General features: G+C 51.0%; 322 protein-coding genes, 15 tRNA genes, 2 rRNA genes and 2 other RNA genes (1 of these 341 only partly in view). 48 read left to right on the top strand and 293 right to left on the bottom strand.

Going from position 1 to position 461,373, the window contains the following annotated elements:
- The 14 genes from HDT28_06745 to HDT28_06680 form a co-directional block, all read right to left on the bottom strand.
- Positions 1-623 carry the 5' portion of an ABC transporter ATP-binding protein gene (locus HDT28_06745; GenBank protein ID MBD5132262.1) on the bottom strand. 271 nt of this gene lie to the left of the window's left edge, so only the first 623 of its 894 coding nucleotides appear in the window; the start codon lies at positions 621-623; the stop codon falls past the left edge of the window.
- Positions 616-933 carry a GntR family transcriptional regulator gene (locus HDT28_06740; GenBank protein MBD5132261.1) on the bottom strand — a complete coding sequence of 106 codons (318 nt, stop codon included), beginning with the start codon at positions 931-933 and terminating at the stop codon, positions 616-618. The genes HDT28_06745 and HDT28_06740 overlap by 8 nt, the downstream gene beginning before the upstream one ends.
- Positions 934-1,316: 383 nt before the next feature.
- Positions 1,317-2,435: a cysteine desulfurase gene (locus HDT28_06735; protein MBD5132260.1), complete on the bottom strand. Its 1,119-nt coding sequence runs from the start codon at positions 2,433-2,435 to the stop codon at positions 1,317-1,319.
- Positions 2,432-2,866, bottom strand: a complete 435-nt coding sequence (locus tag HDT28_06730; protein MBD5132259.1) for an Rrf2 family transcriptional regulator — start codon at positions 2,864-2,866, stop codon at positions 2,432-2,434. Before HDT28_06730 ends, HDT28_06735 begins: the two co-directional genes overlap by 4 nt.
- Before the next feature lie 11 nt (positions 2,867-2,877).
- Positions 2,878-4,107: a serine hydroxymethyltransferase gene (locus HDT28_06725; GenBank protein ID MBD5132258.1), complete on the bottom strand. Its 1,230-nt coding sequence runs from the start codon at positions 4,105-4,107 to the stop codon at positions 2,878-2,880.
- A gap of 2 nt (positions 4,108-4,109) precedes the next feature.
- Positions 4,110-4,538: a SoxR reducing system RseC family protein gene (locus HDT28_06720; protein MBD5132257.1), complete on the bottom strand. Its 429-nt coding sequence runs from the start codon at positions 4,536-4,538 to the stop codon at positions 4,110-4,112.
- Between the two features lies 1 nt (position 4,539).
- Positions 4,540-5,784: a histidine--tRNA ligase gene (locus HDT28_06715; protein ID MBD5132256.1), complete on the bottom strand. Its 1,245-nt coding sequence runs from the start codon at positions 5,782-5,784 to the stop codon at positions 4,540-4,542.
- Between the two features lie 42 nt (positions 5,785-5,826).
- Positions 5,827-7,149, bottom strand: a complete 1,323-nt coding sequence (hslU, locus tag HDT28_06710) for an ATP-dependent protease ATPase subunit HslU (protein ID MBD5132255.1) — start codon at positions 7,147-7,149, stop codon at positions 5,827-5,829.
- Positions 7,149-7,682 carry an ATP-dependent protease subunit HslV gene (hslV, locus tag HDT28_06705; protein MBD5132254.1) on the bottom strand — a complete coding sequence of 178 codons (534 nt, stop codon included), beginning with the start codon at positions 7,680-7,682 and terminating at the stop codon, positions 7,149-7,151. Before hslV ends, hslU begins: the two co-directional genes overlap by 1 nt.
- Before the next feature lie 78 nt (positions 7,683-7,760).
- Positions 7,761-9,038: a methylenetetrahydrofolate--tRNA-(uracil(54)-C(5))-methyltransferase (FADH(2)-oxidizing) TrmFO gene (locus tag HDT28_06700; protein ID MBD5132253.1), complete on the bottom strand. Its 1,278-nt coding sequence runs from the start codon at positions 9,036-9,038 to the stop codon at positions 7,761-7,763.
- Positions 9,038-11,299, bottom strand: a complete 2,262-nt coding sequence (gene topA / locus HDT28_06695; protein MBD5132252.1) for a type I DNA topoisomerase — start codon at positions 11,297-11,299, stop codon at positions 9,038-9,040. Before topA ends, HDT28_06700 begins: the two co-directional genes overlap by 1 nt.
- 10 nt (positions 11,300-11,309) lie before the next feature.
- Positions 11,310-12,380: a DNA-protecting protein DprA gene (gene dprA / locus HDT28_06690; protein MBD5132251.1), complete on the bottom strand. Its 1,071-nt coding sequence runs from the start codon at positions 12,378-12,380 to the stop codon at positions 11,310-11,312.
- Positions 12,380-13,924, bottom strand: a complete 1,545-nt coding sequence (locus HDT28_06685; protein ID MBD5132250.1) for a YifB family Mg chelatase-like AAA ATPase — start codon at positions 13,922-13,924, stop codon at positions 12,380-12,382. The genes dprA and HDT28_06685 overlap by 1 nt, the downstream gene beginning before the upstream one ends.
- Complete coding sequence (locus HDT28_06680; protein MBD5132249.1) at positions 13,925-15,430, bottom strand: hypothetical protein; 1,506 nt, start codon at positions 15,428-15,430, stop codon at positions 13,925-13,927.
- 303 nt (positions 15,431-15,733) lie between these two features.
- Here HDT28_06680 and sigK point away from each other — a divergent pair, with 303 nt between their 5' ends.
- Positions 15,734-16,414, top strand: coding sequence for an RNA polymerase sporulation sigma factor SigK (gene sigK / locus HDT28_06675; protein ID MBD5132248.1), 681 nt, complete (start codon positions 15,734-15,736; stop codon positions 16,412-16,414).
- A 24-nt stretch (positions 16,415-16,438) separates the two neighbouring features.
- Here sigK and rnpB read toward each other — a convergent pair.
- The 5 genes from rnpB to HDT28_06650 all read right to left on the bottom strand — a co-directional run bounded on the left by rnpB (position 16,439) and on the right by HDT28_06650 (position 32,969).
- Positions 16,439-16,766, bottom strand: an RNA gene (gene rnpB, locus HDT28_06670) — RNase P RNA component class A.
- 67 nt (positions 16,767-16,833) lie between these two features.
- A complete protein-coding gene (locus HDT28_06665; protein ID MBD5132247.1) occupies positions 16,834-18,021 on the bottom strand; it encodes a U32 family peptidase in 1,188 nt (395 codons plus the stop codon).
- Positions 18,021-19,697: a ribonuclease J gene (locus HDT28_06660; GenBank protein ID MBD5132246.1), complete on the bottom strand. Its 1,677-nt coding sequence runs from the start codon at positions 19,695-19,697 to the stop codon at positions 18,021-18,023. The genes HDT28_06665 and HDT28_06660 overlap by 1 nt, the downstream gene beginning before the upstream one ends.
- Positions 19,698-20,145: 448 nt before the next feature.
- Complete coding sequence (locus tag HDT28_06655; protein MBD5132245.1) at positions 20,146-20,787, bottom strand: DUF3885 domain-containing protein; 642 nt, start codon at positions 20,785-20,787, stop codon at positions 20,146-20,148.
- A gap of 71 nt (positions 20,788-20,858) precedes the next feature.
- On the bottom strand, positions 20,859-32,969 hold the full coding sequence (locus HDT28_06650) for a hypothetical protein (protein ID MBD5132244.1): 12,111 nt from the start codon (positions 32,967-32,969) through the stop codon (positions 20,859-20,861).
- A 245-nt stretch (positions 32,970-33,214) separates the two neighbouring features.
- Between HDT28_06650 and HDT28_06645 the strand changes: the two genes are divergently transcribed.
- Complete coding sequence (locus tag HDT28_06645; protein MBD5132243.1) at positions 33,215-33,502, top strand: co-chaperone GroES; 288 nt, start codon at positions 33,215-33,217, stop codon at positions 33,500-33,502.
- A 39-nt stretch (positions 33,503-33,541) separates the two neighbouring features.
- Positions 33,542-35,170: a chaperonin GroEL gene (gene groL / locus HDT28_06640; GenBank protein ID MBD5132242.1), complete on the top strand. Its 1,629-nt coding sequence runs from the start codon at positions 33,542-33,544 to the stop codon at positions 35,168-35,170.
- A gap of 184 nt (positions 35,171-35,354) precedes the next feature.
- Here the strand turns inward: groL and HDT28_06635 are convergent, their stop codons facing one another.
- The 10 genes from HDT28_06635 to HDT28_06590 form a co-directional block, all read right to left on the bottom strand.
- Complete coding sequence (locus HDT28_06635; protein MBD5132241.1) at positions 35,355-37,565, bottom strand: hypothetical protein; 2,211 nt, start codon at positions 37,563-37,565, stop codon at positions 35,355-35,357.
- A 26-nt stretch (positions 37,566-37,591) separates the two neighbouring features.
- Positions 37,592-39,082 (bottom strand): Rne/Rng family ribonuclease, encoded by a 1,491-nt coding sequence (locus tag HDT28_06630; protein MBD5132240.1) that lies wholly within the window; start codon positions 39,080-39,082, stop codon positions 37,592-37,594.
- Positions 39,083-39,174: 92 nt separating this feature from the next.
- Positions 39,175-40,599 (bottom strand): DUF4132 domain-containing protein, encoded by a 1,425-nt coding sequence (locus HDT28_06625; protein MBD5132239.1) that lies wholly within the window; start codon positions 40,597-40,599, stop codon positions 39,175-39,177.
- 80 nt (positions 40,600-40,679) lie between these two features.
- Positions 40,680-41,579: a hypothetical protein gene (locus HDT28_06620; protein ID MBD5132238.1), complete on the bottom strand. Its 900-nt coding sequence runs from the start codon at positions 41,577-41,579 to the stop codon at positions 40,680-40,682.
- Positions 41,580-41,843: a hypothetical protein gene (locus tag HDT28_06615; protein MBD5132237.1), complete on the bottom strand. Its 264-nt coding sequence runs from the start codon at positions 41,841-41,843 to the stop codon at positions 41,580-41,582.
- Positions 41,844-41,968: 125 nt separating this feature from the next.
- On the bottom strand, positions 41,969-42,199 hold the full coding sequence (locus tag HDT28_06610) for a hypothetical protein (GenBank protein ID MBD5132236.1): 231 nt from the start codon (positions 42,197-42,199) through the stop codon (positions 41,969-41,971).
- Between the two features lie 8 nt (positions 42,200-42,207).
- On the bottom strand, positions 42,208-42,972 hold the full coding sequence (gene minD / locus HDT28_06605) for a septum site-determining protein MinD (protein ID MBD5132235.1): 765 nt from the start codon (positions 42,970-42,972) through the stop codon (positions 42,208-42,210).
- A gap of 150 nt (positions 42,973-43,122) precedes the next feature.
- On the bottom strand, positions 43,123-44,136 hold the full coding sequence (locus tag HDT28_06600; GenBank protein MBD5132234.1) for an Hsp70 family protein: 1,014 nt from the start codon (positions 44,134-44,136) through the stop codon (positions 43,123-43,125).
- Positions 44,111-44,689, bottom strand: coding sequence for a septum formation protein Maf (gene maf / locus HDT28_06595; GenBank protein MBD5132233.1), 579 nt, complete (start codon positions 44,687-44,689; stop codon positions 44,111-44,113). The genes HDT28_06600 and maf overlap by 26 nt, the downstream gene beginning before the upstream one ends.
- Before the next feature lie 126 nt (positions 44,690-44,815).
- The gene (locus HDT28_06590; protein ID MBD5132232.1) at positions 44,816-46,351 is read right to left on the bottom strand and encodes a Ppx/GppA family phosphatase; all 1,536 of its coding nucleotides are present in this window, start codon (positions 46,349-46,351) and stop codon (positions 44,816-44,818) included.
- A 264-nt stretch (positions 46,352-46,615) separates the two neighbouring features.
- Here HDT28_06590 and HDT28_06585 point away from each other — a divergent pair, with 264 nt between their 5' ends.
- Positions 46,616-49,111: a hypothetical protein gene (locus tag HDT28_06585; protein ID MBD5132231.1), complete on the top strand. Its 2,496-nt coding sequence runs from the start codon at positions 46,616-46,618 to the stop codon at positions 49,109-49,111.
- Positions 49,112-49,257: 146 nt separating this feature from the next.
- Here the strand turns inward: HDT28_06585 and HDT28_06580 are convergent, their stop codons facing one another.
- From HDT28_06580 to HDT28_06570, 3 genes are all read right to left on the bottom strand, one after another.
- Entirely contained in the window at positions 49,258-49,902 is a 645-nt protein-coding gene (locus HDT28_06580) for a single-stranded DNA-binding protein (protein MBD5132230.1), read from the bottom strand.
- A gap of 8 nt (positions 49,903-49,910) precedes the next feature.
- On the bottom strand, positions 49,911-50,678 hold the full coding sequence (locus HDT28_06575) for a polysaccharide deacetylase family protein (GenBank protein MBD5132229.1): 768 nt from the start codon (positions 50,676-50,678) through the stop codon (positions 49,911-49,913).
- A 206-nt stretch (positions 50,679-50,884) separates the two neighbouring features.
- Positions 50,885-51,721: a DegV family protein gene (locus tag HDT28_06570; GenBank protein MBD5132228.1), complete on the bottom strand. Its 837-nt coding sequence runs from the start codon at positions 51,719-51,721 to the stop codon at positions 50,885-50,887.
- A gap of 338 nt (positions 51,722-52,059) precedes the next feature.
- Between HDT28_06570 and gdhA the strand changes: the two genes are divergently transcribed.
- Positions 52,060-53,409, top strand: a complete 1,350-nt coding sequence (gene gdhA, locus HDT28_06565; GenBank protein ID MBD5132227.1) for an NADP-specific glutamate dehydrogenase — start codon at positions 52,060-52,062, stop codon at positions 53,407-53,409.
- 71 nt (positions 53,410-53,480) lie between these two features.
- Here the strand turns inward: gdhA and HDT28_06560 are convergent, their stop codons facing one another.
- The 8 genes from HDT28_06560 to HDT28_06525 form a co-directional block, all read right to left on the bottom strand.
- A complete protein-coding gene (locus tag HDT28_06560) occupies positions 53,481-54,293 on the bottom strand; it encodes an RnfABCDGE type electron transport complex subunit B (protein ID MBD5132226.1) in 813 nt (270 codons plus the stop codon).
- A 63-nt stretch (positions 54,294-54,356) separates the two neighbouring features.
- Positions 54,357-54,935, bottom strand: a complete 579-nt coding sequence (locus tag HDT28_06555; GenBank protein MBD5132225.1) for an RnfABCDGE type electron transport complex subunit A — start codon at positions 54,933-54,935, stop codon at positions 54,357-54,359.
- Positions 54,936-54,945: 10 nt separating this feature from the next.
- A complete protein-coding gene (gene rsxE, locus HDT28_06550; protein MBD5132224.1) occupies positions 54,946-55,551 on the bottom strand; it encodes an electron transport complex subunit RsxE in 606 nt (201 codons plus the stop codon).
- Positions 55,544-56,182, bottom strand: a complete 639-nt coding sequence (locus tag HDT28_06545; protein MBD5132223.1) for a hypothetical protein — start codon at positions 56,180-56,182, stop codon at positions 55,544-55,546. The genes rsxE and HDT28_06545 overlap by 8 nt, the downstream gene beginning before the upstream one ends.
- A complete protein-coding gene (locus tag HDT28_06540; GenBank protein ID MBD5132222.1) occupies positions 56,175-57,269 on the bottom strand; it encodes an RnfABCDGE type electron transport complex subunit D in 1,095 nt (364 codons plus the stop codon). The genes HDT28_06545 and HDT28_06540 overlap by 8 nt, the downstream gene beginning before the upstream one ends.
- Complete coding sequence (gene rsxC / locus HDT28_06535; protein MBD5132221.1) at positions 57,266-58,564, bottom strand: electron transport complex subunit RsxC; 1,299 nt, start codon at positions 58,562-58,564, stop codon at positions 57,266-57,268. The genes HDT28_06540 and rsxC overlap by 4 nt, the downstream gene beginning before the upstream one ends.
- A gap of 366 nt (positions 58,565-58,930) precedes the next feature.
- On the bottom strand, positions 58,931-59,341 hold the full coding sequence (locus HDT28_06530) for a sulfite exporter TauE/SafE family protein (GenBank protein ID MBD5132220.1): 411 nt from the start codon (positions 59,339-59,341) through the stop codon (positions 58,931-58,933).
- Positions 59,338-59,700, bottom strand: coding sequence for a TSUP family transporter (locus tag HDT28_06525; GenBank protein MBD5132219.1), 363 nt, complete (start codon positions 59,698-59,700; stop codon positions 59,338-59,340). Before HDT28_06525 ends, HDT28_06530 begins: the two co-directional genes overlap by 4 nt.
- Before the next feature lie 207 nt (positions 59,701-59,907).
- Between HDT28_06525 and HDT28_06520 the strand changes: the two genes are divergently transcribed.
- Complete coding sequence (locus HDT28_06520; protein MBD5132218.1) at positions 59,908-63,438, top strand: hypothetical protein; 3,531 nt, start codon at positions 59,908-59,910, stop codon at positions 63,436-63,438.
- A gap of 79 nt (positions 63,439-63,517) precedes the next feature.
- Here the strand turns inward: HDT28_06520 and HDT28_06515 are convergent, their stop codons facing one another.
- From HDT28_06515 to HDT28_06455, 13 genes are all read right to left on the bottom strand, one after another.
- Positions 63,518-63,931 carry a pyridoxamine 5'-phosphate oxidase family protein gene (locus HDT28_06515; GenBank protein MBD5132217.1) on the bottom strand — a complete coding sequence of 138 codons (414 nt, stop codon included), beginning with the start codon at positions 63,929-63,931 and terminating at the stop codon, positions 63,518-63,520.
- Between the two features lie 27 nt (positions 63,932-63,958).
- The gene (locus HDT28_06510; protein MBD5132216.1) at positions 63,959-64,303 is read right to left on the bottom strand and encodes a hypothetical protein; all 345 of its coding nucleotides are present in this window, start codon (positions 64,301-64,303) and stop codon (positions 63,959-63,961) included.
- 19 nt (positions 64,304-64,322) lie between these two features.
- Entirely contained in the window at positions 64,323-65,042 is a 720-nt protein-coding gene (locus HDT28_06505) for a 3-oxoacyl-ACP reductase FabG (GenBank protein MBD5132215.1), read from the bottom strand.
- 17 nt (positions 65,043-65,059) lie between these two features.
- Positions 65,060-66,634: a UDP-N-acetylmuramoyl-tripeptide--D-alanyl-D-alanine ligase gene (locus HDT28_06500; GenBank protein MBD5132214.1), complete on the bottom strand. Its 1,575-nt coding sequence runs from the start codon at positions 66,632-66,634 to the stop codon at positions 65,060-65,062.
- 2 nt (positions 66,635-66,636) lie between these two features.
- Positions 66,637-67,344: an alpha/beta hydrolase gene (locus HDT28_06495; GenBank protein MBD5132213.1), complete on the bottom strand. Its 708-nt coding sequence runs from the start codon at positions 67,342-67,344 to the stop codon at positions 66,637-66,639.
- A 9-nt stretch (positions 67,345-67,353) separates the two neighbouring features.
- Positions 67,354-67,788, bottom strand: a complete 435-nt coding sequence (gene rimI, locus HDT28_06490; protein ID MBD5132212.1) for a ribosomal protein S18-alanine N-acetyltransferase — start codon at positions 67,786-67,788, stop codon at positions 67,354-67,356.
- Entirely contained in the window at positions 67,785-68,411 is a 627-nt protein-coding gene (gene tsaB / locus HDT28_06485) for a tRNA (adenosine(37)-N6)-threonylcarbamoyltransferase complex dimerization subunit type 1 TsaB (protein ID MBD5132211.1), read from the bottom strand. Before tsaB ends, rimI begins: the two co-directional genes overlap by 4 nt.
- Before the next feature lies 1 nt (position 68,412).
- Positions 68,413-68,811, bottom strand: a complete 399-nt coding sequence (tsaE, locus tag HDT28_06480; protein ID MBD5132210.1) for a tRNA (adenosine(37)-N6)-threonylcarbamoyltransferase complex ATPase subunit type 1 TsaE — start codon at positions 68,809-68,811, stop codon at positions 68,413-68,415.
- Between the two features lie 54 nt (positions 68,812-68,865).
- On the bottom strand, positions 68,866-69,756 hold the full coding sequence (locus HDT28_06475) for a phosphatase PAP2 family protein (GenBank protein ID MBD5132209.1): 891 nt from the start codon (positions 69,754-69,756) through the stop codon (positions 68,866-68,868).
- Positions 69,757-69,773: 17 nt separating this feature from the next.
- Positions 69,774-71,348, bottom strand: a complete 1,575-nt coding sequence (nadD, locus tag HDT28_06470) for a nicotinate (nicotinamide) nucleotide adenylyltransferase (protein MBD5132208.1) — start codon at positions 71,346-71,348, stop codon at positions 69,774-69,776.
- Positions 71,338-72,588: a GTPase ObgE gene (gene obgE / locus HDT28_06465; GenBank protein MBD5132207.1), complete on the bottom strand. Its 1,251-nt coding sequence runs from the start codon at positions 72,586-72,588 to the stop codon at positions 71,338-71,340. Before obgE ends, nadD begins: the two co-directional genes overlap by 11 nt.
- A gap of 7 nt (positions 72,589-72,595) precedes the next feature.
- Complete coding sequence (nth, locus tag HDT28_06460; GenBank protein MBD5132206.1) at positions 72,596-73,216, bottom strand: endonuclease III; 621 nt, start codon at positions 73,214-73,216, stop codon at positions 72,596-72,598.
- Positions 73,217-73,364: 148 nt separating this feature from the next.
- Positions 73,365-73,616, bottom strand: coding sequence for a DUF3343 domain-containing protein (locus HDT28_06455; protein ID MBD5132205.1), 252 nt, complete (start codon positions 73,614-73,616; stop codon positions 73,365-73,367).
- 106 nt (positions 73,617-73,722) lie between these two features.
- Between HDT28_06455 and HDT28_06450 the strand changes: the two genes are divergently transcribed.
- Entirely contained in the window at positions 73,723-74,844 is a 1,122-nt protein-coding gene (locus HDT28_06450) for an aminotransferase class V-fold PLP-dependent enzyme (protein ID MBD5132204.1), read from the top strand.
- 16 nt (positions 74,845-74,860) lie between these two features.
- Here HDT28_06450 and HDT28_06445 read toward each other — a convergent pair whose 3' ends face one another.
- The gene (locus tag HDT28_06445; protein ID MBD5132203.1) at positions 74,861-75,115 is read right to left on the bottom strand and encodes a hypothetical protein; all 255 of its coding nucleotides are present in this window, start codon (positions 75,113-75,115) and stop codon (positions 74,861-74,863) included.
- A 62-nt stretch (positions 75,116-75,177) separates the two neighbouring features.
- On the opposite strand from HDT28_06445, the gene HDT28_06440 reads away from it, so the two are divergent.
- The gene (locus HDT28_06440) at positions 75,178-75,429 is read left to right on the top strand and encodes a hypothetical protein (GenBank protein ID MBD5132202.1); all 252 of its coding nucleotides are present in this window, start codon (positions 75,178-75,180) and stop codon (positions 75,427-75,429) included.
- An 80-nt stretch (positions 75,430-75,509) separates the two neighbouring features.
- Here the strand turns inward: HDT28_06440 and HDT28_06435 are convergent, their stop codons facing one another.
- From HDT28_06435 to HDT28_06410, 6 genes are read right to left on the bottom strand one after another with little or no spacing between them, the layout of a single operon-like run.
- Positions 75,510-76,469, bottom strand: a complete 960-nt coding sequence (locus HDT28_06435; GenBank protein MBD5132201.1) for a hypothetical protein — start codon at positions 76,467-76,469, stop codon at positions 75,510-75,512.
- Positions 76,466-77,065, bottom strand: coding sequence for a YigZ family protein (locus tag HDT28_06430; protein MBD5132200.1), 600 nt, complete (start codon positions 77,063-77,065; stop codon positions 76,466-76,468). Before HDT28_06430 ends, HDT28_06435 begins: the two co-directional genes overlap by 4 nt.
- Positions 77,062-78,276, bottom strand: coding sequence for a tyrosine--tRNA ligase (locus tag HDT28_06425; protein MBD5132199.1), 1,215 nt, complete (start codon positions 78,274-78,276; stop codon positions 77,062-77,064). Before HDT28_06425 ends, HDT28_06430 begins: the two co-directional genes overlap by 4 nt.
- Complete coding sequence (locus HDT28_06420) at positions 78,273-78,842, bottom strand: Gx transporter family protein (GenBank protein MBD5132198.1); 570 nt, start codon at positions 78,840-78,842, stop codon at positions 78,273-78,275. The genes HDT28_06425 and HDT28_06420 overlap by 4 nt, the downstream gene beginning before the upstream one ends.
- Positions 78,842-79,228: a NusG domain II-containing protein gene (locus tag HDT28_06415; protein MBD5132197.1), complete on the bottom strand. Its 387-nt coding sequence runs from the start codon at positions 79,226-79,228 to the stop codon at positions 78,842-78,844. Before HDT28_06415 ends, HDT28_06420 begins: the two co-directional genes overlap by 1 nt.
- Positions 79,218-80,366, bottom strand: coding sequence for an FAD:protein FMN transferase (locus HDT28_06410; GenBank protein MBD5132196.1), 1,149 nt, complete (start codon positions 80,364-80,366; stop codon positions 79,218-79,220). The genes HDT28_06415 and HDT28_06410 overlap by 11 nt, the downstream gene beginning before the upstream one ends.
- Positions 80,367-80,448: 82 nt before the next feature.
- Between HDT28_06410 and HDT28_06405 the strand changes: the two genes are divergently transcribed.
- A complete protein-coding gene (locus HDT28_06405) occupies positions 80,449-81,165 on the top strand; it encodes a hypothetical protein (protein ID MBD5132195.1) in 717 nt (238 codons plus the stop codon).
- 69 nt (positions 81,166-81,234) lie between these two features.
- On the opposite strand, the gene HDT28_06400 is transcribed toward HDT28_06405, so the two are convergent.
- The 6 genes from HDT28_06400 to HDT28_06375 all read right to left on the bottom strand — a co-directional run bounded on the left by HDT28_06400 (position 81,235) and on the right by HDT28_06375 (position 85,434).
- Positions 81,235-82,143, bottom strand: a complete 909-nt coding sequence (locus HDT28_06400) for a hypothetical protein (protein MBD5132194.1) — start codon at positions 82,141-82,143, stop codon at positions 81,235-81,237.
- A gap of 28 nt (positions 82,144-82,171) precedes the next feature.
- Entirely contained in the window at positions 82,172-82,438 is a 267-nt protein-coding gene (locus tag HDT28_06395; GenBank protein ID MBD5132193.1) for a hypothetical protein, read from the bottom strand.
- Positions 82,439-83,583: 1,145 nt separating this feature from the next.
- Positions 83,584-83,668 (bottom strand) — tRNA-Tyr (locus tag HDT28_06390).
- A 6-nt stretch (positions 83,669-83,674) separates the two neighbouring features.
- Positions 83,675-83,750 (bottom strand) — tRNA-Lys (locus HDT28_06385).
- A gap of 99 nt (positions 83,751-83,849) precedes the next feature.
- On the bottom strand, positions 83,850-84,170 hold the full coding sequence (locus HDT28_06380) for a YolD-like family protein (protein ID MBD5132192.1): 321 nt from the start codon (positions 84,168-84,170) through the stop codon (positions 83,850-83,852).
- Entirely contained in the window at positions 84,148-85,434 is a 1,287-nt protein-coding gene (locus HDT28_06375; GenBank protein MBD5132191.1) for a DNA repair protein, read from the bottom strand. Before HDT28_06375 ends, HDT28_06380 begins: the two co-directional genes overlap by 23 nt.
- 152 nt (positions 85,435-85,586) lie before the next feature.
- On the opposite strand from HDT28_06375, the gene HDT28_06370 reads away from it, so the two are divergent.
- A complete protein-coding gene (locus HDT28_06370; protein MBD5132190.1) occupies positions 85,587-86,897 on the top strand; it encodes a cation:proton antiporter in 1,311 nt (436 codons plus the stop codon).
- Between the two features lie 143 nt (positions 86,898-87,040).
- Here the strand turns inward: HDT28_06370 and HDT28_06365 are convergent.
- From HDT28_06365 to HDT28_06325, 9 genes are all read right to left on the bottom strand, one after another.
- Positions 87,041-87,116: transfer RNA gene (locus HDT28_06365), tRNA-Gln, on the bottom strand.
- A gap of 29 nt (positions 87,117-87,145) precedes the next feature.
- Positions 87,146-87,220 (bottom strand) — tRNA-Gln (locus HDT28_06360).
- 33 nt (positions 87,221-87,253) lie between these two features.
- Positions 87,254-87,330: transfer RNA gene (locus HDT28_06355), tRNA-His, on the bottom strand.
- Positions 87,331-87,334: 4 nt separating this feature from the next.
- Positions 87,335-87,411, bottom strand: a tRNA-Arg gene (locus HDT28_06350).
- 6 nt (positions 87,412-87,417) lie between these two features.
- Positions 87,418-87,491 (bottom strand) — tRNA-Gly (locus HDT28_06345).
- Positions 87,492-87,606: 115 nt separating this feature from the next.
- Complete coding sequence (locus HDT28_06340) at positions 87,607-88,095, bottom strand: YfcE family phosphodiesterase (protein ID MBD5132189.1); 489 nt, start codon at positions 88,093-88,095, stop codon at positions 87,607-87,609.
- A 3-nt stretch (positions 88,096-88,098) separates the two neighbouring features.
- Positions 88,099-88,674: an RdgB/HAM1 family non-canonical purine NTP pyrophosphatase gene (gene rdgB / locus HDT28_06335; protein MBD5132188.1), complete on the bottom strand. Its 576-nt coding sequence runs from the start codon at positions 88,672-88,674 to the stop codon at positions 88,099-88,101.
- A gap of 54 nt (positions 88,675-88,728) precedes the next feature.
- A complete protein-coding gene (locus HDT28_06330) occupies positions 88,729-89,250 on the bottom strand; it encodes a hypothetical protein (protein ID MBD5132187.1) in 522 nt (173 codons plus the stop codon).
- A gap of 14 nt (positions 89,251-89,264) precedes the next feature.
- Entirely contained in the window at positions 89,265-90,350 is a 1,086-nt protein-coding gene (locus tag HDT28_06325; protein ID MBD5132186.1) for a YitT family protein, read from the bottom strand.
- A 136-nt stretch (positions 90,351-90,486) separates the two neighbouring features.
- On the opposite strand from HDT28_06325, the gene HDT28_06320 reads away from it, so the two are divergent.
- Positions 90,487-90,569, top strand: a tRNA-Leu gene (locus tag HDT28_06320).
- Positions 90,570-90,755: 186 nt separating this feature from the next.
- Complete coding sequence (locus HDT28_06315; protein MBD5132185.1) at positions 90,756-91,352, top strand: hypothetical protein; 597 nt, start codon at positions 90,756-90,758, stop codon at positions 91,350-91,352.
- Positions 91,353-91,402: 50 nt separating this feature from the next.
- On the opposite strand, the gene HDT28_06310 is transcribed toward HDT28_06315, so the two are convergent.
- The 3 genes from HDT28_06310 to HDT28_06300 are packed head-to-tail and all read right to left on the bottom strand — an operon-like array spanning position 91,403 to position 93,112.
- On the bottom strand, positions 91,403-91,897 hold the full coding sequence (locus HDT28_06310; GenBank protein MBD5132184.1) for a hypothetical protein: 495 nt from the start codon (positions 91,895-91,897) through the stop codon (positions 91,403-91,405).
- 42 nt (positions 91,898-91,939) lie between these two features.
- Positions 91,940-92,518 carry a hypothetical protein gene (locus tag HDT28_06305; GenBank protein MBD5132183.1) on the bottom strand — a complete coding sequence of 193 codons (579 nt, stop codon included), beginning with the start codon at positions 92,516-92,518 and terminating at the stop codon, positions 91,940-91,942.
- Positions 92,519-92,524: 6 nt separating this feature from the next.
- Complete coding sequence (locus tag HDT28_06300; GenBank protein ID MBD5132182.1) at positions 92,525-93,112, bottom strand: manganese efflux pump; 588 nt, start codon at positions 93,110-93,112, stop codon at positions 92,525-92,527.
- Positions 93,113-93,228: 116 nt separating this feature from the next.
- Between HDT28_06300 and HDT28_06295 the strand changes: the two genes are divergently transcribed.
- Entirely contained in the window at positions 93,229-93,939 is a 711-nt protein-coding gene (locus HDT28_06295; GenBank protein ID MBD5132181.1) for an HAD family hydrolase, read from the top strand.
- Positions 93,940-94,096: 157 nt separating this feature from the next.
- Here HDT28_06295 and HDT28_06290 read toward each other — a convergent pair whose 3' ends face one another.
- The 39 genes from HDT28_06290 to HDT28_06100 form a co-directional block, all read right to left on the bottom strand.
- Complete coding sequence (locus HDT28_06290) at positions 94,097-95,485, bottom strand: MATE family efflux transporter (GenBank protein MBD5132180.1); 1,389 nt, start codon at positions 95,483-95,485, stop codon at positions 94,097-94,099.
- Positions 95,486-95,643: 158 nt separating this feature from the next.
- Positions 95,644-97,569, bottom strand: a complete 1,926-nt coding sequence (locus HDT28_06285) for an ABC transporter ATP-binding protein (protein ID MBD5132179.1) — start codon at positions 97,567-97,569, stop codon at positions 95,644-95,646.
- Positions 97,570-97,579: 10 nt separating this feature from the next.
- Positions 97,580-99,334 carry an ABC transporter ATP-binding protein gene (locus HDT28_06280; GenBank protein ID MBD5132178.1) on the bottom strand — a complete coding sequence of 585 codons (1,755 nt, stop codon included), beginning with the start codon at positions 99,332-99,334 and terminating at the stop codon, positions 97,580-97,582.
- Between the two features lie 226 nt (positions 99,335-99,560).
- Entirely contained in the window at positions 99,561-101,036 is a 1,476-nt protein-coding gene (gene spoIVA / locus HDT28_06275) for a stage IV sporulation protein A (GenBank protein MBD5132177.1), read from the bottom strand.
- A 306-nt stretch (positions 101,037-101,342) separates the two neighbouring features.
- Positions 101,343-103,607, bottom strand: coding sequence for a transglutaminase domain-containing protein (locus HDT28_06270; GenBank protein ID MBD5132176.1), 2,265 nt, complete (start codon positions 103,605-103,607; stop codon positions 101,343-101,345).
- A gap of 12 nt (positions 103,608-103,619) precedes the next feature.
- Positions 103,620-104,774, bottom strand: coding sequence for a DUF58 domain-containing protein (locus HDT28_06265; GenBank protein MBD5132175.1), 1,155 nt, complete (start codon positions 104,772-104,774; stop codon positions 103,620-103,622).
- A gap of 25 nt (positions 104,775-104,799) precedes the next feature.
- The gene (locus HDT28_06260; GenBank protein ID MBD5132174.1) at positions 104,800-105,738 is read right to left on the bottom strand and encodes a MoxR family ATPase; all 939 of its coding nucleotides are present in this window, start codon (positions 105,736-105,738) and stop codon (positions 104,800-104,802) included.
- Between the two features lie 55 nt (positions 105,739-105,793).
- Positions 105,794-109,324, bottom strand: a complete 3,531-nt coding sequence (locus HDT28_06255) for a leucine-rich repeat protein (GenBank protein ID MBD5132173.1) — start codon at positions 109,322-109,324, stop codon at positions 105,794-105,796.
- Positions 109,325-109,341: 17 nt separating this feature from the next.
- On the bottom strand, positions 109,342-111,066 hold the full coding sequence (locus HDT28_06250; protein MBD5132172.1) for a response regulator: 1,725 nt from the start codon (positions 111,064-111,066) through the stop codon (positions 109,342-109,344).
- A 146-nt stretch (positions 111,067-111,212) separates the two neighbouring features.
- On the bottom strand, positions 111,213-112,280 hold the full coding sequence (locus HDT28_06245) for an ATP-binding protein (protein ID MBD5132171.1): 1,068 nt from the start codon (positions 112,278-112,280) through the stop codon (positions 111,213-111,215).
- The gene (locus tag HDT28_06240; GenBank protein MBD5132170.1) at positions 112,280-112,858 is read right to left on the bottom strand and encodes a hypothetical protein; all 579 of its coding nucleotides are present in this window, start codon (positions 112,856-112,858) and stop codon (positions 112,280-112,282) included. Before HDT28_06240 ends, HDT28_06245 begins: the two co-directional genes overlap by 1 nt.
- The gene (locus HDT28_06235) at positions 112,855-114,186 is read right to left on the bottom strand and encodes a hypothetical protein (GenBank protein ID MBD5132169.1); all 1,332 of its coding nucleotides are present in this window, start codon (positions 114,184-114,186) and stop codon (positions 112,855-112,857) included. Before HDT28_06235 ends, HDT28_06240 begins: the two co-directional genes overlap by 4 nt.
- 46 nt (positions 114,187-114,232) lie before the next feature.
- Positions 114,233-114,949, bottom strand: coding sequence for a glycerol-3-phosphate acyltransferase (locus tag HDT28_06230; protein ID MBD5132168.1), 717 nt, complete (start codon positions 114,947-114,949; stop codon positions 114,233-114,235).
- The gene (locus HDT28_06225; GenBank protein ID MBD5132167.1) at positions 114,946-116,256 is read right to left on the bottom strand and encodes a ribosome biogenesis GTPase Der; all 1,311 of its coding nucleotides are present in this window, start codon (positions 116,254-116,256) and stop codon (positions 114,946-114,948) included. Before HDT28_06225 ends, HDT28_06230 begins: the two co-directional genes overlap by 4 nt.
- A 238-nt stretch (positions 116,257-116,494) precedes the next feature.
- Positions 116,495-117,172: a hypothetical protein gene (locus HDT28_06220; GenBank protein MBD5132166.1), complete on the bottom strand. Its 678-nt coding sequence runs from the start codon at positions 117,170-117,172 to the stop codon at positions 116,495-116,497.
- Positions 117,173-117,247: 75 nt separating this feature from the next.
- Positions 117,248-118,264 carry a hypothetical protein gene (locus HDT28_06215; GenBank protein ID MBD5132165.1) on the bottom strand — a complete coding sequence of 339 codons (1,017 nt, stop codon included), beginning with the start codon at positions 118,262-118,264 and terminating at the stop codon, positions 117,248-117,250.
- 6 nt (positions 118,265-118,270) lie between these two features.
- Positions 118,271-119,896, bottom strand: a complete 1,626-nt coding sequence (locus tag HDT28_06210) for a DUF975 family protein (protein MBD5132164.1) — start codon at positions 119,894-119,896, stop codon at positions 118,271-118,273.
- Between the two features lie 309 nt (positions 119,897-120,205).
- Entirely contained in the window at positions 120,206-121,063 is an 858-nt protein-coding gene (locus HDT28_06205) for an RluA family pseudouridine synthase (protein ID MBD5132163.1), read from the bottom strand.
- A gap of 25 nt (positions 121,064-121,088) precedes the next feature.
- Positions 121,089-123,056 carry a ferrous iron transport protein B gene (feoB, locus tag HDT28_06200; GenBank protein ID MBD5132162.1) on the bottom strand — a complete coding sequence of 656 codons (1,968 nt, stop codon included), beginning with the start codon at positions 123,054-123,056 and terminating at the stop codon, positions 121,089-121,091.
- Positions 123,053-123,274, bottom strand: coding sequence for a ferrous iron transport protein A (locus HDT28_06195; protein ID MBD5132161.1), 222 nt, complete (start codon positions 123,272-123,274; stop codon positions 123,053-123,055). The genes feoB and HDT28_06195 overlap by 4 nt, the downstream gene beginning before the upstream one ends.
- Positions 123,275-123,301: 27 nt before the next feature.
- Positions 123,302-123,748 (bottom strand): transcriptional repressor NrdR, encoded by a 447-nt coding sequence (gene nrdR / locus HDT28_06190; GenBank protein ID MBD5132160.1) that lies wholly within the window; start codon positions 123,746-123,748, stop codon positions 123,302-123,304.
- Between the two features lie 158 nt (positions 123,749-123,906).
- The gene (locus tag HDT28_06185; GenBank protein MBD5132159.1) at positions 123,907-124,314 is read right to left on the bottom strand and encodes a YlmC/YmxH family sporulation protein; all 408 of its coding nucleotides are present in this window, start codon (positions 124,312-124,314) and stop codon (positions 123,907-123,909) included.
- A 302-nt stretch (positions 124,315-124,616) separates the two neighbouring features.
- Positions 124,617-126,095: a leucine-rich repeat protein gene (locus HDT28_06180; protein ID MBD5132158.1), complete on the bottom strand. Its 1,479-nt coding sequence runs from the start codon at positions 126,093-126,095 to the stop codon at positions 124,617-124,619.
- An 11-nt stretch (positions 126,096-126,106) separates the two neighbouring features.
- A complete protein-coding gene (locus HDT28_06175; GenBank protein ID MBD5132157.1) occupies positions 126,107-127,579 on the bottom strand; it encodes an MBOAT family protein in 1,473 nt (490 codons plus the stop codon).
- Positions 127,576-127,950 (bottom strand): hypothetical protein, encoded by a 375-nt coding sequence (locus HDT28_06170; GenBank protein ID MBD5132156.1) that lies wholly within the window; start codon positions 127,948-127,950, stop codon positions 127,576-127,578. The genes HDT28_06175 and HDT28_06170 overlap by 4 nt, the downstream gene beginning before the upstream one ends.
- Positions 127,951-130,068, bottom strand: a complete 2,118-nt coding sequence (locus tag HDT28_06165) for a leucine-rich repeat domain-containing protein (protein ID MBD5132155.1) — start codon at positions 130,066-130,068, stop codon at positions 127,951-127,953. It lies immediately after the preceding gene.
- Between the two features lie 28 nt (positions 130,069-130,096).
- Positions 130,097-130,696: a dTDP-4-dehydrorhamnose 3,5-epimerase gene (rfbC, locus tag HDT28_06160; protein ID MBD5132154.1), complete on the bottom strand. Its 600-nt coding sequence runs from the start codon at positions 130,694-130,696 to the stop codon at positions 130,097-130,099.
- Positions 130,696-131,556, bottom strand: coding sequence for a dTDP-4-dehydrorhamnose reductase (gene rfbD, locus HDT28_06155; GenBank protein MBD5132153.1), 861 nt, complete (start codon positions 131,554-131,556; stop codon positions 130,696-130,698). Before rfbD ends, rfbC begins: the two co-directional genes overlap by 1 nt.
- Positions 131,556-132,581, bottom strand: coding sequence for a dTDP-glucose 4,6-dehydratase (rfbB, locus tag HDT28_06150; GenBank protein MBD5132152.1), 1,026 nt, complete (start codon positions 132,579-132,581; stop codon positions 131,556-131,558). Before rfbB ends, rfbD begins: the two co-directional genes overlap by 1 nt.
- The gene (gene rfbA / locus HDT28_06145) at positions 132,581-133,459 is read right to left on the bottom strand and encodes a glucose-1-phosphate thymidylyltransferase RfbA (GenBank protein MBD5132151.1); all 879 of its coding nucleotides are present in this window, start codon (positions 133,457-133,459) and stop codon (positions 132,581-132,583) included. The genes rfbB and rfbA overlap by 1 nt, the downstream gene beginning before the upstream one ends.
- Positions 133,456-134,976, bottom strand: a complete 1,521-nt coding sequence (locus HDT28_06140; GenBank protein ID MBD5132150.1) for a hypothetical protein — start codon at positions 134,974-134,976, stop codon at positions 133,456-133,458. Before HDT28_06140 ends, rfbA begins: the two co-directional genes overlap by 4 nt.
- 26 nt (positions 134,977-135,002) lie before the next feature.
- On the bottom strand, positions 135,003-135,983 hold the full coding sequence (locus HDT28_06135) for an NAD(P)-dependent oxidoreductase (GenBank protein ID MBD5132149.1): 981 nt from the start codon (positions 135,981-135,983) through the stop codon (positions 135,003-135,005).
- Positions 135,983-136,723, bottom strand: coding sequence for a 2-C-methyl-D-erythritol 4-phosphate cytidylyltransferase (locus HDT28_06130; protein MBD5132148.1), 741 nt, complete (start codon positions 136,721-136,723; stop codon positions 135,983-135,985). The genes HDT28_06135 and HDT28_06130 overlap by 1 nt, the downstream gene beginning before the upstream one ends.
- Positions 136,711-138,087, bottom strand: coding sequence for an oligosaccharide repeat unit polymerase (locus tag HDT28_06125; protein MBD5132147.1), 1,377 nt, complete (start codon positions 138,085-138,087; stop codon positions 136,711-136,713). Before HDT28_06125 ends, HDT28_06130 begins: the two co-directional genes overlap by 13 nt.
- Positions 138,087-139,007, bottom strand: a complete 921-nt coding sequence (locus tag HDT28_06120; protein ID MBD5132146.1) for a glycosyltransferase — start codon at positions 139,005-139,007, stop codon at positions 138,087-138,089. Before HDT28_06120 ends, HDT28_06125 begins: the two co-directional genes overlap by 1 nt.
- Positions 139,000-139,842: a LicD family protein gene (locus HDT28_06115; GenBank protein MBD5132145.1), complete on the bottom strand. Its 843-nt coding sequence runs from the start codon at positions 139,840-139,842 to the stop codon at positions 139,000-139,002. The genes HDT28_06120 and HDT28_06115 overlap by 8 nt, the downstream gene beginning before the upstream one ends.
- Positions 139,843-139,853: 11 nt before the next feature.
- The gene (locus tag HDT28_06110) at positions 139,854-140,702 is read right to left on the bottom strand and encodes a glycosyltransferase (protein ID MBD5132144.1); all 849 of its coding nucleotides are present in this window, start codon (positions 140,700-140,702) and stop codon (positions 139,854-139,856) included.
- Positions 140,703-140,704: 2 nt separating this feature from the next.
- Positions 140,705-141,394 carry a sugar transferase gene (locus HDT28_06105; protein ID MBD5132143.1) on the bottom strand — a complete coding sequence of 230 codons (690 nt, stop codon included), beginning with the start codon at positions 141,392-141,394 and terminating at the stop codon, positions 140,705-140,707.
- A complete protein-coding gene (locus HDT28_06100) occupies positions 141,388-142,593 on the bottom strand; it encodes a DegT/DnrJ/EryC1/StrS family aminotransferase (GenBank protein ID MBD5132142.1) in 1,206 nt (401 codons plus the stop codon). Before HDT28_06100 ends, HDT28_06105 begins: the two co-directional genes overlap by 7 nt.
- 477 nt (positions 142,594-143,070) lie before the next feature.
- Here HDT28_06100 and HDT28_06095 point away from each other — a divergent pair, with 477 nt between their 5' ends.
- The 4 genes from HDT28_06095 (at position 143,071) to HDT28_06080 (ending at position 146,319) form a co-directional block, all read left to right on the top strand.
- Positions 143,071-143,841: a sigma-70 family RNA polymerase sigma factor gene (locus HDT28_06095; GenBank protein ID MBD5132141.1), complete on the top strand. Its 771-nt coding sequence runs from the start codon at positions 143,071-143,073 to the stop codon at positions 143,839-143,841.
- 162 nt (positions 143,842-144,003) lie between these two features.
- Positions 144,004-144,804: a MerR family transcriptional regulator gene (locus HDT28_06090; GenBank protein MBD5132140.1), complete on the top strand. Its 801-nt coding sequence runs from the start codon at positions 144,004-144,006 to the stop codon at positions 144,802-144,804.
- Positions 144,797-145,609 carry an ABC transporter ATP-binding protein gene (locus HDT28_06085; protein ID MBD5132139.1) on the top strand — a complete coding sequence of 271 codons (813 nt, stop codon included), beginning with the start codon at positions 144,797-144,799 and terminating at the stop codon, positions 145,607-145,609. The genes HDT28_06090 and HDT28_06085 overlap by 8 nt, the downstream gene beginning before the upstream one ends.
- Positions 145,609-146,319: an ABC transporter permease gene (locus HDT28_06080; protein MBD5132138.1), complete on the top strand. Its 711-nt coding sequence runs from the start codon at positions 145,609-145,611 to the stop codon at positions 146,317-146,319. Before HDT28_06085 ends, HDT28_06080 begins: the two co-directional genes overlap by 1 nt.
- 9 nt (positions 146,320-146,328) lie before the next feature.
- Here HDT28_06080 and sigE read toward each other — a convergent pair whose 3' ends face one another.
- The gene (sigE, locus tag HDT28_06075) at positions 146,329-147,042 is read right to left on the bottom strand and encodes an RNA polymerase sporulation sigma factor SigE (protein ID MBD5132137.1); all 714 of its coding nucleotides are present in this window, start codon (positions 147,040-147,042) and stop codon (positions 146,329-146,331) included.
- Positions 147,036-147,863 (bottom strand): hypothetical protein, encoded by an 828-nt coding sequence (locus tag HDT28_06070; GenBank protein MBD5132136.1) that lies wholly within the window; start codon positions 147,861-147,863, stop codon positions 147,036-147,038. The genes sigE and HDT28_06070 overlap by 7 nt, the downstream gene beginning before the upstream one ends.
- A 178-nt stretch (positions 147,864-148,041) precedes the next feature.
- On the opposite strand from HDT28_06070, the gene HDT28_06065 reads away from it, so the two are divergent.
- Positions 148,042-149,079 carry a DUF2207 domain-containing protein gene (locus tag HDT28_06065; GenBank protein MBD5132135.1) on the top strand — a complete coding sequence of 346 codons (1,038 nt, stop codon included), beginning with the start codon at positions 148,042-148,044 and terminating at the stop codon, positions 149,077-149,079.
- A 1-nt stretch (position 149,080) separates the two neighbouring features.
- Positions 149,081-150,127, top strand: a complete 1,047-nt coding sequence (locus HDT28_06060; protein MBD5132134.1) for a DUF2207 domain-containing protein — start codon at positions 149,081-149,083, stop codon at positions 150,125-150,127.
- Positions 150,128-150,369: 242 nt separating this feature from the next.
- Here the strand turns inward: HDT28_06060 and ftsZ are convergent, their stop codons facing one another.
- The 39 genes from ftsZ to HDT28_05865 all read right to left on the bottom strand — a co-directional run bounded on the left by ftsZ (position 150,370) and on the right by HDT28_05865 (position 229,919).
- Positions 150,370-151,716 carry a cell division protein FtsZ gene (ftsZ, locus tag HDT28_06055; GenBank protein ID MBD5132133.1) on the bottom strand — a complete coding sequence of 449 codons (1,347 nt, stop codon included), beginning with the start codon at positions 151,714-151,716 and terminating at the stop codon, positions 150,370-150,372.
- 25 nt (positions 151,717-151,741) lie between these two features.
- Positions 151,742-152,938, bottom strand: a complete 1,197-nt coding sequence (locus tag HDT28_06050; protein ID MBD5132132.1) for a hypothetical protein — start codon at positions 152,936-152,938, stop codon at positions 151,742-151,744.
- 87 nt (positions 152,939-153,025) lie between these two features.
- Entirely contained in the window at positions 153,026-153,886 is an 861-nt protein-coding gene (locus tag HDT28_06045; protein MBD5132131.1) for an FtsQ-type POTRA domain-containing protein, read from the bottom strand.
- 291 nt (positions 153,887-154,177) lie between these two features.
- Positions 154,178-155,434: a UDP-N-acetylglucosamine 1-carboxyvinyltransferase gene (gene murA / locus HDT28_06040; protein ID MBD5132130.1), complete on the bottom strand. Its 1,257-nt coding sequence runs from the start codon at positions 155,432-155,434 to the stop codon at positions 154,178-154,180.
- 315 nt (positions 155,435-155,749) lie between these two features.
- Positions 155,750-162,682, bottom strand: a complete 6,933-nt coding sequence (locus HDT28_06035; protein ID MBD5132129.1) for a hypothetical protein — start codon at positions 162,680-162,682, stop codon at positions 155,750-155,752.
- A 105-nt stretch (positions 162,683-162,787) separates the two neighbouring features.
- Positions 162,788-167,971: a hypothetical protein gene (locus tag HDT28_06030; GenBank protein MBD5132128.1), complete on the bottom strand. Its 5,184-nt coding sequence runs from the start codon at positions 167,969-167,971 to the stop codon at positions 162,788-162,790.
- Positions 167,972-167,985: 14 nt separating this feature from the next.
- Positions 167,986-173,616 carry a hypothetical protein gene (locus HDT28_06025; protein ID MBD5132127.1) on the bottom strand — a complete coding sequence of 1,877 codons (5,631 nt, stop codon included), beginning with the start codon at positions 173,614-173,616 and terminating at the stop codon, positions 167,986-167,988.
- Between the two features lie 275 nt (positions 173,617-173,891).
- Positions 173,892-174,812, bottom strand: coding sequence for a hypothetical protein (locus tag HDT28_06020; GenBank protein MBD5132126.1), 921 nt, complete (start codon positions 174,810-174,812; stop codon positions 173,892-173,894).
- The gene (locus HDT28_06015) at positions 174,802-175,878 is read right to left on the bottom strand and encodes a hypothetical protein (GenBank protein ID MBD5132125.1); all 1,077 of its coding nucleotides are present in this window, start codon (positions 175,876-175,878) and stop codon (positions 174,802-174,804) included. Before HDT28_06015 ends, HDT28_06020 begins: the two co-directional genes overlap by 11 nt.
- Before the next feature lie 96 nt (positions 175,879-175,974).
- Positions 175,975-177,177: a putative lipid II flippase FtsW gene (gene ftsW, locus HDT28_06010; protein MBD5132124.1), complete on the bottom strand. Its 1,203-nt coding sequence runs from the start codon at positions 177,175-177,177 to the stop codon at positions 175,975-175,977.
- Positions 177,174-178,457: a UDP-N-acetylmuramoyl-L-alanine--D-glutamate ligase gene (gene murD / locus HDT28_06005; protein MBD5132123.1), complete on the bottom strand. Its 1,284-nt coding sequence runs from the start codon at positions 178,455-178,457 to the stop codon at positions 177,174-177,176. The genes ftsW and murD overlap by 4 nt, the downstream gene beginning before the upstream one ends.
- Positions 178,458-178,525: 68 nt before the next feature.
- Positions 178,526-179,515, bottom strand: coding sequence for a phospho-N-acetylmuramoyl-pentapeptide-transferase (locus HDT28_06000; protein MBD5132122.1), 990 nt, complete (start codon positions 179,513-179,515; stop codon positions 178,526-178,528).
- Complete coding sequence (locus tag HDT28_05995) at positions 179,512-180,939, bottom strand: UDP-N-acetylmuramoyl-L-alanyl-D-glutamate--2,6-diaminopimelate ligase (protein MBD5132121.1); 1,428 nt, start codon at positions 180,937-180,939, stop codon at positions 179,512-179,514. The genes HDT28_06000 and HDT28_05995 overlap by 4 nt, the downstream gene beginning before the upstream one ends.
- A gap of 155 nt (positions 180,940-181,094) precedes the next feature.
- Positions 181,095-182,981: a PASTA domain-containing protein gene (locus tag HDT28_05990; GenBank protein ID MBD5132120.1), complete on the bottom strand. Its 1,887-nt coding sequence runs from the start codon at positions 182,979-182,981 to the stop codon at positions 181,095-181,097.
- A gap of 91 nt (positions 182,982-183,072) precedes the next feature.
- Positions 183,073-183,843: a hypothetical protein gene (locus tag HDT28_05985; protein MBD5132119.1), complete on the bottom strand. Its 771-nt coding sequence runs from the start codon at positions 183,841-183,843 to the stop codon at positions 183,073-183,075.
- Positions 183,840-184,739, bottom strand: a complete 900-nt coding sequence (gene rsmH, locus HDT28_05980) for a 16S rRNA (cytosine(1402)-N(4))-methyltransferase RsmH (GenBank protein ID MBD5132118.1) — start codon at positions 184,737-184,739, stop codon at positions 183,840-183,842. The genes HDT28_05985 and rsmH overlap by 4 nt, the downstream gene beginning before the upstream one ends.
- Positions 184,736-185,140, bottom strand: coding sequence for a hypothetical protein (locus HDT28_05975; GenBank protein MBD5132117.1), 405 nt, complete (start codon positions 185,138-185,140; stop codon positions 184,736-184,738). Before HDT28_05975 ends, rsmH begins: the two co-directional genes overlap by 4 nt.
- A gap of 140 nt (positions 185,141-185,280) precedes the next feature.
- Complete coding sequence (locus HDT28_05970) at positions 185,281-185,967, bottom strand: hypothetical protein (GenBank protein ID MBD5132116.1); 687 nt, start codon at positions 185,965-185,967, stop codon at positions 185,281-185,283.
- Between the two features lie 54 nt (positions 185,968-186,021).
- Positions 186,022-186,603 carry a hypothetical protein gene (locus HDT28_05965; protein ID MBD5132115.1) on the bottom strand — a complete coding sequence of 194 codons (582 nt, stop codon included), beginning with the start codon at positions 186,601-186,603 and terminating at the stop codon, positions 186,022-186,024.
- 110 nt (positions 186,604-186,713) lie between these two features.
- Positions 186,714-187,946, bottom strand: coding sequence for a hypothetical protein (locus HDT28_05960; protein MBD5132114.1), 1,233 nt, complete (start codon positions 187,944-187,946; stop codon positions 186,714-186,716).
- Positions 187,947-188,155: 209 nt separating this feature from the next.
- A complete protein-coding gene (locus tag HDT28_05955) occupies positions 188,156-188,758 on the bottom strand; it encodes a YihA family ribosome biogenesis GTP-binding protein (GenBank protein ID MBD5132113.1) in 603 nt (200 codons plus the stop codon).
- A gap of 26 nt (positions 188,759-188,784) precedes the next feature.
- Positions 188,785-191,145 carry an endopeptidase La gene (gene lon / locus HDT28_05950; GenBank protein ID MBD5132112.1) on the bottom strand — a complete coding sequence of 787 codons (2,361 nt, stop codon included), beginning with the start codon at positions 191,143-191,145 and terminating at the stop codon, positions 188,785-188,787.
- Positions 191,146-191,212: 67 nt separating this feature from the next.
- Complete coding sequence (locus tag HDT28_05945) at positions 191,213-191,716, bottom strand: NUDIX domain-containing protein (GenBank protein MBD5132111.1); 504 nt, start codon at positions 191,714-191,716, stop codon at positions 191,213-191,215.
- A gap of 16 nt (positions 191,717-191,732) precedes the next feature.
- On the bottom strand, positions 191,733-196,295 hold the full coding sequence (locus HDT28_05940) for a DUF4011 domain-containing protein (GenBank protein MBD5132110.1): 4,563 nt from the start codon (positions 196,293-196,295) through the stop codon (positions 191,733-191,735).
- Between the two features lie 140 nt (positions 196,296-196,435).
- Complete coding sequence (locus tag HDT28_05935) at positions 196,436-197,374, bottom strand: DUF1848 domain-containing protein (GenBank protein MBD5132109.1); 939 nt, start codon at positions 197,372-197,374, stop codon at positions 196,436-196,438.
- Between the two features lie 323 nt (positions 197,375-197,697).
- Positions 197,698-198,549: an InlB B-repeat-containing protein gene (locus HDT28_05930; protein ID MBD5132108.1), complete on the bottom strand. Its 852-nt coding sequence runs from the start codon at positions 198,547-198,549 to the stop codon at positions 197,698-197,700.
- A 38-nt stretch (positions 198,550-198,587) separates the two neighbouring features.
- The gene (locus HDT28_05925; protein MBD5132107.1) at positions 198,588-198,983 is read right to left on the bottom strand and encodes a recombinase family protein; all 396 of its coding nucleotides are present in this window, start codon (positions 198,981-198,983) and stop codon (positions 198,588-198,590) included.
- A 156-nt stretch (positions 198,984-199,139) separates the two neighbouring features.
- The gene (locus HDT28_05920; protein ID MBD5132106.1) at positions 199,140-203,738 is read right to left on the bottom strand and encodes an InlB B-repeat-containing protein; all 4,599 of its coding nucleotides are present in this window, start codon (positions 203,736-203,738) and stop codon (positions 199,140-199,142) included.
- A gap of 40 nt (positions 203,739-203,778) precedes the next feature.
- Positions 203,779-211,623 (bottom strand): InlB B-repeat-containing protein, encoded by a 7,845-nt coding sequence (locus HDT28_05915; GenBank protein ID MBD5132105.1) that lies wholly within the window; start codon positions 211,621-211,623, stop codon positions 203,779-203,781.
- A 222-nt stretch (positions 211,624-211,845) separates the two neighbouring features.
- Positions 211,846-213,318 (bottom strand): helix-turn-helix domain-containing protein, encoded by a 1,473-nt coding sequence (locus HDT28_05910; protein ID MBD5132104.1) that lies wholly within the window; start codon positions 213,316-213,318, stop codon positions 211,846-211,848.
- A gap of 22 nt (positions 213,319-213,340) precedes the next feature.
- A complete protein-coding gene (locus HDT28_05905; GenBank protein MBD5132103.1) occupies positions 213,341-216,817 on the bottom strand; it encodes an InlB B-repeat-containing protein in 3,477 nt (1,158 codons plus the stop codon).
- A 175-nt stretch (positions 216,818-216,992) separates the two neighbouring features.
- Positions 216,993-217,619: a leucine-rich repeat protein gene (locus HDT28_05900; protein ID MBD5132102.1), complete on the bottom strand. Its 627-nt coding sequence runs from the start codon at positions 217,617-217,619 to the stop codon at positions 216,993-216,995.
- A 793-nt stretch (positions 217,620-218,412) separates the two neighbouring features.
- The gene (locus HDT28_05895) at positions 218,413-221,022 is read right to left on the bottom strand and encodes a macrolide ABC transporter ATP-binding protein/permease (GenBank protein MBD5132101.1); all 2,610 of its coding nucleotides are present in this window, start codon (positions 221,020-221,022) and stop codon (positions 218,413-218,415) included.
- Between the two features lie 12 nt (positions 221,023-221,034).
- Positions 221,035-223,797, bottom strand: coding sequence for an ATP-binding cassette domain-containing protein (locus HDT28_05890; GenBank protein ID MBD5132100.1), 2,763 nt, complete (start codon positions 223,795-223,797; stop codon positions 221,035-221,037).
- A 1-nt stretch (position 223,798) separates the two neighbouring features.
- On the bottom strand, positions 223,799-225,292 hold the full coding sequence (locus HDT28_05885; protein MBD5132099.1) for an InlB B-repeat-containing protein: 1,494 nt from the start codon (positions 225,290-225,292) through the stop codon (positions 223,799-223,801).
- 178 nt (positions 225,293-225,470) lie between these two features.
- Entirely contained in the window at positions 225,471-226,796 is a 1,326-nt protein-coding gene (gene rlmD, locus HDT28_05880) for a 23S rRNA (uracil(1939)-C(5))-methyltransferase RlmD (protein MBD5132098.1), read from the bottom strand.
- Positions 226,797-227,564: a YwaF family protein gene (locus HDT28_05875; protein ID MBD5132097.1), complete on the bottom strand. Its 768-nt coding sequence runs from the start codon at positions 227,562-227,564 to the stop codon at positions 226,797-226,799.
- 268 nt (positions 227,565-227,832) lie between these two features.
- Positions 227,833-228,966 (bottom strand): GNAT family N-acetyltransferase, encoded by a 1,134-nt coding sequence (locus HDT28_05870; GenBank protein MBD5132096.1) that lies wholly within the window; start codon positions 228,964-228,966, stop codon positions 227,833-227,835.
- Positions 228,967-229,091: 125 nt separating this feature from the next.
- Positions 229,092-229,919, bottom strand: a complete 828-nt coding sequence (locus HDT28_05865; protein MBD5132095.1) for a hypothetical protein — start codon at positions 229,917-229,919, stop codon at positions 229,092-229,094.
- Positions 229,920-230,157: 238 nt separating this feature from the next.
- Here HDT28_05865 and HDT28_05860 point away from each other — a divergent pair, with 238 nt between their 5' ends.
- A complete protein-coding gene (locus HDT28_05860) occupies positions 230,158-230,715 on the top strand; it encodes a hypothetical protein (protein MBD5132094.1) in 558 nt (185 codons plus the stop codon).
- 265 nt (positions 230,716-230,980) lie between these two features.
- Here HDT28_05860 and HDT28_05855 read toward each other — a convergent pair.
- Positions 230,981-231,056: transfer RNA gene (locus HDT28_05855), tRNA-Ala, on the bottom strand.
- A 330-nt stretch (positions 231,057-231,386) separates the two neighbouring features.
- On the opposite strand from HDT28_05855, the gene HDT28_05850 reads away from it, so the two are divergent.
- A complete protein-coding gene (locus tag HDT28_05850) occupies positions 231,387-232,082 on the top strand; it encodes a nicotinamide mononucleotide transporter (protein ID MBD5132093.1) in 696 nt (231 codons plus the stop codon).
- A gap of 240 nt (positions 232,083-232,322) precedes the next feature.
- Here the strand turns inward: HDT28_05850 and HDT28_05845 are convergent.
- The 6 genes from HDT28_05845 to HDT28_05820 all read right to left on the bottom strand — a co-directional run bounded on the left by HDT28_05845 (position 232,323) and on the right by HDT28_05820 (position 240,807).
- A tRNA-Glu gene (locus tag HDT28_05845) sits at positions 232,323-232,397 on the bottom strand.
- Positions 232,398-232,477: 80 nt separating this feature from the next.
- Entirely contained in the window at positions 232,478-236,971 is a 4,494-nt protein-coding gene (locus tag HDT28_05840) for a DUF4132 domain-containing protein (GenBank protein ID MBD5132092.1), read from the bottom strand.
- A complete protein-coding gene (locus tag HDT28_05835; protein MBD5132091.1) occupies positions 236,965-237,282 on the bottom strand; it encodes a hypothetical protein in 318 nt (105 codons plus the stop codon). Before HDT28_05835 ends, HDT28_05840 begins: the two co-directional genes overlap by 7 nt.
- Before the next feature lie 93 nt (positions 237,283-237,375).
- Entirely contained in the window at positions 237,376-238,677 is a 1,302-nt protein-coding gene (gene clpX / locus HDT28_05830; protein ID MBD5132090.1) for an ATP-dependent Clp protease ATP-binding subunit ClpX, read from the bottom strand.
- Positions 238,678-238,734: 57 nt separating this feature from the next.
- A complete protein-coding gene (gene clpP, locus HDT28_05825; protein MBD5132089.1) occupies positions 238,735-239,340 on the bottom strand; it encodes an ATP-dependent Clp endopeptidase proteolytic subunit ClpP in 606 nt (201 codons plus the stop codon).
- A 30-nt stretch (positions 239,341-239,370) separates the two neighbouring features.
- Positions 239,371-240,807, bottom strand: coding sequence for a trigger factor (locus HDT28_05820; GenBank protein ID MBD5132088.1), 1,437 nt, complete (start codon positions 240,805-240,807; stop codon positions 239,371-239,373).
- Positions 240,808-240,938: 131 nt separating this feature from the next.
- Between HDT28_05820 and HDT28_05815 the strand changes: the two genes are divergently transcribed.
- Entirely contained in the window at positions 240,939-242,618 is a 1,680-nt protein-coding gene (locus tag HDT28_05815) for a fibronectin-binding domain-containing protein (protein MBD5132087.1), read from the top strand.
- Positions 242,619-242,663: 45 nt separating this feature from the next.
- Here the strand turns inward: HDT28_05815 and HDT28_05810 are convergent, their stop codons facing one another.
- The 21 genes from HDT28_05810 to HDT28_05710 all read right to left on the bottom strand — a co-directional run bounded on the left by HDT28_05810 (position 242,664) and on the right by HDT28_05710 (position 262,739).
- A complete protein-coding gene (locus tag HDT28_05810) occupies positions 242,664-243,470 on the bottom strand; it encodes an HAD family hydrolase (GenBank protein ID MBD5132086.1) in 807 nt (268 codons plus the stop codon).
- A gap of 2 nt (positions 243,471-243,472) precedes the next feature.
- Positions 243,473-244,180, bottom strand: coding sequence for a TrmH family RNA methyltransferase (locus HDT28_05805; protein MBD5132085.1), 708 nt, complete (start codon positions 244,178-244,180; stop codon positions 243,473-243,475).
- Positions 244,181-244,241: 61 nt separating this feature from the next.
- On the bottom strand, positions 244,242-244,562 hold the full coding sequence (locus HDT28_05800) for a hypothetical protein (protein MBD5132084.1): 321 nt from the start codon (positions 244,560-244,562) through the stop codon (positions 244,242-244,244).
- Positions 244,563-244,598: 36 nt separating this feature from the next.
- The gene (locus tag HDT28_05795) at positions 244,599-244,949 is read right to left on the bottom strand and encodes a hypothetical protein (GenBank protein ID MBD5132083.1); all 351 of its coding nucleotides are present in this window, start codon (positions 244,947-244,949) and stop codon (positions 244,599-244,601) included.
- 54 nt (positions 244,950-245,003) lie between these two features.
- Positions 245,004-245,564, bottom strand: coding sequence for an orotate phosphoribosyltransferase (locus HDT28_05790; GenBank protein ID MBD5132082.1), 561 nt, complete (start codon positions 245,562-245,564; stop codon positions 245,004-245,006).
- A 7-nt stretch (positions 245,565-245,571) separates the two neighbouring features.
- Entirely contained in the window at positions 245,572-246,480 is a 909-nt protein-coding gene (locus tag HDT28_05785; GenBank protein ID MBD5132081.1) for a dihydroorotate dehydrogenase, read from the bottom strand.
- A 67-nt stretch (positions 246,481-246,547) separates the two neighbouring features.
- On the bottom strand, positions 246,548-247,306 hold the full coding sequence (locus tag HDT28_05780; GenBank protein MBD5132080.1) for a dihydroorotate dehydrogenase electron transfer subunit: 759 nt from the start codon (positions 247,304-247,306) through the stop codon (positions 246,548-246,550).
- A gap of 25 nt (positions 247,307-247,331) precedes the next feature.
- Positions 247,332-248,204, bottom strand: a complete 873-nt coding sequence (gene pyrF, locus HDT28_05775) for an orotidine-5'-phosphate decarboxylase (protein ID MBD5132079.1) — start codon at positions 248,202-248,204, stop codon at positions 247,332-247,334.
- 5 nt (positions 248,205-248,209) lie between these two features.
- The gene (locus HDT28_05770) at positions 248,210-249,475 is read right to left on the bottom strand and encodes a dihydroorotase (protein MBD5132078.1); all 1,266 of its coding nucleotides are present in this window, start codon (positions 249,473-249,475) and stop codon (positions 248,210-248,212) included.
- A gap of 136 nt (positions 249,476-249,611) precedes the next feature.
- The gene (locus tag HDT28_05765) at positions 249,612-250,526 is read right to left on the bottom strand and encodes an aspartate carbamoyltransferase catalytic subunit (protein MBD5132077.1); all 915 of its coding nucleotides are present in this window, start codon (positions 250,524-250,526) and stop codon (positions 249,612-249,614) included.
- A 52-nt stretch (positions 250,527-250,578) separates the two neighbouring features.
- Positions 250,579-251,475, bottom strand: a complete 897-nt coding sequence (locus HDT28_05760) for an RluA family pseudouridine synthase (protein ID MBD5132076.1) — start codon at positions 251,473-251,475, stop codon at positions 250,579-250,581.
- A complete protein-coding gene (gene lspA, locus HDT28_05755; protein MBD5132075.1) occupies positions 251,472-252,302 on the bottom strand; it encodes a signal peptidase II in 831 nt (276 codons plus the stop codon). Before lspA ends, HDT28_05760 begins: the two co-directional genes overlap by 4 nt.
- A 3-nt stretch (positions 252,303-252,305) precedes the next feature.
- Complete coding sequence (gene sepF, locus HDT28_05750; protein ID MBD5132074.1) at positions 252,306-252,938, bottom strand: cell division protein SepF; 633 nt, start codon at positions 252,936-252,938, stop codon at positions 252,306-252,308.
- A gap of 29 nt (positions 252,939-252,967) precedes the next feature.
- The gene (locus tag HDT28_05745; protein ID MBD5132073.1) at positions 252,968-253,624 is read right to left on the bottom strand and encodes a YggS family pyridoxal phosphate-dependent enzyme; all 657 of its coding nucleotides are present in this window, start codon (positions 253,622-253,624) and stop codon (positions 252,968-252,970) included.
- A gap of 79 nt (positions 253,625-253,703) precedes the next feature.
- Entirely contained in the window at positions 253,704-254,831 is a 1,128-nt protein-coding gene (locus HDT28_05740; protein MBD5132072.1) for a hypothetical protein, read from the bottom strand.
- A 162-nt stretch (positions 254,832-254,993) separates the two neighbouring features.
- Positions 254,994-256,739 carry a 2Fe-2S iron-sulfur cluster binding domain-containing protein gene (locus tag HDT28_05735; GenBank protein MBD5132071.1) on the bottom strand — a complete coding sequence of 582 codons (1,746 nt, stop codon included), beginning with the start codon at positions 256,737-256,739 and terminating at the stop codon, positions 254,994-254,996.
- 184 nt (positions 256,740-256,923) lie between these two features.
- On the bottom strand, positions 256,924-258,795 hold the full coding sequence (locus HDT28_05730) for a 4Fe-4S binding protein (GenBank protein MBD5132070.1): 1,872 nt from the start codon (positions 258,793-258,795) through the stop codon (positions 256,924-256,926).
- 30 nt (positions 258,796-258,825) lie between these two features.
- Positions 258,826-259,290, bottom strand: coding sequence for an NAD(P)H-dependent oxidoreductase subunit E (locus tag HDT28_05725; GenBank protein ID MBD5132069.1), 465 nt, complete (start codon positions 259,288-259,290; stop codon positions 258,826-258,828).
- Between the two features lie 204 nt (positions 259,291-259,494).
- Entirely contained in the window at positions 259,495-260,892 is a 1,398-nt protein-coding gene (gene gltA, locus HDT28_05720; GenBank protein ID MBD5132068.1) for an NADPH-dependent glutamate synthase, read from the bottom strand.
- 169 nt (positions 260,893-261,061) lie between these two features.
- Positions 261,062-261,898, bottom strand: a complete 837-nt coding sequence (locus tag HDT28_05715) for a sulfide/dihydroorotate dehydrogenase-like FAD/NAD-binding protein (GenBank protein MBD5132067.1) — start codon at positions 261,896-261,898, stop codon at positions 261,062-261,064.
- A gap of 121 nt (positions 261,899-262,019) precedes the next feature.
- Complete coding sequence (locus HDT28_05710) at positions 262,020-262,739, bottom strand: hypothetical protein (protein MBD5132066.1); 720 nt, start codon at positions 262,737-262,739, stop codon at positions 262,020-262,022.
- An 80-nt stretch (positions 262,740-262,819) separates the two neighbouring features.
- Between HDT28_05710 and HDT28_05705 the strand changes: the two genes are divergently transcribed.
- Positions 262,820-263,485 (top strand): hypothetical protein, encoded by a 666-nt coding sequence (locus tag HDT28_05705; GenBank protein MBD5132065.1) that lies wholly within the window; start codon positions 262,820-262,822, stop codon positions 263,483-263,485.
- A 177-nt stretch (positions 263,486-263,662) separates the two neighbouring features.
- On the opposite strand, the gene ssrS is transcribed toward HDT28_05705, so the two are convergent.
- The 13 genes from ssrS to hypB all read right to left on the bottom strand — a co-directional run bounded on the left by ssrS (position 263,663) and on the right by hypB (position 283,308).
- A non-coding RNA gene (gene ssrS, locus HDT28_05700) (6S RNA) lies at positions 263,663-263,864 on the bottom strand.
- A gap of 106 nt (positions 263,865-263,970) precedes the next feature.
- On the bottom strand, positions 263,971-266,007 hold the full coding sequence (locus HDT28_05695; protein ID MBD5132064.1) for a DUF4241 domain-containing protein: 2,037 nt from the start codon (positions 266,005-266,007) through the stop codon (positions 263,971-263,973).
- A gap of 99 nt (positions 266,008-266,106) precedes the next feature.
- The gene (locus HDT28_05690) at positions 266,107-267,309 is read right to left on the bottom strand and encodes an LL-diaminopimelate aminotransferase (protein MBD5132063.1); all 1,203 of its coding nucleotides are present in this window, start codon (positions 267,307-267,309) and stop codon (positions 266,107-266,109) included.
- Positions 267,310-267,331: 22 nt separating this feature from the next.
- On the bottom strand, positions 267,332-268,945 hold the full coding sequence (locus HDT28_05685; GenBank protein MBD5132062.1) for a CTP synthase: 1,614 nt from the start codon (positions 268,943-268,945) through the stop codon (positions 267,332-267,334).
- A gap of 119 nt (positions 268,946-269,064) precedes the next feature.
- Positions 269,065-273,111, bottom strand: coding sequence for a carbamoyl-phosphate synthase large subunit (gene carB / locus HDT28_05680; protein MBD5132061.1), 4,047 nt, complete (start codon positions 273,109-273,111; stop codon positions 269,065-269,067).
- On the bottom strand, positions 273,104-274,189 hold the full coding sequence (gene carA, locus HDT28_05675) for a glutamine-hydrolyzing carbamoyl-phosphate synthase small subunit (GenBank protein ID MBD5132060.1): 1,086 nt from the start codon (positions 274,187-274,189) through the stop codon (positions 273,104-273,106). The genes carB and carA overlap by 8 nt, the downstream gene beginning before the upstream one ends.
- 7 nt (positions 274,190-274,196) lie before the next feature.
- Entirely contained in the window at positions 274,197-275,633 is a 1,437-nt protein-coding gene (locus HDT28_05670; protein MBD5132059.1) for an amidophosphoribosyltransferase, read from the bottom strand.
- Entirely contained in the window at positions 275,608-276,171 is a 564-nt protein-coding gene (locus tag HDT28_05665) for an ANTAR domain-containing protein (protein MBD5132058.1), read from the bottom strand. The genes HDT28_05670 and HDT28_05665 overlap by 26 nt, the downstream gene beginning before the upstream one ends.
- Positions 276,172-276,291: 120 nt before the next feature.
- The gene (locus HDT28_05660) at positions 276,292-277,500 is read right to left on the bottom strand and encodes a glutamine synthetase (GenBank protein MBD5132057.1); all 1,209 of its coding nucleotides are present in this window, start codon (positions 277,498-277,500) and stop codon (positions 276,292-276,294) included.
- A gap of 23 nt (positions 277,501-277,523) precedes the next feature.
- Positions 277,524-279,155: a phospho-sugar mutase gene (locus HDT28_05655; protein MBD5132056.1), complete on the bottom strand. Its 1,632-nt coding sequence runs from the start codon at positions 279,153-279,155 to the stop codon at positions 277,524-277,526.
- Between the two features lie 234 nt (positions 279,156-279,389).
- Positions 279,390-279,737, bottom strand: coding sequence for a hydrogenase maturation nickel metallochaperone HypA (locus tag HDT28_05650; GenBank protein MBD5132055.1), 348 nt, complete (start codon positions 279,735-279,737; stop codon positions 279,390-279,392).
- Positions 279,737-282,592 (bottom strand): FAD-dependent oxidoreductase, encoded by a 2,856-nt coding sequence (locus tag HDT28_05645; GenBank protein ID MBD5132054.1) that lies wholly within the window; start codon positions 282,590-282,592, stop codon positions 279,737-279,739. The genes HDT28_05650 and HDT28_05645 overlap by 1 nt, the downstream gene beginning before the upstream one ends.
- A 38-nt stretch (positions 282,593-282,630) precedes the next feature.
- On the bottom strand, positions 282,631-283,308 hold the full coding sequence (gene hypB, locus HDT28_05640) for a hydrogenase nickel incorporation protein HypB (GenBank protein MBD5132053.1): 678 nt from the start codon (positions 283,306-283,308) through the stop codon (positions 282,631-282,633).
- Between the two features lie 123 nt (positions 283,309-283,431).
- On the opposite strand from hypB, the gene HDT28_05635 reads away from it, so the two are divergent.
- The gene (locus HDT28_05635) at positions 283,432-284,859 is read left to right on the top strand and encodes a YwaF family protein (GenBank protein ID MBD5132052.1); all 1,428 of its coding nucleotides are present in this window, start codon (positions 283,432-283,434) and stop codon (positions 284,857-284,859) included.
- 86 nt (positions 284,860-284,945) lie between these two features.
- On the opposite strand, the gene HDT28_05630 is transcribed toward HDT28_05635, so the two are convergent.
- The 3 genes from HDT28_05630 to HDT28_05620 are packed head-to-tail and all read right to left on the bottom strand — an operon-like array spanning position 284,946 to position 294,282.
- On the bottom strand, positions 284,946-285,179 hold the full coding sequence (locus HDT28_05630; GenBank protein ID MBD5132051.1) for a hypothetical protein: 234 nt from the start codon (positions 285,177-285,179) through the stop codon (positions 284,946-284,948).
- A 3-nt stretch (positions 285,180-285,182) separates the two neighbouring features.
- Positions 285,183-286,241 (bottom strand): hypothetical protein, encoded by a 1,059-nt coding sequence (locus HDT28_05625; GenBank protein MBD5132050.1) that lies wholly within the window; start codon positions 286,239-286,241, stop codon positions 285,183-285,185.
- A gap of 43 nt (positions 286,242-286,284) precedes the next feature.
- Positions 286,285-294,282, bottom strand: a complete 7,998-nt coding sequence (locus tag HDT28_05620) for a leucine-rich repeat domain-containing protein (protein MBD5132049.1) — start codon at positions 294,280-294,282, stop codon at positions 286,285-286,287.
- 237 nt (positions 294,283-294,519) lie between these two features.
- Between HDT28_05620 and HDT28_05615 the strand changes: the two genes are divergently transcribed.
- From HDT28_05615 to HDT28_05590, 6 genes are all read left to right on the top strand, one after another.
- Positions 294,520-294,595: transfer RNA gene (locus HDT28_05615), tRNA-Ala, on the top strand.
- A 119-nt stretch (positions 294,596-294,714) separates the two neighbouring features.
- Positions 294,715-294,791 (top strand) — tRNA-Ile (locus HDT28_05610).
- Between the two features lie 95 nt (positions 294,792-294,886).
- Complete coding sequence (locus HDT28_05605) at positions 294,887-296,206, top strand: hypothetical protein (GenBank protein MBD5132048.1); 1,320 nt, start codon at positions 294,887-294,889, stop codon at positions 296,204-296,206.
- A 7-nt stretch (positions 296,207-296,213) separates the two neighbouring features.
- Positions 296,214-297,083 carry a radical SAM protein gene (locus HDT28_05600; protein MBD5132047.1) on the top strand — a complete coding sequence of 290 codons (870 nt, stop codon included), beginning with the start codon at positions 296,214-296,216 and terminating at the stop codon, positions 297,081-297,083.
- Positions 297,084-297,140: 57 nt separating this feature from the next.
- A complete protein-coding gene (locus HDT28_05595; protein ID MBD5132046.1) occupies positions 297,141-299,636 on the top strand; it encodes a DNA polymerase I in 2,496 nt (831 codons plus the stop codon).
- Positions 299,637-299,663: 27 nt separating this feature from the next.
- Positions 299,664-300,257 carry a dephospho-CoA kinase gene (locus tag HDT28_05590; protein ID MBD5132045.1) on the top strand — a complete coding sequence of 198 codons (594 nt, stop codon included), beginning with the start codon at positions 299,664-299,666 and terminating at the stop codon, positions 300,255-300,257.
- A 143-nt stretch (positions 300,258-300,400) separates the two neighbouring features.
- Here HDT28_05590 and HDT28_05585 read toward each other — a convergent pair whose 3' ends face one another.
- Entirely contained in the window at positions 300,401-301,381 is a 981-nt protein-coding gene (locus HDT28_05585) for a hypothetical protein (GenBank protein MBD5132044.1), read from the bottom strand.
- A 358-nt stretch (positions 301,382-301,739) separates the two neighbouring features.
- Positions 301,740-313,106 carry a hypothetical protein gene (locus HDT28_05580; protein ID MBD5132043.1) on the bottom strand — a complete coding sequence of 3,789 codons (11,367 nt, stop codon included), beginning with the start codon at positions 313,104-313,106 and terminating at the stop codon, positions 301,740-301,742.
- A 205-nt stretch (positions 313,107-313,311) separates the two neighbouring features.
- Here HDT28_05580 and HDT28_05575 point away from each other — a divergent pair.
- Positions 313,312-313,396: transfer RNA gene (locus HDT28_05575), tRNA-Leu, on the top strand.
- Positions 313,397-313,645: 249 nt separating this feature from the next.
- Here the strand turns inward: HDT28_05575 and HDT28_05570 are convergent.
- Entirely contained in the window at positions 313,646-314,293 is a 648-nt protein-coding gene (locus HDT28_05570; protein MBD5132042.1) for a flavin reductase, read from the bottom strand.
- A gap of 228 nt (positions 314,294-314,521) precedes the next feature.
- Between HDT28_05570 and HDT28_05565 the strand changes: the two genes are divergently transcribed.
- From HDT28_05565 to HDT28_05555, 3 genes are all read left to right on the top strand, one after another.
- The gene (locus tag HDT28_05565; GenBank protein ID MBD5132041.1) at positions 314,522-318,715 is read left to right on the top strand and encodes a 2-hydroxyacyl-CoA dehydratase; all 4,194 of its coding nucleotides are present in this window, start codon (positions 314,522-314,524) and stop codon (positions 318,713-318,715) included.
- Positions 318,716-318,751: 36 nt separating this feature from the next.
- Positions 318,752-320,026 carry an adenylosuccinate synthase gene (locus HDT28_05560; GenBank protein MBD5132040.1) on the top strand — a complete coding sequence of 425 codons (1,275 nt, stop codon included), beginning with the start codon at positions 318,752-318,754 and terminating at the stop codon, positions 320,024-320,026.
- 230 nt (positions 320,027-320,256) lie between these two features.
- Positions 320,257-322,014 (top strand): ABC transporter ATP-binding protein, encoded by a 1,758-nt coding sequence (locus HDT28_05555; protein ID MBD5132039.1) that lies wholly within the window; start codon positions 320,257-320,259, stop codon positions 322,012-322,014.
- Between the two features lie 183 nt (positions 322,015-322,197).
- On the opposite strand, the gene HDT28_05550 is transcribed toward HDT28_05555, so the two are convergent.
- The 6 genes from HDT28_05550 to HDT28_05525 all read right to left on the bottom strand — a co-directional run bounded on the left by HDT28_05550 (position 322,198) and on the right by HDT28_05525 (position 332,857).
- Positions 322,198-323,466 (bottom strand): hypothetical protein, encoded by a 1,269-nt coding sequence (locus tag HDT28_05550; GenBank protein MBD5132038.1) that lies wholly within the window; start codon positions 323,464-323,466, stop codon positions 322,198-322,200.
- 53 nt (positions 323,467-323,519) lie between these two features.
- Positions 323,520-325,085, bottom strand: coding sequence for a CTP synthase (locus tag HDT28_05545; protein ID MBD5132037.1), 1,566 nt, complete (start codon positions 325,083-325,085; stop codon positions 323,520-323,522).
- A gap of 464 nt (positions 325,086-325,549) precedes the next feature.
- Positions 325,550-327,541: a hypothetical protein gene (locus HDT28_05540; protein ID MBD5132036.1), complete on the bottom strand. Its 1,992-nt coding sequence runs from the start codon at positions 327,539-327,541 to the stop codon at positions 325,550-325,552.
- Positions 327,542-327,827: 286 nt separating this feature from the next.
- The gene (locus HDT28_05535) at positions 327,828-331,268 is read right to left on the bottom strand and encodes a hypothetical protein (protein ID MBD5132035.1); all 3,441 of its coding nucleotides are present in this window, start codon (positions 331,266-331,268) and stop codon (positions 327,828-327,830) included.
- Between the two features lie 187 nt (positions 331,269-331,455).
- Positions 331,456-332,220 (bottom strand): type III pantothenate kinase, encoded by a 765-nt coding sequence (locus HDT28_05530; GenBank protein ID MBD5132034.1) that lies wholly within the window; start codon positions 332,218-332,220, stop codon positions 331,456-331,458.
- 1 nt (position 332,221) lies between these two features.
- The gene (locus HDT28_05525; GenBank protein MBD5132033.1) at positions 332,222-332,857 is read right to left on the bottom strand and encodes a hypothetical protein; all 636 of its coding nucleotides are present in this window, start codon (positions 332,855-332,857) and stop codon (positions 332,222-332,224) included.
- A 273-nt stretch (positions 332,858-333,130) separates the two neighbouring features.
- On the opposite strand from HDT28_05525, the gene HDT28_05520 reads away from it, so the two are divergent.
- Complete coding sequence (locus HDT28_05520; protein ID MBD5132032.1) at positions 333,131-333,310, top strand: chorion class high-cysteine HCB protein 13; 180 nt, start codon at positions 333,131-333,133, stop codon at positions 333,308-333,310.
- A 239-nt stretch (positions 333,311-333,549) separates the two neighbouring features.
- Positions 333,550-334,932, top strand: a complete 1,383-nt coding sequence (locus tag HDT28_05515; protein MBD5132031.1) for a glycine--tRNA ligase — start codon at positions 333,550-333,552, stop codon at positions 334,930-334,932.
- A 172-nt stretch (positions 334,933-335,104) separates the two neighbouring features.
- Here HDT28_05515 and HDT28_05510 read toward each other — a convergent pair whose 3' ends face one another.
- From HDT28_05510 to HDT28_05430, 17 genes are all read right to left on the bottom strand, one after another.
- The gene (locus HDT28_05510) at positions 335,105-336,430 is read right to left on the bottom strand and encodes an InlB B-repeat-containing protein (GenBank protein ID MBD5132030.1); all 1,326 of its coding nucleotides are present in this window, start codon (positions 336,428-336,430) and stop codon (positions 335,105-335,107) included.
- Positions 336,431-336,867: 437 nt separating this feature from the next.
- On the bottom strand, positions 336,868-337,833 hold the full coding sequence (locus HDT28_05505; protein ID MBD5132029.1) for an NAD(P)-binding domain-containing protein: 966 nt from the start codon (positions 337,831-337,833) through the stop codon (positions 336,868-336,870).
- A 303-nt stretch (positions 337,834-338,136) separates the two neighbouring features.
- The gene (guaB, locus tag HDT28_05500; protein MBD5132028.1) at positions 338,137-339,591 is read right to left on the bottom strand and encodes an IMP dehydrogenase; all 1,455 of its coding nucleotides are present in this window, start codon (positions 339,589-339,591) and stop codon (positions 338,137-338,139) included.
- A gap of 16 nt (positions 339,592-339,607) precedes the next feature.
- Positions 339,608-340,990, bottom strand: a complete 1,383-nt coding sequence (locus tag HDT28_05495; GenBank protein ID MBD5132027.1) for a hypothetical protein — start codon at positions 340,988-340,990, stop codon at positions 339,608-339,610.
- Between the two features lie 401 nt (positions 340,991-341,391).
- A complete protein-coding gene (locus HDT28_05490) occupies positions 341,392-343,512 on the bottom strand; it encodes an InlB B-repeat-containing protein (GenBank protein ID MBD5132026.1) in 2,121 nt (706 codons plus the stop codon).
- A 134-nt stretch (positions 343,513-343,646) separates the two neighbouring features.
- Entirely contained in the window at positions 343,647-346,337 is a 2,691-nt protein-coding gene (locus HDT28_05485) for an InlB B-repeat-containing protein (GenBank protein ID MBD5132025.1), read from the bottom strand.
- Between the two features lie 337 nt (positions 346,338-346,674).
- Positions 346,675-347,013, bottom strand: coding sequence for a hypothetical protein (locus tag HDT28_05480; GenBank protein MBD5132024.1), 339 nt, complete (start codon positions 347,011-347,013; stop codon positions 346,675-346,677).
- 182 nt (positions 347,014-347,195) lie between these two features.
- Positions 347,196-348,500: a phosphoglycerate kinase gene (locus tag HDT28_05475; GenBank protein MBD5132023.1), complete on the bottom strand. Its 1,305-nt coding sequence runs from the start codon at positions 348,498-348,500 to the stop codon at positions 347,196-347,198.
- Between the two features lie 240 nt (positions 348,501-348,740).
- Positions 348,741-349,535 carry a sugar phosphate isomerase/epimerase gene (locus tag HDT28_05470; GenBank protein ID MBD5132022.1) on the bottom strand — a complete coding sequence of 265 codons (795 nt, stop codon included), beginning with the start codon at positions 349,533-349,535 and terminating at the stop codon, positions 348,741-348,743.
- Between the two features lie 645 nt (positions 349,536-350,180).
- Complete coding sequence (locus HDT28_05465) at positions 350,181-350,762, bottom strand: hypothetical protein (GenBank protein MBD5132021.1); 582 nt, start codon at positions 350,760-350,762, stop codon at positions 350,181-350,183.
- Between the two features lie 177 nt (positions 350,763-350,939).
- Positions 350,940-351,503 (bottom strand): hypothetical protein, encoded by a 564-nt coding sequence (locus HDT28_05460; protein MBD5132020.1) that lies wholly within the window; start codon positions 351,501-351,503, stop codon positions 350,940-350,942.
- A 78-nt stretch (positions 351,504-351,581) separates the two neighbouring features.
- Positions 351,582-356,315, bottom strand: a complete 4,734-nt coding sequence (locus tag HDT28_05455; protein MBD5132019.1) for an InlB B-repeat-containing protein — start codon at positions 356,313-356,315, stop codon at positions 351,582-351,584.
- A 377-nt stretch (positions 356,316-356,692) separates the two neighbouring features.
- Positions 356,693-358,528, bottom strand: a complete 1,836-nt coding sequence (locus tag HDT28_05450; GenBank protein ID MBD5132018.1) for a signal peptidase I — start codon at positions 358,526-358,528, stop codon at positions 356,693-356,695.
- Between the two features lie 334 nt (positions 358,529-358,862).
- Positions 358,863-359,756 (bottom strand): ABC transporter permease subunit, encoded by an 894-nt coding sequence (locus HDT28_05445; protein MBD5132017.1) that lies wholly within the window; start codon positions 359,754-359,756, stop codon positions 358,863-358,865.
- Positions 359,753-361,009 (bottom strand): sugar ABC transporter permease, encoded by a 1,257-nt coding sequence (locus tag HDT28_05440; protein MBD5132016.1) that lies wholly within the window; start codon positions 361,007-361,009, stop codon positions 359,753-359,755. Before HDT28_05440 ends, HDT28_05445 begins: the two co-directional genes overlap by 4 nt.
- A gap of 207 nt (positions 361,010-361,216) precedes the next feature.
- Positions 361,217-362,728, bottom strand: coding sequence for an extracellular solute-binding protein (locus tag HDT28_05435; GenBank protein MBD5132015.1), 1,512 nt, complete (start codon positions 362,726-362,728; stop codon positions 361,217-361,219).
- An 8-nt stretch (positions 362,729-362,736) separates the two neighbouring features.
- Positions 362,737-364,407 (bottom strand): alpha-glycosidase, encoded by a 1,671-nt coding sequence (locus HDT28_05430; GenBank protein ID MBD5132014.1) that lies wholly within the window; start codon positions 364,405-364,407, stop codon positions 362,737-362,739.
- A gap of 44 nt (positions 364,408-364,451) precedes the next feature.
- Between HDT28_05430 and HDT28_05425 the strand changes: the two genes are divergently transcribed.
- The gene (locus HDT28_05425; GenBank protein MBD5132013.1) at positions 364,452-365,282 is read left to right on the top strand and encodes a LacI family transcriptional regulator; all 831 of its coding nucleotides are present in this window, start codon (positions 364,452-364,454) and stop codon (positions 365,280-365,282) included.
- 84 nt (positions 365,283-365,366) lie between these two features.
- Here the strand turns inward: HDT28_05425 and HDT28_05420 are convergent, their stop codons facing one another.
- Positions 365,367-367,187 carry an InlB B-repeat-containing protein gene (locus tag HDT28_05420; GenBank protein ID MBD5132012.1) on the bottom strand — a complete coding sequence of 607 codons (1,821 nt, stop codon included), beginning with the start codon at positions 367,185-367,187 and terminating at the stop codon, positions 365,367-365,369.
- Positions 367,188-367,370: 183 nt separating this feature from the next.
- On the opposite strand from HDT28_05420, the gene HDT28_05415 reads away from it, so the two are divergent.
- On the top strand, positions 367,371-367,529 hold the full coding sequence (locus HDT28_05415) for a hypothetical protein (protein MBD5132011.1): 159 nt from the start codon (positions 367,371-367,373) through the stop codon (positions 367,527-367,529).
- 273 nt (positions 367,530-367,802) lie between these two features.
- Here the strand turns inward: HDT28_05415 and HDT28_05410 are convergent, their stop codons facing one another.
- The 8 genes from HDT28_05410 to HDT28_05375 all read right to left on the bottom strand — a co-directional run bounded on the left by HDT28_05410 (position 367,803) and on the right by HDT28_05375 (position 376,181).
- The gene (locus tag HDT28_05410) at positions 367,803-368,348 is read right to left on the bottom strand and encodes a hypothetical protein (GenBank protein ID MBD5132010.1); all 546 of its coding nucleotides are present in this window, start codon (positions 368,346-368,348) and stop codon (positions 367,803-367,805) included.
- A 28-nt stretch (positions 368,349-368,376) separates the two neighbouring features.
- The gene (locus tag HDT28_05405) at positions 368,377-368,874 is read right to left on the bottom strand and encodes a hypothetical protein (GenBank protein ID MBD5132009.1); all 498 of its coding nucleotides are present in this window, start codon (positions 368,872-368,874) and stop codon (positions 368,377-368,379) included.
- Positions 368,875-369,016: 142 nt separating this feature from the next.
- Positions 369,017-369,496 carry a hypothetical protein gene (locus HDT28_05400; GenBank protein ID MBD5132008.1) on the bottom strand — a complete coding sequence of 160 codons (480 nt, stop codon included), beginning with the start codon at positions 369,494-369,496 and terminating at the stop codon, positions 369,017-369,019.
- Positions 369,497-369,549: 53 nt separating this feature from the next.
- Complete coding sequence (locus HDT28_05395; GenBank protein MBD5132007.1) at positions 369,550-369,990, bottom strand: GNAT family N-acetyltransferase; 441 nt, start codon at positions 369,988-369,990, stop codon at positions 369,550-369,552.
- 175 nt (positions 369,991-370,165) lie between these two features.
- Positions 370,166-370,282 (bottom strand): 5S ribosomal RNA (gene rrf, locus HDT28_05390).
- Position 370,283: 1 nt separating this feature from the next.
- A tRNA-Asn gene (locus tag HDT28_05385) sits at positions 370,284-370,359 on the bottom strand.
- Positions 370,360-370,530: 171 nt separating this feature from the next.
- Positions 370,531-373,464: ribosomal RNA gene (locus HDT28_05380) — 23S ribosomal RNA — on the bottom strand.
- A gap of 410 nt (positions 373,465-373,874) precedes the next feature.
- Positions 373,875-376,181 carry an MMPL family transporter gene (locus tag HDT28_05375; protein MBD5132006.1) on the bottom strand — a complete coding sequence of 769 codons (2,307 nt, stop codon included), beginning with the start codon at positions 376,179-376,181 and terminating at the stop codon, positions 373,875-373,877.
- A gap of 111 nt (positions 376,182-376,292) precedes the next feature.
- On the opposite strand from HDT28_05375, the gene HDT28_05370 reads away from it, so the two are divergent.
- The gene (locus HDT28_05370) at positions 376,293-377,234 is read left to right on the top strand and encodes an L-lactate dehydrogenase (GenBank protein ID MBD5132005.1); all 942 of its coding nucleotides are present in this window, start codon (positions 376,293-376,295) and stop codon (positions 377,232-377,234) included.
- 36 nt (positions 377,235-377,270) lie between these two features.
- Here the strand turns inward: HDT28_05370 and HDT28_05365 are convergent, their stop codons facing one another.
- From HDT28_05365 to HDT28_05350, 4 genes are all read right to left on the bottom strand, one after another.
- Positions 377,271-377,750, bottom strand: coding sequence for a flavodoxin (locus tag HDT28_05365; GenBank protein MBD5132004.1), 480 nt, complete (start codon positions 377,748-377,750; stop codon positions 377,271-377,273).
- Positions 377,751-377,784: 34 nt separating this feature from the next.
- A complete protein-coding gene (locus tag HDT28_05360) occupies positions 377,785-382,152 on the bottom strand; it encodes a hypothetical protein (protein MBD5132003.1) in 4,368 nt (1,455 codons plus the stop codon).
- Between the two features lie 97 nt (positions 382,153-382,249).
- A complete protein-coding gene (locus tag HDT28_05355) occupies positions 382,250-384,298 on the bottom strand; it encodes a hypothetical protein (protein ID MBD5132002.1) in 2,049 nt (682 codons plus the stop codon).
- Between the two features lie 151 nt (positions 384,299-384,449).
- A complete protein-coding gene (locus HDT28_05350) occupies positions 384,450-387,914 on the bottom strand; it encodes an ABC transporter ATP-binding protein/permease (GenBank protein MBD5132001.1) in 3,465 nt (1,154 codons plus the stop codon).
- Positions 387,915-388,072: 158 nt separating this feature from the next.
- Between HDT28_05350 and HDT28_05345 the strand changes: the two genes are divergently transcribed.
- Positions 388,073-388,579, top strand: a complete 507-nt coding sequence (locus HDT28_05345; GenBank protein ID MBD5132000.1) for a lytic transglycosylase domain-containing protein — start codon at positions 388,073-388,075, stop codon at positions 388,577-388,579.
- A 4-nt stretch (positions 388,580-388,583) separates the two neighbouring features.
- Here HDT28_05345 and HDT28_05340 read toward each other — a convergent pair whose 3' ends face one another.
- The 5 genes from HDT28_05340 to acgM are packed head-to-tail and all read right to left on the bottom strand — an operon-like array spanning position 388,584 to position 392,695.
- Entirely contained in the window at positions 388,584-389,501 is a 918-nt protein-coding gene (locus tag HDT28_05340; protein MBD5131999.1) for a DUF5131 family protein, read from the bottom strand.
- Positions 389,502-389,505: 4 nt separating this feature from the next.
- Entirely contained in the window at positions 389,506-390,357 is an 852-nt protein-coding gene (locus HDT28_05335; protein ID MBD5131998.1) for a Sir2 silent information regulator family NAD-dependent deacetylase, read from the bottom strand.
- Complete coding sequence (locus tag HDT28_05330) at positions 390,320-391,084, bottom strand: protein-ADP-ribose hydrolase (GenBank protein ID MBD5131997.1); 765 nt, start codon at positions 391,082-391,084, stop codon at positions 390,320-390,322. Before HDT28_05330 ends, HDT28_05335 begins: the two co-directional genes overlap by 38 nt.
- A 4-nt stretch (positions 391,085-391,088) precedes the next feature.
- Positions 391,089-391,667, bottom strand: a complete 579-nt coding sequence (locus HDT28_05325; GenBank protein MBD5131996.1) for a nitroreductase family protein — start codon at positions 391,665-391,667, stop codon at positions 391,089-391,091.
- A gap of 2 nt (positions 391,668-391,669) precedes the next feature.
- Complete coding sequence (acgM, locus tag HDT28_05320; GenBank protein MBD5131995.1) at positions 391,670-392,695, bottom strand: radical SAM/SPASM domain protein, ACGX system; 1,026 nt, start codon at positions 392,693-392,695, stop codon at positions 391,670-391,672.
- Positions 392,696-393,082: 387 nt separating this feature from the next.
- Here acgM and HDT28_05315 point away from each other — a divergent pair, with 387 nt between their 5' ends.
- A complete protein-coding gene (locus tag HDT28_05315; GenBank protein MBD5131994.1) occupies positions 393,083-393,409 on the top strand; it encodes a helix-turn-helix transcriptional regulator in 327 nt (108 codons plus the stop codon).
- A 73-nt stretch (positions 393,410-393,482) separates the two neighbouring features.
- Here HDT28_05315 and HDT28_05310 read toward each other — a convergent pair whose 3' ends face one another.
- The 5 genes from HDT28_05310 to HDT28_05290 form a co-directional block, all read right to left on the bottom strand.
- Complete coding sequence (locus HDT28_05310) at positions 393,483-393,899, bottom strand: hypothetical protein (GenBank protein MBD5131993.1); 417 nt, start codon at positions 393,897-393,899, stop codon at positions 393,483-393,485.
- Positions 393,900-393,919: 20 nt separating this feature from the next.
- Entirely contained in the window at positions 393,920-396,373 is a 2,454-nt protein-coding gene (locus tag HDT28_05305; protein ID MBD5131992.1) for a DNA topoisomerase 4 subunit A, read from the bottom strand.
- Between the two features lie 38 nt (positions 396,374-396,411).
- A complete protein-coding gene (locus HDT28_05300; GenBank protein ID MBD5131991.1) occupies positions 396,412-398,367 on the bottom strand; it encodes a DNA gyrase subunit B in 1,956 nt (651 codons plus the stop codon).
- A gap of 346 nt (positions 398,368-398,713) precedes the next feature.
- Entirely contained in the window at positions 398,714-399,175 is a 462-nt protein-coding gene (gene trmL / locus HDT28_05295) for a tRNA (uridine(34)/cytosine(34)/5-carboxymethylaminomethyluridine(34)-2'-O)-methyltransferase TrmL (protein ID MBD5131990.1), read from the bottom strand.
- A gap of 35 nt (positions 399,176-399,210) precedes the next feature.
- Positions 399,211-400,119, bottom strand: coding sequence for an alpha/beta hydrolase (locus HDT28_05290; GenBank protein MBD5131989.1), 909 nt, complete (start codon positions 400,117-400,119; stop codon positions 399,211-399,213).
- A gap of 78 nt (positions 400,120-400,197) precedes the next feature.
- Here HDT28_05290 and HDT28_05285 point away from each other — a divergent pair, with 78 nt between their 5' ends.
- Positions 400,198-401,229, top strand: coding sequence for a UDP-N-acetylglucosamine--N-acetylmuramyl-(pentapeptide) pyrophosphoryl-undecaprenol N-acetylglucosamine transferase (locus tag HDT28_05285; GenBank protein MBD5131988.1), 1,032 nt, complete (start codon positions 400,198-400,200; stop codon positions 401,227-401,229).
- 69 nt (positions 401,230-401,298) lie between these two features.
- On the opposite strand, the gene HDT28_05280 is transcribed toward HDT28_05285, so the two are convergent.
- The 12 genes from HDT28_05280 to purE all read right to left on the bottom strand — a co-directional run bounded on the left by HDT28_05280 (position 401,299) and on the right by purE (position 416,153).
- Positions 401,299-402,645 (bottom strand): hypothetical protein, encoded by a 1,347-nt coding sequence (locus HDT28_05280; GenBank protein ID MBD5131987.1) that lies wholly within the window; start codon positions 402,643-402,645, stop codon positions 401,299-401,301.
- Positions 402,646-402,767: 122 nt separating this feature from the next.
- Positions 402,768-404,399: a leucine-rich repeat protein gene (locus HDT28_05275; protein MBD5131986.1), complete on the bottom strand. Its 1,632-nt coding sequence runs from the start codon at positions 404,397-404,399 to the stop codon at positions 402,768-402,770.
- An 89-nt stretch (positions 404,400-404,488) separates the two neighbouring features.
- On the bottom strand, positions 404,489-404,983 hold the full coding sequence (locus HDT28_05270; protein MBD5131985.1) for a hypothetical protein: 495 nt from the start codon (positions 404,981-404,983) through the stop codon (positions 404,489-404,491).
- 56 nt (positions 404,984-405,039) lie between these two features.
- Positions 405,040-405,624, bottom strand: coding sequence for a hypothetical protein (locus HDT28_05265; GenBank protein MBD5131984.1), 585 nt, complete (start codon positions 405,622-405,624; stop codon positions 405,040-405,042).
- An 85-nt stretch (positions 405,625-405,709) separates the two neighbouring features.
- Positions 405,710-409,474, bottom strand: a complete 3,765-nt coding sequence (locus tag HDT28_05260; protein MBD5131983.1) for a phosphoribosylformylglycinamidine synthase — start codon at positions 409,472-409,474, stop codon at positions 405,710-405,712.
- 31 nt (positions 409,475-409,505) lie between these two features.
- On the bottom strand, positions 409,506-410,828 hold the full coding sequence (gene purD / locus HDT28_05255; GenBank protein ID MBD5131982.1) for a phosphoribosylamine--glycine ligase: 1,323 nt from the start codon (positions 410,826-410,828) through the stop codon (positions 409,506-409,508).
- 234 nt (positions 410,829-411,062) lie between these two features.
- Complete coding sequence (gene purH, locus HDT28_05250; protein ID MBD5131981.1) at positions 411,063-412,691, bottom strand: bifunctional phosphoribosylaminoimidazolecarboxamide formyltransferase/IMP cyclohydrolase; 1,629 nt, start codon at positions 412,689-412,691, stop codon at positions 411,063-411,065.
- A gap of 25 nt (positions 412,692-412,716) precedes the next feature.
- On the bottom strand, positions 412,717-413,022 hold the full coding sequence (locus HDT28_05245) for a hypothetical protein (protein ID MBD5131980.1): 306 nt from the start codon (positions 413,020-413,022) through the stop codon (positions 412,717-412,719).
- Between the two features lie 2 nt (positions 413,023-413,024).
- Positions 413,025-413,609 (bottom strand): phosphoribosylglycinamide formyltransferase, encoded by a 585-nt coding sequence (locus HDT28_05240; GenBank protein ID MBD5131979.1) that lies wholly within the window; start codon positions 413,607-413,609, stop codon positions 413,025-413,027.
- Between the two features lie 198 nt (positions 413,610-413,807).
- A complete protein-coding gene (locus HDT28_05235) occupies positions 413,808-414,830 on the bottom strand; it encodes a phosphoribosylformylglycinamidine cyclo-ligase (GenBank protein ID MBD5131978.1) in 1,023 nt (340 codons plus the stop codon).
- 69 nt (positions 414,831-414,899) lie between these two features.
- Positions 414,900-415,616 (bottom strand): phosphoribosylaminoimidazolesuccinocarboxamide synthase, encoded by a 717-nt coding sequence (locus HDT28_05230; GenBank protein MBD5131977.1) that lies wholly within the window; start codon positions 415,614-415,616, stop codon positions 414,900-414,902.
- 39 nt (positions 415,617-415,655) lie between these two features.
- On the bottom strand, positions 415,656-416,153 hold the full coding sequence (gene purE / locus HDT28_05225; protein MBD5131976.1) for a 5-(carboxyamino)imidazole ribonucleotide mutase: 498 nt from the start codon (positions 416,151-416,153) through the stop codon (positions 415,656-415,658).
- A gap of 277 nt (positions 416,154-416,430) precedes the next feature.
- Here purE and HDT28_05220 point away from each other — a divergent pair, with 277 nt between their 5' ends.
- From HDT28_05220 to HDT28_05205, 4 genes are all read left to right on the top strand, one after another.
- Positions 416,431-417,183 (top strand): serine/threonine-protein phosphatase, encoded by a 753-nt coding sequence (locus tag HDT28_05220; GenBank protein ID MBD5131975.1) that lies wholly within the window; start codon positions 416,431-416,433, stop codon positions 417,181-417,183.
- 6 nt (positions 417,184-417,189) lie between these two features.
- The gene (locus HDT28_05215; protein ID MBD5131974.1) at positions 417,190-419,217 is read left to right on the top strand and encodes a serine/threonine protein kinase; all 2,028 of its coding nucleotides are present in this window, start codon (positions 417,190-417,192) and stop codon (positions 419,215-419,217) included.
- Between the two features lie 281 nt (positions 419,218-419,498).
- The gene (locus HDT28_05210; GenBank protein ID MBD5131973.1) at positions 419,499-419,879 is read left to right on the top strand and encodes a hypothetical protein; all 381 of its coding nucleotides are present in this window, start codon (positions 419,499-419,501) and stop codon (positions 419,877-419,879) included.
- 21 nt (positions 419,880-419,900) lie between these two features.
- Positions 419,901-420,251, top strand: coding sequence for a GNAT family N-acetyltransferase (locus tag HDT28_05205; GenBank protein MBD5131972.1), 351 nt, complete (start codon positions 419,901-419,903; stop codon positions 420,249-420,251).
- Positions 420,252-420,541: 290 nt separating this feature from the next.
- Here HDT28_05205 and mscL read toward each other — a convergent pair whose 3' ends face one another.
- The 26 genes from mscL to HDT28_05075 all read right to left on the bottom strand — a co-directional run bounded on the left by mscL (position 420,542) and on the right by HDT28_05075 (position 444,935).
- Complete coding sequence (gene mscL / locus HDT28_05200) at positions 420,542-421,111, bottom strand: large conductance mechanosensitive channel protein MscL (GenBank protein MBD5131971.1); 570 nt, start codon at positions 421,109-421,111, stop codon at positions 420,542-420,544.
- Between the two features lie 33 nt (positions 421,112-421,144).
- The gene (locus tag HDT28_05195) at positions 421,145-421,372 is read right to left on the bottom strand and encodes a hypothetical protein (protein MBD5131970.1); all 228 of its coding nucleotides are present in this window, start codon (positions 421,370-421,372) and stop codon (positions 421,145-421,147) included.
- A 265-nt stretch (positions 421,373-421,637) separates the two neighbouring features.
- A complete protein-coding gene (locus tag HDT28_05190) occupies positions 421,638-421,991 on the bottom strand; it encodes an Hpt domain-containing protein (GenBank protein ID MBD5131969.1) in 354 nt (117 codons plus the stop codon).
- A 41-nt stretch (positions 421,992-422,032) separates the two neighbouring features.
- Positions 422,033-424,114, bottom strand: a complete 2,082-nt coding sequence (locus tag HDT28_05185; protein MBD5131968.1) for a diguanylate cyclase — start codon at positions 424,112-424,114, stop codon at positions 422,033-422,035.
- A gap of 34 nt (positions 424,115-424,148) precedes the next feature.
- A complete protein-coding gene (locus HDT28_05180; GenBank protein ID MBD5131967.1) occupies positions 424,149-427,214 on the bottom strand; it encodes a response regulator in 3,066 nt (1,021 codons plus the stop codon).
- Positions 427,215-427,338: 124 nt separating this feature from the next.
- A complete protein-coding gene (gene aroQ, locus HDT28_05175) occupies positions 427,339-427,782 on the bottom strand; it encodes a type II 3-dehydroquinate dehydratase (GenBank protein MBD5131966.1) in 444 nt (147 codons plus the stop codon).
- Complete coding sequence (locus tag HDT28_05170) at positions 427,779-429,005, bottom strand: shikimate kinase (protein ID MBD5131965.1); 1,227 nt, start codon at positions 429,003-429,005, stop codon at positions 427,779-427,781. The genes aroQ and HDT28_05170 overlap by 4 nt, the downstream gene beginning before the upstream one ends.
- A complete protein-coding gene (locus tag HDT28_05165; GenBank protein MBD5131964.1) occupies positions 429,006-430,145 on the bottom strand; it encodes a bifunctional chorismate mutase/prephenate dehydratase in 1,140 nt (379 codons plus the stop codon).
- 40 nt (positions 430,146-430,185) lie between these two features.
- Positions 430,186-431,271, bottom strand: coding sequence for a chorismate synthase (gene aroC, locus HDT28_05160; protein ID MBD5131963.1), 1,086 nt, complete (start codon positions 431,269-431,271; stop codon positions 430,186-430,188).
- The gene (aroA, locus tag HDT28_05155) at positions 431,253-432,512 is read right to left on the bottom strand and encodes a 3-phosphoshikimate 1-carboxyvinyltransferase (GenBank protein ID MBD5131962.1); all 1,260 of its coding nucleotides are present in this window, start codon (positions 432,510-432,512) and stop codon (positions 431,253-431,255) included. The genes aroC and aroA overlap by 19 nt, the downstream gene beginning before the upstream one ends.
- A 90-nt stretch (positions 432,513-432,602) precedes the next feature.
- Positions 432,603-433,793: a pyridoxal phosphate-dependent aminotransferase gene (locus tag HDT28_05150; protein ID MBD5131961.1), complete on the bottom strand. Its 1,191-nt coding sequence runs from the start codon at positions 433,791-433,793 to the stop codon at positions 432,603-432,605.
- A gap of 22 nt (positions 433,794-433,815) precedes the next feature.
- Positions 433,816-434,832 (bottom strand): 3-deoxy-7-phosphoheptulonate synthase, encoded by a 1,017-nt coding sequence (gene aroF, locus HDT28_05145; protein ID MBD5131960.1) that lies wholly within the window; start codon positions 434,830-434,832, stop codon positions 433,816-433,818.
- A gap of 352 nt (positions 434,833-435,184) precedes the next feature.
- On the bottom strand, positions 435,185-435,409 hold the full coding sequence (locus HDT28_05140; protein MBD5131959.1) for a hypothetical protein: 225 nt from the start codon (positions 435,407-435,409) through the stop codon (positions 435,185-435,187).
- 8 nt (positions 435,410-435,417) lie between these two features.
- Entirely contained in the window at positions 435,418-436,341 is a 924-nt protein-coding gene (locus tag HDT28_05135; protein MBD5131958.1) for a hypothetical protein, read from the bottom strand.
- A complete protein-coding gene (locus tag HDT28_05130; GenBank protein MBD5131957.1) occupies positions 436,286-436,468 on the bottom strand; it encodes a hypothetical protein in 183 nt (60 codons plus the stop codon). The genes HDT28_05135 and HDT28_05130 overlap by 56 nt, the downstream gene beginning before the upstream one ends.
- Positions 436,447-436,713 carry a hypothetical protein gene (locus HDT28_05125; protein MBD5131956.1) on the bottom strand — a complete coding sequence of 89 codons (267 nt, stop codon included), beginning with the start codon at positions 436,711-436,713 and terminating at the stop codon, positions 436,447-436,449. The genes HDT28_05130 and HDT28_05125 overlap by 22 nt, the downstream gene beginning before the upstream one ends.
- A 20-nt stretch (positions 436,714-436,733) precedes the next feature.
- The gene (locus HDT28_05120; GenBank protein ID MBD5131955.1) at positions 436,734-437,072 is read right to left on the bottom strand and encodes a hypothetical protein; all 339 of its coding nucleotides are present in this window, start codon (positions 437,070-437,072) and stop codon (positions 436,734-436,736) included.
- An 84-nt stretch (positions 437,073-437,156) separates the two neighbouring features.
- Positions 437,157-438,551, bottom strand: a complete 1,395-nt coding sequence (locus tag HDT28_05115; protein MBD5131954.1) for a hypothetical protein — start codon at positions 438,549-438,551, stop codon at positions 437,157-437,159.
- A 19-nt stretch (positions 438,552-438,570) separates the two neighbouring features.
- A complete protein-coding gene (locus HDT28_05110; GenBank protein MBD5131953.1) occupies positions 438,571-439,116 on the bottom strand; it encodes a hypothetical protein in 546 nt (181 codons plus the stop codon).
- 1 nt (position 439,117) lies between these two features.
- On the bottom strand, positions 439,118-439,429 hold the full coding sequence (locus HDT28_05105; protein ID MBD5131952.1) for a hypothetical protein: 312 nt from the start codon (positions 439,427-439,429) through the stop codon (positions 439,118-439,120).
- Positions 439,426-440,571 carry a phage major capsid protein gene (locus HDT28_05100; protein MBD5131951.1) on the bottom strand — a complete coding sequence of 382 codons (1,146 nt, stop codon included), beginning with the start codon at positions 440,569-440,571 and terminating at the stop codon, positions 439,426-439,428. The genes HDT28_05105 and HDT28_05100 overlap by 4 nt, the downstream gene beginning before the upstream one ends.
- Positions 440,572-440,618: 47 nt before the next feature.
- A complete protein-coding gene (locus tag HDT28_05095) occupies positions 440,619-441,176 on the bottom strand; it encodes a hypothetical protein (protein ID MBD5131950.1) in 558 nt (185 codons plus the stop codon).
- 12 nt (positions 441,177-441,188) lie between these two features.
- On the bottom strand, positions 441,189-443,039 hold the full coding sequence (locus HDT28_05090; GenBank protein ID MBD5131949.1) for a hypothetical protein: 1,851 nt from the start codon (positions 443,037-443,039) through the stop codon (positions 441,189-441,191).
- The gene (locus tag HDT28_05085; protein ID MBD5131948.1) at positions 443,036-443,251 is read right to left on the bottom strand and encodes a hypothetical protein; all 216 of its coding nucleotides are present in this window, start codon (positions 443,249-443,251) and stop codon (positions 443,036-443,038) included. Before HDT28_05085 ends, HDT28_05090 begins: the two co-directional genes overlap by 4 nt.
- 8 nt (positions 443,252-443,259) lie before the next feature.
- Entirely contained in the window at positions 443,260-443,517 is a 258-nt protein-coding gene (locus HDT28_05080) for a hypothetical protein (protein MBD5131947.1), read from the bottom strand.
- On the bottom strand, positions 443,514-444,935 hold the full coding sequence (locus tag HDT28_05075; GenBank protein ID MBD5131946.1) for a hypothetical protein: 1,422 nt from the start codon (positions 444,933-444,935) through the stop codon (positions 443,514-443,516). Before HDT28_05075 ends, HDT28_05080 begins: the two co-directional genes overlap by 4 nt.
- A 76-nt stretch (positions 444,936-445,011) precedes the next feature.
- Here HDT28_05075 and HDT28_05070 point away from each other — a divergent pair, with 76 nt between their 5' ends.
- A complete protein-coding gene (locus HDT28_05070; protein ID MBD5131945.1) occupies positions 445,012-445,665 on the top strand; it encodes an SH3 domain-containing protein in 654 nt (217 codons plus the stop codon).
- Between the two features lie 148 nt (positions 445,666-445,813).
- On the opposite strand, the gene HDT28_05065 is transcribed toward HDT28_05070, so the two are convergent.
- Together HDT28_05065 and HDT28_05060 are read right to left on the bottom strand one after the other, a co-directional pair.
- The gene (locus HDT28_05065; GenBank protein MBD5131944.1) at positions 445,814-446,248 is read right to left on the bottom strand and encodes a hypothetical protein; all 435 of its coding nucleotides are present in this window, start codon (positions 446,246-446,248) and stop codon (positions 445,814-445,816) included.
- Positions 446,249-446,488: 240 nt separating this feature from the next.
- Complete coding sequence (locus HDT28_05060) at positions 446,489-447,703, bottom strand: alpha/beta hydrolase (protein ID MBD5131943.1); 1,215 nt, start codon at positions 447,701-447,703, stop codon at positions 446,489-446,491.
- A gap of 139 nt (positions 447,704-447,842) precedes the next feature.
- Between HDT28_05060 and HDT28_05055 the strand changes: the two genes are divergently transcribed.
- Positions 447,843-447,919, top strand: a tRNA-Arg gene (locus HDT28_05055).
- A gap of 168 nt (positions 447,920-448,087) precedes the next feature.
- On the opposite strand, the gene HDT28_05050 is transcribed toward HDT28_05055, so the two are convergent.
- Together HDT28_05050 and HDT28_05045 are read right to left on the bottom strand one after the other, a co-directional pair.
- On the bottom strand, positions 448,088-457,834 hold the full coding sequence (locus HDT28_05050) for a transglutaminase domain-containing protein (GenBank protein MBD5131942.1): 9,747 nt from the start codon (positions 457,832-457,834) through the stop codon (positions 448,088-448,090).
- 47 nt (positions 457,835-457,881) lie between these two features.
- Positions 457,882-461,226: a transglutaminase domain-containing protein gene (locus tag HDT28_05045; GenBank protein ID MBD5131941.1), complete on the bottom strand. Its 3,345-nt coding sequence runs from the start codon at positions 461,224-461,226 to the stop codon at positions 457,882-457,884.
- Positions 461,227-461,373 lie beyond the last annotated feature (147 nt).

Below are 461,373 nucleotides of genomic sequence, written 5' to 3'. Positions count from 1 at the left end.
GCGCCGCACTGCTTGACGGTTGCACTGTCTATCAAAATAAAGCTATCGCAAATATCTTCGAGCTCGCGCAACGAGTGCGACGAAATTATAACCGTAGTGCCGCGTTCCTTGCACTCGATCAGCCCGCGCTTGAATTCCATGCGGCACAGCGGGTCGAGCCCGTCGAACGCCTCGTCCAAAAACAAATACTTCGTTTTGCACGAGAACGCAACGGCGATAAACGCTTGACGGCGCATACCCTTTGAAAAATTTCGAATGGGCTTATCGGCGGGCAAGCCGAAGGTTTTTATGTACTCGTCGAACTTTTCCTTGTCGAAATCGTAGAACGCGGCGTACAGATCGCGAAGCCGTTTAACGTTAAAATTGCTGTCGTAATACGGGTCGTCGGGCAAAAAGAATATATCTTTCTTCACCTTTTGGTTATCGTAAACAGGCATACCGTCAATGCTTACTTTTCCTTCGTCGTGCCGTATAACGCCCGACAGTATGCGCAGCAGCGTGCTTTTGCCCGCGCCGTTTATGCCGATCAGCCCGCACACGCTCCCGTCCTCGACGGCTATATCCGCACCGTCGAAAACGATATGTTTTTCGAAGCTCTTTTTTAACCCTTCCGTTTTAATCATTTTCTTCTCCATATATTTCTTTTACTATATCGATAAGCTCGGCGCGCGTAAAGCCCGCCGCTTTTAGCTCTTTTATCTTGTCGATAGCGACGCTCTCCCGCCGAGAATTAACAGCCTTAACGAAATATCCTTTCTTGGGCGAAGCCGTAACGAAACCTTCTTCTTCCAGCTGAGTATAGGCGCGCTGCACGGTATTGGGGTTTACGCCCAAACTCATAGCAAAATCGCGGCAGGACGGAAGCTTGCCGTCCTCATCGTATAAACCGAGCTCGCACATACGCTTAATACGCTCGACTATTTGAATATACACGCATTGCTTCAAATTATACACCAATACAAAACTGTATTATCTGTATTAAGTTTAGCATGATATTATATATATGTCAATACCTTTTTAAATAAATTTAGTATAATCAAAACAGAGATTATACTAAATTTGTTCTCGTCGCAAATTTACTCTCGCAAGCGGGTAAATTTACTCCTCGGATAAAAATTCCACGTATAAGACATAATATACGTGGAGGATAACAATATGAAACAATTGATCTTGGGAATGGCTATCGGTGCGGTGGCAGGAGCGATGGCGCTCAAAAAGATGGAAAAAGAGAAAGTCCCGCAAAAAGCCATTAAGATGGCGAAAGAAAAACTCGAAAACGATTGAAGATATCGTGCAGCGAAATTGCCTACTATAATTTAGTTTTTGCCATTAAGCCGCGCGACCGTTTCGTTTACAATGCGGGCGGCGGCTTTTGCGCTGTCCGTGCTTATTCCCTTGCCGAACGAGAATCTTACGGCGCAATCGGCGTTTTTTACGCCCATGGCGACGAGAGTGGGCGGCGGAGTTGCCGAGCCCGCCGAACACGCCGAACCGACCGAACAATACACTCCCGCGCAGGATAATGCCACAGCAAGCCGACCGCCGTTTACGCCGTCGAAAACTATCGATATTATATCGTTGGTTTTTGTTTGACAATTTATCGGCTCGCCGTATTTAAGCTCGCCTAAAAACGCCTGCACGACAGCGTGCGTTTGCGCGGCGTATTCTTTTACGCCGCTTTGCGCGCGCTCTATCGCTTCGCCCATTGCGACAATTGCGGGAGTATTGTGAGTGCCTGCGCGTACGCCCCTCTCCTGCTCGCCGCCACTTATGAGCGGACGCGGTTTATCGGGCGATTTAACGTACAAAAAGCCCGCGCCCTTTAAGCCGTAAAATTTATGCGCGGAAACGCACAGCATATCCGCATTACTGTCTTTTACGTCGATTTTAACCGAGTTTACCGCCTGCACCGCGTCTGTGAAAAACAGCGCGCCGTTATCGTGCGCAACGCTTGCAAGCTCCTTTATCGGTTGTATCACGCCCGTTATATTATTGACCGTCATTACGCATACGAGCACAGTATCGTCCCGAATAACTTTCTTTAATGCTTCGGGCGTAATCGTTCCGTCCGCCGTCGGCTTGACGGTATCTACGGTAAAACCGTTGTTTTCCAAAACCTTTGCGCTAGCCATGACCGCGTCGTGCTCGATCGCCGAGATCACGACGTGTTTTTTATTCGAGCCGATAACGGAGAGCATTGCTTGATTGACGGCTTCCGTTCCGCCCGAAGTAAAGTATATCTCGTTCGGCGCGGCGTTTATTGCATTGGCGCATTTTTCGCGTGCGCGTTCGACCGCCTGCGAGGCTTTTTGCCCCGCGGCGTGCGCAGACGACGGATTATAAAAGATATCGGTAAAGTACGGCATAGCGGATGACAGAACAGATTCGTCCGTCGGCGTGGTTGCCGCATAGTCGAGATAAATATTCTTGTTCATACTGTTTCCGGCGTGGTCGGGGCGCCGTTGCCGCAATTACTGCGATGATCGTTTATTATATCCAAAAGGGTTACGCTTTTAAGAACGTTATTTATTCCCTCGTTTATCTTGTTAAGCACGTTGCGGTTAGGACAATAAATATCGGTACAATTGCCGAGCACGCACTCGGGCGCGACGAACCCGTCGTCGAGCGCTTCGAGCATATCGCCTACCGTTATATCCTGCGGTTCGCGCGCGAGAATATAGCCGCCCGATTTTCCGCGGTACGCGCGGACTATCTCACCGCGTTTGAGCATAGCCAAAAGCTGTTCGAGATATTTCATGCTCAAATCGGTTTGCTTGACGAGCTGTGACGCGCTCAGCGGCGTTTTTGACAAAGCAAGCATAAAGCACAGTCTCATGCCGTATGTTGCGCGTGTCGATAATCTCATGCCTTATACTCCTAATACAGCGGAAAATCTTTGGTAAGCTTTTGTACGCGATCGAGTATAGATTGCTTAGCGCTTTCGCCTTTCTCGATCACGTCGGCAATGCAGTCGGCAATGACCGTCATTTCCTTTTCCTTCATGCCGCGAGAAGTGACCGCCGCCGAGCCTATGCGTATGCCCGAAGTCTTGGACGGCGGAAGCGGATCGAACGGTATTGCGTTTTTATTAACCGTGATATTGCACTCGTCGAGTAGTGTTTCGATCTCCTTGCCCGTTTTGCCGCCGCCGATTTTAATAAGCAGCAAGTGATTATCGGTGCCGCCAGATACAAGGTTTATCTTGCGTTCGGTCAACCGTTTTTCAAGCGCTTTTGCGTTTTTGATTATTTGCGTTTGGTACGCCTTAAATTCGGGCGACATCGCTTCTTTGAGCGCGACCGCCTTTGCCGCGATAATATGTTCAAGCGGACCGCCCTGCGTGCCGGGGAATATCGCTTTATCGATTGCCTTTGCGTACTGCTCTTTGCAGAGTATCATTCCGCCGCGCGGACCGCGAAGGGTTTTGTGCGTGGTGGTCGTGACTATATCGGCGTACGGCACGGGGTTTTCGTGAAGTTCCGCCGCGACAAGCCCCGCGATATGCGCCATGTCGACCATGAACACCGCGCCCACCTTATCGGCAATCGCGCGGAAGCGTTTAAAATCGATGGCGCGCGGGTACGCGGACGCGCCTGCTAATATAAGCTTGGGTTTATGCTCTACGGCGAGCTTCTCAACCTCGTCGTAGTCGATGGTTTCCGTTTGCTCGCTCACGCCGTACGGCACTACGTTATAAAACCTACCCGAATAGTTTACGGGCGAGCCGTGCGTAAGGTGTCCGCCGTGCGCAAGGTTCATGCCGAGATAGGTGTCGCCCGGTTGAAGGACGGCGTAGAAAACGGCGTGATTGGCGTTAGCGCCGCAGTGCGGCTGAACATTGGCATGATCCGCACCGAACAGCTTTTTTGCCCTGTCGATTGCGAGCTGCTCGATCTCGTCCACGTACTCGCACCCGCCGTAATAGCGTTTAGCGGGATAGCCCTCGGCGTACTTATTGGTAAGGTGCGAACCCGCCGCCGCAAGCACTGCCGGCGATACGAAGTTCTCGCTCGCGATAAGCTCGATTTTATTGCGCTGGCGCGCAAGCTCTTTTTTCATGCTTGCCGCTACTTCGGGATCGATTTTTTCGATTACGTCGAGTTCCATATTTATACTCCGTCATTTATATTTTGTTGCTGTTGCTCGTTAGATTTAGGTAACACCACAGGCATTACGCCCGATTTTTTTCGGTACAGCCGCTCTAACGGTACTATTGCGGCAAGCCCTACGACAAGCCCCGCCGCCGCAAGTCCTAACTGCAACTGCCACGAACCGACGAGCCCGATCAGCGCGCCTATTACTATTCCCAAGAGCGGTAACGCGTATATGAGTAATGCGACCGCGCCGACAGGTTTAGTCGGCATTTGCACGGTAACTACGTCGCCCGCCGCCACCTGCTCGCTACACAATGCGGGAACGACCATAACGTTCTGCTTGTTAAACGCACACAGCTTGCAGCCTTCGCATTTGTCCGAGCGTTTTACTTCGACGAACGCCAAGCCGCGCTTGACTTTTTTAACGACGCACTGCTCGATCACTTTACTTTGCGACAGCCTTTTTTATATCGGCAACTACGGTTGCTCTGCTTACTTGAACGGCAGTGCCGTCGTCCATGCGTTTAAGATTATATACGCCCGACTGCAATTCGCTTTCGCCTATCGTAAGAACGTACGAAAAGCCCTGACGATCGGCGGTCTTGAACTGCGCTTTAAGGCTCTTGCCCATTAGGTCGTACTCCGCCGAAATGCCGCCCGCTCTCATCGCATTCGCGATACTTACGCACTCAGCGCGCGCCGCATCGCACTGGGAAGCGACAAACACGCACGGCTTGGTTTGGTTAAAGTCAATACCGCGCGTCTCGGCGGCGGCGATCAAACGCTCGATACCGCAACCGAAGCCCACGCAAGGAATATGCTTACCGCCCAGCTCCTCGCAAAGATTATCGTAACGCCCGCCCGCAAGCACGGCGAGGTCGCCGTCGCAAAACTCGAAAACGGTACGTGTGTAGTAATCAAGCCCGCGCACGAGATTTTGATTTTCTACGTACTTTACGCCGATAGCGTCCAAACCCCTTAAAACTTCGGCGTGGTGCGCCTTGCACTCATCGCACAAAAAGTCGCTTATCTTGGGCGCTTTCTTGTACACCTCGCGACAGGACGGAACCTTGCAGTCGAGCGTGCGCAACGGATTGACCTCGGCGCGACGGCGGCAGTCCGAACAAATCTTGTCGTTTACCGAAGCCAAGAACTCGCGTAAAGCCTTATTAAACTCGGCGCGGCACTTTTCGCAGCCGATAGAGTTTATTTGCAAGCGCAAGTCATTGAAGCCTATTTCTTGCAGGAAGTCGCGCGCCATACCGAGAAGTTCTACCTCGAAGCACGGCAAATCGCTCCCGAAGAACTCCGCGCCGAACTGGTGATGCTCGCGGTATCTGCCCGCCTGCGGCTGTTCGTAGCGGTAAACGCCTTCGATATAGAACAGCTTTTGCGGCAAAGTCTCGCAAATATTATTTTCGAGCACAGACCGCACTACGCCTGCCGTTCCCTCGGGACGAAGCGCCATCTTGCGTCCGCCCTTGTCCTCGAAAATATACATTTCTTTATTGACGATATCTGTACTGTCGCCTATCGAGCGCAGAAAAAGCTCGGCGTGTTCGAACACGGGCGTGCGAATTTGCTTAACGTTATACAGCGCGGTTATCTTTTTCGCCGCATTCTCTACGAACTGCCATTTATACGCTTCGGCTGGAAGCATATCCTTAGTGCCCTTGGGTACGTTTATCAAAATGATACCTCTATTAATTCTTTATGCGTAATCGGTGATAAATTACAATATATATTTTTTGAGGTTGTGCGCCGAGATCTCTTTTGCGAGATGTTCTTCGACGTACGCTTTGTCTACGTTCACGTCGATCAGCGGATTGTTGCCGTCGGCATTAAAGCTTATGTCCTCTAACAAGCTTTCCATAACGGTATGAAGCCGCCTTGCGCCTATATCCTCGCCAGTCTCGTTTTCGAGAACGGCTATACGGCTCATTTCCTCTATCGCTTCGGGTGTGAATTTCAGATTGATATTCTCCACCGACAGCATAGCCGCGTACTGGCGCGTGACAGCGTTTTCGGGTTCGGTGAAGATGCGAACAAAGTCCTCAAAGGTAAGCGATTGAAGGTCGACGCGTATGGGGAAACGGCCTTGAAGCTCGGGGATGAGATCTGTAACGCTCGAAATCTGGAACGCGCCCGAGGCTATGAACAGTATATAGTCGGTCTTAATCGCGCCGTACTTGGTCATGACCGTGCAGCCTTCTACGATAGGCAGAATGTCGCGCTGAACGCCCTCGCGCGAAACGTCCATGCCACCGCCCGAGCCTTGACGATTGGCTATCTTGTCAATCTCGTCGATAAAGATAATACCGTCCTCTTGCGCGCGACGCACGCCCTCGGCTTTTATAGCGTCCATATCGAGAAGCCGCTCGCTTTCTTCTTCCTTGAACAGCTCGATAGCTTCCTCGATACGCACCTTGCGGCGTTTCTTCTTTTGCGGGATAAGACTGCCGAGCGAGCCGAGCATATCGTTAAGGTTGATGTCAATCGACATACCGGGCATCGCCTGCATTTGCGGCATACTCTCGTTGATCTCGATTTCGACTATCGTATTGTTGAGCCTGCCGTCTTTGAGCTCGTCTATTATCTGCGCTTTAAGCACGCTCTCGGCAATATCGGTATGCGTTTTCTTGCGCGCCTTTAATACGATATCGACGACCTTTTGCTCTGCGAATTCGCGCGCCTTGCTCTCGACGACCGCCATTTGCTCCTGCTTAACAAGGTGTACTGCGGTTTCGGCGAGATCGCGAATCATGGACTCGACGTCGCGACCTACGTAGCCGACCTCGGTGTACTTGGTCGCTTCCACCTTAATGAACGGGGCGCGCATGATCTTAGCGAGCCTGCGTGCGATCTCGGTTTTACCTACGCCCGTAGGACCTTTCATGATAATGTTTTTTGGCGTGATCTCGTCGCGAACGCTTTCGGGAAGCTTGCTTCTGCGGTAGCGGTTTCTGAGCGCAATCGCCACGGCGCGCTTCGCCTTAGTCTGACCGATAATGTATCTGTCGAGTTCGCTCACTATCTGCTTGGGTGTAAGCTCCATTACGCCACCTCCACAGTGATATGAGAATTAGTGAATATACAAATATCGCTCGCTATGCGCATTGCTTCGCGCGCGATCTGTTCGGCAGACAGCTCGGTGTTTTCGAGAAGCGCCCTACCCGCGGCGAGCGCGTAGTTGCCGCCCGAACCGATAGCGCAAACGCCGTGCTCAGGTTCGATAACGTCGCCGCTGCCCGATAAAATAAACATATCGTTCTTGTCGGCTACTATCATGAGAGCTTCGAGCTGACGAAGCGCACGGTCGCCGCGCCACAGCATGGCAAGCTCGACCGCAGCGCGCATGAGATTGCCCGAAAACTTATTGAGCATTTCTTCGAACCGCTCGCTGAGCGTGAACGCGTCGGCTACCGAGCCCGCGAACCCGAAAATAACCGTATCGTTATAAAGCCTGCGCACCTTGCACGCATTGCCTTTCATGACTACCTGTTGATTCTGCGTAACCTGTCCGTCGCCCGCAATAACGGTCTGACCGTTGCGTTTAACGCCTATAATGGTTGTTCCTTCGAGTTTCATATACACTCTCCTTTTCGGATATTTAACAAATTAATTATAAAGATTATACCACAATCTAAAACAATTGACAATTATTTTTTACAGAGTTTGCGCCCATGCGCCGAACGACTTGATACTGCGCTCGTAGTACGCCTGCTTCCTGTCGGCTTTCTTAACGCCGTCGAGCGGCGGCAATATACCGAAATTTGCGTTCATCGGTTGAAAGTCTTTGTTTTCAGTAGTGATATACGCGCACAGTCCGCCGAGCACTGTATCGCGCGGAGGCGTTACCGTATCCAAACCGCGCAGTACGCGCTCGGCGTTTACCGCCGCGAGAAGTCCCGTCGCTATGCTCTCCACGTACCCTTCTACACCGCTGAGCTGTCCCGCAATAAACGTTTTTGGACTGTTTTTGAGCGTAAGATCGCTATTAAGCGCTCGCGGCGCATTGATAAACGTATTGCGGTGCATTACGCCGTAGCGCACGATTTCGATATTGCGTAGCGCAGGAATGAGCGAGAACACGCGTTTTTGCTCGCCGAATTTGAGATTGGTTTGAAAACCTACCATATTGAATAGCGACGACTCGGTGTTCTCGCGCCGTAGCTGCAATACCGCATACGGCTTGCCCGCGTCGCGAAACCCGACGGGTCTTAGCGGACCGAACCGCAACGCGTCCACGCCGCGCGCCGCCATTACCTCCACGGGCATACATCCCTCAAACACGCCGCCCACCTCGTCGATCACCCGTTCCGCAAAAATGAGCGCATTGTAAAATTCGAGATACTGCTCCTTGTTCATCGGGCAGTTAAGATAGTCCGCATCACCCTTGCCGTAGCGCGCGCCGAAAAACGCACTGTTCATGTCGACACATTCTGCGGTTATAATAGGCGCGGCGGCGTCGAAGAAATGCAACGACTGCTCGCCGGTCAAACGCATCAACGAGCTTGCTATTCCGTCGTGACAAACGGGACCTGCGCAAACGATCGTAAGCCTATCGGCATCTATATCGGTTACAATCTCGTTTATAAGCTCTATATTATCATTAGAATTTACAGCCGCCGTCACGCGCGCCGAAAACATATCGCGGTCGACCGCAAGTGCGCTACCCGCTGGAACGGATGTCTCGCGCGCAAGCGAAATTAGCTTGCAATTAAGAATATCGAGCTCTGCTTTGAGCGTGCCGCTTGCTGTTGTCAGCAATGCGCTTTTAAGCGAATTGGAGCAAACGATCTCGGCTAATCCGTTCGATTTATGCGCTTTCGACCGCCACAGCGGCTTTGCCTCGAACAGCCTAACCTTTACGCCGTGCTCGGCAAGATACAGCGCCGCTTCGCAGCCCGCAAGCCCCGCGCCGATTATATCGACGCCTGCCATTATTTGTTTCCGTCCACGTCGCGCTTATACTTACAGGTCTTGCTCGAACATTTAAGATAATCGCCGTTCTTGCCCGTCTTTTGCACAAGGAATGCGCCGCACTCGGGGCATTTATGCTCGGTGGGTTTATCCGACGAAGTGAAGTCGCACTCGGGATAGCCCGTGCAACCGTAAAAAGTCGAATTGCGCATTGTTATCTTTTTGAGCGGTTTGCCGCACTTGGGACAAGGCGGCAGCGGCGTTTCGTCCTTTTTGCCGTCGTCGAGATTGACGATATTCTTGCACTTGGGATAATTGGGACAAGCGAGGAATTTGCCGTACCTGCCCGTTTTAACGACCATTTTCGCGCCGCACTTGTCGCAGACCACGTCGGACACCTCGGGCGCTTTCGGCTCTATAATCTCGCCGTTCTCGTCGAGGTTTTTGGTATTTTTGCAACGCGGATAATTGGGGCAAGCGAGGAATTTACCGAACCGCCCCGTTTTAATAACCATTTTGGCACCGCACTTTTCGCATACGAAATCTGTCTGCTCGTCGGGAACTTTAAGCGTGTAATCGTCGCCGAGCGCCGCGTGAATTTTGTCCTCGAACCCATCGTAGAAGCCAGCGACTACGTTCTGCCATTTCACGCCACCGTCCTCTATTCCGTCGAGAGAGCTTTCCATATTGGCGGTAAAGCCCACGTCCATTATTTCGGTAAAGTATTTAACGAGCATATCGGTCACTTTGCAGCCGAGCTCTGTGGGCGCAATCGCCTTGCCTGTCTTTTCGATATACTTGCGCGAGAAAAGAAGGGTTACCGTCGGCGTATACGTTGCGGGCCTGCCGATACCCTTTTCTTCCATTGCTTTTACAAGGCTCGCTTCGGTGTAGCGTGCAGGCGGTTTGGTGAACTTTTGTTCGTACTCGTACTTGACGAAGTTAAGCTTGTCGCCGACGTTGAGCTCGGGAACGCGTACAGTTTTTTCGTCCTTGCCCTTGCCTTCCTCGTCGTTCTTTTCGGCGACTGCGTACACCTTGGTAAAGCCGTCGAACACGGGCGTTCTGCCGCTTATGCGGAAATCGTAATCGCCCGCAGAAATATCCACCGACACGGAGTTATAAGTAGCGTCGCTCATTTGGCTCGCCAAGAACCGCTTATATATGAGGTTATACAGCATATATATGTTCTTGTTCAAATAGGGCTTTACGCTCTCGGGCGTGCGTTCAAGCGATATGGGACGTATCGCCTCGTGCGCGTCCTGCGCGCTTTTTTTGGAAGCGTAGTAATTGGGTTTTTCGGGCAGATATTGTTCGCCGTACTTTTGCCCGATATAATCGCGCGCCGCGTTGATAGCCGCAGTCGACACGCGTGTACTGTCGGTACGGATATACGTGATAAGCGCGACCTTGCCCTCGCCCGGCAATTCCACACCCTCGTACAGCGTTTGCGCTGCCGACGAAGTTTGACGCAAACTCATACCGAGCTTATTAAGAGCGTCCTGTTGCATGGTAGAGGTAATAAACGGCGCGTACGGATGCGCTTTCGTAATGCTCTTTTTTACATTTGATACTACGTAGTCTTTACCGTCTAGATCGGATATTAAAGACTTGACTTCGGCTTCATTGGTAAGCTTTACCTTGTCGCCGTTCTTGCCGACGAATGCCGCCTTAATCGACTCGCCGCCGTCCGTTTTAAGATGCGAGAAGAAGTTCCAATACTCCTCGGGCACGAACGCCTGAATTTCGCGCTCGCGGTCTACGACGAGCCTAAGCGTTACCGACTGAACACGCCCCGCGCTTAGGTTGCCCTGTATCTTTTTGCAAAGTACGGGCGACAGCTTGTAGCCGACAAGCCTATCGAGAACGCGGCGCGCCTGCTGCGCGTCCACGAGATTGCGGTCGATAGTGCGCGGAGTTTTAAGCGCCGCCTGAATGGCGTTCTTACTGATTTCGTTGAACTCGATACGCGCGGGCACTTCGGGCGGGATATGCAAGAGCGTTGCGATATGCCATGAGATTGCCTCGCCCTCTCGGTCCGGGTCGGTTGCGAGAAGAACGGTCTCAGCCGAGCTTGCAACTTTTTTAAGGCTGTCGACCACGCTTTTTTTATCATCCATAACGACGTAAGTCGGTTCGAAATCGTGTTCGACGTCGACCGCCAATCTCTTTTTGGGAAGATCACGCACGTGTCCGCCGGTAGCGAAAACCTTATAATCGCTACCGAGATACTTTTGTACGGTTTCAAGCTTGCCGTAGCCTTCGATAATAACGAGTTTCATATAGCATTACCTACTTTGAAATACAATACAAATTTTTGGATTTTTCGTGAACGAGCCCGAAGATCATGAGCGACGACAACGCCGCGTTGAGTTCGGGGATCGTCATGCCGCAGCTTTCAACGAGCATATCAAACGATTTCTCGCCCATTTCAAGTATATCCAATACCTGTTGCTGCGAAAAGTCTATCGGAAAATATTGCTCGGCGTTTTTCTTTTGCTCGGCGACGATGGAATACTGATCGAGAATGTCCTGCGCGCATGTAACTGCAATCGCGCCGTTCTTTATGAGCCTATTAGTGCCCGCAGAACGCGGCTTATCTATATCGCCCGGAACGGCAAACACGTCGCGACCTTGATCGAGCGCACAGCTCGCCGTGATGAGCGAGCCGCTTTTCTCGGCGGCTTCTACCACAAGCACGCCCTTGCTGAGTCCGCTTATTATACGGTTGCGCGCAGGGAAGGTATAATTCGTAGCATGGGTATCCGGCGTATACTCGCTAAGCACTACGCCCTTATTGCATATTTCGTCGAAAAGTCTCAGGTTTGACACCGGCGACGGATTGAACAGTCCGCTGCCGAGCACTGCCGCAGTATACCCGCCCGCTCTGAGCGCCGCATCATGCGAATAACCGTCTATGCCTGTCGCAAGTCCGCTTACGATTGTAAACGAGCTCGCAAGCTCATCGACTATCTTTTCCACGGCATATCTCCCGTACTGCGAAGCACGGCGTGTGCCGACGACAGCAAGGCACGGCTTTCTTAAAACATTGATATCGCCCTTATAAAATATAACGGGCGGAGGATCGACTTCTTTTTGGTCGAGCGCTTCGGGATAAATAGGGTCGGCGCGAGTAACGTATTTTATATTATTAATTTCTAGATACTGCTTGGCTTGCTCTATATAATCGAGCGAACGCGTGCGCTTGAGTGCGTTGAAGGTCTTTTCGTCAAGCTTGTACTTCCCCTCGTCGTCAAAGCTTTCCCACAGCCTTGCAAGCGGAATTTTATCGAGAATACGGTTTATCTTTTGCGTGGGCAAGTGCGAATATGCAAGCCACAAATACAAATCTGATAAAATCATCAGCGCACCGCCTTATCGAGCGAGCGGTACATTACCGCTTCCGCTACGTGTTTCGCCGAAATATTTTGCGCACCGTCAAGATCTGCTATCGTGCGCGCGACTTTAAGAATACGCGTGTATGCGCGCGCAGTAAGCCCGAGCTTATCGAATGCGTTTTGCAAAATTCGCTCGCCTGCCGTGTCAAGTGCACAATGCGCCTTTATCATTTCGCTTGTCATTTTTGCATTACAATGAACATCCGTACCGGCATACCGTGTTATCTGAATTGCGCGAGCGGCGTTGACGCGCTTGCGAACGTCCGCCGAGCTTTCCGCCTGACCGTCGCTTGTAAGCTCGTCGTAACCCACCTCGTCGACTTGGATATGAAGATCTATTCTGTCGAGAAGCGGACCCGATATGCGCGACATATATTTTTGAATTTGCGCGGGACTGCATTGGCACTGATGCGTATGCGAGCCGCTGTAACCGCACGGACAAGGGTTCATGCTCGCGACGAGCATAAAGCTTGCGGGGTACTCTACCGTGCGCGAAGCACGCGATACGGTGACAACTCCGTCTTCGAGCGGCTGGCGCAAAATTTCAAGCACGGTTCGCGGGTACTCGGGAAGCTCGTCCAAGAACAAAACTCCGTTATGGGCGTAACTGATTTCGCCGGGACGCGCCGACGGACCGCCGCCCGTCAATGCGATACGGCTTGCGGTATGGTGCGGAGTGCGGAACGGTCTGGTAGTGACTATCCCGCTGTCCGCGTCGAGAATACCCGCTATCGAATGAATTTTGGTCGTTTCGAGAATTTCCTGCTCGGTCATTGCGGGCAATATCCCGGGAAGACATTTGGCAAGCATGGTTTTACCGCCGCCGGGCGAACCTATCATGGTAATGTTATGCCCGCCCGCCGCGGCAATTTCCATAGCGCGTTTTGCCGCGTACTGACCTTTTACAAACTTAAAATCCTCACGCGCCTCGCATGCGTCTCCCGCAACGATATCGCTGTTCGGAATAGGCGCCATGGAAGTTCCGTTGATGAGCGAAATCGCCTCTTTAAGATTATTTACAGCATAGACTTCTATTCCGCGTATGTACTTAGCCTCGTTGGCGTTTGCGTGAGGTATGACTATCTTTTTAACGCCATGTTCGCGCGCCGAAATGAGCATGGGCATAACGCCGTTAATGCGCCGAACCTCGCCCGACAACGACAGCTCGCCCAAAAAAACATATTCGTTTACGGCTTGCAACGGCATTTTTCTCTCATCGACTCCCGCCTGCTCCGTCGAGCATAACAGTCCGAGCGCAATCGCAAGGTCGAAAATCGGACCTTCCTTTTTGGTATGTGCCGGTGCGAGATTGACGGTAACTACGCGCGGAGTATCGAAATATCCGCTGTTCTTTATAGCCGAACGCACACGCTCTTTGGACTCCTTGACCGCAGTATCGGGCAGTCCTACTACATCGAACCGCGGCTGACCGGGACGGACGTCCACCTCAACCGCAACGCGGTAGCCGTTAAGCCCGTCGAGCGCATAACTGTTTATCCTCGCTAACATTTACACCTTCTTTATCTTGAAAAACTCTTTTAAGCTTGCGCCCACGCCGTCGGCAAATCCGAGCGTTTTCTTTTGTCCCGTCATGCCTACGCTCACGGCGACAACGGTGAAATACAAATGCGATATAAAAGTAAGAACAGAGCAAGTTATTGTAACGGCGCTCATGCCGCCCGTAAGAAGCAGCTCCTGCGTACCGAAATTAAAGTCGGCAAGATTATTGAGATATCCGGCGCACGCCATAACTGTAATGCCGTTAACAACATAACATAGCCCCGAAAGCGCAAGCACGTACAACAGCCGTTTGTCGCGAACGAGCGCGTAAGACACGATAAGCACGCCGAATACGCAAGTAAAGCCTATCGCGTGCGAACCGGGATAATAGATTTGCAAAGTGAACAGCGAGTATGCGGCTAGCATTACCATTGTCGCGCGATTGCGTTTTGTAAAGTACACGACGCATACAACAGCAAAGATAATAGCGCCGAATACGCACGTAAACACCCACGCAGGGAAACGCGCTCCCGGAACAGAACCGTTCTGGTTAAATATTGCGTAAACGCTCAATCCGTTATACGTGAAGTATTCCCAATTGACGAGCGGCGCGAGCAAGAACTCGTAAATATATACGAACGGGTTATAGCTGTGCGCCGAGATCATGAACAAGCCGATTAGATAGATTCCGATCAACGATATTATAAACCCAACGGGTACGAATATCGCCGCTCGGTAGTCCGCGCCGAAAATATCTTTGCCGCCTACCTTATCGCGCTTGATATTCCCTATCGCCTTAACAAAATGGAATATCGAGAACACACAAGCCACAGGGAACAGGAAAATTCCTTCCTTACTCGAAAACGCCGCCAGCATCATAAACGCTATCGTCAGCATATATTTTTTGCGTGCCAGAAAGTAACAACCGAACGCCGCGAACATGACTGTAAAGACGAGCGGAGTCGACCAGATAACGCCCATAAAGAATATGGGGCAAACGCAAACGAACGAACAAAGCACGACCGCCACGCGCGCATTAAAGTACCGCTTGCCTACCAGGTATACGGCAAACGCGGTCAATAGCTCGGCGATTATCATAGGCAGCTTGATCATGAACTGCATACCGAGCGCATAATCCGATAAGCCGATTGCGTTAGAAAGCCCGCCGAAAATCAAATAGATAAAGTAGACTACGGGATACAATACTTGTCCCGCGTCGCCGCCGTAATACTCGCCTAAGCCGTGAACTCTAAGGTTATCGAACATAGTCGAGAAAATCGCGTAATCGTCGCGATAACCGCGCACGCACATGGCAAACACCATTCTGAACGCAAATCCTATGCCGAATATTACGGGAAATATGATGGCTTTACGTTTGAGTTCGCCTTCGTCCTGCGCGAACTTACATAGAAATGTTATGAGCGCGCCTATTGACAGCAGAGTCAAAAGCGAAAGAAATACCGCTATAATAATGTCCGAAGCAACGGACGCACTTACCTGAGAAATAAATTCCAAAATTGCACCCTCTTTTGAATATTGTAGCAAATAATCTTTATAATTGCAAGACTTTTCCCCCTACTTCTTTGAAAAGAAGCACCTACTTCTTTTTAAAGAAGTAGGCAAGAAACTTTTAGTGTCGGGTGTTTGCGTTAGTGATCTATTATTTGTTACACCCGAATAATATCATAGCATTATAAATATCTTAACGCCACTGGCATTCACCTTTTCAATCATTTTTAAAGAATATTGCGGACAGGCAAATTTCGACATTTTTCGGCATAGAATATTACCCCGACAATAAAGCAAAGCGAGGGTTGTATGATAATCGAAACTTTTATGACTTTTCTATCACGAATTTTCCTGTTCACGTCGTTTGTAAACAACAACGGCTCTTTTCCCAAGCCCCTACCCCCCGAGGAGGAACGGGCGCTATTTGAAAAGTACAAGAACGGCGACCGCGAAGCGTACGACTCGCTCGTAAAGCACAATCTAAGGCTCGTGGCGCATATCGTAAAAAAGTATAACAACGCGGGCGAAGCCGACGATCTTATTAGCGTGGGCAGCATCGGGCTAATTAAGGGCATAGAAACCTTCTCGCCCGATAAAGGCTGTCAATTGACCACCTACGCCGCCAAGTGTATCGAGAACGAAATATTAATGTACATACGCGCCAATAAAAAACACAAGCAAACAATGAGCCTGTACGAAGCGGTCGGCACCGATAAGGAGGGCAACGACATTGCGCTTATGGACGTTCTCCCCGGCGAAACGGATACATATATCGATATAGAGAATAATATTGTGCTCGAAAAGGTCAAAGAAGTCATGGACGACGTACTGACCGACATAGAACGCAAGGTTATATGTATGCGATACGGGCTTTTGGATAAGCGCGCATATACGCAGTCGCAGGTCGCCAAAAAACTCAAAATTTCGCGCTCGTACGTTTCGCGCATAGAAAAAAGAGCAATCTCCAAAATCGCAAAAGCGCTTAATTAAAAATGTCCACAAACAAAGTTTGTGGACGCGAGCATGACCCGTAAGCCGAATTCTGTTATGACGGTTATCTATCTAGCCTATGCGTTGCCGCATAGGTCAAGCGATTGTAAAGGACGGCGGACAACCTTGACCCTTTGTCTTGCACCGAACGGGGTTTACACGGCTCAAAACGTTACCGTTTCGACGGTGAGCTCTTACCTCGCCTTTTCACCCTTACCCGAAAAAATCGGGCGGTAATTTTCTGTTGCACTTTCCTTGAAGTCGCCTTCACCGGTAGTTAGCCGGCGTTCTGTCCTACGGTGTTCGGACTTTCCTCGTGAGCTTTCACTCCCGCAACCATCCGGTCATCTCGTTGATATTATAGCATTAAACAAAAAGAATGTCAAACGAACGCTATAAAAATAAGAGTAAAGTCATTATTACTTAGCAATTCTCCTAAGCATTGACAGCTCGGGCAATCTTACGCCGCACAGCTTGACGCGCATGGTCGGCACTTTGGCGTCGGTGATTTGCTCGCCGTTCTCCGTTTCCATAATAGGCACGGTCACAGTTTTATTCAAATATTCATCGTCGTAGGACAGCACTTCGAGCGTGTCGCCCGTTTTAAAGCGGTTGCGCATTTCGACTATCGCGCCGTCCACAGCGTCGTCCATGACGATACCGCAAAAGTCGTAATATTTATCGGGGTTTTCGTCGTGAACGGGCTGACCGTAATAGAAGCCTGTATTGAACCCGCGATTGGGCGCTTTGTGCGTTTCTTTAACGTACACGTCCGATACGGGCTTGCCATCAAGCGCCTGATTAAGCGCTTTGCGGTATGCGTTGACTATACACGCCACGTAATACTCGGACTTGACCCTGCCCTCGATCTTGAACGAAGTCACGCCCGCGTCGGCAAGCTCACCCAAGTGCTCGATCATGTTAAGGTCGTTGCCGCCGAAGATATACGTTCCGTCATCCTCTATAAATTCAAGCCCCTCGCTTGTCTTTTCCGGCGTGAACACCATACGGCAGGCTTGATTGCATTCGCCGCGGTTCGCCGACCGGCCCGTTAAATAGTTGGACAGCATACACCTGCCCGAGTACGATACGCACATTGCGCCGTGAACGAACGCTTCCAATTCGACTGTATCGGGAAGATTGTCGCGGAGCTTTCTTATACGCGTTAAGTCCAGCTCACGCGCCAGCACTATGCGCTTAACGCCCATATCGGCATAAACCTTTGCCGTCGCGCTGTTCATAACGTTAGCCTGCGTGGAAACGTGTATCGGCACGTTGGGGTGCTTGTTTGCAAGGTGTTCGATCAAGCCTAAATCGGATACGATAAGCCCGTCTACGTGCAAGCTTTTTAGATAATCGATATATTCGTCTATCCCGATCAGATCTTCGTCGTAAGGGAAAATATTGAGCGTAACGTAAAACTTCTTTTTTCGGCTGTGCGTGGCGAGCGAAGCGGCTTTCAGCTCGTCGTAATCGAAATTCTTGCACGCTGCGCGCATACCGAGCTGTTTGCCCGCTAAATACACTGCGTCGGCTCCGTATTGGAGCGCCACGTCCAGCCTTTTTACGTCGCCCGCGGGCGCGAGCAATTCAACTCTGCGTTTCATTAGCAATCGATCACCATGGGCAGTATCATGGGACTGCGCCGCGTCATTTTAAAGATATAGTTCTTGATTTCTTTGCGAATGGTGTTATTGAGCATATTCCTGTCGCTTTCGCGCAGGTCGTATGTCGACAACAGCCGCGCGACCGCGTCCCTGCATCCGTCGAAGAAGTCGTCACCGCCTTCCTTGTCGTACGCGAACCCGCGCGAGGTAATGTCGATCGCCGACACCGTGCCCGACAGCTCGTCGATACAGATAACGGCGATAAGCAAACCGTCCTCGGCGAGATGCTTACGATCTCTAAGTACGGAGCTGTCCGTATCGCCTACGCCCAAGCCGTCGACGAGCAGACTGCCCGAAGCGACCTGTTCGCCTATTTTAAACGTCTTATGCGAAACGTAAACGCAGTCGCCGATATCGGTTATAATGATATGCGACGGCATTTCGCCCATTGCCACTGCGAGCTCGGCGTGCTTTTGCAGGTGTCTGTGCTCGCCGTGTACGGGTATGAAATACTGGGGTTTGAGCAGCGCGTGGATAAGCGACAGCTCGTCGCGGCAGGCATGACCCGAAACGTGGAGCTCGGCAAGGCTCTCGTATATAACGCGTGCGCCGTGGCGGTAGATATTGTTTATTACCGAGTACACCATGCGCTCGTTGCCGGGTATGGGGTGCGCCGACAGAATTACGGTATCGTTATAGCCGAGCTTGACCTTGCTGAAATCGTCAGCCGCCATACGCGTGAGCGCGCTCATCGGCTCGCCCTGACTGCCCGTAGTGAGAATGACAAGGTCTTTATCGTCTACGTTCTTTACTTTTTCGATATCGATGATCTGACTGCGGTCGATTTTGAGCTCGCCTATCCTTGCCGCGCACTCGGCTACGTTTATCATCGATCTGCCCGAGAACGCGACCTTGCGCCCGAACTCGGCGGCGAGGTCGATTATTTGCTGCAACCTGTGAATATTGGACGCGAACGTTGCGATTATCAATCGCCTGTCCTTGTTCTCGTTAAAGATATTGCGCATACTGCGCCCGACGGTCGCCTCGCTCATGGAAGAACCCGGGCGCTCCACGTTGGTGCTTTCGCAGAGCAACAGTAGTACGCCCTGCTTGCCTATCTCGGCAATGCGTTGAAGGTCGATCATGTTACCGTCGATCGGCGTATAGTCGACCTTGAAGTCGCCCGTATGGAACACCGTGCCGACTGGCGTCGATATGGAGAGCGCGCACGAGCCCGCTATCGAGTGCGAGACCTTGACGAATTCGACCTTGAACGCTCTGCCGAGCGAAATGGTATTGCCGGGCTGAACTACGTTGAGCTTGGCGTTATCGATACGCATTTCGCGAAGCTTGTTCTCTATAAGCGCGAGCGTGAGCCTTGTACCGAACACGGGCACGTTGCACTGTTTAAGGAAGTACGGGATCGAGCCGATATGGTCCTCGTGACCGTGGGTAATGACTATACCGCGGATCTTGTCCTTATTGAGCATGAGATACGCGGGATCGGGTATGATAAGGTCTACGCCCGGCGTATCCGACGTGGGGAACGTAGAACCGCAGTCGATGATAATAATGTCCTCGCCGAATTCGAGCGCGGTCATGTTTTTACCGATTTCGCCTACGCCGCCCAGGAAAATAACTTTAAGAACAGGCTCGACAAATTTTTTTTGCTGCAAAATATGCCTCCGATATTTTCTTTCTTATTTTCAATTACGCCACAACATTAAAATAATCCAAACAGCATACTTGCGCCTAATAACAGGCAAAACAAAACACGCTGTTTATCGATTAATATTACGGCATAAAAATATTACACAAAAACGTTTGATATACGTTGATATCCGTTAATGCTTTCTATTGATTGTATCGAATAATTTAATTATACTCTTTTTTTCTTAAAAAAACAAGCGTTTTTCCTACTTCTTTTCAAAGAAGTAGGAAAGAAACTCTTAGTGTCGTGTATGGAATTGAGTGGTTAATCGAATTTTACACCCGAGTAATACCCATATATTATAAATTTCTTTACGCCACCTTGAAAAACAGACAAGAAAAATTTACGTTTGTTTTTATGAGCTTATTATATCTTTCACTCACCTGTCATTCTGAGCGCAAGCGAAGAATATCTTAATCATCTAACTTATCCAATCTTTCTTTCATTAAAGCCAAATCGTATTCCAAAAAATACTTTTGTAATAGCGGATAAAACTGTTTAAATTTGTTTTTATCATAAAATACTATATCGCAGCCCCTGTCGTCGTACACCGTAAATATACATTCGTTTCGGAACGAAACCAAATGAATAATCGGATTTAATTGACGGTCAATTTGTTCGTTGAGCGCTTTTATTGCATTGAATTTTTCGTCGGGATAACAGCAAATTCGATTTCTACGACAAATATCTTCACGGTCACACTCATTAAACGGAATATCACGTATTACTTTATGTTTGAACTTTTCTTGATAACCTAAACTGAATTTTAGCAAACGCTTTACCATTGCGGCAACGCTGTTTATATACACAGTAGTGCCCTCATCAAAATCAAAGTCGTAGATGTAATTATCGAAAAAGAACATATCGACGCCGTTTTCAAAAAGAATATTGAATATTTCCGCGGCGCGTTGCTTTGCGGCATTCAAATGCTTTTTATTAGTATCTCCAATACCCAACTCACACCGCAGAGCAAGCTCGTTATTATAAAAGTACGGCGGATCGTAACAAAATTCTTTGCTTAATATCATTTCTTCTATGCATGATTTATTATTCATAATAGTTTCCTTACAGAAGCTCAACAAAAACAGCCCCGCTTTTTCAAGAGAGGCTGTTTTGATTGTTGTTACTACATATCGCTGTCGTTAGACACGCCGTTGTCGCCGGGGTTAAGCCCGATTACGTTGTTATTGGGCGCTGCGCTACCGCCGCCGATCATTAAGCCGGGATCAGCTTGCTGAGGCATGGTCGGAGGCAGATATCCGAACGACTGATACATTGCATTGGAAGTATTGGCGATACGGAGCATTTGCTCTTCGAGTTCGAGCTCGGAGATAAGCACAGCTTCGAGTTCCTCGCGTTTGCGCTTGCGGCGTTTCAGCAATACTATGAGCAAGATGATGAGAAGGATAAGCAGGAGTATGCCTATGCCGACACCCAACCAGATATACGGATAAGTTTCGACGCTTATCTTGACCAAGCTCATGAACGGCGCCGACGGACGGTCGACATTCTTGACGTGGATAGTCGCTTTGGTCGTTTCACCCGTGCGGTCGACTACGCCGATTGTAAGATCGGTCTCGCCTTTGTAGTTATAAGTAAGGTACAGTATCGTCCTATCGTCGCTTACGCGGAGCGAAACCATTGTGGGCGACGTGACGCTCATGGCGTTGGGATCGAACAACAATCTGTCGCCGAGTTCGAGGTCAAGGTCAGTAAACAGCATGCCCGTAGTAAGAGCAATCGTGCCGTTGCCGTCCAGACCGTAATCGGACTCGCGGGTGTAGAACGTGTAGCCTGTCGCGCGCGTGAAGTTATCAAGAAGCGTAGGCGCGTGGTTCTTGCCGACCGTCACAGGGAACTGACGAGTATATGTGGTCGGGTTCTCCACACCGTTCTCGATATCGGTGCGCTTAACGAATGTTACGTCAAACGAAACGCTCTCAATCTCGCGCGTGCATACGAACGACCAGTCACCATCGTTGTCGAGCCCTATGGTCACGTCGGGCGAAATCGTGGACAAACCGGTTATTACGTAGTCGCGACCGGGGTTGAACGTCTTTTCTTCGTCATCGGAAGCGAGCGCTACAGCGGAAGGTGAACCGTCGCCGGTGCCGATGCTCAACGTATTGTCGTAAGTATCGGTTACTTCGTTGAACAGCATTTCCGAAGTTACCTTGGTCGGGATACTGCGTATCGCATTTACGCGATTAAGGTCTATAACGTTATTTATATCGTAGATGGACGTTACACGTACGCTGAACGATACCGTACGCGCGTCCGGATCGTTCATAAGATCGCCGTCAGACACTACAATCGAAACGTCTTGCGTGCCGTAGAAGCCCTTGCGCGGGATAATGCGAAGCTGGTCTATCGATCCGTCCACAAGCTCGACGTTGACGATATTACCGCCGTTATCGGTGCCGATCGTGCAGTGAATATCCATGTCATCTGTTTTGATGGGAAGCATACCGACGATATACAGCTTATCGGAGCCGTTGACGTCCTCTACGTAGTCAGAAACCTTAATAATGATAGGATCGCCGTCTTTGGTATCCGAACCTATTACCGAGAACTTCTGAATATCCTTGCTCTTAACGGTAGGCGCGGCGTTAAGCACCTGAACGTTGATGCGAATGGTTATGCCTGCATCTTCGGTGTTCTCGCCTGTTCCGCTTCGGTCGATTACGCGAATGTACGCGGCGCCTTCAATGTTACGGGTATGCGAGTTAGCGACAACGCTGAATCCCATGAAGTGATAAGGGTCGACGTTTACTCCGTTGTTGCCGTAAATAGGCGTGATCGTAGCAATCGATTCTTCACCGGAAGCGTTCTTGACTTGAAGCGCTCCGTTTACAACGTAAAAGTTTTCGTTAGTTGCGCTTGCCGGCTTAATCAACCTGAACGAGTCGGTATCCGCCGCGCTCGACGTAAAGTCGGGGTCGGCAAACCAGTGATCGGCAACGAGATTAACGTTGAGCGCGCCCTCGTTGGGTGCGACCTTAACGTCTATCGCGTAAGAATACTTCTCGGCCTTCTCGTCAACGGTTTCGGGAACGTAAATCTCGTAACCTACGCCGTTCGCGTCGAAGAAGCGCGCAGATTTTTCAAGCTGCTCGGTATTGAACGCAATATCGGAGTTCTGAATCGTAATGTAAAGGGTTGCACGGATCTTCTCGTTAGACTTATCCAAGCCCCAAATATTTACAGGGAACTTAACCTCGTTTGCGTACGAACCGTCGGAATTGCGCTTATCGATACGACGAAGCACCTTAATGCGGAGCGAGTGCGCAGGTATGCCGCTTGCCGAAGGCACATCATCGTTGTTGATGGTTATTTCGATAGCGCGGTCTTTACCGGGTGCTGCCTGCCAATCGCAGTCTGCGTCGGCGAGCGCTTCGGCGTAATCATTGTTTGTATTACCCGACGAGATAAAGCCGTTTACACGCACGGTGTCTTCTACGTCCGAATCGTTGAACATGGAAGCAAACGGGTTGGTCTTGTCGAATATCGGGAAGTCATGGTACTCGCCAACCTTGCCGCTGAATTCGAGCACGCTCGAATTGGTATTGACGGTGGGCGCACTATCCTTAACCTTGACGTAGAATATCGAACCGGATTTGATAGCAGCGTCGCGAGTCTTGTAGCTACGGTCGCTAACCTGCTTCTCAATCTCGACGTACATCAAGATATCGGTGTTAATGTTGGAAGTTACAGGTCGAAGCGTGAGCGAAACGCCATCCTCGCCAATATCGAACACGAAGTATTTATTGATGAACATCAACAGCGACTTATTGACCGTATACGTACTGCCGACCGCGCTGATACCGCCTACAAGGTAGTTTTGACGTGCGGAGTTGAGCACGCTCTCTTTGAGCCAAATATAGTGGTTGTTGTACTGCGTATTCGAAATGTCAAGAAGCTGCGCAGCTTCCGTAAGCGAGAGCGGATCGTAAACGGTGTTATCCGCCTCGTTCATCTTCATGAACGCATAAACGCGAACATCGTAGTTCAGGTTGTACGGGAGCTCCGTTACCGTAGCGTTAGCTTTACGGTTGATGACGTCGGAGTCGTTGATACCCCAGCTCTTATCGGTAGCCTCGTCCTGATCGACGGAAGCTTTCATGCCGCCGTAGTTGAGGAATTGATAGGTGCTGTCTACGCCCGCAATGCGCGTCCTATCCTCTTCCTTGAGCTCCTCTTTTACTATGAGCTCATTTTCCTTTTCCGTGAGTTCTTTGACGTACGCGCTTACGCCCGTATAGTCGTCGTAGCCCTTAACGTAAACGGTGTCGATTACGTTACGAAGATTGGAATTGAACTGACCCTGCGGGGTGATCTTGCTGCTCGCATACTGCCAATCGTTAGTCATGGACGAGTAGAACGTATGCAGTTTGATGGTGATCGGAATAGCGTTCTGGAACACGTTGTTTCCGCAGTCGCGAACGTAGAACGTAAGCTCGTCGCTATCCCTATCGGGGTTGTACGTTAAGCAACGTACTCTGAAACTCTGATAAGTGTTGTCGGTTATTTGTATATCGTAAATATCGTTGTAGTAATGCAATCCGATCTTGGTCAGCGGCATGCCGTTAAGCATGAACGCGTCGTATTCGTTGGAGGGACAATACATTGCTATATTGTTGTTATCCTCAACATCGGGATCGTATGCAATCTCATTGATATTGACGGTAAACTCGCCGTACAGCGTTTTGGAGACGTAATTGTCGCCGCCGTCCAAGCTGACGCTGACTCTTTCGTGTACGTTGTTGCCGGTGGCGTTGTAAGCGCTCATATACGTTTCGTATACGCCTGCGGTGCTACCAACGGTATTAAGCGCCGAGCAAAGGTTGTGATCTTTGTCGCCTTCGGCAATCGCTACGGGCGACGAGCTCTCTACCGTTACGTACATGGTGAACGTTGCACGAGCGCCGTCACCGTCGATAACGGTGATAGTGATGGGCATCTTCGTGCATACCCTTGCCGCAACCACGACAACGTCGAGCGGACGAAGCGTGCCGCCGCTTGCCCTGCCCTCGTCGGGCATCAAGTCACACTGACGGGCAACGTTAAAGCAGCTGCTATCGTAATACTGAACACGCTCTATTCTGAGTCCCCAAGGCGTATCGTCGTCCGCAACGGCAAGATAGCCGAGGTTTTGGAGCGCGCCGTTATCGGGAACATAATCGTGCAGCTTGTAACCTCTGTTACTGGCATTTTCGGAATATTCCTTATTGAGGTTAGCTTCCGTAAGATTCTTATACTGCACTGTCGACGAAGTGAAGCCCGCGTCGCCGGCAGCCATGCAAAGGTTACGCTGAGAAATGTTGCGCGGCGTTTGAAGCATGCCGTAGGAAGTAGAGTTCTTAGCCGAGTCGGACAACGTAATACCGGTTTCAGCGCCAAGGAACCTATCGTAAGGCGTAGTAACGATCGTGAAATAGTCGCCTACGCGCATTTTAAGCTCTTGCGCCTTATCGTGCGAAGCGGAAGTACGAATCGTCGGGGCCTGGTTGACGACCTCTACGTAAATCGTAAGGGTCTTGGTCGTGTGGTTCTCGTTATCGGTAAACGTAAGCGAGAACTTGAAGTTTTTATACGACTGTCCAAGATAGGTGGTTCTGCGGTTTACCCTTATCTGAATGGTGTTCGACATGGGCTTGCTGTTCGCGGAAAGAGCAGGCGTCGCCGTGTCGTCGTATTCCATATACATGATAACGTCAGGAAGGCTGCCGAGCGCGGTCTTGATCTTGTTACCGTCGGAGAACTTGGCCGTACCGTTAACGAGTTGCGAGTTGGTTGTAGCGCTCCATCCCTCGAACGGCGATTTAAGGTAAGTACCGGTATCCGCTCTGAACCTATCGGAATACATACCGCCTTGCACAGCCGAAACCTTATTTACAAGCGTGGTGTAATCGCTCTTCCAGTACCAATCGAAAGAACCGGAGCCTTGGTCGTCGCTCTTGGACAAAAGCGAATTGGAGCTGATAACGTCGGTAAGGCTGAACTGATAAGTGGAGCCTACGGGAAGCTGTACGGTTATCTTCTTGTTACCCGTGCTTCCGCTTATGCTGGTATCGTTTTCGAGGTTGCTCGAAAGCGTGGGCTCCGAACCGCTGATATACACACGAACTTCGAGCGATACGAACGAGCCCTGTTCGGGGCCGTCGCCGTGGCTGTCGTAAATAAGTATTTTAAGCGGGTAATAGCCTACGCCGCCCGTAGTGGCCGCAACGTATTCGAGTCCGCGCTCGTTGTAATATTGTTTAAGCGCGTCGCCGCTAAGACCCTTATCGGTCGTCATTTCGGCGTTGAGCGTGGTTTTGGCAAGCGGCGTAATGGTAAGGCGCGTACCGTCGGGGCTGACGCTCGTTCTGAAGAACTTGCTGTAACCCTCCAAAGAGTGCCCGCCCATATTGGTACCGTAAATACCACCATTGGGCTGGAACGCGTATTTTGTTTCTCCCGAATCTTCGTCCTCAGTAGTCTCGAAGTTGACGAAATCGAGATTTGTTGCGCTCGCCTTAGAGAACGCATACGTAGTAGCGTTACGCGAACCGAAGTAATTTCTGAGCGAGTTCTGCGCCGCAGGCGAACTCGTAGCGTCGATAGCGTTGGTAAATACAACCGTATCGCCTACGACCGTATGCTCTCTTGCGCGCGCGCCGCCGAGCGTAGACATGGGAGTGAGCGATTCGGTATAGAAGTATGCGTTATCGGACAACGAGGTATTGATGCTGTTATCCGCATTACGCACAACGTCATCGTCTTTAAACTTAACGTTAATAACGTCGTCGGCATTGGTGATCGAAGTGCCGTCGCGAACGAGCTGTATCGACTTGGCTGCGCCGCCGGTGGTGAGATCCAACCTAGTGTGGTAGCCGTTATCGGAGGAAACGACGCCGTCCCTCTCGTTACCGGCGGTAACGAGATCAACTGCGGCATTGCCTATTTCGATCTTGAACGACAGCGTAGCGGTGTTGCTTACCGTTTTGCCGCCCTCGCCCGTAGAAGTCGAGTTACTCGCCCTTTGAACGTTAGAAGTCGCACCTACGTACTGACATTCCGCGACCTTAACGGTCAAGGTAAGCGAAGATTCGCTCGAACGGGTGGATTTTTTGGCAAGACCGATACCGAACGTATTTTCGATAAGGTTTTGCTGATGACCTTGAAGGTAAAGCAATCTGCCTTCGGGTCCGATCAAATTGTTTTTATAAGTGCCGGTACTGAAAATACTCAACGCGCCGTTCTCGTTAACGGAAGGAATAGCCAAACCGTTATTGAAGTACGGGCTGTTTAACGTAGTCATGAACTCGGCGGAGTCTTTCGTATATCTCGTAAACGTTACGTAAGGGTTTTGATTAAGCGTTTCGCCCGTCCACTTGCCGCCTTTGTTATCGGTAAGAGTTAACGCCTTATAAATGTTGTCGGAGTTAAGCTGATATTGATAAGCGGTCGTGCTGTTTTCGAGGAATCCCAAATCGTACGCAACGAAGGACGATTGAGTAAACTTAAGCTCGTTATCTTCTACTTCCGTATACGAAGGACGCATTGCGAAGTAGCTCATAGGTACATACGTGTAAGACTTATTAGCGGCAACGTTGATCGTATCGCTGTACTTAAACGCAACCTCCGCATTGTTATTTGCGGCAATAGTATCAGCCGTCTGATAAGCGTATTCCTTGCCGGGAACGTATACTTCGCCCGAATGAATACCCGCGTTAGTTTGGTCGGCTTCGCCCTGAGCACGAGTTTTAAGCTCGGTACCGCTAGACGTAACAATTTGGTTACTGCCGTTCAAGTACAGGTTTGCCTGATCTGCGTCGTAAACCGACGTTTGTGTGCCGTCGTAGGTGGAAATATAGTTTTTCGTTCCATCATAATCGGCAACTACGTAATAACCGCCGAACTGGTTGTAGTAGGTATACGGGATAATACCCATACTCTGAACGTACAAGTGGAAATGATTTTCGTTGGAAATAGATACAACAGCCTGCTTATCGTTACCGTCTTTATAAGCGGTATTGCTGCCTGCGGTATCGCCGCCGAAGACCGTTTCGTCGCGCAAAGCGGGAACGACCGTAATATACGAATCGTCGGTAGAATATGTTCTGGGCGTAATGCTGATTGCCCAATCGCCGACTATCCACCTGCCTTGACTGTCGAAGAACGACTCCCACATGTCGTTTGTCTGCCACCACGCGGCGTCTTTTGCCGCAAGCTCGCTCGCCTTATAAGCCGTACCGTTGACGAAATAGATTACGTCGTAATTGCTTACGTACGTTCCGACTGCGCCAACGTTTGTCGACTTGTCGCCTATCATAAGTCGAACTGCGGAATGTGCGTCGAAGCCAACGGTAGGAACAAAGTTCTTCATCGTCGCGAAATCGGTGACGGTAGCACGTTGATAAGACAAAGCGCTATCGCGAACTTGAAGAATGGGGCGTTGAAGTATATCGGTATCGGTCGATAAGATTTTGATTTGACCTGCGGTCGCAACGCTTAACGAAGCCGTTTGCATGGTTTCGCCGTTAGTAAGCGCGGCAACTGCGTCGTCGCTCGAAGCGAAATAGCGAGTACGGGTTATATCGGAATTATTGACCGTTTCCACCGTCCATTGGTAGCTCCTATCGCCCACTTCATCAAAACCGTTATCGCCGGTGTTGACAGTTATAGGCGCGTTGATTACCTGAACTCTTATGTAGCACGTGCTGCTGTCGAGAGTTCTGCCGTCCGAGGACCTGCCGTCGGTTACGTCAAAGAACACATACAGAGTGTTTATATTCTGCGAGGAGTTAAGCGCTGTAATGGTGAGCGTTTCGCTCGTAAGCGTTACGTCGATATAGCTACCGAGGTATTTATTGCCGGCACCGTCCGCGTCGCTTCCGTTAGTCAATGCGTCCAATACACGAACAGGGTTGGTCGTGTAGAACATGATGCCGTCGCCTTCGTTATCAGTAAGGAAATCTTTATAACGGTCTTCCTTATTCACGGACGCGCCGGAACGGAAAATGATAGTGGACGGTTGAGCAATCGTGGTTTTGCCGTCCGAACCGTAAGGCAGTTCTTGGGCGTTATTGAGCGTGCCGGTTTGTATAGGCGAAGTAGAAAGCGTATAAATACGCTCGTATTGTACCTTCGGCGCACTGTTAATAATGTTGATTACAATCTTGATCTTGGATATGCCCTGCGCGCTACCCGAAGCGCCCGCGCCTATTCTGTCGCGAACATTAAGCTCGATTTCAACCGGCGCAACCTGAGTACGGCTGAGCGCAGTAATTACGATATAATCGAGGTTATAGGTGTTGGCAGTTGTGTAGTTGCCGTTGCTGTCGGCAAAGCGGATCTTGCTGCCCCACGAGTACGATATGTACGAACCGCCTACAATCGAAGGAGTTTCATACTTAGACGCGTCGGCCTTATACGGATCGAAAAGATAACCGTCAAGATTGGAGCTATCGGTCGTACGCGCGAAGAACAAGCCGTCAACGTAAGTGGGTTTAACGGTTTCGAGCGCACCGCCGAACATATTGGTCGACGAGAGCGTGCCGAAATTACGCGTTTCGTTGAGTAACGCTATCGTGTTTTTAAGGTTGGCTTTGTACGTTTCCGAAGAATAGTCGCCGTTGGCATTGGTCGCCTTTACGGGTGCCGCCAAACCGTCTATCTTTCTGCCCGAACCAGTAGACTTATCGTCTACGCTGAACTGACCGTTAATGAACGTGCCACTCAAACCGTTGAGTGTAAACGCATGGTTGGTTGTATCGGCGGATAAGTTGTTGCTGTCCGTAGGATAGTTTATGCCGTCAGCGGTGAGATTGCCGTCCCACAATAAATCATAGGGAGATATGAGCGCCGACGAGTTTACGGGCATATTGTAAGTAATCTCGGCAAAGCCGTCCCTAACGGTGTAGGAGCTGGTTACCGTTTTGCCGTCATCTTTATAGTTAATGGTGGCGACGTTTTCCGAATTGTTGTTTGTAGGCGCGGTATTTGTTACGTTGATTGCGATATTGGCGCCGTTTGCAACCACAGCGTTAGAGCTGTCGCGGAGCGCAACGTTTGCGAACAAGTACCTATTGTGCGTATAGTTTTTGAGCGTAATCTTAATACCCTTGAGCTTTACGCACAAAACGTCGCTTCCGCCGATATCGACGGTTACCGTTTGATTAGACTTGCCCGTGCTGTCTACAACGTTTGCAGTCTGTACCCTGCCGCCGAAATAGGTTGTGGGTACATATATATCGATAAATTCGGCTTTAAAGTATTTTTGAGCCGTTGTAACGTCGTTCTTGATAACGCTGTCGTAGATTGCTTCTATCGTAGAAGTAATCTGAACGAGCTCGTTGAGCTTGCTATCGTAAGTAAGACTTGTCGTATAGTAGTTATCGGAGTCCGAAGCGAGCGGTTGAAGATTTGTCGAAGAGGTTTTAATCTTGTTGTTCGCGTCGGTGCCAGTAGCATACACGCCGAGCGGGTATGTTTTACGATCTACGGTAATACCCATGGGGGTGAAGTAGAATATGCTGCTATCGCTCGCTACGCCGCTTGCAGTGGGCATTTCGCTCGCGCCCGAGCCGTTACGCTCGATATTGGTCGTAGTGGGAGCTTTGTTGCTGACGATAATACCGAGCGGCAACCATATACCGGCATCGTTGGTATCGTTTCTGTCGACTATATTCAAAAGAACATAGAAATGACCGGGGTTGTTTATCGTAACGTCCGTGGTCGTAGGAGCGCCCGTCGAACCGCCGGTAATTGATTTACCCTTTCCGCCAGCGCCGCCCGCCGTACGTTCGGGTCTGTACATATTATACGTGGCGCGCAAGCCGGTAAGCGAGAGCGTCATGTTAGAGAACGAGTACTGAACGAACGCGCTGTTGGACGCGCCGTTGCTTATGTACCAATCCTGGAAGCCTGTAGAGAAACCGCCGCCGACCAGCGTACCAGAAGTAAGCGAGTTATTGGCGGGAGTGTTGCTGTCGGTGAACGACGAGCTCGAAGCGGTTGCGCCGCTCGGCACGACGTTGAAGTACGACGCGCCGCCGCTGACGGTCGATACTACGTTGCCGTACTTGTCGAGCTGAATAAACTCGGTTTCGGGAACTTTTACGGCACGAATATAGTGGGTAGACGCGGTAAGCGTACCCGTATCGGCGTCGTTATAGAAGCTCGAAATATTAACGTTTGTCGCCGTCATGGGAGTAAGCGTAACCGTGGGGTTGACGGTGTTTACTACCGTAGGACGGTTATTATCCATCTTGAATACAATATCGAGGGTTATCGGATTGACGTCCGCCGAAACGTTCTTCTCGGTGGTATACGCCGTATTCTTTTCTACCGCATACAGCGTGACCGACAATACCTGATATTCGGGATCGGGAGTTTTACAAATTAAAGTAATCTGCGTAAATGCGTTGGCGACCTGAACCTTGCTCTTGTTGTAAATAATAGGTTTTATCGTATCGGTAAGGCTCGCAGTTCGATCGTATTCCTGAATAATAAACTTAGGATTATTACCCGTGATCTGAGTAGTCGAGTTGAGCGCAATTACCGCCATATCAAGGCTGTTTACATTGGTCATTAAGTCGCTCGCCTTGATCACGAAAGGCACGTCCTTTTGAAGGGGCGCTTTAATGTTTACCGTGTAACGGGTAGTACCGTTAGGGTTATAAAGGTTATCTTTGCTTAAACTCGTTTCGGTCGAGCTTATCGCATTACGCTTCGACATGCCGATATAGTAGCTGTTATCGGCACTTCCGCCCGTTACTTCCACACCCGTAGTAGTCGTCGATCTTTGTCCCAAAGCTTGAGGCGTTACGGTAAAGGTGAAGGATACGGTATTCCACTCGTACTGCGCGGGAGTGTTTGCGTACGAGTCGCGTACCTTTGCGTATAACGTGAGTCTGCCGTTTAATGTGCAGCCGTCTATACCGTTACGCGGGTACAATTTTACCGACTTAACGGTAATCTGATAATCGCTCGTCCATTCCCAAGTCAGATATTTACTGGCGGAAGTGGTGCAAGCCGAGTTAAGGTAAAGTCCGGTCGAAGCATTTTTGGTAAGCGTAGTAAGGCTACCCGCAACGCCGTCTGTAAAGAAAAGATTGGTTTTGGTTGCGTCGGGATCGGTTGCGATTTCTCTTGCGTTGACTACGGTCGAGCCGCCCGAACGGTTGATGCTGTAAGATTTGCCTGCCGAAACAGGTTTTTGGTTTACGTTTATGACATTTATGGTAGCACTACCATTGCCCGTGTTCGTGCTGACACCGCGCTCGTATACGGCGCTCGTCATGGTGCTTTTTACATAGCTCGCGCCGCCGCCGCCACCGTAACAGTTACAAGTGCTGGGACCTGCGCCGCCAGCGCCGCCGTAATAACCGCCGCCGCCTCCGGCACCGCCGCTGTAGTTGCTCTTACCGGTACTCGTACCGCCGACGCCGAACGAGCCTGCCCCGCCTGGATTAGTACCGGAGCAAGTACCGCCCGTGGTCGTTTGTCCGCCGTTGGCATAAAGACCGGCGTTGCCACCGGCGACTACGCCCGAGCCGCCTGTTTTTGCGCCGCCGCCACCGCCGCCGTAATAGGAAGTCGAGTTGGCATTACCTGCACCGCCGCCACCGCCGGCAACGATAAGAATCGCGCCCGTATTACCGGAAAGCGAAGAAAGCGTACCGGTAGCCGTAGCGATATGGGTTGCGCCGCCGCCACCGCCGCCGCCGTGACCGCACGTACGGTTGGACTTAGCATTACCGCCGCCGTTGTATCCGCCCGAAGCAGTACCTTTAGACGATCCGGGGAAATTAGCGCCCTTGCCGCCTACAACTATATATATAGTAGTGACCGCTGTAAGCTTGATAGTAGCGGTCGTTCTGCCGCCCTTACCTGCCGCCGCAGCATACGCCGAATAGCCGTTGCCGCCCGCCGCGCCGTTGACGATGAATTGGAATTCACCGATGGGAAGCGTAATCGACTGTACGCCGCCCGTATAAGCGTATGTAATAACGTCGCCGTTATTAAGCTTACCCGGTGCGCTCTGGTCGCCCGTAAGCGTACCGCGGTTAGCGGAAGTCGTGACTTCCTGCTCCACGTTATCTACCGACGACGCGGGGCTGAAAGTGTTAAAGCACACCGCGCAAGTAACCGATATCGCGATAGCCGTAATTAAAGCGACTATCAGTATCAGCGCACGCTGCATTCCGCTCAGATGAAGTCTATTTGTGTTGTTTGGACGGTTTTTCATACCCTACCTCACTACGAAAACAAACCGTTTGTTTACAATTTGTTCATAATTTCGTATGTATACAGGTAAATGTTAACATATTGTTCACAATTTGTCAACACTTTCTGCCAAATTTTGTCGTACAAATAGCGATTATTTTTTGCGTGCGGTAAATTCGGAGCTAATTATCTTTTTTATTTGCTTGACTTTTCTTATTATATGGGCTATGATATCGGTGTTCATAAAATATTTTCGGAGGATTTGTAATGAACATTAAACCGTTGTTTGACCGTATAGTCATCGAACCTTTGGAAACAGAGGAGAAAACCAAAAGCGGCATCGTCCTGCTCGCCAAAGATCAGGAAAAACCGCAGATCGCACGCGTTACCGCAGTCGGCCCCGGCGGGGTTGTCGACGGCAAGGACGTAACCATGGTCGTCAAAGTCGGCGACAAGGTACTTTATTCCAAGTACGCCGGCAGCGAGTTTAAGGTTGACGGCAAAACGTTTACCGTTATGCGCCAAAGCGACGTTCTCGCCGTAGTCGAGGACTGATTTAATCACTATATATAATAAAGAAAAGGAGTTTTTATCATGGCTAAACAGATTAAGACGGGCGACGAGGCCCGTAAAGCTCTCGAAAAAGGCGTTAATACCCTTGCGGACACCGTCAAGATAACGCTCGGACCGAAAGGTCGTAACGTCGTTCTCGACAAAAAGTACGGCGCACCGCTCATCACCAACGACGGCGTTACCATCGCCAAAGAGGTTGAGCTCGAAGATCCGTTCGAGAACATGGGCGCGCAGATCGTTAAAGAAGTTTCGGTTAAGACCAACGACGTAGCCGGTGACGGCACGACTACCGCTTGCCTACTCGCCCAAGCCATTATCCGCGAAGGGCTTAAAAACGTTGCGGCGGGCGCAAACCCCATGATCGTACGCAAAGGCATTGAGAAAGCGACTGCGGAAGCCGTTGCTCAGCTCAAAGCCATAAGCAAGACGGTCGACGGCAAGACCGCTATCAAGCAGGTCGCTGCTATCTCCGCTTCCGACGAAAAGACCGGCGAGCTTATTTCCGAAGCTATGCAAAAGGTCGGCAACAACGGCGTTATCACCGTTGAGGAAAGCAAGACCATGACGACCGACCTCACGTTCACCGAGGGCATGCAGTTCGATCGCGGCTACGCTTCCCCTTATATGTGCACCGACACCGAAAAAATGGAAGCTGTGCTCGACAATCCCGTTATTCTCATCACCGAGAACAAGATCTCCAATATCCAAGAGATCCTTCCCATACTCGAAAAGATCGTTTCGCAGGGGCTTAAACTGCTCATTATCGCCGACGATATAGAGTCCGAACCGCTTGCTACCCTCGTGGTCAACAAGCTCCGCGGCACGTTCAACTGCGTAGCCGTCAAGGCTCCCGGCTTCGGCGACCGCCGCAAGGAAATGCTCCGCGATATCGCCGTACTTACGGGCGGCACCGTTATTTCCAACGACACCGGTATCGAGCTTAAAGACGCCGATCTTTCCATGCTCGGCAGAGCCAAGACCGTTAAGGTCGACAAGGATAACACCACGATCGTCGAGGGCAAAGGCAATAAAGCCGATATCGACGCGCGCGTTAAGTCGATAAAAGCGCAGATGGAGAACACCACCAGCGATTACGACCGCGAAAAGCTTCAAGAACGGCTTGCCAAGCTCGCGGGCGGCGTTGCGGTCATCAACGTCGGCGCGGCTACCGAAGTAGAAATGAAGGAGAAAAAGCTGCGCATAGAGGACGCGCTCGCCGCTACCCGCGCGGCTGTCGAGGAAGGTATCGTTCCCGGCGGCGGCGTTGCGTTGCTTTCGGCTATCCCCGCTCTCGATAAACTCATCGCCACGCTCGAAGGCGACGAAAAGACGGGTGCAGTCATCATCCGCAAGGCGCTCGAAGAACCGCTTAAACAGATCGCGGTCAACGCGGGCGTAGACGGCGCAGTCGTCGTTAATACCGTCGTTAAGTCCGGCAAGGGCGTAAACTACGGCTACGACGCGCTTAACGACGAGTACTGCGACGTCGTTAAGAAAGGCATTATCGACCCGACCAAGGTCACGCGCTCGGCGCTCCAAAACGCCGCTTCGATCGCGTCTACCCTGCTCACCACCGAGTCGGCGGTCTGCGACATCCCCACTCCGCCCGCTCCTCCCGCTCCCGCAGGCGACATGGGCGGAATGTACTAATCAATTAGAAATTAGTAATTAAATATTAAAACTGGTTGTACAAAACTTTTTGTTACAACCACTTTTTTTGTGTATTAATTGCTTTATACCGCACATAATACTAATACAGACCGATTCGATCGGTTTGACATATATATTGAAAGAACGTTGTTCCGCCGTATACACGAAACAACGTTCTTTTTTGCTATTCTATTTTGGTTATGTTCACCATGCCGCCGACCGCTTTAATGACGGACTTACCGAGCGGAACAATAAAGAAGTATTTTACGGTTTTCTTGTTGTTGGCGGGAAGGTTGAGGTTAATGCTTATATTCTGCTTGGCGTCGATCATAAATTCGCCGCCGCCCTCGCCGTCGAGCATGAAATTGCGCACTACGAACTTGCCGCCGTCGCCCTTGAACACATTGATTTCGTCCATGATAAGCATGGTGCTTTCGTCGGTTATCTCTATGCTGTACGTTCTGTCCAGCAGCTTCAAGTTGGTTACGGCGTTCGTGCCCATGACGAAAGTGCCGAACGCTATCGCCGTTTTAAGGTCGGGACGGAAATACTCTATATCGATAAGCTCCTGAACGCCGATAAGCGCGAGCATATTACCGTTTGCGGAAAGGTAATCGTCCGAGTGCGCCTGCCTGCCGCGCGGCAGGTACACCGAGAAGTTTTCGACGCTGTCCGTAACGTTTGCCGCCCACAGCGCGGCGCTCTTTTGCGCGACGGTTCCCGCTATCTCGTCCAGCCCGTAGCGTTTGAGTCCGTGGTAAACTATAAAATTGATATAAGGCACTATACTGCCGCGATACGCCAAAAACGGCGGAGTGCGCTTGCCGTTGTTGTCGGGTTTGGAGCGTTTTCCGTATTCCTTATTATCTATGGACAGCGTGGGTATAACAAAATCGCCCCAGAACCGTTTGGGATCGGTAAGATTGTTTATTATCAAAGACAGCTTGTCGCGAGTGTCGACGGCGCCCGCAAGAAGCGGATAGAACGAAGTAGCGCCCACAGTCGTAGCCCACTGCCCCGTGGTGTATCTATTCAAATACATTCCCTCGCCGTCGCACCAGAACGTATCGTTTATGATCTTTATCATATCGAGCTTTGCTTTTTGGTACTTGGCGCGGGCCGGCAAATCGAACAGAGAGGCTATGCGCTCCAATACGTCGAACGCCATGAGTTTGAGCGACGACATATCCAAACTGAACATTGCCGTGGGATTGAACTTTTCTTTGAGCGGAGAATCGGTCTGCTTGTACGCGACCTCGTTTTTGTTCTTTTCGGCGACGACTGGCGTTGCGATCGGCGGATACAGCCGCGCAAGCTTGCGGTATTCGGCGAGCATTCCGCTCTTATCCGTAAGGTGCATATAGTTATGCCACACGGCGAACACCGACATTATCCTGTCCTCGAGCGTATAGCGCAGTTGGCGCACCGCAAGCGCGGTATCGGTATAGCAACCGAGTACCGCCGAGCAGTTCTCGGCAGTGCCGTCCATATCGAAATGGTTATCGAGCGAAGCGCGCTGCGGAGAGAAAATCTCGGTCAACAGATAGGGATAGTACACGCGCGACCACAATACCGAGTTGTAAAGCCGCTCTGTCACGCCGCCGAGCTCGCCCGTTCCCATCGTTTTATTAACGCCGTAACGCAGCTCGCTCGTTTCGATCATGCTCTTTACCCTGTCGTAGCGCGGGATCTCGGTTTCGAAAATGTCGTCGTCGCCTACGCACGCATACACGGCAACGCTCGGCTGACGGCGGTTGATAACGAATTCCATGATCGCTTCGTTGAACGCGCCGTTCGCGGTATCCGAGGGCGACATATACGAGGTCGCATAGAAATATTCGCGGTAAACGTCGTCCTCTACCAAATATCTGCCACGGTAGACCGCCGAACTGTCGGTAAGCTCGACCGTGCCGGGAACGATCGCAAGGTGCGGACTGCGCCCGCGTACCGTTTCGCCCTCTATCGACATTTCGCCCGGGCAGTCGTAGCACGGATAGAATATAATTCTTACCCTAAGCTTGCGGCGCGAGCTCACCTGCAAAATGAGCGAACGGTCGTTCTGCCTTACCCATTTTACGCTGAGCGGGCCGCTCGTAAAATGCGCAAAGCTACCATCGGCAGTGTTTGCCGACGCGCTACCGATATTGCGCACGAAATCGTCGTTATCGAGCCATTTCTTATTGGAATAGTAAAGCACGCGCACGCCCCACATGGACCCGTTTCTGCCCACGAGCATTGCGCCGTTTATTGCATTGTAATCGTACCCAACGCCCGTAATGTAGCGGTTGGGAAAGTTCTCGTCGCTTATCGGCGGACCGACCTCGCTTTCTTCGCGGAATTTATCGAAGAACGGCGGGCGGAACGCGAAACCGTATTCTTTATTGATGTATTTCATGCAGCCTCCACGGTTTCGACAATCGGTTAGTTGAGCAAGTACGCCTTGGACGGAAGCGACAGCACTACGTCGCTCTTGGCGCTTATCTTAAACACGTTGGGCGCGACGTCCACGCTCGCCGTGACATATACGGGTTTTCGACCGAACTTATCGTAAGAAAACTGCCAACCGCCTTTTTCGAGCATATCGTACATTTCGGGATTGACGGTCACTATCGCCGCCTTGCAGTTCTCGTCCTTGAATATCTCGAAAAGATGGGCTTTTATCTTGCGCAGCATGAAGTTGGGCGTTTGCGTGTGCGCCGTGCCGTGGCAAGCGCTGCACTTATTCAATAGCACCGATTGGATTTCGGTACCCACCTTTTTACGTGTCATTTGCACAAGCCCAAGCTCGGTCATTGGCAAAACGCGCGTGCGCGTGCGATCCACCGATGTATGGTCACGCAATACCTCAACGACTTCCTCGTTATGCAACGGGTCTTGCATATCGATAAAATCGATCACTATCATGCCGCCGATATTTCGTAACCGCAGCTGGCGCGCTATCTCTTTTGCCGCTTCGCAGTTGGTGTCGAACACAGTGTTTTCCCTGTCGTTATCACCTAAATGCTTGGCGGAGTTGACGTCTATTACGGTGAGCGCTTCGGTGTAGTCAATAACTATATTACCGCCGCTCGGCAGCTCGACCTTGGTCTTTAACAGCTTTTCGACCTCGCCGAGTATGCCGAACTTTTTAAGCACGTCCTCGTTATCGCAAACGGTAACCTTTACCGCGCTTGCCAGATTGCGGTTAAGGTCCTGCGACAGCCTGTGCGCGATCTCCGCGCTGTTGCAAACGATCTCGTCAACCGACGAATTGAAAATGTCGCGCACCGTTCTGAATACCAAATCGCCGTCGGTAGACAGCCGCGCGACGCCGTCCGTCTCGTTGAATTTATCCAATAGCCGCGCGTACATATTTACGAAATACTTGATTTCTTCGATTATTTCGAACTTTTTGGCGTCCTTTGCCGCCGTGCGCGCGATAAACCCGCACTCGGGCGACGGACGGTTGCTTTCCAGAATATCATAGAGCTTTTTGCGCGTGGCTTCGTCCGTTATCTTGTTCGATACGCCGATAAAGTCTACGGTCGGCATATACACTACGTACCGCCCGGGAATGGAAAGGTTGGCGGACAGCCGCGCGCCCTTTGTTTCCGTCGGTTCTTTTACCGCTTGTACGAGTATGAACTCGCCTTCCGTTACGTTAAGCCGCGTGGGGAGCTTACCCGAGCGTTCGAGCGCCGTGCGGTTTTCGAGCATATCAGACGCCGCTAGGAAGCCGTTTTTCTTTTTGCCTATATCGACGAAAGCGGAATCGAGCCCGGGACATACGTTGACGACCTTACCTTTATAAATATCGCCGGTAATTCGCTCGGTATCCCGATCTTCCACGTAAAATTCTTTAAGCACACCGTCTTCCAGCAAGGCGACGCTGCACATATATGATTCGTAATCAACAAGAATTTTGCTTTTCAAAACGACCTCGTAGGCGTAATACGATTATAAGCAAGCAAAACGTGCGGGCACTTCTTTTATTTTACCACTTTTTTTCACGTTTGTCTATCGATTTACACGTTTGCGAACAGTTTGCTCGCGCCGTAAATAAGTTCGCTGAACGTTCTGCGCGGAATGAGTGCAATATCGACGGGGCGCGCCGCGCCTAAGTAGGTTTTGCGCCTGATCTTGACTAAATCGGCTGTGCGGAAAAACGATATTTTGCCGCAGCTCACAGTGTCCGAGCTAGTCGGCAGATCGCATTCTATCGCCACGGCGTAATCGTTAAGAACGCTTATCGCGGTATCGGGATCGGCGTCTGAACGCTTATCGGCAAATACGAAGCCGTACTTTTTCATATTCGCGTAAAACTCGTCGCGAAGTATCATAGTACCGGCGAGCCGCATCGTGTAGTATCCCTCCCCGTCCGCTTTTGAGTATATGGGACGGTTCACCTGCAAGAACGGCTGGATTATATCGAACCGCCCGAGCGACGGCACGTCAAGCGGGTGCATAACGTAGATAAACGTGGTTACTTTCGGCTCGAACGGACGGTCGTTCTTGTCTATAAAATGCCCTTTGTCGTAGAGCAATATCTTTACGTCCGCACTATCCGTCATGCAATAGAAGAAAATATTTTCGGCTATCGCGCGGTATTCCTTATCGAGCAAAAGCTCTTTCCATTCGGTAAGTTCGAGGGGCGTGCCTTCCGCCATGAGTCGCTCGAAGTACGCCGAAGCGTTTTCTTTATTTTTCGTTTTGCGCTTTTCCGCCGCGGCTTCGCGCACAGACTTAGAGGTGTCGTTCGCGACGATCTCGTCCAAAAACCGCTTCACCCGAACGTCGGACTTGAACGCCAGCAATAATCTTACTATCGATACCCGCTCGTGCGCCGACGATTTGCCGTAAAGCGTCATAAGCGCGTCTGTCACCATATCGTAGTCCATGAGCACGTCTCGAACGGCGGACTTATCTATCTTCTTTCCGTAGAGCGCCATTTCCAAAAGACGGTTTATGGCGCGCACGCGGTCGACCTCAACGAGTATCGAGTATTTGCGGTATTTTTTGTCGTACTTATCAATGAAATATGCGGCGCGATCGAAATCTTCGCGCGCCATGTCGTCGATATACCTATCGACGCTTTCGTCCCAGCCGAAAAGCGGGCTCGACTTATCGGCATACTGCGCCGATAACAAAAGCCGCATATAATCATCCGCGTGGCAGCCGCACTCGGCGCACGCGTTTAAATATTCGTTAAAATACGCGTCGTATACGGACACGCCTTTGGTCGCACCCGCAAACGAGTTATTCTTGCCCCTCGCTTTTAGAGGAACGTTATTCATCATTACGGCTACCGTTTGATAGCTCTGCATAGTGTGCGAACGCGTAAGTTCTACAAGAAGCTGTTTAAAGCCCGCCGTATCGCGCTCGTATAAAGACCGTGAAAATTCGTCGAGCGCCGCGCCGGACAGATTTCGCACTTTTTCCGAAAGTTCCATGTAAAAAGCATAGCACAATCGGCTGAAAAAATCAACAGTAAACCCCTAATTTATCCATTTTTATCATTAATTCATATTTTTTAATGTTTAATTGTATCCAGCCCCCCCGCCGTCATACCGTAGCCGTGCGCCTTGACTGCGTCTATAAGTGTGGTTTCATCAACGGTGAACATACAGCGAAGCGTATCGGCGTTCACCACCTCGAAATTCGTAAAACGGTCGGCGTCGAGCATGGTCACGAGCGAAGCTAGCGGCGCGGCGCTCGACACCACGAAAGTGCGCACTTCGAGCGGCGAAGCCATGCGCGATTTGCGGTTTGCGAGCGCGAACGCCGTCGTATACTTAGCTTTTTTATCGGGCACGAACGCCGACACGAGCATGAACAGTCCTACGCTCAATAAACACAGATTGAGCGAATACACCGCCGACAGCGCGAATAAGCCTATCGTTATCACACCGAACACCGCCGATATTATGCGCATGATCTTATACGCTTTATCCCTGTTAAGCCGTTTTGTCAGCAGCGCGAAAGTTACCCGCCCACCGTCGAGCGGATACACGGGTAACAAATTGAATAGACCTATATACAAATTACACGCGCAAAACGCCTGCGTGAACGCGTAAGTAGTCGGCACCAACCACCATAACGCCGCGCACAGCGCCGCCGTTATAAGATTGAAGATCGGACCCGCGGCGGCGACCGCTATCTCGTGCTTAGCGCGCATCTGCACGTCGCCGCACAACGCCGCGCCATAAGGCATAAGCTTAACAACGTTTAGCTCGTACCCGAGCTTTTTAGCGACCTTGGCGTGCGCGCACTCGTGCAAAAGCACCGCCGCAAGAGAGCAAACGTACTGATACGCCATACCCATTGCGACGAAATAAACCGCCATTACGAACATTACGGGCGATATGTAAATACGCACCTCGCCCGCTTTTTCGCCCGCCTTGCGGAGTCGTTTTGTTTTAGATCTAGCCATTTATCCGAAATATGCCGACGAGCCGAACCCCGACCGCCCGAAAACGTCGTAGCAAAACACCTTTTCGAGCGCCGTTCTTACCGCCCCTAGGAACGGAAGATCGACATAATGCAACGCGACTATTCCCCCGACAATCGCGCCCGCCACCAAAAGCCGGATCAAAAAGCCGATCAACGGTCTGTCTTTTTTCGTTTTTTTGCGCTCGACGGTCGGCTTGGTCGTCACCTTGCTTTCTACTACATTACAACCCGAATACTTGTCCATGCCATAATATATGACAGAAAGAAGGTTTTAATTCAGAATTCAGAATGTAGAATTCAGAATTATTGACCCCCATTCGGGGGATTGATTTAATTTGACATCAATTCTTAATTCCGAATTCTTAATTCTTAATTTACTTCGCTTGTTTTGCCTACGTCATAGATGCGCGACACTTCGGCGGTGATTTTGAGCAAATAGCCGTTTTCGTTCTTGTCGACGGACAAGTCGAGCTTTTCGACCTGCATAAACTGGTTAAGTAACGCCATTACATCGCTCTGCGCGACGCGCAACGTGCGTTTAACGTTGCCGAACTCGTCGTTTTCTATCATGCGCGAAATGCGCTCCGCAACTTCTCCCATTCTATACCCTACCTATTACTTTCCTTTTTCAGCTTGCGTTTGAGCCTTCCCCAAAACCCGCGATACTCGGCGGCGGGGTCTACTATCTCGCTCGACCCACCGGATATATGCGAAGCGAGTCTATCGAACGGCTTGCGCGGAACCGCGGTTATATTGTAAACGCCGTCAGTTTCGGGTATTATGCCGCCGACCGTGCATTTGAGAAGCCCACCTATCTCGCCGGGGCTGGGTATTTTTCCGCTCGCGAGCAAATCGCCGCGCACGCGGTTTACAACCACTTCACACGGTATTCTATACGACGACAATAGCGTAATTACCTTATTCGCGTCCCTAAGTGCGCTTACATGCGGCGTTGTGACAACGAGCGCACTGTCGCACGCGCCGACCGCGCGAGTAAACCCCGCTTCTATCCCTGCGGGACAATCGACGAGCGCGTAGTCAAACGTAACGGCAAGGCTGTTAAGTACGAGCCTGAGATTTTGCGCCGTAACCCTTTCGCCGAGGTAGCCGTGCGCCGACGGAAGCAAGAACAGATTGCGGGTATCCGCTTCGACTAACGCTTGCCGTACCCTACACCTATTTTCTATAACGTCCACGATATCGTACACCACGCGCGCTTCCAGCCCGAGCACCACGTCGAGATTGTTCAAGCCGAAATCGGCGTCCATGAGCGCGACGCGAAAGCCCTGCCGTGCGAGCGCCATTCCCAAACATGCAGTGACCGTGGTTTTACCCACGCCGCCCTTGCCCGAAGTGATAACCATACTCTTCATGTTAAAATTATAATCCTCTCGCAACCTTGATTGCAAGAGGATTTTTGAAGGGTTATGTCGAATTGAAAAAATTAGGAATGATTGACCACTGCGTGGCGATTTAATATATCCTCTTTAATTCCTAATTACTAATTTCTAATTCCTAATTGATTACGCGTGCGCGAGAATATCGTCGAGAAGCGGTCTGTCCGACAAAAGCTTACCGCCGCCAAACACGGTCGCGTACCGCGCGTCGGGCGATACCGTTACGCGCAAGCCCAAACGCTTGGTCATGACCTCTGCAAGCCCGGGCATTTCCGAGCCGCCGCCCACTACCGATATTCCGTAACGCTGGATCTCTGCGGCGATAGTCGGAGTACAGGTATTGAGCACGTTCTCCACCGCTTCGATTATGTTCTTATAGTATTCGTACACGACGTCAAACAGCTCCGCGCTCGACACAGTCGCCGTGCGGATATTGCGCGTTTCCATGTCCATGCCGCTGACCGTAGTTTGCGCACAGTCGTTGCGAATAAGACTGCAAACTTCTTCCTTTATGCGCCGCGCGGTCGAACGCCCGATACCGAGCTGGTACGCACCACTTATTCTATCCATTAGCGCATGATCGATCATGTCGCCGCCTATCGTTACGCCGCAGCCCGATTTGATACCGCAAAGGCTGATTATGGCCACCTCGGTCGCGCCGCCGCCTATCGACACCACCACGCCGCCGAACGCCGACGATACGGGCAGTTCTACGCCTATTCCCGCGAGCATAACGTTATTTATCATCGTTATTTCGTCGATGCCGGCGCGCATGAGCACTTCTTCGTACGCTCTACGCTCGTCGACCGATATACCGATCGGAACGCCGAGAATGCAATTAACACGCGGCTTAAAGACGTACGACTCCGGCAAAATCTTTTTCATGAATTCGCCGAGCATATCCGCACACGCGTCGGCGTCCTTGATCGCGCCGTCCACGATCGGACATACGATCTTGGTCTTTTCGGGCGCGCGCCCCATCATTTCATAAGCTTCCGCTCCGACCGCACGCGTGCGGCGCCTGCTTCCGTCGTCGAAGTACGCAATGACCGACGGCTCGCGCAAAACAATGCCGTTACCCGATACAAATATCGATGTGAACGACGTGCCGAGATCAAGCGCTATATCCATCTTCGCCATTTAGTAAATTCTCCTCGATAAGTTTTTCCGTAAGCGCGACGGGCAAGCCGACTACGTTGTCGTACTCTCCGTCGAACTTTTCGATAAGCGGTTTAAGCATTATATCATCTATATTGTATCCGCCCGCTTTATCGAACGGCGCACCGCTATCTATGTAATTATACACCAATTGGGGCGTAAATGCACCAAAAGTGACCAATGTTTTTTCGCTTTTTACGATTTTTTTGCCTTTGTAGCCCAAAAACACGCCCGTAACCACCTCGTGAGTCGCGCCGCACAGCGTTTTGAACATATTTACGGCTTCACCCTTGGTCCGAGGCTTGCCGAAAACTTCGCCGCCTATACCTACCACCGTATCGAACGCGAGCACCGGTAAATCGGTGTTTTTCATGGCGCACTCGCCTTTTATGCGCGCGTTGGCTTCCGCAGTCGCGGTCGCGCCGTCAAGCGTTACCTCGTCGGCGTCTGTCGGCATGAATACGGGTTCTACTGATTTTATCTTTTTTATAAGCTCTCTCCGCCGCGGCGAAGCGCTCGCTATAACGATTTTCATTGTGATTTTAATTAAGAATTCAGAATGTAGAATTAAGAATTAATGACCCCTACGGGGTAATTTAATTATATAATCACGAGCGTAGCGAGTCCGCAATTCTTAATTTTTAATTCTTAATTCTGAATTTTACAAAATTTCCAAGTTCTTTTTATACGCCTTGGCGAAATCCGCACCCGCGGAGAGCGCGTCCTTAATTTCGAGTGAGCAATCGCCTTCCACCTCGGTCTTCATAATGACAGAGTCGCCGAGAACGTCGCAGGTAAGCGACTTGACCGAGCCCGACATAGAGCGGTCGAGCGAGTCAGCTATTCTCAGTATTACCGCAAGCCGCATGACAGCTACGAAATCTTCTTCCTGAACGATACCGCTGTACTTGTTCCACTCGGCGTACGACATATCGTCGAGGTCATGCGCGCGTACTACGAACGCCGCCAGCACTAGATCGCGGTGCGACACGCCGTAAAGATTGGAGTTCATGATCGAGTAGTTCGAGTGTTTATAGTGGTTATAAAAGCTTATGCGCCCTCCCGTTTCGTGCATGAGCGCGGCTATCCTCAAAACGCGCACGTACTGGCGCGGAAGCTTGTGCAGTACGCGGAGCTGTTTATAAAGCTGTATCGCAAGATTGCAAACGTGCTCGGCGTGCGACACGTTGAGATCGAAATAGTGAAGTCTTGTATATATCGAATAACCGAGTATGTCGGTGATCGGCTTTTCTATCGTGGTAGGCACGGTATGGTTGAACAAAAAGCCCTCGCGTATGCCCGAACCCGACACGATTATCTCGTCGAACTCGGTGCTGTCCAAAAAGCTCTTTATGCTCGAAAGCGCCGCGCAGAAAATATCGGCGCGCTGAGCGGACAAGCCTTTTATCTTGGTGCGCTTTTCGCCGTCCAACACCTTTATCATGTCGTAAACTTTATTAAACGTTTCTACCCCGATATGGTAGTTATGTACCATGGGGAGCGGGTACTTTTCTATGCGCTGAACAATGCTTGCAAGGTTGCGGAACGAGCCGCCCACGCCCACGAACTTATATTCGGGATCGAGCGTTTTGAGCCACTCGATGCCGGCGAACTGGTCGCGCATATACGTTTCTATCATTTGGGCTTGTTGGAGCGGGGTCGTGTTCTCGTTGAATAACGACGATAACGTCATCGTGCCTATGGGAAGGGTCACGCGGTTTACTATCATTCGCCTGTTATACTGTATGAGCTGGAAGGACGAGCCGGACAAATCCATGATCACGCCCTTAGGAACTTCTACCGAGTTGATTACGCCGTAATAGATTTGCGTTGCTTCCTGTTCCTCGCTCAGTACATCCATTTTAAATCCGCAAACCGTATTTATCTCTTCCAAAAAACTGCGTTGATTCTTCGCCTTACGCACGGCGTTGGTCGCAAACGCGTAAATCTTTTCTACGTTGTTCGCGTCGCACAGCTTGCGGAACATTTTAAGCGTTTTGACCGCCTGAGCAATACGCGCTTGCTTTAAATACCCGTCGCGCTCCATGTCCTGCGCGAGCCGAACGCTTTCCTTTAACTCGTCGTACACGACGAAATACCCGTCGTTGATAACGTGAGCCAGCACCAACCGTGCCGAGTTGGATCCCAAATCTATAATAGCAATATTATTCAAAGCAAGCACCTTCGAGGCAAACATACTGCCCCATTTTGTTTAATAATTAAAGTATAACACACTTTTTTGACCTTGTAAAGGGGGTTTTTCAAATAAATTTCAATTATTTTCCGTCGAAAACGACTATAAAACACAATATATGCCGTTTTTACGCCCGAGCGCCGCCTATTGCAAATGACAAAATTCGTCAAAACTCTTTACAAATTTTTGCGTGTGTGATACAATAAATAAAGTATGTCTATCACGAGAAAAACAAGAAAAATAAGTTTTGTTATTATAATAACCTTATTGTGCGCGGTTATCGCGGCACTGTGCGCTTTCGGCGGCAGACAAGCGTATGCCGAGGAAGATTACGGCGCCGAGCTTTCGCCCGTCGAGGTTTCGGCAAGCGAGATCGCATACCACTCTTTCGATATGCCGACTGCGGTATACGCCGACAGCAAGGGCGTGCTCGTAGGCGGAACCAACATCGAGGAGGTTTCGAGCGAGACCGAGATCACGAGCAAAAAAGCCGTGGCATGCGACAAGCTCTACCGCCATCTCGAACACGGCGACCACCTCGAATATCTCATTGTTTTGTATAACGGCGTACTAAGCGCGCATTACGGCGAGAACGACCCGACGGCCCTTTCGCTCGATAGCTATGTAGTAGACTTCGACGTTTACAACGACACGCTCTATGCAGTGACAAACAACGCGCTTATTACCGTTCCGCTCAGCGATACCGGGTTTGCAATCGATATGATCAAAACGGCGGCTCTCACTTCGGACAGGCACAGCAATATTTCCTTACAAGCCGTTGCGGTCGTAAGCGGCGATATTTTCGTTGCGGTACGCTCTGCGTTCTGGGCTAAGAGCGATATTTGCTATGTGGACGACGACGCGGCGCTCACTACATTTCTTATGCAGACGGACAGCGTTATTCGCCTCTCGGCTTACGGCGAATATTTATACGCACTTTCGCGCGGAAGCATTGTCAAATATAAATCTATCGGCGGCGGTATACTCACCCGCCAAGCTTCTACCGACGGCAGTCAAATTGTGGCGATACACGCATACGGTGACTATGTTTACGCGGTAGACGCGCTTAACGCGTTGATCAAGTATACGACAGATTTCCAATCGACTACGGTTCTTCTCGCTTCGAGCTCGTCCGCAGTCGGGTTCTTTAACTTGCCCACGGGCGTTGCCGTTAAAAGCTCCAAATTATTCGTTGCGGACGCCATGAACAACCGCGTGGCCGTTTACGGACAAACGGTCGAGTACCAAGCGCTTTACAATCCCGTTTCGGTCGCGAGCGACAGCGCGGGCACGGTCTACGTCGCATACGATTACAACAAGGTGGGGGTGTTCACTGACGGCGAGCTTTCCAATGCGGAACGCACTATAACCGACGACAAGCTGGGCGTTATCAAGCAGATAGCCGTGGACACCGACAAAACGCTTTACATTATTGCGGACGGCGGGCTGTTCGAGGTCAAGAACGGCGAAATAGGCGCAACCCAAATTTCCGACGATAAGTTCAAAGCGATCACGCTCGGCGTAGGGCGCGACGAGCTTTACGCGCTCACCGACAGCGACGTTATGAAGCTTAATAGACAGACCGGCGAGCTCAGCTCGGTCATGGGCGTGGGCAGCGGCGCGATTTCGGTAGCCGTCGACCTTAAAGGTACGATATTCGTGCTTTATTCAGACCGCATTACTTGCGAGCTATCGGGGAATATTTATCAGTACCCGCTTCTTAATGGCGGTGAGACGTATTCGCTCGGCGGACAGTTCGCTGCAATGGCCATTTGCACCGTTGATAACAAATTCGTAAGCTACGGCGATATAATCATTGTTGACACTTACAAGCACCGTGTGTTCAGAACGGACGGCAGTACGCTCGGCGTTAAGCTCGTCGACGAAAGCTACGAAGTGCCAGACGTCGCCGCCGATAACAAGCTTAACCGGTACGACGGGCTTATCCGTGTGGCGTTGCGCGATGCGGACGTGTTCTCCTTGCCCGTTGAGACTGCGCCCGTTTACACGATTACAGCAGGGCGCAAGGTCATAGTTCCGGAGTACGACACCTTGGACACCAAGGAGTTCGCGCTTATACTGATCGACGACATCGAGCACGGCAAGCTCGTACAGGGCTATGTGTACCGCGATATTTTGAGCGAAGCCCTACCCTATACCGATCCGCCGAGCGCAGTCGGGACTATCTATAACGCGGCCACGCCCATATACAAGTGGCCGAGCCGTAATTCGGTCGCAGCGGCTGGGTTCACTGCGGTCAATCGTAACACGCAGTTCAAGATGCTCGATTTCGTCGAAGCGTACCGCGACGATTACGGATACGTTTGGTACCGCGTTTGTCTTGACGGAGCGTTCGAGGGATACGTGCTTGGCGTGAACCTCAGTCTTATGAGCTACGAGCCGGTGTTCATTCGCCCTGCGTACAACGCCGAGATCATTTCGTACAAAGGTAGTACATACGCGCCAGCGTACATTCTGGACGAGGACGGGAACTATCTCGAAATAAGCAAGCTCGATACGGGCACACGGGTCGAGGTCGTAGGCGCGTTCGACAGCTCCGAACAGTACACGCAGGTCAAGTATCTAGACGCTGAGCTCGGCACGCTCACCTGCTACGTCGAAACGGTGTATATCAAGTATAACGGCGTTAATATCGTGCTTATAGTCGCCGTGGTAGTTATCGTCGTCACCGTCATTCTCGCGTCCATTATCATAGTGCGCACCGTGCGCCGTAAAAAGAACAAGATCGACGATGAGGAATAGTGTTTTTCTTCCTTCTTGTGAACAAGAAGGAAGCGAAGAAAACTTTAATTCAAACATCGAAACCCCGTCAAAATATTTGACGGGGTTTCGATGTTTAATGTAAAAGTTTCTTGGTTACTTCTTTTCAAAGAAGTAACGAAAAAAAATCACTCTTCGTCGGCGGTCGAAGCGACCTCGGCGTCTTTCTGCATAAATTCGAGCCCGCCGATAGAAAACTCATAAGCGGTGCGCTGTTCAGTCTCGCCGTTTTCGAGCCGCTTGGTATACTGCCGCGACTGAATGCGCCCGGTAACGTCGAGCTTCTGCCCGACCGGCGCATTCTTGATAAGCCTGGCATTCTTGCCCCACGCAATGCACGGGATATAATCGGACTTGGAATACGCGCGATTGACGGCGAGCAAAACGTCGCAAATCTCTCGATTGAACGGCGTAGTGCGGTATATGGGCGGCTTGCATATGTACCCGATAAGCTCGGCGGTATTGGGATTGATATCGTCCTTCGGTTGTACGATTTCGCGCGCGAACACGCTCAAAATCAGTCTCGACCGCTCGCCGTCCGGACGGTTAAAGCTGCGGAACTGCCCCACCACCGCCACGGCGTCGCCAACGCTAAGTCCACCGACAAGCTGCTCACCCGCCGTGATAGGTATCACGTCGAGATGCTCGCTCAACCGCGGAACGTTGAGCTTGAACTCATAGAACCGTTCGCCGTAGAGATCGTGTGAGTATTCTATTTCCGAGCCGATCCGCCCCTGCAAGAACACCGTATTGGTCGATTTTTCGTTTTTCATTTAAGTATTCAGCTCCTTATTTGTCTACCCGTATGATCGATCGTATAGTTGTCTTTGTAGATCAATTCTCCTACCGTCTTGAACGTAAACCCTTTGGCACGCAGCCCGTCAATGATTGCAGGTAAGGCTTCCAGCGTATGCTTTCCATCGTTGTGCATGAGCACGATCGAGCCGTTGCGGCACGCCCCTACTATCCGCGACGCGATCTGGTCCTTGGAAATACCTTTCCAGTCCAGCGAATCCACATCCCACTGTATGGTGTACAGCCCCTGCGCCTTAGCCTCGTCGATGAGCGTATCCGAATAATCGCCGTATGGCGGGCGGAATAGCTCAATCTTTCGCCCCGAAATGCTCTCAATCAACGACTTGCTCGTCGACAGTTCGAGCGATATCTGACTCTTACTCAGCTTAGACATGTACGGGTGCGTAGCGGAATGCGTACCGATCTCTATTCGGTCGGAAGCCGCGAGCGTTTTAAGCTCGGTTTCGTACTTCTCCGCCCAAAAGCTCACCAGAAAGAACGTTGCGCACGCGTCTTTTTCTTCGAGCGTTTGGAGTATCCCGAGCGTTTTATCCGCGCCCCAAGCGGCGTCGAACGTGAGCGCTACCGCTTTTTCGTCCGTTTCCACCGAGTATATCGGCACTTTCTTGGGACTTACGTTGTTGTAGATAGCGGCGGCGCCCGTGTAATACACGCCCGTCAAAGCAAACGCTATTACCGCAGCCGCAAGCACCGCTATGATTATCGTCCTGCGTTTGACAACCAAAAACCTCATTCGGACCTCTCAATAATACCATATAGGTTTTGTCGAGGATCGGCGATTAAACGCGAATAAACGCTATATTTGCCTAATCCCGTGCCAGTACCTCGACCACATACCTAATTGTATTCAAAAGGTCGTCCGCATAGAACGATAGATAAAAATTATTCAAAAAAACGACCGACGGATATTAACACCAATCGGTCACAGTCAAACACAATTTAATTCTTACTCGCAAGAGTGACGATACCGACCGTACCGACTCCGATATGAATACCGCCCACCGGGCACATAGGCACTACGCGAATATCGCTCATGCCGAACTTACGAAACAGTCTGTCCTTTAACGCCGCAACGTTCTTATCGTTCCCTATATAATAAACGAGCAGCTCGTCGAACTTTTCAGGCAGATGCGCTATCGCCGCTTCGATCGCACGGTTAAGCCCCAAAGTCTTGGCGTACACCGACAGATCATTTTTGGCAAACTCGAAAACAGGCTTTATTTTAAGTATGTTCCCGACCGCGGAGAGCAGCTTATTCACCCTGCCACCGCGCGCAAGCTCGGTAAGGCTCTCGGGAATAAACTGCATTGCGATACGCTCTTTAAGATCGTCGCAGACCGCCAAAAGCTCGTCGTAGCCCGCGCCGTTATCGCGCGCCTTGACCATTTCCTCAATAAACATGAGCGCCGACGGTCCCGCCTCGCCCGAATTGATCGCCGTGATCTTTTTGCCCTCGTACTGCGAAACGGCTATCTGCGCCGAGCCGATAGTTCCGCTCAGTCGATCGGCAATGGTGAATATCATGACCTCGCCGTCGGGATCCTCCGCGTAAACCTCGTCGATAGCGTCCTGGAACTTACGCGGCGACGGCTGCGATGTTTTGCACGCCGCCTTGCACCGCACGAACTCGTCGTAGAACTCCGTCCACTCGTCAGGCGCGCCCTCCTCGTACTCCTTGTTCCCGAGAAGCAGCGTTAAGCTCACTATTCTTATACCGTTCGCCTGCGCCCAATCGCGCGTCAAGCCGAACGTGCTGTCTACTATGAAATGAACCATGATCGTTTCCTCTTACGCAACATAAGTTGCCGTACCTAATTTATTAACATTGTACCATTTTTTTAACCTTTTTGCAACAAGTGTTTAATTCGATATTCATACACTTTCGTTTATTTCGTCTTAAAACGGGCTATTTTTATATTTTTATACCCTACTTATTCGCGATAATTATATAATTATAATTGCGTAATTATTAAAATATACCGCATAAAAATTTCAAAAAATTTCAAAATGGATATTTCAAATGCTTGACATTATTAGCTTATAAGCATATAATAAAAACGCAAATTCGGCAAGGGCGCTGTAATATTACAGTGCCCTTGTATTTTGGAGGAATTATGTCATACATCGAAGAAGTGCGCGCGGAGGTTGCCGCGAGAAACGCAGGACAGCCTGAGTTCATGCAGGCGGTCGACGAAGTGCTTACCACCATTAAGCCCGTAGTCGAGAGCGACAGCGTTTACAAGAACAACGCTATACTCGAACGCATTACCGAGCCGGACAGACAGATAATGTTCAGAGTACCGTGGACGGACGATAAAGGCAATATGCGAGTAAACCGCGGCTACCGCATTCAGTTCAATAACGCTATCGGTCCGTACAAAGGCGGGCTTAGGCTTCACCCGTCGGTCAATCTTTCCATAATCAAATTCTTGGGGTTTGAGCAAATATTCAAAAACTCGCTTACAGGTTTACCTATAGGTGGCGGCAAGGGCGGCTCTGACTTTGATCCCAAGGGTAAGTCTGAGCGCGAGATCCGCGAATTTTGCCAAAGCTTTATGACCGAACTATCCCGCCATATCGGCGCGGACACCGACGTACCCGCGGGCGATATAGGTGTAGGCGGACGCGAAATCGGTTATATGTACGGACAGTATAAGCGCATTAAAAACCTTTACGAGGGCGTGCTCACGGGCAAAGGTCTCACCTACGGCGGCTCGCTCGCCCGCACCGAAGCGACGGGCTACGGACTTGTATACATAGTCGAGAATATGCTTAATGCGAACGGCAAAAGCCTTAAAGGCAAGACTGTTGCTATTTCGGGCTCGGGTAATGTAGCTATCTACGCGGCGCAAAAAGCGACAGAGCTCGGCGCAAAAGTCGTCACCATGTCCGATTCGACGGGCTGGGTATACGACAAGAACGGCATCGATCTCGAAGTCGTTAAGGATATTAAAGAAGTTAAGCGCGGGCGAATTAAAGAATACGCCGACCGCGTAAAAAGCGCCGAATATCACGTGACCGACCCTAACGATCCGAACTGCAAAAAGGTTTGGTCGGTGAAGTGCGACGTCGCCCTACCCTGCGCGACTCAAAACGAGCTCAACGAAAACGATGCAAAAACGCTTGTCAAGAACGGCGTTACCGCTGTCGGCGAGGGAGCGAATATGCCGTCGACTACCGAAGCCATAAACGTGTTCCAACACGCAAAAGTGCTGTTTATGCCCGCAAAAGCGGCGAACGCAGGCGGCGTAGCGGTTTCCGCGCTCGAAATGAGCCAGAATTCGCAACGGCTGGCATGGACTTTCGAAGAAGTCGATAACAAGCTCAAAGGCATCATGGCCGGTATATTCGAAAAGACCTCGGAAGCGGCTAAGCAGTTCGCCTCGCCTACCGATTACGTTTCGGGCGCGAACATTGCTGGCTTCTTAAAAGTCGCGCAAGCGATGATAGCGCAGGGCGTGTAAGCAATTAGGAATTATTTGTAATAATAGAGAGCGGCTGTACAGAAAAGCTTGTACAACCGCTCTTTTAATTTCTAATTACTAATTCCTAATTTAACAATACATTTTCTCGGGCAAGCGTCGGCGCATTTATAACAGCCGATACACTTATCGTAATCTATTGCGGCGAGATTGTTATTAAGCTTTATCGCGCCGCTCTCGCACGTACGCTCGCACTTACCGCAGCCGATACAGCCTACCTTGCAAACGTTCATGACCTCCTTGCCTTTTGTCGTATTCGAGCAAGCTATATACACCTTAGCCGTTTTGGGTATGCGCCCTATCAGCTTTTTGGGACACACCGACACGCACCTGCCGCACGACGTACATTTTTCGGGATATACCTTGCTTGCACCCGTATCCTTGCAAATTTCCACAGCGTTAAACGCGCACGCCGACACGCACGAGCACAAGCCCATGCAACCGTATTCGCACGCCTTGCTTCCGCCCGCGAGCACCTGCGCGCTCTTGCAATCGCCGAAGCCCTGATACTCGTACTTATCCTCTGCGCGGTTGCCGCCCGCACAATGCACGACCGCCATCGTTTGCTTGCTGTCGTCGGCGCTCATGCCAAGTATGCGCGCAATGTTCTTCTTGTTCTCGGGCGGTGTGGGGTTACAACGCGATAGCTCGGCTTCGCCCTTGAAAAGCGCTTCCGCAAACTGCGAACAGCCCGCATACCCGCACCCGCCGCAGTTCGCGCCCGAAAGATTGCGCTCTATATCGTCTATGCGCGGATCGCGGTCTACGCTCATTTTATCGCCCAGGTACGACAGGCAGAACGCGAATACCGCCGCGAACGCGCCTATTATCAATATAGGGACTATGATTTGTAAAAAGATCTCCATAAATGCCCGACACCGCTACGCGGTCCCCTTTTCTATTTTGAAAAGCTGATTACTCGATTATAATTAAAACGTAAGTCCCGCGAAGCCGTAGAACGCCATAGCCATTATGCCCGCCGTAACGAGCGCTATCGGGAAGCCGCGGAAGGGTTTGGGTATATCGTAAAGCTCTTGCTTTTCGCGTATGCCCGCCATGAGTATGAGCGCGACGGTGAACCCTATCCCAACAGAGATACCTGTTATAAGCGTTTGGAAAAAGTCCAAGCCCTGCGCAACGACCGAGTTGGCGGTACCGAGCACGGCGCAGTTTGTCGTAATAAGCGCCAGGTACACGCCCAGCGAGCCGTACAGCGTGGGCGAAAGCTTTTTGAGCACTATATCCAGTAGCTGAACGAGCGAAGCGATAACGAGTATGAACGCGACGGTGCTCAGATACCCCACGCCAAGCGGGTCAAGAACGAAGGTGTAGATTATCCAGCAAACGACCGAAGCGACCGTTATTACGAAGGTGACGGCAAGCCCCATACCCACCGCCGACTGCGTTTTTTTGCTGACGCCGAGGAAGGGGCACATTCCTATGCTTTGGTTGAGCACTACGTTATTTGTGAGTATGCCGGAAATCACTATCGAAACTATTACGAGCATATATTCCATATCACGCACCACCCTTTTCGATAAGCGGCTTATTGTTTATCCTATTCTTAACTATCGAATACACGGCGTTGAACACAGCCATCACAAGCCCGAGCACAATAAACCCGCCCATGGTTTTATCGAAAAACCCGCTGCCGAAAACGACCGTCAACAGCTGCCGCACCGCACCGAGCAACGTTATTGCGGCGATAAAGCCCACGCCCATGCTCAGTCCGTCGATGAGCGACGGCAGTACCTTATTCTTGCCGGCAAATGCTTCGGCACGCCCTAAAATTATGCAGTTGACCGTAATGAGCGATATAAACGCGCCGATACTGTCGTTTAGCGACGGCAGGAACGACGACACTACCATTTGCACGAAAGTGACGAGCGAAGCGATTATAACTATGTATGCGGGAAGATGCACCTTGTCGGGTATCACCTTGCGTAGCGCCGATATTATCAGGTTGGAGAATATCAAAACGAACGCCGTGCACAGCCCGAGCGACAAGGCGTTTATTACGTTATCGGACTTGGCTATCGTCGGGCACATACCGAGCACTAGCACGAACACGGGGTTGTTCGTAAGTCCGCCGAGCGCCGTCTTTTTCAGTTCTTGCTTACTCATTAGCGCCCCCTACGTCGACTATATAACCGTGCACGTTCGCGGCGATTGCCTTTGCAAACGTATTCGATAGGTTTACGGCGCGCTCGATCGCCGACAGCGACAGCGTTGCGCCCGTCTTGCCCACCAACCCGTTCAGGTCGATCGGCTCGAACGGCTTGCCTTTAAGCTCGGCGAAAAGATCGTCGGGCAGTTTCTCCCAATAGCTCTCGCCTTGCTTCTTTACGGTTGCGCCGAGTATTATGTCGTTTAGGTACGCAGTAAGGATAACTACGTCGCCGTCGCGCCCAGTCGACTTGCTCTCTACGATGAACGCGTTTTGGTGCACGCCCTTTTGCTCGCGGTATACGGCGAGGATCTCAGCCTTTGTCAATTTGTTCGTTTTGTTGAAGTCGTCAAGCTTAACGCCGTAATCGCCTTCTTCGAGTATGACTATATAGTCCTCGTCGAACGCTTTTTCGTCCGTAGTGCCCGTAGGGCAAATCGAATTGATAAGCTTAGCGGTGGCGGCGTCGAGCGTCGGCACGTACTTAGGAAAGAACATATTACACAGCGTAAGCACGCCCACGCACACTACGGTTATACACACAAGGACGGCGGTCGCTTTCAGTGCGTTCATGACCGATTTACTCACGGCTCGCCTCCTTTTTCCCGTCGTTTTTAGCCTTTTTGGGCGGTTTCACATAGCCGAACGGCTTGGGAACAATATATTTATCGATAAGCGGCGTTACAATATTCATGATCAAGAGCGCGAACGAGAAGCCCTCGGGAAAGCCGCCGAACGCGCGGATCAATGCCGTGAGCAGTCCTATACCCACGCAAAACACCGCTTTGCCCGCAAAGGTATTGGGGCTCGTCGCGTAATCGGTCGCCATGAACACCGAGCCGAACAGCAGTCCGCCCGACAGTACGTGCGCCGCAGTTTCGGTCGCAAGATCAACGCCCTTTGCTCCGCTCGGTACTACGTCAAACAAGAATATGAACAGCGCGAATGAGCATACCGTCATGAGCGGCACGCGGAAATCGATAACCTTTCTTACGGAGAGATAAACGCAGCCGACGAGTATTGCGATAACGCACGTTTCGCCCACCGCCGCCGTCGCGGTATTGCCGAGGAACATATCGAGGAGCATACTACCCGTAACGCTCTCGCGCGTACCCAGCCATGTCGCGCCCGTCGCCGCCATGCCGCTACCGAAGATCGAGCTCGTCAGGTTGAACGCACCAGCGCCGCCGAACGCTATAAACAGGAATATCCTGCCCGTGCAAGCGGGGTTTGCGAAGTTTCGCCCCAGCCCGCCGAACAGCATTTTTACGAGTGCGATAGCGAAAATCGAGCCGAGCGCGCACAAAACGACGGTGTCGAAGCTGAACACAATCTCGCCCGTAGCGTTCGTAGCGTTCACGCCCCAAATATTAACGGGCATTACCGCGGGCAGGTTGAGCGTCAGTATGACCGCCGTAACGGCAAACGACAGATCGGTCACACTCGACTGTTTTACCCCGTCCCTATTCCACTTTTTGCTCAAAATCAGGTTGTAAAGCAATTCCGTACCGAAGCAAAACAGCAAGCACGTTACGAGATTGATAATCACGTGGTAGCCGAAAAACACCGCCACCGCGATAAGGCACGGCAAAAGCGCGATCAACACGTCGATCATGATTCGGCGCGTCGAATTGCCTTTATTGGTTATGTGCGGCGATGCCGAAACCGTTCTCATAAATTTAATTCCTTGATTTTTGCCTTTGCGAGCTTGACGGACTGCACAATCGGGCGTTTTGCGGGGCACGTGTACGCGCAGCAACCGCACTCCATACAACTCTCCGCGCCGTATTTTTTTGCCGACTTGTAATCGCCGCGCAGCGTGTACGCGTCGATATACATAGGCATTAAGCGCATGGGGCAAACGGAAGCGCACTTAGCGCAGTTTATGCACGGCTGCGGGTTTTGAGTATTGGCGCGACCGCCGCTAAGCGCGAGTATTGATCCCGTCGTTTTGGTAACCGAATAATCAAGGCTGTCGAGCGCAAACCCCATCATGGGTCCGCCCGAAATCAGCTTTGCGCAATCGTCCTTTACCCCGCCGCAGAACGCCACGCAGTCCGCATACAGCGTGCCGATACGCACCCAAAGATTAGCGGTCACGGTCACACCGTCGCCGCAAACGGTAAGAGCCCTGCGGTATAGCGGTTTATTGAGCTCGACCGCCTCGTACATGGCGAACGCCGTGTGCGCGTTGCCTACCACCACGCCGACGTCCGCTGGAAGCTTACCGATCGGTACTTTCCTGCCCGTCACGGCATAGATCAACTGCTTTTCTGCGCCCTGCGGGTACTTGCTCGCAAGCGGCACGACCTCGATATTCTTTTCAAGCTCGCGCGCCGTAGCGTTTAGAATTTCGATCGCTTTGGGCTTGTTGTCCTCGACGCCGAAAAAGACCTTGTCGAGCCCCAGCGTTTTTGCAAGATAGCCCGCGCCGATTATCACGCTTTTTGCGTGCTCGACAAGCAAGCGGTAATCGCAGGTTATGTACGGCTCGCACTCGGCGGCGTTAATGATGAACGTATCGATTTGGGCTTTCGGCGAAAACTTGACGTGCGACGGGAAGCCCGCGCCGCCCATGCCGACGAGCCCCGCGTCCTTTATGCGCTGCAATAGGCTTTCGGGCGATCTGTCGGCTATATCGGGAAGATACTGCGTTTGATAGAGCCCGTCGTTTTGTATAACTACGTGCGCACACCGCTTGCCGCTAACCGTGCGCCTGTTTTCTATGCTCTTTACCACGCCCGAAACGGACGAAAAAACGTTAGCCGAAACGAAACCGTCGCCCTCGCCCACGAGCGTGCCGGCTTTGACCTCGTCGCCCACGCTTACGCACGGGGCGGCGGGTTTACCGATATGCTGCGACAGCGGTATGTACACAAGCGCGGGCGTAGCGCACTCCGCAAGAGACTGCTCCGACGTTTGCTTGCTGTGCGGTACCTTGATACCGCGTTTGAAGGTTTTCGATCTCACGCCAAAAAAACTACCTGATAGATATATATTCTTCCGTACCCGATGCCAACCCCGTGTGAACACTTTTTGCGGCGCGAGGTTTAGGCTCTTTTTCGCCTTCTTTCGCTCGACGTAGCGCCGAGGCTACGACTTCGCTCAATAAGTCAACAAATAGCTCTAAACACGCTGCCGCAAAAAGCAAGCATTTTAATAGAGCAAAATGCGTCATAGACAAGGCAAAGCACGAAGCATTAGCCTTAATTCGGCTATGCAAGGGCTTTAACGTAGTATATGGCGCATTTTGCCCATAAAAATGTGTTCAACACGGGTTGGCATCGGGTATAGTATAACATTGCTAAGTTATTTTGTAAAGTCGTTTTAAGAAAGTTACGCAGTTTGAGCCGTTGCTTTTTTGATTTTACGATTTTTAATAGTCGTAAACACCGCCTTAAAAAGCTGAACTGCGCCGAGCGCGATCAGGAACGCACCGTAGCACGCACGAAGAACGTATCCGCCCGCGTGCGCGCTTAGCAGACTTCCGCCCACCGCGCCGACGAGCGCGACGATCGCAATCACCCATGAATTCTTTACGTCCACGTAGCCGTTTTTGCGGTGGATAAAGAGCGCTGTGATTGACATAGGCACGAACGCTATTAGGTTTATCGCCTGCGCCAAATGCTGTTCCACGCCCGCGCCGAGCGTCAAGAGCGGGATAAGAAGCGTTCCCCCGCCCATTCCCATGCCGCCTATCACGCCGCCGAGCGCCGAAATTATTATTATCAAATGGTCCGCCGTCATACTATCACCAGTTTTATCCCGATACCTATCATGAGCAGTGCGAATACTATCGCGACCGCGACTTCAGGGAGCTTGTTCAAAAGCACCGCACCGAGCGCGCCGCCCGCCGTCACACCTATGCACGCGCAAAAAACCTTAACCGCGTCGAAATACCCGTTAAAAATATAAATCGCCGCGCTTATCACGCATATAGGCAGTATTACGAACAGCGCGGTTGCGTGCGCCGTTTTTGTTGCAAGCCCGCGCCGTTCCAAGAGCGGCACGCACAGCATTCCGCCACCTCCGCCGAAAAAGCCGCTTACAAACCCCACTGCGACGCTTCCCGCATATATCAATCCGTTTTTAAGCTTATCGTTCACATAAATAGTTTTGCTTCAATTAGATAAAAATAACCGAGTAGCCGAATTTTTCCTTGGGCGGCTTAAAATTATCTTCTCTTTTATTGCGAATATACTCAAAATCATTTGCAATTTACTCGCAACTATTATATAATATATCTTGTACGACTTCTATTCGATAGAAAGCACGACTTTTATTCAATAGAAAAATCATTAAAAGGTGTTTATATGCACGCTATCAAATCCTTGAAGAACAAAACGATAACCCTTCTCTTGGTCGTCGCCCTCACGCTCTCTATGCTGTTCGGCGCGGTTATGTGGTCGCTTGCAGGCGCGGCAAAAGCCGATACGACCGAAGATACTCAGGAGTTCGCTCCCACCTCGCTCGGACTCAGCAATACGCAGTTCGACTCGTCGTCGGGCAGCTACCCCGCCTCGCCCTCGTCCTGGACAGGCTCATCGCTCGACAACGGCAAGGGCAAAGTGATTTCGGGCGTTATCGATCTCACCGCCAAAACCTATTTCGGCGAAGAAACCGGCAACAAGGCGTACAAGCTCGACCAGTACGACGAGTACGGCGACGACACTATGCCCGTCACCATTTTCGGCGAGAACAGCGAGCACAAGGATACCGACGCCAAAACGCTCATGATCAACACGGCGGAAGAAGTAGAGGCGGCTTACGGCTATACCTCGGGCGAAATGAGCTTTGTGCCCAATTCGTTCTACCGCGTTTCCGTTTGGGTCAAAACGGGCAACTTCGCGCCCGACACCGGCGCGACCGTCAAGCTTACCGGCTTGGGTCAAAATTGCTCGTTCATGAATATCAATACCGTCAAGAATCTTTCTACGCTCAACAAAAACAATAACTACGGCTGGAAGGAATATAAGTTCTACGTTCGTTCGTCCGCTTCGCTTACCAAAACGGTTTCGCTCGTTCTCGCTGTCGGCGACGGCGGAAATGCCGATGACGAACTGCCCGATATCTCTTCCCGCCCCGCGCATGGATACGCATTCTTCGACACGGTCAAAGCCGAGCGCATCACTGCACACGACTTCGCCAAAGAAACGAGCATGCTTACCATTGTAGACGGTAAGGACAACGTTTATAACGATACCACCGGCACTGTGCTTGCGCTCGATATGTACGAGCTCGATTCGTTTACCATCACCGACGAAAACGGCGACGACCTTGAAATCGGCACGTTCTCGCAGAACGTCGACATGTGGAAAACCAATGTAAAGTACAACGAAAACAGCACCGACCTTTCCTACACCGGCACTGCACACAGCAAAGTTTACAACTCGGAGAGCAGAATACCCGACCTTGACGACTCCAAAGTCAACGTTAACGGCTTTACCAAAAATCCGTGGGCGCCGCTCGGCAGAGCCGAATATAACGACGTAGCCAACAAAACGGGCATTTTCGACGGCAAGAATAACGCCAATATCATGCTCATCAACACATACAACAAAACTAAATTCAACACGACGGCGTACGGCATCGCATCTCCTACTGTCACAATCAACCGCTACAAGTACTACCGCTTCGGCGTTTGGGTAAAGGGCGACAATATCACCACCGGCGACGGCATTTCCATACTCGTAAAAGGCAAGGCTAAATCGGCAAATTCGGTCAAGCTTCTCACCTCGTACACTGGGCTCGACGGCGACGAAACGGACGCCGAACATTACGGCTGGAAAGAGCAAGTCGTTTATATCAAGGGTTCGGCGCTCGAAGATTACGAAGTACGTTTTGAGCTGTGGCTCGGCACGCCCGACGCCATGTCTGACGGCATTGCAATGTTCGACAACGTTACGTTTACTAAGCTCGACTACTCGGAATACAGCAATATGTCGACGGCCGACGGCGGCAACATTTATACCATTGATACCGCAGAGGACGAAACGGGCGTTACCAACGGTAACTTCTCGGCTATCGGTGATTTCGACGAACTCGAATATCCCCTCCCCGTTGCCGATTGGACTTTTATCACGCCCGACAGCGTAACAGCCAACGGCTTCTCGACCGCCGAGGTCAATACAGATACTGCCAAATACGGGATTATCACCGCCACGGACGACAGGGCGTTTAACGGGCTCGGCATAAGGAACCCCGCCAAGTTTGTGACCGTAGACAACCAAAAGCTTTATAACGTTTTGGTCATGACTTCCAAAACGCCTACCGCTATCGGTTATCAGTCGGCATCGGTTACCCTTGCGATCGACCAAGCCAATCAGCTCTCCGTCGATATGGCGGTCGACTGCAAGGACTGCGGTTACGGCGCATCGCTCGTGCTTAAAACGACCGAAGGCGACGTAATCTCCACGATCGAGAACATAACCGACACCTACGGCAAGTTCGTAACCTACACTTTCTATCTTGATGCGCCGCTGTCCGAACAGACCGTTTACGTAGAGATCTGGCTCGGGCTTAACGACCGCCAAGACAATACGAAAAAGCTCTCGTCGGGTACCGTGTACGTAAGCAAGGTTGCGCTCAACAGCTGGACTGCCGCCGATGACTCGACGATAGAACAGGAATTCGAACAAAAGCTCGACGAATACAAGGCAGCGGTGCTCAACGAAGCTACGCTTAAAGCGCTTAAATTCGGCGTATATTCGTTCACTCGCCCGTCGCTTGAATTCTTCGACGCGTACTCCTACGCCGCGGACGACGGACTCGGTTATCTCTATAACTGGTCGGTATCGTCGGCAAACGGCAGCGTTAAGAGCGGTATGTTCAATTCCGACAACATGAAGGACCTTACGATATACAAGGGCTTCGATAAGAAAGATTTGAGCGGCAATATGCTCTATATCTTCAATACCGAAAAGAACTACACCACCTACACATACGGCAACACCATTTCGCTCGTAGCAAGCACTTATTACCGCATAGACGTAGACGTTAAGGTCAAGCTCTCCGCGGAAATGCGCGACGACGAGAACGCTATCGGCGCGAACATTAAGCTTACGGGCCCGAATGTGGAGTTCACCAATATTAAAGATACTTCCACCTACGGCGCTGTCGGGCAAGAAGAAAGCCGCGACTACGAAACCTTCAAGCGCTACACCTTCTATATCTCGACCGGCGACGACGGCGGCAATATAGGACTTCAAGTATCGCTCGGCGGCAGCGAACGTGCAGGCTTCATACAGGGCGGGCTCGTTATAGGCGGCATTAAGATGACCAAAATCGATAATATCGATTTCGAGAACGCCGAAGCGGAAGAAGAAGATAACGATTATATCATGACGGTCAAGCTTTCCGAAGTCGACGACGGCTCCGACGACGAAGTAACCGAAGCCACTTCCCCCGAAGTGCAATGGTGGATAATTCCCACTATCATATTCAGCGCCGCGCTCTTGGCTGCCGTTATCATTATAATAGCCATACGCATTCGCGATTGGCTCAAAGCGAAGCGCAAAAAGAAAGGCGTCACCTATGAGTCCGAATACGGCCGCGAGGACGCATACAAAGACATCGAAAGACTCCGCGCAAGGAAGGATCAAGCGGAAGCCGAGGGCAAGCCTATGGATATAGAACCCGACGAAATCGAGGAAGTCGAGGACGAGCCTACCGCCGAGGAAGAAACGGAAGAAAAAGCCGAAGAAACAGAGGCTAAGGAAGCTGACGAAGCAGAAAGCACGGAAAGCAAAGAAGAATCCGAAAAAACCGAAGAAACTAAAGAACCCGAAACGAAAGAGGAAGCTCCCAATAAGAAAGAGAGGACCGATACGGATTTGGACGATTAGTTCCTATACACTAAATAACAATAAAAATAAGCTCTTGGACTACCCCGTCCAAGAGCTTATTTTTTAGCATGAATTATTTTTAGAATTCAATCGTTTCTATCTTAAAATCGAAATAGTATTCGGCCGTTTTGCATTTAAATTTCAAAACGCAATAGTCGGGATCGGTTACGCCTTTCTTATAAAATATCTTATCGCCGAAATGCCAAATCATATCCTTTGTCGCTTGATCTGTACAAATTTCCATCTCGCCTATTATCGTAACGCCTTGATACTTAAACTTACCGCGCTTGTAGAAATATATACACGCCTTTTCGTTTTCAGTATACTGTTTAACTTTATTGGACGAGGTATTGGTTGAAAAATATATGTAATTACCGTCGATTTTACGAGGCGCCAACATTGCCCTGATCACGGGATAGCCTTGCTCGTTCACCGAGCCTATAAACGCCGTTTTTTGTTCGGAAATAAACTGTAATATCTGCTCTTTATCCATATTTAATTAATCCTTGTTAAGCTTAATTTAATATTGTGGAAGCCCCATTTTTTGTTTATATATTTCCGGCAGTTTGAAGATTTCTTTATATGAAATCTTTATTAAATATAAGCTTGTATTACTAACACGGTTAAGAAGTGAATTACAATAGTTGCCGAACATACGTATTTCCATTCTTCCGGGATATGTCCCGCCAAAAAGAGGACTAGCCATTATATAACTCAGCAGGCTCGGTTTTACGTACTCTATCCTATCGATCTCGCTTGCCCTAATCGTTACTTCGTGCCCGTCTTTATACGTAAGAACTATACCTTCTTCATAAAATACGGTCTTGGGATAACCGAGTTTCTTTTTTATTTCATAGCCGTCCATTAATTATATCTCGCTAATACTAATATCCGCCGTCGACGTGGAGAAGCGCGCCGTTAATGAACGACGATTTTTCTTCGGCGAGGAACAGCGCGGCGTGTGAAATATCCTCGGGGCGCCCTATTCTGCGCACGGGCGTGTTATCGACTATACGGAACAGCGCGTCGGGCGGTACTGGATCATTCATATCGGTAGCGATAAGCCCCGCTACGATAGCGTTTACCGTCACATATTCGCCCACCTCGCGCGAGAGCGCCTTGGTAAGCCCGTTTACGCCCGCCTTAGCCGCCGAGTACGCCGTCTCGGTACTCGACCCGCGCTCCGCCCAGAACGAGCTGATATTGATTATACGCCCGAATCCGTTAGCTATCATATCGGGCAGGAACGCGCGCGTAACGAGCCATACGCCTTTAAGATCGACGCCTATGACCCTATCGAAGTCCTCCTCGGTATCGGTCTGCAAAAGGCTCATGTGCGCAATGCCTGCGTTATTGATAAGCGTATCGACCTTGCCGAACATTATCTCGTCCGCCATGCGCTTTACTTCGTCGGCTTTCGACACGTCGGCACGGATAGCCTGACAAGCTATTTCTTTGGCGTTAAGCTCGTTTACAAGCTCAATAGCCTGCTTTTCGGACTTATTATAATTGATAATAACGTTATAGCCCGCATTGCCGAAATCGATAGCCATTTGCCTGCCTATTCCGCGCGAGCCGCCCGTTATCAGTACCGTTCTTTTCATAAGTTATTGACCTAAGTTTATTTGATATTATCGGGCAAGTCATTCTCGAACAGTACGACCTTTTCGCCCGTTATGTCTTTTAAAGCGGCAACAGCACTGTCGCGGCTGTCGAACACTTTTATATTATCCTCGTTCATGCCCGCATTGAGCGCGCCCTTTTTGATTTCCTTAGACCGCGAACCGACGAGGAACGCATAATCGCAAACACCCGCAATATCCGCGCCGAGCTCGGTATTGCATTGTTTTTCGATCGGTCCAAGCTCTACAAAGCCTGGCGTTATGATTATCTTATTGCCCGCCATTCTCTTGATAACGTTAAGTGCGTTCCTTGCGCCGACGGGGTTGGAATTGTACCCGTCGTCGATTACCGTAACCGCGGGGTCTACCGACGGAACAAGTTCGAGCCGATGCTTTACCTGCGGCATACCGTTTACCGCCTTAGCTATGTTCTCGCCGCTAACGCCGCATTCCACGGCAACCGCCGCACACGCGCAAACGAGTTCGGGGATATGCGCGCCGAGAAGCTTGCAGTTTACATTGAATCTTTCATTGCCGATGATAAGCTCGAAGCTCGTGCCGTTCCCGTCGATAACAAGCTTATCGAACGAGATTTCACTTTCGCCCGTCTTTATCTTTCGGCACGATACTTCACGATCGTACAGCACGGCACAGTCATTGTTATATCCGTTTAAAACGAGCAAGCCGTCCTCGGGCAACGCTTTACCGAGCTCAAACTTAACATTAGCCACGTTCTCGCGCGAGCCTAACGTTTGCAAGTGCATATCGCCGATCGCGGTTATTATACCGTACTTGGGGCTTACTATATCACAAAGCTCTTTAATATCGCCCTTATACCGCGCGCCGAGCTCGGCAATGAAATAGTTTTCGTCGCCAAGGTCATTATTGATCGTTTTACACACGCCCATAGGTGTATTGTAGCTTGCGGGGGTTGCTAGCACGGTATGCGTCGTCAAAAGCATAGCGTTAAGCATATTCTTAGCCGTTGTTTTGCCGAAGCTACCCGTAATGCCGATAACGACAGGCTTCTTATCCGCAAGCTTGGCTTTCGCCCGCTTTACATATTTTCTGTTATTGAGCTTTTCAAACGGCAGCATTATATAGTTGGAAATGATAGCCACGAACGGCGAAAATACGGCGAGCGCGGCGGCAAGCGTTTGGCAATACGGCGAAAAGTACGTCGCCCACGCCACGAGCGCGCCGAGCCCGAGCATTATCACGCAGTCGACCGCGAGCATACGCGCGATCCTTCCCGTGAACTTAACGTTGTTGCTTCCGCTCTTTGCTTCCGCTACTATAAACGTTACGGCAAGCAGTATATAGAACGCTACGGCGCAGTATCTCACGTACTCGAAGGTATGGAAGCACGCGACGAAAATTATCATTGCGATAAAGCCGAACAGCATAAGCGACGCATAGCGAATAAGCACGTCGAACGAAGTATCCTTCCACCATGCGACTACGCCCTTCGCCTTGTAGCCCGAAAGCTGCAAGATTTTCAGCATAGGCAGAGCGGTGAACCCCGTCAACGCCGCCGCTACGGCTATTAAACTGTAAGCAATGTAAAGTTCCATAATCATTCCGTCACAAAAGATTTGAGATACGCGTTAAACTTGATCTGCGCGTCTACGTACGAATAATGTCCGCCGTCCGCGAAGTAAAGCTCGCTGTTCTTTATTTTTTTATGCAGTCTTTTCGCCATGTACGGCGGAGTGTCGCGGTCGTCTTTGCCCCAAAAAATAAACGTGCGACAAGTAATGTTTTTAAGAAGCCTATCGAGATGCGTGTTCACTATACGCACGAACACGCGCCGCATACTTTCGTCAAGATTATTATAATCGATTGAGCCGTATCCGTCAAGGGTTTTCCCGCGTTTTTTGGCGCGCTTGTACCGCGCAATGCGTATTCGCTTTTTTAAACTGAACCTCGGCTTTACTCCCGCGCTGTCGACAAGCATCACCCGCTTGCACCGGCCCTGCGCCGCGAGTATTATCGCAAGCCGCCCGCCGAAGCTGTGCCCTACGATTATCGGGTTACGTATACCAAGCTTTTCAAGTAAACTCGTAATCAGCGCGGCGTAGTCGTACACGCCGAAGCTTTCGGGAACGACAGGCGGAATAGCAACGTTCAAACAGTTTACACCCCACTCGCAAGCTGCGTTATAGCTCCCGCGAAACGAATTTATATCACCGCCCCAGCCGTGCAGGAACACGACCGTGTCGCGCGCATCGCCTGCATTGAACGCTTCGTATTCGCAATCTACGCCGTTTACGGTTATACGCATATACCACCGTTAAAAATTAAGTCGCATTATCAGCGCGTCTTTATCTTTAACGTAGTATTTCCTTCGCCTGCCCACTTCCTCGAACCCCATAGCTTTATAGAGTCCGATTGCGGGCGTATTGTCGTCGCGAACAAGCAAGAAGACCGTGGTTACTTTCCGCTCGCGAACACACTCTATAAATTTTTCGAAAAGCCTAGTGCCTACGCCCCGCCGCCTGAACCACTCGGCGACGGCGATATTGGATATTTCGCACTCGTCTACCGTTATCTCACCAGACAGATACCCTATTACCTCGCCGCCGTCGTCAGCCACGAGAAAGCACGCGTTTTCGCTTTCTATCTCACTTACGATTTGATCTTTCGACCACGGGCAGTCGATATATGCGTTTTCGAGCTCGGCTATGCGCTCACCGTCGGCTTTTTCGGCTTTGCGAACGGTTATCACAGATCGCCCGCCCCGCGCTCAGGCTGAGCCTTTCTTATATAGAGCGGCGTGAGCTCGCGTTCGGGCTTAGCTAGGTCGATATGCGTTTCCATCGCTTTTCTCATTTCGCGCGCGGATATTCCCACCGACGGATTGGGGAATACACAACCGAGCCTGACGTCGGTCGACAGGGCGTAATCGCGGCGCTTTTTTATTATGGACGACGCCTCGTCGATCGTAACGCACCGCGCGGGTTCCACTTCCACGCCGTTCTCGTACAGCGCGATATAGCAAACGTTATTGCCCGCGTCGGCAACAGAAATTACTTTCCCGTTTATATTGTTATATGAATTAAGAAGTAGATTGTTTACACCGAAGCAGGGCTTACCCAGGCTATAACAGAACGCTTTTATAGTGGTAAGACCTATGCGCAAGCCTGTAAACGAGCCGGGACCTATGCACGCGCCGAAAACGTCTATATTCCTTATGGAAATATTCGCTTTCTTTAATAGCTCGTCGATCATAGGCATGAGCGTTTCAGACCCCGAGTTTCTAAGGTTGACGTCGAAATAGTACTCGTCGTTCGCTCTGAGCAGAACGCGCGTTCCCTCAGCGGTATTTATAAATAAGCAGTTTTTCTCCATATCAATTGCTTCCGTTGTATTCTATTGTGACTTCGCGCTTATCGCCCGCAGTCTTTTCGATAGTAATATGTACTACGTTCAGCCCGTCGAAAAGGCTTTCGATATTCTCCCACCACTCGACGGCGCACAGACATTCGTCGTTGCCTATAAAGTCGGTAAGCCCCGCGCCGACGGCTTCCTCGGCGTCCTCCAAGCGGTAGGCGTCGAAGTGGCAAAACTTGACCCTGCCGAAATACTCGTTCATTATTGTGAACGTGGGACTGACCACGGGCGCTTTTACGCCCAAGCCCTTCGCTATACCCTTACACAGCACGGTCTTGCCAGCGCCGAGCTCGCCAGTAAGCAATATCACGTCGCCGCCACTAAGCCTTTTCCCGAGCTTTTTCCCGAGCGCAAGCATACGCCGCGGCGAAGCTATTTTCTTTTTGTACGTTTGTGACATACGATCTACCGATTAAATTTTTATCGCCTTGAACAATGCGGGTGCGACAACCGACGCCCACGCCGCCATTATAAAATATCTGAAAAAGCAATACAGCATGGGGATGCTCTTAGGCAAGAACAGCTTAAAGCCGTACTGTATTCCAACCGCTACGCCCAAGCCGATAACAAGCCTTAACGCGACCTTCCACCAAACCTTGCGGTACTCGGCTATATCGTACTTAACGTAGCGCTTTTCTACGAAATACCCTATGCCGAACGCGAGGAACGCGCCAAGGCCCTTTAATATATCGCCGCCGCTCGCGGTCGACAGCATATTAAGTCCGCCGAGCACGCTCAAAATGATCACGGAAATAACTACGTTAGGTATTACGAACCATTCTTCTTTATCGCCGAACAGCGATAATAGCGCGTTGAATGCTATCGCGCAAAACACACCTACTGTAAGACCCGCGAAAACGTCTGACAAATAATGCTGACCTAAGTACATACGCGAGATCATGACAAGAAGCGTCGCCGCCGCGCATACTATCGGCACTGCGATCTGCTTTTTCCCGTACTTGATCGTGAGCAAGGTCGATATGGACGAAATGCTTTCTGTATGTCCCGACGGGAACGAGTACGTAGTTTCGGGATCGCCTATACTGTGTACTTTATCGGGGTACGCGTTAAACGGTCTTGTCCGCTTAAAACCAAGTTTAAGGAAGTTAGTCACAGCAACGCCTAGAATGTACACGTTGAAAAACCTGTACGCATAGCGCTTGTCCAATACCCAATACAGCACGACGGCAACGGCAAGGAATATCAGCTCCGTGCCAAGCTGCGTTATCGCCTGCCACATGAAGTCTGAAAAGCCGTTTTGCATATGCTGTAAGGCTTTTATAATATCGGCTTCGAAATCCAAATTGACCGCCCCCTAAATTAATCGTTGCCGTAAAGGACGATATTATGCCCGTCCGCCCACAGCCGCTCGATATTGTAGAACTCGCGCATTTTCTCTGTGAATATATGAATTATTACGCTGCCGTAGTCGAGCGCTATCCACTCGCTGTTTATGTCGCGCTTATTGGGATCTATGCCGAACTGTTTGGTCAGCCTGTCCTCTACGTAGTTCATGAGCGCCTTGACGGCGGTGGTCGAGGTTACCGAAGCAATAACGAAATAATCGGCGACTATCGTTTTTCCGTTAAGATCGATTATCTTGATATTCTTACCCTTGTGCAGATCGAGCTCTTGCGCCGAAGCGTATGCAATGTCCTTTATCTCGTCGCCCGTGCTTACGAACTTCTTTACGGGTTTTTCGGCGGGCTTTTCTTCTGCTACCGCATCGTCGTCGAATACGCGCCTGGGCATTTCGGGCGGTTCTACGCCATCACTCAACTGCTTGTATTTTTCTATCGCGGCGACGGTGAGCTCGCTGTCGCGCGCCGACGCGTCTTTATTTTTGAAGTACGCCGTTACCTCGGTAAGAATACGGCACATGGCGTAGTCTTTATTGAACTTGCAAAGATAGCGGAAGTAATACACCTCTTTGTAGTTGCGCCCCGCCTCGGTCTTGTCGGCAAGATAAACGATTTCGTCCAGAAGCGACATATCGGCGCTGCCCGTTGTGTGCGCGTATATTGCGTGCGCTATCTCGTCGGTAACACCCAGCGCGCGCTTGGCTATAAACGCGCCGACCGGCGAATGACGGGTGGGCTCGGGGAAAAGCTTGAAGTCGACCTTATCGGCATACGAGCTGCAATCGAGGGACTTGGCTATATCGTGCAGGATACACGCAACGACCGTATCGTGAACATTCGCGCCGTACAGCTTGGCAAGCTCCGCGCCGCAAACGGCAACTCCGTAGGTGTGCTCTATCCTACTATCCTTTAAGCCGTACTCGTAAAGCTTTTTAACGTACTTTACGTACGGATCGAACAGCTTGTGTTTTTTGGCGAACGCCGAAACAACGCTCGGCACGAAGCTGTTCGTTTTGCCGAACGCCGTATCGATTTTAATACGCGTCGAGCTTATATCGAGTCCTTCGAACTTGGCAATTTTAAGCTTGATCTTGCGCTTTTTGAGCGCCTTTACGATATCGGGAACTATATCGAAGCCAGGGCGCGGAACGACGAAAAACGTGACGAGCGTTTTTAGCCTGTCTATATCGCGCCACTCCGTGAGCCGCGTAAGCTCCTCGCTGCCGATGACCCAATACAGGTCGGCGGCTGTCTTCTTTTTAAAATACGCCGCGGTATCGACGCTGTAACTGACGCCTTTTTTGGCTATCTCGTAGCGGCTGACCTCGGTCTTATCAGAAGAGAACACCGTTTTGCACAGCTTATATCTAAGTGCCGCGTCGTCGCTTTCCGCCTTAAACGGCGAGGTATACGCGGGCATGACGATAACGCCGTCGAAAAGCTTTTCGAGGTTTTTGACTATATCGATATGCCCGAAGTGCGGCGGATCGAAGCTGCCGCCGAATATTGCAAGTTTTTGTACGTTATTCTTCATAGGTGAACTCCGTGTCGAGAATTCTTACTAGATCGCCGTCTTTAATACCGGCTTTTTTGAGCGCTTTCGTAACGCCGCTCATATCGAGCCTACGCTGGAAATACCTGAAACTGTCGCGGTCGTCCAAAACGACGGTACGCGCGAGCTTTTCGATAAGCGCGCCCGACAGAACATATGCACCGTCGTCCGCTCGCGTGAGCTCGAACGCCTCGGGGTCTTCCTCGTCGTATACGAACGGTTCGAACTCGATGGGCGTGGGCGGCGGAAGCGTCATGAGCTTATTGCCTATCGCGCGTTTGAGCGGTTCTAGCCCGCTGTGCGTAACGCCGCTTATGGCGAATATCTCGCCTTTTATTTGTTGCTTGAACTCGTCTATCTTTTTGGGATCGGCGCAATCGGTTTTGTTAAGGGCGATTATTTGCGGAACGTCGATCAGCTCGGGATTGTATTTATAAAGTTCGTTGTTGACCGTGTTGTAATCGTTTATCGCGTCGCCGTCCGTCGCTATATCAACAACGTGAACGATAAGCCGCGTGCGGTCTATGTGCCGCAAAAACCTGTGACCGAGCCCCGCGCCCTCCGCCGCGCCCTCGATAAGCCCGGGAATGTCCGCGACGGTGAACGAGTTATCGTCCGAGTAGCACACGCCGAGATTGGGAGAAAGGGTCGTGAACGGATAGTTCGCTATCTTGGGATTGGCGCGTGTAAGCACCGACAGCAGCGTGGACTTTCCGGCATTGGGTAGCCCAACCAAGCCGACGTCGGCTATCGTTTTGAGTTCGAGAATTACGGCGCGCTCTTTTGTAGGCTCGCCCTTCTGCGAGAAGCCCGGGGCTTGGCGGCGCGACGATTTGAACCGTGCGTTGCCCTTGCCGCCTATCCCGCCTTTCAGAACGGTCACGCAGTCGTCGGCGTAATACATATCTGCGATTATATTATTCGTTTCGGCGTCGCGGACGACCGTACCGCGCGGCACAGACAACACAAGATCCGCGCCCGTTTTGCCGTGGCGGTTCTTGCCCGAACCGTTAGAGCCGTTTTCGGCGCGGTAGTGCTTGCCGAACCTGAACTCCGATAAGGAAGTCGCGTTGGGATTGACGCGGACGATCACATTACCGCCGTCGCCGCCGTCGCCGCCGTCGGGTCCGCCGTTGGGAACGTACTTCTCTGTATAGAAGGACGTGCAACCGTCGCCGCCGTCGCCCGCTTTTATATAAATTTTTGCTTTATCTATAAACATATGTAACCTACTCTTTTCTTCCCGCGTACTCGGCGCACAGCCCGCTTACCGCGCAGTTTTCGCAATCGGGCATACGCGCGTGACAGCAGTCTCTGCCGTGGCGTATAAGCAAGAAATGGACCGAACGATAGTCTTTCGGCTCGAACACCGCGCATAGGTCTTTTTCCACGTCGTCGGGCGTTTTACCGTTCGAAAGCCCCAATCGGTGCGCCACTCTGAATACGTGCGTATCGACCGCGATAGCGGGCTTATTGAACGCGACGGACAGCATTACGTTAGCGGTCTTTCGCCCCACGCCCGCGAGCGATAACAGCTCGTCCATTGTGTCGGGCACGCGCGAATCGAATTTATCGACGAGCATACGGCAACACGCCTTGATATTCGCCGCCTTGTTTTTGTACAGCCCGCAGCTTTTGATATAGCTTTCGAGAAGGGCTATATCCATATCGGCTATGGATTCGGGCGTATTGTAGTCGCGGAACAGCTCTTTCGTAACGATATTGACGCGCTTGTCCGTGCACTGCGCGCTGAGTATTACCGCAATGAGCAGTTCGAACTCATTGCCATAGTCGAGCGCACAGGTCGCGTCGGGATATTCATTTTCGAGTTTTTCGAGCAGTTCCACGATACAGTATTTCCTTAGCGGATAGTTATACTCAATAATTATATCACATTGCAACAAAAAAGTAAACAACTTACTTTCTTTTTCGAAAGAAAGTAAGCAAAGAAAACTTACTTTTATTCTTTTAAATAAAGACAACTCAAAATTCTATTCTTCAATTCCCTGCGTTATACATGGATTTATATTCCCTGCCGTCGAATGAATAGACGGCGCGAAGTCCCATATAGTGACCGTAATTAAGTATGTTACTGCAAAGGTTGTAGTCGTTGCATTTTACCGCAAGTCCGCAGCCCGAGCCGTTCTGTATCGGCGAGTTGACGAGCTTGTATTTGCCGCCCGAGGCGGACAGCGCGTCGGCGAAGCGCATCGCGCTATTTCTCGAAGAAAATGAAAAAATGTAATCCATACGCGTTAATTTCCTCTTAAACGTTCTAAACCGCCAAAATTCGCATTTAATATAAAATGAATATCACGGTCCTATTCCGTTATATGTATCGGGAGTGTTTTCTGCCATGATTTATTTCGACAATGCCGCAACAACCATGTTCAAGCCCGAGAGCGTGATCAAAGCCAACGACTACGCGCTAAGACGACTCTGCGCGAATGCGGGGCGCGGCAGTCACGCGAGCGCGGTAAAAGCCGCTTCGATAGTTTACGAGGCGCGGAAAAAGGTGCGTAATCTCGTCGCCTGCGACGACGTGATTTTTACGTTTAACTGCACCGACGCGCTCAATACCGTTCTTTTCGGCACGGCGCGGCGCGGCGGACACGTGGTCACTACCGTTTACGAGCATAACAGCACGCTTCGTCCGTTGACCGAGCTCGGCAAGCGGATGGGCGTTGAGTTCACCGCCGTAACGCCTAATACTCACGGCATAATCGATCCCGCCGATATAGAGCGCGCCATTCGCAGAAACACGTACATGATAGCCGTTAATCAAGCCTCGAACGTGACGGGTGCGGTCGCGCCCGCCGCTTCGATCGGCGCGATTGCCAGGCGGCACGGGCTACTGTACCTTATCGACGGCGCGCAGTCGGTCGGATACCTCGACGTGGACATGAAGGAAATGGGTGCGAACTTTCTTTGCTTTTCGCCACATAAGGGCTTGCACGGACCGCAGGGCGTGGGGTGTTTATGCGTGCGCGGCAATCCCCCGCTGCACCCGTTTAGGTTCGGCGGTACGGGCACTGCGTCGCACACGCTCGAACAGCCCGCAGACCTACCCGAAGGGTTCGAGTGCGGGACTATGCCCGTTCACTCTATTTTCTCGCTCATAGCGGCGATCACGCATTTCGAGCGGACCTCGCTCGGCACAAAACGAAATCTCGCGCAATGCGGCGATACGCTGCGCGAGGAGCTGGGCAAAATAAATAAAATCAAGATATACGGCAAATACAATAATCTTCCAAACATTGTAAGCTTTAATATCGATGGGTTTAACTCGGCGGCTGTCGGCGATATTTTGAGCGAGCAATACGACGTGGCGGTGCGCTGCGGACTGCACTGCGCGCCGCTCTGTCACAAGTACCTCGGCACGCTGAATACGGGCGTTGTGCGCGCGTCGCTGTCGTATAACAACACAATGAGCGAAGTCGAGTTCTTCGTTAAAGCTATTCGAGAAATAGCCAAATAGATCCGTAAGCTTATCGTTACGAATTATTTATCATATTCACGAGCTCGTTCAGTCTGTTCCGCGATTGTTCGTCCAAACTGGGCGAAACGAAGCGCACGAAATCTTCGAGCTGTTCGGGCGAAAAGGTTCCCGCGCGCTTGGAAGCCGATACCTTTTGCATAAGCGCTTGCATTAACTCGCTTTCGCTCTTGCCCGCGTACTGCGCGGCGAACTCGTCGGCTTCGGTGCGGTAGGTGTTCTCAACGTTCTTTCTGTCTCTTATACTACGCATAATCTATTGTATGAACGAATAAACCTAATCGTGCCGATTAATAAAATTAAGGAGCTGTCGTAATGGATTTAAAACAATTGCTGCCGCTGTTTCTGAAAGGCAATCTCGGCGAAAGAGAACAAGCGTTGTTAAAGCTGACCGAAAACCCCGATCCCGCCGCGCTCACGGGGCTTATCAAGCAAATGTACGACGAACAGCAAAAAGCGCCGCGTATCGATCTGTACGCGACGCTTAAACGCATTATACCGCCCAAAACGCTCGGGCTGATAATAAAGTATTTCGACAGCCAGTCGCCGCGAAAAACATACTATTAAATCACAATCACAGATTGTTTTTTCTACTTTTTGTAATAGGACGATACATATCGTTCTTTTCGAATTTGTGATTTGATATATTAAATCATCTTATACGCAAGGCACGCGACGCGGAAAGTCATTGCGTCGTTAAAATTGCGAATGTTTAGACCTGTGAGCTTTTCTATCTTGTCTAGCCTGTAAATAAGCGTGTTGCGGTGAACGAACATACTTCGGCTGGCTTCCGAAATATTAAGCGAGTGCTTGATAAACGCGTCCGCCGCCGTCATCAGCTCTTCGTCTGCGAGCAAAACACGGTAGTTTTTATCGAGCACCGTTTTTACGTATTTTTCGAGCGACGGCGCGGACAAGCCGGACAAAGTCTTAATGAGCGCGTATTCCTTGTATGAATATATGCTGTTTTGCGGATCGAACTCCGTGCCGTTTACAAGCGCCGCTTCGGCATAGGCATAGTATTGCGGAAGCTCGAAAGTGCCGTGCGCCACGCCGCCCACACCGAGCTTGATATCGGACTTGATTTCTTCGGTAAGGTTTTCGAACAGCACAGACGCGAACTCGCCCGCCGATTGATAATCGTCGTCGCGCATGACACATTTACAAAATGCGGTCACGCCGTCTGACATTTCGGCAACGAAATCGTCCACACCCGACATGGCAGAAAGGTAATCCACGAGCGCTTTCTGCGCCGACTTGCAAAACACCGCAAAAACGTAATAATCGGACTTGCCTATCCGTATGCCCTGCGGGACCTCGCCGTCGCCGATCAAGAAAGTCTTTACAGGGTCTTCGGCGTTACGACTCGAAAAAGACTGCACGAACTCGCGCGCAAGCGCCGCGGTTATCTTTTCGCTCTCGCTGCAACCGTCTATCTCGAACGCCAGCGGTTTACCCTTGGCATTCGCCGCAAAAACGGTTACGCCGCGCTCCTCGTCGGTCACTATCTCGCCCGCGGGTGGCTCCGCATCACCTTGATAAAGCCGCGCAGTCAGTCCGCAAACCTGCTTGAGTCTATCGATTATAACGTGTTCGATACTGTTCATACTTCCTTGTACCTTTGCCCCGTTTTAACGGAAGTGGCGGTCGTTCCGCCGAGCGCACCAGACATATCGAAGCCTGCGGGAGCGAGCACCGTACAGCTCACTCCGTTATTGTACGAGATCTTTTCCACAACGCACTTCTCGCCGCGAAAAACGGCACTTAAACGCTTGTAATCGTCGTTAGTACAAGTTATCTCGTAAACGTCGGTTTGCTCGATTTTGGCAAGCCCTACGCTTTCTATGAGCTCGGCGGCGCTCTGTCTGTACGCACGCGTCAGTCCGCCTGCACCAAGCTTGATACCGCCGAAGTAGCGCACCACAGCCACGAGCGATTTTTTAGCCCCGCTCGACGCGACCGCCGAATAGATAGGCTTGCCCGCAGTGCCGCTCGGCTCGCCGTTATCGTCGTAGCCGAAGTCGTCGCCCTTTTCGTCGGCGATAAAGCCGTAGCAAACGTGCCGCGCTTCGGGGTGCTGTTTTTTGAGCGCGTCGATTATAGGCTTTACCTCGTCGCGGCTCTCGATACGGTACGAATACGCGATAAACCGCGACCGCTTGATAACAAGCTCGTACTCGCCCGTCCTTACGCACTCTGTCATTTAAGCACGACTTTGAGCTTGGTCTTTTTGCCCTTGCTCAAAACAAACTCTTTGTTGCTCGTATAGTCGGACACCTTGCCCGTTACGTTGTCGACCTTTTTATCGTCGATCTTTACGCCGCCGCCCTCAATGAGCCGACGCGCCTCGCCCTTGGACGCACAAACCTTGCACGCGACCATCATATCGAGCAAGCCCGTATCGCCGTTCGCCGAGATCTCGACGGTAGGCATTTCGGTATTCGCGCCCTCGAACGCAGCCTGCGCCTGCGACTGCGCCTCGATAGCGTCCTTTTCGCCATGAATGAGTTTAACTACCTCGTATGCAAGCCGCTTTTTGGCGTTGTTGATACGCTCGTCGCGGTGCGCGCAAAGCTCTTTGATCTCGCCGAGCTCGACGTACGTCAAAAGCCGCAAACAGTTCTCCACTTCCTCGTCACCTACGTTGCGGAAGTATTGATACATTTCGTACGGCGTGGTCTTGTTGCGGTCGAGCCACAGCGCGCCCTTTTGGGTCTTGCCCATCTTTTTGCCGTCCTTGGTTTCGAGGAGCGAGCAAGTGAGCGCGTATGCGTCTTTTCGAAGCGTGCGGCGGATAAAGTCCGCACCCGCCAAAATATTGCTCCACTGATCGTTGCCGCCCACTTCGAGCACGCAACCGTAGTCCTCGTACAACCGCAAAAAGTCATACGCCTGCATGGGCATATAGTTGAATTCCAAAAAGCTCAAACCCTTTTCGAGCCGCGTTTTGAAGCAGTCGGCGGTAAGCATTTTATTGACCGAAAGGAATGCGCCGTAATCGCGCAAAAAGTCGATATAGTTAAGCTTGCACAGCCAGTCGGCGTTATTGACGATAACCGCCGCGTTCTTGCCCTCGAAGCTTACGAACCGTTCGAGCTGCGGACGAATTTTGGCTACATTATCGGCGATCGTTTCCTTTGTCATCATTTGGCGCATATCGTTGCGGTTGGACGGATCGCCCACCATTGCGGTACCGCCGCCGACGAGGATGATCGGCTTATGCCCCGCCTTTTGCATGATAGACGCCATCATGAGCGGAATAAAATGTCCTATATGCAGGCTGTCCGCCGTGGGGTCGAACCCGCAATAAAACGTTACCGACTGCGAGCCCAAAAGCTTATACAGCTCGTCCTTGTAAACCGTTTGCTTGATAAATCCGCGGCGGTCGAGTATGTCGAAAACGTTTTCTTTCATTTTGTTATCTCCTTAGACGAATATTGCACTCCGTAAACCGAGTACGGAAGTTTCTTGACTATATAGTAAGTGAGTAAGCCCGTAAACGCTCCTGCGAGCACACCCGCCGCCATAAGAAGCGGCAAAAGCGATATCAGGTTTACGCCCGTTACGAGCGAAGCGACGACAAGCTGAACGCAGTTGAACGCCACCGCGCCGATCAGGCTTATCATAGCTATCGAGGTTTTATCGAACAACAGCTTGTACAACATGACCTCGATGGCGAGCGAAACAAGCCCTGCGGGTACGGAGTACATAAGCCCCGATACGCCGCCCGTTATGAACGCGCCGAGGAGCGTTTTTAACGCCATAACTATAAACGCGTCGGGTACGCCCATTACGATGAGAGCAAACAGCGGCGCAACGTTGCTGAGCCCGAGCTTTGCGCCGGGCGCGATCGGCATAAGCGGCGGCAAAGCGCTCTCTATATATGCTACGACGAGCGCCACGGCGACCGAGAACGCCAATAGCGTTATGCGGTGGGAGTCAAGCGCGCCTTTTCGGGTTTTCGGGAGAAGCGTTTTCATCAACCCACCTCCCAATCGAGATCGTCGCCTTTGTTCCCGCCGACTATCGTCACGACCACACCGTTCGGCAAACACACTATCGACTGCCCCGCACGCGAGATGCGCCCCGTATGCTCGCAAACCTTATCGGCGCAGTCCGCGTCGGTCACCCACACGTACCCGCCGTCGATATGCACCGTAAGGCAGTCGAGCTCGATATCCGCTTTATCGGTTATCGAAAGCGTTTTCTCGTACCCGTCCGCCGTTATCCTGACGGTGGCGACGGGCGCGCGGTAACTAAGCCACGCCGAAAGCCCGATAATGACCGCTATTATCACGACGAGCACGACGTCGAGCAAGGTAAACGGCTTAGAACGTTTGATCTTCTTTACGGCTTCAACGTTCATAGTACGCGTACTCCGTAAAGCCGTCGTAAACCTCGGGCTTGTATAGCGGTATCTCACCGATAATTGTATACCTTTTTTCGGTAAATATCAACCCTTTATGCCCTGTTTTTTGCAAAAGCTCGCTGCCCGCTTCAAGCCCGAGCGCGGCGACCGCCGTACTGAGCGCGTCGCAAAGTGCACTACTAGATCCTACTACCGTCGCGGAAATCACCCATTCGTCGGTTTGAACCAAAACTCCGTCCCTTTGCTCCACGCCGATAGGCATACCATTCGGCGAAATTATATGCGGGATATACACAGTACCGCCGTCGATATCCGCAGTGCGGTAGCGCATATAGTCGCCGCTTGTCACCGCCGAAACATCACCGGGTAGCGACACCGCCGCCACGTAACCGCGCGAAAGTCCGCCGCGCGGGCGCGGATTTGTTACGCCTACCGACCAGTCGCCTTCCTTACCCGCCGAAACGTTTTTACCGTAAAAATACGCGTTGCCCGAAATATCGATAAGCGCCGAACGGACGTCGTATTTATCGAGTATTTCCACGCATTTATCCACGGCGTAACCTTTGGCGATACCGCCGAAATCGAGCTTGACTTCTCCGTCGGTCTTAGTCAAATAGTACCGCCCGTCCTCCTCGCTCGCCGTCACCGTGCGCGGATCGCAATGCGCTTGCGCCTGCTCTATTTCGTGCTGTGTAGGAATAGCCGAAAAACCGGTAGCGCCGCTATTTTGCCTGTTAAAACCGCTGTTTACGCCCCACAACGCGGTGAGCGGCGTTATTGCACAGTTAAACGCACCGTTCGTCAGCGCGTAATATTCGAGCGAAAGATAAAACAAATCATAAGTGTATTCGCCCACTTGAACGCGTTCGTCAGCGCCTGCGGCGTTGAATCTAGAAAGGTCGCTGTCGGCGTTCGAAAGCGAAACCTGTTTATCGATGTCGTTCAAGAGCTCCGTCATGCGCGAGTGCGCGTAGCTCGCGCGTCCGCCCATGATCTGCGCCGAAAAAATAATATCATCCGAAAACACGCGAGCGTTCTCGAACACGGTATATCCCGCCGCCGTACAACCGACGAGCGTAAAACACAGCATGACCGCCGCAACTAAAATATAAAGAATTTTGCGCAAAATCTTCACTCAAAGATTATATCACAAGACAATAATTTTTGCAATTGTATATCTTGATTTATAAAGTTAAATAGTGTATAATAGCTTTGGCATGATTATTCTAAACGAAAAGTTCATACGCCAACATACGGGGCTGAACGTTAGAGTGGTAAACGAATGCGAGTCCACCTTTGACGAGATCGGGCGGAACGACGCGATCATTGCGCTTAAACAAACACACGGCGTGGGGCGCGGCGACCATACCTTCTTTTGTCCGGACGGCGGCATTTATATGGTTATGCGCGTGCAAGGCTTACATATCGACGCGCACTCTTTAACGACCACCGTCGGGCTTGCCGTACACGACGCCATTCGCGTTATACTAGGCTTGAATACCAAGCTCAAATGGGTAAACGACGTGCTGTATTTCGGGAAAAAGGTCGTAGGCATACTGTGCAAAAGCCCGCGAAAAGCCGAGTATCTCATAGGCATAGGCATTAACTATTCGACCGATTTAGCGGAGTTCGAAAAAGCCGATCTTGCGAATATAGCCACTTCCCTGCAAGCCCCCGAAAACCGCGCCAGCGCTTTCGTAACGGGACTTATAAACTGCATTAAGCGCGCAATAGTAGTCGGATTTGACAGCACGCGATATAACAATCTTTGTATTAATATCGGCAAAACGGTGGAATTCAACCACGACGGCATTCGCGTTCGCGGTTATGCCGAACAAGTCGGGTTGGACGGCTCGCTCATAGTACGTATAGGCTCTGCAACCGTCGCGGTGGACGCGGGCGAGGTTTCCATAATACGCGAAGTGGAAGATTAAATAGCGAAACAATTTACGCAAATAAAAACGACGGAGCTTATACGGCTTCGTCGTTTTCGTTTATTAACTTTATTTCTTTTCTTTACGGCGTTTATCGTTAATTATATCGAGCGCGGCGGGATCGATCACCGTTATCCCCTCCTCTTTGGCGATAGACACCATTTGAGTGAGCGCGGCTTTAAGGAATATGCGCGGAATTTTAGTGAGCCGCGCGCACGCTTCGTCGGTAAACGTTACTTCGGGATCGATGCGTTTTGCCGCGTACATTACCGAGTTCACGTCGCCGTCCTTTGCAGGGATCTTTTCGGGGAACGGCTTTTTGAACGCCGAGCACCAGAAGTTAGTGCTGTCGCGGTAGCCGTAGTCGACGGGAACGGGCGGGAAATTTTTCGCGGTAACGCCGTCGACGATCGAATTGTAATACTTCTCTTTCATGAGAATTTTATCTATCTTCAAAATGAAATGCGCGCCGAACTTGCTCGTTATGCCGTTAAAGTTGCGGTACGGCGGCTCGTAGCCTTCGAGATTGCCCGCTTTATCGAGGTGAGCGTCTTCAAGCGTGTCGTCCCAAGTACACTCGAACACCTGAAACGCTTCCTTAACGACCAACGGTCGTTCGCCGTCCGCTATACCCTTTTCGAGCGTGAACGAGCAGTCTTTCATTTTCTCGTCGGTAGTGTCGCCGGGAAAGCCGAGCCGCACCGCCTCGCGGAAATACTTGCGGTCGTCGGGAATGAAATTGATCGACACCTTGCTCCCGCGCAGAATGTTTTGCGCAGTGTTCGAGCTGTTGCGGCACTCCAAAAGCATTGCGTAATATTCCTTGCCCGCAATGTAGTACGGAAAGCACAGCGAGTACGCGCCGAGATTGGTCTTGCCGTTCTCGCTCACCGTGCCGATAAGCGTTGTCGGCATGGGAAAGAACGACGAAGTTTGGTAGAAATTGTCTACTATCCTAAGATCCTTGAATGAACTCATAAATCACCCCTCTATATTATGTTTATTTTTAATCGCCATCGGCTATGCGCCGCAAAGCTTCTTCCTCGGTCAATTCTTCGTAGTCCCAAATCGGATAATCGCCGAAATCCATCGTTGCATCCGAAAGACTTAAACTCAAATCCCAATCGTTTATCCACTTGCCGTCCAAGAAAAATTCAAAGCGTTCAGACGCGCATTCGCGATTGCCGACTACTTCTCTTGCAATATATTCTTCGTGAAACTCGTAATAATAATATTTGGGTTTCTTGTCTTTTTCTTCGGAAAGTGAACTCATTTTATTCCTTTTAAATATTTTTTACGTTAAATTTGCTTTACCAATCACACTTATTTACTATCCAAACCTTTTCGCCTTCCAATATATACTCCACGGTGGTGTTTGTCAGTTTATTAACCACATAGAAAGGATATATGCTGCGTGAATAATGCCCGTCTACTACGACACGAGCCCCGTCCGCCATTAAAAAGAAGTCCGCAAAAAAATCAGGATACGTCACTTCGTCCAAGGTGCCGTAAAAACTGACGGCAGATTTAAATATCTTTTGATAGTGTTTGTATAATACCAACGTGTGTATTACGAACCGTAGATAAAGAACGATTGCAAAACAATAGCCCAAAACAAAATATATAATATAATCGACCGCCGCGTCGGAGAATACCAAATAAATACCCACGCCCGTGTATACCAAAACACAAAAAGTTATCATACATAACGCTGTCATTAATCTATCGAATAAAATTTTAGCTGTAAAATCTCGCTCCACCTTGACTACCTCTCGTGATTTAACCAAATTATAGCACATAAAGAATACTTTTTCAAGTAATTATGTATACAAAAAAAGACCCTCACAAGAGTGTCCGTTTTTGCGATGGAGCAGTCGTAACCTAAAACGAATTTTTATGTAAAACAACTTCATAACTTGTGTCGTAAAAAAAACACCGTCGGCATCTTTTTAGCTATTTACACAACTCATCGAGTATGTTATATTTATAGTTTAGCTGTGTATGGGGACGAAATGATATGTATTTAAACTTTTAATATCGACTATCAAGAATATTACGGTAATAAGTATCGTTATAACGCTGAGTACGATTCCTACACATTTTAAGTTTACTATGTCGTTTCTTTTGATTCTTCTATAACGCAAAACGCAGATTATCCATCCGATAGTAGCGGCAACAATTATTACCGAACAATATATTATGACTAAGACGGTTTCTGTGACGCTATTATATATTACAATATTAAGGATCAATCCCACAACTGCTACAATCAGCGAATATACAAATCCAAACATTGTATACCTCCATAAACACATTATATAGTAATACCGTTATCGCAAAGTTAAAAGAATTGTAATGCTTTGCCGCAAAAACGTAAACAAAAAACCTAAAACAAAGTGATTCGTTTTAGGTTTTGCTTGGTGGACGGGGGTGGATTCGAACCACCGAAAGCGAAGCTGACAGATTTACAGTCTGTTCCCTTTGGCCACTCGGGAACCCGTCCATATCTTGGTGATCCATCCGCGACTCGAACGCGGGACAACTTGATTAAAAGTCAAGTGCTCTACCAACTGAGCTAATGGACCAATCGCAACCATATTATTCTATCATTTATATCAATGAATGTCAAGCGAATTATCGGCATTTTCCAACAATTTGAAAAATGCGTTTTTTACGTTTTGCAACTACTCAACTAAAATCTTTATTTCGTATATATCCTCGAAAAAGATTTTATCGTCGCCGAGCGAAATAAATTTAAGCGCGTAGTCGATTTTAGTCACTTCGCCAATAACGGTTACTTCGTGATAAGCGCGGTAACACGTTATTTCTACCCTGTCGTGCTTTTGCACGCGGGCGAGCATTTTGCTTATTTCCTTGACGGTTTCCTCGGTCAATTCGCGCTTTTCCACTCGCAGGTGTTTTTCTTCTTTTTCTTTCAACGCTTCGCGCAAGCCCTTCATTGCGTCGAACGCCAAAAATTGTTTAGCTCTTTCCGCTCTCGTCATCGCCCGCTCTGTGACCTCCTATAAAAGTATTGCGTTCGCGCTGGGTGGCGCAGTCCAAAAAGTTAGTGCCCATGAGTATTGCGTTCTTGCCGTATTTGCTCTTAACGCCCAGAACGGCGCGCTCGCGGCTTTTCTCTTTCTCGACCGCCGTCATATCCGTAAACAAATCGTAGCTTTCGTAGCTCTCGTCCACAACGTTCTCGAAGTCGATAGACAGCCGCCTTATCGGCACCGTGCGGCTAGTCGTTTTATCGTATATTTCCATTACCGCGGGAGTGAGCACCGAGCCGAGCGCGGTCCTTACGCCCAGTCTTTTCGCGCCGCCCGTGCCCTCTATCTCGCTGCGTGAATAGTTTACGCCTATCCCCACCTTATCGGTCACTACGTGCCGACGCATAAGCTCGTGCATACCGTGCATCGCCATTTCTTCCATGACTATGCGCGCTTCGGCGAACGAATAGTCGCGCGGAAGAATTTGCGAGAACGACACCGAGTGCGCCTTGCTCTTGTAAGATTTTATGTCCGCTATCGTGCAGCTTTCCCTGCCGAACGCGTGGTCGATCAGTAATTCCGCATTCACGCCGAATTCCTTGTACAGCAAGTCGACGGGCGCGGATGCCACGCCGTGCATATCGTAAATAGCGTAGCGCGCGAGCCGTTTAGCCGTGCCGTCGGCTATCTGCCAAAAGTCGGTTATCGGTTTATGGTTCCACAGCGTTTGCTTGAAGATTTCTTCGTCGAGATAGCCTATATGCGATTTATTCTTTTTAGCCGTAATATCGAGCGCTATTTTGGCGAGGAACAAGTTAGTGCCTATCCCCGCCGTTGCGGGTATATGCTTGCGCGCGGCGATCTCTTTTACCAGCTTTTGCGCAAACTCGATTTTGTCGAGCTTGTAAATTTTAAGGTAGTCGGTGGCGTCGATAAACGCTTCGTCGATCGAATATACGTGAATATCGTCGGGCGAAATGTAATCAAGGTATATATCGTAAATGTCGGCGGCGTAGTCCACGTAAAGCTTCATGCGCGGCGGCGCGACAATGTATTCTATATTATTGGGAATTTCTGACAGCCTGCACCTGTTGCGCACGCCCTGGGCTTTTAGCTTTGGCGAAACGGCTAGACACAATGCGTTTTTTCCACGCGAAAGATCGGCGACGACGAGATCTATGTCGAACGGGTTAAGTCCGCGCTCGGCGCACTCGACCGACGCGTAAAACGTTTTCATGTCTATACAGTAATAAGTGCGCTGTTTGCCCGCCATCTTCTAGTTCCTTTAAGATATTATATCATTAAACCGTATTAAAAACAAGTTTTTACTATTAGTATAATCGCTGCCTCCCTGAATTATTTACTTTGGTTATTACCGCGTATCGCTTGACATCGATTGAAAACAAGCATATAATTTCTTACGGTATGGATTATCGGTTTTTACTTGATCTTGCTATAATTTTGTTCTTTACGAAGGTACTGGGGCTGCTCATGAAAAGGCTGGGCTTGCCCCAAGTCGTAGGAATGCTTCTCGCAGGTATTCTCATAGGCCCTGCTATTTGGTCGCCGATGACGAACGACGCGTTCGTACCCGTGCGCAGTTCCGAGTTTTTGAAATTCCTCGCCGAGCTCGGCGTGATAATGATCATGTTCGGCGCGGGGCTCGAAACGGATATAAAGGAGCTTAAACGCTCGGGGCTTAAAGCGTCGATAATCGCGCTTGCGGGCGTGCTCGTTCCGCTCGGGCTCGGGTTTTCGATCGCTATCCCCTTCTTCGGGCTTACCGATACAACTTCGGTTTTGAGCTGTGTATTCGTCGGCGTTATCATCACCGCGACGAGCGTTTCCATTACGGTAGAAACGCTACGCGAGCTCGGCAAGCTCAAAGGCAGGGTCGGCACGGTCATTCTCTCCGCCGCGATAATTGACGACGTTATCGGCATTATAGTTTTGACCTTCGTGATCGGGCTGCAAAACCCCGAGGAAGCCAACCCATACATGGTTTTGCTCAAAACCGTTCTTTTCTTCGTAATAGGTATCGGCGTTGGTATCGGCTTGAATTTTCTGTTCCGTTGGCTCGCAAAGAAGTATCCGCATAAACGGCGTGTGCCTATTTTCAGTCTTGTCGTTTGCTTCGTTTACGCGTTTTCTGCGGCGCATTTCTTCGGCATAGCCGACATTACGGGCGCGTACCTTGCGGGCATTATGCTATCAAACATCAAAGAAACGGGCTACATAGAACGAAAGGTCGACGTGAGCTCGTACATGATTTTTACGCCCATATTCTTCGCAAACATAGGCATAGAAACATCGTTCGCAGGCTTCGAGCCGCAAATACTGTTGTTCTGCTTCCTGTTCATTTTGGCTGGGCTCGGCGGCAAGATCATCGGGTGCGGGCTCGCCGCAAAAGTTTGTCGCTTCTCTTGGAAGGACTCGACCAAGGTCGGCGTGGGCATGATGGCGCGCGGTGAGGTTGCGCTTATCGTCGCGCAGAAAGGCATTAACGCAGGGCTTCTGCCGTCCGTCTATCTCTCGGCGGTAATACTGCTCGTTATAGTATCGTCGCTTATAACGCCCATAGTGCTTAAACTTATGTTCAGAAAAGAAAAAGATCCACCGCCCGACTGTACGTCCGACGACACGGGATCGTCGCTATCGCCCATTGACGATACGGCAGAAATTTCGGAAGAACCTGCCGAAGTAGATATTACGCCGCAACCGTCTGATATTTATTAAATAGCATTAAAAATAACAGCATCTTTTGGGTGCTGTTTTAATTTTCAGTAATCAACGAGGATTGCCCGCGTATTCGCCGCGCTACTTATCTCACCTACCCCTGCCAAATACAAAAAACACCCATAAAGGGTGCTTTTTGTATTTGGCAGGGGTAGAAAGATTCGAACTTTCGTAATGACGGAGTCAGAGTCCGTTGCCTTACCGCTTGGCGATACCCCTATGCTATACGGCAGACAGATTATTTTAAGTGGCAGGGGTAGCAGGATTCGAACCTGCGAGTGCGAAAGTCAAAGTCTCGTGCCTTACCGCTTGGCGATACCCCTACGTTGCCACCACTCACGTAGTGGCTATTTTAATGGGGTGAGTAAAGGGATTCGAACCCTTGGCCTCCAGGGCCACAACCTGGCGCTCTAACCAACTGAGCTATACCCACCATATGGCACGCCCGGGGGGATTCGAACCCTCGACAAACGCCTTAGAAGGGCGCTACTCTATCCAGCTGAGCTACGGGCGCACTTCATGGAGCAGGTGATGGGAATCGAACCCACGTGGTCGGCTTGGAAGGCCGAAACTCTACCATTGAGCTACACCTGCGCGCGCAAATCCGCTCCATATGTGCTTATCAAGAATATCATATTTGAGAGCATTTGTCAACAATTTTACGCCCATTGATAACGCTAATTATAACTTTATTTTATCACGCGTTGCCCTACGGCAGTTCGGTCACGAAATGCTGTTTGCTTATAAACTCCGCGCCGTTGCTCGCTACCAGTGCGTACGAACCGTTGTACAGCGACCCGGGGTTGATAAAATGTATTCCCTGCACTTTCCTGTCTATGTATTGGTGGGTATGCCCGAAGAACACCAGCTTGCAATGCGCGAGCGATGCCGCGACGAACAGCTTTTTAAGGTCTTTTTTGACCTCGTATCTGTCGCCGTGCGAGATGAGCGCTTTCGTTCCGCCGAGCGTTACCGTTGCAGTGTCTGACAAATGACTTTCCACGTCGGTATTCCCTTTCACCATGACTATGGGAACGAGAATACTGCCGCGCAGCATCATTATGTCTGCAACGCCGTCGCCGCAATACACAAAGTAGTCTGCGGAATTGATTACGGGTATGATCTTGGTGATATTGTCTATGTTATGGTGCGTATCGGATACTACGACCATTTTATAAAGCAAACCGCTTTCGTCCATACTTTACCTCTTACTCGCCCTAAGCTTATTTACAAGATCGGCAAGCGCCCTGCCGCGGTGGCTTACGCCGTTCTTTTCCGCCTCGCTCGCCACGCCGAACGTTTTGCTGAGATCGTCGCTGAAAAACACGGGATCGTAACCGAACCCGCCGCTCCCCTCGCGCGCCGCCGTGATATACCCTTCCGTCGTGCCGAAGCCGTTGACAACGTTTTTGCCGTCGTAATATACTATGCTCGACGCGAAGTGCGCGCGCCTATCGGTTTTGCCGTCGAGCGCGGACAGGAGCTTATTTATGTTTTCCTCGTCCCCGCCGCCGCTGTACCGCGCCGAGAAAACCCCGGGCGCGCCGCCGAGCGCGTCCACGCACAAACCACTGTCGTCCGCAACGGTCGGCAGCCCGCAGATTTCATATAATGCTTTTGCCTTAATATAAGCGTTCTCGTAAAAGGTGCTACCCGTTTCTTCAACGTCAAAGTCTATCCCCAAATCTTTGGGCGAAAGCACCTCGTATTCCGTAAGTATCGCGCGAAATTCCGCGAGCTTACCTTTATTTCCGCTTGCCAAAACTATTTTATTCATGACTATAATTTTACGCCTATTTTTCCTAAATATCAATTAAAAACCGAGTGTTTTTTATTTTCGTTTGAACTTATCGCCCAAATGCATTATGAGCAAATTTTCCATGTCACTTATACTGCCCTGCGTTATGGAAGCCTTGTCGATAATATGGCACTGCATCCTCGATATGTACAGGAAGTAATACGCCTTGTTTTCGACGACCTTATACAAGTACGAGTATTTCGCCTTGGTAGTCGAATAAAACTCGTCGTCCTTCTTCTGCACCATGGTGATACCGTCGTCGTCGAAGGTATAAATTTCTTCTGTTTTATCGCTTATGTACGAAGCCGATTTATCGATACGCTTCTGCAACCATAGCGTGAGCAAATAGCTGAGCGGTGCAAACAGCACGCCGAAAACTAAACAAAAAATAGCGTAGTATAAATCGCCGTCGTCCTCGCGAACCAAAAAGCCCATGATGCCGAGCCCGATAAATATCAGGCTTATCAGCGCGAATAACCACCAAAACCTCTTAAAAGTATTGTTGTTTACCGCTTTGGTCTTGCTCGAATCGAGTACCGTTCTGAATTCAACCATAATATTGCCCTGCCTTACTCGTCGGCACTCGAAACTTCGGTTGCCGACTGCGCGGCTTCCTCCGCCGCGTTATCCTGCGATACGATTTCTTCCGTTACGCTTTCCGCCGCCGTATTTTCGGGCGTATCGGCGGGAGTCTCTACGATTTGCTCAACGGGCGCGTTTTCTTCAACCTTCTCGGGCTGTTCCGCGTCTTTTTTCTTTTTCCGCCTGAAACCTATGGGGCGCGGCGGCAGGTCGTCTTCAAGCGAACTGAAACCCTTTCCGCGCACCTCTACGCTATCCTGAACCATTATGAACGCTTTATTGTCTACCGATTTGACGATCGATTTAAGCTGTTCGAGTTGACGGTTCTTAACGCACGTTAGCAAAACGTTATGCTCGGTCGAGGTGTACATTCCCTTGCCGTTCCACATGGTAACGCCGCGCGGGCTTTTCTCTAACAGCGCTTTGGAAATTGCCTCGCCATTGTCAGAAACGATTATACAGAGCTTGGACTTATCAAAGCCCGTAACGATCAAATCTATCAATTTGTTAGCCGTGAAAATGACAATAAGCGCATAGAGCAAATTAATCGGGCTTTTCGTAGCTATCGCGCCGGCGATAACTATTATGCCGTCGAGAACGGGCAAGCACGTGGTTATTTTAATGACTTTTACATACCGCACTATTATCCGCGCAACGGTCTCCGTGCCGCCGCTCGAATAGTTGGAACGAACGAACAACCCGACGCCTATACCCTGACACACGCCGCCGTACAACGCCGCCAAAAGAGTATTGTCGGTAATCGACGGAAGAAACAATGCGAATACGTCTGTGACCACGCCGAGAACAACTATCGTTATAAGGCTTTTGACCACAAACTTCCAGCCGAACGGTCTTATAGATAAAAGCAAGATAGGCACGTTTACAATGATAATCAGTATACCTACGTTGAACTGCTCGTACAACGCGTGAACGATAACGCCGATACCGCTTACCCCGCCCGCTACGATTACGTGCGGCGACAAAAACAAGTTTAGCGCCAACGCGTAAAAACAGCAGCCGACAAGCATCATGACGAAGTCTAATATGTCTTTCTTATGTATAAGTTTAGCCATTGACCGAAACCTCGAAAACTGAACTGAAAACGATACGCTTTGATTATATTAAATATCGTTAAATTTGTCAACCGAATAGATAAACGCTTGCAAAAAACTCGTGCCTGTGATAAAATAATTTTTGTAAATATTTTATGCGAGCGTGGCGAAATTGGCAGACGCGCCGGACTTAGGATCCGGTGGGCAACCGTGCAGGTTCAAGTCCTGTCGCTCGCACCATAAGGCACCCCTTGCGGGTGCCTTAATCGTGCGACAGGCTTGAACCCTGGGGCGTGAGCGTATAGAAAATATGCCTGTGGCATATTTTTAGCGAACGCGCGAGCCGCTATGCGGCGAAGCGGGCGGTTTGCGAAGCAAAACGCGCCAGTCCTGTCGCTCGCACCAATTTTTTACAAGAGTATGAATATGAACAACAAAGAAACAAATTGCATATGTCCCGTTTGCGGGCAAAGCAAATTTGATGATGAATTTGATATTTGCAACGTGTGTTTTTGGGAAAATGATACTTATCAATCGGACAATCCCGATGAAGACGGCGGAGCAAATCGCCTTTCGCTCAGTGATTACAAAAAGTGGTGGGATGCGCTTGAAGCAATCTTACCTATTCTCATAAAACAGTATGATATAAAATCGGGCAAACGCGCACACTGGAAATACGACGATATGATAGTTTCGAGAGAAAATGTGTCCGCTTTTATTAACGAAATGACGAAACATAATATAGAGCTGTGCGCAAGCTTTTACTTTATGTGCGAGAAATATCATTTTAATGAATATACTTTCGTAGGGTATCCGTCAATAAATTCTCAAACCGTAAAAGAAACCAACGACGAAATACTCGATATGATATTTACCGACGACCCAATAAGCGTATGCAAAAAATATAAAATGAAACAGGTATTGAAGATCTTACAAAAGAGCAAAGATATTATAAATACTTGGAAGCAGCTCACCCCGCATATTTGCGTTATGCCCAACCCGACTTTTTTACCCACTTTTTAGAATGGAGCAAAAAAACAACAAACAGACTATTACATAGTCCGTTTGTTGTTTTACACTTCTTCCAAAATAACGGCGCGCTTGCCTTTATACTTTACGGGGAAAGTATCCAGTCTTTTCAGGTGATCGACGTAGTCCGTAGTATAAACCGCGCAGGTTTTGTACTTGCGGACTTGGTTCCCCACCCTGTACGCAAAAACTACTCGCGTATAGCTCCGCTCCGACGCCGAAAGCACGGAGTTACGCCCGCCGCCGTACTCATAGTATCCTTGCGTGCCTTCGAACATACCGACCGTTTCCGTTCCGTGCTTGAACACGTCCATTAAAATCAAATGCTTACATAAAAGCACGAGCATACCAACGACGCCGGCTAAGAACACCGCGCCGAACAGCGCTATCATGAAATATACTCCGCCGATACCATCGATTTCACCGCCACTGACAACGAAACAACAAACGCATATAATAACTTCGGCGACCGCACCGAATGCAGCCCATACCGCAAGCATGAACACAGAAGATGAATTTACGGTTCTTACCTTATACATATCAAGGATATGATATCAATTACACACCTGTTTGTCAACCGATTACGGCAAATCGAATATCAGCCCGACCGCCACTTCAACGGCTAAACCTATAAATACCAATCCACCCAATATCGCGGCGTAACGCGAAAGCTTGTTGCCGAACTTTTTGCCGACGACAAAGCCGACCAAAAAGAACGCTAATATTACCGTCGCTATCACCGCCGCGCAAAACGCCGTATCGCCTATTCCGTAATCGGGCACGGTAAACCCCGCCGCAACTGCGTCCATGGCGGCTACCGCGCTCTGCACGGAAAACTCGGCAAGCCCCGTCGCGCTTTTCTCTTCGCCGCGCTTAACGCCCTCTACGATCATCTTTACGCCGAGAAACAGAAGCACGACGATAGCCGCGACGGACAGTATTTTTTCCACACGGTCGATATTTTCGGCGACCGTTTTAACTACCGCGTAGCCTATAAATAAGGCTACGGCATGGAACGCCGCGAAGATAAACGCATACAAGCACGCCGTTTTAAGGCGCATATTTGCGTTTTTAAGCCCGTTAGCGAGCGCGACGATAAAAGACTCGAACGCAAGCCCGACTGCCAGCATAACGCTATTTAAGACCACGCTGCCGCTCATATCGCGCTACGAAATGTATGTAGTAACGATTATTTCGACGGCGATTGCGATGAACGCCAAACCGCCTATAATCGACGCGGCTTTTTCGAATTTTATTCCGAACCGCTTACCTACCGCAAACCCAACCGTATAGGCAATAAAGGTCACCGCGCCTATTATGCCCGAGCAAAGCAGTGCGTGGCATACCGAATATTCTTCGATCGTAAAACCCACCGTGAGCGCGTCGACCGAGGTTGCGGCGCACTGTGCGACTATCGCGCCGAACCCGAGCGCGACCTCTTTCGGCTCGCCGCCGCCCGCGCGCCTTACTTCCATTATCATCTTGACGCCGAGGAACACGAGCACGGCAACCGCGCCCCAGGCGAAAAATATTTCTATCCAAGGCGCGTACCCGAACGCGAGCGAAGCGACGCCCCACCCTATCATTACGGCGATTATTTGGAATAGCATGAACGTGACGGCGACGCACACCGTTCTACGCTTTTTCATCAGCGGTAAGTTCATACCGTTGGCGAGGGCGACTATAAACGCGTCGATTGCAAGCCCAACCCCGAACAGTATGCTATTAACGTAAAAAAGCGCTTTTGTATCCATGTTTTTCCGTCACTCGTACTATCGGTATATGCCGCCCTACCGCTAAATGCGCTTTACAAACCTTAAAATAAATGCTACAATTACGTTATAAACAAAAGAAAAGGAAGTACATACAAATGCTTAAAGCCGCACTGTTCGACCTTGACGGAACGCTACTGCCCATGGACCAGGATGCGTTCGTAAAAGCCTACTTCGGGTACATGACCAAGAAAATGTATTCTCACGGCTACACCGATCCCCAAAAGCTTATTAAGTCGATTTGGGCGTGCACAATGAAAGTAGTCATGAACGACGGGAGCAAAACGAACCGCGAAGTGTTTTGGGACGAGTTCGCCAAAATTTACGGCGAAAAGGCTCGTGACGACGAAAAGAAGTTCGACGAATACTACCGTAACGAGTTCCAAGCGGTAAAAGAAGTATGCGGGCACGAAAAGCGCGCCAAAAAAGTAACCGATTATCTTAAAAGCAGCGGCATTCGCGTAATAATCGCCACCAACCCCATATTCCCCGCCGTGGGAACGCACTCGCGTATGCGCTGGGCGGGGCTCGATCCCGACGAGTTCGAGCTTGTTACGACCTACGAAAACACGGGCTACTGCAAGCCTAACCCCGCATATTATACCGATATACTCAATAGAATCGGGCTCGAACCCAAAGACTGCATTATGGTCGGCAACGACGTCGACGAGGATATTATTCCGTCCACATCGCTCGGCATGGACGCATTCTTGCTCACCGACTGCCTTATAAATAAAAACAATATCGATATTAACAAATACGCACACGGAAATTTCGACGATTTGCTCGAATATCTATCGTCGCTGTAATAAAACTCAAACAAAATAAAAGGTGGCTGTACTTACCGTAGTTCCCATAAAGAATTGTAGGTAAGCCGTAAATAAAAAAGACGCGACTTCAATTCGCGTCTTTTTTGTTGGATAACTAAGCTACTTGTAGACTAGTGAGATTCGAGTTAGACTCTATTTACGGAAGTATTTTTATGCATTTATCATAAGCGTATTTTAATATAAGGGCAGAAATAACAGCAGTTGCAAATTCTACAATCGGGAATGTCCACCATACAATATTTTCAGCATTTCCCGAAAGCGTAAAAAGATATGCAACGGGAAGAACGAGCAAGCACAACCTTAGAAATGAAATAAGCAGAGGAAACAGTGCGTATCTGAAAGCTTGTAATACGCCTTGCACCGCTACGCTGAACGCCATAAAGATATATCCCATACTTGCGATGCGGATCGCGGTAGTAACGGTGGTCTGAATTGCGTCACTGCCCTCGCCGCTTGCCATACCGAATAGTTTTGCGAGCGGAACAGCAAGGCTCTCAAATAAAATTGTTATAACGATAGCGACGATAAGCGAATCGATAATACCGAACTTAATACAGGCTTTTACACGCTGTTTGTTCTGCAAGCCGTAGTTAAAAGATAAAACAGAAATAATCGTATTGGATAATCCGAAAGCGGCAAACAACGCAAACTGCATAACCTTGTAATAAATACCAAAACTGCCCTGCAACAATTCGGCAGTTTCTTTTACTTTTACCGTACCAAGAATACTCGTCATGCCGAGCATCATTACGGAAAGTAAGCCTTGCATAATTGCGGCGGAAATTCCTATTTTATATATGCCCTTAATAACAGTCCAGCTCGGCTTTAAAGCTTTGATACTGTTTTTCAGTTCTTTGTTCGTAATGTAGTGAAAGAGCATAGCCACAACGAGCGAAACAATCTGTCCTATTACCGTCGCCCACGCCGCTCCGTCTATTCCCATTTTACAAGGGTAGATAAAAACATAGTCTAAGACAATATTTGTAACCGCACCCGATATTTGCGAGATCGTGGAATATAACGTCTTGCCCGTCGCCTGCAAAAAGCGTTCGTAAACCGTAAAGCCAATTGCACCGAATGAAAAACAGCAGCAAATCTTTAAGTAACTTGCGCCCATTTCGGCGGCTTGCACATTCTCCCCCGCCTGCATAGATATAAACCAATTACAGCCGAATAGCCCAAAGATGAGAAACACTGCGTAAATGCAGACACCGAGGAAGATACCGTTACCCACTGTTTTTGATGACCCGTCGACGTCTTTTTCGCCTAACTTTTTAGAGAGCAATGCGTTTATTCCCACACCCGTACCTACGCCGATCGCAATGATCAATAATTGAACCGGGAAAGCATAAGTAAGCGCAAGGTTGCCGGCAATGCCGTCGTCGCCCATATTGATAACGAACGCCGTATCTACAATGTTATATACCGATTGCAATATCATAGATATGATCATCGGCAAGCCCATTTGCCAAATGAGCCTGTGCATTGAAGTAGTTTCCATTTTGTTTTGCTTGATTTCTTCCATTTTTTACTCCTAACAAAAAAGTGCGTAAGTCCGTTTAGCCGGACTTACGCACAAAAAGTGCTACTCACTTGAAAATATTATAGCATACCGATTACAAAATTGCAAGCATATTTATAGAATTTTGATTTACTCTAGAAGTTAAGCTTTACAACCACATTTTATTCCATTTCGAACGCGCCGGTATACAGCTGATAATACTGACCTTTTTGTTCGAGAAGCTTTTCGTGACTGCCACGCTCGATTATTCTGCCGTGGTCGAGCACGATTATCACGTCCGAATTCTTGATAGTAGACAGCCTGTGTGCGATAACGAATACCGTTCTGCCGTGCATGAGCGCGTCCATGCCGCGAGATACGATAGCTTCGGTGCGCGTATCGATACTACTCGTAGCTTCGTCGAGTATCATGACGGGCGGGTCTGCAACCGCGGCACGCGCTATCGAAACGAGCTGACGCTGACCCTGCGAGAGATTTGCGCCGTTGCCGCTGAGCATAGTGTTATACCCTTCGGGAAGCCTTGTAATAAAGTCGTCCGCGCCCGCAAGCTTAGCCGCAGCGATGCACTCCTCGTCGGTTGCGTCGAGCTTGCCGTAACGGATATTGTCCATGACCGTGCCGGTAAACAGGTTTGTGTCTTGAAGCACCACGCCGAGCGAGCGCCTGAGATCGGCTTTCTTTATCTTGTTGATGTTTATGCCGTCGTAGCGCACCTTGCCGTCGGCTATGTCGTAGAACCTGTTTATAAGGTTTGTTATCGTGGTTTTGCCCGCGCCCGTCGCGCCGACGAACGCCACCTTTTGCCCGGGCTTGGCAAAGATCGACACGTCATGAAGAACGGGTTTACCCTTTTCGTACTCGAAATCGACTTCTTCGAGCACCACGTCGCCCATCAGCTTGGTATAAGTGACAGAGCCGTCCGCCGAGTGCGGATGCTTCCACGCCCACATACCAGTGTGCTCCTCGCATTCCACTATCTCGCCGTCGACCTCTTTGGCGTTTACGAGCGTTACGTAGCCGTTGTCGACCTCTGGTTGTTCGTCCATAAGCGCGAACAAACGATACGCACCCGCGATACCCATAATGACCGAGTTGACCTGGTTGGATACTTGATTGATATTGTTGCAGAACTGCCGCGTCATCTGTAAAAACGCAACGACGATCGCAATGCTGAAAACACCGATCGAGCCGTCGACCAAAACGCCGATACCGATATTGGCTTTTTCTTTGAGTATGAGCACGCCGCCCACCAACGCTACTACAACGTACAGAACGTGACCGATATTGCCGAGTATGGGCATTAGCATATTGGCAAAACGGTTGGCACGGTAAGATTGATCGAACAGCTCCTCGTTGACCTTATCGAAATCGCGTTTCGCCTGTTCCTCGTGGCAAAATACTTTAACGACCTTTTGACCGTTCATCATTTCTTCAATAAAGCCTTCGGTCTTGCCTATCGAATGTTGCATCGCTCTGAAATATTTGCCCGCACCGCCGCCGACCGTTTTGGTGACGAACACGATAACAAATATACCGACTACGACGATAAGCGTGAGCCAAACGCTGTACCACAGCATGATGATAAAGAGCGTCAGCACCATAATCGACGAAGTAAGTAGCTGCGGAAGCGACTGCGAGATCATTTGGCGCAGTGCGTCGATATCGTTGGTGTAATAGCTCATGATATCGCCGTTACTGTTGGTGTCGAAGTATTTGATGGGCAGGTTTTGCATACGGTTGAACATTTCACAACGCGTCTTTTTAAGGAAGCCCTGCGTAATAACCGCCATCATTTGCTTGTCGACTGCGCCCATTATCAGCGATACTACGTACAGCCCGATAAGTATGAGCATATACTCGGTTATCTTGCCGCCGTAAACCGCCCAACTGCCGTCTCCACCCGCTTTACTCACTTCAAGCGCCTCGTAAACGACCGAGAATACGCGTTCCATGAATATGGACGGAAGCGAGCTGATAACCGCATTGATAACGATGAACAATAGCACAACCGTCATCATTACGGGATAGCATTTGAATAGCGCTTTGATCGTGCGCCCCAACACGCCTTTATGTTTTTGTCGGGGCATATTCTGTTGCTTATTCATTGTCCGCCCCCTTTTTGTTCTGCGTGTTGAACACTTCGGTATAGATAGCGTTCTTGCCGAGAAGCTCTTTATGCGTGCCGACGGCGTTTATCCTGCCACCATCCAGTATAACTATCCTGTCCGCGTCCTCGACCGACGAAGTGCGCTGCGCTATGATTATCTTGGTCGTTTCGGGAATGTACTCGCGGAACGCCTTACGGATAAGCGCGTCGGTGCGCGTATCGACGGCGCTCGTCGAGTCGTCGAGAATCAAAATCTTGGGCTTTTTGAGAAGCGCGCGAGCGATACACAATCTTTGCTTTTGACCGCCCGATACGTTTGCGCCGCCCTGCTCTATGTAAGTGTCGTAGCCGTTCGGGAACGACCGAATGAACTCGTCGGCTTGCGCGAGCTTGCACGCTTCGATAAGCTCCTCGTCGGTGGCGTTCTCGTTGCCCCAGCGCAGGTTTTCTTTGATAGTGCCCGAGAACAACTCGTTCTTTTGAAGCACGACCGCGACCTGGTTTCTGAGCGCGTTGAGTTCGTATTCTTTTACGTCCCTGCCGCCGACCTTTACAACGCCTTCCGTCGCATCGTAAAGCCTCGATATCAGGTTGACGAGCGAGGTTTTGCTCGAACCCGTACCGCCGATTATGCCTATCGTTTCGCCCGATTTTATATGAAGATCGACGCCTTCGAGAACGTTACGTTCTGCGGACAGCGCGTACTTAAAGCTCACGCCGTCGAAGTCGACCGAACCGTCGGTAACATCTTCTACCGCGTTCTCGGGGCTGTGCAGAGTGCTTTCCTCGTCGAGCACCTCGCATACGCGGCGCGCGCTCTCGACCGACATGGTTATCATGGCAAAGACCATGGAGAACATCATGAGCGATACGAGTATCTGCATACCGTACACGATAAGCTGAGAAACGCTGCCCACGTCTACGCTTGCGCCGCTCGATTTGATTATAACGTACGAGCCGAGGAAAAGCACCGTCGACAGCACGCCGTAAAAGAAGAACTGCATGACGGGGTTGTTCCAGGCGAGAATGCGCTCCGCCACGGTGAAGTCTTTTTGAACGTCGGTCGCGGCGTAATCGAACTTCTGCTTTTCGTAATCTTCGCGCACGAAGGTCTTGACAACGCGCATACCGCGCACGTTCTCTTGGATCGACTCGTTAAGGTTGTCGTACTTTTTAAACACGCGGTGGAAGCGCGGCATCGCCTTGCGCATGATAAAGAACAGTATAAGCGCGAGCGGCGGAATAACCGCGGCGAATATCCAGCCGAGATTGCCGCCCATAACAAAAGTCATGACGAGCGAGAAAATCATCATAAGCGGGCAGCGCACCGCGATACGAATTATCATCATGAACGACATCTGCACGTTGTTGGTGTCTGTCGTCATACGCGTTACGAGCGAGGGCGTGGAGAACTTGTCTATGTTCTCGAACGAAAAGCCCTGTATCTTATAAAAAACGTCGCGACGCAGGTTTTTGGCAAACCCCGACGAAGCCTTTGCGCAGTACGCGCCCGACAGCGCGCCAAACAACAGCGATAGCAGCGACATACCGATAAGTATACCGCCGTACATTAATATCTCGTTAATGTTGATTTCCTGCCCTGCTTCTACCTCGATCGCGCTTACGAGCATTGCTATAATGAAGGGAATCAAGCACTCTAACACAACTTCAATCGACACGAAAATAGGCGTCACTATCGCAGCTGCCTTGTATTCTCCTACACTTTTTGCCAATTTCTTGATCATTGCTTATCTACTCTTATCCTAATTAAACGGTGTTTCTATAATTTTAACACCCTTAATTTTTTTTGTCAAACAAAAACCTACTTCTTTGAAAAGAAGTAGGCAAGAAACTTTTAGTGTCGGGTGTTTGCACAGGTGAGTTATTGTTTGCTTCACCCGAATAGCTTCGTGTCGTTATTAATTACTTTATACCACTCGTTTTGAAAAGAAATCGTTGTACGGCTGAATTTTACAGAAGTATGCAGATGATGCCGCCCCTGCCCTCGTTAATTATGCGCGAGAGAGTTTTGCGCATCTTCTTTTGCGTTTCGGCGGGCATTGCCATGACCTTGTTGTTAAGCCCCTCGTTGACAAGGCTTTCGAGCGATTTGCCGAACATATTGGTTTGCCAAATACCCTTCGGGTTTTGCTCGAACTCGGACAGAAGATAGTTGACAAGCTCCTCGCTCTGCTGTTCGGTGCCGACGACGGGCGAAATCTCTGTTTCGATATCGACGCGCATTATGTGCAGGCTGGGCGCGGACGCTTTGAGCTTTACGCCGAACCGCGAGCCCTGCTTGAATATTTGCGGCTCTTGCAGCGTCATTTCGTCCATAGTGGGCGTAACTACGCCATAGCCGTTCTCGGCGACCTCGGCGAGCGCGGACGACAGCTTGTCGAACGAACGCTTGGCTTTGACCAAATCGCCTATCTGCGCCATAAGATCGAACTCGTCGGCGATATCCACGCCGCACTCCTCTTTGAGCGCGCGGTAGAACAACCCGTCTTTTTCCTTGACGGCGTACACCGCTCTGCCCTTGTCGAGCTCGACCGTTTTGAGCTCGATACCGTCGAAGAACTCGCTTTCGCCGAGCTCGACCTCGGTATTGCAGTCGCGCATTTTATTCTTGGCGACGGCAATGCCCATCGACTTCTCGACAAGCTCGGTCACTATGGGATTGGCGGCGTCGAGCGCGCGGATCCAGTTAGCGGTCTGGATATACACGTCGCGGAGCGGGAACTCGTACAGAACAGTCTCGAACAGTTTAACTACGTCGCCCTTATCGAGCTTTTGCACATTGAGCGCGATAACGGCGTTACCGTACTTATCGGACAATGCCTTGGCGAGCTTTTTGGTCTCGGGCGACGACGGCACCGACGAATTGAGTACGATTATAAACGGCTTACCAAGCTCTTTGAGCTCGTTCACCGTGCGCTCCTCGGCGGCTACGTACGCTTCGCGCGGCAGCTCGGTCTTGATCGAGCCGTCGGTCGTCATTACGACGCCTATCGTGGAATGATCGGCAATCACCTTGCGCGTGCCTATCTCCGCCGCACGCTCGAACGGTATGGGCGCGTCCTGCCACGGGGTTTTGACCATGCGCGCGCCGTCGCCGTCCTTATGCCCCGTCGCGCCGTCTACGAGATAGCCGACGCAATCGACAAGCCGCACGTTGATCTTGGCGGTGTCGTTGAGCGTGACGGAAACAGCTTCGCTCGGCACGAACTTGGGCTGTGTGGTCATAACAGCCTTGCCTTCTGCGGACTGCGGCAGCTCGTCGCGCATTCGTTCTAGCTCGTATCCGCTCGCGGACGGAATGACAAACGCGTTCATAAAATTGGTTATGAACGTCGATTTGCCCGAGCGGACGGGACCTACGACGCCGATATAAATATCGCCGCCCGTCCGCTCCGAAATATCTTTGTAAACGTCGTATTCTTCCATGTTACCTCCATCGGGCTAAACTTGATTATTTTACTTATATGTTGCCGAGTGACCGATTATGCCACGGCTTTGATTACGATTTATCGTATGTCGTAACAATACAGAATAGAAGTAAAATAAAAGATGTTTTTAAATGGCAAAAAATCACAGTGATGGAGAATAATAAATAACGCCAAGAAAATACTCGGGTGAAATAAAGAACAAATCACCCGAGTAAATACACGAAATTAAAAGTTTTTTGGTTACTTTTTTGCCTAAAAAAGTAACTTTTCTTGGTTACTTCTTGTTCACAAGAAGTAACTAAAATCAGATACCAACGCAACGGATATACTTGCAGTACAAGCCTTTGAGCGCGTTGCCGTTCGAGCACACGCGGTCGGCGACGTCCGTTATAAAGTTTATAACGAAGTTGTGCTCATTGACCGACAGCTCGCGATTACCGTAAACGCTCTTTTCCAAGATCTCGATAAACCGTTCGGTCCTGCGCTTAGGCACGCCCAGCTTTTCGAGCTCAGCCGCGTCGCACGAGCCCGCATCGTGCTTGACGATTTTATACGCCGCCCTGCCGAACGGCGTTCCCACCGCAGCCAGCGCCTTATTCCTTTTATGCAAAACGAACCTGCGCCGCGCAACAAATACGAAAACGACAAGCGCGATTACCAAAAGCACGACAGCTATCGGCAATAAAGCTTTAAGCGCTGTATACAGCCTGTCTACAACGACCTCGGGCGCGGGCGGGTTCTCGATCACGGGCGGGTTTTCTATTTCCGTGCCGGGCTTTTCCTCGTCCTCGTCGGGATCCTTGGGCGCATTGCTATTCGCGGGTGTATCCGGATGCTCGGGCTCGACGGTAGAGTCGTGCATCTGCTCGGTGAAGTATCCGGGCGTGACCTCTATCGGCAGCCACCCGATCCCGTCGAAATACACCTCTACCCACGCGTGCGCGTCGGCGTCCGTCAGGGTCAGCGTGTACTCGTCCGAAACCTCGCCGTCCTCGGTCTCTACGATAACATTGACGTAATATCCCTCGGCATAGCGCGCGGCAAACCCGAGCGCGCGGTACATATACACCGCAGCCGAAGCGAAGTACGGCGCATTGGCATTTACAATAGTATTATCGAGAAACTCCGTAACAAAATCCTGCGTAATGCCGTCTACCTCGTCGGTAACGTTATAGTTCGCCAAGAAATACGCGCGTATGAGTTGCGTGGCGGTATTAATAGATTTAGTCGTTTCGCCGAGCCGCTCGCGCGCAAGAAGAGCCGTCGCTTCGTCCACGCCGCAATAGGTATCGTACACAAACGCTCTGTACGCGCTCTCGTGCCGCAAGTAGTCTATCATAGCCTGCGTGCGCACCGCCTCGCTGTTCGTCACCCAATCGGCTTGGGTAACGCGCTCGCTGAACCGATCGTCGTCGAAAATAACAAACTCGTAATTTCCCGCAGGGCTCGTTCCGTCGCGAAGGTTAAGGTCGTAGTACGCATTGCCGTTGCTGCTTTCCGTTGCAGTGTACGGCATATAGATATATTTTTTATCGGCGCCCAAATTATCGACGCTTACCTTGTACCTATCCGTACTGCCGGACAGCGACGAGTACCGCGCATACTGCATGAGCGGGATATTATCGTCCTCGCTCACGTAATCGAGCAAACCCTGGTAACCGTTCTGCACGTAGACGTTCTTGTCCGTTTCTTCCCACTTGCCGTTCACGAGATCGCTGCCGACGAAGCCTTTGAGATAGAGCTCGGGCGTTTGATCGGAAACGGTCACCAACAGCCTTTCGGTCTCGCCTGCGTGGAGCTCGCCGCTCTTAAAAAGCTCGCCCTCGGTCAGGCTGTCGTCGCCGAAAATCATAGTCTCGACCGCGGTAGAAATACCGTTATTAATGCCCGATATGAACGAACTGCCGTTATAGAACACGCACGGCAACAGGATAGCCAAAACTACTATACAGCTGCCCAAGCAAATAAACGACGCCTCGAAATTAAGCCCGCGGTCTACGGCAAGCAGCCCCAGCCACGCCACGATTAACAGCGCGACTGCGTACACCGACGGGTACACGCCGCCCATAATAAACGCTATGAGCATGATAAACGCGATCAAGACGTGCACGAAAATCTTTTTGAGCGACAGCCATACTACTACGGCGATCCATACCGACAATACCGACGGGAACAGAAATTGCACCGCAACGCCGCTATTCGACACGGCGAATAATTCACGACCGGAATGCAGATTTTCGTTGACGCGCAAATTGATAGTGTTGGCAAACAGCCTGACGCTATCTGAAAAGGTCTGAAAATCGACTGCTATGCACAGCAACGTATACAGCAAGACAACGCCCAAAGCTATCCACTTAACGTACTTTTTCCGCTCGAAAACCAAGATGACAACTATAAAAGCAACGCCTAAAAGCCCCGCGGCATAATAAATGCCGTTGAACGCAAACGACGAAACGATAATAAGGTACAACGCAGCGAACGCAAACGCGCCGACCGTTATACCGAAAATCCGCGTGCCGTTATCGGCTTCGGATTTCATTATTACGTTTTTGAGCTCTTTTTTTGCCATAAATAAACCGAATCAAAGCACGCAGGTAGCGAGCGCCGTCGCTATCCTATCGTAAGGCACGTTGATTATCTTGTATGCGCCGTTATCCACTTCGCCGAACCCATTGCCTACTACGATGGACGTAATGTCGCAGTTGACGCTCTGTTTAAGCTCGTCGGTATTGACGGCGGTCGTGACGTAAATTATCTTAGTAAACACCGAACACGACGGCACGCGCGTAAGGTAGAACAAGCTTTCGGCATTGCCCTCGTCTACCTTGATACTCATAAGCTTATCCACCATTTGCACGAACGAATCGGCGTCGTTTACGTCGCTACTGCCAAACAAGCCCTTGTCGAACCAGCCGACGGTGTGCGCGTAGCCGTGCATGATCATCGCGTTGGATACGGAAACTGCCGCGTCGAGCACCGAGTTGAGCATATCGTCGGTGGCTTCGTCGTCGAACTTTTTGCGGCTCATATCGACGAGCACCAAAAGATTACGGTCGTCGGTACTGCCGAAGTCCTTGGTTTTGAGCGCATCGAACTTGCCTGACAGCTTCCAGTGCACGGATGACAGACTGTCGCCCGCTTGATAGTCGCGGATATTATAAATTTCGGTAATGTCGTGTCCCTTTTGCGGCAAAACGTTTTCGCCGTAGACCGACTCGTTCTTGTTTACGCCGAGTTCCATTTGCAGGTTGTCGAACAATATGGGCGATACCATGCTCTCGGCGATCTCGTAGCACTTGACCGTGCGCTTGACCACGCCGAAAATATCGATAAGCTTAATGCTGACGAACCTGACGACTATCTTGCCGGAATTGGCGCTTACGTAATCGTAGTCGTGCGGCGCGAACGACAAATCCTTGAACACGAAGTTTTTATACTCTTTCTTATTGAACGTGGCGTTCTCTATCTCGGCGACGACTTCCGCCGTACCCACGAAAAAGCGCGGAGTAACGCCCACCTTTACCGTAAGACGAAGCGTGTTGCCGCGTATGCACGACTGATTTACCTTACAAGAGAATTTGACCTTTCTTTTGGCAAGGCTAAGCGTGAGAAGCGATACGAACGGCAAACAAACAAGGAACACGCAAATAAACAGCGCGATACCGCTGTCTGTTATAATGAGCGTCACGACCGACGCTAGCACCATTAATGCGTATGCGATCCTCTTTGCCAACATAGACCTGTTCTTCCGCTTCCCTCAGTTATTTGCCGAGCGTGGGCTCTACCGTGTTTGCAATTACGTCCTCGCAAACGGCACGCTGGGTATAGCCTTCGAGCTTGGCGCGCGGGCGAAGAATAATACGGTGCGAGCAAACGTCTGCGAAAACGTCCTTTACGTCGCGGGGAACGACGAAATCGCGCCCGTTCAGTATTGCCGAAGCGCGGACCATGCGCGACAACGCCAAAAGACCACGCGGCGATACGCCGAGGTCGATAAGCGGATGGTTGCGCGTGCTTTCGCAAAGGCTTACCATATAATTGAGAATTTCATCCGACACGGTGATCGAGCCGAGGAAGTTCTGTATCTCCTTAATACTGTCGCGATCGGTGACGGGTTTAAGATCGTCGATAGGCTCGCTCGTATTGTGACGGCGCAGAATTTCCACCTGCTCATCCACGCCGGGATACCCTATCGAGAGCTTGACCATAAAGCGGTCGAGCTGCGAATCGGGCAGCGGCTGAGTACCCGCCGAGCCCGTCGGGTTTTGCGTTGCGATACAAATAAACGGGTCGGGCAGAACGTGAGTAACGCCGTCGACCGTGACCGAGTTTTCTTCCATCGCTTCCAAAAGCGCGGACTGCGTTTTAGCCGAAGCGCGGTTGATTTCGTCGCCCATAAACAGGTTGCAGACGATCGCGCCCTTCTTGTAATCGAACGCGCCCGTTTCCTTGTTGTAAACGGTAAAGCCGGTTATATCGCTCGGCATGGTGTCGGGCGTGAACTGCATACGCTTAAAGTCCAGACCGAGCGCCTTGGCAAACGCCAACGCAAGCGTGGTCTTGCCAACACCGGGCGCGTCTTCGAGCAAGATATTACCCTTGGCGTAGACAGCCATAAGAACCTTTCTTATAACGTCGTCCTTACCGATAATTACCTTACCGATCTTTTCTATAATCTCAGCGGATTTTTCGATGATCATAACGATCTCCTCCTGTAGTACAAACTTGGTTTTTATAGCGGGCGCACCGCTTTATTTATAACTCCCACATCTTCGGCTCGTCGCCGTCGAGGTAGAACATTTCATAGCCGTCGTAAGTAATCGTAGGCTTGGTTTCGCTGTACAGCGCACGAATAACACCCTTGCCGTCGTTGACGGTATACTCGTTGGTAGACCCTATCGTACAACCGCGCGTAAGGAAGCCTATATTGGTACCACAGCCCGCCAGCATATCGTTATACTGCGCAAGCGTCATTTTTAGATAAAGATTTTCCAAACCGAACTGTCCGTAAAATGCGCTGGCGCCGATATTTTCTACACTACCGTAAAGCATAACCGTTTTAAGAGTATTGCAAAGTTGCTTTTTTGCGTCGTTTGACGCATCCGTTGGCGCGGGCTCGAACGAGAACGCTCTTTCGCCTATCGACAGTAAAGCCTCCGACCCGTAGAATTCGGTAAGAGCTCGGCATTCGTAAAATGCGTAATTGCCTATACTTCTTATCCCGACGGGGAGGCGCACGCTTGTAAGAGTGGTATTATAAGCAAACGCCCAATCGCCTATCTCGGTAACGCCGCTTTCGAGTTTAAGCTCGGTCATTACGTTTTTGGCGGCGGACAGAATAAGCTTTCTTCCGTCCTTACTGTAAAGGATATTATCCTGCGTTTTGAAATTTTCGTTATCGTCGCTGACAGTGATCGTTTCGAGCGACTTCAACGCGCCGAACGACCAATCGTCTATATTTTCCAAGCCCTTGCCTATTTTTATGCTCGTAAGAGCCGAGCAGCCGTCGAAGGTTTTGTACCCTATCGATATTACACTGTCGGGTATGACGATGCTCTCTATTACGGTATTACCCATAAATACCGCGTCTGCGATAGCAGTTATACCGTCGCGAATAACAACGTTCGGCGAAAAAGCGAGATACATTACTAGCGTATCGCCGGCGTAAACGAGGTTACCGTCCGTCGAGTATTTCTCATTACCCTCTGCAACGGTAAACGTATTTACCTTACGACAACTGTAAAATATATTTGCACCGATATTATTTACCGATTTTGAAAGATTAAGCGTCGTCAACGACGTAGACGCATAAAACGCAGCCTTACCTATATTAAGCAAGCCGTCGTTCGTATTCACTTCGCTTATAGATTTTTGGTACATAAACGCATACGGAATGATGATCTTTACGCTATCGGGCAAAATAATTTCCGCTTCACCGTAATAAGGCGGCACGTAGTAAAGCACGCCGTTTTCGCCGTAATCGATACCGCAAATGCTTCTGCCGTAGAGCACGCCGTCCACTACTTTAAAGTACGGATTATCCTCTGATACCGATATCGTTCTTAAATTCTGCAATCCAAAAAAAGCAGGATTGCCTTTATCGAAGGTCACACCGTCGTCGAGATAGGTATAATTACCGAGCGTCCTTACACTCTTTCCCAGTGTAATACTCCTAATTTTAGAACATGAACCAAACGCACGGTAAGCGATAGAAGTCACGGTATCGGGAATAACGATACTCGTGAGCGTAGTCGTACCGCCGAACGAAAGCTCGCCGATCGACTGAATGCTGTCGCCCCAACCTATATCGGCAAGCGAGGACTGATAGAATGCGCCGTAATCGAGGCTTACCACACTACCCAAATCCAATTCTTTAAGCGTAGAAATATAAGCAAAACACTGTCTCGGGATATCCGTTATCCAAGCGGGGATCGTTAATTCTTCGAGTTTTGTATAAGCGAAACAATAATTAGATAAGGCCGTGAGCGAAGTACAAACGGACAAATCTATCGATTCAAGTTTGCTTCCGTAAAAACAGCTTTGACCGACGTAACGTAGCCCTGCAGGCAGGTCTATGCTAGTAATTCCCGTGTTGTAGAACACCCCGTGCCCGAAGTAATAAACGGTTTCGGGAATTTCTATCTCGGTTATATTGGAACAGCCGCGCAAGGCGTACGACATCATCATCCGCAAGCCGTCAGGAAGCTTGATTTCCGTTAGGCTTGAACAGCCGTAGAAAATATACGCAGGCAGAGCGTGAGAGTATACGTCGCCGTCGTCGTCGGTAAAAGTCAAATCGGGTATATCCGAAACGGTCTTTAACGACCTGCAACCGTAAAAAACGTGACTACCCATGTGTTTGAGGGACGACGGGAACTGCACGCTCTCCAACGCCGTACATTCGGAGAACGCCGAGCTGCCTATGCTTTCCAAACCATCGGGGAACGTTATCGATTTAAGCTGACTGTGTTTATTGAACGCGTCGCCCACGATCGCGACAGTGCCGCTAGCTACCGTATACTCGGTCGGCTTGCCGTATACGTAACTCAATATCATTTGCCCGTTATCGAGCACTGTGTATTGCGCCGTACCGTCATCTATCGAGGATATCTTCGTTTTATAAAAAACTCCCGACATGATCGTAGAAACATTGATCATGCCGTTTATTTTAGACAGCTGAGAATATGCAAAGCAGTAATGGTCGAGATGGGTTAAGCCCTTGGGGATCGTCACCTCGCTCACCTGCCAGTATGCGCACGAATAACTGCCCAATTCCGTTATTGCGTCATGGAACTGCGTGTTCTCGCAACTTGCGGGCATAAGATAAAGGATTTCGTAATCGTCGGAATACAGCGCGCCGTTATACGACGAGAAGTAATAACTGCCTTTATCTACCGTTATATCTTTAAGCCCCAGTGTGTAGATAGCATTCGAAACGGGCACGTCGATCTGTGCGGAAGCCGGAATATGCAGGTTCTCGAAGTTGAAACCATCACCGAAAAGCGTGTTAAGGTCGATATATGTAACGCCCTCCGGTATGACGACCGTGTCGGTCTTTTCGCCGATGTATTTATTGAAAACACGCCGACCGCTGCCGTCGTAGGTTATATCGTAATTTTTAAACTCGTCCTCGTCCATATAGTGGGCGTAGAGGTTGAGCACGCGCTCGGTGCCGGTTGCGGGCGGTTGAAGCACGTAATACCCCGTCGCCGCATTGTCGCCGTAGTCGAACCAACCCTTAAAAAGCTTCGCCCCGTCAGGATCGGCTTCGCGCGCGAGCTCGTCTGTCGAATAGTTGTATTCGTTGATATCCACCCACACGGAAAGCCACAGCTCGTCGTTAAGCTGCGCGGATGCGCGAACGGTCTTCCACGGCTCGTCGCTGTTTTCGTCGGTAAAGAAATTAACGGTGTAATCGTAAACGTCGTAAAAGATATAGTTCGACGTATCGCCGTAAGTGATTTTTATGTATTTGTTTAAGCCGACCGTGTCAAGCTCGAAATGATCGTAAGTAAAAGTGCCGTCGGTGAGCGTTTGTGCGTTTGCGATTATCTCCTTGCCGTTCGAATCGATAATGCGGCAGCCCGATTTTTCGATAACGTCAAACTCATCGATCTCCATGCCTAAGGCAAGGCTCAAACGGTTACGCTCTATGGGCATTACCTCGTTTCGGTTTACGGGCGGCGCAGAATGTCCGCCGGCATACTCCGCCGTCGAACACCCGACTGCGAACAGCGCCGCAACCGTTATGAACAAGAATATAAAAATCAAACGCAGTTTTTTCATTTTTCTACCCAACCGAATTACTTAGGAAGGTGTACCGTTGAAAAGAATCCTTTATTCTTGCCGCCGCCCGATTTTTTGTGAGCAATAACATCTCCAGACTGTTTGCGGAGCGCGTCAAAGTCTATAGGTTTGCTTACGTGAGCGTCCATGCCCGCTTCCTCGGACTTCTTTACGTCCTCTACGAACGCGTCGGCGGACAGCGCTATAATAGGTACCGTTAAAGCGTCTTCCTTGCCGCCGCTACGAATTTCGCGGGTTGCGTCTCTGCCGTTAAGCCGCGGCATTTGGATATCCATGAGAATAAGATCGAACGAGTGCGCGGGGTTGTTCGTAAACACTTCCACAGCCTCCCGCCCGTCGACCACGTGCGTGACCTTCGCGCCCTCGCTCTCCAAAATCTCTATCGTGATCTCGGCGTTGACCTCGTTGTCCTCGGCAAGCAAAATACGGCATCCGTCGAATGTGAAGTCCTGTGGCTGCTTCTTTTTCGCGTACTCGACGGGCTTAGAAAGGTCTTGCTCCACTTCGGCGACAGGCAACGACAAGAACACGGAAAAGTCCGATCCCTTGCCGAGCGTACTGTCTACAACTATATTACCGCCCATCATGCGTACGATATTATCGCATATGGCAAGTCCTAATCCCGTGCCCCCGTAATTGTGCGCAGTGGACGCTTCCTCCTGCTCAAAGGGGCGCATGATCTTTTGGATATTTTCGGGCGCAATCCCCTTGCCCGTATCACGAACGCGCATTAAGAGCTGAATATTGCCGCCGATTAGATCGAGCTGTTTAAACGTTACGTCTATCCTGCCGCCTGCGGGAGTGAACTTACTGGCGTTGGATACGAAGTTGGTGACAACCTGAGTGAGTCGCAGTTCGTCGCCCATAAGATATCGTACGGAAAAATCGACCGTTTCTACATTGAAGGTAATTCCCTTACCCGTAACGGTGCTATTGAACATATTGTATATCTTATCCGCAAATTCCATAACGTCGAACTGCGAATTAAACAACTGCATTTTACCGCTTTCGATCTTGGATATATCGAGTATATCGTTGATCATGCTCAACAAAAAGACGGAAAGATCGCCGGCGCGCTCCAAGTAGTTTTCTACCTTCTTTTTGTCTTTTATATTCATTCGCGCAAGTTTGAGCATACCCATAACGCCGTTCATCGGCGTGCGGATCTCATGGCTCATATTGGAAAGGAATGACGATTTGGCGGCAGCCTGCAAAAGCGCGGAATTTAATTCCTTCTGCATAATGTCAAGCGTAGTCTTTTGATCGGTATCGTCAACCAGCGTGAACGCCAAATATTTCTTACCCTCGTACTCGGCGGCGTAGCACTGGACGGCAACGTGCTTTCCTTCCACTCCGTTAAAATCAAACGAATAAATTCCCTCGCCGTCGTAGTTTTCCAGCCCGTACTCGAAATCGCGCGCGACGGTTTTATCGATATTCGTCTTATACAACGCTATATCGCCCGCCATCTCCTCGTGCGTAACACCCAAAAACTTGTCTATATTCGGCGTAATGAAAACCGGCGCCTTGGTTTCGAAATCGAGCATGACCAGCGCCACTTTTTTATTACGGTCGAAAACCTCCGGCATAAGCCCTTTTAGTTCTTGGACGGTGGTAGTCGGCTTGCTTTTTTTACTACGAAGCAACAATACGCACGTAACAATCGTTACTGCCGTTATGAGAAACAAAATTATGCTGTATGAGATTATATATGCCGTCACAATATTACCTCTAAGCACGATTATAGTATGCTACTTATATATTGTAACATAATAAAATCCGTTTGACAATTACTTTAAGATAATATTTTCGACCTTATTGCGGTTTTTTTCTTGTTTTTCGAGTGTTTTTGCGCGCTATCAAGCTATTAAAGCTTACTCGCCCGCTTTATAATAAGCGAGTTCAACAGTTCGCCCAGCGGCTTATCAACGGGCTTTATCTGCGCGTCACGCGCCGCGAGTATCGATAAGAAATCGAGCGACACCTGCGTTATATCGCGTCCCGAAAATCCGTCGCTTAATTTTGCCGCCCCCATAAGGTCGAGCTCGGCGAGATCCTTTTCGCTCACCCGTTTGAGTTTAAGCGCGAACATTTTCTGTCTGTCCGCTTCCATCGGCAAAGGAATATTGATAACGTTCCTAAACCGACTAAGCACCGCGGTATCGAGACTTTCTTTTATATTGGTCGCGGCGATGAGCACGAGATCGTCCGCGTTAGTGCCGAACCCGTCCATTTGTTTAATGAGCGTGGGTACAGCTTCGGCTGCGGTCTTGTTTTCGCCGCCGCGCTTTTGCGCCAAAAAGTCGAGCTCATCCACGAACAAGACCACCGGGCATTTCTTTTTCTCTGCAAGATTGCGGGCCTCTCGAAAAAGCTTATCTATATTCTTGCCCGTTTTGCCTATATACGAGTCGACGAGAGCGTTTGCGTTGACTTCCGCAAACGGCACGCCGAGCTCGTGCGCCGCCGCCTTGGCGAACGTGGTTTTACCCGTTCCCGGCGGTCCTTCGAGCAATATAAACCCGCCCGCTTTAAGCCCGTATTTTTTGTATGCTTCGGGATTGTTGAGCGGATCGATAAGCAAGCGGCGTATGGCTTCCTTTGCTTCGTCGAGCCCTATTATGTCGTCGAACGTTATTTTATCGGTAGGTTTGACGACATTAAGAAGATCGTAACCGTCGTCCTCACCACCGTCCGCCCCACCGTTTACCGTAGATTGCTTTTCGATATTGCAGGCTATGTCGAGTAGCTTTTTCGCCTGCGCCTTACGCTTATCTTTAAGCGCGGGATCGCCGCTGTCGGCGAGTTTTTCCATTGCCGACGCCGCCTTGGCAAAGTACAAGCGCGCACTGTGCAAATCGCCCGCTTTATGCGCATCAACCGCCTTACGGTAAACATCGTCGAAGGCTTCGACGTCCAAGTAGTTGTCCTTCATTATACGTTACCGCCGACGCCGCCTTCCTTGATCTTGCGTTCGAGCTCGGCAAGCTCGGCGTCAAGCCCCGCGGAATTGCCCGTCAGCTCGTTTTCAAGCATTCTGTCTATCTCGTCCTCGACCGTGCCGTGACCGCTCGCAAACGCCGAAAAACCTGCCTCCGTCGCGTCTAAGAACGCTTCTGTTTCCGCCTGCTTCATTTGCGTAGATACCATAGCCTTATTCATTTGCTTGGTAACCTTTTCGAAATTAAGTCCGCCCGTAGTTTCGACTATCGAGCCGGACAGTATCTTCATGCCGTCGGCAAACGACTTAGTCATCTCTGACACGTCCTTGATCTGCGAGCTAAGCTGAAGATTTAACAGCATTTGCTCGACGACAAGCCGCTGTTGCGTGACGATACGAATAGCGTTTTTTGCAAGGTTGTACTGCGAAGCGATACCGCATTCGCGCGCCTTGACCGCCGCGGCTATGTATTTTTTACGGCTGTTTTCGAGCTCGTTAAGCTGTCTTTTTATAGAGGCTATCGCCTGGTTGACGAGCATCTGCTCTTTTATGCGTTTCTTTTCTGCGCTCATACGACACCCCCTCTGACAACATTGACTACGCGAGAGATCGCGCCGTCGTCTATCTGTCCGCTCGGCGCTACTTCGGTAGTATTAGCCTTGACTGCAGGCGTAGGCGCGCCCGTCATGCCGACAACGGTGAATATTCCGCAGTCGCGCGATTGGCGCGCAAGTGAAGCGTATACCCTATCGAACTGCGGAGTGCGCACCTTTTGACACCCGTCGAACACCGCGATCACAAACGGCAACTTTTGCGTAGCCGCATAGTTGTACTCTGCTATATTGCTTACACCGTTCTGCGCGAACAGTCCGTAGCGTTTATCGGCCTCGGCAATAAGCGCGTCTAAGACAGCGGTCACGCTTACGGCTTCCGTCGTTACATTCGCCGCACAGTGCGCCGCACCGTCAAAGATATTATAACCCAAGCTGTCGAGATCTACGACTGATATTTTCAGTTCGTTCGCCGTAAAGGACGAAATAAGCTCCGTTACCGTGCGCTTGATAAACGCCGCGCGTTCGGAACCTTCGCCGCAAACAAGAATATGCGGCGTAGTGACGAACGGCATTTGCCCGTTTGCGCTTGCATACGACGGTTCTTCGAGCGAGGTAAGACCGAGAGTAGAAATCAGCTCTTTGGGTACCGCTGTCGATTTTACAGGTGAAAAATCGTATACGCCGCTCGGTCCTGGGAACGGCTTGGCGACAAGATTATCATTCGGCGCGGACTGCGTATGCCCGTCTACGGGCACTTCGATCTTTTGCGCGGGCGTTTCCGATTTACCGGCTCCGCCGGTCGCAGCCAGAAGTCGTTCGATCTCGTCGTCCATTAAGAGCTGTTTTTCGGATAAACGCCCGTCGATAAACCTGTCCATTTCTTCGTCTGTAAGACTTTCGGATGAGGACGAAATCGCGGCGAACGCCGCTTCCGAATTAGACAGGAAGCCGTCGAGTCCCGCTTGCGCTTCTTCCATGCCCGACAGCGCTCTGTCTATCTCTTTTTGCAGTTTAACGAAGTCGGACTGTTTGTTTATCTTGCTTATGCGCTTAGCTATCGTCGACATACCCGACAAGAAGTCTGCGTTGGTCTCGCCCATGCGCTGTAATTCCGCCGTTATTTCAATGTTCAAAAGCATTTCCTGCGCGCGTTTTAGCTGCGAGAGCGTGGCGTTGAGCCCGTGCTTGGCAAGCTGATAGGACGCGCTGTCGCCGCGTTGTTTGGCTTGTATCGCTTTCTGTTTATATTCTTCCTTCATGCGCTCTAACTTGGCAACTGTCTTGTTGATCTCGGTAATCGTACCGCGAACCTTACTGTTGCGCTGAGCGCGTTTTTTAATATCCATACCTACCTCTCGTTTAGGTTATTCGTAAATGCCGTTGCTTTCTTGTTTATTCCGCAATCGCCGTTTCGTCGAAAACGATTGCTCTGTCCTTGCGCGGCTTTTGTTTTTTGGACTTGAACAGGACTACTTGTCCTTCCCTGCCCGAAAAGAGCTTTACGAGGTTTTTTCTGTGAGCGAACAGACTCAAACAGAACATTGCCATGAGTATTATCGAGCAGTACAGCCCGAGCGGGTTGTTCGCGGCGTTGATGCTTTCCACGACGAGCGGCGGGCATATCATCAAGAACGAGGTGATCGAGCCGACGTGCGTTACTATTAGAAACACCACGCCAATAGCGAAAGCCGCGAGCGTGTACAGCGGTTGCATAGTCAGGCACACGCCGATTATCGTAGCCGCGCCCTTGCCGCCGTGAAACTTCATCGTTACGGGATATATATGCCCGAGCACGGCGCAAAAGCCCGCTACGTACATTCCCATCCTGTCCGTGCCGAGCATGAGAAACTGATCGCCACCCATGAACAGCCAGCCGAACAAGCACGGAATAACGCCTTTAAGAACGTCGAGGACGAGCGTCAGCACGCCCAAGACCTTACCATAGGTACGGAGCATATTCATAGTGCCGGGGTTGCCGCTTCCGCACTGACGAATATCCTTGCCTTTAAGCTTGCTTATAAGTATAGCGCTGTTGATATTGCCTATAAAGTACGAGCCGACGGCGACGAGCACGCCCGCAAGTATTTGCATGGAAACGGGTATCGTCATTTGTCTTCCCTGCCTATGAACTTCAATTTTATGGGCGTACCAGAAAAGTCGAGCGCACGGCGCAGTGAGTTTTCGAGATAACGTTCGTACGAGAAGTGAACAAGCTTGGCATCATTTACTTTGAACACGAACAACGGCGGACACACGTCGGGTTGCGTGGCGTACAGAATTTTGGCTTTACGCCCTTTACGTGCGGTGGGCTCGGTGGCGGCTACCGCTTGTCCCACGAGCTCGTTAAGTACGCCCGTCGATACGCGGCGTGTGGCGTTGGCGTATACGCGCTCGGCTTCTTCGAGTATGCGCTCGACGCGCTGACCTGTTACCGCCGACACCGATACGCTCGTGAAATAGCTCATGAACGCGAGGTGCTCTTTCAGCTCGTCCGTTTTTTCGTTGAGCGTGAAAGTCGATTTCTCCACCGCGTCCCACTTGTTGAGAACGACGACCGACGGCTTGCCCGCTTCGTGAACGAGCCCCGCTATCTTTTCGTCCTGCTCGGTAACTGGCTGCGACGCGTCGATAACGATGAGCACGACGTCGGCGCGCTTGATCGCCGCTATTGCACGAAGGACGGAGTATCGCTCTATCGATTTATCGGGGATGTCGCGCTTACGGCGCATACCCGCAGTGTCGATCAGCGTGTAGTCGGTGCCGTTTACCGTTATGCGCGTATCGATAGCGTCGCGCGTAGTGCCGGCGACATCGGACACGATAGAACGTTCGTAGCCCGACAAGCGGTTTACAAGCGAAGATTTGCCTACGTTTGGCTTGCCGACGACGGCGATAGACAACGGTTTTTCGCCCTCGTCGTCAACGGCGAGAGGAAAGCTCTCACATACAGCGTCAAGAAGATCGCCGACACCCGTACCGTGCTCGGCGGAAATAAGGAACGGCTCGCCTAACCCCAGCTGGTAGAAATCGTAAACGTTATCGCGGTTGGACGAGTCCGCCTTGTTGACGGCAAGCACGACGGGCTTATTGCTTTTGCGCAGTACCTCCGCAATTTCGGCGTCGCCCGAAAGCACGCCCTGTTTGATATCGGTAACAAAGATAACGACCGAGCTAAGCTCGACCGCGTCGAGGGCTTGGCGTTTGACCGAACGTGAAATACCGTCGTCGCTGTCGTCGATGCCGCCCGTGTCGATCAACGTGAATTCCTTGCCGCACCACTCGCAGTCGGCGTAAAGCCTGTCGCGTGTAACGCCCGGCATATCGTCGACGATCGCAACTCGCCTGCCGCTTATTTTATTTATCAGTGTAGACTTGCCTACGTTGGGCCGTCCTACAATAGCAACGGTGTGTTTCATAGCTATTGTATTGTATCATATTTGATTTATCTTGTAAACAAAATGTCGTGTTTTTAATCAATATTTAACCTACTTCTTTTAGAAAAGAAGTAGGCAAGAAAATTTTAATGTGGTGTATGGAATTGAGTAATTCGTTTTGTTTACACCCAATTAATTTCGTGTCGTTATTAATTTCTTTACGCCACATTTTAACGAGTCCTCAATTCCTAAATACTAATTTCTAATTCCTAATTGATTTCTATTCATCAAAATACTTCTTATACTCGTCCTTATCAAACTCCTCTGCGGCTTCGGTGTTAAGCAGCATATCTGCTTGCTTGCGGTGCGCTTTATTGTTCACGGCGCGCTTGATAGCAGAAATCGCTTCGCTGAGTACGACCGAGAACACGGCGGCAAGAATTACCGCGTCGAACGTTGCTGCGGTGCCGAACTGCATGGGCGTGCCATACACATACATACCGACCGCCGACGATATTACCTCGCCTATCGGCATTCCCAAAAACAGTGCGGCAAGCGACGAGAGTTTGGTTTTGCCGACGAGATAGCTCACCGCGCCGCACAAGAACCCGACAATAATAACCGTCACCGTGTCATTTGTAATCGGCTGTATCAGTAGCCATACGGCTATAAACAGCGCGACGATAACGCTTGTTGTGACGAGCGCATGTAGCGCTTCGTGCGTCCGCACGGCAAGAAAGAAAAACACCGCGGCGAACAGCAACGGTGCGAAAAAGCCCGCAACATTGAACCGCACCGCTCCGATCGAAAAAGACGGGATGAACGCGCTGCCTACGAGCACGCCTATAAACACGAACCCGAGCCAGCCCGCCACACCGAAGCTCTTAAACACTCGCTCGGCTATCCCGAAAAATAATAATACCGCGACCAAGCCGCACAAAACCAGACCGATAATCATGATATTGATTATCGCCCGACAGAAAAAATTTATACAAAAACGACGGTCCTTACGAGCCGTCGTTTTGTGTTTATTTTATATCGTGCCTATCCACTGATAAATTCTGTTGTTGTTATCCTTATCCTTACCGTTCATGTAATCGATAAAGTCGAAGTTACGCCATTTGGACTGATCGAGGTTATACACCTTAACGCTATTTATCATGATATTGGATGTCAACGAATAATAAACGTATTCGGACTTGGTATTCTTCTGCGTGGGAAGCTCTGCAATCGCCTTGGTATTTTCGATAGTTTTTTGGTTGAGCGCGTGTCCGACCATCGTCGAGTTAACGTCGTAAGTCTTGGAATTATCGCCATTTTCCTGAACAAGTTGATTTGTCGCCTGTTCTCTGTACGTCATTTGGAACTCGGTAGCCGAGTCGCTGTAACGGAAAGTAAGAATACCCTCTTTATTGAGCTGTTTCTCATCCCTACCGTTCTTATCGGCGTTGAGCCTGTATCCGAACTTACGCGCCGCTTTATCGAACCTGTTGTTGGGAAGTGCCGAGAAGTTATTAATGTAACTCTCACTATCACCCTTGTGATGCGACGTATTATAGCTCGTAGTGCCTTCGGGCGGGGCCTCGTATCCTCCGAACCTAAGCCAGCCGTTTTGCACGTCGTAGAAAACGGTATTGTCGAAAAACTTGTTCTTGGCAAGGAATATGAAGTTCGTTGCCGCGGTGTCGTAATCATCCTCGTCTATCACGTATTCAAGAGTCATGCCGTTGCTGAGGTTGAACCTGGCGACAACCTCGCCTTGACCACGGTACGGATTGACGAAGAGCAAAATAACCGGCACAAGAAGCGCCGTAATTAGCAATATTATCGCAACGCCGACGACCGCGCCGACTACAAGCGCAGACGTTTTACTGCGTTTTTGCGCAACTGCCATCGCGCGTTCTTCGCTTTCGCGCGTTTCTACGGGCGCTTCTTTAACGGGAGCCGTGGCCTTTTGTTGTCCGCTCGCGCCTTTTGCCTTATTTTCCGCCGCAATGCGCTTTTGTTTGCGTTCCTTTGCGGTCAGTGAGTACGTTCGTTTTTCTTTCACGATGACCTACTGTTTTTTGTTAAGATTATTTAGCCGCTCTTCGCGCTCGCGCCGCATACGCTCTGCGCGGTCGGACGGTTGATTGCTGTTGTTTGCACTGCCGCGCACCGAAGCACGGTCGGCATTTCTACGCGGTTCCGCTACGGGACGAGCCGCTCGTCTGTCGTTTGCCGCAGTGGGCGCAACGGGTTCGGGCTCGGTTGCCGCGGCTTCCGCTTGCTCGGCTTCGGTTTGGCTGTCGAATTCACGCAGGAATGCATCGAAATCGACGTCGCTTATTACCGGCTCTTCGATAGCCGTAGGTTCTTCTACGATTACAGGCTGCGACTGAACTATCGGTTGAGGTTCTATTATCGTTTGCTGCTGTTGCTGCGGCTCGCTCGGTTCTACGCCGAAATCGTCGACGAACGTATCGGACTGCGCCGTTCCGTTCGCGGCGGAATCGACGTGATCACCGCCGAAGTAGTTGACCTCGGGCTTTCTCTTTGCGCCGGGAGCGTACATATCGGCTATTATTCTGTTGCGCGCCGCATCGTTAGCTTCTATCTCCTGCGTGGTGAGTACGCGCTCGGTTTCGACTATGCCGCTGTCGTCGATAGGCTTGCCAACAGCTATCGGCTCGACAACGGGTGTTTCCACCTGAGCTTCAACCACGACGGGCTCCGCCTGAACTTCGGGAGCAGGCTCGGTCTTATTCGCCTTAGTCTTTTTGACGGGCGCCGTGAGCGGAACTTCGGGAACGTTATCCTCTACCTCGTTGCCGAACACGCGCATAGCATCGTTCATATCGCGAATGTCTTCCTCTTCGAGAGCGTCCATTGGCGCGGGATTGGCATATAAGACCTCTTGTTGCGCCTGCGCCTGAACGACTTGAACTTGATCCTGTTGCGCTTGCTGTGCCTGCGCCGCAGAGGTTTGCGCAACGCCGTAAGCGGGCGGGTTGGCATACACCGACGGCGAGTCCTCGCCCGTATACGTGTAAATCGCTTTGTCGCCTTGGAGATTACGTTTATAGTATACGACTTTAACAAGGTTTGTATAAGGAAGTATAAAGATGAAGCCGAGTCCGAGCGTGACTACGCCGAGAAGATACCAACCGATAAGCGACATACACAGCGCGAAGTACGGACCGGTTTTGCCGCTCATGACCTTGTTTGACGCGGACAGTGCAGCGGACGGTTTCATCTTGGGATTTGCAATAAGCAAATAGTTTGCCATGGACGTGCGGATAAGGTATATCACGCCGGGCACGATAAGACAAAGAAGTAAAAGGAATGCTAAAAGCGTACGTTTAAGGCTGAGAATGAAAATCTTGGTTATGTTACTGCGCGCGAGCGTTTCACCCAATCGCCGAATGTTATAGGGCTTGCAACGGTACGACCAAAGATAAAAATCGACGAGACCGAAATTGACCATGCCCATTCCCACGAACGCCATAATGCCGAGCAAGCAGCCGTAGCAAATCATGACTATCGCCGCGGGTTTGTTTACGCCCAAGCACACGCACGACATAACCACGAGCGCAATCAACGTTATTAAAATCGTCAGCTCGATCGTGTAAAGCGCTATCGCTTGGTGCATATTAAGGGCAAGTTTTTTCCTCGCCTCTTCTTTTATGTCTTTCGTCGTCATTATGCCATATATTTTACTATATTTGCCGAAGTTTGTCAATAGAAACCTACTTCTTTTTGGAAAGAAGTAGGCAAGAAAACCTTAGTGTTGTGTATTGACTTAACTCGTTCATTTTTGTTTACACCCGAATAATTTCGTTGCGTTATTAATATCTAAACGCCGCCTTGAAAAGACATAAGCTAGAAAACCTTAGTGTTGTGCGTGTACTAAGTGAGTAATATTTCGTTACACCCAATTAGTTTCTTGCCGTTATTAATTTCTCTACGCCACTTTAAAAAAGATATAGAAACGAACAAAACATTATTTCTACTACTTGCTTCCGTCGCGTAAAAACGATAAGTCGAATCCACTCTTCGCCTCGAAAGTCTTGCCGTTAAGGTATTGAAGCCCCTTACCGAGCCCGTAGAACTTTAACGACACTGCGGCGAGCATTTGCGTATCGGGCGCACCCGAAAGCTTTTGCGCGGTCTTAGATCCGTACTTGTGTTCGCCAACTATCGGGCAACCTATATGCGCAAGGTGCGCGCGGATCTGATGCGTTCTGCCCGTGTGCAGTTTGACTTCGAGAACGGCCGCGTCGCCGATACGTTCCACGACCTCGTACTCGGTTATCATAGTTTTGTAGTCGGGCTTGGGGCTGTCAGACACTAGCGCAGTGTTTTGCGACGGCATGAGCTTGGTATACGCGGTGAGCGTCGCCCTATCCTCTTTGGGCGCAGGACACACCACCGCTTGATATGTCTTATCCACTCGCCTGTCCTTGAACGCCGCCGAAAGCTCTTCCTGCGCTCGTTCGGTCTTGGCGAACACGATAAGCCCCGTAGTGTTAGTGTCGAGGCGGTGCACCGCAAACAGCGGCGCGCCGTACAATTCGGGCAAGCTGTCGTACGCCGTACGCTTGGGCTTGTCGAACACTACGATATTTTCGTCCTCGTAAACAACATACGGGCGTATACCGTTATTTTGTACAAAATCGGGCACAAATACACGCATGGTATCGCCCGCTTCGAGCATAGCGTTGGTTTTCACGCGCAAGCCGTTCACGCGCACCTCGCCGCTCTTTATCAAAAGATCGGCTTTCGCTCTCGTCATGCCAGCGACCGAGCTTGCCAAGAACGATGTCAGGCGTTCTTGCTTTTCTATTGTGAATTCAAGCTTTTTTCCCATGGTTGCTTTCTCTATTAATTAGTGCCTATGCGGAACGCGCTTTTCGCTTACCCCGCACAAGTTTGAGCGTTACGAATATTATCAACATTGCCGCCACTGCCGCCGAACACTCAACGGCGAACGCTACGGCGTTTATTTGAAACAGTCGCGCCGATTGATAGAATACAAGTGACGCCAGGTATGCCGCGGCGGTATGGACGGACACCGACAGCGCCGCCTGCTTTATCCCCGACTCCTTGGCGAGCGCGGACACCGTGGCAATGCACGGCACGTACAATGCGGTGAATATGGTGAACGACACAGCCGCAAGCTTCGATCCGCCGAACACCTCGGCAATTCCGCCGAGCGAAGCTATCACAGATATGACAGTCTCTTTGGCGGCTATGCCCGAAACGAGCGCGGCTACCGCCTTCCAATTACCGAAGCCGAGTGGCGTGAACAGCGGCGCAATAAGCTTCGCGGTCGTGCACATTATACTGGTCGCTCCGCCGCAAAAGCCGTCGCGTACGGAGAAGTTGCACAGCGCCCAGAATATAACGCTTACCGCAAGCACGACCGAACCGACCCGCCCGACGAACGATAATACGTTGTGCCACACCACACTTAATACGCGCTTGAAGTTGGGAAGTCTATACGGCGGCATTTCCATAATGAGCGGCGCACCCTGCTCGCGTTTTCGGTCGAACAGCTTCATTGCGTACAACACGCCGAGCATGACTATAAAACTTAAAACGTACATTGCGGCGACTACGAACCCGCTCAGCCCCATATACGACGCGATCGCAGTGAACACTGCAAGCCGCGCGCTGCACGGGCAGAACGGCACTGCGAACGCCGCGCGCTTTCGCGTTCTTTCTCCTGCTATACCGCGCGTAGACAGTACGGCGGTTGCCGAGCATCCAAGCCCCAATACGAGCGAGAACGCCGCTCTGCCGCTCAACCCGAACTTATTGAAAAACCCGTCGGCGGCGAACGCAACACGGCTCATGTATCCGCTGTCTTGAAGCAATGCCGTCAAGAGGAACAATAACACCACTTGCGGCAAGAACGACAATACCGAGCCCACGCCCGATATAAACCCGTCGCATAACAGCGAAATCACCCAATCGGGCAAGGATGAATTAAAAACAAAATCGGAAAAAGGCTCGCCCGCCCGCGCGATAAGGTTGGACAGCGGCCTAGCGACTTCGAACGTGATAACGAAAGTCGCCGCCATTACGAGCAGAAATATGGGTAACGCCGCTTTTCCCAGCAAAATCTTATCGAGCTTAACGGTGCGCTTCGGCACTGTCGGCTTGTATACTATGCCGCTAAGCAAGCCGTCGATATATTTATATCTGAGCCGTGCGGGATAGTCTACGTTATCGCGAGTAATAGGGACACCCAGCCGCTCTAATACTTCTCCGTCGCCTTCCAGTGCTTTTAACGCCGCAAACGCGGGAGTATACCCCGCCTTATTCGCCACATTAGCTATCTTATTCGATAAACTCTTAACGCGGTCGTCGTTTGTATAATCGGGTAAGCGCGGCGAAATTTTCACCGCTCGTTCCGCCGCCGATATAATCTTTTCTTTGGTCCGCTCGCGTGCGGATGTGCCGATGACGGGCATATTCAGCCGCTTTTCGAGCTCTGCGAAGTTTACCTCGCCCCGCGCCTCGTCCATCATGTTCACGACGAGCATACACCGCTTGCCCGCCTCCACGAGCTGTGCGAGCATATATAGGTTGCGCCGTAAATTATTGACCTCGGCTACGTAGATATACAGGTCATAATCGCCGAACAGAATTTCGCGAACGGTAATTCGTTCTTCCTCGGTGCGCGGTGTGAGCGAGTACGCACCGGGCAGATCGGTCAGCGTGTGCGCGCCCATGCGCTTTGTTATCGCGTCGACGGTCACGCCGTGCCAATTGCCGACGGGCGCGTCGGAGCGCGTCAAACAGTTATACAAGGTCGTTTTGCCGACGTTGGGATTTCCGCACAGCGCAAGCTTCATTTGCGCACCGCTACTTCTATTTCGGTCGCCAGATTCGATTGAACGACCGCAGTAAACCCGCAATCAAAATCGGCAAGCACCGCGCGGCGCGACTTAACGCGCACAAAACACCCCATATCCATTAAACCCATATCCACAAGCCGCCTATGCGTATCCGCGTCGCCGCCGATAGCGCTGACTTTGCCGACAGTATTGGGTTTGCAATCGAATAGGGTCAAATGCGCACCTGCCTTGTTTGCTATACTTTACTTAAAAGCATTGATAAATTCTATGAACGAAGTAACGTCGCGGAAATCGCGGTAGACCGAAGCGAACCGCACGTACGCGATTTGGTCGAGCTCTTTGAGCTGTTCCATTACCATCTCGCCTATGCGCTTGGTTGAGATCTCCTGTTCGAGCGAGTTATACACCTGCTTCTCGACGGACGCCACGAGCGCGTCTATATCGCGAATGGCGACGGGGCGCTTTTCACAAGCTTTGATCAAGCCACCCTTGATTTTGAGCGGGTCGAACTGCTGACGCGTTCCGTCCTGCTTGACTACGAGCACGGGCGTGGACTCGATTACCTCGTACGTGGTAAAACGCTTACCGCACTGCAAGCATTCGCGCCTACGGCGTATGCTGTTACCCTCGTCCGTCGAGCGCGAGTCTACTACCTTGCTTTCCGCATTACCGCAATAGATACATTTCATAATACGTTTTTCCTTTGAGCATTATAACCGAACAATAAAAAGCCGCAATACTTTTTATTTGTATCACGGCAATTATATCATAATAAATAATTATTGTCAAACTCGTAATAAACAATATATTAACTAAACATTCCCTGCACCCTTTGACCCATTCCCTGTCAGCATGCCGCGCCTTCCCATCTGTCGGCACAATCGAAAAGCATACACTTTTCACACTTGCCGTCGCACGCGCGGTCGGGCTTTTTGTGCGGGTTGGGCGGCGAAGGCGGTGGCGGCGCAGAACGGTCGATACGCTCTATGCGCTCGCGCCGAGGCGTACACGTAGGCGTACCGCACGGCAGGTCGTGAATTTCGACTAGTATTACGTCCTCGCCTATCTTTTGAATGCACTGCCACGGCACGAACAGATCCTGCGACTTGCCAAATACGCCGCGCTTGCCGTACGGAAGTATGATACCCTTCACCTTACCGTCGTTTGGCGAGAACACGAGATCGACGATATGTCCCATGCGCCGACCGTCGCTGCCGTTGATAACCTCACGGCGTTTGAGCTCACAATAAGTCATTTCGCTTTCCATAGCAATTGTATATGCGGCGTAACGCAATGTTGACAATAATATTTCGGTATTATTGGGCTTTTCGTACAAAAATGTTTACGGCAATATGCCGCACTTATAAAAATACAATCGAGAATCATGTTGCTTTTCGATTGTATTCATTGACATATACAGAACAGTAAAAACTACCGCTATAATAACTATTGGTTGACTTTATAAATTAACGCTTAAATTCTCACTCTTTGTCCTTTTATCTATCTCTTTTGATAATCCACCGCCAAGTCGTCACATCTACGACACTCGGCAAAATTTTAATACCACTTTAAGTGATTTTGTCCTAACGCCCCCCAGAAATAATTGACGGCATATTCCGTGGCATATACCTCTTGCGGGACATAGAACGCACAATTATCAAGTCCATCAAATATATCCGACGCAGGATGATAGCTATCGGGATCAAGCGAAGTTATATATATCCCGCTAAGGTTAACGCAATTTTCGAAAGCGTTTCTTCCTACCGTTGCGATATTCTCTCCGAATGTTATTTTCACGATATTAACGTTATCTTTGAAGCAACCATCCGCAATATTTTTAACAGGTAATCCCGCAAGAGTGCTTGGGATTATAATTTCGGTTAACGATTTGCCGTAATCGGTCAGTCCGTCAATAGTCCAAGCTCCCGTTAATACAACCTCGCCGTCTTGCGAAGTTACGGTCACTCCGCTCAAATTAAATATCTTCGACGCGTCCGTTAAGTCTTGCGACAACTGACCTTGCGAGCTATTTCCGTCTTCCCCTGGTTTTTGCGGCTTATCCGGTAAATCGGCTATAATCGGAGTAAAATCATTTATTTCCGCCTTTATCTCTTGCGCAAGCAATGTTGAGTAATATACCGCGCCCGCGTCGTTCAAATGAAAATTACTATCGTAAAACCAACCGCTGTCAAGTAGATGCGTATTTGGATTACCTATAATCGGGAAATTTAATTTTTCGGTGAGGTAATTATAATATGCTACTTTATCGTCGTCGGAAGTGTTTTCTTCAAGCGCGGACGAGTTCATCGGACAAAATGAGTAGTACACCGCCGCGCCTCTGTTTACAAGCTTGTTTCTATACTCATTAAGATAGTCGATAAACTCTGTTGCGATAACTTCTGTCTTAAACGAGATACTCATTCCCGAATCGTAGTCGTTTTGCATTGTATTGTACGGGCGCGAATATTCGATATCCCCGTAAGCATTGAACGAGCGTACGTTGTATACCCCGTCGGGATCTGGTTTATTATTGTTATTCCAATAATTAAACTTGCCGCTCGTAAACTTCATGAAATTTTTAGCTAAATCCCCGTAATTACCCGAAGGAATTTTATTGAGTATTTCATAGCACCCGTCCACGGAATACCATACCGCTTCCGCATTAAAATAAAGCGACAACGCCTGCGAGTTCTGTTCGGGTGTGATTATAACGATATCCCCTTCGGCAATAAAATCCTCGGCAACGTCCAGCATGTATTTGGTGCCCAAATTAGCATACAATCCGAAATTGACAATCGGCATATTCAATTGTTCTTCCATTATATCCGAACGAATACCGAACGCCACGCTCGACCCGCCGATAATAACAACCTTCTTCCCCTCTACGCTCTTCAATCTGTTATATTTAACTGCCATGCCGCCGTAAAAAGATTTATCGTATTGCGGAGCAAGCCCGAAAGCAAAGCAGACGAGAATAATCGGAATAAGAATAACGGCAAATATTAATGAGCTTACTATTATAATTTTCTTTTTCAATTAAGTCACCGTTAAAACTGGAAATAAATAAATGCGCTTTCTCCGCCGCCCGATACGAGCGCGATCCACGCCAAAGCTATTGCGATAATCATACAAACGTATAATATGCTTCGCGCAAAAACGGCATTTGTCCCATTTGAGTTTATATATTGCTTAGTTTCGAATTTTGTTATACGCTGCGATAACGCCAAAATCGCGCACATTAGCATGATCTCTATAGCCGTCGACGCGGTAAAGCCTATGGACGAGAGCGCGCTCATACTTCCCGACCAATCGGTGAATATTTTCGAAATAAGTATTCCGCAATCCGAAAGAGAATTCCCCCTGAAAAATATCCAAGCAAAACAAACGAGCGCAAAAGTTATCGTGCGCCGCAAAAATACAGTCGCGGCATTGTCGGCAATTTTGAACCCGTGTTTCTGTTCCAACTTTTTTAATCCGGCATTTTTTGCCTTACCGACAATTTGGTAAACGCCGTGTATACCGCCCCACACAATAAATGTCAGCGCCGCGCCGTGCCACAAGCCGCTCAATAGAAAAACTATCATAACGTTGATAGCCCAGCGATAGGGCTTGCAACGGTTGCCGCCTAGAGGAATATAAACGTAATCGGTGAACCAAGTTGTTAACGAGATATGCCACCTACGCCAGAAATCTTTTATGCTCGTCGCTAAATAGGGTTGATTGAAATTATCGCTTAACCGCACACCCATCATTCGGGCAACCCCGATCGCAATTTCCGTATAACCCGAAAAATCGCAATATATTTGTATAGCAAACAAAACCGTAGCGATAATAACCGTTAATCCGTTTGATTGTGCGGGATTATTATATACCGCGTTTACGAATATTGCCACCCCGTCTGCAATGACCACCTTTTTAAAAAAACCTACTATCGCAATTCTGAACCCGTCGGCAAGATCTTCGGATTTAAACTTGTTCTTCGCTTTTAGCTGAGGAATAAGATTTTCGGGCCGTTCTATCGGACCTGCAACGAGTTGCGGGAAATAAGTTACAAACAGGGCATAGTAGCCTAAATGCCGTTCCGCTTTAATACGACCGCGGTAAACATCTATAACGTACGAGAGCGTTTGAAAAGTGTAAAACGATATGCCGACGGGAAGTATCAAACTGAACGTAAATTCCGCCCAGTTTCCGCCGAATACGTTGACAACGCTGATAAACAGATTTGTTGCAAAAGTGAAATACTTAAAGAAGAATAACGTTCCCAAACAACAAATAAGCGTTATTACAAGACAAGCCTTTTTTGCCTTTTTGTTATCATATTTTTCTATCAACAAACCGGCCACGTAAGAAACAGCCGTTGTAAATACGATAAGGAATATGAGCCACGGATTCCAACTCATGTAGAATAGATAACTTGCTACGAGCAGCATTATCCAACGAAATCTATGCGGCAATACCCAGTATAAAATAACTACAACGGGCAGAAAAATAAGAAAAGAAACCGAATTAAAACTCACAGCATCTCTCCTTTTGCCTCGTCGTTTTCTTCCGGGGGGTTATAAACTTCATCACTATTGTCCGGGCCGTCTTTTATATGAACGATAGACTCGCCTTCCGCCTGCTCATTATTTTTATCCGACGTCGTATTATGCGAAACGAAAGTCAATGCATATAAAAGCGTAAACACCAATACATATATCAACACTTCGGTAAATTCCGCTCCGAGAAGCAAAGAATACACTACGCAAACAAGCATTAATGTAAAACTACAAGCGGCAACGATTGTAGAGACGATCTTGTTTTTTATCAATCGATAAATCACGGCGGCAAAAAGAGCTATCACCGTTAAAGTAAGAATATATGGATTTGTTAAAAACACTGTATTCATTTACAACAACGACGAGTCCCTAAGCGCCTGGATCAGCTTGCTTATTATATTTTCCGTATGAGTATCTCTGAACGGAGCACCCAAATGGAAATCGTGTCCGACAAAATGCTCTCCCGCATAGATCGAGTCTTTCTGCTCGCCTATCAGCGTCACGTTTGAATCGGCAAGGACCGTCTTAACTAATTGAGTATAGTTATCCGCTGCCGCGATCATACTATCGGTCGTATCGTATGTCAGTTCCAAATTACAAACATTTATAGGCGAGAACGCAACAAACACGTTTACACCGTCTGCAATACGGCTGTAAATGTACGCATTCAACCGATTCCAGCAATCTTTATAATAATCTAAATTTTCAAAACTGCTTTTACCGCTGTACGCCTTATTTTCACCGCCTTCCGCTTCAACCATCTCGGTAGTAGAACGAATCCCAAAACTATCGTCGTCAACAAAGCCCTTAAAATACTCGGTGTATTCACGCGGCGGGTAAGGCGGTATCAATCTGTTTTTATTAAACGTAGCGAGCATAGAAAAAACATTAGCATAATTACTGACAGTCAAATACGACAAGAAATCGTAGTTCGTTTCGACAATTCTGTAAATCAAAGAATAATCACCGGTAAGAACCGCTGCTTGCTCCCCCGTCAAAGGTGAAACTGCAACATCGCCCAACAGCTGTCCGCCATACAACTCAGGCGCATGAATAAAAACGTCGCCCTCTCGCAAGGATTTGTTTATCACCTCAAACTGCGCCAAAGAGCAAAACCCGGCGTTCCAGCCCATATTGTATACATCAAATTCACCGTCGTAAACTTCCGAAAACATTTCTCGAATTTTATAAGTGCTGTACCCATATCTGACGCTCGAACCACCAAGCACTACGATTTTTCTTTTACCGTTATCCGCATTTTTTTCCAACAGATCGTACAAATCGGTTTTCTGTCCTATCTCTTGATAATTAAACCGCGGTTTATGAAATGCGTTTAAGTGCAGCGTAGTTAAATTTTTGCAACCTTTAAATGCGGCGTCGGTAATATTGACTATATTATCCGACATATAAATTTCGGTCAAATAAATGCAATCGAGAAATGCGTTGTCTTCGATTGTTTCGATTGAGTCGGGCAAATACAACGCTGAAAGCCCGCATCCCTTAAAAGCCTCCGAGGCAATCGACGATATTGTTTTTCCGTTGATTTCACGCGGAACAACGACCTCTCCGTTTTTATCGGGGACGCCTTTAAATTCGGTTATCCGATTTCCACTCTCATCAACTGCGAAATCGTTTACCGAAGCATAATTTTTCCAGATAGCGTCGAGCTTGATATAACGCTCGTCGTTCACTGCGACCCGACTGCCAAGCCCAACATAATCACCGTCCTCGCTAAGCCATCCCGCAAGCAATTTACTATCGCAATCTACTCCTTGCTCGCGAAGCTCGACTGCCGTCATGGTATTTGCACGGGGATGATGCGCTATAAGCGTTGCACAATCTTGTACGAGTTCGCTACCGTTAACAAAATCGTATATTATCGTATTGCGCATATCGCGTACGCTTTTGAAATTTGCATAAACGGTCGAATACGTTTTGAAATCAAAATTATCAAAGCCGGCGAAATAACTGTAAAGCTCCCCTCCGTTAGCAATATAATCTCCGATACTCCAACAAATAAATCTATAACCGTCTTTTGCGATAGCCGTTAAATCGACAATATCCGTAGAGTAGTACTCTCCCTTGTGAGCTTCTCCTAATGCGGATGTAAGCTTAATGCTTCCGAAGTTTTCATCGTATACTATATTAAACTCGTTAGTCGATAATTGCTTTGTCAGTAACCTTACCGTTACGTTGTAATTAACGTTTGATACCGTTAACGTTTGATTAAAACTAATGTCATCGGTATATTCACAGTTTTTATCGTCGCCGAAAACACCGGCTATTGCATAGCCGCGCTCCAATTCTATATCGAACGTAACTTCGCCGCCTCGGTCGATTTCATGTTTATTCCCGCCTTTGACAGAATAATGCTCGCCGTTCAAAACGGTTACGCTGACCTTCCCGTTATGCTCGTAATCGGGCGCGGCCTGCGAACACGCACAGAAAAACGCGGCACAGAAGGTCACAAAACAAAGTATTAATATTATTTTAACTTTATTTAATAACACTTAGATTATCCCACGCTTTATCCTTATCGCTCATAACGATCGGCGAACCGTCTTTTAGCGTATATCCGCTCGGATCGGCAGTGCCATTATATTCGCCGATTACGCCCCAGTCGATACCGATAGACGGATCGTTCCAAGCAATACCTCCCTCGTCGTTGGGATGATAGAAGTCTGTCACCTTATAGCAGAACTCCGCTGTATCGCTGAGCACCAAAAAGCCGTGCGCAAACCCCTCGCTTACATAGAACTGCTTTTTATTCTCCTCGGTGAGCTCCACACCGAACCATTTGCCGTATGTCTTACTTCCCTTACGAATATCTACGGCAACGTCGAATACGCTGCCTTTTATTACTCTGACAAGCTTGCCCTGAGGATATTGTTTCTGAAAATGCAAACCTCTAAGCACGCCTTTCACGCTCATAGACTGATTGTCCTGAACGAAGTTCATATTCAGTCCCGCTTCTTCCATATCCCGCTTGTTGTACGTTTCCATGAAATATCCGCGACTGTCGCCGTGAACGGCAGGCTCTATAATATAAAGCCCCTCTATTCCGCCGACATTCTTTTGTACTTTAATTTGTCCCATTATCCTTTGATCTCCTGTAAATATCTCTTAACGGCATTCTGCCAAGTCGGTAACGGTTTAAACCCGTTTTCTGCAAGCTTGCTTTTATCAAGCCGTGAATTGAGCGGCCGCTTGGCTTGCTGCGGAACCATTTTCAAATATTCTTCCGTCGTGACGGGATTGACTTTTACGGTCTTTCCCGCTTGCTTGAATATCTCGCACGCGAATTCGTAGCAACTGCAAAATCCGTCGTTCGTCGCGTGATAAACTCCGTATTTTTCGGTTTCGACCATATCTACGAGCAGTCGTGCCAAATCCTTGGTATAAGTCGGCGACCCGATCTGATCGTTTACAACGTTAAGCTCGGTCTTACCGCTATCCGCCAACCTAAGCATAGTCTTTACAAAATTGCCGCCGTTTACTCCGAACGCCCAAGTTATGCGGACGATAAAATGCTCGTCGAGTATTTCGGTAACGAAATCTTCACCCTGAATTTTCGTCTTTCCGTATACCGATAAACCTTTTCGCTCGTCGTCTACCTTGTACGGATCGTTACCCACGCCCTCGAAAACGTAATCGGTGGATATGAACGCCATTTTCGCATTGATATGCTTACACTGCTCTGCAATATATTTTGCGCCGAGCGCGTTGACATCGTACACCTTTTCGGGAAACTGTTCCGCCTTGTCCACAGCCGTCCATGCGGCACAGTGAATAACCGCATGAGGCTTTACCTCTCCGATAACGCTTTCGACCTGTTTCGGATCGGTAATATCCATCTCGTCGACGTCCACGCCTACCGCGGTATGCCCGCGGTTTTCAAGCTCTTTAACGACGTCGTAGCCGAGCTGTCCTTTTACACCCGTTACCAAAACTTTCATTATCTGTTTCCGTACATTTTTTCGTAGTAATTTTTATACTCGCCGCTTATTATCGTTTCCCACCATTCACGGTTATCTAGATACCACTTTATCGTCTTTTTAATGCCGTCCGCGAACTTGGTTTCAGGCAACCAGCCGAGCTCGTCGTGTATCTTTGTCGGATCGATCGCGTAACGCAAATCGTGCCCCTTGCGGTCGGTTACGTAGGTTATAAGGCTTTCGGGCTTGCCGAGCTCTTTACATATAAGCTTAACGATATCAATATTTCGCATTTCGTTATGCCCGCCTACGTTGTATACTTCCCCCACTCTGCCTTTATGGATAATCAAATCAATCGCCTTACAGTGGTCTTCCACATATAACCAATCGCGAACGTTCTCGCCCTTGCCGTACACGGGCAACGGCTTATCGTTAAGCGCGTTGGCTATCATAAGCGGAATAAGCTTTTCGGGGAAGTGGTACGGTCCGTAATTGTTGGAGCATCTGCTTATGCTTACGGGCAAGCCGTACGTTCTGTTATACGCAAGCACGAGTAGATCCGCGCTCGCCTTGCTCGACGAATACGGACTGCTCGTGTGAATAGGCGTGTTTTCGGTAAAGAACAAATCGGGACGGTCGAGAGGTAAATCGCCGTAAACCTCGTCCGTCGATACCTGGTGGTAACGCTCTATACCGTACTTACGGCACGCGTCCATGAGCGTTGCCGTACCCATTATATTCGTTTGCAGGAACACGTCGGGATTTTCTATGCTTCTGTCCACGTGGCTTTCGGCGGCGAAATTAACAACGATATTCGGCTTTTCCTCTTCGAAAAGCTTGTATACCGCCGCGCGGTCGCAAATATCTTCTTTAACGAAACGGAAGTTTTTATTATCCAAAACGCTTTTAAGCGTGGAAAGATTACCTGCATAGGTCAGCTTGTCCAAACACACTATGCGGTAGTTTGGATATTTATTGAGCATATGGAATACGAAGTTACTGCCGATAAAGCCGGCGCCGCCCGTAACGATTATAGTTTTCTTCATTATATATTCCCCTCCGCAACTTTTTTCAAATGCTCGCCGTACGGGGATTTGCCGTATTGCTCTGCCGCGGTCAGCAACTGCGCTTTCGTTATCCAGCCGTTATTAAACGCCACTTCCTCAGGCGCGGATATTGTTATCGCCTGCCTAGTGCTCATCATTTGCACAAACTCGGAAGCTTCCAATAGGCTGTCCATTGTTCCCGTATCCAGCCACGCAAAGCCGCTGCCGAGAAGCTCCACATTTAAATCGCCCGCTTCAAGATACAAGCGATTGAGATCGGTTATTTCCAGCTCGTTGCGTTTGGACGGCTTGACCTTTTTCGCGTATTCGACGACGCGCTTGTCGTAGAAATAAAGTCCCGTTATGCAATAGTTAGATTTCGGCTTTAGCGGCTTTTCCTCGACCGACAAAACTTTGCCGTTCTTATCGAACTCAACTATGCCGAAGCGTTGCGGATCATTTACGTGGTAGCCGAAAATCGTCGCCTTTCCTTTCTCCGCATTCGACGTAGCGCGTTTGAGATATTCGTCAAAGTGATTGCCGTAGAAGATATTATCGCCGAGCACCATGGCACACGCGTCGTTACCTATAAACTTTTCGCCGAGCAAAAACGCTTGCGCAAGCCCGTCAGGCGAAGGCTGAACACAGTAGCTTAGCTTAATACCGAGCTGGCTGCCGTCGCCGAGCAATTTTTCGAAATTGGGCAAATCGGTCGGCGTGGATATTATAAGGATATCACGTATGCCCGCTTGCATAAGCGTAGACAGCGGATAGAAAACCATCGGTTTGTCGTATACGGGCAGCAGTTGTTTGCTCGTTACCTTGGTCAGCGGATACAAGCGCGTTCCGCTTCCGCCCGCAAGTATTATACCTTTCATTCTTCCACCTCCGCAACAGGCGCCTGATCGCCGTCGTTATTTATCGCTTCGCTTTCCTCGGTATCGGCAACAGTCTCCTGCGCAACTTCTACCGTTTCGGTTGATTTGCGTTTGAATATTCTCTTAAACAACGCGACCAGCGATTTATAATTTATTGCGCCGTACACAACGAAAACTCCGAAATACGCCAGGCACCCCCACCAAAGCGAGAGCATACTCGCGCATAATATGAAAGCCGCCGTCATCACCGCCTCTATGATAAACTCTTTTACAAGATTAGCGTGAATTATCCTCGAAACGAATATTTCGGCAAGCACGGAATTGAGCATGATAACGAACACAACGCTCACAAGCAACGCGGTAAGATTTCCAAAAGCATAGGCGCATAATGCAAAAAGCGCAAACCCTACCGCTATCGAAATAACGTTGACAAGCAGCATGCTTTTTTCTTTGCGGTAAACTTTAAGATAATTGTTAGTAAGCAGGCTCACCTTAGACGAGTAAATTATTATGGGCAACAGCACGCCCAAATATATAAGGCTCTGCGAATATGCCGGAAGCCACTTATCCAAAATCCAACAGCCGGGAAAATAGAATATCATAATAAAGAACAACAACGGCGAAAGAACGCCGCGTATGCTCTTGTACATTTGCGGAAGCTTGTCGCGGTCGATGCGCTGTAACGACGGAAAAAGAACGACGCTTATTGCGGTAACAAATATCAGAAAAACATTCGAAACGCTGAATGCAAACGATACCTTTCCGAACACAAGCTCGTCCCACCGCCACTGTATGATCATTTTTGCGCCGCCAATCATAAGCATTGCGGACCAATTCGCCATTAGAAGAATGACGCCTGAAAAAACGTTTAATTTCAGCTCGGCAAACGTTTCGCGAAGCTTCAACGTTTTTCCCAAATATAAGCCGCGGTTAAAGAACAGTCCGATTACTATCGCAACAATATCTCCGCACAAATCGGCAATGCAATACCAATAGAAGTCGTTTACCCTAAGCGCAAGCAGAATAACTACGATAATTCCGTACGCAAGCCGTTGCGCAATGATCATTATTACGTACTTGTTTATACGGTTCGTAATTTGAAGCATATACGATCCGTACGTTACAAAATTCTTAGTAACGATGCCGACGGCAACAAGCGTAAATATTATTTTATTGGTTCCGCCTAGGGCGAGCAACGATGTCGCCCCCATAACTATCATAACTACGCTCGTAAAAATCAATAAAACGGTAAACTGCGAACGCAACCTCGGTTTATCGAGTTCTTCATAATCGTATTTGGAATAACGCAATACAAGCCCGTCAAGCAAACCGAAATGCAGAACGCCTACGTAACCGACGTATAACACGTACGTTTGCCAATAGGCGTACTGATACTCGTCGATAAACCTCGGAACGATGAGAGTAAGAACAAAGCTCACAACCATCGATATAATTTGCGCTATTATAGAAAAAACAACGTTAGACGCGAATTTTTTTGCCGTTATCGTTTTCGTCATAGGTACAAAATCAATTCTACCGAATATTAAAGCCCCTTGCTTTTTCGCATATATGCTATGGTATTATCGAACATCTCTTTCAGCCCGACCTTAGCCGTCCAACCGAGCGCATTCAGCTTTTTGCACGATAAATTCATGTGCAACGTGGGAGCATAACCGAACTTCGTTACGTCTTCTTCTTTTATTTCGACTTTTATTCCGTTCGAGCATTTTTCGGCGACGAGCCGAGCCATTTCATAAATGCTGCAATACGTATCTTCATTCGCGGCATTATACGCCTCGCCGCTTTCTCCGTACAGTAGCACGGCAAGAATAGCGCTAACCGCATCGTCGATATAAAGATAATTGCGTTTAGTTTCGCCTTTGGTTTTGAGTATAATGTTCCTATTCTCTATTGCGCATCTTGCAAATTCGGCGAACACCCTGCCGTCGTCATACCTAACCCCTTCACCGAAAGTCTGAGTAAGTCTTATCACTTTTGCGGGTAGATCGTATTGTTTAGAATACGCCGCGCACAAGCATTCGCATAGTCTTTTGCTCTCGGGATAGCAAGACCGAACGCTCATCGCATTCAAGTTTGTAGGGCTGTCTTCAGAGATTTTGTCATCTGTAGTTGGGCAGCCGTACACTTCCATTGTGGATAAATACACGAAGCTTTTTACGTTGTTGTTTACCGCAAAGTCAAGGGCACGCTCTGTTCCTCGAATGTTTTTCGATATTACGTCGGCGGGGCGTTCCGCAAAATCTTTGCTTGAAGTAAAGGACGCGCAGTGTATAACGTAATCCGCGCCAATATTCTCCGCTTGCAGGTGGCACATGTCACAAACAAAATAGCGAATTTTCGTTTGCGGCAAATCCGAAAATATTTCTTTCGCTCTTGCTTCGTCGCGCACGAGAGCTATAACGTTTGCGTTTTGCAAAACAAGCTTTCTTACCAGCGCTTGTCCTATAAGCCCCGTCGCGCCCGTGATAAAAACATTTTTTCCGTTGAGTTGAGAGTAATCCATCATTCCTCGTCGCCGTAGATCTGATTGTTTTCGCGCACGTCGAGTATAGCGCGCATGGTATAATAATCGTCGGGCGTGGTGATTTTTATGTTCTCGTACGGTCCGTCTATCATGTGAAGCGTATGACCGTAATGCTTCATCATCGTACAGGAATCGATAAAATCGAACTTGTTTTCCGATATCGCTTTTTCGTGCGCCGATAATATATCGTTTAGATAGAAGGATTGCGGTGCTTTTGCCACGCGCGAATTTTTACGCTCGGGAACGTTGAGTATATTGCCGCCGTCGTCTATCTCGACGATCGTTTCTTTAACGATGCCCGCCGTAATGCACGAACCGTAATTTTTCACGCTCTCGATATTTTCCGATATGACCTTTTCGTTTATAAGCGGACGAACACCGTCATGGATAAGAACTATCGCTTTATCTACGGTTGCCGTTTTTTTAGCGGCAACAAGCCCGTTGTATATAGATTGCTGTCCCGTCGCGCCGCCGGGAACTATGTCTTTGACCTTGGTAATGCCGTATCGCTCGACAAGAAAGCGCATCTTATCTATATACTCTTTAACGCAAGCAATAACTATTGCGTCGATATTTTCGCAGCGCTCAAAATGTTCGAGCGTGTGAATTATGATCGGCTTGCCGTGAATGACGAGAAACTGTTTGGGAATATCCCTACTCCTCATTCTGCTACCGACGCCACCGGCAAATATAACGGCTATATTAGCTATTCCTTGCATTTACAGCACTCTCCTTTCGGCAATGAGACAATCCTTTTTTTACTTATACGCCCGCGACCGCAAGCAAAATAATATATGATTGCGCACCAAACGATTTCGTATACAAAGCCAAGATGAAATCTGCGAATTAGCTGCTCCGCAATCGCGAAGAAAACGATGGGATAAATAAGAAGACAATAAATGAGCCAAGAGAACGCATTGTTACGTTTTTTTGCGCGCTCAAAAAGAAAACCGTAAAAAGCCCCGATCGCAAACGGAAAAATTATCACGCCGAAATATCCAAAGTCCTGTACGTACGGATACATTGCCGAATATATGTTTGATACGTAGACATAGCCGTTTGGCGACGTAAATATTATCATCTCGTCAAATCTTGCTATATCCGCCACCCCTTGAATTTGAGCCCCAAACGGACTTAGAAGCGTATTTAAAAGATTGATAAACGTGCTGAACGTCGATGCACCGTAATACAGCTCCCCGTCGAATTTTTGCAACCATAGATTAAAATTATACAGACCCGAACCGCCGTATATACTGATTGCGCGCGTAAAGTCGGACGAGTACTGCTTAGCCTTCCCCATAAGGAAGAATATTACCACAACTATCATGAGCAAGATGATGACGCGAAATACAATTTGTTTATTTGCATACCGCATATTCTTACTTTTGTGTTGAAAAAATACTACGTACATGCAAATTGCGTAAATGGCAAATCTCAAAAATATATTTCTGTCGGACGACATGATCGCAAGAACAATAAAGAGTAAAATAGGCACTGCTAATCTAATAAATGTTTTGTACGGCTTGTTTGAGAACAGCTCTTGCAAAAAGCGAAATAAACTGATATATGCGATTGCCGTAATGATTTCCCGCATTTGATTGAAAACAAATCCGGGTGAATAATTGTTGTTTACAACATTATTGTAGATATTGCGAAGCATAGTGCTTAACGACGACGACAAGCCTACGTCCATCACTAATTTTAAAACGTACAAAACCGTACATACCAGCGAAATCAACAACAAGGAGTTAGTGGGATATCTCTTTCTGCTCGGATTTGTTCCGTATAGCTCGCTTTTTTTAACCGTAACGACCGAATTCTCCGGGTATTTTGCGGTAGTCTTGCGAAAGAGCTTAGTAATAATAAGCATACCGCAACCGAAAGCCAACAGCGCGGTAGTTACGTATAACACAAAAATTCCGCTGATTTGCACGTTCCAGTTTTCCCAGTTGCACAGAATAATAATATACGGTAAAAATACGGCAAGACATAATAAAAACCACGGAGACAATAAGTTCCGTTTGCCTGCAAAGTACGATACGCACAGAAGTATTATCAAAATAGCAAGCATCAAAAAAGCCATCAATATAATCCCAGTAACACCTTTATAATAAAACCTGTCTTACTCTCGCCCGTATAGGAGCGTAGCAACTTATTATTCTTTATAAGTAATCGCTTATTTTTTAATTTATGAGCGTTCGCGCAAACTTCGAGCAAATAATCTTTTTTTGCTTCGTCCGGAAATTTTTCGCAAATCTCTTTTGCCGTCAAGCTTCTGCTGTTTCTGTTTTCTTTGTTGAACAACTTTCTCTTTATTGCCTTTCTACGTTTTTTTGCGCTGATTTGCGCGCCGACCACATTGTTTTCATGTTGGCGGTACTTTATAAACGAGCGCGTATCATAAATCAACCCACCGTGCACCGCCGCCACCAACGGAGCCCATACGTCGTGCATTCTGCTTCTTAATAACCGCTGAGAAGGCCGCTTGATTTCTTCGGTCAAAAGCTTGTACAGCTTACTCGTAAAAACCATGGTACAGCCGGCTATCATATTATTTTGCACGATAGCTATCGGAGTCATATTGATCTTCGCGTCTGTGGCATAACGCATTCCTATATGTTGCCCCGCTTGATCGACGCATTCTTGATTTGACCCGTATAGCAACGCGTCTTTTTCTTCTAGCATTTTTACCGCTTCGCTGAGCTTATTCGGCTCCCAGATATCATCTTGATCCGAAAACGCATAAAAGTCGAAATCATTCGAAACCGAGTATAATAAATTCATAAAGCTGTTCGCAACGCCGACGTTCTGCGCATATTCGACCTTAACGTTGGCGTGTTCGGTTTCATATGCGGAAAGTATATCCTTCGTGCCGTCGGACGATCCATCGTCACGCACGAACAAAATCACTTCTACGCCTTGCTGGTCGAGTATGCTGTCGATCTGTTCGCGAATATATTTTTCGCCGTTATAGCTACTCATTAAAACGGCAACTTTATTCATCGGCTTCACCTATATCGTCTTTGTAGAACGCCTCAAACGTATGATGCGAAACGCGCTTTTCTTCTGGCGGCAAAGTCATATAATCGCCGTATAGGCTTTTAAGATATTCGTCATAACCCGCTATTGCCTTAAACTTCTGTCCCTCAAAATCCAAATCGACGTAATCGGTATAGAGCGTTACGGGCAGAATCTCTTTAAGCCTGTACGACCCGCCGACCGCTCCTACAAATTTCGCGCTGTCAAAATCAATATCGGTATATTTTTTTAGAACTTTTGCAAAAGTTTTTTTCTTATTGATGCAGCGGCTGGCAACGTATGCGCCAAAACGCGCAGGCTCGTAATACCATGCGTGGGTTTTTGAACGGAAAAACTTTTTCCATTGCGCCGCCACCAACAACGACCGCTTGATGGACGTGGATTGAAATCTTTTTTTTGCTTCGTCGTAAGTGTCGCCCAATCCGTCGATGGGGAAAACGTCGATAAACACCCCTACGTTTAAATCGGTTTTGACTATATTCTCGTCTTTCAAAACCGTATTGGGATCGTAAACTTTGGCAGACATATCAACGTACGATTTATCGTTTTCCCATGAGCAAACGGCAAATGGGACTTCGTGCGAGGCACAATACGAAATAAATGCGTCGTAATCGGGTCGCGGCATCATTATGTCGATATCATCGTCCCACGGGATAAAGCCTTTATGTCGCACTGCCCCGAGCAATGTTCCGCCGCCCAACGAATACCGAAACCCACACTCAACGCAAATCTCGTGAACTTGCGAAAGTAATTTCAATTCGATTTTTTTAAGTTGTTCCAAATCTATTGTCTTTGTCATAATCGTTAATTCTATTTTCGAGCGAATTTTTTATATGCCCATTGCCGCATTCTATTAGGCATAAGCACGTATAAAATAAATCGAATCGTCTTAGCTTTTACATAAGACCCAAACCCGATTATTTTGTTTTTGTACATATACTTAAACAAATCCCGCTCGCTCTTATAATACTTGTATCCGCCTCGGCGTGCGAACGTCGACTCATCTATCCTCGCGCATACGAGATTTTCTTGAATATTATAAAATTTTGCGCCCGCTAAATACATACGAACCCAAAGATAACTGTCCTCGTTATAATGCCAATGCAAATACCCGCCCGCTTTTTCTACGTCGGTTTTTTTGAACATAACGGTCATATGATTGAACGGACATCTCTTTTTAAGATATTCGCAAATGTCATCATGATCACGCGGAACGTTTCGATAGCTTACCACGTTACTTACGCTATCGATAAATTCCGCAATATTTGATCCAACTATCGACAGTTCTTCGTCATTTTCAAAACAATCAAGCTGTTCCTCGAATCTGTTTTTAACACAAATATCGTCAGTGTCCATTCTTGCGATTATCTCGTTTGAACAATGAGCCATGCCTTCCTTCAACGCATTTCCCAAACCTACGTTTTGTTCCAAGCGGATAATTTTGCATCCCGATAAATCATTTTCCAGCGAATCAAGATAATCGTTTAGCTCGCTCGACACTTGCCCGTCTCGAACAATAACGTACTCGGTTGCCTTTACCGTTTGATTTTCCAAACTGTCAAGGCATTCTTTCAGTTCGCTTAGCTTTGTGTTTTTATAAACAGACATCAAAACGGAAAATTCCCGCTGTTTCGATTGTTCTTCCAAAATTTCTTCCAATTTTATCTCCCGAACACCGCACCTACGGTTTGGAACATGATACCTATATCACGCCAAAACCCGCACTTGCGTAAAGCTTGAAAGTTATACTCCATCTTGCCGGGCAGCACGTCGTTTACGTAAGTCTCGTCTGCGTCCTCGGCATTTTCGAGCAATTTGTCCTCGTCCTTATACTTAATGCTCGCCAGGCTGGTAACGCCCGCGGGCAATAACAACGTCGCCATCATTTCGTCGGTATACCGATCCACATACTTCGGAACCTCGGGGCGCGTCCCAACGAAGGTCATCGTTCCGACGAGTACGTCTATCAGCTGGCTTATTTCGTCCAAGCGTAACCGCCGTATCCGCCGCCCAACCTTGGTTATTCTGCTGTCACCCGCAACGGTTACCTGACTGCCTATCTTATCGGCGTCCGTAACCATCGTCCTGAATTTATGTATACGAAAATGCTTGCCGTACTGCGTGACGCGCTCCTGCCTGTAAAACACAGGACCTTTGCTGTCGAACTTTATCGCAATCGCCAAAATAAGAAAAGCGAGCGATAACAGTATCAACATTAAAAGCGAAACCACTATATCGAACACTCGCTTCCAAAACAGCGAGAAGTTCTTTTTCCGCAGCTTCCGCCAATACGGATACACCGCGTCGTTTTTCATTTTTTCGGGAAGCTTATCCCACTTACAAACTAACATTTATACTTTTTAACAATCCCGCAAAAGCTTTCGATAATGTACTCCACCTCGTCGTCAGTGAGACAGGTATGTAACGGCAAGGTTATCTCGTTCGCAAACTGCGCGTAGGCGTTGGGATAATTTTTGATATCGAACCCAAGCTGTTTATACGCCGTATGCATGGGGAGCGGCTTATAATGAACGTTGCATGCAACGCCCTTTTCCGCCATTTGCGTAATTATATCGTTACGCTGTTCTATCGATATGTTCGGCACGCGCGTAATATACAAATGTCCCGAAGACGTATGCTCGTTCGTATAGTGCGACAGCACCCCTATTCCGAGCGGCTTAAACGCTTTGTCGTACTTTTCGATTATTTCGCGCCGACGCTTTAAAATCTGCGGATAACGCTCGAACTGCGCAAGCCCCATAGCCGCCGCCACGTCGGTCATGTTACACTTGTACCAAGTGCCGATAATATCGTACTCCCACGCGCCGAGCTGAGTTTTTGCAAGCGCGTCCTTGTTTTGTCCGTGTAACGACAAAAGCTGTAATTGACGGTAAAGCTCCTCGTCGTCTATTCCGTCTATATGATTCCAGGTAAGCGCACCGCCCTCGCCCGTCGTAAAGTTCTTGACCGCATGAAAGCTGAACGACGAGAAGTCCGCTATGCTTCCCGCCATTTTGCCGTGCCACGCCGCACCGAACGCATGCGCAGTATCCGCTAAAACGACAATTCTTCCGATAGCTTTTTGAATATCGTTGTTCGGCTTGAACAGCTTTTTCTTTTTTTCGACGATCTCGAAGATTTTATCGTAATCGCACGGGATACCCGCCAAATCGACGGGGATGATCGCCTTGGTGCGCTCGGTGATTGCTTTTTCCAATGCGGCATAGTCCATCTCTAAACTATCCGATTGCGTATCGACGAGCACGACTTTTGCGCCGACATGACAAATGACCGACGCCGACGCGGTGTAGGTATACGCCGAAGTGATTACCTCGTCGCCCTCTCCTATACCGAGAACGCGCAACGCCATTTCTGAGCAAGCGGTCTGAGAATTAAGACAAACGCACTTAGGTGTGCCGACGTATTCGGCAATCAGCTTTTCGAGCTTCTTTACTCTCGGACCGGTAGTGATCCAACCGGACTTTAACGCTTCCGCAACCTCGTTTATTTCAAGCTCGGAAATGTCCGGCGGCGAGAATTTTATATTCATCTGTTTCATTTTATGCTTTTACCCATTAAGTAAAATTTAGTGTGCTTCGCCAATTCAAGTCGGTATAAACTTGAATTTTTCTCTTTGGTATGACGGCGAAAGGGGCGTGCCGAGACAAATCCTACGAGCATTTACCTAGCGCTGTTGAAGCACGTTTGTACCCGCTAACCCACCTTAAATTCGGGCATACGTTTACAAATCTCATTATACTATATTGTTTACAAAATAGCAAGAGATTAACATAAATTAACCCAAATACTTATTTTTATTCTCTTTACACTATAGCGTATTCCGATTTTAATCGTGTATGAGCATTTCGCGGTTAATCGACGACATTTTCACAATCTACTCCGATATACCGGAATATTACCCCTTTTACATAGCCAAACTTTTTGTATATCCCATACCCGATGCCAACCCGTGTTGAACATAGGGTTGGCATCGGGCAAATCGGCAACTAACCAAAGAGGTATACGCATGAAAACACGAGTAGACATTTGCGGACTGGATACGTCCACCCTGCCCAAGCTCAAACACGAAGAAATGATGGAGCTTATAGTCAAGGCGCAGAACGGCGACGAGGCGGCGCGAGAGCTCTTTATTATGGCAAACCTGCGCCTTGTTCTTTCGGTGACGCAACGCTTCGCCGCGAAAAAGCAGAGCGTGGACGATATTTTCCAGGTCGGCTGTATCGGGCTTATTAAGGCAATGGAAAACTTCAACGTTTCGTACAACCTGCGCTTTTCCACCTACGCAGTACCCATGATAATCGGCGAGATACGCAGATTTTTACGCGATTGCTCGCCGCTCAGAGTTTCTCGGTCGGTGCGCGACACGGCGTACCACGCGCTTCAAGCCCGACAAAAAATCGAGTACGAAACGGGCGACGCGGCTACTCTCGAAGATATCGCCGCCGCCCTAGATATGCCCGTCAGAGACGTAGTGTACGCCCTCGACGGCATTTCCGATCCCGTGTCACTGTTCGACCCCGTCTACCACGACGGCGACGACACCGTGCTCGTCATGGACCAGATTGCGGGCGCGGACGACGAAAACCGATTGAGCAAGATCGACGTGGACGAAGCGGTCGAGCACCTCAGCGATCGCGAGCGCAAAATTCTTATGATGCGCTTCTACGACGGCAAGACACAAATGGAAGTATCGAAAGAGATCGGCATTTCGCAAGCGCAGGTGTCGCGGCTCGAAAAAACGGCTATCGCCGCGATACACAAAAAAGTAGTCGATTAGAAAAGACCGAAATTCCGTTTAATACACCTAACATTAAGGCGCGGCAAAAAGTCGCGCCTTTTTCGCTTCCCTATTTGCTACGCTATAAATATTTTTAAAATGCGTTAAAATGCTTGCTTGTTACGCCGCGTAATGATTTATAATACATGAAAGGAGTGAATTATGACAAAGTATAAAGCAATACCGCAAGGCTATATGACCGTCGGCGAAGTCGCAAAGAAAATGGGCATAACCGTTCGCGCATTACAATATTACGACCGCGAAGGGCTGTTCCGTCCATCCTGCATAAGCGAGGGCGGGCGGCGGTTGTACAACGACGAGGATATAATCAAGCTCCACCAATTTCTAACTCTTAAATCGCTCGGCTTTTCGTTCGACGAAATCAAAAACCGCTTGATTTCGATCGACACGCCCCAAAAAGCGATAGACGCACTTACCGAACAAGGCAATGCCGTTCAAGCGCAGATCGATACACTCGCCCGCTCTTTACAGTCGATCGAGCTATTGAAAAACGAAATTGAGCAAATGCAAGCCGTAGATTTTTCTAAGTATGCCGATATAATCGTCAACCTGCAAATGGGAAACAAGTATTACGGTCTTATAAAATATTTTGACGATAATATGCTCGATCACTGTCACAAAAAATTTGATAGAGCTACCGGCGCAGATTTTATTAATAGATTCAACGCAATTATAAGCGTAGCCGAAAAACATATCGAAAACGGCGTTTCACCGAACAGCGAACAGGGGCAAACCATTGCAAAGGAGTTTTGGCAGCTGATAACCGAATTTACCGACGGCGATATGAGTATGCTGCCGCAGTTGATGAATTTAGGAAAAACGCAAGCAAGCGACGGCGGCTTTAACAATATACAAAGCACGCTAAAAGGCTTTATCGAGCCTGCGCTTGGTGCGTACTTTAATAATTCGGGCATCGACCCTTTCGAGGGAAATAATGGATAACGTAATCGAAATTAAGCAATTATATAAATGCTACGGCGCAAACCAGGTGTTAAATGGCATTGACCTTACCGTACATAAAGGCGAAATTTTGGGTTTGCTCGGTGTAAACGGCGCGGGCAAAACCACTACTCTTGAATGTATAGAGGGCTTGCGCTCATACGATAGCGGCACAATTACGATCAACGGTAAAATAGGTATTCAATTGCAGTCCTCTACCCTGCAAGCGCACGTTAGACCCATGGAAGCGGTAAAACTGTTTGCAAAATGGACCAAGACCGCGCCCGATAACGAAATGCTGAATTCGCTCGGTATCCCCGAACTATCGAAAAAGAAGTACGCCGATTTATCGACGGGACAAAAACGCCGATTGCACCTAGCATTAGCTCTTATCGGCGATCCCGATATTATCTTTCTCGACGAGCCGACTGCGGGGCTCGACGTCGAAGGGCGCGTGTCGTTGCACGAACAGATCCGCGCGTTAAGATCTCACGGCAAAACGATAATTCTCGCAAGCCACGATATGGCGGAAGTGGAATATCTATGCGACCGAATAGCCGTTTTAAAGGACGGCTGTATCGCTTTCATCGGCACGGTTGACGAGTTTACGGCAAACGGCGGTAATAGGCATATTATCCGCATAAAAACCGCCGACGGTCAGGAAGAATACGAAACCGAAAATATAGCCGAAACGCTATTGAAAATACTGACCGACTATACGAAAAAGGGTATCGTCATAAACTCCGTTCAAACCGACATAATTTCGCTTGAACGGCATTTTATTAACGTAGTTAGGAGTGCGGAATAATGAAAGCGTTATTTTACGGAATAGGTTTACAATTCAAATTGGATATACGCAGTAAAGGTATGCTTATCACCTGTTACCTTATTCCGCTGGTGTTTTTTCTGTTTATGGGCGGGATCTTTACTTCAATCGACGCCGACGCCGCAAAAACGCTGATTTCGTCCATGACGGTATTTACGATAACAATGAGCGCACTAATGGGGCTTCCGCCCGCTCTTGCCGAGGTTTACGGCACCGACGTTAAAAAGGTTTACAAAGCGAACGGCGCGCCTATTTGGTTTGGCGTTATAACGCAGTTTATTTCGTCATTTATACATACGCTTGCGGTATGTCTTATTATTTTCGCCGTATCGCCTTTTATATTTAAAGCCGAGTTGCCCGCAGATATACTTATGTATTTTTTATCGCTCATAGCGTTGCTTGCGGTAACGCTTGCCGTAGGCTGTATTTTCGGACTTTTAATAAAGCAACAGTCGAAGCTGACTATGGCGGCAATGATAATTTTCCTGCCGTCCATTATGCTCTCGGGCATTATGTTTCCCGCAGAGCTGCTGCCCACGTTTATGCAATATATCTCTTATGCTTTTCCCGCAACGATAGCTTTTAAGGCTATGACGAGTATTCAAATATGGCACTTGCCCGTATTGGTTGCCGTCTTTGCCGTTCTTTGCGGAGTTATCGCATTGCTGTTAAAATTCAGGATAAAACGCTAATCGTTAGGGCTACACCTGTAACGCTTTCGAAATATCTTTTTTAAGGCGGTAGATTATCTTCTTTTCAAGCCGCGATATGTACGACTGGGATATGCCCAATATGTCCGCGACTTCCTTTTGCGTTTTCTCGTTCGCGCCGCCCAGCCCGAACCGCATTTGCATTATTACCCGCTCGCGCTTATTGAGCCGTTCGAGTGCGTCGTTTAACAGCTTACACTCCGCTTCGTTTTCGACTTCCTTGCCTATCGCGTCGGGATCGGTGCCGAGTATGTCCGCCATAACAAGTTCGTTGCCGTCCACGTCCACGTTGAGCGGCTCGTCGAGCGACACTTCGGCTCTAAGCCGCACCACGCGCCTTAGGTGCATCAAAATTTCGTTCTCGATACAGCGCGAGGCGTAGGTCGCCAGCTTGATATTCTTGTCCGCGTCGAACGAATTGACCGCCTTGATAAGCCCCACCGTGCCTATCGAAATAAGGTCCTCTACGTCCACGCCCGTGTTATCGAACTTGCGCGCGATATACACCACGAGCCGCAAATTATGCTCGATGAGCAGGGTTTTGACCTCGGGATCGGATTTGAGCCGAGCGAGCGCCGCCGCTTCCTCCTGCGGCTCCAACGGGTGCGGTAAGCCTTCGCTTCCCGTTACGTAGTCGAGCTCTCCGCCCGAGTTCTTAACGGCAAGCACCCGCTTGATCGCGTTCATAATCTTGTTAATCAGCATACGACCTCCGATATCGCTACGGGATTAAGCAGCAGCTCGTGTTCCTTGGTGAAAGACCTGCCGCCGACCAAACCTATCATTGCATTTATTTTATGCGCCTGCCTGTCCGTATAGACCGTTATTGCGGTCGGTTTGATTATAAAAATATCCGTACTTCCCGCCGCCGTGCCGATAGAGGTTTTTCGTAGCCTAGGAAGGGTTTTGACGAACTCGACCGCCGCCGCGCCGTCGAGCTTTTGGGTGAACCTATCGACGTCGGTTATTATTATCGGCAAGCCCGTAGTCGGGTCGAAAACACTGTTGCCCGTATCGAGGAACGCCGAGAACTTCATTGTAGAGCCGTAAGCCGTAACCTCTATCCCGTACTCGTACGGCTCTCTCGCCCGCTTCAACCGCATTTTGGAAATGCAGTACCGCACAGCCGTATACACGACCGCCGCCGTGCCGAGCGTTAGGAACAGCGGGTATTTTAGCGAGAACGCCTGCGCCGCAACAGTGTTTCCATACAGTGCGAGCCCCACGGCATAGCTCGCCCCGCCGAACGCAAACGTAGCGCCTAAAAACATAAGGCCGGACAGCACCGCCCGCGGCGTTTTGACGAACAGCATCACGGACAGCACGCCCCACAACGCGAGCTTGACTAAAATCTGCGTCGTCGCGTTAAGTCGCATAAACGGATAGAACACGGCGACGACGGTACCCACAAGGCTTGCCAAAAGGTTGCGCCACACGCACGGGGCTTTATGCGCAAGCCGCGCCGCCGCAGACGCAGCGAGGTAGGTCAGCAAAAAATTATCGGCAATAACGAACTCTATGTACATGGCGTTATTTTAGCAAACCACAAACGAATTGTCATAACAATTATGTCGAAACGCCGAACGCATTTTATCTGTTTTGCACCTATTTTGTCAAAGAAGAAATCGCGTATTATCGCACGCAGTTGACAACACGGCGCGAATTTGCTAATATATTTACGGATAACGCTATTCGAGGGCTAAATTGTTTATTTCTTCTGTCACATCGATATATTATGCGTTGGCGGGCGGAGTGTACGGCTGTATTCTCGCGATACTTATGCTTGTACTTATTTTCGGCTTGCGCGCGCGGCGGAACGTAAAGAAAGAAAAAATTACGAGCCTGCCCGACGGTTTCTCCCCCCTCGACGTCAAGCGTATTTTTATAGGCAGAACGTACGCGCGGCGGCTCACCCGCGCGCTTATCGTGCATTGGGCTAACCGTGGCTTAATAACCGTTAAATACGTAAGCAAGTACAAGGTCAGAATACACAAAGTAAAAAGTATGCCCAAGCACGACAACGAGAAAGCTGTGTTTTTCGACCGCGGAACGTACGTGCGCGAGTACGACTTTTTCCACGCCGCTTGCAAAAAGTTCAACAGCGGCCCGATCGATTTGAGACAACCCCTTTTCAGCAAGGAAAAGGAAACGAACATACGCAAGAAGTACGCTACCCGCGAGGACGAGGGCGTGTATTCGGCAAAGCACTTTACCTTGAAGCTTATTACTATACTGCTCTCGTTGATCCCGAGCGTGCTGTGCGTTGTGTGGAGCGCCGTATACGAGGGACAATTCATGTCCATAGCGGGCGTCGGCACGTCGCTTATTGGCTTATTCGTATTGATGTTCATAAACGATATGCCGAAGCTTTTCAAAGCGGTATGGTGCGGCGGCTGGCTAGCCGGCTCGGTTGCTTTTATTATGGCGGGATTTTCTTGGAGCTTCGACCCGCTTGGCATAATCTACGTAGCAACGATAGTTCTCTTTGCCGGTCCGCTGTTCCTAGTGCGGTTCGTCGACTACCGCGAAAAGAACAATCTTGCCGACTACTCCGACCTTATTAACTACCGCAAGTTCTTTCTGTGGTCGTCCGCGTCCGATTTGAGCACGGTCGACTACTACGAAGTTTTGCCTATGCTGTACGCATTCAATATTAAACGGTTCGTAAAGCACAAGTTTATTAAAACTGCTCCGCCCAAGTGGTACAAGGACGACGAGGCATTACAGGGGGCGTTGATTTAACATGAGCTTGGTCAACTTGATTTTATGCGTTCTGCTTATAAGCGTGACGTTGGTTGTTCCTCTAACCGCCATAATCGTCGGCAAGGTCAAGCTGAAACGCGCGCTCCGTCCCGTCGAGTTCTATCCGCCGCGCGGCTACTCGCCCGTTGACGTGCTTTTCGGCTACTACGGACACAATAAAACGGCACACGACATAATCAACCCGCTCATGCTTTATTGGGCGGATCGCGGGTTTATAACGATCGAGGAAGACTGCAAGCGCGGGCTCAAACTGACTAAGCTTAAAGATCTTACCCCGCCCGACTTCGATCTTTTACACGGCACGCCGCGGCGTGTGCTTGCAAACTACGAGTACGAGAAAGAGCTTTTCGATCAGATCTTTTTAGGTAGCGACGTGTTCTACACGCTTGCCGCGCCATCGTCTTTCCTCGACAGTAACAAGGAATTCATTAAGAAATGCAACGACAAAGCCAAGGAGTGCCGCACGCCGCTTAGCAAAAAGCTATACATTATGTCTACGGCATTGGCGATCGGGATGCTGATAATCGTAACGATTATTTGCGCGCTTACGCAGGGGGATTTTCTTTACGTGGCAATGGTATTCCCTATCGTTGCGGTAATATTCAGTAGGTTCGCACCGTTTGACGGGCAATGGCGGTATTTCCAGTTCATATTCTTCGGCGCCTGGGGCGGGATACCGTTTGCGGCAGTGCTCGGGTTTGCACAGGGGTTCGATACAAAATTTCTTCTCGCCGCGGCGTTCGTTGTTTGCGTGGTCGTGAATATTATAGCGCGGAAAATCGATATACGTACCAAAAAAGAAATAGCGGTGTACGGCAGGATAGCTTCGTTCAAGACCTTCCTGCTCGAAGCCGAGATAGCGCGGCTCGAACTGCTCGTCGAAGAAAACCCGCATTATTATTACGATATACTGCCGTTCTGCTACGCGCTGAATATCACCGAAAAGCTCAAACCCAAGTTTGACCGTATTATCATGGAAGGACCGAGCTGGTACCTCGGCGAGCTCCGCGACAAGCTTATGTTTTAACTTCTTTCTTGTGAACAAGAAAGAAGCAAAGAAAACTTTTACGTTAAATACAAAAAGAGTGGTTGAACTTAACCATTCTTTTTATTAATATCCGTATTCTTGCCTTCCCCTCAGGGGGAAGGCTATCGTTCGTTTAAATTTTCCACATACCACAAAAAGAGTGGCTAAGATTAACCACTCTTTCGTTATTTTTGCTTAAAGTTTTTTTCGCTTCCTTTTTGTTCACAAAAAAGGAAGAAAAATTACTTACGTTTATTAAGCTTGCTCAGCCACGAAGTATCGCTGTCGTCGTCAAGCCCGACGTAGCCGTTCCCGTCGTTACGGCGCGGCGGATGTTGCGGCTGCGGCGTGCCCTGCGGCGGATAGTTAAAGAATGTCTGTTGCTGCGGTACGCCCTGCGGCTGCTGCGGTTGCTGTTGCTGTTGAGGATAGCCGTTATTACCAATGGGATAACCGCCGTTATTTTGGTATCCACCGTTCTGGTAACCGCCGTTGTTCGGGTATCCGCCCTGATTGCCGTACGGATTCTGTTGTACGGGATATCCGCCACGGTTTTGCGGCTGGATAAGCGGCTGCTGCTGAGTGCGCTGCGCAGGCGCGGAAGGTCCGCCCTTCTTGAACCCGGTAGCAACGATAGTGACCTGTATCTCGTCTTTGAGCGCGGGAACAATCGCGTGCCCGAATATGATATTCGCGTCGGGCGCGCAGATATCGCGAACGAGCTCGACCGCCTGCGACACCTCGTCCATCTTGATCTCCCTGCCCTCAACGTTGACGATAGCGCGGGTCGCGCCCTCGATAGAGGTATCGAGCACGGCGTTATTGACGGCTTTCTTGACGGCGTCGACGGCACGGTTCTGACCGCTCGCACGCCCAATGCCCATAATGGAATCGCCGCCCTGTTCAAGCACGGTGCGGATATCGGCAAAGTCGACGTTGATACGTCCGGGGTTGGCTATAAGATCGGTAAGCGCCTGCACGCCCTGACGAAGAATATCGTCGGCGTACTTGAACGCTTCCTGCGTGGTCATGTCCTTGGCAAAGGTCGCAAGCTTCTCGTTAGGCACAATGATGATCGAATCAACGTGCTCGCGGAGCTTGGCAATACCCATTTGCGCATTGCGCATACGAATCTCGCCCTCGAACTTGAACGGCGTAGTAACGAACGCAATCGTGAGCTTGCCAAGGCTGTGCGCGATCTCGGCAACGATAGGCGCGGCGCCCGTGCCCGTACCGCCGCCCATGCCTGCGGTAATGAACACGAGATCCATGTCGTTGATAAGCCCTTTGAGCGTTTCGCGGCATTCCTCGGCGGCAAGCCTGCCCTTTTCGGGGTTAGCGCCCGCGCCGTAGCCCTTGGTTATGTTCGAGCCGATCTGAACGCGCTTTTTCGCTTTACTGATACGCAACGCCTGACGGTCGGTATTGATTGCCATGAACTGATCGACATTGACGTGCGCTTCGATCATATTATCGACGGCGTTACTGCCGCCGCCGCCCACGCCGACTATAACGATCTTAACGGGCGAAGTCGACTGCTCTTCCGCGTTCATGCCGTTGCTGTTTCGTATGCTTTCAAAAGTAGCCATATCTACCTATCTCCTTTCCTGGAACCTATCTCTTAAACCAACGCTTGATCTTGCCGATCATGCTAATGCTCGTATCTGTATTGGACAAAACCATATCCATAAGCCCGAGCGGCGCAGACAGCTGCGGGCGCGTAAGCGTGGGTAATTGCGGCTTGACCGCCACGACTTCGCGGTGCAGGCATTCCGACAAATACTCGCTTGCCCCGCGTATATAATTGAGCCCGCCGCCCGTTATCGAGAGCGGAACGAACTCCGGATATTCGTAATCACAGCCTTTGAGCGCTTTTTCGATATACCTTGCGAGCCGCTCTATTTCAAGCCTCACCGCGTTATTAACGTCGGTCACGCCGTAAGAATGCACCTCGTTATCGATCTCAACGTTATATGTCGTTTGCATGATCACCGACGGATCGTTCTCGGGCGGAACGTAGTCGGGTTCGAGCGAGAGCACCACTTTGTGTTTGAGCCGCTCCGCCTCGCGCATGGAAATGTCGAACAATTCGGCAAGCGCCGCCGTTATGCGCGCGCCGCCCCACGAAAAGTAATACTGCCGGCACAGTCCGTCGCCGCGCCCGATCGTGAGCGCAGTGCCCAAAGCGCCGATATCGGCGAGCATAACGCACTTATCGCGCGTGTAATCGTCGAACAGGAACAATATCTCGGCGAGCGACGCCGATACGTATTCTACCTCGGGCACGTCCGCGCTGTTCACCGCCGTCGTCACGATATCGATAAACTCGCGCTTGGCGAGCATATATGAAATACTGCCCGAAAGCCGCGTCGACATGAGCCCTACGGGCGCAACGAGCTTGTGCTCGTCGTCAAGCGAGAAATGCACCGCTTGAATATTAATGACCGACCAATCGAGATCGGCTTTGTACTTGTTACCGCTGTCGAGAAGAACCTCTACGTCCTGCTCGGTCACGCGCCTGCGGCGGTTGAGCGAAATGGATACGTCGTTCACTACGCAGGTCGAGAAATCGTTGGGCACGCCCACGTACAGCTTGTCCACCGTAACGCGCGCGCTGTTTTCCGCGCTCGAAATCGCCGACACGATCGCGCTCTGCAACCGCTCGGGATCGAGCCACACCCCGCCCGAAAAACCGGCATACTCACACACCCCGATTCCGTCGATGCAGATCGAGTTGTTTATCCCGCGACTACCGATCAAGACAGTTATCTTGCTCGTGCCGAAATCCAATATCGCAACGCTCTGTTTCAATTCAAACCTCTATTGACCTACCAATGTCTATTGTACACCACGTGCAAACGTTTGTCAAGTTCTCGGTAAAACATACCGAAAACAGTTTTAGGCATTCTCGCCGTAGTTCTCTAAGTAGTAAAGCTCGTCGGAATAGTATTTGATACTCCCGTCCTCGCGCTTGCCTATCTCCGCGCCGACCGCCGTGTACGAGCTCCGCATATCGCCGTCGCCGCCCTTGTATTCCCAAACGCGTATAAGCCCCGAAATCTTGTTTATCTCGGCCTTCGTGTCGGCGAAAATATCGAACCCGCGTTCGAGGAACTTCGCAAAATCATCCACACTACCGTGTATCTCGATCGAACAGCCTGAGCTCATACGGATATAAACGTACCCCTCGCGCGTAAGATCGATAAACCGAACGTGACTCGAAATCTGCCTGTCGATAAGCCCCTTGTTGCGCATGACCGATATGTACGTCTCGATTATCTTGCGGTCGTAGCTGCCCGCGGACTGGAAATACGCGCCGACCGCCGTCGCCGTCGGGTTGTTCGTCTTAACATTGAAAACGTCGCCCGCGGCTTCCGCGCTGCTCTCGCCTATGCGGCAGGACGAATAGCAACGGTAATACCGCCCGTCGTTCTCGTACTGGAACATTCGTTCGTACACCACGTAGTTTACGGACACTCGGTCGGGGAACTTGCGCTCCACGTTGATCACCCCGACGTTAGGGAACGCGCGCTCTACCTTGTTTTTGACTTCTTCCTCGTCTACGAAGAAAATAGAACTGTTACGCTTGATATCCGCGGCTTCGATCACGTAGCTGTCGTAATCCAGCCCGCCGTCGGTATACCCGTAATAATTATAAGCTTCCACGTTGCGCACAAGAAAAGTAGCTCCCGTCGCCACGATAATGACGATAAGCGCCAGCACCACCGATAATAATACGATAAGCCTCTTATTACGCATACACATAAATTATATCAAACGCAAATATAAAAATCAAGTGTTTCCCTTACTTCTTTGAAAAGAAGTAAGCAAGAAACTTTTAGTGTCGGGTGTGGAATTGAGTGGTATGTTTTACTTTACACCCGAGTAATTTCATTACATTATAAATAACTTAACGCCATTCTACCCGTTTTTCTGAGCGTAAGCGAAGAATCTCATTAAAAAGAACATACAATAAATGAAATGCACCTCAAAGTTTGCACAAAACTTTATGATGCATTTCAAAATATATTAATAATTATTATCTAACTACTATTCTATTCTTCGCTTAATATCCGCGCCGAGTGCGGAGAAGGTCGTTTCAATACTTTCGTATCCCCTGTCTATATGCTCTACTCCGTGGACGACAGATCTGCCGTCCGCCATGAGCGCGGCAATGACGAGCGCTGCGCCGCCGCGAAGATCGCACGCTTTAAGCACTGCGCCGTGCAATTCTTTTACGCCGTTTATCACGGCTATTCTGTCCTTTACGGTTATGCTCGCGCCCATTTTAAGCAGCTCGTTGGTATAGCCGAACCGATTTTCGAATAGATTTTCGACTATTACCGAGCTGCCGCTCGACTTTAACAGCATGGCGCAAAACTGCGGCTGCATATCGGTCGGGAACGCGGGATATACGTTGGTTTCGAGTTTATGTATGGGCTTGGGTCTGCCGTCTGAGGTAATGCGCACCGAGCCGCCGCGGAAATTGAGCCTTGCGCCCGTTTTCTTTAACCGCTCGGTTATTCCCAAAATATGTTCGGGCACTATATTATTCACTATCACGTTCCCACCCGTCGCGCCGACGGCGGCAAGCACCGTGCCGGCGCAAATACGATCGGGCATGGGGCGGTAGGTACAGCCGTGAAGCTTTTTTACGCCTTCTATCTTAATGACCGAGCCGCCCGCGCCGCTCACCTGTCCGCCCATAGCGTTTATAAAGTTGGCAAGGTCGACGATCTCCGGCTCGCGCGCGGCATTGACGATAACCGTTTCGCCGTCCAAAAGTGCGCCCGCCATCATTAGGTTTTCGGTCGCGCCCACCGACGCGAAGTCGAGATTGATGACCGCGCTCGACATTTGCGAGCCGTCACAGCATATAACTCCGCAATCGTCGATAATATCGACCGACAAACCTTTCAGTCCCGCAATATGTAAATCTATAGGTCTAAGTCCTATCTCGCACCCGCCCGGATGGCTTATATACGCGCGTCTGCACCGCGAAAGAATCGAGCCCAGTATGAATATCGACGAGCGCAATTTGCCCGTTAGATCCGAATTTATGACGTTTAGCGCGATATCTTTACAACACACGGTCAAATCGTCGCCGTAGAACTCGGCAAAACAGCCCAAATGCCGCATAATGTCGAGCATGGCGTCGATGTCGCGCAAATGCGGACAGTTCTTTATAGTAACGGTGTCCTCAGTGAGAATACACGCCGCGATTATGGGCAGCGCCGCGTTCTTTGCGGTCTGCACGGTCACCTCGCCGCTTAATTGCTTTCCGCCGTCGATAACAAGTTTTTGCATACGCTTTTCCATCCTATACAATCTTTTTTAGTATATGACAGCGTATCGACAAGCGTGTTAATTATAAGGTTACAATTGTTCACCGACGTCACTTCGTGACACCTTCCCCCTGAGGGGAAGGCTGATAACGACAAAATTTAGCAGAGCCCTCATCCGTCGGCTCGTTCCTCGCCGCCACCTTCCCCATTTGGGGAAGGCTGTTGTTTGTTTTACTTTTCCACACAAAAAGAAATGCGCGGTATTTCTACCACGCATTCTAAAACTTAAAGTTTTCTTGCTTACTTCTTTTTCAAAAGAAGTAAGGAAACACAACTACTAGTCATCGTCGCGACCGGGCTTCTTGCCGTTCAAGCGGCTTCTGAGCTTATCGAGAACGAGCTGGTTAGCGAGTCTACGCACCTTATCGGACGCTTCGGTTTCAGCGATCGTAGTGAACTCTTGCGGCAAGATATCGCGCAAAATCTCGTCAACGCGGTCCTCGCTTACGCCGCCGTCGCCGAGCTGTTCGACAAGCTGTTCCATTATAAGCTTGTTAGCGACCTGCTTAGCGAGCTTATCCGCCATATCCATGGCGTCGGTAGTCGTCATTGTGGGATCGAGCCCGTACTCGCCGTCGCCGCCAAGCTTGCTCGCCTGTTCGTCGATTATCGCGTCGAAGTCAGTCTCGTAGCGCGACGCGGGCGTCAGGATCTGCTCGGTGATAACGTCGCTGTGCGCGACCGCCGTATCGTTCACGTCATCGAACTCGTCTACTACGGGCGGTTGCTCGACTACCGTCGGCTTTTTGGCGCGGGGCTTGCTCGAAGTCGATTTCTTAGCGCCGCTTGCGGACGACTTTTTCGCACCCGACTTAGCGCCACTGCCCGAGCCGGGCTTTCTTCCGCGCTTAGCGGCGGATTTTGCCGCTGCGGGCTTAGGTGCCGCAGGTTTTGCTGCCGCAGGCTCGACTATGCCCGCTATCTCGTTAAGTTGCTCTTTTAGATCGGAAAGGCTATCCGATAAGCCCGCATCCGAACTGATGTCGCGCGCTTCCTCGCGTTCCGCAAGCACGGTTATCTCGTCGCGGAGCCTGGATATAGCGTCGAGTATCAACGCGTTCTCCTTGCTCGGTTTTTCGCGGCTGAGTTCTTCGCGAAGGTCGGCAAGTTCGGCAAGGATACTGTCGTTATCCGCTGCACTGCCCGACTGGACCATAACTTCGCGCAACTTGGCTACCTCTTCGGCAACCGCGTCAGACGAAGCGATTTCGGCTTTAAGGCTTTCGAGCTCGTCGCTGATATTGGTATTGACGTTCTCGCTCAGATACTGGTTCTGGCGTTCGAGAAGCTTCGCCATCTCCGACATGAAGTTGAGCGAAGTCATATCCGCGTCGCGCTGATTAGCCATGTCGGTGCGAATACTGTCGAGTTCTTCGAGTATCCTGGACGATGCACCCGCGCTGTCAAGCTCGGTCACGCGGTCGCCCAACGCATCGATACGATCGTTAATGGTGTCGACCGCTTCGGCGTTCGCTTCGATCGTAGCTTTCAAGTCGTTGAACTGCTCGGTGATAGCATCGAGGTCGCTCGACGAACCGACTGCCGTTACATGGTCGCGCAGCGAGCCGAGCTCGTCAAGTATGATATTGTTGTAGCTCTCGTAGTTAGACTCGCCCGAATTAGGATCGTTGATGTTAGCCATGCTGATAGCGAACAACTGATCGCGGAGCGATTGGACCTCGACCAAAAGCTGTTCATCACTCGACTTGTCGGTCTTTTCTGCTACGTGCTTGACTTCTTCTATTTGCTCGCGCAGTGCCTGGAACTCGTCGCGAAGTGCGAGTATCTCGCTCATTACGCCGAGATCGGGTTCTTCTTTGAGCGCTTGCACGTCTGTCTTGATCGTCGCAAGGTCCTCGCTCACGCCGGCAAGGTTGTCGGTCGAAGCAAGCATTTCGCGAAGCTCTGCGATCTCGTCACGGATAGCCGCAACTTCCGCTACGCCACCGTTCTCCGCCGATACGGTGGTAAGCGAACGGAGCTGTGCAATCTCGTCGCGGATCTCGCCGAGTTCTTCGGCAAGCCCGCTCTGCGGAACAGCTTCCGCCTGTTCGCTCGCGAGCGCCTCGCGGATCGCCTGCACAGTTTCTTCAAGCGTGGGAGCCTGACCGTAGGTCTTGGTCATAGCGACTTCATCGCGAAGCGCGCGGATCTCATCGATAAGCGCGGCGTAAGAAGTATCGCCGTTTTCGTCGGTCGTAGGCGCAGAAGAAAGCGCCATATCGCGCACTGCGTCTTTGAGCTCGGTAAGCTCGGCACGGAGCCCTTCGTAGCTCTCGGAACGGAGTTGTTCGTTCTCTGCGCGCAATGCTTCTATCTCGGCGCGGAGCGCGTCCATATCCGCATCGCCCGTAAACGTAGGCTCTTGCGCTTGAGCTTCCTCGCGGGAAGCGATCGCGCTGTCCGCGATGTCGTCGATAGCGAGCTTGATATCGTATATTTCGTTATGCAGTTCGTCGAACCGTTCGGTGAGCGTCATTGCGCCTACCGTCGCGTCCTCGTCACCGATCGGTGTTTCGCGGTTAAGGCGCAACTCGTCGAGCGCGGCGTTGATGTTATCGAACTGCTCCATTATAGGCGTGAGGTCGATAGCTCCGCCGTCCTGCTCGGCATAAGCATAAGCTTCACCGTCCTCGGTCGCTTCGGTCGCTGCGCCGCCGCGTTCTTCGAGCAGCGCGCGGATCTCCTCTACCTGCTCGGCGACTGCGGACAGTCTGTCCTCACCGACGAGTTCTTCTATGCGAGAAATATCGTTTTTGAGATTGATTATCTCGTCGAGCACTACGTCGAGCTCCGCCGAAGCACCGCCCTCGCCTTCCTCGCCCTCGGCTGCGCCGATGGTCGTTCTGCGGCTGATAAGGTCTTTAAGCTCGTCGACGTTGCCGCTGAGCGCCGTTTGATCGGCACGGAGTGCGGTGAGCTCGTCGAGTATTACATTGAAATCGTCGTTGCCGTCAACAGCGATCTCGCCCTCAGCTTCTTCGCCGTCCTGCGGGATCTCTTCGCCGTTCGACGCCGCACCGAGTACCTCGTCCTTGAACGCGAATACTTCATCTCTAAGCGAAACTATCTCGTTGAGCACAAGGTTGATTTCGCCGTCGGTAGGCGCGGAACCGGCTTCACCCATAGGAAGATTGATTATATCCTCGCGAAGCGCGCGAATCTCGTCGAGTATGTTGCCGGAAGATATAGCGGCAAGTTCATTCTTGATCGCTTCGAGCTCGCTCGAAACCTCGTCCTGATCGACTATGCGCGCGGCTTTAACGTCGTCGCGAAGCGAAAGGATCTCCTCTACGGTATCGTACTCGGCTTGAGCTTCGAGCCTGTCGCGAATAAGCGCGAGCTCGTCCAAAACAGCCTGTAAGTCAGACGATTGCGAAGCGGCTTGCTCGCCCTCGGCTTCTTCCATACCCTCCTCGTCGGCGGGAGCGGTCATGGCGAGCATATCGTCGATCGAGGCTTGGAGCGCAGCGAGTTGGTCGGCAAGCCCGTCAAGCGCGGCTACGTTTACGTCGTTGGTAGACTGAGCGTTGCTCTCGATTGCGCCGAGCCGCTCGCGTATCTCGGATATTTCGCTGAGAAGCGCGTCACGGGTTTCGCTGTCCACACCTGCCGCCGACATGTTCTCGTCGAGCGTGGAGATATGGATCTCCTCGCGGATACCCGAAACGGTATCTATAATTTCCTGCTTATTGAGCGCCGCAAGATTTTCGTAGTCCTCGATCTTGGCGAGCACTTGCTCGACGTCGCTGACAAGCGCGGCAAGCGTATCGGCATCCGATTCCTTTTCCGCCTGTTCGTCGAGAATTTGCTTAATGTACGCAACGTCCGCGGCAGTCGCTTCGGTGAGCGCGGTGACATCCTCGTCCGCAGCCGCGCTTTCTGCGCCCTGACCGTTCTTGACCGCTTCGAGGTTCTCGGCAAGCGCATTTACCGCGTCGAGAATAGCGGCAACAGTGTCACGCGTATACGTAACATCCTCGGCTTGCGGCAAGAGCGCAATCTGGTCGAGTATCGAATACGTATTGTCGCGCGCGGTGATCAAGTCGTCGGCTTGGGGAATAAGCGGAAGCGTATCGAGAATAGTGTTGATACCCTCTTTGATCTCGGTAAGTTCCGCGCCGCTCTCGGCGGGTTCCGCAGTTTCTTCTGTGTAGCTTACGCTATCCTCGGTTGCCGCGCCCTCACCCGCGCCGTCGAGCCTGTCGAGTATGGCGTTGAGCTGTTCGGTGATGGGAGTGAGTGCGTCGAGCGTAGCGGTAGCGGCGTCGCGTGCCGAAGCCACATTATCGTTGATCGCAGCCACGTTATCGTTGATCGCAGCAATATTGTCGCCGAGCGCAGTGACCGTATCGGTGTTGTTTGCAAGGCTGTCGTTTACGAGCGCCATGCTCTCAGTGACCTGAGCCATGCTGTCGGTGAGGCCGTTTACGCCCTCGCTGACGTTAAGCACGCTGTCATACACGGCAGTAACGTTGCTCGATACGGAAGCCATGCTGTCCGCAAGCGGCTGAACGTTTTCTTTGATTATGCCCGCGTCCTCGACGATAGCGTCGATTCGCGCAGATATGTCGTCAAGATAAGCCAAAACGCTCTCGTTGGCATTTTGCTCGGTCTCGCCTGTTTGACCGCTCGCGTTGTTTTCCGCTTGTTCGCGCATATACGCGACATCGGCTCGGAGCTGCTCGATCGCCTCCGCCATAGCGTAACTGTCGGCGGGAGTTTGAGCGATAACGAGTTCTTTGATAGCCTGCGTGTCGGCAAGAATTTCCGCCTTGACGCTATCGAGCGTGTCGACTATAGGCAGCGCGTACACCATATCCGAAATGGTGAGGAGGTTATCCTTGATAGCCTGCGTTTCCACAAGGATATCGTTCTTAACAGCCTGCGTCTCGTTAATGATATCGGTTTTAGCGGCTTGCGCCTCGTTAATGATATCGTTCTTAGCAGCTTGCGTTTCGGAAATAATATCGTTCTTGGCGTTCTCGACCGTTTCGGCGGTCAAGCCATCGCCCAAGCGACTTATAATATTGGTTTCCGTTTCAATAATAGCATTCGACAAATCCTCGTACAGTTTATCGAACTGCGTATTGAGCTCGCCGAGGAGTCCGCTTATCTTGTCGCCGTCGCCCTCGTTTACTTCGTGTACCGCGGCGGAACCCGTCAAACCGATGATATCGGTGCGGAGCTCGCCTATCTGTGTAAACAACTCGTCGTACTCGTCGAGCTTGTTTTTGATATACGCAAGGTCGTCTATCGTTTGCTGCTTATCGTCGTCGCTCATTATAGGCGCGTCGACCGTAATAGGCTCTTGTATCTTCTCGGAAATGTCTACGAGCTTGTTCGAAATGTCCAAATAGGAGTTACGAAGCTCTTCGAGCGCTTCCGACATATCAGGCGTTTCAGTGACCGACGCGAGCTGAGCGCGAAGCTCCTCGATAGCAGCGAGCACTTCGCTCGGCTGAGCGACGGCTTCCTCTACAACCTCGGTCTGTTCTTCAACTGCCTGTTGTTCTTCTGCGGGCTGTTCTACCTCAGCTTCCGCGCCTGCCTCGGCTTCGGGCGAAGCGATGCAGTTAAGCACGGCTTCTTTGATTTCTTCTAGCTTGTCGAAAATGCTTTCAACAGCTTCCTCCGACTGCTCCTCCGTGTATACGGGAGTGTCGATATCGGGAAGAACGTTAAGATCACTTACGGTCAAGCCGGTGAGCTCGTCGATAAGCTCGTTAAGCTCGTCCTTGCTGTCCTCGGGCTTGCTTTCGCCGTCGCCGATTAAGATTTTGGTTATCTTCTCGACGATAGCTGCATTGGCTTGCTGTCTGGTGTTGCCCTCAAGCGTGTTAACAGCCGCTACGATATCGGGCAGATAGTCGCCGTACTTATCAACGGGTGCTACCGCGATCTTATCGCTTGCGCTGAAAAAGCGTTCCGCGCTGTCGCGAACGGCGGGCGTAATCGAAGTTATTCCGCGCTCCGAGCAGAAAGAGGTAACGTCGGAAAATACCGAACGGGTCAAGGGCTGCGAAGCAAGCTCGCTCGCAAGCGAAGCCGTAGCGCCCAAAAGATCGACCGCGTCGGGAATATTGCTGTCGGTAAGCTTTTTGGCGTAGTTAAATACCGTCGTGAGCTTGTCCTTGAACATAACGCCCTGAGAACGCACGGCGTTATTGACCTTTTTATACTCGTTGGCAAGCTCGCTTAGCGCTTTGGTGTTCGCCGTCATCTGCTCGGACGCACTGCCGAGCGAAAGCTTTATCTCGTAAAGCTGACGCAAAAGTTCGGCGGTATCCACACTGCCCGAGCCCGAAACTACGGGAGAAGCGGGCGCGTTTTTATCCTCGAGCGAGGCTTTAAGTGCGGCGATATCGGACGAAATCTTATTAAGAACGTCCTGCGACGCGCCGTCCATATTGCTGGCAGCCTTTTTGACAGCCGAAACCGCGCCGTTGAGCTCCTTTAACGAAGGAAGCTCTTCGAGCTGTTTCTTAATGCTTCCTATCTCGCCCTGCAAACGCGCGTCGCTGTCGCGAGTGGCGCGAAGAACGGCCTCGTTGATAGAAAGAAGTTTTTCAACGTCGATTGAATTGGATTGACCGCCCTCAAGTCTTCCCTGCTGCTCTTGCGAGCCGGCGGTAAGTTCACCTTGAGGGCTTTCCGCGTTTTTTAGTAGGTCGTCAATTCTACTTTGCAACCGTTGAATTTCCGCTTTGTGCTCTGCCTCGGCTATCTTTTGATCGCGAGCCATATCCTCTTTCATACGGGTAAGCTCTTTCTGCATCTCAAGACTCGTCGTGTTCTTGGCAAGCTCGTCGCGCAAACGAGAAATCTCGTTATACATAACGACTTCGCTGCCCGCGGGCGGCGCCGAAGGCTGATAGATATACTGCGGCGGCTGGAAAATAGGCTGCTGCTGTATCTGCGGCTGTTGCTGAACAGCAGGCGCCATTCCGCGTTTAAGTTCGGCAATCTCGTCGAGAACTTTGTTTAAGCGATCGTCATAGTAGTCGTCGTTATAGCCGTCGTCGTAGTCCTCTTCGGCATAATCGTCGTCATACTCTTCGTCGTCGTAGTCCTCGTCGTCGTACTCCTCGTCGTCGTAGTCGTCGTATTCCTCTTCGCCGTCGTCGTACTCCTCGTCGCGCTCGGTGAATTCTTCTTCTACGATTTCCTCATCGTCCAACGAAAAAGTCGTCTTGTCTTGACTGTCCATAAATGTTCCTCGCATTTGTTATGTTTTTACTTTGTTATTTTCCGTAATGCGGTGTCGCCCTTACGGACGACACCGTTTTACCATACGTACCTATTGTGTCCCACGTTACCTCGGACGGTTGGGGCGTTGACTGGGACGCGTCGCGGGTCTTGCACCGGGACGTGCCGCGGGCCTCGCACCTGCACGCGAAGCGGGTCTCGCGCCTGCACGCGAAGCGGGCCTTGCGCCTGCACGCGAAGCGGGCCTTGCGCCGGAACGTGATCCGGGACGGGCACCGTTTCTCGAGCGTTGCGCAGGTTTCTTCTTGGCGATGCGGTTGACGCGCTCCGTAACCTTGCGAACGACGCGCTGAGGCTTTTTCGCGTTCTCCGCTTTAAGCCGCGCAATCTCGCCTGCGCTAGTAATATCGTCCATGGTCTTGTTGTAGAAGTCCATGAGCTCGGAAGAGCCTTTTTCGTCCTCGTCATACGTGAGCTGAATGTTGTACAAGCGCTCGCGAAGGTTCTTAGCATCCTCGTCGCCTTTGAGATCTTTCATCTCGTTACGAATGGCGATGATTTGATCCTTACGCATAGCAACTTTCTTGGCGATCATATCCGCCTTTTCTTGCTCGGCTTTAAGACGCTCTTCTTCCTCTTTACGCTTGTTCTCTTCCTCTAAGCGCTTAGCCTCGGCTTCTTCCTCGGCCTTGCGGCGCATTTCGTCGATTTCTTCCTGAGCCTTACGCTTGGCTTCTTCGGCCTCCTCTTGGGCTCTGCGCTGCGCTTCCTCGGCTTCTTCCTGAACTCTGCGCATGGCTTCGTCGTTTTCTTCCTGAGCCTTGCGCTTAGCTTCTTCGGCTTCTTCTTGGGCTCTGCGCTGCGCTTCTTCGGCTTCTTCCTGAGCTTTACGCTGCGCTTCTTCAGCTTCCTCTTGGGCCCTGCGCTGCGCTTCCTCGGCTTCTTCCTGAGCTTTGCGCTTAGCTTCTTCCTGCTCTGCGGCTACCGATTCTTCGAGCTCGCGCTTGGCGCGTTCGGCTTCTTCAACGTCCTTACGCGCTTTTTCTTCGGCTTCTAAGCGGGCCTGCTTCTCTTTCTCGATTTCCTCTTGTGCATTGCGCGCGGCTTCTTCTGCGGCGCGTTCCGCTTCCTGTCGAGCCTCTTCTGCGGCACGCTCGGCTTCCAGCCTTGCTTCCTCCGCGGCGCGTTCCGCTTCGAGACGGGCTTGCTCGGCCTGTTCCTGCGCCATTTGCGCGGCAAGACGGGCTTGCTCGATTTCGTTCTTGGAACGTTCAAGCTGCTTTTTGAGGTTCTCGGCTTCTATCTTCTTTTGATCTTGGCTGATTACACCGCTGCCCGAAATGATGAGGTCAAGCGGGTTGGTGTTATTGACAAGATCGTCGTAAGCGCCGCTCGCTCTTTCGAATTCCTCTTGCGCTTCGCCAAGCTTGACACGCGCGGCCTCGAGTTTTTCGTCGTGCTCGGCCTGAGCCTCCATCTTGCGCTTGGTGCCCTCGATATTGGCTTGTTCGAGCTGGGCCTTGAGCTCCTCGATCTTATCGGACTTGTCGCCCTGCTCAACCATGAGTATGAGCTGTTCATCGTCCGATGCCGTTTCCATTTGAGCATTGACGGCGTCGAGCTCGGCTTGAAGCGTTTCGATCTCGTCCTCGATATCCTTGATGCCTGCCGCAACGTCCATAGCGATAAGCGTAACGTCGTTGGCGGATACCGACAAATCGTCGTACACGGCCTGCGCGGCAGCGACTGCCATCTCGGCGTCTTCCTTGTCCTTCTCTCTGAGCGACTTGTGAATATCTAGCTCGATATTACCGATAACAAGGTCCTCGGCTTTGATGATCTCTTCGAGCGGGATATCGTTCTTCTCGCAAAACTCGTTGGCTTTACGACGCTGAGCGTTGAACTCGATATTGAGCTGGGAACGCTTTTTGGTCGACAGAGTGATTTCCCTTTCGATATCGGACAAGCGCGAGTTTGCATCCGAAATCTCGGTGTTGAGATCGCTTATTATACCGAAATCGGTCGCGCCCATGATCTGAGCTTTCGCCGCAGCGACAGCGTCTTTGAGCGTCTCGCGTTCTTTATTGAGCTTCTGCTCGCCGTTGTCCATAGCGCGAAGCTCGTAATCGGTATGGTTGACTTCTTGAAGGAGCGGCGTAAGGCTGTTGATCTTGCTCTCAAGCTCTTGACGCGCCTGAACCTTACGCAAACGTTCGAGGTATGCGTCGAGCTCTGCGCGGGCTTTCGTGAGATCGCCTGCGAGCGCTTCCCGCTCTGTGATCTTTTGCGTTTGAATATCGGTGTAGTTGGTGTTGATGGACACAAGTTTTTCGGAACTGCCGAGAAGCGCTTCCAGCTCTTTTCTGAGCTTGTCGAGATCGTCGAGGTTGCGTTTCTTCTTCTCTTCCTTAATACCGATATCGCGCGTAATGCGTTCCTTATCCTTGTTCTTGGCGGTAGCAAGCGAGAATTCGAGTTGCTCGATATCCTTGCCGTACTGCTCGTCGTCGGATTCGGCTTTTGCAATCTTTTCGCGAAGCTCGTCCTCAATCGACTTGGCTTTGCCAAGCTCGGATTGAAGGTTATCGAGACGGCGTTTAAGCTCTTCAAGCTCTTTGGCGAGAATATCGTCGCGATGTTCGAGCTCGCGTACTCGCGCTTCCTCGGGACTGACGTCGAGATCGATTTTCTCGTCGGCGAATTCGTCGGATGCTTTCTCCGGCTCGACGTAGAGCGGATCGTCGGGATTGAAGCTGAGTACAAACATTTCCGCATACGAAGGACCCGTTTCCTCGGGTGTGCTCGTCGCAGGCGAAGAAGACGTGGCGCCTCTTGCTATCTCCGCTTCGCTCATGATAGCTTCGTCCATAGGCATGGGCGAATTGTAACGATCTATAATGCGCTTCTTCTCTTTTTCGAGCTCGCGCGTTTGAAGATCCTTGGACTTGAAGAACGTGCGACGTATCATGCCCTTCGGCTCGTACTTCTCTACGAATATACGCTCCAAAAGCTCCTCGTCGGTAATATACTTGGCGATAAGCGCATTAAGGTCCTCGCCGCTGTCCGTACCGGGTGCGGACGAACCGGGCTCGCTCGCCTTGGGCTCGCTTGTAGCGCCGGGCATAGAACCGGGTTGAGACATTGCGCCCGAAGCCAAGGCAAGAGTGTCAGGCGGAGGCGCGGCAGTGCCGGCAGGGCCTGCGCCCAAAAGCATTTGCGCGCTCGCCTGCGAAAGCGCCTGCGTTTGCGCGGCGCGCTGCTGTGCCTGTGTTGCCGCAATCGTCGAGTTAAGCTTGACGATATAGGACGATACGGGCGCTTGCGTTGCAAGCTCTTCCTGACGGTGCTTGGATATCGAATGGATGAACAACCACACGATAAGAAGTATAACTATGATACCCGCGAGTATGCATGCTGCAATAATAAGCCATGCCTGCCAATCCTCGAACCGAGCGAAAAGGCTGCCAGCGTTAACGTTGATATTTACGACGCCCGAATCGAATGTAAGCTTCTGATTGCTGTTGTTGGTGAAGGTAAGCGCAATCGTCGCAGTCGTTTGACCGTCGATCTTGTCGACGTTGGGCGTGAGAGTAAGAACGTTGTTGCTGAGGTCTACGCCGAGCTGGTCTATATTATTGGAGGTTGCTTCCGTGAGCAAGTATCCGCGCTCGCGCATTTCCGCGAAAACGTTAGCGTTAAGAACGTTATACCCTACCGATTTTTTACCGTTGATCGGCGCAAAGTTAACAATATATCCGCCGTACGTTTCGACCGAAACATTTACGGCTATCTGGTCGTAAGATGTTGCCGACGTGTAATAGACGACGGTAAGAGTTACGGTGAAGTTACTGTTAGCAACGCTTGCGCCTGTTGTACCCAAAATACGGATAACCTCGGGATAGCGTTCGTCGTTAGTCACATCGTCCGGCTCACGCGTTACCGTCATACCGGGAACGGTAAGGTCCTCGTGCGAGCCGTTAAGGTACGTGCCCGACCACAAGAACGTCATCTTACCGTACGAGTCGGGGAACGAATACTCGATAAGGTCCGTAGGACGAATTAAAATTGCACTGTAATCGTACTGATCGTTCACCGCAGCGCCGTCCGCATTCAAATACGCCCTTTTATCGAAGTCGAACGTATTTTGCGACGTTACGTTGAGCCGCATGTAGCTGGAGTTGATTTCTTTTACTTGCGGATTGTACGCCGTAAACCTGACGGGAATGTAAATCGTTTTTGCGCTTGAAGTACCCGATACTTGGCTTATGGAAAGTTGAAGCAAATGGATGCTGTCCCAGAAATTACCCTTGAAATCACGAATGGTTTCGTTGGATACTTCTATACGCGCGGTGAACACGGGCGAGATACGCACTGTGCTTGTCGACTGGCTGTAAATAGGGTCTTTTATTACGCCGCCGAGGTTGACGAATGCCGCACTGTTGATTTTGAAGTTATATGCCGACTTAATAGTCCAAATCTTGGTATTGGGCTCGCGAATAGCAGTACTGTAATTACCGTCGTCAAGCGTCTTTGACTCATAATACAACGCTCTGCCAACAAGATAATCATTGAGATTGACCGAAAGCGTGGAGTAATTGGGAACGGTCAAGATAGAGTCGTGTTCGCCTTCGCCCTTATAAGATACTGCGTTATGGTTGGGAACATCGTACTCGCCGTTTTCGTTAGTCCTGTAACCGACGTACAACTGAGACTTGGTCGAATGCTGATCGGTAATGCCGCCGTTTGTGGGATCGCCGAGCATTGCGAAAGTATCTTCTACCGTTACTTCGAAATTAATGGTATACTTTTCGTTACCGTCAGTTATACCTACCGAGAAGTAAGCGGGAGTACTTGCGTTGGTAAGCTTGATCGCTTCAACGTAGATACTTTGGTTGTTCATGCCCTCTTCTATACCTACGTTGACACAACCGCTACCGTTAACGATAGTGTTGCCGTCATAGAAAAAGTTGTCAACATTTACGGACGACAAAACTTTACCGGCAACAGCGATATAGAAATATCTTCTGCGATAATGCAAGAGGTTGTTGGTATCGACTTTTGTAGGGCTGTCGTCGCGCGCGTTTGTAACGCCGTCGAGGGCGTTGCCGTTGGCGTCGATACCGTTAACGTCCATAGTTATCTTAATAAGATTGGCCGCGCCGTCCGCGCCGGAATTGTTACCTTCCGCTTTTGCCGAAGGAGCAATGAGGAACGCCACAACGACAGAAGCAAGAGCCATTACGAGCGTAACAAACAGTATTAAATTGCGTTTTATATTACTCTTAAACATCGTTTGCGCCCTCCTTACATACCGTCGCCGAGATCGGACGCGTCAAACACGATCTCACCGCCGTCCATAGGCTCGGCACTGAAAGCGTCGCCGCCGAACCCATCGCCGCCAAAGCCATTAGGGTCGCCGAAACCGTCGCCACCGAAGCCGTTGGGATCGCCGAAGCCGTCATTAGGCGCACCGAAGCCGGGATCGCCCATCGGGACGTCCGCTTCGAACGGGTTCACGGGCTGAGCATTCTGCTGCGCAGCCGCAAACGCCGCCTTCTTGGCCTCTAACTCGGCTTTAAGCTCGGCGACAGACTTCTTCTTGCCTGCCTTTTTCTTTTTGTTCTTCTTGGTCTTAGCATCTGCGGTAGCAGCAAGATCGGAATTTTCGAGAAGTATACCGCTCTCCTCTTCCTTGTTCTTACGCATGTCGTTAAAGAGCTTAGCATACTTGGGATCTTCCATTTTAAGCTTGGTCTTAACGACTTGCTCTTTGCTGGCCGCGTTCGCTTTGTTGTGCATACGATCGCGCATACGGATAAGCTCTTGGTTACGCTTGATAAGCGCACGCTGCTTGGCGCGTTTGCGGAAGTATACGATAAGACGAATGATAAAGATTATGAGAAGTACGCCGAATACAATAAGGAAGGAATACAACCAAATCTCGCCGTAGCCGATCGTCGTGCCGTCGCCAGTCGACTTGCTGAGCGGAAGTGTCGTAAGTATTCCGTCCACCGTAATATAGAAGGAAACGACCATGTATCGCGAACCGTTGGAAACCGAAACGTTGATTTCTACAGGCTCGGGCTGGTTATCCTCCTCGTTGCGGGGGGTATTGTAAAGCGGCGATATAACTACGCTCTTCTTGTTAGCCGAAGGCGCATAGTTGAAGTAGTTACTCGTGTTGCTACCCGACGAAACGAGGAACACGTCGTAAAGATTGGACGCCTCTACGTTTATGGAGTCGAGCAGAGTCGCCATATTGATCGTTGCCTGTGTATTCACGCCGTGCGTTTCGTTATACGATACGTACTCGGTATCGGCAGGGCTCTTGCAGTTGATGGCGATCGTCATGGGTATGATGATCTTGCCCGAGACGACGGGTATAATAACTTCGAGAACGTTACCCTCTTCCGCTTCCGCATCGACGTAAGTAGTGAAGTTACCGCGCACGAACTTGACATGCATATAGAACGTGACGTCGTTATCCTTTGACGTTTCGCCCGCAACGATACGAATTGTAGGCTCGCTCGTCGTTCTGCCCTCGATTACTACGTTGCTGACAAAGCCGGGCTGAACGGTCTCGCCCGCCGCGTTGGTGAAGTAGAACGCGTTATATACCTTTTTGATAGCGCTTGATTCTTCGGGGTTTCTTATATCGTTAACAAGTACATTATAATCGTCGAGCTCGGCGTTATGGCTGTCTTGATCCTCGAAGGTGTTAGCCTGAATAAGCTTGTTCTTTATATCCGAAATGTAAAGATATTGGTCGTCGACTACGGTAACCGAGCTGTTAAGCGTGGTCTTAGCCGACACGTGGAACGTAAGCGAGAAGAACAGCGATTTGCCGTAAACCGTAGCTATAAATTGGAGCGTACCCGTACCGGATACAAGCGGCTCGATTTCAATCGACCTGTTTCCGATCGGCGTATATTTGAACAGCCTAAGGTTGTCGTTCTTGCCCGTTTCGGACGATACGATTTCGACTATTCTCACCGCATTGGTAAGCGTAGTTCTGGCGTCGGGATCGGCAATCGAGATATTGGCGTAAGCGTTATTGATTGCTTCGGCATCGTCGAACAAGCTGATTTTTTCGGTCTTGTTGATCGTCCAAACAGTATTTTCGCTTGTGGCAGTGAACGAGAAGTCGATTATGTTGGTGAACACAAAACGAACAAGTATCTTCTCGTCGTACACGGTGCTAGTTGTTCCGCCCGTAGTTACTGCTCTGCCGAATACCGCGCGATTAGCCGTATCGCTGAACCGCTGAATTGCTATCTCAAAATCGATATTCTTGGCAATCGTAGGGGTAACGACTATATTCAAGCCGTCGCTTAGCGAAATAATCGTTCTGTTGTTGCCCGTTTCGTCAACGAACTGTTTGTTGAAGTTGGAGTAATCGATCGAATTATTATAAGCGAATCGAATATGCGAACCGTATTCACCTATATAATTTTCCAGTTTAATCGTAGTGCCCTTGCCTACGTATACGGGATCGCCGATCGTTATCGTGCGCGTTCTCAATGCAGTCGAAGCGTCCGAGGCACCGTAATAATATGTGCCGTCATCAAGCTTGGTGTTAAGGCGCAAAGACGGTTGGCTGAACACGCCCGCAAAATTGGCTATATTGAATGCAATAGAGCTAGTGCCAGTCGGCTGGAAGTTATTGTTATTTCCGTCGTTATCAAAGCCGATAACACGAGTGTTAGCGTTAATCGAAGCATTCAAACGGCGCGACTGGTCGTCCGTAACATAGCCGGACACATTAGAAACGCCGCTTGCCGCCTTATAGGTTATGTCGCCCGTCGACTTCGACGCCTCGAACTGAATAACATCGTACGTGAACGAAAGATAACTGCCGTCGTACTTAATATTATAAAGTCCGTAGACATTATCGAAATCGGTATTGATCGCACTCTTCCACAACCCGTCGGCGATTTGCACTCTGATGGTAATGGGAATAACTTTGCCCGTAACAGCGCCGGACGTACCGCCGCTACCGGGGTTCATGTTGACCGTATCAGAAGCCGCAACAATTCTGTCGCCGTCGCCGTCGTAATACAAATACTGATATGCATTGTTATAGAACAACGCAGCGTCACTGCCGAGATAATAGTCGAGGTTACCGTCCCCTATCTTAGCTTGGGCGGGGAAGCCTGCGTCGGCCGTAACCATACAGCCCTGTGTATTCTTGTCGCCAATTATGTCGCTAACAATCTTAGCCTGAGCTTCGCTGTCGGTCGTAAGATATGCGGCAAGCGCCTGAATACCGCCCGACACGTTTTGAAGCGCAATCGAGTAGTACTTATTATCTACGTTATTCGGATCGAGTACGGGGATATTCGAGTTACCGCTCGTTTTGCCCTCTTCGGTAGCAGCGCGGAACGCGTTAAAAACCTTGATCGTAGGCGTATCCGCAATCGTAAACGATATAGAGCACTTTTTAATATCGTAATAGGTAGCGAGATCGGTCAACGTATATGTAGTAACGCCGTCCGTAGTTGCCGCGGTCGCCGAGAACGCGTCAGCACTGTTATATCGCGCAATATAGAAATCAACGGTAACCGTTTGACCGCGCGACGAACGCAACGGCGTTATTTGAATACCTACGCCCTTTTGCGCGTCATAAACCACCTTTGTGGTGAACATATTGGCGGCTTGCTCCGGCCTCATGGCGGTAGTACCGAATCTAAATGTAGGAGCGTAAGCGTTATTACCCGTCGTCTCATCGTTTTCAGCGTTAATGCTATCCGTCCTTACAAGGTTTGTCTTCTTGCTTTCGTTCTGCAAGCCCAAGATACGGTAAACGTCGCCTACCGCATTGGTCGCGACAAGCGAATTGTAATTAGAATATTTGCCGTCGGTGTTTTCGTCGGTAACGTTTGCCGTGTTGGTCGCCGACCATACGTAGAATGTAGCCGTATCGAAGGTTGCGGCTTGCGGCGCGCCGTTGGTATCCAACGCGGGCGCGGTCTTGGCTGCAAACGAGAACGTATTGCCGCTGTTTACAGTCCAATTGGTAACGCCGCCGAATGTGTCGTAGCGCGTTTTCTTGTAGTTATTATTTTCTGCGTCCCACTCGATATGCATGAGCTTACCGACTGCGGTCAATGCGAATATATGATTGCCGTAGCCCGAATAAACCGCTATAAACTTATCGGCTTCGGTAACATTTACTGTATCGCCGTAAGTAATAGGCGTGAGATCGGTATTTTTATTACTCCAAATAAGGAGCGAGCCGTCGCTTTTAATCGCGCCGGATATAAAGTCTTCGCCGTTTTTGGCGCCGGCGACAAAGTCGTTTGTATTTGCACTATCGAAAGTTCCGGTAAGGCTATTAAAAGCTTTAACCGAACCGCTCAGTTGTTTGCCTGCCGCAACTGCGACAACATTTGAGATGCCCGTCACCTGTGCAACATTTGCCGAGCTGATACTCGTAGTATTACCGTACTGTCCCTTAGAGTTATCACCCCAAACATAGAGGTTACCGCCGTTTTCGTCGGCGCCGGCAATTCCGTATCCAACCTCATTACCGAGCGATACACCGTACTGAATAGCTTTAAGGTCGGCAGTGCCGTTTATCGGCGCGTTATGCGCATCTTTTAACGCCACCTGGCTATTCGTTTTATACGTCAAATCAAAGTCTTGTTTGGCATAGTAGATATTTTTATTGCTACCCTCAGCGTCGAACTCTTTATTGCTCGAACCGCCTTCGGAAGAGGCCGGACCCAATATAATACCGTTACTGCCTACGCCGTTACCCTTTCCGCCGATTACTGCGTTCTTTACCACAGTAGAATCACCGAACGCGATATCGGAGGTTCCGCCGGAAACCGCCTTAATATAAGGCGAAGTCGTTATGGTTCCCGTAGTCGTGGTAACGCTCTCGGACGTAAGGAAGTTTTTGCCGCGCAAATGCAGTTCGCCGTTATTTACGCCAATATTATAACCGCCCGCAACCAAGCTACCGGTAGCGAGATCTGTTCTGTAAACATATAAATTGGTATATCCGCTTGCCATTTCCGAGCCGTTTTCGGTACCGCTCGTCGAACTGACGTAATCGTACGGATCACCATCTTTTATTGCGGTATTCGGCAACGAATACAAGCGAGAACCCCAAACGTACAAATAATTTTGCGTTCCGCGCCTAAACGAAATTATATAGTTGTTCTCGGAACCCTCTATTTGGTTAATAGTTACATCGCCGGCAATACCGTTATTGTTATCGGTGTATTTGGGAGTGAAGAAGCCTATCGCTTCGTTAGTGTCGCCGTATTGATAGTGAATGATATAAGGTCTGTACCAAGGTCTTGTATCGTTATCTGTCGTTTCGCGATACAATAAATAATGGGGATAAGTATTGGTATCCGACATATAAGCGTCGGCGTCGTCTTTACCCCAAGTATAAATATAGTTATCGGTCGTAACGAGCGCGGCGGAGGTGCGAGTTGCCGCTATGTATTTGACCTTAGCAGAAAGCTTGGCGCTTTCTTCTTTGCCTATGTTATAAGTTTCGTACGTGGTGTGGTACATTGCCGAGCCGGTACCGTTGGCGTTCCATTGGTTTCTACCCTCGGAACCCGGACCTACGAGGAAGCTGAACTCGATTTCCGTAGGAGTACCCGTATAATACCCGCCGAGAGTAGTCGCGCCGGTATTAAAGGAAGTAGCCGTTGATCTATTGGCAAGTAAGCTCCAACCGTAAATCTTACCGTCATACGAAAGACCTATCGCAAAGTCGGCGCCCGCCGCAACCTGAACGAAGCGGATGCCTACGTTATTTTCCGCAGTGGTAGACGCAGTATCGTCTTCGCCCGCCGCCCTACTGCGCGGTAACGTGAAACCGAACGACAATACCGCGCACAAAACAAGCGCCAAACAAACGATGATTGACGTGAAACGTGTTTTGAATTTAACTGATTGCTTTGAAGTTTTCATTGTTTTTCATCCCTACTCTCGGATGGTTTTTGCCGTAAAGTGTGTTTTATAATCCCGATATGTACACTATTCGACATTATTCATTTGATAATTATAATACATTTAAGCGCAATTGTCAATACAAACCAACCATAATTCGCGCAATTTTTTAGACGATATTCATAGTTTATTCACATTCGGCACTGTTTATAAAGGTAAAACAAAGGTTTTTTCGCGCAAAAGCGGTAAATTGCCACAAATGAAAACGGACGGCTCAGCCGCCCGTCAAGTCCCGATTACCTATCGTTACCGCTTGTCCCCTGTTCCACAACGGGCGGAGTGAACACCACGCCGTCGATATAATAGCGTTTACCGGTTTTGTTATAGTATTCGGTGATGCCGATATGTCCCAATAGCGCGGTGACAAAAGGCAGCGCAATCAAAATTCCGACGCCGAGAGTAAATACGGTTACGAACGTACCGACGGCGACCATCAAAAGCCAAGTCACGAAATAGGTTGAGTACATGCTGCCGAACTTCTTAAAGCAGATTTCCACCGATTTGGCAAAGCCTTTTATTACGCCGTAGCCGTTAACTACGCACGGAGCCCAGCAAGCGAGCATTGCGCTTTTCAACGCGCTGAATACTATGATAACCAAGATAAGTGCGAACGGCAACCAAACCGACAACCCGAAAAGCTTTATACAACCGTATAGTATGCCCGCGGTGATCGCGTCGAAAGCTATCGTTATGGGCATTTTGGCGAGCGAATACCGCGCCGATGTCCAAAGCGTGGAAAAGAACTTGCCGCCCAGTCCGAACTGCGCGTTGCTGGACATTCTCCCGTCGAGCACGGTCGCGAGCGGAATTTCATGCAAGCCGAATAAAAACCTAAACGCGACTATTACGACGAATATCAAAAAGGTCATGAGCAGCGAGCCGTAACGGCTGTTGCTCTCGAACACGCTCACGATCTCGCTGTAAACCTCATACAATCCCGACCATAGTCCGTTCCAACCGCCTTCACCAAACATAGCGGAGAACGCCGCGCCTATCCCCTCGAATACACCCGCTCTTGCGAAAGCGTTTGCTATGGGAAGAAGGAACGGCAAGCTTAGCCCTACGATGATCGCGGTGAATATTACTATATATAATAGAAGCGCCCACACTATACCGAAATGCGCCACGAGGTTCTTTAAAGCATTCTTAAATGCCATTATTCACCTCCGCTTCGGGTTGTTCGGACTGATCGACCGTTTTTGTCGTACGTTTCTTGGACTTCGATTGCTTTTTGGGTTTGTTTTCGACGTCGCTTTCCTTTACGGGTTCCGGACGATCGGACGATTTTTTCTTGCCCGAGCTCTTTTTCGGTTGCTTTTCGACCGTGTCGTCCGTTTTTTCGGGGGCGTTATCCTTATCCTTATTATTATCGGGCGTCGGCTCCGGCTTTTTGGGCACGGGCAACGGCACGGCTTGATAGGGTTTTATATCGCGCCGCTCCAATCCGCTTATGTCGTAGAACGCTATCATTATCGCTACCGTGACGTACACGTTCGTGACGAGGAACACGAAAAAGCTTACCACGCAAGCCACGGCGTACGGTGCGCCGATCAGCCGCACCAAAAGCTGAATACCCGCGCACACGATCATAGGTATCAATAGCGACGGGAATACTTTTTTACCCGAAATCAGCTTGAACGAGGTCGCCGCCGCGTCGCGGAACCTATATCCGTACACGAACATTATAGGCGCCCAAAACAGCATGGGCGTGATTATCAGCACATGAAGAACGAACAACGCGAACGCAACCGCCGCGATCAATGCGAGCGCGACTCCGCTCGGCAGACCTATCGAACGGCAAATCACCTGCACGAGCATGACCAGCCCGAACAGCAAGAACCTTAGCGCAATCGATATAAGCCCCATTAGCACGAACCCGAGCGCGATCGGGAAAACCGAGTAATTAATAAGTCGCCACGGGTGGCGAAGAGTTAGTCTGCCTGTTCGGAAATGGGTATCCATGGCCGACATGATTATCGCCACCGCTACGATTTGGGTTATGCTGACTAGGATCGCGGGCCAAACGTACTTCCAGTCGCCGAAAACGACGCCGAAAGTTTTCGACACGCCAATATACGGATTGTAATCGAACGCGCCGACGAACACCACTTCCCTATACGGTTCGTATAGCAAACACGCAATAACCGACGGTATCAGCATAATTACCGTCGGCAACCAGAAGGTTTTCTTTAAGTATTTGAACGTTTGACCGAAGTAGTTCACACTGTTATTTTATCACTTCGCTTGCGAGGTGTCAACCTATTCCCCTACTTCTTTTTGGAAAGAAGTAGGCAAGAAAACCTTACGCTGGATTTGCTTTTAAAGTTTTTTGGCGTTTTCGTTTTTTTCAGTTTTTATAGGTTTGACGAACATTAATTCGCTGCTCTTATGGCTCATGCGCTTGACGTTATTGAGCACGCCTATACCGCTCAAAAACACGATAAGTCCCGAACTTCCGCTGCTCACGAACGGAAGCGGCAGACCTGTCGGCGGGATACTTCCCGTTACTACCGCTATGTTCACCATGACCTGTATGGCTATGATCGCGGCTATACCGCTACACAGCAAAAACCCGAACCTATCGGGCGCGCCCATTGCGATTTTGAGCGCGCGGCGTATTATAAAGATATACGCGGCAAAAACGATCGCGCAGCCGAACAGACCGAGCTCCTCGCCTATCACGCTGAATATAAAATCGCTTTCGGCGAACGGCAAAAACAGATATTTCTGTCTGGAATTGAACAGTCCCACGCCGAAAAAGCTGCCCGCACCCAGTCCGTAGTACGACTGAATGAGCTGATACCCTTCCTCCAACGGGCTCTGCCACGGATCGATGAACGCCATTAGCCGCGCAAACCGATAGGGTTCTATAAGTATCAAAACGACCGCCGCCGCGATAAGCGGCACTATTATCATTAATAAATGCTTGATTTTGGCGCCGCCGAGGAACAGCATCACTATCATCAAAAGCGCCATACAGATAGTTACCGACATATTCGGTTCGAGTATGATAAGCAAGCATATCACTCCGCCCACCGCCACCACGGGCAGTATACCGCGGAAGGTCGTTATCTTGTCCGCGCGCGAGCCGATATACGCCGCCGCGAACACGATAAACCCGAACTTGCTTATTTCGCTCGCCTGTATGGTAAAGAACGGCAGGTTTATCCACCGCCGCGCGCCGTAGTTTGTTATGCCAACACCGGGGATAAATACGATCGCAAGTAGTATGATCGACACCGCGAGTATGACGAACCTGAGCTTGAGCAAAACGTGGTAGTCGATACGCGAGAATAGGAACATTGCCGCAAACCCGAGCGCCGCACCCGTCAACTGCTTGTACACGTAATAGTATTGCGTGCCGTATATGCGCGTCGCGGTATACGAGCCTGCGGAGTACACCATGAGCACGCCGAACCCGACGAGGAGCGCGGTGACTATCACGAGCATAACGTCGGACTTGCCCGAGGTTTTGCTCATGACCGACGGTGTTTTAGCGAAATTCCCTCTAAGCTTTCTCATTTTTCATCCTTTTTGTTTTTGCCGAGCGCCTTAACCGCCGCTTTGAACGCTTCGCCGCGCTCGGCGTAGCTGCCGAACTCGTCGAACGACGCGCACGCCGGCGATAATAAAACGTTTTGCGCCGACGATAACGCCGCTATCTCTACGGCGTCTTTGAGCCCGCTCACTACCGATATTTTGAGCGGTTTGCCGCTTTTGACCGCGCTGTCGCGCACGCTCTGCGCCGTTTCGCCCATTGCGACTATCTCGATAACGCGGCTGTCGAGGTTTTCGAAAAGCTCGTCGAAGTCGGTCGCTTTTCCTCTGCCGCCGAGGATAAGACAGACCGTGCCGAGCATACGCCCGACCGCCGCCAAACACGCCGACACGTTGGTGCCCTTGCTATCGTCTATCCAGTTCTTGCCGAGCTTGCGCCCTACCCGCTCGATACGGTGTGGCGACAGCGTGGCGGTGGACAGCGCGCGAAGAATAGCATTGTCGGTAGCGTTAAGTAGCTTAGCCGCAGCGATCGCGCACAGCGCGTTTTTTACGTTGTGCGTACCGGGCAAGCGAAGATAATCGACCGAGCAAACGCGTTCGCCGCAAAAATAGAAATCGCCGCCCATTACGTACGCACCGTCGACGGGGCGCGATACCGAGCACGAAAGAATTTGCGCCTTGGTGTTTAAGCTTTCGAGCGCGCCGAGCGGTATATCCTCACCGAGTATCAAGAAGTCAGTTTCGGTAAGATCGTTTGCGATCTTGCACTTGTCGGCGAAGTAATTTTCCCTGCTGCCGTGCCAATCGACATGATCGGACGCCATATTTATAATGACGGCGATATGCGGCGCGATCCCGCCGTTATGCAGCTGAAAGCTGGACAGCTCGACGATAAGCGGACAGTCGTATTTCTGCGCCGCCGTCGACACGGGATAGCCTATGTTTCCGCACGCCACGCCACCCGTCATCTGCGCGATGAGTTTCGTGACGGTGGTCTTGCCGTTGGTGCCCGTAACGCCTACCGTCTTTACGTTCCGCGACCTAGCTATGTCCAAACCGATCTTCGCTTCGGTGGTTATGTGTATTTCCCGTTCCTTGCAATACCCGTAAACATCGTGCGACGGGCGTATTCCCGGGCTGATCACAGCCGTGTCGTAAGCCGACTTGGGCGGAGTGAACGCGCCGTGAACGTCCGATAATATATCGGCTTTACCGCCAAGGCGTTTGATCGCCTTTTTTGCCGCCTTGCCCGATATACCGTTGCCGTAGATCAAAAACTTTTTGCCGTCGAAAATTCTCATAGTTTAATATATGAGAATAATCAAAAATAAAGAATTATTAATTACCGCTTCGCTGCGATTTATTTTGATCAATACAACGCCAGCATTAGCGCGACGGTGACTATCCCGCACACGAAGGTCACGAGCGTATATATAACCGCGATCTTGCCCTCGAACACGCCTTTCCGCTCGAAATGGTGGTGAAGCGGCGCCATTAAGAATACGCGTTTGCCGTGCGTAAGCTTAAAAACGACCACTTGAATAATGACCGACAGCGTAGTTACTATATACATTATGCCGACGAGGAGCATACTGAGCGACATTCTGCCGAGCACCGCCACGCACGCCAAGAACCCGCCGAGCGCGAGCGAGCCCGTATCGCCCATGAATATCTTTGCGGGGTGCGTGTTGTAGCACAGGAACGCGCAAAGACTGCCCGTCGCCGCCGCGCACAGCACTATCATATCAAGCGATCCTTTAGAAGTAAGCACGCCCGCAAACGCCGCAATGCCAAGCATCACGCTGCAAAACAGCGTGTTCGTTGCGGTGACAGAAGCCGCCAAGCCGTCCAGCCCGTCGGTGAGGTTTACCGCGTTCGTGAACGCCAAAAATATAAAGATATAGTATGCGGGCGCGAACCTGCCGAGCTCTACGGTCACCGGCGCGAACGGCGCCAGCACGCTCGACCCCACGCCGTCGCTGTAATAGGCGTACACCGACACTATCGTTGCGAGCAATACCTGAAAGACTATCTTTTGCGCCGCCGACAACCCCTTGTTATTCTTGTACCGAACCTTGATAAAATCGTCGATGAACCCGATAAGCGCGTACCCGACGGTGACTATAAGTATGACGAAAACCGTTTTATCGGCGTAGCTTACGAAAAACAGTGCGGGCAGGATCGCGAGCACTATCGACGCGCCGCCCATGGTGGGCGTACCCTGCTTCACCTTATGGTTGTCCACGTACGAGAGTATGGGTTGTCCCGCTTTAAGCTTTTTTACGAGCCTGACGTTGAGCGGCAGCAACAGCATTCCTATTGCGAACGCCGACAAAAAGCCGCAAAGTACGTTTATCAAAATCCAAACTCCTTGGCAAGCTCCAACACGTACTGCTCGTCGTTGTACGGCTGCCGCCTTCCCATAACGTCGTTGTACCGTTCCGCGCCCTTGCCCGCGATAAGCACTATGTCGTCCTTGTTCGCCATGTCGAGCGCGGCACGGATAGCTTCCTTCCTGTCGACAATGGGCGTGTAGTTTTCCCCGCCTATCTCGCGAATGCCCGAAACTATCTGATTGATTATGTCGAGCGGCGGCTCGAACCTAGGGTTATCGCTCGTTACGAAGCAATAATCGCTCATTTGCGAAACGATTTTACCCATGATCGCGCGTTTAGTGGTGTCGCGGTTACCGCCGCAGCCGAACACCGTTATGATTTTTCCGGGCGCAAACTCGCGTATGGCGCGCAGGATATTGGCGATCCCGTCGTCGGTATGCGCAAAATCGATAATAACGCTGCACTTGGCGGTGTTGATAATATTGAACCTGCCGTCTATCTTCTTTACGTCGCGAATGCCGGCAATAACGTCGTTTAACGAAAAACCGAGCGAGCTCGCGACCGCCGCCGCGCACAGCGTATTGTACATATTGAACCGACCCGTAAGATTGAACTTAACCGTTCCCACGCTGTCCGCAACGTTGATAACGTAGCTAAGCCCGTACGCGCTCATTTTAAGATCGATGCCGAAAACGTCGCTTGGATTGTCCACACCGTAAGTCACGGTCGGGAGCTTGGTCGAATGGATAAGCTCTGCGCCGAGACTGTCGTCGGCATTTATTACAGCCGCGCGCGCGTACTCGGGCGTGAAAAAGCTTTTCTTGGCGGCGGCGTATGCGTCGAGATTGCCGAAATAGTCTAGATGGTCGCGCGAAAAATTGGTAAACGCCGCCACCTCGTACGTTATGCCGTTGACCTTACTGAGCGCGAGCGCGTGCGCCGATACTTCCATGACAACGTACTCCACCCCCACGTCCGCCATGTCGCGGAGCGTCGAAAACAGGTCGATCGGGTCGGGAGTGGTAAGCACGGCGTCGAACTTATTTCCGCAGTACTCGACGGCGTTGGTGCCGATAAGCCCGCAGCTATGCCCCGCCGCCTCGATAATGCTCTTTATAATATAGGTGGTCGTGGTTTTGCCGTTTGTGCCCGTAACACCTATCATTTTGAGCCGTTTCGCGGGATGCCCGAAGAACGCCGAAGCGCATAACGCAAGCGCCTTACGGGTGTCGTCTACTTCGATTTGCATTACGTCGAGTGCGAGACGGCGTTCGACTACTATCGCCGCCGCGCCGCGCCGCACCGCTTCTTCGGCAAACGTATGCCCGTCGTTGGTCTTGCCGACAAGACAAAAAAACAAATAGTCCTTTTGCACGCGCGAGCTGTCGATCGCAAGCCCCGCTATGTCGAGGTCGATGTCCGCTAATCCGAGTTCGTTAAGACGCATAACTTTATTCTCCGCTTGGTTAGTATCGATATTGTAACGCTTTTGTTAGCTACTCGACCTTGCTTACGCAAAGGTTATCATTATTCGACAGTAAAATCAATTAGGAATGATTGACCCCTGCGTGGTAATTTTATTAATCTTATCCTCTTTAATTCCTAATTATCCCTTATAAGAACGCACTCGCCTTTCTTGACTTTGGTATCTGGTACGGGCGTTTGCGCAGTGACCTTGCCTTCTCCCACCGTTTCCACGTTGAGCCCCGTCATTTCGAGCAGGCTCACCGCTTCCGCGACTGTCATTCCTATAACGTCGGGCATGGGAACGTATTCTATATCGACGGACTCGGTAGGAGCAATATCGGCATAGTCGAAAATCTCGCCGAACACTCTGCCCGCGTACGGCGCGGCGACGAGCGAACCGTAATAAACGTAGCCCTGCGGCTCGTCTACTATCGTCAAAACGGCGTACTGCGGGTCGTCGGCGGGCGCAAACCCTATAAACGACGATATATACTTGCCCTGCGCAATCGCGCCGCCCGAATACTTTTGCGCCGTGCCCGTCTTGCCGCCTATCGCGTACCCCGCAACGCCCGCGCGGCTTCCGCCGCCGTTATCTACAACGCCGCGCAGATACTCGCGCATTTTAACGGAAGTCGCTTCGCTCACCGTTTGGCGCACGACGGTGGGAGTACGGGTAGCTACGGTCTTGCCGTCGCAAGAAACGACCTCTTTTACAAGGTGCGGCTCGTACAGCTTGCCGCCGTTCACCACCGAACATACGCCCGTAATGAGCTGTAACGGCGTGACGGCTACCGCCTGACCGAACCCGATACGCGCAAGATCGACGGGCTTGACGTTCTTTTCGTTCATGAGCATTCCCGAGCTTTCGCCCGAAAAATCGACGCCCGTTTTTTGCCCGAGCCCGAAGTTTTTGAGCGCGGCGTAAAACCTTTCGGTGCCCAAACGCGCCGCAAGGTCCATGAACACGCAGTTGCACGAGTTCATCACACCTTCGGCAAGGTGCTGACTGCCGTGACCTATCGACCGCCAGCATCGTATCCGCTGACCGTCGACGGTGCGCGAGCCCGCGCAAAAGAACGTGTCGTTATCGCTGACAACGCCGTTTTCGAGCGCCGCCGCCGTCGTGAAGATCTTAAAGGTCGAGCCCGGCTCATACATATCGACTATCATGGTATTGCGCGACAGCTCGTTAAGTAGATCAAGGTCGTTGCGCGGCGGATCGTTCAGGTCGAACGACGGGCTTTTAGCCATGGCGAGTATGCCGCCCGTGTTCACGTCCATGACGATCATGGACGCCGACTTGCTGTTAAACTCGGCTTGCGCCGCCGCTACCGCGCTGTCTGCAAAGCTCTGGATATTAGCGTCTATTGTAAGAACGAGATCGCACCCGGGAATTGACGGAAGATACCGCGTCGCCGAACCCTCGACCTCGCGCCCCGCCATGTCGGTGCTGGTGTACGCGAACCCGTCCACACCCGTAAGATACTTGTCGTAATAGCTTTCCAAGCCCGACTGTCCCACGTTGTCTATATTGGTAAAGCCGAGGATCTGCGCGAGCGAGCTGCCGTACGGATACGAACGCTCGGTATCGAGCGTGTAATAAAGCCCCGAAATATTTTTATCCCTGAGCTTGTACGCTGTTTCCGCGTCGATCTTGCGCTTGATCGTGACCTCGCCGACGGAAGTATTGAGCTTTTGCAGGATATTATCGTAGTCGAGCCCGAGTGCGGACGAAAGCTCTGTCGCCGCGCCCTGCTTGTCGGTCACTGCGTTCGGGCGGGCGTAGAGCGTGAAAACGTCGCGGCTGTCGGCAAGCACTTCGCCATTACGGTCGAGCATTTTGCCGCGTTGCGCTTTAAGCGGCAAATCTCTGTACCACTGCTCGCTCGCCTTGGCACGCAAAAAATCGCCGTCTATTATCATTATATAGAACAGCCTGCCGAATAACGCTATAAACACCACGACGAGCGCAATAAACGCAGCGAGTATTCTTTTCCGCAAAAGGCTATGCGAAGCTTTCATATACTCTACCTCTCGGTATGTATATGAAAATAATCGGGAATTAAGAATTAGGAATTAAAAAAGCCCGTCCGTTATGGACGAGCCGTATTTGCTAACCTATTATCTGACTTAACCAGTCGCAGAATTCGTCAAACCCGTTGGTGTGCGGTTCGGCTTCGGGATACTCAACGTTTTCGGTGGGAGAAACGTTGAACGCGGGCACGCTCGCCTGAATCATGCCGCTCTCGACTGCCTTACCGCGAATGGCGTCGTCGTCGCGAAGCGAAGCGAGAGTCGATTGCTGTTCGGATATGACCGCTTGGTTTTGCGAAATGCTTTCGCTTATAACGCTGAGCTCGCTGCTCGCCGCCGAAATGGATACGCCCGTCGCGATGACCGCTATCGCAAGCACGATCGCGACCGCCACGTACACGCAAAGCATGATCTTGGTCTTGCCGCTTATCCCGCCGCGAGCGTGCTGCGCGGGACGAGAAGAACTTTCCGCCTTGCTCTCTCTTTCGACAGACTGCTCCTGCTTGGTCTCGCCGTGCGAAAGCGTTTTTACGGACGGCAAAATATCCTCGCGCTCGCGGCGAACGTGTTCGCGTTCGGGGCGCGGCGGAAGGTTTTGCGCGGGCGCGGTGGGCGCGGCGGTATACGTGTTATCGGTAACCGATTGCGTAGCCGACGCGGTGATATTGAACTCGTTATCGTTCAAAACCCTACTTCCGTTCTGGGCGTTAGCGGAAGGCATTTCGGTATAGATTTTGTCATATTCGTAAGCGAGCGGAGAACGAACGATTTCCGTCCCGTACCCGCCTTGGCGATCGGTTTCTTTTTCGATGCGTCGTTTGGTGCTGACCATGATGTTTACCTTCCTCAAAGTTTTTCCGTGATGCGCAGCGTTGCACAGGTGCTGCGCGTATTTTCCTGTTGTTCGCGTTCGCTCGGTTTGAGTTTAGCGACCGTCTTGCCTATCGCGCGGTGGTTGCACACGCAGACCGGCAGTTGTTTGGGACAGATACAGTCGGTTTGGAATTCCTTGAACACCGCCTTGACTATCCTATCCTCTAACGAATGAAAGCTCAGTACGGCAAGCCGTCCGCCGCTCTCTATCATATCGAAAATGCCGCAAATCGCGTCGTACAGTCCTTTCAGCTCGCCGTTGACTTCTATTCGTATCGCCTGGAAAGTCTTTTTGGCGGGGTGCCCGCTCTTACGGTACGGCACGGACTGCCGTATCAGCTCGGCGAGTTCCACGGTGCGTTTTATATCGCCCTGAGCCCTGCGCTTGACTATCGCGCTTGCTATGCGCCGAGCAAAGTTTTCTTCGCCGTAGCGCCGCAGGATATCGATAAGCTGTTCTTCCGTATATCCGTTGACTACGTCGTACGCCGAAAACTTTTGCGCCCTATCCATGCGCATATCGAGCGCACCGTCGTGCATATACGAGAAGCCGCGTTCGGGCTCGTCCAACTGGTGCGAGCTCACCCCGCAGTCGATGACCGCGCCCGAGATATGCTCTATCCCGCGCTCACGAAGTAGCGCAGGCGCATTTTCGTATTGACCTTTAATGTACGTAATATCGCCCGTTATATAGGACTGGCAATATTGAAGGGCTTCGTCGTCGCGGTCGATCGCAACAACGCTCCCGCCTGCTTTCAGTATCGCGCTCGTATGACCACCGCCGCCGAGCGTCGCATCCAAAAACAGTTTTCCCTTTTCCACGTTAAGCGCTTCGACGATTTCGCTCGCCATTATGGGAACATGATACATCATTCTTTCCCGCGGCTAGAACTGAACGGCGCAAGTATCTTTTTGCGGTCGATACCAGCCATGTGCGTCTTGAACTCGTCCTCGTCCCATATCTCTACGTGGTTGAGTACGCCGATAGACACGACGTTCTTTGTGAGTCCGCATTGTTCCATAAACGAGGAATTAAGCGATACCCTGCCCTGCTTGTCCTCAACGAGCGGCTGAGTGGATGAGAATATGGCGCGCATAATATCGCCCATATCGTCGTCGAGCATATCGGCAGTAGAAAACCTTTCTATAAGCTTTTCGTAATCCTCGCCCGTGTAAACGTATAAGCACTTGCCGAAGCAACAAAAAATCATAGGGTTGTCGCCGAGCAGCTTGCGAAAAGTAGGCGGTATTCTTAACCGCCCCTTATCGTCCATTTGATGATGAAACTGCCCGTAGAACATTGTAAAAAACCCTTTTTGAGCGCAATTCGCCCTTTTAAGAGTATTTTACCACACGGCTTGACCACTGTCAACCCTTTTTGCCCATTTTTATGTAATTTTTTACGTATTTTTAACTAAATTTGTATCTCGACTGCTTTATTGCCCACCTGATCGCACGAAGTGAGGTAGTATTTGATACCGTTTTTCTCGAAATACCTCTTGGCGTAACAGGTTTTGCCGTGGAGATGACCGTATACCACTGCGTCGACCGAGTATTTTTCGAATAACTCGCTGACTGGGGTACTGTCGAACTTGGTCGTGAACGGCGGATAATGGATCATGAAGATCACCTTGTCGCCGTCCGTTCTTTGCTTTTGCATGGCTTGGAGCGACATTTCCATTCTTAGTAGCTCGCGCGCGTAAAGACGCTTGCCGTCCTCGGACTTATCGTCTGCGCTCCACCCGCGGCTTCCGCAAACTATAACGTTTTGAAAGCGCAAGCAGTCGTTCTGAATGGCGTACACGTTATGCGGAAGCGCTGCGCGGACCTGGGATATTCCCTTCCACCAATAATCATGGTTGCCGCGCGTAAGGATCTTTTTGCCGTTGAACCTGCCTATGTATTCGAGGTCGGGCACGGCATTTTCCAGTGACATAGCCCACGAAAGATCGCCTGCCATGAGCACCAAATCGTCGCTTTCGACGTCCTTTAACGAGCAAGCAATATCGTCCAAATAATTATCCCATACCGCGCCGAATATGTCCATCGGCTTGGGATTATTTATGGATAAATGCAGATCCGATATTGCGTACACCTTCATAAGTTTATTATAACACCATAAAAATCGTTTGTCAAACGGTTTAATTATGTTTTACTAATTATCATCGATCGTCGGGAACACCTCTTGATCTATCCCCGGACATACGCAGCCCGTGCACGGCGGGTACTTGCAATATCCGTAAGTGGGAATTAGAATATCGACGGGCGCGGTCACCTTTATTATTTGCAAAAGACAGCCGTTTACCGTAATTGCGTTAGGACCTACTACCGCGCCGCTGAGCACTCGCATATACGACGTTACGTCTATCGAATACGGCACGATCGAATTGTTATCGGGCAGCCGCAAAAACACGTCGCGCGTTTCGGTAAACTGCGCGTCGACGGTGGTGAGCAAGCCGCCCGACGAGTACGTTACGGCAAAATGCGTTACTATATCGCCGTATACCCGATAGCACCCGTCGTTATGCTGAGTAATTGTGTATCCCACAAGCTCGCTGCTCGTGATCCTCGCCGACTCGAACACGGCGTTTTGCGGCAGCTGCGCCGCGGTCGTGAGCGTGATCGATATATTGTTTTCGGTAAACTTACAACCGTCGAACACCCGCTTGGTTTCTATAACCATTCGACAGCATAACCCGTCCGTGAAATTCCCGTCGCATCCTGCCTTTATCGCCATACCGCTCCTCCGCATAAATAAATTTTACCGTATATATCTATGCAAGCGTCGCCCGAAAAGTGACAAAAAAAGAAGCGCGGCTTCACCGCACTTCTTATAAAGCTAATAATTTATTCTTCTTGTTGCGCTAAATAGTCCTCTATCATCATTAACATCTCGGGCGTTATCTCGACTTTATCTTGCTCGTCCGCGTCGGTCATCGTTATCTCGATGATTTCGGATACGTCCTCGGTTCCGAGCTCGGGTTCGTAGTAGCTAATTGGTTGCGTCCATTTCATTTCCTGTTTGACGTAAGTTATCTTGCCGTCGGATACTGTAACCTCTCGCGTCGCCGAAGTCAAGTTAGACTGTTGCGGAACGTCGAACGCATTAGCGTACCAGACTTCCCAATACTCGTCGTTAGCCTTAAATCCGTTTTCGGTTTTCTCAAAGCAATAGCAAGGATATTCATAATATTCGTCCATCGTTTCCAAAACCGCCTCATCCCAACTACGACTCGATTTAACTATGTGACTATTTTTAATCTCTCCGCTTTCGTCAAGTTCGTAAATAATTTCGTAAACATTAGCGCTCTGCTTTACGTAATATATGTTGTAATAAAATACATCTTTGTTTCCGTCGCCTATATTAACGGTTTGCTTTTGCTCGATTTTTATTATTCCGTCAAAAACATACATAGTTACTTCGGAAACCAAACCATAATAACCACAATCCCAAATCCCGATGATTTTACTGCCCACGTACTGCTCGGCGTTGAAAACCGTATCGTAATAACTGCGCGAGATGAGCTCTCCGTTCTCGGGCGGAAGAACGTAATAATAGAACTTATCGGAAGTATTTTGTATTATAAGACAATCGATAGTTTTATCGTCGTTTTCCTCGGCACGAATTACGGAACGGTTATGCTCGCCGTTATCGATATGAAATTTTACGGTAGCGCGTTTAATCGATTTAATATTTGCTTTTTCGGCTTCCGCAATATTAAGCTCGGCTATTTGCTCTGCCGTAAGTTCATTGCCGACTTCATAGCTTACAAACGCCCCGCCTAGCTCAGCCGCAATAAAAGCCTCCGCCGCAAGAGCTTCGGTATCATAATTCAGCTTGGATACAGCGCCGATAAATTCAGGTTTTTGAGTATTCTCACCGTTATCATCGTCGCCGTTATTTTCTTCGTCGTCACCGTCATTATCTTTATTCTCGTCGTCATCACCGTCATCACCGTTATTATCGGTATTATCGTCATCCGAGTCATCGTCCGTATTATTACCGTCCGTTTGGCTATTACCCGTTCCGTCGCCGTTATCGGGAGTTCCGCTATCATTATTACCGCACGCAATCATCATAAAAGACATAATTGCGATCATTACGGCAATTACAAAAATCGAAAACAATTTTTTTAAAGCTTTGAACATAAGTTTATCCTCGTCAAGAATAATTTTAACAATGTTATTATAACATACCCCCCCCCGAAGTCAATGGGTTTGTACGCTTTTTTTATAATTTTTCGAAATAAAAATCGATAGAGCTTATTCAGTTCTATCGATTTATGTACTTAATCTTCTTCGTCAGATACTGACAATATCTCGCCCAAGCGCTCGACGAGCTTATCCTTGCCCTGCCCGCTGTTGCCGCTCGTGACGATAAGATTGTCGCGAGCAAGCCCGAGCGCGGCGGCGATCGATATTTTGACGTTGCCCGCTTGCGCGCGGCTGAGCTTATCCGCTTTTGTAAGCACTACGGTGAACGGCAAACCCATATCGCGTAGAAAGTTTATGAGCACTTTATCGAGATCCGACGGATCGCGGCGAATATCCATTAAGCACAGCGTTTGCGCTATGTTGTTACCGCTCGAAAAGTAACCCTCGGTACGGGCATTCCATTCATCCGCTTCGTACTTAGCCGCCTTGCTGTAACCGTAACCGGGAAGGTCGACGAGGTAGAACGGGTTGCTGTCCGTCGTCACTTCGAAGATATTGACAAGCCTTGTGCGCCCGGGGGTCGAGCTCGTTTTACACAGCTTAGCCCCCATAAGCATATTCAGTAGCGTCGATTTTCCGCAGTTCGACCTACCCGCCACGCAAATTTGCGGCGAGTATTCAGCCGCCGCCTTGGGGTCGGAACAGCTTTTTATGAACTTTGCGGACTTGATTTTCATGTTATGAAACAGGGATTAAAGGTTGCCTAATTAAGCACTTTTTTAAACACTTCGTCTATCGTCGATACGGGGATGATCTCGATATTGTTTTTGACTTCCTCGGGAACGTCGGCTAAATCCTTTACGTTATCCTTGGGAATGATAAGCCGTTTATAGCCCGCACGGAACGCGGCGAGAGATTTCTCTTTGAGCCCGCCGATCGCCAGCACCTTGCCGCGTAACGTGACCTCGCCCGTCATTGCGACGTCGTGCGCGACCGCCTTTTTGGAGAACGCCGACATAAGCGCGGTAGCGATAGTAATACCCGCGCTCGGGCCGTCCTTGGGCGTTGCGCCCTCGGGGAAATGCAGGTGCACGTCGTTTTCGGTAAACGCGTTCTCTTGCACGCCGTACTCTTTGGCGCGCGAACGCACGAGCGACAGCGCCGCCAAGCACGATTCTTTCATAACGTCGCCGAGACTGCCCGTCAGTTTGAGCTCGCCTTTCCCGCCCGAAATGACCGAAGCTTCGATAGACAGCGTTACGCCGCCCACGCTCGTCCAAGCAAGACCGGTAGCCGCGCCGACCTCGTCGGATTCGTTAAGCCGAGTCTCGTTGTATTTTTCGGGCCCGAGGTACTCGGCGATATCCTTTTTATTGACCTTGACCTTTTCGGGCGCAGTGTCCATTTCGACTACTTTGAGCGCTATCTTGCGCATGATAGTAGCTATCTCGCGCTCCAAGTTTCTTACGCCGCTTTCGCGCGTGTACGCCGAAATGATATGCATTATCACCGCGTCGCTTATATCGATCTTTATATCTTTGAGTCCGTTCGCTTCGAGCTCTTTGGGAACCAAATAACGCTTTGCGATTTGAAGTTTTTCCTCGTAGGTGTAGCCAGACAGCTCTATGACCTCCAAACGGTCGAGGAGCGCGGGCGGAAGCGGATCGAGCGAGTTGGCGGTCGTTACGAACATGACCTTGCTCAGATCGAAAGGCATATCGAGGTAGTTATCTTTAAAGTTATAGTTCTGGCTGGGATCGAGAACTTCTAAGAGCGCTGACGCGGGATCGCCGTGGATATCGGCGGTCATTTTGTCTATCTCGTCGAGAAGGAACACGGGGTTATTCACGCCCGCCCGCTTTATGCCGTCTATGATACGCCCCGGCATAGCCGCAACGTACGTTCTGCGATGTCCGCGTATCTCCGCTTCGTCGTGAACGCCGCCGAGCGACATATTGACAAGCTCTTTATTAGCCGCGCGCGCTATCGAGCGAACTATCGAGGTCTTACCTACCCCGGGCGGGCCGACGAAGCACAGCACGGGCGATTTGAGATTATGCGTAAGCTTGTATACGGCAAGGTATTCGAGTATGCGGTTTTTCACCTTTTCTAAGCCGTAGTGATCCTCAGCGAGCACCTTCCGCGCATGGTCGAGGGTTATATCGTCGGCGGTGGAAGTATTCCACGGCATATCCAAAAGCAATTCTATATACGTGCGCGAAACGTTGGCTTCGGGCGACGACGCGCTCATTTTTTCGAGCCGACTTATTTCCTTTTCGGCTTTCTCGACAGCCGCTTCGGGCATGGACGGTTTGAGCTCACTCAGCTTTTTCCTGAGCTCGTCTATCTCGTCCGCGTCCTCGCCGAGCTCCTCTTTTAGCACGTGGATCTGCTCGCGGATATAATACTCGCGCTGGTTCTTGTCTATGTTCTGCCTGACCTTAGCCGAAATGCGCTTTTCCATAGCGCGGATCTCGGTTTCACGCGTGAGCGCGGTAAGGATCGTTTCGTACTGCTCTGACAGTTTGCGCGTTTGAAGTACAGCCTGCTTCTCGCTGTCGCTCGTAAAGATATACCCCGCGATCATGGACACGAACCGTTCGCCGTCGTCAACCGTGAGCGAACTGAGTACGTCGCCGGGGATCTTGGTATCTATCCGCCTGTATTCGCGGAACTGCTCGTCGAGCCTGCGCTTGACCGCTTCGAAATACACAGGATCGTCCCGCTCGTACTCATATTCTTTGAGCGTTACCTCGAAGTACGGATTGAGCGAAACGTAGCTGTCGATCTCCATACGGCGGTCGGCAATGAACACCACGCGCATGGCGTCGCCGGGAAGTCGTTGAACCTGTTTTATGGACGCCAAAACGCCCACGCGGTAGATGTCCTGCGGCGCGGGATTGACCATTGTCGCGCGCTTTTGCGCGGACAAGAACACGTTTTCGCCGTTCTCCACGGCTTGAAGTATCGCGGCGTACGACTTGTCTCGCACAAAATCAAAATGCACGGCTTGACCGGGAAATACGACCTTGCCGCGGAACGCGATCATTTTGTACGTCTTTGCGCCCGTACCGCTCAACTGCGTTTGTTCGGTGTTGTCATTGTAAAAAATCTTATCGTCCATAAACCTACCACGTTTTTATTATTACCTTTATTCTACCACATTACGGAACAAATTACAACTGTTTTCTTTACAGGTCGTTCGTTACTTTTCGCACTACTCCGTCGGGCATACAGAGCTTGCCGTCCTTTAAAAATTCCCGTAAAAACTCGGGATAGAACCGCACCTTATCAAGCTTATTGAACGGCACCCATTCCAAAAACTCCTTACCGTCGGGACAATAGCTGTCGGAGTGTATCTCCTGCGTGCCGCGCGGCTTCATTAAATAGAACAGCGACAGTTCGTGACGGATAAGCCCCTTATTGACTCCGCTGTCCGTGCAGAAGAAATTCTCGTGCACGACCGCGAGCCTGTCTATCTCGTAATCGACGCCCGTCTCCTCTTTTACCTCACGAACGACGGCATCCGCCGATGTCTCGCCGATGTGCACGCCGCCACCCACCGAGTAATAGTAATCGCTCGCATCGTTGGTGACGAGAAGCAAACACCCGTTCTCGACGATGATCGCGCCCGCGCGGTAGCGGAACCTATTTCCGTCGCGCACGAAACAACAATCGTTTTTGTCAAATTCCATAGTTTTTATACCCGTATTATTTAAGCGACAGCGTTTCGCCGTCGATATTGATCTTATCTGTCAGCGTTCTAAGCGCCGCGTCCAGCCGCTCGGTTATCGCGTCGGTAAGGCGTGACGCACCCAAGCGCTCGGCGAGCAGTCTGTAAAGCCCCAAACGGTTGACGGTCACGTTTTGCTTCAATACTGCGAGTATACCGTTCGCAAGCTCCTCTAAACATATATACTTGATTTCGCGAGTGGTATCGCCGTCGGGCAGGCGCAGCATTGGCGTTTCCCTGCCCTCGATATACAAGTATCCGTTACGGCGCACTATGCCGAGCCTTGCGCACCCCCACATTACGGCGCGGTAGTCGCGTTTGACCGCGTCGGTCATCTTGTCGCGCCCGAACGCGAACAGCGTGCGCTTTAACAACCATTCTTCGGCGAGCGGCGCTTCCTTTTCGAGTATGCCTCTTACCAAAGTGAGATAACTGCCGCGCGCTTTTTTAGCTTCCTCGCGCTCGTCTACCTTGTGATAAGTGGGAAGCTTAAACTTCTTTTGCGGCATTTCCTCGGCGAACGACTTTATTTCGTCGCTGTCCGTCTCGTCCTTATCCTCGCTCTTACCGCGCTTAGCCTGTTCGATCGCCGTGAGAAGTCTATCCTTTTCCACGCGCTTATTGCCAAACCAGTCGGTTGACCAAAGCCGATAGAACTTCCAGCCCATGCGTTCGAGGACCTGAGTGCGCAGCCTGTCGCGGTCGCGCGTGCCGTTGGCGCTGCGATAGCTGTCGCCGTCGCACTCGATCGCGAGAACGTAATCGTCGGACTGCGGCAGCTTGACGGCAATATCGATCTTGAACGCCGAGCACCCTACGCGCGTATCCACGCGATAGCCCTTACTCTCCAAAAACTCGCACACCTCGCGTTCGAACTCGAACTCGTCGAAAAGCTCGGCGGTTGCGTTATCGGCGCCAGACTGCTTAGCGTAAACCTTTGCGCCGCGCTCGGCGTAGTCTATATATTCGCGGAGTAGCCGCGCGCCAGCCGACTGCGTACGTTTAAGGTCGATATCGTTTGCGCTGAGTCCCGTCACGAGTTTAACGTTGAACTTTGCGCGAGTGACGGCAACGTTAAGCCTGCGCTCGCCGCCCTCGCGATTGAGCGGACCGAAGTTATGCAAGAACTTCCCGTCGCTGCCTTTTCCGTACGCCACGCTGAATATGATAGTGTCGCGCTCGTCGCCCTGCACCGTTTCGAGATTCTTGACAAAGAACGGCTCGGCAAGGTCGCTTCTAAAAAACTTTTCTTTGCTCTGGTCGGCGCGCCGACGCTTAGCTATAAGCTTATCTATAAGGTCCTGCTGCGCCACGCTGAAAGCCACTACGCCCACGCTGCGCTCGGGGAACTTCTCGAAGTTGTCGAACACCAGGTCTACGACCGCCTTCGCTTCTTCGAGGTTGGTCTTGGTCTTGCGGTCGAAAATGCCGTTCCCGACGAAGCAGTAATCAACGCCCACGCCCGACTTGTCGCCGTACGCCGACGGGAAGGTCACGAGCTCGCCGTCATAGAAATTGCGGTTGCTGAACGCAATCAGCTCCTCGTACCGACTGCGATAATGCCATTTAAGTCGGCACTGCGGAAGCGCCGTCGAGCAGATGTCGAGAATGCTCTCGAACTCGCCTATGTCTTCTTCCTCGTCGTCCGTTTCCACCACTGAGTTGAAGAAATTAGTGGGCGGCATTTGCTTGCTGTCGCCTACGACTATAAGCTGTTTAGCGCGATACACTGCGCCGATCGCGTCCTGCGGGAAGATCTGCGACGCCTCGTCGAACACTATCGTATCGAACTGAATATCGCTGTCGAGGTAGGTGCTGACGCTGAGCGGTGACATTAAAAAGCAAGGTTTGAGCGTGAGCGCAAGATCGCGTATTTCAGACAGAAGCTGTCTTACACCCTTTTGCTTACGCTTCTTCTCGCCCTCGCGGAGAAGCACCGACACCGCGCTTCCGCGCGCCACCATGTCGAGCGCGGGGCGTTTTTCCGAAAGCACCGCTTTTAGCTTAGCCTTGTTGATCTCGAAATCGAGCTCGTCTTTTTGCACAAACAGCTTGACCGCTTCGTCGTGCGGAAGCCGACCGAGCTCCGACAATAGCGGCGACTGACGAAGCACCGCGTCTATCCACTGACGGTAGAAAAGCTTTTTGTACGCGCCGACGGTGTGGTCGATCCCGTACCCTTCCTCGATAGAATAATCGATAAACGATTTGAGCCCCGCCTTTTCGGCTTCGCTCAACAGCGCGCAGAACGCGCAGTAATTGCCGAGCTTGTCGACGCCGTCGATACAGCCCGAAATTTTAAGCCCGACCAGATTAAGGCTCTCGCGGTTGAAATCGAACTTATCGCGGCCGAAGCAGCTTTCCGCCTCACGCGTGCCGCTCTCGTACTGCGAAGCAAGGCTTTTATACTGCGCCGAAATATCTACGAACACTGTTTTGACCGCGGTATACTCGGCGGGCGTTTTTTTGGTAAGCACGCTCAAATCGACGCCCGTCTTTACGGCATTTTCGAGCGCTTTAAGCTCTGCGACGAGCGCCGCGAAATCGGTATCGGTATCGTTGTAGCCGCCACTTATGTACGGCTTTATCTCGTCCGTCAAGCGGTCGAACTCGGCGCGCTTAGCCTGATAAACGGACAACGCCTCGTACGACGCGACCGCCTTTTTGTAGTTAGGCGTTTTGCCGTCCTTAGCGCAAGCGCGAAGATCGAGCTTGACGAGCCGCTTGTACTCCTTGCCGAACATCCGTTTGAAAAAGCCCGAATAATCGCGAACGAGCGTTCTATGCGCCGCCGCGCCGTCCAGCTTGTAAACCTCGGCGGTGTACGCCGCGTCGATCTTATCCTTGTAATCAACTATAATGCGCGCGAGCTCGAACAGCTGCTCCGCTTTAAGCCGAACATTAGACGCATCCGCCGAGTAAACCTCGGGCGACAAAAATTCGCTCTTGCCCGCGATCTCGAAAAACGCGACCGCCGCCGAAAACAGTTCGGCGTTGTCTATGACTATACTCGTTTGATCGTTAAGCTCCGCGGCGAGCGAGGTAAGCCCCGCGTTGAACTTTTCCGCGGCTTTAAGGCTTTGCGTAAGTTTGAGCTCGTCCTCGAACGACGGCGCGGGCTTTTGGTAGCCGTACCAAACGTTGTCGCGGTAGTCGTCGCCTATGCTCTCTATATACGAAACGTAGCGCGACAGTAAGCTTTCCGCGTCATGCAGGTATTCTTCCGTCTTGCTCGAAATATCGCTTATGGCGTACACGGCGTCGGGCTCTTTGCGGTACGCGGCGTACGTTTCGTACAGCGCGTAAAGGCTCTTGCCGATGATCGGGCGCACGGCATGAAGCTCATCTACGTATCCGTCCAGCTTCATCGCCGTAGCTTGCTTGATCTCCACCTCGCGCGCGGCGCGCTCAGACAGTGCGCTCTTGTTCGCTTTAAGCGTGCGACACAGCTCATCTATTATGATCTTTTTGTTCGCCTTGTGGCTGTGAAGCTCCAAGCAGAAATCGGCTAAGCCAGCCTTTTTCAGCTTGTCGTAAACCACGTTGAGCGCGGCAAGCTTTTCGGACACGAACAGAACCTTTTTCCCGTTGGACAAAACCTCGGCGATAATGTTGGTTATCGTTTGGCTCTTGCCCGTTCCAGGCGGGCCTTGAAGAACGAAGCTTGCGCCGGACTCGGCGAGCGCGATCGCTTCAAGCTGGCTGGAATCGGCGTCGACTACGTTAAAGTTGACCTCGCCCACTTGCGGCGGCGGAAAGCTCCCGGGCTCGACCTCGCCGAGCGCGATCTGCACCGACGGGTTGGCGACGATAATATCGCCGTTGTCTTTGAGGTCGCGGTACATATTAATCTTTTGGAACGAGAAAATGCCTATCTTGCATTCGCGCGTAACGTACCAACCGAGCTTATCCACGTCGGCTTGAACGGCGGATAGGAACGCGTCTATATCGTCGTCGAACTCGGGCAAGTGAATACCCTGTTCGTTAAGCAGCTTGTAACTGAAAGTGGGGTTTATTATGCACTCGTCAGGGCTCACGATTATGCGGTACGGATCGATAGTCGATTCGTGAACAACGGTGATAGGCATAAGTATAAGCGGCGCGTGAAGAAATGCTTTATCGGTATCGTTCTCCTTCCACTCGATAAAGCCCATGGCGATATACGCTATGTTTACGCCCGTTTCCTCGACAGCCGAACGCGCGCGCTTGCCCACGTTATTGAGCGCGGTAAGCGGCTTGCCAGAAAAGTTGTACAAAAGCACCTGATTGCTTTTTAGCTTGGGCTTATATGCGGCAACATACTCGGCTTGCGATATGCGCTTGACCTCGTCGTCCTCTTGCTCTATCTCCTCGTCGCCTTCCAGCTTGGGATCGTATACTTCGAGCACGCCGTATTTTTCGGCACGCTTTAACAGCTCGACGATATTCGGCACGACAATATCCACCGTAGACGCCTTGGTGTTTTTGAAGTTGACGAGATTATTGCGCTTGCCCGTGTCGAGCAATAACTCCGCCCATTTATCCAGCTTTTCTCTTTCCATAGCCTTACCTCCAAAGGATAAGATTTATCACCTCATCCACCGCAAGCGGTCCCCCTTCCCCCTGAGGGGAAGGCTTGAATACCTCAACAAAAAAACTTTGTACTATTATACCATCTTCTGCGAACTATCTCAACCGATTTTCAATCCCAAAACGAAATTTGATTGTTTTTAAGCGAGCGCGTGGGGCGCTCGGTAACTATATCCTCGTCGCGGATGGTGCGGCACAGTATGGGAGATAACGGATCGTACATAACGCCGCTACGGTCGACGGTGGACTTGCTGTAATTGGCGTAGCAATACTTACAGCCGTTTGGGCAAGTGTTGTACGCGCCTATATCTATGCTCTCCACGCACCCGCATTCCTTGCGCTGGTTATTATCCTTGGGCACCATCAGCTTGCAGCCGATAATGCGCTCTATAAGCTTTTTGTCTATACAGCAGCCGTGGGCTATCCCCACCCCGCCGAGATCGATCGTTTCAGAACACGTTTCTATGATAAGCCCGTTCGAACGCGCTACGTCTGACAGCTTGAACGCAAGCTCCATACGCTCGCCCTGCGTAGGCGTGCGCATACCCGTGCCCGCTACGTTTCTGACCGTTTTTGCGTACAAATCGACAAAGCTTATAACCACCTTTTCGGTGTACAGCGCAAGCTCGCCCGCAAGCTTTTGGAAAGCATTGATATGAAAGTCGGTCGTGTACTTGCCCGTGATTATAATGGGGTCGTACCGCCAAATAACCTTTTCGCGCCCGATCGCCTTAGAAAGATTTTTGAACGCGGGAATTATCTCCGTGCTCTTGTTGGGAATACGCGCTTCCACGTCCGTGCCGTAGCCCGTGAGCGTGAACTGAAAATAATACGCGTACTTATCCAGTTTGTCGAGCGAGTCGAGCATATTCGTCGGGTTTTTCGTCCAGAACACGATACAGTCGACGACGCTCGGCGACAGGTCGATACGGCTTATCTGATTGGCGTTCATGGGGTTAGCCACGAGCGCATAGCCGTCCTTAATGCGATTGAAAAACCATTCCGAATAGCGGCACGGAATATCCGTGCGCCTGCTTGCGCTGATTATCATGCGACCGTCCTCGCGTAATAAAAATTACGCCGTGCTGTTTATTCGACAATTATATCACTTTTTCGGTTTTTTAACAAGCCTTTCGCCGAACAAAACGAAAAAAGCCGACTTCGATAATTACGGTTGCCGAAGTCGGTTTTTAAAACGTCAAAGCGAGTATTCGTATGAACACTCGCCCTGACTATATGATGGGGAAAAATGATTAGCCACTGTCGATATAAAATATAGTCGAACGACAGAAAGCAACAAAGTAAGCGGCAGTCAAGATTTACAAATCAACGATTGACGGATACCGACTGCCGAACGGTTTCCACAATAATAATCTACGATACGTACAGATCAAACGGTATTATGCCCCAAGCATCATCTCCTTCCCAAACAATCGTACCGTATATATCGTTGTTCCAATCGCCGAACGTTAGATAATACGTTTCGCCCGCTGTGAAGTAGTACGTGCAATCGGTACTCTTTGCGTACCACGGCTTGCCATCTTGCGTGAACGTAATAACAAGTCCCTGTATGTCGCCGCGGTAGTCGACGGTAACGGTATAGCTATACGTTCCGTCGTAGTTATCGCTCATGTAGTCGCCGCCGCTTGCGTCGGTATCCGAATTCCAATCGGTGTAGTTGTTATCTTCACCCTCGCCCCATATATGGATGCGAACGTCGGATATTGCATCGTCCCAGCCGGTCGAGAAAATGAACGTGATATCGCTGCTGTCGCCGTAGCCGTAATTATAATCGTCATCGTCATCATCGTCGCCGTTGCCGTAACCGTAGTTATTATCGTTGCCGCCGTTTCCGTTATCCTTCCACTGCGCGCTGAAAGTAGTATTAGCGGTATACGTGGTGCTGTACGAAAAAATGTTCCCGACAGAGTCCGTCCACATATCGAATTCGTAACCGCTGCGCGTTGCGATCGGAACGTCGCCAGCACTCAGCTTGCCGCCCGAAGTGGTGCAAGTAACGGTGGAGCTCGTACCGATCAACCCGCCGTTGGCATTGAATGTGATAGTATACTCGCCGCTCGGCGTGGTTTGTGAATTATCGCTACCCAAACCCGAATTGAGAGTTCCGTCGAGCATATCGTCGGACGGACCCTTTGCGCAACCCGTAAACAAGCACGCCCCGAGTGCAAGCGACAATGCGATCGCAATAGTCTTTTTAATTTTCATCATCATTCTCCTATATTGTTAATTTGGTTTTGTTTTGCCTAAGCCACCAAACGAAGCAACATTGAAATTTCTTTACTGTGCAAAGTGTCCACGTTTTCGGTTATGAAGAATATACCGACGCCGAGCTCTTTTAGCCGTTTTATTACCAGAGTAAACTTGTTTATATCTCGGCTCACCTCTGAAAATTGCTTGACCGCGATATAGTCGAACTTGTCGCCCGCCGCGTCGGCAAGCATTCTGTCGAACTCCACGCGCTTGCCGTCCGTTCTCGCTTTATCCGTATCGGTATATACGTCGATCAGTTCGCAATCGTCGCGTCCGGCTACAAAATCGGTAAAAAACGTTTTTTGCTGTTGCAGATCGTTCTTCGGGGATCTATCCGCCGTATCAACGTAAGCTACTACTCGTATCGTTTTATTTTCATTGACAGACACTTTCATATCCCCTATAACTTTATTTGCTTACACTACCATAATACACAAACCCGCGAGCTTAGTCAATAGCTACCCTATAAGGGGCACGGCGAACCGCTAAACGCAAACTTTACAACGATTTTTTGCTATATTCGGCGGTAATTTTAGACCCAAAATCTAATTTATAGTAAAAGCAAGCGTAATTCGATTATTCGTTTCGTCCCACGCGAACTTGTCACCGAGAACGGAAAGCATAGAGTCTTTATTGCTTGCGCTGTATGTAGCGTTGCCCGTGCCCGACGGCGCAGTTCCGCTTACGTAATAGCAATACGTTGAGGAACCGTTTTTGACCGCATACGCACCGCCGCCGCCTGTTACAGCTACCGTGCCTGTAAATACGCATCTATTAAACGTTCCCGTTCCCTCGACCGAACCGCCGCACGCAGACCAACGTGCCGTTGCCGAGCCTGTGTTTATGCAGTATTCGACAGCTCCGTTGTTAATACCCGTCATGCCCGATGCGGCATAATCGCACTGAACGTTTCCGTTGTTAATGCATTCGGTCAATATGCCGCTCGTATCGTTCTCGCCGACCAAGCCCGCTATGTAATTGCAACCGTTACCCGATCCGTCACTGCCCCTTGTGGCGTTTACGCCTGCGGTGTTAATACTGCACGAAACCGTGCCGTTGTTAAGACCCGCAAGACCGCCTGCCCAACTCATACTTGTTGACGTCGAACCGATAGCCCCGTTGTTGGTACAATTTGTTACGGTCGCGCCCGACATATTATAACCGACTATGCCGCCTACGACTATTCTACCCGACAAAGTCGCATTATTGGTACAGCCGCTGATCACACCGCTTGCTCTATTCTTTCCTACTATGCCGCCCGTGCCGTATAACGTCTTTTGTGAGCCTGTATTAACTGTGCCGATCGTACTGCTGATCGAACCCGTTACGGTGGCGTTCAAAACCTTACCGTTATTGACAGCCGCTACGCCGCCGATATAGTCTTGCGTTCCTGAACTGATTTGAACGTTCACAGTCAAGTTCTTTACAATGCCGTTCGAGCCGATTGTGCCGAACAGCCCGCGAGCCGCGGTCACTTTGCTCACAGTATGCCCGTTTCCGTTATAGACACCGTTAAAATCGGTCGACAATAGCGTAGAAAGCGACGAAGCCGTTATATCGTTAGTTTGGTAATAGTAATTAGTCGAATCCGCCGTTATTGATTTCAGCTCGGCTTCGGTAGACACGAATATGATTGCCGTTTTGCCGTACAAATGATCGTCGGTATCTTCAACTTCCAAATTGATCGTCAAAGCGTTCAGCTCGTCAATCGTCTTGCCCGCAAGCAATTCCAACAGCTCGGCTTCACTCGTTATCGCGCTGTTTTCATCCCTCCACTTTGCATACAGCGTAATGTCGTCTATAAAGACCATAACGCTATCCGCCGTTATGCAATCTCCCCAACCGTCGTCGGTATCTTCCTCACCCTTTTGCGTATACCAACCGCCGAACCGATAGCCGTCACGCGTAGGCGTGGGCAGTTCGCCGAACGCCGAGTTATACGTTACTTCCTTTTCCGTCGGCTCTACATCGCCGTCGTTTGGATCGAACGTTACGGTATAGGTGTTAGCCGTCCACTTCGCTCTAAGCGACACGTTACCGCTACGCTCCTGCGCAAAGTCGAACGGGTCTTCCGCGCCGTCCTCGAACCAGCCGCCGAAAGTATATCCGTCCTTTGTAGGATTGTCGGGCGGGGTTATCTCCTCGTCGTAATCGGCGGTCACGGTATGCCACACTTCGTCGCCGTCGTCTACGTAGAACGCGACCGTGAACTGCTTTTTGCCCATGTCGGCTACGAACCCGGCGTCGCCGTTTACAGTATATTCAGTGATATGCGTTTTTTCTTCGTCGCCCGCAAGATACCAGCCCCTGAACGCAAACTGAGCATCGGTCGGCTCGGTAATCTGAGTTAAATCGAGCGTAATACCCGACATGATATTTATAGTCTTATACGCCGCGTCCTTAACGGTGAAAGTAAGCTTAGCCGCGTCGACTAAGTACGCAAGCGTTACGTTTTCTCCGTCGTAAGCGAACTTATCGCCGAGAACGTCGAGCATGGCTATGACCTTGTCTATCGTGCCTATATCGTACTTGGCGTTGCCGGTATTACCAGTACCAGTCGGCGCGCTGCCGTTTACGTAGTAGCAGTCGGTAGCCGCGCCCGCGCCGATAACCGCATACTTCGGGTTGGTTGTCGTATTTTGAGACGCAGTGACGCCGCCGCGCATTATGCTGTTTTTGACCGCGCCGCTATCGCCCTGGCACGTACCGCCGCTCGCTTCCCAGCGCGCTTCTACGTCACCCGTGTTAATGCAATACTCTATCGTGCCGTAGTTGAGCGACGCGAAGCCCGCAATAGCATAGTCGCCGTAGACATTACCCGTATTGATACATTCGGTAACGACGCCGCTCGCCGCGTTTTCCGCGACCAAGCCGCTGAGGAAGTTATTTCCGTTGCCGTCGCTGTTGTTGTTACCCTTGTATGCAGATACGTTGCCGCCGTTGATACTGCGCGAAACCGTGCCCGCGTTGTAGCCGACAAGTCCGCCCGCCCAGCTCATGTAGCCGGTCATATTAACGGTTGTAGACGTAGTGCCTATAAGCGCGGTATTTGAGCAGTTCGTTACCGTCGCGCCCGCCATATTGTAGCCGACGATACCGCCGACCGAAATATGTCCCGTAACCGTTGCGTTATTGGTGCAGTTCTCTACCGTGCCGCTATTTTTACCTACGATACCGCCCGTGGCATACGTTGTCTTTTGGGCATCGGTATTGACAGTGCCGCGCGTGCTGACGATCGAGCCGTTTACCGTAACGCCGATAACGCTACCATCGTTGACGGACGCTATGCCGCCGAAGTAATTTACGCTTGTATCGTTTGTTATATTGACCGCTACCGTCAAATTCTTTACTGTAGAGCACGTACCGATATAGCCGAACAAGCCGCTTGCCACAGACACCGTTTCGACCGTATGTCCGCCGCCGTTGTAAATTCCGCCGAACGGCGTTTCGCTCGTGTAAAGCGAGGAAGCGGGCGCGGTATCTATATCGTTGCTCTGGTAATAGTAAGCGTTGGACTTGACGTTGCCTTCCATAACGGCAAGGTCGGCGGCGCTTGTGATTATCGTAAGGCTTCTGCCGTAGAGTGGATCGCTTTCGTCCGCAATATCCAAAACGATAGGCGTGCTGTAAAGCTCCGCGGCGGTTATACCGTCGAGCTTAGACAGATCGTTCTCGCAAGTGATAACGATCGGATCGTTTTCCTCGCTTCCGGTCAAAAGCGTTATCTCCACGTTCTCGACCGACCAATCCGAGCCGCTGATATTCTTGATCGCGCCGTAGTATCTAATAAGATACCTACCGCTTGTATTTACAATGATATCGCTGTCCGCGCCGTAAGCATTGCTCGGAACGGTGAAGTTGCTTTCTATTCCTTCAGAGAATTTGTAATTCTCCGCTCCAAAGTATTTTGCTATGGAAATACTGCCGCCGCTACCGCTGCCCGAGCCGAACATCTTGAACCCGTCGCCCTCGGTGAGCGTTGCCGTAACGCTGACGTCTACGTAATTACTTTCGACCAAGCCGGACATAAGCACGGGCTCGCGCATTGTCCAGTCGCCGAAGCCGAGATAACAGCTGTTGGCTACCTGATAAGTGTGATTATCCCTGAACGTTGCAGTAGCGGAAAGAGTGTAGGACGCCGCGGTTTCCGTTTCTATCTGAAAGTCTAATGCGTTAAACCTCTCCGAACCAAGTCCGAAATCGAGCATTATGTACGTTTTGTCATTTATATCTTCAAGCGTACCGCCTATCGGCGAGCCGTATACGGGCACGTCGAACGTACCGCTGATAGGAACGCCGTTTTCGTCGGTGCGGCGGCGTGTGACGGTAAACGACTTGACGGGAGCTTCGAGCGCTTGCTCGTCGTCCGCCTTTACCGAAAAATTGACGTACGCAAACGACGGATCGGTAACTGCTACAAGCTCGCCGCTTTCGTCGTACTTTTCCGTGCGCGAAACGCAAACGTAATTATGGAACACGTCTTTTTGGTTTGCTTTCACCTCACGGACGAGTTTATTCTCTTCGCCGTGTGATATTTCGGTTTTAGTTTCCTTGGACTCCCGCGATTGTACGGGGATATTAGTTTTAAGAGTTGCAGACGTGGTGGTATTAGAGCAACTGTTTAGTTTGGTAAAATCTATCGTATAGATATAATTGTCTTTTAATCCGTCGCTGAAATGCGCACTGAAAAACGCCGTGTCGTCACCCGTTCTATTAGAGTTGCCGCTACCGTTTATAAATATGATACCCTTTGTTTCGGCAATATTCCAATTGCAATTATACGTGCCGCCGTCGAGCGTTGTTCCCGGCCAAGTCGTAGTTGCACTGTTCGATTTCCAAATATGACAGGATATGCTCGCCGAATAATTAAGCCCGACGAACACGATTTTCGCACCGTCCGAAAAAACGAACTTTTTGGACTTGCTGTTATCGGCGGGACACTCGGGCTCTACGATTTCTTCCGTAATGTTTGCGACTACGTTTGGATAGTCCACGTACAGTAACGCCGCTGAGCCGTCGACGGTCGTCGACGGACTTACGATCTGCCAAGCGGCAAACGACACGGTAAAGCAGGTAACGCATAACAGCGCCACGCACACAATTCCTGCTAATATGAAAAGTTTATTACGTATGCTCCGTTGCATTTCCGTGTCGTTTCCCCCGTTGGTTTATCTTTTGTAAGGACTAATTAACAGTTCCGTTATCCCTATTCTGACCGATAACGGCGATTTGATTGCCTGTTACCGTTACGTTTTCCACCTTGCCGTAATTGAGAGCGGCAAGCACGCCGAACGGCGAACCCGGGTTTGTGATATTGGCATTGATCGTCAAGTTTTTAACGACACCGTTTGAGCCAATGGTGTTGAACAAGCCGTACGATTGCGACGAGGTCGAGTATTTGATCGTATGTCCGCCGCCGTTGTACGTGCTGTGAAACCTTCTTTCATCCTCCGTACTGGTGAAATCGCCTATCTGCGCCGTCGTAACGGTTTCGATATCGACGGTCTGATAGTAGTAAATATTTTTGTCCGTGTTTATATCGGTGTAATTTATAACGGTCAGATCTTCGAGGCTCGTGATAAACACAAGCGTTTTGCCGTACAACGCGCTATTCTCGTCGGTAACGTTAAGTTCGTACTGCATAGCGGCGATTTCCGCACTTGTCTTGCCGTCGAAGTAAGTTGCAAGGTCGGCTTCGCTCGTAATGGATATGACATTACGTTCAGTGCTCCAAACCTGCACGAGATTTATAGACAGCGCGGTATCGCCCGTAATGCCGAGCGAGGCAACGTTTATCGACCTGAACGGTTCGACGTCGTCGCCGTCGGTGCTAAGCTTCCAACCGTTAAAGTAATAGGTCGTACCCTCTACTTCGATTTCGTCGTAGGTCGGGAGCGTTACCGTATTGTCGGCTACTGTGAAGGTTATGGTATTGCTCTCGCCTTCGGCAAACCCGTGATACTCGCTGCCCGCGAGCGTTACGGTATGCTCTACCGCAGTCCACTTGGCTTTGAGCGACACGTTGCCGACGCGCTCCTGCGTAAAGTCGTACTCTGTATCCGCGCCGTCCTCGAACCAGCCGCCGAACGTATAGCCGTCCTTTGTAGGATCGGCGGGCTCGGTTATCTCCTCGTCGTAGTCGGCGGTTATAATATTCACCGCACTGCCGCCGTCCGTATCGAAGCTTATGGTAAACTGCTTTTTGCCCATGTCGGCTACAAGCTCCGCGTCGACACCTACTGTGTATTCGGTTATATGCGTTTTGCTTTCGTCGCCCGCAAGATACCATCCTCTGAACGACAGCACGCCGTCCGTCGGTTCGGGCATCTTGGAAAGATCGAACGTGATACCCGATACGATATTGAGCGCCTTGTACTGCTCGCCGTTTACGGTAAACGTAATTCTTGCCGCGCCCGTAGTGAACGCGAGGGTCACGTTGCTTCCGTCGTAAGCGAACTTGTCGCCGAGCACGTTGAGCATGGCTATCACGTTATCTATCGTGCTTACATCGTACTTGGCGTTGCCCGTGCCCGTCGGCGCACTGCCGTTTTGGTTATAGCAATACGTGGTCGTACCGCTGTGGCCGACGGCGGTATTGTCGCCGCTACCCGAAGTCGTACCCATGATTATACATTTTGTAAGCGTGCCGCTTTCCAAGCAGGTGCCGCCGCTGACCGTCCAGCGCGACTTGATATTGCCCGTATTTATGCAATACTCTACCGTGCCGCCGTTTTTGGACACCAAGCCCGCGGGCGCATAGTCGCATTGAACCGCGCCGCTGTTTATACATTCGGTAACTTTGCCGCCCGAAACGTTTTCGCTGACCAAGCCCGAAACGTAGTTATAACCGTTGCCGGAGCCGGAAGAACCGATACCTGCGCTTACCGCCGCCGTGTTTATGCTCTTTTCGACCGTGCCGCCGTTGAGACCTACAAGACCGCCTGCCCAGCTCATCGCTGCCGAAGTGCTGCCTATCGCGCCCGAGTTGGTGCAGTTTGTTACGGTAGCGTTTGCCATATTGTAGCCTACAATACCGCCGACCGTGATCTTGCCGTAAACCGTTGCGTTATTGGTGCAGTTCTCTATTACACCGCTGTTCTTGCCGACTATGCCGCCCGTGCCGTACGACTTCTTTTGACCGTCTGTATTGACCGTACCGACGGAGTTGCTTATATTGCCTTTTACCGTAACGTTTACGATCTTGCCATTATTTTCCGTGGCAATACCGCCGATATAGGCTTTGCTCTTTGTGATATTGACTTTTACGGTCAGATTCTTGACGATACCGCTTGCGCCGATAACGTTAAACAGACCGCCTCCGGCAACGACCTGCGTAGTCTCGCCGATAGAGTGACCGCCGCCGTTGTACGTGCCGTTGAACGTAAACGTGAGCGTGGCGGGCGCGTCGGCTATATCCGCGGTTTGATAGTAGTAGTTGCCGCTATCCGCCGAGATCGTGCTAAGCTCGTCTTTATCGGTAACGAGCACGAGCGTTTTGCCGTACAGCGCGCTGTCCGCGTCGACGCTAAGCACATAGTTCATTGCGGCGATTTCCGCGCTTGTCTTGCCGTCGAAGTAAGTCGCAAGGTCGGCTTCGCCGCTTATTACGATAGCTTCTTCCCAGACCTGCGTAAGAGTTATAGAAAGCGCGTCCGTACCCGTGATGCCGAGATCGGCAACGGTTATCGACTTGATCGGGGTGTCGCCCTCGTTCTCTATCCAGCCCAGGAAGGCGTAGGTCTTGCCATTCTTTTCAACAGTGCCGTAGCTCGGGAGAGTTACCGTTTCGTCCCCGATAGTGAACTTGATATTGTTTTCTTCCGCTGTAACGGCGTGATACTCGCTGTCGGTAAGCGCAATCGTATGCTCTACCGCGTTCCACTTCGCCGTTATCTTGTAGCCGTTGCTCAAGCCTATGCTTTGTTCCGTCTCGCCGTCGCGTGTAACAGTCCAACCGCCGAAGGTGTAGCCGTCGCGCGTGGGTATTGCGCCGGGAACGGTATAAACAAGGTCGGTCGTATCCTCGATAGTGAACTTGATGTTATCGGTTATCTCGGTTTCATCTACCGTCCAGCTGCCGCCGACAAGGTCGACCGTGAGCGTGTATTCTATCGGCTCCCAAACGGCGTAAAGCGTACACTCGCTTTCCTCGCCCCTGAGCATATCGAATTGCGCTTTCTTAAGCTCTGCCGTGTATTCCACTTCGCCGTTCGCAGTAGTCGCATAGCCCGCGAGCGTGTAGCCGACGCGGCTGATCTTGTTTTCGATATCGATGGTCGTATCGGTGTCCGCTACGCCGATCTCGTGCGCTTCGGGGCTACCCTCGTAGTTGTAGTCGAGCAATACTTTCTTGCCGACTTCTTCCCACTTGGCGTATACCGTCAAGTCGCCCGCGGTCTTGAATACGGAGCTTGCCGTTCTGATAGAGCCCCAGCCCGCATCAGAGCCTTCCGTGCCGTTCTGCGAGTACCAGCCGAGAAACTTATAGCCTTTCCTCGTCGGCGTGGGAAGCTCGCCGTACGTGCCGTCATAGGTCACTTTTTTGGAGGTTTGCGCGAGCGTGCCGCCGTTCGTTTCGAAGATCAAATTGTACTCGTTCGCTTTCCACACGGCTTTGAGCGAAACGTTACCGCTGCGCTCCTGCGTAAAGTCGAACGGTTCTTCCGCGCCGTTCTCGAACCAGCCCGTAAGAGTGTAGCCCTCTTTGCTCGACGTCGGCGTGGTGAGCGTCGCGTCGTAGAAGTCGGTAATATCTTCGACTGCCGAACCGCCGTCCGCGTCGAACGTAATAGTGAATTTATTCTTTGCAATGTCCGCAACGAGCGTGGCGTCGCCCGCTACCGAATAGTCGGTAACGTATTCTTTGTCGGCGTCGCCCGAAACGTACCAGCCCGCGAAATAGTGCTTCTCGTCGGTGTCGGGCGCGGTGACTTCCGCCAAATTGATACTTATGCCCTGCTTAACGGCTATCGCCGCGTAGGTTTGACCGTCCACGGTGAGCGTGACGATAGCGATAGCTTCTTCCGTAAATGCAAGCACTACGTTATCGCCGTCGAAAGCGAACTTGTTGCCGTCGGCGTTGAGAACGTCGAGCGTTGCCATCGCTTTTGCGAGGGTGTTTACGGAGTACTTAGCGTTGCCCGTACCCGACGGCGCGGAGCCGTTTACGTAGTAGCAATGCTCGGCGTCGCCGTTATTGACCGCGTACGAGCCGCCGCTTGCGTTGGTTGCCGAAACCGTACCTCTGACAACGCAATATTTAATAGTTCCGCTGTACAAGCACATACCGCCGCTGACGAGATACCTGCCGTTTACGTTTCCGGTGTTTATGCAGTACTCTAACGAGCCGGCGTTTCTCGATACCAAGCCCGCCGTAGCGTAATCGCCTTGCACCGCGCCGCTGTTTACGCACTCGGTGATTTGACTGCTATCCGTAGTTTCGCCGACCAAGCCGCCGATATAGTTGTTCTTATTGCCGCCACCCGTCGTGTTTGTATCTATCTTGGCGCGCACTGCGGCGGTATTCACACAGCGCTCGATCTTGCCGCCGTTATAGCCGACAATTCCGCCCGCCCAGCACATGGAAGAATCGACCGAGCCGAGCGCGCCGCTGTTCTTGCAACCGGTAACGGTCGCGTTCGCCATATTGTAGCCTACGATACCGCCGACAACAACGTAGCCTTTAACGGTCGCGCTATTGGTACAGCCGTTGATAACGGAGTTTTCTCTGTTCTTTCCGACGATGCCGCCTACGCCGTAGCTGTTTCTGCTCGCGGTGTTGTCGAGCGTGCCGACAGTACTGTTTATCGAGCCCGTGACGGTAACGTTAATAATACTGCCGCCGTCGTTGACGCCTGCGACGCCGCCCACGTAAGCGACAGCGCTGCCGCTACTGATCTTGACGCCGACGGTGAGGTCTTTTACGACCGCGCCCGCGCCGATATAGCCGAACAAGCCGTGCCCGTCGGTAACGCCGCTGACTGTAAAGCCATTGCCGTCGTAGTTGCCCGTAAACGGCTTTTGTTCGGTGAACAGCTCGGGCAATGTTCCGCCCTCTGCGCCCGCCGCTATGTCCTTAGTCTGTACGAAGTACGCCGCGCCGTGGCTTGCCATAAGTTTAAGGTCGGAAACCGACGAAACGGTGAACGGGCACTCTTGCGTGCCCGCGCCCTTGAAGTTGAGCGTGGCTTGCTTTACGACGTTTTCTATATTGTCCGCGCCGCCCACAAGCTGTGCATACGTGATCTTTACCGTATACTCGCCCGTAAGAGCCGCCGTCACCTCGAACTCTTTCGCCGCAGTCCTGCTTATCGTCTTGGTGTAAACTAATTCGTCTTCGGCGTCGTATATTTCGAGCACGTATTGGTTAGCCGAAGTCGTATCGTCGGCGGCAAACGTTATCGTGCGGTTGTACGCGTCGCCGCCCTTGAACGCTACGCTCGTAATTGCGGGAAGGGTCGCCTTGGTGATTTCGACGGTCGCCGTCGCAAACGCCGCAGTAGAGATGAGCTCGCCCACCGTCGCCGTGACTTCCACCTTGTACTCGCCGCTGTCAGCTACGCTCGATACCTCGTAGGTAGCGCCCGTCGCGCTCAGGAGCGTTTCTTCGCCGTCCGTCACCTTATACCATTTATAAGTATAGGTCACGCCCGTGACAAGCTCGTGCGACGGCTCAGCGGTAAGCGCGTACCCGTCCGCGCTGTATTCGCCCGTAACGCCCTCTAACGTGACGGTCGGGGCTTTAAGCGTCCAGGTAGCGTAAAGCGTAATATCCGCGCTTGGCGCACTGCCGAACGTGTATTCTTCATCGGTCGCCACGTCGAACCATTTATCGAATACGTAGCCCGTAAGCCTGGGATTAGTGGGTTTTGTAACTAAACCGTTTTCGCTCACGTCCTCGGTGTTGTACGCTTCCGCATCGGTCTTATTGCGTTTATAACTGATAGTGAACCACTGCGCGGCGGAGGGGTCTTTTTCCCACTTTGCGTAAAGCTCAACGTCCGCCGCAGGCATAGTGCCGTTTTCGAAATCCCATTCCGTGCCGTCGGTAAACTTCGGGTCGGTGTACCAGCCTATCAGGAGCATATCCTGTTTTTCGACGGTAGGCTGTGCGATCTTATCGCCGTAGTGCAACGTTATATCGGCTATCTCCGTGCCGCCGTTGGAGTAGAACGTTACGATGTAATCGATATCCGCGTACTGCGCGGTCACGGTCATTGTTTGCGTTACCGCGTTTATCGCGCTGCTCCAACCGGTGAACCGCTTGCCCGTGATCGCCGCGGGCGTGGGCGCGGTCGCCTTTTCGCCGTGCGTGACGGTGACTTTGCTTATCTCTGTTCCGTCCGCCTCGTTGAACGTAACGGTGTAAACGTTCTTTGCGATATTGCCCTCGGCTATTATCGTTATCTTATCTTCGGTATTGACCTTGTAGCTGTCGCTCTCCTCGACGCCGTTGACCTTGACGGTAACGACAGAATCGGTGTAGCCCGTTTCCAGCGTGAACCTGAGATCGAGTACCGTGCCGTAATTCACTTCGATGGAAAGAGTGCCGCTACTACCGAAGCCGCTTTCGTCAAGTGCACTCCAATTGAGGTGTGCGCGGTCGACGTATTCTACCGTAACTTTCTTGTGCGTGACCTCGCCCGAATACAGCGTTATATCGCTGTCGACGGTGTCCTCGTCGAAGTTCCATTCGACAGTCCTTTCTTTGTCCCTATACCATTTATCGACGATGTGACCTTGAATACTCGGCTCGTCGAGCTTGCCGCCGTCCTTGTACTCTTTGTCTGCAACCTCGGTACAATCGACGCTCAAAACGAACGAAACGTTCACCTTGCGAAGCGACGGCGTTATCGTTATCGAATCGGGGTTAGTGCCGTTTGCGACTACCTTTACGGTATAGTAGCCCGTACCCGCGCTTGCGGTTAGGTTTGCCGCATTTGCAACGGATGAGCCGTTTGCGCCGTACCACTTGGTTGCGTTGATTATCTTATAGCCGCTGTCCGCAACGGTAGTCGATATATAAACGCGCTCGGCAACGTAGGTCTTGCCGTCCCAAGTCCGCTCCGCGCCCTCGCCCGTAATAAGAGGCATAAGCGCGTGAGTTTTCTTTTCATCGTTATCGTCGGGCTTTGATTTGAGCTCGGCATAACCGGTCCAGCCGTTGTCCCCGCCCGTGACGAAGAACGGATAGTTATAGCTCCACTTGGCGTAAAGGGTCACGTTGCCCGTTTCGCTCTCGCCGATCGAAGTGACCTCGTTTTGGAAGTCGGCGTCCGTGTACCAGCCTTCGAAGGTGTACGCGGGGCGGGTAGGATTATTGAGCGTTACCGCCGTACCCTCGGTAAAGGTCAAGGGGTTGTCGTCCGAGTTGACCGCGACCGTGCTCGTGCCGTCGTCGAGTATGTACGTAATATTATGCTCGTCGCCGGCCTCGTCGCCGTTGTCGCCGTTGTCGCCGTTATCGCCGTTGTCGCCGTTTCCGCCCGTCGTCCACTGTGCGTAAAGGTTGAGCGATTTGGTCGCTTTATCGGTAGCGAAAGTCCAAACGTTGTCGCCCGCCACGTCCGTTGTCCAGCAATCGAACGAAAAGCCCGTGCGCGACGGCGAAGTCGGCTCGGTCAAAAGCGAGCCGCTACCCACCTGTTCGGTAAGATAAACGCCGTTACTCGGCGCGCCCGAATAGTTGTAATAGTATGTAATATCGACCGCCTGCTTCCAGCCTGCGTAGAACGTGGTGTCCTGCTCGATCGCGGTCGTAGACAAATTGACAGTTACGATATCGTCCGCGTCGTTAAGCCAACCGTAGAAAACGAAATTCTCGCGAACGGGCGTTTCCGCGTCGGTTATGTAACTGCCCGCATCGACGCCGCGCGTGACGGTCGTTTCGCCGTTTGCGAACGTGCCGCCGTTGCCGTCGAACGTGACGGTATAATCGCCTTCGGTCTTTGCCTTGGTGCAAGCAACGCCCGCAAGCGCGAACGACGTAGCAAACGCCACTGCAACAACTCTTGCAACTTTCTTTCTCATCTTTACTTCCCCTAAATTCAGGATTTTGGTTTATTCCATTATAAATATTACGTCACAGGCAGTCAATACCTTTGCCGTAAGGCTTGATTTGAACGTATCAAGCACAACTTAACCCTTGTAAAGCCGCGCTTGAACGACTAAACTCGTGCTTGAATTACCCGATTTTAGGCACGAAAAAGAGCGCGAAACGCTCCGCGCCCTAATTTTTACTAGACGGATTCTTTACTCGGCGTGAAAAATCGCAAGGCGCGGCTTGTCGCCTACGCGTACCCACTTGCCCGTATTGTCGTACCAGATTGCTTCGTCCATATTGACGGGAATATTATCGCCATCGTATAGGTCGCCGTTGTTTGGATTGTAATTTAGCCATTCGAAAAGCGCTTGATCGAGCATATCGGGCGTGACAAGCACCGACAAGCTGAAATCTACGCTACTATTGGTTTGACCGTACAAGGGGTTTCTGTCGTCGATATTAGATACCGTGGTTATGCAACCGTTAAGCTGAACGCCCGAGCCCACGTACCCCGCTATGCTTCCGCTGTGCTTGATAAGCGTGGGATCGTCGTCGCTTACGGGACTGCCTAAAAGCGACGCTACCGCGCCGTTATTCGCGCCGAACGCTATAATGCCGTTGTTATAGCCAACAATACCGCCCGCATAGTCGGCGCAGATTATTTCCGCCGAATTTTCTATATTGCGCAGATTACCGTAGTTGCTCCCGATAACGCCGCCTATATACCGCTGACCGGGAAGATCGATTTTGCCCGACACCCATACGCTTTCCATATAGCCGTAGTTTGTTACCGCTACGCCGCCCACACGGTCGTTCAAGCCGACAGTCGCCGTTATGCTTATATCGAAATGCACGTTGCTTATCCTTGCGCCGCCGTACATATTGCGTATGAACGGCGTCGATAAGCCTGACACCGTATAACCCTTGCCGTCAAGCGTCGCGTTAAAACCGTCTATCGTTTTATGCCCTTCCGCATTTATATCCGCCGTAAGAACGAAGATAGCCGACGCGTCGGTAAAGCTATCCGCGTGCTCCGTAAACTCATCGTACGAGCCTATAAAGATAACGGTGCCATCGGGCGGCGCTACGTTCGTGCCACCGTCGCTGTTTCGCGTGCCGAGAACAATACCGATGATCATGCCTACTATCGCAAGCAGAGCGACCACCGACGAGATAATGATTATCAAAAGCGGTTTCTTGCCGAGCTTGCCCGAGCCTTCCTCGCTCTCCTTTTTTATCCCGTTTTCGCCGCACAAAAGCCGGTGCAACGACACGCCGAGAAGTTCGCATATCTGCGGGAATATGGCAAGGTCGGGGAAGCCCTGTCCGCGCTCCCAACGGCTTACCGCCTGCGGACTTACAAACAATTTATCGGCAAGGTCTTTTTGCGTAAGCTCTTTTGCTTTGCGCCATTCGGCAATGGTCGCGCCTATCGTTTCGGGCGTTACGTCGTAATCCCTTTCGAGCTCAGACTTTTTGTCCTCGAAAAGTCCGTCGATTTGTACCTTAAAATAGTTGGCGAGGCTTATTAGCTGGGGTATATCGGGATTGAAATATCCGTTCTCCCAGCCCGAAATCGTTTGCGGCGAGACGTGCAGAAAGTCAGCCAACTGCCGCTGACTGACTTTCCCGCTCTTTCTGAGCAAGACAATATTGGTCTTGATATTGCTTACTTCTAACACCGCTTTTTCCCTTTGTTACGATTTAGTCAAAATAGTGAAGTCTGAAATGACCGTCGAGGTTTGCAGACGTACCATCATAATACCACACACCGTCGTTGTTTGTAAAGTCTCTTGCGCCGTTATCGGCTTCATAAATATCGTTTCCGCTCACACCTGCATAATACGTAGGCTTAGACACACCCTTCACATAGTTGAGCCAATTTTTTAGAAGATCCGTCGGCATAGTTTTACGCGAAGTTACTCCCTCATTACTAAACCTTTGTCCAACTATTCCTTCGGGAGATAACGACGACCCGCCTCTGTTGTAACCGCAGAAAGCCAACTTAGAACTCGTATTGGGGTTATCTCCTTTTGTGGTGGTAACACATCCAATGACTTTATATGCGACGCAATCGCCTACAACGCCGCTGGCGTGCTTTGTCGACTTTTTGGAATAATCGTCGTACGTGCCTTCGGTTGCCGTCATAACGCCTTCGTTTACGCAGTACCTCATATATCCGGCACCGTTGACACTGCTCGGGCATATCGTACCGGCTATTCCGCCGACGTAATCTTTGCCTGTTATATTAGCCGAGTTAAGGCAGTTCTCTACCAAAGCGTCGTAACTGCCGAATTTGCCCGTAATGCCGCCCACAAACGATATCTTGGGAAGATTGATTGTACCATTTACCCAAACGAACTCGACCGTGCCGTACAGCGCCGTACATACCGCGCCCGCATTTGCCGCGCGCCCGTTCATCACCTTTATATCAACGTTGAGCTTTGCGCCTTTGACCTTTGCACCTTCCATTACCCGCTCGAACAGAGGTTTGGTAACGCCCTTGACCGCGTGACCGTCGAAGTCGACCGTAGCATAAAGATCCGCAAGGAGCTCGTTGCCGCCTATGAACTGAACGTCGGCAGTGAACTTGTAATACTTGCCGTTTACGTTGTTGCCCGTTTTGAGCAGATGCGCCGCGAACTGGTCGTAACTGCTTACAAGATACGGCGAGCTTGCCGTGCCGCTTCCGCTCGGCGCCGCTTTATCCTCTATCCAGCTACCGTAAAGGTTAATATCTGCACCTTCCGCCTTGTAGCTTTCGGGGAACGCATACGTTCTTTCGCTGTCCAAGAACCACTGATTGAATACGTAGCCCGATTTGGTCGTATCGTACAACGCGGTATATTCGCTTCTGTCGTGAGTGCCTTGTTCGATAAGGTCTTTGTAAAGCTCCGCACCGTCCATATCGTGGAATATGACGCGCGTTCTTTCCGCTTTCGACCACATGGGATAGAGGTTGATTTCCTTCGTGACAGTCATGCTGTCGGGGAAACGTTGAGTCAGCGCCTTATCTGTGTACCAACCGTTGAAGGTATAGCCCATGCGCTCGTCGGGTTTTACAAGGTTATCGTAATTGACTACCCTGTTGATTTTTATTTTTTCGGTCTTGAATACGCTACCGTCCTCGTTGTAGTACGTAAAGTCGAACGTTGTAGCGAGTTCCCAGTTAGCGTAAAGTGTTGTGATTTGACCGCTGTTTGCCGTCGGCCAGTCTTGGGCGCGGTTCTTTAAGGCAGAGTCGGTATACCAGCCCGCAAAGTCGTAGCCCTCGCGCGACACCACGTCGCCCGATATTCCGTAGCCGCGAACCTTTTTGCCGACCTGAGCAGTTTCGGGCAGGCGCGGCGAATTATCGTAGTACACCGCATAGCTTCCGCTCGGGATATTGGCGTAGCCCGCATAGAGCGTGATATCGTCGTAGATAGGTTCGTCGAAGTCGAACAATACGTTGCACAGCTTATCGCGGTACCAGCCTTTAAGGTACTGACCGTTCTTTCTCGGGCTGTACAGCAACGCGTCTATCGTTCTGCCACTGTAAACGTCAACCGTTTTGGACTGAGTTGCGCTTACCGAGCCGCCGTTATAGTCGAACGTTACCGTTTTGCTCACGCCGAGCACTATTTCATTCCACTTGGCAACGAGCGTAACGTCGCCCTTTATTTTATTCTTTTCGAAATCGAACGCTGTACCGAAGCTGTTATCGGTGTACCAGCCGCCGAAGTAATAGCCGGATTTTGTGGGTTGCGCGGGCTCTTTTATAAGCGAGCCGTTGCCGTCCGACGATTTAGCTACCGTTTGCGACGGAACTTCCGTGCCGCCGTTACTGTCGAACCGAACGATATACGCGTCCTCCCACTTGGCGTAGAACACGGTGTCCGCATTGATAACCTGCTCCGCGATATTGATAGTGGTCGTGCCCGTTCTGTTCGTCCAGGCGACGAATATCTTGCCGAGAAAGATAGGATCTTCGGGCACCGCCGCCTTGTCGCCCGCCGAAATGTACTGCGTGGCAACGGCCGAACCGCCGTTGGTCTCGAAGCGAACTCTGTGCACGTCGCGGACTTGAAGTATGCCGCTGTCGGCGTCGTAGCCCGCCTTGTAATCGTTGCCGCAGTAACGGTCGAGACTGAAATTTCTATCGACCATTCTTATAATAGCGATATAATAATCGTCTACCGAATTGTTTTTCTCGACGCGGCTCGCGTTCGTAAGATCGGCTTTTGCTTTCTCGCCGCTTATGTTATAAGCTTCGTAAAACGTCCAGCCGCTATTCTCTACGTACATCTTGCTGTATACTATATATATGCGGCTGTCGCAAAGCGGATTGAAGAACACGCCCATGCGCCCGCCGACGACCGACCATTTTTGGCTCACGCTGTAATTCCAGCCGTTGAAGTCGCCGACGATCTTGGGCACTTCGAAATTAACTATCGTACCGTTCGCCGCGGTCGGCTCGGTCGTGCTCCACTTGGCGTAAAGCGCTATATCGTTAAGAACGGCTGTGTTAAAGTCGAACTCGACCGTGCAAGCTTCGTCGACAAACCAGCCCGCAAAATATACCTCGTCCTTGTACGGCTCTACGGGGTATTTCGCCTTTTCGTTGACCTTGACGATCTGCTTGGCTACTTCACTGCCGCCCATGCTGTTGAACGTTACGGTCTTGACCGCGCTCTCCGACTCGTACACGGCGTAAACGTCCATGTTCCTGTCAACGCCGATAATGTCGCTCGTAACTACTTCGTCGTTAAGAGACCAGTACGCAACGTAGCCCGTGCGCTGAGTGAGTATGGGGAACTGCGAGTATTTGAGCGTTCCGCCCGCCTCTACCTTTTTTTCGGCGGCCAACTGCGTGGTATAGAACCGAATAGTATACTCGACAGTCGTTCCGTCCTGCCAGTACGCGTAAAGAGTGAGATCGCTCTTTACGGGCTCGTCGCCGTAAAAACGGTTGCTGAACGTGCTGTCCGTGAACCAGCCCGCAAACGTATAGCCGTCGCGCGTAGGCTCGGTCAGCGTTATATACTCGCCATCGTTTACTGTGATAGGCGCGTCGTTCGTTCCGACGAACGTTACGGTATGCGTTTCCGTGTTGTCCGCACCGCTGCAAGCGACAAGTGCGAAACCCGAAAGCGCAAACAGCACGGCTAACAGAATTATCCAAAACCTTTTTCTCATCATTTTCACCTCTCCGTCTTTATAGACTGATTAGCATAGATTTATTGACACTTACAGCATACACCAAACGACCGATTTAGTCAATACTTGCCCTATAAGGGGCGATTTAAGCCGCTAAACGCAAACTTTACATACGAAAAAGGCGGCAATAACAGTAGTTTTTGCCGCCTCGTAATAATTATATGGAATATATTTGCTTGCTGTAATTGCACCAGTGCGGCGACGTTACATACGCGTCGAGTAATTCGAGCGGTACATATATCTTTACGTTCGAGCCTGCGTCAAACAGGAAATGGCTGTTCATTATATACGGCGGCTCTTTTGCGTACACGTACAACGTTTTTAAGTTTGTGCAACCGCCGAACGCGTTATCGCCTATGTACAGCGTGCCTTCGCCTATCGTTACGCTATTGAGCCGTGACATACCGCCGAACGCGTTATCGCCTATTCTCGTGACCGACGACGGGCAAACGATTTCGCGCACGTTGTTCCTGACCGCCGAGCTTAGTCCTGCCGAGAAGTCGTTTGGTACGGCGTACGTGTTTTCGGGGAGCAAGTACCTGCCCGAATTGCCCGAAAGATTGAGTAGTTGTCCGTTATCCGACACGGTCACGCCCTCGCTCGTTATAAGCGTTTTTTCGGTGACGGTGATCGGGTACTCGAACGTGCGCCCCGCAAATTCGAGCTTTACCGTACGACTGCCGGGCGTGCTCGTGTCGAACTCCAAGACCATGCCCTTATTGATAGGCATACCCCACCAGATCCGCTCGCCGTATTTTCCGCCCGTCATGTACAGTCCGCGCATTGAGAACACGTCGTCCACCTCGTAGATAAGATCGACTTCGTCGCCTATAACCGCGCCCTTTTTTTCGCGCTCGAAGTCGAAGTACCATTCGTCAACGTTCTTGTACACCTTGTACTCGAACTCGATATACTCGCCCTCGTAGCGTAGCGTTGTTTTTCTTTCGATGCAGTCGGCTTCTATCACGCTGTAATCTATATCGAGCCATTTCGCGTACAACGAAGTATTTTCTACTATATCGGTAGCAAAGTCTATCGGGCGCAAAAGCTCCGCGTCGAAGTACCAGCCGTCAAAGTACACGTCGTCGCTCGGCGCGTGCGGCGTGGGCAATTCCTCTTCGCGTAGCGGCTCGCCCTTTGTGTGCAGTCTTTTTTGGAGCGGCAACTCCGCGCAGTCGGTGTTGTTATAATATAATTCAACCTGCTTGCTCGTCGGTTGCGGAAGCTCTGACTCTTGCTCGTACACGGGCGGCGTTACCTCTACCGAAAAATCGCTCGTGTCGAACTCGCCTACCACCATATCGCTCGTTACCGCTTTACTGCCCGAGCTTCCGTCCGTGTAGTAAAGCGTAAGGTTCATGCCGCGCGGGTCGAACTGCTCGCCGACCACGTACGCCGTCTTTTGGTACCCGTCCTCCAACGCTATGCGCGCCAGGCGCTTTTCGCCCACGCTCGGCACGGGAATCGACGAGTTGTCGGTCAGCCCGCCTACGTTACTACCGCAGGCGCACAGCATGAGCGCGCTCGACGCCGCGGCGGCGAACGCCAAAGCCCTGCGAATATTCGTGTGTCGTTCGCTATACTTTCGCATTGATCGCCTCTATCGGGGAAATGTTGTTATACTTGCGTATAGGCAGAACTATCGAGAACACCGTTACGCCTATTGCGAGCGCGGCGGTAATGAGGTACACGAACCACTTGATATTTAGCACCGCAAGGTACGTGCCGTAGAAGCCGCCGAGTATCGCGTTGACCACGGGACCTGCGATCAGCAATATCACGACCGAGAGAATGATCGAGATGAGCGTTACCGCAAAGCCTTCGAGCGCGTATATGGTGAAGGTGTCCGCTTTCTTTGCGCCGAGCGCTCGGAGTATGCCTATATTCTTGCGCGTGAGCGTTATGGACGAAGCTATAAAGCTATACAGCAGCATAAGTATTACGAGCGACATAACAATCGATATAGCAAGTATTACCGCCTTGAAAGTAGACAGGAACGCAAGCACGTCGTTATACTGACCTACGTATTCAGCCTGCAACGAGAATCCGCCGTCATATACCGAGTTGATAAGCGTTTCGGTATCGCCGTAGTTGCCGTTGTTGATTGCAACAAGCATTTTTGTATACACGACGTTCTCGAAAATGCTGTCGAGTAAATCCGCCGAAAGCATTATGCCGTTCGCGCCGAAGCCCGCTCCGCGCATAACGCCTTTTACGGTAAAGTCGCGGCTGACGTACACGGGTAAGCCGTTATAGTACAGCGTAAGCTCGCGCGTAAGGTCCTCATTTAGGTCGTTTACAGTCGTGTACTCGTTAGAGCGCTGATATATGCCAAATCCGTTTTTAAGCACGTTATCCGCAATGATTACGTCGGTAGTGCGTTTAATTTCCGCCGCACCGCCGTCAATATCCGAAGTGGAAATATAAAAATCGTCCGCGTCGTAATATTCTTGTTTGCCTACCGCAAATCCTACGTTCTGCCGCGCGCCGTAGTATCCGCTTTGGGTGGTAGCTGTGTAGCTGATATATACCGAAAAGCCGCTGTCGAACTGCGCTATGCGACCTAAATAATCGTTCACAAACCCACGCTTTACAAACAGCTTGTCAAGGTAAATGCGCTCGTCCGTTTCGTACTTCACGCTTTCCGCTTCGCTGTAAGATACGGGGCTTGCAAATATGCCGCCGATAGTAAAGTTTTCGTTATTGAGCGTTACGTTACGACCGACCATATCGGTTATGCCGGAAGCGGATACCGCACCGTTTTCGAGCAGCTTTGTCGCGGCGTACTGCGACATTATAACAGTGTTGTAGTTTTGTGGGGCATCGCTGCCGGCAATCACCGGATAGCCAAAGTCCTTTATGCTATCCACTTCGTACACACCGTCAAAACCTGTAAAGCCGTTATATATCGTGTACGTTACGGACATTCCGAGCGAGTATTGCTCGTAAAAGGCTATATTGGGATTTTTCTTTTTGAAGCTATCGACCTGCGCGTCGCTTATCTTACCGAGCGAACCGCCGCCACCGTCGCGCATAATCGCAATCGTATTATCGCCGCCTTTATCTACTGTTTGAGCCACGGCATACGGCAAATCGTAAAAGTTAAAGCTCATCGCCACGGCAAACAGTATAAAGGTAAACACCGACAATATTACAGTCAATATCATCTTGACTTTTTTGAGATTGAGATTGGACAGTCCGAGTTTTATTTTGCTTGATACGGGCAGCCTACTGTTGATAAAATCTATATGTTTGTTTTCCGTTTCCTTTTCTACATACGGAGCAAAACCTGCCGTAACCTTATCGTCCCGCACGCTCTCGCCCGCTTGCGGAATGAGCGCTTGAACTTTGAGCGGATCGCTTTCCACAAACACAAACGACTTGCCGTTTTCGTACAGCGTTTCGTTGATTTGTGCGAGTTCGCTCTCGCCAAGCTTTTCGCCCTTTTCGAGCTTTATGAGATTGGGCAGCACGAACGCCGATTTTTCCTGCTCGGGTTTTTCGCCGTTGTCGTCGCCGCGCTCTACGTCGCGGTAAACGTTGCCGTCGCGCATTTCGATAATGCGGTCGCCGTAGGTGATCGCTTTTTCCATATCGTGCGTTACGACCACTACGAGCTTTTCCTCGGCGAGCGTGCGGAAAATACCCATTACTTCCTCGCCCGTCTTGCTGTCGAGCGCGCCCGTCGGTTCGTCGGCGAGAATGATTTGCGGTTCTTTGACGAGCGCACGAGCAATCGCCACGCGTTGCTTTTGTCCGCCCGAAAGATTAAGTACGCGCGAATGTGCTTTATCTTGCATGCCAACGGCGGCAATAGCTTTATCCACCTTTCCTTCGTCGGCTTTGCTTTGAAGTTCGAGCGCGAGCTTTACGTTGTCGTACACGTTCATCGACGTTACAAGATTGAAGTCTTGGAATACAAAGCCGATAACGGTGTTTCTGTATGCGTCGACCTCTTTACCCGTCATTTGCGCTACGTTGACATCGCCTACTAATATGTTGCCGCTGTCCGGCTTATCGAGCCCGCCTATGATATTGAGTAGCGTCGACTTGCCGCTTCCGCTTCGCCCGACTATGAATACAAGTCCTTTGTCGCCGAACGTGAGCGATACGTCCTTTAATGCGCGGAAGGTTACGCCCGTGTCCGTGCCGTATGTCTTTTTTATGTTTTCCAGTTTAAGTAACATTGGACGTACCTCCTATATCATCTTTAATGCGTCAACGGGTTTCTTACGCACAATGTTGAGTATGGGGAACAGCAAACTCACCCCGACGAACGCCAGGCACACCGCGAATATGAGCGGCACGTGCCAGAACTTAAAGCTTATCAAGCCGAAGGTAATATTGAACGACGACAGCATGATCCCCGCTATCAATTCGTTGAGAAGGAGCGCCACGAGCGCGGAAAGTACGGATGCGACAACCGTCGTTATGACCGCGATGAACAGACCTTCGATAAGGAACATTTTGGAAAGGTCTCTGCCGCGCGCGCCGATTATGCGGTAGACCGCGATCTCTTTCGTGCGGAACTTGATCGACTGCGAAACGTAGTTGAACATGAAAAGCAACGCGAACACCGCGAAAGCGATCGTTATGTACAGGCTTATTTGCGAAAGCATACTTACCGCATCGTCGATAGCTACTACCGACTGCGCGGGCGCGGCGGCGGTCGTTACGAGATAGCCTTTATCCGCCAGCCTGTTTATCTTGCGCGTAAGTCCGCTTTCGGAAGTGCCGCTGTCAAAGTACAATGAATTAACTGCGGTGTTACTTGAATACAATTTTTTAACGTCGTTCTCGGCAAGGAGCAATCTATCCCCCGCCTCGTCGGGATTGTTGAATCTGGGATCGAGAACGCCGACAAGCCTAACGCCGTCCATGCGCTTGAATATACCGCCCGAGCCGTCGTAGAACGTAACGGTAAGGCTCGAACTTGTCAGCCTTGTAAAGCTCGCGTCTTGGAATATCGCTTCGTTATCGCCCTCATAGTACGCGTCGAGCTTATTAAGCATTTTAGCCGTATCGAACAGTGAAAGCACGATTTGGTTTTCGCGTAATTCTTCGACCGACATAACGTTGTCTTTGTTCCACAAAAACGCGCTCGCGCCCGAAGTAGTAACAAGCGAATTAACCGCTTCTTCCGAATACATGAGCCGCGACAACGCTCGCGCACCACTCGAAGAATTGTTCTCGAACGATACCGCAAACGATACTGTGGATACACCGCCGCCGCTCATCGACGCAAATACTTGCGGAAACTCGGCGTGGGCAAACACCTTGGAATATATAAAGTTGCTGTTTTGAATAAACTCAGCTTTGTCGTGCTCCGCCGAACTGTCAAGACTGCTCGCCGAGGTTATTCCGGAATAGTTTTCATAATCGGTGTGGAACACGCCGACGATTTTATAACTCGTATCGGTTTGATAAATCTTTACGCGCGAGCCTATAAGCTGCTCGATATTATCCACTTCGGGAATGCCGTAACCTCCGTCTTTCGTGTTGCCGACAAACCCACTACGAATAAGCTCGAACGCCGCAAGGTCGGATATGATTATCTCGTCGGTATTTGTGCATTTGTCGCTACCCGTAACTTTTAGTCCGAGATCGCGCGGCGAGCCGGTAATTATACCTGTAAAGTAATCAAGTCCGTATGTGCCGTCGCTACCGTCCGCATTGCGGTCGATCGAAGTTTGCTTATGAGCGAATACGGGACTTAATTTGTTGGTGTAATGCTTGAGAACGATACTGTCCGAAGCATCGGACACGACTTTAATATCGTTATCGTCAAGCGCGATAAGGCTTTTACCATCGTCCGTTTCGATCAGCTTGGAAACGCATACCTGCCCCCTGTCGCCGCCGCCCGTCACAGTCGCCGAAACGAGTTGAGCCGAACTTAGTGTGGACAGTATGAACGATATGACCATAAACACGAACGCGACGGCGGAAAACGCCACCAAGAATATGAACTTGCGCTTGGTACGCTTTATGTTCGACACCGCCATAAAGAAGGCATCTTTGAGTTTCAGCTTGCCCTCTTTCAGCTTGAACTCGGCGTCGTCCATTTCCACATTGTCGGTCGGCGCAAACTCGCTACCGCTCGCGCTTTCGCGCTTTTCGCCGTCCGTTTTTAATATCTGCGGGTATGCCGCGGCGAGCTTGTCGCGGTTTTGATAAATACCTACGTAGTTTACGCCCTTTTTGAGCTTGCCGTTCACGTCGTCAAGGCTAAGCTCCGCGCCGCAATCGACTTCAAGCACGTTGTCGCCGAACGCAGTTACGCGCCCGCTCTTACTGAGCCGCGATTTGTCGGATACGATCTCGCCGTCAACTATCTCGACTATGCGGTCGCCGTACGAATACGCGAGCTCGCGGTCATGCGTTACGACCACCACAAGCTTGTCGCGCGCTATCTTTTTGAGTGTGTCGAATATGTATTCGCCCGTCGCAAAGTCGAGCGCACCCGTCGGCTCGTCGGCGAGGATTATCTCGGGATTTTTAATGAGTGCACGCGCTATCGCCACGCGCTGACGCTGACCGCCCGAAAGCTCGGTCGGCTTGCGGTAGCCCATGTTGGCAAGCCCGACGGCGGCGAGCGCGTCGTCTATTCGACTGAGCTCGGGGCTGTCCGTTTGGAGCCGCAGGGATATGGCAATGTTCTCGGCAAGCGTTATCTCGTCGATAAGGTTAAACTCCTGAAAGACCATTCCAACGTACGTATTGCGGTAGCTGTCGTAATCTTTGGGCGTGAACTCTTTAGTCGACTTACCGTCGATGATTATTTCGCCCGAACTCGCCTTGTCGAGCCCGCCGATGATATTGAGAAGCGTCGACTTGCCGCTTCCGCTCTTGCCGAGGATGATGACAAGCCCCTTTGTCGGGAATTCGAGCGACACGCCTTTGAGCGCGGTAAACTCGTTCTTGCCTTTGCCGAACGTTTTGGTTACATTATTAAGTCTCAGCATATTACTTACCGCCCTGCAAATATTCTTGTTCCTGACGGCGGATCTCGTCGTCGCGCGCCTGTATCGCCTGCTTCGTTTTTTCGGCTATGTACTCGGCGTCGTCGCTCCTGGACTTAGGCACGAATACGAACACTCCCGACTCGCCGCTCACGCCGTAGATAAACTCTTTGGCGTAGCGCGAAGCGTATTCGTCAACGTAATCATCGGGCGCGATAAACACAACGTTTATGTTTTGCACAATGCTGATACTAAGGCGTGTGGAGGTCGCGCCGTTAAGCTCAAACGCATAAACGTCCGCTATTTGTAAACCGTCGAATTTAAGGCTCGCGCCCGACGAATCGCTTTCTATGAATATTTTGGTACCGTCGTTTCTGAGCGGAACGATACCACCCTCTATCGCTTTCGGCACGTAGCATAACCGATAATACGCGTCGTCCTCGTTGCTGTAAACACACCCCGCATACGCGGTATAATCGCGCCCGCCGCGACCGCCGACGACAGTCGTAAGATTTTCCATAAGATCGAGTGCCGCAGAGAACGACTTGTTAAGCGTGTTAGACAGCACGACTTTTTTAATACCGGACAAATCGACCTCGTTCGCCCCGCTCGTATTGAGAACGGAGAACCGCCCGATCTTCTCGCCCGAAGCCGTAATGTCGGGAATGACCAGCGTGTCGCCTATGCTGTCCAGCATTTCGGGCTTGATACCCGTTATGCGCGCATAGCCGTCGGACTCGACCGAACCGAAATAGAACGCGTCGAGCGCGGTATGCTTGTAGAACTTTGCATAAAGCGTTATATCGTTTTTAAGCGTCTGAGTTTCGTCGTAGAAGCTTTTAAGCTCGCTGTCCGTGCACCACTCGCCGAGAGTGTAACCCTCGATAGAAATATCGGGAAGCACCGCAACGGTGTTTTCCTCGACCTTTATCGGCTCGGGCACGTCGCCGATTTCGCTTGCGAACGAAACGGTATAAAGCTTAGCCCACTGCGCGTAAAACGTAACGTCGTTGTTTATAATAGTGCTTGCCGTCGCCGCGGCTTGCCCGTCGGCTTCAAACCAGCCTTTAAAAAGATACCCGTCGCAAACGGGATCGGTAGGCGGAGTGAACTTTTCCCCCGCCTTCAACGTCAGCCCGCTCGGCGTTTGCGAGGAAACAGCGTTATCCGTCGGCAAATTCAAATCGAACGTTACCGACGCAACGCCCGATTCGGTCCAGTGCGCATAGATAGTAATATCGCTCGTAACGGGCTTTGTAAAATCGAAAAGCTCGCCGCCAGACTGCTCTGTCCACCACCCGTCGAAAATACACCCGTTCTTAGTGGGTGCTTGCGGTATGCCGATAACGCTCCCGCTATTGACCGTTATCGATCGACAGTCAAGCTCGCCGTCGTTAAGCTCGACAGTCACGGAAACTTTATCGGAACAAGCAAAAAGCGCAAGTGCCGACGTCACCGCCGCAGCTATCGAAATCATGTAGCGCAAAAGTTTTCTCATCACTCCGCTCCCATAGATTACTGATACTAACAGCATACTCCAGACCGATTTTCAGGTCAATACTAATTCTCTACGGGGCAAAAAGAACGACTCAACGCAAACTTGACACGCCCTAAACTAATTAAAAATATATTAATTATCTAATTAATCGTAATTAATTGCAAGTTAAATATTTAAACTACCGGCGTATAAGACAAACCAGAGTTTCGACGTGGTGCGTGTCGGGGAACATATCGAACAGCTTGCATTCCTCAATACGGTAGCCTTGCGTTTCGTCTAAGAAAATTTTTATATCGCGGCACATCGTCGCGTGATTGCACGAAATATATATAAGCCGATCGGGCTTGACCTTGGCGACTGCGCGCATGACTTCTTCTCCGCAGCCCTTACGCGGCGGATCGACGAGAATATCGCAGTCTTTTACTTCACTCGAAATATCGCCTAATACCTTTTGCACGTCGCCGCAAATGTTCTTTATCTTGTCGGCGTTGCCGTTGAGAACAGCTGTGCGGTTTGCGTTTTCGACCGCTTGCGGCACGCACTCGACCGCGATAACTCGCTCCGCCTTTTTCGCGGCAAGGTTGCTCGTTATGCCGATACCGCTGTATAAGTCGATAAGCACGGGCGAAGAAACGAACGAGATCGCGTTCTTATAAAGCTCGTCGCGCACAAGGTCGTTGACCTGCAAGAACGACAGCGGCGACAGCTCGGCTTTGACCCCGAGCACTTCGAGCGGCAGAAAAGGACTGCCCTTTATAAGCCGAACGCTATCGCCGAGGATAACGTTGTTATGCTTGAAATTGGGACAAACGAAAAAGTCTACGTTATCGGGCAGTCTTTCGCCGAGCGCTTTTTCGTGAGCGAAGCCCTGTGCGTTGATGACGAGAGTTGCCGCCGCCCTGCCGCCCACTTCGCGAACTACGAGGTGACGCAACAGACCTTTTTGGGTGGTTTCGTTATACACCGAAAGCTTTTTCGCGTTGGCGAATTCGCACACGGTTTTGGCTATCGATAACGCAAGCGTGCCGCCGATCGGGCAAATAACGGGCTCTACAACGTGCGTATTTTGCTTGTACAGCCCCAAAACAACTTTACCGCCCACCAAGCCGAACGGCATGGACAGCTTGTTCCTGCACCCGTTTCTTTCGCCCGACGAAATGAATTCGCTCGGCTCGACGTCGAGATCGGCTATCTTTTTGAAATTATTTTTAAGCTCGGCGATTATCGCGTTTTTCCTGTACTCTGCGGAAACGTGACCCATATCGCAGCCGCCGCACTTGTAATAGTGCGGGCACGACGGCGCGATCCTATCGGGTGACGAATCAAAAACCTTGATGACGGTAGCGTTCGCGTACTTACTCTTGACCTCGCGGATGCGCACCTTTACCCGCTCGCCCGCAAGCACGTACGGCACGAACACGACCTTGCCGTCCACTCGCGCTATCCCCTCGCCGTTCATACCGCAAGAGGTTATGTCTACGTCTATGATCTCGTTGATATTCATTTAGCTGTTTTCGGTTTCGGGTGTTTCGGTATTCTCGGGAGTATCGGTAGTTGCGGTCTGTTCAGCCGCCGCAACGTTTTTATTTTTGGCAAGGCGCGCCTTGACCAAATCGTAAACGAAAGTAAACCCCGCGACTACGGCAGTGCCTACGATAAGCACGAACCACCATTTAAGCGGAGTGCCCGATATAAGCGGTTCGTCGATATTCATTGAGCCGGGTATGCCGAGCGGATCGATAAGGAACAGCCCGAACAGCGTATAAATGCTAAGCCCTATCGGGAAAACGTACCAACGCTTAAAGGACGGCTCGAACCATTTGCCGAGTATGAGTATAACGCACAGTATCAAGCCGCAGGCGTGATGGTTCATACCGGTTATCGTCGGCATAAAGAAGAACGACGGACCTTGGTCCAAGAAGTTGGGATAGAAAATCGTGGCGAGTCCCCCCAAAATTTCCACGTACACGAGGAAGTGAAAAACCTTCATATCCTTTTTGCCGAACGTGGCAAACAAGCCGAGGAGAAGGCTCGTCATTCCGCAATAAGATTGAGGAATGAGATTGAGCGCACCCAGCCCTGTATTGTTCCAAACTGTGATCGAAATACGGTTCATTATAAGGCTGACGGTAAGCACGCCGCCTAGACACCTAATAAATATATCCTTGGCCTTGTCCGTTTTTAGCGCGAGCTTAAAAACCAAAACCGCCGCCACAAGGCACACGAACGCCAACACGATAAATATTATATGATGAGTGGAATATAAACCCATGCTTTCTTCCTCGGTAACGAAAGATATATTTAAGTTTATCAAAAAATATCGACTATTGCAAGTATATTACGAGCGAAAAGTTAATAAGGAAAAATCGGCAAGCTCTTTCGAACCTGCCGATATTGCATTATAACGTTACACGGCTTACAAAAACTTCGTTTTTGTTTTGCTATCGCAAACTTATTTGCTAAAAGCAAATAAACGCCGCACGTTGAAATACGGCGTGAAAAAGCCCTTGCAAGCAAGCTTTTTCACTTGCATTATAACGTTATTCTACTTTCAATCCCCAGCATCTTGCGCGTTTAGCAAGATCGGCGTCGAACCCGTTCCACAGGTTTTGAACTTTGCGGTTTTCTTCGAGCTGCGGACCCGCTTCCAGCTTTTTTATGCCCAGGCGAATTACACCCTCCAAACAATGGTTGATGATAATTGCGGGCACGCCCTTGCTTTGGTGCTCGGGCAAAACGCCTATTTGCAACATATCGGCAACCTTCGGATGCTTCATGGTTTTTATATACGGAATAAGTCCGCCGGGGAATATTCGCCCCTTGCCCTTTTGAAAAACTTCTTTAAGCGACGGGATACATAATCCGTAGCCGATAACCTTGCCGTCTTTGAGAACGACGGTTGCAAGGTCGGGAATGAGTACGGAAAAGATCGTTTTTGCCTCGCGGGCTTTTTGCTTTTCGTTTACCGGACTGACGCCGTACAAATGCTCGAATGCAACGTTCATAACGTCCAGAGCTTCCATGACGTAATCGTTGAGCTTCTTTTTGTCGTGTTTCAAAAGATACGCCACGTCGAGAATTTCGTAGCCGTACTTAGCCATGGCTGCGTCGCTGAGCCGCTTCATGCGCTCGTCCGGTTTATCCGGCGGCGTCATTACGTAGCAGTTCCAGTCCACGACCTTATACGCGCCGAGCTTCTCCATGTGTTCGACGTAGTAAGGATAGTTATAAATTTCTATGTAGTTGCTGTCCTTATCGAAGCCGTCGATGAGCATACCCTCCTCGTTGAGATCGGAAAAGCTCATCGGTCCGATTATCTCGGTCATGCCGAGCTCTTTCGCCCACTCGAACAGCTTATCGAAAAGCGCCTTTGTGACTTCGAAGTCGTCAATGACGTCAAACCGCGTAAAACGGAGCTGCTTATACCCGAATTTCTCGTTGACCCCTCTATGCCAAATGCCGGCGATGCGCCCCGCTATCTTGCCGTCCTTGTATGCCAAAAACATACGGCAATCTGCGAAACGAAACGCGTCGTTCACTTCCGGATCGAATTCGTCGAACTCTTCGGAATATAAGTTGCAACAAGCGTGCGGATTATTTTTGTATAAATCTATTACAAACTTGAAAAAACGTTTTTTATCGCGCTTCGACGAAATTTCTTTTACTGTTATCACGTTGTAAATTCACCCTATCTGAAATTAAATTTTAGCAAAGCTTATAGCTTATGTCGTAATTGATATTATACCGCTTTTATAGTTGATTTGTCAACAAGTCATACTGAATTGCATTGTTTTCTAATCTAATTATAATCATTTTCTGCGTTGCGCGGACCTTCGGCATTATCCTCTATCGCTTCGGCGTCGTGCGTATCTTCGGCATTATCCTCTATTGCTTCGGCATTGTGCGTATCTTCGGCATTATGAGTATCCCCGACCTTTTTCAGCTTGTTTTCGATTTTTTCGATCAACACTAACAGCTTTTTGCCGAGATTGAATTTGTTGCATATAAAGAACGTGAGCTCCGCCAGCACTACGGACGGGATCATATCCACGATATAGTGCTGTTTGGTAAACTGCGTGGACAACAAGATAAGCACGCACATAACGAGCGAACCTATTCTAATCGATATATGTATATTCTTTTGCCTTCTCACGGACAAGTAGCAAAAAGTGCTCAACAGACAATGCAGGCTCGGGAAAACGGCGCTCGGCGTATACCCACCGTCCAAAAGATAGAATTTACCTATTAATCTGTCAAGCGCGCTGTCGCTTGCAAGCATTTCGTCGATAGGGCGTTCTATCGTCGTGGGCAGAAAGCTGTAAATAATAGCAAATATTAAAAAGCACATCGCCACGGCAATGAACCAATTGCACAGCCGCTGCCTGTTTTTTCCCGCGACGATCGGAATAATCAACCAAAACGGATAAGACAAAAAGTACGGTATAAAGAAAATTCTAACTAACGGCACTTTGTCGTCAAACCCGGTAATGGAAAAATTCCACGTCTTAAAGTTATTACCTATAAACGGAACAATGTAGTATACGAAAAGATCCATTGCGAATACGCCTAACGCCAATATCACCGCATATCCGTATTTTGCGATAAACGTTTTTAACTTCTCTCTCATTGTGTTTCCTCTCGTGTATAATTCGAACAGCTCGGCAATCGATACCCGTGCACACAATAATTATAATAAAATTGCCGATATTTTTCAAGCATATTTCGTAATAACTTAAAACTAATTTAGTTATTTACATCGACTCAAATGGAAATCATTGGGTTTTTCTCCGCACAAAGCTTGTAATTTTAGGCATTTTGTGTTATGGTATTACAGTAAGAACAATAAAAACAAACCGAGAGTTAAAATGGAAACAACGGAAAAAACTACCGAAACGACAAACGAAAACATCGAGCCTGTGTCGGCTGAAACACAAAGCAAGCCGACCAAAAAACAGCAGTTTGTACAACTGCTTAAATTTGTCGGGTTTTCGATTTCGGCGGGCATAATACAATTCGTAGCGACGGGATTGCTTTCTACCTGGACAGGGCTTATGCCCGAAGGCAGCGACTATTATTGGATCGCCTACCTTATAGGACTTATACTCTCGGTTATATGGAATTTTACGTTCAACCGCAAATTTACGTTTAAGTCCGCGAGCAACGTGCCGATTTCCATGGCGCTTGTTGTGCTGTACTACTGCGCATTCGCTCCCCTATCGACTTTCGGCGCAAATGCGATCGTGAGCGCATGGAAAACCGCCGCCGGCACGGGCTGGGATCAAAACTACGAAATGGTTATTACCGCTTCTATGATGCTGATCAACTTTGCCACCGAGTTTTTATGGGATAAATTCGTCGTGTTTAACAAAAAAATAACCGATAAAATTCTGTCAGTATTCAAAAAAAATAAAGAAACAAACTGAACCGTCGAGCGCAAAAAGGCAACGGGGCACGTTTGTTCTATATGTGCCGCACGAAAACCAAAGCGGGTTGCCCGCGGAACTCGCGGGCGACCTTTGCGCTGCGCGCAAGCGGTTAGCGAACCGCGCGCCGAAATATCAACACAAATAATCGTGAAAAACAATTCTTTTTCATATATACTGTAATTGTGCAAAGATACGGCGCGCTACTCACCAAGAAGCTTATCTCCACCACGAAAAAACCGTCGCTATTGCGCCGGTTTTTTCGTGGTGGCGATAAGCGGGTTCGAACCGCTGACCTCTTGAATGCCATTCAAGCGCTCTACCAACTGAGCTATACCCCCAAAAGGCTTTATTATTCTATCATGTTATCGGGGGTTTGTCAACTGTTTTTATATATCGTTAGGAAAATAATAATTCCCGACACCGCAAGCGGTCCCCCACCCCATGCCCCTAATTGTGGAAGGCAGAATGTGATACAGCTCGACCACACTAAGCCTTCCCTAATTGGGGAAGGTGCCCCAACGGGGCGGATGAGGGCATTTCTTAATCACCGCGAAGCGATCAATATTTTTAATATATCACGAGCACGGATAACTTGCATAGCAAAACGTATATATCTTCGCTTGACAATATTTGCCGCGCTTGCTATATTAAATAAGCAAAATATTCTCATGAAAAACGTATTTAAGCTGTTTAACAAATTCGATATTATACTGTGGGTATTTTCGGTCGCGGCGATTGTCGTTTCGTTCGTCGTTTGCGGCGCGCGCGATTATTTGACGCTGGTTTCGTCTATAACAGGCGTAACCGCGCTTATATTCATAGTTAAGGGCAACGTTATAGGGCAAATTCTGACTATGATATTCGCCGTGTTTTATGGCGTGGTATCGTACTTTTTCGGGTACTACGGCGAGATGATCACCTATCTCGGCATGAGCGCGCCCGCCGCCCTCGTCGCTACGATCTCGTGGCTGCGCAACCCGTACAAGGACAGCGCGCAGGTAAAGGTCGGCAAGCTGACGCGCGTTAAAGTCATAGTCATGATTATTCTCGCCACAGTCGTAACGGTGGCGTTCTATTTTATTCTCGACGCTATCAACACCACAAATTTAATAACGAGCACTATATCGGTCACTACCAGCTTTATCGCCGCCGCGCTAACCTTTTTGCGTATTCCGCTTTACGGCTTGGCGTATGCGGCGAACGATATTGTGCTTATCGTGCTATGGGTGCTCGCTTCTATCGAGAACGTCGGGTATATCCCGATGATAGTGTGCTTTACCCTATTTTTCGTTTACGACGTATACGGCTTTATCAGCTGGACGAGAATGAAGAACAAACAGACCGGAGAAATAAAAGAGGAATAAGATAAAAAATAAAAATATCGGGAATGCCCGCGGAAATCGCGGGCGAGCTTCGGCTTCGCCGAGCGCCTAGCGGTCAATACAAGACAAAAATACTTGCTTGCAAAAGTATTTTTGTCGCGGTATTTACGAAGTTACCCGCGCCGAATTGCCGAACTATTTTATTAAGCAAAACACTACTGCGCGGGATATTTCAGGGTGGTAATACAAAAACACTCCACACATTAGTGTGGAGTGTTTTTGTGGCACCACCACCGGGAATCGAACCCGGGTCTTCGGCGTGAGAGGCCAACGTCCTAACCTCTAGACTATAGTGGCTCGCTCAAAAGCTTATTTATTATAACACAACATTATTAATAAATCAACCGTTTTTAAGCGAATTTCAAATTTTTGTTATATTAATCTTTTATCTCGCGCAATATCGCCGCGTCGCGAATTTTCTCGTCGGCGGATAGAACTATCGCCTTGGATATTATATCGGCGGTCATAGGGTCTTCGTCCACAAAGTCCAAGAGCAGCGGTTTATCCACGCTGTACACGGTATCGAGCAAAAGATTGCCCTTGCCCTCTTTGAACACAAGTCCCGTGCGGATATTGACTACGTACGTGCCGTAATGCCCTTCCACCCTGATATTGTCCTTTAAGAATGTCACGTTTTTAAGCGACAATATGTCGACTATGGAAGTGAGTACCGCTTTACGTATTTCCACGGTCGACTTGGCAAGCTCGAAGTCGTACACCGTATTCGAGCTTACCGTTATCATAAGATCGACGTCGCGCAACGTTTCAGAGAACGTTATGCTGTCGACCTTTTCGAGCGGGATGATTTCGCAGTCGCGCCTATTAAGAAAATATATGCCGTGGAGCTCGCGGTTTAGGTTTTCGAAGTCGACGGTATAGAAAATATCGAACTCCCTGAAAATCGCCGCGACGGTATCGGTCTTATAGTATACCTTTCTCAGTCCTATATCCTCGGACACGCTCCAACCCTTGCTTTTGAGCGCGGCGACGCAACGCTTCAAATCGACGTTGAACCCGCGGAAGCGCAGCACTTCGTCCTGCGTTTTCTCCTCGGGCGACTTGATATATATTTCTCTTAGCACCTGCTTGAACGGCTGTTTGATATTGTTCTTTACGATATGCGCTATCGCTTTATCGAGGAGCGCGTTCTCTTTGAGCGTTACGGCGTGCGCGATATAGCATTTATCTGCGGAGATCTTCTTGCCGTCGAAATCTGTCAGCTTGCTTCCGTCGAATACCGCCGCCCTGCCGTCTGCCATAAACACTAGCTTGCCGAGCGCAGTTTTTATAAGCGGCTCACGGCTCATGGATACGAGCCTATCCACCGTGAACTCGCTCAACGTGTTCATAGCGTTTTCCAGCCCCGTTATTATCCGCCTGAACTTTTTATTGAGCTGCTTTATTTGGTCGCGGAGCGCAGCCAATTCCTTGTTTTTGGCTTGCTTGGCGGGCACGGACGACAGCGTTTTTCCGTCCTTCTCTACTCTGTACCCGACCTTAAACTTGTTCTCGTCTATATACGGCGTGACAGTCACTCCGTCGAAATCGTAGGGCTTATATATGTCGCTCGGGTTTTCAGATTCCATTTCGAATACGAACACGTCGGTATCGGCGTAGCCCGCGACGCGCGCGAGATTTTCGAACGCTATATCGACCGTCCTGCGCTCGCTCGCCTGACGCTGTGCGCCGAACTGCTTGCTCGCGCGCAGGAACTCCGACAGCACCTCGTACCGCTCTATGAGATCGGCTCTATTCTCGATAGGAATAAGACTGTAAATAAGACAATAATCTTTATTGCGCGTAGTCGATATCTTGTCAAGACATTCTTTCTTGGTTATCTTGCCGCTAACCGCGTCGAAGAAGCGTTGCGCGCGCTTGTGCAGTCCCCCAACCGTCACGTATTTGGCGTTGTCGTAAATTCGCTTCAAGGTCTTTTCGTCGACCGACGATTTCATTTCGGCGTACCACTTTGAGTCGAACGCGCCGTCCTTAAAGTCGAGATAGTTTATATCGGAGAACTGCTTAATCTGCTCGACGCGGCGTTCCTGCCGTTCGTTTTCCACCGTTTCGTTAAGGTGCGCGACGAACCAATACACCGCGAGTTTGAGATTTTTTATATTCAAATACTTCGCCGCATAGTCAGCGTATTCGGGATTGAACAGCGTAGCTTTTATAAGCTCGTCGTCGGTGATCCCGTACTTTTTTACACTGCTCTCGTACTGCTCGTAGCTTTCGCCCGAAGTCTTTACAATGCGTTTGAGTATGGCGGACAGCATATCGTCCTTGCTCGTGCCGTACGGCGAACGCACCCAAGTAAGCCCTCTCAGCGCGGCTATCGCGTGCATATAGTTATCCACGCCATATATGCGGCGAATGCGCCTCAGCACCGAATCGTACGGCGTTTCCAGACTGCCGCGCGCAAACTCGGTTTGAAGCCCCTCGTCGACAAAACGGTTTATAAACGCCTTAAACTTGGGATATTTGCCGTCGTCGCGCAGTACGCAAATCTCCGCCTCGGGTTCGTAAAGTATGCCTAAGTACGAGTCGTATTCGAGTATAAAATACTTCATAAGCGCGTCCGAAAAATACCCCGCCTCGTACACCTTTGCCGTAATATCTATTTCGAACCAAGTGCTATCGCAGTCGTTCTTGTTCCATACGCACAGGATATGCGCAAGCGCATTCAGCGCATTGTCGCCGAACCGCCCGAGCGCTCGCAAAAACTCATACGGCGTGTCGTCCTTTAACAGCGGCAAAACTTCTTTTTCGGTAAAGCGCAACGCCGCCGCAATCGACGTGTCCTCGTTTAAAAACTCGCGAACCGCCGCACTGAAAAGATCGCGCAATATCGTATACGCGTTGACCGAAAAATATTTCTTATCGAACTTTTCGAAAACCGCAAGCGCGCCCTTCGCATCCCTGCCGTCGCCGTAGAGCGCACTGCATAATTTATTTCCGCATTTTTGGGCGAAAAGAAAAACCAATAAATCGGCAAGCTCGTTGCCCGAAAACACCGATAGTATAATATCGTGTATCTCGTTCCCGAACGGGTACGCGCCGAAGGTAAGCGCGGGCTCGCCGTTATCCATGAGCCTGAACTCCGCACCGAGCGTTACAAGCGCGTCGCCGTACTTGGGCTTATACTCGTAATCGGCGTTTGTTTTTAACAGCTCGGTCAGTTTATCCGCAAGCGATTGGAGCTTTTTGGCGTTCGGTACGCACGGTTTATAGCTTTTAATTTTTAGGGCGGCAAGCTTGTCGATTTCGGCTTGCGGCTTTTCGTTCTTGAATACGCTCTCGGCCTCCCAATAATATCGGCTTGTTGTCTTATCCAGCTTTTCGCAACTTACCTTATCTGAGCTTTTTCGTATTTCTTCGCCCGCCGCAACTTTGTAGTCTTCCTTACACCCTATAAGATAGTCGGCGATTTTATCGCTGTCCTTAGACTTGATAAACTCCTTGATTATCTTGGTCTTGACCGACTGCTTTTTCGATTTCAGATAGTCGCTGACCTTGACAGCTTCGTCGTACGTAAGCGTGATTTTTTCGGCGTCGTACTGCTTGCTTGCGTTATAGCCGTCCGTCTTTAACAGACAGATCGTGCACGCACGCCTGTCGAGCGAGGTCAAGTTTCCTATCTTGCCGAGGTACGTCGCCTGCGCTTCGTCCTTAAAGCTATCGTACATTTTGTCGAGCACGAGCGCGCGATTTCGGCTATTGAGCTTTACGGCGATTTCAGCAAGGTCTTCGACAACGCTCGACTTGCTGAGCTCGTGCGCGAACGATATCTCGTCGTCCGTTTTGAAATAATAGTTGACCTTGTCCATTTGTTCGAGCACGGCAAGAAGCCCGTCGAACATGATAGGAAGGTTCTTTTCGGGCGTTCTATCGACCTTTATTCTCCAAGTAAAAACCGAAAGCTCTTCGATAGAAATACCGATCTTGCCGCCGAAAATCACTTCCGCATTTTCGCTTATAAAATACTGCGGCAACGCGTGAAGAACGCCAAGCCGCGTGCGCGGCGAACCGAGTTCGAGCGACCTTGCGACAAAGTCCTTGACCTTATCGGGATATAACCTTATCAGCGCTTCGGTGAACGTATGCGCGCGTTTGAAACCCGCCGAAATGTATTTGTCCACGGCGGCGGTAGCGGCGTCGCGAAGAACCTCGACGAGCTCTTTGGGCGTAAGCACTACGGTATAATCGCCCATCATTACGGCGACCTCGTTAAACGCCTTAAACCTGTAAATATCGAGCCTGTCTATCTCGTCGCAATAGTACGCGAGCGCGCGCGGATTGGTCGTAGTAAGCATGGCGCGTAGCTCGCTTATCCTTAACCCGTCCTCGTTCTTGGCGTTTATCACGTGCTCTACCGAGTTTTGCCACAGCGTGGTATCGTCGTAAGTGACCAATAATTGCGAAAAAAACGAAGTGTACAACGGGTTTTTATTAATAAAATCTATAACGTTTTGCGCGGTGAATTTCTTTTTATCCAGACCCGTTTTGAATATCTTGCCGTCTATACAGCCTTTCATTAAAGACCTATTACTTAGCGCCGTTATATCTATTCCCGCCGCCTCGAAATTCTTCACCGAGTTCAGGTCGGTGGGGTCAACCGTGCCCGTTTGCAGGCACAGGTACGACGTTAGCACAGTGCGGAAATGCCAACCGAGCATTTGGTTGCGCTCGATAGCTTCGACCATGGTATCGAAATAATCGGGAATAAGCTTACGGTAAGCCTTTTCGTGCTTGAATATGAAATCGAGATCCACGTCGTGACCGACGTCGTAATCCTCGCGTTCGAGTATCGACTTGACGACGGGATCGTCGACGGAAGCAATGGCTTTTAATATGCGTTTATCGGTTACCATATTATCCCCCGCAAATATTTAAGCTTGATAAGAACGACCTCGTCGTTTTCGTGCATTTCCAGATCTTGGTCGAGCGCCGAATATTTGATATCCCGCGTAGTGTTTACTACGTAATACCCGCCGTCCTCGAACTCCGTGAGCGCGACCGCGATACAGTCCGCAAGGCTGTCCTTTACCCGCCGCGCCGCGTAGTTCTTATTCACCATTTCGGTAACGAACTCGCGAACTGTCGAAGCAGAGGTTTCGTACTCGGTGCGAACGATCGGGTTTTTAAGATCGGTTATCGATTTTCTGAGCAAATAAATTTTCATGAGTATATTATATATTTGCCGCATATTTTTGTCAATAGTATGACAAAAACGCCGCACGAAAAAACCGCCCGAGTTACCAAGCGGTTGATTTCGCTATGCCGCGTCCTTTACGACCTTGGGCGGTGCGCCGCTACTTATCGTTTCGGACGTTATGATGATCTTTTTGATCGATTTATCAGACGGGGCTTTGTACATAATGTCGAGCATTGCGTTCTCGACTATCGTTCTGAGCCCGCGCGCGCCGGTGTGGAGCGCAATCGCCTTATCGGCTATCGCCGTGAGCGCGCCGTCATCAAACTCTAACTGAACGCCGTCGAGGTCGAGTAGCTTAACGTACTGCTTGACGATAGCGTTCTTGGGCTCGGTGAGCACGCGGACAAGATCCTCCGATTTGAGATCTCTGAGCGAAACCGTTACGGGTACGCGCCCTACGAGCTCGGGGATAAGCCCGAATTTGATCAAGTCCTCGGGACCGACCTGCGGAAGCATTACGTCGGGATCGGTCGCTTCGCTTTTGAGCACGCCGCCGAAGCCCATGCGCGTTTTGCCCAAACGGTCTCCTACTATCTTGTCGAGCCCAACGAACGCACCGCCGAGTATGAACAATACGTTGGTCGTATCCATGTGGATAAACTCTTGCTGGGGGTGCTTGCGCCCGCCGTTGGGCGGTATGCTCGACACAGTGCTTTCTATGATTTTGAGCAGTGATTGCTGAACGCCCTCGCCCGATACGTCGCGGGTGATCGACACGTTCTCGCTCTTGCGCGCGATCTTATCGACCTCGTCGATATAGATAATGCCGCGCTCGGCAGCCGAAATGTCATAGTCGGCGTTCTTAATAAGGCGCAAAAGAATGTTCTCTACGTCCTCGCCCACGTAGCCCGCTTCGGTGAGCGTGGTTGCGTCCACCATGGCGAACGGGACTTTGAGTATTTTGGATAGAGTTTGAGCAAGCAGAGTTTTGCCGCAGCCCGACGGACCGAACATGAGAATATTGCTCTTATTGAGCTCCACTCCGTCCGGGGCTTCGCCGCGCTCGGCGGCAGTGCGCTCGTCGTCCTTTTTGCGGCCGGACTTGCCTACGTTTCTGAGATTGTAGTTTACGCGTTTGTAATGGTTGTAAACGGCGACCGACAGCACACGCTTAGCCTCGTCCTGACCGATAATATACTTATCGAGCTCGGCTTTGAGCTGCTCGGGCGGCAACAGCGCGACCTTGTCGGTTACAGGCTCGTGAGCTTGCTCGCTGAGCTGTTCGCGGCAAATAGCCACACACCCGTCGCAAATATACACGTTATCGGTAGGCGCAGCAATCAGTCGCTCGACCTTGGATTCCGGTTTACCGCAAAACGAGCAATGCGCTTCGTCATGACCGTTGTTGTTTTTGTTTACCATTTATACAGTAGTCTCCAAAAGATTGTTATACTAAATTTTATTAGCGCGGAGCTAAGTTTACGGTCTCTTTTCTATAATGTTATCGATAAGCCCGTAAGCCTTCGCTTCTTCCGCGAACATATAGTTATCGCGGTCTACGTCGCGCTCGATACGCTCAAACGGCTGATTGCAGTTTTTAGCGAGTATCATATTCATGCGCTTTTTAACGCGAAGGATATGCTGTGCGGTGATAGCGATATCGCTCGCCTGGCCCTGCGCGCCGCCGAGCGGTTGGTGGATCATGATCTCGCTGTTGGGAAGTGCGAACCGCTTGCCCTTGGCTCCGCTCGAAAGTAGGAACGCGCCCATGGACGCCGCCATGCCTACGCAGATAGTTTCCACGTCGCACTTGATATAGTTCATGGTGTCATAGATCGCCATGCCCGCAGTGACCGAGCCGCCGGGACTGTTGATATACAACGAAATGTCCTTATCCTCGCCTTTGCTTTCGAGGTACATGAGCTGCGCCACCACGAGGTCGGCGGTAACGTCGGTTATCTCGCCCGTAAGAAAGACCACGCGGTCTTCGAGCATACGCGAGAAAATATCGTACGACCGCTCGCCGCGATTGGTCTGTTCCACGACCATAGGAACCAAATCGTTTAAAATATCGTTTTTACGCATATAGAGCCACCTAGTTATCGTTTTATCGCTTTACGCCTTGGGTTCGGTTTTCTTAGCCGCAGGCTTTTTGGCGGGAGCCTTTTTAGCAGCGGGCTTTTCCTCGCCTTCGGCGTTATCCGCCGCTTTCTTTGCCGCGGGTTTCTTTGCGGCAGGCTTTTTCTCCTCGGCGGGTTTTTCCTCTGCCTTGTCGAGAACGAACTCGTTGTTACCCAGCAGGAAGTCGAAGAATTTATCGGTAAGCATATCGTTGTACGCGTAGTCTTCAGCACTGCCGCCGTTGTGTTTGACGACGTGTTCGAGTTCGGCGCGGACCTGGGGATCGCGAAGCTTTTGAGTAATCTCTTCCTCGGTCACCTCGATCTTCTCGGCGTCGATGATAGCGCGCATGATCTGGCGCATCTTGATATTACGCGCCGCCGGCTCTTTGCGCTCCTCGCGGAACTGCGCGACCGACGAATTGCTGTATTTGAGGTAATCCTCGGGCTTAATGCCGTAGTGCGACATTTGATGCTCGAACTCGTGATACATTCTGTCGACCTCGGCATTTACGATCTTTTCGGGGATATCGCACTCGCTGGCGTCGGTGATAGCTTTCATCGCCGCGTCGATGCGCTCGTTACGCGTGCGACTTTTAGCCGAAGCTTCGAGGTTTTCGCGCACAGCCGACTTGTACTCGTCGACAGTTTCGTATCTGCCGCGTTCCTTGACCCATTCATCGGTGAGCTCGGGAACTTCTTCCTCGGTCACGTCGTGGACCTTTACCTTGAACACAGCCGCCTTGCCTTTGAGGTTTTCGGCGTGGTATTCTTCGGGGAAGGTCACGTTTACGTCGAGCTCTTGGTCTTTCACCGCGCCCACAAGCCCGTCTTCGAAGCCGGGAATGAACGTGTTGCTGCCGAGTTTAAGCTCGTACTTCTCCGCTTTGCCGCCTTCGAACTCAACGCCGTCCACAGAGCCGACGTAGTCGATGACTACGGTATCGCCGAGTTTTGCCGCGCGGTCTACGGGCACTGCGCGCGACGCCTGTTTGAGATCGGCTTCGATACGCTCCGCTACGTCCTCATCACTCACATTATACTCAATCTTGGGCAATTTAATACCTTTGTACTCGCCGAGTTTTACTTCGGGATAGAGCGTGACCTTGAACGTGAACGCGAACGCTTCGCCCTCCTCCGCTTTTTCGAACGATACTTCGGGCTGACCGAATACTTGAAGCTCGGGGTGGTTTTTAAGCTCCTCGTTGTATACACGGTTGATGCAAAGATCAACCGCCGCGTCGAAGAACACGCCGGGACCGTAGTGCATTTCTATGAACTTGCGCGGCGCCTTGCCGGGACGGAAACCGGGGACCTTGTAGCGGCCCTTGGTGCGGTTGTAAGCGTTTTCAAGCTCGGCGTTCCACTCGTCGGCGGTGAGCGCTTCTCTGAACGTAGCTTCGTTCTTTTGCTTATCGAATGTTGACTTCATGAATTCCTCCAATAGGCATACTCGCCTATGATATATAACCTATATATTTTATCATGATAGATTAAACTTGTCAATCATTCTTCGATATATAAACGATTTACAAAAAACATTTAGTATGCTACAATATGGCTATGCCTAAGGACGCTTTAACGATATACCGCGCCGCCGAGGAGCTCGACTTTCTCGTAGGCGGACGCGTGGATAAGGTGACGATGCCGAACGCCGACACGCTGATTTTGCTCATGCACACGGCGCAGGGCAACCATCGTCTGCTTTTGTCGTGCAATCCGTCACTGCCGCGCGTGCATATTACGACCATGCAATACAAGAACCCCGAAACGGCGTCGGGCACGCTCATGTATTTTCGCAAACGGCTGACGGGCGCGGTACTTACGGCTATAACCAAAGAACGGTGCGAGCGCATGATCTCGTTTGAGTTCTCGGCGCTCGACGAGCTGAGAGAACGCGTTTCGTACAGCCTTAAAGCCGAGCTTACGGGCAAGTGCGCCAATATAATTTTCGTCGAGCGGGACGGGATCATAGGCAATGCGCTGCGCAAAATTTCCGCCGAGATCGAGGGCAAGCGCGCCGTTTTTAACGGGCTGCCGTACGCTCTCCCCAACCCCACGGGTCGGGTCGGGGTGTTTGACGAAATCGAGCTAAAAGCCGTTATAATGCAAACGACGGGCTTATCCGCGCGCGCCGCCGCCAACAAGTGCGTTGCGGGGCTTGCCGACGCGACCGTAAACGAGATATTTCTTAGGCTTGGTATCAACGACGATGCGCAGCCGAAAGACGAGGTAATAGATAAGTTTATCGGCGCAGCACAAGCGATGTATACCTGTCAAACAGAACCTGCGGTAACGTTTGACGAGAACACGGGCAAGCCGCTCGATTATTTTATTTCGCCCTATTCGGTATGCGGCGGAAAGGTCGTGCGCTACCCTGCGCTCAACGCCGCTATGGATGCGTACTACTCGGCATTGTTTGCGGCGAGCGATTTCACGGCGTATATAAAACCGCTTAAAGCCGCCGTCAAGAACGCGGTCACGAAGAACAAAAAACGGCTTGCCGAAGCGAACGCCAAAAAGGCGGAGAGCGAACGCGCCGAGGATGACAGGATGATCGGAGACCTTATCACCGCGAATATTTACAAGATCAAGCGCGGCGATCCGTCGGTCACCGTCGATAATTTTTACGACGAGAACGGCGGACAAATCACGATATCGCTCGATATAACCAAGAACGCACAACAGAACGCCGCGGCGCACTACAAGGCGTATACCAAAAAGAAAAAAGCGGCGGTCTATGCCGAGGACGCTATCAAAAAAGCGACCGACGCGCTGTTCGAGCTCGACGCGATTTCCACCGAGCTTGAACTGTGCACAGACAAGCGCGAGCTTGACGAGGTGCGGCAGGAGCTTGTTTCGCTCGGGCTTATTCGCCCCGAAAATAAGCGGCTCAAACAAAAGCCTATCCCGTCAGAGGCGTACAAGTTCGACGTGTTCGGCGCGGAACTGCTCGTCGGCAAGAACCATGCACAGAACGACCGAATTACCAGAAGCGCGTCGCGAACCGATACGTGGCTGCACGTTAAGGATGCGCACGGCTCGCACGCGGTGCTTAAAGCTTCCTCGCCCACCGACGAACAGCTTACACGCGCCGCCGAAATCGCCGCATACTATTCGCAGGCGCGAGGGGCCGATCACGTGCCCGTCGATTACACGCTTATTAAATTCGTGTATCCGCACGGCGGCGGCAGGGTCGAATACAAAGAGTATAAAACGATTTTCGTCACTCCAAAAAATTAACCTACTTTCTCTTTTGAAAAAAGAAAGTAGGTTTTTATTGTGCAATCAATTGCCGATAAGTTTTATAAGTTGTTTTGCTACGCCGTCAGATTCGTTATCGGGTATTACCGCCGTTGCTATCGCCTTCAATTCGTCGACCGCGTTTTCCACTGCATAGCACTCGTCTGCTATACGGAACATATCTATATCGTTCTTTTCATCGCCGAAAACTACGAGCCGACAGCCAAGCATTTGTTTTAACTCAAACACCGCGTCTGCCTTATTTGCGTGTCGGTGCATAATTTCCAACCAATACTCGCCCGAGTAGATATCTTTTGAAAACACACAATTGTAATTCTTCTTATATTTTTCATAAAACGGCTTTAACTTGTCGCAATCGTCGATGATCGTAATATAAAACGTTTCGCCGTCGTACAGCTCTCTAATCGTTTTAACAGGGTTATATCTAGTACACGTTTTGCGCGTATTATTAAACTCTAACCCCGCGCGACTTATTTTATCGGGTATAAACGAAAACTTTTCCTGCCCGTTCCTTATCGCATAAACTATCGAATATATCCCTGCGGCAATCAATTCGGAAATCATTTCTTTGTCGCGTTCGGTAAACGTATGCGACAAGATGATTTTTCCGCTTGCGTCGCATATAAACGCACCGTTATAAAGGATACTCGGCGCTTTTATATTCAGTCCCGCCGTGACAATACCTGCCGTTTCGCCGCTCCGCGCCGTCGCGTACGTGATCAGCTCGCCGCGACTTATAAGATCGTTGATAATGCGCTTGGAATACTCAGATACCGTTTGATCCTTTTTAAGCAGCGTACCGTCGAGATCGGTTACGTACAGCGTTTTCATGCTCACACCCCAGAAACGTATAGCTTATACAGCGCGATCGAGGTTGCGACCGACAGATTAAGACTGTCAACTTTATTCGATTGCTCTATCCTAACTGCGTTATACTTGGAAAACTCCTGCGGCAAGCCCGTAGCCTCGTTGCCGAACACCAGCGAGTATTTTTTATCGCCCGAAAAGTCCTTTTTACCGAACGGACTGCCGCACAACATGAACGGAACGATTTCATGCCCTGCGCCTACACTTTCCACATACTCGTCGAAACTGTCGAAGCATTGGAAGTTTATATCGAAAACCGCGCCCATACTCGCACGTACCGTTTTGGGATCGAAGATATCGACGGCGGGTTTGATTATCACGAGATCGGCGCAATCGAACGCAGCTATATCGCGAATGATAGTGCCGAGGTTGCCGCTATTTGACGGGTTTACGAGCACTATATGGTGCCTGTCGGCGACTACCGTACTTTCGAACTTATCGAACTCGCCTATTACGAAGCAGTTTTCTTTGGGGCTTAAAATATTAAAAGCTTTCTCTCCCTCGACTACGTTGAGACCAAGCGCGTTAGCCTTATTCTTTACAGCCGCTACGTCGGACTTAGGCGATATGTAAACCGTCCGCGCGCACTCGGGCTTTTTATTCAATAGCTCCATTGTGACCGTCGCGCCGAGTGTATACGACGAGCGATCGGTCTTTTTATATTTCTTCACCATAATTACACAATACCGTTAAAAGAAAAAACCGCGTACAGCTACGCGGTTCTATATTACCGATTTACGCAACGAACACCCACACCAAGCAAAACACGGCGAGCGCGAAGAGCACACCCATGATCGCCACGTTGATTATCGCCGACTTGTAAGCGGGATCGCGGTGGTTTACATCCTTGGCGAACAGCACCATACAGCACCGCGCAATCGCTATGCCGGAGCCCAAAAGATAGCAAATAATTCCTGCTATAAGAACGCCGTCGACAGTAGCGAGTCCGACGATAAGCAAAATGAAGCCTATAATCATTGCGATATCGCCGACTTGACGCAATCCGAACGGTGTGAAATAACGGACGAACACGTTACGTTTTTTCTTGACAGCCATAATGTTTCCTTTGAATGTTTTACCGAGTAATTTATTTTAGAAAAATCTAATCAAACCAATGATGCGCGACACAAGACCGAATACTACAAATACCACGAGTATTATCCAAAGAACGAACCAACCCGTTCCCTTGTTGCGCGCTACCCTGTACGAGAGTATGACGGGTACGAACATACCGAGTGCGAAGCACAAGCTCATTATCCAGCTGCACGCCGCGTTGACCCAAGACCAGTTAAAGAAGTTGAGCACGCCCGACACGAGCATTGCGATACCGATAGCGACTACGATCCAAAACGCGAACTTATTGAGCGAAATGCCTGTACCCGACGAAGTACGGGTAGTACGCGTGGTTTGCGTGGTGCGCGTGGTCTTTTGTTTTTTAGCCATATTATTTACCTTCCGAATAAAATATATACGAAACGACTTTTTGTCGGTATCGATTTATTTAAGACCTTTTGAACCGGGTTTGACTGCAGCAGTGCCCGCCTTGCACATAGGGCATTCTTCGGGCTTGTACGTTTTAACATCTATTTGAAGAAGGCTCTCGTTGGGTACGCCGAAATCAACTTTGCCGCCGCTGCGGTCGACGACCTCGGCAACGGCAACCACCTCGCCGCCCAATTTTTTGACAAGCTCGATAACTTCCACGACCGAGCCGCCCGTAGTTACTACGTTTTCGGCAATGATGACTTTACTGCCCTTTTTAAGCTCAAAGCCACGGCGCAACGCGAAGTTGCCGTCCTTTTCGCGCTCGGCGAACATATTGGGAAGTCCAAGCTGTTTACCGAGCTCGTAGCCGAATATTATAGCGCCGACAGCCGGCGAAACGATCACGTCGGCGTTGTACTTTTTGAGCTTATCCGCCGCCATACGGCAAAGTTTTTCGGATATATCGCAGAACTCGAAAAGCTTGGCACACTGCATATACGTGTCGGAATGAAGTCCGGACGTAAGAATAAAATGTCCGTGAAGCACCGCACCCGACTGCTCGAAAAGCTGCATAACGTTATCAGTCAACGGATATACCTCCGATTAGTGTTCGTATATCGTCTATATTATCACTTTCGCAAAGGTTTGTCAACTCATTTACTATTGTTAAAGCGGCGTACGGATCGAAAATATTAGCCGAGCCGACCTGCACCGCCGCCGAGCCGCAAAGCATAAACTCGCAAACGTCCTTGCCCGTCATAATGCCACCCATGCCTATGATGGGAATATGAACGGACTTATAGCACTCGTATACCATTCTTAAAGCGATCGGTTTTACGCACGGACCGCTTAAGCCTCCCGTCACCGCTTTAAGTACGGGCTTGCGTGTTTTATAATCGACCGCCATTGCGGCTATCGTATTTATAAGACTGACCGCATCCGCGCCCGCGTTTTCGGCGGCGAGCGCGTTCTTTGCTATGTCTGCAACGTTGGGCGTAAGCTTGACTATAAGCGGTTTTTTGCAAACCTTTCTCACCGCGCCTACGATATGCTTAACGCCTTCGGGATCGACGCCGAACGCCATACCGCCCTTTTTAACGTTAGGACAGGATATATTAAGCTCGATCATGTCGACGTCGGCTTCGCTCAATATCTCGACTATGCGCACGTAGTCGCTCTCGCACGCGCCCGCGGCATTGGCTATTACGACCGCGCCAGTCTGCCGCATGAACGGAAGCTCATACTCGATAAACGCTTCCACGCCGGGGTTTTGCAAGCCCACGCTATTGAGCATACCCGACGGCGTTTCGGCAATACGAACGGGCTGATTGCCCTGCCTCGGCTCTAACGTAAGTCCCTTGGAGCTTATACCGCCGAGAAGTCCAACGTCGTAAAAATTATTGTATTCTCTGCCGAACCCAAACGTGCCGGAAGCCGCGATTATCGGGTTTTTGAACTCTACGCCCGCTATCGTTGTTTTTAAGTTCATAACTCAAATCCTTTTCTGAAAGAAAGTATAAAAAATTAAAATACAGGTTTCTTGCTTACTTCTTTGCCTAAAGAAGTAAGTCCTCAATAGGAAATACAGGTCCGTCGGCACAGGCACGAAGAAGCTTTTCTTTGCCGTCCTGCATGACCTTGACCGAACACACAAGGCACGCGCCGACGCCGCAGCCCATGCGCTGTTCCATGCTGACAAACCCGATCACGCCGAGCTTGCGGCAGTATTCCTTAGCCGTGCGCACCATGCCGGGCGCGCCGCAAACGTATAAGACCTCCGGCACGATTTCGGTCAAGAGCTCGGTCGGGAAACCTTTATACCCCAGGCTTCCGTCGTCGGTGCAGTAGCACACGCGCTTGAAATGCTTATCGAAATCATTGCCGTACGCGTCCTTGACCGCCGCATTGGGAAAACCGAGAATAGCCGTTGTATTGAGCGACGGATTGTCCTCGGCGATTTTAAGTAGCGGCGCGCAGCCCGTACCGCCGCCGAGCACCGCGATATTCGTTTTGTCGGGCAGTATGGGGAATCCGTTACCGAGCGGAAGAAGCGCATCGAACCGAGCGCCCTTACCCTGCGACAATAGCGCGTGCGTACCCTCACCCACGTCGGCTATAATGAACGTGATCGTGCGCTCGGTATTGCGGTATACGCAAATCGGTCGGCGCAGATCCTTGTTCGGCACTTTTAGATGCGCGAACTGTCCCGCGTGGATAGGCGGAAGCTTTTGCTCGCTCTCGCATTCTACGCGGTAAATATTGTTCCCGTGTTTTTCTATCGACTTGATTATAAGTTGAGCTTTGATCGGTTTCATTTGTTCGTCCTCTATCGAGTTAAGCTTACGCAAGCGCGTTCCTCAAATCGTTCGCCATGTCGAGCGCGGAAGCGCGCGCCGCGTCAAAATAGCTCATGCCCTTGTACTTATCGGTCTTGTACGCCGCAATAATTCCGCGCGAATTATTGACTATCGCGCCGCCGCCCTTTTTATCGAAGGAAGCCGCCGCGTCCTTGCCATTGCCGCCCTGCGCACCGTAGCCCGGCACGAGGAAGAAAACGGTATTCAGCTTACTGCGAAGGAGCCGCGCTTCGTCGGGATTAGTCGCGCCGACGACCGCGCCGACCGCGCTGTATCCACTCGCGCCTATCAACTCCTTGCCCCAATCGGCGATAAGTCCGCCTATGTGCATATACAGCGGCTCGCCGTTTTCGAGCTTCATATTTTGAATATCCGCCGCCGACGGATTGGACATACGCGCGAGTACGAATATGCCTTTGCCGTTCGCCTTGCACGCGTCGGTGAACGGTTTGATTCCGTCTATGCCGGGATACGGGTTGACGGTGATATAGTCGAATAGCTCGCCGAAAAGAAACGCTTTCGCGTACGCCTCGGCGGTCGTGCCTATGTCGTTGCGCTTGACGTCCGCCATTACGATAAGCCCGTTATCGTGCGCGTACTTGGCGGTTTGCTCCATTGCCTTTACGCCGCAATGCCCGAACGCCTCGTAGAACGCCGACTGAATTTTTACAGCGGGAACGACGTCTTTTATGCTGTCGATTATGCTGCAGTTGAACTCGACAAGCGCTTTTGCCGCGCTCTCGTCGCTCGTAGCCGACTTTTGAAGCTCGTCGGGTAAATATTCGAGCCGAGGATCAAGCCCCGCAACGGTCGGGTTATTTTTAGCTTTAATGCGTTCCGCAAGTATATCTGCTATGTTTTTCATAATGTTTTACGTTCTCCTTTTACGAATACGTCTACGACCTTTCCAAACAATCGCCAACCGTCAAACAACGAGTTTTTGCTCTTTGACTTGAACGACTGCGCGTCCACGATATACTCCGCGTGTTCGACTATGGCTATGTCGGCGCGCGCGCCCGCTTTGATCTCGCCCCTATCGGTAAGCCCGAGAATTTCCGCGGGCGTCTTGCTCATGAGACGAACCAGATCGTTGATGCTTATTATTTCTTCCATCACGAGCTGCGTGTATGCGAGCGAGAACGCAGTTTCCAACCCGACCGTTCCGAACGGCGCGTAGTCGAATTCTTTGTTCTTTTCGTCGAACGAATGCGGCGCGTGATCGGTCGCTATAACGTCTATCGTACCGTCCTCGATACCCTCGATTATTGCGGCAACGTCGCCGCCCGAACGGAGCGGCGGATTGATTTTGGCATTGGTGTTATACGAAAGAATTTCGTCGTCGGTAGCCGAAAAATAATGCGGGCAGGTTTCGCAAGTGACGTCCACTCCGCGCTTTTTCGCCTGACGGATAATATCGACGCTCTCGGCGGTGGACACGTGGCAAACATGGAGCTTGGCGCCCGCTTCCTCGCAAAGCAAAACATCGCGCGCGATCGCCGCACTCTCGGCGGTTTTGGGTATGCCGCGCAAGCCGCTCACCGTCGCGTTCTCGCCCTCGTTGACTACGCCGTTACCCGAAATGCTCTTATCCTCGCTGTGCGAAAAAACGGTAAGCCCGAAGGTCTTGGCATATTTGAGCGCGTTGAGCATGACCGAACCGCTCGCCACGGGTAGCCCGTCGTCGGACAGCGCGACCGCGCCCGATTTTTTCATTTCGCCGTACTCGCACAGCTCCGCGCCCTTTTGTCCGCGCGTGATACAACCAATCGGCAGTACTTCCGCATTATTGCACTTCTCCGACCGAAGTTTGACGTACTCCATCATTGCGGGAGTGTCGAGCGGCGGCGTGGTATTTGGCATACAGCATACAGTCGTGTACCCGCCCGCAAGCGCTGCGCGCGACCCGCTCTCGATATCCTCTTTGTGAGTTTGTCCGGGCTCGCGCAGGTGGCAGTGCAAATCGATAAACCCGGGCAAAATGAATTTCCCCTCGCAGTCTATAACTTCCGCGCCGAAGCACTCTATATTGGGCGTAACGTACGTTATTATCTCGCCGTCGATAAGGACGTCGGTCTTGATTATCTTATCGGCGTTTACCACCGTTCCGTTTTTAAGTAGTATCATAATATCTCCTTATTATATTGACCGCGAAGTCGCGCGTCAGGCGGGTAACAGTTGACCCGCACGCGACGGGAGTGTAGACCCACCTACATGACCAAGCGGGCGGGGCAAACGTAACCCGCATCACGCGATGAATGCGCGGTCAGTTCTCCCCGGACGCCAGAAGTTGAAGCATTGCCATGCGCACCGCCACACCGTTCCTGACCTGTTCCAAAATAAGGCTGCTGTCGCCGTCCGCAACGTCGCCCGCTATCTCCGCGCCGCGGTTGATAGGTCCGGGGTGCATGACGATAAAGTCGTCGGCGCAAGAACTGAGCCGCTTCTCGTTCACGCCGTAGAACTCGTGGTACTCGGCAACCGACGAGAAGAACGCCTGATCCATGCGCTCTAACTGTATTCTCAGCGGTATGACGATATTCGCGCCGACTATCGCTCTGTTGAAATCGGTATCTACGTCGCAGCCGAGGCTGTCGATACCCTCGGGAAGAAGGGAGTACGGTGCGCACACGGTGACGCTCGCGCCGAGCATACTGAACAGCAACGCGTCGCTGCGCGCCACGCGCGAATGCTTGATATCGCCTACTATAACAACTTTCTTGCCGCCGAGATTGCCGAAACGGCGTTTGGCGGTGAGCGCGTCGAGTAGCGCCTGTGACGGGTGCTCGTGCATACCGTCGCCCGCGTTGATAACGCTCGCCTTTACCGTGTCGGCGAGAAGCCGCGGACTGCCCGCAACCGAGTGCCGAATGATTATAACGTCGGTTTTGAGCGCGTCAAGCGTTTTGCCCGTATCGACGAGCGATTCGCCCTTTTGCACGGACGACGCCGCGACCGATATACTCGTAGTCGTCGCGCCGAGGTTCTTTGCGGCGAGCTCGAACGAGTTTTTGGTGCGCGTCGAGTTCTCATAGAACAGCGTGGCAACGTTCTTGCCGCGGAGCGAGGTCGAGCGTTCGTTCTTGTCGATAAGCTCGCGCATGACTTCTGCGGTCGTCAGTATTTCGTTGACTTCGGCTTTGGATAAGTCCTTAATGCCGAGTATATCTTTTCGTAACATTGCTTCTCCTTAACGTGATTATAGTCGGCGCATTTTACGCGCATTCGATTGCTTATTTAGAGCGTAGTATTTCAAGCGCGCTCAGAAAATCGGGCGGCTCGTTTGCCGTAAAGCCCATGCGTTCGCCCGACAGTGGGTGCGTAAATTCGAGCGTGCGGGAATGCAAAAGCTGTCCGTTTGCTTTTAGCTTGGTCGTGCCGCCGTAGAGCGGATCGCACGATATGGGGTGATGAATATGCGCGCAGTGAACGCGTATTTGGTGCGTTCTGCCCGTTAATAGCTTGAACTCGACGTAACAATTATTTTTGTACCGTTCGAGCACAGTATACTCGGTTACGGCGTGCCGCCCGTTGCGGTCGACCGCCATTTTCAGCCTGTTCTTTTTGTCGCGCGCGATCGCCGCGTCGATAACGCCGCTATCCTGCTTGATAATACCGTCAACTATCGCGCGGTACAGCTTATTGACAGAATGCTCGGCAAACTGCGCGGATAGCGCCGCGTGCGCAAAATCGGTTTTGGCGACTACCAAAAGCCCTGTAGTGTCCTTATCGAGGCGGTGGACTATACCCGCGCGCACCTTGCCGTATGCGGAGGACAGCTTGTCCCCGTACCTGAACATCAGCGCGTTGACGAGCGTGCCGTCGGCATTTCCCGCGCCGGGGTGAACCACAAGATCGCGCTGCTTGTTTATAACGGCCAAATCGTCGTCCTCGTAGACCACGTCGAGCGGAATTTCCTGCGGCAAAATATCGACGACCGCTACGTCGTCGTCGAAAGTCACCTCGTCGCCTGTTTTAACCGTCTGCCCCGCCTTGAATGCTTGTACGCCGCCGATAGATACCCTGCCGTCGTCGATAAGATTCTTTATGTGCGAACGCGTCAACTCCGTTTCTTCGCTGAGAAATAGGTCGAGCCGCGCGCCGCCCTCGGTGCAGTAAACGGTCGTCATGCGGTAGGCTCGCCTCCGTCTTTATCGTCTGTCGTTGTATTCTCACCGCTCGCGTCGCTCTCGTCGGTTACGGTTGCGGCGGTTTCGACTGCCGTTTCGGTATCTTCGGTGTTTTCGGTTTCTTTTGTTTCCTCGTGGGGTTCCGCATTGTCCGTTTCGTTAGTCGCGTTACTATCGGGATTTTCTTCGCTCGCGGCGGGCGTTTCCACGCTCTGGACTTCGGCGTGCTTGACTTCTTTATCCTTATCGCGCATCATGAATAAGAAGTAAATGATCATCATAATAACGCCGACCACTAGCGCGGCGTCGGCGATATTGAACACGTACCAAGTCGTTTTGCCGAAAATGGTAAGCCCGAAATATTCGAATTCTATAAAGTCGCGAACGTAGCCGAGGTACATTCTGTCTATGCAGTTACCCATTGCGCCCGCTACGAAAAGCGCAATCGCAACGCGGAACCAACGGCTCTTGCCCTTTTGCCGAATGAGCACGAGCACGAAAGCGACCGAAGCCGCCACCGCGAACACGCTGTAAAATATGCGCGCGCCGATATCGCCGAACCAGCTTTTAAGGAAGTCGGCGCCGAACGCCGCAGCGTAGTTATGAAGTCTGTGGATATTGAAAAACTTGGGAATTACCACGACGGTGGTGTTTATCGCAACCGTGTGCTCCACTATCGTTTTGGATATAAGGTCGAAAGCAAAAACGGCTAAAAGGACTATCCATTCCATCTTTGCGACTTTGAGATATTCCCATACGTGCTTAGCTATTCGCTTTATAAACGCCCAACATACCTGGGCGGTGTTTTTGAACGATTTTTTTGGCACCTGTTACTTCTCGCTCTCCGGTTTCAAAACGTCTATGGTGTCGGGTGTGATCAAAAAGAGGTTGCGACGGATCGTAAGCACACCGTCGCCTAGCGCGTACGCTGCGCCCGATATGAAGTCCATAAGCCGCTGTGCGTCGGGCGAATCCGCTATCGGGTCGAGATCGACGAGCGCGGGCTCGCGGCGGCGAAGATACGCTATAAGCTGTTCTACGTCCGCAGTAGAGCGCGGCTGGTATACTACGAAGTTTTGGTTGAGCTGGGGCGGAATGTACTGATTGGCATTAGGCAGCGGAATGGGCTGCGGATTGGTATTCGGCGGCGGGACCTGCGCAAACCTCGGCGGATTGCCGAGATTGTACTCTGTGCGTTGGTGCGCCGTAGTCGGCGGCGGCGTGTAGCCGGTTGCATTGTTTTGATACTGCGGCTGCGGTGGCGGTGTGTACGACGGCTGAGCCTGTTGCGCGCCGTAGTACGGCGGAGTGGTCGGCTGCGGATTTTGCTGCGGCGCAAAACCGCGCGACGGTCCGGTATAGTTACCGTTCGCGTCGTGCGTATCCTCGTAGTACGGGGGTTCGCCGCCGTTGTAGTTACTGCCCCCCCGCAAGAATGCGTCAAAGAAATCTCCGTTTGCCATGTTTACCTTCCTGTTTTGCGTTTGCACCTTTAAGTCCTGCTGCCGAAAAGCGCCGAGCCGAGCCTGACCATGTTACTGCCGCTTGCTATCGCCTTTTCGTAATCGCCGCTCATGCCGACCGACAGAATATCGAAGTCTGTCGTTTCGTACCTCGAAAAAATCGAGTACAGCTTGTCGTAGACCGACTGCTCGGCGTCCTTGGGCGGCACTGCCATAAGCCCGCGCACCCTGACGTTTTCGAGCGACCGAGCGTAAGCGATAAGCTCGTCTATGCTCTCTATCGCCGCGCCCGTTTTGGCGGTTTCGCCCGCCGCATTCACTTCGATAAGAACGTCCTGAATGATACCGTGTTTTTTGGCGAGCCTATCGATTTCGGCGGCGAGCTTGGCGTCGTTCACCGACTGAATGAGCGGGACGCTACCTACAAGGTACTTTGCCTTATTGCGCTGCAAAGTGCCTATAAAGTGCCAATACGCGCCGATAACGCCATCACGCTTTTCGATATACTCCTGAACACGGTTTTCGCCTACGTTTTTAACGCCAAATTCTACGGCGGCGTTTATTAATTCCGCAGGCACGGTTTTAGTGGCGGCGACGAGCGTTACTTTATGCCCCGAACGGCTACAAGCTCGCGCGATATTAGACTGCACTTGCTCTATATTCCGTTTTAGAACATCGACCGTCATGCTATACACCGCCTTCATATCATTATACTACAAAACGCTCTGTAAATCAACTGTTTTGGTAAATCTATTTTTGGCTTATTTAGGCGGCGTTTTGCTTTATATCTATAACCACAAACTCTGACTTGGTGCCCGTCTTGAACTTGAACGCCCAATCGGCTATACCCGACGTGACGATAAATTCGGTGTTATCCCTTTTCTCGTAGCCGTATACCCCGTCGTTGAGCTTAAACAGCTTCATGAACGGTCCAAGCGGAAAGAACTGTCCGCCGTGGGTATGTCCCGACAGCACGAGATCGACTTTTGCTTCGCTCTCGTTTTTGTAATCGGTTGGCTGATGGTTTATTACTATCGAGTATTTAGTTTGATCGAGGTCCTTTACTATATCGGCAATATCCGCGCGATCGCCCGCGCCGCGCCGTTTCTCCTCGGCTTCCTGTCTGCCTATGACATAGAACCTTTCGTCTATCAAAATCGCTTCGTCCTGCAAAACCGTTACGTTATTCTTTTGTAGCTCGGCCATAAGGTCCGCGCCCGAATACCCGCGTTTGGAATCCTCGTAGTAGCCCTTATCGTGATTGCCGAACGCGTAGAACACTCCGTACTTAGGTTTCAGCCTGCCGACTGCCGCGCACCCGTCTATCATGTCCTTTTGGCTCGTATCGTCGTCCACAAAATCGCCCGCTATTATCACCAGATCGGGCGAAAGCTCGTTCATTTCATTTATGTATTTGTTAAGCCCCTCGCCGTCGAAGGTCGTGCCGATATGCGAGTCGGCAAACATGACGATACGCAAATCCCCGACCTCTTTATCGGTAGAGAGATGGTACGGCGTTACCCATACGCAGTTTGCGAGCACGAACGCGATCGCCATATACACTATGGTAATAGCAAGCGAAATCAACGATTTGAATTTCGTTTTTAACCGTTTGCCGCTCGCCTTGCGCACGATAAAGACGATCAAATCGACGATAAGCCCGAAAATTATCAAATGAATAACAATAACGAGCGCGTTAAGATAGCCAAATATAAGCCCGACGACAGTGAACGCCCCTAACACGAACGCAAAGCATAACGCGATTCGAAACGATTTATTCAGTTTCGGCGGAAGTGCGCTAAACTCGGGCGTGACGTTATATACTCGACTGAATATATACGCGAATGCGCCCACCGCCGCCAAAACCGCCGCAATAGAAATAATAGTCCACATAGTTTATATATTATATCTAATTGATTGGCATTTGTCAATAAGGCAAAAAGAAATGCGCGGTATTACTACCACGCATTTAAAAACTTAAAAGTTTCTTGCCTACTTCTTTTCAAAGAAGTAGGTTTCTTCGCCTACTTCTTGTTCACAAGAAGGAAGAAAAAATTAATAACGATCGCGCTTGACGTAAGAAGTATGCAGGATCTCGTGCGCCTTATGGCTGTTCGGCTCGCCGAAGAACTCGGAGTAAAGCGTTTGCATAATAGGATTCTCGTGGCTCTTTCTGATCTCAGCCTTCTTATCCTTCTTGTAAAGCACTTTGGCGCGCGCAGCGCGGATATCGACGAGGTTACGCGTTTCGGAATTGACGATAGGCTGACCGCCGCCGTTTACGCAACCGCCGGGGCAGCACATGATCTCGATGAAGTGATACTTGCTCTTGCCCGCCTTGATATCGTCCATGATCTTGCGCGCATTGCCGAGCCCGCTCGCGACCGCGATATTGAGCGTTTTGCCGCCAACAGTGATCGTCGCTTCCTTAATGCCTTTAACGCCGCGAACCGCTTTGAAATCGATATTTTCGAGCTTCTCGCCCGTCACCTTCTCGGCAACCGTGCGGAGCGCCGCTTCCATAACGCCGCCCGTCGCGCCGAACAAAAGACCGGCGGTACTGCCCATACCGATGGGATCGTCGAACTGAGCCTTGGGATCAAGCGCCTTGAAATCGATACCGTAATTCTTGATCATGCGTGCAAGCTCGCGCGTGGTGATGGACGCGTCGATATCGGGCACGCCCGCCGCGTTCTGGTCGTCGCGCGTGATCTCGAACTTCTTGGCTATGCACGGCATAACGGTTACGACCGCAAGGTTCTTGGGATCGATACCGAGCTTTTGCGCGTAGTACGTCTTCATGACCGCGCCGAACATCTGTTGCGGCGACTTGCACGACGACAGGTGTTCGAGCTGATCGGGATAATTGAACTCGATAAAGCGTATCCAGCCGGGGCTGCACGAAGTGATCATAGGCAGCGTGGCATTCGGGTCGTTGAGTCTGGACAAGAACTCCGTGCCCTCTTCCATGATAGTAAGGTCGGCGGTCATGTTCACGTCGAACACTTTATCAAAGCCGATTGCTTTGAGCGCCGCGACCATCTTGCCCTCGACGTCCGTGCCGATGGGATAGCCGAACTCCTCGCCGAGCGCGGCACGAACCGCGGGCGCGGTACCGACGATAACCGTCTTGGTCGGGTCCGCAAGAAGCTTCTCCACCTCTCCGATGCTGTCGTTCTCTCTGAGCGCACCCGTCGGGCAAACGTTGATGCACTGTCCGCAAGCAACGCACGGCACTTCGCCGAGCTTTTTATCGAACGGGCTGGCTATGCGCGTAGCGAAGCCGCGATTGCCCGCGTCGATAACGCCGACGGTCTGAACCTTGTTGCACGCCGCAACGCAGCGACGGCAAAGTATGCACTTGTTATTATCGCGAACGAGGTACTCGGTAACGTTATCCACGTCGTACGAGTTCATCGCGCCGCTGTACTTCTCCGCGTCGCAACCGTACTCGGTGGCGAGCGCTTGAAGCTCGCAGTTGCCGCTGCGCACACAGCTCAAACATTCCTTGTGGTGGTTGCTGAGCATGAGTTCGAGCGTGATCTTGCGCGAAGCGCGGACCTTGGGCGTATTGGTAAGAACTTCCATGCCCTCGGCGACGACAGTCGAGCACGCCGTCATGAGCTTGCGGTTGTTCTTTAACTCGACAACGCAAATACGGCAGCTGCTCTCGTTGCAAAGGTCTTTCATGTAGCAAAGCGTGGGAACTTTAAAGCCCGCCTTGATCGCGGCGTCGAGGATACGCGTGCCCTCGGGAACGGTAACGGGTACGCCGTTAACTTTAAGATTTACGTTTTTCATATATCTCTATTATCTCCTATTATGGAAAACCTATTTAATGGTTATGTAATTAATATCACGGAAATAACTGCGTAGACGCGTCGTAGACAAGGAAGTCCGAGCGGTGGCGACGGGGAGTGTAGACCCACCTACATGACCCGAGACGCCGCGACGGCTGACGCCGTATACGACGATGTATACGCTGTTATTTGGATATAGCACCCTTCGGGCACTTAGAGGCGCAAACGCCGCACTTAATGCACTTCTTGGGATCGATTTCGTGCGGTTGCTTGACCGTGCCGCTGATAGCGCCGACGGGGCAGTTACGCGCACAGATCGTGCAGCCTATGCACTTCTCGGGATCGACCTTGTAGCTGACGAGCGCTTTGCAAACGCCTGCGGGGCACTTGCCGTTGCAGTGCGCTTCGTACTCGTCGCGGAAATAACGGAGCGTCGAGAGCACGGGGTTAGGCGCGGTCTGACCGAGTCCGCACAGCGAGTTCTCTTTTATGTAGTAGCACAGTTCTTCCATCTTGTCGAGGTCTTCGAGCGTAGCTTCGCCCTTGGTGACCTTGTCGAGCATTTCGAGAAGGCGTTTGTTACCGATACGGCAAGGCGTGCACTTGCCGCACGACTCGTCGACGGTGAATTCAAGGAAGAACTTGGCGATATCGACCATGCAGTTGTCCTCGTCCATGACGATAAGACCGCCGCTGCCCATCATCGAGCCGATAGCCATAAGGTTGTCGTAGTCGATAGGCGTGTCGATAAGCGACGCGGGAATGCAGCCGCCCGACGGACCGCCGGTCTGCGCGGCTTTGAACTTCTTGCCGTTGGGGCAGCCGCCGCCGATATCCTCGATGATCGTGCGGAGAGGCGTGCCCATGGGAATCTCGACAAGACCGACGTTTTCGAGCTTGCCTCCGAGCGCGAACACCTTGGTGCCCTTGCTTTTTTCGGTACCGACCGAAGCGAACCAGTCGGCGCCTTTGAGAATGATCTGAGCTACGTTGCCGTAGGTCTCTACGTTATTGATAAGCGTGGGTTTGCCGAACAAGCCTTTGACAGCCGGGAACGGCGGGCGTTGACGGGGCTCGCCGCGCTTGCCTTCCGCGGAATTCAAAAGCGCAGTCTCCTCGCCGCAGACAAACGCGCCTGCGCCCAAGCGAAGCTCCAAGTCGAACTTCTTGCCAAGTCCCATGATATTGTCGCCGAGTATGCCGTACTCTCTCGCCTGCTTGATAGCAACTTCCAAGCGGTGAACGGCTATCGGGTATTCGGCACGAACGTAGATAACGCCGTGCTCGGCGCCTACCGCATAGCCCGCTATCATCATAGCCTCGATAACGGCGTGCGGATCGCCTTCCAAAAGCGAACGGTCCATGAACGCGCCGGGATCGCCCTCGTCGGCGTTACAAGCAACGTATTTATCGGTGCCGGGCGCGTCGTGCGTGAACTGCCACTTCATGCCCGTCGGGAAGCCCGCGCCGCCTCTACCGCGCAAGCCGCTCTTTTTCATCTCGTCGATTACCTGTTGCGGGGTCATGGTCGTGACCGCTTTTTCGTAAGCGGCGTAGCCGTCGGTCGCAAGGTACTCGTCGATGTTTTCAGGATCAATAACGCCGCAGTTACGAAGCACTACGCGACGCTGGCTCTTGTAGAAGTCGGTGTCGTTGATCGACTTCAAAATGCCGTGAATATCTTTCTCGGCGTGCAGAAGCCTTTCTACCGGCGTGCCGCCTACGATATGCTGTTCGACGATCTCTTTAACGTCCTCGGGCTTTACGTGCGTGTAGAACGCGCCGTCGGGATAAACGACCGCGATAGGGCCCTTGGAGCAAAGACCGAAGCAGCCGGTAAGGATGATCTGGATCTCTTTATCAAGCCCGCGAGCAGCAAGCTCGGACTTGAAGTTCTCGTATATTATCTTGCTGTTGCCCGAAGTACAACCGGTACCGCCGCAAACAAGAATGTGCATACGCGGAAGCCCGGGCGTAACGATCGCGCCCTCGCGGCGTTCTTCTATCGTCGCTTTGAGGTTATTGCGAATTTCATGTAACTGCTGTAAAGTTTTCATAAATCTACGTAACTCCTTATTACCCTTCTATTAAGCCTGGTTGTACTTGGCAAGTATCTCGTCGACGCTCGCCTCGGTCACTTTGCCGTACACCTCGCCGTTGACGGTGAGAACGGGCGCAAGACCGCAGCAGCCGATGCAGCGCGTAGCTTCGAGCGTGAACCGTCCGTCGGCGGTGGTGTGTCCGGGCTCGACTTTAAGAATACGCGCGAACTTATCGATGACTTCTCCGCTGCCCTTAACGTAGCACGCAGTGCCCAAGCAAACGGCGATCTTGATCTGTCCGGGCTGTTCGAGACGGAACTGCGAGTAGAAAGTCGCGATACCGTAAACGGTCGCGAGCGGCACGCCGAAGAAATCGGCGATTTTAAGTTGGACTTCCAACGGCAAATATCCGTAAATGTCCTGAGCTTTCTGCATCGCCATCATAACGGGACCGGGCACGTCTTTAAGACTTTCCAGTACCTCGGCGAACTGCTTATCCTTTTCGGTCATTATGTATACTCCTTTTGAGTTATTAACTATATACGGTAGCCATTAGGCACAAATATACGTGTACAGTATAACATATAAAAAAACATATTTCAAGCGCAAAAACCTTTTTTTTGACAAAGTTCGCAACCGCTAACCCGTTTAATTTTCTTACAAAGAAACCCCGACAAAGAGCTATCGCCTTTCGTCGGGGTTTAAGTGAAAATTTTATTTCTTATTCTTAGCTTTGATCGCGTTGTCGATTTGGACGGCGGCGTCCTTGCCCGCGCCCATGGCGAGAATTACGGTCGCCGCACCCGTCACCGCGTCGCCACCCGCGTATACCATATCGCGCGTGGTCTTGCCGTGTTCGTCGGTTATTATACCGCCCCACTTCTGCACGTCGATACCCTCGGTAGTGTTTTTAATAAGCGGGTTGGGGCTCGTGCCTATCGCGGCTATGACCGTATCGACTTCCAGCTCGAACTCGCTGTTCGGTACGGGCACGGGTCTACGCCTACCCGATGCGTCGGGCTCGCCCAGTTCCATCTTTTGGCATTTGAGCGCGCGCACGTTCCTATGCTCGTCGCCGAGCACTTCTACGGGCGCGGTAAGCATCATGAACTCGACACCCTCCTCTTTGGCGTGCTCGACTTCTTCCTTACGTGCAGGAAGCTCGGCTTCGCTGCGGCGATAAACCAAAACCACACGCTCCGCGCCGAGCCTCAAAGCCGAGCGCGTCGCGTCCATTGCAACGTTGCCGCCGCCGACTACCGCCACCGCCTTGCTGTGCTTGATGGGCGTATCGGAGTCGGCTTTATACGCTTTCATAAGATTGACGCGAGTCAGGAACTCGTTAGCGGAATATACACCTTTAAGGTCCTCGCCTTTTATCTTCATAAAATTGGGAAGCCCCGCGCCGCTGCCGATAAACACCGCGTCGAAGCCGTCCTCGAACAGCTCGTCGACTAAAAGCGTTTTGCCTATAACGGTATTGAGCTCGAACTTGACGCCGCGTGCTTTGAGGTTCTTTATCTCGCCCGTCACGATTTTCTTGGGCAAGCGGAACTCGGGAATACCGTAAACGAGCACGCCGCCCGCCGTATGTAACGCTTCGAACACCGTAACCTCGTAGCCGCGCGAAGCAAGCTCGCCCGCACACGACAGCCCCGCAGGTCCCGAACCCACTACGGCGACCTTATGCCCGTTCGGCTCGACTGCGTCGACCTTGCCGAGATTATGCGCGTTGTGATAGTCGGCGACGAACCGTTCGAGCCGACCGATAGCGACAGGCTCGCCGTTGTTCCCGCGCACGCACTTGCTCTCGCATTGCGTTTCCTGCGGGCATACCCTTCCGCAAACCGCGGCAAGCGAGCTCGACTTGGCTATTACTTGATACGCGCCCTCGTAGTCGCCGTCCTTGATTTTTTGTATGAACGCGGGAATATCTATACCGACGGGGCAACCGCTTTGGCACGGTTTGTTCTTGCAGTTAAGGCAGCGCGCCGCCTCGTTTTTCGCCTGCTCCTCGGTATAGCCGAGCGCGACCTCGTCGAAATTACGGGCGCGCTTTTTGGGGTCCTGCACGGGCATTTCGTTCTTAATTTTAGAAGTATTAACAGCCATATTAATTATCACCATTATTAAAAAATGCGAGTAAATGCGGCGCTTAAAAATTGCGTTAGCGGTTTCGTGCTATTACAAGGCGCTTTGATGAAGTCGTAGCAGCGCTACGTCGAGGAAAAGCAACGTAATAATAGCCGAAAGCGATAGCAAGGTTAAGCGCAAGCATTTATCAAGCATTTTTAAAAAGATTGCATTCTTTTTCGTAGGCGTGGCGCTCGAACTCACTGTACATCCGCCCGCGCTCCAACGCTTCGTCGAAGTCGACCTTGTGCCCGTCGAAGTCGGGACCGTCCACGCACGCGAATTTCATTTCACCGCCGACCGTCAAGCGACAGCCGCCGCACATTCCCGTGCCGTCGATCATTATGGGGTTCATGGACACGGTCGTTTTAATGCCGTATTTTTCGGTGAGCTTGCATACGAATTTCATCATGACGATAGGTCCAATCGCAATGACCTCGTCGTAGCCGTTGCCCGCTTCGATAAGGCTTTTGAGCGCGTCGGTCACAAGCCCTTTCTCGCCCGCCGAGCCGTCGTCGGTCATGAGTCTGCACACGTTCGACACCGATCTGAACTCGTCTTCTAGAATTACGAGATCCTTGTTCCTGAACCCTATTACCGAATGCACTTCCGCGCCGTTCGCGTGAAGCTGCTTGGCTACAGGTAGCGCTATCGCACAGCCCACACCTCCGCCGATGACCGCGACCTTTTTAAGCCCGTCGAGCTCGGACGGCTTGCCGAGCGGTCCTACGAAATCGCTTATATACTCGCCCGCATTAAGCCTGTCGAGCTTGTGCGTGGTCGCGCCCACTATTTGATAAATGACCGTTACAGTGCCGTTTACGGCGTCGTAGTCGGCTACGGTCAGCGGAATGCGCTCGCCGTCCTCGTCCACGCGCAGAATAACGAACGTTCCCGCCTTTGCCTTTTTGGCAACGCGCGGCGCGTCGATAACCATACGCGACACCGTGGGATTAAGTCTTTCCTTTTTGAGAATCTTATACATAGTGCCCTCATCCGTCAGTCGACGGGGCGACTGACACCTTCCCCACTTAGGGAAGGCTAGATATAGTTTAGCACAACGCACGACGATTATCAAGCATATTCGAAATAAACGACGAACGAAATTAAACCAGCGCTTCGCCCGCCGTGACGATCGCAAAAACCTGTATATACCTTATACCCGACAAAACCCTGAACCCGTCGAGCGCGCGTTCCGTAATAGCGAGCAGCGCGCTTTTAAGCCGAGAATTTTGCGCGTTATGCGCGAGCGTTTTTAGCTTTCCGTTTGCGGTATCGAGCGCAAGCTCCGCGGCGGCTTCGGTTATATTGCCGCGATCGAGTTCGGTAGCGGCGGCGTTGACAGTCGAGAACCACTCGCCCGTCAGGTATTCGAGCGCGGCTTTATCGCCGTCCTCGCAATCGCACGACGGCACGGACAGCGAAAAGTAGAACGAATTTTGATTGACCGACACCAACGTTTTGGCGTCGACCTCGCGCTCGTATAACGCGGCGATTATTTTATACTCGCCGTCGTTGTAGATATATCCCGCGCCGCCGCGCTCCTGCGCATACTCGGCGAAGGTCAGCGCTTCCTGTCTTGTAGTGGTATTGCCGACGGCTAGCGCGAAATAGGTCTTGCCGCCGAACGCGTGCGAGCTCGACGACGTGACCGCTTTCGGCAAGCGCGGCAAAAAGAACACGAGCAGGCATATAGCCGCCGTCAAAAGCAACAGTACGGTTATGAGCAAGCCCGCCGCGCGGTGCGACCTGCGCCGACGCTTACTTTTTCGCGTAGAAGTTTTGCGCGGCACGAAATACGCCGCACTGTATTCCTCGTCTCTCATTATGCCTTGCCTTTTCGCGTGGAGTATGATATAATCGTAAGCGGTATCATACCTCAATATATTAATCAGCGGGTGACATTATGCAATATCAGATCCAGACCGCGCCCATTTGGGACGCGTACAAAACAACGGACGGCTGTCCGCTGTGCAAGCTCAGGAAAGAGCGCGAAGCGCGGCTCGTCGGGCAATACCTCGCCGAGAACGTAATGGATCCCGATTTTCGAGTGCGCTCGAACGCGCACGGGTTTTGCGCTGAACATATCGCAATGATGTATAAAGGACAGAACAAGCTCGGGCTTGCGCTTCAACTCGAAACGCGCGCGGCGTACCTAAACGGCTTGCTCAAAAAACAACCGACCGATAAAAAATCGGCAAAAAAACTTGCCGACAATATCAAGTCGCACTGCGGTTGCGTTATTTGCGACGCGATAGACGAGCCCATGCAGCGGTACTATATGACGGTCGCGCAAATGTACGCTAACGAAAAAGAATTCCCCGAGCTTTTCGCCGAAGCACATCACTGCGTAGGCCACGCCGCAGAGCTTTTCGAAGCCGCAGTACACGCAGGAAAAAGCGTCGCCGCGTTCTGCGCCGTGCTGACCGCAGGACTCAGCCGCGACCTAAAACGCACCGAGCAAAGCTTACGCGCATTCGCCGACTGCTTCGATTTTAAAGCCGGCGCACGACCCGATCCCGAAACAATACCCAACGCGATAAAATTGATCAACGCAATAAAAGTTAATTAATAATATACAGTATTAGCCGAAAAACGCGCGACGGCGCGATAAGATTGCGTTAGCGATTTATGCGGTAAAAAGGCGCGGCGACCGCAGTCGTAGCAGCGCTACGGCAAGGTCGAGCAACGCATTTACCGTATAAATCGGTAGCAAGATATCGCGTAAGTCGCGCGTTTTTCGGCAACAAAAAATCCCGCCTGTGCCGCAGATTAATTAAGCCGTATTCAAACCCGCTTTTCAGCAGGTGGGTCGGCTGACGCGGTCTTTTGTCTTCCCCTGCTTGGCTTACGCCAAAATTACTGAGGCCTGACATATCAACGCGTACGCGCCATCCCTTTTAATGAGTGAGGTTATAAATAAGGCTTTATCTCGTACACCGCAGGATGTACTTATAGTGTATCCCAATACTCGCCAAAAATCAACGGGCAAGCCGAAAATTTTATATAAATTATTTTTGTCAATCCTATTGACAAACGCCTGTTTTTGTGGTAATGCTACCCATTCAAACCGAACGCGCGTTTAAGCCGATCGATTTGCTCGGCGGGTGCTTCGCCCATATACTGCGTTAAATAATAATCGAAGAACGCGCCCGCTACCGCTTTATTGCCCGCAACGACGGCGGCGCGGATCTGCAACGCCACGACCGCAAACTCGCAATTCGGCGATTTACTGAGAATTTCGAGCAGCGGCGTTGCGTAGTTTATCTTGCTTCTGTTTACGCACATAAACGCCGACAACCGCACGAGAAAATCGCGGTCGTCTTTTAGCCTTACTATAATACTTTTCACGACGGAAGTATAGCCGTTGTGCCGAGGCTTGATCTCTCCGCACACCGCGCCGATATAGTACGGGCTGTGCTTGCGCCGCAAAAATTTAAGCATACGATTACTGCGTTTGTTATCGCCCGCCGCGCGGCACGCAACGGCGGCCAGCGCGGCGTTTCGGTCGCTTTTGTCCACGTTATGGAAAGCATAATAATAATTACGCGCACACTCCGAATAATTGCCGAGCAAAAGCTGCGCATACGCACACACGGTATATCCGTACTCATCGGCGGGCACTAACCGCTTGTATTCTTCCGCATACCCCGCCACAACGAAATTCTCCTGCAACAGCGAGTTGATCTCGATAAGCAGTTTAAGCGCGGGAACGTACTCACGCTCTATCTCGCGTGCGCGCGCCGCGTACTCCTTCGCCGCCGAAAAATTTCGGCGGTCGAATTCTATCTTTGCCTTATAGTACCAATACTGCTCGAACCCTTCCTTTGCTGGATGGTTTTCGAGCGACGACAGCGCGTTATCGTACTCACCAAGCTCGATATAACAGCTCGCGGCGTCGAACAAGCTTTCATACGAACGAAACTCGTCGGCAAGCTCACCGTAAGCCTTTGCCGCCGCGCGGAAATCGCCCGTCGCCACACAGCATTCGGCGTACTTCATAACGGCGGTGGCGTCGTCGCGCCGCGCTGACTTCATCTGCTCCGCAACAGCCTTGGCTTTTTCCGCCTGCTCGGTCAAAAGATAAAGATCGATAAGCCGAACGTACGCGCCCGCGTAACAATCGTCGCCTGAGCCGAGCGCGGTCGTCATGACCGATATTGCGCGGTCGTAGTCGCCGCGCGCAATGTACAGCTCGGCAGCGTTGTCATACACCGACCAAAGATGCGCGAGCGAACGTCTGTTCGTTACGCTCTTGCTCGTCGCGATCGCCGCGGCATAGTCTTCGAGCGCGCCTATGCTATCGCCCGCCGCATGCCGCGCGTAGCCTCTTCGCGACAGCGCGTCGAGTAGCTCCGTCGGGTTCTTTGCGTGCTCGACCGCAACCGTCCATCGCGCGATATTATTCTCCTTATCGCTCTTGCTCGGGTCGTAAACGTAATCGCAGTCGATATCGAGCTCGATCTCCGCGCCGTCGTCGGGATATTCGATCATTCCGAAATCGATGATAATAGCCGTCGTACTGCCGTCTGCCGCTAAGCCCTTATAGCACTTATAGCACCCATCGCCCCAACCGCTCGAAAACACGGCAAACGATTTACCGAGCGTCTTGACTGTGGTATGCGTTTCGCCGTTAAGCACGATAAGCCCTGCGAGCGGATGCACCTCGTCGTTGATATGCGCGCGGTAGAGCTTGTAGTCATCGCTGTCGCACAAACAGCAAACGCCGCTAGATATTGCTATTGCTGCTGCGTCCGCATTGTGTACAAGCTTTGACAAATCGTCGGGCAGGACCGCGATTTCCCACTTGACCGCTTTTTCCTCGTTGAACCGAAGCCCCGCGTACGCCACGCGCTCGCCGTCGTCTGTCATGCACCCACAGTAAAACGGGAATGCGACGACGCCGCATTCCGCATTAAGAGGTTTAAAGCCCGACGCCGAGTACGCGTCGAAAAGCGCAACCTTTTTACTCGGGATCTGAATAAACCCGTACTCGGTATAGCTCAAATCCACGCCGTACACCCGCCGAGACGATATTGCCTCGCCGAAATCTATCGGTGCGGTTATTCGACTTTTGGGGATCTTGATTTTCATATAAATTCAGAATTCGGAATGTAGAACTCAGAATTATTGATTATTTAAATTAAGTCACCGCACAGCAATCATTAATTCTTAATTCTGAATTCTTAATTCCTAATTAACTTCTTGATACAGCTTATCTTTTACCGCAAGGAACTCTTTCCAGGACGTTTCGAACCTGTTCATGGCTTCCTCGGTGCGCTCCTTGCTGTTGAACGAGGTGAACCGCACCCAGCTCTTGCCGTTCTTGCCGAACCCACTGCCGGGCGTGCAAACGATCCGCGCTTTCTTTAACAGATAGTCGAAGAATTCCCACGAATCGATACCGCAGTTGAACCAGATATACGGCGCGTTTATTCCGCCCGTGTATTCGATTTTGAGCGCGTCGAACTTTTTGGTTATTATCTTCGCGTTGTCCTTATAGGTCGCGACCATGCGCTTGGTGTCCTCGTACCCGCCGCGCAGCGCGCGTTCCGCCATACGCTGAACGATATACGACGTACCGTTGAATTTGATCGACTGGCGATGCAGCCACATACGGTTCAGCGGCGATTCCATGGGTATGACCGTCCAACCGCATCTTACGCCCGTGAACCCCGCCATTTTGGAGAACGAGCAGAACTCGACGGCACACTCGCGCGAGCCCGTGATCTCGAATATGGAATGCGCAATATCATTGCCCTCGATATACGCTTCGTATGCCGCGTCGTAGAGTATGACCGCCTTGTTATCGAGCGCGTAGTCCACCCACGCTTTGAGCTGGTCCTTGGTGTACGCCGCGCCAGTCGGGTTGTTGGGCGAACAAATATATATTATATCCACCTTGGTTTTTTTGACGGGCGGCATTGCCAAGAACCCGTTGTCCTTGTTGGCGTCAACGTAGATTATTTTATGCCCCGAAAGCACGTTTGCATCCACGTACGCGGGATACACGGGATCGGGGATCATAACCGTATTATCCGCGTCGAACAGGTCGAGGAAGTTGCCTATCCCGTTCTTCGCGCCGTCGGTGACGAACACCTCGTCGGCATGGATTGATATCCCGCGAAGCTTGTAATAGTCGACTATTGCGTTTTTCAAAAACGCATAGCCGTCGTACGGACCGTAGCCGTGGAAGCCCGTCTTGGTGCTCATATCGGTCGCAGCTTCCTTGCACGCGTCAATGCACTTAGGCGAGAGCGGAAGCGTTACGTCGCCTATGCCGAGACTGATCAAATCTGCCGCCGGAAACTGCGCCTTGTACTGTTCGACGCGCTTAGCCACTTCGGCGAAAAGATAATTCTCTTGAAGATTTTTGAAATTTTTGTTAAGTTTCATGATAACACCCTTTGATAAGGAATTAACCCTTATTCTTAAATTTCTTCGCCGCGGCGATGAACTCGCGGAATATAGGCTGAGGCTTATTGGGACGGGATTTGAATTCGGGATGATACTGCACGCCGAGGTGGAAAAGATTGTTCGTTACCTCTACGGCTTCTATAAGATTGCCGTCGGGCGATTTGCCGGCGAGCGTAAGCCCCGCCGCCTGCATGGGCTCACGCAACGCGTTGTTGAACTCATAGCGGTGACGGTGACGTTCCCAAACGGAAGTAACGCCCTCGCCGTAGCAACGCGCAAGCGTGGTGTTAGGCTCGATCATGCACTCGTACGCACCCAAGCGCATAGTGCCGCCCGTGTTCTCGCACCCGACTTGATCTTCCATAATGTCGATGACCTTATGCTCGCTCGCAGGGTCAAACTCGCGCGAGTTGGCGTCGGTATAGCCGAGAACGTTGCGCGCGTACTCGATAGCGGCTATCTGCATACCCAAGCATATTCCAAAGTACGGCTTGTTGTTCTCGCGGCAATACTTAGCCGCCGTGATCATGCCCTCGATACCACGGTCGCCGAACCCGCCGGGCACGATAACGCCGTCGGCGCAGTCGAGATACTCGCCCACCGTCGCGTCGGTAAGCTTTTCGGCATCCACCCATCTAAGGTCGATTTTTACGCCGTTATGGATGCCGCCGTGCGTGAGAGCCTCCACGACCGAGAGATACGCGTCGAACATTTGAACGTACTTGCCGACGAGCGCAATGGTAACGCTGCCCTCGCGTGATTTCGCCATGTCGACCATGGCGCGCCAATCGTCGAGCTGGGGCGGCGTGTCGTTAAGATTAAGCTCGCGGGTAACTATCTCGCCTATACCGCTGTTAAGGAGCAGTAACGGCACTTCGTATAATAGATCGGCGTCGAGGTTCTCGATAACGCAGTCGGGCTCGACGTTGCACGACAGCGCGAGTTTTTCCCTAAGCTTTTCGTCGATGGGCTTGCTAGTTCTTAATACGATAAGATTAGGCGAAATGCCGAGGCTTCGCAAAGTCTTGACCGAGTGCTGTGTGGGCTTGGTCTTGACCTCGCCGCTCGATTGCATGGTGGGCGCGAGCGTGACGTGGACGAACAAGCAGTTCTCTCTGCCCACGTCGTTGCGAACCTGGCGAATAGCCTCGATAAACGGCAAGCTCTCGATATCGCCGACAGTGCCGCCGATCTCGGTTATTACCACGTCCGCGTCGATCTTTTTACCGACCGAATAAATAAACTTCTTTATTTGGCTTGTTATGTGCGGAATGACCTGAACGGTCTCGCCGTTGTACACGCCGTCGCGCTCGTTTTGGAGCACCGTCGAGTACACCTTGCCCGTCGTGAGGTTGGAGAACTTATTAAGGTTCTCGTCGATAAACCGCTCGTAGTGTCCGAGATCGAGGTCTGTTTCCGCGCCGTCCTCGGTTACGAACACCTCGCCGTGCTGGAACGGGCTCATTGTGCCGGGGTCTACGTTGATATACGGATCGAGCTTTTGCGCGATAACTTTAAGACCCTTGGACTTTAAGATAAGCCCGAGGCTCGCCGCCGTTATTCCCTTGCCGAGTCCCGATACGACCCCGCCTGTTACGAAAATATATTTTTCCATGATTTTCTCCTGTGTTTAATTAGGAATTAGGAATGAATGACTTGCGACTTCGTCGCTCTTTTATTATACCATGAGCGTAGCGAATCCGCAATTACTAATTACTAATTTCTAATTCCTAATTAAAGTCTTACCGTGCCGCGGAACACTTCGCACGCTTCCCCCGTCAAATACACCGCTTCGTCGGTGTAGCGGATAATAAGCTCGCCGCCGGGCAGTCTTACCGAGATATCGGTGTCCTTATCGCACTTGCCGTTAAGCACTGCCGCGACCGTAGCTGCGCATGCGCCGCTGCCGCAAGCCATTGTCTCGCCCGTGCCGCGCTCGTATACGCGAAGCTTTAAGTGCGTGCGGTCGATCACCTGCAAGAACCCGACGTTCACGCCCTCGGGGAACATTTCCTTATTGTCGCCTATCGCCTTGCCCCAGCCTTCGACGTCGCAGCCCATAACGTCGCTTACTATGACGGTGGCGTGGGGGTTGCCCATAGAGGTACAGGTTATAGAGGTCTTGCCGAGCGGAGTATTTATCTCGCGCGAGATAACGCTGTCACCGCTGAGGTTTACCGGCACTTTCTTGGGATCGAGTTCGACCGCGCCCATATCGACCTTGACCGAATTGACCTTGCCGTCGCGCGCGAACAGTTTGAGCTTTTTCACGCCAGACAGCGTGTCGACCGTAATATCGAGCTTGTCTGTCTTGCCGTAGTCGTAAAGGTACTTGCCTACGCAACGAATGCCGTTGCCGCACATTTTGCCTTCCGAGCCGTCCGAATTGAACATACGCATTTTCGCGTCGCATTTGTCGGACGGGTAAATGAATATCACGCCGTCGCCGCCTACGCTGAAATGTCTGTCGGAAAGATTGACGGCTACGCTCTCCATATTGCTTATGGGCGTTTTAAGGCAGTCTACGTAAATATAATCGTTGCCGCAGCCGTGCATTTTTATAAAGTTGAGCTTTTGCCGCTCTGTGCGCATATCGTTGATATCGACAAGCTCGGTATTGTACTGGCTGTAACGGCTTTTGAGCGCGCGCGCCAATGCGTTTGCCGTGTCGATAGCGGTAAGGCACGGTATGCCGCGCGTGACCGCTCTGCGGCGCAGCTGCACGTCGTCGTGCGTGGGGATCCTGCCGCGCGTCGAGGTAGATACGAGATAGTCTATCTTGCCCGAGTTGAGTAGGCTCATTGTGTTTTCGGCGTCGGGCAGCTCGTTCATCTTAGCCGCGACGGTGACCTTCATGCCGGAACGCCTGATGATCTCGGCAGTGCCCTCGGTCGCGTACAGCTCGAACCCGAGCTCGTAGTAGTTTTTAGCGACGCCGACTATCTCGGCTTTATCGCTGTTACGCACGGTAAGGAGTATGCCGCCGCTGCGCTTCATTTTGTAGCCCGCCGCGACCAAGCCCTTGTACAGCGCTTCGTCGAGCGTTTTGCCTACGCCGAGCACCTCGCCCGTCGATTTCATTTCGGGACCCAAGTGCGTGTCGAGGTCGGTAAGCTTCTCGAACGAGAAGATGGGCACCTTTACAGCAACGTACGGCGCGGACGGATAGAGCCCCGTGCCGTAGCCGAGCTTTTTGAGTTTTTTGCCGATCATGCACTCGGTGGCGAGCTTGATCATGGGCACGCCCGTGACCTTGGAAATGTACGGTATGGTGCGCGACGAGCGCGGATTGACCTCGATAACGTAGATCTTGCCGTCGCAGATTATATACTGAATATTGACGAGTCCCTTGGTGTTAAGCGCGGTAGCGAGCTGACGGGTGTACTCGATTATTTCTTCCTTATTCTTGTCGGAAATGTTCTGCGACGGGTAAACAGCTATACTGTCGCCGCTGTGAATGCCCGCGCGCTCGATATGCTCCATTATGCCCGGGATGAGGATGTCCTCGCCGTCGCATATCGCGTCGACCTCGATCTCGGTGCCCATAACGTACTTATCGATAAGAACGATATTGTCGGGGTTGCCGTCGAGTATGATCGACATATATTCTTTGACGTCCTCGTCGGAGAACGCTATTATCATGTTCTGACCGCCGAGAACGTACGACGGGCGAAGCAGTACGGGATAGCCGAGCGCGTTGCCGGCTTCGAGCGCCTGCTCGGTCGTCTTGACCGTCATGCCCTTCGGGCGCGCTATGCCGAGCTGCTCCAACAACGCGTCGAACCGCTCGCGGTCCTCCGCCGCGTCGATACTGTCGGCGGGAGTGCCGAGTATGCGCACGCCTGTTTCGGAAAGGTGCTTAGTCAGCTTGATAGCAGTTTGACCGCCGAACGCCACTACCACGCCGTACGGCTTTTCGGTCGCGATAACGTTATCGACGTCCTCCTCGGTGAGCGGCTCGAAGTACAGCCTATCCGCCGTATCGAAGTCGGTCGAAACAGTTTCGGGGTTGTTGTTTACGATAGCCACGTCGTAGCCGAGCTCTTTAAGCTCCCACACGCAGTGAACGGACGCGTAGTCGAACTCTATGCCCTGACCTATGCGGATAGGTCCCGAGCCGAAAACAATAACGCGCTTGCGGTCGCTCTTTGCGCTTTCTATATATTCCTTGGCTTCGTTCTCGTCGTCGTATGTCGAGTAGAAGTACGGCGTTTCCGCCTTGAACTCGGCGGCGCAGGTATCGACCGTTTTGAACACCGCCTTGCGCTTCATGGGAAGCTTCGAGCCCGATAGCTTTTCGAGCGCGCTGTCGAGATAGCCGAGCTTTTTGCCGTGCATATATTCGGCTTTTGTGATCGCGCGACCCGTGATAGACTTCTCGAACTCGACGAGGTTTTCTATCTTGCGCAGGAACCACATATCTATCTTGGTAATATCCGCTATCTTTTCAAGCGGCATACCACGCTTGACCGCTTCATAAAGTATGAACAAACGGAAGTCGGTTGCCGGCATGAGCATACTCTCTATCTCGGCGTCAGACAGCTTTTCGTAGTGTGGATTGGCGAGCGTGTCCGCGCCGAGCGCGCCGCGCACCGCTTTGAGTAAGCCCGCCTCGAAGCACGGCGCGATAGCCATGACCTCGCCCGTCGCTTTCATCTGTGTGCCGAGCGAGCGCTTGGCGTAAACGAACTTATCGAACGGCCATTTGGGAAGCTTGACTACGCAGTAGTCTATCGCCGGCTCGAAGCAGGCGCAGGTCTTGCCCGTAACGGCGTTCTGAATCTCGTCGAGCGTGTAGCCGAGCGCAATAAGCGCCGTGACCTTGGCGATCGGATAGCCCGTCGCCTTACTCGCAAGCGCGGAAGAACGCGATACGCGCGGGTTGACCTCGATAACGGCGTACTCACTCGATTTGGGGTCGAGCGCGAACTGACAGTTACAGCCGCCTTCTATTTTAAGGTGCGTAATTATATCGAGCGCAGCCGAGCGCAGCATTTGATAGTCTTTGTCCGAAAGCGTCATGGTCGGCGCAACGACTATACTGTCGCCCGTGTGAATGCCTACGGGGTCGAGGTTTTCCATCGAGCAAACGGTTATAACGTTGCCGAGCCTATCACGCATGACCTCGAACTCGATTTCCTTCCAGCCGTAAATGCTCTTTTCGATAAGCGTTTGGTGTATGGGCGAAAGCTCCAACCCGCCGCGCGCTATCTCGCGTAATTGCTTTTCGTTCTCGGCAATGCCGCCGCCCGCGCCGCCCAGCGTGAACGCGGGACGAACGATAACGGGATAGCCTATCTTATTGGCGAACTCGACCGCCGCCTCGACGTCCGTCACGACGTCGCTCGGTACGCACGGCTGATTGATTTCGAGCATCGCTTCTTTGAACAGTTCGCGGTCCTCGGCTTTGTCGATAGTTTCGGGACGAACGCCCAAAAGTCTTACGCCGTGCTCTGCAAGAAAGCCCGATTTGGCAAGCTCCATGGAAAGGGTCAAGCCAGTCTGTCCGCCGAGACCCGGAAGTATGGCGTCCGGCTTTTCCTGCAAAATAATGCGTTCAAGCGTCGGTACGGTGAGCGGCTCTATGTAGATAGCGTCCGCCATCGCCTTATCCGTCATTATCGTAGCGGGGTTGGAGTTGACGAGCACGACCTCTATCTTCTTCGATTTGAGCGTGCGGCACGCTTGCGTGCCCGCGTAGTCGAACTCCGCCGCCTGACCTATCGTTATAGGTCCGGAACCTATCACGAGTACCTTCTTAATGCTTTTATCCTTAGGCATGGTTTTCCTCCATCATAGCAACGAATTGTTTGAATAAGAACTCGGTGTCCTTCGGTCCGCCGCACGCTTCGGGGTGGAACTGCACCGAGAACGCGGGAACGGTCTTGTACTCGATACCTTCGACAGTCTTGTCGTTGGCGTTGATATAGCGCACGGTGCCGACCTCGGGCGAGAGCGTGTCCGCCTTGACGGCGTAGCCGTGGTTTTGGCTCGTTATGTACGTTTTGCCCGTCGTAAGATCTTTTACGGGCTGGTTCGCGCCGCGGTGACCGTATTTGAGCTTGATCGTCTTCGCGCCCATTGCAAGCGCCAAAAGCTGATGACCGAGGCATATACCGAATATGGGAATATTCTTTTTGAGAAGCTTTTTAATCTCCTCTATAACAGCCACGTTGTCCGCGGGGTCGCCGCCGCCGTTACTGAGCATTATGCCGTCGGGGTTAAATTTAAGCGCTTGCTCCGCGGTGGTGTTGTACGGCACGCGCACTACCGAGCAGCCGAACTTGATAAGCATACGCTCGATATTCTTCTTTGCGCCGAAGTCGTAAAGCACGACCCTGAACTTATGCGTATCGTCTATCGGGTTGAGCTCGACGGGTTCGGTGCACGAGGTATGCTCTACCGCGTCCTTTACCTTGTACTTTTTGAGCAGTGCGAGCTTAGCCGGCATATCTTTGAGATCGTCGCAGATCATGGCGTTCATTACGCCCATATCGCGTATCTTGCGGGTGATCGCGCGCGTATCTACGTCGGCGATACCGACTACGTTATTGCGTTTTAAGAATTCGTCGAGTTCTTCTTCCTTGCGGAAGTTAGAGCCGAACGAGCACAGCTCGCGCACTATGTACCCGAAAAGATATGGCTTATCGCTCTCGGCGTCGACCTCTATCGCGCCGTAGTTGCCTATCATGGGAAAGGTGTGCGTTATTATCTGGCCGTAGTAGCTCGGGTCGGTGAGCGTGGGGATATATCCGCTCATGGCGGTCGTGAAAACCGCCTCGCCTATCGCCGTGCCGTTTGCGCCTATTGCGGTACCGGTGAACACGGTGCCGTCTTTCATGATCAGGTATCTTTGCATAATCACCTCAGTTGTTTTTATCGAACGTGTTTTTGAGCATGGGCGTGACGGGCGCGGGATAATCGCCCGTGAAGCACCCTAAGCAGAATGATGTTTCTTCGGAAATAGCTTTAAGATTATCCAGCGACAGATATTCGAGACTGTCCGCGCCTATCTTTTCGCAAATGCCGTCTACGTCCAGATGATTGGCTATAAGGTTGTCGCGGTTGTCTATATCTGTGCCGAAATAACATTCGTACTTGAACGGCGGCGAGGAAATTCTCATGTGCACTTCCTTAGCGCCCGCACGCCGAAGCATTTTTATTATGCGCGTACTGGTCGTCGAACGCACTATCGAGTCGTCGATAAGTATTATGCGCTTACCCTCTACCGTCGCCTGAATGGGGTTTAGCTTGACGTTTACCGCGTTCTCGCGCTTGACCTGATCGGGCAGGATGAACGACCTACCCACGTACTTGTTCTTGACGAACGCAGGAACGATAGGTATGCCCGATTCGAGCGAATACCCCTGCGCCGCGACGAGCCCGCTGTCGGGCACGCCGCAAACGTAATCGGCTTCGGTCGGTCTTTGACGGTAGAGCGCGCGCCCCATTTGCTCGCGCGCCTTGTAAACGTTGATCCCGTCTATAACGCTGTCGGGGCGAGCGAAGTATATAAACTCGAACGAGCACAAGCCGCTGCGGCAGGCGTTATCGAGCATATGTGTTGTAATATTGCCTTTAAGGTCTACGCTCACCACCTCGCCCGCTTTCACGTCGCGGACGAACTCCGCGCCGAGCGCGTCGAGCGCGCACGTTTCGGAAGCGAACACGGTAGCCTCGCCCAATTTACCCATGCAAAGCGGTCTAAAACCGTTGCGGTCGCGGACGGCAATGAGTTTGTCCTTAGTTGCGATAACGAGCGAGAACGCACCCTCTACGCCGTTCATAGCGTTGACGATCGCGCGCTCCAAATCGTTCGTTTCGATCATGTTGCGAACGATAAGAATATTCAATATTTCGGTGTCGTTAGTTGTATGTAACACCATGCCCGACTGCACAAGGTCGCGACGGATGCTCGCCGAGTTTGTTAGGTTGCCGTTGTGCGCGAGTGCGAGCGAGATCTTGCTGTGGACCGTTTCTATCGGCTGGGCGTTCTCGATATTGCACGAGCCTGTCGTAGAGTACCGCACGTGTCCGACGGCTACGCGCGTATTGGCTACAAATTCGAGATAATCGGACGAGAAAACCTCGGACACAAGCCCCATGCCCTTCTTGCATTTGAGCGTGCCGTCGACGAATGTCGCTATACCCGCGCTCTCCTCGCCGCGGTGCTGCAACGCCATCAAAGCGCTTGCCGACAGCGGAACGCAAGGTATTTGTTTGGGCGAGATTATGCCGAACACGCCGCATTCTTCTTTGAGTTTTTCGTATCGCACGTTATGCCTCGTATGATTTAAGAATATCCATAGCCACTTTGCGACGCGTGGTGCGCGTCTCCATTGCTTTCTTCTCGATATATTTATGCGCCTGATCCTCGGTGTAGCCGAACGCGCGCATCAGCACGATCTTGGCGCGGGAAACGTATTTAACGTCTTCCAGCTTGGCGGCGAGCGCCTCGTTTTTGAGCTTTAACGCGCGCACGCGCGCATTTGCGACCGATATAAGCCTAACCGCTTCCACAAGCCCGTCTTTCGTTACGGGGCGGGACAGCGTTATTATGCCGCAATCGTTGAGGTCGGCTTCTATCTGCTCGGCGCGCGTCGCGTCGTCGATAAATATTCCGCCGCAGTCGTGGACCTCGGCAAGCGAGATCGCAAGCTCGTTGCCGTGCTCGTCGATAAGCCCGCTGTAAACGACGAACAGATCGAAAGGACGGCATAAGGACGCGCGCCGCGCCTCCGCGGCGGTCGAGCAAACCACGCAATTAAGGTTCTCGTGGTATAACACGTCGGAAAGCGCTTTCTGACGAGTCATTGTGTTTGCAACGATCAGTGCGTCCAAAGAAACTCCTTGTTGTCAGGGATCAGGGCTCAGGGAATAGGGTTCGGGGAATGATGAATTTATTAATTCACCCCCGCAGGGGTCAAACCCTGTAACCTGACCCCTGTGCCCTGTACCCTGTTAAATATCCGCATGGAACTCGAACAGTTCCCTATCGGTGGTGAGCGCTTGCTCGGCAAGATAGCGTTTGGTCATCGAGCCCAAAACGTCGTCGAACACGGCGGGGATATGCGATCTCAGCCATTCGCTCTTTCTGGCGAACTCGACGGCTTCCTCGATCGAATTGAACATTCTGTCGGTGTACTCGCCCTCGCCGCGAAGCTTGTAGCCGTTCTCTATACCCTCTCTGCCCGCGGCGAACACGAGCGCAAGCACCGTGAAGATATTGCACGACGAGTCGGGCGTTCTCAGCATAATATCGTTGTTTTCGAATATGCGGAGCGCGACCGTGCCGCGAACGGGCTTATACGCGATCTTCATATCGCGGCGCAATCTTTTGTAGCTGTTATCGGTGGGATTGGCGAAGCAGGTTATTTCCTTGTACCTGCGCATAACGCCCTCGGCAAAGCTCTTGCTCGCTTTCTCGGCGTTCTTGCCAGATAGCGAAATGGTTATATGCAAGCCGCTGCCCGGGAAGCTCGATAACGGCTTGGGCATGAACGACGCCACCGCGCCGTTGAGCGCGCATACGTTTTTGACAGCCGACTTGAACATCATGAAATTGCGCGCTGCGGCTGCGGGCTCCGCGCTCTCGAAGTCTATCTCGTTCTGACCCTTGCCGCGCTCGTGGTGGCTGGATATGGGTTTAAGCCCCATGTCTTCGAGGCTGACTATAACGTCGCGGCGCAGGTTTTCGCATTTATCGAACGGCGAGCACGCGCAGTAATCGGCTGAATCGAACGGCTCCAACCTATCCTCTACGTCGTCCTTGAACGCGTAGAACTCGCACTCCGTTCCCACCTGCGCTTTAAAGCCGAGCTCGGAGAGCTTTTTCACCTGCTCGTCGAGAAGCGCCATAGGATCGCACGCATACGGCGTGCCGTCGATATTGCAGATATTGCAGAACACGCTGACTACCCTGCCCGCATGCGGCCGCCACGGCAGCACCGACAACAGCGAGCTTACGGGTTTGAGCTTTATATCGATACCGCCCACGCCCGTTATAGCCGAGCTGTCTATGCCTACGCCGTTCTCGAACGCGTCTTCGAGCTGCGACGACAAAACGGACACGTTTCGCAGTCTGCCGAGCATATCGCAAAACGTAAGCTTGACGAACTTAACGTCGTTTTCTTCGATATAATCGAGAAATTCGCTTTTGGAAAACTTCATTTTCTGACCGCCTTATTATGTAACTACATAAAAGATTTTGCTTGGGCTAAGATCTTTTCGATGCGTTCCTCGCCGCCGCGCGCCGCCGTGATATACACCTTAATGAGCGGCTCGGTGCCCGACGGGCGGATGATGAGCTTGCTTCCGTCCTCCGCCTTGTACGACAAAACGTTTGACTTGGGCAAGTTTAACTTAGTCTGCGTGAGATAGTCGATGCTCTCGACCACCTTAGAGCCGTCCACGTCCTTGGGCGGGTTCTTGCGAATGCCTTCGAGCACCTCTTGCATCTTTTGCGCGCCCGAAGCGCCCTCGTAGGAAAGCGACACGGTGCGGTGATAGTATTTGCCGAACTTAGCGTAAATGCCGTCAAGAACGTCGACGAGCGTTTTGCCCTCTTTGAGATAGTCGGCGGTCATTTCGGCGACGAGCATACTCGCAAGCACGGCGTCCTTGTCGCGCACGTAGCCGCCCGAAAGGTAGCCGCAGCTCTCCTCGTAGCCGAATATGAACCTATTGCTCTCGCCTTTTTCTTCGAGGTTTTTGATCACCTCGCCGATATACTTAAAGCCTGTAAGCACCTCGGTGACGGTCGCGCCGTAGCTCTCCGCAACGCGCGCGGCGAGGTCGGTCGTAACTATCGTCTTTACCACGACGGGATTTTTGGGCAGAGCCTTGCCGTGCGAGCAGATATAGTCGATAAGCAAAACGCCGAGCATATTGCCCGTTAAAAGCTCGTACTCGCCCGACTTATTGCGCACGGCGATACCTATACGGTCGGCGTCGGGGTCGGTGCCGATAACGATATCGGCTTTCGACTTTTTGGCGAGCGCGATACCGAGTTCGAGCGCCTGCGGCTTTTCGGGGTTGGGGTACGGGGTCGTGGGGAAATCGCCGTTCGGTTGGGCTTGCTCGGGCACGATCGTAATATTTTTGAACCCGCGCTCACTAAACATTTGCGGCACGATCTCACAGCCCGTGCCGTTGAGCGGCGTGTACACTATCGATACTTCGCGGTTATCGCCTACCGACCGCGCGTACACAGCGTCGAGGTACTCGCGCGTGACGTCGGCGAATTCTATCGTTTTATCCTTAACGGCTTTATCGAAGTCCGCGGGCTTAACGCCGAAAATATCGACGGACTGAATAAACCCGAATATATCGGCGGCGGCTTTATCGGTGACCTGGCAGCCGTCCGCGCCGTATACCTTGTAGCCGTTGAACTTGGCGGGGTTGTGGCTCGCGGTGATCATTATGCCCGCGTCGCAGCCGAGGTGGCGAACCATAAACGAAAGGTACGGCGTAGGCTCTAACACGCGCGTTATGTACGCTTTAATACCGTTTGCGGCAAGCACGCTAGCGGCGTAGCGCGCGAAGCTTTCGGAGAAGTTGCGCGAGTCGTAGCTTATGGCGACGGTGTTACCGCTCTTTTTACGCGACAAAAGATAGAGCGCAAGCCCTTGCGTGACCTTGCCTATCGTGTAGTCGTTGAGCCTGTTCGTGCCCGCGCCGATAACTCCGCGCAGTCCCGCCGTGCCGAATTCGAGATCCTTGTAGAACGCTTCCTTTTTGTCGTCGGCGCTCATAGCTTTGAGCTCGGCGGTGCACGCCGTAGCCTTGTTGAGCCATTCGGTATACTTTACTTCTATATCGTTCATTGATTACCTCCGCCTTGAAAAAAAGAGAAATGTATAACCACGATACATTTCTCTTTGATTTCATTTATACGATACGCTTTCATCAAACGTTATTCTATCAAATTTTTAATACTATGTCAAGCGATTTAGTTAATTCGTAATGCGTAATTCGTAATTAGGAATTGATGACCGCTTCGCGGTGATTTGATTAAATTAACCGACCCTGTACCCTATGCCCTTTGCCCTGCACCCTGTTTACTCCGCTTCGATTTGCTTTATCATTATCTCGTTGCCGGTTACGAGAAAGGTTTTGCCGCTTCCACAGTGCGGACAGGTCTTGCCGAACTCGACCGTGCCGTAGTTCTTGCCGCAGTCCTCGCAATGCGTTACCGCATCGATCTTTTCGATAACGAGCTTGGCGTCCTTTAACGGCGGTTCTTCCTTTTTTACCGCCCAGTTCCAGCAGTCCTCAAAGTAGTACGGAATGACGGTAGACACCTCGCCTATCTGCACGGTAACCGAGTTTATACGCTTGACCTCGTTTTCCGCCGCGATATCCTTTATTTGCTTAATGCAGTGAAAGACCACGCCCAATTCGTGCATCAGTCCTTCTTCTCCTTGCCGTTCTCTTTTTCCTTGGCTTTATACTCACGCTTTCTCTTTTTGACGAACGCTTTGTCGTCCTTGCTCTTTTTGGCGAACAAAATCTTTACGCCGCGCTTAGCCGCGTACGGAAGTATGTGCTTGAACTTATCCTCGGCGACAACCATTTTACTCGCCTCGGGATGATCGCGGTGAAGCTTGATCGCCTCGAACTTGCACTTGGTCGTGCAAAGTCCGCAGCCGATACATCTGTTCTGATCGACGACCGTCGTGCCGCAGCCCAAGCACCGCTTGGTTTCGGCGAGGACCTGCTCCTCGGTCAGCGTGCCGTGCGCGTCGGCGAACGGTTTTTCTTTTTCGAGCGCGTGATCGACCGCCGCCTCATGCCGCGACGAATTGTCGTAGCTTTCCACCTTGATATCGTCCGTATCGAGCGCGATATATTCCCTGCGGTTTCTGCCTATCGTCATGTGCCCGTGCTGCACGAACCTATGCAAGCTCTCCGCCGCCTCGTGCCCCTGCGCGATAGCGTCGATAGCGAACTTGGGTCCGGTGAACACGTCGCCGCCCACGAATACGTCGGCTTGCGCCGTTTGGTAGGTAAGCTTATCGGCGAGCGGATAACCGCCGCGACCGAGCTCGACGTCGCTATCCTTTAACAAATCGCCCCAAACGACCGCCTGACCGATAGCGAATATAACGGTATCCGCGTCGACTGTGATTATCTCGTTCTCGTCGTATTCGGGTGCGAACCTGCCGTTCTCGTCGTACACTCGCGTGCATTTTTTGAAGGCTACTGCTTTCGCTTTCCCGTGCTCGGCGATTACCTCTTTCGGTCCGTAGCCGCACATGATTTCAACGTCATCGGCGCGAGCCTCGGCAATCTCCTCTTTGCTAGCGGGCATTATGTCCTCGCTCTCCAAGCACAGCATTGTCACATTGTCGGCGCCGCTCCTCGCCGCTACGCGCGCCGCGTCGATAGCGACGTTACCGCCGCCCACGACAACGACCTTGCCGCGCGTTTTCCTGCCGCCCGTGTTGGCGGTTTTGAGATATTCGACCGCCGTCGTCACGCCGTCCGCCGTCTCGCCGGGGACGTTGGGAAGCTTGCCGCCCTGACAGCCTATCGCTATGTAAAACGCCTTGTAGCCCTCGTTTCTGAGCTCTTGGAGTGTTATATCCTTGCCGACTTCCACGCCGAGCTTGATTTCAACGCCCATTTCCTTCATGATTTCGATTTCGGCGTCGATGACGTTTTTCTCCAATTTATACGACGGGATACCGTAAGTCAGCATACCGCCCGCGCGCTCGTTCTTTTCGAACACCGTGGGATAATAGCCCATTTGCGCAAGATAGTACGCGCACGACAAGCCCGCAGGTCCGCCGCCGATAACGGCGATCTTTTCCTGCCACCTGCCCATATTGGACGCGACGACGATATCGGGAACGTAGCGGTTCTCGGCGTGCAGGTCCTGCTCGGCGACGAACTTCTTAACGGCGTCGATTGCGACCGCGCCGTCGATATTACCGCGCGTGCACGCGTCCTCGCAACGGCGGTTGCACACCCTGCCGCAAATCGCGGGGAACGGATTTTCTTTCTTGATGATGGCGAGCGCTTCGCGGTACTTGCCCTGCGCCGCTTTTTTGAGATACGCCTGAACGGCTATATGCGCGGGGCACGCCGTCTTGCACGGCGAGGTGCCGCTGTCGCGACAGTTAATGCGGTTCTTGTCGCGGTAGTCCTCGTCCCACATATGCTTGCCCCATTTGAGCTTGTCGGGGAGCGGCTGCTTGGGATACTTGACCTCGCTGCCGTCGGCGCGGCAAAGCTTTTGACCGAGTTTGAGCGCACCCGCGGGACAGGTCTCCACGCACGCGCCGCACGCCACGCATTTATCCTTATCCACGTGCGCGCGGTACGCCGAAGCCGATAAATTGGGCGTATTGAAAAGCTGCGAGGTCCTTAATGCGTTGCATATCTTAACGTTACAGTTGCAGATAGCGAAGATCTTATTCTCGCCGTCAATGTTCGTAACCTGATGCACGAACCCGTTATCCTCGGCGCGCTTTAATATCTCCATAGCTTCGTCGTACGTGATATCGCGTCCCCTGCCCGTTTCGCGGCAGTAGTCCGCCATATCGCCCACGCCTATGCACCAATCGCGGTAATCGTCGGCGCAGCCCTCGTCGAGCTGTTTGCGCCCGTAACGGCACGAGCAAATGGACGCGCCGATATGCCCCTCGTACTTTTTGAGCCAGTACGAAATATGCTCGATATCCATCGTCGTGTTTTCCATTTCGATAGCTTTCTCGACTGGGATAACGTGCATGCCTATGCCTGCGCCGCCGGCGGGCACCATTGCGGTAACGTGTTCGAGCGGAAGGAAGGTCATGCGCTCGAAGAACATAGCGAGCTCGGGATGACGATCCATGAGCGCGGTGTTCATGTTCGTGTACTCAGCGGAGCCCGGCACGAACAGCGGCACCCAATAATGCCTATCCTCTTTTTCGTAGGTCGTGCCGGAAATAGGCCCGTCCTTGGTGTACTTATCGCCGTAGTCGTATTCGAGCATGCCCAAAACGGACAGCTTGTCGACGATCGCGTCAAAAACCTCGTCGGGATAACCCGACATGGCTTTTAGCTTAGTGTACGGGTACTTTTGCCGCACCTTCATTTTGAGCAAGAGATCGAGCGAGTTGTCGCGTTCGTCCGCCGTCATCTCGTCCTCGAATATGCACGCAAATCCCCAATACTCGGGGTCCTGGGTCTTTATGCCTTTAAGCTTTCCGGGGAGTCTGTCCGTCACCTTGCGAACGAACTTTAAAAGCTTAGGGTTGGGCTCGCGGTCGGTCATGTGCGCGGGAATAAATTTATTACTCATTTCGGGCATGGCTATTTACCTTCCTTATGAACCTTAATTTGATTTAGCAACCACTCGGCAAACTTGTCTATCCCCTCGCCCGTTTTGGCGCAGATGGGGATGACCTTGGCGTTGGGGTTGCGCTCGGCGATATGCTTTTTGCACTTTTCGATATCGAAATCGAAGTACGGCGCGACGTCTATCTTATTTATAAGCACGAGGTCGCATATAGAGAACATGAGCGGATATTTGAGCGGCTTGTCGTCGCCCTCGGGCACTGACAAGATCATGCAGTTCTTGGTCGCGCCCGTGTCGAACTCGGCGGGACAAACGAGATTGCCTACGTTCTCCAATATAACCAAATCGACTGACGACGTGTCGAGCTGAGAAATACCCTGACGGGTCATGTCGGCGTCCAGGTGGCACATTCCGCCCGTGTGCAGCTGAATGGACTGCACGCCCGTGCCGCTTATTATCTTTTTCGCGTCGACGTCGCTGTCTATATCCGCTTCCATAACGGCAATTTTGAGCTTATCTTTAAGCTCGTTGATCGTCTTGATAAGCGTAGTCGTTTTGCCGCTGCCCGGCGACGACATGAGATTGAGCAGGAACACGCCCTTATCTTTGAGCTCCGCTCTGAGCCTATCCGCGTCGCGGTCGTTATCCTCGAACACGCTACGCTTGACCTCTATAATACGCACTTCGTCCATATTTCCCTCATTAAAGATTTAATATCGAATTTTGACGAATATATTTTACCACAATGCCCGCGATCTGTCAATACCCATCGATAGGTTGACAAACACCGAGCAAAAAACTATACTGTACGTATAATGAAATCCCTAAGGCAAATCGAACTCGGTTTGAAAATTTGTACGGGACTGCTTTTGGCGGTTTCGCTTATACTTTCTTTCACCGTGTCAGACTATTACATATTCAACAGAATTTCCAAGTACGGGTTTATATTCGTATTCAGCCAGTGGATAAAGAAAGCGGGGCTTTTGCTCCTTCCGCTTGCTGTGTACTACCGCAAGAAATGCTGCGCCGATATAGCTAAATACGTTCTGCCGATATTCGTAATAATATCGTGCTTTACGTTCGGCGACTTTTTCGACGCGACCTCGATAACCGAGAACAGCACGCCCGCCGATCTATGCTTTGCGAGCATAAACGAGTTCATACCCAAACCACTCAATATAACTCTTTTCTTTATCTCCAACGCGCTCTACCTCGTCGTGTGCGTAGGGCTGTTTTTACGCGACGGCTACAAGGTGAACGCCAAGAGCTTTATTTACCTTCCGTTCGCCGTAATAGCGTGTATGCCGCTTAACCTGTTCGAAAACTTCTTCGAAATAAATAACTTCGGGCGCAATCACTTTTTGTGGTTCAAAAACTTTACGCTGTGGCACGCGCTCGCATTGATCGTTCTCGGCGGCTTCGCCGTGGCGCAGTATTACTTTCTGCGCAACAAGTCCGCCCGTAATAAACAAGATTTCCTTGCCGCCATTGCGATAGTTCTTTTGATACAATACCACAGCAAAGACTCGGTGCTTCTCGGCGACGGCTACAACGTGTACCGCTACGTTTTTTCCGCAGTGCCGCTGTTTATATGCAATATCGGCGTGTACACGGCAAGCTTATCGATATTCACGAGAAAACGCGTGCTGTACGCTATATCGTTCTTCGTCCACGCGGTGGGCGCGCTGTCTGTGTTTATTTACTTCGGCGACGACGCAATGTCCAACTACGGAATAATTTTCAGCTACTCCATACTATTCTTCTGCACGACGCACTGTCTGCTGTTCGCGCTGAGCGTACTGCCCGCCGCGCTCGGTCAGTACAGGTTCAGAATAAAAGACTGCATTATTCCCCTCGTCTACTACTTTACCGTGATAGTTCTCGCAACGGTTGCGAGCGGGCTGGTATCGTCCTTCCTCGAAGGCTATACTTATAACGGCTACGCGCTACACTTTAACAACGGCAACGGCGATTTCAACCTGCCCAACTATGCGTTTACGCAAGTAAACCCGCTTGCGTTCGATCTGCCCGTACTGGCCCTACGAATATGGAAATGGGATATGAACATGGTCTACGTTCTGCTCCTCTATCTCTTTTACGTGGCAATGTTCTGGACGTATAACGGGCTGTATTACGCGTTCCTGGCAATACGTAAAAAGGTACTCGTAAAACCGCAAGCAGAAATATCGATCGAGCCGCAAGCCGAAGCCGCCGCCTCGACCGACGATCAGCAAAACGAATAAAGAACTACGTTAGCAATAAATCACGCAATAAAAATACTCGGGTGAAAAATCGATCACCCGAGTAAAAACAAGATATAAAGAAGTAACTATTTGTTGTTGAGCTCTTCGAGCTCTTTTTTCATTTGCCTAAGCCTACTGCGCGACGCGTCGATAAGATCGGTAAACGTTTGGAAGAAATCCAAGTCCGCCCTATCGGGCTCGGTATGCTTTACGACCGCCGTCATGAGCGCGGCAAGAGAGCGCATACGTTTCTGTTCGAGCGCTTCGAGTTCGTCTTCCAGATCGGCGATCTCACGTTTCAATTCACCCTTTTTAGACATGGCTTATTCCTCGCTCGGCGCTCCCGTTGCGGCGGCTTCGCGCATGGGCGCTTTCTTCGCTTTGGTTTTGGACGTAGCCGATATGGCTGTTTTTGCGGTCTTGGGCTCGAAGCTCTTGAACTCGCGGACCTTGACCTTAACGAGCTTAGCAAGCCCGCGCTTAGCCAGCTCCTCGCTGCTCTTGTACGCTACGCGGAAGTCCTCGCGTGCGTGCTCTACGTGCGCTACGCCGCGCTCTTCCATCATAGCGTCTATAAGCTGTTTCGCCTGCAAAACGCGCCGCGAGCTCGTTAAACGCATCATTGCGGGCGTGGCGGCAAGCGACGCTACCTCGGACGCGTCCTTAACGCCGTACTTGGTATCGACGTACTTAGCGGGATCGACGGCAAGATACAGGCACAGCGTTTTACCGCGAAGCCTGAACTGCGCCACCGTTTCCCTGCCGATACGGAACTTTTCGTGCGCCTTTGCTTTGAGCGACTTAACCTTGGCATACGAGAAGAAATGATTCTTTATCTCGTTATAACGGTCCTTTACGTCGTCGTCTGACTGGATAAGCTTACCCTCGAACGTATAGTCGTACTTAAGCGCCATACGGTCCTTGGGCATTTTAAGTTCTACCTCTTCGGCTTCGACATCTTCGATCTTATCGGGTATTTCCACCTCGTCGACTTCCCTATCTTCCGTGCGCTCCTCGATCGTATAGCCGTCGACGGTCTTGGGAAAATCGTCCTTGACCTCTTCCGGATGCGAGATGACATGCGCTTCGTCGAGCGCGAGCTGCCACGTATTGGGAGCGCCGAGCGCAAGGTCCCACGCGTTCATCGAGCCGATCGACTGCTGCGAGGTTTTGGAGCTCTCGATGCCGGACTGAGCCACCGACTGAAAATCGGGAATAAGCTCGGTCGCCGTCGCACTCGCATCCTGCGGCGGTATTACGACCTTGACCACGGGCTTGCGCTTTTTGAGCACGGTGACGAAGATAATAGCCGTAACGGTTATTACCAAGATCAACGCGAGGAGCAGCGCCATAAGCGTTATGAGTATCGTCTTGTTATCCATATTAGTTCTCCTTAAAGGGGTATTAACAAATTAAATTTAGGGTCTATCGAAGCAAGCGTTTTTTCTTGACGCCTATTACTATAAGTACGATGATCCCGATAAACGCGATCACGCCGAGCACGATATCGATTATAACGAAAGTCTTATCGAACGCGGGCGTTACAGTGAACGCATATTCGGCGGTGAGCGTTTCGAAGCCGTACAGCTCGACGGTAGCGACCATTATATACTCGCCCTCTTTGGTCGGGCATTCGTCCAAAGGCGTGCCGTCCGCAGTGTACCAAGTGTAAACGATTTCGCCGTACTTGGATGCGCCGACGGGCGCGACGGGTCCAAACTCCTCGGAATAGTTCTCTATCGTGGGAAGCTCCAACCACTCGTTAGTGGATACAAGCACCTTAAAGTCGTACTCGGCATAGAGGTCTTCGCAGTGCGCCGCCTTGGCGGTCACAACCATTGTATACTCGCCCGGCTCGTTCGGCATTTCGGCAACAGCCGTACTGTTCGCCGCGTCCTTGCGCTTGTACAAAACAGTTACTTCGCTTTTCTCGACCGTTTCGTACAACGGAGCGGAAGGTCCGTCTGACAAGAAGAAATCGGCGATCGACGGCGATACCGTCCAATTGTTTACGCGCTGATCCACATTGAAATCGATCTCGGCGCGCAGGTGGTCGCGGTGCGTGGTCTGCTCTGGATAAACCTCTACGACCATTCTGTACCGCCCCGCTTCCGTGATCTTATCGAGCGCGACTTGTTTGTCGACTACCCACTTACGCGCCGTAGCGTCGTATTTAAGCGAGAAATACGTGAACGACAGCGTGGGATTGGCTTTATCGTCGCGAAGAGGCGCACCCTGCGGCACGCTCGCCTTGTCACCCGCCGTCCAGTTATCGATAGCGGGAAGCGTGCGCCAATAGTTGGCGGGAATATCCACGCTCGACGCGAACACCTGGAACTCTACCGATTCGGTAAACAGCGCGCCGTCCTTGCCGGCATACTTGCCGTCGACAGTCGCGACCGTAGCTATGAGTCGGTACGCGCCCGCAAAGTTCAAGTCGGTCGAGCCGTCGAAAAGATTGATATCCTCTTTGACAGAACCATCCTGCTTGTGCGTCGCTTTGTAGTATGGCTCGCTGAGCGTACCGTCGGTGTTGATCTTTTTGATCACTATTTCCACGTCGCCGTACTTAGCCATGGCCTGCGGAACGTTGCCGACCGAGCCCGTACTGCCGTCGCCCGCCGACCACGCGCCGACTACCCACGGCACTACCGTGGGCGAAACCGTCCACGAATTTTCGGCAAGCGCGACCTCTATTTCGGTTTTCTCCTCAAACGCACCGTAGCCCTCTTTTTCGCTTACGTATACGCGGAGCGTGTACTTGCCCGCTTCAAGTGCTTTGAGCTTGGTTTCGATAGCGTCGGACACAAAGCCGTTTTCGTCGAGCTTGAATTTACCGATAAGCTCGGTTTTGTTATCTGCGTCGTATACCGCATACTCAACCTTGCCACCACTTGCGGGAACGCCCTTAAACACGTTGGTGTTTTTGTCGTAGCCGTTCCATGCCCAATAGGACGAAACGCCGTAGCCGACCGTCCATGCCGTGAGCTTGGTGCCCTTTATCTCGAAAGGAACGCTCTCGATAATTCCGTCGTAGTTGGTTGTTCCGACTACTTTGTAAACGATTTCGTAATTGCCGACCGCCGTAGGTAAATCGTTGTAAACGACGGCGCTTCCGGACTTGCGGTACGATACCGCAACCACGCCGTACTTGGCAGCGACCGCGCCGAACTTGGTTTCGACATCAATCGTATCGCCGTAGTCCCACGAATACGTTTTGGTCTTGGACGGGATACTTACCCAATCGTTGGAAGCCTTAAATATTTGGAAATCGACGGTAGCCGTCAACGACTTATAGTTGTTAGTTTCCTTGGCTGTCACGGTCAGCGTGTAATTGCCTACGTTCGCGCTCGCAAGGCTTGTGAGCGAATATGCGTCACCGCCGGTGCTGCTTATAACGTACGAAACCTCCGCGTTCTCGAACCGAGCGTCATAAACGGTAAAAGCGGTCTTTATAGTATCGGGCTTATACGCGCCCCATGCCCAGCCGTTTTTGCCGTCTGCTGTTACGATCTCGGGTGCTTTTACCCAAACGTTATCCGCCTTGTTGACGGTAAAGTTAATAGTCTTTATAAGCGCGTTAAAGTTAGCCGTGCCCTTGACTTCTACCTCGACGGTGTGATTGCCCGCGCCGAGCGCTTGAAGCTTGGACAAAACGGAGTCTTTATCGACCGCAGTGCCGTCGATAGTTACGACCGTTTCGCCGCCGAGTACGGAGCTCGGCGCCGTCCACGTAAACGAACCGTTATCGCCGTAAATAAGCCCGCCGCCTACCGCAGGCGCGCCGTTTTCCGTCCAGACGTTATCGACCTTTGTTATCTCGAAGAACAGCTCGCCTTCCAAATCCTCGTAGTTTGTTACGCCCGAGCATTTTACCACTACATAATACGCGCCGACGGCTGTGGGCATACCCGAAGCCGCAAGCGGAGTATCGGATTTAACGTACACGCCGCCGACCAAATTAGCCTTGTAATACCACACCGTAAACGCTGCGGAGTCGTTACCGTGAGTCACTGTATGGTCGAGCGAAACGCCGTCGGTATTTCCCGTATAGCCGAACGACGTAACGGAATTACCGCCGACTTTGATAATAGGCGTGCCGTTTACAAAGCTGTTCACGCCGCCCTCGATCTTGAACACGACGGTGACAGGCGTTGTAGTGCTTACGTAGTTCGCGCCGCCCGTGACCGAAATCTCTACGCTGTACGTACCCGAATCGAGCGAAGCAAGCTTAGCCTTTAAATCGGCTACGGTAGCGTACTCGCCCTCTTTTACGCTGTTCGAATTAAATAGCGTGAACTTGGCGCTCTCGCCGTTATAGCTTATAGCTACCTTGCTATCGGCATACTCGCCGTACTTCCAGCCCGTGATCTGCGCCGAAACGGCGTTCGCCGCTTTGTCGATAACGAACGGATAGCTTACGCTCAGCGCGCCGTATTTATTTGCGGCTGCGGCAACGTAAACCGTTACGCGGTAGTTGCCTGCCGAAAGGTTGTTCAATTTCGTGAGATCTGCTTGCTTTACTAACCCGTCCGCATCCAGATTGAAGCTGAAAAGAACGGTATCGCTCGTATTATTCCTGATATAATAGGTCACGGCGCTGCCGTCCGCCTTGTTGCCGTAGCGCGGCTCGGCGAGCGTTATGCTCGTGCCGTTTTTATAATCGCCGTACGACCAGCCGTACACGTTGGACGATTTTTCCCAAGAGTTCGCCGCGACGATAATAACGAACGGAACGGGCGTAGTGTCCGCGCCGCCCAAGCCGCCGAAGTCATAATTCATGCGCGTATCGGCGGTATTGTTTTCGTCATAGCCGCCCTCGACGACCGCACGAAGATACCAGGTCTGCGCATCCAACTCGTTCAGAAGCTGTTCGACCCACGCGGGCACGACCCACTTCCCGTTCTCGGCAACGAGCGTAAACCCGTCTTTAAGGTTATAGGAAGTATTGCTCTCTGTATCGGTATAGGTTTTGTTGACTAAGTTTTGACCGTTCGCGTCGGAGTAAATAAACCAAGTAACGGCTTGCTGCGCGACAGTTACGCCGCTCGACTTTTGGAAGTAAGCGGGCACGGCGGAGAAAAGATTGACCGCCCTGTCGTATTGGTTCCACTGCCAGCTTATAACGCTCGGCGACTGCACCCAGCCGTTTTGCGCGGACTTGACGATAAACTTGGCGGTATATACGCCGTCGTCTGCTGCCGCACCGCTCCACTTATAATTTATTTTGTCTTTAAGCGTAAACGTAACGTCGTACTGTCCTGCGTATTTTATATCGCTCGCGTAGCTGACGGTATAATCATCGGTATCCGCAAGCTCGACCGCAGTACCCGATAAGCAAACCTTTTGCGCGCCGCCGTTGTATGTGGCTTCGGCAAGCACGGGCGCGGACTTTGTATTCTTTGCGACCGCAAACGTGCAAACAAACGAAAGCTCGGTATAATCGGAAGTCCCCGCAACCTTCGCCAAAACGTAATAATTATCCGCGTTGAGCTTGCCATCTGTCTTATTGGCGTTCTTCAACGCTTCGAACGTAGCGTAGCCCGTTGCACCCGCGGGAACGGTGTATTCGCCCAGCGTGCCGTCGGGGATTCCTTTATAGTAGGTAAACTTAATTTCGCTATTGCCGTAGTAGGACTTGGCGGCGATGACATTTTCGGCGGAGCCGTACGTCCAACCATTTATAACGGGCTGTAACGCCCAGTCGTTGGCGATCGCGCTGATAATAAACTTGACCCGTGCTTCGGCGTTTGTTATTTGGATATTTGCGTTATCGTCTTGCGCCCAATAATAATAGGGATAATCGGCAAGACGGAACGTAACGTAGTGAGCACCGCCCTCTACGTAATCGTCGTCGGCGTCCCAAACGACGGACAATGCGACGGAGTTGTCGTGGTAAGTAATGAGCGGCGACACGCTATTACCCGTATACGTTACGGAAGCGACCGTCGGGACTTCTACGCTCTTTTCGATTATTACGTTAAAGTAATAATTCCTGCGGTAGTTCGCACTGCCCGCGTCGTCGGAATTGGGGTTGACGAGCGACTGCCAGTTCTTGGCGCTCAGCTGATAATAAACGATATACCGTCCGGGATCGACGGGCGTAACGTCGCACTTATCCGCGGCGGCGTAGTAATTGTTTTGCGCCTTTTCGAGATTGTACGTGATACCGAACCCGCCGAAGCAATCGTCGTAAACCGACTTTGCCCACTCGCCCGCGCGCGTCTTAGTAACGTTAAGATCGGTAAGCGCGGTCACAAGCGTGGTGTTCGTTTGGTCAAGGAACTTGCTTTCCCCGTCGTACTCAAACGTGATCTCGGTTTCGGTCAAGCCCGATTTGATCGCTTCCACCTTTTCGGTTACTCGGCTGTCGCTAAGCGGCGCCGTCGTCACGTCGAAATAGTATACCGTATAGATCTCGTCGTGCTTGGTGTAATTGCTTATATCGTCGCCGGATGGCTCGTCGTACACGCAGCTGCCGTCCACGTTGTGCGTATACACGTCCGGGAAGAACAGCACAAGCTCGTATCTGCCGACGGGCATGGAAGCATTGATATAATCGGCGAACTCTGAATAGCTTTCGTGAACCAACGCCTTGGACAACGTGCTCTTATCGTCCGTATACGTGCCGTCGACGGGCGTTACCGCAATACCGTCCTTACCGTACTCGGCGTTGGTGTACCTGAGCGTGAACGAGATATTTTCCGCCGCGCCGTATAATACTTTCGGCAAAACGGTATTACCCAACCCGTATACCCAGGAAGCCACTTCGTACGAATCGGGCAACGCCTGCCCCTCTGATAAAGGCATCGCGAAGTAGTTATCCACGTCGACGATATACCACACCTTGGTGATAAAAGCCGAGCTGCCCGCAGGGAACAGCGCAACGCCCCGCCTATTTAAGTCGGGATCGTCCTCGTTATCCCTGTTGCTTACAAAACAGTAGTTATTGGAGAAATCGTAGTGCGTGCCGTCTTTACCGTCATAAGTAAGGCTAAGCGAAAACGTGGTTGTGTACGCCTTGCGCTCGGCAGTGGTTTCCGTATCGTTACTTATCACGTTGAAAACGGGCACGCCGTTTTCTTCGAGAACGTTTACAAGCTCGATCTTCTGCTCGGCGTTGTTGTAGCGCACGTAGGCGTTTTCTACGTCGATAGGCGTGCGCACGATCGAGGGATCGGTCTTGTCGAACTGCTCTTGGTGCGGAGTTTTGTCGGCGTCCAGCCAAAGCCTGCCGTCGCGCAGGTTGACGCCGCTCGTAAGCTGGAACTTGTGATTATCGTAGTCAGAAAGAACTATCTCCTGCTGCGCGATCATCACCGTAATGACGGCGGGCTTTTCCCACGCGCCGTATGCGGGGTTAAGCTGAATAGTCAGCTCGTAAGTGCCTGCATTGCGTATCGTGCTCGGGAGATCGGTCGAGAACGGCACGCCCGCAGCATTGGCGTAGAAAGTTATTTCCGCGCTCATCTTGTCGGTCATACTAACGCCGCTGCCCGCGTGCGCGGCAAGCAGCCTGTTTATCTCGCTTACCGTCAAACCGTAGGACTCGTCGCTGTCGAACATATACGGGGTCGTTTCGATAACGCTGTCGTCGTCGGGCGAACTGCCGTTCGGCTTGTTTTCGGTATGCGCATACAAATGTATGGTGTAGTTGGACGGTACGCTATTGCTGAGCAATGTGTTAAGTCCCGACTCGGTCACTTTGCCCGAATATACGCCTGTTTGAGCGTTATACGCGCTGTACCACACCGACGAGGAATATCCCTTTTGCACGGGAATGGTCTTTGCCGTGTTGTATTCCCACAAACGGCTACCTTCCTGCTCGACGTAAGTGTACGTTTTATTCCACAATCTGTATTCGGTCTCTACGCCGCCGTCCGCACCCGTATAGTGAAGCTCGATAGGCACGTAATAAGTAAGCACGTCGACGAACGAACCCAAATACGAATGCATCGATTGCCTGAGCGCGTCGTAGGACTTGTAGTTGGGCATAACGATAAGCGACGGCACGCCGTTGACGCAACCCCTACCCATCCAAATAACGTCGTCGGTATTGTGCTTATTGTTATTTACCCTATCGGGGAGATAAACGACAACGCCTGTGTTGTTGGCAAAACCAAAATAGCCGGCAGTAATCAGTTTACTCGCACCCGACAAATCGGCAACCTGCATTGCAGAAGTGTTGAACGCGTTGTTTCCGACTATTTCAACGAAATCGGGAATTTTAACGTTCTGTGCGTGGATCATGTAGAACGCGTAATTGTTTATATCGTATTTTGTTATCGACGAGTCGCCCGTTGCAGTTCTAAGTTCGTCGAGCGTCGGGAAGTTCATGGGCTTGCTTACGTCGTAGCTCTCGTCGTTATTGGTGCCGTCGCCTTCATAGCCTACGAGATACCAATTGCCATTCGTGCACGTAACACCGAAACCGGTGGAAACGTTTTGATTGGGGGGATCAACAGCGGCACTGCTGCTATTATCATAACTCGAAGCAAGGAAAGAAGTTTTTGCACCCGTCGTATTCGTCTTTTGGCAGAACACGTAGTTGCTTACGACCTCTCCATTGACCTCACGCGGAATTTTAACGAGCTTTGAACCGTTCCCATCCGTGTAGGTATTCAAAAGATAAGAAAGCCCGCCCGCGGTTTTATTAGTTACGTTAGCGTTCGTGCTTAATTTTACGTCGACGAGTCTGACGCAGCCGGAAAACGCATTTGATCCGGCGTTACTCGTAAGTCCCGACAGATCGAGATGTGTCAACATTCGGCAATTATAAAAGGCATTGGCATTTATTAAAACAACCTTAGACGTATCGATATTTATTAACGAACTGCACCCGCTAAACGCACTGTCATATATATTACGTTTAACAGTATAGGTATCTCTGAACGTTACCGTTTCCAAAGCGGAGCAGCCTTTATAAGTGTTATACCAAACTGAATATGCGGCGGTCGGTACCGTAACGCTCTTTAACGCAGTACAGCCGTTAAACGTATTCGCGCCTACCCTACCTGACTCATTGGTACTATCGGGCAAATCAACGGTTTGGAGAGAAATACAGTCGGCAAAAGCACCGGCGGCGGTCGAAGAAGCCTCTCCAATTCTAAGATACGCATCTGAGGAACGACCCGCTTCGTACTTAATGCTTACAACGTTCGTGCCTTTGAACGCGCCTGCGGGAATTATCCTTATTTCTTTTGGAATAACGAGATGAAACGGATCTATAAAACTTTTATCGCTAAGACCGTTCAACGTAGTTCCCGATATATCGAGTCCATTAGTCGCACTGTCGAACGTTACTATATCGGCGCTCGCCGATTCCTCTTTTTTAACGCACAAAGAAAATACGCTAATCAACAGACACACAAGAATGATTAACGCACCTACTAAGATCGTATATTTCTTTTTGAGATGGGTCATGACGGTAATCACCTTAATATAATCTCAATTACGTACCGCTTGTTCGAAATAGCGTTCGTAACGTCATCATATTTCGCCCATCATACTATTTTATTATATTCAAACATTATTCACTTGTCAAACAAAAAAGGATATGTTTTTACAAGTTTTTTCATTAATATGAATAAATTTTAAATTCTTATAGCCAAAATGGTTGACAAACAAAACAAAATTTGTTAATATTATTAACGTTCGCATGGGGATTTAGCTCAGTTGGTAGAGCATCTGCTTTGCAAGCAGAGGGTCAGCGGTTCGAGTCCGCTAATCTCCACCACCAAACGAATTAACGTAGCTCGGCAGTCAGCACCACCCTGTTACGAAGCACGAGCGAAGCGAGTATAAGGTGGGGGTCGTGGTTCGACAATAAACAACCGAAAACAAATATAACAATAAAGGAATGTAGCTCAGCAGGTTAGAGCACCACCCTGATAAGGTGGGGGTCGGTGGTTCGAGTCCACTCATTCCTACCAGCAATACGACCCGAATGGGTCGTTTTTGCTTGGTAGGAATGAGTGGCTTTTAAAATCGGGTTGACTTTTGCGCGTTCGTATTGTATACTTTTCATATGCAAATGACACCTGTAAAAAAAGAAGTAATCAAATGGTCGGTATACTGGGCAATTTTTATTGCGGTATACGTAATATTAAGCGTGGTTTTCGGCGGTTATCAGCTTTACGCTTTGCTTTTGGTCATTGCGGCGATCAACTTCGTTTTGAGAATAGCGCTTATTCTACCCTTTCGAAAGCTATCGATCAAGTGGCTTAAAATAACTATAATCATAGTTTTGAATATCCTGATAACGGGCGCGCTCGCTTATTCGGTGTACGAAATAGTTTTGAGCGGCACCGAATATAACAACAAGTATATCGAGTCGCTCGATTACAGCGTATTCGAGCATACGAGCGAGTACAGCTACGACCGCGAAACGGGCGTATACACCGTTTCGTCGCAGAACGACGAGTGCAAGATACTCCAACTTACCGACGTACATATTTCCGGCGGCATAAACACCATTTCGACGGACAGAAAAGCATTCGACGCGTGCTACACGCTTATAAAAGAAGCTCAGCCCGATCTAATAATCGTTACGGGCGATATTGTTTACCCCATACCCGTACAAACGTTCAACAGCAACAACTTAAAGCCCATGTACCAGTTCTGCACTTTCATGAATAACGTAGGCATTCCGTGGATGATGGTTTACGGCAATCACGACACAGAAGCTGTCGCAACCTACGATTCGCAAACCCTGTCGGGACTATTTTCCCACTTCAAATCCGAAAACGCGCCCATGCTGTACGCCGAAAAGCAACCCGATATTTACGGCAGATACAACCAGTATATCCGCGTGGAGAACAACGACGGAAGCCTTAACCGCATTCTGTTCTTGATAGATTCCAACGACTACGTGCAAGGCAGTATAGAAATAAACAACTACGACTCGGTGCATACCGACCAAATACAATGGTATTCGGATACCATCGACGAGCTTTCGACGGGCGACGAAATCGTACGCTCGTTCGTGTATATGCACATACCGTTCAGGGCGTTTGCCGACGCACAGGAAGCGCTCGCGCAAAACTCAGGCGAAGCGGAAAAACTGTTCGGAACCAACGGCGAATCGGTGTGCTGCCCCGACGTAGACACAGGCTTTTTCGATAAGATACTCGAAAAGAAAAGCACCGACGCCGTGTTCGTCGGGCACGACCACTTGAACAATATGGGCGTTAAGTACAAGGGCGTTGATCTGGTGTATTCCAAATCAATCGATTATATCGCCTACCCACGCATAGCCAAGCAAACGGAGCAGCGCGGTGCTACCCTCGTCACCCTGTCCAAGTCCGGCGAATACAAGATCGAACAAATCGATTACGTGCAAGAGTAAGGTTTAAATGCACGGGATAACGGCTAAGCATATTTTATCGAGCAGCGGCGGAATGAATATTTACCGCGGCTGTACTCACGGCTGCATTTATTGCGACGCGCGCAGCGAGTGTTACGGCATGGATCACGAGTTCGAGGACATAGCCGTTAAGACCAACGCCGTAGAACTGCTCGAAAGCGAACTTAAACGCAAGCGCAAAAAGTGCATGATCGGCACGGGCGCAATGTCAGACCCGTATCTTCATATAGAGCGGTCGCTTGAAACTACGCGAAAAACGCTCGAACTCGCCCGCCGCTACGGGTTCGGCATGACGGTGCAGACCAAGTCCGACCTTGTTCTGCGCGATTTGGATCTGATAAAAGAAATAAACGCGCAAACGAAATTTGTCGTGCAGATGACGCTCACCACCGCCGACGATACGCTTTGCAAAATACTCGAACCCAACGTCTGCCCCACTTCCCGGCGCGTCGAAGTCCTCGAAATTTTACGCGACAACTGTATTCCCACCGTAGTGTGGCTGTGCCCGATACTGCCGTACATAAACGACACGCAGGAGAATGTTTCGCAAATACTCGACTATTGCGCAAGAGCCATGGTGTACGGCATGATCAATTTCGGCATGGGGCTTACGCTCAGAAGCGGCAACCGCGAGTACTTCTATAAAAAACTGGACGAGCACTTCCCCGGTCTAAAACAGAAATACATAACCGCCTACGGCAATTCGTACGAGATAGCAAGTCCGAATAATTCCGCGCTTATGCGGCTTTATCACTCTACCTGCGAAAGCTACGGCATAGTCCACAGTAACGACAAGGTATTCGCCTATCTTCACGAGTTCGAGCAAAAACCGAAATACGAACAGCTGCGGTTGTTTTAGAGATACTTTTATAATTCTATTGCTCTTTTCGGTAAATTGTAGTATACTACAATTACTATGGTAAAAGACAGCTTTATTCTTATCGACGCTAACTCGCTCGTCAATCGGGCGTACTACGCAATGTCGGGCATGAAGACCTCGCGCGGCGAGCCTATCGGCGCGGTTTACGGGTTCACGACCATGCTCGTCAAGCTTATCGAACAATACCGCCCTAAGTATATAGCGGCGGCATTCGACGTTCACGCGCCCACCTTTCGGCATAAATTGACGCCCATTTACAAGGCGACGCGCAAGCCCATGCCCACCGATCTTGCCCTGCAAATGCAGCCGCTGAAAGACCTGCTTTCCGCGCTTAAAATAAAGCAGTTCGAGCTCGCGGGCTACGAAGCGGACGATATTATCGGCACGCTCGCGGCTAAGTCCTCGGCGTTCACTTATATCCTTACGGGCGACCGCGACAGCCTTCAACTCGTATCGGACAAGACCCACGCGCTTCTCACCAAGAAAGGCATAAGCGATATCGTCGACGTATCGCCCGACAGCGTACCCGAGATCTTCGGCGTGACGACCGATCAGGTAGTGGACTTTAAAGCGCTAGCCGGCGACTCGTCGGACAATATCCCCGGCGTTTCGGGCATTGGCGACAAATCGGCGGTTGAACTGCTCGCAGCCTATGGCTCGCTCGACGGCGTTTACGCGCACCTCGACGAGATCAAGGGCAGTCGGCACGATAAGCTGGCCGCAGACAAGGATAACGCATACCTTTCCCAAAAGCTTGCTAAAATCGACGTAAACGTTCCGCTGAACTTCGATATAGACGAGTGCAAGTGCATATACCCACTGCCCTACACGGCGCGCGAAACCTTTTCGCGGTTCGAGTTCAAATCGATGCTCGCCAAAACGGATATGTTCGAGCCCGTACCGCAGGACGCGCCTATCGAGCTCGATCACGTTTACAAAACGGTCACTCTATCCTCGCAAACCGAGCTCACCGCGCTCGCAAATTCCGCGCCACAGCAAATCGCGTTCGTGGTTCTGCCCGACGGCGTACATTTCGCGTTCGACGGCAAGACCGACTACGTAGCGCCCGTCACAAACACGCTTCTCAGCACGTTCACCATCGACGGGTGCGTTTCCGCGCTTTCTTCCGCGCTCACCGGTCACGTCATAACGTACGGACTGAAAGATCTTTTACACAAGATCGCGCCCGCCGAAATACAGAACGCCGACGACGTGGCGCTCATGGCATATCTATTGGAATACAGGCTCGCGCCGACTTCCGCCGCCGAGCTGTTCTCTGTGCGCGACGAGTGCCTTACCGCGCTCACAAACCGCGGTATGCTCGAACTGTACGGCGGTATCGAGCTCAAACTTTTGCGCGTGCTGTTCGACATGGAAAACGAAGGGTTCACCGTCGACCGCGCGCGGCTCGACGAGATCGACGCGAATTTTACCGAGCTCGAACGCCAAAACGTGGAGCGCATACGCGTGCTCTCGGGCAACGACACTATCAACCTGAAATCGCCCTACCAGCTCGCCAAGCTGCTGTTTGAGGACCTCGGCATACCCTATCCCGAAAAGAACGCAAAGACATTTTCGACCAAAGCCGAGGTTTTGCAAAAGCTTTCGGGCGAGTACGAGATCGTGGACGAGATCTTGCGGTTCAGGTTCAATTCCAAGCTGAAATCAACGTTTATCGACGGACTGCGCAAGGCGCTTCGCCCCGACTGCACCATCCACACGTCGTTTAACCAAACGGTAACGACCACGGGCAGGCTGTCGTCCACCGACCCCAATCTCCAAAACATACCGACCCGCACCGACGAGGGCAGGCTTATTCGCTCCATGTTCGTGCCTAAGCGCGGAAACGTTCTCGTCGACGCAGATTACAGCCAGATCGAGCTTAAACTTCTCGCCCACTTCTCGGGCGATCCCAAGCTTATAGAAGCGTTCCGCTCGGGACAGGATATTCACGCCTCGACCGCCGCAGAGGTGTTCGGCATGAGTCTGGACGAGGTAACGCCGCAAATGCGCCGCGACGCCAAGGCTGTCAACTTCGGCATAGTTTACGGCATAAGCAATTACGGGCTGAGCCAAAACATTCATATTGCGCCGAGCAAGGCGGAAGCGTATATCAAACGGTATTTCGATCGCTTCCCCGCCGTCAAGCAGTACCTCGACGGACTTATTATCGGTGCGAAAGAAAACGGCTACGCCGTAACCATGTTCGGGCGGCGCAGGTCGATACCCGAGCTTAACTCGGCTAAGTACATGGAGCGCAAGTTCGGCGAGCGCATAGCCATGAACACCCCGCTCCAAGGCTCCGCCGCCGACATAATCAAGATCGCCATGATCAAGGTCAGCAAGCGACTCGAAGGCATGAAATCAAAGCTGATAATGCAGGTCCACGACGAGCTTATCGTCGACACCGCACCCGACGAAATCGACGCAGTCAAAAATATACTTCGCGAAGAAATGGAAGGCGCGGTCACGTTGTCCGTTCCGCTCAACGTAGATATTGCCGTCGGCAATAACTGGATGGAATGTAAATAAATTAGAAATTATTAAGGTTGATTTTTTATGGAATCGGCTAAAGGTATTGTTATAGGATTGACCGGTGGAATAGCCAGCGGCAAGTCGATAGCATCGAACGCACTCGAAGAATACGGATTTAACGTGATCGACGCGGACGAGATCTCGCGCCAATTTTTCGGTCCGTGGACGGACGGTGAAAAAGAGATTTTAGCGCTCTTTCCGCAATGCGAAAAGGACGGAAGGCTCGACCGCACCGCGCTACGTGCGCTTATAAGCCGTTCCGCGCCCGATATGCACAAGCTTAATGATTTTACCCACCCGAGAATTACAGCCGAAATAAAGCGCATTCTCGCCACGTGCGTGCGCCACGTTGTGCTTTCCGCGCCGTTACTTTTCGAAACTGCGTTATCGGCACTGTGCGACTGCACTGTGTGCGTGGTATGTCCTTACAGTAAGAGAATAGCACGGCTCATGGCGCGCGACGACATGGACGAAGAAAGCGCCAAGCGCTTGATCGACGCACAAATTCCCGACGAGTACCGCGCTACCCTCGCCGACTACTGCATCTCGTCCGACAAGCCGATAAAGGAATTTTGCAAGGACACCGTTAATCTGTTTGTGCAAATTAGTAATAGTTAACATATTTAAAATTAATAAAAACAAAAAAGAAAAGTACGGCAACTAAAGCGCACTTCCCATAGGGATTATAAAAAGCGAAGAACTAAAAAATTCTTCACTTTTTATAATTGCCCGATAAATTGTAATTTATCGAGCTTACTTCTTTATGAATACCTTTCTTCAACTTCATCGATAATTTCAAATATTAAGTCTTGTTTCGCCGGAATTTCATATCTATCTTCGTACATATGGAAAAAGTATCCTGCATCCACTTCGAGATTGACGATATTTTTGTAAGATACCCACTTTTTGTATAAAAGAATTTTGAAAACGTCTATCAAATAATTCCCAATGCCAAGCCGCGGACTTTCTTTGGCAATGCCGTCCAAGCCGTATACTTTGATTTCATCGTACAGCTTTTTTGCTTTCGCCGTAAATTTGGCATCCTCTTCTTGCGTCATGACAAAATCCATTTGTTTTGCGCGTTTCTCCCGCAGCTTTGCCTTGCATTGGGCGATAAAGTAGGCGTTGCGATCTTCGTTGCGGTGATTTTTCTCTATCAAAACGCCACCGATTTCGCAGTTTCTTTGACTGAACGGTTTTACGAGGCGTTTTGGAAAGACTGCTGATATGGGAAAAATGTATAATCCCAGCTTTGTCGCCAACTTCTTGACGTGCTTTGTGAGATCTTCCATAAGTCCTTTTGTGTTTGGTAACGAGGCTAAACAAATTAAAAAATTATCGGCGCTGCCGTCCTCGAGATACATAGGGTACGTATTGCCGAACCGTTTGCCGGCGAGTGTGTCGCGTATTAAATAATAGATGTCTTTTGCGTAATCAAATCGCTCCCCGTCGTAGGCTTTGTATTCACTGTCGTAATGCTTACCTATTGTGCCCAGCCGCCCATTTTGGTATTCGCGGATTGCTTTGATGCTGTCCATGGTCTCTTGTGTGTTGTTGAGTAAAATGATTTGGTTGTGCTCGGCAAGAAAATATGCCCATTCGAAGCTCTTTATCTTTTCCTCGTCTATTTGCGAAAATAAGTATTCGTTACCGTTTTTATCGGTAATCGTGCAATTTGCATATTGTTCAAAATCTATATTGATTTTTTCCAAGAATAACTTGAATTTTTTAATATAATTCATTTTCCAAAATACCTCTGTTGCAAATACGATGGTTTCACTAAATTATTGTTTATCTTTCCGTTATTATACACCCAATAATATAAAAAGTAAAACGATTAAGCGCACTATACCTTGCATGCAAGGTATAGTGCGCTATACTTATATTCTGCTTCTGTGGTAAAATTCCCTATGGGAACTACCGTAAACCGTACTTTCTTTTTATCGTTGGGCTATTAATCTCGTTACGAAATTATTCGGGTTTAACGATATATATTCATTTCCGCAAACACACAACACTAAAAGTTTCTTGCTTACTCCTTTTCAAAGAAGTAAGGAAAAAGAAAAGTACGGTTGTTACACCGTACTTTCTTTTTGTTGATTAGAACTCGTCGGGGTTAAACCCGTCGTTGCTCGCGGGGCGCTGAGGCTGTTGCGGGCGTTGCTGTTGCTGCGGTTGCGCAGGGCGCTGAGGCTGCATATTACCGGGCATGGACGTCGCGGGTCTTGCAGGTTGACCTTGACGCGGCGGCATTGCGCCGGTACTCATCGATGCGGGTCTGTTGCTGCCGGGCACGCTGTTGATCTGCGCCGACTGCGACGGGATACCCGAGCCAGCGTTGAGCTGCAAGCTGTTCTGCATAGGCGCGCTCTGTCCACCGCCGATCATGAAGCCGGTATCGGTCATGGTTTGCGACGTAGGCGGCAAGTATCCGAACGATTGGTAAGGAGCTGCTGCCGCGTTCAAGCGCATCATTTCTTCTTCGAGCTCGGTCTCGGATTCGAGGAGCGCCTCGATTTCCCTTCTCATCTTGCGTTTCTTGACGATAACTATGATAAGGATAATGAGCAGGATCAAGAACAAGAGTATGCAAGCGAGTATGATCCAGAACCAGAACCAGTGCGCCTGTATGAACGAAATCATTCTTACCCACATGGTCATTTCGGGCGCGTTGGTGCAGGTTACCGTAATCGTGCGGTTGTAAACCCTGCCCGAAAGGTCGGTTACATTGAAGTTGATATCCGCTTCGCCGCGGTAATTAAAGGTAAGCAGTATGAACGGTCTGCCGCCGTTTACCGTATCGTCGTAGTCGAACATCGCTTTGACCTTAGACGATTGCGACGATGTGACGGGATCGACGAACGCCATGAAGTCTTCGGCGTCGATATCCTCGAACCACATTTCGGGATAAATCTTGATCGTGCGCGTCTGCTGATCGTCGAGCTTCTCCACCGTGTATTCGTAAAGCGTCTTGCCGCCCTTATAATCGGGAGCGGTGTTGGTCGTAACGACTACGGGAAGCACGCGATCGATCGTTACATTACCCGCCTCGAACACGACGTTAACGTTAGCCGAGGAGCCTTCGGTCTTGGCGTAGATGCGCCAGCTGTCGATGGACGACGCAGAGGTCGTAGCCGCCGAAGTAAGCGCGCCCGCCGCCTGACCGGGAGCATAAATTTCAAGATTGTTAGTGCCGTCCTCTATAAGGCTCTTAATCGTGTAGCCCTGAGCGTTCTGCTCGCCGAGGAGCGCTACAACGTCTATCGAGCGAGTAACACCATAAGCGATCGTTTGCGTTTCGAGCGTTAGGTCGACGTCTTCGAGCGGATTGGCTATTATAATGTCGATTATAAGCGTGAACGTTTTGCCATCGATTACGCCGGCTTGCGCGCCGTCGATATAGCCGCTGTCCTTAATCTTGATACCGACCTTCTGGCGCCCGTAAACACCGGCGGTGGGAGTAATCGTGAAGGACTGCTGGTATGCGTCCGAATAGGACGGGTCAACCGAGCAAACGGTAACCTCGGGTATGGGATCCTGGTCGTCTCTTACTACGCCGTCCTTGTTAGGACCGTAAATACTCGGACGAAGGCTGGGATCGCCGTTATCGGTGTTGTAAACGCTTATCTCCTCGATATACGTGTAGGTATGCGTGAAGTTAGAGTTATCGCCGACTTCCGCCTTTTTGGCTTCCGCATCGTATGCGTCGCCGTTATCGTCCGTAATGAAGTCGAGTATGCTCAGCGTAACCGCTTTTTCGGTTATTTCGTCACCGACTGCGTCTTTACCCGCGCCCATAACCGTGATCGTCTTGTTAGCGCCCGGTTTCTCATACGGCGCAAGGTTATCTACGGTAAGGTTGATTGTAAGAACGCTGGTTACCGATGTTTGAATGGAGTCGCGGAAGCACAGCTGAACGGTTGCCGTCGCGCCGCGTTTTGCGGACACGCATTCGAATGTAATAGCCGCGAGCGAGGATACGTTGTACTTATTGTTTGCATTGGACGTGCGAACATTGAACAGCGTTTCGTTGTTGCGAATAATTCTACCCTCGTTGGAAGCCGTTTGGTTCATGAGATAGCCGTCGTTGCCCATAAGGCTGTTCTCGTTGCCGGAGTAAACAAGCACGTACTCGTCCATGTCTATATCGGCGTCGGAAATGATATCTCTGATATTGAGTCTTAACGACTTACCTCTTTCGAGCGTTTGGTCGAGCGTGTAGCCCTCAACGATCGAATAAGTAATCGCGTATGCGGGCTTGGTCTCGGTTGCGTCGAAATCGTTTATGGTCTTGATTTCGGGAACGTCGTTCTCGACGCGAACGTTGATAACCGTTTTTGCAAGCTTGCTCTTATCGCTCATGCCCGCACGGCTAGTCAAGGTATCCGCGGCGTAAAGCGTGACCTTAACGTTACTGTACTTGTAACGGTCTTCGTTCGCGTAACCACCGGTAGGCGGCTGACCCGTGAACGTCTTGCGGTTGATCTTGATAGTTACCTTGTGCGTGTTGTTATCGAAGCTAACGGTAACGATATCGCCAAGGCCCGTCAGGGTTTCCGCACGCTCGGGAACAACGTCGTAAGCGGTAGACATTATTATGCTCTCGGCGCTGCTGAACGCACGGTCCTTAACGTTGAGCATATCGTAGTCGTAGAACAAGCCGTACTCGGGATCTTCGAGGTTGTAAATATCCCAAGTGAGCGAGTCGCCCGCGGTACCCGTAAATGTGAGGAATTCCTCGTCGCGGTAAATCAAGGTGTCTTCTTCGTTTTCGTCGGAGCTCGGAACGCTTACCTGGGGATAACCCATGTTAAACGAGGTCGCCTCGGTAGCCATAAGCTGCGAGTTCTTGACCGAAGCGGTCAGTTGCGCAGCGACTTCCTTAGCTGTAAGCGACGAGCCTTCGTCGTTGTACGTGCGCTTGGATACGGTGATGTAAAGCGGGATGTTATCAAGCGATGTGCCGCTCGAAGCAATCGAAGCCGAGTTGGGAACGATCGTCAAAGTCTTACCGTTCTGCGCGATGGAGATCGTGAAGAAGCTGTTGGTGTAAGTCGCGAGGTCGAAATTCTTTCTGTCTGCGGAATCGTTGAAGTCGCCGTCTCTGCGATAGGCCAACATATAATCGCCTTTCTCGGATTCGGTGAGCGCAGCCATTTCATCCGCCTTAACGGCAACGTATCTGTCGCCCGACTTTCTGAGCATGGCGTAAACGTAAACGTCGTATGCCGCACTTTCCGCCTCAGCGTCGCCGTCGTAGAACAGCGTAGCGTTCGCCTTGTTGTTCGATACGAGCGGGATAATGACGGGCTCGTAGTTTTCGGTATACTCGGCGTAGCTCATGATCGTAGTGGCATACGCCTTAGAGGCGGCTACCGATTGGATATCGCCCGCGGTAATGTATACGCGAATTGTGATCGTGCCCGAAACCTCGCCGTGCGCGTCTCTGACCGCGAAGGTTACGTACGAATACTTGTCTGCAACGTTGATAACGTCTGTCGCGGTAATAACGATATTCTCGTCGGCCATAGGCGTTTCCGCCTTGACGTCGATCGCGTTTACGTTATTGGGGTTGGTGATGCGGAAGTACGAGCGGTCCGCGTTTTGATTAACGGTGAGACCTGCGTCGTCGTAAAGGTCGATATCGGATACGAAGTCCCTGAGACGGATAGAAACGCTGTCGCCTACGTGGAACTGCTCTTCCGGTTTGGTGCTGTTACCGATTTCGTAAACGGTGCCCTCCGAGCCGTCGCCGGTGGGATGCTCTACGTATTTAAGCACCTTTGCGCCCGTCTTGTTGAGCGTTGCCTGATCGGTTATCGTCTTAGGCGCGCTCGAACGAACGATTATATTGAACTGAACGCTGACAGTCTTGCCGCCGCCGTCTACGAGCGTAAGCGTTAAAGAAACATTGCAAACGCCGTTTGCCGTAAACTCGTAGCACATAAACTGACCGCCGCTCGTCGCGCCCTCGGGCGTTATTCTGTAATTGCCCGTGTGCGTGATCATACTGTCGGTATTACCCTCGTCGTATTTGGGCGTCTGGAAACGGAGCGTGCTTGCCGCATCGTCGCTGCCTACGATAAGCGAGCCGAGATAGTTGGAAGTGTTGGTGCCGAATGCGGCGTCAAGCGCAGTAGCGTCGGTGGCTTCGGCATAGTTTTCGCTGGCGTAGTTGTTCTTTACGGTTTCATACCAGCTGAAACCGCCGTCCTGATCGCCGTAGTTGAGGATCTCGCCGGTGCCGCTATCCGTCTTACGAAGGAAATCGTTGCGGTCGGCGGCGTAAAGCTTAAAGCTCTGCCCCGTCGTCATTTCGATCGTTCTGATATCCGCACCCTTGAAGGTAGCCGCGTTCGCAGTCGGGTTCTCGTTATTATACGAAATGGAGAACACGATTTCCTGCGGCGTCGTGGTATCTTCGGGCTTGGCGCTGTCCTTGAACGAGAACAGAAGGTCGACCGTGCCGCTGAACGCACTGGTAGCCGTGAACATGATAGTAGTATCGGTTACGTCGATACCGTTTTCCGTCTTAGCCTGAGCTGCGGTCTTGACCTTGACGGGAAGCGTAGTACGGGAAGCCGCGCCTACATACGTGTAGTTGGAATCCCCGCCGGCAGTTTCGGGCATGGTCAAGTAGTCATGAGTATACTTCTTAAACGTCTTGGTATCTTCGTCGTCGGAAGAACTACTGAGCTGTGCTTCGCTCGTAACGAACGAACCGCTGTCGCCGAGTACGATATCGTTATCGACGAGAAGATTGGTAACGTCTACAAAGAAGTTAGTGTTCTTGGACAGGCTGAACGAGTAAGCGGCGTTATTCCTGTAAGTAGACGAGCTGTTGATTGCCGCGTAGTTATTGAGCTGGCCTTTTTCGTTATAGAAGACCGAACGGTTGAGCGCAAGAGGGTCGTTATTCACGTAAACGCGAATGATTGCCGTTACGTAGTTACCGGACAGGAACGACGAACCGTCTACCTCATCGTAGAATATTACTCTGAACGGATAGTAGATATTGTAGTCGCCGTCGACCTTGAGGTGGTATTTCTCATACAGCTCTTGCTGCTTCGCAGTCGTTTTAAGCTCGTTCTGAGGAATATTGAGCTGAGTCTTAGCTACCGGAATAAACTGCAACGTGGACGAAACGCCCTCGCTCGGCGATACCGTAAAGAACTTGTTATAGCCGGGGTTGGCTTCCTTCATCGTAGTCACGTACGATTTGCTTATAGCGTCTTGAAGGTCCGCCGCAGTTTGAAGTTTATATTCCTCGTCATAGTACTTATATGCGTACGTTTCGCCCTTATCCGACGTAGTCGACGTGACGGTAAGGTCGTAATAGTTGTAAACCGCGCGAGGCGTACCGCCGAGTGCGTACGTAGACGCCTGCTGGATATGCTCGCTCTCCGCCGCGGACAAACCGCCGGTCAACGCCGAAGCCATATAGAACTTCATGGTGTCGGTCTTATCGGCGTCGTTATAATAGAGCCTGTAATCACCGAGCATACTGTCCGTACCGGTGGCTTTTTTGTCAATCAACGCAACGGTCTTACCCGCGACGTCGCTCGTCGTCATTTTTACGTGAACGTCGTCCGAATATCCGTCGATATCGTTGGTCTTATTGGTTTCGGGATTGGTGTACTCGACGGACGGCTTGGAGTTGTCGACGTCGATTTGTACGCTGATATACTGGACCTTGGAGTCCGTAACCGTCACCGTATTCGACACCGTTTTAAGCGCAACGGTAAGGGTGAGCAATCCGCTCGAACGCTCCGCGACCGACTTCTTTTTGATATTGAAGCCGTACTTATCCTCGCGGAACATACTTACGCCCTTAACGCCGTCGCATTGATCCCATACAACGGGAGGCTCGGAAATAGCGCCTACAGTTTCGCCCGTTTTAATCGCCGAAAGGTAGAAACGTTGGTCGTTAATATACCCCTCGGAATTAATGTAATTTAAGTCGTACTCGTAGGTTATATCAATATAGGGGTTGTTCTTAATGGAGTTTTCGCCCGAAGAACCAGACCACCTGCCGCCTTTGTTATCGGTAAGAGTAAGGTTATCGAGAACGAGATCGAGATTAGATCCCGTGCCCCAATACTTGTAGCTGTCGCCGTTATCGAGGAGCGCGTTAGCCTGCGACGAAGTGTACGCATTGGCAAACGTTACGTGAGTACGACCTTCCGTTTGGACGGTGCCGTCGGCAGGCATGGCTATATAGCTCATGGGAACTTTCGTTCCGTTGCTGACACTTGCCGATACCTTAATGGGATCGTAATAGAAAGGACTTGACGGGAAATGCTTATACGAAGCCGCCGAATCGATAAACGTGGAATCGCTCTGGCTCGTGATAGTTACCGTCTTTGCGAAGTAGGCGTATTGGAAGCGCTCCGCGAACGCGTAGGTATCCAATTTGTCCTGCGTGTAATAGCCTACCGTCGTATCCTTCTTGGGATAGTCGAGCGTACCGAGACCTGTCGTATTGATGAGGTAATCGGTCGTCTTGGGGCTGGTAACAGATGCGTCGACGAGAGTTTTCGCCTCGACGTTGGGATCGGTGCGGTAGTACTCGTGCATAGCGGTGATATTCGGGCTCTCGTAATCGTAGTAGAGGTCGATGAACCTTACGGTCGACGAGTATTCGCCCAAAGTTTCCGTCTTGGTCGCATTGTACAAGGTTGCGCCGTCGTGGTCGTCCTTAACGGCGATACCGAACCTCGTGGAGTATTCCGTACCGTTGCCGTTATCGGTTATTTTAATTGCCCAATATTGGCAGGTAGAACGAACGTCGTCCGCACCAATCGGAACGAAAATTTCCCTGCCGTTAGTGTCGAGCGTCTTCTTGTAATAGAGGATTTCGACAGAGATCCACTTGCTGTCGCCCGTCGCTTCCTGGTAGGTCTGCGAGTAAATAACAGCGGAGGTAGTATAGGTGTTGAACGCGCTCTCGCTTATACCTTCCTTTCTGTCAACCTTTGCGATAGGCTGTTCGAACTTATCGTCACTCGAATTGGTCGCCCACGATACAGGCGCGAGAATAACGTTCTGCATTGCGTCGGCATCGTCGAACAAATACATTTTATTGTTCGCGGACGCGTTTACTACGCCGGAATCGTGAAGCTCTTTGCTGTTGAATATATAGCGAGGCTGTCTCTTTTCCGCCGTATTATCGTACTTGATCATCCAGTGATAGTCGATATGGTTATTGTTGCTCTCGTCTATCGTCTGAGTAAGCGTTTCCGTGTTTTCCGTAGGAAGAGTGTTGACAACATCGACCAAAATGCAGAGGGTGTTGTACTGAACCTGCGCACGGTAGCCGTCCTGTACGTCGAATATAACGTAGATAGGCAACGGGAAAAGCTGCGTGGACGAAAGCGCGCGAATGACGATAACGTCCTCGCCCATGCTGTTCTTTGACAGCGACGCGCTTATGTAATCGGATAGATCGTACTTAGCGTCGGAAGCGTCCGCCTTTACGTAGTTGCCGCTGCCGTCGACCTTTAAGTACTCGGTAAAGTACGTGCCGAACTCGCCCGTATCGTAGTTGAACGTTTCGGGATTTTTGGTCTTATCGAGAAGCGCAGCTACTTTGATAGTGCCGGGAACGAAGGTAGGCGTATCGCCGTCCTTATCGTAGGCAACCTCCGCCGACGTAAACTGATAGGACGTGGGGTTGTTAGTCGTAGCAGTAACCGCCATGGAATAAGGAGCGGAAACGCGCTTATCTGTAGAACTCGAAGGCTTGTTGTTAGCCGCGGTGTTGAGCACAGGCTTAGCGTTAAGAACGGTAACCGTTACGAGGAATTCCATATTGGAATAGCCGTCGCTTACAGTAAAGCGAAGCTGAACGACGGCAGAAGTCGTACGCGAATTACCTGTGATATTGATTACGGGAATACCCTGAACGGTACCGAAGCCGACCGTAACGTAGCTCGAATATTGACCTGCGTTGGTAAGGAAGTTATCGGTATTGGCAAAGCTGAGCGTTTGCGCCGTAACAGGCGTAGAAGAAAGAGTTGCCGTCGGGCTCACTGCGTGTGTAACAGAATACGATTTAAGAATGGAATTCGTTACAAGGTCGGAGAAGCCGTCGTCTTCGGGGTTGGAGTTGAATTCGCTACGCGACGGGTTGATCGCAACCACGTCGTTTACGTCGGGATCGTATACGAAGTCGTACGGCGTAATTTGAACTACGTCGTTACGCTCTATAGTATAGTTTACCGCTTTGGCGCCGATATTGCTATTGGCGAGGAACGTTCCTTTTGATGTGTAATTGATAGGCTGCGAAGCGTCGGAAGTGCCGCGACGGGGAGATACCGCGCGGTTCTCAACTTTAACAAAAATCGGAATTGTAGAAACAACGGTCGTGTCATGAACGTCGACTACTTTTACCCTAAATCTGAAATACTCATCGTTGGTCGCGCGTAACGCCGTTATCTTCAAGCCTTTTATAGCTACAGTGTTACTGCTCGTATAATTGCTTACGTCTACAATACCCGTCGTTTTGATCAACGCATAAGTTTTATCGTTGAAAATTCCCGAAGGGATGTTAAGCGTTACGAGCTCGACGTTAAAGAACTTTTCCGTATTGTCGTATATGATTGGATCGGCGTTACCTCTCGTATCGAGGAAAACGGCTTCGCTGAGCTGAGCGTGACCGCCCACCGTAGTTACAAGCATATCGGAGTCCTGCAAGAAAGGATTAGCAGAGCCCGAATAGGCGTTGCCGTCCGCTGTGGTCGTACCCGCAGCAACGAGACTGCCGCCGGTCATATAGCTTATAGGCGAAAGGTAAACGCTGTCGCCCGTAACAAGCGTAGGGTTACTGCCGTTGCCGCTGTACGGATCTTGCGTACCGGGGGTGTAGCCCTCGAAGCCAAGCGAGAAGTTTGCCGCAGGCGACGTTGCCGTGGGCGCGGACGATTTGACCTTAATGGCAATGGGATACCACAAGCCGGTATCGGAAGTATCGGACGGGTCGATTATGCGTACCAATACGTAGAAGTCGCCCGTTCTCTCCCTTTTTCCGTCGAAGTCGCTGTACATATAAGTAGTAGCGGCACGCGCTGTGAAGCTTATGGTCTTATTATTCGTGTACTGATATGTTACGCAAGCGTTTGCCGCCGCGCCGCTACCTGCCAATGCTATTACGCTGCTGTTGAAGCCCGTATCGGTATTGCCCATAGCGGTAGTAGTCGAAGTGTTGTTTTGCGATCCCGCAAACTTGGCGTAATTACTCGTCCCTTTAAGCTTAACGCTCAAATTGGACATATCGACCTGAACGTACTCTTTGCTGGGCACGATAAGATTGGTCGTGCCTTGGGCAAAGTACGAGGTTAAGTTATTGCCGTCGTCTATGTCGTAGACCAGACTGTTTATGCTGAAAGGTTTGGTTTCGCCCGCTTTAAGCTCGACGTACGGCTCGGTCGCAATGCCTGTGTTAATACCGCTTACATCCGACGATGCATAGTACGGACGGGTATTTGCGATACGGAAAACAAGATCTATATCGGTATTCGTCGAACCGATAGCCACCTTTGTCGCCGTTTCGCTGGTCTGCGCCGTAATGGTCGCCTTGACGTACGTCGCTTGAGGGGGACGCACGCCCGTGGCTTTAACGGTTAAAGACGGGTATAAGCCGGTAGCGTAAGTGCTGTCCGCATTATAAGTGATCGTATAATAGGCCGTAGAGGTCGTATTTTCTACGCTCTTGAACGCTACTTTATCATACGAAGTATCGCTATCCGTATAAAGATCGCTTGCGTAAATGGTATACGCGGTCGTATCGTTGGGTGAAATTGGCTTGGGAAGGAATACCGTCTTTCTGTTCGTTGCGGAAGGATGATAAACCTTATATGCGTTATCGCTTGCCTGATAGTTAAGCTTTGCGCCATCGGTGCCTGTGGTCGCGGTAGCAGCCAAGCCGTAACGGTACTCATATCCAGTCTTTTTAAACACCGTTGCGTTTGCACTCGCGGTATTCGGCGCGGCCTTCGAAGTTATCGCGTAGTCGTTTACCGTCAGATAGAACATTGCAACGGAAACACCGCGCGTAGTAGTCGAACCGAACGCGTCGCGAACCCTTGTGTATAGCGTTAATCGCCTATCGGCTGTCGCGCCGTCCACGCCGTTGCGCGGGATCTTTTTAATGTTGGTTATAGTAAGTGTGCTCGCCGCCCACGTCCAATCGAGATAGTTCGTTGCAAGCGTTGTGCACGCGGAGTTAAGGAAAAGTCCTGCGTTTGCCGCCGGAAGAGTATCGTAGTTAGTGGTAGTGCCGTTGGTATAGTAAACGTTGTTCGTATTTCCGCCCGAAATGTTAGTATAGTCGGGGTCGTAAGCAATCGAGCTAGCCGCAATGGTAAGGTTACGGCTCGTGCCGCGGTAGTAGTTAGCCGCAGTGCTCGTAATGGTTGCGTTTCTGGAAGTAGGTCCTACGTTGACGTTATCGCAGGTTATCGTTGCGCTACCGTTACCCGCCGTCGTGCCGCGCGTATAAACCGAGTTCGTCATACCCGCTTTTACGTAGCTCGCGCCGCCACCGCCGCCGTAAGCGACACAACTGCTCTTGTTAGCGCCGCCCGCGCCGCCGTAGTAGCCGCCGCCACCACCGCCGCCGCCGCAGTTGGATGTACTGCTTTGACCGCCGGTGCCGAAGCTGCCTGCGCTACCGGGACGAGTACTAGTAGAAGCCGTACCGCCCGCTGTCGCTTGACCGCCGTTAGCGCCTGTACCTGCGTTACCGCCCGCCACTACGCCCGTGCCGCCGGTTTTAGTCGTACCGCCGCCGCCGCCGTAATACGCCGAGGAGTTGCTGTTACCCGCTCCGCCGCCGCCGCCTGCAACGATAAGGATCGCGCCCGTATTGCCTGAAAGCGAAGAAAGCGTACCGGTAGCCGTAGCGATATGGGTTGCGCCGCCGCCACCACCGCCGCCGTGACCGCAACTACGCGAAGAACGTGCCGCGCCGCCGCCGTTATAACCGCCGGCAAGCGTCGTTAAATAAGACGAAGTATTATTTCCGCCCTGTCCGCCTACAACTATATATAAAGTAGTGGCTGCGGTAAGGGTAATAGTAGCCTTAGTCGTACCGCCCAATCCCCTGACCGCAGTGTACGAGCTGTAACCCGTACCGCCGGACGCACCGCTGACGGAAAGCGTGAACGTACCCTTGGGAAGCTTTATCGACTGCACGCCGCCCGTATAGGCGTATGTAATAACGTCGCCGTTACTAAGCTTACCCGCGCCGCTCCAATCGCCAGTGAGCGTACCGCGGTTAGCGGAAGTCGTAACCGACTGTTCGGGCTGCGTAACGTCGTCTACCGACGGCGAAGACCCGAACACGTTAAAACACAACGCGCAAGTAACCGATATCGCGATAGCCGTAATTAATGCGACTATCAGTATCAGCGCGCGCTGCATTCCGCTTAGATGAAGTCTATTTGTGTTGTTTGGACGGTTTTTCATACCTTACCTCACTACGAAAACAAATCGTTTGTTTACAATTTGTTCATAATTTCGTATGTATACAGGTAAATGTTAACACATTGTTCACAATTTGTCAATACTTTTAAGAGTTTTTTCGACATAAGTTTTAGAAAATATTGAAAAATTTAGGTTGGGCGCAAACGCTTGACAAATTTAACCGCACAATATATAATTGTAAAGGTGCGCGGGGGTGGCGAAATTGGCAGACGCGCAGGTCTCAGAAGCCTGTGGGTAACACCGTACGAGTTCAAGTCTCGTCCTCCGCACCAAAAAATATGAACAGGTCTACCCTGTTCATATTTTTTATTATCGAGACTTGAACTCCTTGGGGCGTGAGCGTTAAGAAAATATGCCTGTGGCATATTTTTAGCGAACGCGCGAGCAGCTACGCTGCGTCGCGGGCGGATTGCGAAGCAATACGCGCCAGTCTCGTCCTCCGCACCAAAAAACCACGGATAGATTTTCTATCCGTGGTTTTTTATATTATTACCTGAACCTTACGCCCTGTGCCCTATTCCCTATTCCACTTCCACGAAGTTCTCGGGACCTACGCCGCAGATAGGGCAAACGTAATCGGCGGGAAGCTCGTCGCCCTCGTAGATATAGCCGCAAAGCTCGCACTTGAATTTTTTGGTCGGCTTTTTCGCGCTCGCGGCGGGAGTCGACTTATCCTCGAAGTAGGTCGGCGCGGTCTTAGGCGCGCTGCCCTTGATCTCCTTATGGTAATAGTCGTACGTCATGGGGTTGCGGTTGTTCAACTGCTCGGCGGCGCGAAGCTCGCCCAGGAACACAGTATGCGTGGGCGTTTCCATCGTGTTTATCACGTCACAAACGATATAGCCGCAGCTGTCGGTCAGAACGGGCAGTCTGCCTTCCACCTTGTAGTCCACGCCGTCGAACTTGTCTATATCCCTGCCCGACTTGAACCCGAACGTGCCTATGATCTTGGGATCGCTGTCCTCGGCAAGTATGGAAATGGCGAACTTGCCCGATTTCTTGATACACTCGTTGGTGAAGTTGGAATGATTGATACTGACGGCAAACGTGGCGGGCTCCGCCGTTATCTGCACGGCGCAGTTGGCTACGCAGCCCATCGGCTTACCTTCCGACCAACTCGTTACAACGTACACGCCGTAGGAAAGCTTGGTGATTATACTGTTTGACATGGTTATTCTCCTTAAATAGATTTTGTCGTACTTATTATACGTCGTACATATTATACATAGTTTTTCCCTTTTTGTAAAGAGTTAAAACCAAGGTTTAGTAAACTGCGCGGCAATCGTTTTCGCTTGACTTTTCATGCGATTTAATATACACTTATAGGGTATATATATTATAAGGATAGGAATTGCCAGTTTTTCGGCGTTTCCTTCGGCTTTTCAAAGGACTAAAATATGTATCGCATCGGTTTGGATATAGGTTCTACGACCATCAAGACGGCGGTGCTCGACGAAAGAGACACGCTCGTTCATTCGAGTTATCAGCGGCACAATTCGGACGTGCGCGCTACTTTATATTCCGTACTCAAAGACCTGCTTAAAAATTACAATACCTTTACCATTACTGTGACGGGCTCGGGCGGTATTTCCGTGTCCGAGTGGCTCGGCATACCGTTTGTTCAAGAGGTTATCGCAGGGGTCGAGGCTATTAAACGGCTAATTCCCGAAACGGACGTAGCTATCGAGCTCGGCGGCGAGGACGCCAAGATCACCTACCTTAAAGGCGGCGTCGAACAGCGCATGAACGGCACCTGCGCCGGCGGCACGGGCGCGTTCATCGACCAAATGGCGGTCCTTCTCAACACCGACGCGCAGGGGCTTAACACGCTCGCCAAGGACGCGTCCATTATCTACCCCATCGCGTCGCGGTGCGGGGTTTTCGCCAAGTCGGATATTCAGCCGCTCATCAACGACGGTGCGAAAAAGTCTGACATAGCGGCGTCCGTTTTCCAGTCGGTAGTCAATCAGACCATTTCGGGTCTTGCTTGCGGCAAGCCCATTCGCGGCAACGTCGCATTTCTCGGCGGGCCGTTGCACTTTTTGAGCGAGCTCGGACATAGGTTCGAGGTCACGCTCAATCCCGAAAAGTCGATTTTTCCCGAGAACTCGCAGGTTTTCAACGCTATCGGCGCGGCATACAAGTCCGAAAAACAGTTTACGAATAAGGAATTGCTCGAAAAGTTAGAGCGCGTAAAGGATATTGCCGACGCCGAGGTCTCGCGGCTCGATCCCCTTTTCAAGTCCAAAGACGAACTGACAGAGTTCCGTTTGCGGCACAGCAAGGTGTCTATACCATTCGCCGACATACAGCAACACAAGGGCGCGGCGTTCCTCGGTATCGACGCGGGCTCGACCACTACAAAAGCGGCGCTTATCGACAAGGACGGCGGGCTTTTGTATTCGTGGTACGGCTCGAACTCTGGCGATCCGCTCGCTTCGGTCATCGATATAGTCAAACAGATATACGATCTTTTGCCCGAGAACGCGTTTATCGGCTACGGCACGATAACGGGCTACGGCGAGAGCCTTATAAAAACGGCGCTCAACCTCGACAACGGCGAGATCGAAACAATGGCGCACCTCACCGCGTCGCAAACCATACTCCCCGGCGTAGAATTCCTACTTGATATCGGCGGGCAGGACATGAAATGCCTGCGCATCAAGGACGGCGTTATCACCGATATTCTTCTGAACGAGGCGTGCTCGTCGGGTTGCGGAAGCTTTATAGAAACGTTCGCGCGCGCTATCGGCATGAACGCCGCCGAGTTTTCCAAGGTGGGCGTGCAGTCCGCCGCCCCCGTCGATCTCGGCTCGCGCTGTACCGTGTTTATGAACTCGCGCGTCAAGCAGGCGCAAAAGGAAGGCGCGACAGTCGCCGATATTTCGGCAGGGCTCGCCTACTCGGTCGTCAAAAACGCATTGTTTAAGGTTATCAAGCTGCGCGACGCCGCCGAAATGGGCAGCAAGGTCATTGTCCAGGGCGGAACGTTCCTAAATGAAGCGGTTTTGCGCGCATTCGAGCTTGTGTCCGGGCGCGAGGTCGTTCGCCCCAACCAAGCGGGGCTCATGGGCGCGTACGGCGCGGCGCTAATAAGCCGCAACAACTACACGGGCGGCAAAAGCTCGATCAAAACGAAAGCGGAGCTTGAAGCGTTCCGCGTTGTCAAGTCGTCGCGTAGATGCGAAAAGTGCGGCAACCACTGCCTGCTTACCGTATCGGAGTTCGACGACGGGCGCACGTTCATATCCAACAACCGTTGCGAACGCGGAGGCAACGCGCCCGAGAAATCGCAAAAAAAACCGCCGAACCTATTCGACGAAAAATACAAACGGCTGTTCGCCTACTACCGCCCGCTGCCCGAGGACAAAGCGCCGCGCGGCACGGTCGGTATTCCGCGCGTACTCAATCTTTACGAAAACTACCCGTTCTGGTTCACCCTTTTCACCGAGCTCGGGTATTCGGTCAAGCTGTCGCCGCGGTCGAGCCGCGACGTGTATTCCCGCGGCATAGAAACAATGCCGAGCGAAAGCGTTTGCTACCCCGCAAAGATAGCGCACGGGCATATCCAGTCGCTCATCGACGACGGCGTGAAGTTCGTTTTCTATCCCTGCCTGCCGTACGAGCGCAAAGAGGACGAGCACGCCGACAACCACTATAACTGCCCCGTCGTCGGGTCGTACCCCGAGGTTTTGCGGCTCAATATGCGCGACGAGTTTATAAATAACGATGTCAAATTCATGGCTCCCTTCCTGCCGTTCGCTTCGCAAAAGCGCATGACCGAACGGCTCAAAGAGGAATTTCCCGATATCCCCAAGCGCAAAATCGCCGCCGCCGTCAAAAAGGCATACGCCGAACAGCGCGAATTTAACGATTGGTCGCGCCGCCGCGGCGAGGAAATCATAAAAGAGCTCGACGAGAACGGCGGGCACGGCATAGTGCTCGCGGGCCGCCCCTATCATCTCGACCCCGAAATAAACCACGGCGTGCCGCAAATGATAAACTCTTACGGGTTCGCCGTTCTCACCGAGGACAGCGTGGCGCACCTGCACCGCGCGCCGAGACCGCTCCGCGTTGTCGACCAGTGGACCTACCACTCGCGGCTGTACAGCGCGGCGAACTTCGTAAGAACGCGCGACAACCTCGACCTCGTTCAGCTCAACTCGTTCGGCTGCGGGCTCGACGCGGTAACGACCGACCAGGTCCAAGAACTACTCGAAGCGGCAAACAAGGTATACACGCTCTTAAAGATAGACGAGGTCAGCAACCTCGGCGCGGCGCGCATACGCATACGCTCGCTAATGGCTGTCATCAAGGACAGACAGATCAAAAAAATATCGGCGACCGAGCCCGCGCCGCAAGAAAAGCGCGTATTGTTCACCGAACAGATGCGCAAGGAATATACAATACTTGCGCCGCAGATCTCGCCCTACCACCTCGACCTCGTTCAGCCCGCGCTAAGGCGGTTCGGCTATAACGTTCAAGTCCTGCCCGACAGCGACAACTCGATCGCCGCGGGGCTTAAATATGTAAACAACGACGCGTGCTACCCTACCATAGTCGTCGTCGGCGAGATCATGGACGCGCTGCTTTCGGGCAAGTACGACCTCGACCGCACGGCAATCATCATGACCCAAACGGGCGGCGGGTGCCGCGCCACAAACTACATAGCGCTTATCCGCCGCGCGCTCAAAAGCGCGGGCATGGCGCAGATCCCCGTGATCTCGCTGTCCGCACAGGGCATCGAGAAGAACCCGGGGTTCAGTATCGGGCTAAAAGAGCTCATTCCGCTCGTAAACGCGCTTTTATACGGCGATCTACTCATGCGCTGTCTGTACAGGGTACGCCCCTACGAAAAGGAAAAAGGCGCGACCCAGGCGCTTTACCAGAAGTGGAACGACCTGCTCGGCAAGGAGTTTGCGAGCGCCAACGTGCCCGTTAAGAAATACTGCAAGCAGATTGTCGCCGAGTTCGGCGCGGTCGAAACGCTCGATATAGCCAAGCCGCGCGTGGGTATCGTCGGCGAGATACTCGTCAAGTTCCACCCGCTCGCCAATAACTACGCCGTAGACCTTATCGAAAAGGAAGGCGGTGAAGCGGTCGTGCCCGACCTACTCGACTTCTTCATGTACTCGTTCTACGACTCGACAATCAAGCACGACCTGCTCGACGGCTCGGGCAAGGCTAAGCTTGTGTCTAACGTCGCTATCAAGTTTATCGAGCATTTGCGCAAGCCCATGATCGACGCACTGCGCGACACCAAGTTCGGCGCACCGACGCGCATAGAAAAGCTTGCTAAGAAAGCCAAGGAAGTAACGTCACTCGGCACTATGGTCGGCGAAGGCTGGTTCCTGACCGCCGAAATGATAGAGCTTATCGAGGAAGGCGCGCCCAATATCATTTGTATGCAGCCGTTCGCCTGCCTGCCCAACCACGTTACAGGCAAGGGCGTCATGAAAGAGCTCAAACGCCAGTACCCGCAATCGAATATCGTCGCCGTGGACTACGACCCCGGCGCGAGCGAGGTCAACCAAATCAACCGTATCAAGCTCATGATGTCGGTAGCATTCGACAGTATCCACAACAGCTAATCAATAAAATTTATCCTTAAATTCAGAGGTAGAACCATGAACACAACAGCATTAGTCGGCGCTCAGTGGGGCGATGAAGGCAAAGGCAAGATAATCGATATCTTGGCGCAAAACGCGGACTACGTAGTTCGCGCTACGGGCGGAAGCAACGCCGGTCACACCGTCGTCAACGGCGACAAGACCTATAAGCTTCATCTCATCCCGAGCGGTATTCTCTACCCCGACACCGTCAATATAATCGGTAACGGCGTAGTGCTCGATCCCAAAGTAGTGCTCGAAGAAATGGACAGCCTTGCCGCGCTCGGTGTTAAGTTCGACAAGCTTTTGATCGATCTTCGCGCGCATATCGTCATGCCCTATCACAAGGAGTTCGACGAGCTCGCGGAAAAGGCTAAGGGCGCGAACGCTATCGGCACGACCAAGCGCGGTATCGGGCCGTGCTACGCCGACAAATGCGACCGCATAGGCATAAGGCTTATCGATTTCCTCAACCCCGAGGTTTTCGCGCAAAAGCTCAAAGCCAATCTCGAACTCAAAAACAAAATAATCACCGCTGTATACGGCGGCAAACCGCTCGACTTCGACGAGATCTACGCCGAGTATATAGAGTACGCCAAACGCCTTAAACCGTTCGCGTGCGATACGGGCGCGGTGCTTTATAACGCCATTAAAGCGAATAAGCGCGTAGTATTCGAGGGCGCGCAGGGCACGCTTCTCGACCTAGATAGCGGCACGTACCCGTTCGTCACGAGCTCGCACCCGATAACTGGCGGGTTCTGCGCGGGCGCGGGCGTCGGGCCTACCGCTATCAAGGAATGCTTGGGCATTGCCAAGTCGTACACCACGCGCGTTGGCGCGGGTCCGTTCCCTACCGAGCTCAACGACGAAGTCGGAGAGCATTTATTAAAGGTCGGGCGCGAGTACGGCGTTACGACAGGCAGAGCGCGGCGCTGCGGCTGGCTGGACGCGGTCATACTTCGGCTCGCCGTGCGCATAAACGGACTTACCGCGCTCGCTATCAATAAGCTCGACACACTTTCGGGCATTAAGAAATTAAAGATTGCAACTAAGTATATCCTTGCCGACGGCACCGAAACCACGGACTTCCCCGCCGATATCAGTATGCTCGAAGGCATTACGCCCGTTTACGAGGAGTACGAGGGCTGGACGGAAGACCTTTCGGGCTGCAAGTCCTTTATGGAACTGCCGAAAGCCGCGCAGAACTATATTAAAGCGATAGAAAAACTTATTGACTGCCCCGTCACCATGATCGGCGTCGGTCCCGACAGAGATCAAAATATATCCAAATAACCTACTTCTTTGAAAAGAAGTAGGCAAGAAACTTTTAATGTCGTGTATTTGCCTAAGTGGTTCATTAAACGCTACACCCGATTAGCTTCGTGTCGTTATTTATTACTCAACGCCACTCCATCATTCTAAGCGTCAGCGAAAAATCTCAACCTTATTCGCCTTCCCCTATTGAGAAAGGGGGACCCCGTAGTGGTGTCGGGCATTATTAATTCTACGTATTTCTAATTAAAATGAAAAACCAACACCTAATCAAACGGTTTGTATCATACTACAAGCCGCATAAAGCGTTATTTATTCTCGACATGGTATGCGCGCTTACGATATCCTTGTTCAATCTCGTATACCCGTATATCACCAAAGAGATAATAAACAACTACGTTCCCAACCGCATGATGACAATGCTGTTATCGGCTGCGGCGTTTTTGCTCGCCTTTTATGCTATCAAGGCAGGACTTAACTATATCATGCACTCGTGGGGACATATCGTCGGCGTGCGTATGCAAGCGGATATGCGTCGTGAGCTGTTCGCGCACCTGCAAAAGCTGCCCTTCACTTACTTCGACGATAACAAGACGGGCGTTATCATGAGCCGCATGACGAACGATCTGTTCCAGGTCTCCGAGCTCGCCCACCACGGTCCCGAGGATGTGTTCCTGTCGATCGTGACGATAGTCGGCGCGTTCGCTGTGCTCGCCACAATGAATATCTATCTCGCGCTTATAGTGTTCGCGTTCATACCGATCGTGGTCGTGTACGCAATACTCATGCGCAAGCGCATGAAGCGCGTGTATAATCAATCGCGCATAGCGCAAGCCGAAATCACCGCCGACATAGAAAGCGCGATTTCGGGTATGCGCGTTTCGCGTGCGTACAATGCGGAACTTCACGAATGCCGAAAGTTCGAGGGCGAAAACGCCGCGCTCGTCAAGTCGCGCAGTAAACAGTTCAGGGTCCTAGGCGAGTTCCACTCGACAATGACGCTGTTTCTCGATTTCCTGTATTTTGCCGTACTGCTCGCGGGCGGACTGTTCTTTTACTACGGCAAGATAAACGTCGGCGACTTTACCGCGTTCGTGCTGTATATTTCCACTCTCATAACGCCTATCCGCACGCTCGTCAATATCTACGACCAGATACAGGAAGGCGCGACGGGGTTCAAGCGGTTTTGCGATATCATGGACGTGCCCATAGAGCCCGAGAGCGAGAACGCGCTTAGCCCCGAACGACTGGACGGCAATATCGTATTCGATAACGTTACGTTCGGCTACAATCAGGACGGCGCGGACGACGGAACGGGCGAAGCGAAAAAGGTAATTCGAGATTTCTCGCTGACTATCCCGTCTGGCAAGACGGTCGCGCTTGTCGGTCCGTCGGGCGGCGGTAAGACCACGCTTTGTCATCTTATCCCCCGCTTTTACGAGATCGACAGCGGCAGAATAACCGTCGATGGGTACGACATCCGCGATTTGAGCCGCGCTGCGCTCAGGCGGAATATCGGCATGGTCGCGCAGGACGTTTTCCTGTTCAACGGCACGATAAAAGAGAATATCGCGTACGGCGACTTCGACGCGACGGACGAACAAATAATAGAAGCGGCTAAGCGCGCGAACATACACGAGTATATTTCCTCGCTCGAACACGGGTACGATACCAACGTCGGCGAGCGCGGCGTTAAACTCAGCGGCGGGCAGAAACAGCGCATATCGATAGCGCGGGCGTTCCTCAAAAACCCGCCAATACTCATACTCGACGAAGCGACGAGCGCGCTCGACAACGCGACCGAAATGCTTATCCAGTCCGCGCTCAACGACCTGTCGCATGACCGCACTACCCTAGTCGTGGCGCACCGCCTGTCCACCGTCAAGTCCGCCGACGAGATAATCGTCATTACCGAGGGCGGCGTAGAGGAACGCGGCACTCACGACGAACTTATCGCCCTCGGCGGCATTTACAAGAGCTTATACGATTATCAGTTTAAGAATTTATAACTTACTTTCTTTTTCGAAAGAAAGTAAGCAAAGAAAACTTGCGTTAGTTGTATGCACAATTATGTCATTCTGAGCGTCAGCGAAGAATCTCTACTTCTTTGAAAAGAGGTAGGCAAGAAACTTTTACGCTTTTATTTAAAGGTAGTTGAGCTCAACTACCTTTTTCAAAATTAATAATATTTTCTAAAACACGGTTACGGCGAGCCACAGTCCGCCGAGCGCGGCGAACAGCGTGGGGATAGCGACGGTAACGCCGATTTTCAAAAAGTCGAGATACCCGAATTTAAGGTCGTGCTTGCCTATTATCGAGCTGAACATAATGCCGGCGAGCGCGCCTATCGGGGTCATGAACGCGCCGATATTCGAGCCGATAACGGTTGCGAACACTGCGGGCAGTCCCGCCATGCCGTTACTGCCCGAAATGATCGACGAGAACAATACGGACATAGGGATATTATTTATTACGTTCGCGGCTATAAAGGAAGTCGTGCCGTACTTTAATATCGATAGATCGCTGCCCAAAAACTCGCCTATCCTAGCTGTAACGCCCACGTCGCCAAGCACAACTATCATTACGAACATGGACAGCACGAACGGCACCAACTGGTACGGCGCGCGTTTAAGGCAGCCTATAAGCGCTTCCGGCTTTCTCCTCCGCACGATGGAAATTATGCCCGTGAATATAAACAAGCTCCCCACCGCGCACACGGCAATGAGCCACATTTCCAAATTTATATACGACCCGACGGCGAGCAGGACGGTACACACGCCGAGGTGCGCGATACCCACCCATAATAATAGTTTATCTTTTATTACGACCTGTTCGCTCTCGCCTTCTATCGGCGTTTTTAGCTTGCGCCCGTATACTAACAGCAGCGCACCGAGTGCGACTAGCCCTGCGAAAATCGTCGGGATAAAGCTGTATTTAAGGTATTCGGCAAACCCCAGTCCGCACGCGGTCGCTAGATAGATATTCGTCGGGTTGCCTATGATAAGCGCCATACTCCACGTATTTGCCGCTACGAACTCGGCGGCGAGATACGGCATGGGGTTGATTTTTGCGTTCTTGGCGAAGTAACAAATGAACGGCGTGAACGAAAGTATTATAATATCATTCGAGGTAAAGACCGTAAGCACCGATACGATCAAATACAAATACAAAAAAAGTCTTATCTGCCCCGTCTTGGCTTTTTTGAGCGTAACGCTCGCGAGGTAGCTGAAAAACCCGAGCTCGTCGAGGAATATCGACAGCACCGTCATCGACAGGAACAGCACCAAAATTTTCAGCGGGTTGATCGCCGTGTCGGCTATTAACGCATTGCCTACCGTCGCGAAGTCGGTATCCGCGCAAAGGAAAATAACGATTGCGCCTACAATCGTTACTACCCAATAGGTATCGATACGTATTTTGCCGAGCTTTATCTTGGGAAAGAATAAAATGCTCAGTATCATAACGATACACGTTATACAGCAAAATATTATCGGTAAAATCATTTTTTCCTAATTTATTTACTGACGACCTTGATAAACTCGGCGAACAACGGGTGCGAGCTGAGAAGCCGCGACTTGTATTCGGGATTGAATATCGTGCCGATAAAGAACTTGTTGGTGGGAATTTCGAACGCTTCGGGCACACCAGTCGGGGAGTGTCCCGAGAACACAAGCCCGTTCTTTAAGAACAACTGCTCGTACGTTCCCGAAAAATCGAAGCGGTGGCGGTGGCGTTCGCTGATAGCGGGCGCGCCGTAAATACGGCTGAGATAGGTGCCGGGCGTTATCATTGTAGGGAACGCGCCCTTTTTGAGCATGGGCGGTTCTACGCTCGTCACAACGCCGTACGCCGAGTTCTGATCGAATTCCTGCGAGTTGGCGCCCGTCATGTTGCAAACGTTGCGAGCAAACTCAACAAGCCCTGCTTGCGCGCCTAAGCCGATAAGAAGGCACGGCACGTCGTTCTCGCGCGCGTACTTAGCGGCGATTATCTTACCGGTAAACCCGCGCTCGCCGAAGCCCGAGCCGATAACGATACCGTCGTAGCCTTTAAGTATATCAACGTTCTGCTCGACTTCCGCGCTCGATACGAGCGAGATGTCAACGGCTTCGTTCTTCATGAGCCCTGCCGCCCACAGCGCGTCGGTAAGCGATTGATAAGCGGTCGCCTTTTCCACGTACTTGCCGACGATAGCGATACGCACGCGCTTTTCTGCGCTCTTGACCGCTTCGCCGCGCGCGCTCATATCTTCCCACGCCGAAAGCTTGGGCTCTTTTATTTCCATTTTGAGCTTTGTGAGCGCCACGCCGTCGATATTCTGCGCGTGCAGTCTTAGCGGCACTTGGAAAAGATCCTGCGTAGTCACGCTCTCGATTATACAGCCGCGGTCGACGTTGCAGAACAACGAAAGCTTTTTCTTAGCGCCCTCGTCGAGCGGTTCGTCCGAACGGCACACGATAATGTCGGGGCTGATACCTATGTTTTGAAGCTCCTTGACCGAGTTCTGCGTGGGCTTGGTTTTGTGCTCTCCGCTCATCTCGATAATAGGAACGTATGTAATATGCACGTACAGCGCGTTACCCTTGCCGAGCTCGCCGCGGCACTGACGGATAGCTTCTAGATAAGGATGGTTTTCTATATCGCCGACCACACCGCCGATTTCGCACACGACAACGTCCGTTTCGGGACGGTTGAGCGTGTACAGCGTGCGCTTGATCTCGTCGGTGATATGCGGCACGACCTGAACGGACTCGCCGTCGTACGCGCCTTCGCGCTCGCGCTTGATAACCGCAGAATATATCTTGCCGCTCGTGATATTGCTGTTTTCGGTAAGGTTCTGGTCCAAAAACCGCTCGTAATGCCCGAGCACGAGATCGCCCTCGCCGCCGTCGTCGGTAACGAAAACCTCGCCGTGCTGGTACGGACTGAGATACAGCGAATCCACGTTAAAGTACGGATCGAACTTAACGATATCCACGGTATAGCCTTGAGCCTTGATAAGCATAGCCATGCTCGCCGCGGTTATTCCCTTGCCCAGGCCCGACACAACGCCGCCGGTGACGAAAATGTATTTTGACATGAGATATATTCTCCTACGATTGTCTATGGTGTAACCTATAACCTATTTATTATACCACTATTGCATGATAAAAGCAAGCTTTTACAGAAAGCCGTGAAAAATTAAACTTACTTTCTTTTGAATAAAAAAAGTAAGCAAAGAAAAGTTACGTTTATGGTTATAAGCTTTATTTACACCCATGCGAAGGTAGCTAAGTTGAAATGAGATTCTTCGGCAACCCTCAGAATGACGGAAAGAATGGCGTAGATAAATTTATAACGAATTAAAGTTCCTCGGGTGTAACTCACAACGAACCACCCAAGCAAAGACACGACCCAAAAAGTTTATTGCCTGCTTGTTTCAAAGTGGCGTTGAGAACTTAATAACGAAACGAGATTACTCGGGCGTAATGTAAAATAAACCACTTTTGCAAACACACGACACTAAAAGTTTCTTGCCTACTTCTTTTCAAAGAAGTAGGTAGGTTAAAGCTTAAAATTGATCTCTTTGAGCTTTTTTGCGTTATACTCGACGACGTCCAACAGCCGATCGAATATGCGCTTAGCGTCGGCGCGTTCTGGAATAGACCGAGAAAGATTACTGTCGGTATTATCAGAGTGCGCAAAGAAATTCCGCTGCGCGAAATACTCGGTATACAGCGCGACCATGACCTCGGCGTACACAACGCTGTTGATACGCTTGGTATACCCGCTTTTCAGCACGTACTTGCCGCTCTCGTCCTTGTCGTACGCCTGACCTATCATCTTAACGTTGATACCCTCGGCGCGTTGAAGATCGAACACGAACCGTTCAAGCCCGCGGAACGCAGGCACAAGCAAAACCGAATAATCGCTCAAAACAAGCTCGCTTACGCCGAAATCGTGAATACCGTACGAGAAATCCTTTCGCGCCTGCTCTGACAAAAAGTCATACGCCGTCGGCAACCGCTTTTTGAGCTTAGCGTCGATCTCGGCGAGTTTCTTATCCGCCTTAGCTGTGCGCACCGCCTTTCCGCCGTTCTGCTCGAACTTATTTTGATCCTCGCCTACATATCGGTTAAGCTGCTCCACGACCTCGCCAAACAGCTTGGTCTCCTTGCCTTGGAGTTGAAGCGTTTTGCGCTTAGACGCGTACCTAAGCAAAACCTTTTGCCCCATGCCGTCAGTAAGCGTGTACGCCACGACCTCCTGTTTATCCCCGTCGCCGTCGGTTTGTTCGAGCGCCACCACGACGCCGCGTGACTTGAAATACTTAACCGTACTCTCTATCGCATTGAGCGGACAGTTCTTAACCGAATATCCGTTCTTATACTCGGTCTTATCGGTCTTAGCGCTCGGCTGTGCCGATTTATCCTTGGGTGGTCTGCCGCGCTTTTTTGGTGCCGCAGCGTTCACCTGCGCCGATTGCTGTTGCTGCGGCGACGGTATAGGCTGAGCAAACGTTATTGTCGTTTTCTCGCCCGTAACGTTATCGGCCTGCGCTAATTTCTTCGGCGGTCTTCCGCGCTTTCGCTTGCCGCTGTCGGAAGCCTGTTGAATATCCGGACGACTCGCAGGTTTTAATCCCGCGCCCGTAGTTTTACCCTCGTCGTCCGAGCCAAACGATATAGTAGCTCTGCGCGGCGTTAAGCTCGGCGTTCTGCTGCCCACAGATATGGCAATACCGACCTTCCCGTCGCGTTCGTCACTATGTTCCGTATCGCGCTGAACGTTACTCACGCCCTGCTGCGGGCGTACATTCACCCGATTTCCATCGAACTCGCCGTACGAGGTCAGCGGGCGTTTAACAATAGACGTACCACCGTTTCCGCCGTTCCCACCGAAACCACCGTTACCGCCTAGTCCGCCATGTCCTGCGTTGCCACCGTTTCCCCCAAAACTTCCGGTACCGCCGTTCGCGTTCGAGAAGCTGTTGCTTGACCTATCGTTGGGGCGATTACCGTTAAGTGCGATATCGCGTTTAAAACCGTCGTTACGCTTCTTACAAGTCTGCGGCGGGAATATTTCGTCGGTAGAAATGATTGCGCCCTTAGCCGAAGCAAACACCGTAGGCGCGGGTCCGAACTCACTGCGCCGTCTTAAACTATCGGGCGCGACAAATAGCTTGGCGCGCATACCCATATCGCCGCCGACATTTGTCGTCTGCATTTGAGAAATCGAATATGTGTTTTCGGGCTTAACCGCCGCACCCTGTGCAGGCACGGTCGAACGCTTTACCGATTTGCTGTCCGAGCCGAACAGGTCGAGAAGCTCCTTGGCAAAGTCGTAACGCCCCGTTATTGACACTATGCTTGCCGTTGTATCGTACACGACGGCAACCTTTGTTTCGTCACGCAAAAACGAATATCTGTCGTAGTGCGAACGCTCGGTAGCCCGAACAGTTCCGTTTGGAACGAAAAGCTTAGTATCGATTTTATCGATAAAATCGTTTACCTCGCGTTCTTCGCACGGCGAAATATTATACCTTACGTTATCCATTTATTCTCCGCGATAATTTTATTTCGTTATCGTTAAGTTTATAATTTATTAAGCAAAAACACGTAGTATCACGCCTTTAAACACCGTAAAGGCCGATCAATTATTTTTTATAATTATTTCCGCTAAACTATTCTTTTAACTCATTCGTAAATATTTAGTGCGTCCAATTTGATTGGACGGTCGAATATATTATATTGTATTCGACCGCCGCACAAATATTTCTCTTTTAGATTTTTGTCCATTAGTAAAGGCGACGCCTTATTAGGCTCGCCTTTTACTTTGCGGTTTATTTCTTGACCTTGCGGAACCTTACGACGTAAACTATAACACCTGCGAGCAGCACTACCGCTACTACAATGAGCACGGTCGAGAGCGTGGTCCAGGTCGTGGGCGAGCTCGATCCGCTGCTTACAACGGTGATAGTGTAACGCAACGTGTAGGGGTTGCCCGCTACGTCGGTTGCCGTGTAAACGACTTCGTATTCACCAGCCATCGTGAAGGTGATTTCGGTGCCGTTATTTTCTTTGTCATAGTTGCTGCTGAAATAGCCGTCGACGGTAGCGTCAGAAACAGTTTCTTTGGACGGATCGATGAGCTTTTTGGTGATCTTGATATCGCTCTTTTCGCTGTCGTCTTTGAGCTCCATCGTGCCGAACGTGAACTTATCGCCTACTTTGTAAGTCGAATTGACCACGGTGCCGCCCGTTACGGTGAACTCGGGAGCGTCAATATCGCCAACGTTGATATAGTAGGTGGCGCTTACGGCGTCGGCATTCTTATAGGTTGCAGTATAGGTAACGGTATAAACGCCGTCCTTGGTTGCCTTAAAGCTCTTAACGCCGTTCTCGTCCTCGTCAACTTTAACTTTGCCGCTGGCGGAATCTCTTACTTCCACTTCGACAAACGCGTCGCCGTTGTCGGTGTATGCAATAACCTTGGGAAGCTCTACGGGTTTAGCGTTAGCATCGGTGGATACATACTTAGCCCAGTAGGTAGGCATATCGCCCAAGACTTCGATAACGGGAGCAGCTTCATCGATAGCAGTGAAGTTGGTCGAGCCGGTTGCGAGTGTCACGTCGTTTTCATAATCGAATGCGGCGGAAGTGTAGCCGTCCTTTTCGATATTCTCGTCGGCAATGTAGCCGTCCATAACGCTGTACTGACCGGTGGATTTAGCGGTAAACTCACTACCCATGATAGCGAACGCACCGGGGGCGTTGATCTGGCGAACCAAACGGTACGTACCGCTACCGGGTATGCCGTCTATAACCTCGTTTTTGAGCTTATACTTAACGTTTACGTTACCGGTGGAATCAATTGTAGCGGTTGCCGAAGTATGAGTCAAATCGTCGTCGCCGGCTGCAACTCCGCTAAGCGTATAGCCATAGATATTACTCGCACCGTTCACGTCGAATACGCGAACAACCATCGTATATTTCTCGTCGTCGCCGGTAGCTACCGAAGCGGTAAACTTAATGTTCTGAACGTAAATGGTAGCAATACCGTCTTCTTCGGTCGATGCGGTTTCAAGCGTTACGTTGAGCGCGTTGCCCTTCGGATCGTATACCGCAACCTCAAAGCCCGTGTAATCGCGCATAGCTACGGGGATATCGGTGATCTTGAACCAGCCTGCGTTTACGGTGTCGCCCGCTTTGATATCGGATGCTTTTTCAAGAGTGATATTTTTGCCATCGTACTTATAGTCGTTAGTTACGCCGTTAACAACGGTTATCTTAGCTTCGCAGTTTACGAACGCTGCCGCATTGTCGACGATAGTCAAATCGACGTATTCGGTTTTCTCGTCGACCGTCTTTACGCAGTTGCTCTTGAAGTTGCCAAGGTTGTCCTTAACACCTACGTAGAAGTAAAGCGCGGAAGTAAGTTCGAGTTCGGTCTTGCCCTTGATTACGAGCTTACCGTCTTTGATGTCGGCTACTTCGCCGCCGTCAACGGAGATATAAGCGCCCTTATCGTTATAAACCCTGTAATCAACCTGCGGACGGGTGTCGTCTGCGTCGGCGTACTGAGGATACGGAATGGTAAGAGTCTTTTCGGTTGCCGAGAGATACTTGTCTACGGTTACCTCGGCGGTAGTAGGCGCAGCCTCGTCTTTCCATTCGTCTTGAAGCGTGATGGTATAGGTCTTGGACGAAGTGTTGTTAGCCTTATCGCGAGCGCGGTAGAGAACGGTATAGGTGCCGGTCTTGTCGCCCTCTCTCTTATACTTAGCGAAATCGAAAGTGAAACCTTTTTCAAGATCGAATATAAGGTTTGCTTCCTCGTCGTCGTATACAGAGCTATCAACGGTAGCCTTGTTGTCCGTGCCGTTGTTCGCCAAGATATTGGTGAATTCGATAACGGTCTTGGAATTATCTGAATCGTAGATACGGAAGTAAACCGAAATCTTGTCATCCTTGTGATCTTCGTCGGGATTGACTTTATCTTTGTTGTCGACAACGGTGGGAACGGTGAAGTGAACCTTGCCGCTCAGCTCTTCGTTTTCGTAGCCGCTCGCGTCGATTACTTTCATGCCCCAAGTCTCGGGTATAAGGTGCTCATCAATGGTCTTGAACACGGGTGCAACAAGGTCCGAAACGGTGATATAGTACACACGTTCGCTCGACTTACCATTGCTTCCGCCCTCTTTGTAGGAGTCATTGTAAGCAACATATTTAACTTCGTAAGTGCCGAGTTCGCGAGGATAGAAGGTCATAGCCTGATCGTTATCGAAAACTACGTAGTCTTCCTCATTCTCGGTATAAGCATAAGCATAGCCGTCGTCGTCGATAAGAACGTTACGAACCTTCTTGTCGTCGGGACCCTTTACGGTGATTTCTACCTTGACGTTATCGTCATAGGTATCGGTAGCCGTCGCCTTGGGAAGGGTTACGGCGCGGTTGATCGAAACGTCTTTCTGAACGCCAGAAACCGAAAGCGTAGGGTTGCCGTATTCGGGAACCGAAGCCTGTATATTAACGGTAAACGTTTCGGTAAGACGTTTTGCATTCTTTTCGTTGCCAAGCGTAGCTACATAGGTAAGGAATACCTTGCCGTTCTTGCCCGCGTTCTCGTGCGAAGCGACAAAGGTTCTATCCTCTACTGCAACAGAAGGGCTGAGGTTGTACGCTTCGGAAGCTGCCTTGCGGCTATCCAAAACTTTAACGGAATAGCTACCTTCGTACTCGCGGAGTACGTTATCGTCGTCATAATAATAAACGTGCGCATAAGGGAGCACAAACGAGCTATCCTCGCCGTACTTAATATACGAAGGAATATCTGCGCCGTTGTAGTCTACTCTAAGGAAGTATTCTTCGTCAAGGCGCGATTTAACGTAATATTTATAAGAAACGCCCGCATCGTTCGTGTATTCGACGGTATAGTTACCTACCTGATTGGCGATAACCTTGCCGTCCGTGACGGTTGCTTCTTCGCCGCTCGGCGTGGTGACCTTAGCTTTTGCGCCGACGGTGAATTTATCGCCGTAATCGACGGTTTCCTCGATCGTAATGCCGGTAGCGATCGCGTTATCCGATGAATCGGTATTGCCTTCGCCTTCGCCGCCTTCTTCCGTACCGGTTTCGCCGGTAGACGGTCCTTCGCCCGTTTCGGGTTCGGCGAATGCCCTGAACGGCATCGTGAACGACAAGCACGCGAGCACGATAGCCAAGCACAACGTTATTATGAGCGCTTTAAGCCCACAGTTTTTGATTGTAGCGAGTTTTTTCATTTAGTCGATATTCTCCTAAAATATGCTTTTGTACACATATACTGTTAAATTATACTATCACGCAAGAAATTTGTCAAACATTTTAACCGCCCTTAGCGAAAATAGTTTTGCGTTTTTTACGGAACGGATAAAGGTATTCCGCCGCTTCCCTACTATTATGAGAAAGGGCGATAAAATTAATGCGTAATTAGGAATTCATCTTATAAATAATATTAAGTCCTCTAAGTGTCAGTGTTCTGTCCACTATATCTATAACGCTCACGCACCGATTGACTATATCGGATATGCCGCCCGTAGCTATTACCTTAGCGTCCGGCAGTCCCGCTTCGGCTTTAAGCCTGCGCACCATGCTCTCCACCATTCCCGAGTACCCGAATATGATACCCGATTGCATATTTGTGATGGTCGTTTTGCCTATCGCTTTCTTGGGAACGGATAACTCGACCTTTGGAAGCCGCGCCGCAGCCTGTGCAAGCGACTCGGACGCAGCTTTCAGCCCGAATGAAATCGCCCCACCGAGTAGCTCGCCGCGCGCCGACACAACGTTGAAGGTCGTCGCCGTGCCGCAATCAATAACTATGCACGGTCCGCCATAGATCCTGTACGCGCCCACACATCCCGCAACGCGGTCCGCGCCAAGCTCTTTTGGGTTGTCGTATTTAATGGAAAGACCCGTTTTGAGTCCCGCACCCACAGTCATAGGTTTGAAACCGAAATACGTTTCGACCATGTGCTCAAACGTATAGTTAAGATTGGGATTGACCGAGCTTATGACTACGCCCTCGACCTCGCGCACGCTTATACCGCGATCGGCGAGCATATCCTTGATGAGCAGCCAGTACTCGTCGCCCGTCTTATTGGTCGACGCCATTCGCAGCGTTTCGGTTAGCTCGTCACCCTCGAACACGCCCATTTTGATATTGGTATTGCCTATATCGAATACTATAACCATGTTAAACAGTTTTTCCTTCCGTGGTGTTTGTATTTCCTTCGCCTGTATCGCTCGCGCCGACAGAATCGGTATACGGCACGGGCGAAAGACGGTTCTTTTTTAAAACGACTTTATCGAGCGTGAGCGTTACCGGCGGAGTGAGGATCGCCATGCACGCGCATTCTATCGCGCCGCTTATCAATAACTGCGGAACGGCTACAATGAGCGTTACCCCGCCGAAATCGAAGCTCGGCATGACGAGCATAAACATTCCAACGACCAGCGCGGTGTTCAATATGCTCCCGACCGCCGCCGCGCCCGCTACCGTCGCCACTCGAGCGGGCTTCTTTTGCGGTTTGAAAAAGTGCGAAAGGAGTTTATATATTCCGAATGCGCCAAGCGCCGCCAAGATGCGCGGCACGATCGCTATATACGGGGCTTGGATGAACGCCGCCGCCACCAGCGTGGTCGGCATGATAAAGCTGTAAGCTATGCTTATCGCGCCGAACGCCAGACCTACGAACGCCGCCATGCCGACCGACAGCGTTGTCGCCGCGACCATGACGGGCAAAAAGAACACGTACGGGATAATGCCCGTAACGGCGCACAACGCAGTCAGCGTTGCGGCAAGCGTGATAGAACGCGTAGATATTTTCATGTGTGCTCCTTCTGTTGGACTTTCTTCCTATCGAGAATAGCCCACAGCCGATTGGGTTGAAATGTTTTGTCAAGTTCACAAGGATACCTGCAAAAACATTCTACCACATAAAAAAATTTTTCGCAAGTTTTTATCACACACCGCCGAAAAAACCATACACTGACTGTAGATAGGCGCTTATCGTACCAAAGAAAAACCTTGCGGGCAAACGCGTATCCCGGGACGCGGATGCACGCGACGGCAATTACCTATCTAAAAAGGAGGAACGCAAAAATGTTTAACGGTGGCGGATGCTGCGACATTCTTTGGCTCTTATTGCTGTGCAGCTGCTGCGGCGGACACGGTGGCTGCGACTGCGGCTGCAAAAAGGGCTGTGATTGCAACGACATACTTATGTTATACATTCTTATGAACTGCTGCTGCGGCGGCGGCAGAGACAAGTGCTGCTGCTAATCTAGCACTAGCCTTAACTTACGTACATAAGCTGTCGATAGTATCGTTATATAACGAACGCCTTTGCGGGAAACCGCGAGGGCGTTTTGTTTTAATTAGGAATCGTGAAGTGGAACTCGCGCATAGTTGTCAAGCCGTACCACGTCTTAATTTCTAATTCCTAATTAAACAACACTTGACATTATACCCGATATTGCGTATAATCATTTATAAAGAAAATAACAAACCGAGGTAGCGCAATGAAAGTTACGATGGATAAGCTTGTGGCGCTGTGCAAATCGCGCGGCATCATATTCGCGGGCAGCGAAATATACGGCGGGTTCGCCAATACGTGGGACTACGGTCCCGTCGGCGTGGAGCTGTACAATAATATCAAGAAAGCGTGGTGGCAGAAGTTCGTCACCGAAAGCGAGAACAACTTCGGGCTGGACTGCTCGATCCTCATGAACCCCAGGGTTTGGGAAGCGTCGGGACACCTCGCGGGCTTTTCCGATCCGCTCATGGACTGCAAGGCGTGCAAGAGCCGCTGCCGCGCCGACGATCTAGTGGAGGCGTACGCCGCCAAGCACAAGCTCGACGTGCCCGTAGCCGCTATGGATAACGATCAGCTTTCGGCGTTCGTTGCCGAGCATAAAATACCCTGCCCCGTGTGCGGCAAGTCGGACTTTACGCCCGTCAAGAAATTCAATCTAATGTTCAAGACCTTCCAAGGCGTGACCGAAGACACCGTTTCCACCTGCTATCTCCGTCCCGAAACGGCACAGGGAATATTCGTCAATTTCAAGAACGTTACGCGCTCGGCGCGGGCGCGCGTGCCGTTCGGCATTTGCCAGATGGGCAAAAGCTTTCGCAACGAGATCACGCCCGGCAACTTTATTTTCCGTCTGCGCGAGTTCGAACAGATGGAAATGGAGTTCTTCTGCAAGCCCGGCACCGACCTCGAATGGTTCGAGTACTGGAAAAACTACTGCTACGAGTTCCTGCAACTCCTCGGCATCAAAAAGGAAAATCTGCGTATCCGCGACCATGACCAAGCCGAGCTCAGCTTCTATTCCAAAGCGACGAGCGATTTCGAGTATCTTTTCCCGTTCGGCTGGGGCGAGCTTTGGGGCATTGCGGACCGCACCGATTACGATCTTAAAAAGCATTCTGAGTTCTCGGGCGAAAAGCTCGAATACACCGATCCCGCGACCAACGAGACCTATATCCCCTACGTTATCGAGCCGTCGCTCGGTACGGGTCGAGCCATGCTCGCCGTTTTGTGCGACGCGTACGACGAGGAACAGCTCGAAAAGGAAACGCGCACCGTCATGCATTTCGCGCCCGCTATCGCGCCGTACAAGGCGGCGGTTCTCCCCTTGCAAAAAGCGTTGTCAGAGCGCGCCGATAATATTTACCGTGCGCTACGCAAGCGCGGTATCGCATGCACCTATGACCTGCCCGGCTCGATCGGCAAGCGCTATCGCCGTCAGGACGAGATAGGAACGCCGCTGTGCGTGACCGTCGATTTCGATACCGAGCCGACGGGTACCGTTACCGTGCGCGACCGCGATACCATGAGCCAGATCCGTCTGGATGAGTCCAAGCTCGCAGATTATATCCTCGATTATTGCAAGTTGTAGTTTTTTCGTTACTTCTTTTGAAAAAGAAGTAACGAAAAAACTTTAAGCTAAAATATATAAAGCCGCATCGAGCTAATACTCTCGATACGGCTTTTTAGTTTGACAAAAACCGCACACGTAAAAACGCCCCAACTTTCGTCGAGGCGTTTACTAATTGAGTTTTAATCAACTATTAGGCGGGAGTGTAGTCGTAATAGATCTTGCTATCTTCGAAGCTGATATAAAAATCGTATACACCGGCGTTTACTACGGTTACGTTGTCACCCTCAACTTTAAGATTACCTTTTGTATTTCCTAAAGTATTGACCCACGTAATATCGCCGTCTTCGGTCGTTGCACCGACAAGAATAAACTGGAAGCTATCACCAACAGCGAGAGTTACGTCTAATCTTTTGTACTCTTTTGCTCCGGTAAATCCGCTCACGCTTTCTTCCAATTTAATCGCGCCTTCACGCCAGCTATCCCACGTAATATTGGAAGCCGCAACGTCACCGACGAGATACGCAGTACCGGGTTCGATGGCTTCACCGCCAACCACTGCAACCTCGTCCTCGTTGTTTTCGCACTGCATGGTAATTGTCCACTTGGAACTATCCGACCAATATTTTAGATAAATATTGTAGGTATCGTCGAAGTTAGTTGTAACGGTGGAAGCGTCCTTTTTCTTCTCTACCAAGCCTTTACTATCTGCTTCGATATAGAACTCGATTTCCTCGCCCTCGATAGTGAACGAAAGCGTGGTATCTTTTGCAAGCCCCAATCCCGTTCTGACATACTGCTTACCCATAGTGGGATACTCCGAATTCGTATCGCCGTCGTCAACGTCAAACGTTTTCGTCAACTCATAATACGGCGTAGCCCCGATCGAAATGTAGCTTGTGCCGCTCACTTCCTCAGGTCCGCCAACAGAAATGCCGGAATTGTTCATGAGAGCATAAAGCGTGGTGTTGGCAGTAAACGTGGACGAAGTGGTATAAACTTCACCTATTGCGTCCTCCCATTGAACGAACGTGTAGCCCGAAGCAGGCGTTACCGTCGGGAACGAAGCAAGCTTGCCATCCGTGGTCGTAGCAGTCTCCGAGCCGACGAGTGTGCCTTCGTCGCTGTCGACCACGAACGTAACGGTGAACTCGCCTTCGGCGTTGGGTGTGCCGCCGCTCGTCCAGTTGGCGTAAACGGTCGTATCGCTCGTAAATTTGTACGAAAGCGTTATCTTATCGCCACTGCCGTTCTGCTGAGTATACCAAGCGTCGAACGTATAGCCCGTGTACGTAGGGGTAGGAAGCGACGCGAGCTTGCCCTCGGCGTTGGTCGTCGCCGTAGCGGGCGTAACGGTGCCGGAACCTGCGTTAAAAGAAATGGTATACGTACTCCCCGTAGTCGAATCGCCATTACCCGAACCGTCGGTTCCCTTAGAGCAAGCGGCAAGACCGAATGCAGCAGTGGCGCACATACTAGCGGCAAGAGCCAAAGACAAAAGCTTCTTAGTTTTCTTCATTATTTTCCCTCTATTAAAGAAATATTTTTGCAAGCGCATAGGTTTGGCACAACCGCACCAAACCCCATCGCATTTGCGTGATTTGATACAGTATATCACAATTTTTCGACAATGTCAATACCCCTAAGGAAAATTTTTTGTATGTAAAAAGGGATAATTTTAGTAATGTCCAACGCCCTTTGGGCACATTTTCCTTTTGGAGAGGGGGGGGTAAGTGATTCGGCACAATACACAATTATTTTACACACAACAAAAAAGAGTGGTTAAGCCTAACCACTCTTTTAGCTTTTAACGCAAGTTTTCTTTGCCTACTTTTTCAAAGTGGCATAAAGTAATTTATACCGCAAAGAACTACTCGGGTGTAGTAAAACAACTACTTACCTTTGCACACACACGACACTAAAAGTTTCTTGCCTACTTCTTTTCAAAGAAGTAGGTTAATTTAAGTCGTCTTTGAGCGTGCGGTCGAAAAGCTGTTCCATGACGGTACGGGGCGGGATCTTATCGAGGATCATGGTGTTCACCGCATTGGTGATCGGCATATCCACGCCGTACTTATCGGCGAGGAGCGCCATTGCCCGAGCAGTATGCACGCCCTCGGCTAGCTTGTCGTACTTCTTGCCCATAACGTAACGCTCGCCCCACATTCTATTGTGGCTATGCGGCGAAAACAACGTTGTTTCGTAGTCGCCGATATGGCACAGTCCGTAAGCGGACAAAGGGTTGCCGCCGAGCTTGCCTATGAGCCGCGCGACTTCCCTACTGCCGCGCGCCATGAGCGCGCCTTTGAGCGTTATAAGCCCCATGCCGTCGAGCGCGCCCGCGACAATGCCCATAACGTTCTTTGCCGCCGCGCCGATCTCCGTGCCTATTACGTCCGTGCCGTAGTAGAACCGAATAAGCGGGCTTTTAAAATAATCGACTATCTTTTCTACGGTCTTGCGCTCGTAGCCATCTATGAGCATACAGTTGGGATTGCCCTTGGTGAATTCCTGAACATGTCCGGGCCCCGCCCACACGGCGATCTGCCAGTCTTCGAGCCCGAATTCGAGCGCGACTTCGCTCAGGCGTTTGCCCGTGCTGATCTCAATACCTTTCATGCAGGTGACGAGGTACTTGCCCGTCATATCGCATTTACTGCGGATATCGCCCATTACGTCCCTGAACACCTGCGACGGTACGCTTACGAGCACGACGTCGGCGGTCTTGACCGCTTTTGCGATATCGGTAGTCAGCTCGATCGACTTGGGAAAAGTCACGTACTCGTTCTTGCGCGTCATTGCGAGCTGTTCGTAAGTGATATCGCCGGACTTGCCGTACACGGTTACTTTGTGACCGAGCTGGTTGGCGTACCACGCAATGAACGAACCCCAGCGCCCGCAGCCGATAACCGTCGCGCGGATCTTGTGACGGGTATAGTCCATAGGGATTGTGTAATTAAGTGACAATATATACTCCTATTTTTCTTCCTTCTTGTGAACAAGAAGGAAGCGAAGAAAACTTTGAGCTAAAATAACGTAAAGCAATCAACGCAACTTTTATTTGCCTACTTTCGTTAAAGTGGCGAAAAGTTATTATTAGTGTTAGGATATTACTCGGGTGCTACGCACAACTACACTAAAAGCAAACACACAACACTAAAAGTTTCTTGCCTACTTCTTTTCAAAGAAGTAGGTTTCTTGCTTACTTCTTTGAAAAGAAGTAAGCTAACCTTTCGGCGAATAGTTAGGCGCTTCCTTAGTGATCGAAATATCGTGCGGGTGCGACTCAATAAGTGCGGCGGAAGTGATTTTAACAAATTCAGCGTCCTTGCGGAGCTTGGCAATGGTCGGCATACCCGTATAACCCATGCCCGCGCGAAGCCCGCCTATAAGCTGATACACAACGTCGGCAAGCACACCACGGTACGGCACTCGGCCTTCTACGCCTTCAGGTACAAACTTTTTCGTGCCTTCCTGGAAATACCTGTCCTTGCTGCCGAGCGGCATTGCACCGAGACTGCCCATGCCGCGATAGGTCTTGAAGCTTCTGCCCTGATATATTTCGAGCTCTCCGGGCGCCTCGTTCGTGCCCGCAAAAAGCGATCCGATCATAACGGCGTTAGCGCCCGCAGCGATCGCCTTTGTAATGTCGCCGCTGTACTTGATACCGCCGTCGCCGATTATCGCTCTGCCGTACTTGTCGGCAACCTCGGCGCAGTCCATGATCGCAGTGATCTGCGGTACGCCGATACCCGCGACTATACGCGTGGTGCAGATGGAACCGGGTCCGATACCGACCTTAACGACGTCCGCACCGACCTTGAACAGCGCGTCGGCAGCCGCGGCGGTAGCAACGTTACCTGCAATGATAGTGACCTGCGGGAACGCATTCTTAACGATCTCGACCGCCTTGATAACGTCCACGTTATGTCCGTGCGCGGTGTCTACGACCAAGCAGTCCACGCGCGCGTCGACCAACGCTTTCGCTCTGTCCATATATCCCTTGCCGTTGCTTATAGCCGCGCCGACCAAGAGCCTGCCGTTTTTGTCCTTTGCCGAGTTGGGATACTGTATCGCCTTCTCGATATCCTTGATAGTGATAAGCCCTTTGAGATTGCCGTTCTTGTCTACGATAGGCAGTTTCTCGATACGGTGCTTGCCGAGTATCTTTTGCGCTTCTTCGAGCGTAGTGCCCTCGGGCGCGGTGACGAGATTGGTTTTCGTCATAACGTTCTCTATCGGCTGATCGAAATTGGTCTCGAACCGAAGATCACGGTTAGTAAGAATGCCGACGAGCTTGCCGTTGCGGCAGATCGGCACACCGGAGATCTTGTACTTTTTCATGAGCTCCAACGCATCGTTCACCTTGCGGTCGGGTTCGAGGAAGAACGGATCGGTAATAACGCCGTGCTCGCTACGCTTGACCTTGTCTACATGCTCCGCCTGGTCGTCGATACTCATGTTTTTATGTATGATACCCATGCCGCCCTCGCGCGCCATAGCAATAGCCAAGCGCGACTCGGTGACCGTATCCATAGCCGCCGATATGAGCGGGATATTGAGCGTAATATCCGCACTCAGCTTAGTCGTCAGATCGACGAGATTGGGCGTAACGCTGGATTTGCCGGGGATAAGAAGTACGTCGTCGAACGTCAATCCTTCCTTAACGATTTTGCTCATAGTGTTTCTCCTTTGATTAGAGTGAAAGATATTCCTTCATTTTTTGCGTATAAACGTTTATGATTTGCGCAATGCTGTCATAGCCCTGGTCATTCTTAACATTAACGTAACGATAGGCTTGGCAAGTCCCGTTCGCTGCCGCGATCAGGCTCGCGCCGTCGTTCCCGAAGCACGTATCGTTATGCTGTAACAGCCATTCCATATACAGCAAGCTCTTAGCCGCATTGTCGAGCTTTTGCAGCCAATAGAGCTGGTGCACCATCTCGCCCTTGCGGTTGCCCGCGCTGTCGTCGGGCTTAAAATCGACCGCGAGCTGCGCATAGTACGGGAAGCGTTTAAGACTGTCGTACACGGCGGTGAACGCTATCGCGCCATTCGTGTCGCGACGAATGAACATATCGAACTCGTTGCCCTTGAACGAGTCCTCATAGTTGGCTATTATGAAAGTCTCAGACACAATATCGACGTTTTCGAGCTCGTTGCCGTATTCGTCGGTCATGTCTACTTTTTTATTCAAATCGTTCTCAACGCCGATACGCTTGTACTCGACGTCAAGGTATTCACAGAGCTGATCTACATAATCCACATAGTCGTCAAGAAGCGTCATGATCGAGTTGCGATCAGTCGCCGTCGCGCCACCGTAGGTATTGGACAGAGTGGAAAGCGGCGTAATGCTGCCGCGGTCATTCGAGTGACTGTCCGCCGCCATATACTGCGTTTGACCGAGATACGCGCGCGCGCGATAGTTCATAGTGCGTATTGTGTTGCCGTAGCTGTAAACCGCGGGCAGGAACGCCGCCGACGGCATACCCTGCATCGCCTGTTCGCTCTTGGTATCGAACAGCGCCGACGAATTGTTCATGGACATATAAAGTCGAGTGTATTTTTCGGTGCGCTCGGCGTAATACTCGCCCATGCGAGTATTGCCGCTATCGTAATTGCTTTCCATTAGTTTATACGAAAGATTAGAGCAAACGAAAATAGCTTCTTCGAGCTGTTCGTCGCTTAGCTCGGCGTTCCGCATGAGCGCTGTGTAGTTGCCGTACTCATCGGTAACGTTCGCGTCGGCGGAATTCAGCCTGCGCGCGATATACCTATAGCCGAAATCGATTGCGCGCGCGGGATTGCCGAGCTTATTGAATATGCGCATAGTTTGAAGCGGCAAGCCCACGGCAAGAATGACCGTCAGCATGATGATCAGCGACAGCGCGACCGCGACCGTTTTTATCGCGACGATTATCGTTTCGGTCACGCCCGACGAGGTTGCGCTCGCGGTATCACCGTCCGCAGCCGTGTCGGCTTCGGGCGCGACGGGCGTTGCCGGTTCGTCGGCGTTATCGACGGTGTCGTGCGCTTCGTCGATAACATCCATATCGAGTTTTTCGTCCGAGTGTTCCATTACCGAGTATTATAGCACAATTTACATGGGTTTTACAAGCGTTTTCACCTACTTCTTTGAAAAGAAGTAGGCAAGAAACCTACTTTCTTTTTCGAAAGAAAGTAGGCAAAGAAAACTTACGTTATATACAAAAACAAATAATTTATTGTTTACTTCACCCGAATAGTTTCGTTACAATATATATATTGCTTAACGCCACTCTACCCTTCCCCCCCCGTCATTCTGAGCGTTAGCGAAGAATCTCGCTTTAATCGGTCTTTACTATCGAGATCCTTCGCTCCGCTCAGGATAACAGGAATAATGCGTAGGATAGTTCTATTAATCTTAACCTTATTCGCCTTCCACCCAACCAAAAAACCCACCGCGGTTAGACCGTAGCAGGTTTTTATCGATTATGATTTTTATTCGACGTCGCCGCCGTCGCCCGGCTCGCCCGTTTCGACAACTTTTCTAATACTCAAAACTATCGCGCCGTCTTCGGTAGTGATCGTTATTGTATACTTGCCCTTTTCCTTTATTTGGATATTGTTGGGACCGTCGGCAATGCTCTCGGCAAATTCGGCAGAGCCTTCGTCTAAGCTCGTACCGTTGATTTGGTCGTCCCAGTTAATGTTGCCACCTTTGCAACCCGCGATTTTAATCTTCTCGCCCGCCGCAAGATCCAACGTGATCGTGCCGTCTTCGAGCCGGTAGTCGGTATCTATCGCCCAACCGATAACGCTGCCGACAAGATAGTACTCGCCGTCCATCGGTTTTTCGGCAGCCGTCGGGAAATGATATTTTCCGCTCGGATCGTCGGTCTTTGCGACCGACAAATCGATAACGCCGTCTTTTATTCTAACGGCAACGGTATACATGCCGTCCTCTTTAACGAAGATATTGCTGTCTGTGTTAGTCGTGGCAAGGTCCTTGCAGTATTTCGACAAGTGCGCGTAGTTGCGTTGCACGCTATCCGACCAATCGATATTGAACGAAGCACCCGCCGCAACTACCGACGTAACCTTGAACCCATCTTTTGCCGTCAAGTATAAATCAAACGAATATACGTCTCCGTCATCACCCGACGCGGCTTCGTCGAGTTTGAGCCCATACGCTTCGCGAGGCGTCCAACCCGTGATCGAGCCTACAATATAGTAAGTTCCGACCGCGAGCTTTTCGGGTATGCCGTCATCCATCTCGACCGACCAGCTAAGCGCACCCTTTTCGCCCTCGTAGCAACGCAGGAACACCGAGAAATCTCCGCTGTTGGATACCGTGACGGTGTTGCCGCTGAGTGTGATGCCGTGCGATCCACCGGCCATCGAAAGCGCGTTATTAAGCGCCTCGATCGGGTCGATTATGATATGCTCTTCCTCTTCCTCTTCGTCGTCCTCGGCCGCAAGCGCTAACTGTTCGTCGGCGGTTACGATAGTGAACTTAACATTGTCACCCTTTTCGAGCTTGATGTTGCCCGATTGAGTCGTATAAGTATACTTGGCAAGGTCTGTGGGCGCTACCGTTTTAAGCTTGATCAACTCGCCATCACCAACCTGCATCATAACCACGGGCGCACCTTCGACAAAGATTTCGGGCATTGTTATACCTGTTGTCGATCCGTCCGTAATTTTAAGAACGAAGCACTCGCCATCGGGGTACCACTTAATCGAAATATCATACTTAGTACTGCTAAGCACCTTGACGTTGGTTATCTCGCTGGAAATGGATGTAACCTCTACGCCGCTGCTCGATCTGTCGATAAAGAAGCTGACGTCCGTGCCAGAGCCCGCGTTCTTGTCGTTAAGCATGAACGTGAGTACCTCGCCGTCTTTGAGATCAACGCCGGTCGCGTAGTACCCGTACTCACTGGTATCGGTCTCGTCGTCCTCGTCTGTGAATTTCTTGTTAAGCCTGCCGTAAGTCTCACCGCTTATGCAGTACGTATTCTGTCCAATCCCGCCGATCTCGTAAATCGCATACACGGTAATATCCGACGAGAAAACGTAGCTTTCCGTAATGTAGCTGCCGGAACCGTCCTCTTTGGTGTTCCACTCGATAAAGTCGGCATTGTCGAGCGTGGGATCTTCGGGAAGATACGCGAGCTTGCCTTCCGTATCGGTGTTGTAAACGTCCGTTTTCTTACCGCCTTTGAACTCGCCGTCGCCCGCATTGAACGTGATATGATAAATCGTATCGTTCGGCTTGGACTGAGTGCTTTCGACAGTCCACTGCGCGTAAATCGTACTGTCCGCAGTGAAAACGTACGTAAGGTCGACCTTATCGCCGCCCGTTTCCGCCGTCCACCAGCCGTTGAATTTATACGTGCTGTCGGTATGCGTGGGATCGCCGAGAAGCTCTGCGAGCTTGCCTGCGTCGTCCGTTTTAAGAGTAGTAGTCGTACCCCCACCCGCAAGCGAACCTCCGTTGGCGTTGAACGTTATTTCGAACGAACCGCCGTCCTTGTTACCGCACGCAACGAGCGCGCCCGAAGCCGCTACGCACACCGTCGCTGCGACCGCTAAAATAAGCTTGGACTTTTTCATCATCTATCCTCTAAATAAAGAATTTTTACACACATACGGGTTCGGCGCTTACGCACCAAACCCGAGTGTTCTGGTTGATTGAATTATAGCACTTTTGTTTATACATTGTCAATACCCAAACGGATATTTTGTAGGGATTAGGCAATCCAAATCTCGTTGGGATGGTCGCTATTAGACGAAGACTTAACATAGAAAGTATACGTGCCCGCCGTCTGCACTTCGAGATAGGTTACACCGTCTTTGGTCACCTGCTTGAAAGTCTTGTTATAGTGATCCTTGCAGTTATCTTGGACCGTATCATGCTTGTAAATGTCAGTGGCGGAAACAACCTCGTCAAATCTAATCAAATCGCCTACTTCGAAAGTATACTTAAAAGTCCACTGATTAGTTTGAGGAGTCATCTTTATGCCTTGCGTCCAGCTTTCTTCGCCGCCGAACTTGCCGACCATATAGCAGGCACCAACCTCGTCTACATCAACGCGATTGGTAGACGGTTTTTCCGTGCCCGTTACTGCCGCAGCGCCTGCCGCAGTAGTTTCGATATAGAGCACCCATTGTTCACCGTCAGTCTCATAATGTTTAAGATAGACGGCATACGTTCCCGTTACCGCTATGGTAACTTCCGTATAAATTGTGCCCGTCGTGTAAATACCCTGAACTATAACGCCTTTGCTGTATTCGTCTACAACAAACTTAACGGGTTTACCGCCCGTAGTGCCGGTTGCGTCGTCGACTTCGAGATTAAACGAAATCTTCTGATCTTTGGTTAAAGCCAAACCGGTTGCGGAATATTGCGCTTCTGCCGAATCGCTACCGCCTACGGGAGTCGATTTAAGCTCTGTCACAACGGCGTTACCCGACATAATTACGTTTGCCGATACTTCGTTTGCATCCTGATATCTCGCATAGATAGTGACGTCGGCGGTAAACTTAGTGGACAGCGTTATTTTGGTTCCGCCCGTTTGTTCGGTATACCAGCCAACAAAAACCATATCGGTAGGCGGAGTGGGATCGCTCGGAAGCGCCGTAAGTCTGCCCTTATCATTAGTCGTTAGAGTTTCCGCACCATTATAAGTGCCGTCGCCCGCGTCAACGGTAATCGTATGCTCGGGCTCGGTTGCGACCGTACCGAACGGTTCGATGCTGATTTGGGCACCGGGTGCAGTGCCAACGACGGTTATCGTATACTTGCCCGTAGTAAGCACTTTAATATTTTTGTCGGTGGTTTCCGAAGTATCTTCGATATACTCTTGCGATTCATCGGTTACTTGATACCAGCCGAAGCTATATTTACCCGCGCCCCAGGTTATACCGTTTTTATAATCGCTAGCAGCAACGTCTGCGGGTTTCTCTTCATAGTAAGACGCGACTTTAAACTCAACGCCAGCGGTAAGGTCGACGGTTATCGTGCCGTCTACAAGCTCGTAAGCTTCCTTTGCCGCCCAACCGTTCATCCCGCCTACAATGTAGTAAGCACCGTCGGTAAGCGTATCCGTCTTGCCGTCGCTCATTTCGACTTCCCACCACTCGTCGTCCTTCGCGGTAGCTTCATAGTAGCGTAAGTACAGCGAGAAGTAGCCGTCGGCAAGAACCTTTATCTTGTTGCCTTCGATTTCGATACCGTGCGAAGAATCGCGCATACCGAACCTGCCCGCAGGGGGAGCGTTGCCCTCGATCGTTACGGTTATGACCTCGCCCTTAGTGAGCGTTACCGAGCCTTGTACGCTCGTATACTGATACAGCGCGGTGTCGGGAGCTTCTACGACAACCGATTTAAGATTGATTTCAGAGCCGTCAGACAAAGTAAACGCTACCTCGGGCGCATCCTCGACTATCTCGCCCGGAACAGTTACGCCAGTGCCCGATTTGTCGCTGATATCAAGAACGAAGCAGTTACCACCCTCGTCGTCCGCGTCGTACCATTTAAGGTAAATTTGGTAATTTGCGTCGTGAAGGATCTTAACCGAAGTTACTTTTTCAGAAGTGCTTTCCGCCTCGACGCCGTTGCCCGTTTTGCTGACGAAGAATTCCAGATCGCCCGAAACGTCGGTGTTGTCCGCAGAGTGCTCGTCGATAATGCTGAACGTTATAATATCGCCCGCATTCAACGCTACGCCGGGATCGCCTATCTGGTACTCGTACGCGCGCGGATCACCGTTGATGTCGGGCTGAGTGTACAACGTCATGTTTATCTTTTTCTCGTTGTCGTTTACGAGGCAAAGAAAATCGCTGAGTTCTTCCTCGGTATAGGTCGCATAAAGAACGGCGTTATCCGAGAACGTATACGAATACACGTCGGCTATTGTCGTGCCGTCAAGCGTCCAGCCAAGGAACTCGCAGTTGTCTTTCAACGGATCTGTGATATCGTTATACACGGGGATCTTGCCGCTCGTGTCCGTCGAGGCTTGATAGGTTTTACTGCCGTTGGCGAACACGCCGTCGCCGGCATTGAACGTGATGACGTAAGTCGTGTCGCCGGGCACAAAAGGAGCATCCCCCCACTGCGCGTACACAGTGGTGGCAGCGTTAAACGTGAAGTCCAAGCTGATTTTCGTACCGCCCGCTTGCGCCGTGTACCAGCCGTTAAACGTGTACGTTCCGTTTGTGGCGGTGGGAAGCTCGGTAAGCTTGCCGTCCGTACCGGTGGTTAGCGTAGTGGTTGTGACGCCTGTCGTGAGCATGCCGCCGTTGGCGTCGAACGTTATTGTGAAGGTGGAGTCATCTTCATCTGACAACCGGCTTTTACCGCAAGCGACAAGAGCGCTCGATGACGCTACAAAAATAGTCGTTGCAAGTACCGCAAAAGCTAACTTTGACTTTTTCATCATTTTCCCTCTCTTATATCCAAATAGCCGTGTTTTTGTACACGCTTAGTATCATTATAGCATGCATATGAATGTTTGTCAATACCGAATTTAATTTTTTTTGTTACTTCTTTTGTAAAAGAAGTAACAAAAAAAATTTACGTTTGAGATATTACCTTGTTATTAAGCCAAACCACATTTCGCCTTCCCCAAATGGGGGCATGGGGGTGGTGCCCGTAGGGGCATCGGGCATTTCTCAATCTATCCTTATTCAAGCCGAAGCGTATTGCAATTCTGAGCGATAGCGAAGAATCTAGTCGCAAAAAAGCACGGATAACTCCCTGTTACCCGTGCTTTCAGTTTAATTATTATTCGAGTTTTCTTCTTCCTCGTCGACTTGCGGTGGTTCTTCACTCGCCTGTTTTTGCTTTTGTTTTTCCTGCTCGATTTTCTCTTGTATGGCGCGCTCGATCTCCGCCATCTCGCTCTCGTTTTTCATTTGCGTGAGCGAGTAGCCTCTGCCGTCGGCTTTAAGTATGACGAACAGAACGAGCGTTATAACGCCCGAAGCGAGCGCGATAAACCCGATACTACCGCCGAGCAGCGTTCGATCGATTATCGTCGTAATTAGCGCAACGACGAATATTCCCATGAACACAAGCGCAACGATAGCGAGCGCCCGAGCCGTTTTGTCTTTCATGATAAAATACGTTTTAATTAAGTAATGCCCTCATCCACCACTACGTGGTCCCCCTTCCCCATTCGGGGGAAGGCATAAGGTGGTCGAGCTGAACCACTCTAAGCCTTCCCTAATTGGGGGCATGGGGGTGGTGCCCCAACGGGGCGGATGAGGGCACTATAAAATCTATCCTTAATTATTTTTTACTTGTCATTCAAGCACGCAATGCCCGGCAAAACCTTGCCTTCGAGGTATTCGAGCGACGCGCCGCCACCGGTGCTTATGTGGCTCATCTTATCGGCGAAGCCGAGCTGTTTGACCGCAGCAGCACTGTCGCCGCCGCCGATGATCGTGGTGCACTTGCCGTATACGTCGGCGAGCGCCTGCGCAACAGCGATCGTGCCCTTAGCGAGCGTGGGGTTCTCGAACACGCCCATAGGTCCGTTCCAAACAACGGCTTTCGCGCCCGCGACCTTGCTCGCGTACAGCGCGCGCGTTTTCTCGCCGATATCCATACCCATCATGTCTGCGGGGATAGCGTTCGACGGAACGGTCTTGACCTCGATAGCCTCGTCGATAGGCTCGGGGAAATGCGAAGTGATAACGGTATCGATAGGCAGAACGAGCTCTTTGCCGAGCTTAGCCGCTTTGTCGATCATGTCCTTGCAGTAGCCGATCTTCTCCTCGTCGAGAAGCGAAGTGCCGACCTCGTAGCCCTTGGCTTTAAGGAAGGTATACGCCATGCCGCCGCCGATGATGAGCGTGTCGCATTTTTCGAGGAGGTTGGAAATAACGTTGAGCTTGTCGGCAACCTTAGCGCCGCCAAGAATAGCAACGAACGGGTGCGGCGGGTTCTCGATGGTCGCGCCCATGACCGAGAGCTCTTTCTCGATAAGGCAGCCGCAGACCGCCGTCTTGATAATGCCGTACTCGACGATAGCCGCAGTCGACGCGTGCGAGCGGTGCGCCGTGCCGAACGCGTCGTTTACGTACACTTCGGCGTCGGCGGCGAGCGCTTTACAGAACGCCTCGTCCTTGCCTTCTTCTTCCCAATGGAAGCGCAGGTTCTCGATGAGCACAGCCTCGCCCGCTTTGAGCGCCTTGCGCTTAGCTGTAGCGTCGGGACCGATAACGTCCTTAGCGAACGTTACTTTGCCGCCGAGCAGCTCGTTAAGCCTAGCCGCGACGGGCGCAAGCGTGAGCTTTTTCGGCTCGTCCTTTTTCGCTTTCTCGATTATGGCTTCGGCAGTCGTTTCGCCCGCCTCGACCTTTTTCTTGTCTTTCTTGTTGAGCTTAACCTCGGCGGAAAGAATGGAATGCGGCTTGCCCATGTGCGAGCAAAGCGTGACCTTCGCGCCCTGATCGAGCAAATACTTGATGGTCGGCAGCGCGCCGAGAATGCGGTTCTCGTCGGTGATAACGCCGTCCTTCATAGGTACGTTGAAGTCGCAGCGGACAAGAACTTTCTTGCCCTTTACGTCTACGTCACGAACTGTTTTCTTGTTCATAATTAAATCTCCTTTCTGGATTATTTTTACTGTCGTGTGTTTGCTAAGGTGGTTTGTAGATTGTTTCACCCGATTAGCTTCGTTTCGATATTTATTGCTTTACGCCGCACTATCAATCTCAGCGTTAGCAAAGAATCAAACAATCTCGCTTTGATTTATCCTTATTCGCCTTCCCCAAATGGGGGCATGGGGTGGGGGGGACCGCTTGCGGTGGATGAGGGCTCTATCAATCTATCCTTTTTAATTCCCCGTCGCTTCCTTGTACTCGGTAACGAGATGCTCGAAGCTGTCGCGGATCTGAACAAAATCGGTGTACGAATTGCTGTTTGCGGCGATGAGCACGGGCGCGGTTACGTGACGGCGTTCGAGGTCTGCGAACAGCTTGTCGAACCGATACTTGCCACGACCGGGCAAACACCACTCGGACTTGATAAAGTCTTGTACTGCGAGATGACTCACGCGCTCGGGCGGACATACGTCGAGGAACTCGCGAATATCGTAACCCGCGTTCTCCGCCTGATGCATACTGAACGACGCATACAGCCGCGGACAGCGTTCGAGTATTCGCTTGAAGAATTCGGGCGTTGCCGCGTACGACCATTGCATATTCCTGAGCGAGAGATTGACGCCGTATGTAGCGGCAAGGTCGATAAGCTGCGCCAAGCGCTGGGATAACCGCGTGTAGTCGAAGTCGCGCTCGTTAGTGAGGTTGATAGGGCCGCGGAACGTGTAGAACTTCGCGCCGAACGCAAAACACGCGTAGCAGACCTTACGGAAGATCAGCTCCGCGTCGGCGCGTACGCGCATGTTCGGCGAGAACAACTGCGGCTCAAACTGCATGGATAGCGGCGATACCGCCACGACGTCGATACCCGCACGGAACTGCGCGAGCGTGTCTACGTAGATCTTCTCGTAATCCGAGAACGTGTTAAGACAGAGCTCGCACGTATTCGACCTTAGCTTACGCAGTATGTCGAATACCCCGTCGGTCGGCACCGTGTTGAAAAATGTAGATGTTGATATCCCAATTTTCATACCGCATAAATTATACTACATTCTTCCATAAAAGGCAAGCGAATTTTTCCTTACTTATTTGAAAAGAAGTAAGCAAGAAACTTTTAGTGTCGGGTGTAGGCGTAGATGATTTATACTGGTTTTTCACCCGAATAATTTCTTTACGTTATGATATTACATTGTGATTAAGCCATGCCCATGTCATTCCGAGGGTGGCGAGGAATCTCTTGAAGCGGCTCGATTATGATACAAGCTATAACGAACTCAAACGATTGCGCTAAGTAAAACAAAACGCAGATAACAGCCAATTAGAACGACTGCCGTTATCCATGTCATAATTCCGTTATTGCTTTTACTAATTCCATATAAGCCAAGAGATTTCTCGCAAGCTCGAAATGACAAGGGGGGGGTATTGCGTGTGATAGTTCTATTAAACTTATCCTTATTCCCCTTCCCCATTTGGGGAAGGCTTTTATTAAAAACACAAACAAAACCGACCTCTTACGAAGTCGGTTTCGTTGATTGTCTTGCGCGCTCAGGGTACGCATATTCACATTTGATATTGTTACGCCAAGGGCGCAAACAAGCAAAATTTCCTTAGTTTATACCTTTATGTAACGGTATCACAGATTTGAGCAAATTTTATCGATTAGATACGATTAATTATTAGGTAGCATCCGCAAGCGTAAGCGTGAACTGAATACCGGTTATATCCATATCCGCCATTTTGCTGGAGTCAAGAACAATGTTCAAATATTTGCCGCTAACGGTGCCCGCCGCATCGGGAGCAGTCATCGTTATATCGGAACCGAGAGCCGTCCAACTGGTAAGATCGGCGGGAGCAGCGGTTACTGCCGCATCCGAAATCGAATAGTAGAACGAGCTAGAAGAATCAAGCGGGTTAGTATAGCCGGTCTTATAATCAAGCGTAAACTTATAAGCCGCAGCGTCAACGTTGTAATCGCCAAGCGCAACGCTCCAAACTTGCACTTCAGTTTCACCGTCCGCCGCATAACCTGCGCTTTGGTCGTAGGGAACGATAGCGCCGGAAAGGGACAAATCGGTTGCGTTATCGCCTGCATTGGCAACAACGAAACCAACGGTTGCCGCAATGTTACCGGTTGCACCGCCCGTTACGTCAACGTCCGTATCAACGTTAGCATTCCAAGCCGCGAACGAAACAGCGCCGATACCGGCGATAGCTGCGACCGAAGCCGCGATGATAAGAGATTTAACAGTCTTTTTCATGATTTCATTTTCTCCTTAAAGAAATTTTTAATTTTTATTTTATCAAGCGCGCCCTGTCGCGCCTTCTAAAACCGTTAGAGTGCCCTCATCCGCCCCGTTGGTGCACCACCCCCATGCCCCACTTGGGGAAGGCTGATAAGGTTGCTGTTGTTTATCGTCTACTCGCCCGACGAACCGCTAATTAGACGGTGTAGCATCGACAGCATTGAACGTTAAGGTTATACTCGCGCCCATAGCGTCAACGGTATTCGATTTAAGGAACACATATACTACCTTGGTACCGTCGCTTTCCGGAATGATCTTTGCCGCAGTCGTTTCAAACTTAGTGCCGGTAGTAGGAGTAGGCGTATCAGTCGACCAATACAAACCGATATCGTTCGCATTAGAGCCGCCGGACACCGTTGTTTTCAACTCGCCGCTGACGATGTAATTAAACTGTTGCTCCCCCGTCGTAGCGCAAGTGAGCGTAAACTCCCAATACTTGACAGCGCCGGAAACCGTTCCGTTGTGGTCGATAGGGATGAGCTTGTTCATTGTGTACTTGTTGTTTACAAACGTGCCGCTTGCCGATGAAGGCGTTGCGGTTACCCCGCCGAGAGAACTAATTACACCGGTAGAGCCGCCGACTACGTCTACGCTGCTCGCCGTACTATTGTTCCACGCCGCATACGAAACCGTGCCGATACAGACTAACGAAATAGCTGCCGTCGCCGCAATAAGCGCTTTTGTTGACTTTTTCATATTTGGCGTCCTCCTTGAAGATTTTTGTTTCTGGCGCACCACGCCGAGTAAAGATTTTTGGTGAGATGTTATTGGCTACTAGACAGTAGGATGCTGGTTCCAGCTAAGTGCATATTTTGAACCTTCCGTTATAGTAAACGACTGCATATTGGTCCAAGAGTTATTGCTATTACCCACACTAATATACATTGTTGAACCGCTCGTCATCCACGTACGATTCATTACCGTTTCATTGTAAGTAACGTATTCCGTGTTCGAAGTGCTGTTGTTAAGAACACCGCTTGCATCTCCACCCGTATCTGACACATAAGCATATTGCTGAGTACCGGCGGAGCTGTTATTGTGTCTTATTATTATAAAGCCGTCTTTAAGCTTGATACCGAACTCTTTTTGACCTGACGTAAATTTAGAAGTAATAAATTTATCCGACGTTGTAACGTATAACTTATTCTCACCGGTATCGAAGTAGAGGTCAGCAAGCCAAGCTTTGGTTACCTTATACATACCGCTACTGATATCTACGTACCCGTCATACCATTCATTGATATCGTATTTATTGCTTGCATCATAGATGGTGTTATTATAGACGATTACGATAATATCATCTGCCGCGAAATCAACCTCAGTAGCAATTTGCTCGCTACTATTTGTCGGGTTGACTGTTAAAGCTTTTTTAAATGTTGTACCAGCATATACACCGTTTCGCACTGTCCAATGCGCATAAACAGGTGTATCCGAACTGAACGTTGTCGAAGTCGTAACTTGCGTACCACCGCTCGCCGCAGTATACCAACCGTCAAACGTATGGTAATCTCGCGTTGCAGTAGGCAACGTAGTAAGATTGCCGCTCTCATTCGTCGTAGCCGAAGCCATGGTACATGTACCGCCGTTAGCGTTAAACGTTATAGTATACGTTGTAGCGGTATTTTCTTCCCAATGCGCGTAATACGTTACGTTACCGCTTACGGCGGGGAATGATGTTATCTCATCGCCACCTTCGGTGTTAGCATACCAACCCGTAAACTTATAACCGCTACGCGTCGGGTCATCCTCCGGTTTGATCGGTGCATCGCCTTCGGCAACCTCCTGTGTATGAGGGTTGCTGTCGTCACCCCACGCACCGCCATTGGCGTCAAACGTTACCGTGTACGTCTTTATCCAGTGCGCGTAAAGCGTTGTACTTGAATTGAACGTGTACGTGGTGGACAAAGCCACTTTATCGCCGCCGCTCGCCAAAGTATACCAGCCGTCGAAGCGATAGCCTGTTCTTGTAGGTTCGCTGATACCGCTAACAGTAGCAGCGGATAATTTACCGATAAACGAGTTGCCCGATTTGGTCAAGTCGCCCGTTAGAACTTCGCTGCTCTCGGTCGCGCCGTCGTTAGGATCAAGCGTTACGATATACTGACCAGCAACCCACAAGCCGGGATCGGTAGTTCCATAGTTATAATAGAAGTTATAATTACCTTTGTCAAGTCTGAGCCCGTTTGCCGACGAGTAAGACGAATAGAAAGGACAAGTGGTTTTTATCTTCGCGCTATGCTCCGCCTTGTTATACCAAATGGTAATGAGCGAGTTATCTTCGGTCACCCTAACGCCCAATACCATTTGTTCTTCATAGGGTTTTTCTTCATTCACGGTTAACGCGTTCTTAAACTCTTTTTTAACGTACACACCGTCCTCGGCATACCATTTGGCATACAAGGTAGTAGGCGTAGCGCTCGATACAGGAGTATCAAAATTGTATTTCGTGGTGCAAGCCGCAGTAGTGTACCAGCCCTCTATATTATAATTCGTGGGCAAGGTCATGCCGCTTGTAGGATCGATCACATTTCCGCCCTCAGAAATAGGTTGCGGGTCGGGCACGTCTGTATCGTGCAAGCCGTTAAGGTTAAAGGTTATCGTAATTTTATTAACTTCTTTCCAACGCGCGTAAACGATAGTATTGTCTTCGAACGTATAATCGGGAGTAATCTTTACGCCGCCCGTTTGTGCGGATGTCGTGTACCAGCCCAAGAATTCGTGGTCGTCACGCGTGGGAACAAACGCATTGATTTGCGTTTCTGTAAGGTTGCCGTACGCGTCGGTCGTCGCGGTATTATTGCCCGACAAAGCACCGCCGTTAGCGTCGAACGTTACTGTATAGTTAGCCGACCACCAAGCGTTCAAGTTCATATCGCCCGTTATGGTGCTGTCAAAACCGATGTCCTGGCGTTCGCCGTCAGCGTCCGTGTAGTACCAGCCCATGAGCGTTTTGCCGTCGCGCGTAGGCTTGGGAAGGTTATTTACGGACGAGCCGAACGTGACGGTGGTCGTAAGAGTCGTTGCTCCGCCCTCGAACGTGCCGCCGTTGGCATTTAACGTGATATTGCACTCGGTGTTTCCCACGCTGGAACAGGTTATGTAAAGCGTGTCTACAATAAGGTTGAAGTTAGGCAACGGACCGCCTGTGTGACCCGCAGGCAAAGTTACGCAACGCTCGCCTGTTTTATAGTCGAACATACGACCACTCTTGCCGTTGACTTCTTCGTCGCCCGTATGGAAGTGCCCGACAAGCCTAAACACGTACGTACCCGTTTGGGGTATGATAATGTTCAAGTCCTCGTCGTAAATTTTATATTTGTCGTCAAGGAAAAGTGCTTTGGTGGCAGCGTCGTACTCTATCTCGTTAGGCATTACATAAACGGTGTGTCCGTTCAAACGATGTCCGTCGTGATCGAGCATATACATTTTCACAAGCGAGCCTTCGGTGAGATTGACGGTAAGCGACACGTCGATCTTGCCCTCGGGATAGCGTGCAAAGCCCTCGAAAGCTCCCGTTGATTTATAGAACCTGATTATTTTGTAGTTAAAGTCGGGGTTATTATTAAACGAATCGATAGCCGCATCGGTGGCGTTTTCAATATCGGGCAACAAGCTTTCTTCATAAGTCGGGTCAAAGTCGGTTTTGTATCTGTCGGTAGCGCGTTCGAGCTTGGTAGTACGGCTGGGGTCCCATGTTTCTACGCTGTTGATAAGACCGCCCATGTAGTAGCCCCAAGGTTCGCCGTAGCCGTCCTGATAACGCTCCCAGCTGTTTTTATTCGATACTTCCGCAGTAAGCTTAAAGTCCACCGGTTTATCGAGCTCCAGCTCGATATCCAGTGCGAAATACTGCTGCGAATGGTCGCCGAAATACAGCACTACGTACACGCCGTCGTCGAAGTGATTTTGCATATGCGGGTATATTTCATCGTCCTGCGAAGGATCTATACCTTCTACTACGTGCTGATTGCCGTGGGCAAAAATAGCGAAGCGATTGCCGCTCGTGTCGGGTTTGTCATGAGTATCGGCAGGCCCGAGCATTGTTTTGATCGACGAGTCGTAATTGTAAATACGCGGAGCAGGCACGATAAACTCGCCCGTGATATTACCGCTATCGTCGGTGGCTCTACGGGTTATCTTTAACGATTTTACTTGTACGCTGTAAGGGTCTACCGAACAATCCGAAACACGGAACTCGATATAGGCTATCGAGTTATCGTCGTCTGTAGATTCCGAGTTCCTGCGCGATACCGCGAGATAGTTTTTGTATACGTAGGTGGTGTTCTCGCCCGTTACCTTTGCATTGACCTCGCGTACGGTCGTTTTGCCGGCAAGAGTTTGCGTTGCGTTTGAGTCCTCGGCAAACGAGGTAGATCCGACGCAGTCAGGGTCCGCCGGAGTTCTGTTGTCGGCCTCGGTGGTACCACCGCCGCCCGACGAGGAACCCGAACCCGAACCGTATTTATCGAGTACGGGGCTGCTGCCTTTCGAAGTATGTAATGTTATGCAGTTCACGTCGCCTTTGGCGTAATCCGCGAGAGATAACGGTGCCGCATTACCGTTCGAACCGGCTGCTGTTTGAGAGCCGCTTATGTGCTGTTCATCAAATCCAAACACTATAACGGTTATGTCCTTAGTACCGACGTTAACCGTTCCTTTATTTAGATAGCTTACCTTGCGCATATTACCGTCACCGGAACCGCCGGAGCCGGGATATGTTTGGGAATTATAGTAATAGGCGCTCCAATCGTTTGCCCTTATATGGACGGCAAACTTATCCAAATCGGCATAATCGCCGGTCGCGCCCGTTCCGGTTTTGAAATAAAGCTTTCTTTCTAGGTCTTCACCGGAGAACTTAACGGAAAAAAGCTCCGTATATCCGGTAGTATCTATTGCGTTACCCGTATCGCCGGTATTGCCCGAATCTACCGTTTCCTCGGAAGGCTTGCCGATAAACACCGTCCACATGGATTTGGTGCTGTAATTATAATAAAAGTCGTAGAAGCCCTCGCCGTTCTCTTGTATCGTATACTTATTTCCGCTGTAAGTAATCTTATCGGCCGAGAGGTTTTGACCCGTGCCGCTATTGGCTATGCCTATTTGTTTTCTTATTATTTTCTTATTAGATTCGGTTCCTTCCTCATACGCATAGTACAAATCTACAACGTCGCCCTTGTACAAGTACACGGACTGTAACTTAACTTCGTTTGCAGTATCGTGAGAACCGAACTCGTAATAGTCGGACATTGCGGTATTGCCGCGCTGAGGAACTTGAAGGTAGTATTTATCTTTTTGGAGCTGAGGAATAACTGTCGCGTTCTCGCCTTCGCCCGTTACGTACTGGGGACATTCCACGTAGAACTTGCCGTCGCTACCTTTGGCTACGCTTGCGCTGCTATCGCCGATATCCCACTTGGCATAGGAAACGGAAAAACCCGCGATACAAAACAGTATCGCGCAAGCGAGCGCCGCAATGATAAAAAATCTCAAACGACGGATTCTCTCCATTCCCCCTAATTTACTCCCTTATTTTTTATGCATACTAATTATATCACTTGATTATCGGTATGTCAATAGGTATTTTCAAAATTTTAAAAAAACTTCCTACTCCTTTGACCTGCTTCTTTGAAAAGAAGTAGGCAAGAAACTTTTAGTGTCGTGTGTTTGCGAAAGTAATTTGTTTCTTTGCATTACACCCGATTAGCTTCGTTACGTTACTTATATCTTTACGCCGCTTTTAAACAAGCAGGCTGGAAACTTTACTTTTATCAACCTACCCCTTTGGGTGGAGGGTGTGATTACGGGTTATTATAATACATTCGCCCATCCCAAACTTGCGAACAAAAAAGTGCGGCAATTATACTACCGCACTTTAACATTAAACCTTATTCTTCTTCTATTTGTTCCAATAGCTTGCGGTCGGCGGCAAGGCGTTTGAGCTTACGAATCGAGCTTTCGCGTGCCTTGGCGAGCTTGACCTCGGCTAGATACAATTCCCTATCCTCGGGACTGAGCGAACTGAGAAAGGCTTCCTGCGCCGCTTTTTTGCTTTCAGCCGCCGCCTTTGCCTTGGCTTTTTGTTCGGGCGTTTTCGGCTTTCTTTGAGTTTTGGGCTTACTCGCTTTCGCCTTAGCTTGCGCCGCTTTATACTCTTTTAGCTTCGCTTGTTCTTCTTCGGTCAAAGGCTCGGCATCGGTCAAAAGCTCATGGAGAGTTTCCGCCTGTTTGATTTCGAGCTCCGCCGCGTTCTTTCTATGCGCCGCGTATTTGAGCCGCGCCGCATCGAGGTACGATCCGCCGCTTACAGCCGCGCTCGTTCCAGCGTTTGTCGCGGTAGAGCTTTCGGGTTTTTCCTGTTTTTTCGCTTTTTCCTGCTTTTCTTGTTTTTCCGCGCCGCTCGGTTTCTCCGCGTCCGCCGTAATATCTGTATGCGCGCCCGACGGAAGGGCTTGCTTTTCTGTATTCGTATTCCCACCATCGATCAAATTTGTGACGGGCACGGGCGACGATAATTGCTGTTCGCCGAACAGGTTTCCAATGTTAGGCGGCTGCGCGGATAGAAGTTCGTCCGGACCGAGCCGAGCCGTCGGCTGCGGAAGCTCGGGGTATATAACGTTCTTTTCGAGCGGCTGACCCTCGAAGAATTCGGGGTTGGTCGGCATACTCATTAGCCCCAACCGCTCGATATCGGGCGCGAGATCGCTTCTGAGCCGCACGCCCTGCTGACAGAGTATTACGCCATCGGCGGTTTGCACGGGGGTCAAAAGTATGTTTTTGCCGCCCGTCGCCGTGGTGAGCACGAGCGTTTGCCCGTCCTCGGCTTGGCGGAGCGTTGCGCCCTGCGACATTGCCACTGCGAGCGAGCTCGGGGTGTCGGGCGCGGGCAGGCTGTCGAGCACCGCCGCCGTTTCGGGGGTTTTGGGCAGTTCGAGGTTTTCGGCTCTGATGAACTGCATGAGCCGATCGGATATGGCTTTCGCCTCGGCGTGGGTCTGCGGCGTGTCAGTCAGCATTCCCAACACGTCCATGACCGCCGTTATTTCGGTGATATTGTCGTAGCGCAGGCTGACAGACGAAAGGGCTTGCGCGCTCTTTTTGAGCGCTGCGTTTTCGACTTTTTTGCGTATTTCGGTGCGATTGATATACCAGATCGCTACCCATGCGACAATAACTATGAATAGACAGAATATGAGCATACTTATGCCGAGCGACGATTGGAAGAACCCGAACAGCGAGCCGAAGAACCCGCACTTGTTGCCGGTGTATACTCCCGCTATGTCGTCGAAGGTCGGTTTGTATGCGTCGGTGCCGCCGGCGTTATCGCCCTTGGTCGTGTATACGGTTTGACCGTTGCGCTCGCCTATCGCAGTTACGCGGTGGGTTAAAAGTATAGTGTCCTTGCCGCTCTTGGCGCGGAACGTTATGACCGTGCCGACCGTGATCTCGGCTTCGCTCGTAGGTTTGACGTCGACTATCATGCTGCCCGTCGGGATCTCCGGCTCCATTGAGTCGGTGACGATCGCGAAAAGTCGGTACTTGCCGAACGTAGTATAGTAGTTATCGCTGAACATACTGAGCAGAGCGTTGAGCGTGAGCGCAACCAAAACAAAAAGCAACAGCAATACGCCTGCTACTTTAAACACCTTTCCTATCTTGCTTTTCTTCTTGGGCTGCGCCGCCACAGTGGGCGTCGCTTCGTTTTGTTCTGCCGAATTCGCCATGATCGATACAATTATAGCACGATTACCCGCGCGTGTCAATAGGTATTCCTACTTCTTTTTGGAAAGAAGCACCTACTTCTTTGAAAAGAAGTAGGCAAGAAACTTTTAGCGTCGAGTGTTTACGAAAGCGGGGCTTGTTTCGTTACACCCGAGTAGTTTTGTTACGTTATAAAATACTTTACATATTCTGTTTTAAGTAGTTTTTTCGTTATTTAATAGTATGTATAACACAAACCCGATTATTCGCAAGTGCTTTTCCCCGCTCGCCTATCAACGAGAAAAGGCGCGCTTTCGCACGCCCTCTCATTATCTTTCATTAATATATAATTCCCGCTTATTCTTTTACCGCGCCCGCAGTCAGTCCGTTTACCATATACTTGACCAAACAGAAATACAGTACAATGATCGGCACTGCGATAAACACCGAGCCTGCGGCGAACCGCGCGAATTCCGTATCGCCAAGGCTCATAAGCCCGACGGCGACCGTGTACAAGTCCTTGTTTTTTAGTAGCAGCTTGGGCAGTATGAAGTCCGACCACGGCCACGTGAACGAGGTTATGAGCGTATACACTATCATGGGCATTGCTATCGGCAGGGTTATTCTCACGAACACCTTGAAGTTGCTCGCGCCGTCTATGCGCGCCGCTTCGTACATGGAATTGCTTATCGTGTCGAAGAAGCCTTTCTGTGTTAGATAGCCCATGGGCGCGCCCGCCGAATATATGAGCACCAAGCCCCAAAGATTATCTATCATGTCGAACTGCGTCATCAAAAGGTACACGGCGGTCATTGCCATGAACGACGGGAACATACCGAGCACCATTGTTGTCTTCATTATTCCCTTGCGCGCACCAAACCTGAACCGCGACATGACGTACGCCGTGAGTATGACTAAGAGGCTGCCGAGCACCGACGACGCAACTGCAATTATAAGCGTATTGGCGAACCAGCGCGGATAGTTGTACATTTCGGTGTCGGTAAACAGCTTTTTGAACGTTTCGATACTGTACGAGCTCGGAAAGAAGCCCTTAAACGTGTACATAGATCCGCTTTCGCTGAACGACGCGAGGACGAGCCACAGCACGGGGAACGCGAATATCACCGCTATTACTATGAGCGCCAGATATGTAAAGAAGCCTTCGGCAAAACGCTTGGGCGTGATCTTGCGCGCGATCCGCGATTTTTTGATCTGCTTGTTTATGAGCTTGTCGGCTTTGCTTATTTTCATCTGTACATATCCTCCTTTGAATACGAGGGCGATTTTACGTACACCGCGAGCGAGATGACCGCCGCTATTATGAATATGATTATGCTTATCGCCGCGCCGAGCGAGTAATATTTGTTGTCTATCGACAGGCTGTATAGCCAATTTATAAGAAGATCGGTATCGCTCGCAAGGAAGTACCCGTCGCATATTATTCCGCCGCGCAGAAAGTAGAACACGCCGAAGTTATTGAAGTTGCCCATGAACTGCCCTATCAGCACGGGCGTAGTTGCGAACACCACGAACGGCAGGGTTATTTTCACGAACTGCGTCCACGGGCTTGCGCCGTCTATCCTTGCCGCTTCGTACAGGTCGGGATTGAGGTTTGCGAGTATGCCCGTCGCTAGCAGCATACTCGACGGAATGGACAGCCACGCATTGACCAGCCAGCCGATTATCCTCGCGCTCCACTTGCTGTCGATGCCGAAGAACAGCTTGCCCGTGCCACCGAGCTGTTCTATATAATAATTGATAGGACCTTGGTTTGAAAACATGAACTTGAACGCCAACAGCGTTATGAAGCCAGGCACGGCGAACGCAAGCACGGGAAAGGCGCGCCAAATCTTTTTGCCCTTTACTATCTTTTTATTGAGAAGCAACGCGATCGCGAGCCCGCCGAAATAATTGAGCGCGGTGCTCATTATCGCCCATAACAAGTTCCATCCGAGTATCTTGAAGAACGTACTACCCATCAGCCCGACCGAAAACAGCTGTTTGAAGTTGTCGAAAGCTATCCAGCTGACGAGCGAGCCCGACAGCACGACCTGTCCGCTGTAATCTGTGAACGCCAAAAACACCATGAAGATTATCGGCAGAATATTGAACACGAACACGCCGACAACGGGCAGAACGAGCGCCGTTACGTAGAAGTATTTATCGAACATACTCGCAAGCGACTGCTTGAAGCTCGGCGTTTTGTTTCCACGAGACACGTAGTCGAACGTTCTTTGCGCGTCGCGTATGTTCGCGAGATGCACGGCTATGAAAAATCCCGTAATGATAAACGCAAGCGTGCCGAGCAACATCATTACTACCGAGTTGTCACCCTCTATCCCCAGCCACGGGTTGGCGGGCACTACGCCGAGCGAGAAGAAGTTGTACATCGCTTCCCCGCCCGAGAACACCATGTACGTTACGTATGCGGCGAAAATCAAAAGGAACAGAATGCCCTTTACTATTTGTTTTTGCATGAGCTGACCTAGCCCCATGAGCCCCATCGACGCTTTTACGGGCTTGGGCGCGGTCTTGATATATTGCGCGCGTGCGCCTATCTTCTGCGGGACACGCGACGCTTTTCGCCCGATCCCGCCGAAAAAGTTTTTCAGGCGTTTGGGGATATTGGCAAAGTAAGAGCGTATACGCGTACCGATGCTCGGCTTGCCGTGATAAATTTCGCTGTCGTTCATATTACGCTGTTCCCTCCTCTACTTACTGCCGAACGAGTATATCGCGTTGTAGATATTCTCGTCCAAGGTTTTAAGCGTACGGTCGAGCGCGTCGTAATTGCATTTGCCGCCCGACAAGGTAAACTTTTTACCGTCCGTTCTGTACGGGTCGTTCGCTATATCGGTGAACGTAGTCGCAAGCGGCGTCCATATTCTGTCCACGCCGTAAACGGACGGCATTATTTGTATTCGGTTTTGCTCCATCATGCCGTAAAGGCTTTGCGCGACCTGCGACTGGACGGTGCACGCCGAATTGCAGTCCCTGCGCGCGGGGGCTATTCCCAAGTACTCGTTGCGCTTTAAGATCATTTCGTAGCTTGTGGCATAGTTCAAAAACGCCAGGCTCGCCTTGGGGTACTTTGTGTACGAGCTTATGGCGTAAGCGTTGATCCCGCCCATGGCTATCGAATCTTTGAGCTCGCCGCTTTCCTCGGTCAAATCGCCCGATACGGGCAGCGACGGCATGGGCGCGGCTACGATATTTTCTTCCGCCGCCGCAGCGGCTTCTTTGGCGCTCATACCCTGTTTGCGGTATACCTTTACAAGCTCGCTGTTAAGAGTGCCGTACATATCCTGCGTGTCGGGCACGGCGAAATACGCGCCCGAAGCAAACTCCGTTTCGCGCGCAACGGTAATGGAATTATCCACGCACCCGCTGTTCATCACGTCGGCGAGTTGAAGTATAACACCCGCGCCGAGCCTGGCGTCGTTCGCCTCGAAGCCTATGTCGGTGGTATCGGTGTTGTCGCTCCCAAACACATACGCGCCGTACGTGAACAAATACCCGCAAGAGAAATAGGGGTCGTCGAAAGACTGCATAAACCCGTACGTATCGGGGCTTTGCTCGCGCCGCTCGCGGCTGAACTTGTACAGCTTGCGCATATCCTCTATCATATCGGGCACATCGTTTTTGTTATCATCCCAGGTCGTCTGCCAATCGTCGGGCAGCAAGTCCTTGCGGTAGTACATCATTCCCGCCTGAACGTTCACGCCCACGCCCATGAAATACTCGACGTTATCGAGCTTATACGTGTAAGTGTTCTTCGCAAGCTCGGGCAACTCCGCGTACGCGTCCAGCTTATCGACGGGCAGCGGCGTAATGTGCTTGCCCGCGCAGTAGTTCATAAGTATGTCGTTGGCTTGGTATAAAACGTCGGGACCATAGCCGTAGGGACCGTCGTCGGCAAGATTGCTGTACTGGTCCTGATTGGCGTCGATCGCCGTGATGTAGTAGTCCTTGTATTTCTCGTTGAACCCGTCGAGCAAATATTTGAGATACCCCGACGACTTTGCCGTATCGTTTTCGAGAACGTGCAAAACGATAGGCTTAGCCGCAGTGCCGCGCTCGACCTCGCCGTCGAACTTGTCGTACAGCGCGGCGAGCGACTGCGCGGCGTACTTTTCGCGCAAGCCGCCGCCGTTGCACGCCGCAAGCGGTACAGCCGCCACGCCGCATAGCAATATTGATAATATTTTTTTAATCGATTTCATATTGCTCCTTAATCACGTATTATCTTAAAGTCGTACGGCTCGACGGTCGTGCCGCGTGCGGTCAGCTTGTTATCGGTATTATTGACCAAAAGCACGGTCTTTTCCCCCGCCGCCTCGCGCTCGACGATAAACAATCCGTTCTCGCAAGTTAATTTAGCGTCGCAGCCGCCGAGTGATTTCAAGCGTTTATACCCGAGCAATTTCTTGACCTTGGGTGTGAACTCATGCTCTCCCCAGATAAAGCACCTGCGGCTGTCGGGATCGTACCCGCCTTCGAGCGGTATCTCCGTGCCGTAGTAGACCATTGCCGCGCCGGGCATGAACAGCTCGACGGCAAGCGCGCACAGAAGTTTTTTCTCGTCGCAGCCGCACAGAGTATAGAACCTATGCGTATCGTGACAGTCTATTAGATTGAGCATCATGCCGTTGACCTGCGTAGAGTTGCGCATCAGAAGTCCGTTAAGCTTGTCGCAAAATCCCTGCGCGTCCATTTCTCTTTTAGCGAAAAAGTCGAGCATTGCCTTGGTGAACGCGTAGTTCATGATCGAATCGAACTGCTCGCCGCGCAGGTAGCTTCGGCTGTCGTGCCAGTTCTCGCCGATAAGCACTTTATCCTCGCCGAGCGCTTTTATGCGCTTGCGGAACTTCCGCCAAAACTCATGACTTACCTCGTCGCTTACGTCGAGCCGCCAACCGTCTATGCCGTACTCGTTTATCCAGTGCTCGCCGACCGCGCACAGATATTCCTGAACCTCGGGGTTAGCAGTGTTCCACTTGGGCATATAATCGCACTCGGCGAACACCTCGTAGTTGCGCGGACGCTTTGTCGGCTTGTCGCCGTTTATGACGAACCAGTCGCGGTATTTCGATTTGCCGCCCTTTTCGCACACGTCCTTGAACTGTAAAAGCTCGTCGCTGCAATGATTGAACACCGCGTCGAGTATAACTCGAACGCCGCGCTTTTTGCACTCGTTCATGAGATGCTTGAACGCAACGTTACCGCCGAAATGCGGGTCGACGTTGTAATAATCGCTTATATCATACTTATGATTAGAACGCGAAGTGAATATGGGCGTAAGGTACAGCGTATTGACGCCCAAATCGCGTAAATAATCGAGCTTTTGCGCGACTCCCCATAAATTGCCGCCTGCAAAGCTCTTAGGCGTGGGTTTACGCCCCCATTCGAGGTTTATGTAATCTTTATCGACTGAAGAAGGTTGCTCGCCGTGCGGCGGCTCTCCTACCGCAAAACGGTCGGGAAAGATTTGATAAACGACCGCATTACCCAGCCAATCGACGTAAGGCATTACGTCGTTTTTATTGACGTATGCAAGCTGGAAAAAGTTATAGTACGCGGTCGAATAGTCATAGCTTTCGGTCGCGCCATCCTCGGAGTAATAATACTTTTTGCCGCTCGTATCGGTCAAGACGAATACGTACGCAAGCCGCTTGTCGTCGAGTTTCAGCCGAACGGTATAGTAGTCGAACATTCCGTCGGTCAGCGAAAACGGCACGGGCATACTTTTTCTTTCCTTGCAAAACTCGTGCTTTTTCCCGTAAACGAGCGTTACCCCATTCAGGTCGCCGTGCGCCGCGCGCAGCCTAAGCTCCACGGTATTCCCGTCAAGCGCAAAGGCATACAGCCCATCGGACTTGTGATATAATGCGTGTTTGTTCATGATTACCTTGACAAAATAAGTGATTTTATTATATAATAATTGCTATGGGAAAAACAACCGATACAACCGCGCGCAAGGGGCGCGTTACAATAAAGGACGTAGCGTCCGCCGCAGACGTTTCGATCGCGACGGTGTCGTACGTGCTTAATAATAAGCCCGGTCAATCCATTAGCGAGGAAACCCGAAAAAAGGTATTTCAGTTCGCCAACCTGCTCGGCTACGAATGCAACGTTATGGCGCGGTATCTTGCAACGGGTAAGACCAATACGGTCGCCGTAGTTGTAAAAAACGTAGAGGGCATAGGCTCGGCATACTATATTAAGCTTATCACGGAGCTGACCCGCTTGTTCGCCGAGCACAACCGCGCGCTCAGGGTTTGCGATTATACCGCCGAGCTCGAACGCACGGGCGCGCCGTGCGACGCGTATATAACGCTCGGCTTATCCGAGCAGGACTTCCGCATGTTTGCGGACACCAAGTACGTGCCCGTTGTGGCGATAGACACCGTTTTCGAGGACCTGCTCTTTTACCGAATAAACGACGATTTCGCGGCGATGTATCAAGCCGCTAAAAAAGAACTGCCCGACTGCGAAGAAATAACCCTGCTCACTCACCCGTTACCCGAAGAATGTTTAGCTGGCGCGGAAAAGGTCTTTGACGGTGTGACCGTAATTCGGTCGTTACGCGATCTCCCCACCGAGCTGAGCGGCACGGGCTATGCGACCCAAAGCCGATTTATAGCCGACTTCCTGCACTGTCCCGTCTTTTGCGCAAAGAACTCGTTCGAGTTAAAAGCGTCAGCAGCCGTCGAAGCGGTAAACAAAGCGATCGGTCGCGTCGATTCGTCCGCCGCCGAACATAATATCGAAATTTAACGTACGTAACCTTTTAATATCAAAGAGTTTAGCCCGATAGCCGTTGTTTGCGCTATCGGGCTAAATTCTTTATAGGGGTACTATTTACGCCTGAGGGGTTGCGTAAAAGTCTACCTTACCCGTTTCGATCGTGTAAACGATTTTATAGGTTCCCGCAGTAGAGCAAATGATATTGTTATTTGCGTTTGCCGTAAACAGACTGTTTGCATCGCCCGCAGTGCCTATAACAGTTGCGTTGATAAAGTCGCCGTTACCGCTACTCGCGCCCTTATTATAGCGCGCCAAGCCGAACTCTACGTCCTTGCCGTCTTCTATCGTCAGGGTGTATTCGTATGCGGTCTCAGCCTCGTTGATAGTAAACTTATATTGCGCTGCGAAAGCGTGATCCCAGCCCGTCTGCGTGCCGATATTCGTACCTTTGATATAGATATCGTAAATATCGGGGCTGTCGTTGTGAATTTTTATTTCGAGCATCTTGGCATAGCTGTCGAAAGTAATATCGTAAACGCCCGCCGTCACAACCTTGATATTGTAATTGCCGCCCGCCGCGTCCGCCGCCGCAAACGCCGTACCGTCGACCTTGTAGTAAGTATAGTTATAGTCTACGTCCTTATTATCCCAACCGAGCGTTTCAGTTCCCGCAACGTAGGAGCGAATAACGAACTGGTCGTCTGCATCCAATTCCACGCCTTCGATCGTGTATTTGCCGTTCGAGCCGGTAAGCTGCGTGCCTTCGGCGTCTTTCTGGTAGTCACCCCAGCCGGTAGTGCCGCCCTTTGCAACGTCGATATAGTAATCGTACTGTTTGGGCGCTTTTGCCGCGTCGAACGTGACGGAAAGCTTTTGAGTGCTTTCGTTGTAGGTGAATTTATACGTTCCGTCCGCCTTGGCGGTAATGTTGCTCGTCGTGCCGTCGACGTACGCCTTGGACGCATCGTCGAGCGCGTCGGCTTTGATGTAGGTAGTGCCTACTTTCTTTTCGCCGTCCTCGGTCACGAGCGTGGTGAACATGAATTGATCGTTCGCTTTAAGATAAACTTCGAGCGTATAGTTCTCGCCGACCTTCGACATCTTGGTCGCGTCGTTGTACAAGTCCGCCCAGCCCGTTATGCTTGCGCCCTTGATGAAGTATTCGGTAAGCTCGATTTCGAGCTCCGCGGCGTCGCCGTTTCGCACGTACGATAACTCGGTCAGTTTGCCGTCGACGTCTACGGTAAGTGTAAGCGTGTAGTTGCCCGACTGCCCGCACATAATGTCGGAGGTTTTATTTATGCCGCTCAAACCGCCGCCGCTGTAAAAAGGCTGAGTGCTGTCGGTAGTGTACTGCTCGTAGTTCATGTACCCGTAGCCTATCTGGTAATCGCCCCAGCCGTGCTCCGTTTCGAGTATTTGGAATTTATCTTTTTCGTAGAAATCCGCAGTGAACGTGAACCTATTGCCCTTGGTCGCGTCCTTAGTCATTTTTACCGAATCGGGCAGCTGGTCTACGTTCTCCTTAGCCGTCGTAAAGTCCTTATAATCGCCCGACTCCGCGAACAATGCCGAAGACGACGAGCCCGCAAGATACCAAACGTGGTTATCCTCGGCGGTCGACCTAAACCCTGCGTATACGCTCATGTCTTCTTCGATTTCGGTATTGAAGTCGAACGGCTGGCTGTATGTAGGCGTAGCGCACCAACGCACAAACTCATATCCCGTTTTGGTCGGGTCGGTTTCGGGCTTTGCCACCTTGCTGTTCTTGTCGATTTCGACCTGCGATAATTGCGTAGTTCCGTCAAAGAATGTGACCTTTACCTTATCGCCCGCCGTATCGCCGTCGTTGCCTCCGCCGCAAGCCACAAGACCTGCCGTGCCAAGTACGACGCATAAAGCCGATATCAACAACTTTTGCACTTTTTTCATCATTAACCTCCGTGTATTTAACTGTTTTCGGTAGCCTAAACCCTTAATGTTAAAACTACTTAAACGTTTAACTATATTATACAACCTATTTTTATTTTGTCAATAGGTTTTTGAAAAATTACCGAAAAATTTTTTAATTAACGGTTTTGGCTTGATTAAGCGCCGACGAAGTGGTACAATACTTGTATGACTAATCTTGAACTTATGAGGATAGCCGAGAACGCAGAGGAAGACGCGTTCGAGCAGGAGGATTTTCCGCAGACCAAAAAATCGTCGAAAGAGGTTTACGACGATTTCTACGACGACGTTAAGCAGCCGTCGCGATATATTAAAGAAGATTGGTAGCTTACTTTCTTTTTGAAAAAAGAAAGTAAGCTAAGAACCTACTTCTTTTGAAAAAGAAGTAGGCAAGAAAACTTTTTTGTTGTGTGTGGGCAAGGTGGGTATTATTTCGTTACGCCCAATTAATAACATCTCGTTATTAATTTCTCAACGCCACTTACTTCTTTTTTCGAAAGAGGTAGGCAAGAAAACTTTATTGTTGTACGTGGGCGTAATTTATTTTACTTCATTACACCCAATAAATTTCTTATCGTTATTAATTGCTCTATTTTTAGTCTATTTATTCTTATATATTGTATCCAATCCCGTTACGGGTCTGGGAATATATCGGCTTATAACATTAAGGCGCTTTTCCGTGAATTGAATTTCTATACTGTCACGGGCGTCGATGTCAACGCCTATATCATACAGCTTTTTCGACCACGATCTATTTACGTTTTTAGAAGTTTTCTTGTAAATTTTCATCATGGGAGTAAAGTAGTATCTTGTCCATTGGCGATAGCACTGAATATGTATTTCATTCCACGTCATTTTACGCTTGAAGAATTTTCCGAAAAGAGCACTATGTATGCCCGTCTCATCTATTGTTACAATCGAAAAAGCTTTTTTTGCAAATAATACGAATAGTAATAAAGGAATTGATATCGAGCCGACTATAACGAGAACGGTTATATCATCATACGGAGAATTTGTCAAAACGGATTTATGAATGACAAGCCCTATCATTAATGACCATAATACTGCCGCAATAAAAATAACGCACGCCGCCAAATTAGGCACCGATAAGCTTTTTATTCGCGATACTTCTTTTTTTATTTTCATTGCATAAATTATAGCGCAAACATTTAACTTAGTCTTTATTTTCGACCTTTTTATAATTAGGTATTTCTTCGTCGAGATAGTCTTCGTTGATAAACGTTTTACCGTCAGACGACATTAGAAGGTTCTTCGATACCGTAAACATTTTGGACCAGCTGTTGTGACCGTTTTTAGGTTTTTCTTCGGTATGTTTATCGCCGTAAGATATGCTGTCATAATAACACGCTATCGTGCTTTTGTCGGCGTCCAAATACGAATACTTGAACTTGATCGTATATTCCAGAGTGTAACTTTCATAATAATAACTACCGCTCGCAAGGTGCTCCAAATAATAATGATACAGCCCATAACCGTTCTTGGAAAAAATAACATATTCTTTTTTATAGTCGTCCTCACCGCGAAGATTGCTGTCGTCGCATATATATTTGACTTTGCATTGCAGGTCGGCGTCGCTATTGCACGCTACGAGCCCGAAAACGGGTGTTAAGCACAATACAAGCGCAAGCAGTATAAATAGTTTCTTTTTCATTTTCCCCTTCTCCTTGTGTTTTTATATTCTGATTATATCACAATCACAGATTGATTTTTCGATTTTATTGCAATATGGCGGCATATATCGTTCTTTTCGAATTTATGATTTGGTATATTATATCACTATACATTTGATCTTGTCAATCTATTTTATTGTTAAGTATTTTTATGGCGAGCGCGGTCGTTTCCTCGTCGATACCGAGCGTTCTGTAAGGCGAAGTTTTGACGAAGCGGTCGTTCATTTCCCGCCAGTCGTAGCGGCAATCGTCGATTATAACGTAGCTTTCTATATCCTCGCCGCAGGTGGTTAGGTATTCCCGTATCTCGTCGGCGCGGTCGCCGTTTATACCGAGGTCGGGCGTTTTGTCGTATATCTCCACGCCGTACTTAGCGAAAAGCTCGGTTATATAAACGCCGTCCTCTCGGCATTTGTTTTTGTCCGCGTTCCAATGAATGCGCCAAGTCGAGCTCAGTACGATAACCGCGCCGGTCGCGTCTATTATTTGCTTGACGAACGGCAAACGCGTTTCGTCGATTGCGGTTTGTTTGCTCCAATCGCGCCGCCTGTCATACTCGCGCGAGTTGAGCACTCCGTCTATGTCTAAAAAGATTATTTTCATGATTTTATTATATTTATTTTAGATAAAAGCACATCATACCGCAAAGCGATATTTTACGTGTCTATTCTAACGAGTTCGGTAAGGGTCTTGTTGCGGTAAACCAAATCTTCTCTTTTGCTGAAACCCATCTTCTCCCAAAATTTATTCCCGTTTGCATTTCTCTCGAATACGACCAACGCGACTTTATTTATACCCAAAAGCTTTACAGCGGAAAGCGCGGTATCGACCAACGTTTTCCCAATACCATGTTTTCTGTAATCGGAACGAACGGAAGTATGATAAATATATCCCCGTCGCCCGTCCGTACCGACAATTATAACGCCGACGATCAAACCGTCGACCAAAGCGACAAAACAAGTTTCGGGATTGCGTTCAAGGAATTTGTTTATACCGTCTTTTGAATCGTCCAAGTTGTTCAAACCCATTCCCGCACAAGACGTCCAAAGAGCATACACTTCCTCGTAGTCCGTAATTTTCATTTTTCTGATTTCCATAAATACACTCCCGATCTACGTTTATCTAAATTAAATTATATCAAAATCACAAATAGAATGCAAAGAAAAAAGACACCTTATTTCTAAGATGTCTTTTAATGAAATGCGGCAGTTCGTCGCCGTGTCGAAATAGCAAGAAAAAAGAGACGCTCTTTTAAACGTCTCTTTTAATGAAATGCGGCAGCTACCTACCCTCCCGGTCCGTCACCAGACAGGTACTCTCGGCTCCATAGGGCTTAACTTCTGTGTTCGGAATGTGAACAGGTGTGACCCCTACGATATGACCACCGCAATGGCTCCCCGGACAGGACTCGAACCTGTGACAATTCGGTTAACAGCCGAACGCTCTACCTACTGAGCTACCGAGGATCAATTATGCGCTCGCTGCTTGGCGTTACGCACAAGTTCTTTGCGGAATTTCTATTTAGTTGTAAAAATGTCCGTCCTTGTCCCGTCGAACAAAGACAACCGCACATAACTTATTACTTTCTACTAACAGGGTTTAATCTTGTAACTGCTAATTTTTGTTTAGCAATTGGTATTGATAAAGCCCTCGACTTATTTAGTATCGCTCACCTGAATACATTGCTGCACTTACAGCTGCGACCTATCAACCACGTCGTCTACATGGAGTCTTACTCTACACTTGCGTGTAGATGGGATATCTAATCTTGAGGTGGGTTTCACGCTTAGATGCTTTCAGCGTTTATCCGCTCCGCACTTCGCTACCCGGCAGTGCCGCTGGCGCGACAACCGGTACACAATAGGTGCGTTCACCCCGGTCCTTTCGTACTAAGGGCAAATCCTCTCAAATATCCTGCGCCCGCGAAGGATAGGGACCGAACTGTCTCACGACGTTCTGAACCCAGCTCGCGTGCCACTTTAATCGGCGAACAGCCGAACCCTTGGGACCTTCTTCAGCCCCAGGATGTGACGAGCCGACATCGAGGTGCCAAACCTCCTCGTCGATGTGAACTCTTGGGGGAGATCAGCCTGTTATCCCCGAGGTAACTTTTATCCGATAATCGACGGCAATTCCATACTCTACCGCCTGGTCACTAAGTCCTACTTTCGTATCTGCCTGACTTGTAAGTCTCACAGTTAAGCTCCCTTCTGCCTTTGCACTCTACGAATGGTTTCCAACCATTCTGAAGGAACCTTTGAACGCCTCCGTTACTCTTTAGGAGGCGACCGCCCCAGTCAAACTGCCCACCTGGCAATGTCCGAAACCGCGATTAGCGCATCTCGTTAGAACCCCAGCAAAGAAAGGGTGGTATCCCAAGGTTGACTCCGCAAAGGCTAACGCCCTTGCTTCAATGTCTCCCACCTATCCTGTACATCCTTTGCCGAGACTCAATACCAAGCTACAGTAAAGCTCTACGGGGTCTTTCCGTCCAGTCGCGGGTAATATGCATCTTCACATATACTACAATTTCGCCGGATCCATCGTTGAGACAGCTCCCAACTCATTACGCCATTCATGCGGGTCAGAACTTACCTGACAAGGAATTTCGCTACCTTAGGACCGTTATAGTTACGGCCGCCGTTCACCGGGGCTTAAGTTCGGTGCTTCGCTTGCGCTAACACGTCCCCTTGACCTTCCGGCACCGGGCAGGCGTCAGCCCCTATACATCAGCTTGCGCTTTTGCAGAGACCTGTGTTTTAGATAAACAGTTGGTTGGGACTATTATCTGCGACCTATTGCTAGGCTCCCCTTATTCCGAAGTTACGGGGTCATTTTGCCGAGTTCCTTAACGATGGTTATTCCGCTCGTCTTGCAATTCTCTTGCCGCCTACCTGTGTCGGTTTGCGGTACGGGTGCCCTACAGCTAGCCTTAGCAGCTTTTCTCGCCAGCGTGGATTCGCCAACTTCGTCGCAATCGACTCCCCGATCACGGCTCAGCCTAATGAGTTGCGTACTTCACTACAACCCAGCCTAACCGCTTGGCCGCGCTTTACCATCCGCGCGGACTGACTATCCTTCTGTGTCCCTGCATCGAACTGTATGACAGTACAGGAATATCAACCTGTTGTCCATCATCTACGCCTTTCGGCCTCGACTTAGGTCCCGACTAACCCTGGGAGGACGAACCTTCCCCAGGAAACCTTAGGCTTTCGACGGAGGAGATTCTCACTCCTCTTTCGCTACTCATGCCGGCATTCTCTCTTGTGTGCAGTCCACCGCCTCTTTCGATACGGCTTCAGCCCGCACACATTGCTCCCCTACCAATTATCAAAGATAATTCCCAAGCTTCGGTAAATAGTTTGAGCCCCGATAGTTTTCGGCGCAACATCACTCGACCAGTGAGCTATTACGCACTCTTTAAATGAGTGGCTGCTTCTAAGCCAACATCCTGGTTGTCTGTGCAACATCACATCCTTTACCACTTAACTATTATTTGGGGACCTTAGCTGTGGGTCTGGGCTTTTTCCCTTTTGACAACGGAACTTATCTCTCGCTGTCTGACTCCCGGACAAAAGTATTCGGTATTCGGAGTTTGATAAGGTTCGGTAACCCGTGAAGGCCCCTAGCCCATTCAGTGCTCTACCCCCGATACTCTAAATTCCGAGGCTAGCCCTAAAGCTATTTCGAGGAGAACCAGCTATATCCGAGTTCGTTTAGAATTTCTCCGCTAACCACAAGTCATCGCCCACTATTTCAACAGGGGTGCGTTCGGTCCTCCGCAGGATTTTACTCCTGTTTCAACCTGCTCATGGGTAGGTCACTCGGTTTCGGGTCTACGACACGCTACTAAAATTCGCCCTATTCAGACTCGCTTTCGCTACGGCTCCGGAACTTGATTCCTTAACCTCGCAACGCATCGTAACTCGCCGGCCCGTTCTACAAAAAGTACGAGATAACACGTGCTCACCTTGCGGTAAGCGTAGTGCGTTCTCTGCTTGTAAGCACACGATTTCAGGTTCTGTTTCACTCCCCTTCCGGGGTGCTTTTCACCTTTCCCTCACGGTACTAATCACTATCGGTCATCTGGTCGTATTTAGCCTTGGGAGATGGTCCTCCCTGCTTCCCACCCAATTCCACGTGTTGGGTGGTACTCCGGATTCTTGTGAGCTATGGCATAAGTTTCGCTTACATGGCTTTTACATTGTTTCGCGTTGTTTTCCAAACAACTTCGGCTACTCATGCCAAGTGCCCGTATACAAGTCCACTACCCCGCACATATTGCTATATGCGGTTTGGGCTGGTACCCTTTCGCTCGCCACTACTCAGGTAATAGATAATTTTCTTTCTTTTCCTCCGGGTACTAAGATGTTTCAGTTCCCCGGGTTCCCTTGAATGTGCTATTTATTCACACAAACATAGTCATAGTTTCCTATAACTGGGTTTCCCCATTCGGAGATCTGCGGGTCAAGCGCTTATTTGCAACTAACCGCAGCTTATCGCAGCTTATCACGTCCTTCTTCGGCGCCAGATGCCTAGGCATCCATCGTATGCTCTTGGTAGCTTAATCGTCCAATTCCTAAAAATAAGAAATTACAAGATATAAACTTTCAAAATTGTACTGGTAATACATATCACCAATTTTGATATTTGTATACTCGCTTTAAGTTATATGCAGTTGTCAATGTGCGACGAGGTCAAAAAAAACACAACGAGCAATATACTTAGGGATTTTGCTCCCCTTTGCGTTATTGCTGTTATGTCCAGAGGTATGGCTTATTCGCGATACTTGGATGACCCGTTTGCTATCTTGCGTGACAGCTTATTCATGATACCACATGATTATACGTATGTCAAGCGTTTTTACAAACTTTTTTAAAAAATTTTCAAAAAAAATTTTTAGGGGATTTTATTTGGTTTATTTAACGTAAAAAGCCCCGACGGTGCAGGGCTTTTATTATTATGGATATTCTCTATTGTTTTATTCGTCCGCGCTAGGCGGAAGGCTCGGGTTGGGCATACGGATATTCTTGGCTTTGGGCTTTCCTTTGATTACAGTCTTTTCGAGGAGCGGACCGAAAACGTACAGCGCGGCGGGCAGAACGGTCAGCACGCACACTATGGAAATTATCGTGCCGAGCCCGAGCGTTATACCCATCGACGAGATGAGCGGATCGCTCGTCAGGAACCCGACGAGGAAGGACGCCACCGTCATGATCGTGCCCGAGGTGATTATCGTAGGGAACGATTGCGAGATAGCTTCGGTCACTGCCCTATCCCGCGGCATACGCGAGGACAGCGCACGGAAGCGGTTGGTCATGAGTATGGCGTAGTCTATCGTCGCGCCCATTTGTATCGCGCTTGCGATAAGGTACACGAAGAAGAACATATTTCTCCCCACGATAACTGGTATGGCGAAGTTCATGAATATCGCGCCCTGAATTACGAGCACGAGCACGATCGGTATACCCCACGACCTGAACGTGAACGCAAGTATCAGGTATATGAACGCTATCGTCAAAACAGTTATGAGGATATTATCATGCGAGAACGATTTATTAAGATCGTACGCGCTCATGCTCGATCCCGCGAATATCGCTTCGGGGCAGATGTTTTTGACCGTCGGCGTCAGCCTTTCTATGAGCGCAAACGTTTCCGCGCTTTCGAGCGCCGCGCCGACCGTGAATACTATCCTTGTATGATTTTCGCCAAGCAGCTGCGCCTTGCCGAATTCGAGGGTATCCTTATACGCGCCTATCATATCGCCCGCCATAGCCGACACGCGGCTGTCGGTGAACGCAAAGTCAAGAAGGTCGACTATCGGCGCTTCGCAGTCGTAAATGCTTCCGCTTATTGGCTTTCCCCTATTCATTGCGTACAGCATGAACAGCGTGCCCGCCTTGTCGGGTTCGATACCTATCGCGTCGCTAAGCCCCAAGGGCGTGATGCTGTCGGTAAGGTAATACATCTTATCGGGATCGCTTTTGCTCGGCAGACCTATCGACGCCCAGCCGAGCGCCGAAGTGATGAGCTCTTCCTGTTGCACGACTTCCGTTATTTCGCGCTGAACCTCGTAGCTCACCGTATCGGGAACGAGTATGACGAACGCATTGCTCGCGCCGAATATTTCGTCGGCTTTGTTTTGCGCCTGCATTTGCGCGCTCGGGCGCGATGTGTCTATCGAATTGGTGCTGTAACAGTAATCAAGGTTGGTGCTAAGCCCTGCGCCCACGCCGAACAGCACGACGAACGCCGCGAGCAGTACGTAGCGAAGCTTAATATCGATCTTGCCGAGACGGCGTATCTTCGGCACGAAATTGCGGTGACGGCTTTTATCCATCAGCTTGGACAGGATAAGCAGTACACCGGGCATGAACAAGAACACGGTAACAAGCGAGCACACTATGCTTTTTGCGAGCACCATGCCGAGATCAAAGCCAAGCCCCAACTGCATGAACATGAGCGCGACAAGCCCAGATATGGTGGTAAGCGAGCTCGACGCGATTTCAGGTATTGCCTTGGCGAGCGCGGTAGTTAGCGCCGCTTTCGGGTCGCTCGGGTTTTTGTCCTTTTCCTCAGTGAACCTATGACAAAGAATTATCGCGTAGTCGATAGCGAGCGCGAGCTGCAAAATGATACACACCGTGTTCGACACGAACGAAATCGTGCCCAGCCAGTGGTTTGTACCCATATTGAGTGCCGCCGCAATTACGAACACGAACGGGAACGCTATCACCTCGGCGAAGCTTTTGGAAGTGAACAGCAGCACCAAAATGATGACCGCCGCGGCTATCGCTATTATTACGACCATTTCGGAAGCGAGCGTATCGGCGTAATTGCTTACGAGCGGCGTGGGCACGCAGAACGGCTTGCCGCTATCCTCTATTATTTTAATTACAGCGTTATATGCGGCTACCGCTTTCTCGTCGCCGCTTCCGCCCTCGAAGTACATCGAATAGAGCGCGTTGCCGTCCTTATAATTGCTCGCGCTCGAACTGTCGAACGAGAATCCGCTGACGCCACTCACCGCGCCGATTTTTTTTGCTATCTCGTCGGCAGTCGAGCCGTCTATATCCGATACAAGCACGGTCGCCGAGCCGTATGCCGCGAACTCCTCGTCCATGATAACAAGCGCCTGCGCGGTATCGGTATCGGCAGGCAGGTACTTGGAAATGTCGTACTCTACCGTAATGCGCGTAATGCCGTACACGCAGTATGCGAGCATGAGCGCGAATATCACGAAAAACAACGGATATTTATTTACGATAAACCGTGCGATTTTTTGCATGGCTTAATTTTACTATTTATATAGAAAAAACGCAAGCAAAATTATATCAATTAAAAATCAGAAGTTATCGGTTAATTAATTTTTATTATTTAATCGGCGCATACTATTTTCATGGATATTAGAAAAGTAGCGATAATAGGTTGCGGAATGGTCGGGAGCAGTACGGCGTTCGCGCTCATGAACAGCGGACTGTTCACCGATATACTCTTGATCGACGTCAACCGCGACCGTGCGATCGGCGAAGCGATGGATCTATCCCATTGCCTACCCTTTACCCGTCCAGTCGAGATACGCGCGGGCGACTACCGCAATCTCGGCGATTACGGCATTATCATAATAACGGCGGGCGCAGCGCAACGCCAAGGCGAAACGCGGCTAGACATAATCAAGAAGAACGCCGATATTATGAAGTCGATAGTGCCGCAGATAATCGAGTACAACGATTCGGCGTACCTACTCGTTGTGTCCAACCCCGTGGACGTTCTGTCGTACGTAACGCACAAGCTGTCGGGCTTCCCGTCCTGCCGAGTGTTCGGTAGCGGCACGGTGCTCGATTCGGCGCGGCTTAAATTCCTTGTCGGGCGAAGGCTCAACGTAGACCCGCGAAGCGTGCACGCGTTCGTTATCGGCGAGCACGGAGATAGCGAGCTTGCCGTGTGGTCGAGCGCGAACGTAAGCGGAATTACGCTCGATAAGTTTTGCACGCATTGCGGCTACGAGGAGCACGAACGCAACCGCAAAAGCTTAGAGGAAGACGTTAAAAACTCGGCGTACGAGATAATCAATCGCAAGGGCGCGACCTACTACGGCATAGCCGCCGCCACGCGACGAATTTGCGAGAGCATAGTGCGCGACGAGCATTCGATAATGCCCGTGAGCACTCTGGTGAACGGACACTACGGGCTGAACGATATTTATATTTCCGTGCCCGCGCTTATCGGGTCGGGCGGCATAGAGGACATTATGGATATAGGCTTATCTAATAGCGAGCTTGCCGCACTGCACAATTCCGCCGCAACGCTTAAAAGCGCATTAAATGAAATAGGATTTTAATAATAAAAAAGAAGCGTTGCCGCTTCTTTTTTATTATTAGATATTGAGTTCTTCCACCCAGGCTTTAAGGCTTTCGATGGATATATCGCCGTTAAGGAGCTTGCCGTCCTTCCACTGCGCGGTTTTGCAAAGCGGTCTGAGCACCGCTTCGGCTTTATAGATGTCGCTGCTGCCGCTCGTGGCGAACGGTATTATCGTTTTGCCCGAGAAGTCGTAGCTTTCGAGGAAGCCGTTTATGATAGTGGGCGCGAGATACCACCAGATCGGGAAGCCGACGAACACCACGTCGTAGTCCGCCATGTTCTCTACCCGTTCCGCGATCGCGGGGCGTTCGAGCGTGCGCATTTCGCGCGACGAGCGGCTGTCCTTGTTGTTCCAATCGAGGTCAGCTTGCGTGTACGGCTCGACGGGCTTAATAGCGAAAACGTCCGCGTTCGCCGCCTTTGCGAGCTGTTTTGCGACGACCGCAGTGTCGCCCGAAGTCGAAAAGTATGCTACTAATTTTTTGCCTGACATATATTTTTTCTCCTTGATTATTAATTTTTAATTGTTACTCGCCCCAGGTGACGAAGCTGTCTATATTGATCTTGTCGCCCGTGCTGCGAATGGACACGAAGTGTTCGCCGTCCTTCAACCCGTCGCTGAGATAAACGAGCTCGGGACTGGTGCTGTTACCCGAAAGGTTGACAACGCCCACCTTTTCGCCGTCGATATAGACCTCAAACGTGCCGTAGATTTTGTTGCGCATAGCGAACAACGCGAACCGATCGCCGCTAAACTTAAACTCGCAAACCGCATCGTCGTTGCCAACGTAAATGTGCCCGAACGAGCAGTACGCGCTCTCCGTTTTCCAATCACCGCGATAACGGATATTCTCGCTGTCACAGCTTACGACCGTTCCGTTTACATACTCGGTAACGTACGAGAACGAGAGCGACGTAAGTGCTACCCTGCCGTTATCGGAAGCCGTTATCGTAAGATACGCGTAGCGGAACTTGACCGTTTCGCCGAGGTTGACGATAGCGTTCTTGTTGTTGCCGTACTTAACGCCGCTAAACTCTTTCGAGTAAACAACCTCGCCGTCCGGCGTATTTTTGAATTCCAGCTTGAACGCAGTCGGGAACCCGATATTCGACATACTCTTTTCCGTCCAACCGTAAACGTTGAACCGATTGGCGGTGATCACGCTACCCGCATCGATAGTCATGGTAAGCGGATTGTCGGCGCTTATCCATTGATCCCTTGCGGTATGGATATAGGTATCGAGCCTGCCGTCGAACAGGTGCGAAATATCATACCACCCTTCGGATACGGCGTCCGTCCACGGACGGTAATTCGTTTCGACCACCGAATAGCGGTACTCCTTTCCGTCCGCCGAATAGACGGGAGTATACTCGATAGTATCGTTGTAGGTATAGGTATAGTTACGAACGTATTTATAGTTGGAAGTAAACGAGGTATCGGTAAACTGATAGGAATTGCGGTACGCGTTGGCGTATTGAACTGTTACCGTTTCCTCGCCCGCGCCCTCGATCTCGCCGTTCTCGTTGATAGTGCCGGTTGCGGGCGTGAACTTGCCCCAGCCGAGACCTATATACGCGTTCTTGCCGCCCTGGTTCGTCGATCTTACTACGGCGCGGAAGTACAGCCAATCGCCCGCTTTAAGGTCCTCGATATCGCAATACGTGTTCGCTTCGGTGTAGAAGTTGGCGTGCGACGCCGTAGTCTGAACGTATGCCGCGAGCTTAAAGTCTTTATCCTCGTTGCTGTTGACGGAGGTATACAGCGCGCAGTCCCATCTGCCGCGGAGCGCCAAACGATACTTCGCAGTTTCGTCTATATAGAACTTGCCGCGAATCTCGTAGAAAGCGTTATCTGACATAACGTCATACGTCCAAATCTCGGTATTGCCGTTTTGCGTGGGGTTGGCGTTATCGGCGGAAACCACCGAGGAAGCGCCCGCAAACTTGCTCTCGAACGCCGCTTGCGCGGACTCGGGCATAGCGTCGACGTCCTCATAGGTATACGTGACGCGTTCGAGCATGGACTTGTTCATTTCGTGCGACTGTTCGAGCTCGATTATAAGCTCCACGTCGTCCACCTTGAACGAGCCGTTCTTTTTGGTGATGCCGAGCGTTACGCGAATCTTGCCCGATTTGGTATGCTCGCCGTCGGGCTTATAGGTAAACACGTTATCGCCGTTGTTGACAATCGTGCCGTACTCGGGCTGGGTAATCGACTTTACCGTATAATTGAAGTCGGCGGGAATGACAATACTACCGCTCGTATACATACCGCCCTCGGTCGTGTACGGACGAAGGTCGAGAGTGAAGTCCTCGCCGAACCTGATTTTATAGGGCTGAGCGGTTTGAATATAATGCGTTTCGCCGTCGTACTTATAGCTCCTGCCCGTTTGGTAAACGGTAGCTACGGGCACGAACATGGAATAGCCCTTAGCCTTCATAGCGGAAGTAGCCTCGCTGCTCATGTTCTTTCCTACGAGCGACGAGTAGTAGGTCATGTCGTTATGCGTGACTTCTGCAAACTTATTGAAGTAATTATCTATGCCGTTAGGCTTAGCCGCCGCGACCTTTATAAAGTTATCCTGACCGAACGCGTGAAGGAGCGTCGCGTAGATAGACAAATCGTTTTCGCGGCTGCCGCTGACCTGCATTGCCGCCCAGCCGGGCGAAGTGTATCTGTTCCAACCGTCCAAACCGTCGCCGCCCGCGCCAAGCCTGCGGTTAGCGGATATGCGGGTAAACAAGCTGTACTCTACGAGGTTTACGGCGTTGTTGGTCACCTCGCCGCCGTCGGGAAGTCCCCAGCCCTGGAAGTTGTGGTTGTACTCGTGCATATTACCCCACGAACCGGAATTGACGAACGCATTATAGTTGAGCGAGCCAGCCATCCAATCCGTCGGGCAGTTTACGCTGTACTGACCGGGGAACGCGACCGCAGCGCCTGCCGCTACGAACGGCTCGTAAAGGAATACTATGCCCTGCCTTGTAATCTGCGTGGAAACGAGCGCGATCTTCTCCCACATGACCGCCGCCGTGTACAGGTCGTCGTAAGAGAGATTTTTGACTTGATTTACAGGTCCAGAGTGAAGAACGCCGTACTCGCGTACTTCGAGATCGAAGTACGGCGCGGTAGACTTGGCGTTTTCGGCAAACTCCTCGGGCGTGGTGTAGCCGAGTATAAAGTGCGAATACCTAACGCCGCCCGAAACGGTCACGCTGAACGTTTTGCTGGCGTTGCCTATGTAGATGGGTCCGCCCAAGAACGAGCCGACGTAGCCGGTATACACCTGACGCTCCTCGTCGAACTCGGCAGTATCGGGCGTTACGAGCATGGTGTTGAGAATAACCGGCATACGGTTAAGCCCGCGCGCCGCCCAAATATTATTCGCCTTGCGGTTATAAAGCGCTTGACCGATATGAATGAGCACGCTGTTGCCCGCGGCTTGCATATCCGCCTTGGAAACTTCGATTTTTATGATCTCGCCCGCAGGCGCGTACATACCCGTAACGTTGTACGATTCGTAGCCGCGCGGATCGAAAGTGAAACGCTTGACAATGGCTTGCTCGTCATCGGAGACGTCGCTATACCACAAGCCTACCGAGCCGGTATGCTTATAAAGCTGCCCGCCCGTCCGTTCGCCGCGAAGATAAAGATAGCCGTCCTTATCCATTTTATCGTAAGTGTTTTGCGGATAGCCGTCGGAGCCGATGCGCGTGTTTATAGAACACAAGTTCCAGTTCTCGTTGATGACGGCTTGCCTTTGCGTTTGGTCAAGCGACGAGCCCTGCCCAAACTTGGGATAGGCATCTATGGTTCCGTTCGCTACGAGCCCGCCGTCGCTTACTCCGTTAGGGAGAGTGCGTTCAACCGTACCGAGATACTCAGCCTTGTAGCCGACTTTGGTCTTGTTGACGTACGCCGAAGAAAAGACCTCGGTGGGCAGACCGTCGTTGGGATCGATCTCATCGAATACGCTACCTTTATGCTCGTCCTCGCCGTCTATCGAGAAAGACGGATCAAACGGTAATAATTCCCCGTCCTTGTGCGCGCACGAAGGTATGCAGACCGCAAGAATTATAATGAGCGCAATGACGAGCACCGCCGCCACCACCGATATGATTATGATCTTCTTCTTTTTGGGATCGAGCGCCGAAGCCGCCGCGCCGCCGCTCTTAGAAGTCTTGGCAGAAGATTTTTTATCGGTGCGCGCAACCGCCGTCGACTTCTTATCTGCGGCAACGAGCGCTTTACCCGAAGAAGCCTTTGCGGCTTTCTTATCCGCCTTGGCGATCTTGCTCTCTTTTGCGGGCTTTTCGGTCTTGTCCGCTTTTTTCGCCGAAGTCGACGAAACGGCAGCCGATGCGTCGGTAACTACCCTAACCTTAGGATCGGGCATTTCGGTTTGCTTCGTCGCAGGCCTGGAAAGCGCCGCCGCCCTTAATTCGCTCGCAGTGCGCGGAGCAGCCGCAGTCGTCGCCGCGGGCTGTGCGGTCGCAGTCGTCGCAGTCTTAGTTGCCGCCGTTTCCTTAGCGGGAGCAACGGTGGTACGTGAAACCGGCGTTGTCGCTTTTGCCGCAGGCGTTGCGGGTCTGACGGGAGTTGCCGTCTTTGCCGCAGGCGTTGCGGGTCTGGCGGGCGTTGCCGTCTTTGCCGCAGGCGTTGCGGGCTTAACGGGAGTCGCCGTCTTTGCCGCAGGCGTTGCGGGTCTGACGGGCGTTGCCGTCTTTGCCGCGGGCGTTGCGGGTCTAACGGGAGTCGCCGTCTTTGCCGCAGGCGTTGCGGGTCTGACGGGTGTCGCCGTCTTTGCCGCAGGCGTTGCGGGCTTAACGGGAGTCGCCGTCTTTGCCGCGGGCTTCGCCGTTGTTGTCGTTGTGGGTTTTTTGATATCCGCCAAGATTAATTCCTCTCTTTTGGCAAAATGTGTGTACTATATTATACCACAAGCCGAACGAATATGCAAAACGTTTTTTATTAATATTGCCGTTTATTTATTACTTCGCTTTACTTTTCTTGAAGTTGAAAATCTTTTCGCCCTTGCGAATTACCCTGCGGTACAAATCGTTATCGGCATTGCAGCCTATAAAATCGGGCTTGCCGTTATAGCTGTCGACTATCACGCCGAGCGATCCGAAGAAGTTCATTTGCTTGTCGAGGCCAATCATCTTGAACTGTCTGATCTTGACAGCAAACGGATAATGTGCTTCGCCGTCCTCATCTGTATATTTACATATATAGATACTCTCCACGGCGTTCCCTCCTGCTTCAACGACTTTTTCTACAAACCCATCGATGACATATTTTTCCAAATCGCAAACCTCAATCTTTTTGTCGCGGGTAAAGCTGACGCGCTTGAATTTATCTTCCATCGATTGAAGCTTATCGGGGAGGTTTTCGCGATACTCGGTTATTAACTGTTCGTCGCCGCTCATTAGCGCGAACTCCATTATGTTTTCGATTGCCGACTCGGCGTTACGGTAATCATTAGCCGCGATCTTAAAATATTCCACACAGGCAGGATCGCCGTGACGTTTAAGAATAAAGCCCTTGTAATTGTTCGCAAAAGGTGCGTTTACGTCCCGCTCTATCATAATGTCGGCAAGCGCGATCGCCTTTTCTTCGTCCACCATGCTGTACGCATCGAGCGCGTTCGTCATTTGCCCGTATGAAGGAGTCTCGCCATTTTCGAGCGTTTTCTCGTAGCTGTCCATTGCCTCTTTTCGTTCGAGATATGCGCCTTGCCGAACAAGCTCGTACGGTATCTGTTGCGCATGGATTTTATCGGCGAGCTCAACAAACTTATTCAGCTCGGCGGCATAACCCTCGTCCGTCTCGACAACAAACGGATTGTAGCTTTCGCACCCCATTGCCGCCACTCGTTCGTGGAATATGGGATGCGAGCTGACGCGCGGACGAAGCTCTACAGTCATATACCTTTGCCAGATCTCGCCGTACTTATCTATGTAAGCGGGATAGAGCGCCACGTTGCGCGAACAAAAATCGTTGCTCGGAGTTTCGCTTTCGTAATAGTAATAATCGAGCTCCGGCACGGCGATATTGGCGAAACGCGAGAGCAACTCGGACTTAGCGAGCGCATTCACAAAGGTCTGAACGTCGCCCTTTTCCCTCACCGTGTCGTCGGCGAGTTTTTCTATATGCTCGGACGCAAAAGTCGAATACATCTCGTGTCTGAAATCCATCAGCATATAGAACCCGAGCGAAGAAAACACCTTAGAAGCGCAAATAGCTATATGCGAGTTCGCCATAGAAAACCTTTGTATATGCTTACTGCACGCGTATGAAAACTTGACGTCGCCGTTTACGACGTGGGCAAACTCGTGCAATAAAACGTTTTTCAACTCGTCTTTCGTAAGATATGCGGCGTAAAGATAACCGAGCGAAATGCGCACCTTCCCGTTAAGCTCTAATACGGATATACCCTCGATTCCGCCGAGCGCAAGCTCCAACGGGCTCTTACAGCCGAGAACTTCCGCCGCCGATTGAGCAAGCTCGTACAGCTTGGGGTAGCATTGACTGTCCAAAACGGTTTGTTCGTCTTCGAATGAATTGCGGTTCGGAATTATCACGTCGAGAAAACCGACATTCAAATATCCCAATAACAGTATACCTATCGTGCCGTCAATCTCGGCACTCATGCCAAGGGCGAAGCATGTAAAGAGCACAAGCACGAACAACACCGTAGAATATAAATACCCGCCGACGATCGCCGCCGTGACCGCGCGCTTTGCCTTGGCGTAGTCGGAGCGAACTTCGGTCTTTATGCGTTCAAGATAGTCGAATGTCGATTTGATCTTCTTTCGGTTCATGAGCCGAGTCAACACTACAAACATAATAATATTGATCAGACACAATCCCGATACGACGGCAACGGACGCGTAGAATAAAGTATCCCAAAGCGAAGTCTGCGAGTCGACTTTCAAATACAGTCCCACGCCCCAGCAACCCAAGCTCAGTCCGTACGCCGTTACCATGAACAAAAATACTCGTGTAAAGCTTTTTACTTTTTCCCTTGTTATTTTCATACCCTTTTTCCTCAATACAATAATACCAAAGTATTATATAAAAATCAAGCGACCTAACAATTTAATCTTGTATTAAAAAACGACGGCTGTATCGATACTTTCGGTACAACCGCCGTTATTCCATAATTATTGATTGCTGATTCCCTATCGATTACAGCGCTCTTATGCTGGCGATCGGGGGTTTGCGCGAGTAGAGCGCAACCGGTATTACGGTGGATATGATCGCCGTCAACAGCGCAACGCCAAATATGCACAGCACGGACAGCGGCCCGAACGAAAGGATGCTTATTACCAAGAAGGTGTCTTCCAGTAAGATACCGTTTATAAGCACGCACAGTCCGAACGTTCCCGCCGTCGCTACCACGAAGCATATAAGCGCGATAATGAACGACTCGGACATGAATATCTTATACACGTCGAGCGTGCGCGCGCCGATTGCGCGGAGAATTCCGATCTCCTTCTTCTTCGCCGTAATGGACGCCGAAATGAAGTTGAACATGAGCAAGAACGCAAACAGCGCAAGCACCAAGCCAGCAATAAGGAAGCCCGTACCGAGCGCCTCGGCAAGCTCTATAAACAAGGTGAGCTGAATCATTTGGCTGTTCTGGATGATCGCCGTCGAGTCGTCCTCGCCGCGCTGATAGGTAAGCTTTACAAGCTCCTCTACCGCCGACTGCGTATGCTCGTACGGAATATATAAAGTGCTTATGAACGCTCCCTCGGGCGCGATGTACTTGGTAACGTACTCGCTATGACCGTAGTTATTTTCCTCTTTTATAGCGAACGAAGAATACAGATCGCTCGAAAGATATGCCGCGCCGTCGGTAATATTATCGAAGAAAACGCCTGCGATAGTAACGGGCGACCAGTCCTCGCTGTACATATTTCTTATACCGATATTCAATTCGATATCGCCGAAATACGTTTTTAACTGCGCGAACAAATCGAGTATTTCGTCTTTGCTAAGCTGTAAATTGGACAATCTGTACAGCTTGTAGATAGGACTGACTTCGTCCTCGGCGCGACTTTCGGCGTTCCACCTTCCGTCATTCCACGTCTGCCAGTCTTGAAGATATTTATTGTACGCTTTATTGTACTCGGCGTCGTCCTCGTAGTCGTTACGGTCGGGTTCTTTCGGCGCGGGATTATTATTAATGTAGTTCTCCAACGCCTTTTGTTTTGCTTCATCCACCATCTTGTCATACGCCGCGAATTTTTGAGAGGATGCGCGAAGATCGTTCAAATACGTTCGTTGATTTTCGTCGTATTCGTCGCGATTAGGCATATCGTAATAGATGTAATATTTATAATCGTATTCGAATATTTCTTCTCTGTCGGGATCGTATACGTCGAGTTTTTGCGGCTCGGGATTTTGCGCTATCCACTCTTCCTCGTTAAATACGTTACCCTCTTCTTCGGCTTCCGCTTTTGCCGCATTAAGGCTCTCCGTCCAATATTGCTTATCGTTGTTGAAGCCCGTTTCATTGAAGTTCGCATCGATCAAGAAGTAAGTTTTAATATATTCTTGTCTTGCCTTCTCAACGATAGCGTTAACACGCTCTTGCTCCTCGAAAGAATTCTTAACATCATAATAGTAGTCTTGATACGCGCTTGCATACAAACTAGCCGCACGCTCTATTTGCAAAGCCACCGAGTTTGCGGGAAGCGAGTTAAGCTTATTGCCCGAAAAATCGTAAATGTCGAGAAGCTTTTTGCCGTTGTTCTCGCCGTACTCGGCAACCATATAGACCTGTCCCGCCCACGTGTCGGTACTATCGGCAAAGTAAATTCTAAGCTCGCCCTCGTTATAATCGAAATAGTCATACGTATTAATGTATTGCTGATTATTCGATGCGGCAATGCTTTTCATAAGTTCTTCGGTGACCATGATCGACGGCAAAAGACTTGTTTCCAGATACGTTTCCCATTCTTGGGGGATCATGACGTCACCGCTGAACGGAGTATCGTCGTCGGCAGCTTTTTTGAGGTCGTTATACTTGGAGTCTATCTCCTCTATACTGTAAATACCGACTACTTTAAATTCCTTACCGTTTACGTTAAGCGTCAACCGGTTCGTTTCGCTGTATAGCAGATCCTCGGGTTTGGAAATAGTTACTTCCTTATTGGAGTTGTCGGTGAACTTGGTCTTTGGTGCGATTATCGAATTATAAACGTAATCTGATATAGCTATCTCGTCGGCGGCTTCGGGCTTTCTTCCGTAACCCTCCTCGAAAGTAGCGACGTCGTTTACGAGCATTGCTTTTTCGATATATTCGTCGTAGAACTGATCGCCGTACTGACCGAGGCGAATGCTGTCTATTCTGTTTCTGAAATTCGATACTGCAATCGTACCGTCGTACTTTTCGGCAAGAGCCTTGTACTCGTCGAGGGTATACGCGGTAGACATCTTATCTTCGTCGCTTGACTGGTAGTCGATAGTACCGTCGGAGTTGTAGTAGGTATATCTGTAATAGTAGCCTTTGCTAAGCAGCATATACTTGTCTTCGGCGTCGACAAAGGTCTGAACGGTAGTCGCTTGACCGTCGAACAGCATGAGCGTGGAGGCTAAGCCGAACAGTATAAACGCCACTATCGAAAGGAATATCGTGAACACGAGCCTTACAGGCTTGGATTTGAGCGAGCTTGCGCCCATTCTTATGGCGTGCTTGATAGGCAGGTGCGAACGGATAAGCTTTTGCTTTTCGTACTGCTTAGGCTGAGGCTGTTCCTTAATGTTCTCGAACGCGCCGACAGCCATTTCGGGCTTATCCTCTTTCATCTGCGCGATCTGCTCGCGCGATGTGGAAATTACCGCCGAACCGCCCGCGCGGTTAAGGAACTTTTTAATGCTTTGAAGATCCTCGTCGGTGAGTTCCGCGCCGTTGTTTACGCACACGGTGTCCGTGCCGAAGAAGCGAACGTTCTTTGCGCCCTCGCCTTCCGTCGTGCGGGTCTGGTCTGAAATTATCTTGCCGTCTTTGAGCTCGATGATACGGTCGCCGTACTGCTCGGCAAAATCACGGTCGTGCGAAATGACGATAACAAGTTTTTTCTCAGACAGCTTTTTGAGTGTGTCGAAAACCTGCTGACCGGTCTTGCTGTCGAGCGCGCCCGTCGGCTCGTCCGCCATTATGATCTCGGGCTCTTTTACGAGCGCACGCGCTATCGCCACGCGCTGCTTCTGACCGCCCGAAAGCGTATTAGGCTTGCGCGAAGCGAAGTTCGTCATGTCGACATCAGACAATATTTGATCGATAACCGCTTTATCGCGTTTCTTGTTTTGAAGCTCCAACGCGAGCGCGATATTCTCCTCTACCGAGAACTCGTCGAGAATATTGTATTCCTGGAACACGAACCCGACGTATGTATTACGGTAGCTGTCGAAGTCCTGACCGGAGAACTCCCTACTGCTCTTGCCCTTGATGATGATCTCGCCGCTGTCGGCTTTATCGAGTCCGCCGCAAACGTTAAGAAGGGTGGATTTACCGCTACCCGACTTACCGAGTATAAATACCATGCCGGTCTCGGCAAAGTTGAGCGAAACGTCGTCGAGCGCTTTCGTTACGACGCCGTTCTTGCTCTTATACTCCTTTCTGAGGTGTTTTACTTCTAACATTACTCTCTCCTACTTTATTATTTGATAAAAAGCAAATATATATAAGTATAGATATATCTTAACACATACCCCCCCCCGCAAGTCAAGCCTATTTCCGCAAAATAATATAATTTATCTTTTGCGCATTACCGTTCGCGCGTTTTTCATATACTATGCTTATGAAAAAAATCAAGCTCGTATCGATAACGGCGGGGTTGCTCGCGCTCGGCGCGATCGTGGCGGCGCTCACCGTTACAGCCGTTTTCCCCAATAAATACTCGACCGAGATCGGCGCGGCGGCGAACGAGTTCGGGCTTAACCCCGCGTTCGTAAAGTCGGTCGTTTGGGCGGAAAGCAAGTTCGATAAAACCGCGCTGTCGAATAAAGGCGCGCAGGGGCTCATGCAATTAATGCCCGCCACATTCGACGAGTGCGCGACCGCGCTCGGCATAAAGAACGCCGACCCGTTCGAGCCCGAGCATAATATTCGGTGCGGGTGCTATTATCTCAGCCTAATGCTCGAAAAGTTCGACGACGACAAAACCGCCGCGCTCGCCGCCTACAACGCGGGCGAAGCCAATGCAAAAAAATTCCTCGCGGGCGAAGCGGAAATTTTCGCCGAAACGCGAGGATATATCGAAGCCGTAAATAAAGCCGAATGGTTTTACTCGTTGATCCGTAATTAAGCTATTATACTTTATCGAATTTATCTATTTGCTCTTGCGTGACGATTTCGTCATTGCACCTGCCGCAATCGGCGCAACCGTTACAAATAAGGCGGTTGCCGCATTTTAAGCAGTTGGCGCGGTAATGCGGAACGTACAGCTCTTCTTTCGGGACAGGCAACCCGAAACGATCGGTCAAAATAAATTCCATCGGCTTGCCGCGGTACTGCAAGCCCTCCGCATACGCGAGATAGGTCTGGCGTATCTTGCTTTTTATGTAATTTGTTTTTCCGTCCTTAACGTAGTAATTGCCCGTTTCGATAAACGCAAATCTGACGTCCGCCGCCACGCACTCGTCGTGCAATTTCTTTACCCACTCGTAACGGCAAGGGCGCGCGCCGTCGTAGTTTTCGCCGCCGCAAATCACTTGTTTTATCTGCCCTTCCCGCAAATACTTTTCTATCGATATTTCGCCGATAAGCGGCGCGGTCATAATGCCCTTATGCTTGAACGGCAAGCGGTGGAGCAACGGTATTCGCTCGTCGGCGCGGCGTTGATTTTCGCAGGTAACGTTAAAGAACACGTTTTCCCAGCCGTCCCCCCAGTCCTTTGGCAAGCACTTCTCCACCCGTTCGGGGCGTTTGGTGAGCAGAAAAAACTTGACGTCCCGCCGCTCGTGAATGATATTCCAAACCTCGTTACGCCACTCGTCCGCGCCCTCGACGAAGAAGTCGGACGACATACATACCCGTATCTGCTCGCCGCTCTTGATCTTGTAACTTCCGTTGCGGTTTTTGGAAAGCGGATAGTAAAAACCGCTCGTTTTGGTCACGACCGAGCTGTCGCCGTTATTATGCTTTCTATCGAGATAGTACATATAACAATTTTGACAGCCCTCGCTGCATTTTTGACAGCCGTGCCACGGATTCCATATATCGTGCATTATCTTATCCTCGTAACGCAGTTAAAACTTCGCCTATATCTTCGTTTATGCAAATGGACCGATCCTCTATTTGCGGCGGGCAGACCGCTTCGCCCAAGTTGATGCAGGCGTACGTCGCTTTCAGGTTGCGACTCGTGAACCGCCAAAACGGATACTTGATTATGACCGGCGTATTGCCGCCTACCCCGAGTTCGAAATATACGACGCACGCGCCCTCTTGCCGCGCCAAAAACTTTTCGTACCGCTCGCCCGCTGCGTACCAGCCGTCGTCCTGAACGAACTTATCGTCGGCGCGAAGGTTCATAGTCATGGGCTTACCGCATAACGGGCAATGCGGCAAAAGCTCCGTTGGTATTTTCATATCCCTCTGCTCCGCTACCATGCGGCGAATAATCTGTTCGTTGTCGTACGTTTTTTCGTGACAAGGCGCCGAGCACTGGAACAAGCCGTAATCGCCCTGAGTGTAGAAAAGCCGCTGTTTATCGAACCCCGCTTTTTGAAAGCAATGATCGACGTTGGTCGTAATAACGAAATAATCTTTGTCCTTTACAAGCTCGTAAAGCTCGGCGTATACGGGCTTGGGCGGGTCTTGGTATCGGTTTATCATGATATACCTCGACCAGTACGCCCAATGCTCCTCGGGCGTTTCGTACGGGTAAAACCCGCCCGTGTACATATCGCGGAAGCCGTACTTCTCCTCGAAGTCGCCGAAATGCTCGTGAAACCTTTTGCCCGAATAGGTAAAGCCCGCCGACGTGGATAGCCCCGCGCCCGCGCCGATAACTACGGCGTCCGCATTTTCGAGCGCCGCTTTAAGCCTATCTATTTGCTTTGAGTAGTCTTGCATAGATTTCATAATCGGTATCCTTAAACACGTTGAAAATTACTTTGATCTTGCTTTGCGCTTGCAGCTTGTATTCCCCGACCGTTCCTATCGCTATCTCGGCGGCGCGCTCGTTCGGGAAACAAAACTCACCCGTTGAGATACAGCAAAACGCTATGCTTTGCAGTCCTTTCTCGTCGGCGAGCGCAAGGCACGAACGGTAGCAAGAAGCAAGCAGCTTTTCGTGCCGCTCGGTGAGTCCGCCGTAGACTATCGGTCCTACGGTGTGCAAAACGTACTTGCACGGCAGGTTGTACGCCTTGGTGATCTTCGCCTGCCCCGTCGGCTCTTCCTTGCCCTGCGCTTCCATTATCTCGGCGCATTCCTGCCGAAGCTGCACGCCCGCAAAGGTATGGATAGCGTTATCTATACAGCGGTGATTGGGGCAAAAACAACCGAGTAGCCCGGAGTTCGCGGCGTTCACTATCCCGTCGCATTTGAGCGTGGTTATATCGCCCTGCCATAAATAAATATCGGGAAGCACGGGTTTTAAATCGGCTATATCGGTAATACCTTTAAGCCGTAATTGCTCTTGCAAGTATTCGTCCTGAATTTGCAAAAACTCGTCGCTCGCCGCACGGGGCAAACGCACGTTTACGAGCGCACGGAAAAACCCGCGCTTTTCGCTTTCGTTAAGCTTCGGCACGGGTTCGCCGCGTTCGGCGCAAAGTATTTCTATCAATCGGTCCAGCTTATCCATAAGTCTACTCTATAACTATTCGCCTGTTTGGATCGATAGGCTTAGCGTGCGGCTGTTCGCCGTCGATATAGCCCAATATAACAAAACAGCGCGCAATATAATTTTCGGGAACGCCCCAATATTTCAAAAGGCTGTTGCCGTAATCGCTGTCGAAGGTTTCTTCGCCGCGCGCGATTATGCAAGACGAAATGCCGAGCTCGGTCGCCTGCAATACCATATTCTCCGCGGCGCAAAACGCATCGGGAATACTGTACAAAAAATTCTTTTGCGCGAACACGATAGCGACCGACGGCGCGCCGTAAAACCCACTTTTTATATTGGGGTCATCAATCACGCTCGGCTGTTCTTTCGAAACGTACGAGCCTTCGAGCCGACCTCTGTCGAAGCGCGCAAGATTGAGCTTGCCTACCGTTTCGGTAAGCTCCTTGTTGTGAACGCCGACAATAACCGTGCCTTGCCTTCCACCCGCGTTCGGCGCGCATAAGCCTGCTTCGATTATCTTATCCAAATGTTCTTTGGGGATTTGTTCGTCCGTATATTTACGGATAGAACGACGGGTCTTGATAATATCAATTAGCTCCATATTCATACCTCTTTCCAACATTGCGGGTCGGCGTCGTACATATTGTGAGTATAGCCGTACGTAACGGACGGGCAACCTCTGCAAACGCCTTTGAGTTCGCATTTACTGCATTTTGTGAATTTATCGTACTGACGGTATGCGTTCATATTTTCACCGATCCAAACGTCGTACAAATTGTTTTCGTTTATATTCCCGACCTTGCTTTCCATACGACGGCAAGCGTAAATATCGCCGTTGGGTAATATGGTAACGTGATTTCTTGCGCAGTTGCAACCGTCCGTTATTATATCGCATTCGTGTAATTTGAGCAAGCCTTTTTCGTACAAGAACAAGCTCCACAAATGATCTTTTAACTGAAAGGTGGTTTCTGAGTTTTTATGCTGTTCGTACTTCTCCCAACAAGCTTGTAAAAACTCTCTATATTCAAGCGGCGGAATATGTATATCTTTATCGTAGGCTTTTTGCGTACTCGTCGGGCAATACCTACCCACGGCGAACACGTCGACTCCATGCTCGTCCGCAAGGTCTATAAGCGCGGGGATCTCGCGCATATTCGTCTTGGATACCGTGCTCATAACGGCGCACCACATACCCGAACGCTTGATAGTTTTTATCGCTTCGAGCGTAGTGCGGAACGAACCTTGTTTACGGAACGAATCGTGCGTTTTTTCAAGCCCGTCCAATGACAGCTGATACTTAACGCAGCCGCAATCCTTCATGCGCGCGCATACCTCATCGCTCAAATGGAACGGATTGCCCATAATGCAAAAGCGCGTGCCATCCGCCTTGAACAGCTCCAAAAGCTCCCAAAAGTCAGGGTGCAGTATGGGGTCGCCACCCGTCAAATAAATATACGGCGTTCTTTCTATCGAAACGCAAAACTCTTTGATCTGCGCATACGTTCTTTTGAGCTTGTCAAGCGGCGTCGTTATAAGGCGCGGATACCCTTCCGAAAAGATATAGCAGTGCTTACAGCGTTGGTCGCAAACGTCGGTGATATGCCATTGTATCGCAAAGTAAGGCTTCATATTCCCTCCCGATTATTTACAAAATACGCCTCCCGCAATCGCTTGCGGGAAGCGTATCTCTCGGATCTATTTATCCGAAGTTCCGCAAGCAGGCGCGGGGTCTTTTGCTCCGCAAGCGGGCGCAGGGTCTTTCGCACCGCAAGCGGGGGCGGGATCTTGCGTTCCGCAAGCCGAGCTGACAAATTCATTTGCCGTCATAACTGTGTACCTCCTTACAGATTATCAATCTTTTCGATTGATAAGTATATTATAATAAAAGTAGTGATCGAGTACACTAAGGTTACTTATCTATTATCTTGTAATAAATAGGTTACTAAGTTTCTTTTTTGAACTATTGACTTTTGCCACGGCGTTTGATATACTTAAAGAAAAAGGACGGTATTTACAATGTTGACAAGAGAAGAGTTGCCCGAGTGCCCCGTCGCCACGACCGTACAGCTTATAGGTAACAAATGGAAGCTGCTGATTTTGCGCAATCTGATTTACAATAACAGTCAACGGTTTACCGACTTTATAAAGACAATCCCCGCCATAAGTAAAAAGGTTTTGACCGATAATTTGCGCGCGCTCGAAGAAGACGGCATAGTCGAAAGAGAGGTCTTTGCGGAAGTGCCGCCGCGCGTGGTGTATTCGCTGTCAGAGCTCGGTAAATCGTTAAAGCCCATTCTCGACGCTATGGTCGATTGGGGCACCGAATATAAAAACAGCTTGTAATATAATTAAAAAGCTCTCGAACAATTTATTCGAGAGCTTTTTACTACGCATTAAGATAAATCGAAACTTATTTCTATGCTTTTTCCAAAGTAAACAAGAAACTGCCCTCGCCGCATTTACCGTCTGATTCGATTATTACGTAAATCGTTTTATTGCCTGTAAAGGCTTCGGTTTTACTGTTAACGGAACCGTTGGTTTCGATTTCAAACAGATCTAACTTTTCGTCGTTATAGTCATAGTAAACGTTTATTTTGCCTTCCGCAAGCGTCGCCGTATAGGTTATATACACCTCGTCCTCGCCGTTGCTTTTCAATTTCATTACGTACGTTCCGCTAAAACCGTCAAAAGAAACCGAGCTTTCGGTTGAGTTGCTTTTCTCTATCATCTTCTTAGAGCTATAATTGCTCGAATACTTATTTCCGCAAGCAGATAATGAAAAACACAATACCGCTGTCATCACTGCAATAATTACTTTTGTAAATTTTTTCACAATATGCCCCTCCTTTTTTATTATCCGTTTACGAGCTTATCGTTGTACGCATAGCCGGCTACAATAGTATGCTTGCCTTTAAGAAGCGCCTTGCCGTTATGAGTGCGGTTTTCTATCGCGAAGTTCTCGGTCGAGTACGCGGTAAGGTATTCGTCGTCTACGTTGAACACCACCTTAAACGGCATGGTCACTATCGAAGCGTACGCTATCGAGCTGCCGTTGTCAGTCTTGCCCTTGCAGAAGTCGATTATCTTGATACCCTTTCTGTACCTGCCCATAACGTCAATCTGGCTGACGAGTATGCGCTTGGCGAAGCCCCTGTCGGTGACTAACGCGATCTCGCCGTCGCCGTTGACCTGACGGATGAGCACGCACTCGTCGCCGTCGGCAAGCGCCATGCCCTTAACGCCCGTTGCTATCCTGTTCTGCGACGGAACGTCGGACATATCTGCGTTGAGGCACATACCTTGCTTGGTCACTATCATGAGCGACGAGCCGGGAATCTCGTCCTCTATCGCTATAAGCGTGTCGCCGTCGCGGAGTTTGGTCGCCGCGAACGACGATTTGACCACGCCGTACTCGCTCCAAGGCGATTTCTTGATAAGACCCATCTTGCTGTAAAACAGCAGGTTGCCCTTGGGCAGTTTTTCTTCGGCGAGCCGCATATACAACGGGTACTCGCCCTCTACCGCGTCGGGCACTATCTTTTTGAGCGTAACGCCCTTTTCGCGCCACTTGCCGTCGGGTATCGCCTCGACGTCTATCTTGAAGCAGTTGCCGAGGTTGGTAAAGCACAATACCCTGTCCGTGCTCTTGGCGCGCACCAAGCAGTTGCAAACCTCGTTAAGCGTGGACGCGTCCGCAAAGTCCTTCGTCGACATGGTGAAGTTCTTTAACAGCATCTTTTTGATCTGCTTGTTCGCGTTCGCCGCTATTACGTATTCGAAGGTCGGCTTCTCGTCGTCGCTCGGGATAACGTACTTTTCCACGCTGTCGACGATGGTCGATTTTCTGTTCTCTTTGTATTGCTTTCTTATGCCGAGAAGCTCGGTCTTTACGAGCTCCATTTGGAGCTTCTTGCTCGCGATGATCGCTTCAAGCCGCGCTATTTCGGCTCTGACGTCCGCAAGCTCTTTTTCGAGCTTGAATATTTCGAGGTGAGTAAGCCGTGCAAGGCGCATATCCAAAACGGCTTGCGCCTGGATTTCGGACAGCCCGAACCGCTTACGTAATGCTTCCTTGGCGGCGGTCGTGTTCGCGCTCGACTTGATGATCTTGATGACCTCGTCGATATTCCTTACCGCGATAACGAGACCTTCCAAGATATGCTCGCGCTTTTTCGCCGCTTCGTGCTCGTACTTGGTGCGGCGCAAAACGACCTCGCGCTGGTACGCCACGTAGTATGCGATAATGTCGAGAAGTCCCATGAGCTGGGGCTTGCCGTCGGCGATTGCGACCATGTTGAACGAGAAGTTGGTCGAAAGATTGGTGTACTTGAAAAGCGCGTTGATTATTTCTTTGGGATTGGTGTCGCGCTTGGTCTTGATGACGGCGCGCATCCCTACGCGGTCGGACTCGTCCACTACGTCGGTTATGCCGGAAAGCACGCCCTTCTTATCCTCGCGCACTTTGATAATGGTTTCGAGCAGCTGCGCCTTGTTCACGCCGAACGGAAGCTCGTCGATAACGATTATCTTTTTGTCGTTGTCGTTCTCGATATGGAGCTTGGCGCGAACGGCGATCTTGCCCTTACCGGTTTCGTAAGCGTGAGCGAGCTCGGTGGGAATTATCACGCCGCCCGTCGGGAAGTCGGGGCCTTTGATTATCTTCATCATATCTTTGAGCGATATGCGCGGATTATCGATATACGCGATAACGCCGTCGATTGATTCCATGAGGTTGTGCGGCGGGATGTTGGTTGCAAGACCGACCGCTATACCCGTCGCGCCGTTGACCAAGAGGTTGGGAAAGCGCCCGGGAAGAATGTCGGGTTCGAGCATGGTATCGTCGAAGTTCCACGACCACTTGACGGTGTTCTTATCTATATCGCGGAGAAGTTCTAGAGCTAGCGGCGTGAGCCTTGCCTCGGTGTAACGCATAGCCGCCGCCCCGTCGCCGTCGACCGAGCCGAAGTTACCGTGACCGTCGACGAGCGTTGCGCCCATGTTAAAGGGCTGAGCCATACGTACCATCGCTTGGTAAATGGAGCTGTCGCCGTGAGGGTGAAGCTTACCCAAGCAATCGCCGACAATACGCGCGCTCTTGCGGTAAGGCTTGTCGGGCGTAATGCCGAGCTGATTCATTGTATACAGTATGCGGCGCTGAACGGGTTTGAGTCCGTCCTCCACGCGCGGAAGCGCACGGTCGAGTATGACCGCTTCCGAATACGGGACCATGGAGTCGCGCATAACTTCTTCCATGGTTTGCGTAATTATCCGCTGTACTTTATTCTCTTGTTCGTTATTGTCTGCCATAGAACACCTTAAACAATGCGTAATGCTTAATTCGTAATTTATTTGTTATTCGGGTTGAACGAGTCTACTTTGTTAAAGTCGGCGTGCTCGATTATATACTCGCGGCGAAGCTCGACTGCGTCGCCCATGAGAACGGATACGAGCTTTTCGGCTTCTGCGGCGTCCTCGATAGTGACCTGCATGAGCGCGCGGTTTTTGGGATCCATTGTCGTTTCCCAGAGCTGATCGGCGTTCATCTCGCCCAAGCCTTTATACCGCTGGACCTGCGCGCCCTTGCCGAACCGCGCCTTGGCGTCGGCAAGCGCCGCGTCGTCGTAAGCGTACTCGACCTGATTGCCCTTTTCGATCTTATAAAGCGGCGGAAGCCCGATATACACGTGCCCCTCGTTGATAAGGTCCTTCATATAGCGGAAGAAGAAGGTCAAGAGTATCGCGCGGATATGATAGCCGTCGACGTCCGCGTCGGACAAGATTATTACCTTGTGGTAGTTGAGATTGTCTACGTTAAAGTCCTCGCCGATGCCCGAACCGAGCGCCGAGATAAGCGTTCTAATCTCCTCGTTTGCAAGCACCTGGTCGATACGCTTCTTTTCGGCGTTGAGCGGCTTGCCCCTAAGCGGCAGTATCGCCTGATACGACCTGGCGCGCGCCTGCTTACACGTTCCGCCCGCGCTGTCGCCCTCGACGATGAACAGCTCGTTGTTCTCCGGCTTTCTGCCCGTGCAGGGCGTGAGCTTGCCGACGAGGTTGAAGTTATCGATAGCGTTCTTGGCGCGAGTGATCTCTTTTTCCTTGCGCGCGGCTTCTCTGACCTTTGCGGCGAGCAACCCTTTTTTGAGTATCGCTTCGCCGACCGCCGCGTTCTTTGGATCCATGAAGTAATCGGCAAGGATCTGCGACACCATGCCCTCGATAGCAATACGCGCCTGGGGATTGCCGAGCTTGGTCTTGGTCTGACCCTCGAACTGTACGTTCGTCATTTGCACCGACAGAACGGCGGTAAGACCCTCGCGGTAGTCGTCGCCCAAAAGGTTGGCGTCCTTGTCTTTGAGCATACCCACGCGGCGAGCGAAGTCGTTCATGACCTTAGTATACGCCGCCTTGAAGCCCGTTTCGTGCGTGCCGCCCTCGGTGGTCGGGATATTATTGACGTACGAGAAAAGGTTTTCGGTATACGCGTCGGTGTGCTGGAACGCAAGTGTCATGCTTATGCCGTCTTTCTCGCCCGCTATCATTACGGGTTCGTCGTACAAAGTGTTACGCGCTTCGTTGATATACTTGACGAAGTCGACGATACCGCCGTCGTACTTGTATTCGAGCGAGCGGTAACCGTCGCCCACTTTTACGCGCTCGTCGATAAGCTTAATGTTTACGCCTTTATTAAGGAAAGCAAGCTCTTTGAGCCGACGCGCTATCGTGTCGAACTGGAATATGACAGTTTCGAAAATGCGTTTATCTGGCATGAACCGCACGAACGAGCCGTGCTTGTCCGTCTTTTCGCCCGTGTCGATAAGGCTGTACTTAGGTATACCGCCCTTGACCTCGCCGTTTACCTCGCGGCTCTCGAACTCCATGCGGTAGGTCGTTCCGTTCTTGTAAACCTCGACCTTCGTCCATTCCGAAAGCGCGTTGGTGACCGACGCGCCTACGCCGTGCAGACCGCCCGAGTGCGCGTAGTTACTCGTATCGAACTTGCCGCCTGCGTGAAGCTGCGTGAAAACGACCTCAACGCCGGACACGCCGAGCTTCGGGTGAATATCGACGGGAATACCTCTGCCGTCGTCCTCGACCGACGCACTGCCGTCGGCGTGAACGGTAACGGTAATACCAGTAGCAAAGCCGTTGGACACCTCGTCGATAGAGTTGTCCACGATCTCCCACAATATATGATGCAAGCCTTTTATGCCTGTCGTTCCTATATACATACCCGGGCGCAACCGAACGGCGTCCAGCCCTTCGAGCACTCGTATATTCCCTGCGCTGTAATCAGACATTTATAATCCTCCGTGATAACCCGATGCCAACCCCGATTGAACACATTTTTAGGGGCAAATCGTGACTTATACTGCGTCACCGCCCTTGTATAGCCGACACAAGGCTTATACTGCGGGCGTTTCCTTGTCTAAGCCTACGATTTGCCTCCTAAAAATGCTCGCTTTTGCGATAGCGCATTTAGAGCTATTTGTCGACTTATCGAGCGAAGGCGTAGCCCATGCGCTACTTCGAGCGAGATAAGGCGGGAAAGAGCCAAAATGCGCACCGTCAAAAGTGTCCTACCGAGGTTGACATCGGGTGGGGTACATTTCATTGTAACATAAATAAAAAAATTTTGCAACTTTATTAAACTAATCCCTTAAAATCATTTTGCCTAAGCGCTTCGTACAGCACGAGCGCGACGGTGTTTGAAAGGTTGAGCGAGCGCAGATCCTGAGCCATCGGGATGCGCAACGCGGTATCGGGATTGTCGAAAACTATATGCTCGGGCAAGCCCTTGGTTTCCTTGCCGAACACCAAAAAATCGCCGTCCTCGAACTTAACGTCGGTATAGCGCTTGCTCGCTTTTTTGGATAAATAGAAGAACCGCCCGCCTTTGTTTTTCTCGAAAAACTCGTTAAGATTTTCGTAATAAGTAAGATCGAGCTTGTCCCAATAATCGAGCCCCGCACGCTTTAATTTGGCGTCGGTTATCTCGAAACCCATCGGTTTTACTATGTGCAGCGCGGTTTTCGTGCACGCACAGGTGCGCGAAATATTACCGGTATTCTGCGGAATCTCCGGCTCGACTAAAACAATATTAAACATAACCAAATTAATCCCTAATTACTGATTTCTAATTCCTAATTATTACTGTCTTCGCACTCGTCGAGGAAGCCTACGAAATCTTCGTACACTTCGCCCTTGTTTATTTCGTTGAGCAGCTCGTGCCGCGCGTCCTTGTACATCTTGACCTTGGGGTTCAAGCCGTGCTTGCGGTAGGTCTTTTCGAGCTTTTTAATAAGCTTGCCGTAGCCGCCCACGCCGTCCGCCGTGCCCGAAGCTATCATAAGCTTAAAGGTCGACGGAGTTCTGCCACGCTCTTTGTTTATGGTATGGCAGCCGTTAAGCATTTCCTTATAGAACGTGACCGAGCAAATACCCACGCCCGAGCATTTCTCGTCGGCGTTGTACTTTTCGACCTCGGCTTTGTCGCGGTTTATCCAACCGTTATTCCCGTCCTTTAACTTTTTGTCGTACGCCTCGAAGGTCATTTTGGCAAAGAACTTGCCTTCCCTGTCGGGGTTCTTTTTCGCCCATTTTTTGGCGAGCGAACGACCGAGACCGAGCATAACGCCGTACTGCATTGTCGTGCCGCAGAGTATCGCGCCCGATACGTAGGAGTGGTACTTTTCTATAAACCGCTGGGTAAGAATACTGCCATAGCTGTGCCCTATAACGTACACGCGCTCCACGCCCCAGCGCTCGCGCGCCATATCGACTTCGAGCTTGATATCGTCGACGGTCGCTTCGAACATTCCGTCGTAGCCTTTGCCGCGACGGTCCGCGTCGGTATCGCCGAAGCCGCGATTGTCCATGCCTATAACGTTATAACCGTTATGTCCCAAAAACTTGCAAAAATCATCGTAACGCGCTATATACTCGCACATACCGTGGACCATTACCACAGCCGCGCGCGGCTTGTCGACGTTATCCCAAAAGCTGACGGCAACGGGCTTTCCGCCCGTCATTGTTACCATTTCGGTTGTCATACACTCTCCTATCATAAAAACGTGGTTTTAGGTATATAGTATACAATGAAAAAGAAAATTTGTCAATAGGATATATTTATGCGGACTATCGTTTTTGCGGGCGGCGGAACCGCCGGACATATCATTCCAAACTTCGCGCTGATCGACGAGCTTAAAAGCGAATTTAACTGCGTGTATATCGGCGGCGACGGCATGGAAAAAAGCCTATGCGAAAAACGCGGCATACCCTTCCATACTATCCCTACGGTCAAGTTCCGCCGCGACGCGATATATAAGAATTTCGGCGTGCCGTTCAAGCTGCACGCGTGCGTTAAAGCCGCAAAAAAGATTCTCGACGAAATCAAGCCGAGCCTTATTTTCAGCAAGGGCGGTTACGCCGCTCTACCCGTAGTGCTCGCCGCAAGGAAGATTCCCGTGCTTTGCCACGAGAGCGATCTTTCGGCGGGGCTTGCTACCAAACTCTCTAAGCGCAAGAGCGAAAAAGTACTGTGCGCGTTCAAGCCGTGCGCCGAGTCGTTCAAGAACGGCGTGCACGTGGGAACGCCGCTGTGCAAAAGCCTTTATCGCGGCGCAAAAAATAAAGCGGCGTACGGGCTTAGCGGAAACAAACCCGTACTCGCCGTTATCGGCGGATCGAGCGGTGCGACCGCGCTTAACGATATAACGGTAGCGGCGCTGCCCGAACTCCTCCAAAAATTCGACGTCATCCACATGACGGGCAAGAACAAGTCGGGCGCGCCCAAGCAGAACGGCTACTGCCCTATCGAGTTCGAAAACGATATGGCTAGACTGTACGCGACGAGCGATATCGTTCTGTCGCGCGCGGGCGCGAACGCGCTCGGCGAGTGTATCGCGCTCAAAATTCCGACCGTAGCCGTACCGCTCGAAAAAGCGTCGCGCGGCGATCAATTACAAAACGCCGAGTACTACGGCAAGAGCGGCGCGATCGAGGTTCTGCGCGAAAACGAGCTTACGCCCGAAACGCTCGTAGCTACCATCCAAAAAGTATACGAAAACCGATATAAATATATCGCCGCTATGTCCATGCTGTCCGTCGACGGCACCGATAAGATTTGCGGAATAATCAAAGAATCAATTCGTAATGCGTAATTCTTAATTCGTAATTATTGACCGCTTCGCGGTGATTAATTAAGTTTATCCTTAATTACGCATTACGAATTACGAATTACGCATTAACAAAACGTAAATATCCCGTCCGCCGGTGGGTGCGCTGACCGCGTCGCCGCCACTCGACGATACTACTAAAACGAGCCCGCCGTCCTGCGTTTTTACCGCGCGGCATTTTTCGGCGTTCATTGCAAGATCGACCGTGTTCGCGCCGCTTGTCGCCGCTATGCGAAGCTTGTCGCCCGCCGTGCCTATCAGCTTTACGGCTGTTCCGTCCGCAACGTTCAACACCGCCATGCCGTCGGCAACGCCGAGCGGGCGGAGGTTGAGATTAGCGTCAATCTCGTACGTGATAGGTCCGTCGGCACAGTCTAAGCACGCATAGTACAGTCCGTCGTTATAGAACAACCGCGCGCGCTCGAACGCGAACCCGAGCGTTTCCCGCCTATATGTCTTGAACGCATAATCGACGGTAACTATCACCGCCGTGCCCTCGCGCCGACACAGCGCGATATACCCGCTCGGGTACGGGAGCACGGCATACGGCTGCATAAGGCTGTCGCCCGTTCCGCCGTAAAAATGCGCCGACGGATCGCCGCCCGCCTCGAACGTGTAGAACACAAGCGAGTCGTAGCGCGGCAGGCTGTACGCCCGCGCCGCGAGAACGTACACTCGCCCTATCTTATAGCAATCGAAATAATCGAGAGTATAACTGCTCGAAATGCGCGTCGAGTATTCGGCGTTCCACTTATCGCCGTCCGTCGAATATTCAGTGAGCGTGAAGCCGTTGGAGCTTTGTTTTGTCAGCACGGCGATCACGCCCTCGTCGACCGTAATATCGGCGACCTCGCCGCTTGGCGTAACGACGGTTTTCGCGCCGCCGTCTAGGTCTACCGCATAAAGCCGCGACTTGCTGTCGCCCGTGTCGGTCGCGCTGTACGTGCCGACGGCGAACCCGTCGCCTATCATGCACACGGCGGTTATCTTGCCGTCGAGGTATGTAAAACCAAGAATATCTAGCGCGGAATTGAACCTGCAAACGAACCCGCCGTACGAATCGAAATCGAAGTCGGCGACCGTCGTATTGCCGAAAACGTATAGCACGCCGCCTATCGTTTGCGCGTAGACTATCGTCTCGTCACCGCTGCCCATAAGGCGCGTTTCGGTGACTATCTCGTCCACGAGTCCCGCGCTCGCCTTGCGTAGTTTATTATGCTCGGGAACGGGCGGAGCTATTACCGTTTGACTATCGTCACCGCCGACGCTCGGATCATCCTGCGGAGTATCGTCGGTCGCGCCGAGCGCGCCGGGCTTACCGAATACTATGAACAATACGAGCAGTATTATAACTACGTTCAAAAACGCAATGACCGCTATCTGCTTTCTCGTTATACGCATAAAAACACCCCGATCGATAATAATCGGGGTTAAGTGTAGCATATATTTATAAGTTAAAATATATAAACGCAAATATAGTCAATTTTCCCTACTTCTTTTTTACATTGAAATATTTATCGTAATTATTTCTTCACTTTCTCGACATCTCCGTGCAACCAATATACGGCATGGTCAGGCATATCTCCATCACATTTCTTAATATCCCCGTCCAAGCAATGCACGGTATAATCGAGCATACCTCTATCCCAATGATGGTCTTTTTGTATATTATTCCATTCTTCGACCGTGCCGAGATAATATATATCCCTAATAGCAGAACCAAAAAACACGTCTCTTAGAATGGCTTTAATATACCTAGGCAATTTAATTTCCGTAAGGCTCGTACAGTTAGAAAAGGCGCTATCGCCTATCCCCTCTAAGCCTTGTAAATACCAGGCATATGACATTGCACTATTGAGCTTAATTTTACTATCCAGCTCGGGATTAACAGTCTTCGTTAAATCAACAGATTTAAGGCTGACGCAATCTCTAAACGCCATATCTTCTATTCCTATAACGGTTTCGGGAAAATCAACGGCTTCAAGAGAACTGCATCCGTCAAAGACATTCTTTTCTACGTAGTTCAATCCAAACGGAAGACTTATCCTTTTCAGTCCCGTACAACCACGAAACGCATAATCCCCGATTTTATAAACGTCCGCAAAAGCCCTTTCGTCGTCCGCATTGAAGTCAAACTCTTCAAGGCTTTCACACCCCACGAACGCCATGTCATTAATATAATTCATTTTGCGATCCAATTTTACTTTTTTTAGTTTTTTGCAATTTTCAAACATACTCGTAGGGATATGCGATATTGGGATATTAACTTCTTCGAGTTCATAACAGCCCGAGAAAACACTACCTCTAATCATAACGACGCTTTCCGGTAAAGTTATTCTCTTGATACTCCTACACCCCAAAAACGCATACGGTCCGATCGATACAACGCTGTTAGGCATTTCTATCGTTTTAAGATTGGCACAGTTGGCAAATGCGCATATTCCTATCGCCATCTTATCAAGTCCGCTTAAATTTTCGTCTCCGCAAGTAAAATCGCTTTTCGATATTTCTATAACGCTCACATTGTTGGTGGCAACAACGTTAACTACGTCTTCGTTTTTGACGCTACCTTTCGCGAACCGCAAAAGCGGCATACCCTTTAAGCTTTTTTTGACCGCGTCGACTTTATGCGAGCTCTCGTCGCTCAGTTTAAGATATGTAATATTCTTGCCGAGCATTGTGCGGTAAAGTTCAACAGCCGAGTTATCGATTATTTTGTCGGAACCATTACGCTCCAATAGCTGTTCGCCCGACAAGTATTCTCCACTCGATGACGGCAAAACTATCGGCAAAAACGCCTTACCCGCGTCGCGCGTCATTTTTATTTCATCGAGCACTGCGGGAGATTTCACCGAGTTTTCGCTCACGTAAAAAATAACGCCTTTACAGTTAAAGTCGTAGATATGCTTTTCCGCTTCGGCTTTCCAATCTTTACCCGCTATAAGCTCGCGGTCGTACCACACCGAAAATTCGGGGTCGACCTCTTGCATACCGAACAAATCGCGAAATACCGCTTTGTAATCGGCATGACAATAACTGACAAAATAATACTCGGTCGACGCCGACGGCGGAAACCACGCCTGCCGTATCTCGCCAAACGACCGAGTTTTTTCTATGTATTCTATCTTTTCTTCTACCGATATGGCTTTACTCATCTTATATCCTTAATTCATTAAATTGCCCTCATCCACCACTTCGTGGTCCCCCTTCCCCATTTGGGGAAGGCTGAAATAAGGAATAATTTCTAATTATTTCTATGCGTGGGAAGCATCAATTCCCTGGCTTCGCGCACTGCCTGTTTATATACTTTGCTCGGGCGGTCGATGTCGGGATTGAGCGGCATACGCCACGCAAAAGGTATAAGTTCTTTTTGCGTGCCCACCCACACAGGAGAAGCTACGAGGGATCGCGGTTGGTCGTTTTCCGTGCCGTCGATGTCACGGGTTATGGCGGCGATTTCGAGCTCGACCGTTTTTACCTTGGTGCGCTTGCGGCGTTTGTCGCTCGACGATTTGGACGCAGCCGACGTTTCCTGCGTCAGCCGACCTTTTGCCTCAGCGTACACTTCGGCTTTGGTTTTTGGAAGCTCGACTTCGGGCACTTCGGCAAGCGTAGTCGTTTGGGCTTGGGTCGTTTTCTTTTTGCTCTTGACCTTAGTTCGCGTAACGTCGTACTTCGAATCGTATTCCATGTCGGGAACGTAAATATCGTCTAAAAGCTTGTCGATGTCCTTAGTCATGCTACCTCCTTTTTATATTACGTTCATAAGATTATTTTACGTTAAATTCATACAGATTAGCCGCCGAAGTCGGAGAACTTGTTTTTGTTCTTATCGAGTATGAATTTGAGCTTTTGAATATCCTTCTTGTTCACCTTGAACGGAGTTGTAACGTTCCTAAGCGTCGAAAATGTGCGTTTGTCCGAGCTGAGCATGAGCACGCACTTTTTCTCGTCTATGAAATAGTCGCGAACCTGATGCCAATCAAGCATATCGAAATTAGTATATATGCCCTTATCGACGACTGCGTTTTTACTGATTCCAAGCACGACAACGAACGCTTCTGCGGCTATCATTACGATAAGCACGAACATGAGCGCAATATTGGTGTGCATACGCTCTACGCCGAACAGCTCGGCGAACTCGACTACGCTCGGCGACTCGGCGTCCGCCATTTGCATTATAAGATAGAAAATCAAAAAGCCGATCATGATTGCAGCTATCCAATACATGATCTTATGCGTTTTGAGCTCGACTAGGTTTATCGAATGGTTAAGCTTGATTTGCCGTAAAATAAGCCGTACCGTTTTTTCGATCAACGCCGCCGACACCGCGCACCCGACTATTGCCGTAATAATGACGGTTGTGAGGTATAATTCCATGCCGATTATTATAGTACAAATTTAAAGAAATGTCAATATATTTAAATAGGAATTAAGATGATTAACCTCAATTCCTATTTACTGATTATTTAAAGTATTTAACTCCGGCTTTGAACAGTCCCATGTCCGCCTTGGCGTAACTCTCGACGGTGTTCTTTAACAGGAACTCGCCCGTGCGCTCGCTGTGACCCATTTTGCCGAATATCCTGCCGTCGGGGCTTGTGATACCCTCTATCGCGTAAACCGAGCCGTTGGGGTTGTACGGGCTGAGCATGGTCGCGTTGCCGTCAAAGTCGCAATACTGAGTAGCGATCTGACCGTTTGCTATCAGCGCGTCTAGCCCCGCCTTGTCGATAAAGAACTTGCCCTCGCCGTGCGAAACGGGGACCTGATACACGTCGCCCACTTTCAGGTGGCTGAGCCACGGGCTGTAATTCTGGCATACGCGCGTATCTACAAGCGTCGAAACGTGCCGACCGATATTATTGAACGTGAGTACGGGATCGTTCGCCTTGGGGGTGTGGATATGCCCGCTCGGCAGCAAGCCCAATTTTACGAGGGCTTGGAAGCCGTTGCAAATGCCGATCGCGAGTCCGTCGCGCTTATACAGAAGGTTTTCTATCTGCTCGGCTATCGCAGGATTGGACAGGAACGCAGCAATGAACTTTGCACTGCCGTCCGGCTCGTCGCCGCCCGAGAACCCGCCGGGAAGCGCCAAGATATTGCTCGCGGATATAGCCTTTGCCATTTGTTCGACGCATTCTTCTACGTCGCGCGGCGTGCGGTTGCGCACAACGAAGATCTGCGCTTCCGCGCCCGCCTCCATGAACTTACGCGCAGTGTCTATCTCGCAGTTCGTGCCAGGGAACACAGGTATGAATACTTTTACTTTTGCGGGCTTGGCCGTTTTCGCCGCAGTGCGTTTTGCGCCCTTGCCCGTATAGTCAACGTTCTTGACATCGCCGCTCGCGCTCGCCGTCGTCGGGTACACGCCCTCGAACGTACCGGTAAAGCTGTTTACGAGCTTCTTGCCGTCCGCAGCCGTGCCGTCGAACACTATGTCGCTGTCATCAGCCGTGCGCGTGACGGTCGCGCCGAATACGTACTTGCCGTCGTCGGTGGTAAGACCGAGGAAGCCGAGCTCGTAGCCGAAGAAGTCGTCGGCATTGCGCGCCGCGAACACTATATCGCCCTCGCTTTCCTCGAACAGATCGCGCGAGCAGCTCGTGAACGCGAAGCCTAAGCCGTTGCCGAAGCAGCTCTTTAACACGGTTGCCGCCGCGCCGCCGCGCTCGACTACGCTTGCCGAGGTAACGTTACCCTTGCCTATTTCGCTTGCCAAAAGCTGTAAGAATTTATTGAGGTTGTCGAAGTCGGGATAGCCGAACTCGTCGCGTTTGAGTCTGTAACGGTAGACGCGCTCGCCCTTTGCCTTAAACGCATTATCGATAACGACCGCGCTGTCGGCGACGCCGAGCGCGAACGAAATGACGGTAGGCGGAACGGTGATTTTCTCAAACGTGCCGCTCATGCTGTCCTTGCCGCCGATAGCCGCTTTTTCCATTTTGATCTGAGCGGTAAGCGCGCCGAGAAGCGCCGACATGGGCGCGCCCCATTTTTCGCTATCCGTGCAGCGCGCGAAGAATTCCTGCATGGTCAAGTATATATGCTCGGGACGAACGCCGCTCGCCACCAATTTTTCTACCGACAGTATTACCGAGTACATACCACCGACGAACGGCGATTCTGGCAGTGCCTGCGAAAGACCGTGCGCGCTGACCGTGCATATATCGGTGTCGGCGGGAAGCTTAGCCGCCATTACCCCGCTCGGGGTCAACTGGTTCTTGCCGCCGAACGGCATGAAAACGCTGCTCGCTCCGACGGTCGAGTCGAACGTTTCGCTCAGACCTTTTTGCGAGCAAACGTTGTAGTCGGACAGTATATCGCTCATGAGCGCGGTGTAGTCGCCCTTATCATAGAGCGCGGCGCGCTTGTCGTTGAGATAATCGAAGCATTCGATCTTGGGATCTTTTATGAGCGCAGTCGCTTCCTGACGCACGCCGTTAGTGTCGAGGAACTTGCGTTCGAGATCTACTATAAGCTCGCCGTTAAGGTACATACGCATACAGTCGGTATCGGTGACCTTGGCGATGACCGTTGCGTCGAGATTTTCCTCGTGCGCGAGCGCGGTGAATTTATCTAAATCTTTCTTGTCGATGACGACCGCCATCCGCTCTTGGCTTTCGGATATGGCAAGCTCTGTCGCGGAAAGTCCCGCGTATTTTTTAGGCACTACGCCAAGCTCTATATCGAGCCCCGGAGCGAGCTCGCCGACGGCGACGGACACGCCGCCCGCGCCGAAGTCGTTACAACGCTTGATGAGTCGAGTGAACTCGCCGTTACGCATAAGGCGTTGGAGCTTGCGTTCTATCGGCGCGTTGCCCTTTTGGACTTCCGCGCCGCACGTTTCGATCGAGTGCGCGTCGTGCGCCTTGCTCGAACCTGTCGCGCCGCCGCAACCGTCGCGGCCCGTTTCGCCGCCGAGAAGCACGACTATATCGCCCGCCTGCGGTTCTTCGCGAACGACGTTTGCCTGCGGGGTAGCGCCAACGACAAAGCCGGTTTCAAGGCGTTTTGCCGCGTAGCCGCTGTGGTAGTACTCGCGGACCTCGCCCGTAGCAAGACCGATCTGGTTGCCGTACGACGAATAGCCCTTAGCGGCGCGCTTGCTTATAACGCGCTGCGGGAGCTTGCCCTCTAACGTTTTATCAAACGGCGCGTTGATGTCCGCCGCGCCCGTTATGCGCATTGCCTGGTACACGTACGCCCTGCCCGACAGCGGATCGCGGATCGCGCCGCCCAAGCACGTTGCCGCGCCGCCGAACGGTTCGATCTCGGTCGGGTGGTTGTGCGTTTCGTTTTTGAAAAGGATATACCACGGCTCGACCGTGCCGTCGCGCATAACTACGTCGTGCTTGATCGTGCACGCGTTGATTTCGGGCGACACGTCTACGGCGTTCGCCTTGCCTTGCTTTCTGAGCACCTTAGCGCCGATCGTAGCGACGTCCATGAGCGAATGGTATTTATCGGTGCGCCCCGCATACAGCGTGTCGAACGTATGCGTATAGTCGGCGTACGCTTCCTCGATATGCGGGTTTTCAGATTTGATCTTGGTTTTGAGTGCGGTCAGGAACGTGGTGTGCCGACAGTGGTCGGACCAGTACGTGTCGATGACTTTTAGCTCGGTGTACGTGGGATCGCGGTGCCTTTCGCGGAAGTACGACTGCACGAACTCCAAGTCTTCTAGGCTCATTGCGAAACCTTGTTCTTTATAGAACGCGTTAAGAGCGATGCCGTTCTTTTGCGTGAAGCCCTCCACCTTTTTGGCGGGTTCGGGCGGATTGATCTTTTGTTCGAGCGTGGTCGGCTTATCGAGGGCGGCGAGCCTGCTCTCGACGGGGTTGACAAGATAGTTCTGTATCGCTTGGATCTGTTTCTCGTCCGCCTCGATTGCGTACACGGTAGCGCAACGGACCTGAGGCAGAGCACAGCCCAAGAGAAGCTGAACGCACGAGCTCGCCGAGTCGGCGCGCTGGTCGAACTGACCGGGCAGGTACTCGACGGCGAAAACCTCGCCCTTTACCTCGGGCAGCGTTTCGAGATATACGGTGTCGGTCGCGGGCGTGGAGAACACCACGGGAACAGCCGCGTCGAACTGCGCGTCCGTAAGACCTTCCACGTCGTAGCGAATGAATACGCGCGATTTTACTGTGAAGCCGAGGTTTTCGGCGATTTCGTGTTCGAGCGAGAGATTGCTCGCCTGTCTTTCGGTGTAAATTCTTTTTATCATGTTGCTGACCTTAATTCCTAATTGCTAATTACTATTTAAGCTTAGCGCCTATATCCTTGCGGTAGAAGCAGTCGTCGAATTTGATTTTGGCGATATTGTCGTACACGGTCTTGCGCGCGGTAGCAAAGTCCTTTGCCATTGCCTGAACGCACAGCACGCGCCCGCCGCTCGTCACGAACCCGTTCTCGCCGTGCTTGACGCCCGCGTAGTAAACGCTCGCGTCGTTATCAACGGTTTCGAGCCCCGTGATCTCACAGCCTTTCTTGTAGCTCTGCGGATACCCGCCCGAAGCGAGCACTACGTTTATCGATTTGAGTTTTTTCCATTTTATATCGACCTTGTCGAGCGTGCCGTCTATGACAGCGTTCATAATCTCGTAAAGATCGGTATCGAGCAGCGGCAGTACGCTCTGCGTTTCGGGATCGCCGAACCGCGCGTTGTATTCGAGAACTTTTATATCGTCGCCGTTTACCATGAGCCCGAAGTACAGCACGCCCTTGAACGGCGCACCCTCTTGTATCATAGCGTTTACCGTCGGCGTGACGATCTCTTTTACCGTCTTTTTAAGCTGCTTGTCGGTAAACACGGGGCACGGCGAATACGCGCCCATGCCGCCGGTGTTCAAGCCCTTGTCGCCGTCGAGCGCGCGCTTGTGGTCGCACGAGGTGGGCATAAGCGCAAAGTTCTTCCCGTCGACAAAGGTCAAGAGCGACACTTCGTAGCCGGTCAGGAACTGTTCGATAACGACCTCGTTGCCCGCCGCGCCGAACTTTTTGTCCGCCATGATCTCGTCGATAGCGGCTTCGGCTTCCGCCTCGGTATTGCAGATAAGAACGCCTTTACCGAGCGCGAGCCCATCCGCCTTGACGACTATCGGGCACTTGCCTTTTATATACGCTTTCGCCTCGGCTATATCGGTGAACGTGCCGTAGGACGCCGTAGGAACGCCGTAGCGACGCATAACGTCCTTGGCGTATGCCTTTGACCATTCGAGTTTGGCCGCCGCCTGCGTAGGTCCAAACGCGCGATAACCCTTGGCGGTAAGCTTGTCCACAAGCCCCATGCTGAGCGGATCGTCGGGAGCAACGACCGTCAGTTTTATATTGGGATTATTCTCGACGTACTTGACTATTCTGTCGATATCGGTCGCGCCGATACCCGTTTCGACCACGTCCATGCCCGCGTTGCCGGGCGCTGCGAATATGCGCCCCACGCGCTTGCTCTCGCGAAGTTTTTTGACGATAGCGTGTTCCCTGCCGCCGCCGCCAACGACCAAAATATCGTCGCCCTCGGCGTTTATCTCGCGCAGTTCTACGTACCGCGCCGTTTTCTTAACAGTTTGATTTTCGGACATGATGCCTCCGATTTAGTTAGCTATACAGAACGTATTTTTTATGGTGTAGGCGCGGCGCAGACGGGCAAGCAGCCAAATGCTGCGCGAAGCTTTTATTGCATACTCACTTCGAAATTGTGATATGATTGCAATGGGTCAGCCTGTGGCTGCGCCGAAAGGAGTGTAGACCCACCTACATAACCGAGGCGACGCGCCGAGCGTAGCTCGTATCCGCCGATGCATACGCCATAAAAATTAGTGTTTGAAATGTCTGTCGCCGACAAACACCATCGCGATCCCCGCTTCGTTTGCGGCTTTTACGGAGTCGGCGTCGCGCAAAGATCCACCGGGTTGGATGATAGCGGTAATGCCCGCTTCGATCGCGGCGTGTACTACGTCGTCGAACGGGAAGAACGCGTCGCTCGCCATTACCGAGCCTTTCGCTTCCTCGCCTGCGTGCTCGATCGCCTGCTTCGCCGCCCAAATACGATTGGTCTGACCCATGCCGATACCCGTCGTTCTGCCGTCCTTGCCGATAACGATAGCGTTCGACTTGGTGTGCTTGACAACCTTCCAGGCGAACATCATTGCGTTGATTTCTTCCTTGGTCGGTTTGCGGTCGGTCACTACGCCGTTGCCGTAGACCGTTTTGGTCTTGCCGCTCTGTAACGTTTCGGTCGTGACTTCGGCGGGTCGTTCGAACAGCTTCATGTCCTCGTTCGCGATAAGCGTTTCGTCGTACTGCTGAACGAGTAAGCCGCCGTACACTTTTTTCATATCGTACGCATTGGCGGCGCGCTTAGCCGTGATATCCTTTATCTTCAAAAGCCTTATGTTCTTTTTGCTTTCGAGAACTTCGAGCGCGTCCTTGGTGTAGTCGGGTGCCATGACGATCTCGATAAAGATTTTATTTATTTCCTCGGCGGTCGCTTTATCGACCGTGCCGTTTATTGCGAGTATGCCGCCGAACACCGATACGGGGTCGGAGTTGTACGCGCGCATATACGCTTCGTGAACCGTTTTGCCCGTGCCTACGCCGCAAGGATTGGCGTGCTTACACGCGACGACGGCGGGCGTGCCCGCGAACTCTTTGAGTAATTCCAACGCGCCGTTAGCGTCGTTGATATTGTTATACGAGAGCTCTTTGCCCCAGATCTGCTCCGCCGCGGTGAGCGCGCCGACGCGCGCGGTCTGTTCTTTATAGAACACGGCGGTCTGCTGCGGGTTCTCGCCGTAGCGAAGATCCTGCGCCTTGTCGTACGCGAACGTGATATGCTCAGGGAACTCTATGCCGAGAAGCTGTTGCATATACGACGAGATGAGCGAGTCGTACGCCGCGGTGTGGCGGTATACCTTGTACGACAGCGACAAACGGAACTCGTGGTCGCAGGTGTTCGTCTTTATGCGGTCAAGCACTTCGTTGTAGTCCTTGGGCTCGCAAACGACGAGCACGTCGCGGTAGTTCTTAGCCGCGCTCCTGAGCATGGTCGGGCCGCCGATATCGATATTCTCGATAGCTTCTTCGAGCGTTACGTTCGGCTTTTCTATCGTCTGCTTGAACGGATAGAGGTTGACCGCAACGAGATCTATGGTGCGGTAGCCCATGTCTTTAAGGCTTGCCATGTGCTCGGGGTCGTCGCGGCGCGCGAGAAGTCCCGCGTGCACGGCGGGGTGGAGCGTTTTTACCCTGCCGTCAAGACATTCCTTAAAGCCCGTGACGTCCGATATGGATATCGCTTTTACGCCGCTGTCGACGAGCGCTTTGAGCGTGCCGCCCGTCGATACGATTTCGTAGCCGAGCGTTTCGAGCTCTTTGCAGAACTCCACTACGCCCGTTTTGTCGCTTACGCTTACCAGCGCGCGCTTCGTTGCTTTTGTTACCATGTTATATTTCTCCCGTAAGGTTTATTTATCCGATCATTTTGAAATACTCAATAAGCGTTTTTCCGCCCTTGACTGTGAACGCGTAGTCCGTGCCGTTATGCGTGAACGCTATCGTTTTTTTGAACAAGCCCGATTTGACCGTAAGGTTTTCGAGCCTGTCGATACTGTCAGAAAATTCCTTGTCTGCGCCGTCGCCGCTTACGAGCGTTACTACCTCGCCGTTTACGCACAGCGCTTTATTCTTGCCCGCGGCGTCGGTCACTTCCGCGGCAATGCCCGCCTCGTCGGCGTAGCCTTTCTCTATCAATAATTGCAAAATTTCGTTGTTCATTTTTACCTCTTGCAAAGCAATGCCACCGCTTCGACGAGCAGCGGATGTTCTATTTCGTTTAATATACGCTGTTGCAGGCTCTCGGGCGTGTCGCTCGGCAATACGTCCAGCGAGCGCTGTAAGATTATCGCGCCCGTGTCGATGCCGCAGTCGGAGTAGTGGACGGTCGCGCCGCTCTTTTTCTCGCCCGCCGCGATAACCGCTTTGTGAACGTTGAGCCCGTACATACCCTTGCCGCCGAACTTGGGCAGGAGCGCGGGGTGGATATTGATTATAGCTTTCGGGTATGCGTCGATGAGCGGTTTGGTCAGAATGCCCAAGTACCCCGCGAGCACGACGAGTTCCACGCCGTACTTTTTGAAGATTTTAAGCACCGCTTCGTCGCGCTCTACTTCGCTGTTATAGTCGGCTTTCTTGCAGACGAAACAGTCTATGCCCGCTTGCTTTGCGCGTTCTATGCCGTACGCCTTGTCGTTGCTCGAAACCGCGACGACGATCTTGCCGTCGAACGCGTTGTTCTTTTCGCCGTCGATAAGCGCTTGAAAATCGGTGCCGTTGCCCGAAAACATTACTGCGATCTTAGTCATATTTTTTTGTTACTTCTTTTGAAAAAGAAGTAACCAAGAAAACTTTGAGTTAATAGTTTAGTAGTAATCTAACTGTGTCTGTAAGTGCGTAGATGCGAGTTAGGCAAGGAATGGACAAATTTTCGACGGGGAGTGTACTTCGGGTACATGACCCTAGAAAATTTGGCACTGACGCCGCATAACGACGCATATACGCGCTTACAGTATTACGCCTTCGCCCGCTATCGTCTCACCTATAATATACGCCTTTTCGCCGAGGGCGTTGGCGCGCTTGACGAACGAGTCGGCGGCGTCGGGCCGTACCGCAGCGACCATGCCGATACCCATGTTGAAAGTATTGTAGATCTCGCGGTCGGACAAATGCGATTTGTCGGCAAGAAGCGCGAAGATATCGGGGCGCGGGAACGATTTTATATCGACCTTGCAGCCCACGCCGCTCGGGAATATGCGCGGAATGTTTTCTATAAATCCGCCGCCCGTTATGTTCGCAAGACCGAGAATATCGAACTCGCCGCACAGCGTCAAGAGGTTCTTAACGTAGATATGCGTGGGCGTGAGAATGATGTCCAAAAGCGACTTGCCGAGCGACTTGTCCGCGTCGAGCTTTTCCACGTCCTCGCCCAAAAGCTTTCTTACGAGCGAGAAGCCGTTAGAATGCAGACCGCTCGAAGCGAGACCTACGAGCGCACAGCCGGGCGTTATCGTTTGACCGTTGATTATCTTGTCGCGCTTGACGATACCCACGGAGAAGCCCGCTAGGTCGTACTCGCCCGCCCCGTACATACTCGGCATTTCCGCCGTCTCGCCGCCGACGAGCGCACAGCCCGCCTGTTTACAGCCCTCGGCTACGCCCTTGACTACGTCGGCAATGACTTCGGGGTTGATCCTGCCCGTCGCCACATAGTCCAAGAACAACAGCGGCTTTGCGCCCTGACAGACTATGTCGTTGACGCACATAGCCACGCAGTCGATACCGACCGTATCGTTACGCCCCGAAAGGAACGCGTATTTGAGCTTGGTGCCTACGCCGTCCGTGCCCGCTACGAGCACGTCGCCGTTCTCGCCGTCGAGCGAGTAGAACCCGCCGAAGCTACCCAAGCCTTGCAAAACGTTATTGTTGAAGGTCGATGCGGCGTGAGATTTTATTTTGCTCACAACGTCGTAGCCGCGCGTTACGTCTACGCCTGCGTCGGCGTAGGTTATCTTCTTTTTATCGTCCATGTTATATCCCTCGGTAATTCCGTATTACTAATTAATAAACGCGTGCAAATATACACGCGTTTTAAGGTACTATTCGCCTAAGCCGATACGGCGCATCATTTCATGGTATGCGCCTTCTACGCCGCCCATATCTCTACGGAAACGGTCTTTATCGAGCTTTTCTTTGGTCTTGCTGTCCCAGAAGCGGCAAGTGTCGGGGCTTATCTCGTCGGCGAGAATTATCTTGCCCTTGTAACGCCCGAACTCGATCTTGAAGTCGACGAGATCGACGCCTACGCCCGCAAAGAATTCTTTGAGTATATCGTTGACCTTGCGCGCCATTTTCTCGATAGCGGCAAGCTCGTCCTTAGTCGCCCAGCCGAACGCGAGCGCATGGTCGGCGTTTATCATGGGATCGCCGAGCTCGTCCGATTTGTAATAGAGTTCGAGTATGGGCATTGACGGGATCGTGCCCTCGGCAAGACCCGTACGCTTAGACAGCGAGCCCGCGACTACATTACGCATTATGACTTCGAGCGGAACGATCTCCACGTGCTTGACGAGCGTGCGGCGGTCGTCGAGTTCTTCGACGAAATGCGTTTCGATACCATGCTTAGCGAGCAAGCCCATGAGGTAGTTGCTCATGCGGTTATTGATAACGCCCTTGCCGACTATAGTGCCCTTTTTAAGACCGTTGAATGCCGTAGCGTCGTCCTTGTAATCGACGATGACGAGATCGGGATCGCTAGTAGCGAAAACCTTTTTCGCCTTGCCTTCGTACAATTGCTCTTTTTGTTCGACTTTCATTATGTATTCTCCTAAGAGTAAAATGACTTTTGTAAGAGGTTAAGAATTGACTAACTGCCATTGCAGCTCTTGATCGTCTTTAAGCGTTTTATCGCGCATTTCTTTAACGTACTTTTCGTACTTTTCGGCGAGTGCGTCATCATTTGCCGCGAGCATTCTCACGCAGAACAATGCTGCGTTGGCGCCCGCGTTCACGCCCATGACCGCGACGGGCACGCCGCTCGGCATAGGCAGAATGCTCAACACGCTATCCAGTCCGTCGAGGAAGGACGTCGATACGGGAAGCGCCACTACGGGAAGGGTCGTCGCCGCGGCGAGCACTCCGCCGAGGTGCGCCGCCTTGCCGGCAACCGCGATTATCGCGCCGTAGCCGTTACCCCGCGCGGTGCGTGCGAACTCGCCCGCTTCGTCGGGCGTGCGGTGCGCGCTCAGTATTCTTGCGGTATAAGGCACGCCGAAACGCTCGAAGATTTCTATCGCGGGCTTTACCTTATCAAAGTCCGACTTCGAGCCTAAAACAATACCTATCTTGCGCATTGACAACCTCTCATAAGTTACTATCAATATTATAATACAACGGCAATTTAAAGTCAATTATTTTAAAGCCCACTTTTTTAATTGGTCGATAGTCTGTTTTGCCCGTTTTTGCCTACTTCTTTTGGGAAAAAAGTAGGCAAGAAAACCTTGCGCGTGGGGTTTACATTCGTTTTTGCCGCGTAATTAGGACATGAATCTACAAAAACTCTTGACTAAATATAAAGTATATTATATAATATATATACTTATAGGCAAATCCAACCAACACGGAGTTTTTATGAAAATTGTAACAAGCGCATTGTGTAAGCAAGGCGGCCGCGAATATAATCAGGACTACCTCGACCTTTTCGTCGACGAGGCGGGCGCGTGCCTTGTCGTTTGCGACGGGCTGGGCTCGTACTACGGCAGCGAGGTGGCAAGCCGCATTTGCGCTACCCAAATAATCGAAGCGTACAAAAAGATACGCGAGGTCGACCCCGAACGCGCCGTCAAGCCCGAGTTCTGCCAGAGCTTTATTCAGGCTGCGCACAACTGCGTTATCGACGAAAAGGAACGCAATCCCAAAATTCGTTCGTCCTGCACTACCGTGGCGTGCGTAACGACCGACTACAACAACACGGTCATTTCGCACATAGGCGATACGCGCGTATACCTTTTCAAGAACAACAAGCTGCATTTCCAGACCAAGGATCACTCGCTGTCGCAGATCTCCGTCGAGATGGGCAGGATCCCGCTGCGCGATATTCGCTCGGATAAGGACCAAAACAAGCTTACCCGCGTACTCGGCAGTGACTACTATATTCCGCCCGATTGCGATATATATTCCTCGCCGCTCGCCGTGCACGACGCGTTCATACTCTGCACCGACGGGTTCTGGGAATATGTCTACGAGGAAGAAATGGAAGAGGACCTCGCGTCCTCGGCTACGCCCGACGAAGCGCTCGCCAAAATGGAGCGCAGACTGCTCTCGCGCGTAACCAAGTTCAACGACAACTACACGGCAATAATCGCAATGGTCATCGAGGACTGATCTTAAATGGCAAGAATTCGCACCAATAAGAATATCTGCTTATACTGCTTCGGCGATCTCGATTCGGACAGGGTTTGCACCAACTGCCATCACAAGGCGGACGACACCCCGTCCTCTCCCCATCACCTGCCGCAGCGCACCGTTATCGGCACGCAAAACCGTTATCTCGTCGGCAAGGCGCTCGGCGAAGGCGGCTTCGGTATCACCTACCTCGCTTGGGATCTCCAACAAGGCATTAAGGTGGCGCTCAAAGAGTATTTCCCGAGCGGCTACGTTACGCGCGTTGCGGGCAGTAATCAGGTTATAATCAACTCCAAGCAGAACCAAGCGGCAAGCAACCGCGGACTTAAACGGTTCGTCGAGGAAGCGCGCGCGCTCGCTAAGATCAAAAACCTCGCAGGCGTGGTCAACGTCCGCGACTTCTTCTCGGCGAACGGCACGGCGTATATCGTCATGGAATTCCTCGACGGCGTATCGCTCAAAAAATACCTACAACGCCGCGGCGGAAAGGTGTCGGTCGACGAAGTGCTCACCATCATGCGCCCAGTCATGGAGAGTTTGACTCAGGTACACAAGATAGGGCTCATCCACCGCGACATTTCGCCCGACAACATTTTAATTACCAAGTATAATGAAGTAAAGCTCATCGACTTCGGCGCCGCCAAGTATTCCAACCTCGACGGCAGGTCGATGTCCATAGTCTTAAAGCAAGGCTTCGCCCCGCCCGAACAGTACGAAACGCACGGCGAGCAAGGTCCGTGGACTGACGTGTACGCGCTCGGCGTAACTATCTACTACGCGATAACCGGCACGCTCCCGCCCGAAAGCATACGCGTAATGATGGGTAAGGAAGCGATCAAACGCCCGTCTGAAATGGGCATAGCGATCGACAGCGGCGTGGAGAACGCGCTCATGAAATGCCTTGCCGTAGATAAGAAAAAGCGGTACCAGGACGTTCAGAGCATGATAAACGGGCTGTACAACCCGCGCGCCCCACGCAAAACGGTGGCGAGCGTCACGACCCCGACCGCGCCTACCCCTAAACGCGCCGCACTGCCCCGCACGGGCGCAGGCACGCCTATCACGGCAGACCAACCGCAAGAGCAGCCCTCGCGCACCGTTAAAGTCACCGCATCGCGCAGCTCCGTAACGGCGAGCCGCCAATCGATAACGGCTTCGCGCAAACCGCTGAGCAATACCGACGCCCAAGCGGACGCAGAAGAAAAACCCGCGGCGACCGCCAAGGCTACGGCTAAGGCGAATACGGAAAAGCCCGCCGCGCAAGCGACCGCCAAAACCCCTGCCGAACCGAAAGCCGCTTCCACCGCGAAAGCGACGGCGGCAACAGCGAAGGGCACTACCCCTGCGGCGAAATCTGCGGCAACGGCTAAGGCAACAACACCCGCAGCGAAACCTGCGGCGACCGCGAAAGCTACTACCCCCGCTGCAAAACCCGCGGCAACCGCTAAGGCAACAACACCCGCAGCGAAACCTACGGCAACTGCTAAGGCAACTACCCCTGCGGCGAAACCCGCAACGACTGCTAAGGCAACTACCCCTGCGGCGAAACCCGCAACGACTGCTAAGGCAACTACCCCCGCGGCAAAGCCTGCGACTACAGCTAAGGCTACTACTCCTGCGGCGAAATCTGCGGCAACCGCTAAGGCAACTACGCCTACTGCAAAACCCGCGACGACAGCGAAAGCCACTACTCCCGCAGCAAAACCAGCCGCAACAGCGAAAGCCACAACTCCCGCTGCAAAACCTGCTACGACAGCTAAGGTAACAACACCCGCGGAGAAACCCGCTACGACGGCTAAAGCAACTACTTCGACTGCGAAGCCTGCGGCGACCGCGAAAGCGACTACCCCCACAGCAAAAACTTCGACAGCGAGCGCCAAACCTGTCGAAACTGCAAAAACAGAGCCTGCGCCGACCAAGGTCGAAACGCCTAAGCAGTCGACTGAGCTCGATCACACCGAAGAAAAGCCCAAAAAGCTCGGGTTCTTCGCAAGGCTGTTCAAAAAACAATAATAAAAAGAAACCGCACTACCCCGTGCGGTTTTTTGTTTTAAAAGAAGAACCACTTCATATATACACTTTTCCGTTATGCCTCTCCCTTTAATTCCACCCCATGCCCCCCAAGGGGAGGGTTGGTTTTCAGATGGGCGGGCGTACTGCCAACCTCCCCCTTTACGGTGTATTCCATAGGTATAAAAGGCCAGGAAAGGATCAATCATCTTCCCTTGCTTTTTTATTGCGATTTTGATATAATGAAATTACGATAAACAGTAATTTAACGGTTAATGAATGATATGGATTTAGAAAAAATATATCGAGAAGAAGATTTATTCCCGCGAGAGTTTTCTTCTTATACGGAGCGGGAATACGGTCTGCTTTTCTTTAATGACAGTAACAAGGCTTCCTATGATAGCAACCATGCAATCATTTTCAAGAATAGGATAAACGATCTGCATAAAGTGCTTGAAGATATTACTGCATTCTATCAAGAAAAGGGAATAAAACCCACCATTTATCAGTCAATCACCGACGACGGATTTTTTGAAAGCAATCAAGAGTTGTTTGCCGCATGCGGATACGAAGTTTTTGGTGAAGAAAACCGATATATGGTTTTGCTTGATGAATGTAAGATAATTCCTATTCCCCTTGTGGAAGTGCGGAAAGTGGATTTATGAGAAGACACTTTCAGAACGGATATATTTGAGGCTGCAGGCGAGCCGTGGGAAAGTGACGTTACAAAGCTGGCTCTCAAAAAAGAAAATACGCTATTCTTCGTGGCTTATATAGACGGTCGTCCTGTCGGTATGACACGAGCGCACACAAATGACGGAGTATGCAGAATCGACTATCTTCTCGTGGCAACAAAGCACCGCAGGAAAGGCGTAGGGCGCGCTATCATACGTTCTTTCACAGCATATTGTAAGGAGAATAAAATCGAAAACTGTTTTTTGTGGCCCGACGGCGAATCCGCAGAGCGTATCTATCATGAGGCGGGTTTCCGATTGATTGAAGTGAAAACGGCCGATCGCGCAGTATATAAAAGATAAATTTCAATTTATCTCTCTAAACATTAAAAAAGTATATCCCACTATACCTCGGTTACGAAGATAGCGGGCTATCTATTTGTCCACAAGAAAGTCCCTATAACAGGCGCCCCTTGGGTGGCCGCTTGCGGTGGTGGGGGGCATAAGGTAGCGGCGCGTTTATGTTTTCATGCGGTTCAACACGATAGGCAATTATTTTACAAATAATAAAAGAGTGGTCAAGTTCGACCACTCTTTTATTATAAAACTTAAAGTTTTCTTCGCTCCCTTCTTTCGAAAAAGAAGGAAGAAAATTATTTATTATTATTGGCTTGCAACGCTTTAAGAAGCTCGCGGATCTCGCTGAGGATCTGCTCGGTGGTTTCGGGCTTGTTCGCTTCCGCTTCTGCGGCGGCGCGAGCGGCCTCTTCCGCCTGCTGCTTGATAACGTATTCCTGCATTTGTTTGCGGTTCATGCCCTGCGCTTTAAGCTCGGCCTTTTGCTCTTTGCTGATCTTAACGCCTTGGAGCTTTTTGCCGCCTTCGCGCACGGTATTGATAACCTTGATGATAAGGAAGAGAACGATCGCGGTGATAAGGAAGTTGATTATCGCCATAATGAACTCGCCCCAGTTGATATATACGGACGCGGCAAGGTCAAGAATTTGATTGCCGTCCGCATCGAGCGTGTACACCGCCTTAAGCACGGTTATAAGCCCGTGCATATCGCCCATCGGTATAGCGTTGATGAGTGGCGTGAATATGCCATTGACGAGCGCGCTTACGATAGCCGTGAACGCCGCACCGATAATCATACCTACGGCGAGATCGATAACGTTGCCGCGGGTGATGAACGTTTTGAATTCCTGCAAAAGCTTTTTCATGGGTTTTCTCCTTGTGAAAATTAGATTACCTATTTATTTCAAGCTGTCGAGTTCTTCGTTGAGCTTGCGCAGGTTCTCGCGTTCGAGCTCGATAAGGCCAGTGAAGGTCTTGAAGTATTCGACGTCCTCGGGCGTAGGCGTTTCCTGGTTGACGATCGCTTCGATAAACGACGACATGGAGCGCAAGCGTTTCTGTTCGAGCGCGTCGAGCTCGGCTTCGCTTTCCCTAATAGCTTTTTCAAGATCGCTCTTTCTGGACATATAGATTTATCTCCTTTATGTACACTCTATTTACAAATATATTGTAGCATAAACACACAAGTTTGTAAAGTTTTTTCCTACTTCTTTTTGGAAAGAAGTAGGCAAGAAAACATTACGTTGATTTCTTCCGGTAAAAAGTATTTGTTAATTCCACAAATCTGCCTAACCTTATGCAATACATTTTTGGAAAGAAGTAAGAAAGAAATCTTGCGTTTATTATTTCCAATAACGAATATATGCCGATTCTATAAAACGACTGTGCTTTTTAGTCTATCGCTTTTATCGCTTCGATCGCGAGCTCGTAATCGGCTTTGACCTTTTGGTAAATGGTCTCGAACTCGGGGCTGTACTCGGTCTTGCCCCTGAGCGCTTCGGTCATTTCGCACGCCGATTGGTAAAGGCGCGTGATCGAAAGGTTGGAGCTGACGCCTTTAAGCGTGTGCGCGGCTCGGAACGCTTCCTCGACGTTCTTTTGCGCGAGCATATCTGTGAGAAGCGCGAAGCTTTTATCGTCTGCGACTTTGAGCAAAAAACGTTTTACCCTATCGTCGGCACGGAGCCTGCTCATTACGTCGTCGTAATCGCCGCCCATTTTTGCATAGCATTCTTGTACTGTCATAATAATTACCTCTTTTTAGTTGGATATATGAATGGTAAAATCTAATCGCGAGGTTTGTCGCCCTCGGTCTTGATAACGGAGTCGGTGTCGGGCGTGTAGAATCGATACGCGTTCTTGCCGCTGTACTTGACCGCGTACGCCGCTTGGTCCGCCATGTGGAACAGCGTGTCGTAATCGCCGCAGTAATGGTCGGCAAGCGCGATACCCATGCTGACGCTTACATCGAAGTCGTCTATCGGCTGAGTCAAACAATTGAATATACGTTTGACCTGATGCTCCAAGCCTTCCTTATACTCCATGAAAATTATGAACTCGTCGCCGCCCATACGCGCGCAAACGTCGGACTTACGCGTGTTGGTTTTCATTCTGTCGGCGACGGTCGTAATGAGCTTATTGCCGAACAGATGTCCATAAACGTCGTTTGCCTTTTTGAGATTATCGAGATCGAAGAACAACAGCGCGTACTTCTTGTCGCCCGCGTTGGCAAGCTTTCTTGCGATTATGCGCTTAGCCGCCTCGTGATTGAGTAGCTCGGTAAGCGAGTCGTGATCGGCGATCTTTTCGAGCTGCTGGATCTCCTCTATCTCCTCGTTGATGTCTACCAGCTTACCGAACGCGCCCTCGAACGTAGGCGGCTCGTCATCGCTCCACATCGTTCTGATAATGATTTTGTTCCACTTGCGTACGTTGTTGATATTCAAGAGGAATTTCTCTTCAAACGTATGATTTTCGGGCGAGGACTCGCGCATACGCGTCATGAGCCGCGAGTAGTCTACTCTGCTGAATACCACGTTGCCGAACTCGCTCTCAGAGGGATTGACTATCTTTTGCGGCAAGCCGAGGTAGTCCGCGCCCCACTCCAAAAGCGTTATCATTTCGGGCTCTGCGGTGTATTCGAACAACACCTCGCGCGACAGCTCGGAGAAGAACCTGAACTTCATGCGCTCGTGTTCGAGCAGCCTCACGGTGCGCTCTGATACGTCTGAGCCCGAGCTTTTGAGCATTTGCTCGACGCTCTGGTTGATGCTTTTATCGATCCTGCGCCCGAGCGACATTTCTTTAAGCTCTTTTTTGAGCTGAGCCTGTATCTCGTTAAGGCATTGGAGAATGAGCGGATTAAACGCGCCGCACTCGCCGTTCATTATCATTTGAACGGCCTGTTCGTGGCTGTAACTGTCCTTGTACACGCGCTTGCTTGTTAGCGCGTCGTAAACGTCGGCAAGCGCCACGACCTGCGCCGAAATGGGGATCTCGTCGCCTTTGAGCCTGTCGGGATAGCCGTTGCCGTTGTAGCGCTCGTGGTGCCAGCGGCAGATCTCGCACGCGACCTTGATAAGCTCCTCGTTCTGGCGGTACGGGATCTCTTTGAGCATTTTGTCGCCCGCCACCGTGTGGCCTTTCATTATCTCGAATTCTTCCTTGGTGAGCCTGCCGGGCTTGTTAAGGACTTCCTCGGGCACAGACATTTTGCCTATGTCGTGTAGCGCCGACGCGTTGACGATAGTGTTAATATCACGCTGCGTGAGCTTGTATTTATCGGTTATCGTCAAGAGATGTTTGAGTATCATCTCGGTGAAAGTGCTGACGTGCAGGATATGCAAGCCGCTCTCGCCGTTACGGAACTCGACTATGTGCGACAGTATCTCGACCATAAGCCTGTTATCGCGTTCTTTCTCGTACACCTGCGTGGACAGCATATCGGCAAGCTCTTTCCGCTTGTGCGCGAGCATGAAGTTGCTCATAACGCGGTGCTTGACTGTACGCTCGTCGAAGGGTCTGCTTATGTACTCGACGGCGCCGAGGTTGTACGCCCGATCTATGTACGCAGAGCTCGTTTCGGCGGAGATCATGATGACCGGTATGGTCTTGATCCAGCCCTTGTTGTTCATCATGGCAAGAACGTCGAACCCGTCCATGTCGGGCATGACGATATCGAGTAGCATGAGCGAAATTTCGAGCTCGTGTTCTTGAAGAATGAGCACCGCCTGCATACCGTTTTCCGCCTCGATTATATCGAAGTCGTCGGACAGCATATCACCGAGAAGCGCGCGGTTAAGCTCGCTGTCGTCGACGATGAGTATTTTCTTTTTTGCTCCGTCCTTTTGCAATTTGGAATCTGACATATATCACCTTTTAAAAGTTGGTTTAGTTGAGTAATTACTTTTTGCCCTTTCCGGAATTCTTAGGCTTTTTAGCTTTATTCAAATGGTTACATACCACCTGCTTGACCCTGTTCATGTCGATGGGCTTTGCGATGTGCGCGTTCATGCCCGCGTCGAGCGCCGCCTTTACGTCGTCGTCGAACGCATTAGCGGTCATAGCAAAGATCGGTATTGTTGCCGCGCGGCTGTGTTCACAGGCTCGTATGGCGCGCGTTGCTTCGTAACCGTTCATGACGGGCATTTGCACGTCCATGAATATTAGGTCGTACTGATTAGGCTTGGAAGCTACGAACATTTCGAACGCTTCCTTGCCGTTGACGGCAATATCGCAGGTAACGCCCTCGGCGTCGAGCAGTTCGCAGAGAATCTCGGCGTTTATCTCGTTGTCCTCGGCGGCAAGCACGTTGAGCCCGGCTATCGACAGCTCGTCACGCGCGGGCGACGGCACAGGCTTGACCTCGGGCATTGCTCCGTCGATGCGGATCTTGGTCACCGCGCGGCGGAACGTGGATACGAAGAACGGTTTGGGCAGGAACAGGTCGACTCCCGCCGCCTTCGCTTCTTCCTCTATATCCTCGAAGTTGTACGACGTGAGCACCATGATAGGCAGGGCTTTGCCCGCCAGCTCGCGAATACGCCGCGCCGTTTCCACGCCGTCCATATCGTGCATCTTCCAATCGAGCAGAACTATGCTGTACTCCTCGCCGCTCTCCACCGATTGCGCGACCGCGTCTATGGCGGACTTGCCAGAAAGCCGATACCGAATATCCACGCCGGTGTCTTCCATGAGCTCTTTGATATCCATGCACACGTCTTCCTCGTCGTCGACGACGAGCACGCGTTTGACGTTGTGGTGCTGCCAAAAATCTTCCTCGGCGGGCGGAGCGTCAGTGACGGCAAGTTCGAGCTCGACGGTAAACGTACTGCCCTTGCCGAGCTCGCTCTCGACCGATATGGTCCCGCCCATGAGATCGACTATGTTCTTGGTGATAGCCATGCCAAGCCCCGTGCCCTGTATGCTCTTGGTCTCGGCGTTGGCTTCGCGGCTGAACGGATCGAATATGCTCTTGACGTAGTCCTCGCTCATACCGATACCCGTATCGGCGACCGAGAACCGCAGGTGCGCGTGGTTATGTACCGATTCCTTCATGAGCTCTACGCAGAGCGTGACCGTACCCTTCTCGTACGTGTACTTGATCGCATTGGACAGGATATTGAGCATGATCTGGTTGAGCCGCATCTTGTCGCCGAGAACGTATTCGGGGATCGCGCCCTTGGTATGCACGCTGAACGTTTGCTTCTTCGCTGCCGCCTGCGCGCTCATCATGGAGTACAGCTCCTCGATAAACTCGGGCATACCGAACTGCTCTATATTAAGCGAGGTCTTGCCGCTCTCGATTTTGCTCATGTCGAGAATGTCGTTTATGAGCGACAAAAGATGCTGACCGGAGTACGTTATCTTTTTGGTATACTCGCGCACGCGCTCGACGTTGGCGGCGTCCTTGGCGAGCAAGGTCGAATAGCCTATTATCGCGTTCATGGGCGTGCGGATGTCATGCGACATATTGGACAGGAAATGGCTCTTCGCCTCGTTGGCGTTCTTGGCGAGTTCGAGCGCTTCCTCCAAGCTCTCGCGCATTTGCCTATCCTTGGTGCGGTCGCCGAGGAAAAGTATGCAGTTGTCGCTGTCGCCGTGTATCGAACGGTAAAGCGCCAAATGGTACCAGGACTTAACGCCCGTCTCGGCATTCACCATGGACAGCTCGGCTTCCCAGGTATCGCCGTTGGGCATAGCTTTGAGCACCTCGGCGGTAAACGGGCGCTTCTCGCCGTCTATCGCGTCCAGTAGCACACGAACGTCGGTTAGCACTCTCGATTTGTCTATGCCGAACACTTTTTTCACGTTGGAGCTGACGTATTCGCAAGCGAACGTGTCGGTGGAGAAAAGCGCTATCACGTCGTTAGTCTTGCCCGTGAATACGCCGAGAAGATCCTCGCGCGACTTGACCTCGAACGATTTTTCCCGAACGCGCCTGCGTCCGTTCATGATGAGTATGAACGCAATGCACGCCGCAACGGTAACGAAGATCAGCGCCATGACGGCAATGGTGACCGTCCTGAATCGGCTCAGACTGCCGTTGACCCCGGCGCTCGGCACGAGCCCTACGAGCATCCACTCGCCGAACCCGATAGGCATATACGAGAAATAATATTCCTCGCCTTCCTCGGTTATGAGTAAGGTATCGCTCTTTTGCTCCTTGCCGTTCGCGCCGTCCCAGTCGAGCCTGATTTTTTCGAGCTCGTCCTTCGACAGTGAGAGCTCGGCAAGGTGGTCGAGTATGTTACCGCCTACGGTATGATCGGGATCGGTCTGCAACAGCGTTCCGCCGTCGGACAGGGCTATGAAGAACTGCCCGGTTTCGTTGAACGCTTCGAGAGTCAAAAGGTTAAGTATCGCTTGGGCGTCGAACGAAATACCTATCGCCGAGTATTCGAAGCCCTTGTACGTGTTAGTCTTATCAACGCGCGAAGCGAACAGCATATAATTGCCACCCTCCTCGCCGTAGTCCTCGCGCGTACCTACTACGCCGCCCTTGTCCTCGCTCAGCAGCTCTTCGAGACTGCGGCGGATGCGGAACTGCACGGTCTCGCCGTAAACGTTTTTGCAATTAACAAGCCGCTTGTAGCTCTGCTCTGATGACTCGTCGATCGTCTCCGTGCCTATAAAGTAAAAGTGCGTATAGCCCCAAATGTTTTTCCATTGGTTCTCTACGAAGCCGACCAGTTCGCTCTCGCGTTGTTTTGCGGCGTCCGCGTCGTCGCCGTTGAGAATGTTAACCGTTTCGTCTATGTAGTCTTCCCAGCTGTCCAGGAAATCGTGGTGCCCGACCACTTTTTCGGAGAATGTCGCGCGTACCTGACTGTATACCTCCTCCAAGTGCTCTTTGCTCTCGATGAAAATGTGGCTCGAAGCAAACAGCGAATACAGTACAGCCGTGATAACGACCGCCACTACGCATACCGCAATGATTATTCCGTCGCGAATTTTCGTTTTAAGCATTACACGCTCCCTTGCTTTTCGTGAGTAATAGAAGCTATCGTCTATTATACCATATTTTTTCGCGATATGCAAGGTATTTAAGGAAATTAGTTGTTACGCCCGATCAACTTCACGTAGATATAAACTACTCTACGCCGCCACACGCCGTATCTTTTAGCCAATTTAAACACTCGCGGTAGCCGTCGAAGCCCTTTCCGCATACCGTTTTTTGGGCATACATTCCCACATAGGAAATTTGACGAAACGGTTCACGGATACGAACGTCGGTCAAATGCACTTCCGCAGTCGGTAGCCCAACCGCTTTCAACGCGTCTAAAATCGCCACCGAAGTGTGCGTATACGCGGCGGCGTTGATTACGATACCGTCGAATTTTCCAAGGGCGTTTTGAATGGCAGTCACCAATTCCCCTTCCGAATTGGATTGAAAGATTTCCACGGTCAAATCAAGTTCTTTTGCCGCGCCGCGAATAAAGTCCACTAAGTCGCTATAAGTTCCCTTTCCATAGAGTGCGGGTTCACGAATTCCGAGCATATTGAGATTGGGTCCGTTCACAACCAATACTTTCATATTTTTAACTCCTCTAATATCTTCTCTACCGCTTCCTGCGGGGTGCCGTCGTTACTTACTGCAAAATCCGCCGCCTTTCTGTAAATCGGGTCGCGCATAACGAGCATTTCTTTGACGCGTTGTTCGCTGACGGCAAGAGGTCTGCCCGTTCTGTCCAAAGAATTTACGTTGCGAGTGAGATACACCGTTACGGCGTTTTGCTTTAAGCGTTCCCGACTGACTTCCGACAACGGCGCGCCCCCGCCCGTGGCGATAACCGACGCGTTACGTTTGGATAAAGCTTCCACCACTTGTTTTTCCGCCGCGCGAAACGCTTCCTCTCCGTCCTCGCGGAAAACTTCGGGAATTGGTTTGCGGAAAATTTTTATCAATTCTTCATCGGTATCGACAAAAGTTTTATTAAGGCGTTCGGCAAGCAGTTTGCCTATTGTGGTTTTCCCGCAACCGGACATCCCCACCAGAACGATATTTTGCTTATCACGTTCTATTTTTCTCACAACGTCATGGATCACCGCGTCGTCGCAGGGTGTTTCCAAAAACAGGTCGCGTGCGAATTTTGCCTGCGCAACCAACATGACAAGCCCGTTACCGGCGGCAATTCCCCGCTCCTTTGCGCGTGATACCAAACGAGTAGTCAAGGGATTGTAGACCGCGTCGAACACTCCATCCAAATGAGGAAACCACGCTAAGTCCACCGGGCATCCGTCGTTATCGGGATACATTCCCACGGGGGTTGTGTTGACGATGATTTCCGCGTCCTTCCCTTCGATCGGTAAGTTTTCGTAATTCAGTTCTCCCATACGGCTGACGGTGCGAATGCGCTTGGCGTGAAGCGATTTCATTAACGCCCGCGCGGTATGCGCCGTGCCGCCCGAGCCCAAAATCAGAACGTCCTTTCCTTCGGGTCTAATTGAGTACGCGTCAAGCGCGAATTTCATTCCGGCAAAATCGGTATTATAACCCAAGCGTTTGCCGTTTTTGACCACCACTGTATTGACCGCGCCTATCTCCAAGGCGTAGGGGTGGATTTCGTCGAGATACGGCATGACCGTTTGCTTATAGGGAATAGTAACATTAAATCCCAAGTACGGCGGATGCAGCATGAAGTCGGCGACTTCGGACGGAGACAATTCTCTCAGCTCGTAGTCGTAGCCGAATTCTTTGTGTATAGCGGCGGAAAAACTGTGCCCAAGCTTTTCCCCGATTAAACCGTAATCCGCCACTTATACCACCTCGTAATAGCTGCCTAAAAACACCAATTGTCCTTCCCCATTCTCCAATTCCGCAAAGAGGTTGACCACTTCCGGATTTTCGATATCCGCTTCGAAATCGAAGTAGAACATAAATTCAAACGCCGAGTTAGGAAGAGGGCGAGACTCCAATTTAGTCAGGTTGAAACCCAGTGTGGAAAACTTGTTCAACATACGGTTGAGGCTTCCCGACGTATGAGGCAAGTTGACCATTATTGAAACACGGTTCGCCTTTTTGAAAATTTCCATTTTTTTGGAAATCAAAATGAAGCGGGTATAGTTATTGTCGTTGTCCTGCATATTCGCGGCAAGAACGTTCAGTCCGTATAAAGACGCGCATTCTCGACTGCTTATACACGCCACGTCCGTCCTCTCCGACTCCGCCACCATCTTTGCGGCAACCGCGGTATTGGGAACGACGGTCACTTTGATATCCGTTTTTCCCAACCACTTTTTACACTGGTTTAAGGCCTGCTCGTGAGAGAATACCTCTTTGATCTCACTAAGCTTAACGCCTTGTTTCGCAAGCAAGTGGTGCTGGACATGGAGTTTAATACTGCGGACAATATAGAACTTGTGTTCTTTCATGAGGTCGTACACGTCGTTGACCGAACCCACCGAACTGTTTTCAATGGGGAGCATACCGTACTTACACAATCCCTTTTCCACAGCGTGGAATACTCCCTCGAAATTTTTGAAATAAGTAATGTCGCTCAACGGGAAAAGCCGCGTGGTTGCGATCATGCTATACGCCCCTTCCACACCCTGGCAAGCGACGGTCGCGTAGTTGGGAAATGCTTTTAAGCCGCTTTCCAAATTGGAACGGATTTCTTCGGCAACCCCGGAAGGAATACGCACAAACCGCGACTGATAAGCATGACCTGTTTCAAACAGCGTTTCAAACACTTGTTTGCAGTAAACGCGCACGTCCTCGTCCACCGCCTTAGTCACGCGACCGATCGTCGCGTTCTCCCCGGTCAAATCCTGCACATAGCGGTTCGTTTCCGTTTTTTTCTCGCTCGCTTCCTTGATCAGCTTCATACGTTGGTCGTAAAGCGACGCAATGCGATCGTCAATATCGTCGATTTTGGCTTTAAGCTCTTGTAATTGCATAGTTACCTCCCGCCCAAAGGCGTTTTATTATCTATTGGCTTTAAAAATTTTGTCCTTGCATTTCCAACAATGCATCCGCGATTGCGATTGCTACGCAAGCTTCCACAACGGGCACGGCACGGAGCGCAATACAGGCATCGTGCCGTCCGCCCACGGTAAGCTTTGTTGGGGTCATATCTTTCAGGTTCACGCTATCCTGTTCTTTTGCAATGGACGGTGTGGGCTTAACCGCGACGCGCACCAAAAGGGGCGCTCCGTTGGTGATTCCGCCGTTTATCCCACCGTTATGATTGGTTTTGGGCACGACGGCCCCGCCGCTCAACGTCCACGGATCGTTACCTTCGCTCCCTTTCATTTTGGTCAGCAAAAAGCCCGAACCGAACTCAACACCTTTGGTTGCGGGCACGGAAAAGATCGCGGACGCGATCCGCCCTTCCATACTTCGAAAACCGCATTCGCCCAAGCCTACGGGCAATCCCAAGGCGACGCACTCGATAACGCCGCCGACGGAATCCCCTTCCGCCCTGACCGATTGCAGCCTCTCCTCGATTTCCTTTTGCTTTACGCCACGCAGCACGGGAACGGGTTTCCCCTGAGTCGCTTCTATTTCCTCTTTGGCGGGAATGCCGTCAAGATAGGATACGGCGGAAATTCCACCCGCTTCGCTTAAATACGCGCCGACGAATATCCCGCTCTTTTCCAAATAAGTCTCGGCGAGATACCCGACAACGCACAACGGCGCGGTCAACCGTCCCGAAAAATGTCCGCCGCCTGCCAAATCGGCGAAGCCTTTATATTTCACCCCCGCAACGTAATCGGCGTGGGAAGGACGGGGAACATCCCGAAAAGCCTCGTAGTCACCGCTTCGCTTATCGGCGTTATAAATGGTGGCGTTCAATGGCGCTCCGGTGGTATAACCGTTCTTGACGCCCGACAAAAATAAGGGTCGATCCTCCTCGACGCGCGGAGTGGTAAAGGCGGCGTTTTGCGTTTTTCGGCGCGCCATAAACGCCTGCAAGCTTTGCTCGTCTATGGGAATACCCGCGGGAAACCCTTCGACGGTCACGCCTACTGCAGGGCCGTGCGATTCACCGAATACAGTAATTTTCAAAGTGGCAAACGACATATTTTACCTCCCAAGCTTTCATAGTCCGCAAAGAATGCGGGATATGATTTTTTTACCGCTTCCGCGCCGATTATAGTAATAGGCGATGCGGCTCTGACGGCGACAACCGCGCCCGCCATTGCCAAGCGATGATCGTTGTAAGAAAGGAGCGTCGCACCCGTAAAGCGGGGTACGCCCTCGATTTTCAACGCGTCTTTCTCTTCGTTATAGGCGACGGGAACGCCCAATCGCGTCAATGTATCCATAACGGCAGACAAGCGGTCACTTTCCTTTATTTTTAAACGCTTTACCCCAGTGATAACCGAAGTTCCCTTCGCCGAAGCCAAGGCAACGGACATAGCGGGCACGGAGTCGGGAATGTCGTCGGCGTCGAAGTCGATGCCGTGAAGCTCGGACGGTTTTACGGTCAGTCTGCCGTTTTCCCAGCTCAAATTGCCGCCCGCTTTCTTTAATAGGTCCGCCACGCGCCGATCGCCTTGGCGAGACTCGGGATTCAAGTTTCCTATGGAAACTTCTTCCCCGAGTAACCCCGCAACCAGCCAAAACGCCGCGTTGGACCAATCACCTTCCACTTTTCTCTCGCCCGAAACGGAATATCCCCCGCCGCGGATAAAGAAAGTATTTCCTTTACGGGTAACTTCGGCGCCGCTGTCCTTTAATACGTCCAACGTAATATCGATATAAGCTTTCGAGGCTTCGCCGTACACGGTAAGGGTGCTGTCTCCTTCCAACAACGGCAAGGCAAGCAATAATCCCGTCACGTATTGGGAAGAACGACGAGCGTCGATTTGATAATCCCCCGCAGATAATTTCCCCGAGATTTTTAGGGGAAACCCTTTTCCCGCGACCTTAACGCCGTGTTCGCTTAAACAGTTTAGCAGCTCTTCCATCGGGCGTTCGCCCAACCGCTTCGCGCCGATAAACGTCGTTTCTATTCCCAAAGCGGCAGCGATCGGAACGGAAAACCGCAAGGTAGAACCGCTTTCACCGCAATCGGCTACCGCGCGTTCCGTCGTTAATGCAGGAGAGATTTTGACGCCACCCTCTACCGAGTCAAACTTTGCGCCAAACGCGGTTAGCACCCGCATTGTGGCCAACATATCTTCCGAGGAAAAATCCCCGAGCAATACGCTTTCGGTGCGGGAAAACGCCGCCGTTATCAACATACGGTGCGCGTATGATTTAGAGGAAGGTATATCCACCCGTCCTTTTAAATTTGTGGGAGTTAATTTAATCTCCACAGAAAAACGCCCTCCAATTCCGTTGCGCTCCCGTCGGAGTTTCGCATTACCAGATTTCGCGAGGAACGACCGAATGCAATTCGATCACCTCTACAAGCCGTACTCTTCCATAAGCTCTTTGAACTTAGGTAGCGAACGCTCAATCTTTTCGGTAGGAACACAGTAAGCGATACGGACGTAACCTTGTACGCCGAAGTCGTCGCACGGAACTATTAAGATATCCTTCTCCCGCGCCTTTTCGCAGAATTTTACGGTGTCTTTTTCCAAAGCCTTGACGAAAAGATAGAACGCGCCATCGGGCTTAACGCATTCGTAGCCGTATTCGGTAAGCGCGTTATACAAAATATCCCGGTTCTTTTTATAAACCTTAACGTTTACCTTCGTATCTACACAACGCTCGATAACACGCTGAAAAAGGCTGGGCGCACAAATGTATCCAAGCATCCTGCCCGCGCCGCAAATCGCAAGATAGACTTTTTGCGAGTCCTTCATTGACGGGTTTGCCGCAATATATCCTATTCTCTCGCCGGGGAGCGACAACGCTTTGGAAAACGAATAGCACACCAAAGTATCGTCATAGTAGTTCATTAGATAGGGCACTTTCACTCCGTCATAAACGAGCTCGCGGTACGGTTCGTCGGAAATAAGATATATCGTTTTTCCGTACTCTTTTTCTTTTTCGTTGAGTATTTCGCACACGCGCCTTACGGTATCCGAAGAGTATACGACCCCACTCGGATTGTTCGGCGAATTAATAATTACCGCGCGCGTATTTTCGGTTATCTTTGATTTAAAGTCAAGAAGATCTATTTGCAAATCGTTTTCATTAGGTTGAGATACGACCACTTTTCCGCCCGCGTTTTCTATGAACACACGGTATTCGGTAAAGTACGGCGCGCAAACCACGCACTCGTCGCCGGGGATCAGCACCGCCTTTAACGATATAGCAAGCGAAGCCGCGGCGCCGCACGTCATATAAATATTGTCTGGCGTGAGCGATAAACCGAACCTCTTGTTTATCGAGTCGGAAACAGCCTTTCTCGTTCCGAAGTCGCCCTGCGCCGAAGTGTAGCCGTGCAAGAGCACCGAGTCTTCGGTCTTTATCAGTTCTTTTATGGTCTGAGAAACCTCTTTCGGCGGTTCTACGCTGGGATTGCCGATAGAAAAATCGAATACGTTTTCCGCGCCTATTTCAGCCGACCTTTTCTTGCCGTACTCGAATATTTCTCTTATAACCGAACGCTTGCTACCGAGCCCGTAAGCGTTTTCGTTTATTTCCATGTCTAACTTCTCCGTTTCCGTCCTATTTTTCGCGCGTCTTGGATACGACCGGCAACATTACGTCCAACCGCTTGACAAGCTCGTCGAACTGTTCGGGGCGTATGCTTTGTGCGCCGTCGCAAAGTGCATGCGGAGGATCGTTGTGGACCTCGATAATAAGACCGTCCGCGCCCGCGCCCACAGCCGCCAAGGACATGGGGGCTACAAGCCTCGCCAATCCCGACGCATGAGAGGGATCGACAATAACGGGGAGATGCGTCTTTTCTTTCAAAATCGGAATGGCGGACAGGTCCAAGGTGTTTCGGGTGTACGGCTCGAAAGTACGAATTCCGCGCTCGCAAAGAATTACTTGCGTATTCCCTTCCGACATGATGTACTCCGCGCTCATAAGCCATTCCTCGATAGTATTCGCAAGCCCTCTTTTCAAAAGTATCGGCTTACGCGTTTTGCCGAGTTCTTTCAACAGCTCGAAGTTTTGCATATTTCTCGCACCCACTTGAATGACGTCCACGTTTTCAAATAGCGGCAAGTGATTGATATTCATGATTTCCGTCACGATGGGCATTCCCGTTTCCTCTTTTACGCGGAGTAAGATCTCCAACCCCTGCGCCCTCAATCCTTGGAAGGCGTAGGGCGAGGTACGCGGTTTGAATGCACCGCCGCGAAGCAGCGTAGCCCCCGATTTTTTTACGGCGCGGGCGATAGTAAGGACTTGCTCCTCGCTCTCCACCGAACAGGGCCCCGCAATCAATTGGAAGTTGACTCCGCCGAAACAGTGTCCCGAAACGTCTACAATGGTATCCTCGGGGTGAAGCTTCCTATTGGCATTCTTATACGGTTCTTGAATTCTCGTTACCGTATCCACAATATCTAACGAATTCAATAAACCTATATCCACGCGGGAAGTATCGCCCACTAAGCCCAAAACCGTGGAGTTTTCTCCCTTGACGAGATGGGTTTCCAGACCTAAATTATTGATCCAACCCATCAGGTTTTTCAGTTGCTTTTCGTCAATACCATTTTTCAGCGTGACGATCATGTCGACCTCCTAAAATAAAAAACCGCCGTGCGGCGGTTTTCGTTTAAAATTTTTGATCTTCCAATCAAAGAACGTTTTTACCGCGCACACAAATCAGGGCTAATAAAGTAAAAGCCCTTGTTAAAGTAAAAAAATGCGCTGTAACGATTAAAACGGTTCATAACCTATCTCCGTTGGTAGATAGATAGATTATAAAAAAATTTCGGCTTTTTGTCAATAATTTTGATTAGGTTTTTCCTTTCTTTTTCAAATTATCCGTTTTTTCCGTCGAAATCGAACGTATATAAATTTTAACATCTTCGCGCGCAATTAAAAATCCGACCCGAAAAAACGGATCGGATTTTTCTGTTACTCAATTGTCTTTGTCTGTTTCTTTGGTAGTGGCGTCGTCGGTTTCTTGCTCATCCTCTTGCTTTACGGGTGTAACAATACCGAACACAACCAAGAGCGAGCATACTCCGTTTATCACCGCATTAGCCGTCTCGTCACCGATTTCCACGCCGAACGCGCTTAATATGAGTATGACCGAGCCTATCAGTCCTATCCAAAAACTCATGCTTTTTATTCTTTGCTTCATATGCACCTCTATTCGTCGCCGGGCCGAGCCAGACTGCCGTATTGGTCGAGCAATTTATTATAGTAGTAGTTGGACAAATGCTGACGATAGAACGAGTGGTTCAAAAGCTCGAGCTTGGCCTGTTGGGGCGTAAGCGAAGCGAGGTACTCGTTCATCTTGCCGTACACCGCCTTGTATATCTCGTCGCGCTGTTCGCTGTTCAAAAGCGACAGACCGTTAGCCTGCTTTTCCTGCGAGAGCTGCGCAGAGTAGAGATCGCTTTCGAGTTTCATGCGCTCGCCGTCGAGCTCGGCTTGCTTTTCGCGCACCGAGTTATTGTACTTCTCCACCTCGATTATCTTTTTGTCGCGCTCGTCTTTGAGCGACGAAAGCGTTTGATTGAGCTTGCTCGCATACGAGAGGTTAAAGTCGTTGAGCGCCGATTGGAGCTTGCTCGAAATTTGGGCTATGTCCTTATCGAGCTCGGATATTTTTTTGCCGTAGCTCGACGCTATATCGGCGTTGCTTTTAATGTATTCCTTTTCGAGCTCGGCGCGGTTTACCGCCGCTATCGACGAACGCGCAAGTCCGCGCTTTATCGCGTCGTTATCGACGGCGCGAACGCCCTCTTCGTACTGCTTATCGAGCGCGGCTATCTCGCTGTCGCGGTTTTGCAGGTACGCGTCTTTCGTGTCCTGCAACGCCTTGCCGTCGGCAGCCGATTGATCGCGCACCGCCTGCTCGCCGCTCGTTTTGTAGTCGTAAAGCTCATTCTCGGCTTTGATTTTGAGATACTCGTCGCTCGGCGCGGTGTAGCTAAGCTCGCTCAGCTTGGTTTGCGGCAGCTGCGGTTTGGTCGCGTCGTACAGCGGCGTTTCGTACTGCTTGACTATGTTTTCAAGCTCCTCCCGATCCTTGCTGTTGTCCGGGAATTGTGTGATTGGTTGAGCCATATTTTTTGTACTTCTCCTTGATCATATTGTAGCGGTAAAGCTCGTACTTGCGCATGACCTCTGCGCCCGATTTTTTCTCGTGCGGAGATACTTCGGGCGGCGGGCTCACGCGCTCGTTTTCACGCATTCCGCACCTACCGTCTTGACTCTTGCGCCACGAACGCCGCGCTTGATCTCACGTATATCGGCAAGTATCGCCTCTGTATCCGTCTTGATCGACGACAACGATTTGAGGCTGTCTGTAAGCTCGCTTATCGTCTGCGTGTACTTGCGCTCGCGCCGACTGCTGTCGCGAAGCTGATACACGAGAAGTCCGCAAAACAGCACGGCAAACAACCCGTTGGCAACAACGAGCGATATAATTTCGTCCATGATTTTCCCCCTTTGATTTTTTACGTTACGGCTTGTCCGCCGAAAATGACGGCAGTCGCGGCTTGACGCGGAACGGATAATTTAAGATCGCCCTCGCCCGCCGGCAGTACGGCAATAATCGGCGAAGTTCCTATCGCGATTTGTTTGTAGCAAAAAACAAGTCGGCATTGCTCACCTAAAAATCTGACTATTATCGCCCGATCGGTGCTCAACGATACCGTACCGAACGAAGTATCGGTGCCCGTCGCTTTGCCGTTCAAAACCAGCGCCGTCGTGCGCTCCGTCACCGTGTGGCGCACTTTCTCCAAATTTGCGTTACCGTCTTCTACAAGCGACAACGCGCGCGTTGCTCTATCCATGTTCCCTCCGAAACAATTAGGAATTGTGAATTTGAAATGATTGACACCGCCGGGTGATTTTATTTAAATATCCTTAATTCCTAATTAACTATAAATAACCGTGATCGGCTCGACTCTGCACTCTCCGCCGTCGCAATCGACAGACACCGACGCACGTCTACAATTTACGTTAAGCCGCTTACGACCGCCGCCTGTCTTTACGTTCACTTCCTTTCGCTTGCCGTCGTAGTCTATGCCAACCGTTACGGGAACATCGTTCACCACATACGCTTCACGCAAGACCTTGAGCTTATCGGGCGACGAGAAATCGGTAGTCGGACCGTGCCAGTGCGCGTGCAGACTTTCGTCAAACCGTTTGCCGCACTTGGCGATCTCGCCGCCCACGCCACTCTCACAGCACACAAGCATATCCTCGCCGTTAAAAGTCACGGACTGCATAAACGAAATATCAAGCCCCCTCGATACGGCGTACTCGCCACTCGTGACGTCGTATACCAATAGACCGTTACACGCACAATCGTTTGCTTCGCACCCGACAGTCTCACCGTCCGCGAAATTCATACGACATGACAAGTAGTATTTTCCGTCGAAGAACGCGCTCGCCGTCGCCGAGCCGCGCTCGATAAGCCCGTCGAGATTACTAAGCCGCCGCGTGCAGTCGTAGCCGTCGAACGAGTAAAGCCCGTCGCTTGCGAGAAAGACTATCACCGATCCACAGACCGCTATACTGTCGGGGTAAATTCGCCCCGCAGTAACGAACAAATTAATTACCGAAAATTCGCTTGAATCGCCGTACGCCGTTACGCGGCTTATTCCATGGTCGCGGAATATGTAGAGATAGCTGCCGAACGACACGACGCGATTGAGATAGCCGCGCTCGTCGAGTAGCTCGATGAATCCGCCGCCGTCTTTGCCTATCGTCCAATTCGTGGGATCAAGGTCCTGCGAAAAGAAAACCTTGGTCGGCTCTTCCGAACTCGTGACAAACAGACGCTCGTAGTGAAGCGCCATGCTTGACACAACGGGTGACGTGGTATGTTCCTCCAGTATCCTGCCGTCCCAAGTAAACAACTTTCGCCCCTCGCACGACATCAACAGAACGTCCTTAGAGTTAAGCCGATAGTTCAGCGCGTGCATGGGCGGAAACATTGTTCCCGAAATATAATAGCTGTCACCCATGGCGGTGTCGTACATTCTCAAAATCCCATTGCTCAATTGGTACACGTATTGGTCAACGTATCCGTTTTGCTCGTCCGAGTAGTAGCGGTAAACCCAATACCGCTGAGTCGTAGCAGGGATATTCTTGTTTTGGCGCACGCCGTAGCCCGTAGTGAGCGCGCCCGACGCCGTGTCAAAGTTGTAGCATTCGGCGGCGGTGTTGAAGTCGAGCGTACTTTCGTCGTGCTTAACGTCTATGCGTCCGAACGCGCCAACGCGCTTGCGGTATCGACTTGATTTAGGTATGTTTAGTCTTGACATTATTTCTCCTGCATCCTAATCACAAAAACCTTCTCTTAGGCAAAACCGCACGACGCGTGATCCGCCTACACTCGGCTTCCGCGTTATACCGCTGATCCCATATCGCCGCCTCGTCCGTCCTGCCCGTTATAAGACAGTAGTTGCGCGCGGCAAGATAGCCGAGGATATTACAATCGAGCGTTGCGCCAACTTCCGCTTCGTCATCCACATTACGATCGGACGGCGCGATAATATACGCTATCGAGTACGCGCCGTCGCTCGGCACGGCTATTCCACGCGTATCTATTGTGAACGACACAGGTTTTCCGCCGCGCTCGACCTTTTTAACGGCCGAGATAACGCCCTCAAACGCGTCGAGCGGAATAAACCCGCCCACCGCGCAAACGACCGCGGTATGCACTACGGGAAAGTCCACGCGCGTTTCGGCTATTGCGAGGTTCACGCACTTAACGAGCGTTTTCGCGTCGGCTTCCAAATCCGCGATCTCGTCGCTGTCGAGCTCGTCCGCTATGTCATCCGCCTGCAATATCGCCGCCGCGCACTTTGCTATATCTTTTATCGTCATACTAACCCCCTACCGCGGCAAGCGCACGGACTATCGCGTTCTTCCGTTCGCGCTCCTCGGCTTTTCGGTTTTGCTCGTCCATGATCTTGAGGTTTTGTTCGAGCCTGTCGGCGCGCGTGTAAAGCACGTGCCTTACGGTACGCTCGTCAAGCGTATCGTAAGGCAGTACCAAACACAGCGTGTTTTTATCCTTGCTGTTATGCACCTCGAACTTGCCCGTTTTGTAATTGCGGAAAACGTAGTAGCCGTCGTCGATGCTTTTCAGCCTGCGGCACACGCCGAACAGATCGTCCTCGATTACCCTGCCTATCAACGCGTGATACCGGTAAGCACCGCCTGACCGTTGGGCTTGGAGCAGATAAGGTCGCAGTACTTGACGAGGGTCGCCGTGTAAGTCGGCTTGCCCTGGTTCTGGCGAAGGATCTTGCCGTTCTCCGTTTCGAGGAACCGCCAATCGCAGAGCTGGTGAAGCTTGAACGCCTTGGTGTTCAAAAGGTACATACTTCCCTCGGGCACGAACCTGTCGTAAACGAGCGGAATGCCGTTGTACGAAATGGACTTGAACCCGCCGTCGAGCTCCATGAAGTCGATATTGCGCCTGTACGCGCCCATGTAGTCGACGAACGAATACTTGGCGTCCTGCGAGCACGCTATAAAGTCGACGGTCGAGCCCGCGTCGTTTTCGAGCGCGTCGATAGCTTCCTGAATGGTTATCTCGTCGATAGTGCCGTCGACCGCTTTCTTGTACGGGTTAAGGAAGGGATGCGCCGACTTCTGCACGCCGTAAATTGTCGATCCGTTGAACAGCGCGCCGATACCGGTTATCTCCTTGTCCTTAGAGCCCTGAACGTACAGCTTGTCGCCCGCCGCGAGCGTTACCGTACTATCGAAGGTTATCTTCTTATCGGCGCGTTCGACGTACTTAATACGCGCCGTGGTCTTTTTTGTTCCGTCCGCGCCGTAGATATCCACTACGAGCCCCTCGACTACGTTGCGCACGGAATCTATAACGATCGCGCCGCCCGTGCCCGCGGAAACGGACGCGAGAAGCCCCGTGCCGTCGCCGTACAGCATACGTCCGAGATTAAACTTGGACGCGTTCAAAAGCCCTTCGAGCTCGGCGTTGAGAAGATCGGTAAACGCGCCCTTGCCGCCCTCGGATGCGCGGATAGCCTTGTCGGAAATCTCGATCTGACCGTAAAGGTTTTTGAGCGTTGTGACGAATTGAAGATAATTGTTGCCGTACGCCGCGGGAAGATCTCCGTCCTCATCGCCCGCGCCTACGCCGCCGTTAATGCCGAACTTCGCGGCGGTGCGGATCTCCTTGCCCCACACGTCGGACGAGGTCTGCTCGATCTTGCTGAGTAGCGGATTGACGCGCGTATTGAGAAGATCGGTCACCGTGCCGAGGTATACGGTCTTTAATGCGTTTTCTGCGTTCTGTAAAGTTACCATGTTTTTCTCCTTTTATTTGATAATTTGGTTTGTTCGATCGGTTTGGCTTAACCTAAAATCTCGTCGGCTAACCGTTTAGCGTCGGCAAGCGTGCGCGGGCGCATGGCGGGCATGATGACCGCAGTGCCTACGGGCGCGCTACCGCCGCCGCGACAGGACAGCTTGCGCTTATACCGCGCGAGTACCTCGTCGACAATCTCTGGAATATCCGCTATCGCGTCTACGTACTTGACGGCAAACGCAATGATGTCGACGGGCTCGCATTGCTCCTGCGCGGGCGGCTCTTGCGCTTCGGGCGGCTCTGCCGCAGGCGCAGGCTCGGGCGCGGGTCGATCGTCCGCCGCTATGGGCTCGCCGCACGAAACGTTGAGTTCTTCGCTCGGCGCAGCCCCTTCGACGGTCGCTTCGGCGATTTGTTCTTGTGCTTGCGCGCTTTTGTTTTCCTTCTCTGCTTGTAACTGCTTTATCAGTTGGCAGCGCTTTGTAAACTCCTTTTCGAGCGCGTTGTAAGCCTTGAACAGCTCCTCTACCGAACCGAACTTGCCTATATTAGAGGTCGAAATATCTTCGACTTGTTCTATCTGATTATCTTGAATGTCTTTCATAAAAACTCCCTTTTATTGACCTTCGTTTTGAATTCCTAATTGCGAATTCTTAATTGTTTCATGCTCCCTGATATGCGCTTTAAGCTTTTCGGCGCGCGCACCGCTCGGGCACTCCGTGAGCAAGAACTTGACGTGCGTATCGATATGTATACCGTGATCGTCGAACTCGTTAAGCTCGTACTTGCCTTTTGTGTTCTCGCTTTCGGCGCGGGAAATATGCACGTCGGCGAGGTCCACGCTGCTGTCCCAATCGCCGTAGCCGAGCGCGTCCATAAACCTGTGCTTTGCGGCTTCGCTCATCTTGCCTTCGGCGTCGAACAGCAAGCCCATTTTGTAAAGCTCCATCATCATGTTCTGGCGCATGGCGGGCGTTGACAAAAGCTCGTTGTCGGTAGCGAATACAACGTCGTCGCTCGATATGTCAGAAGCCGACCAGCGCATAAGCTCGACCTCGCCGTTCTGCCCGACGATACGACTGAGCCGCGCGTCGCTGCCGAACTGCTTGTAAAGCCGCAGGATATGCCGCGCTATCTCGCGCGCCGCCGAGCGCACGTTCTCCGCCGACAGCGAGAGCCTGGTGTCGTCCTGCTCTATGAGCAGCTGCAACGCCACGCCGCTCATGTTCGCGGACAACATATTAGAAGAACGCATGATCTCGCTGACGCCGCTTATGTTCGTGAACTCGTTGAGAAGGCGCGCTTCTTCCGCGTCGAAGCTCGACGGTATGCCGCTCATCTCGACCATGCGCGGCGGAGTCGCGCCCTGACGGTAGACCAAGATCTTGCCGGGCGAAATACCTTCCTGTTCGAGATTATCTATATCTACGGAGCCGTCCTCGACCGCCATAACGCCCATGGTCAGCCTGTTCATAAACTCGTGCTTGCGGTTCTTTACGGCGTTGTACGCACGCTGGACGGGTATGCTGCGCTCTACTATGGACGTGCCGAAAAAGCATCCGCAGCTGCCGAGCGCCACCTGCTTGACGAACGGAAAGCCGCGCTTGCCGTCGGCGCGATTGACGAATGGAAGCGGACCGTAATGCAAAAGCTCTTTGCCGGCGACCACGGCGTATTCGCCGTCCGCGTGCTCTGGCGTAGGCAGTGTGAACCGCTCTATGAGCACGGCGCAGTTCTCGGCGGCGACCGAAGTCAGCTTGTTCAAAGTGCTGTCGGCAACCAGCCCGCCGCCCACCGCCGCCGAAGTAACGCCGATAATATCGCGGTTTTCGGGCGGTACGGTCTTGCCGTAAACACGCTTGATTTCGTCCACGTCGACGGCGCGCGCTCTTATTATCGAGCGACAGTCGTCCACGTTCTGCGCAAACACGCTGTCGGGATAGATCTCGAACGGCGGCACGACCTGAACGCATACGTCGCCCTCGTACACCCCGTCGGATATTTCTAAGCCCGAATTATCGTCCCAGCCCACGTAGTAGAAGCTCGTGCCGCAGATCTCAGACCACATCGTGCCGTCTGACAAACGGTTGTCCACGTCGAGCTTGTCACACGCCGAGCCGAGTATCTTAGTCGAAGTCTTTGCGGTCTTCACGTCGCCGTCGTCTGACGAGAACGGACGCACCGTAAGCGACGGGCGCACGCTGTTCAGCTTGGCGAGCCGCGTTTCGACGAGCGAACTGATATGATTGAACACCTCGCGCTCCTGCCAATAGTAGTCGCGCTCTACGTCCTGAATATCGCCTGTCACAGAAGCCGTGCAGTACTGGTTGCCGAGATAGAAATTCATATTGAGCCGCCACTGCACCTCGTACGGGCGCCGCGCCTCGCAACGCTTTTCGAAATCGTTCCTTACACTCTCGACTATGTCCTCGCGGTATTCTTTGGATAAAGATTTTTCTTTTTTCATTTCGTACCCTTACTCGTTTTCCTCTTAGCGGTCTCCACCGACTTCGGCACTATGCTTTCGCCTATCGCCGTATACAGCGCATTCAGGCATTGATCGCAAAAGTACATTCGCCCGCGAATACCCACGCGGTCGAACTTGACCGCTTTTGTCGCGCGGTTGCGGCACGCCCCGCAATCGCATTTAATGTTGTGCTTGTTCTCGATTATTTGCATAAAACCTCCTATTGCGATTTTTTTAACTCCTTAATAAGCCTTATCCTTTCCGATTCGAGCTGCTCGTCCGTAAGGTCGCTGACCTCGTTGTTATCGAACAGCATTTTAGCGGCGGTCATGTCGGGCGGTACGTCCTTAGTCGTGATCTTACGCTTAACGAGTTCTAGCGAGCCGTCGACAACCGCGTACTCCTCGACCACCTCTTGCGCCTCGTATCCGCACGCCCGCTTGACTACCGCGTCCAGAATATCGTCGTGTGATTTCATCTTCTTCTCCCGTTACGCCTTATAAGCCGCTCCTTGTCCAGCTCGATCTCGCTCTTTGCCCGCACCGACCTGGGCGGAACGGGTCTACTCATAAGATAGTATCTAAGCTCGTCCAGGCAGTGATCGTCGGTCTTTACCGGACGGTCGCCGTCGCCCCAGCGATAGCTTTTAAGCTCGCGAATGAGATTGACGCAGTTCTCGAAAATAAACAAGCGCGGCTTGCCGTCGGTCATTAAATACTGCTTAACGCGGTTTATGCCGCTAAACAGATCCTTATTGACTCGCGTGTCTACTAGAATACCGTTGTCGCAAAACAGTTCGGCGACCGACTTATCGGCGTTAAGCGTATGCTGATTCGCCGCGCTGTCTATGAGCGCCGACAGCCGCCCGCGCCCGTCGGTATGCCAATTAAGCCGCGCGGCAATTTCCTTTATCGCCTCGGCGTGGTATGCAACGGGCTTGCCCGCCTCGAAATGCTCGGCGACCACGTACACGTTCCCGTCGTAGTCGACGGCGTAGAAATGACAGGACAGCGGATTGTTAAGCCCGGGATCAATGGACAGTCTGTCCTGCCACTCGCGCGGTATATCGAACGGCGGGATAACGTGAACACGCTCGTCGAACTCGGTGTACACCGCGCCCTTAGCGTCGACGAACCGCCCGTACCGCCTGACGTCGCGCTCGGCGTCCGTCATTGCCGCCGACACGCGCGCCACCTCGTCGGGATCGAGGTACGGGTTGTCCGCCCATTCCATGAAAAGGTGCCAAACCTCGGGATCGGCATTGGCGTTAAGGTAAATACGTTTATATACGAACGTAAGCCCCAGAAGCGGCGTCATAGTGCCGTACAAAAGCCCCTTCTTGTCGACCACGCGCATGGCGCACTCGTCGTAAATATCCTCGGGCGGCTCCTCGTCGAACCAAACGTAATCGAGCGACGCGCCCGCGAACTTATCCCGCCCCGCCTCGCAGGTCTTGAACCCGATAGTGCTTATCGTGCCAAAAACGTTCTTGACCGCTATGTAGTCGATAACGCCGCCCGACGGGTTTTGGCTCTTGCCGCTTTCCATGACTATATCGACTATCCAATCGGGGTTAAGATAATGCAAAATCTTCTTTTGCGCGACCTCGCGCTGCACCCTGCGCGACAGCGAAACCACCCAACCGTCGGTGCGCTTGTTCTGCTTGTACGGGTGAATGCCCCGCGCCAGCCAAACCGTTTCTACCGCGCCGCACTCGGTCTTGCCCGTGCGGTTGCCGCCGAACACCCAACGGTTGCGCTTAGGGCATTTATGGAACTCCATTTGCTTGATATGCACTTTTTCGGTATTGTACCGAGCGAGCGCGTTATTTCGGTATCTGCGCTTTTGCTCGCGCTCTATCCTGAGAATTTTCTCTACCGTAGCCGTCGTAGTCATTGTAACTTCCTTAATCACCCGAAATTCGACAAAACAAGATACGCGTCGCTAAGCGAAGCGTATTAAACTAAAAACCATGTCGGTATTGTGTTCGGTAATGACGGCGCTGATGTTTTTTCTCATGCCGTCCAAAACAACTTTATATAACGCCGCAATGCAGCCCGTCGTCGACCTACCCGCCGGCTATTTCGTCATGCAGAGCGACGTCGACGCGCCGAGCGGATATATCGCCGTGGCGTACGACGACATTAGCGGCTACGTGCGCGCGGACGAAGTGCAGGAAGTCGACTATATCCCCATGACCAAGTACGAAACGACCGTGCGCTTTTACTGCGATAACGACGGTCAGCCCGTCAACCTGCGCTCCGCGCCGAACAAGACCGCCGACGTCCTGACCGTGCTCGAACCGACGGGCAGCGGCAGGTGCTACGGCTCGATAAGCGGCGATGCAATAATATCGGGCGCGGGCGATCTTTGGTATTACGTCAAGACCGAAACGGTAAGCGGATACTGCTATTCGGCGCACGTCCGCGTCGACCCCATCCCACCGAATATAATCGAAAAGGAAGAACCCGTAATCACCCCACCTGTCATCGACGAGCAACCCGAAGAACCGAACGAAACCCCACAAGCAATGTCTACCACGACCGCAATAATCTTTTCCGTTGCGCTGTGTATCCCCGTTCCGTTTATTATGTATTTCCTTTTCCGTAAACCGAAAGACGAATAGGAATTTTAACTTATCTTTATTTGCCTTCCCCTCAGGGGGAAGGTGTCGCGTAGCGACGGATGAGGTGAACGATCTTTTCCATATTCGCCTTCCCCAATTGGGGGCATGGGGGTGGTGGCACGGCGCAAGCCGTGACGGATGAGGGCATTTAATTACTCGCAACAGCTTTATAATTAACGGTAAACCCTGCACTCTTGACCGCCCTTTTGGGCTTGCGCTTAATGAGTTTGAATAAATACTCGAACTCGGTATTTATCCGCTCTACGGTATACCCCGCAAGCTCGATTGCGCTTAGCGCGATTTTATAATCGTCGCTATCTCCTGCTACGCCGCCGAACACGCACGAACGGAAAAGCCCAAACTTGTCGCCGAGCGCGCGCTCGATAAAGCCGTACAGCACGTTGAGGTTGCAAAGATCGATGCGCCGATTATCGAGCTTGAACAGCTTTTGCACGATCTTATGCGCGGGCGTTACGAGGTCGGCGATCACGCTTTCCTGCTCGCGCTCTATCACGTTCTGCAAGCCGCAAATAAGCGGGTTGATAAGTATTACGTTGTCAATTGTTCTTCGTTCCGTTCGCATAAAACTACGTTCTCCTCCACAAATAGCGAACCGCCTATATCTCACGACATTGGCGGGTACCGTTTGTTATTTTCAACCGCAGTTTAACATTGAATTACTGACAACAGTATGTCAATATATACATAGCGACGTTTTTCTCAATAAAAAAATTACTCCCGTAAAGGAAGTAACTTTAATAACCTTATTCGCCTTGCCCTCAGGGGGGGCGTCGCGTAGCGACGTCGGTGAAAAACTCTATCCTTATTCTTCCGTCTTATTTTCCTCGGCGAGCTGTTCGCTTTCCTCTTTCTTTTCTTCCTCGGTGGGGGCTTCCTCTTTTACTTCTTCGCTCTCTTTCTTTTCATCTTCGTCTTCGCCGTTCTCTTTTACTTCCTCTTTAACCTCGTCGGGAGTTTCATTCTTCTCGTCCTCTTTAACTTCTTGCACGGTTTCCTTCTTTTCTTCTTCCTTAACTTCTTCTACGATAAGTTCGTCGCTGTCGGCAATGAACGCACTGCCCTCGATATACTTATCTATAAACGCAGTAAATGCGTCGGTATACTTTTGCTTATCGACAGCGTACGAGAGAGCGTGTCCCGCGCCCACAATAGATAAAAACTCTTTATTCTCGGACGCGCACGCTTCGTAAAGCTTGCGACCGAGCGCGCACGGCACGTACTTATCTTCCTCGCCGTGAATGAACAACGCAGGGATAGTCATGTTCCGTGCGAAGCTTTCTATATCCGCGTCGTAAAGCGAATAGCCGTGAACGAGCTTAACGCCCAAGTTCACCATATACAGCGATATTCGCGTGCGGGTAGAGATCTTATCCGTATTTCCGCCAGCGAGCACCGCCGCGTACTCGTCGAACTGCGAATTGAACCCGCAATCGTCGATAACGCACTTAACCTGCGAAGGCAAGGTCATACCGCTTGCGGCGATCACCGTCGAGCCGCCCATGGACGTACCGCAAAGCGCAATCTTCACGCCGTCGCCGAAAACGGCTACCGCCTTATCTATCCAGCGCAAAAGGTCGAACCGATCGAGCCACGCCATGCCGACCTTGCCGCCCGAACCTTTATGTCCGCGCATGGCAGGAATGATAACGTCGAAGCCGCGATCGTAGAATATCTTGGCTTGGGCTTGCATGGAATGCTGGTTCGCGCCGTAGCCGTGGCAGCAAACGGCGACCCTACCCAAATGCTCTGGCTGTTTAATAAGCAACGCCGAAAGCTCCACGCCGTCGTATGCGGTCAAGGAAAGCGTTTCCGTCCTGTCCTTTACCCCACCGAACCACTTGGAATTCACGCCGAAGTTCTCGGCGGTATAACCGAGCTTGATCCGTTTCTCCAACGGAATTTCCTTGCGCCGCCCGAGAACGAAATGAACGGGCAGCAACGCCCACAAAACGAACGCCACGGCAACAAACGCCAAAGCGCCCGCAACAACTATCAATGCAATCATCCAGGTTTGCATATCACCCTCCGTATAAACCGATTATATCAAAATAACGCCGAACTGTCAAGCAAACGAAAAGCGCGGCATTTTGCTTGACCTATCGCCTTAACCGTGATACAATATACGGGTATTCGATTTCAGTTGAATACCCGTATATGTTCTCGTAGCTCAGCTGGATAGAGCGTCCGCCTCCTAAGCGGAAGGTCGCGCGTTCAAGTCGCGCCGGGAACGCCAAAGCGGCAGTGCAAAATTGCACTGCCGCTTTTACATTGAACGGTAATATTACTTTGCCTTTTGTAACGATATTACCGAAAGGCAATCTTTAACTTGCATCATCCCGAGCGCAGTCGGGGGATCTAGGCGAACCGCCGCAAGGGTGCCACGCAAATACTACCTAATCAGCTAACCCGTGATCTCGACAGAGCCGTAAACGACTTCTATGTCATAGAGCTCGGTAACGTCGTTGCCGTCGCCGTCGACTATCCTGACGTTCTTGGGTTTGTTCATGACTGTGCCGTCCGTTATGTCGATGAACTTATTATACTCGATAACAAGCTTGTGCCCCGAAATAAGGTTGCCGCTCGTCGTGGTAGCGGGGAACTCTATCGGCTTGCCGTCGTACGGCTTAACTACCGACGGGGTCGAAACGGTAAGCTTGATCTTCTCAACGGAAAGGCTCGTGTCCTCGAAAACGATCTTATAATTTTTAGCGTCCAGCTCGTCGTTATTGATATGGATATATCCGCGCTCGACGAATATCTCCGCAAGCTCCTTGCCGTCGATCGAGCCCGTGGTTATGCCCTCGTACTTATCGTAATCGATAGTTACGGTTTCTACGCCCGCAGGCTTATATTTGACGAAATACGCATAGCCGGGAATAAGCTCGGTGATAGTCAATGGCGTACCGTCGTACTGCTTGCTGTGGTTGCCGAAAACAACCGTTATAAGCGCCGAAACGACCTCGATCTCGCCCTCATGCTTTTCTATCTTGTAGTTATCGGTAACGTCCACGCCGTTCTCGTCGTACAGCGTAAACCAAACGATATTGCTATTGGATATACCAATGCCGTACTGCTCGCCGTCCACCCTGCACTCGTAAGTGTAATTCATAGCGAGAAGGTCGCTGAGTCTAACTACGTTTTGCGCCTCGGTATCGCAGTCCTCGACCTTGTTTATCGCCTTGACTACGCACCCCTTGTATTCCTCGACAACGTCGACGGGCTTGATCGAAATAACGGGTTTGTCGTCGCCGTCGCCACCGCCTTCTTCGCCGTTTCCACCGCCGTTGCCGCCGCCACTCATGTTGCCCGTGACCTCAACGCTCACCCAGCCCACGCCGTCGATATACACCTCAACCCAGGCGTGACCTATAGTGACTTCCACCCACTCGCCCGCCTTTACGGAAGTCATAATGCCTTCCACGTAGCGCGCGGGCATACCGAGCGTTCTAAACAGCATGGTTGCCGCCGTAGCGTAATGACGGCAAACGCCCTGCTTGTATTTATCGAGGAACGCTATTACCGTGCCGTCCTCGTCGACGTCCACTATGGGATCGTAATCGAAGCTATACTCGGCGGATTTTTGGATATACGAAGCTACCTTATTGATAATTTCGGGATCGGCGGGATCGAAGCCCTGTGCCCTTATAACGCCGTTAAGGAACTCGCGCGTTTTGTCGTCGACCGCCAAATACCCAACCCCGTTAAGGTAAACGTACTCGCGGTAAGCGCGCTCTATCTCGGCGTACTCTGCGGGCAAGGAAGCGGCTTTAAGCTTCGCCCCGCCGTCGGAACGCACGTTGTACGAATAGTATTGCGCCGACCAGGTATACAGATCGTCGACAAGCGTTATGTCGCCGTCGTTCGGCTCGCAGATAATATCGCTTGACTGAACGTGATTGCCGTCGAGTGTTTTATAGTTCGGCACGGCGTAAAGCCCGCTCGACAGCGCCCTGATATCGACAGTGGTCTTAGCCGCATTCGCCGCGTCCAAAAGCAAGCTCGCAAGATAGTTTACCGAATAGCTTTTACCACCGTACTCGATATACTCGCCGTACCTAACGCCGCTCGAATCGGTCCAGTCCGTGCCGCTCACGTACTTGTTATGGCTTTGCTGGCGCAGGTACACCGTACCGTTCTTCTCGCCGTACACCCACATGAACGGCTCGCCGCCGCCCTCGCCGTTGATTTCCACCACAAGCGTGCCGTAGGTGAACTCAAACTCGAAATTACCCGTAACCAAAGCGGACGGATCACGCCCGATAATGACCGAAAGCAAAAGCGAATTTTTCACCCTGCCGGGATCAGTTATCGTAGCGTAAGCGTCGACAACTATATTGTGATCATCGGGAAGCTCCCCTTCCGCCTTGAACGACGGGTTGGAGTGTTCCTCGCCGTCGTACCACCACTTGCCGTCGGCAGTGATTATTTTAATCACTGCGGGATTGACCGTAAGCGTGCCATACTCAATGCCTATGTCATACTTCTTGGTGGCTTCCGTAAGATAGAATTTCAGCACGTTCTCGTAGCCTATAACGTTGCCGTCATCGTCGCGCAAAACGTTTTTAACGGAAACGTATTCGGTAACGGTTATGCCCAAGCTCTCTATGCTGTCGCCGTCTTTAAGCCCCGTTACGGTAAAGGTCGGGTTAAAATGCTCGTCGCCGTTGTAGGTAAACTCGTCCGTCGCGGTGGTGATGATGAGCTGTTCGCCCGTAACTGTAAGAACACCGTCCTTGTCGCTGAACTCGATAATATAGTAATCGGTAACGTAAGCAAAGTACATATTGTCTTGCTTTAAATACACCCTGACCGAGCCAGTTGCAAGCGCGTTTATCGACGAGCCGACGAAAGTCCGCGACCCGTCGCAATCGGCGTACGATATATGCCCTTCGACAAGATCGAAATAGTTTTCGTTATCTACGTCAACGCAAACGAACCCGCCGAAGCCGGTAGCGGTGAGCGGCGTGCCGTCGTACACCTTTTCCGCCGAAGCCGCCTGAACCTTGATACGCCGCCTGAATACGGTAAGCTTACCGTCGTATGTTTCGATATAGTAGTTACCCGTCACGTCGTTGCCGTCGCCGTCTTTAATGACGACAGAGCTAATAACGTTATCAACCTCGCCGGGAACAGTTATGCTGTTATCCGCGAACGAAACTTCCACGCTGTGTCCCTCGACAAGCCCGAACTCGCCGAACCCGTCCGCAAAGGTATAACTTCCGCTCGGCGTAAGCGGCGTGCCGTCGTACGCCTTTTCGTGGCTTCCCGCAATAATGCCGATAGGTCGCTGCGTAACGGTGAGCGTACCACGCACGAACGTAATATCGTAATCGGTCAAGTACCCCGCCGAGCCGTCCTCGCACAGTATGCCGCAAGTAATAAATTGATTATCGACCGTGCCGACGTTCACTATCTCGGTGGCGGCGGTAACGTTAAGCGTTTCGCCGTTCGCAAAGCTTCCGCCCCTTACGGTATAACCGTAATCGAATTTCGCCGTGCCGTCGTAAACCCAAGTATTAGAAGCCGTTTCGATTGTTACGGCACGTTTCGTAATTTCGAGCGTGCCACAAGTCGAAATAATATCGTAGTTGTCCGTTTTGTTGACGCCGTTTATATCGCGCACTTCGTAAGCTATTTCGTTATCGACAGTACCTACGTGCGTTATCGCCGCGATCGCCGTCGCATAAAGCTTATGCCCGCCGATAAACCCGTCGCCCGTAACCGTAACGCGAGTATCGGAAAGCGGCGTGCCGTCGTAGGTCTTACTGTTATCGGGCGTAGTTACGTAGATAATGCGCGGCGTGACGGTGAGCGTGCCGCTGTTCCAAACAACGTTATAATTGCTCGTAACGTCCCTTTCGCCCGACATGATCTTAACGGTGTGAACGTTACTAATACTTCCGACGTCCGTGATCGACGCGGGTGTAACGAGCGCGACTTCATGCCCCGAAATAAGTCCGCCAACGACCGATAACGCTTCGTTTTTGAGCGGCGTGCCGTCGTACTTCTTTTGATCGCTGTCCGTCGCGAGCGTAACGGTACGCGCCGTGACAACGAGCCGCCCCACCTTTATATTAAAAGCGTAGTTATCGGTAGTATCGTTACCCGATTCATCTTTCAGCGAATACTCGCCGTACTTGACGGAAGTCGAACCCACGTTCGTTTGCGAGCCCGAAATCTCGATTGTAAAGGTATATCCGCTTCCGTCCACGCCGTTGGGATAAACAATGGAATAGGTTTTCGGCGCGAAAAGCGGCGTGCCGTCATACTCCTTGTTGTCGCCGTCGAGCGTGACGTATATGATCTTCTTTTCCGCGACAACTTCGAGAGTGCCGTGTTCTTGGGTAATATCGAAGCATTCGGTAACGTCGACCCATTCGGTATCATCGAACATTATCGAAATACCAAGAACGTTAGGCGTTGTGCCTACTTCCGTTATACACGTATAGTCTTTGACAATAACGTAGTGCCAAAGCGGGAGCGTACCTTCTTCTATCGAATATTCGTCCGTAAAATGAATTTCGCCTGTGTACGTCCAAACGCCGCTACCCGTTTTTATAGTAAGCGGTCGGGGCGTTACGTGCGCACTGCCAACGCCGCTTATCGTTATTTCGTAACAATCGGTAACGTTCTCGCCGAACTCGTTTAATAATACCACGCTTTGAATGCCGAACGCTACGGGCGCGGTCGTTGCCCACTTAACAGTATTATATTTCGGAGTAAGGCTGTCGCCGTCCGCAAGACTGCCGAAAGCAAGACTGTACTCGGCGCACTCTATCGGCGTGCCGTCGTACACCTTGGTTTGAAGCTCATTGACCGCCCCGACCGTGATCGCTCTCGGCGTGATAGTGATCTTGCCGTAAGTATATTGGATATTGTAATTATGCGTTTTGTCAACACCGTCGGCGTCCAGAACGATTGCGGTAAACACGTTATCGTATTCGCCTACTACTGTAAATTCATTCCACCCCACATACGATACCGGTTGTCCCGGAACAAGATACTGTAGATCGCCTCGAATTTTGGCTTCGAATTTTCCGTGCGAATTGCCGTCGTATTCGAAGGTATCGGACTCAGAAATAAGGGGTAAGAGTCGCGGAATTATTTTTAGCTCGCCCCACTCGTATTCGAAGTCGAAATTTTTAAGAATTTCGGCGGACAAGTCGAATTCCAAAACGTTGGGAACGCCTATAACGTTACCGTCATTATCGCGCTGAGCGTCACGAATAATAGTCCATCCGTCAACCTTAATTGCTTCCTTTACCGCGCTCAATATTGCGTTATCGACTCCGCTTGCGAACAAATCGAAGTCTTTATCGAAAAGATCGGTATCGTAATACAGCGCGGCCTTGCCGTGCGAATGAATTGTTATAGTCGGCGGCAGTATTTTAAGCTCGCCGAATTCTACGATTTTTATATCATAGTTATTTATGTCCGCGTCGGTGCCCGACAATTGAAGGTTAAGGAGATTACGCGTGCCTATAACGTTACCGTCCTCGTCACGCATAACGTTTTGAACCGCCACGCCGTCTATTGCCGTTATCTTATGATCGAGCACAGGCAGGAGCGAACCCTCGGCAAACTCAAATTCAAGGTGCCGATGCATCTCGCCGTCGTAAGTCCAGCTCTTAGACCCGCTTACGATCTCTATCGGGCGCGGGGTTATTTCGAGATAGGCATCCTTAGCATAAGAGGCAATATAATAATTATAGTTTCTTACGTCGGTGTTAGCATAATAGACGTAATACGAACAGTAATTGCGTTTGCGTCCTACGTTCGTTATCGTATCGCCGGCACGCACGGTTCCGTCGCCATCATAGTCATAGTAACGATACCGTATCTCATCCCCGTCCAAAAGAGTATTCGAGTATTTTTCAAACATGGCGTCACTTATACTAGGCCTGTCGGCTCTGGTAAAATATCTCCACCCGAAATCGTAATGCGTCTCACCGTCGTAAACCCACGTATGGCTGTTGGGAACGACCATTATATAGCGCCGCGTAATTCTGAGATTGCCAGTAGCTACTTCAAGATTGTAATTATCGGTTTCGTCTTTGCCGTCGATGCCTACTACCTTATATTTTACAAGGTTAGCTGGGTTGCCTTCACTGACTTCTTTTATTTTTGTCCACGAAAGAGCGACCAAGTCGTGACCTTCCACGAGCACGTTGTCGTTAGCAATATCATCGGGAAGATATTCCGCTTCTATGTAATCCCAGTCCGTATCGTAATGCGGCTCTCCGTCGTATACCCACGAATTGGTTGCCGTTCTGATCTTTACGTACCGCTTCGTAACTTCGAGCGCACCGCTAACCTTGGTTATTTCATAGTTAGCCGTGACGTCCTTCTCTTCGCCGTCGATTTCCGCCGTGATCGTGACCGAAGAAATTTCGTTTACGCCTGTTCCCACGTTCGTGATCTCGCCTGAGAACTTGGCGGTAATAACTTGCCCGACTACAAGCCCGATTTCTTTATCTTTGTCGAACGGCGTATAAGTAAAGTTATCCCCGTCGGTGTTTTTGAGCGGGTCACCGTCGTAAACTTTTGTAAGATCGTCTTTGACCGAAACGATTATCGGGCGGGGCGTGACCGTCAAATCGCCGAACACCCATTCAACTTCGTAGTTATGGGTTACGTCCGTCTTCACGCCGCCGATATATTGATAAATGAATATACTGTTAAATTCGTTCTTAACCGTTCCTACGTCGGTTATAACGCCCGTACCGTAGCGATAGTATATATCGTAGTCCTGACCTTCTACAATGTTATCGGCATGAGCGGCGTGGTAAGAATGCTCCTCTCCGTCGTAAACCCAAGACTTAGAAGCCGTCGTAACGGTGATCTTCCGCGGAGTTACCGTTAGCGTGCTGTACTCGTAAGTGATATCGTAGTTTTTGGTAACGAGCTTACCGTTTTTATCGTAAATGTTTACGCTGTTGATCTTATGCTTATACTCGCCTGCGTCGAGCGGCGGATAATCGGGATCATCGCTGAGCGTAACGTTTATATCGGCAATTACGTGTCCGGATATCAAACCTACGCGATCGACACGATTGAATTCGGTATATTCATAGCCGTCGTACCAATGAATAAATTCCCCATTATACTCCGCCGTTTTATCCTTAGGCTTAATAGTTATCGGTCGTGCTTTGACAGTAAGCGTGCCGTAACTTTCGAAAACTATATCATAGCAATCGGTAACGTCGTCGGGAGTCAAAGAATTATGCAATACGCTGACTTTTACGATATTAGCCGTACTCCCTACGTCTGTTATTTGAGAATATTGGTCATAACGGAACTTGTCGGTCTCAGCAAGCGAGTAACCGTTCAAAAAGTTAACGACCAGCATAGTGCAACTTCCGCCGTTATAAACGAACTCATAGTCTGGCGTGTACACCTTGATTTCACGCTTGGTTATTTCAAGCGTGCCGTAACGCTTCGTTATAATATAGTTGCGCGTAACGTCCTTACCCGCGCCGTCGTAAATCGTTATCTCATCTAATTCGTTAGTAACTTTCGATACGCGAATAATCGACTGTTCTTTATACGTGTAAGTGTAAGTATGCCCGTCTATGAGGTCATAAATGAGATTGAGCACGCCGCCCGCACCGACAGAATATCCGCCGATTAATGGCTCTGACACTATATCGCTCGCAGAAGAAAGCGGATATCCGTCGTACACCTTTTCGCCGCTGCCCGCGGTAAATACCACCGTACGTTTTTTGACGGTAAGAGTTCCGCAAGTGATCTCGAATTTATAGTTTGCAGTATTATCTAAGCCGTCGCCGTCCTCAACGGTGAACGTCAAAACATTTTCAATCGGCTTTTCGGTTGCATCTGTCACGGTCGTTTTCGACTTGACTTTAAGCGCGTGATCGAGAACAAGTCCCGTTTTGTCGGCTTCGCTCGGCGCGGTCACTTTATAGGTATCGCAATAATGCGAATCGCCGTCGTAGGCGAAGGTGTCGCTGTCGGTAGTTATATACACCGTGCGTTTCGTAACTTCGAGCCAGCCCGAAACGGTGGTTATATCGTAGTTAGCCGTTACGTCCTTTTCGCCCGCCGTTATCGTGACCGAAGCTATCTCGTTGATTTTCTCTTTGCCCACTTCGGTAAGTGAACCGGCGAAGGTCACCGATATAGAGTGACCCGAAACAAGCCCGCCACTTTCGCCGTAGTCGTAATCGGTATATATAAAGTTAGTGTCGTCGGTATTAGTGAGCGGAGCGCCGTCGTACACCTTTTGGCAGTCGCCCGCTACAACAGCTATCTCGCGCGCGGTGACGGTGAGTACGCCTACCGCATTAACCGTTATTACGTAGTTATCGCCGCTCGTTCCCGCGACCTCGAACTCTACCTCGTTGAGCGTTCCGCTGTCGCTTACGTTGGTGACGGTGGTATACCCGTCCTTGGCTTTGAGGGTATGCCCCGAAACGGGTTTAAGCTCGCTCGTTACCTTGTAGCTCACGTCAAACTGCGCGTACCCGTTGTAGACGAAAGTATGCGATAGCGTTTCGACCGTTATCGGGCGCGGCGTGACGGTAAGCCAGCCCGCGACCTTTTCTATCTCGTAGTTGTTCGTTACGTCCTTATCGCCCGCCTTGACGGTGACAGAAGTAATAGAATTTACTTGCGCTCTGCCTTTATCGGTAATCGAGCCTTTGAAGCTAGCTGCGGAAATTGCGTGACCGCTAATGAGCCCGCTATTCGAGCCGCCCGCCGTAACGGTATAGTTATTGCCGTTCATGTTTACAAGCGGCGTGCCGTCGTATACCTTTTCGCAGTCGCCCGCCGTAACGGTGAGAGCGCGCTTATCGACGGTAAGCGTGCCGTAATCATAGGTCACGGCGTAACAGCTCGAATAGTCTTTGCCGTCGCCCTCGACCGAAACCTGCAACGCGTTATCGGTACTGCCCGCGTCCGTCATTTCGACGCGACCCGATACCTTTACGGAGTGCCCGTCAAGAAGCGAACCGCCCGTCACTTCGAACTTTTCGTTATAGAGCGGCGTGCCGTCGTAGGTCTTTCGGGCATCGCTCGTTTTGACGGTTATCGGGCGCGGAACGATTTTAAGCGTGCCGTAAACGACCGACAATTCATAGTAATCGGAAGCAATATTTCCGTCGCCGTCCACTATCTCGAACGCAAGCTTATTAGAGGCGCTTCCCACCTCGGTTATGGTCGCGCTTTCGGTAACCAACGCGCTGTCGCCCTCTACAAGCGGCGTAGCGGCGTCTAACGCGAACACGGGGTGACTTAGCGGCGTGCCGTCGTACTCGCGCGAGCAGTCCTCTGTGGTAACGTTTATCCTGCGTTTTAATACGGTAAGAAGCCCCGTATCGACGGTGATATTATAGTTGATTGTAACGTCGGTTTCGCCGTCGTGAAGTATCATGATCTCGGGCGCATTGTTCACCGCGCCGGGCAAAGTCACTTCCGCAGAGAACGAAGCGACCACCTCGTCGTTCGCGGCGAGCGAGCCGTCCGCTATCTCCCACTCGTGGAGCATAAGCGGCGTGCCGTCGTACTCGCGAGTCGCGCTCTCTACGCTTATTTTAATATCGCGTTTAGCGAACGTTACGGTACGCTTAACGGCGTTGAGCTTATACGAATTCGTCACGTCCTCGCCCGCGGCGTTGGTGATCGTGACCGCTTTAAGAACGGGGGTTATATCGCTGCTTTCGAGCGAAACGGCGGTGTACTCAAAGTCTGTGCAAACGGCTGTATCGCCCTCGGCGAGCTCGGCAATTATGCTCGGCGTGTCGCCGTAAACGAGCACGCCCGAAACCGAAATATCTATCGCCTTTTGCAAAATAGCGAACGGGTATTCCTTGCCGTACGAGGGCGCGCCGTTTATGCGCTTGCTCACCGCGCGAACGTAATACTTACCCGCCGCCGTCGGCATATCACCCGACCACTCGGTATCTCCGTCGGCGCGGTACTCGTACTTAACGCCGCTCATAAACGCCGAAGCCTTGTAAGGAAGCTCGGTGCCGTAAACTATTTCGGCAGGGCATGAAACGCTGTCATACACCAAGCCGCGCGTGGATAGCAGCGCCGCGACCGTGCCGAACAACAACACGGCGCAAATGATAATGAGCGCTCTGAACCGCTTGACAACTCGCAAAAACTTAGCGAGCCTAGCCATTTTTTTATTATAATCGGCGTACCGCATTATGCGTTTCTCTAACCTCCTTAATCTAATCTAAACGGAAGAACAGTAAGCTTCCCGTACTCGTAAGTTATCGCGTAGTTATGCACTGCGCTCGACCCGTCGGGCGCAGTGATAAACACGCCGTCGACAGTATTCATGCTCTGACCTATCGTGCTTTGAGCGCCGCCGAACGACAGGAATATCTCGTCGCCGCCGACTATGGCTTGAACAGCTTCGCCGTCCATCTCGCAAAACACCTCGAACTCGTCGCAGGTAAGCGGACCGTCGAGCTCGTCGAGATAGCCGACAGCCGAACCCGTTTTAATGACGATCGCGCGCGGCGTGACGGTGAGCGTTCCGAAGTCGTCCGTTATCTTGTAGTAATCGGTAACGTTATTCCCGTTCTCGTCGATGATGATAAGAGTGCAAACGTTCGCGCTGCTTCCTACGTTTCGCTGCGCGCTCGGCATGAGTGCGGTGTCTATCTTATGCCCGCTCAAAATCTTACCCGTCATAGAGTAATCGGTCTTGTCGGGAAGTAGCGGCGTACCGTCGTACACCTTGCTCCTATCGGCGGTGGAAACGGTGATTTCTTCGAGATAGATTTGAAGCTTGCCGGGCTTTAACGAAATACAGTATTCATTCGTCACGTCGCGGCCGTTTTGATCGAACAGGCTGAACGCCGTAATGCGCGTTTGCGTAACGCCCACCTCGGTCGCCGCGCCCTGCACGGTAAATTTATACGAATAGCCCGCGTCCTCGAACGAGGTAAGACCTTGAAGCCTGTCGCCCTCGTAAGTAAACGAGCTCTTGCCGCTCTTAATAAAGTCCTTGTTATCGAGATAGCGGTCGAACGGCTTAATAGTGATCCTCGCGTCACTGTCGGGGTCGCCGATAACGGGGTTGCCGCCCGCACTGCTTCCGCCCGTAACTTCCACCTGATACCAGCCCTTGCCGTCGATATACACCTCTACCCACGCGTGCGCGCAGTCCTTTGTCCAAACCTCGGTCCACTCGTTAGCGGAGGTTTGAACGGTATAGCCCACACAGTACCGCGCGGGAATGCCAAGCGCACGGTAAAGCAGCGTAGCCGCCGCCGAGTAGTGCCGACATACGCCCTGCTTATAATCGCTAAGGAAAGCCACGACCACGTCGGACTCTTTGTCAAGCGCTTTATCGTATTCGAGGCTGTACGCCGCCGCCGACTGCACGTAGCTTGCAACAGCCGACACGAGCGCGCCGCCGCTTAGCGTCGAAAAGCCCTGCGCGTCGATTATCGTATTGAGGTATTCGAGCGTATCGGCAGGTACGGAAGTATACTTATTGTAAACGAATTTACGGTAATTCTTTTCGACAGCGGCGTACCGACCGAGGTTCGCGCCGTTAAGCGAAACACCGAGATCTGCCGCGTAGTCGTAAGCGTAATAATTGACCTTGTACGTATTGCCGTCGCCTACGTACTTGACGTCGCTGTTTTGCGCCGTGCAGATCAATTCGTCCATGGTCTGGTAGTACGGAAGATAATACTGCGAGGTATTGACCCGCTCGATCGTCGCGCTGTTATACGTCTTGCCCGCCGACCACAGCATATAGCCGGACAGATAGTTCATGCCGAAAGTGCTGCGAACTTTTCCCGTCATTTCGTCAAGAGTTTGAAGAAGATAGCCCGAGTAGTCCTCGGCAGGGTTGAACCCGCTGTAATTGTAATCGCCAAAACTCGTGTACCGCAAATACATGCGCGTGCTCTTATCGGTGAAAACACGCATAGCGAGGATATTTTCCTCGTCGTCGCCGCTGCTCCCGCTAAGACTTCCGCTGTCGCTGAGATCGCCGCTCGACCCGTTTTCGTCGCCGTCATCGCCGCCTTGACCTTCGCCCCTCTCATCGTCCGAGCCTACGCCCTGACCTTCAGGCTGACCGTTGCCGCCCTCGGGCTGACCGTTGCCGTACACGACGAGTTGACCTTCTTGAAGCTTGATAGAATAACAATTAGTCACGTCGCGCCCGTCCTTATCGAAGATAACGACCTCAGCGATCGTATTGGGCGCAGTGCCTACATACGTTATAGTACCTGACACCGTTACGTACACGGTCTGCCCGTCGGCAATGCCGTAAACGGCTTTTAAGACTTCCCAGCTGTCGAAGGTGAGCGGCTCGCCGTCAAACTGCTTACTCTTACTACCCGACGAAATCGTAACGGGGCGCGGAAGCACGGTGAGCGTGCCCAGACTGTACTCGAACTCCACGTAATCGCTCGCGTCTTCGCCGTTTCGCGATGCGGTGACGAACACCGCTTCGTTATCGGCGTTGCCGTAAAGCGTGCGCTCGCCCGCGACCGTCGCCGTTACGGTAAGATCGAGATATTTATATGACTTACCCGAAGCAAGCCAAATATCGCCCGCGATCGTCTCGTCGCAAACCACGCGCCACCCGTCCGCGGTGAGCGGCTTGCCGTCGTAAACCTTGTAATCCGACCGCGTTTCTATCCTGATAATTATAGGCGTAACCGTGAGCTGCCCGAACGTGAAGATTACCTCGTACTTGGCGGTCACGTCCCGTCCGCTTGTGTCAATCGCCTTAAAGACCGCGACGTTATCGGTCGAGCCGACTTCGGTCTGCGAACCCGTGACGGTAACGGTATAGCTATCGCCGTCTATCGCGTGTCCGCTCGTCATCGAATAGCCGTTCTTGGTGAGCGGCGTGCCGTCGTACACCTTTTGCGCCGACGGCGTGGAAATTTCTATAAGCTCGCCCACTACGTGAAGAATACCGTACAGGTACTCGAACTCGTAGTTCGCCGAAACGTTTTTATTCCCGTCGAACACGAGCGCCGTGAACTTGTTTTCAATCTTGCCGGAAGCGGTTAGCGTGCCCGTCACGAAATACTGTATCTCGTGACCAGTCACGAGCGTGCCACGCTCGATCTTGCACTCGTCACTTTTAAGCGGCGTGCCGTCGTACTTCTTTTCGGCAGAAGCGGACGAAACCACTATTCCGCGCGGCAAGACCTCTATATCGCCGAGGTTGAGCTCTACGTCGTACGTATCGGTAACGTCATAGCCGCTCCCGTCGGTGATTTTGTATTCGACGGTATTTTTGCTTACGCCCGCTTCCGTCCGCGAACCCGTGACGGTAAGAGAAAGCTCATGCTCGGCTTTGAGCTCGCCGCCCTCTATCCACCACTCGTCGATGGAATGCTCCTTGCCGTCGTACTCGACGGACAATCCCGCCGTTGCAATAGTCAAGCGGTTAGGCGCAGCAGTGATCACTCCCGTTGCGATAAGGATAAAATACACAGCAAGAAGCACTACAATACCTACCGTCAGCATACCGACGATAAATACCGTTTTCGATTTTTTGATTGTTTGTGCTTTTTGCTTAGCCACGATTTCTCCTTGATTTATCTTTAATTTTTAATTACTGTTCGCGTATCTCCGCATAACGTCTTTACACATTGTCATCTTGTCCTCGCCGAACAGCTCGTCCAAATAATTGCAGTACCCTTCCGCCGCGTTCTTCACGTATATCGGGTT

The sequence above is a fragment of the Clostridiales bacterium genome (genome assembly GCA_014799665.1).
In the GTDB taxonomy this organism is placed as follows: domain Bacteria; phylum Bacillota; class Clostridia; order Christensenellales; family Pumilibacteraceae; genus Anaerocaecibacter.
This window is presented reverse-complemented; position numbering and strand designations above follow the sequence as displayed.

Bases quoted from the DNA above. Each gene is read 5' to 3' on its own strand.
- HDT28_06735 (MBD5132260.1), bottom strand. From the start codon at position 2,435: ATGAACAAGAATATTTATCTCGACTATGCGGCAACCACGCCGACGGAC.
- HDT28_06730 (MBD5132259.1), bottom strand. From the start codon at position 2,866: ATGAGATTATCGACACGCGCAACATACGGCATGAGACTGTGCTTTATG.
- HDT28_06725 (MBD5132258.1), bottom strand. From the start codon at position 4,107: ATGGAACTCGACGTAATCGAAAAAATCGATCCCGAAGTAGCGGCAAGC.
- hslU (MBD5132255.1), bottom strand. From the start codon at position 7,149: ATGGAGCTTACACCCAAGCAGATAGTGAGCGAACTCGACAGATACATT.
- hslV (MBD5132254.1), bottom strand. From the start codon at position 7,682: ATGAAACTCGAAGGAACAACCATTATAGGCGTTAAACGCAACGGTCAG.
- HDT28_06700 (MBD5132253.1), bottom strand. From the start codon at position 9,038: ATGGCAGGCGTCGATATAATCGGCGCGGGGCTTGCGGGCTGCGAAGCG.
- topA (MBD5132252.1), bottom strand. From the start codon at position 11,299: ATGAAACTCGTTATTATCGAAGGCTACGGCAAGCTTGAAACCGTACAA.
- dprA (MBD5132251.1), bottom strand. From the start codon at position 12,380: ATGATTTTATCAGATTTGTATTTGTGGCTTGCATATTCGCACTTGCCC.
- HDT28_06685 (MBD5132250.1), bottom strand. From the start codon at position 13,924: ATGTTAGCGAGGATAAACAGTTATGCGCTCGACGGGCTTAACGGCTAC.
- sigK (MBD5132248.1), top strand. From the start codon at position 15,734: ATGATAATCGAAACTTTTATGACTTTTCTATCACGAATTTTCCTGTTC.
- HDT28_06665 (MBD5132247.1), bottom strand. From the start codon at position 18,021: ATGAAACGCAGAGTTGAATTGCTCGCGCCCGCGGGCGACGTAAAAAGG.
- HDT28_06655 (MBD5132245.1), bottom strand. From the start codon at position 20,787: ATGAATAATAAATCATGCATAGAAGAAATGATATTAAGCAAAGAATTT.
- HDT28_06650 (MBD5132244.1), bottom strand. From the start codon at position 32,969: ATGAAAAACCGTCCAAACAACACAAATAGACTTCATCTGAGCGGAATG.
- HDT28_06645 (MBD5132243.1), top strand. From the start codon at position 33,215: ATGAACATTAAACCGTTGTTTGACCGTATAGTCATCGAACCTTTGGAA.
- groL (MBD5132242.1), top strand. From the start codon at position 33,542: ATGGCTAAACAGATTAAGACGGGCGACGAGGCCCGTAAAGCTCTCGAA.
- HDT28_06635 (MBD5132241.1), bottom strand. From the start codon at position 37,565: ATGAAATACATCAATAAAGAATACGGTTTCGCGTTCCGCCCGCCGTTC.
- HDT28_06625 (MBD5132239.1), bottom strand. From the start codon at position 40,599: ATGGAACTTTCGGAAAAAGTGCGAAATCTGTCCGGCGCGGCGCTCGAC.
- HDT28_06620 (MBD5132238.1), bottom strand. From the start codon at position 41,579: ATGGCTAGATCTAAAACAAAACGACTCCGCAAGGCGGGCGAAAAAGCG.
- HDT28_06615 (MBD5132237.1), bottom strand. From the start codon at position 41,843: ATGGACAAGTATTCGGGTTGTAATGTAGTAGAAAGCAAGGTGACGACC.
- HDT28_06610 (MBD5132236.1), bottom strand. From the start codon at position 42,199: ATGGGAGAAGTTGCGGAGCGCATTTCGCGCATGATAGAAAACGACGAG.
- minD (MBD5132235.1), bottom strand. From the start codon at position 42,972: ATGAAGAGTATGGTTATCACTTCGGGCAAGGGCGGCGTGGGTAAAACC.
- HDT28_06600 (MBD5132234.1), bottom strand. From the start codon at position 44,136: ATGGCGAAGATGGATATAGCGCTTGATCTCGGCACGTCGTTCACATCG.
- maf (MBD5132233.1), bottom strand. From the start codon at position 44,689: ATGAAAATCGTTATAGCGAGCGCTTCGCCGCGGCGGAGAGAGCTTATA.
- HDT28_06590 (MBD5132232.1), bottom strand. From the start codon at position 46,351: ATGTTTGCCTCGAAGGTGCTTGCTTTGAATAATATTGCTATTATAGAT.
- HDT28_06580 (MBD5132230.1), bottom strand. From the start codon at position 49,902: ATGAAAAACGAAAAATCGACCAATACGGTGTTCTTGCAGGGGCGGATC.
- HDT28_06575 (MBD5132229.1), bottom strand. From the start codon at position 50,678: ATGAGGTTTTTGGTTGTCAAACGCAGGACGATAATCATAGCGGTGCTT.
- HDT28_06570 (MBD5132228.1), bottom strand. From the start codon at position 51,721: ATGGTTCATTTCATAGTAGACAGCACGTTCGGCTTGACGCGCGATTGG.
- gdhA (MBD5132227.1), top strand. From the start codon at position 52,060: ATGTCATACATCGAAGAAGTGCGCGCGGAGGTTGCCGCGAGAAACGCA.
- HDT28_06560 (MBD5132226.1), bottom strand. From the start codon at position 54,293: ATGGAGATCTTTTTACAAATCATAGTCCCTATATTGATAATAGGCGCG.
- HDT28_06555 (MBD5132225.1), bottom strand. From the start codon at position 54,935: ATGCTCGTAATAGTTTCGATAGTGATTTCCGGCATACTCACAAATAAC.
- rsxE (MBD5132224.1), bottom strand. From the start codon at position 55,551: ATGAGTAAGCAAGAACTGAAAAAGACGGCGCTCGGCGGACTTACGAAC.
- HDT28_06540 (MBD5132222.1), bottom strand. From the start codon at position 57,269: ATGAGAACGGTTTCGGCATCGCCGCACATAACCAATAAAGGCAATTCG.
- HDT28_06530 (MBD5132220.1), bottom strand. From the start codon at position 59,341: ATGACGGCGGACCATTTGATAATAATAATTTCGGCGCTCGGCGGCGTG.
- HDT28_06520 (MBD5132218.1), top strand. From the start codon at position 59,908: ATGCACGCTATCAAATCCTTGAAGAACAAAACGATAACCCTTCTCTTG.
- HDT28_06515 (MBD5132217.1), bottom strand. From the start codon at position 63,931: ATGGATAAAGAGCAGATATTACAGTTTATTTCCGAACAAAAAACGGCG.
- HDT28_06510 (MBD5132216.1), bottom strand. From the start codon at position 64,303: ATGGACGGCTATGAAATAAAAAAGAAACTCGGTTATCCCAAGACCGTA.
- HDT28_06505 (MBD5132215.1), bottom strand. From the start codon at position 65,042: ATGAAAAGAACGGTACTGATAACGGGCGGCTCGCGCGGAATAGGCAGG.
- HDT28_06500 (MBD5132214.1), bottom strand. From the start codon at position 66,634: ATGGAACTTTACATTGCTTACAGTTTAATAGCCGTAGCGGCGGCGTTG.
- HDT28_06495 (MBD5132213.1), bottom strand. From the start codon at position 67,344: ATGCGTATAACCGTAAACGGCGTAGATTGCGAATACGAAGCGTTCAAT.
- tsaB (MBD5132211.1), bottom strand. From the start codon at position 68,411: ATGGAGAAAAACTGCTTATTTATAAATACCGCTGAGGGAACGCGCGTT.
- tsaE (MBD5132210.1), bottom strand. From the start codon at position 68,811: ATGCTTGCGCTCGGGAAAAAGCTCGGGAAAAGGCTTAGTGGCGGCGAC.
- nadD (MBD5132208.1), bottom strand. From the start codon at position 71,348: ATGAAGAATAACGTACAAAAACTTGCAATATTCGGCGGCAGCTTCGAT.
- obgE (MBD5132207.1), bottom strand. From the start codon at position 72,588: ATGTTTATAGATAAAGCAAAAATTTATATAAAAGCGGGCGACGGCGGC.
- HDT28_06455 (MBD5132205.1), bottom strand. From the start codon at position 73,616: ATGGATTACATTTTTTCATTTTCTTCGAGAAATAGCGCGATGCGCTTC.
- HDT28_06450 (MBD5132204.1), top strand. From the start codon at position 73,723: ATGATTTATTTCGACAATGCCGCAACAACCATGTTCAAGCCCGAGAGC.
- HDT28_06445 (MBD5132203.1), bottom strand. From the start codon at position 75,115: ATGCGTAGTATAAGAGACAGAAAGAACGTTGAGAACACCTACCGCACC.
- HDT28_06440 (MBD5132202.1), top strand. From the start codon at position 75,178: ATGGATTTAAAACAATTGCTGCCGCTGTTTCTGAAAGGCAATCTCGGC.
- HDT28_06435 (MBD5132201.1), bottom strand. From the start codon at position 76,469: ATGAACAGTATCGAACACGTTATAATCGATAGACTCAAGCAGGTTTGC.
- HDT28_06430 (MBD5132200.1), bottom strand. From the start codon at position 77,065: ATGACAGAGTGCGTAAGGACGGGCGAGTACGAGCTTGTTATCAAGCGG.
- HDT28_06425 (MBD5132199.1), bottom strand. From the start codon at position 78,276: ATGAAAGAAAACGTTTTCGACATACTCGACCGCCGCGGATTTATCAAG.
- HDT28_06420 (MBD5132198.1), bottom strand. From the start codon at position 78,842: ATGAAAACGCTTCTCCCGAAAACCCGAAAAGGCGCGCTTGACTCCCAC.
- HDT28_06415 (MBD5132197.1), bottom strand. From the start codon at position 79,228: ATGAACGTTGAAGCCGTAAAGAAGATCAAACGTTCTAAGCCGTTTACC.
- HDT28_06405 (MBD5132195.1), top strand. From the start codon at position 80,449: ATGATTATTCTAAACGAAAAGTTCATACGCCAACATACGGGGCTGAAC.
- HDT28_06400 (MBD5132194.1), bottom strand. From the start codon at position 82,143: ATGAGTTCATTCAAGGATCTTAGGATAGTAGACAATTTCTACCAAACT.
- HDT28_06395 (MBD5132193.1), bottom strand. From the start codon at position 82,438: ATGAGTTCACTTTCCGAAGAAAAAGACAAGAAACCCAAATATTATTAT.
- HDT28_06380 (MBD5132192.1), bottom strand. From the start codon at position 84,170: ATGACGAGAGCGGAAAGAGCTAAACAATTTTTGGCGTTCGACGCAATG.
- HDT28_06375 (MBD5132191.1), bottom strand. From the start codon at position 85,434: ATGGCGGGCAAACAGCGCACTTATTACTGTATAGACATGAAAACGTTT.
- HDT28_06370 (MBD5132190.1), top strand. From the start codon at position 85,587: ATGGATTATCGGTTTTTACTTGATCTTGCTATAATTTTGTTCTTTACG.
- HDT28_06340 (MBD5132189.1), bottom strand. From the start codon at position 88,095: ATGGACGAAAGCGGTTTGCTTTATAAAATGGTCGTAGTATCCGATACG.
- rdgB (MBD5132188.1), bottom strand. From the start codon at position 88,674: ATGAATAAAATAGTTTTGGCAAGCGGAAATAAAGGTAAGCTCGCGGAA.
- HDT28_06330 (MBD5132187.1), bottom strand. From the start codon at position 89,250: ATGGTTGAATTCAGAACGGTACTCGATTCGAGCAAGACCAAAGCGGTA.
- HDT28_06325 (MBD5132186.1), bottom strand. From the start codon at position 90,350: ATGGCTAAACTTATACATAAGAAAGACATATTAGACTTCGTCATGATG.
- HDT28_06315 (MBD5132185.1), top strand. From the start codon at position 90,756: ATGAACAACAAAGAAACAAATTGCATATGTCCCGTTTGCGGGCAAAGC.
- HDT28_06310 (MBD5132184.1), bottom strand. From the start codon at position 91,897: ATGTATAAGGTAAGAACCGTAAATTCATCTTCTGTGTTCATGCTTGCG.
- HDT28_06305 (MBD5132183.1), bottom strand. From the start codon at position 92,518: ATGAGCGGCAGCGTGGTCTTAAATAGCGTTATGCTGGCAGTCGGGCTT.
- HDT28_06300 (MBD5132182.1), bottom strand. From the start codon at position 93,112: ATGGATACAAAAGCGCTTTTTTACGTTAATAGCATACTGTTCGGGGTT.
- HDT28_06295 (MBD5132181.1), top strand. From the start codon at position 93,229: ATGCTTAAAGCCGCACTGTTCGACCTTGACGGAACGCTACTGCCCATG.
- HDT28_06290 (MBD5132180.1), bottom strand. From the start codon at position 95,485: ATGGAAGAAATCAAGCAAAACAAAATGGAAACTACTTCAATGCACAGG.
- HDT28_06285 (MBD5132179.1), bottom strand. From the start codon at position 97,569: ATGCCCCGACAAAAACATAAAGGCGTGTTGGGGCGCACGATCAAAGCG.
- HDT28_06280 (MBD5132178.1), bottom strand. From the start codon at position 99,334: ATGATCAAGAAATTGGCAAAAAGTGTAGGAGAATACAAGGCAGCTGCG.
- spoIVA (MBD5132177.1), bottom strand. From the start codon at position 101,036: ATGGAAGAATACGACGTTTACAAAGATATTTCGGAGCGGACGGGCGGC.
- HDT28_06270 (MBD5132176.1), bottom strand. From the start codon at position 103,607: ATGGCAAAAAAAGAGCTCAAAAACGTAATAATGAAATCCGAAGCCGAT.
- HDT28_06265 (MBD5132175.1), bottom strand. From the start codon at position 104,774: ATGTTGGCAAAGAGGATCGCATACGCATTAATGGTGCTAGCGTCGGTC.
- HDT28_06260 (MBD5132174.1), bottom strand. From the start codon at position 105,738: ATGATCATCGAAAAATCCGCTGAGATTATAGAAAAGATCGGTAAGGTA.
- HDT28_06255 (MBD5132173.1), bottom strand. From the start codon at position 109,324: ATGAAAAAACTGCGTTTGATTTTTATATTCTTGTTCATAACGGTTGCG.
- HDT28_06245 (MBD5132171.1), bottom strand. From the start codon at position 112,280: ATGAAGGACAACTACTTGGACGTCGAAGCCTTCGACGATGTTTACCGT.
- HDT28_06240 (MBD5132170.1), bottom strand. From the start codon at position 112,858: ATGAGCGCAGAAAAGAAACGCATAAAAGAGCAGATGCTCGTCAACCAG.
- HDT28_06235 (MBD5132169.1), bottom strand. From the start codon at position 114,186: ATGGATATTAAAAAACGCGCTCAGCGCAACAGTAAGGTTCGCGGTACG.
- HDT28_06230 (MBD5132168.1), bottom strand. From the start codon at position 114,949: ATGACGATACCCGTTTCCATGCAAATACTTGCGGGCGTGCTCGTCGCC.
- HDT28_06225 (MBD5132167.1), bottom strand. From the start codon at position 116,256: ATGAAACACACCGTTGCTATTGTAGGACGGCCCAACGTAGGCAAGTCT.
- HDT28_06220 (MBD5132166.1), bottom strand. From the start codon at position 117,172: ATGATTATCGGTCTGGTTTTGTGCGGCTTGGTCGCGGTATTATTATTT.
- HDT28_06210 (MBD5132164.1), bottom strand. From the start codon at position 119,896: ATGACGACGAAAGACATAAAAGAAGAGGCGAGGAAAAAACTTGCCCTT.
- HDT28_06205 (MBD5132163.1), bottom strand. From the start codon at position 121,063: ATGGGAAAAAAGCTTGAATTCACAATAGAAAAGCAAGAACGCCTGACA.
- feoB (MBD5132162.1), bottom strand. From the start codon at position 123,056: ATGAAGCTTGCGCTGTGCGGAAATCCCAACGTCGGCAAAACGACCTTG.
- nrdR (MBD5132160.1), bottom strand. From the start codon at position 123,748: ATGAAATGTATCTATTGCGGTAATGCGGAAAGCAAGGTAGTAGACTCG.
- HDT28_06185 (MBD5132159.1), bottom strand. From the start codon at position 124,314: ATGACTTATTGTGAGCTCAAACGCCGTGAGGTTATCAACGGCAGCGAC.
- HDT28_06170 (MBD5132156.1), bottom strand. From the start codon at position 127,950: ATGAATACAGTGTTTTTAACAAATCCATATATTCTTACTTTAACGGTG.
- rfbC (MBD5132154.1), bottom strand. From the start codon at position 130,696: ATGGGACAAATTAAAGTACAAAAGAATGTCGGCGGAATAGAGGGGCTT.
- rfbD (MBD5132153.1), bottom strand. From the start codon at position 131,556: ATGAAAGTTTTGGTAACGGGTGTAAAAGGACAGCTCGGCTACGACGTC.
- rfbB (MBD5132152.1), bottom strand. From the start codon at position 132,581: ATGAAGAAAACTATAATCGTTACGGGCGGCGCCGGCTTTATCGGCAGT.
- rfbA (MBD5132151.1), bottom strand. From the start codon at position 133,459: ATGAAAGGTATAATACTTGCGGGCGGAAGCGGAACGCGCTTGTATCCG.
- HDT28_06140 (MBD5132150.1), bottom strand. From the start codon at position 134,976: ATGACGAAAACGATAACGGCAAAAAAATTCGCGTCTAACGTTGTTTTT.
- HDT28_06135 (MBD5132149.1), bottom strand. From the start codon at position 135,983: ATGGATTACTCTCAACTCAACGGAAAAAATGTTTTTATCACGGGCGCG.
- HDT28_06130 (MBD5132148.1), bottom strand. From the start codon at position 136,723: ATGCAAGGAATAGCTAATATAGCCGTTATATTTGCCGGTGGCGTCGGT.
- HDT28_06125 (MBD5132147.1), bottom strand. From the start codon at position 138,087: ATGGCTTTTTTGATGCTTGCTATTTTGATAATACTTCTGTGCGTATCG.
- HDT28_06120 (MBD5132146.1), bottom strand. From the start codon at position 139,007: ATGAATAAAGTTGCCGTTTTAATGAGTAGCTATAACGGCGAAAAATAT.
- HDT28_06115 (MBD5132145.1), bottom strand. From the start codon at position 139,842: ATGACAAAGACAATAGATTTGGAACAACTTAAAAAAATCGAATTGAAA.
- HDT28_06105 (MBD5132143.1), bottom strand. From the start codon at position 141,394: ATGTTAGTTTGTAAGTGGGATAAGCTTCCCGAAAAAATGAAAAACGAC.
- HDT28_06100 (MBD5132142.1), bottom strand. From the start codon at position 142,593: ATGAATATAAAATTCTCGCCGCCGGACATTTCCGAGCTTGAAATAAAC.
- HDT28_06095 (MBD5132141.1), top strand. From the start codon at position 143,071: ATGAAAACACGAGTAGACATTTGCGGACTGGATACGTCCACCCTGCCC.
- HDT28_06090 (MBD5132140.1), top strand. From the start codon at position 144,004: ATGACAAAGTATAAAGCAATACCGCAAGGCTATATGACCGTCGGCGAA.
- HDT28_06085 (MBD5132139.1), top strand. From the start codon at position 144,797: ATGGATAACGTAATCGAAATTAAGCAATTATATAAATGCTACGGCGCA.
- HDT28_06080 (MBD5132138.1), top strand. From the start codon at position 145,609: ATGAAAGCGTTATTTTACGGAATAGGTTTACAATTCAAATTGGATATA.
- sigE (MBD5132137.1), bottom strand. From the start codon at position 147,042: ATGCTGATTAACAAGATTATGAACGCGATCAAGCGGGTGCTTGCCGTT.
- HDT28_06070 (MBD5132136.1), bottom strand. From the start codon at position 147,863: ATGTACATAGAGTTCGTTATTGCCGATAATTTTTTGCTGACCTACCTC.
- HDT28_06060 (MBD5132134.1), top strand. From the start codon at position 149,081: ATGAGCTTGGTCAACTTGATTTTATGCGTTCTGCTTATAAGCGTGACG.
- ftsZ (MBD5132133.1), bottom strand. From the start codon at position 151,716: ATGGCTACTTTTGAAAGCATACGAAACAGCAACGGCATGAACGCGGAA.
- HDT28_06045 (MBD5132131.1), bottom strand. From the start codon at position 153,886: ATGCGTAATAAGAGGCTTATCGTATTATTATCGGTGGTGCTGGCGCTT.
- murA (MBD5132130.1), bottom strand. From the start codon at position 155,434: ATGCAAAAACTTGTTATCGACGGCGGAAAGCAATTAAGCGGCGAGGTG.
- HDT28_06035 (MBD5132129.1), bottom strand. From the start codon at position 162,682: ATGGACAGTCAAGACAAGACGACTTTTTCGTTGGACGATGAGGAAATC.
- HDT28_06030 (MBD5132128.1), bottom strand. From the start codon at position 167,971: ATGTTTAAGAGTAATATAAAACGCAATTTAATACTGTTTGTTACGCTC.
- HDT28_06025 (MBD5132127.1), bottom strand. From the start codon at position 173,616: ATGAAAACTTCAAAGCAATCAGTTAAATTCAAAACACGTTTCACGTCA.
- HDT28_06020 (MBD5132126.1), bottom strand. From the start codon at position 174,812: ATGGCATTTAAGAATGCTTTAAAGAACCTCGTGGCGCATTTCGGTATA.
- ftsW (MBD5132124.1), bottom strand. From the start codon at position 177,177: ATGAGAAAGCTTAGAGGGAATTTCGCTAAAACACCGTCGGTCATGAGC.
- murD (MBD5132123.1), bottom strand. From the start codon at position 178,457: ATGAGAATTTTCGACGGCAAAAAGTTTTTGATCTACGGCAACGGTATA.
- HDT28_05995 (MBD5132121.1), bottom strand. From the start codon at position 180,939: ATGCGTCTTAACGAACTCGGATTAGCGGACATCGACCTCGACATAGCG.
- HDT28_05990 (MBD5132120.1), bottom strand. From the start codon at position 182,981: ATGAAAGCTTCGCATAGCCTTTTGCGGAAAAGAATACTCGCTGCGTTT.
- rsmH (MBD5132118.1), bottom strand. From the start codon at position 184,739: ATGATGTATCATGTTCCCATAATGGCGAGCGAAATCGTCGAAGCGCTT.
- HDT28_05975 (MBD5132117.1), bottom strand. From the start codon at position 185,140: ATGGACGATAAGGGGCGGTTAAGAATACCGCCTACTTTTCGCAAGCTG.
- HDT28_05970 (MBD5132116.1), bottom strand. From the start codon at position 185,967: ATGAAGGTGTACGCAATATCGGATCTGCATTTATCCATAAATAATCCC.
- HDT28_05965 (MBD5132115.1), bottom strand. From the start codon at position 186,603: ATGGCGATAAAGGCAGGATGCGACGGGAATTTCACGGACGGGTTATGC.
- HDT28_05960 (MBD5132114.1), bottom strand. From the start codon at position 187,946: ATGATGATTGCGTGCGGTAATAATGATAGCGGAACTCCCGATAACGGC.
- HDT28_05955 (MBD5132113.1), bottom strand. From the start codon at position 188,758: ATGAAAATCAAGTCCGCAAAGTTCATAAAAAGCTGTTCCGACCCCAAG.
- lon (MBD5132112.1), bottom strand. From the start codon at position 191,145: ATGGACGATAAGATTTTTTACAATGACAACACCGAACAAACGCAGTTG.
- HDT28_05945 (MBD5132111.1), bottom strand. From the start codon at position 191,716: ATGGAATTTGACAAAAACGATTGTTGTTTCGTGCGCGACGGAAATAGG.
- HDT28_05940 (MBD5132110.1), bottom strand. From the start codon at position 196,295: ATGGAAAGAGAAAAGCTGGATAAATGGGCGGAGTTATTGCTCGACACG.
- HDT28_05935 (MBD5132109.1), bottom strand. From the start codon at position 197,374: ATGATAATCAGCGCAAGCAGGCGCACGGATATTCCGTGCCGCTATTCG.
- HDT28_05930 (MBD5132108.1), bottom strand. From the start codon at position 198,549: ATGAAAATTAAAAAGACTATTGCGATCGCATTGTCGCTTGCACTCGGG.
- HDT28_05920 (MBD5132106.1), bottom strand. From the start codon at position 203,738: ATGCAACGGAGCATACGTAATAAACTTTTCATATTAGCAGGAATTGTG.
- HDT28_05915 (MBD5132105.1), bottom strand. From the start codon at position 211,623: ATGAGAAAGAAAGTTGCAAGAGTTGTTGCAGTGGCGTTTGCTACGTCG.
- HDT28_05905 (MBD5132103.1), bottom strand. From the start codon at position 216,817: ATGATGAGAAAAAGGTTTTGGATAATTCTGTTAGCCGTGCTGTTTGCG.
- HDT28_05900 (MBD5132102.1), bottom strand. From the start codon at position 217,619: ATGCGCGGACTGTACATGACGGGCGGAAAATACGGCGAGCGGATCTGG.
- HDT28_05895 (MBD5132101.1), bottom strand. From the start codon at position 221,022: ATGTTACTTAAACTGGAAAACATAAAAAAGACATACGGCACGGACACG.
- HDT28_05890 (MBD5132100.1), bottom strand. From the start codon at position 223,797: ATGCTGAGACTTAATAATGTAACCAAAACGTTCGGCAAAGGCAAGAAC.
- HDT28_05885 (MBD5132099.1), bottom strand. From the start codon at position 225,292: ATGAGAAAACTTTTGCGCTACATGATTTCGATAGCTGCGGCGGTGACG.
- rlmD (MBD5132098.1), bottom strand. From the start codon at position 226,796: ATGAATATCAACGAGATCATAGACGTAGACATAACCTCTTGCGGTATG.
- HDT28_05875 (MBD5132097.1), bottom strand. From the start codon at position 227,564: ATGGGTTTATATTCCACTCATCATATAATATTTATCGTGTTGGCGTTC.
- HDT28_05865 (MBD5132095.1), bottom strand. From the start codon at position 229,919: ATGAGAGAGAAGTTAAAAACGTTTATCGCAAAATACGGATATGCGGTG.
- HDT28_05860 (MBD5132094.1), top strand. From the start codon at position 230,158: ATGGAAACAACGGAAAAAACTACCGAAACGACAAACGAAAACATCGAG.
- HDT28_05850 (MBD5132093.1), top strand. From the start codon at position 231,387: ATGAAAAACGTATTTAAGCTGTTTAACAAATTCGATATTATACTGTGG.
- HDT28_05840 (MBD5132092.1), bottom strand. From the start codon at position 236,971: ATGGTAACCGATAAACGCATATTAAAAGCCATTGCTTCCGTCGACGAT.
- HDT28_05835 (MBD5132091.1), bottom strand. From the start codon at position 237,282: ATGAAAATTTATTTGCTCAGAAAATCGATAACCGATCTTAAAAACCCG.
- clpX (MBD5132090.1), bottom strand. From the start codon at position 238,677: ATGGTAAACAAAAACAACAACGGTCATGACGAAGCGCATTGCTCGTTT.
- clpP (MBD5132089.1), bottom strand. From the start codon at position 239,340: ATGCGTAAAAACGATATTTTAAACGATTTGGTTCCTATGGTCGTGGAA.
- HDT28_05820 (MBD5132088.1), bottom strand. From the start codon at position 240,807: ATGAAGTCAACATTCGATAAGCAAAAGAACGAAGCTACGTTCAGAGAA.
- HDT28_05815 (MBD5132087.1), top strand. From the start codon at position 240,939: ATGCCTAAGGACGCTTTAACGATATACCGCGCCGCCGAGGAGCTCGAC.
- HDT28_05810 (MBD5132086.1), bottom strand. From the start codon at position 243,470: ATGAAAACGCTGTACGTAACCGATCTCGACGGTACGCTGCTTAAAAAG.
- HDT28_05805 (MBD5132085.1), bottom strand. From the start codon at position 244,180: ATGGTGAAGAAATATAAAAAGACCGATCGCTCGTCGTATACACTCGGC.
- HDT28_05800 (MBD5132084.1), bottom strand. From the start codon at position 244,562: ATGGCTGTCAAGAAAAAACGTAACGTGTTCGTCCGTTATTTCACACCG.
- HDT28_05795 (MBD5132083.1), bottom strand. From the start codon at position 244,949: ATGGCTAAAAAACAAAAGACCACGCGCACCACGCAAACCACGCGTACT.
- HDT28_05790 (MBD5132082.1), bottom strand. From the start codon at position 245,564: ATGCAGCTTTTCGAGCAGTCGGGTGCGGTGCTTCACGGACATTTTATT.
- HDT28_05785 (MBD5132081.1), bottom strand. From the start codon at position 246,480: ATGAACTTAAAAACAACGATAGCGGGCGTAGAGTTCAAAAACCCGATA.
- HDT28_05780 (MBD5132080.1), bottom strand. From the start codon at position 247,306: ATGAAACCGATCAAAGCTCAACTTATAATCAAGTCGATAGAAAAACAC.
- HDT28_05765 (MBD5132077.1), bottom strand. From the start codon at position 250,526: ATGTTACGAAAAGATATACTCGGCATTAAGGACTTATCCAAAGCCGAA.
- HDT28_05760 (MBD5132076.1), bottom strand. From the start codon at position 251,475: ATGACGACCGTTTACTGCACCGAGGGCGGCGCGCGGCTCGACCTATTT.
- sepF (MBD5132074.1), bottom strand. From the start codon at position 252,938: ATGGCAAACGGAGATTTCTTTGACGCATTCTTGCGGGGGGGCAGTAAC.
- HDT28_05745 (MBD5132073.1), bottom strand. From the start codon at position 253,624: ATGACGGTCGATGTTCTAAAACGGAATATAGAGCAAGTGCAGTCTAAT.
- HDT28_05740 (MBD5132072.1), bottom strand. From the start codon at position 254,831: ATGTGGACTATTATTTCTATTGCGGCGGTTTTGGCGGCGGTGGGCGCA.
- HDT28_05735 (MBD5132071.1), bottom strand. From the start codon at position 256,739: ATGAAAAACGTAAATCTTAAAGTTAACGGCGTACCCGTTACCGTTCCC.
- HDT28_05730 (MBD5132070.1), bottom strand. From the start codon at position 258,795: ATGAAAACTTTACAGCAGTTACATGAAATTCGCAATAACCTCAAAGCG.
- HDT28_05725 (MBD5132069.1), bottom strand. From the start codon at position 259,290: ATGACCGAAAAGGATAAGCAGTTCGCCGAGGTACTGGAAAGTCTTAAA.
- gltA (MBD5132068.1), bottom strand. From the start codon at position 260,892: ATGGCTGTTAATACTTCTAAAATTAAGAACGAAATGCCCGTGCAGGAC.
- HDT28_05715 (MBD5132067.1), bottom strand. From the start codon at position 261,898: ATGTATAAGATTCTCAAAAAGGAAAGACTTAATCCCACGGTGTCGCGT.
- HDT28_05710 (MBD5132066.1), bottom strand. From the start codon at position 262,739: ATGAGAGACGAGGAATACAGTGCGGCGTATTTCGTGCCGCGCAAAACT.
- HDT28_05705 (MBD5132065.1), top strand. From the start codon at position 262,820: ATGCAATATCAGATCCAGACCGCGCCCATTTGGGACGCGTACAAAACA.
- HDT28_05695 (MBD5132064.1), bottom strand. From the start codon at position 266,007: ATGAAAATCAAGATCCCCAAAAGTCGAATAACCGCACCGATAGATTTC.
- HDT28_05690 (MBD5132063.1), bottom strand. From the start codon at position 267,309: ATGAAACTTAACAAAAATTTCAAAAATCTTCAAGAGAATTATCTTTTC.
- HDT28_05685 (MBD5132062.1), bottom strand. From the start codon at position 268,945: ATGGAAAAATATATTTTCGTAACAGGCGGGGTCGTATCGGGACTCGGC.
- carB (MBD5132061.1), bottom strand. From the start codon at position 273,111: ATGCCTAAGGATAAAAGCATTAAGAAGGTACTCGTGATAGGTTCCGGA.
- carA (MBD5132060.1), bottom strand. From the start codon at position 274,189: ATGCAAAGATACCTGATCATGAAAGACGGCACCGTGTTCACCGGTACC.
- HDT28_05660 (MBD5132057.1), bottom strand. From the start codon at position 277,500: ATGAAGTTTTCCAAAAGCGAATTTCTCGATTATATCGAAGAAAACGAC.
- HDT28_05655 (MBD5132056.1), bottom strand. From the start codon at position 279,155: ATGAACGATATAGAAGTAAAGTATACCGAATGGCTCAACAAGGCTACG.
- HDT28_05650 (MBD5132055.1), bottom strand. From the start codon at position 279,737: ATGCACGAATTGGGCGTGGTCTTTCACTGCATTAAGCAAATAAAGGAT.
- HDT28_05645 (MBD5132054.1), bottom strand. From the start codon at position 282,592: ATGACCGACCGCGAGCCCAACCCTAAGCTTTTAAAGTTCGTTCGCAAG.
- hypB (MBD5132053.1), bottom strand. From the start codon at position 283,308: ATGGACGAAGTGCGTATTATAGAGGTCAAGCGTAGCGTGTTCGAGGAT.
- HDT28_05635 (MBD5132052.1), top strand. From the start codon at position 283,432: ATGAAATCCCTAAGGCAAATCGAACTCGGTTTGAAAATTTGTACGGGA.
- HDT28_05630 (MBD5132051.1), bottom strand. From the start codon at position 285,179: ATGTCTAAAAAGGGTGAATTGAAACGTGAGATCGCCGATCTGGAAGAC.
- HDT28_05625 (MBD5132050.1), bottom strand. From the start codon at position 286,241: ATGGATAACAAGACGATACTCATAACGCTTATGGCGCTGCTCCTCGCG.
- HDT28_05620 (MBD5132049.1), bottom strand. From the start codon at position 294,282: ATGACCCATCTCAAAAAGAAATATACGATCTTAGTAGGTGCGTTAATC.
- HDT28_05605 (MBD5132048.1), top strand. From the start codon at position 294,887: ATGCAAATGACACCTGTAAAAAAAGAAGTAATCAAATGGTCGGTATAC.
- HDT28_05600 (MBD5132047.1), top strand. From the start codon at position 296,214: ATGCACGGGATAACGGCTAAGCATATTTTATCGAGCAGCGGCGGAATG.
- HDT28_05595 (MBD5132046.1), top strand. From the start codon at position 297,141: ATGGTAAAAGACAGCTTTATTCTTATCGACGCTAACTCGCTCGTCAAT.
- HDT28_05590 (MBD5132045.1), top strand. From the start codon at position 299,664: ATGGAATCGGCTAAAGGTATTGTTATAGGATTGACCGGTGGAATAGCC.
- HDT28_05585 (MBD5132044.1), bottom strand. From the start codon at position 301,381: ATGAATTATATTAAAAAATTCAAGTTATTCTTGGAAAAAATCAATATA.
- HDT28_05580 (MBD5132043.1), bottom strand. From the start codon at position 313,106: ATGAAAAACCGTCCAAACAACACAAATAGACTTCATCTAAGCGGAATG.
- HDT28_05570 (MBD5132042.1), bottom strand. From the start codon at position 314,293: ATGTCAAACAGTATAATCACCAAGCTTTCCTACGGCGTGTACGTTGTA.
- HDT28_05565 (MBD5132041.1), top strand. From the start codon at position 314,522: ATGTATCGCATCGGTTTGGATATAGGTTCTACGACCATCAAGACGGCG.
- HDT28_05560 (MBD5132040.1), top strand. From the start codon at position 318,752: ATGAACACAACAGCATTAGTCGGCGCTCAGTGGGGCGATGAAGGCAAA.
- HDT28_05555 (MBD5132039.1), top strand. From the start codon at position 320,257: ATGAAAAACCAACACCTAATCAAACGGTTTGTATCATACTACAAGCCG.
- HDT28_05550 (MBD5132038.1), bottom strand. From the start codon at position 323,466: ATGATACTGAGCATTTTATTCTTTCCCAAGATAAAGCTCGGCAAAATA.
- HDT28_05545 (MBD5132037.1), bottom strand. From the start codon at position 325,085: ATGTCAAAATACATTTTCGTCACCGGCGGCGTTGTGTCGGGCCTGGGC.
- HDT28_05540 (MBD5132036.1), bottom strand. From the start codon at position 327,541: ATGGATAACGTAAGGTATAATATTTCGCCGTGCGAAGAACGCGAGGTA.
- HDT28_05535 (MBD5132035.1), bottom strand. From the start codon at position 331,268: ATGAAAAAACTCGCTACAATCAAAAACTGTGGGCTTAAAGCGCTCATA.
- HDT28_05530 (MBD5132034.1), bottom strand. From the start codon at position 332,220: ATGGTTATAGTATTCGATATAGGCAATACCAATATCAAAATGGGCGTG.
- HDT28_05525 (MBD5132033.1), bottom strand. From the start codon at position 332,857: ATGAAAATATCTACGCGTTCTATCACGCTTGCCGCAACGCTGACTGCG.
- HDT28_05520 (MBD5132032.1), top strand. From the start codon at position 333,131: ATGTTTAACGGTGGCGGATGCTGCGACATTCTTTGGCTCTTATTGCTG.
- HDT28_05515 (MBD5132031.1), top strand. From the start codon at position 333,550: ATGAAAGTTACGATGGATAAGCTTGTGGCGCTGTGCAAATCGCGCGGC.
- HDT28_05510 (MBD5132030.1), bottom strand. From the start codon at position 336,430: ATGAAGAAAACTAAGAAGCTTTTGTCTTTGGCTCTTGCCGCTAGTATG.
- guaB (MBD5132028.1), bottom strand. From the start codon at position 339,591: ATGAGCAAAATCGTTAAGGAAGGATTGACGTTCGACGACGTACTTCTT.
- HDT28_05495 (MBD5132027.1), bottom strand. From the start codon at position 340,990: ATGGAACACTCGGACGAAAAACTCGATATGGATGTTATCGACGAAGCG.
- HDT28_05490 (MBD5132026.1), bottom strand. From the start codon at position 343,512: ATGATGAAAAAGTCCAAGCTTATTTTAGCGGTCGCAGCGACGGTGTGC.
- HDT28_05485 (MBD5132025.1), bottom strand. From the start codon at position 346,337: ATGATGAAAAAGTCAAAGTTAGCTTTTGCGGTACTTGCAACGACTATT.
- HDT28_05480 (MBD5132024.1), bottom strand. From the start codon at position 347,013: ATGAAAGACAAAACGGCTCGGGCGCTCGCTATCGTTGCGCTTGTGTTC.
- HDT28_05475 (MBD5132023.1), bottom strand. From the start codon at position 348,500: ATGAACAAGAAAACAGTTCGTGACGTAGACGTAAAGGGCAAGAAAGTT.
- HDT28_05470 (MBD5132022.1), bottom strand. From the start codon at position 349,535: ATGAAAATTGGGATATCAACATCTACATTTTTCAACACGGTGCCGACC.
- HDT28_05465 (MBD5132021.1), bottom strand. From the start codon at position 350,762: ATGAAAAAGACTGTTAAATCTCTTATCATCGCGGCTTCGGTCGCAGCT.
- HDT28_05460 (MBD5132020.1), bottom strand. From the start codon at position 351,503: ATGAAAAAGTCAACAAAAGCGCTTATTGCGGCGACGGCAGCTATTTCG.
- HDT28_05455 (MBD5132019.1), bottom strand. From the start codon at position 356,315: ATGGAGAGAATCCGTCGTTTGAGATTTTTTATCATTGCGGCGCTCGCT.
- HDT28_05450 (MBD5132018.1), bottom strand. From the start codon at position 358,528: ATGGCGAATTCGGCAGAACAAAACGAAGCGACGCCCACTGTGGCGGCG.
- HDT28_05445 (MBD5132017.1), bottom strand. From the start codon at position 359,756: ATGAAAATAAGCAAAGCCGACAAGCTCATAAACAAGCAGATCAAAAAA.
- HDT28_05440 (MBD5132016.1), bottom strand. From the start codon at position 361,009: ATGGGGCTCATGGGGCTAGGTCAGCTCATGCAAAAACAAATAGTAAAG.
- HDT28_05435 (MBD5132015.1), bottom strand. From the start codon at position 362,728: ATGAAATCGATTAAAAAAATATTATCAATATTGCTATGCGGCGTGGCG.
- HDT28_05430 (MBD5132014.1), bottom strand. From the start codon at position 364,407: ATGAACAAACACGCATTATATCACAAGTCCGATGGGCTGTATGCCTTT.
- HDT28_05425 (MBD5132013.1), top strand. From the start codon at position 364,452: ATGGGAAAAACAACCGATACAACCGCGCGCAAGGGGCGCGTTACAATA.
- HDT28_05420 (MBD5132012.1), bottom strand. From the start codon at position 367,187: ATGATGAAAAAAGTGCAAAAGTTGTTGATATCGGCTTTATGCGTCGTA.
- HDT28_05415 (MBD5132011.1), top strand. From the start codon at position 367,371: ATGACTAATCTTGAACTTATGAGGATAGCCGAGAACGCAGAGGAAGAC.
- HDT28_05410 (MBD5132010.1), bottom strand. From the start codon at position 368,348: ATGAAAATAAAAAAAGAAGTATCGCGAATAAAAAGCTTATCGGTGCCT.
- HDT28_05405 (MBD5132009.1), bottom strand. From the start codon at position 368,874: ATGAAAAAGAAACTATTTATACTGCTTGCGCTTGTATTGTGCTTAACA.
- HDT28_05400 (MBD5132008.1), bottom strand. From the start codon at position 369,496: ATGAAAATAATCTTTTTAGACATAGACGGAGTGCTCAACTCGCGCGAG.
- HDT28_05395 (MBD5132007.1), bottom strand. From the start codon at position 369,990: ATGGAAATCAGAAAAATGAAAATTACGGACTACGAGGAAGTGTATGCT.
- HDT28_05375 (MBD5132006.1), bottom strand. From the start codon at position 376,181: ATGCAAAAAATCGCACGGTTTATCGTAAATAAATATCCGTTGTTTTTC.
- HDT28_05370 (MBD5132005.1), top strand. From the start codon at position 376,293: ATGGATATTAGAAAAGTAGCGATAATAGGTTGCGGAATGGTCGGGAGC.
- HDT28_05365 (MBD5132004.1), bottom strand. From the start codon at position 377,750: ATGTCAGGCAAAAAATTAGTAGCATACTTTTCGACTTCGGGCGACACT.
- HDT28_05355 (MBD5132002.1), bottom strand. From the start codon at position 384,298: ATGAAAATAACAAGGGAAAAAGTAAAAAGCTTTACACGAGTATTTTTG.
- HDT28_05350 (MBD5132001.1), bottom strand. From the start codon at position 387,914: ATGTTAGAAGTAAAACACCTCAGAAAGGAGTATAAGAGCAAGAACGGC.
- HDT28_05345 (MBD5132000.1), top strand. From the start codon at position 388,073: ATGAAAAAAATCAAGCTCGTATCGATAACGGCGGGGTTGCTCGCGCTC.
- HDT28_05340 (MBD5131999.1), bottom strand. From the start codon at position 389,501: ATGCACGATATATGGAATCCGTGGCACGGCTGTCAAAAATGCAGCGAG.
- HDT28_05335 (MBD5131998.1), bottom strand. From the start codon at position 390,357: ATGAAATCTATGCAAGACTACTCAAAGCAAATAGATAGGCTTAAAGCG.
- HDT28_05330 (MBD5131997.1), bottom strand. From the start codon at position 391,084: ATGGATAAGCTGGACCGATTGATAGAAATACTTTGCGCCGAACGCGGC.
- HDT28_05325 (MBD5131996.1), bottom strand. From the start codon at position 391,667: ATGGAGCTAATTGATATTATCAAGACCCGTCGTTCTATCCGTAAATAT.
- acgM (MBD5131995.1), bottom strand. From the start codon at position 392,695: ATGAAGCCTTACTTTGCGATACAATGGCATATCACCGACGTTTGCGAC.
- HDT28_05315 (MBD5131994.1), top strand. From the start codon at position 393,083: ATGTTGACAAGAGAAGAGTTGCCCGAGTGCCCCGTCGCCACGACCGTA.
- HDT28_05305 (MBD5131992.1), bottom strand. From the start codon at position 396,373: ATGGCAGACAATAACGAACAAGAGAATAAAGTACAGCGGATAATTACG.
- HDT28_05300 (MBD5131991.1), bottom strand. From the start codon at position 398,367: ATGTCTGATTACAGCGCAGGGAATATACGAGTGCTCGAAGGGCTGGAC.
- trmL (MBD5131990.1), bottom strand. From the start codon at position 399,175: ATGTTTAATATTGTTTTAGTCGAGCCGGAGATTCCGCAGAATACCGGT.
- HDT28_05290 (MBD5131989.1), bottom strand. From the start codon at position 400,119: ATGACAACCGAAATGGTAACAATGACGGGCGGAAAGCCCGTTGCCGTC.
- HDT28_05285 (MBD5131988.1), top strand. From the start codon at position 400,198: ATGCGGACTATCGTTTTTGCGGGCGGCGGAACCGCCGGACATATCATT.
- HDT28_05280 (MBD5131987.1), bottom strand. From the start codon at position 402,645: ATGCGTATAACGAGAAAGCAGATAGCGGTCATTGCGTTTTTGAACGTA.
- HDT28_05275 (MBD5131986.1), bottom strand. From the start codon at position 404,399: ATGAGTAAAGCCATATCGGTAGAAGAAAAGATAGAATACATAGAAAAA.
- HDT28_05270 (MBD5131985.1), bottom strand. From the start codon at position 404,983: ATGACTAAGGACATCGACAAGCTTTTAGACGATATTTACGTTCCCGAC.
- HDT28_05265 (MBD5131984.1), bottom strand. From the start codon at position 405,624: ATGGAATTATACCTCACAACCGTCATTATTACGGCAATAGTCGGGTGC.
- HDT28_05260 (MBD5131983.1), bottom strand. From the start codon at position 409,474: ATGATAAAAAGAATTTACACCGAAAGACAGGCGAGCAATCTCTCGCTC.
- purD (MBD5131982.1), bottom strand. From the start codon at position 410,828: ATGTCCGAAAATCAAACTGTTAAGAAAACGGCGCGGTACGTAGAACTG.
- purH (MBD5131981.1), bottom strand. From the start codon at position 412,691: ATGGTAACAAAAGCAACGAAGCGCGCGCTGGTAAGCGTAAGCGACAAA.
- HDT28_05245 (MBD5131980.1), bottom strand. From the start codon at position 413,022: ATGAACAACGAAATTTTGCAATTATTGATAGAGAAAGGCTACGCCGAC.
- HDT28_05240 (MBD5131979.1), bottom strand. From the start codon at position 413,609: ATGACTAAGATCGCAGTAATGTTTTCGGGCAACGGCACCGATTTTCAA.
- HDT28_05235 (MBD5131978.1), bottom strand. From the start codon at position 414,830: ATGGACGATAAAAAGAAGATAACCTACGCCGACGCAGGCGTAGACGTA.
- HDT28_05230 (MBD5131977.1), bottom strand. From the start codon at position 415,616: ATGAAAGTCGAACAAAAAGAGCAATTGTACGAAGGCAAGGCGAAAAAG.
- purE (MBD5131976.1), bottom strand. From the start codon at position 416,153: ATGCGCAAGATAGGTATTGTTTTAGGCTCGAAGTCGGACTTTGATAAG.
- HDT28_05220 (MBD5131975.1), top strand. From the start codon at position 416,431: ATGAAAATTGTAACAAGCGCATTGTGTAAGCAAGGCGGCCGCGAATAT.
- HDT28_05215 (MBD5131974.1), top strand. From the start codon at position 417,190: ATGGCAAGAATTCGCACCAATAAGAATATCTGCTTATACTGCTTCGGC.
- HDT28_05210 (MBD5131973.1), top strand. From the start codon at position 419,499: ATGGATTTAGAAAAAATATATCGAGAAGAAGATTTATTCCCGCGAGAG.
- mscL (MBD5131971.1), bottom strand. From the start codon at position 421,111: ATGAAAAAGCTTTTGCAGGAATTCAAAACGTTCATCACCCGCGGCAAC.
- HDT28_05195 (MBD5131970.1), bottom strand. From the start codon at position 421,372: ATGTCCAGAAAGAGCGATCTTGAAAAAGCTATTAGGGAAAGCGAAGCC.
- HDT28_05190 (MBD5131969.1), bottom strand. From the start codon at position 421,991: ATGACAGTACAAGAATGCTATGCAAAAATGGGCGGCGATTACGACGAC.
- HDT28_05185 (MBD5131968.1), bottom strand. From the start codon at position 424,114: ATGTCAGATTCCAAATTGCAAAAGGACGGAGCAAAAAAGAAAATACTC.
- HDT28_05180 (MBD5131967.1), bottom strand. From the start codon at position 427,214: ATGCTTAAAACGAAAATTCGCGACGGAATAATCATTGCGGTATGCGTA.
- aroQ (MBD5131966.1), bottom strand. From the start codon at position 427,782: ATGAAAGTATTGGTTGTGAACGGACCCAATCTCAATATGCTCGGAATT.
- HDT28_05165 (MBD5131964.1), bottom strand. From the start codon at position 430,145: ATGCAATTACAAGAGCTTAAAGCCAAAATCGACGATATTGACGATCGC.
- aroC (MBD5131963.1), bottom strand. From the start codon at position 431,271: ATGTCGTTTGCCACTTTGAAAATTACTGTATTCGGTGAATCGCACGGC.
- HDT28_05150 (MBD5131961.1), bottom strand. From the start codon at position 433,793: ATGGAAATAAACGAAAACGCTTACGGGCTCGGTAGCAAGCGTTCGGTT.
- aroF (MBD5131960.1), bottom strand. From the start codon at position 434,832: ATGATCGTCACGCTGAAAAATGGTATTGACGAAAAGCAACTGAAAAAC.
- HDT28_05140 (MBD5131959.1), bottom strand. From the start codon at position 435,409: ATGAAGCAAAGAATAAAAAGCATGAGTTTTTGGATAGGACTGATAGGC.
- HDT28_05135 (MBD5131958.1), bottom strand. From the start codon at position 436,341: ATGGCTCAACCAATCACACAATTCCCGGACAACAGCAAGGATCGGGAG.
- HDT28_05130 (MBD5131957.1), bottom strand. From the start codon at position 436,468: ATGCGTGAAAACGAGCGCGTGAGCCCGCCGCCCGAAGTATCTCCGCAC.
- HDT28_05125 (MBD5131956.1), bottom strand. From the start codon at position 436,713: ATGGACGAAATTATATCGCTCGTTGTTGCCAACGGGTTGTTTGCCGTG.
- HDT28_05120 (MBD5131955.1), bottom strand. From the start codon at position 437,072: ATGGATAGAGCAACGCGCGCGTTGTCGCTTGTAGAAGACGGTAACGCA.
- HDT28_05115 (MBD5131954.1), bottom strand. From the start codon at position 438,551: ATGTCAAGACTAAACATACCTAAATCAAGTCGATACCGCAAGCGCGTT.
- HDT28_05110 (MBD5131953.1), bottom strand. From the start codon at position 439,116: ATGACGATAAAAGATATAGCAAAGTGCGCGGCGGCGATATTGCAGGCG.
- HDT28_05100 (MBD5131951.1), bottom strand. From the start codon at position 440,571: ATGGTAACTTTACAGAACGCAGAAAACGCATTAAAGACCGTATACCTC.
- HDT28_05095 (MBD5131950.1), bottom strand. From the start codon at position 441,176: ATGAAAGACATTCAAGATAATCAGATAGAACAAGTCGAAGATATTTCG.
- HDT28_05090 (MBD5131949.1), bottom strand. From the start codon at position 443,039: ATGAAAAAAGAAAAATCTTTATCCAAAGAATACCGCGAGGACATAGTC.
- HDT28_05085 (MBD5131948.1), bottom strand. From the start codon at position 443,251: ATGCAAATAATCGAGAACAAGCACAACATTAAATGCGATTGCGGGGCG.
- HDT28_05080 (MBD5131947.1), bottom strand. From the start codon at position 443,517: ATGAAATCACACGACGATATTCTGGACGCGGTAGTCAAGCGGGCGTGC.
- HDT28_05075 (MBD5131946.1), bottom strand. From the start codon at position 444,935: ATGACTACGACGGCTACGGTAGAGAAAATTCTCAGGATAGAGCGCGAG.
- HDT28_05070 (MBD5131945.1), top strand. From the start codon at position 445,012: ATGTCGGTATTGTGTTCGGTAATGACGGCGCTGATGTTTTTTCTCATG.
- HDT28_05065 (MBD5131944.1), bottom strand. From the start codon at position 446,248: ATGCGAACGGAACGAAGAACAATTGACAACGTAATACTTATCAACCCG.
- HDT28_05060 (MBD5131943.1), bottom strand. From the start codon at position 447,703: ATGCAAACCTGGATGATTGCATTGATAGTTGTTGCGGGCGCTTTGGCG.
- HDT28_05050 (MBD5131942.1), bottom strand. From the start codon at position 457,834: ATGGCTAGGCTCGCTAAGTTTTTGCGAGTTGTCAAGCGGTTCAGAGCG.